The following is a 458,392-nucleotide window of genomic DNA, read 5'->3' on the forward strand; positions in this document are numbered from 1 at the left end:
GATCGAGCACATGGTCTGCACTCTGCGCCATGGTAAAGCCTTTCAGGTATCGTGATTAACGTCGTCCCGTCTCTTGGCAGAGAGCAGGGTTGCTTCGCGTCATTCTGCGGCCAAGAGCTTCGGCCTTGGCACGTCCTTCCAGGGCGCCTTCAATTTCTTCCAAATCGGCGAATTGACCGCCATGTCCATGTCGCGCGCGAAGATCGCAAACCCATCATAACCGTGATATGGGCCCGAATAGTCCCAGGAGTGCATCTGCCGGAACGGCACACCCATCTTCTGAAACACGTATTTTTCCTTGATCCCCGAGCCGACCAGGTCGGGCTGGATCTTCTCGACGAAGCGCTCGAACTCGTAACCATTGACGTCGTCGTAGATGAGCGTGCTGTCTTTCACGTAGTGCTGGGCGGTACGCTGGTAGTCATCGTTGTGTCCGAACTCATATCCGGTGCCGACGACTTCCATGCCGAGGTCTTCGTATGCGCCGATCACGTGACGCGGACGCAATCCGCCGACGAACAGCATCACCGTCTTGCCCTCCAGGCGCGGTCGATATTTTGCGATCACGGCATTCACAAGCGGCTGGTACTTTTCGATCACCCGCTCGGCGCCCTCCTTGATCTTGTCGTCGAAATAGCCCGCGATCTTGCGCAGTGATTCTGCGATCTTTGCAGGCCCGAAGAAGTTATATTCGCACCAGGGAATACCGAACTTCTCTTCCATGTGGCGCGAGATATAGTTCATCGAGCGGTAGCAATGCAGAATGTTCAGCTTAGCCTTCGGCGTCGCCTCGAGCTCGGCCAGCGAGCCGTCGCCGGACCACTGAGCAATCACGCGCAGGCCGATTTCCTCGAGCAGAATTCGAGACGACCAGGCGTCGCCGCCAATATTGTAATCGCCGATGATTGCGACATCGTATGGACTCGGCTCGAACCTCGGCTTGCCCTGTGGGCCACCCTTATCGAAGATCCAGTCGCGCACCGCATCATTTGCAATATGATGGCCTAGCGACTGCGAAACGCCACGAAAACCTTCGCAGCGGACCGGCACGATGGTTTTGCCGCCGAATTCCTTGGACTTCGCTCTGGAGACCGCCTCGATATCATCGCCGATCAGGCCGATCGGGCATTCCGACTGGACGGTGATGCCGTTGTTGAGCGGGAACAGCTCCTGGATCTCATCCATGACTTTGACGAGCTTCTTGTCGCCACCGAACACGATATCCTTTTCCTGGAAGTCGGAGGTGAACTGCAAGGTCACGAAGCTATCGATGCCCGTCGTACCCACGTAATAGTTACGGCGCGAACCCCACGAATATTGGCCGCAGCCAACCGGGCCGTGGCTGATATGAACCATGTCCTTGATCGGCCCCCAGACCACGCCCTTGGAACCCGCGTAGGCGCAGCCGCGAATTGTCATCACGCCGGGGATGGATTTGATGTTGGACTTGACCCCGCAGTCCGACCGGCCGGCCTCGTGAATGTTAAGGTGCTTGGCGCGTCGTTTGGCGGTCTTCTCCGGGTAGACCTTCAACACCTCCTCGATCAGCTCTTTGTTGCGCGCCCTGATCTGTGCGGTGCTATAGGTCGTGGCGAGACTCATGGCGATGTCCTTTTAAGATTTCCTGTTGCAACGGCGGCTCTTGGCCACGACTTTTGCAACGTGTGTGCCAGCTGAGCGGGAACGAAAAATTCGTATTATTTCCAATGACTTAGCGCGCGCCACGCGCAGCGGCGGACAGTTGTTGCGAACCCGACATCGCCCGGTCCAGACCAGGTGTCCGTTCGGCCGTGTTCGAAACAAAACAAGGCGAGCTCGGCCGTGATATGGGCCACCAAAACGCCGATGACTAGCTTGTGATCCGGCATGACTTGAGCGGAGCCACCGCGAGGCGAGCAAACCGCACCGCAGCTCGGCCCATTCGGCTTGCCAGGACCAAGGCGCCAAAAAGCCGGTAAGTGCTCAGCTTCGTCGGTCGCGGAGCTGCGCACATCCTGCATGGTCATACCGCTCGCCGCGCAATCTCATCGGGCCGCACAGCGAGCCAGATCGCGGCAAACTCGGCCGCTCAGGAGAACAGGCGCTCCGCCTTGATCAGCGCGCGCGCGAGCGTATCGATCTCTTTATATGTGTTATAAAGAGCAAAGGAAGCGCGGCACGTCGCAGGCAAGCCAAAGCGCGCGAGCAACGGCATCGCGCAATGAGTCCCGGCGCGCACCGCGACCCCGGAGCGGTCAATGACGGTCGCGATATCGTGCGGATGCGCGACCTTCATGTCAAAGGACATGATCGCGCCCTTCTCTGCCGCCGTTCCGATGAGGCGCAGGGACTCGATGCTCTGCAGCCTTTCCTGCGCGTAAGCCAGCAGTGCGCTCTCGTGCTTGCGGATCCGCGCCTTGCCGATCGAATCAATGAAGTCGATAGCCGCGCCCAAACCGATCGCCTGGACGATCGGCGGCGTGCCTGCCTCGAACCGGTGCGGTGGATCACCATAGATCACGCCCTCGCGCGAAACTTGGCGGATCATCTCACCGCCCCCATTGAACGGTGGCATCGCCGCCAGATTGGCATATTTGCCGTAAAGCACGCCGATGCCCGTTGGCCCATACATTTTGTGGCCCGTCATGACGTAGAAATCGCAATCAATGTCGCGGACATCGACATCCAGATGGACGCCCCCTTGTGAGCCGTCGACCAGCACCGGAATGCCGCGGGCATGCGCGAGACGGACCACGTCCTTTACCGGAACCAGCGTGCCGAGCGTGTTCGACATCTGGGTGATCGCAACGATTCTGGTGTGCGAGTTAAGGAGCTTTTCGAACTCCTCGATCAGGAAGTTGCCCTCGTCGTCGACCGGCGCCCACTTGATCACGGCACCATGGCGCTCCTTCAGGAAGTGCCACGGCACGATGTTCGAGTGGTGCTCCATGATCGAGAGAACGATCTCGTCACCCGGCATGATGCGCTCACGGCCAAAGGTTTGAGCAACCAGATTGATCGCCTCGGTAGCGCTGCGGGTAAAGATGATCTCTTCGGTTCGATGTGCGTTCACAAACTGCGCTACCTTGGCCCGCGCGCCCTCATAAGCCTCGGTCGCGACATTGGCGAGGTAATGCAGCCCGCGATGCACATTTGCATATTCGCTGCAGTATGCCTGCATCATACGGTCGAGTACGACCCTGGGCTTTTGCGCGGATGCGGCATTGTCGAGATAAACGAGCGGCTGGCCATGGACCATCGTGGCGAGCGCGGGAAACTCCTCGCGCAGACGATCGACGTCGTAGCCACCATTGCTAACCGCAGGATGCGTGTTCATCGCCGCGCCTTGAGCCAACGGTCGGTTTGCGCGGTCGCAAAACCGCGTAAACTATCGTTGGCAATCTCCTCAATCGCCTCACCAAGGAACGCCCGAATCAGCAGCGCTTGCGCATCGTTCTCGGACAGACCGCGAGCGCCCAAATAAAACAGGAGACTCTCATCCAACCCGCCTGATGTCGCTCCGTGGCTGCAATTCACATCGTCGGCAAAGATTTCGAGCTCTGGCTTATTGTCGGCCTCGGCCTGGTCTGACAGGAGCAGCGATCGCATCGTCAGTTTGGCGTCGGTCTTCTGCGCGTCGGGACGAGCGATGATTCGCCCCTGGAACACCGAGCGGCCGGCCCCATCAGCGACCGCACGAAAATTCTGACGGCTAACGCAGTGCGGCGCGGCATGATCGACCACGAGTGTCGTGTCTGCGTGCTGCGCCTCCATGAGCAGGTTGACGCCGTTCACGGAAAGCTCTGCCCCTTCGCCCGCCAGCGTGATGAAATCCTGATAGCGGCTGACGGCGCCGCCGCGGACCGTGTCGAACAGATTGAGTTTAGCCCTGGACCCAACTGCGATGATCTCCGAGGAGATATTCACTGCGTCGGGCGCATCTGCCCTCACGCGAAGATACGAGAGGCCAGCCTGATTGCCAACCAGCACGATTTTGACATTGTTGGCCTGATAGCCGCATGCGCTTTCGGCCGCGACAAAGCTTTCCAGTACGGTTCCCTGCGCGCCATCATCGAGGTGCAGATACGAGCGTGTAAAGTGAGATGCCGCGGAGGCGGTTGCAACGTGAATGACATGAAGCGGACGCCTCAGCGCCTTGCCTTCCGCGATCGTCACCACGACGCCATCGGTTGCCATCGCAGTATTGAGCGAGATCATCGCATCAGCGGTCGTCGACAGCACCAAGCCGGCCATTGCGTCGCTCTCGGCGCTTTCCAGAACCTCGCGCAGCGTCCGTACAGCGACGCCCTTTCCGAGCTTGGCGAGATCAGACAGGCTCGGTACGAACATACCATCAACCAGCACGAGCTTGATTGCACCTTCGAATGCTGCTTGCTGGACCGCAACCTGCGCCCTCCTTAGCGCGGACGCATCTGGCGTGTCAGCGAGCAGCAGCACATCGCGCATCAATACGCGCAGATCTGTGTACTTCCATTCTTCGACGCGCCGGTGTGGCAGGCCGACCCGCTCGTAAGCCTCAAATGCTCTCGCGCGAATGTCGGCGATACGACCCACGCCGGGCAAGCGCCCGCGCGCAGCCGCGAAGACACTGCTCGCCCGCTCCGCATTGTCTTTATCCTCCCGCATAGCCTTAGCCAGAACCAGATCCATCCGAAAATCCCCTGCGCGTCAGGCCGCGTCGTCGAATTGGGCGTAGCCAAAGGCCTCGAGCTCCAGCGCGAGCTGCTTGTCGCCTCTCTTCACAACCCGCCCTTTCGACATCACGTTCACGACGTCGGGCACAACGTAATTCAAAAGCCGCTGATAATGCGTGATCATAATCATCGATCGGTCCTGCGAGCGCATTGCGTTGATGCCTTCGGCCACGATCCGCAGCGCATCGATATCGAGACCAGAATCTATCTCGTCCAGAATGCACATACTGGGTTCGAACAGCGCCATCTGCAAAATCTCGTTGCGCTTCTTCTCGCCGCCGGAAAAGCCGACATTGACGCCCCGCTTCAGCATGCTCTGCGGAATGTTGAGTTGCTTGGCGACCGTGCGAGCCTTCTTCAGGAAATGCGGCGTCGAATAATCGCTTTGGCCACGCGCCTTGCGCTGCGCGTTGAGCGCGGTACGCAGGAAGTTCATGGTGGTCACGCCTGGAATCTCTACCGGATATTGGAAGGCAAGGAAGATACCCTTGGCGGCGCGCTGGTCCGGCGCCAGCGCGAGCAAATCTTCGCCCTTGAACAGGATCTGACCTGCGGTGACCTGATAGCCGGGCTTGCCTGTGATGACGTGGCCGAGCGTTGATTTTCCCGAGCCGTTTGGTCCCATGATGGCATGCACCTCGCCCGCATTGACCGCGAGGTCGAGCCCGTGGAGGATCTCGCGACCCTCGACACAAACGTGCAAATGTCTGACTTCGAGTAACGCCATTCAAGCTATCCCTCACGTGCATCATCGGACCGGCGAGCCACTTTGGTGGGCTCGCTAAAGCTGTAATTATCCGACCGATCCCTCGAGCGAAATCGAGATCAGCTTCTGCGCCTCGACTGCGAACTCCATCGGCAGTTTCTGCAGCACCTCTTTGATGAAGCCATTGACGACGAGGCTGACAGATTCCTCCTGCGACATTCCCCGCTGGATGCAGTAGAACAGCACGTCCTCGGAAATCTTCGACGTCGTCGCCTCATGCTCGAACGTCGCCGAGGAATTCTTGGCCTCGACATAGGGCACGGTATGCGCGCCGCATTTGTCGCCGATCAGAAGCGAGTCGCAGGTGGTGTGGTTGCGCGCGCCAGCGGCGTTCCAATTTGCGCTGACAAGACCGCGATAAGTGTTCCGCGATTTGCCGGCGGCGATGCCTTTGGAGACGACCCTGCTCGACGTGTTCTTGCCGAGATGGAACATCTTGGTGCCAGAATCGACCTGCTGGAAACCGTTTGAGATCGCAATCGAGTAGAACTCGCCGCGCGAATAGTCGCCGCGCAGGATGCAGCTCGGATATTTCCAGGTGATCGCCGAACCGGTCTCGACCTGAGTCCAGGAGATCTTGGAATTCCTGCCGCGGCAGTCGCCACGTTTGGTGACGAAATTGTAGATGCCGCCCTTGCCTTCCGTGTTGCCGGGGTACCAGTTCTGCACCGTCGAATACTTGATCTCGGCGTCGTCGAGCGCCACGAGCTCGACCACAGCAGCGTGCAGCTGGTTCTCGTCGCGCTGCGGCGCGGTGCAGCCCTCGAGATAGGAGACGTGGGAGCCCTTGTCGGCGATGATCAGTGTACGCTCGAACTGGCCGGTGTTGCGCTCGTTGATACGGAAATAGGTCGACAGATCCATCGGGCAGCGCACGCCCGGCGGCACGTAGACGAATGAGCCATCGGAGAACACCGCCGAGTTCAGCCTCGCGAAAAAATTGTCGGAGTTCGGCACCACCGTTCCAAGATACTTGTGCACCAACTCTGGATGCTCGCGGATCGCCTCAGAGATCGGCATAAAGATCACGCCAGCCCTCTTCAGTTCTGCCTTGAAGGTGGTCGCAACCGACACCGAATCGAACACGGCATCGATCGCGATCTTGCGATTGGCCGACGGCTCGCCGCCCGGGGCCGCCTCGACGCCTTCGAGGATCGCAACCTCGCGTAGGGGGATGCCGAGCTTCTCGTAGGTCTTGAGGATCTTCGGATCGATCTCGTCGATTGAGGACAGCGGCTTCTTCAGCTTCGGCGCCGCGTAATAATAGATGTCTTGGTAATCGATCTGCGGATAGTGGACGCGGGCCCAGGTCGGTTCAGTCATCGTCAGCCAGGAGCGATACGCCTGAAGGCGCCATTCCAGCATCCAGGCCGGTTCACTCTTCTTTGCGGAGATGAAGCGGACGGTGTCCTCCGACAGCCCCTTGCGGGCCCTGTCGGATTCGATCGGCGTCTCAAAACCATATCGATACTGATCGACGCCGACGCGAGCGACGCGCTCAGCCATCTCTTGTGCCGCTACCATTGCCCGCTCCGCTCGCCCCGGGACGATTCCGACAATTTCCAGCGCCAGCTGCGGCTTGGTCTCCTGGCCGAAACGCGATCGCGTAAGTCGCCAGTTCGGGGCTCGAAACCGGCCGAACCAAGCGACCGATCACATAATTCGCAAACTCCAATAGCGTCTTGACCTTGATGCACGCCGAAGACCCACTCATCGACCAATCCTTTAGGCCGGCACACAGGTGTCGGGCACCGGGCAGACAGCCGCGCATTGTGGCGCGTCGAAATGCCCATCGCATTGGGTGCATTTCGTCGGATTGACCACATAGATGTCGTTCTTGAGACTAATTGCGGCGTTGGGGCATTCGAACTCACAAGCGCCACAGACGGTGCACTGGGACGCGATTATCTTGTAAGCCATGCGATTCCTTGGACAGGAGGTGCGGGACCGCTTCATCCCTTCAAGCCTCATGCCAAACGCCGAGCCTTGATTTATCTCGGCTATTTTCCGTCGCATGTTGCGGCTTGGACAGCTTGTGGCAAACCCTACAATCCGCAACACCAAGGCTTGATTTCAATGCTGTCCTGTTCAGCGACGTATCCGCTCCGCTCACACCGGGCAGTTATCATTGCTGACCGAATTGGCTCTACGTTCCAGTTCAATCCTATCTGGCAGCACCACCTATCCTATTGATAGGGTTAGATCCTTTTGCAATTGCAGCATTAATCCCGTTTGTGTGCCAAAAGTCGTTGCCACAGAATCGGTAGGTTGATGGCCGGGAAAGTTCCCTACCTGATCCAACGGGAATTGCCGCTACCATTGTCGTTCCGAACCCTGAGCAAGGTTGGATGAGATTGGTAGACCTAGACGTCCATACGCGTGGGCGGAACTTCAGCCGGTAACGGCGAAGCTATGTCCTCTTCAGGACCTGCAGCGCTCGCATCTGTCAAACAAGGCGGCCCTAACAGAGGAATACGTCTGACCAAACTGCAAGATATCACCTTCGGCATCGCTTTCGGTTCAATCCGTAAGCGCTTAGCCGCAACCCTATTGATGCTGGCTTGACGTTTTGCGGAACCGCCATGGCATGAGGTCGTCGATTTCGCTTTGGGGATGGCCGGCAATGATTGCCGTGAGCGTTTTGGCGATGTAGGCGACCGGGTTGACGTCGTTGACAGGTCGCCACGATGGATGCGAGCAAGGCCCAGTTTTCGGCACCGACCTCATGACCGGCGAAGAGCGCGTTTTTTCTGGTCAGGCAGATCGGCCGGATCGCGTTTTCAACCGGATTGGTGTCGAGCTCGAGACGCCCGTCATCGAGGAAGGGCGTCAACCCCAGCCAATGATTGAGTGCTTAGCGGATGTCATCAGCGAGCGTCGAGCCGCTGGAGATCATCGACAGCTGCTTCTCGAACCACGGCTTCAATGCCTCGACGAGGGGCAGCGGGTGTTTCTTGCACGCGGCCAGCCTGATGTCTGGCAATGAACCTGTGCGATCTGCCGCACAGCGGCCTCGGCAATCGGCGATTTACTGTTGCGAGCCAATTTGACGAAGCGCCGGCGCAAATGGCTCCAGCAATGTACGAGCGTCCACGGCCCTTGCGGTCGAGCGACTTCGAGCAGCCGATCATGACGGTCATAGGCATCGCATTGCAGGAAGCGTCCGTTAAAGCCGTCCAGGAACTGCTCAGCGAAGGCGCCGCTGCGACCCGATTGCGATGACGGTCCTGATCCGATCCAGCGCGTGATCGGCCCCTGATGATCGCCGCCGCCTTCTCCTGCGCCGTCCAGGATGCCTTGCGCGAGCTCCACGTCTTCGAGCGGCAAATGATATTGATCTGGTCGTAGCCTCTCGGACTTCGATCCGCACTTCTCCCGGCGTAGTTCGCCGAGAATGACCTCCAACCGGCGCCGCGCTTCTTCCGACGTTGCCAGCGCCGCTTGATGCTCGCTCAACGCTGCCTGCGTTTGCGCCAAGAGCCTTCGCCTCTGAACGCACACGACGCCCGGACGGTCCCTCAAGCACTTCAAGCCGGCTGACTGCTCCATATCCAACTGATGAGCTGTCCAAATGGCGTCTTTTTTGCCGTCCAATCCCATCCCAAACCCCCGATCAAGCCGGAGGCTTCTTCGCACATCTAATCAACCCCGAAGCCAGGGTATTGGCTGAGCGCTTACTTCAATCCGAAGATGTGGGTAATTGAAAGCCCCAACGGAGGAATACGCTTCTATGCTTGATCGGCAGTCTACAGACGTCTCGAACAGGCGTTTGGCGGGACGCCATCATCGTCAATGGCGGTGATGGGGTATGGTCCTGACCACAAGAGGCCAAGCAGCAATGCGCCGGCGATCGAGGTTGGTATGCCGGAACGTTGGCTCCGGAGGCCGCCCTATTTTGTCCGTCGTTGAGCTAGTCGTCTCCAGCCGGTGCTTGGGTCCAATTGCGACCAGAGTGACCCATCAGCTTCGACTGGATGCGAGCTAGCGCGTCACTGAGCCTCGCCGCTTCACTAAAGCGTGTCTCCGGGTATGGCGGCCGCGCGGAAGGATCGTGCACGAGGACCTCCGCTGTATTCGAGAGCCGGCGGAGGGGCGTCCTCAGCCACTGCGCAGCACATAAGAGCAGCGCTAGTGTGGCAATGGCGCAAGCAGCAAAACTACTCCAGAATGATCGGATCAAATTATGGGTGGACGCAAGCGCCTCGTCGGCACTCTGCCGAACCAGAAGAGACCAGCCGAAGCTTGGAAGGTTCGCGAAGCCGACCGTGGGAACGATCACCGTGAAGTACTCTCTACCGTCAGGCCAACCTTCGCGTAGAGACGCAGTCGTGACGCGACTAGCCGCAAGCGCGGAGCCGATATTAAGCGGCTTGTTGATTAGATCCGGCGGACCAAATAGGACGGTTCGATCAGCCGAAAGCAGCAGCACGTCAATGCCAGGCACCTGCAACGAGTCCATGCCTTCTGCGACCCATTTCCAATCAAGGTGAGCGCCGATGACCCCGGCAACGGAGCCGGCGTGGTGCAACGGCGCAGCAAGGTCGATAAAGCGATAGGGCTCACGAGATGCAGGCAACTGGGTGGCCAGTAGTTGAGCGGCATGCACATCGATAGCCGCCGGCGAGACAAGGCCCCGCCTAAACCAAGGTCGCTGTGCAACGCTTACTCCTTCGAGCATGCCGTCTTTCGCCAAAAGAATGGTCCCTTCGAGATCCGCCACACCGAGCCAAGTGTAGCGCTGATCAAGGCGGCTCAAGAACTCTATGTGTTCTCTCGCCTTTTTTGGATCTGTTGGGTCAATGAGCTCAGCGGACCGAGCTACATCCATCCAAACCCCATAGAGCCGGCGGGCCAACAGCGCGGAGCTCAACTCGCCGCGAATCCTTAACGCGTCGAATTGCAGCTGCTCTCCCCGTTGCTGTAGTAAGGCAGTGTAGATCGTTGCGGTCACCATCGCAGGGGCCAGTATGAGCAAAGCGCCTCCACAGAACACCAAGGAGAGTAGGCTAGGTCTTTTCGGCATCTCGCGCTCCTCAACTCGTTAGAGCTCGCGCCAACTCACGAATCATTTGCAAGATGTTTCCTCGATCGGCCCCTGGCATGGCGGATTCGGTGTGAAGCTTCTTGATAATTTTCGCCCTTTGCTCGGGAGTTGGAGAGAACTTAAGTCGATAGCCATCACGCGTTGTCGCAGCAACGTGCGCGTCCACTCCGCTAATCCCGGGCAGGTTGAGCTTCCCTGCTGCTCCAGCGGAAAGTCCGGATGGACCGCTGATTCGAGCGCCCCCGCGGCCCAGATTGAGAAGCCATCCGCGATGCTTCTCACCTTGGATCACCAACGTGATGGGTTCTGGGATCTGGCGCTGAGGTCGATCGTATCGCGGTTGTTCGATGCACACCACTACTGCCACTAGCAATACCAGAATGTTGTAAACCGTCCAGAACATCACAATAGCCGTGCCGTCGCCCGCGGTCGCGGACGTATTGAAGACGAAATCGGAGTTTAGCGGCACGATCAGACCACCGATCGTCAGTGCGAGTAGGAGTAGGAATGGTCGCATCAACGTCCATTGAACAACGACTTTGGCACGGTCGCCGCCTTTGGCCGTTACCGAGAATTTATGCGCTCCCCCGGTCAGCAGCCCGAGAGCAGCTGCCTGGGTAATGGGCCAGGCCGCGATCAGCTGAGCCGTATCGTTGAGAAGCGGGACAAACAACCCTTTTGAAAGCCAGTTCAGGGACACCAGAACCATCAGGTAATAGGGTACATAATATCTGATAATTTCCACCAACGACGCGTTCACGATGGTGATGCCACACCACCAGTACAAGAGTGGGATGATCAGGCTGGCAAGCCTGAAGGGAAAGGTACTGAGCCAGTAGAGCAATGAATCAATAATGCCGATTCGATGAATCAGACCTAGGCCGTGCATGCCAAAGGGGTTGTATGAGTTGCGGACAATCTGCATCAGGCCAAGGCACCACCGTCCACGCTGCGTGATATATTCCTTCAATCCTTCGGGAGCCAAGCCTTCCGTCAACGGCTCGTTAAGGTACACGGTTTGCCAGCCGCTTTCCGCGAGTTTAAGCGTGAGCAGAAAGTCCTCGGTTACGCTTTGTGTCGGAATCCAGCCAATCTGCTCGACGGCTTGGACCCGCATTACGGATGAGGTTCCACAGCAGATAGCAATGCCCCAAGCGTCGCGCGCTGGCTCAACGTTGTCAAAGAAATGACGTTGCTCATCCGGATATGCGGTGCTTATTCTCAAGTTATGTTGGATCGGATCAGGATTGAAGAAGTGCTGAGGGGTCTGCACGAGCGCGACGCTTGGCTCGTGAAACAACGCGAGCGTCCGCTCGACGAAGTCCGCATGGGGAACGAAATCGGCGTCAAGTACAGCAACAAAAGCCGGGGGAGCCGGATCTCGAGCGCGCGCGCGAAGTGCATGATTGATGTTCCCCGCTTTAGCGTGCTCCTTGCCCGAGCGTGCGAGGTATCCGATTTCGTGCAGCTCGCAGAGTTGCCGCACCCAATTCCTGGCGCCGTCGTCGAGAATAAAAATCCGAAGTCGAGGATAGCGGATTTCTGTCGCGCCAATGATCGTGCGCTCGAGTACTTCCGACGGCTCGTTATAAGTCGTGATGAAGACATCCACGCGCGGCGCTTCTCCAGGCTGCCACCATTCGGAGTGCTGGTCTGCTTCGGCCGTCCGCTCCTTCACCCGCGACAGTATAAAAAACGCAATCGTAGAGGACAGCACTGTTAGAGCTTCGAGCATGGCGAATCCCCAACTGAACAGCGCGTCCGCAGTCCAGTCGAGTGGCGCCAGCGTTTCGGTGAAGCGCCAAGCCATATAACGCCAAGACAGTAAGGCAGCCATCCCCAGGAGCAGAGCGCGCCAATACCAGTTCATCGGATTAAGGAACGGGAAGACGGTAAGGCGGAGGCCAATTATGAAGGCAGCACCTGCGAAAGCAGCAGCAATTGGTGACAGCAGGAGCATCAGAGTCCGTACCGCGTAATAAACCGACGGAATTGAGCGATTGGGCCGGCTGTGAAGATAACGCGTCCAGTACGCCCAATCGCGCAGCCGAGATCTGGCTCTCCTGCGAGGTCTGAAACAGTCACGGTGACATCAAAGCGCTGGAGATGTTGTGGACTTGGACCCACCGCAAGATTGGTGTAGAGCGAGGCTGCACCGGATCCGCCAAGGCGGGTTATGGTTCCATTGAAAATCCGATCATCCCCAAACAATCGAAATTGGACGGCGGCTCCGACCGAAAGACTGTCGTAGAGAGATTCGTTGACGCCCGCGGTGACGATCAGCGTATCGCAGTCGACGATCTTGACGAGATCTTGGCCGCGCCGCGTATATTGGCCATCGTCAATTAATATGTCCCAGACTAGACCAACGACGCTAGCATTAAGCGTAGCGAAGCTCAAACTATTGACACGAAGGCGCTCGGCAGCGATTTGTCCGTCGAGCTGGACGATACGCGCTTTCACCTGCTCCTTGTCGACATTCAGCTCGGCCAACCGCTGCTCGAGCTCTCGGATACGTTGGGCCGAGGAAGGAGCGTCGTTATAGGACTCCCCGATGAAGACACCATCGCGAGCGGATATAAGTTCCGTCTCCAGGTAATTCACTCGCTGCTGCGCACTCTCCAGCTCTTGCTGCGCAACGTCGTAAGTTGCGCGAGCGCGATCCAGATTCGCCGCCGTTTGTACACCACGCGTGCTTAGTTCGTTTGCCCGCTTAAACTCTGCGTCCGCCTGACGAAGGCGCGCGGCTGCAGCGTCTTGAGCTGCTTTCGTTTCGGCAATTCGTGCCTCAATCTGCCGAACCCTGCCACGCCGGTAATCAGTTGATTGAGCATCGAAGCGAGATCTAGATGCGGACAAGGCCTCTCGCTGGCCAACGAGGCGGGTCAGCTCGATCTGCTGGTTTGCGCGATCGCGATCGAGCTCAAGCAACCTCGCGGTATCGAAGCGTTGGTCGTTGATTTCTGCTATGAGCTCGCCGTGGCTCATGCGCGCGCCGATGCTCTTTACGACAAGCGTTACCTTTCCTTCGATTGGGGCGCGAACGATGTAGAGTCGAGCATTGAGGGTCGCATCCGCCGATGTTCCAGCGAAGTGCTCACCGATTACAACGTACAATCCCACTGCCAACAACGCCAAGCCGACGATCGCACGTACGAGGCTCATAAGGACATTCCAACTGCATTTATGATGGGAAGGGTCGCGCAGCGGTATTCGCGCACGGGGGCAAACATTGCTGTGCAGCCTGAGGTCGAATCTTTCTCCCCTAAGCGCCCCTCCGCCCTTGCTCTGGACTGCCAAGCCCAGTGCCGCTCGGATACGAGTGTTAGCGGCTTAAGCGTCATTGATCAGACTAACAGGCTAGTAAAGAATAGCTTCGTGATCTCAGCGGCAGGAGGATCCGTCTCTTCAGAAGTAACAACGGTGATAAATTCGTTCCCGCAGTTCCAGCAGCGCCAAAGATTTTGGACCTCCCGCGTACCGATGCGTTCATGCCACTCAAGGTGGACTAATACAGAACTGCATTGAGGGCAGAGTTTGTGACGTGCTATTGAGACCGACTCCATGTGATAGCCCGTGTCATTGCGCAACAAGGTCGTAGCCTAGAAAACAATATTGTAGCAGTCGTTCGCGAGCGGGTGCGGTGGATGGACCCCTCTTTTCAAAACTTGTGCCAACTGCGACGCCTTGATCAGTAAAGGTAATTGTTCTCAAGGAAGCGTACCAGACCGACAGGATGTCAGAATTCGGACAGTCTGGGTTTTGCTCTAACGCAAGACCGCAAATCGAATTCAGCGTCGTTCTGGAAGTCTTGGGTGGATCGTTTGGTGTTGAGTGAGGCGGCCTCGCAGGCGTCGCTGATCATAGATGGTCCGATAGGGCTCCACTCGGCGGTACAACCGGATGATCGTGGAAGTGTGCCTTGGATCGTGCGTACGACACTCCCTGGCGTAACTAGGAGCCGTTCGGAGACTGCAACGGTCAGCTCCGGTGCTTCGGTCGGAAGGGCATTAGCGGCGTGTGGATGACGGTCTTCGAGGCGCATCCGGAATTCGGATGTCTGATCGCCATTGATTCTAGGCGGTGTGGACTCTAGGGATACCCTTTTGAGGCCAAATCAGATTCAAGGCTTCTTTTGGGAGGCGGCCTTGGGTGTGATGGATCGTTTGGTGTTGAGCGACGCGGCTTGGGAGCGCATGGCGCCGCTCATCATTGGCCGGCCCGACCAGAAAGATTCGACCGGACGCGACAACCGGATGTTCGTGGAAGGGGTGCTCTGGATCGTTCGCACGGGCTCTCCCTGGCGTGATCTTCCGGAGGCGTTTGGGGATTGGAACAGCGTGTTCCGGCGCTTCAGTCGATGGAGCACCAAGGGTGTCTGGTTGCGGATCTTCGAGGCGATGTCCGATGATCCGGACTTCGAATATTTGATCGTCGATTCCACCATCGTCCGGGCGCATCAGCACGCCGCCGGGGCAATAAAAGGGGGTCTGAAGATCAAGCGATCGGGCGCTCGCGCGGCGGCTTGAGCACCAAGATACATATGGCCGTCCGAGGTTTGGGATGTCCCGTGCGGTTCACCCTCACCGCAGGCCAGAAGGGCGATGCCCCGCAAGCCGCCACGTTGATCGAGGGATTGCCCGCCGAGGTCGTCATGGCCGATGCAGCCTATGACGCCGATCATTTGCGCCAGGCCATCGCAGCCAAAGGCGCGATCGCCGTCATCCCCAACAACCCCTCGCGAGCCCTCAAACATCCGCTCGACAAGCATCTCTATGCCCAGCGCCACCTCGTGGAATGCTGCTTCAGCAAGCTCAAGCAGTTTCGCCGGAGCCATCGTCACGCTCGCTGCAATCGTCCTATGGATGCGATAAGTGTTCACACCGCCTAGTGCATCTGAACGCCGCCGGGCCTAAGAGAGGTAATCGAAGATCAGGCGCCTCGCCGCTCGCGCGGCCTGAGCACACAGGGCCGTTCCCGGATGCCCCTGCGTCTTCACGTTCGAGCACGTCAAAACGGCGTTGCACGACAGGCCGCCGCCAGTGGTCGAGCCGATGTTATTTGTTAAGAAGCCCCCCTGTCCAAGCGAATAAGGCTACCCTGAGCGACAGTTCCCGATGATACGTCCAATGCTGCGCGACAACTCTAGGCCCCTTATTTCTAATCAGCGCTCCCGAGCACGCTCGACGCGTCATTGGAGGAGATTAAGCCTGACTTGCTCGGAACCGTTGTTGTGGCGGAAGCTTCCTGAGAACTCAGTGCGTCGACTGGCGCATGTAGCTTCTTGCTCCATCTTCCGCAACCGCTGCGCGGCCAGCTTCGCGATCAAGCAACGTGGGGATACCGGAGGCTGGAACAGCCCTACTAAACAGGTAGCCTTGCCCTTCTGTGCAACCATTGGCCACCAGGTAGACCCGCTGGCTTTCGTCTTCGATCCCCTCTGCCGTGGTCGTCAAACCAAATCCTTCAGCAAGGTCGAGTATAGCACGAACGATCACCCGGCTGTCGTCGAGATGCGACACGAAGCTGCGGTCAATCTTGATCTTGTCAAAACGAAACCAAAGCAGCTGGCTCAGTGTAGCATAACCTGTTCCGAAATCGTCGAGCACGATGCGGATGCCGGCTTGACGAAGCTCGTCAATCACGGTCTTCGCACCCCCGGTTCTTTCCATGAACGCACTCTCGGTAATTTCGACCTCCACGCGGCGTGGACTGATGCCGGTTTGCTCAAGGATCGATAGAATGCGCTCTCCAAGCGCGGAATCCCGCAATTGAACAGGCGAAATGTTGAAGGCAAGCGAAAACGTCTTCGGCCACGCATTGGCATCAAAACAGGCGCGGCGAAAAAGCTGATCTCCAAGAGCGTTGATGAGGCCCGTTTCTTCTGCAATCGGAATAAAAACGTCGGGCGGGATCTGCCCCAATGTCCTATTTTCCCAACGCGCCAAGGCCTCGAACCCGATAATGAGATTACTCTCAAGTGAAACCAGCGGCTGGTAGTGCAGCTCGATAATATCAGCCGCGATGGCGCTGCGAAGCTCACGCTCGATCTGAATGCGGCGCTCGACATGCATGTCCATGTCTGGTTCGAAAAAGCGAACACGCGACCTGCCGTCGCCTTGCGCGCGATAAAGCGCGCGATCTGCGCGCCTGACCAGATCGTGGAGATTGACGCCGTCAAGCGGAGCGATGGCGATGCCAATTCCAACACCAAGCTCGGCTGCGCCAGTCTCAAGCGCGAAAGTATCGGCGGTTGACGCCACGATACCGCCTGCCAGATTGGCGGGCTCTTCGAGGGAGCTAATGTTTGGCAGGACGATCCCGAATTCGTCGCCTCCGATCCTCGCCAGGAGGGCGTCCTTGCGCAAGATTTCGGCAAGCCTCTTAGCAAATTCGCAAAGCGCTTTGTCCCCCGCTGCATATCCATGCGTGTCCTTGATCTGCTTGAAGCCGTCGAGGCCAAGTATCAGAACGGCGATTTGTTGCGTGTCGGTGGCGAGGCCAAGGCACAGATCAAGTGTTTCATCAAACAAGCGGCGGTTCGGCAGGCCCGTCAATGGATCGTGTCGCGCCAGATCGCGGACTTCTCCTTCTGCAAGGATTCGCGCTTCGGTTTCGCGCGCGAGTTCTCGATAGCGCCGAACACTATAGATCGTAAGCGAAGCGCTCATTAAGAACGCAACGAATATGATGAATACAATATCGCCGAGCATCGAGTCTAAGCCCCGTCTCAGCTGAATCAAGCGAGGGCCAATCTCATAGAGATGAGCTAAGATTGAAGCGACAACGAGGCCGCCGAAGAGAGCAATGAAGTCCCTCATGGCAGAACTCCGCCAATCGAATTGCATTACGCGAGATGGTGGAGTTGAAAATTTCATCTCAGTCGAATCTTCGCTAGCGCAGATTGATTCAGTGAGGTTCCTACCCGTAGCATGAATGTCAACTGACGACCAGATGATGTGCGTAGATTGCCGAACCAACCTGCTTCGCAAGCTGCGCCATCGACTCTCGATAGTTTTGTTACCGGCCACCGTCCTGTTAAATCGACCAGCAAGTTCGCACACAGTCAATGCGGCCGAACCAACGAGTTGCGCCCTCAATATACCGCTTCAACATTTTGGACGCTCTGGAGCGCGAGCGGCTCGTGAACGTTAGTGCGACAGCGCTTCGTGCGACCAGGCTCCCGCCAGTAGCGCCCTCTGATCGGGACCTTCTGCCAAATGCCTGACGAGCGGATTGGTGTTCGCTGCGCCGCGCGCCGGGGCCGCCCGCTTTGGCGGGGCAAGGCGACCGCCGGCTGAGCGCTCGACAGAACGAGAGCTGTTGAGCGACGCCGTAGCAGGCAACGACATTGCAGCTCCCGCAGCTAGTGGTCGCCGCCTAGTGCGGTGCGAACTCGCCTGCAAACATTGCAATTGATGGACCATGACCGAATAGAACTGTTAATAGTGTTGTGGCTCTGGCTTACGACAGCGAGAACCGACGTCGCGCTGGCGCGCGCTTGAGGCGAGGTGCGCGACGAACGATAACTTAGGCGACAACCACACGGTTGCGACCTTCAAACTTTGCGCGATAGAGTCGCTGGTCGGCGACGTTCAGGAACCCGTCGAGTGTGTCTCCATCGCGCCCGAATTCCGACACTCCAACACTGATGGTAACGCCAACCGACGGTTCGGCTCCGACGTCGAATGCAGTGCGTTCGATGGCTGACCGAAGGCGCTCGGCTACCGCGTAAGCCGCGTCGAGCGTCGCGCCCGGCAGCAATACCATGAATTCTTCACCGCCCACGCGCGCGACAGAGTCGTAAGGCCGGATCGCCTCCAGACACTTTCGCACGAATACGCGCAGGACCTCATCGCCAACGCTGTGACCGCGTGAGTCGTTGATATCCTTGAAATGGTCGAGATCGAGCGACAGCAGAGACAATGGAGCACCGGTCCGCCTGGCCCGCGCGATCTCGGCGCCGATATGCTCGATGAAGTGGCGCCGGTTCCCGGCACCAGTCAGTGGATCGGTGGCGGCGAGCCGTTCCAGCCTTTGATTGCTCATTTGCACTTGTTGGAGCGCCTTTTGAGTGTCGGCCATCGATCTGGCCAGGCGTGCCGTCATCTCTTCCTGGCTATAGATGGTCGCGAACGATCGCGTTGTTCGGAAAGCCTGAACAACGCCATAGCTGAGCAGAAGGAACCCGCCGGCAAAGATCGCGTGGGCCAGCCACCACATATGATTCCATGGCGCCGCCAGAATGAATGCGAGCGACGATAGCGCGAACCACGCGACGGAAACGCCGAAAACAAGCATGAGCGGCGAGTGAATCCGTCGCATGAGCATGACCGAGACGTTCAGCGCACTGAATAGCAATGCGCCGCCCTCCATGGACAAGCGGACCGCCGGGTGCCCAGCATAACGAGAATAGGCGACCAGTGCGACGGCTATGTCCACCGTCAGGAACAGGACAATCCACATCAGCCATGCGCGCGCATTCGATCGCCTCTCGGGCTCGTCCGACGGCTGATTGTAGCTGAGCAGCCCGATGAAGAGCAAAATCGACATCACCAGACGCGACGCCGGCCCATAGAGCAGAAATAGCCAAATATTGCGGTGTGCCAACTCAGTGAAGGCACCGTGCAGCGAATAGATCAGCGCGAACGCCAGAAAGCCAAGCGTCAACCAGCGCAACAGAGGCTCGCCTGAAGACCGGTAGCAACGCCACGTCACATATGTGACGAACAGCCCCTCGAGGGTGGCGATGACGATCGCGAATTCGTGGAACAGGTGATCTTCAAACTTCAGCGCGGGATCTTGCTGAAAATATAGGTAAGCGATGAACTGAGTGGGCAGCAGCGCGAAGCCGGTGATGAGAAGGCTCGTATAGGCCTCTGTGACCAGCCGCAGCGCGTTGGACCGCTCGTGCACCATAAGATGGGTACTCATATGCTATACCATCATTCCACGATGATTCCGCGTGGTCTTTTCTGACTCTTGGGCTTTTCTTCAGAGACCTTGGTGCCCTGCTGTACAGCCAAGTGAAGGCATCATGGCTCGTCTCCGCCGAAGGTCATGGATAATCACCGCTGACCGGCGCGGAGGTCATGAGCTTCAACCTTCCGTCCATCTGCTGCACCCGCTCAAGCAGCACGGCGACGTCTCAGGATCGGCTTGCCATCCAGCAGGGGCCAAGTTCCGCGGCCACAGGGTCCCCTACGCCGGTGGCGCGTTATGCGTTCGAACCCACCACGTTCAGTCCACCCGCTCCGCTAAAAGTAAGGATATCGTGCGTGTTCAGTACGGTGTCCCAGCTGCTGCCCCGAGTCGTCACGATCTGCGACCCGTTCGAAAAGGCACCATCGGAGGATGAGGAAATCACGAGCCCGTTGAGGAAAGGATTCTGCGCATTACCGTATTCAATCGTTTGCTTGCCACCTACCGGTAGCGCCACTGCAACGATCGGTCCGGGCTGATTCGGCTCTGAGCCAACGCGCGTGACGAGCAACACCGTAAGGGTCAGCCCGCTTTGATTGACGAGTTTCTTGTACGGCACCTGTGAGCTCCGTTATCTGTTGGGCGTCCCGGCGTCGAAATGCGGGAGAGAGTTCCGCTATATATACATGAGCTGGTTGAGCAAGCCCCTGCCAGATTTTGTAGGCGCCAATATTCCAAACCTGTCAGATAGCTTTCAGCACATAGATCAGATTGTTTTCAGAAAAATGCGGTGCCGCTCGGTGTAAGCGCGCCCAACGGCGCAGTGTCGCAGGAATAGGCAACAACCCGCTTACTCGACACTGGCCACACTGGTCGCGCTGGGATGTGGTCGGCACAAGCCCACCGGCGGTAATGAATTTCCGTTTTGTCGCCCCTGTCTGGTTGAAGACGGCGAAGTCAGAAACCCGACATGACGATGCTTCCATTCCATATTCGAGCAAGGACCCAATCGGTCCTTTGCGAGCCGCGCTGCCGTGACTCTGATTAGCCCCGATCAACGCGGCGCAGTTCCTGCTTATTTTGATCTTTGCAGTGATTTGTCCCGGAGCTGTGCTTCATGAACTTCTTTGCACGCGCCTTTATCGGCGCGCCGATTGCATTGACGATATTCGAACCGTTACATGCCGGAGAACGCTATGTGCTCTGCTTCCTTCTTTTCCCGCCTGGAACCACCGAAGCAGGCGGCTCCTCGCAACGCCTATTTGATCGGAACAGGCATTGCCGCGTTGGCCGCAGCGGCCTACCTCCTCAAGGAGGGCGGGCTGTCGGGCCCGAATATCGTCCTTTTCGAACAAATGGAGCAGTTCGGCGGAAGCCTCGACGCACACGGCAATCCGAAGGATGGATATGTCATGCGTGGCGGGCGTATGTTCGAGGCGAAGTTTAACTGCACCTACGACTTGTTGTCCTTCATTCCTTCGATTGCCAACCCGACGAAATCGGCCAAGGACGAACTGATGGAGTTTCATCAGGAGTTCTTCTGGAACGACAAGGCGCGCTTGGTTTCAGGCGGCAAGATCGTCGACGTCTCCGATCTCGGTTTCAGCGAGAGAGATCGGCTCGACCTGATCGCTCTTTGTGCGACGCCAGAATCGGTGCTCGGCGTCAGGACAATCCAGGACTGGTTCAAACCCCATTTCTTCCGCAGCAACTTCTGGCTCATATGGTCCACGACCTTTGCTTTTGCGCCTTGGCATAGTGCGGTCGAGTTCAAGCGCTACTGTCTACGCTTCCTGCATCTGTTCTCGACGATCGATACGATGGCGGGAATCTACCGAACGCAGTTCAACCAGTTCGATGCGGTAGTGCGCCCGATCGTCGCTTGGTTGAAGGCCCGGGGCGTACGGCTCGAGATGAGGGCGGAAGTGACCGATATTGATGTCGTGGTCGAGGGCGGGCGGAAGACCGCGACCCGTTTGCACTATCGGAAGGGCGGCGAGGATCGCACCATTGAGCTGGCCGAACGAGATGTTGTGTTCGTCACCAATGGGTCGATGACATCCAACAGCAGCTACGGCTCTATGGACACGGTTCCGGTATTGAATTCGCAGCGAATCGGGGGCTCCTGGCGACTTTGGGAGCGCTTGGCCGCCAAAAGCCCAGACTTCGGTTGCCCCGCTGCTTTCGTTTCCAACATCGACCAGTCCAAATGGGAATCATTTACCGTCACTGCAGACGACTCGAGCTTCTTCGACCGGCTTGAAGCCCTCTCCGGTAGTCGAGCCGGCAAGGGCGGCCTGATAACGATCAAAGACTCAAATTGGCTCCTGACCATCGTCCTTAATCATCAACCGCACTATTACGAACAGCCGAAGAATGTCTGGGTATGGTGGGGATACGGACTTTTCCCGGACAGGCCGGGCCAATATGTGCATAAACCTATGGCGGAATGCACGGGGCGTGAAATCCTGATCGAGTTGCTTTCGCACCTGCAGTTCACAGACAGTATTGCGCACATTCTCGACACCTCGCGCGTCGTGACCTCGTTGATGCCTTACGTTACGGCCCAGTTCATGCCGCGCGTGAGGTCCAACCGACCGGAGGTCATTCCGAACGGCTCGCGCAATCTCGCCTTCATCGGCCAATTCTGCGAGATCCCCGACGACGTGGTCTTTACCGTCGAGTATTCCGTGCGCGCGGCGCAGATCGCCGTTTTCGGCCTGCTCGACGTCCAGCGTCCGGTCTCACCCTTCTACAAAGGCCAGCGTGATCCTAGCGTCCTCTTCGATGCCTGGAAGACGCTGCACCGTCACTGATCAACGGCAGGAAGCAGGATCCGTCATGAGGCGTATGAACAACAAGGTTATTCTGGTGACGGGCGGGGCTCGCGGGATGGGCGCGGCTCATGCGCGCCTATTGGTGGCTGAGGGGGCCAAGGTCGTAATCACCGATATTCTGCACACGGAAGGCGAAGCGCTTGCCGCTCAACTTGGCGGATCCGCCGTCTATGTCTGTCAGGACGTTACCCAGCCGGAGGAGTGGTCCGAGGCGGTCGCGAGCGCCGAACGGCGGTTCGGTGCGCTGCACGGGCTGGTCAACAATGCCGGGATCGCCAGCATGGCTCCCCTCGAGCAGTTCCCGCTGGATCAATGGAGTAAGACCCTCGCCGTCAATCTGACCGGTGTTTTCCTCGGAATGAAGGCGGCCTTGCCGGCCATCAGGCGCGCCGGCGGAGGTTCGATTGTTAACATCTCGTCGGTCGAGGGGCTGCGAGGCAGTGCCAGTCTCCATGCCTATGTCGCTTCCAAATTCGGCGTGTGGGGCATAACAAAGTCTGCCGCGCTGGAAGCCGCGGCCTCGGGGATCCGCGTCAACTCGATTTATCCCGGGTTCATCGCCACCCCGATGACCGAGAGCTTCGAGTCCTCTCTTTTCCCCATTCCGCTCGGCCGGCCAGCCGAGCCGCAGGAAGTGTCGCAGGCAGTCTTGTTCCTACTCAGCGATGATTCCAGCTACCTCACTGGTTCCGAGATCGTCATCGATGGCGGCCTGACGGTCGGCGTCCCGCGCAAATGTCCGGCGCCCGAGAGCATCTTTTGATGAGCCCAACTGATCGTCAATCCTACCAGGATCGGAGTGTTCCATGCATCATGGTAGCGGAAATTACGAAGCATTTGCCCGTCCCCGCAAACCTGAAGGTGTGGACAATAAGACGGCGTGGTTCGTCGGTGCAGGCCTGGCAGCGCTTTCCGGCGCAGCCTTCCTGATCCGCGATGGCCATATGCGCGGCGATCGGATCACCATCTTCGAACGGCTGAAAATACCGGGTGGGGCGCTCGACGGTGGCCAAGACCTGGAAAGGGCTTTCGTGATCCGGGGCGGCCGCGAAATGGAGGATCATTTCGAGTGCCTATGGGATTTGTACCGATCGATCCCTTCGCTCGAAATCGAAGGTGCCAGCGTCCTCGATGAATTCTACTGGTTGAACAAGGATGATCCAAACTACTCTTTGCAGCGGGCGACTGTGAACCAGGGACAGGATGCGCGCACTGACGGCCTTTTCAGGCTGAGCGAAAGGGCGCTCAAGGAGTTGATTGCAGTCTTTCTTGCCTCCAGTGAGGAGATGGAAAACAAGCGCATTGACGAAGTGTTCGGAAGTGATTTTCTGAACAGCAATTTCTGGCTTTATTGGCGAACGATGTTCGCTTTTCAGGAATGGCATTCTGCTCTCGAGATGAAGCTTTATCTGCATCGGTTTGTTCACCATATTGGCGGCCTGCCGGATTTCAGCGCGCTGAAGTTTACCCGGTACAATCAATATGAATCGCTGGTTCTACCGCTGTGCAAATGGCTGTTGGAGCAGGACGTTGACTTCCGCTACGGCGTCGAAGTCACCTATGTCGATTTCGATATCAAGGCTGGACGCAAGCAGGCCACGGCCATTCACTGGCTGGAGGATGGCGTCGCGGGCGGTATCGGGCTCGGCGCCGACGATCTTGTATTCATGACGATCGGCTCGCTCACCGAAAACTCGGACAAGGGAGACCATCACACCCCCTCTCGGCTCGACCAAGGCCCGGCGCCTGCTTGGGATCTATGGCGACGTATCGCTGCCAAGGACGCAGCCTTCGGCCGCCCGGACGTCTTCGCCGGCAATATCCCTGCCACCAAATGGGAATCGGCGACCATCACGACTCTGGACGCACGCATTCCCGCCTATATCCGCAAGATCGCGAAACGTGACCCGTTCAGCGGCAAAATCGTCACGGGAGGAATAGTCACGGCGAAGGACTCGAGCTGGCTGCTCAGTTGGACGGTAAACCGCCAGCCGCATTTCAAGCACCAGCCCAGCGATCAGATCGTCGTCTGGCTCTATTCGCTTTTTGTTGATAGGCTCGGCGATTACGTGAACAAGCCAATGCAACATTGCACGGGCGAGGAAATCACGCAGGAATGGCTTTATCACCTCGGCGTGCCGGCCGAGGACATACCGGGACTTGCTGCAACGGCGGCAAAGACAGTGCCGGTGATGATGCCCTACGTCACCTCTCTCTTCATGCCGCGCAAGGCGGGCGATCGGCCAAATGTTGTGCCGAACGGCGCCGTCAACTTTGCCTTCATCGGCCAGTTTGCTGAGTCGGCTGAGCGCGATTGCGTCTTCACGACGGAATACTCGGTTCGCACGGCGATGGAGGCCGTATACACGCTCCTCAAACTCGAACGTTGTGTGCCGGAGGTGTTCAATTCTACCTATGATATCCGCAAGCTGTTCGCGGGGATCCGCAGGCTGCGCGATGGCAAGGAAGTCCAAGTTCCAGAACTAGCGTTCTTGCGCAAGCTGGTGCTGAAGAATATCGGCGGTACAGACTTCGGAAAAACTGCTCAATGAATATCGTCTGATCACCGGGTGGTCATCTTGCGCTGATCGTCCGGTCGTCGAAAAGATCCTTCGTGTTGTCCCTGCGCTCTACCCGGGAGGGCAAGCGCCGCCTCCCCGTGCGCGCCAAGCGTCGAGCCCAACAGCGCGAAGCTTGCACCGTGAGCAAACTTGCGGACGAATAGCGGCGACCATCACTCTGCAGACTGCAAATATAAGCAACGTCGATCATTCGCATGATCATCACATCGCCTCAGCATATCCCTAACGGCTGGCCCAGCTTAGAAGCCGAAGCGCTCATGCCATAGAACCGCACCAACAGCGGCCTTTAGCTCGCGGCTTCCCGCGTTCTTTCAAGATGCGCTTGCAGTCGCGGACGGAGCGGTACATAAGCGAAGCGGTACGCTGCTCTGATCGTGGCCTTATGCAAATTGCCGGCACTAATGCCTAGCTAGCCTTGCTGCCTTTACACCCGCATCCGTTTTCAGCAAGCGGCGGCAATGGGCTGACCGCTGGCCGCTCGAAAATGCTTTGCTTCTACCGAAGGCGCGTTGCCATCATGACTGGCAATCGGACGATCTTGGGGGAGTATCAGGCGACCGCCCCAAGCTCGTCACTTATATCAATCGATCCGACTGCTCACCGCTGATGTTGTTGTACCTTGAGATTATCCAACAACTTCGATCCTTCACTGAACGATCTCGACCAGGATCGCTCCGCCAAGTCGAGATAGCTTTTCAGCAACTCGGAGGGAGTTTTGACCTCGGCAACGACTTTTAGAAAATTGGCCTGATCGTAGAAGGAGGAAGCGGAAAATCTCAATCCGTCTTTCAAAGCCGCCGCGAAGACGCTTGTCGTTGCTTCGATCGACTTCCGCCATTCTGGAAATACAAATGAGCCGCGCGCGGCTGCGGTCGACTCTTTAGTATGCTCGGCGGCGCCGCCTAGCCCAGGGGCCGATGAATGAGCCACTTGCGACCCTTGTTGTGAACGGCGTTTCTCGTCTTCGGCTATACTCGATGCCATTGGACATCTCCTCTCTGAATCCTCTCCGAAGGATTGTAAAGTTGTGACTGGTTTCGCGGCTCAGCTCGCATCACCCTTCAGAGGATAACACGATCTCCAATGTGTGATACCCACCTCTTCTAGTAGCTTCAGTTAGTGCTGACTTCACGATGACATACAACGTGAGCATGCAAGCGCGGATCGTTCAAGCCGATGTTTGCGAACCGGCACTGCATCCGCCGAGGACTTTTATGAATGGCGGAAGAAGACGGCGGAGAACAGCTGTGTTTGTTCGCAGAGAAAGACCTCAATACGATCGAGGCCAAGAAACAAAGAGGTGCTGTGGTTAGGCTGCGGAAAATTAGGACCGACCGGGAACAGCGGGCAGACGGCGGCTGCCGGAATCTGCGATTCGGGCCATCATTTTCAGAACCAAAACAATTAGGAGAACGTCTTTCCCACTCGCAGGCCCTTTCCAGCGTCGCCACGACGTCGCTGCCGCTGAAGGTGAACTGGGGCTGCAAGGAAGGCTATGCCGCGACTCGGCTTGAAGATGTTGCCAAGCGCGCAGGCGTCACCAAAGGCACGATCTATTTCTATTTCGAGAGCAAGGAGCGGGCGTTCGAGGAGATGATCCGACACATGTCTCGGCCAGCAGACTCCGAACTGAACGATTCCCAGCCAGACTCGATGGCCCGGCCGTCTGCGAGCGCTGATGGGCTTCGTATATAAGCAGATTGCGGAAGACCGCGTGCCGCGCGACGCTGAAGCCGCGCAAGCCGAACGATCAATGGCCGAGAACGATCTGAAGCCGCTAGGTTTGAGCTGGAATGCCGATGATAATGGGCTCCGCACACCGATCCCCTCGCAACCGGAACTGGAGCCGCTTTGTCAGAGCTATCCCCCAGCGGGGTCACAATAGGTGTCGCCTGCTACAATGCGGGCTCCTGCGATGCCAGCAGCGACGGCCTCTCAGGCTCCCAGGCCGGGGCGGCTGGTACAGTTCGCCATCGACTTCACGGCAGGGCGCGCCGATTTGTGGCATTGGCCGAGCCGTGTAGTCAACCTGGAATCGCGGCTTAAACCCGGCAAGGAGGAAACGCCCCTGGTGACGACCGCCTGCTCGCGAAAAACCTTCATCGCCAAGCAACGCCAATATCTGGCCTACTCCACCAGTACACGCGGTTGCACCGCCGGGTCGCCGGCCGAAGCCGACATGCAGGAATACTTCCGCATCAGCTCACCATCGGTTCACTAATGGTGCTGACGCTCGAGCGCGCCGGCTCATCCGAAGGCACCCAGGACACACCGCAGCATCGAACTGCTCGTTGATGTCGACCAACCGCCGGATCTACTCTGATCCAGAGTTCAATCGGTCAAAATCACCGTGCAGAGGTACTAGATGTTTAGTCCGACGATTGACGGCAATCGCGGCTGATAGAACGGGCTGGAGCAGCTCTCTCGAACACGTGAGGCTGAATGAGCGGTCTTTGTTCTCGAGCCTCGCGAGATCCGACATGATTATACGAACCTCGAGACGTCGTTCAGCACGACTGAGACGCCGCTCTTATGATCTCTCATAAATCACTCGTCACTCAGCGATGCGCACGTCGCACGCTCGCATCCGGCCCGATCGCGGGTCGAGCTTGACCTCGAACGAGACGCGCGCGCCCACTTCAGGCACCGTGCTCAGCGGCAGCGCAGATGCATGGAGGAATATGTCTGCGCCGCCATCATCTGGCGCGATGAAGCCAAAGCCGCGATCGCCGATCCATTTCTTAATCGTACCCGTTGCCATCGTCGTTCCGTTCCTAAGTTGAGGTGACCGCGCGTGTCGTGTTGACATCGCGCGAGCCTGGACGGCATGAGACCACGCCCAAATCTCGAAAAACTCGCTGCACGGCGCCTGTTGCGTCATCAGCACACGATTGCTGTCTGCTGCGGCGGGAAACTCTCATGCTGCTGATTCCAAGTCGGCTTCACGAGCTCGACGAGCATTGGGCCCATCATCTTGACGTTATTGCGGAACCAGTGGCGCGCCCCAGTCGCAGCAAGTGGGTCACGAGGCATGTCGTCGCGCAGCACGCCTAGATACAGCACCTGAACGAACCACGGTATCGCTGCGCGGCCCCGCCTCAATCCGATGATTGCTGCGATACGCCGTCTTCGGCGGCGCGGATCTTGCATGCCCCCCTTTGAGCTGCTGGTGTTTGTCAATCGCCACCAAACGCAGCTCGGCCAAGGCGCAACGGCGACAGTACCATGACGCAAAAGCAGATCAACATAACGGCCATCTTGGCAATGGCCGGCTGGACTGCATTCTGCCTCTATGTGGGCTGGTACTAACGTGAACGCCGTAAGGCGCCCGGCTTCAATGAGCCGCGCCGCGAAGTTGTTCTCTGCGTTCATTTGCCGAGGCCCTCTTGGACGTCCCGTTCATTCGGCTCTATGTGATCAAACCAGGAGCCCGGAGGAAATGCCGCGATACGCTTGGCAAGAAAGGATTGCGGCTCCCAATCTTGTCCCTCGCGTCTCTCGAAGGCGACGCCCCCGTTACGGATACAATACTCGGCTCTGGATTATTGCAGTTCACCAAGAGCAGAACGCGCCAGAGATCACCGTTCGTGGTCTGCTTATCATCCACCTTCAGCAAGTAATCCACTCCAACAGGTCCATCGATATTGCAGCGGCCGTTCGGCAAGAGATCGCCTGGCTCGCCTCGTGCGGTCGTCACCAAGTTGAAATTGGCCGGATCACGCAGAAAACGACAATTCACATCCTTTTCTCGGTCTTTGACCTCACTGGCGATCAAGGAGAGCGCGAAGGCACGTCAACCCAGCTCCATCGGCTTGCATATGCCGATGCAATCATAATCGCCCCGTCCGGCGTGATCTTCCAAGGGATGACATACTCCTCGCGTGATCTATTGTCGCGATGTCTGGTCCACGAAAAGAAAATGTATTCAGCTCGGTCAACTCCACCGGCGACTCCTCATATTCGGGGGACAAAGTGTGCCACTTTGGCTTCCTTTGAGATAATCTGTTCTGCAGTTTCACCAACTTCGACTCGCCACGTAGATTTCAACGTGAACATTGTTGCTCGTGATGGCTAGCTCAGTCATGCAGGCCACAATAGGCAAAGACAAAGTGCTCGCCATTTAACCATTTTCTCGATCTGCAGAGAATCCTTCCTGATCTCCGCCGACCCGTCGAACCAACGCTGGACTGGCCATCAAGCGCTTTCGCTTAGAAGTCAGCGGCGACGTGACACTAGCGCCCGCCATATTTCGCGCGAACGCCGTCCCCCATTACGTCACGCGCCACTAACTTCAATGGCCATCCACGGCTTCAAGTTGCGATGGTAGCCATGCCTAAGAGAGGGCGCCCTAGGCATGCTGAAGCTCTGCATTCTTCATGCCAGGCAACAATCCGCAATTTGAACCGCGTGATTCGCATCACTTGATGCTGGCTTTGTCTATTCTCCGACACGCCTGTCATTCCCTTCACTTAGGCCGTCAATAGCGACTTCATGTCGTTGTCATTCAGCGGATACCGGACAAGCGCGAGCGAGCGCATTCCGCCCGCTAAGACAAAGAGTAAAAACTCCACTTTGCCGCAGCGCGACCACGTTGCATGCTTTGAGCTTGAGGGCGGCGCCAGCTGTGCTTGGCGCTCGATGGCTGCAATGATCCGAAACATCCTACGGCGCGCAGCGTTTTGAGGTCGATGACGTTCTTTATGATACGGGCGCTTCAGTCGGACTTGGGGCGGCGCAATGGCATATCGGCTCGCCATCCATATGCTTGTGCTCACCATTAATGGTCGGAGACTAGACCTAGCGCTTACACGCCATCGCCTCGATTCTCAAGCGGACGCTTTGCCTCGAGCCGTTTCAGCTCCGCACCGAGCTACCCAGCAGCTTCGCGAGCATCTGCCTGACTCAACGGTCACTACCAACCAGCCGCAAAGACGCCAAGCCCCCTCCAAACGGCCATTTTCATTCTGAGACTCTGTTGCGTTGGACCGCTTCGACTATCACTGTTGGTGTAGTATCATCAGAACAGAGCGCGAGGCTTCTACCAGAGTTGGCAGGCGTTCAAAACAAACCTGCACGCTCAGCAGATTGGCGCCGACTATGTTTTGCGCCTCGAATTCCTACAATTGTTGCTGACGAGATAGACGCATGTCAGTCGTGCCCGATGAACCATCGAGCACGTTGGCCCGAATCAAGAACGTCCTGCTGAGCGCAGCAACTCTTATGGCGTTCTTCCGCAGATCTGGACGCGAGGCCTAAGCCACCGGTAGTCTTTGCGATCTTGACTAGGAGCGACTTCTACATCGACATCGATCGCGGCCGCCGCGCATCAGTCCTGCTACATGGTCAATGCCGCCGGCATGGTCTGCGCTCGTAGGCGTAGCTCTGCCCCTTTTGATTGGCGCTTGACGTCTGCTTTGATCGCGGCTTGCGCGAGCGTGGCTTGCAAATTCCGGTCATGCGTTGACCGCGACTTCGCCTTCCGGTCGATGACGTTGGGATCGAATTATTCGATTCCCCACAGACGCTCTTTTCATGTTCTGGATGAGTAGGATCGCTGATGGCATCGAGGTACTCGGCATATTTGGGCGCACCTCCAGCATCCTCTGGAGGGCACCGGCCAGCGGCATCGACAACAGGGGAAGTCCCTCTCTCGTGCTGTTGTCGAACCATTTTTCGAGCTTGATGACATGATCCCAGCTGTCGCCGAAGTCATAGAGATAATGCATCATATTCGCGCCAGTCTCGCGAACAATATCGTAGAGCCGCGCCTTGCGGGCATCGGTGGGCTGGGGACGCAATCACCACCGGGTCATGGATGCCCGAACGTCCTTCACCAGCCAGAAACTCGCAGAAATGGCTATTCGTCCAGCCAAACGCCGTCTGAAGCGTCAGATGCAGGCGATCAAGGCGCAGAGTCACCGGTACGACGAGCCACCGCATCATCTCCAGTTTCACGTTCTTGAGAGGCAACTTGATCCTGACGGCCGTCGTGTTGAGGCTCATGCCGCCAGCCTCGATCGTGTGCATGCATCGTGTAGGTCGATGCCCAAGGAAGCAGCTCGTCCAGTCGGGCCATAGGCACCGGGGTTCAGCTGCAGACCGCGCCCGGCGCTGCATGATGCATTTGAGGTGTGCGAGCCGTCCTAACGTTCTAGTCGCAGGCAGTCATCGGGGCTCAGAAGGTTGTCGGGCAGAAAACGATCATTCTCGGTTTTCAAGTATTCGCGACCATCGTGGGTTTTGACGATCACCTTGGCCGTCTTCCCTTGTTCAGTGACCTCATAAGCGTCCGGATCGCGCTTTACGTTTGCTATGGCTGTCTCTTCCGGGCGTTGCCACCCTGAGCCGCCGACGGCTTGAATGCGCCGATGGCGGTATTGATGGGTGGGCAGCTTGACAATGCATGTAATACGGCGAGTCATAAGCCACTCCTATTTTTCGAGCCGAAGCTCAGACCGCTGGCGGAGAATCGGACGCGTTATCCGCTTATGCTGCCACATGATTGGGGCTCGCCCCCCTCCTTGAAATGGTGGTGGTGCGGTTCGCGTGATTGAGTATCCGGACGTGGGGATAAGCAACGCGAGTCGCCGCCATGCCAGGCGTTGGTAGCGTGCCTACAAACGGCGCAACGCCGCCCGCTTAAAATACATGCGAACGGCGCTGGCACCGAGCACCAGGAGGGAGAGCAAAACCCCGGCCCATTCCATGGAGTCAAATAACGGATAAGGTTCAGAAACACCATTCCGTATGACTCCGGTGGATCATGTGCGCATCAGAGTGTTTCCGGCGTCAGGAGAGCTAACCCGTCCCTGGTCAAATGCAACGTCATCTGCAAGTGCCGCTCGGATCAGACGTTATACTTCACATCTGATGCTGTCCTTGTGATCTCTGGAGCTAGAGCGGCGGCATTCCGCTACAATGATATTGAAATCATCTGCAAGGCAGCCCGCTTCCTGGAAGACGGTACTGTGCCGCGTGATGCTCAAGTAATCGGCCGAACGTGGCGTCTCGTAAATCGAATGGCGGACCAGATCGCAGGCCTGTCTATATGTGGTGAATCGACTTCAAGTCGGCCAGCGGATTGAATGAGCGCATACATTGCTCGCGAGTCGATGTATCTGCGGCATTTGCGTCGACCGTCATCGCGATGCGTGCTAACTACCCCCCCGCTTCGGTCACGCGCGACAGTCCGCAATCGCCCCCTTTGACTTCGTGCCTCAGCGGGCGACGGTCTACTGCTTCTGCCTGCGAGTAGCGGCCCTGCGCTTGCTTTATGAGGTGCGTTTGCGACCATCTATCCAAAGCACTATCTCGTTCGATCCAATTACGCGCTTTGGATAGTGTGGGTTTATCGTTCCTGCTAATATGGTAGTCGAACTCGCAGGGGGATTGTTCAGCAGTTCATCGGCAAATCTTTTTGCGTCAGCCTCACTCCGAAAGGTTCTGGTTTCTCGAATGGGGTATCGATTTGGTCCCTTCGACTGCTGAAAGGAAACATACCAAGTATGTCGTACTGGTGTCCTTTTCGCGCTCATTCGCCGATAATGACTTTATATCCCGAAATCTTCCAACGGATGCGATGCCACCGGACCGGTACGGCATTCTCAGTAACAAGCGTTATGATGCTCATGCTTCCATCATCAGATCAATTGCGAGGATTGGTAGTTGATTGTGGGCGACAATTGTCGTCGAAGGAGCTTGGCTATCTGGAGGAGCTGCCAGATTGGCACGTCTAGCGCCAGGCTACAGCGAATGCAGCAACTTTGGATCACCCCGAACGTTCGCAGACTGGATGCGCCGACGTGATTTTGCAACGGAATCGGCGGTCTGTTGCCGATCGCCCGCGGGGCCGTTCTTCGTTATAGTATCTTGCCACGTCTCCACTTTCTCCTGGGCGTCCGGCAAGGGACAGGAACCAATGCGTGTTGAGACATTCGGCCCGGAAGCGACCGTTGAAGGCGTCGATGAACGCATTGTCGGTTGGCTTGCCGGGCCGCAAGAAGGTCCAGCATGACGCCGCGCTGGTAGGTCCACAGGTCAAGATCGCTCGTGAGCACGCGCAGCTTGTGTCCGGTCGCCAACTGGTCTGGGCCAACCATGCTATGCGGCCTGCAATAGGGGCAATGCGGCAGGTCTGCCATCGTGGCGATGGCCGCGCATGCGACGATCATTCCTGGCTTGACACGTCGTTCGACGATTATCGTTAATTCGCGGGCAACGCGCCGCCCCCAGATCGACGTCTCCGGAATAGCGCCCAGGCATTCCTTGGGTAAGCGGCGTGTCTCCTGCACCTTGTTAGTGTTGAGTAGATCGGCAATATGCGCTCCGTCTTCAGAGGACGGCTTGCATAGATGATCGCGCGTGTTGTCAACGCATCGCAGCTACGGTCCGGCGACGCTGGAACGACGAAGTCAAGGTACGCATCGTTGCGGAATCCTCGTGTCAGATGCGATCGTCTCGGACGTCAAGCGGCGTCGGCGACGGGGTGAATAGAAGAGACTGGAAACGGGTTAGTTCGACAAGCATTCAGCCGTTGTGGAAGTCCGGCGTAGAGCAGAGAAAAAATACTTGCTGCATAGAAGGTGTGTTAGTCGAGCCTTGACGACAAATCTCTGAATACAGGCCGTCGCAAAGCAGGAACTTCACCGGGCCACTTACCGTCAACGCGGTCTCCACGCTTGGAAAGCATAGACCGGGTTCATTCCACAATAGGCGTATGTGCCGGATGCGATGGCCGTGCACTGCTCGTATGTCGCGAACTGACAATTGTCAGGATAGCCCCAGGTGGCGGCCTTGCAAGCAGTAAAAGTCCGTTGGGACCGGCATTGTGTACCGGAAATTCTTTCGTCGGGAGGCAGCCCAAGCCGATCCGAAGCCGATCAGAACGGAAATCACGAATGCAGCGGCGAACGGAGGGCGGCGCATGAATCCTAAGTCCAGTAAATGCTTATTGTTAATGGCCGACAATCTGAAAGATATGTCTAAGTCAAGGCTAGGGACATGCCTGACGTTACTCGGATCTGATTCCGACGACCATTTAGGCCAACCGGAGTGAAGAAGTATAGGCTAAGTCATGAATCTCGACTCTGTAGAGTGGCATGCGCGACAGTAAATCGGTCCTCGACGCTCTTCGCGGGTGGCGTCCTGGACTGCTCTGCAAGATGCTGCCTCCTCGCCCCGGCCAAAAGCCGCTACCCGGACCTCAGAAAAGGCTGAATCGCCTCCAACTGCATGACCATCCGGCAACCCAAAGAAACGGGGCGCCGGTCAGAGGTCATTCTCGGAGAAGTACGCCGAGAGAAGTTCGGAGCGAAGTCCGACAAGCTGCAGCCAGATCAATATCATTTGCCGCTGGAAGACGGAGATCGCGCAGGCGTCCTGGACTCGGCACAGGAGAAGGCTGCGGCGGTCATCAGGGCCGATCGCGTGCGTCCAAAGCTCGAACGAAGGTGCCGGGCAGTCCTCTCAGGGGCCTCGCCTCAGTCAAATCGGTAGGCCAAATGCCCGCGCTGCTTAGCTTTACATTTCTGAATCTGAAATGCGGGTCAGCATCTTCACGTGCAGTCCCGCCCGTTTGAAGAGCAGCTCCCAAAAGGAATAGGCCGCCTCGGCGAAACTCGCGCTTATGGTGAACTTCGTGAGCGCGGCTCGATGTGCGATTTGCCGCCGGCAGCCTTGCCCCTCGACAAGGTGCCAGATGAACTGAGCGACTTGGCGCGCGTATGCGCTTGGACGACCTTGGTGGTTGGGTACGACCTTAAGCCGCATGGTCCCGGTTTCGCGGGTCTCCGGTTCGGTGATATTGGCAAGCCAGATGAAAATTGATGGATCAATGCTCGCGGCATAGCCGTCACGCTTGAGCTGCTGATTGATCATAGAGAATGCGCTGGCGGCTTCTCTGAAGCATTCGCTCAGGATGAAGTTCGCCTGATTCTCCAGCTTGCCGCGCTGAAGATCGTCCAGCAATCTGACCGCCTCGTCAGTGAGCCGCCGTATATATCGCAGTTGCGACTACCCCGCGTTGTCGGTTGGTTCCTTCTGCACGATCAACTCGGCCGCATCAGCGCGGAACTCCGTTGCGGCTTCTCTGAGTATGGTCAAAAAATTGCTTTCAAGACCGGAACTGCCGATGTCTTTCGACGTCGCTTTGCCTCCCACCTCGTGTTTCCACGAGGTGGGCAATCCTCACCATCATCTCGGTGGTAGTGTCGGAATTTAGGAGTCCGTCCTTGCGCGGCGCCGCCGCATTCCGAGATTCAAGCACCGCAATGGGATTCGGAGCCGTCGCTTGCCTCGCAAGCATTGTTTGATCAGACGTCTTCTCACCTGTGTGCTCCGATCGCGGATTGGAAGCAGCAATCCCACTGGACAACACAAACAGGCCATCGTCAACGGCTCGGCTCGCCGCCGCAGTAAGCTCCACCAGCGAGCGTCGCACACAGCGCGTATGGCTAGCACGGCGCCGTTTTTGCGTGTGACTCATGATCTAAGGACTCCTCGACAAGCTTTTTCAAGACCCAGCGCCACAGCTCACGAACTTCCTCCGAGGCTCTTCCCTCTTGTGCAAACTCGGTCACGCCTAATCCTGCCCCAAGCGCGTCCCGGTGGTCATTGCGCTGTCCGACACAGGGAAGCGCAAGCACCCCGAGCGAATTGAGCGACGTTGCAGCTTCACTCAAACGGCAGCCCCGCGGTGCGCCTGATTGAGGATGAAAGCGAATCGGTGGTTGAGCCTACGAATAGCAATCAGCGTCGGTATCGCAGCTTCGATGTCGGCCAGACTCGGACGCACCGGGATCAGGCAAAGATCGGCTTTTGCGATGGCGAGCATGGCCTGTACATTGTTGGTGGCGGCGGTATCGATGACCGTAAGCCAGGTTCCCTCAGCTTCAAGGCCGACGAGAGCCCGTTCTATTTCGGCGGGATCGGAGATCCGAACGACCCGCGGATAGGGGTGGCCGCGCCGCTCTTTCCATTTTGATATCGTGCCTTGTGCATCCGCCTCGACAATTGCGACGCGCTCCCCGTTTCCCATCGCTGCGACTGCAACTTCGACCGCCAGCGTGCTCTTGCCGCTACCGCCTTTTTGGGTGACCAGAGCAAGTACATACATATCCTGCGCTTCCCGGATGACAACGACATGAAACGCATGAGCCGTCTAAAAAATTTGACACTGCCAATCGGTGACCTACCACTCCCCATGGTGAATCGCATCAACAGCGAGCGTGGAACTCACAACCAAACCGCGTTATGCGTTGCCCAACGGCTGCTTAGGTCTCAGTCAACTGAGCTGCTGCCGGTTTTGATGGACACCAGGTTAAGCTAATCCCACCTTGCGATCGAACTCAACCGGGCTGAGATAGCCGATGGTCGAGTGCCTGCGGATCGTGGTGTAAAATCTTTCGATGTAGTCGAACACATCGCGCTCGTGCCTCGTCTCTGGTTCGGTAGATCTTGTTGTCGGTCCGTTCGATCTTGAGCGACGAGAAGAAGGTCTCCATCGCCGGGTTGTCCCAGACGTTGCCGGAACGGCTGGCGAGCAGATCACGCCACACCCGGCGCGCACCATAGGTGCGGTCGCTCGCCATGAAGCTGGCCTTCACCTTGCCGCCGAGCTCTTCATCGCTGCGGGATCTGGCGCTGGGCGAGCGATTCAGCCAGGTATGGAAGCCCGACCGCGGCAGCCCCAGCGCCTCGCATAGCCATGCCACCGGCCAGATCGCCCGGTGCTTCGCGATGAAGACGAACTTCATGTCGCCTCCTTCGCGAAGAAGGCTGCGGCTTTTTTTGGATATTCCGCTCGGCCTTCAACTTGACGACCTCACGAGGCAACCGCTCGATCTCCTGCTGCTCCGGATTCAACTGCCCGTGGCCGGGAAAGGCCTGCACCGGATCGGAGCCGAACTCCTTCACCCATTTGCGCAGAACGTTCTCATGAACATCCAAGTCGCGCCCGGCCTGCGCCACCGACACCCCACGCTCCCTAACCAGCTTGACCGCCTCGATCTTGAACTCGCGACTGAACTTCCGCCTCTAACCTCCGGCTTCATGAAACACCTAATCCCGGTGTCCATCAAACCGGCAGCAGCTCAGCCGTTCGCCCTCCTGGAGCAGCCGGCGATCTCCGAAGCCCGGCCCGCTCATTCGAAGGGGGTCCGCTAGTAGAATTAAGGGGTGTCCGCGACGCTCCGACCGAGGGCCCCCAATGGAGGATAGTCGCGACTTGAAATAACCCTCAGGTCCCATCTTGACGGCGCTCCAATATTGAGAGCCTCGCGTGTTAGGTGCGTCGCCGCCAACCCATTCCAGGATTTCGCAACGAGGTACCAGTTCTCTTTTCGGACTGGCAAAAGTTGTAGCTTCCTTTGCGCCTTGCGCGCCGCCGCAAACTTACCGTCACTTTTAGCAGCTTCCAGAGACTTGCTCAGCAGCTCTTCGGTTCGTTTCCATCCGGCGCCCGCAATTCGACCCTCGGCAAAGTACTCGAAGAATACTCGGAAGGTTAGGGCACGGCCTGCGGCGGCCCGCGAATCCAATCCTGACTCGGTCAACCATCGCTGAAGAGCCTCGAGCTGCTCCGATGCGCCAAGCCTGAGAATGTCACCGTCCCCAAAGATTGAGAATGTCGCGAAAGCAGCAATCTCGAGCTGAGTATCCAAGTCTTGCGCTTCCAACCAACGGGCGATTGCTTCTAACGGGGACATGGCTTTAGCTCTCCTTGCTCATAGAACAGCAAATTCAAAAAGACGAAATGGAGTTCAAGCGAGAGTTTCAGCTTCGATAGCAGGAAGAGAGATTTCGTTGGGCTGAGTATGAGCGACAGATGGCGATACTTCGTCTGAAGCGACCGGCATTCCCAGACGAAGGATACTACGGGGCTATTTGCGGGCGCGACCTGGCGCGAGCGTGCTTGATCAAGCGCTCGCTTGGTCAGATGGTCTGTATTCTCATCCATCGACGCAGGCTCACCGATATTGCGCAATTCAGGACCATGACACGGCTTCCACCGGCCGTTACATCTCGTCCCGAGACTTTGGCGTCATTATCGCAGACCTTCGCCTCGCTCCGACGATATTTGCAGCGGCTGCTTGAAATTTTGGAGAAGCAGCGCATCGTTCTGCCCGTGGCTCGCATCCGTTGGCCCGTTTCTTTTGTTATCGAAAGACGCGACAGTCTCCACACTTGCCCCCGACACACGATGAGCGAGAGCTGGCGACTAGTCTCTCTAAAGCGCTTCGCTGGTGGCATCGTTTCGACGCAGACGGTGAATCGAAGCATCCACTCGATCGGGACGACCAGCCGGGCCGCGATCTCATTTTTATGGGCGTTGGTAACGCTCCCTTTTTACCTTGGGAGCAATTTCTCACCAATATTCGACCCGAAGGGGACGAGCAATTATATGTGTTCGACGCGGTCGATGCTACTATCACGACTGGCAGGTTCTGCTTGTCGCTGGTGCTCTAGAGATGGTGCGCGGGTTGTTTTTGACACGACCGGAACTGATGAACTTGGCGCTTCACAACATCCGTGATTTACCTGATGATGTTGCGCTGCAAGAAGTGTCGCTTGAAGGGCTGCTTGGCGGGCTTGTCGCCGGCGATCTCGGGCAGGCGGCTGATCCCGTGGCGTTGCAGGCAGCGGTGCAAGGACGAGCGCGTGAGATGCGGCATCGTTGCCTGCAGTGCGTAGAGACAGTCATCCGGAGGCAGCAACGTGTGCTTGCGGAAGGCGACGATCATCGCCTCCTTCGCGGTCGAGCGCACGGTCGTGGGGCCCATCGGCGCATCGTGGACAAAGGCGCGTTTATGCCACTTGGAGACGGTCTTCTGATTAAGACCGTGCTGTGCGGCTAATTCTTTGAGCGAAGCCTTCGATCGCTGTATTGCCGCTCGGATGGCGTGCGTGGTCGTGGCGCTGCCATGGAGTATCTGGCCCATAGGTCCTCCCAGAATGAGGGATAAGCATAGCTAATTCCCCCACACCCAGAAACCAGACACCTAGGGAAGGAAAAGGACAATGGGTAATTCGAGCGACCGACGGCTCTTTTTCGATTTCTTCTTTCCCAAGCCTGGTATGCCTTGATGTTTCGGTGATCCTGGGCAGTGATTTCAATCAGTTTGCCTGCCGTTAAGCAATTGAAGTTAAACAATTTATTTTTGTCAGGAAGTTCAACCTGCGCTCAAGAGATCGATGGCGTAAAAAAAGGGCCACTCCAAACGAGTGGCCCAAGTCAGGGAGGAAACGCCCTTAAGGGTCTCTGGGATCAGGCCGCAGCCTGTTCGATCGGTGAGAATGGCAGGCCGAGGCTCTCGGCCACAGCCTTGTAAGTCAGCCGGCCGCGATGGACATTGAGACCCGCGCGCAGGTGCGGATTTTCGAGCACGGCAGCAAATCCCTTTTTCGCGAGCGCCAAGCCGAATGGCAGCGTGGCGTTGTTCAAGGCCTGGCTCGAGGTCAGCGGGACAGCTCCAGGCATATTGGCTACGCAATAATGAATGATGCCGTCCACCTCGTAAGTTGGATCATCGTGGGTTGTCGGGTGTGACGTTTCAAGGCAGCCGCCCTGATCGATAGCGACATCCACGATCACCGCTCCCTTGCGCATCGAGCTCAACATGCCGCGGCTAACAAGTTTCGGTGCGCTGGCGCCCGGAACAAGCACCGCGCCAATGACGACGTCCGCCGCAAAGACCTCCTGCTCCACGGCGTCGATTGTCGAGAACCTGGTACGAACGCGCCCCTCGAAGAGTTCATCCAGCTCACGAAGCCGCGGTATCGAGCGGTCGATGATCGTAACCTCAGCACCCAAACCGACCGCCATGCGCGCCGCATGCGTCCCGACAACGCCTCCACCGATCACCACGATGCGAGCCGGCGGAACACCGGGCACGCCACCGATCAACAGCCCCCGACCGCCCGCATACCGCTTCAGGGCGCTACCTGCCGCTTCGATGGCAAGCCTGCCCGCGACCTCGCTCATCGGCGCCAGCAGTGGAAGGCCGCCATGCGGGTCAGTCACGGTTTCGTAGGCGATCGCGGTGCAGCCGGATTTGAGCAGTCCCTTGGCTTGCTCGGGATCTGGAGCCAGATGTAGATAGGTGAAGAGGATCTGGCCCTCTCGCAGCTGAACCCATTCGGACGGCTGGGGCTCCTTGACCTTTATGATCATCTCGCTCAAGCTGAATACCTCGCGCGCGGACTCCACAATAGCTGCGCCAGCGTTGCGATAATTGTCGTCAGTTGCGCCAATCCCGGCGCCGGCGTTGGTCTCGACCATCACGTTGTGGCCAGCTGCTACATATTCGCGGACAGCTCCCGGGGTCAGGCCCACGCGATATTCGTGCGCTTTGATTTCCTTGGGAACACCGAGCTTCATTTGCAATCCTCCCTGCCTCAGCGTTCCTTTTAGTCGGAAGGACGCTGCAATACTGATGAGGAGGCGGCCAGATGGCGCAGAAATTCTGCAACATCTAAGCTGTTACGCAGGATTTCGGACAGACGGATCCTGACTGGAGATATGACATCTTTGCGTGGAATGACACAGTCCAGCAACTGTCGAGATCGTGAAGCAATCCACAAGGCAACGAAAGAAGGTTCGACGATGAGCGAAAGAAAACCCTGCCCACCATAGCTTGAGGGTTCGCGGAGGAGCGGGAGATGACCAGATTGAAACCTCTGGCGGTCGACACAAACTGACCCGGCCTTTCCAGCTGCTTCGTTGGCATTTCAAGCTGGTTTCAGTGGAAAAGCCGCTGCGAGGGATTACGGCATTCGACCGGAACGTTGAAATAGCGATAAAGCCAATACCTGAAGCGGGGCAAAGCCGGGCGATCAGGTTTATCCCGCCCTAGCCGCAGATCGGGAGGGTTCATGACATTTAGTGCGACCGCAGCCACCAGCGCCCACGAGCCCACCCTTCATTGTCCGAATTGCAACCACGAGATCCGGCTGACCGAATCGCTCGCCGCCCCGCTTCTCGCGGAAACCCGCCAGCGCTTCCAAGAACAACTCGCCAGCAAGGACGTGGAGGTCGCGCGCAAGACCGAAGCGCTGCGGCAGGAGCGCGAACAGCTGCAAAAGGACCGGGAGCTGATCGAAGACCAGGTGGCTCGACGGTTGGCGGCCGAGCGCAGCCAACTTGTCGCAATGGAGGCCAAGAAAGCGCGCGATGCGGCCGCAGCTGAACTGCAGGCACGTACGATCGAATTGGCCGAGCTCCGGCAGATTCTCGAGGCGAACAACACCAAGCTGGCGGAGGCGCAGCAGGCCCAGGCCGAACTTATCCGCAAGCAACGAGCACTCGATGACGAGAAGCGCGAGCTTGATCTGACCATTGAGAAACGTGTCCAGGCTTCAGCTGAACAGATCCAGGCAAAGGCAAGGCAGGAAGCTGACGAAGCCGCTCGCCTGCGAGTCGCGGAAAAAGACCAGACAATCGAATCGATGGCCCGCACAATCGAGGAGCTCAAGCGTAAGGCTGAGCAAGGGTCACAACAATCGCAGGGCGAGGTCCTGGAGCTTGAGCTGGAAGGTGTTCTTCGCGGCCGCTTTCCAACTGACCTGATTGAGCCGGTGGGCAAAGGCGAACTTGGCGCAGACGTCGTGCAGCAGGTCAATGGCTCTATCGGGCAGGCCGCGGGCATTATCCTCTGGGAATCCAAGCGCACCAAGGCTTGGAGCGACGGGTGGCTTGGCAAGCTCCGGGATGATCAGCGCCGCTGCGGAGCCGATGTTGCGCTCATTGTATCACAGGCGCTTCCAAAACATGTCGAACACTTCGACCTGATTGACGGGATATGGGTGACGCACCCCCGATGCGCTCTGCCGGTTGCGGTGGCCCTCCGTCAGGCACTTATTGACGTCACCGGCTCGCGCCTTGTGCAGCAAGGCCAGCAATCGAAGATGGAGCAGGTCTACCATTACCTGACGGGGACTAAATTCCGGCAGCGGGTGGACGCCGTGGTTGAGAAGTTCAACGACATGCGTGATGACCTCGACAAGGAACGAAAATTCATGGGGCGGCAGTGGGCCAAGCGGGAAACGCAAATTTTGGCCGTCGTCGACTCGACGGTCGGGATGGTCGGAGATCTTCAAGCCATCGCGGGCAAGGCCATGCCGGAGATCTCAAGTTTGGACATCCAGCTGCTGGAGAATGGCGTCGAACCGGAGCGAAAGGCAGGATGAATGACTGCCGGAAAGCCGGACGCATCTTCGAACCATTGCGGCGGCATACGGTCCCCATGCCGCCTGAACGGCCAGTCGCGGCGTCGCCTTGTGGAACGTCGTCTGTTGGAAAATGGCGCGCAGACGGCGGATGAACCCATCAAAAGCCGAATTTGCAAGGGCAGCCACACCACAAGTCAGTGCCGGTCCGCCATCACAATTGGCGCCGCGAGCGTGACCGAGCACAGGAGCACGCCCAGCATTGCGAATGCCCATGGGAGGCCAGCCATGTTTGAGATAAGGCCGACGATAGCAGGACCGACGAACAGACCAGTGTAGCCGGCCGTCGTGGTGACTGCGATTGCAATGCGAGCCGGCATTATCTTCTGTTTGCCGGCCTGGCGGCACAGCACCGGCACTATATTCGCAGCACCCAATCCGATAAGCAGGCATCCCGCCATGGCAATCGCCCCAACAGGCGCCGCTAGCAGCGCCGCAAAACCCGCCATGATCGGCAGAGTTCCGAGCATCAATGTGGTGCGATCGCCGAGCCGCGTCACGACGGCATCTCCGCCGAGGCGCCCTGCCGTCATGGCAATAGAAAACAACATATAACCGAAGCCGCCATGCGCCTTCGAGACAACACCTTGATCAACGAGAAACAAGGCACTCCAGTCGAGCATTGCGCCTTCAACGAGAAAGGTCATGGCCGCAAGCGTTGCTATGAGCAACACGCCGCGATCGGGCAGGACGAATCCTAGCCGTTGCTCGGTCCGACCCGTTGCGAGAAACCGCGGCCATGCCAATACAAGTGCAATCGTCATCAGCGCCGAACAGATCGATGTTGGAACAAGCGCGTCAGTCCCGAGCGAGAGGGAGGTGGTCATCATAGCGCAGCCCGCAACTTCGCCAATGCAGAACTGGGCGTGGAAGCCGGACATCAACGGACGGCCGGCGGCGCGCTCGACTTCGGTCGCGTGAACGTTCATGGCTATGTCGATCGAGCCAAGCGAAACCCCGAAAGCAAACAGCACGGCGCCGAGCCAAAGAGGAGTGCTGGCCACAGCAAGCCACGGCAGGATGAGCGCCAAGCCAAAACCGCCACCAAGGATGATGGTCTGGCTGCCGTAACGCGCATTCGCCGCGCCGGTGACGAGCATAGCAACAGCGGATCCAACGCCAAGCCAGAGCAACACCAGACCAAGCACGCCATCATCGATCGCCAGCCGCTCCTTGGCGAGCGGCACCAGAGGCGCCCATGAGGCAAAGCCGAATCCGGCAACGAAAAATGCTAATCGGGTCGCGAGCGAGCCGGCTGGCCGACCGGTAAACGATAACACAGGGCACTCCGGCGAAAAGAACCCGCAAGCGTGGCGCCGACCACCTTTGTGCGCTCGCCTGCGGGCGATGCACGGCTGGACGATGAAACGTCGGGCGGAACGTTCCACTCGTAGCAAGTGTGATGCCATTGTGAAGATGACGCGCGGCGTCCTGTGGTGTGAGCCTCAGAGCGGCATTGAAGCCTCGATAGCACATTACGGCTTGATTTTCGGATCGGTCTGTGCGGCCCAATTGACCGTGCTGCGTTTGCACATCATTCATGACCGTCGCACGCACAACAACGCTGGTTGGCTACGTCGCAAAGCAAACAACACCCATGGCCGCAGTTCCCAGGTCGAAGTCGCGCGATGCGGCGCGCACACTAAGTATTTCAAGATGACACGCCAACTCCAGAGGCGAAACAATTGGGACTTCCCGGAAGCCGAACCAGTCCTTCGTGCCGGCACTGGCACCTTCAACAAATCCGAGGCAGTTGTTCGCCCGACAACCAGTCGACAATTCGTCCGCCGCCAAAGCTGGTCGACATCTGCACCAAATGATGATGATCGGCGACCGCTTCGCCGATATCAGCTGCATCGGACCCGAGCGGATGGGCCTTCATGGCGGCAAGCACGGCATCCGCCATATCTGCCGCCACGATTGCAACGAGTTTGCCCTCGTTGGCAACATGGAGCGGATCAAGCCCAAGGAGTTCGCAGGCAGCCGTAACGGCCGGCTTTACCGGGATCGCCTCTTCCTGCAGGCGGAATCCAAGGCTCGATTGGTGCGCGATCTCGTTGAGCGTTGCGGCAAGACCGCCGCGCGTGGGGTCGCGCATCACCCGGATGCTGGCGCCGCCGGCCGCAACCATTCCGGCGACAAGATCATGCAGAGCTGCGGAATCCGAGACAATGTCGACCTGGAAAGCGAGGTTATGGCGTCGCGACATGATCGCAACCCCATGGTCGCCGAGGCAGCCAGAAACCAGTACCCGGTCGCCGATCCGTGCGTTCTCGGCGGACAGCTCGAGCCCGTTGGCCAGAACGCCAACCCCCGTCGTCGAGATGAACAGACCATCCGCCTTGCCCCGCTCGACGACCTTGGTGTCACCCGTGATGATGTGAACGCCGGCGGCACGGGCTGCTGCACCCATCGAATCCGCAATCGTCTTCAGATCCGAGAGCCGGAAGCCCTCTTCAAGGATGAAACTTGCCGAAAGATAGAGTGGGCGCGCACCGGCCATTGCGACATCGTTGATTGTGCCGTGCACCGCGAGTGACCCAATATTGCCGCCGGGAAAGAACAGCGGTGAAACCACATAGCTGTCAGTCGTCATCACCATCCTGCCCGAGCGGACACCGAAGGCCGACTGATCATTGCAACGGGCGAGCCATTCGTTGCCGAACGCTTCGTGAAACAGGCCGAGGACCAGCTCCGTCGTGGCGCGGCCCCCGGAACCGTGGGAAAGATCGATGCATCCATTCTTGATATCGAGCTTGCGCTGATAGGATTTCACTCGCATCACGCCCGCCGCAGCTGATGGTCGCGGCCCCGGCCATACGTCCAGTGCGCGGCACAGGCGCCTTCCGATGAGACCATGCAGGATCCTATGGGGGTTTCCGGCGTGCAACCCGTTCCGAATAGCTTGCAGTCGACGGGCCTCTTCACGCCGCGCAGGATGGCCCCGCACTCACACGCCGGATTGTCGGCAACGGGCAGTTCGTGCATCACGAAACGCATCTCGGCATCGAATTTGGCGTAAGCTCGCTTCAGCTTCAGCCCACTATCGGGTATGAGCCCAAGCCCGCGCCATTCGAATTGGTCGCGGAGCTCAAACACGTTAGACATCTCTTCGATGGCGCGGTGGTTGCCTTCACGCTTCACCGCACGGCTATATTGGTTCTGCACCTCAGATCGGCCGTCATTCACCTGCCGCACCAGCATCAGGATGGCCTGCATCAGGTCGAGTGGCTCAAATCCCGCGATCACGATCGGCTCGCCAAATTCGTCGGCCAAACGCCCGTAAGGCTCCGTACCGATGATGGTGCTGACATGCGCAGGCCCGATAAAGCCGTCGATTTCGGCCCGACCGACATCGTGGCGATCGGGACTATCGAGAATGCTTTGCATCGCCGGGGGCGTCAGCACGTGGTTGCAGAACACGCTGAGATTCTTCAGCCGCTTCTTCTTGGCAAGCCGGATCATCACTGCCGTCGCAGGCGCCGTGGTCTCAAATCCAATGGCAAAAAAGACCACCTCCTGATCCGGCGTGTGCTCGGCGATCCGGATCGCATCAAGCGTCGAATAGACCATTCGAATGTCAGCGCCGAGCGCCCTGGCTCGTAACAGGGATTGTCCTTGCGTGCCGGGCACACGCATCAGGTCGCCGTAGACACAGAGAGTGACCTGCGGCCGGGCGACTAACCGGATCGCCATGTCGATCCGGCTACTGGGCAGAACACAGACCGGACAGCCCGGCCCGTGGATCAAGCGGACATTCGCCGGGAGCAGGTCCTCCAGGCCATAGCGGGCGATCGCATGCGTGTGGCCGCCGCAAAACTCCATGAACCGGTAGACCCGTTGTGGATTGGCGTCAGTGCCGATCGTCTGCGCGAGACGCTGGGCAATGGTCTTGTCGCGAAATTCGTCGGCATATTTCATGACCCGAGCTCCTGCCCGACGCTACCTAGTTCCTGCAGGAGCTCCAGCGTACGCTCAGCTTCCGCGGGGTCGATTTTGACCAGGGCGTAGCCGACATGGACAAGGACGTAATCCCCCACGGCGAGATCATCGATCAGCGCAATCGATATTTCCAAGCTGACGCCATCGATGGACACAATGGCCATGTCACCGGGAAGGAGTTCGGCGACCTCAGCCGGTACCGATAGACACATATCAGACTATTCCTTCCAGAGCTTGCGGCTGCTCAGCAGTCTGAAGAGCGGCGATCCACGCTTGGCCGAGGCTCAAGCCGCCGTCGTTAGGTGGAACCTGCCGTGGCAACAGCGCAGTGAGGCCGGCCGCAATGCAGCCGCCCTGGATTTCGTCTGCGAGCACCGCGTTCAGGAAGCAACCACCGCTCAGAACGACGGTTGTGACGCCAGTTGTCTGCGCAGAGCGTGCGACCCAATCAACGCAGCCGGCGGCAAACGTGCCATGAAAAAGCTCGGCTCCCTCGGCGGCGCCGATATCGTTTGCAACCAACCGCGCAAACAGTGGACGAAATGATAGAACGCCATCATTGATCATCCAGCCCGCTTCGAGCACGGCAGTCTGCCGCACCCGCGCCTCGAGCTTCATCGCGGCTTCCCCCTCATAGCTCTGCAGGGTCGCAACCCCGAGCAGCGCCGCTACTGCATCGAACAGCCGGCCCGCGCTGGTCGTGGTGGCCCCGCAAGGCCGATCGAGCAATGCCCGCAGATGCTCAGCCTGCGGCTGCGACGCAAAGCGAGAAGCAATTTCATGTCCCCGTCCCAAAATCTGAAGCATCGCACTCGCCATCCGCCAGGGCTCGCGGGCCGCGCGATCCCCGCCAGGCACTTGCAAGGGTGCGAGATGTCCGATGCGTCGAAACCGGGCGCCGTCGCACAACAAGAGCTCGCCACCCCAGTTGCCGCCGTCGTAGCCATAGCCATGGCCGTCGAGCAGAAGGGCGAGCGTAGGCGCGGCGAGACCATGCTCTGCGATGACGGCAGCAGCATGCGCGTGATGGTGCTGGACAGCGATCAGGGCGCAGCCGCTTGCTTCGGCAAAGCGGGTAGATGCCATGTCGGGATGCAGATCATGAGCCATGATGACAGGCCTGACGTCGAGGGTCGAGGTGAGATGGCGGACCGTCTCCCCGAAAACGCGAATCCCTTCAGGCGTATCGAGATCGCCGATGTGCTGGGAGACAAATGCTTCGTTACCCCGCGTAACGGTGACAGTCGACTTCAGCGCGCCGCCGACGGCGAGCAGGGGCGGCACGGACCTCGCAAGCCGGATCGGTTCGGGAACATAGCCGCGGGCGCGGCGAATGAATTGGCGCTGTCCGGCCACGACCGACACCACGGAATCATCAGCACGCGTCAGGATATCGCGATCATGAGTCACAATAAGATCGGCGATGCCGGCAAGCCGCCGCAACGCCTGGCCGTTGTCGATTGGTAGCGGTTCGCCTGCGAGATTGGCGCTGGTTGCGACGATGACCGGACCACCGCTCTCGACGGCCGGACCGCCATCCCTCCGCCTTGCGCCAATCGAGCCGAGCGCATGGAAGATAAGGTGATGCAGCGGCGCCACGGGCAGCATGACGCCGAGGCGCGACAGGCCGGGGGCTATCGCGGGCGCAAGATGGTTGCGCGAGCGCAGCAAAACGATTGGGCGAGCTACGGTTTCCAGCAATGCGAGCTCGGCGGCGTTGGTCTGCGCAATCTCGTTGGCCTGCTCTATGGAGCCGATCATGACCGCGAACGGCTTCTGGTCGCGCTGCTTCCGCTTACGCAAACGCCGCACCGTGTCATGATTGGCTGCATCGCAAAGCAGCTGATACCCTCCAAGCCCCTTGATCGCCACGATCCGGCCGCCGGCGATCGCCGCGGCAATATCGTCGATCCCATGACTGAGCTGAGGGCCGCATGTCGGGCACGCGATTGCCTCGGCGTGAAAACGACGGCTCAAAGGATCGGCATATTCGGCCGCACAGGCGGCACACATCGCGAAGGCCCTCATCGCAGTGTTGCCGCGATCATACGGGAGCTGTCCGGCAATAGTGTAGCGCGGGCCGCAATGGGAGCAATTGATGAAGGGATAGAGGTAATATCGGCTTGTTGGATCGAACAAGTCATCTAGGCATTGCCGACATGTCGCGGCATCGGCGGCGATCCGCGTCGACGACCTGCCCTGTTCGCTGCGGCGGATCGAAAAGTCTTTGACCCCAAGCGCGCCGATCTCCTGAACCAAGATTTGGTCGATGCGCGCCAATGCTGGCCTTTCGAGCGGCAAGGCGGCCACGAACTCGGACGTACCCTCACCCTCGACCTCGATGATGACGCCGTCGGGATCGTTGGCGACAAACCCGGCCAGACCATAACGAGCAGCGAGACCATATACATACGGACGAAAGCCGACGCCTTGAACGGCGCCGCTGACGCGCAGGCGCAGACGCGTTCCGGAGCCGGCGATTGCCTCGCTCATCGCGCCGTGCCCCCGACGGGATGGGTCTGATCTGCCGCTTGCTTCCCAATCCAGGCGTAGAGCGCGGCAAAGCCCGCGCCGGTACGCGCTGAAACCGTCAGCACTTCAATCGCTGGATTGACGCGTCTCGCATACTCGACGGTCTGGCCCAAATCGAAATCGACCAGGCGCGCCAGATCAATCTTGTTGATCAGCATGAGCGACGATGCGGCAAACATTTCAGGATATTTGAGTGGCTTGTCCTCACCCTCGGTGGTCGAGAGCACTACGATCTTGCAGGCTTCGCCGAGATCGAATGCCGCGGGACAAACGAGATTGCCGACATTCTCGATGAAGAGAATGCCGCGCTTGAGCGGCGGCAAGCGGCGATAAGCCTCGCTGACCATCGCAGCATCGAGATGGCATCCCTTGCCGGTATTGATCTGAATTGCAGGCACGCCGGTCGCGCGAATGCGCTCCGCATCGTTTGAGGTCTGCTGGTCGCCCTCGATGACCCCAAGCTGCCAGCTCCGCTTGAGCTCGCTGACGGCGCGGACGAGGAACGAGGTTTTTCCCGCGCCAGGACTTGAAACAAGATTGAACACAAGCATGTCATCGGCCAGGAATCGGGCGCGGTTGTCGGCCGCGATCCTGTCGTTCCTGCCGAGGATGTCGCGCCCGATCTGAATGACCCGCTCGCTGCTCATGCCCGCGAGCGTCAAGCCGGCCGGGTCAGCCGCGCAATCCAAAAGCGCCCGTCCGCCATGAGCCTGCTGATGGTTGTGATCATGATGGCGGCGATGATGAGGGCGTTGAGAATGATGCACGTCGTGGCCGGTATGCAACTGATCAAGGTCGTGACCGTGACCGTGTGCATGGCGATGATCATTGGCATGCGCACCTTGCGCGTGGGTGCGTTCGGTGGCGGGCACTCCTTCGCTACAGCCGCATATGCTACACATCAGTCGATCTCCAGCTCTTTGACCCGCATCTCTTCACCCGCAGTCACCTGCAGCTGGTAGCTGCCGCAGCGGGGGCATGGCTCGCAGCGCCGGGCAATCTCGACGCTTGTGGAACAGGCCATGCACCAGGCGAGGCCAGGCTGCTCGACGATCTTAAGAACCGCGCCCTCGGCGATGGTCCGCGCAGCAACGACCGCAAAGCTGAGCTTCATCGCTTCCGGAGCGACATAACTCAGCGCTCCGACCTCCAGACACACGCTCTTCACCTTCGAGAACGATCGCCGGCGCGCCTCCTCCTCGACAATCTGGATGATGCCCTCGCAAAACGCCATTTCATGCATCGCAGACATCGCGAAAATTGAGGGTGAAGGCGGCGCAAGGGTCGAACGATTCAATCATCGCGAGAATGGCAGCTCGTGCCTGCGGCCTCGCCATCAGCACCGCGCCCTGCAAACTGCGGACCAGCGGTCCGCGCGCGTGGAAATTCCATTCGGTCGGCGTAAGACATGCGAAGCGCGATATCTGCCCATGACGGTCGAGCTCAACCGCGTGATAAAGACGTCCCCTGGCGCATTCGATCGCGGCCGCACCACGACGCGGTCCTAGTCCGTAGCTTTCCGCGATCCCATCCTTCGCTGTCTCGATGTGAGCACCGGCTTTGAGCCAAGCGCAGAGAGAGACGATTTCGGCAATTCTCGCCTTCAGCCGCTCAGCCGGGGCCGACCTGCCTGGCGAAACCCGGCCACGCATCATTTGGCGCGCCCATGGACCCGTCTCGGGAATACCGCGTCCTAGGTCGGGGCAATGGCAAACCCTCACGTCGTCCGAGAGCAGCCGTCCAATGATGTCGTGGTCGCTGGCAGCGGACAGGAACGAGTGCTGCATCGGCACTGGCTTCAATACGGCTTCGTCGAGCGCGGCCATGCGAAGAGCGAGCGAGCTGCCGCACGTCGGCGCGCCATCTTCATTTGACATGCCGAGAGCGGTCAGCGTGGCCGCTATACGCGCTGTTGCCTCGCGTGGAACGGGATCGCAGCCGGCCTCTGCGCTGCCGACAAGCGCTGATACGTCCTGCATCAGGGCGCGGATCGCGCCGGCACCGGTGGCATCCTTCGCGAGATGGGTGACAAACAGGCCCCGGAGCAATTCCGCCAGCCGCTCGGCAACGACCCGGGCCGTACGATGCTGCCTCGTCGCAGGGTTGATGCCTACGCCACGCGCCGCCTCGATCGCGGACTGGAATGCTACCTGATGCGCGGCAGCACACAACGAAAACAGCCGCGGCAGCGCATTGAGCAACGAACTGGCTGGTCTTCCGGCGAATAGCCGCGCCAGTGGCGGCCGGACGGGCGGCAGGATTTCGACCGTGGCAATCTTGTCGCCAGCAAGCGATACGGTGACCTCTATTCCGTTACTAATGGCGTGGCTCATGCGCACGCCCTCGCGCCCTCTGCGAGATCGTAGACGATCCGGCAGATGCCGCACCCCATGCGCGCGTCGTCTGCGAGATTCTCCCGGACGGCAACAGTCTCGAAGCTCGTCATTCGAAGTAAGCCTCGATGATTTTCTGCATGCGTTCGGCGGAATCCTCAAAATCCTCGTCGGTTGCCAGCGTAACCGTCGGGACGCCGCCAACCTCAAGCGTATCCAGGATGATGCTATCTGTGGAATTGAAGAACTGTACCGACCAGACGTGCCGGACGCCGGTCGCCTGCACGCGGCACGTGCCGTAGCCACGCGAGGTGAGAAGGATCGGCCCGTTGCCAACGCTTTGCTGCAGAAACGCCTGGTCGACCGGGCTCATCGGCATGAGCGTGAAATTGATGATATGCGCGCTCATGCCGGGCCGCCAACCCAGCGCCCGTTCTCGAAGTTCCGCGAGCACCGGTAGCACGTTCATCGCGCCTTCCGGCGCCGCATTGATCGTAAGATTAGTCGACGTCAGGTCGGTTGCCGCGCGCCGCACGATCTGCGGTATTGCGCCGACTTCGATATATTCTTGTGCCGGGTCGCTGCCGATGCACACGCGCCAAATTCCTGCAAGCAAACTTTCTTCGATCCGTGCCACAGAGCCATCCGGCAGCACAGCGACGCCGGCGATTTCGCCCGTCCCAAGTACGTCGGCGATCAGCTTGCGCTCAAGATCGCTGAGAGTCGCAAGCTTGAACAGCTGCGTCTGTGCAGCGCTCTTCTGGCCGGCAACGGCAGCGGCGAGATTTGACAACAGTGCCACGGCATTCGGACAATTCCTTGCCAGCTCGACGCCATCGAGCGAAGCGAGCTTGGCAAGCCCGGCAGCAGCCGTCGGCCCGCTATGGCCTGCCTCGAGGCTTTCCGCGCCGGTCGGAAACACGCGCAGCGGATGCTCGGCGCCTTGCGCAAAGGAAATGCCTGCTTTCATGACGCGACGTTCGCTCGTGCGGGCCGAGGAGTGACATTCTTGACGACAGACGCGCCGGCGCGCAGGTGATCAATGAGTCTGAACATGTGGTCCGTACAAATTCTCCATATCCCGGCCCGTGCGTCGTTGCTTGCGATCACGGCCTTGGACGGACCGCGCCGTGTCAAATCATGCTTTCCCGACTGAAAGCTCATCAGGCTCCTTTCTATCGCCTCGGTTCACGGGACGGGTGTTAGCAAAGTGTATGCCAATCACCGCTTTGTCGCAGTTCTGCTTTCCGCTCCGATCAGCAGTGCAAGGCCCCGCTTGGGCTCCTCGGCGTCAAGCTTGTTTCGGCGCGACACTTGTTATCCGTGAACAATGGCGAGTTGAACAATGGCAAGTGGGCGGGACGGCAAGCGACGCCTGCTTAGCGGAGGTGCCCGGGCAGCTGCGGCTCGCGACCGATCAAATCCGCAAAGAACCGGTCGCAGTCGTGGCCATTGATGGCCGCATCGAGGCCGTCGAGCGCCTCGGCGATCAGCCGTGCCTCATCGTCCTCCAGGAGCCGCACCGCGGTATCGATATGGACCAGCACCTTGGCGCCGACCGGCGGCTTGGAGAGCAGCATCACCGACACGAACCGCTTTTCATTGCCGTACTCGCACAGCGCCGAGATGCCGTCGGTCTCGATAATCGTCATTGGCAGGCCAAGGCACATCGCAACCAACACATCGTAGCCTGCGAGCCGCTAGATCGGCCGCGCCCTCGTCTCATAGTTTGCTTGGTCGATATCGTTCGCGAGCAAGCGTTCCGAGGGAGGCAACGGCGCGGTCCGAAGTCTTGCCCGCGCCCCCCACTGCATCAACAGTTCGCAAGCCAATTCGATCGCAGGCGCAATCTGGGTGCGCACCGGAGCGGTCAGCGGACCGCCCCAATTCTCCAGATCCATCGGCTGACAGCCAATGAGAGCAAGCTCTCGCGGGCAGCGGCCAAGCAGGTCGGCCGCACTTAAGACGTCCTGAAAGCCGGTCTGATGCAGGCTCATTTTCTTGGCGGCGGTGAACCTCGGCACCTCGTCGTCTCGCACGAGCTTCAACTGGCCGGGCGCAAGTCCATAGTCGATGGCATCGAACACGATCAGGCAATCGGCTTCCTCGAGAAAATTGACCAAATAGAGCCCTTGCGTACCGCCATCGAGGACGGTGACGTTGCCAGAGACGGCGTAGCGGCGGTGGAACTCTTCCACCGCCCGCACGCCGAATGCCTCGTCGGCCCACAGGATGTTGCCGATGCCGAGCACCAGGATACGTTTTGGGTTCTGCGGGGTCAGCATCGGCATCCTCAATCAATCGCGGAATTCGCGCTCGCCCGAAATGATGGAGGAGATGGTGCTCCGGCGCGACATGATATCCTCCCAGACCGCCGCGTAGATGTGGAGGAGCGCAAAGCACACGATGACCCACATGCCAAGACGGTGCCAGGTATGAACGTCCCGACTGTTCGGCCAGATCGCAAACACCCAGCCGAACAGCTCATCCTGCCAGCTGTCATTGCCGGAGCCCTGCGCATAAAGTGCAAAGCCTGTGACGATCATGAACGCGGTGGTCAGGGTAAACATGAAGAACATCGCGAGCTGAGCTAGCGGATTGTGCCCGACACGTTTCTTCGGCTCGGCCGCGAGGAAAGCGTACCAGCGCACCGCGTGCCAGAGCGCGCTCCAAAAGCACCTGCGCCAAATCGGCACGTAGAAGATCTGCCTCGCATGGGAGTTTCCCACCAAGGCCAAATAGATGCGCAACAGGAAGCCGATTGCGAGCACATAGCCTGCGGAAAAATGCGCAAAGCGGAGATAGCCGAACAGGAAATTATCGCTTGCCTCTCCCGGCATTGACGGTATCCCGGTTCCGATGACGTAGCCGGTTATGCCCAAGACCAGAATGGTTGCCGCATTGACCCAATGCCACAGCTGCAGCGGCGCTTCATAGAGGTAGACGACATCACGCTTGACACTGCGATCACGCCGTGCCGCATCGTTGCCAATACGTGTGGTAGCGGCTTGCGGCATCTTGTCCAGCACGGCAGCCTCCTTATCGAACCTTGACCGAAGCCATTTCCTGACCGTCGGGACTCATCACGTGCGTCGAGCACGCCAGGCACGGATCAAACGAATGGATCGTGCGCAAAATCTCCAGCGGCTGCTCTGGATCGGCCATCGGCGTATCGATCAGTGCGGCTTCAAATGCCCCGATGTTACCCTTGGGATCGCGCGGCGAGCCGTTCCACGTCGTCGGCACGACGCACTGGTAGTTCTCAATCTTGGTGTCCTTGATCTTGATCCAGTGACCGAGCGCGCCACGCGGTGCCTCGGTGAAGCCGTATCCCCTGGCCACCCTCGGCCAGCCTTCCGGCTTCCACTTGCTGGTATTGGCAGTTGAGGTGTCCCCCGTCTTGATGCTGGCCACCAGCTTGTCCTGGAAATAGCGCAGCTGATGCGCCGCCCACTGGCACTCGAGCGCACGCGCTGCAGTGCGGCCGAGCGTCGAGAAAAGCGCCGTCACGGGAAGATCGAGTGTCTTGAGCAGTCTGTCGGTCGGATCCCTGAATTCCGCCTTGCCTTGCGCGTAGCCTATGATGTATCGCGCCAGCGGTCCTACCTCGACGGCGTTGCCGCGCCAGCGCGGCGCCTTGATCCAGGAATACTTGCCGCCCTCGTCGAGCTCCCTGATGTCGGTCCTGGTGCCCTTGAAGTTGGGCCCAAGCTGGAAATTCGGCTCGGTGACGCCATCCCAGGGATGCAGCCCGCTGGAATCGTCGGGGTATTTGTACCAGGAGTGCGCGACGAATTCCTGGATCTGCTCGGGATCACCGTGATCGATCGGCAAGACCTCCTTGAGATTGCCATCAAGGATGACGCCGCGCGGCAGCTTGAGACTTGTCGCGGAATAATCATTGGCGTTTTCGGGGATGTCGCCATAGGACATCACGCTCTTGGCCGACAAACCGCCGCCATAGAGCCAGTCTTTGTAGACTGCGCCGATCGCCGCGACATCGGGCAGGTATACCTTTTCGACGAACTCGATCGAACGGTCAATGATCGAGGACACCAGGTTGAGCCGCTCCATGTTGATCGCCCCCACCGCGCCGGTGCCATCGACATTGATCGCGCAGGGCACGCCGCCAACCAGCCAGTTCGGATGCGGGTTCTTGCCCCCATAGACGGCGTGGATCTTGACGATTTCCTTCTGGAAATCGAGCGCTTCCAGATAATGCGCCACAGCCATGAGGTTCGCTTCCGGCGCAAGCTTGTAGGCCGGATGCCCCCAATAGGCATTCTTGAACGGGCCGAGCTGCCCTGAATCGAAGAACTTTGTGAGCCTGATCTGCAGATCCTTGAAATAGCCCGGTGATGAAAGCGGCCAGGACGAGACCGACTGCGCCAATCTCGACGTCACCTTGGGATCGGCCTTAAGTGCTGAGACCACGTCGACCCAATCCAGCGCGTGCAGGTGATAGAAATGCACGAGATGATCATGAACCTGCAGGCAGAGCTGCATGATGTTGCGTATCGAGTTGGCATTCTCCGGAATCGTGATGCCGAGCGCATTCTCAACGGCGCGCACGGAAGTGAGCGCATGGGTGCCGGTGCAGACGCCGCAAATCCGCTCGGTAAACGCCCAAGCGTCGCGCGGATCGCGCCCGCGCAGGATGGTTTCGATGCCACGCCACATCGTTCCGCTCGAGACGGCATTGCGGATCACATTGTCCGAATCGAGGTTGACTTCGACACGCAGATGACCCTCGATTCGAGTTAGCGGATCGACGACAACGCGCTTGCCGGACCCATCGAGCTTGAATCCATTGGGGGTCTTCACGCCCACCTGTCCCCCTAGCCCCGACGATTGTCCTGAGCTGCGCCATCCCCTTTACGGGTGAGCCGCTTCGCGGCCGTGACCGCCGCATGCGCGGCAACGGTAAGACCGGCAACGCCGGCAGCCGCCATGCCGATTTGATCGACGTTCTTCTCGATGCCGAAGTGCTTGATGGTCGTGAGGTGGTCATAAGTCGAGCCCCTGTCCCAGAAGCCGTCTTCGGCGCAGGCGAAGCAGCCGTGACCGGACTGGATCGGGAAGGAAATGCCGCCGTTCCACCGAACGGTCGAGCAGGCGTTGTAGCTGGTCGGTCCCTTGCAGCCCATCTTGTAGAGGCAATAGCCCTTACGCGCCCCCTCGTCGTCCCATTCCTCGACAAATTGGCCGGCATCGAAATGGGGACGCCGATAGCACTTGTCGTGGATGCGCTGGGAATAGAACATCTTTGGCCGCCCTTGGCGGTCGAGCTCGGGAAGTTTTCCGAACGTGGTGATGAAGGTTACAACGCCGGTCATGACTTCAGCGATCGGCGGACAGCCGGGCACTTTGATAATCGGCTTGTTCGTTATCACCTTATCGATTGGCACAGCCCTCGTCGGGTTGGGATTGGCCGCCTGCACGCAGCCCCATGACGCACAAGTGCCCCAAGCGATGATCGCCATGCAATCGTCCGCCATCGACCTGAGCTTTTCGACGAACGGCTTGCCGCCATCAATGCAAAACATTCCGCCTTCGTTCATCGGTGCATTCCCCTCGACGGCAAGCACATACTGGCCTTTGTACTTGACGCGGGTCTCCTCCAGAACAGCTTCGGCCTGCTGTCCTGCCGCCGCCATGATGGTATCGTCATAATCGAGCGAAATCATCGACAGGACCGCGTCTTTGACCAACGGATGGGCCGAGCGGATAAAGCTTTCAGAGCAGCAGGTGCATTCGAGCCCATGCATCCAGATCACGGGCATGCGCGGCTTAGTCTCGAGCGCGTTGGCAATATCGCTCGCCGCGAGCGGGCCGAGCCCGAGGCTCACGGCCGTCAAACTGCAGAATTTGAGGAAACTGCGACGCGTGATCCCCTGACGTCTGATCACATTGTAGAACGTTTCGCCTGCCGCGCCCATCGCCCCTCCAGTGATCTGTGATCAGTTGACGGCTATGACAAATTGCTGACGTTCGGATAGCAAGAAGCAGGCCAATCGCACTGCCGTCTGACAGATAGAAGCCGTTCCTCTGCTAAGTTGAGATTGCAGAACCCAGCATGAGCCGGCGAACCGTGCGACCTCGCATCCGGATAACAGCGCTCGCCGCCTGGGCCAACGCCTGTACGAAGGTCGATGCCACAAAACGCACGAATGCCGGCTAATGCACCGCACGCGGTCGTGAGCTCGCGGGAAGGCACGCCATGCTCGAGCAGATGTTCAAGCCTGTACTACGCCATGGACCGTCCGATCCCTCCTGCCATTTGTGTCTGATTTGAAACGCAGATGTGCGAAACCGCACCAACCAACATGATCATTCCGCCCCCGCGGCCGAAGTGTTGACTTGTCAATCGTTCGGTGCGGCCTGCAACGCTTTCACGTGCGGCACGCCGATTGCTGAAATAAGAAGCTGCAGTTGAAGATGCCGCACACCTCACCTGTTCAGGACTTCACGAGGCTTGCTCGGTTGATCCTGACGGATCGACGTTGAAGCTAGGCAAAATTGCAGAATACGGCCTCGAGAAGCGTCGCTCCGGCGCGGCCTCTGCCCGAGGCAGTCGCGGACTGGTTCGACGGCGAGGTGGAGGTGTGTGGCCGCCTGGCAGACCTTCACTGATAAGCCGGGCGCCCAGGAGTATGCACGCTTCCTCGACAGGCTGCAGCACACCCTAAACTACAGCAATGGCAAGGAGTAGACCAGGCGACTGTGAGGCGAACACTGCCAGAAGCATAAGCCCCGCTCTGCTTCCGGCCGCGGCGGTCCAGACGAAACCACGACTATTGTCGTAGAAGGCATTGTGACGAGCCTAGACCGCGTCCGGGCGATGCAGCATATCGACCGTGATGGTGCCGCGGGCGCGCGAGACACATGCGCAGATCTTCTCGTTAGCGCGCTTCTGATTCTCGCTGAAGAAGACGTCACGATGGTCGACCTCACCGTCGATATGGACGAGGTCGATGGCGCAGACGCCACACTCGCCGCGCCGGCAATCCGAGATTACCTCATAACCAGCCGCTTTGAGCGCATCCAGCATCGAGCGATCGCGCGGAATCTCGACCTCAATACCCCGATCCGCGAGGCGCACCCGGAAACCTTCGGTCGGCAGCAGGCCGCTCGAACCGAAGGTCTCGTAGCGCAGGTCGGCCAACGCACGCCCCGCGCTGGTCCAGGCCCGGCGCGCGGCATCGAGCATCTGCATCGGGCCGCAAAATAGGGTCATGGCATCGGGCGGCAGCGAGGCGAACAAGGTGTCGAGATCGAGCCGGCGCCCTTCATTGCCTGCATGGACGACGAGGCGCTCGTTCAGCAAGGTGGCCAGAACATCCAGATAGACAGCATCTTCGCGCGAACGCATCGCGTAATGCAACGAGAATTCGGCTTTGCGGCGGTCGAGCGCCTGTGCTGCCCCAATCAACGGCGTAATGCCGATGCCGCCGGCGATCAGGCAATAATGCCGGCGCGACCAGTCGATCGGTAGCAGCGAGGTTGGCAATGTGATGGTCAGCCGCGCCCCGGGCGCGAGCGACCACATATAGCGCGAGCCGCCGCGGGAATCCTCGGCGCGTCGCACCGCGATACGGTAGCCGGCGCGGTCGCCTTCGCCGATCAGCGAGTAGGACCGCGTCTCGGGGCGGCCATCGACGGTGACGGCGACATCAATATGACTGCCGACCGGGTAGGCCGCACCGTCAAAAATTTCCGGCCTGATCAGGAACTCGCGGATCGAGGAAGTCAGATCGCGGGTCGCAATCAGGGTTGCGGGAGTCCAGGTCTCGATGAAACGCATGCGTTCCTCCTTTAATCGCCTGCGGTCCTGATGAGTGCCAGCCCCGGCAGCAGGTCAAAATGCGTTTTATTCTTGAGCACCAGCCGCAAATTGCGCGACGCCAGCCGCGCGTGCTCACGCATGATCGCCTCAGCCCGCGCACCCTCGCGGTTTTCGATAGCGTCGATCACGACACGGTGTTGATCTTGCGCAATCAAGAGCGTCTCGTGCGCCTGCGGCAGTTCTGATTGGGTCATCACAAAGCCGCTCGGCGAGGCAAACGGCAGCGCGGACGCGCGATCGACCTGCCGGATCAGGGGCGGGCTGCGCGACAATTCGGTCAACAGCGCATGAAAGCGCGCATTCAGCGTGACGTAGGAGGAGAAGGCCTCGATCGAGATCCGATCCTGCTGCACTAGGCCGTCGATTTCGTCGAGACATCCTTTCAGTGGCTCGAGATCGCGCGACGAGACCCCGCGCTCGGCGGCAAAGCGCACGGCCAATCCCTCCAGCGTGCCGCGCAGTTCGATCGAGTCCAGGACATCTCGCTCGGAGAACGCCTTCACCGTGAAGCCGCCGGAAGGGATCGCTTCCAGAAGCCCTTCTTCCTCCAGCCGAACCAGCGCCATTCGCACGGGGGTGCGCGAGGCGCCGGTCGTCTCTACCGCCTGCAATTCGGAAATCCGTTCGCCAGGCCGCAAATCGCCCGACAGGATCAGATCGCGCAGGCAGAGCTGCGCACGCACGGTCTGTGAGACGGAGCGATCACTGTCTCGCTCAGCCATGCCCTACTCCGCAGCCTGCCGATGTTGCGGCGGATTCTCCGCCTCGATCATGCGATCAATCAGGCGGCGCGCCCACATCGCTCCCGCATCGATATTGAGGTTGTAGAAGATCCGATCGGGGTTTTCGTCGATCGCGCGCTGCTGCGCCTCGAGAATGAGCTCGTCCTCGCGGAAGATGCTGGAAACGCCTTCGCGGAGTTCGGTGGTCAGGCGCTGTTCGCCCAACCGATAATTGCGCACGAATGCCCAGAAATAGTGGCAACTCGTATCCGTCTCTGGCGTGACGGTGTTGAGAACAATCCCGTTGACGCCGGCCGAGCGATCGCCTTCGGGCGCGCCGGTGCCGGCGGGCGCAACACCGACGTCGATATTGATCGTGCACGGCGCCGCGAAACGAATGATTTGCCAGCGGTCCACCGGGCCCGACTTTTGCAGTTGCTTGGCCCAGAATGGCGGCGGATTAATCCCCTTCATCCAGCGTGTCACGGTGGCAGTCATCTCGCCATGAGTGACGTCGAATGGCGCTTCAGCGATGGCGGCATTGCCGATGCTGGCGCCGTGCACGAAGGTTTCATGCGTTAGGTCCATGAGATTGTCTACGACCAAACGGTAGTCGCATTTGAGGTGAAGGGTCTTGCCGTCGCCAGCCCAAGCGGGATCGTCGTTCCAGTGCATGTCGGGCACCAGCGCTGGGTCAGCCAGCGCCGGATCGCCCATCCACAGCCAGATGAAGCGATGGCGCTCGACGACAGGATAGGCACGCACGCAGGCGGAAGGGTTGATCGTCTCTTGCGAGGGCATGAAGGTGCAGCGGCCCTGCGCGTTGAACTTCAGCCCATGATAGCCGCAGACGACAGTGTCGCCCTCAAGCCGACCTTTTGAGAGCGGCACCAGTCGATGCCAACAAGCATCCTCCAGCGCGGCCACCTCCCCGTTGCTGCGGCGGTACATCACGATGTGCTTGCCGCAAATCGTGCGCGGCAATAGCGCCTGTTTCACGTCGGCGTCCCAAGCGGCGGCGTACCAAGCATTCATCGGAAAACAGTGACCCATTCGCTCGCTCCTCCCTTACTCTCCGTGGATACTCACAGTATACATTGGCGAAAGTGTGTAGCGAACATGAGGATAATGTGCCTTGAAATTGATAATTTTAGCGGTGATATTGATACTTCTGATGAAGAAGCTGTATACATAGATCCGGAATATGCAATCGAGCGCATTCAGGAAGCGGGAACCTGGCCCACCCCTTTGGCGATCTTTGCTCTCGCGAAGACGCGCAAACCGCTCGTCGAGCCGCTAGCCGGTAAGCAACGCCACCCGGGCGCTGGGTCCTTTGCGGGCCGGGGACTGGCTCGCACTTCAGCTCGCCGACCGTCGTTTTGATCACGTAGAGCGTGGCGATCTGTTCGAGCGCTTCGATTGCGATCGGCGCATTTCCGAACGCACCGCGCGCTCCGCCTACCGGCCACCTCACCTGTGACTGTGACCTACTCTTTGCCTTCCGGTCACATACGACTAGGCCTGCGGATTCTTATCTTTGAGGTTGAATCGCTTCACTTGCGTTACAGCCCGCGCGTACGGGTTTCGCGTCGCATCGAGCCCATCTCGCGCCAGATGTCATTGTCTGCGCGCCGCGGTCAGCGACGTTCCTGGCCCGCGTAAGGGCGCAGTATTGGGAGCGTCTTGGCTGGTAGCACCGTCCCTTTGCCGGGATCCGACGTCGACGTCTTGGCGCCGAGATCGGCCCAGGCTTTCAGATCATCCTGCGCGTAGACAACACGACCACCGATCTTTCGATACGTGGGCCCTGTGCCGTACGTGCGATGCTTCTCGAGCGTACGGCCGGAAAGGCCAAGATAACGCGCGGCCTCCGGTGTACGCAGGAAGCGCGGGGATAGGCCACCCATCGTATTAGGCATTTGAAACCTCCAAGGTGACCAGCGCGCTGCGAAAGACGGCGCTAGCGTGCATGCGGTCATCATAGAGAAGCGCGCTCTCGGAGGGGGATAGCGAACATTGAGGAGGCAATTTTCGACATCCCTAAACAGGAAGGGCTATTTGTCTCGGCGCCGCCCACGCCAGAGGGGTCCAAACGGCATGCGAACTTGGAGGCGGCATCAACTGTCGATTTGGCGGAAGACGCTTCCGCGGCCTGGTGTTCGAATTACCAACGAGGATTTGTGAAATCGTGATACCGCGTTGCTGAACCGTGGGTCGGAGATTGCCGGAACCCCGCGCACCATGTAAACGGTGCCCGCCACCGTTGCCGGCCGCGCCCCGCGGCCCGCAAGGCGGCGGGGCCTGTAGCTCAATGGTTAGAGCCGGCCGCTCATAACGGTCTGGTTGCAGGTTCGAGTCCTGCCGGGCCCACCAGTGAGATCAACAGCTTACCCGGTCCTCGTTGCCCGTAGCGCGACGACCGCACCAGAAACCGCACCAAATACGTGCACTTTTCGTTCCGTGCGCCGCAAATCCGCTCGATGGCGCCAGATCGACTTTGGCGGCGGTGAATGTAATAGTCGCCCACCCATCGGTTGGAGACGCTCCGACAGAGCCGCTGATTAAGAGCCTGATAATTGCCGAGGGCTATTCAACAGGCTGGCCCGCGCGCCAGCCCATTTCCCAGAAGTCCGCCTCGAGTCGGGTGGCTTCCTTGAAGATCGCAATCAGCTCTGCCTCGCGGGCCGGCGTGGCGTAGAGATTGGCAAGATGCTCCAGGTGCGCCCGTGCTTTCATCGCGACCTCTTGGTATGGCACGCCGGCGTACTCGGCGATCCAAACGCGATAGGGTTTTTCGCAGCGTTCGCATCGGGGCGCGAGGCGAGCCGCGTTGCGATCTCCGCATAGCCGATCACGCAGGGGGCAAGTGCCACCTTGAGTGCCAGCAGATCGCCGCGCATTCCCGCGTCGAGCACGTAGCGTGTGTAGGCCAGCATCTCGATGGCGGGAGAGGTTTGCTCAAGGTCGCTCGCGGAAAGACCCCAACCGGCACAGAGCTTCACATGCAGGTTCATCTCGACGTCAAGAACAGCCGAGAGGCCGGCCGCCGCTTCGCGCATGTCGGCAAGTTTGGGCGACTTGTAGACCAAGAGCGCGTAAGCGCGAGCAAAAGATCAACGGCGCCGGCGAACTTTTGTGCCAATTTTGTGCCTACGACTACTTTGACAGAGTTGATATTTACCCGAAATTTTCGGCGACCGTTAGAGTAGCTCTTGGCTACGACGTTGGATCTCGGCCGAGGCGGCGACCACCTACGCTCTATAGCTGAAGGCTGTCGTTGGTGCGCTCAGCCCGTAAAGTCGGCCTTGCGCGAGAAGTAAACTAGTTTTGGGGTCAGATTGGGCGAACCCTAGTTGTCGGGCACCGATATGCGAGGATCATCGGCCCGTACAGAAGTCCGCAGCTGAGTAGGGTCAACGTTTCTGCGCTGTGACCACTCGACGAGGTTCCGTGGACGGTATTTTGGATCGGCGCGCCAACGTTGAAAGACACTGACGTCGATCGTCTCGTTGACATTGATGTGAGTGCCGTTATTGCGGACCTCGGGCTCTGGGCCGATAGGCCTGTAAAGGGCAGGCGTGACGAGCGCGTAGAACCCCTCGCCGAATGAGTGGTACGAATCCATGATCGGCGCTTTCAGGGCATCTCCATCGAGCGCGACTTCTGAACGGAACGTAAGCCCGTGCGATTCTGCCTTTTGCATCAACCAGCGCAGCGGAGCCTGATTGAGGAGATCGTCTTCATAACCGCCTCCAACATTGGCATGCGCACCCACGAACCATCGTTGTTCAACGGACGCAAGCGGCCGCATGGACGGGCCTTTACCGTCTTTGGTGTGATGAATAGTCCACAGTGTGGGAGCGAAGTCATTGCGGTGCTCATCGATAGCGAGTGCGTGGTACCCGTTTTGGATTGGCAGGAACAATCCTGTTTGCAAATAGTCAAATTGTGAGCGGCTAATGTGCGGAATATTCCCCGCGGCCAAACCAACCGATCCGACCGTATCCCAGACGCCGACCACCTTAACTTTGGCGGGTTGTGAATATTTAAGTAGGGAATGTTCCTCGGGTGTTAGCTTACTTGTGTCTCCCGATGCCTCTTTGTCCTTCAGGGTCCAGATGCTCTCTTCGTTGCCCTTCTGGTAGCGAGCAAACAGTTGACCAAGGCCGACGGGTGAGCCCGCTTTCAGAACACCTTCGAGCGCGACAAGCCCGGACAGACTTCTGGCGGTAAAGGCGCCGCGACTGAATCCGAAAATGAAGATTTCGTCGCCGTCATTATAGTTTTCGACAAGCCACTCGTAAGCAAGGCGGATATTTTCATCGAGCCCCTGGCCGAACACGCCGCCCAGAAAGCCATTCACCCCGATCTCGTAGTAGACCATCTGGGGTTTGCCATCTTTGCTTTTGGCTGCGCATAGGGCCCGCATGCGCCAAACGTTCGTGTTACTGTCTATGCTATTCCATGTGCCGTCGAGGAAGATCACGAGGCGCTTTTGTTGCTGTTCTGCGCCTGCAAAGTTTGGCTGACCGCCACTTTTCTCCGCAGGACGCACCCAGATCCAGCCGATGGCGGCGATAGCAAGCAGGACGGCGAGCCAGTGGGCTGCTTTCTCCATCCAGCGCCAGACTCTGGAGTGAAATATCCCGACAATCGCAGAGCGAATAGACACGACGTAACTCCGAGCTTCATTCAGCGCGCATCATGCGTTCAGATTTTATACTTTGTACTTAGGTAACGTTCCCGAACGCCAGCTGTGACAGCCAATCGCATCGAAATAGATCGGCCAGCGCTTACTTTTCGCGAGCTAATTTCTACGGCGGCGTCAAGATTAATAGCGAGCCAGCGACCTCATCGGTATGCTTCGAGGGATCACAAACGGTGTAGTCATGGGCAGTGACCTTGAGGTGAAACTTCCCATCGAACATAACGGGAGCAAACGCCACGTCGACTGCGAATGAAAGCAAGGGGATCGTAAGGGAAGCGCAGCGATTCCAGCGAGAGCTGGGGGGCAGCTTTGGCGGGATATCCACATCATAATTCGCGCTGAAGTAGAACACTGATTCGCGCTTCACATTGCCTGCTACTGCTTCGGACAAGGCACGAAGGCTGCCGCGACCTCACGGACAAAACATGCCATTGATGTGATGGCCCGATCCCTCCGCTAAGCTCCTGGCCATCTCGGGACGCTCGCGAAGCGATCGGCCGACATCGTCCATGGTGATCGGTTCTTCGGCGGATCGATGCGCCCTACGTTGGGCTTACCCAACAGCAAGAATGCTTGCCCACGGGCGTTCTTGGATTGCGCACGCGCCGCCGCGTTGAATGAGCGCATGATGGCCCATTGGGCAACGCCTCCCTTCTGGGCATCGGCATCGACCGTAACCCGCCAGCCCTCGATATCGACAAGCTCTCGCGCCGCGGGAGTTCTACAAGCCGCAGCATCGACCAAAGTGCTGTCCGCAAATATCTCAACGACAACGGCCGTCAACGTGGAGAGCCCTTCGAGACGGCAAGCCTTTCAAGCTGGTTGTGAAGCGCATACCGATCAATGCGACTGCTTGAGAGGCGGTTATCGACCAGGCTCAGGCCACTGCAAGGTCTTTAGACAGTTCAGCGGGTATCCCACCTTCATGTTGAGGATACCCGTACCCCTCCAGCATGAGCGGCTTATCGAGTTCATTCTGTCACTTTACAAGGAAGCGATGGAGAAGCTTGAGAAGCACTGATGCAATGCGCATACTAAAGCTGCCCATAGGAGCATACGATGGATCAGTTTTGGGTCTACGAGAATTGGAGGCGCAAGCGCGGCGCCATTCACTTCGCAGACTGCTCGCACTGCAATCATGGCAAAGGCACACAAGCCGAGGACAGCGGCAGAAACGGAAAGTGGCACGGCCCACTCTCGCGGGAAGCGGCGTTCAAGCTTGGGGCGACAAAGCCGAACATTGGTCCCTGCAAAATTTGTCAGCCGCTAGAGACACTCACCTAACGTGTGCTAGCCTACAGAGTTTCGGCGCCTCATTCCCTCTCGGCGCCAGGACGAAGCCCCTTCGGGGGCTTTTTGGTGCAGAATGAAACTAACCGTACGACAACGCTTTCGGGAATGGTGGTTTGATCTCCGCCACAGTCGCGCCATTTCAAGGATACCCTGGTCAGCCATTCGGCGTATCGGGCAATCAAGGCTGCTCGCTCTGACCATCGTTGTGCCCTTCCTGGGCTCTCTTTTGCTTTTCAATCAATCGGTGGTCGATATTCTGACACTCTCGCCGGAGGTTGTGCGTCGTTGGTTTCATTTGACAGCGGCAGACCCAACCGACGTCGCCCATAAACTCACGGTCATGCGGCTTTATTACCTGTATTTTGGCTTAACCTTTCTCGGTGTCGGGTCAGCGCTATTCGTGTTGTTTTGCCCCTTGGACATCAAGAACTACTCCTCGGCCATCGAATACCAGACTGTCGAGGGTCCACTTGTCAGCAAACCAAAGATGACTCTCATTTTTCCCTTCGTGGCTTATCAGTTCAGCCACTGGTCAGGGGACGAATTGGACAACGACTCGCTTGGCCTCCTGCAAAGCTTGGCCCAGCCGAGCGATTTCCTAATTTTATATTCAGCAGTCATCAGCGAGATGTATGGGCGCCTGCCTGCTGACGAAGAATCTGACAGCTCTGTAGACCCGGGGAGTGACCCTGGAGACGATAATCATCCCTATGAAGACTTTCGGCATCGGCCTGCCCCCTCCAAGATCGCGCATGCCATACATTCTCCCGCGCGAATTCAAATCGGATTTGTCGAGACTTTGCTAGAGATGGCAGTCAATGCAAACTTCCGAAATGATGTGCTGGCCTTGAGCTACATGGCTCTCGATCACACCAAGCCATATCTGAGACTCATCATCGCGGCCTTCTATGGATTAGGCTTTGGCCTACTGTTGATACCAACTGTCCAGACGTTCTTCGCTCTCGCCATCAACGTTTTCTGGCGGCCCTAGAAAGGATGGTCCGCCTCCGATTCCGTTCCGCTTTGGAAGAACAAAGCCCCTCCACAGCGAGGGCTTTTTGCTGTACCACTACTGGTTGTTAGCCTTGGTGAGGCATTATGGCATTGAACTGGACGGCTATCGGGGTGATTGCGCCCGTCGTTGTTGCGGCAGTAGGCGGAGCTCACGCCGTGTATCAGAAGTACGAACCGACCGTACCCACTATTCGAGCTTTGCCGCGGAGAATTTGAAAACGGCTGCTCAAGTCACGACATGTGGATGATATGCGAAGGCGTACTCTAGTCAAGCCTCCCGAGCCGTGCTGACTTTGCGCGCTCATGCTCACGCGTCAGCGCAACCAGTATGGAAGCTTGCTCTTCAATGAGAAGAGCGTTGAATAGACCGACTATGGTCTGAGCAGGTTTCTTTGCCATGGCTAAAGCTGATAGCGCCGCACGATATCCAACGCGACCTGACGGTGAACGTCGGTCGATGGGTGAAAATGGATTTCGGTCTGAAACGGTGGCCACTGTCCTGCTGACCGGATGAGAAAGACGACCTCAGCTTCAACGGTTTCGATATCCCGCTCATTCCGGTTGACGGCGTCGACATGGCACCAGACGCTCAGAGTGGCCTTATCATTGCCGCGTCTCCACGCGTAACCGTGATACCCACCCTCACCCGCTGCTTTCCAGCCGAGCCGGAGCCGGTTGCGGATGCTCTGCTTTGTCAGCCCGACATAGACCGGCTTTCGATCGATGCTGGCGATGTAGAGCTTCGGCAGCTTGTTGGTGGCGATGCCAGAAAATTTATTGGTCCCCTTGGGGCACAGGACCTCGAAGCTGGTCGGCGTGAACGCCAGCTCATAGACCTCAGGCCCTTCAATCTTCATTCTTCACCTGTTGCTCGGCTATTTGTGCAGGATGGTCAGGATAGTCACTCCAGGCTGCACCAAGAACTTCCAGTTGCGAGCGACAAAACGGCGAACGTGAACCAAACTCTTTCTCATAGGCATAGGTCTCCTGTGGCGAGAAATGACACTCGCGGAGCGATTGACAAAGGTGCCTGAGGAGAGCGAGAACCTACGTTGTTCAGGCGGAGCGTCCTATGGGATCTCCATCAGGCGTCGGGCGGTGCTTTCCAAGGGCACCGTCCGATTTCGTTCTAAACTAGGATTCGGGTGGTTCGACACGCCGATTCGGCTGGATGCACCGATTATACCCTGAAAAATGCAGGGCGGTTTTTGACCACTTGGAAAGTTGCTTTTTTGCCGATTACCGATTTTTGGTAAAATGCCAACGGCTTGCGCTGTGAATAAATCAACGAACAACGCCATTGACATTGAATAACTTATTTTTCCATCGAAACGACCATCGCGAACATCATCGCAATCATCATTGACGGCGAATCGCAAATCACCGCTCCATGGGCAAAACGGAGCCGCCATGAACCATTTCATCCGTGCTCGACCGCCCAGGCCTTGGATTGACCGGCCGCTCACCCGCCCGTCAGAGTACCGAATGCCCCCTTTCTGGAGGCGGCGCTCAACAGCGAAATCGACAAGGCGCTGGAGCGGGAGCGGATTGGGGAGTTGGCTCTAGTGGCATTTGGGACAGCCCCTATAGTCAGCGCGTTGGGCCACTGTGCGTGGACCGCCCTACACCGAGCCTGCGGCTAGGATTTATTGAGCGCCCGTCGGTCAGGATCTTAGCTCCGCTCCGTGCCTGCCCCGAGCCAATAGCTCGATTTCGAGTGGCGCAAAGCGGACGGACGACAACAAAGCAAAAGACCCCGGGGTGACCGGGGCCTTAAACTGGTGCAGCTCAGTTATTCCCCATCGAGGCGGGTGGCGGCCACTGGACGAAGAATCCGTTGCTCGGGCACTTCGACACGTCGGGGCTGTAGCTAGGCGGACCACCGGCCCGACCGTTTGCCGAGACCGATTGGTTGGCGAGCGGACCGGACTTGAAAGTGTAGACTTGGCAGCCGGTGAATTGGCTGGCCAGCGCCGGACCGAGCTTGGCCTTGCGGATGCCGAAACCGGCGGCGTCGGCAGTGGTGGAGAGACTTAGGGCCGAAACGAATGCGAAGGTCGCTAGGCTGACGGAAATTACGTGGCGCATAAGGTGCTCCTGATTAAAAGAGGAGCGCCTACCAGAAGGTGTACCGCGCCACTAGGCACCCGTGCATGAACATCTGGATTTATTTTACGCCCGTCCTTCGGACCTTACCCCTCCCTCTCCGCCCCAGGGCGTTAGGAGCTGGGAATGATGATGATGCCGGCATCATCATCATCATCATCGGCATGTCGATGAGCAGCAGCATGCTGATCATCATCATGGTGCCGCTGATGATCGGCGGCGCCGGATATGCGGGAGCCCTTGTGGCCGACCCTGGCCGCTAGGCTCGCGCAGCACCATCTTTCTTGGCGAAAAGAGGCGCCGCGCTGTCCACCACCTCTTTCGGAAGCATCCTCAATTGCTCTGCATCGAACGGGAGGTGAGTAAGATAGTTCGCCACCAGAGCGCCTACGGCTTCAGCCTGCGCTGCATCTCGTTGGCGTTTGAGCGCCTCCCTGTCCGCCCGACGGGACAGCCAGAGCTTATGGGCGGCCCAAACCCGCGGATCCGGAGCTACGATGCGTACCGGTTCGCCCTTTTCGTCGATCGCGACCGCCTCGAACGCGGGAGCATTCTGCAGCCAATCAAGTCCTTCGATTTGCACGGCGGTCAAATCTTCCGGGTCCGAGCCGATCTTGTCTGGAGCCTTCTTCCAGGGTGGGCTATGCATCGGCTTAATCAAATCGACGAGATAGCCGTCCCGGTTTACAGCGCGGAACGTCTGCTTGGCGCGTTCGAAGCTGGTGTCCACTCGCTTGAGTATCTTCATGAGCGATGACTCAGAGACGTCGTCGTCTGCGACGAACGTAAGCCCGCCGCGCGCGTCGAACAGCAGATCGATGTCTTCCGTCGTGGCCAAGCCCGGATCGAGTCTGACGCCCGAAGAGGCCTCATAACCGTAGATCGCGTTGGTCCCGAGAATCCGAATCCCAGAACCCAACATTCCGAAGCCGTCGAGAGCGCGCATGATCCGGGCTCCAATCAACGGAACGCGGCCCAAGCCGAGCGCACGATTGACCGCGGCTTGTCGATCCATGGTATCGCGCAAGTTCTTCACACGGTCTTCTGCAGCAGCACGTTTAGCTTCGAAGTCCGCCTTCATCTTTTCAGTTTCGGGCGAACGCGCGCCGAGCGAGGCTTGCTTCCTGAGGCCCGCCTTGTCGTAGTAGCTCCGGACGAGGTATTCGCGGCCTTTCGACACCATCCAGGTCAGGGAACCCCGATGGGCATCGTAGGCCTCCTTGGCGTCCCTCAAGGCCTGGAAGCGTTGCTGGCTATTGACCACCTCGCGACGTTGGTCGTTGTTAAGCTCTTGAAAATCCATGGTTTCAACAATCCGACCTGATTTTTGACCTTGGTGTTGAAACGATTTTTATCATTTCAAATCAATAGCTTCAACAGTTCCACCTAAAATAGCACCGAACTGTTGAAACCGGGAACTCGCAGTCACCTCGCGACCCGCCTCCATCGAACCACCGATCAAGCGCACGCCGATGCGCCCGAGCGTGCCGATGGCGGCGTCGTAGAGGCCGAGCCCCATGCCGACGCCGAGCAGCAGCCAGGCCACTGACATGGTCCAGACCGAGTTCGACGCGCCGAGAAGCGCGAGCCCTGCGGCGAGAACGACGTTTGACGCGCAGAGCACCTGCCGGGACGCGAGGGCCGAGCAGTCCGGAGATCACCAGCGACCCCGAAAAGGCGGCGAAGAACCAGTTGCTCGAGATGCCGAGATCGCGGGCGATCGGATCGGCCAGGATGGGCGGGCAGATAGTAGCTAGATCCCCACGCCAGTGTCTGCGCAGTGCCCAGCGAGATGATGGCACCAAATCGACCGCGATCCACGTACATCCCCATGTTCGGCGGCTGCTATCACGCGACCGCGCCTGCTTTTCGTTCGCCCTTGCGAGCCCAAAGGAGCGCCAGCGGCCCCACCGAAATTCCGGCGGCGAGCACCACGAAGACCAGCAGCCATCCGGTCGGGCTTTGCGGCCCACCGGCGTGATCCAGCGCCAAGCCCGTTCCCCAAGCGCCCGCGGCCGAAAGTCCGAAGCCGACGGTGGAATGAAGCGCCAGCGTGGCGCCGCGATGCTCACGGGTGGCGGCCGCCGACATGCCGGCGGTCAGCGCGCCGGAATCCGCAGGCACCGTCAGTCCGTAGGCAAGGAGCAGGATTGCGAGGGCCCAAGCGGGCGCGCTCACGCTCGCTCCGAGCAGCAGTGCCACCGCAGCGGAGATAACCATCACGACCGTGATCGCTCGATGACGGCCGAACTTCAGGGCCGCCTCGTTGCCAAGAACGCTGGCGGGCATCGAGAGGATCGCGAAGACGAAGCTGACCGCGACGGGCGAAAGCCACGAAGGAGCGCCCTGATGGCCGATCACGAAGGTCCAGAATCCGACCAACCAGGTCCGGATGCCATAGAGCTCGAAGCAGTGCGCCCCGTAGCCGAGGATGTAGCCGAGCGCCTCGCGGTTCGCGAAAACCGGCTTGAAATCCAGGAGGCGCCCTTGCTTCGGCTCGGGCAGACGCTCGTCCATCAGGAGGCATGCGATCACCATCGCGACGGGTCCGACGCCCGTCACGACGAATGCCCAGCGCCAGCCCCATCCGTCCGCGATGACCTGCGCCACCAGAAAGGAAAGCCCGACTCCAAGTGAGAAGCTCGACGTGTACAGCGTGACCGCCCGCGACGTGTCGCCGGTCGGCAAGCGATCGGTGAGCGCCTTCAAGCCGGGCATGTAGGCGCCAGCAAAACCGATGCCCGCCAAAGCCCAGATGACGGTACCGGACCAGAAGCCTTGCGCGAGCACACCGAACGCGACCGTCGCCAGTCCGCTGACGATGGAGCCACAGAGTAGCACCAGACGCGCATCGATCCTGTCGGTGAGCGTCGTCAGCATGGGGACGGCGAGCATGTAGCCGAAGGCATAGCCGCTCGCCATGAGGCCGCCCTCCGCAGCGCTCAGCCCCCAGGCGGGCATGAGATGCTGCGCGAGGTTGGCGGAGAGAGCGACGTGCGGCAGCAGATTCCCGATCTGTCCGAGGCACATCGCGACGATCAGCGATCGGCCTTCCAGGCCAGTGCTTCGGCCACTCATCGTCGCGCCCCGCCGATTACGAACATCCGCATCCGGCGGCGCCGGCCTTCTTCGCGCTCTCATCAGCCGCGCAGCAGGCAGATGCGTCTCGCTTCGCGGGACCTCCGCAGCATCCGGATGCGCCGACGCTGCCCTCGACTCCGCCGCGCGTACAGACGCCGGTCTCCGGCAATTCGAGCTCGACGCGTTCGGCGGCCTCTCTGTCGCCGGCGATGTCGGCCGCGATGGAGCGGACCTGTTCGTAACCGGTGAGCATCAGGAAGGTCGGGGCGCGCCCATAGGCCTTCATGCCGGCGAGATAGAAGCCGCGGTCGTCCTGCTCGAGCTCGCGCGCGCCGTGCGGCCGCACGTTGCCGCAGCTATGTTCGTTGGGATCGATCAGGGGCGCCAGCGCGACGGGCGCGTCGATCGCCGGGTCGAGCCGCAGCCGGATCTCGCTCAAGAAGCCGAAGTCGGGACGGAAGCCGGTCGCGACCACCAGTTCGTCGACGACGATGCTGCGTCCGCAGCAGGTGGACGACGTCGCGACCCGAAGCCGGCCATCGGCCTGCGTGACGGCCGCGACCGGAAAGCCGGCTTCGACCTGCACCTGACCCGAGGCGACGAGTGACGCGAAGCGGGCACCGAGCTCGCCGCGGGCTGCCAGCTTGTCGTTCGCCCCGCCCCCGAAGCTTTTCTCAGGATTGCTGCTGCGAAGCAGCCAAATTGGCCGTGTCCCCGACCCCTGCTGCGCGAGGGTGACCAGATCGGTCAGGGTGCCGATGGCCGAGTGACCACCCCCGAGCACGGCGACGGTCTTGCCGGCATAGCGCGCGCGGTCCTTGCCGAGCACGTCGGGCATGCCGTAGGCGATCTTCGCCTGCGCCTCGCGTTCGCCGATCGCGGCCAGGCCGCCGGCGCCGGCCGGATTGGGTGAGGCCCACGTTCCGGACGCGTCGATCACGGCGTCTGCCTGCAGCGTCTCCGGGCCCTTGCCGTTCTGGAAGCGCACCTCGAAGGGCGCGGCCTCGCGCCCCTTGGTCTTCGCCTTGTCGAAGCCGAGGCGCCCGATGGCCGTGACGCGGCTGTTCGTCCGGATCAGGTCGCGCAGCGCGGTCTTGGTCGCCAGCGGCTCGATGTAGCGCTCGAGGAGCTCGGCCCCGGTCGGGTAGACGTGCGGATCCGGCGAATTCCAGCCGGTCGGCGAGAGCAGGCGCGCCGCCGCCTTGTCGACGTTGTATTCCCAAGGCGAAAAGAGCTGCACGTGCTGCCACTGCCGCACGGAGTGGCCGGCTTCGGGTCCTGCCTCCAGCACGACCGGCGTCATGCCTCGCTCCATCACGTGGGCCGCAGCCGCGAGCCCGACGGGACCCGCGCCGATGATGGCTACCCTCTTCGCTTCGCTCATGGCGTATTCTCCCATGAAACTAGAATGATCGAAATTAGGGGCCCGCGAAGACTACGCGGCGCTCTTCGTCTCCTTGCATGCGGCCTCGTCGGCGCAGCACTCGGCGACGAGGAAGTCGACCAGCTCGCGCATCGTCCCGTAGTTGGCGTGGCAGACGAGCGTCGTGGATTCGCGGACCTGCGTGATGAGGCCCACCGTGACCAGGGTCTTGATGTGATGCGAAAGCGTGGATGCGGCGATCTTCAGCCGATCCTGCAGCTTGCCGACGGGCATGCCGGGCTCGCCGGCGCGGACAAGGGTCCTGTAGATCTTGAGGCGCGTCGGGTTGCCCAGAGCTTCGAGGTGGGCTGCGGCGTCGTCGAGCTTCATAACGGTCTCATGACGGATTTGTTACGTTGCTCCTACCATAATTCCAGAATCTTCGAAATACAAGCCCCTTTTCGTTGACCCCCGGACAATACTTCGATAAGTCTCGACATGTCGAATTTGAGGGGAAGCGCCATGAACGACCGCGTTTACAACGTCCTCTTCCTGTGCACCGGCAACAGCGCTCGCTCGGTCCTCGCAGAGTCCATCATGCGGAAAGATGGGCGAGGTCGCTTCTGCTCGTTCTCCGCCGGTAGCCAGCCGAAGGGGCGCATCAATCCGTTCGCCCTCAAGGTCCTCGAGCGGGAGAACTACCCGATCGACGGGATGCGCTCGAAGAGTTGGGAGGAGTTCGCCAAGCCCGACGCGCCGGTGCTCGACTTCGTGTTCACCGTCTGCGGCAGCGCCGCCGGCGAAAGCTGTCCGATCTGGCCGGGCCAGCCGATGACGGCGCATTGGGGCATCGAGGACCCGGCCGCGGTCGAAGGCACGGACATCGAGAAGGAAGCTGCATTCTTCGAAGCATTCCGGTATCTGAAGAACAGGATAGGTGTCTTCGTCAGCCTGCCGCTGCGCGGCATCGATAGGCTCTCCCTGGGCACCAAGCTGCGCGAGATCGGCCGCATGGACGGAGCTACGACCCCTCACCCAAAGGCAGGCTGATGGATAAGTTCGATCTCTCCCGGCGGCTGGCCGCGGAAGCCCTCGGGACCGGCATTCTCGTCGCCACCGTCGTGGGATCCGGCATCATGGCCGAGACCCTGACCAAGGACGTCGCGCTCGCTCTCCTCTGCAACACGCTGCCGACGGGCGCGATTCTCGTCGTGCTGATCACCGTTCTCGGACCGATCTCCGGCGCCCACTTCAATCCGGCCGTCACCCTGGTCTTCACCGGCAAGCGCGAGCTTCCACCGCAGGAAGCCGTGCTCTACGTGATCGCTCAGATCGCCGGCGGCATCGCCGGCACGATGGCGGCTCACCTGATGTTCGCTCTGCCGCTGATGGACTTCTCGATGAAGGTCCGCACGGGCGGCGCGCAATGGTTCGCCGAAGCCGTCGCCGCCTTCGGTCTGGTCGCCACCATCCTCGCCGGCATCCGTTTCCAGCGGACGGCCGTTCCCTGGCTGGTCGGCCTCTACATCACCGCGGCGTACTGGTTCACCGCTTCGACCTCGTTCGCCAATCCGGCGGTGGCGATCGCCCGCTCGCTGACGAACACCTTCTCGGGCATTCGCCCGACGGACCTGCCGGGTTTCATTCTCGCCGAGCTGGTCGGCGCTTTCGCCGGCATGCTCCTGATGAACTGGATGCTGGGGCGGCCGAAGGCGCGCGGCCCGGTACCGATCGCGGAGACACCACGATGACCGTCACGATCTATCACAATCCCGACTGCGGCACGTCCCGCAACACCTTGGCCATGATCCGCCAGAGCGGCGAACAGCCGGCCGTCATCGAGTACCTGAAGACGCCTCCGAGCCGCGAGAAGCTGGTGGAGCTGATCGCGGCCATGGGCATACCGGTCCGCGCCCTGCTGCGCGAGAAAGGCACGCCATACAAGGAGCTGGAACTCGACGATCCGAAGTGGACCGACGACGCTCTGCTCGATTTCATGATCAAGCATCCAATTCTGATCAACCGACCGATCGTCGTGACGCCCAAGGGCGTGAAGCTGTGCCGGCCGTCGGAAGTCGTGTTGGACATCCTGCCCAACGGGAAGATCGGCCGGTTCGTGAAGGAAGACGGTGAAGTAATTGATGCCTGAGCTACCAAACCTGCCGAACCTCTCGTCCGCCGTATCGCTTCCCGATCTCTCGCGTCTAAGACCGGTACCGTCCACCCACAAACCGCGGATCCTGCTGCTGTACGGATCCTTGCGTCAACGCTCCTTCAGCCGCTTCGCGGCCGAAGAAGCTGCGCGCCTGCTGGAGGCATTCGGCGCCGAATGCCGGATCTTCAATCCGTCCGGGTTGCCGCTGCCGGACGACGCGCCGGCGGACCACCCGAAGGTCGCCGAATTGCGGGAACTGTCGGCCTGGTCCGAGGGACAGGTCTGGAGCAGCCCGGAGCGCCACGGCAGCATCACCGGCATCATGAAGGCCCAGATCGACTGGATCCCGCTGGCGATCGGGGCCGTGCGCCCGACCCAGGGCAAGACCCTCGCCGTCATGCAGGTGAGCGGCGGCTCGCAATCGTTCAACGCCGTCAACCAGCTCCGCGTGCTCGGCCGCTGGATGCGCATGATCACGATTCCGAACCAGTCCAGCGTAGCGAAAGCCTACGAACAGTTCGACGACGCGGGTCGGATGAACCCGTCCCCGTACTACGACCGCATCGTCGACGTGATGGAAGAACTGATGAAGTTCACGCTGCTGACGCGCGATTGCTCGGCCTACCTCACCGACCGATACAGCGAACGCAAGGAAGAGGCGACCAAGCTGCAGGAACGGCTCGCCTTGCAGAGAGCTTTGTAAAGCCGGCCGGCCCCGACGCTTGTTCGGGGCCGCTGCCCTCAAGCCCTGTATTCCGCGGACTTGAAGCTGAGATGCTTCACGCCCTCCGGCGCATCCGCGAGCTTCCGGATGTTCGCCCAGGTCTGCTTGTAGTTCGGGATGATGAATTCATTCACCCCGGGCGAGACCACGTTCCCCTGCACGCCGTTCGCCTGGGCGAAGAGCATGAACGTTTGCTTCGGCTTGGCGGTCGGCGTCGGATAGACCATGGCCTGGGTCGAGCCGTTGTCGTTGTAGACCTCGACCAGATCGCCTTGCTTGAGGCGCAGCTCGTCCATGTCTTGCGGGCTCATCTGGAGGTAGGGATAAGGCATCCGATCCGTGACGAACTCGTTGTCCTGGTCGAGATAGGAGCTCTGCCAGGTGACGTTTGCGCGGCCGTTGTTGATGAGGAACGGGAATTTCTTCATCTCGGCCTCCTTGCCGGGCGCCTGCAAGCCGCGCCACTGCGTCTCTATGAACTTGGCTTTGCCATCCTTGCTGTTGAACTTGCCGTCGGCATAGAGCCGCTTGGTGCCGAGGATCCGCTCGGTGCCGCTCGATGCGGGCGAAACCGTCGCTGACGTTGCTGCCCCTTTTTTCTGAACCGGCTCCTTTCCGCGAGTTCCTTCGATGGCCGGTCCCTTCAAGACCTCTCCCGTCGTTGTGCCGGTCGACGTGCCAGCGGCGACAGGCCCTGTGGTCTCAAGCCCGACCGCTGGCTCCTGGAAGCCGTTCGTCCCCATGGTGCGCAACCGGGCATAGGTGACGAACTCACCGCCCTTCTCATGCTGATGATAGCCGTCCATGAAGGCGTCTTCTTCGGTCTGCCAGTCGAAGCCCTTGAAGTGGTCGGCAACGTCGGCCTTGCCCTGCTCACGCAGCACCCGTTCCATGTGGTTGGCGATGCGCGCTGCGATCAGGCAATCGGGCATCGCCTGCCCCGGCGGGTCCATGTATTTCTCGGTGAGGCGCATGCGGCGCTCGCCGTTCATCGAGGTAAGATTGGCCTCCCCCGATGTCGCCGCCGGCAGCCAAACGTGGCTCGCCTCGCCGATCTTGGTCGGTACGATGTCGACGTCGACGGCAAAGAGCCCGCCCTTCTTGATCGCGTCGACGATCGCGTTGATCATCGCGGGGCGGTCACCATAGGGCGCCGTCATCATGGCGTCCTTCACCATGTCCGTGCGCTTCTTGTAGGCCTGCTTGAACTTGAACGCGTTCAGCGTCGTCTTGTAGTGGTCGCATCCCCAGATGTGGTGGACACCACCCTTGCCCTCGATCAGGAGTTGGTCGACGTAGGCGGCGGGTCGCCCGACATGCGCATCGGACGGCCGCGAGTAGCCTTCCTGGTGTCCGCCCATACGGACGCAACCACCGCCCGGCCGACCGATATTGCCCGTCGCGAGCGCGACGTTCACCAGGGCGCCATTGGTGCGGTAATTGTCGTTGCCCCAGATCAGGCCCTTCTCATAGGCAAACATCGTTCGCCGACGTGCATTGGCCGCTTTGGGCTGCGCGATCCACTCGGCGGATTTACGGATTTCATCGGCGGTAAGACCTGTAATCGACGCGGCCTCTTCCGGGCTGATCTTGTTGGCGGCCTTCATCTGATCGAAGTTGGTCGTCGAGGCATCGATGAAGGCCTTGTCGAGCCAGCCCTTGTCCGCGATGTAGGTCGTCCACGCGTTGAACAGGGCGAGATCGGTGCCGGAATTGATCGCCAGGTGCATGACGTTGTCTTTGCCGGCTTCGACCTCGCAGGCATTGACCGTCACCGTTCGAACGGATCGACGATGATGACCTTAGCACGTTCCACCGGCTCGGAACCAAACTCGGCCTTCTTCTTGTCGAGCGAAGTTCCGCGCAGGTTCGGGACCCAGTGATTCAGGAAGTAGTTGGTCTGGGTCTCGAGGGCGTTGGTGCCAACCGCGACGATCGTATCGGCGAGCTCGGCATCTTCGTAGCAGTTGTTGAGCTCGCCCACGCCCATGTCGCGGGTGGCGTGGACTTCCGAGTTGTACGCCGGCCGATTGTGAATGCGGATATTCTTCACCTTCATGGCGCCGAAGTAGAGCTTGCCGGTGCCCCAGGTGTTCTCATATCCGCCGCCGGCGCCGCCGTGGTCGAACGCCGAGACGAACACGCCATCTTCGCCCATCTCGTTCATGACTGCGACCGTCACGCGGGCGACGAGGTCGAGCGCATCGTCCCAGCTTGTGGGCTGCATCTGCCCATAGCGCCAGACCATGGGATCCGTGAGGCGCTGCAGTTGCGTATTGCGCTGTTGGGAGTAGCTCATCTCCGCCATGCGGGCACCGCGGACCGAGCCCAAGCCCGAATTCACGACGCAGTCTTTGTCGGGCTTGATGACGATGTGCACATCCTGCCCGTTCTGGCGAACGATGTTGTACATCGAAGGCGAATACCAGGCGACCGTCTCCGCGCCCTGCTGCTTGCTCAGATCGGCGCCGAACTTGTTCTGATCGGGCGCCGTCCCGCCCTGTTTGCTGGTGGACCAAGTGTATGCCTTGTAGCCGCATCCGACGATGCAATAGTGGCACGTTACGTTGGATTCCTTGGCGTCCGCGGGGATGATCGGGAGCCGGTCGATTTGACGTTTGTAGGCCATGGTCGTTCCTCCCCCTTAGAGCACGTTGGAAAGGCGGCCGTAGAGCAGTTCGTCCACGCCTTCGGCGTAGATGTCGCCCTTGTCATCGACGCGCAGCACGTATTGCGGGAGATTCTGCGTGGCCTGGCCCCAGATCTGCTGGCCACCCGCCTCGCAGTCGAAGCGGGAATAATGACCGGGACAGTTCATGGTCCGATCAGCCGCGCTGTAATTGAGGCTGAAGCCCTTGTGCGGGCAGATCGTCGTGAAGCCGACGACGTCACCCTCGGCGCCGACCCCGCCCGGCACCTGTTTGCCGAGTTTCAGAAGCACGCCGGGAGCGTTGGCGTCCGGATAGGAAACGTTCAGCGGCTCGTTGAGCTTGAGATCCTCGACGTTGGCCAGGCGGTTGACGGGATAGTCCACCCGTGCGGCTGCCGGCGCGGCTTGGGTTGACGAAGGCGTTATTGAGCTGACGGCAACGCCGGCAGCGGCAAGACCCGCCCCGCTCATGAAGCGACGGCGGCCGACATCGACCATACGATCGCAACGCGACATGGTGAATGCTCCTCGGGTTCGCCAGTACGCCTACTGGCGGGTGTTTCCTCGAGATCGGCCCGGTACGCCTACCGGCCGGAGCGCTCTTTATTCTGTCGCATGCCCGTCACATCGAAGGGCTACGATGTGTCGAGACGTCTCGACATATTCAATAGTCGAAACGTGCTGGCTTGTCACCTGCTCCGTGGGTTAAAGATGACGCACCTAGACGACTCGCGCGGAGACTACGGAATGCGGAAATCGATGCTGGCGGTCGCCAGCCACGCCAGCATGAGGTCGGCCGAAGGGAGCCTGACGGACCCTCACGCGATCTCCGCTCTTGCCGCACTCGCCCAGCCGACGCGGCTGGCGATCTTCCGGCTTCTGGTGAAGCACGAACCGGTCGGCATCACCGCCGGTGTAATCGCGGACACGATCGGCGCACCGCACAATACCCTCTCGAGCCACCTCGCCATTCTGGTGCGGGCCGGCCTTTTGCGCTCGTCCCGCGAAGGCCGCACGATCATCTACAGCTCTGACGTCGACGGCATGCGGTCCCTGATCGCCTTCCTGGTCAACGACTGCTGCGACGGCCATCCCGAGCTCTGCAACCTCGTCGCTGCGGACGCCGTGGCCTGCTGCGCGCCGGCGAAGACGAAGCCGGCGAAGAAGGCGATCAAGCGGAAGGGCTGATCCCGTGACCTGGACGCTCTGGGGACTGGCGGTCCGACGCTCGCAGGGCTTTTCGGCGTCATGCGGCCGCCGGTGCGGCGCACGAACAGCGCTAAGCCCCTTGAAGACACATATGAACGTTTCATGAGGCGCTAATTGCCGCCGATGGCCGCTCCGGCTCCAGCGCTTCCTGCTCCAAATGACGCACATCCGATCCGAACGCCAGCCATTCGGCCAGTTCGCGGACCCCGCTGTCGGATCTCGCGATCGAGGTCAAACTCGGGTCCGCCGCGGCCGGTTGACCGTAGTCTTCCGCCAGTTCCCTGCTCATCAGGTGTGGCCGTGGCCTGCGGGGCAGCTTTTCCTCCAGGTACCGGAAGATACGCAGACCGCCGGCGTCGATGTCACCCCAGTGAAGGAACGGCACGTCCACTGGCACTGCCGTCAGGACCTTCGACAGAAGCTCGACTACCCCGGCCGCCGGAAATCCACCGGTGTAGACGACCAGGCCGCCGTCCTCGATCTCGCGAACCTGCCGATTGAAGCTTGCGTAGTTCTCGATCGTCAGGACCGACGTCGGCCGCTCCAAGACCGACAGTTGCGAGAGCATCTCCGGATGAATGGAGGTGAACGGCTTGGCGCGGCCGTCGGTTAGACGGCCGCTGGCGTGCTCCACGGTAACGGGTCCCCTGAGGTGAACAGGGTGGCTGAAACGCTCCAGCCCGATGTGCGCCCAGACCACATCCGCCGCCGCGTCGGGCTGTCCGATCCGGACGCCGAGAACGGCGGCGAGCCGCGCAGCGTGCCGATCGAAGGCCTTCGTGTCGCTCGTTGCCTTTTGGGAGAAGGTTCGCGCGTCCAGTCCCCGGGCCTCCTGCCGCGAGATGGACCCCAACAGCGTGAAGAACTCCTTGGCGGCATCGGCCTGGGCGGCCGTCAGGCGATAGGCGGCCTCGCCGCGCGCCCACCTGGCTGTCATCTCGTCCAATAGGCTGGCAACCCATGGTTCTCCGGTCGCTGCAACCGGAAGCAATTCGTCCCTGACGCGCTGCGCGACCGCCGGCGCGGTCTGGCGACCAAGGTGACTGGCGAGCAATTCCAGGTTCAGGACACGGACCCGCTCGATCAGGTGGCTCCGGTCCCTCTTGCCCTGTTGCACTTCGACGGCGCCGAACCTCTCCGCCGCCGCCATCTGATCGTGGAAGCGGCTCACCTGCTGCGCGGTCGAGAGCCTGTCGTACTCGGGAGCCGCGGAGGCCGGTCGGGAGCGATCGGGGTTGCGCTCGCTCCGCTCCAGCAGCCGTTCGAGAAACTCGACGCCGACATCCACCGTGCGAAGATCGGTCATTCCGCGGCCTGGTCTTGTGGGACGGCTTCATCCTTCTCGGCGGCGATCAGCTCGGCTTTGAACACATCGAAGCCTTTGCGGTATGGATCGATCGCAACGATCGCGTCGCGGGCCTTCTCCGTCAGGAACTCGGTGTCGATCATCACCTGGTTGCCGAGCCGGTTCACGTTCACGACGGTGTCGACCACTTCCATGAACACGTGCCGCTTTTCGTCGGGGGTGGCCAGCATGACTTGCAGCCCCAGATCCCGCATGAATTCCGAGCACTGTCCGATCGCCTTCGTGTCCAGTCGGTTGAAGGCCTCGTCGAAAATGGCGAGCGACAGTCCGCTCTCGCCGGTGCGACGGTTCTGGTAGGTGGCGGCCAGCGAGGCGCCGATGGCGATGTAGAACGGCAATTGCCCTTCGCCTCCGGATCCCGTGCCCGCGCGGCTCGTCAGCGACGAGCGAATCTTGCCCTCGGCGTCCTGGATGTAGAGCTCGAAATTGAAATACTTGCGCGGATCCTCGATCTCCTCGGTCCGCGCATCCGGATTGGACAGGATCTCCTCGATCTGGCGGACGGCGCGCATCATGGGGGATTTCGCGTCGTCGCTGCGATCCCCGAAGAGCGGCAGATTGAACTCCGGCTTCCTGGACTCCTCGACGAGCTCGATCATGTCGACATGGGTCGGAGCTTCCAACGCCCTGAACGAGTAGTAGTCGCGCCCATGGAACTGACGATCCTTCAGGTGGCGGTTGAGCTCGTTCAGGGTGGACTTGATGCCGGTGAAGGCATCGTCGAGACGATGAAGGAGATCGTCGCGGAACGCCGACGTCATCTCGGTCGCGGCGTTCCGGCACTGCTCCTCGTACTGGACCAGCTCGTGAGCATCGAGGCGTTCCTTTTCAACCGTCGCCCATTGCCCCACGGCCGCTGGTGTTCCTTCCTCCGCGGTGAACGGCGGCACGACATGGAAGTCCTGACCGTGCTTGTTCATCGCATTGGTCAACTCGCGCATGAGCGTGGAGCGTCGAGTCGTGGACCGCGTCTCCATGTCCGCAGTGAGGCCCGTGATACGATCCGTGATCGACTCGGTGGCCATCTCGGTCACCTTCGTCCGATAATCGCTCATGTCCGTCGACTGCGGGAATCCGTCCCGCATCTGACGCGCGCGGGCGCGTCGCGCGGCCGCCAAGACGTCCCGGTTCTTTTGCATGTAATCGTCGTACGCGCCCTCGGCACGATCCCGCGCGCTTTGCGCAAGATTGAAGGCTTGTTGCGTCTCTGACTTCACCCGACCGGCCGTCTTGAGCTCGATGCCGAGGCGCTGCAGTTCGGCGACAAGCTTTGGATCGCGATTCCGCCTGGCATCCTCGATGTTCTTCCCGATCTCATCGAGCTTCCGATCGAAGGCAACCAGAGATGCGCCGCTGTCGAGGCATGTCAGGCCGGCCTCCCGCATCGACCGGAATTGCGCGAACATACCCTCAAACAAACGGGCGTCTTCTTCCGCCCGTCGGACGCCGCCGGCTGACTCAGCAAGCTCCTGCAGCAACTGCTGTCGTTCAGCTTCGAGCTGTTGGCGCATCTGGTCCTGCGTGGCGCGACCGAGTTTCAGGTAGCGCGGCTTCTGCAGCCGCCGGACCGTGCGCCCGCCTTGCATCATCAAGTCCGGGGTGATGGCGTTCTCCGCAGCCACCATCCTGTCCATCTCCTCGACCAACATGAGGTGGCCGATACGATAGTTGAGAAAGGCTCTGGCGTGACGGCTTTCCGTGGTGATGATCTGCGCCAGGGAGCCCTTTTCGGCCGGCCGGGTTTTGTCCGTCTTGGTCGTATTGATGACCTCGGCGTCCCTGTACGAATGCTCTCCGCCTTCCCGGAATATCTCGAGCGCGCGCACCGCTCTCGAGGGCTCGACGATCAAGGCTTCGCGGGAGCGACCGAGAACGGCCTCGGCCGCCATGCGCCATTTATCGTCGCGAATCTCGACGACTTCGCACAGCGGGGTGGCTTCGATGCCATGCGAGGCGAGCTGCCTGATAAGATCCCGGGTGCCGCCCTCGATGGGGCTTAACCCTTGTTCCATCCGCTTCAAGTTGCTGTCGATCAACTCGATGCGGTCCTGCAGGGCCTTGGTCGCTACTCGCGCGTGGAAATGGGCATCCGAAAACGTCTTTCGAGCCGCCTCGAGCCGTTCCGGATCGACAGCCACGAGAGCCGCGTCCAGGTGCGAGGCGCTGTCCTTCCAGTCTTCGGGCAGCGGCTTGTCCCACTCTGAAAGTGGGGCGCGCCCCCGAGCAACGACGACTGCACTCAGCAGCGCATGCAAGAGGTCGTCGCGCCGAACCAGAAGGTTCAGCTCGACCGCCTTCCTGATCGAAGAGATGAGCCCCTCGATCTCCTTGACGGGCGCCATGGCATTGGCGCGCTGCCCCAAGGTCAAGTTCCTATCGGACTCGTACATCTGGGCGAGCTGTTCGCCGTCGCTCGTTTTGATCGATAGCTCGACGGTCTTGTGATCGGCATCGAGCGTTGCGTGCCGGGCTGCAGCTGCCGTCGCTTCGACCTCGGCCCTACTCGCCGCACTACGAAGCTGCGCGAGAGCCTCTTCCTGCCGCCTCGCCTCTCGGCGAAACTTCTCCCACTCCAGGCGGACGATCTGCCATCCCGTAATGGTGATGACCCGTTCGTTTTCGAGGGCGCGGCCGACGATGCGGAGGATCCCGGCAAGGCTCGCGCTTTGCGACTTCAACTCCTCGATGCGGCGGGTCAAAGAACGCCAATGCTCGATGCCGCGCCGAAGCCTGTCGACCTGGAGAGGCTGGACATCCAGAACGTAGTTCCGTACGAACTCGGTCGGATTGTCCACGGGCTTCAGCAGCAGGGCGTTGCGGAATGCCCTCTGGAAGCGCCTCGGATCGAGTGGGAAACCCGCCGGCGACAAGGCCCTGAGCGATTCCGCCACGAAGTCAGTCGCGCTCGAGAACGCGTCGTCGACTTCGATTTTCCGGGCGCGCAACGCGTTGCGCACGGCATGCCACTGCAGCGTCTCGACCTCGTCATCGCCGACCGAAACGAGAATATCGTCCTTGGTCAGCGCCCCCTTGGCGATGAAGCGCGCCTCGCATGACTCCTCGCTTCGCGATGCCGATGCCGAAAACGCCACGCCGAGGCTTACCGCCGAGCCGTCTGCCAAGTCCTCGAAGACCAGGATGACGTAGGTGTAGGCATGCTGCCGCGTGGGCTCCGACCGCTCGCCCTTCTCGTCGAGCGAGACCACGCCGAGGCAGTAATCGCGCAGCGTCCGCTTGCTTCTGACGTTGCTCTGGGCACTGGGATTGAACCGGATGCTGGCCATGCTGGCGCCTGAAAGGACGGTCTGCACGGCGTCGATGATCGCCGATTTCCCCGCCCCGTTTGGACCGATGATCGCGGTCATGCCGCGCATGTCGACCTGTTGCGCCCGGAACAGATACCAGTCGACCAGAATGATGCGACGAAGTTCGATCACGCCTGCACCTCGGTCGCGGCGTCGGTTTTTGCTGTCGCTGCCGTGGAGCGCGACACGAACTCCTCAAGCGATCCGAGCGTGTCCTTGGAGACCACAATCGGCAACGCCGGTCGCAGGAACAGCGTGAAGTTCCTGTCGTCCCGATCCTCGATCCGCACTAGGCCACGCTGCCTGAAGCCGGCCAGGATTTCCTTGATCCGCCCGAAGTTCGGCCGCTCCCGATGGGTCCGATCTTCGTAGATCTGCAGGATCTGCTCGCTCTCGACCTCCACCTCGCCGAATTCCTTGGCCTCGAACCGCGTGAAGGCTTCCTCGTAGTGGAGCCGCAGCACCAGCAGGAGCAGGCTCTCGTCGAGCTTCATGCTCTGACGCGGAGGCAGTTCGTTCGCCACCAGGCCGACGTAACCGTCGTTCGGCCTGCCCACGACTCGGTAGCCGAGCGCGTCGAAAAGGTTCTCGAAGTAGCCCGTGTGGCGGCGGAGCGCCTCGTAGGAGGTCTTCATGCCCCAGTCGTTCTCGTAGATGAACTGGGCGCGCCAGAGCGCCTGGGCAGCTTGGCGCAGCTCCTTCTGCAGCTGGTCGCCGTCGTGTCCCTCGGAGTCCGCGTCGTCGATGAGTTTGGAAAGATCACGCAGCATCGGCCGTGGCCCTCGTTCTCTCGATCCGGAAGGCGGTCACGTCGATCCAGTCGTTGGCGGTGCGGCCCTCCTCGAGCGTGATCGTGAATTCGCCTAACTTAACCGAGCGGCCGACCGCCGCCAGGTTCGGCAGGGCCCGGTAGGCGAAGAGATCCGGGATGCTCTCGATCTCAATCTCGGCAGATGACACGGCGTCGCGGCCCTGCATCTGCCGACGAGCGAACTCGAGCAGCTTCTGGTCCGACACGCGCACCATCCGGTCGAACTCGGTCGTGGCCTGGACATACGCGCGCAAATAGGGATCCTGCTTCGGCACCTTGAAGCGCGTCCGCTCGGGCGGAGCCTTCGGCGGCGGAGGGGTGTACAGGGCGAGCGACGTGATCGGCAGGCCGACATCCGGCGACCTCAGCCGGATCTCGACCTCGTCGCTGCCGATCTTCGAGATCTGCTCGATCAGCCGGACGATCCGCTCGGCGGAGCCTTCTCCCATGACGTCCATGTAGTGGACGGTGGTGCGGATGCGGCGTTCGAGGCGATCCCTGAAATCCTCGATCTTGTCCATGAAGGGGCCGACGTCCTCGAACACGCTCTTGATTTTCTCGAGCTCCGCGACGACTCGTTCCTCGGCAGTAGCGATCGTGGCGCCCGCGGCCATGACACCCTGTTCGATGTACGCCCGCGCGATCTTGCCGAGGCGCTCGGTGTCCGCAAGCATGTCGCCCGCGAGCGATGCTATCGTGCGGCGGTGGCGGTAGGGATTGTTTGACGTTTTGAGCTGCTTGTAGTCGGCGATCAGCAGCCCGTCGACGAAGTCCTGGAAGAACGTGCGAAGGATGGCCGCCGCGTTCGGATTGCCCAGAATGCGGTCCTCAATCTCACGCATACCGGCAAGGATGCGGCGCATGCTGCGAGCGAACCGCAAAGCCGTGTCGTGCGCGTTGGCGAGGCCTTGGGCCATCGTCTCCGGCTCGCGGAACGCAGCTTCCAGGTTGTTCTTGACATCCACCACGGCGCCGGCGACGCGCACGCGGCTATTACCGAAGTCGGTGATCGCGCCCAGGACCATGAACGCGTCCGGGTTCATGTCGACATAGGTGCGCCATTTCTCGGTCTCTTCCGCGAGCCAGCCAGTGTCACGCAATCTGTAGTAGGCGAGGTAGTGGGCCTGGCTCGTGGTCTGATCTTCTTCAGGATCGCCCTCGGAAAGCTCCCCCATCGACCCGATGCCGAACTCGGAGAGACCGATCTCGATCTGCTTCACGACCTCCTCCCTGAGCGGCGTCTCAAGGATGCGGGCCGAATAAATCCTCTCGTAGAGGCGCATCAGGAGGCGGGCATAGACGTGCTTCTTCGGCCCCGACAGAGGCTTGAAAAGGGTCTCCGGAAGATAACCAAAAAGCTTCATCTATCGGTCCTTCAGCCAATGGATTGAACCGTCGCGCTCCTTCAACCGCAAGGAAAAACATTGGAGTTTCAGGGCGTTCTCCTTGCTTTCCTCCGCTTCAGAAACTCCCTCGCAGCCTGCTCCATAATATCCCAGGCGGCCCGATGCTCGTCGATGCCCACCTGCTTGATGTCGGCGATGACGTCCTTGTCCATCATCGCGATGAACGTAACCCGGTCCCCGATCGGGGTTCGTTTGCCCCTTTTCGGCGCCTTCTTCTTTCCGACCATCGACCCATCCGCTGCGAGAAACCCCTCGTTAACCATACGAGGCCCTACAGCAGGACGCCAGCGTTTGCGCCCTTTCTTATATAAGATGTTTTCCATTCTTATATAAGAATGAGCCGCTAACCGCTTGACTCGAGCTGACCTTCCTGCTCTTAATGTTCTTGTTTGATTCTCATTCGTGGTCAGTCGCGATGTCTAGCGTGCTGCAAGATTGGAGGCTGGAGCTCATCGGGGCCCATCCCGACCTCTTCCGCCCGTCGGCGGGCACCGGTGAGGGGGCGGAGGGCCTTCCGGAGTGCGGACCCGGCTGGCGCGATCTCATTGACCGGTATTGGACCGGCCGTCGTTCTCCGGAATCGAGCGCGCTCGTCGACGAGGCGATCGACCTGGCCGAGGCCCGCAGCGTTTGCACCTGCGAGATTTGCGGCGAGGCTGGCGTCCTGCGCACCGGCGGCTGGCTGACGACCCGCTGCGACTTGCACGCCGAGGAGCGCGCCCCCGCCGAGGTCCGCCCCGGATTCGAAAACGTCCACATCCTCCGCTACGGCTTGGGCGCGCAGCGCCAAATCACCGGCCGTCGCTACGACCGCGAGACCGACGCGTTCGTGGATGTCGATGCCGCCTCCCTCGAAATCGAGGAGGACTGACCACGCGCTTGTGGGTCATGTCCGACATCCATGCCGAGCTCACGCGGGGCTGGAACCTGCCGTCCGGCGCTGCCCGTCCGGATTACGACGTTCTGATCGTCGCCGGCGACCTTAGATGACCTCAAGGCAGAGGTAGCGCGCCTGTGCAAACAGCAACCAGGCAACAATAACCCAACGTGCAAGGACGCGGTTCGCTAGCGGCTTCTATTAGCCAGTCCCCATCCTTGGCGATACGTCAACCGATCGAATGCTCGAGCCTCGTTGGCCGCACACCGTGCATGTAAAGCGCGGCTCGAGATCAGACAGACGCATTACGTCCGGCCACCTCGCCGCATCCATCGTAACGTTGTGAGAACAGCGGTAGTCTTTGCAGAACACGATGATGCGCGTCGCGCCGGTTTCACGCATCTCGCCGAACGTGATTTGGCGGGATAGTCTCGCATGGGCTGAATTACAGCGCGCTGCTGGTGCAGGCCGCAATAGCACGACAAATTGCGTATTAGCGCTCACTCCAACGCAAGGCGTCGGTCAAGATCGCGCAGCCCAGGGAAAAGACCTCTCTTATACCCGTTCAAGCGCGGCCACCTTGTGGCATGGGAACGAATATCTCCGCGTTGACCCCGCCGCAAGAAAGTCCATGCGCATCGTTGGAACCCTGTCACAAGAACAATTGTTGTCTTGATGCACCGGCGGAGGCCGCGGAAGTGGCAGACGAACTTGAATATTCGGGTCACCGGCTAGTGGTCGTCGAGCAACCCGGCGGCGGATCGCTGGTTGAGATCGCGCCTCTCGACCGCAGCGGCCAAATCATTAGGACCATGACCTATCAAAGTTCGCGAGAAGCGATTGCCGCAGCAAAGAGGACCATTGACGAGCACTCCGGAGACAGACGCGCCTCGTAGGCGATAACCCTGGCCGATGCCGCCCTATACCGACGGCAGCGGGCCCGATCTGGAGGGGCGCCCGGGCTGCTTTCCAGGCAGCTTGGGAGCGTTCTATTCCGACCTGAGTCCGAAAAGCATCGAATTCCGGCACCATACCCAGGACGTGGCTAAGGGGCGGTTTGGCCGATCTGAGGAACGCTCACTGGCCTCGATTGTTGAGCAGCCATTATGGCGCCAACCGTCACTGTTCATTTTACCTGTCCCGGCTGCGGCATCGTCTATTCGGCGATCCAGGAACGCAGTGCAACCCATACGAATAGTTCCGGCACGTTCGATTGTCGGCAATGCGGAGAGCTTGTTCACCACTGGGCTGGGCTCTACGACTATAACGAATGGAGAATCGATGCTCTGCCCACAAAGCAACCTAAGATAAGAAATGAAAGACGTCGGTGACCGCCCCTACTCGGCCCCGAGAAAGCAGCCCGCAGGCTCATGGAGCACGCGCGAGCGTTCCAGCCGATCCAGGATGGCCGGATCTACATCGAGAAGATCAACTATCCGATGCTCTACCGGGACAAGGCGACGCCGGCTGAGTAATGGGCCAGCTTGGAGTACGCCAAGGATCAGGGCTGGCTCGAGCACCACGAGAGCGGGACCTACGTGCGGATGACGCAGGCCGGGAAAGACCTGTTCGGCTGACAAGAAACGGCCCCAGCAGTTCAGCCGATCAGCAACAATCCAATGGCGAAAGCGAATGCAATAAACGACGCTCCGGCTAAGCCGAGGAAGCCATAGTCCGACGCGACCAAATGATCCGGCTTGAGCAGCATGGACTTCACCTGCGTCCGAAAAACCGGCCCCAGCGCCCTGGGGAGAGCACTGAGGCCGGTAGGTTAGTCCCACTCCTCGTCGTACCGATCTTAAACCACGTTAATTGCAGGTTGTTCCCGAACGGAAACGGCCCCAGCGCTTGGGAGCACGCTGGGGCCATAGGCTTTCCACTCACACTGTCCAAATGCGGCTTGGTCGGGCTGATGTGCCGCATTCGTCGGACGAACAAGCTTCAGCCACGTTCGTTCCTAGCAGCCATAGAAAAGGCGCCAGCACCTTTGGGGCCGGCGGGCTAGGAACCATGGAGAAGGCAAAGCGTATAATTTCGCGCTTCTGGTCAGCCAACCGCCCCCCGACTGCCAGAAGAAAACCCGTGTCAGATTCGGGTTGGCGGCCCCCCGGTTGGGGCCGCTTCCAGCGAAGTCGTGATATGACTGTCGCTGGCATCGTACATGTTATTTGCGGAGCTATTTTCACAGGTCGTGGTTGCAATGGAATTTATTGGACGCCCGATGCGAGGCCGTTTCCTCGTTCGGCAAGGTGGCAATGGTTGGATGGTCTACGACAGCGAGCTCAAAGGACCAGCTCAGATAGAAAAGAACGGGGCATTCGCCGATAAGCTCACAAAAGAACAGGCTGAGGTTCTCGCGGGGCGCCTGGCGACACGCAAACCGGTGACCTCTGATCGCTCATAAGAAGGCCCCCAACGCCCTGGGGTAGAGTGCTGAGCCCAGGGCAGTGGTCCCACTACATCGTACAGCTCGTTCGCGCAACAGAAACGGCCCCAGCGAAACGCTGAGGCCGAGTCGACGGCCCTGGCGAGGTGCCAGCCGGGGCCACCGGCATAACGGGTTATGAATGTGCCCGGAATCTTCGGGGGCAAGAGCCGGGGCACGTTCATTCGTCCAATGCCGCTCTGCCGCGAGCGACGCACAATTAACGACGGTTCGAAAGCGCCGTTCCTAGCGCCGGCGTTCACATCTCATCGCATGAAAAGCCAAGTCATGCTGGCGACGAGGGCCGCAAACGATACCGCCGCAGCGCACACGAAGGCGACTTCCACGCCGTCGAAATGATGGTGATCCATCGGCATGGTGTGGCCTCCTTAGATCGGCGCGCGCGGGCTTGCGGACAGAAGCCACTCCGCCAAATGGGCAGTGGTTTCGTCGTGCCTCGCTCGTCTTAGTAGCGACTCGCGCTCTCGACCTGGGGGGAGTGCCTCAGCCCGTCTGCGTAGCTCTCTGGCTTCCTCGGTAAGGCGTTCTTCAAGGGGGTACATCTGCTTTACTCTGCGCCGTCGCTTCATGGCTCCTCTCTCCAAAGCTGACGTTGCTGCCCCAAAAATGCAAAATGACCGAAAGAGCGGAAACGTTCCACGGTGTGGGTGGGCTGAACTCGCAAAACCTGCCACTGATATCTATCTTCCGGGCATGCCGATCACTCGAAGGCCGCTGGAAATCTCGCCCGAGGTCGCCCGGCAACTCGCCGAGAAGATTGCGGGCATTCCACGCCGAGTACCGACCCGCTCAAGCGGGACGAAATCGCCGCGGATACCAGGCACCTGCTCCTAGGGCACATGCCGAAAAGGGCGCGAAGCTTCGACTTGCCGATGTCCTCGAACTGTTCGAACTGATGCGATGACCGAACCAGCATGCATCCTTTGCGACGATACCGGCTGGGTGTGTGAACGACACCCCGATCAACCCTGGACCGGCAACCACGCGTGCCGGTGTGGCGGCGCTGGTGCGCCCTGCCCGAAGTGCAACAGACCGAAGCCGGAAGACGGCATCCCAAGGCTGCAACGAGGGTTTCGAAACATGTTCAGCACACGCAATCGCCGAGGCGAGTAAAATTCGCCCTTGCTAACACCCTTCGGTTGATTCCGACTCTCCGAAGGATCACCGGAGTTAGACGGCAGTGGCAACCATTGGCGCTGTGACTTTTCTGGTATTGGTCGGCATTGCGATTGGGGCGTTCGCTGCCGCCCCGTTTCAACGAGCGCGCATCTTATCGTCGGCAGATGACTGATAACGCGATGCGATCCATGGGCAATTAGGCCGCCCCTTGCGCACTCCCTCTGGTTGCTGAAGGATAGCTCTCTTTTGGGAGGGCATCGATGTGGTCAGCCCTCAGATTCCCGTTAGATAGCGTGACGTTCAGCGAAGGGCCATCGAAACCGCCCGCTGGTGGCGGCGGAGGCGGCGGTGGCGTAGTCGTCAGCGATTTCACCTCGCATATAAGCAACGATTCCGCAGTGATCTCGACCATATAGATTTCGCCGTCGCGCACGCTCAGATGCCACCTCCGACACAAAACCGTTGGAGAGCGCTTCTGCCGCAGACCATTTTCTGTTTGCGATCATCCAGCCGCGAGCAACCGCTTCGGAAACACCGAGGCGCGATGTCAGGAGCGATGCAGTTTTGTCGTCGCTGGCGTTGAGCGATTCGTTTATCGCGCTACCTTACCGCTCCCCCCGCCTTTTGTGCGGCCCGCATGAGCTTTGTCATAACGTCGGAGAAGCGTCTCGATCTCAGGATATCTTGCGCCGATCCGCGCAACATCAGGCTGGAAATCCAAGAGCCAATTCTCTCTCAGAAGCGCATCGATGGAACGAACCGTCACCTCGTCGGGCCAAATTTCAACGATCTCAGATCGCATAGTAATTCATTACCCTTCACGGAGCGCCCATAGGCTCGATCAGCCTCACACGTTTCTCATACTGAGCACGTGGTGGCCAATCAACCGTTCGTCTCTCAGCTGTAGAAGCGGTAGTCGGGCTGTTCGATCTGTCCGAATGGAACATATTTAAGCACCCTTCCGACTTGGCGCGCAGCGCGAATCGGAATGGGCGATGCCTGAGCGAACTGCGTTGAGTTCCAGTTCATTTTGGTCAGCGCGAGATACGACGCGCCGGACTGTACTTCTCAGCGATGTAGGCAGCTACGCGTTCTTGCGCCTCTCGATCTTGGCTGCAAAGCATCCCGTGGCGATATGCTCGCCACCGACGGCCGACAGGATCGCAACGCTCGACGAGGTCGGCGGCGGCATGTTGCAGCAGCGCTCGACGCGGCCGAGCTCGCGCCGCAGGTCGGCACCAGCATTTGAATGAGCCCACGGACTTATGCACGCCATCGTGCCCAATGCAGGAGAGACCCCAGCGAGCGCATTCGCTGGGGCCTGCTTCACTATGCATTTGCGCCGCCTTCCCGAAATAAGTGACGGCCCACTGGATCTAAATAAACCGTGCAATGAAAAGGTATCCCGCCCAGTAACTCTGATAATCAGTGAAACGCCCAGTTCCGAGAATTACAATTGTTATGATTCAGAAAGAACCTCCAATGGTTCTCGATGCATTCACTAGGTTAGCGCGTCAGCGGTCATGCTCGCGACCAGAACCAAAAAGCTCAGCGCTGTGACCGACGCGAAAGTCCGCTCCACTCCATTCATTTGTTCCACTGCTCTATCCTCCCGATAGAAGCCAGTTTTCGCAGCCCGACCAGGTCGGTGTCATTAGCATCGGTTACAGCCCGGAGAAATTTCTGACCGCTCCCTCAGCGCTCCTCTTCGAGTTGTTTGATCGTTGCGATTGGCCATCGGCCTTCATGTCCCCCAATCCCAATCCGAAGCCCGTGAATGTCGTCTACAAAGACGTGATCAATTGTACCGGCCTTGCCATCGGACAAGATGACGCCCTTGCCAACCAATTCTTTCTCGGAAGCGTGAAGTTCGGACAGAATGTTGAGAGCGTGTTTGCAGCAGTCATAAAACTCGTTCATTTTGCGCGACGCTCTTAATGTTGCAGCGAGGCAGATTCGGTATCTTCCCGGAGCCGGGCTCGAGCCGAGATGGCGGCTTTTAATCACGGCGCTGACGAGCACATCGCTGACAGCAGCAGGCACAATGGTTCGGACCATTCGCTCGTCAGGTCTTTAGCAAAAGTGAATCTCTTCTGTTTTTTCCCGACCACGGCCGCCCGAGCCAAATAAAGGCCTGAGCGCGAGGGGGCGTCGCCGAGGCCGAGGTCGCTTCGTTTCCACACTACCGGATCAAGTCCAGCCGCTTCTAGAAGCGGCAGCATCATGAATCGTTCCGGCTAGAGCCACCGCCGGTACCGCGCAAAGCGCGCGGGGTGTGTAACGCCTCTTTCTTCAGTTCCTGAGTTGCTCGACCCGCGCCGTCGCCTGGACAGCGGGAACGCGGGCTCTTTCTCCGCCCGCGCCAATAAGGCAAAGGAGGCAAAACCGCGCTCGAGCAGCTCAATACGCTGCGGGGCAAGGCAACCCTGACCGACGCCAAGACTTCGCAGGTCGGCGAGCTCGAGACCAAGGTCGACGCGCTCGAGGCCGAGGTCGCCGAGCTCGACAAGCAGATCGCGGCCGATGAAAAGAAGTTGCGCCGCACGGCCCTGTTCGGCTTTTCGACCGCGCTCGGCGGTCCACCGCTGGCGACGTCGTCAAAGATATCAATCCGGAGCGGACCGGCGGTTTCCGCAGCGTCGCGGAATTGGCGGTTTCGGTTCGGACCGCCATAACGGGCGGCGGCCTCGATCCGCGCCTCGGCGCAGCGCCGACCAATTTCCAGCAGAACCAGGGCGGCAGCGGCGAGGGCTTCCTGGTGCCGACCGAGTATCGCGAGCAGATCTGGGCGCTCGTTTTCGACGACCAGAACCTGCTCGGTTTCTGCAACCTGGAGCCGACCCAGGGCAACTCGATCGCGATCGCAAAGGACGCGACCACGCCCTCGGGGGCCTCCGGGGTCCAGGCTCTTTGGAGCTCTGAGGGCACGCAGAGATCGCGGACAAGGCCGAGCGCTTTCGCTCGACCGGGCATGATGAGGCCCGGCTCCTTGAAACAAGCTCAAATCTGGGCGATGGCAATTGCTTCGTCTTCGCTTTGTCGGCGCCTAGTCATGAATAAAAAAACTCAAAGAGAGCTAATAAATCTGCGTAGGATGAGAGGGAGCAAGTCGAACGGTTCTCAACAAGATCAAACAATGTCGTCGGGTGGCGACGCGCTGCGACAGGTTCGCCACCAACTACCTCGCCTTTGTCCATTCACATCTATCCGGCTATGGCCGGCCGCGCGTTATGAGTCGACGCCATTAGCGCCGGCGCGCGACCCAAACACCTAGCAGGAACGCGACGAACAACGACTGCAATGGAGCCTTAGTGGTCACCTTGCGCAACTGGTCGGCCCATCGCATCGCGGCCTCCGGCGCGGGAGACTGGAATGGCCGAGGCCTTCCTCCCGCTTGCGCCGAGGCGCTCGGCATCGCGCCGGCAGCGGGCCCGCTGCCATCCTGATCGTCCACAAGCCCAGAGGCTTCCGTCATCGCCGAGGCTTCTTTCATATCCATGCGGCTCTCCTGCTCTGCCTTCAGGCGGACTTGCGCTGCGGCTTGGCCGCAGCCTTCTTCGCCGCCGCCTCCTTGGCCGGCTTCTTGCCCTCGATCGCCATCAGCATCTCCTTCTGCCCGCTGGCCGCCTTGCGTGGCTTCTTGGCCGGCTTCTTCGGCGCCTCGGCCTTGGCCGCCGCGCCGCCGACGCTCCGGCGCAGCGCCTCCATCAGATCGACGACGTTGCCGGCGTCCGGCTTCTCCTTCGGCGTGATCGGCTTGCCGGCGCGCTTCTGGTTGATGAGGTCGATCAGCGCAGTTTCGTACTGGTCCTCGAACTTCTCGGGCTCGAACCGCCCGGACTTCTGGTTCACGATGTGCTTCGCCAGGTCGGCCATGTCCTTGGTGATTTTGACGTCCTGGATCTCGTCAAAATATTCTTGCGGATCCCGGACTTCGTACGGGTAGCGCAACAGCGTGCCCATGAGACCCTTGTCGAGCGGCTCGAGCGCGATGATGTGCTCGCGGTTGGTCAGCACCACGCGGCCGATCGCGACCTTGTCCATCTCGCGGATGGTCTCGCGGATCACCGCGAAGGCGTCGTGCCCAACCTTGCCGTCCGGACGCAGGTAGTAGGGTCGGATCAGGTAACGGGGGTCGATCTCGCTGCGGTCGACGAACTCGTCGATCTCGATGGTGCGGGTGGACTCCAGCGCGACGTTCTCGAGTTCTTCCTTGGAGACCTCGATGTAGGTGTCGGTGTCGACCTTGAAGCCCTTGACGATGTCTTCGTTCTCGACCTCCTCGCCGGTGTCTGCGTCAACCTTGGCGTACTTGATCCGGTGGCCGGTCTTCCGATTGAGCTGGTTGAACGAAATCTTCTCGGACTCCGAGGTGGCCGAATAGAGCGCGACCGGACAGGTGACGAGCGACAGCCGAAGGAAGCCTTTCCAGTTGGCGCGCGGGGCCATACGCAGAACTCCGTTACGATTTGATTCAAGACGATTGGCCGCCGGCAGTTCCGACATCCCGCGCTTCCTCGCGAATTCATCGTCAACCGGGCGTCGAAGCGGCCGAATCCGCGTTCGGGCGGCTTGACTCCATGTGAACAAAAAGGGAACGTGGGTATAGCCGCTGCGCCCGAACCTTCCGCGCCCTCCGCCGGAGATCTGGAGCTCGCTGCCGACCAGGCCATTGCGGCCTGCGGCGGCGATCCCCGCGAGGCGGACGCTGATAGTGGCCAACGGTTTTCTCGAAGCGCAGGTCGAGGAGCTCCGCGCTTCGGTTTCTGCCGGCTACTCGCGCGGCCGGTTCGACCTCTCGCGCGATCGTAAGGACGACTGAGATGTCCGAGGTGACCTACTACGTCGCCCTACCCTTCGTGGCCGCCGACGACGGGTCGCGGCCGGCGAAGCAGTGGAGTGCCTGAGCGCCAACACCGCGGTGATGCGAGCCGAGGCGCTCTCGTAAAAGCCCGGCTGCGCCGGCGCGGTCACGTTCAGCCCGCAGCGGAAATCCCGCCACCGGCGAATTCGGCGAAGGTGATCCGGAAATTCGGCGACGTGCCGGGTGATCTGAGCGCGCTGTGAGCCTCGCGGAAGTACATGAAAGTCTGTGAACTGATCGAACTGTTGAAGGATCAGCCGTTCGAACGGAGAGTCGTGCTGCGAGGGTACGAACAGCCGACATTTCAGGAGTGAGAGAGCGGCCGCTCAAGCTGGATGCCAACGGCGAGTGGTGGAACGGACCGCACGAAGCATCCGAAACGGAAGTGGCCATCGAGCCCCTGAGAATTGATCGGGATCCGGATTAGCACCGAATATTCCGGGCCAGCTAATTCGCTGGCGGCTTCAGCGAGCTCTCGATCCACTTCCGGGCGACAGGATCGTGCAGCGGATCGTCCTCGCAATCGGGGCAGACATAGCGCTGCGGGCTCGTTGCCGTCTCGTCGCGGACAAGCTTCATGGGCCGCCCGGAATGAGGGCACGGCTTCCGGACCGCTGCAGCAGCAACATGACTTCCCCGCCGCGGCCTGCGTAGTGCCGTTTGCCGGACGGGCACAAGCGCGTCATGGGAAGTTTTCCGGGTGCTTGACGTCAGACCCGCCAGATACTGAAATCCGGGTTTCGCTGACGTTGCGGGTGGTCGACCCGCCCCCGAGGGTGCGACCAGGAAGCCGTCAAACGTTGAGATAAGTCAAAAGCGAGGGGCGCATCAGGTTTTCACTCGGTTACGAGGAGCCGAGCGCCTCGAATACCGTCGAAAATGAATTGGACCGCGAGGGTCGCCAGCAGGATGCCGGCGAGCCTCGCCAGCACGTTGGCGCCGGTGGCCCTCAACACCCGGTGCAAGACGTCCGTGAAGATCATACCGAGATAGGTCAGTAGAAGGCACAGCAGCATGGCCACCAGTACGATCATCGAGCCGAGGGGGTCACCGGCGGCCTGCCCCATCAGCAGAACGACCGCCGTGAGGCCGGCCGGTCCCGCGATCACCGGAAATGCCAGGGGGAAAATCGCGATGTCGCCGGGCGCCATCGCCTCACGCCGCTCGAGCGCGGTGAGCGAAGACAGACCTGAGGGATGGGCGAAGATCATCTGGATGGCCTGCAACAGCAGCAGGATGCCGCCCGCAACTCGAAAGGCATCCAGAGAAACCCGAAGGGCGGCCAGCACCCGATTGCCGAACAGTGCAAACCCGAGCAGGACAATTCCGGCGATCAGGACGGCCTGCCAGGCCAGACGAAACCGCTCGGGCCGGTGAACGCCCGCCGTCAGGCCGCCGAACACGATCGCGGTATCGATGGGTCCGATCGCCACAAACAGGGTTGCAAAGGCGGTGATGGTGAAGCCAGTGAGCATGACGGGCTTACCCTGAATCCTCCCCCAAAGCAGCCTGCTTTTGGGAAGCCGGCGAGCGCCATGTTTCCGTGCTCAACGGCGAAGTTCGGATCGCCGATTGGGCTGCGGCCAGTATGTTTGTTGAGGGGTCCCATGCGCGGTCTTCTCAATCCTTCCGGAAGAGAAAAATCATCCACCCGGCCGTCGTCGCTTGAGGGCCCGGGCGGTGCCTTTCGCGCGAGGATCTGCGGACCTGGTTGCCGCTGCGCACCGTCGTTCACTGTGCTGGGTGCGCGGCATTTCTCGCTCATGCCGGCGAACAGGCTCCTTGCCCAAGATCCCATTCTTGCGAAGGACGCTAATTTCGGCCAACCCTCCATACTCACCACGCGCAATCGATTTCAGGCAGCGGTCTGCTTCCGCGCGGCCTCCATTCTTCGGAATAGCTCCAGCCACCGCTGCTCTTTTGGAGAGAGCGGTAGATCGGAAGGCCTCCAAGCCGGCTTGCCATCGAGCGGAAGCTGAGCATCCAACAGTTCGAATTCGGTCGTCTCCTCGGGAGTAAGGCCCACAAGCACTCGGCGACGCTTCTTATCAAGCGTGATACAAGCACGAAGTCAGCGGCACGGCTTCTCTGCTTGGCGCAAGGGCCGACTGAGAAGCTATTGGCATGTTCCCTTTCACTGCAGCACCCATCATGGTTGATCTCGCGGGCAACAAGCTTGGCCAGCAAATTGGCGCAGTCTCGCAGATAAAATGCGAAGGGAGGCTGGCAGCGACCTCCCTCGCCGAGCATCAGGCCATCACACGCGGATGGCTCTGGTGCAGTTGCCAGATTCGCAGGGCAGCAACAGCCGCCACCAGGATTCCGGCGATGGCGTGGAGCGGTGTCACCGTTGCCTTGGCCGAGAAGAGCAGCACCCAGGGCGACACGGCGACCCAAGCGCCGGCGGCAAGCGCCATCCACTCGGGCCATTCGGCGAAGAGCGCCAGCGCTGCTACAGCCAGCGCAGCGATCAGGATGCCGCTCAGCCAGGCATTCCAGTTCGTGGGACTTTCAGCGGCGAATCCGATGGCCCATGGCGATACGAACAAGCCCAGGCCGATTGCAAGGTTGACCACATCAGCGAGTATGTCCTTTTTCCAGGCGGTGTTCATGGTTGCAACTCCTTACATTGGCTCCTCTCATTCATTCGAGTTCGATTGACCTGTCATTGTTGATTGGCAATGGCCTCGACGGGGCGAGAGCACAAGACTCCCGCCCGCCCCGCGGTTACTTGCCGTTGATGGCGATCCGTTTCACGTTCGGCTGCGCGGTAGGTAGCTTCGGCAGCGTTACGCTGAGAACGCCGTTTTTGAACGACGCTCCGACCTTATCCTGGTCGATATCGTCAACCGGGATCGAACGCTCGAAGCGCCCATAGTAGCGCTCGCTGAAGCGGCGCTCCTTGTCTTCGGTCTCGCTCTTCCTCTCACCGCTGATCGTCAACATGCCGTTCCTCAGTTCGAAGTTGACGTCCTTCTCTTCGAGACCGGGAAGTTCAGCGATAACCTTGACTTCCTTTGCGGTCTCCTTGACCTCGAGCTTCGGCCAGCCCATCGCCTGGGAGCTGAACGCAGTGATGTCGAACGAGCGGAACGCGTCGTCGAAAAGCCGGTTCATCTCGCGGTGAAGCGCGAGGAACGGATTGGGCTCGTTGCGCTGCAAGCTCAGATCACGAGAGCCGTCGTTCCACGGAATGAGATCGCGTAGTGCCATAGTTGTCCTCCTCTCTGTTCTTCATGTTCACTGGACAGAGCTCCGCCGCGCGCGGCCAAGCCGCGCACAAGCGGTCCGACAACCTCGAACGGAACTCCGTTAGGCCGTCTGCTTCTGCTCGATTTGCAGGTTGTCGTTGCCGGCGGTTTTGATCGCGATGCGACGCGGTTTCATCGCCTCCGGCAGTTCCCGAACCAGAGTGATCGTCAGCATGCCGTTTTCGAAAGTCGCATCCTTGACCTGGACATAGTCCGCCAGGTTAAAAACGCGCCTGAACGCCCGCAGGGAGACTCCCTGGTACAGGTAGTCGCGATTACCCTTGTTGGGCTCGCGGCCCTCGACGATCAGCGTCGATGGCTCGGCGGTGATGGTGATCTCCTCCGGGCTGAAGCCCGCCAGCGCCAGCGTGATCTGGTACTGGTTCTCGCCGGTACGCGCGATATCGTACAACGGATAATTGTCGCTGTCGTTCGTCGCGTTGTTGACGAGGTCGAAGAGGCGATCGAATCCGACGCTCGAACGCCAGAACGGGGACATTTCGTACGTTCTCATAACCACATCCTCCTTGAGCAACATGGATAGAGGCAACGCCGGGATTTCCGGCGGTCTCGGCCGGACCCTGACGGCATCCGGCGCCACACCTGTGGCACCACAAGAACTAGAAGGGTCTCGGGTGATTTCAAGGGCGACACCCGCGCACGAATTGCATTTTTCCTCTGCCCTGGCCCGACCTCGAGAGAACCGCGCGCACCGCATCAGCGCCGGCCGCGGGTGGCCACGTTCGGCGCTGCGCAACTAACCCGCGCGAGCCGCCATTCCGAGCTCTCACCTCTTGACGCCGCGCGGGGCTTCCCTACGGCGGACAGCTGCACGACTTCGCCAGCACAAGCTTTAACCGTCACGCCGTGACAACTTCGGGCGTCGTGCCGCGATGCCGCTCTGACGCCCGGTCCAATAGCCAACAAGCCGAACATCGCACGATACCGGGCGGCTCCAGTTGCTTCGTCCACGCCCCTATCGACAGGGCCCGTGCTCCCGGCAATCTGGTTCGTCGACTTTCAAATCTCGAAGGAACAAACCGCCGGCTTCGACATTCTGTGGACGCCGCCGGCATGACGGGCGCCGTTTCCGGGCCCAAGCCATGCTCGGTAGCTCAACCCACTTCGCTCTGAGGAGGAATTGGAAATGAGCACCCTGTCGGTTCTATCGAATCTGCCCGCGATCCATTCGGACGGCGGGCTTTCCCGTTACCTCGCCACCATTCGCAAATTTCCGCTGCTGAGTGCGGCGGACGAGGCCATGCACGCTCGCCGCTGGCACGAACACGGCGATCGCGATGCGGCGTATCGCCTGGTCACAAGTCACCTCCGGTTGGCCGCCAAGCTGGCGCTGCGGTATCGCGGCTATGGCCTTCCCGTCGCTGACCTGATCTCTGAGGCGAATGTCGGCCTGATGCTGGCGGTGAAGCGCTTCCAGCCCGAGAAAGGCGTTCGGCTCGCGACGTATGCGATGTGGTGGATCAAGGCGACGGTCCACGAATACATTCTCAGGTCCTGGTCGCTGGTGAAAATAGGCACCACTGCAGCCCAGAAGAAGCTGTTCTTCAACCTGCGAAAACTCAAAAATCGGATTTCTGCAAGCGAGGAAGTCGACCTATCGCCGCAGCAGGCCGAATATATCGCGGGCGAACTGAAAGTAGCTCCGCGTGAGGTCGTCGAGATGAACGGGCGGATTCGGGGTGATACTTCGCTCAACTTGCCCATCACGCGGGAGGAGGGGTCCGAGGAAATCCAGGACTGGCTGATTGATCCGGCCCCGGACCCGGAAACCCTGCTATCGGAAACGGAGCATCGCAACCGGACATGGAGCGCACTGAACGACGCGCTCGCGCTCCTTAACCCCCGCGAGCGCCATATTGTGGGCGAGCGATTCCTGGCCGAACAGCCGAAGACCCTGGAGGAGCTCGCCGCCACTTTCGGCGTGTCACGCGAGCGCATCCGCCAGATCGAAGTTCGCGCACTACAAAAGATCAGGGACGCGCTCGGGGCTCACTTGGATGGATTGCCTCCTGGCTTTCCCGGCGGATGGAGGCCCCCGTCTGGCGCAGCGGCTTCTGCGGAGAGACAGAAATGAGGATTGCACAGATAGCCCCGCTATTCGAGAGCGTCCCGCCCCGGCTGTATGGAGGAACGGAGCGGGTCGTTTCCTGGCTGACCGAGGAGTTGGTCCGACAAGGCCACCAAGTGACGCTGTTCGCGAGCGAGGACTCCATCACCTCCGCCGCGCTCGACCCCTGCACGTCTCGCGCGCTGCGCCTCGACCCCGACGTCCGCGACGCGCTTCCCCACCAGATGATCATGCTCGACAAGGTGCGCGAGCGCGCCGACGAGTTCGACATTCTCCACTTCCACACCGACTATCTGCATTTTCCGCTGTTCCGATCTGAACGCGGCAGGACGCTGACCACGCTGCACGGCAGGCAGGATCTTCCTGATCATATGCCGTTCTACCGCCGGTTTGCGGACATGCCGCTGGTTTCGATCTCGGACGCGCAACGGTCGCCGCTTCCAGGCGCGAACTTCGTAGCGACGGTCTATCATGGCCTTCCGCTCGATCTGCACATTCCGAGCTACAATCCGAAAGGCGGCTATCTGGCGTTTCTCGGCCGGATCTCACCGGAGAAACGTCCCGACCGTGCCATCGCGATTGCGCGGGCAGCCGGCCTTCCGCTCAAGATAGCAGCGAAGGTCGACAAGGCCGACGACGCCTACTTCCGCGGCGTCATCGCCCCGATGCTGAACGAGCCAGGAATTGAGTTCATCGGCGAGATCAATGAGAAAGCCAAAAGCGAATTTCTCGGCGAAGCGGCCGCGCTGCTCTTCCCAATCGACTGGCCGGAGCCATTCGGCCTGGTCATGATTGAAGCCATGGCCTGCGGCACGCCGGTGCTCGCCTTCCGTTGCGGGTCGGTCCCGGAAATCGTCGAGGACGGACTGACCGGACGCGTCGTTGTCCGACGTCAACGAGGCGGTGCGCGCCGTTCCCGGGTTGCTGCAGCTCGACCGCAAGGCCGTCCGCGCCCGGTTCGAGGAACGTTTCTCCTCCGCCCGCATGGCGGCGGAGTACGGCCGAATCTACCAGAGGATGGTTCGCAGGCTTCCGACGCCCAGCTCCGGCTATCGGCACTCGCTGCGTGTTCGGCCGGCTTCCACGGACACGGCCTCGGAATCGCCCACGGCCGCGTAAGCCGAGTAACTTGAAGGGACGGACCTACGGCACTGCGGAAAATCGGCAAGGAGATCCGCGCCGTCCCGCCTGAGATCACCCAGGCGACGGCTCCGCGTTGTCGCGCCAACGTCATCGCGGAAACTTCTGCCGGCGCTGTCGACAAATTTACATAACTCCTCTTGACCTCAGCTTTGCCGCGCCTAGGTCGATTTTGCCGGAGGGCCGGTTACGGCCCCGGTTCTGATGACATCGCTGAATTGTAGGGAGGATGTGCCGTGCATTTCCATCCATTGCACGATCCCGTGCTGGTGCGACGCATCAATGCCGAGGAGAGGACTGCCGGCGGCATCACCATTCCGGACACCGCGAAGGAAAAGCCGCAGGAAGGCGAGGTGATTGCCTGTGGACCGGGCGGTCGCAACGAACAGGGCCAATTGGTGCCGCTCGACGCGAAGCCTGGCGATCGGGTCTTGTTCGGCAAATGGTCCGGTACGGAGGTCAAGATCGACGGCAAAGAACTTCTCATCGTGAAGGAGAGCGACCTGCTGGGCGTGGTCGAGAAGACCTCCGCGTCGAAGAAGGCCGCTTGAAGTGCTGACAGTCATTGAAGGGAAAAGGAGAGAACGTCATGGCTGCCAAGGAGGTAAAATTCTCTGCGGAAGCTCGCGACCGCATGCTGCGCGGCGTCGATACGCTGGCAAACGGCGTCAAGGTGACACTCGGGCCGAAAGGCCGCAACGTCGTGCTGGACAAATCCTTCGGCGCGCCGCGCATCCCCAAAGACGGTGTCACGGTCGCTGAACGGAGTAGCCTTTCCGAATCCTTTCCGTGATTTGAGCCCATCAAATGGGCCAGGATTTTGCTCTCCCTCCTGGTGCGCGATGCCAGCGCCGTTCGTATGTATTTTAAGCGGGCGGCGCTGTGCCGTTTGTGGCTTGCTACCAACCGCCTGGCGTGGCGACGGCTCGCGCTGTTGTATCGCCACGCCAGGATACTCAATCACGCGAACCGCGCTACTACCATTTCAAGGGGGAGGCGAGTTCCAAACCATGTGGCATGCATGATAGTGCGTTCGATTCTCCGCTAGCGGTCCAAGCGTCGGCTCACAAAATAAGAATGGAAAGATTGCTCAAGTCCAGTACACGAGCGAAGACCGATCAGCTTATTGGAGCGAAACGGCTGAAGACGCCCGCAAGCTCAAGCATGCTTATCCGGTTAGCGCACACACCCATGACACCTAGCGAGGGACTTTGAATGACCTGCATCGTCGGCCTTGTCGACAAAGGCCAAGTTTTCATCGGCGGGGACAGCGCTGGCGTCAGCGCGGGGCGTCTTTCGCTTGTGGTTCGCAATGACCGCAAGGTTTTTCGCAATGGCGATTTCGTAATGGGCTTCACGTCATCATTCCGCATGGGTCAGCTTCTCGCGTTCAATTTTCATCCGCCGACACCGCGCGTCGGGATCGACGTGATGACCTATATGGTCACTGACTTTATCGACGCCGCCCGCGCGCGGATGAAAGAGGGCGGATTTGCGCGCATTAGAGAGGGGGCAGAGGAAGGCGGCAGCTTTTTGGTGGGGTATTCTGGCCGCCTTTTCCATATTTCGGATGACTTTCAAGTCGGGGAGTCGTCACACGGCTTTGACGCCTGCGGCTGCGGCGACCTGATCGCGCTCGGCTCGCTTCGCTCAACTCGCGAATGGACTGACCCATCCGCGCGCGTGAAAGAGGCGCTCGAATGTGCCGAAGCATTCAGCGCGGGCGTGCGCGCGCCCTTCTTTCTCGAGAACACCACCGCCAAAGCGGAAGAAAAGAACGCAGCATGACAAACACAAGAGGTAGTAGGTCATGGGCATCTGTGTGTGACAACTGGATAAGCATGAACTCAAGGACGCCAAGCCGCCTGATCGCGGCCGTCCACTACAAGATCCACACCGTGCTCACCGACAACCGCATCCAGTTCATCACGCCCGGCGCCCGGGGAATCGGCCGTACCGCTGATCAAGCAGGCCATCGCCAGCAGCGAACGCTTCCGGGCCCACGCCTTCGAATACACTTGCGCCACCAACGACATCGAGCATCGCACGACCAAGGCCAAGCATCCGTGGACCAAGGCCAGGTCGAGCGCATGAACCGGACTATCAAGGACGCAACCGTCAAGCGCTTTTATTACGAGAGCCACGATCAGCTCCGCGGCCATCTCGCCAACTTCGTCGCCGCCTACAACGACGGCCGCAGGCTTAAGACTCAAGGGCCTCACACTCTACGAGTTCGTCTGCAAGGCATGGGCCTCCCAGTCCAAACGCTTCACACTCAATCCGCTCCAGCAAATGCCGGGGCTAACATCTAGTTCTCCAAGTTCGACGGAGCAAAGGTTTAAGCGCCCCCGCTCAGCCATGCGACGGATTTAAATCGGTCATGAATTGACTGCGGCGCGGTACTTCCGCGCCAAGCGACGGGTGGTCGTCTCTAACGACCCCTGGCCATCGAGCGTGCGCGCGACGAACCAGCAGCTGTTTCGATAGGTGGACCCGGCGGGAATCTAGCGCCGAACGCACCAACCTAGGGTTTAGGCACCGAAGATTTCGGAATGTGACTCGGATCAAGAACCAAGCTCATTTCTTCGATTTTGGCATCAATCTTTTCGAGGACGGCGACGGGAACGACATCCCTTTCCGGGAGATGCCACCAATGATCATTCACTGACGAAACGACTTCCTCGACAGTCGAGATGACAGCGGGCTCGGGTAGCCGTGCGCGGTTGGCGAGCTTTCGCCAGCGATCTAAAGTGAGCGCCTTGAAGGACCTCTCGCCACCCAATGAGAGCGCTAAATCGTCTTTTGGAAAATAAGCGGTGGTCGACAGGACATCGTAAACGGGGGCGATGGCTGGAGTACAGCCATCGCCTGGGTATATCGTAGACCAATTCTTCAAGTGCATATCGCCGTTGCCGACAAGCGCGGCAAGCGCCAGGCGGCGAATGAATTCGAGTGCGGCGTCGGTCGACACCGCCACGTTCAGCGCGGATGCAATGTCGTGGTACGATGCGTCATCGTATTTTTTTGATGGCTGCCGGCCAAAGATCTGAGCGAAGTCTTCGATATGAATTCGGGCGCCTTGCGGGCCCCGATCGAAGCGCTTCACGAGCAGGACCTTGCCGGTAGACAGGGTATTAAATTCTTCGGGGATGCCCTCGAAATCGGATTTCTCGACAAGTTCGCGTTCCGGCACGTCCATTCCGAGGATTTCGGACAGTGCCAGAATGGCAAACTCGTTTTCAGACATTCCAACAAGATTGGTCGAAGGGAATTTTGCGATGTACTGACCTTGCTCGTCGGCAATGGGCAAGGTCAGTCCACCGCCCTTGCCGGTGTTTTTCACTACGGAGAGCTTCATCTGAACTCCCGCCAAAGAAAAGCGCGCTTTGATCTCACGTGGATTTTCTTGAGCCGCAATCGTGGTGCTGCCGTCGCTCGGTAGGACGCGCACAGCTCCCGGCAGGTCTGCGCCAAGCGCAGCCAAGAGGTCGAAATCGTTTCCTTGCCTCACCGCTCCCGCGTGGTGCTTTTCCATTGCGTCGCGGAGCTTGTCCTCGGGCAACATGTTCGCGAAGAACGCCGGCAGCATGTGCGCTGCCGGCTTCGGGTCCTTGCGAAGGCCACCATCGGCCGAGCGAAACGAAAGACTCAATATTGGGGGTCTCGCCATGGCTCGATAGACCGGGTCGAGACTGAAGGCGTTGAAATCGCCCGGCGTACGCACGACCGTTCCGACCTTGAGGTCTTGAAGGAACACATCCAGCGACTGGATGGTATTAGGGACGCGGACCCTAGTGCTCATCATCATCATCCATATCGGTAGTAAACGCCGGCCGGTCTTCGTCTGCGGATGGGCGAAGTAGTGCGTTGACGCCGGGTACCATTGCCTGTGGGATCAACATCAGTTCCATGCCGAGCGCACGCGCGACGTTGATCAGCGTGGTCGCACGTGCAGCGGCGTCGCCTTGCTCTATATCCCGGTAGCGGGGCCGAGAAATGCCCGCGCGTTCGGCCACCTGCTGTTGAGTTAGCCCCGCTTGTTTTCTTGCGTCGCGGAGGAGCCGTCCTAGCTGTTGGGTTGCTTCCGAGCTCCGCTTCATGATCTGTTTTCGTATCTTACTTGAAAGATACCTATAGATATCATCTTCCATTCAATCGTCAAAGCAAAGATCCGTTTACGTTTCATTTTGACGCAAAACGATCTCCAAACGTATCTTTTATGTGTGAAACTCGCCCAAGCAGCCAGAAGACCCGACGTCATCAGGGAACCCATCCCGAGTATCTCCAGCTGACACGACTGAGTACGTCGACAGGCCTCTGCGGAACTAGTTGGCCTTTAATAGTCGCCGCCGACGGATGGTGATCTACGTAGCGCGGCAACTCGACCGAGAAGACGCACTCATAGAAAAAGGACCCGGATCCGAACTAGTTAGGTTGAATGAGCCGGATCAAAGCCATATGTCCAGGTGTACCTGCTCTCAAGGAACTCAACAGACCTTTCCCCTCAAGCATTTCATTCCATCGACAAATACGGACTGGGAATAAAGGCCGACAGCTTTACTAGCGCTCGCCCGCTCAGCCCCTTCATTACGTGAGAGCTCTGAAAGTTCGCCTATTGGTTCGAACGGGCCAGAAGCGAAATCGCCGGATTGGACAACGCGAACGCAGCATGCTGGAGGTATCGGGAGCTCAATTCGAATTAACCCTTGTTGTCCGCCTGCGCGAGCTCTGACGTGATCCAATCCACGAAGGCGCGAAGGGCCCGACGTTGACGCCCGGCGCGAGGAAAGACGAGATGGTGGCCGACATAGCGGATATCAGTTGAACGACCGACCAGCGGCGCCACCAGGCGACGAGCTTCTATCTCACGTTCGGCCAAACGAGTTGATTCCAAGGTTACGCCGACTCCGCCACATGCCATAGCTATTGCCAGGAAACTACGATCAAAGCGCATCCCGTGAATGGCAGGCGGCTCGAGTCCATTCGCAGTGAACCATTGATGCCACTGCACTTGCTTCACGTCCGAGCGAATGAGCACCTGGCTCAATAGATCCTTTGGCTTGCGGATCTTCTTGGCAACCTCAGGGGCGCAAAGCGGGGTGACAGTCTCTTCGCCGAGCGGGATCACATCGACACCCTCGCTACGAGGCGGTCCGTAGACGATGTCGAGATCGAAGTCGTCGTTGGTGAAACGAGCATATTCGGTATTGGCGGCAAGCCGCACTTCAAGCTGCGGTTCGGCGGCGAGAAACTTCATCAGGCGTGGGGCTAGCCATTGTGCTGCAAAACTTGGAGCACAATGCACCCTCAAAAGCTGCGGTCCCCGGCCGGCAACCTCTTCGATTCCGCGCCGCAGATTGTCAAAAGCCGCTCCCGCATGACGCATCAGGTTCTCGCCTGCGGGCGTTAGCCGAACAGAACGTGCACTTCGCTCGAAGAGCGTAGTGCTCATCGTGCTTTCCAGCTTACGGATCGCATGGCTGACTGCACTTGGGGTCAAATGCAATTCGTCAGCCGCGTTGCTGAAGGAGCCGGTGCGCGCAGCCGCTTCGAAGGCTCGGATAGCCGAGATCGGGATACTCGACAACAGCATGCCCATAAGTGAACCAGATTCACATATCCAAGACAACAGTGCGTTTGTCCCGGAAGCGCCTCCGACCTAGGAATTTGATCAAGAGGACCGGCTGCCTGTCGCAGCGCCTGGAAGAATAGATACAGGGAGGATCGAATGCTGCTTCGCGGCAAAACAGCTATTATTACAGGTGCCGCTTCGCCCCGCGGGATTGGCCTTGCGACCGCCAGACGGTTTGCCGAAGAAGGCGCGCGGGTCGCCATCCTCGATATCGACGGGCCCGCCGCACAAGCCGCCGCGCAAGGCCTTGGCGACGCCCATATTGGAGTGGCTTGCAACGTCGCCGACCAGGCCTCTTGCCTGAAGGCAGTTGAAATCGTCGCCGGCGACTTCGGTCAGATCGACATCTTGATCAACAACGCCGGCATTACCCAGCCGGTAAAATTCCTCGACATCAAGCCGGGCGACTGGGACCGCGTCCAGGACGTCAACCTCAAGGGCATACTATTCCTTTCTCAGGCCGTGATTCCACACATGCAGAAGCGCAAGGCCGGATCGATTGTGTGCATGTCATCAGTATCAGCCCAGCGCGGTGGCGGCATTTTCGGCGGTCCACACTACTCGGCGGCAAAGGCGGGAGTCCTTGGGCTTGCCAAGGCCATGGCGCGGGAATTTGGCGCCGATGGAATTCGCGTCAACTGCGTCGCACCGGGGTTGATCGGCACCGACATCACGTCCGGCAAGCTCACAGACGAAATGAAAGCGAAGATTTTGGAAGGCATTCCGCTCGGAAGGCTGGGGGAAGCAAAGGATGTCGCAGGAATCTACACGTTTCTCGCTTCGGATCTTTCCGCTTACGTCACCGGTGCCGTGATCGATGTCAATGGCGGGATGCTCATTCACTAAGGGGAGCGACGGAGAGAAGGATGTCCACGACTACGCTTATTAACGCACCTACCCTTTCGCAGCGCGCGCGTAACATTCGCCGTAACGCGCTGCGCATGGGCGAGGTTCAAGGGCAGGGGTACATCGCGCAGGCGCTCGACATCTCCGACGTGCTGGCGGTCGCATACTTTCACGCGATGCGCTACCGGCCGGAGGAGCCCACCTGGGAAGATCGCGATCGCTTTCTTCTCTCCAACGGTCACTACGCCATCGCCCTGTATGCCGCACTAATCGAGGCTGGCATTATCCCCGAAGCCGAACTTGAGACGTATGGCTTCGACGAAAGCCGTCTTCCGATGTCCGGCATGGCCTCCTACACGCCTGGCATGGAAATGTCCGGCGGCTCCCTGGGGCTCGGACTGAGTATTGCGGTCGGCATGGGCCTCGGGTTGAAGCGGAAGGGCTCCAAAAGCCGCGTCTTCACGCTGTTCTCGGACGGAGAGCTCGACGAGGGTTCAAAGTGGGAGGCGATGATGTCGGCTGCACACCACAAGCTCGACAATCTGGTCGCGATCATCGACGTCAACAACCAGCAAGCTGACGGTCCCTCGAAGCAGATACTGGGATTCGAGCCGTTGGTCGAAAAGCTAGAGGCTTTCGGCTGGTTTGTACGCCGGGTCGACGGCAATGACCTCGACGCCGTTGTGGCGGCCTTTGACGCGGCGAGTTCGCACACCAAACCGCAACCGCGCGTGATCGTCGCTGACACGCTGATGGGAAAGGGAGTTCCATTCCTGGAGCAGCGCGAAAAGAACCATTTCATTCGAGTCGAGGCGCACGAATGGAAACTGGCGTTGGCAGAACTTGCTGCTGGAGACAGGTCATGAAGTCGACGATCTCAGCTTCGCCCGGGAAACCGCGGCTCACCACCTCTGCGATGATCGCGTCGATCGCGGCCGAGGGCCAAAAGACGAAGCCGGCACCGTTCGGTCACGCACTCGTCGAGCTGGCTCGAAGCCGTCCCGAGGTCGTGGGCCTCACCGCCGACCTCGGCAAGTACACGGATCTGCATATTTTCGCGAAGCAGTTCCCGGAACGCTACTATCAGATGGGGATGGCCGAACAGCTACTTTACGGTGCAGCGTCGGGCATGGCGGCTGAAGGATTTATGCCGTTTGCTACGACCTATGCGGTGTTCGCTTCGCGTCGCGCGTACGATTTCATCCATCAGACGATTGCGGAAGAAGACCGCAACGTGAAAATCGTATGCGCGTTGCCCGGCCTCACTTCAGGTTACGGCCCGAGCCACCAGGCGGCGGAAGACCTCGCCCTGTTTCGCGCCATGCCGAACATGACCGTGATCGATCCCTGCGATGCTCATGAAATCGAACAGATTGTTCCTGCCATCGCGGCGCATCATGGGCCGGTGTACATGCGGCTGCTGCGCGGTCAGGTGCCGCTTGTGCTGGACGAGTACAACTATCAATTCAAACTCGGCAAGGCATCCCTCATTCGCGACGGTCGGGAAGTCCTGATCATCTCCTCCGGGATCATGACCATGAGGGCGTTAGAAGCCGCAAAGGAGCTCGCCGGCGACTGCGTGGATGCGGCAGTGCTGCATGTACCGACGATCAAGCCTCTCGATCACGAAGCGATCCTACGCGAAGCGGCCAGGCCCGCCCGCCTCGTCGTTGTCGCAGAGAACCACACCATCATCGGGGGCCTCGGAGAGGCAGTTGCGGCATTGTTGATGCGCTCCGGCATTCATCCGGCCTTCCGCCAGATCGCGTTGCCCGACGAGTTTCTTGCCGCTGGGGCGCTCCCCACACTGCATGATCGCTACGGCATTTCCACTGCTGAAGTTGCAAGGCAGGTCAAGGGCTGGCTGCGCTAAGCGCGCAGCGCCATTCGTTAAGTTCGCCTGAGGAAAACATCGCCTACGCGGCATCGCTGCGGAGAACGATGGCTAATGCCTGACGGCCGGTGCCCGAGAACCGGTCCGGAGCTGCAGACAAACACCGCTGCCGGTGAACACACCGATTCATATCAACAAGGAGGAAGCAATGACCCAACGCAAACCGATTGCCATAACTCGTCGCAAGCTGCTCCTGGCCGGCGCTGCCGTTCCGTTGTGCGCCGTACTCAGCCGCCCCGCTGCGGCGGCGGAGTTTACTTACAAGCTCGCGACCGGGCAGGATCCGACGCATCCGGTGAACGTTCGAGCCAAGGAGGCTGCCGATCGCATCAAGGAAACGACAGGCGGGCGCCTGGAAATCAATCTCTTTCCGGCCAATCAGCTCGGCTCGGATACGGATCTCCTGACGCAGGTCCGCAACGGTAGCGTCGAGTTCTTCAACCTGTCTTCCCTAATCCTCGCCACCCTCGTGCCGGCCGCCGGGATCGTGAATCTGGGCTTCCTCTTTCCGAGCTACGATGCGGTCTGGAAAGCCATGGATGGTGAGCTCGGTGCTTACATCCGGGCGCAGATCGCCAAGACACCGATCATGACGGTCTCCAAGCCTTGGGACAACGGCTTCCGCCACATCACGTCGTCGGGTCGAGAGATCAAGACGCCGGAGGACCTCAAGGGCTTCAAGCTTAGGGTACCCGCCGCACCCAATCTGACCTCGCTATTCCTTGCGTTCAGGGCAGGACCGGCGCCAATTAACTTTAATGAGGTCTATTCCGCGTTGCAGACCAAGGTCGTCGACGGTCAGGAGAATCCCCTTCCCATCATCGCAACCGCGCGGCTGTACGAGGTACAGAAAACCTGCAGTCTGACGGGTCATGTTTGGGACAACTACTGGATCCTCGGCAACAAACGCGCCTTCGAGAAGCTTCCAAAGGACGTGCAGACAATCGTGACGCGCGAGTTCGACCGCTCGGCCGAAAATGAGCGAGCTGACATCGCAAAGCTCAGTGAGTCGCTGCGCACCGATCTGAGCGCAAAGGGGATGCAATTCCTAGAAGTCGACCGATCGGTCTTCCGCCAGGCGCTGGCTAAAACGAGCTTCTATGCCGACTGGAAAGCCAAATTCGGTGAAGAAGCGTGGGCGCAACTCGAGAAAGCCGCTGGCAAGCTTGGGTGAGCGCCATGGAACACGGACACATAGAAGGGGCGACCCTCGCCCTGCCAGAACCGCCCTCCGGATGGCGAAAAATTGTCGTGAGCGTGAACCGGGCGCTCAAACCTGTTGTCGCCATCCCTGCCGCACTCCTCGTCGTTGCGGAGGTGATCGTCCTCTTTGTCGGCATCATTTCCCGCTACGTGCTCCACGCGCCGATCGTCTGGTCGGACGAACTTGCCGGCATCCTGTTCCTATGGCTCGCGATGCTGGGATCGGTCGTTGCTTTCCAACGAGCCGAACACATGCGGATGACAGCGATCATCGGCATGATCCGCCCGGAAGCGAGGCTATTCCTGGACGTCTTCGCGACGGCCGCATCGTTGGCATTCCTGCTGCTGGTCGTTCACCCGGCATACGAGTTTGCGGCCGACGAGGTGTATGTGACCACTCCCGCTCTGGGAATCGTCAACACTTGGCGCGCCGCCGCCCTTCCCGTCGGAATTGGGCTGATGCTGATCGTCGCGACTCTGAGATTGGTGGCCACGGCCAATGTCAAGCATCTCGTGGCAGCCGTTGCCGCCGTCGCGGCGCTGATCGGGATTCTCGCGTTTATGGCGCCGGTTTTGAAGCCGCTCGGCAATCTCAACTTGCTGATCTTCTTCGTGTTCATCGTCGGCGCTATGGTTTTCGCGGCGGTGCCGATCGCCTTCGCGTTCGGCTTGGCGACCATCGGATACATAACACTTACCACGAGCACGCCCGACGTGGTCGTGATCGGTCGCATGGACGAGGGCATGAGCCATCTCATTCTGCTCGCGGTCCCGCTGTTCGTGTTCCTCGGCTTGTTGATCGAAATGACCGGCATGGCCCGCGCCATGGTCGGGTTCCTTGCCAGTCTGCTCGGCCACGTTCGGGGTGGCCTCCAGTATGTGCTGGTCGGTGCAATGTACTTGGTCTCGGGTATCTCGGGATCCAAGGCAGCCGACATGGCGGCAATAGCGCCCGTGCTTTTCCCCGAAATGACCAAGCGCGGCGCAAAGCGTGGCGACCTCGTCGCGCTCCTGGCGGCCACCGGCGCTCAAACCGAGACGATTCCCCCGTCCTTGGTGCTGATCACGATCGGATCGGTGACCGGCGTGTCGATTGCGGCTCTGTTCACCGGCGGGTTACTACCAGCCATCGTGCTCGCAATCGGGCTGTGTGCGGTCGTGTGGTGGCGATACCGTGGGGAGGACTTGTCCCATGTTCAGCGAGCGACGAGCCGAGAAATTAGTCGTGCCTTCCTGATTGCGATTCCCGCTATCACCCTGCCTTTTCTGATCCGCGCCGCGGTTGTCGAAGGGGTCGCGACCGCCACCGAGGTCTCGACGATAGGCATTGTCTATTCCGCGCTGGCTGGGCTTCTCATCTATCGCCAATTTGACTGGCGTCGCCTCTATCCGATGTTGGTTGAGACCGCGGCTCTCTCCGGTGCGATCCTCTTCATCATTGGTGCGGCGACAGGAATGGCCTGGGCTCTAACCCAGTCGGGCTTCTCGGCATCGCTCGCGAAGTTCATGACCTCCTTACCGGGTGGTGTGCCGGTATTTCTGATCGTCACTATCATTGCGTTCGTTATCCTGGGGAGCGTACTCGAAGGCATTCCTGCCATCGTGCTCTTTGGCCCACTGCTCTTCCCCATCGCACGTCAAGTCGGCGTGCATGAGGTCCACTACGCGATTGTTGTCGTTCTGGCGATGGGAATTGGGCTTTTCGCGCCGCCATTTGGGGTCGGATACTACGCGGCGTGTGCCATCAGTCGGATTCATCCTGACGAAGGCATTGGCCCGATCGTTGCATACATATTGGCCTTGCTCCTTGGCACGATTGTAGTGGCTACAGTGCCATGGATTTCCATCGGATTCTTGTAAATCCAAAAAAGGCATTAGGTGCGGAGGTCGTCCGCACCTCTCTGTGTTCCCCGCAGCTTTAGAAGGATAGAAGGTGAACGTTCGCGAGCTAGACAACCTGTTAGAGCAGTTCTTTACCCTAGTCGAGGCAACGGTTCGCCTTCCTCCGGGCACGGAGCGACGCAGCGCGTTCAGGGACATCCGTGACTATGGATCACGCATCGATCAAATCGCCACGCGGCTCCTGAAGCACGACCAAAATTGATCTTCAGAAGGCTCGGCCTGGTCGCCTCAGCCCTGTCGTAGAGCCGCTATCGCGGTTGTCTTCATGCGCGGTGGATGACTTACCGAGCCCTGTAGCTTGCTGCCCGAGGAAGCGATCGATAGGCCTACTCAGGCGCGCGGGAACCTTGAACGCACATTCAGGCAGGAAGAAGCGATTCAGCTTCATGGCGGAATGCTCAACTTAGTTCAATCGAATTGGGAGACAACCTGCAGACGAACGAAAGCGTAATCCGCGCTTTGACGATCAGGACGCCACCACAATTGACCTCGCCTGCTCGACGCGAGCGCCGCCTCCAGGCGTGATCATTTAAGACGATGCAGCGTGACGCAGCGCCGGCCGGACTTGACGTTTTGGGCGACACACGAGGATTTCGTTGGCTTCCCTCCGGCCTACAAGGCCGTGGACACCACTACACGGTCTGAGTAAACCCCTTGATGCAAGGTCGTCTGCCTAGGCACCGCACAACTATCTTTAAGGAACGAATAGTCCCGGAACGGTGCTATGGCACAACGAAGCTAGAGGTTTTATGCTCTATCGCGCAACTCCATCGACTGGCCACGGCTCACGCGCGGCCGGACCAGACAAGCGAGATCTAAGCTTTGACTTTGCCAAAGGCACACTCATTATCTTGGTGATCATTGGACATTTGCTGCAATACGTCATCTACCGAGGCAATGGCTATTGGGATTCGCCGTATTTCAAATCGATCTACATGTTTCATATGCCTCTCTTTATGGCGATAAGCGGATATCTGTCTTCGAGAGCCCTCCTTGGAAAATCATTCGCTCGTAGCGTCAAAGAGCGCACAACCCAATTGTTGCTGCCAACGCTGTTTTGGTGGGCCATTTTGGAGGCGATTAAAGTTGCGGCGTTTTTACCCTCCGGCAGTATAGTTGGCGGAGATGTCTTGAACGATTTAGTCGGTTCTTACTGGTTTATATGGGCAACATTTGCTTCTTTCCTTGTCGTAAAGGGTCTTCTGACGATCTTCCGTCGCCTATCGATGTGGATTGTAGGCATCTCTGCATTTGCTGTCGCAGTCATGCCCGTCACGTTTTCCATAGCGCCCTTGCTTAGATACACTTACCCATTCTTCTGCCTCGGATTCTTGCTCTCCCAGTCGACCGAACGTCAGACACGCCTTCTTCCACGCAACAAACTCCTCTTGATGTTCCCCCTCGCTGCAATTGCTTGCGCGTGCTTTCTTGCTTGGAGCAAGGAGACTTACGTCTACAACAATCTCGCCCTGATTCACGACACTGCCTCGGCTGGGCAAGTGTTGCTGATGTTCGCTGGCTCTGCAGCGGCCTCTTGGATCGCGTTTGAAATAATCGCTCAGCTCTGGAAACTCAGTTCCTCAAATAGAATAGCTCGTTTTATCGCGGTGGATCTTGGCCAGAGCACGCTGCTTCTTTATCTGCTCCAGGGTACCGTTTTTCGCCTCATGGACTTCGTTCAGTTCGGAGAACTATGGGATATCTCGACCAAACTCTTCGTTGCCGGAATGCTTGGGGTGTCAATCGTTGTCATCGCGCTGACCGTTTGCTTCATTGTGCGGGACTTCGGATGGTTGTCTCGGATTGTAGTCGGAACCTCGCCACGCTCGGAAGCACTCAAAGCCCAGTCGGCGACCAACTGATCAACTCTTCTCGGCTGTGACAGACGCATCAATCTGCGCGAAGCCCTAGGTGCCTCTACAACACGCGTTTACAGCAGACCAGTCCACGACGATCCGCTCCGGCAATCGATCGGAGTGGGGTGGAGATGCGGGCCAAAGAAGCTTGAGGCGCATAGCTCGGGCACGGTTGCTAGCTTCGATATTGAAAGGTTTAAAAGAACTATACGAACGTTTGTGATGCGCCTTCCTTCGGCTCATGCTGAGTTCAGTGACCGCCGACCGTTCTCGGCACCGCCCCCAAAGTGCTGTTCGGGGCGAAAGGAATTGCCGCATTTTTGCCCAATATGTTAACCTCATCCGCCAGAGAATGGCGGACGGCTGCAAGCATGCATAATCAGCTCACCAAGTTCGGATATTCAGTAGGGCAGCTTGCTTTCGGTAGCATTACGCTGGCGACGGTGACGCTAGCTTCCGTATACGTTCACAGCCACTTTGCGGCGACAGCGTTTGCCTATCTGGTGGTGATATTGCTGTTTTCGCTGATGGGTAGCTTCATCGCATCGTCCGCACTCTCTATCTTCTCCGTCGCGGCTTTGGCCTACTTGTTTGCACCACCAACATTCAGTCTCCAGATTGACGACCCCCAAGATCTTCTTGTGCTTGTCGCTTTCCTTACCGCATCAATGGTCGGAACGCAGCTAATCCGAAACGTTCGCCGCGAGAGGGAGACTGCGCGTGATATCGCAGCCAAGCTACGGAACAGCGAGGCCGATTTGCGTGACCGCGAGAAACGATGGCGCGCGATCTTTGAGCACAATCCGGTCATGTACTTCATGCTCGATGAGGCCGGAACGGTCCTCAATGTCAACACCTTCGGTGCGACACAACTCGGCTATGGGCCCGAGGAATTAGTCGGCCTATCCGTGCTGAAGATCTTTCGGGACGAAGATCGCGAAGTTGTCCGCAAATGCATAGGAGAGTGCCTTACAAATATCGGCCAATCGCACACCTGGGATATCGAGAAGGTGAGGAAGGACGGCTCAGCGCTGTGGGTGCGCGAAAACGCCAAAGCTATGCTGTGGGCTGATGACAAGCCCATCGTCCTCATCGCTTGTGAAGATATCACTGAGCGAAGGCGGACAGTACTTGCTCTGCAGCGGAGCGAAGCCCATTTGGCCCAGGCGCAGGAATTGAGCCACACTGGCAGCTTCGGCTGGAACGTTGCCACCGGCGAGGTCTTTTGGTCCAGGGAGACTTTTCGGCTTTTCCAATACGACCCTGAGACCAAACCAACACCGCAGTTCGTCCTCGACCGCACTCACCCCGAAGACAAGGCTTCGGTCCAAGACGTTTTGAATCGAGCGTCTCAAGGCCAGGATTTCGAGCACGAATACCGACTGCTGATGCCCGACGGGTCGGTAAAGCACATTCACGCGCTGGCACGGGCCACGAGAACCACGTCTGGCGATATCGAGTTTGTCGGGGCGGCGACCGATATCACGGCAACAAAGCAGGTGGAACAACAGCTACGCCGGAGCGAAGCCTATCTGGCCGACGCGCAGCGGCTCAGTCACACGGGCACCTGGTCCTGGGACTGCAACCGTCGTTGTTTTGCGTATCGCTCCGCCGAAGTCAGCCGCCTGTTTGGCTTCGACCCGGAAGAGTCTATATCGCTTGATGCCATCCGGTCGCGCATCCATCCAGACGACTTGGCCCTGCAGCAGGAAGTGCAGCGTCAGGCCATCGAACAGAAGACAGGGAACTTCGAATATGACTTCCGAATCCGCCTTCCAGATGGCGCGATAAGGTACATACACGCCATTGCGCACGCCGTGGTAGGAAGCGATGGCTCCACCGTCGAGCTCATCGGAACGCATATGGATGTCACCGAGCATCACGCAGCCAGGGAACGTCTAGAAAACACCCTTGCTGCGCTGCGCGAAAGCGAGCAGCGCTTTCGCGACTACGCCGAAACGGCGTCCGACTGGCTATGGGAAACCGGACCAGACCACCTGCTTACCCAATTCTTGGAGCACGCCAGCGCCGCGGGCGTCGTGGCGAAAGGGGTCATCGGTCTGCCCCGCCGAGAAATTGCGCGCGACGTCGAAGAAGAACCCGACAAGTGGCGACAACATCAGGCGACGCTAGACGCACATCTCCCATTTCGAGATCTGATCTACCGAACCGTCAACCGGCACGGCTGTCCGACCTACGTCCGGACGAGCGGCAAGCCCTTTTTTGATGGAAGCGGCAACTTTCTTGGCTACAGAGGTGTCAGCACCGACATCACCGCGATGATTCGGGCAGACCAGGCCGAACAAGAGCTGAGGAAGGCCCAAGCGGAGCTGGCGCATGTGACGCGCGTGACGACGCTTGGCGAGCTGACAGCCTCCATCGCCCACGAAGTAAACCAACCGCTCGCCGCCATCATCAGCAACGCCGATGCGTGCCTCGGTTGGCTGGGTCGAAAGACACCTGATCTTCCTGCTGCGCGCAGCTCGGTGGAGTGGATCATCGAAGACGCTATCCGGGCAAGCGAAGTGATCCGCCGCATCCGGGCACTAGCTAAGAAAGGCGAGATCGAAATGGTGACAATCGATATCAACGATGTCGTCAAGGACGCCATCGCGCTGGTGACACGCGAGTTGGCCAATCACCAAGTCACCCTGCGGACTGAGTTGGCGCCGACGCTTCCCGCGATTCTGGCCGACCGTGTTCAACTGCAGCAGGTGATCATCAATCTCGTGATGAACGGGATCGAAGCCATGCAAACGATTGGCGACCGCACGCGCGAACTCGTGATTCAGTCATCCCTGGATGATATGGGCCGGGTGCAACTCTCGGTGACTGATTGCGGCATCGGGATCGCCGAGGATGATACGAACCACATCTTGGATCCGTTCTACACCACCAAAGCGAGCGGTCTTGGAATGGGCCTGTCGATCTGCCGTTCCATTGTGGAGGCCCATGGAGGGCGCCTGTCAATCGTCCGCAAACAGGGCCCGGGCGCAACATTTCAATTTGTCCTGCCATTGCACGAGGAGGCTGTATCGTGACTGGGCGCTTTGACTCGCCGCGAGAAGACAGGAAGGTGGCGGAGCCGACAAGTGCGACCGTGTTCGTTGTGGAGGATGACGCCTCGCTGCGTCGGTCGCTCACAAACCTTTTTCAACAAGTTGGACTGGACGTGGTAACTTTCGGATCAGCCCACGAAATGCTGCAGAGCAAGGTTCCGGACGTTGTCAGCTGTCTGGTGCTTGACATCCGACTACCGGGACAGAGCGGGCTCGAGTTCCAGACTGAGCTGGCAAAGTCGAATATTCGCATTCCGATTATTTTCATCACCGGCCACGGCGACATCCCAATGAGCGTCAGGGCCATGAAGGGAGGAGCGGTCGATTTTCTCACCAAGCCGTTTCGCGAGCAGGAACTTCTTGATGCGGTGGCGGCGGCGACCGAACGGGATCGCAAGAGACGTGAGGCCGAGCAGACAGTCACGAATCTGCGATCTTTGTTCGAGACCTTAAGCCCACGCGAGCAAGCGGTATTGAAGCTGGTCGCTACTGGTCTGATGAACAAGCAAATTGCTGCCGAGCTTGGGCTCGCCGAGATTACCGTCAAGATCTATCGGGGGCACGTGATGAGAAAAATGCATGCGCGCTCGCTCGCCGATTTGATCAGAATGGCTGAGAAGCTCGGACTTAATGCCAACCGCGGCGAACAAACCTAAGTATGATTTTACAAGCTCGCCCCTCATGCCCACTTTATCGTCCAAGGTGCTGATGCCGACGGCAAGCGCTTTCCAGGGTCAGGAGGGCTGGTCTTGTCCACGCCTTTGATTTCCGTTGTCGATGATGACGCCTCAGTCCGGGCTGCGATAGAGAACCAGCTCAAGTCGCGCGGCTACATTGTCCATACATTTGCGTCCGCCAAGGAGTTCCTCGAGTCGCCTCAGCTGGACGAAACGTCGTGTGTAATTACGGATGTGCAGATGTCGGTGATGAACGGCTTGGATCTGGTCGCGGAGATGCGAGCTCAGAATTATGACGCGCCTTTCATCCTCATCACGGCATTTCCCAATGACCGGGTTCGTGCCGCTGCGCTGGGTGCCGGAGCCGTCGGGTTCTTGGCGAAGCCCTTCACCGCACATATGTTGATCAAGTGCCTTGATACCGCACTAAAGAAGCACCGCGGCGGCGGCTGAGCCAACGAGCCATCCGCTCTAGGCTGCACCTGATCGGGCGCCGGTTTGCCGGCATGCACGCCGAACGACATGCACAAACCGCCAGGAGTACTTCCGGCGACTATCGGCTTATTCGACCGTTACCGATTTCGCGAGATTGCGTGGCTGATCGACGTCCACGCCCATCAGGATGGCCGTGTGGTAGGCCAAAAGCTGCAGCGGAATAGCATAGACCATCGGCGTAAAGGTTGCAGCCATGTCGGACAGAACAATGGTTGCGATAGGCCCTATTGCAGCTTCCGAAGCCCCCTTCGCATCGGTTATCAGGATGATGTTACCCCCTCGAGCCGCAACTTCCTGCATGTTCGAGACCGTTTTTTCGAAGAGCCGATCGTAAGGCGCGATCACCACCACCGGCACGGCTTCGTCAATCAGCGCGATCGGACCATGCTTGAGCTCGCCGGCGGCATAGCCCTCTGCATGAATGTAAGAGATTTCCTTCAGTTTGAGCGCACCCTCCATCGCTAGGGGAGACGACGTGCCGCGGCCGAGATAGACCACATCGCGCGATTTGGCGATATCATGAGCGAGCTTCTCGATCTGCGGCTCGATAGCCAGCGTTGCCGCAATCAGCGGCGGAACTTCGATCAGCTCGCGGACTAGCTTGATTTCATCGATTTCGGACAGTTCGCCTCGCTCCCTGCCTGCTGCGACCGCAATCGCCGCGATCACCATCAGCTGGCAGGTAAAGGCTTTGGTCGAAGCAACGCCGATCTCCGGCCCCGCCAAGGTCGGCAGCACAACTTCGCTCTCGCGCGCGATCGTTGACGTCGGGACGTTGACCACAGAGATGGTGTGCAGCCCCTGTGCCTTGGCGTAGCGCAGCGCGGCTAACGTGTCGGCGGTCTCCCCGGACTGAGAGATGAAGATCGCGAGATCCCCCTGGCGCAGCGGCGCCTCCCGATAGCGGAACTCCGAGGCCACGTCGATCTCGACCGGCACGCGCGCCAGTCGCTCGAACCAGTATTTGGCAATTTGGCCGGCGTAGCTCGCCGTACCACAAGCCGTGATCCAAATGCGCTGTATGACCTTAAAGTCGAACGGCCATTTGGAAGGCAGTTCAATGCGCCCACGAGCCATATCGACATAGTGCGCCAGGGTCTGCCCAACCACTTCCGGCTGTTCGTGTATTTCCTTGGCCATGAAGTGACGATAATTTTCCTTATTGACCAAGAGCGACGACGTGCCGTGGCTTGACGCTTCGCGGTGGACAATGCTGCCGCTCGAGTCATAAATGACGCCGTTCGAACGGGTAAGCACGGCCCAATCGCCGTCTTCAAGGTAGATGATGCTGTCGGTGAATGGCGCGAGCGCAATAGCATCTGACCCTAGATACACTTCGCCATCACCATACCCAATCGCAAGCGGCGATCCCTTGCGCGCGCCGATCATGAGGTCCTCGTGGCCTTTGAACAGAAACGCCAGTGCGAAGGAACCGCGCAGCCGCGGCAACGAAGCCTTCACCGCGTCTTGCGGCGAATAGCCATTCTTCAAATAGGATTCGACGAGATGTGCCACCACCTCGGTATCGGTCTCGGAGGCGAAGTCCGCGCCGTTCTGTTCCAGTTCGGCACGTAGCACACGGAAATTCTCAATGATTCCATTATGAACGACTGCAACGTGATCCGCCATATGTGGATGTGCGTTGCGCTCGGTGGGCTTGCCATGGGTGGCCCAGCGCGTGTGGCCAATGCCGGCGTGACCCGATAGTGGATCGTGCTGCAACTTCTCCGCAAGGCGTTTCAGCTTGCCCTCGACACGCCTGCACTCGAGGTCGCCGTTCTCGAGTGTGGCGACGCCTGCCGAGTCATATCCGCGATATTCTAGTCGCTGGAGTGACTCGACCAAATGTCCAGCGACCGGACCACGACCTAGGATGCCAATAACTCCGCACATACCGACCAATTCGCCCCAACGTCAAACCACGACGATAATTTCAGAACCACAGAACAATTTGATTGATAGCGGATTCGCTGTGGAGGCCTGGCGCGGATGGACCAGGGCTGGATGTTCTGCGTCCATCCATCAGCGTCACGCGAAGTGCGAGCAAGATCGAACGTTCTAGCCATCTAAGCTCAATCAGCTTGACCGCTGCTTGGCGACCTACCGCTGGCTAAGCGGAAGTACAACAGCAGACGAAAGCGGGTCCCAGATGAGCCGAACGTTTAGGCAAGTCCTGACGAACGTGCGTGACAGGCAGTTCGCGCGTAACCAGACCCTTCACGCGATAAGGAAGATGGTAGTCAGGGTCGCATTGAACGGGCTGCGTGGATACATCTTGCAAGTCGGCCGGCCCTTGAGATGGACGGGACTCGATCGACGGCGACGAACCGCTTGTCCTGCGGTAGAACTTCATAATCGCAGCCCCCTCACCTTGCCTGGTGCCCCGTCAAGCGCCATTCATTGTCCTCCCATCAGATCTCGCAAGAACGCTCCGCGTCCCATCTTATCTCCGGATATGCTCTGCACTGAATGACGTGGCTCAACCCGCTATGCGTCTCATCATGCGTATCGTGAATCGCTTCTTTGGCAGGATCCGGCCCTTAAGGAGGGTGATGCCAGGATCGATGCAAGCCGCGTTAATTCGATAGGAGCGAGACTAGGTCAAGAGAGAACGATCGCTCAATTGTACGGAGGTAATGCCCCGATATCGAAAAGTTTGAAGAACTATACGAGCGTTTGTAACCGCTTCCACCGACGCCAACGCTGCCGCGCAAAGGGGCACGTCCCAAAGGACTCTTTCTCGTTGCTAGCGGAAAGGCGCCAGCCGTGTATGTCTCGCAGACACACGCAAGACGCTATTAAATCCAATCTCACCTAGTGTTCCGTCCCGCAAGTTCGTAGCATAATTATTGCATCAGTTTCGGGTATCCTAATCGAAGGGATACCCGATGCGGACAGGACGGCCGAAAGCGGCACTGACGATATCCAGCGACGAGCGCACGCATCTTTTGGCCATCACGCGGTCGCGCTCTCTGCCCGCAGCGTTGACGTTGCGGGCGAAGATCGTGCTGGCCTGCGAGCGTGAGCCGAGCAACGCCGTCGTGGCGACGCGGCTTGGCGTCGGCCCGCACACGATCGGCAAATGGCGCAAGCGCTTCATCGCCGACCGGATCGAGGGGCTCTACGACGAGATGCGTAGCGGCAGGCCCCGCACGGTTGAGGATGAGGCGGTGGCCGAGTTGATCACCAAGACACTCGCTCGGAAGCCCAAGGCCGCAACACACTGGAGCGTGCGCGCGCTCGCTAGGGAGACCGGGATTGCCAAGAGCACCGTTCATCGCCTGTTTCAACTCTTCGGTCTGCAACCTCACCGCACCCGTAGCTTTAAGCTTTCAACCGATCCCTTCTTCGTCGAGAAGCTGCGCGACGTGGTCGGACTTTATCTCAATCCACCCGACAAGGCCGTGGTGCTTTGTGTCGACGAGAAGAGCCAAATCCAGGCCCTCGAACGAACCCAGCCCATGCTTCCCATGGGGTTCGGCTACATTGAAGGCGTCACCCACGACTACCAGCGCCACGGCACAACCACGCTGTTCGCCGCCCTCAATGTGCTCGACGGCGCGGTCATCGCCCAATGCAAACCCCGCCATCGCCATCAGGAGTTCCTCGCCTTCCTGCGTCACATCGAGGCCAACGTGCGCCAGCCCAGCTCGACGTCCATCTCGTCGTCGACAACTACGCCACCCACAAGCATCCCAAAGTCAGAGCTTGGCTCGCACGCCGTCCGCGCTGGCACATTCATTTCACGCCTACCTACGCCTCCTGGCTTAACCAGGTCGAACGCTTCTTCGCCCTCATCACTCAACGCGCTATCCGTCGCGACTCCTTCGAATCCACCGCCGACCTCGTCAAGAAAATCGATCGCTTCATCCGCACCCACAACAAAAACTCACGCCCCTTCGTCTGGACTGCTACAGCTGACTCAATCCTTCAGAAACTCGCCCGACTTTGTCAGCGAATTTCCGGGACGGAACACTAGTGACGTGAGATTGAAGGCATACGGTCACTGCTTCCTCACCGCGTAGCTCTTTCCAGATGGGACTTGAGGCTTCTGAATCGACCTCTGTATCTGCGGGGATCCACATCAAAAAAGCGATCGAGCATGGCATTTACCTGATCTGCAACCTCGATCGTGTTGAAACGTCCAGCGAGCATCGTCATCGCTGTAACCAGCTGAGGACAGATCTCCCCGATCGAGGCAGCACGCCATGTTCACTAGCGGAACATCAGCGGCAATATAGGCCATAGGAGAATCCCGCAGGTTTTCTCCGCCGGCATCGGGCCATAATTCAAATGGCGTTCCGTATCATCGATAGGCCGCATGCTACGGCGTTCTCTCGCAACGCGGAAGCACATGGGACTCATAGACCGTTTTTCGCTGATCGGGCCCGTGGAAATCACAGCCCAGTTTCACGCATTCGCCCTCAAGATCGCTAGATAGACGAATCCCCTTCACAGTCCCGGAGCGCCTTAACCTGGCGAGATTTGCGTAAGATTGGCGATGGCCTGACAATTGCATCAATCATGACAAACCCGCGGCCAGCTTGGGGATAGTGCCCGCACAGTTAGAGCGCGATCCGACCTCCCGTGCTGTGGCCAATCACGACCGGCCTGAACAGCTCAAGTTCAGCGCATTGCCGAGCGATATCGTCGGCAAACCCTACGATGGTATTACACCTCGGGGCGTCACTGACGCCATGTCCGAAGATTGACCGCCACGGTCCACCGCCTCTGCGCGAAATGGACGAGCTGTGGCGAGAAGATGCCGAACCATTGATCAGGAGGAGCGCCGGGTCTTGCGCGGCGGCCGGTCAGACCTCAACGTGCCCCAACGTACATCCGTAGCGGTCCAACAAGACCGGCATGAACTTATCGGAGATCACGGTTTCTGCTCTTGAAGCGAGCTTGCATTTGGGTCGACCACGGCGCCGCATTGGCGGGAAGAACGACACCAACGTGGACTGCTACCGCCAATAGCGAGAAAGCAAGCATTACCACTGCGGTCGAAAGCAGCGAATGCCCGTCAAAGAGCTCGACGACCAAGGCGCTGGACAACGCGGCGCCTGCCATCTGCGCGAATGCTCGCGCCGCGCTCGTAGATCCTGAGATTTCTGGCATTGGCCGCATTGCCTCGCTGATGACGAACGGCGAAATCAAGCCGAACGACGACCCGACACCCGCCAAAATCAACACCACCACAACAGCCGATTTGTCTCCCACCAATGCCATGAGAAGCAAGGATATACCCATGATGATCGAGAGTGTGAGGCCGACCGCAAGCAGCTGCGCGGACGATGCGCCCCGGCCACAGAAGCTCCTGTTGAGCCAGGCACCGGTCACGATCGACAGCGAACTTGCACCAACGATCGTACCATAGGCGTTGGGACCGAAAACGTTGGAGAAGAACAGCGATGATCCGGTGACTGAGGCGAATACGGCTCCGGCCGCCGCCGCATTGCAAAGGATGTTTCCGAAGCAGACCGGGTGACGCAGCACGCGACGATAATTTCGGACGATCGTCGCAGGATCGAATCTGCCGCTTGGATGGACTGTGGCACTTTCTCTGAAGCAGGACATCGCCGCGAGCAAAATCAATCCTCCTGCGATAGGCACGACGTATAGGGACCGTAAGCCATGCGCTGGAACGACAATGTCAACCATTGGTGCCACCATCGGAACGACGGAGGTTGCCAAAACGACATTGGTCATCTGTGCCCTTCCGGTCTCGCCGTTGAAGAGGTCGCTCACAATTGCGATCGCAGCAATCCCGGTAACAGAAGCGCCGATACCCTGGAGCGTGCGAAAGAACAGAAACAGTGACAGGGAGTTGGAGAGAGCGCACCCCACACCCGCAAATATCAGGAGTACGCAACCGCCTAAAACGATTGGCTTACGGCCGAAGCAATCCGATATCGGTCCGCAAACGAGAAGCGTCATTCCAAAACTCATGACATAGGCGCTCATCGCCACAACGACGTCGCCTGCCGTCGCTCCGAGGCTAATTCCTGTCGCCGGCAGACTTAGGGCAATCATGTCAACGCCGAACGCCGACAATGAAGCCATAAGAGCCAGCAACAAGGTGCATGAGAACGAATCGCGATGAATGAGCAAGGCCTGTTTTCTCTTGATGGGCATCGAGCTAGCGCAGCACAGTTTCGAGATGTTCATCCGCAACAGACGGTGCATTCATCGCGGTCTGCCTCACTGATCGTGGAATTGTTACCTTCGTGCCGAGTCGGCCAAAACGGCTTCCATGATTCTAACGGTTCGGCATATCGAGCAGAGGCCCGACATAACGAAACACGTTAGCTTTCTTTCGCTAGTGAGATCTTCTCGCGTGTTAAGTCCGAATCCGCTTCCGACCACCGGTTCAGGCAACAACCGCTCGAGAGCAACGCGCCCCTTTCCTTGGCTACGACGCCGTCACTTGCTGCGCTCGAGGTACGAATCGCAAGGGAGACGAGACGTGTTGATCCGCCACGAATTGTTGACGCCCGCGCGTCGCTTTAGGCATGGTTTTAAGCCTACAACCTAACGCTGCGTCCGATTCAAGCTATTTTTTGATGGTCTCGCAGACTTCTCATACTGCCGGCGTGACGTGCCACCACTCCCAACCCCAATTGTCAGGAAGGCACTCCTCACCGAATGCAGACGCAGGTCGCAAAAGCGGAAACAATTCGCCGCACGCCCGCTTCTGAAGAATAGTTTGCTGCGGATTTGGCCGCGCGACAATGCCGCTACGACGGATACGCCGGATCAGATAGCTCCCTGACCACATTCTACGGCTATGATAGCCTGTGACCGGAAATGACTTGGGTCCACGGCTATCGCATGTATCGAAGAGCGGCACGCCCGTATGCATCGAGGTGCAGCTCGCAGCATATCCTGCCGAACGGCATACCGCTGACAGTAGGCGCAGCGGAACACAGCCGCACGCCGGCTTCGTATTAGAGACTTTCTTCGCCATGATCGCGTCGCTTTGATACGGCCTCGAACGCATGTGCACTCAGATACATTTGTTGCATGCTTGCCTGCGGCCCTAACCGCAATGTCCTAGCTCCTAACGCCTGAACAGATGTTCGGGCCCTGCAATGCCATATAAATCAATGTATATGATGTGCTTGCCTAGTTGATGTGTATGGTTAGGTGAAATATCGCTCCCCTCAATGTGATAGCAGGCCCTATCTGGACCTTTTCGAAAATTAGTTCCAAATGACGTTGCCAGAATGCCTGCTCGCGCAAACTGGAAAGGCAATGACGGTTCACGATTCAAAACGGCGCGTTGCGCTGATCACCGGCGTGACCGGGCAGGACGGCGCCTATCTCGCCGAATATCTGCTCGGTCTCGGCTACACCGTGCACGGGATCAAGCGCCGGTCGTCCTCGTTCAACACCGCGCGCGTCGATCATCTCTACCAGGATCCGCACGCCGGCAACGCGCCGTTCCTGATGCACTATGGCGACATGACCGATTCGACCAATCTGATCCGGCTGGTGCAGCAGATCCGGCCGACCGAGATCTACAATCTGGCCGCCCAGAGCCATGTTGCGGTCAGCTTCGAGAGCCCCGAATACACCGCGAATGCGGACGCGATCGGCGTGCTGCGCCTGCTGGAGGCGATCCGCATCCTCGGCATGGAAAAGGAGACCCGGTTCTACCAGGCCTCGACCTCGGAGCTCTACGGGCTGGTGCAGGAGGTGCCGCAGAAGGAGACCACAGCATTCTATCCGCGCTCTCCCTATGGCGTCGCCAAGCTCTACGGCTACTGGATCACGGTAAACTACCGTGAGGCCTACGGCATGTTCGCCAGCAACGGCATCCTGTTCAACCATGAGAGCCCGATCCGCGGCGAGACCTTCGTGACGCGCAAGATCACCCGCGCCGTCGCCCGCATCGAGGCCGGCCTCGAGGGCAAGCTCTATCTCGGCAATCTCGATGCCAAACGCGATTGGGGCCACGCCCGAGACTATATCGAGGGCATGCACAAGATATTGCAGGCGGACGAGCCCGACGACTTCGTGCTCGCGACCGGCGAGACGCGCTCGGTCCGCGAATTCGTCGAGCTGGCATTTGCCGAGGTCGGCCGCAGCATCGAATGGCGCGGCAGGGGCGTCGAGGAGATCGGCGTCGACAAGGCGTCCAGCAAGACCCTGGTGCAGATCGACCCGACCTATTTCCGCCCGACCGAGGTCGATCTTCTGATCGGCGACGCCAGCAAGGCGCGCGCCCAGCTCGGCTGGGCGCCGAAGACGCCGTTCGCGCAGCTGGTGAAGGAAATGGTCGCCAGCGATCTCGTCGAGGCCAGGCAGGATGCGGCCAATGGCAAGCACGGCGTTTGAGCTGAAGGGCAAGACGGTTTTCGTCGCCGGCCATCGCGGCATGGTCGGCTCGGCGCTGATGCGCCGGCTGGCGCGTGAGCAGGCTGATCTCCTGACCGTGTCACGCAGCGAGGTCGATCTGCGCGACCAGGCCGCGGTCAACGCCTGGTTTGCCGCGAAGCGCCCGCAGGCCGTATTCCTTGCCGCCGCCAAGGTCGGCGGCATCGTCGCCAACAACACGCTGCGGGCGGAATTCCTCTACGACAATCTGGCGATCGCGACCAATGTGATCCAGGCGGCGCATGCCAATGGCTGCGAGAAGCTGATGTTCTTCGGCTCGTCCTGCATCTATCCGCGCCTGGCGCCGCAGCCGCTGCGCGAGGATTCGATGCTGACCGGTCCGCTGGAGCCGACCAACGAGCCCTATGCCATTGCCAAGATCGCCGGCATCAAGATGGCCGAGGCCTATCGCAGCCAGTACGGCGCCGATTTCATCAGCGTGATGCCGACTAATCTCTACGGTCCCGGCGACAATTATCACCCTGAGTACAGCCACGTCGTCGCCGCGCTGATCCGCCGCTTCCACGAGTCCAAGGTCTCGGGCGCCGGCAGCGTCGTGGTGTGGGGCACCGGCACGCCGCGCCGCGAGTTCCTCTATGTCGACGATCTCGCCGACGCCTGCATCTATCTGATGAAGACCTATTCCTCGCCGGAACTGGTCAATGTCGGCACCGGCGAGGACATCACTATCGCCGAGTTTGCCCTCGTGGTTGCCGCTGCTGTCGGTTACCGTGGTGAGATCAGCTTCGATACGTCGCGCCCGGACGGCACGCCGCGCAAGCTGCTCGATGTCAGCCGGCTGGCCCGGCTCGGCTGGCGCGCCACCACCTCGCTGGAGGATGGCATCGCCCTCGCCTACCGGGCGTATCTCGACGAGAAACAGAGATGCCGCGAAAAGCGATTTGCTCGTCTCGAACAAAACAACTGCGTCGATCGCGGCGAGATTGCTTGACAAAATCCCGCGTTATCAAGGAATAGCGCAGCAAAGGCGCTGCGGATCCGCCGCCCAGCATAATCGTCTGACTGCATTGGCGCACTTGGAGCCGTCCAGACGCGGGCGCGGAGCATTTGCCGCAACGAGTGCCGAGATGAGATTCGAAGACGTCATCATCGTGCGATCTCTGGAATTGCGAGAGCGCACGTTGCGATGCGCATGGCGCCTTCAGATCAACGCGTCGGCTGCTTCGCGAATGCCCATGTAAATGTCGTCGAGATCTGAAGCCGTAATGCAGTACGGCGGCATAACGTAGATGGTGTTGCCAAGCGGGCGCAGCAGCAGATTTCGCGCCTTGAAGAAAGCCTGAAGCTTCGGACCGATGGTCGCAAGATAGCCCGTATCCCTCACCTTCAGATCGAGCGCTGCGATGGTCCCGGTGCGGCGGACGTTTGCAAAGCGCGGATCCCTCCGGAATGGCTCGATCGCCTGCTCCTGCATAGTGGCGACCGATGCCAGACGATCACGAGATGCGCTGTCTTGCCAAAGATCGAGGTTGGCCTTCGCTGCAGCGCAGGCCACCGGATTCGCAGCATATGAACCCGAATGAAAGAAGGTACGCGTTCGATCTTTCGAATGGTGTGCTTCAAAAATGTCATCGCGGCAAAGTGTCACCGCGAGCGGAAGCGCACCTCCCGTGATACCCTTCGAATAGCAGACGATATCTGGAGTGATGTTGGCTTGCTCACAGGCGAATAAAGATCCGGTGCGGCCCCAACCGGTCATGACCTCATCGGCGATGAACAGAACTTCAGATGCTTCGCAGATCCGTTTCATCTCCTTGAGCACCCAGGCGGGGTACATTAGCATCCCGCCAGCCCCCAACACGAGAGGCTCGACGATAAACGCCGCTGGAATTTCGTTTCGACACACGGCTTCGAGCGCATCAAGAGTCACCTGTTCACGACCACTTGCTGGGAACGGAACCGAGGTCACGTCGAACAGCAGCGGCCCGTAGGCCACGTTGAATACGCCGCGGGCGCCAACCGACATCGCCCCAACCGTGTCGCCGTGATAGGAATTTTGCATCACGACAATGCGTATGCGCTGCTTGCCAATATTATGCCAATAGCCGAGCGCCATTTTTAAGGCGACTTCCACACTGCCTGAACCACCATCGGAGAAAAAGACATGGTCGAGACCAGGCGGCACGACTTTCAATAGCAGCGCCGCAACCTCCTCAGCCGGATCATGGGAATATCCGGCAAAGATGATCTGATTAAGCTTGCCAGCTTGCTCCTGGATTGCTCTGACGATATTTGGATGGCAATGGCCATGGGTTACGACCCACCAGGAGGAGATTGCATCTACGATGCGGCGCCCATCTGACGTGTAGAGATAAGCTCCATCTCCGCGCACGATCTTGATCAGCACGTCTTGCAGCGCGTGTTGCGTGAACGGATGCCAGATCGGCGACCTCTTCTTTAGCGCCATGGCTTGAAATCATCTCGACGGAATGAAGCGTTGAACGCGGCCTGCAGCGTGTCTGCCGACAAAGGAGCAATCCAGGGCAACCGCCCTAACCAACGCACCCGGCCCATCTCGCAAATCGCCTCACAGCTTCCGGGTTCTTTTCACCGACGAAAGCTATTCCGAGAATGTCGATGTGACGCCTTCGGAGAGCCTCTATGGAGAGCAGCGGCTGGTTAATCGCTCCCAACGCAGTGCTCGCGCAAAGCACGATTGGAAGCCGCCATCGCTCAAAGATGTCGATGTAAAGTGTGCTGCCACTCAGCGGTACCATCAGCCCGCCGGCCCCCTCGACCACAAGCTGCCGCTCCCCGGTATCGGGCACATTGAGCGAATCCGTGTCGATGCGAACCTCGTCGATTTCGGCGGAATGATGGGGCGAAGCGGGAGTTCGCAGGCGATAAACTTCCGGCACGATGCGATCGGATGTGAGACTGCCGAGCCTTGCGACCAGCTCGGTATCGGTCGCTCCAGCGAGACCCGCCTGAATCGGCTTCCAATAGCTCGCGCCGAGAAGATTGGTGAGCCCCGCGCAGAAAATCGTCGTTCCAATTCCGCTGTCCGTGCCTGTCACCACGATCTGCTGCAGCCTCATCAAGCTTCACCTCATATCTCCTGGAACAGAACGTCGAGCATGGACGTCATCCTCGACGACATAGAGCGTCATTGAAACTTGCAGGACCGGCTGCGCCCCACAATCTAGCGTGCTGAACCACCTAATTGCGACCGACCATTCGTCAATCGTATCGGTTGTCTGGCAGATCGCGCTCGCCGTAGGCGTGCCATCGCTGTACGAACCGGACTGACCTGCGCTCGCAGCCGAAGGATGTATCCTAATTGTCTCAGAACGGTACGATACGTACTCGAGGTGGTCCGCGAACGACCTATCGAAAAATGCTAGATGAACCGGGGCGCCGGACAATGTTCAACCCGACATGGTTCTTTGCAGGTCAAGCGGCGCGCAAACGATGCCGTTTCCGCAAATCGTCTCTCGCACGAGCTGCCACATCCCGGGCCTCGTCACAATACTAAAGTGAAACAGCGAAAAAACCGACCTATCGTGCCGGCTCCATGGGCGCGCCATTACATAGGCGGCAAACCGCGCTCCGGTTCGATGTTGCAGATTCCGATCCGTTCGTTGATCATTCTGCCGCGTCCAGCAGCAGTCGCACGTTTTTTCCATGCCTTAGGGCTGCCCAGCGTGATGGCGTGATCACTCGCAAGCCTTGATGGACGGCAGCTTGCAAATTCTTCCATTTGTACTCGCGATCGAGCGCCTAGCGGTTTGCCATCGCGGCTCAATCAGGATCGCCGCCTGGTGCAAAAGCGCTGCGAGCGCGCAACGTCAATCAAGCCGTTCCACCTGCTCGCGTGCCACATTCAGACCATTGGCCGCCTCGTAGTCCAAATGCTTCGATCAAAGAAAAGGTTCTTGCGAGCTTCTGCCGCAGGTCCCCAGCTTCCGGACGAGCGGCAAACTTGCTTCTGCCGTAAGAGCGCCAGCATTGCGCAGAGCCTGATCCCGAGCTAAGGATGCAGCCGAGTTGCAGCGTCTCTTTCCGGTCACCATGATCCGTCACATCGTGTTCTTCACGGCCAAGGATAAGGCCGATATCGACCAAATCATCGACGGTCTATCAGTTCTCACTACAATTCCCCATGCACGCCGACTTGAAATTGCACGTAACCGCAAGGGCGATCAACTCGGCAACGATGTCGATGTCGTTGTCTATGGTGAGTTCGACAGCGAGAGAGATCTCGCAGCGTACAAAGCGCACAATCTGTATCTGCAGGCGATCCAGCGCGTGCGACCACTCCGGGAGCTGCGCTTTGCCGCCGATTATGAACTATCAACAGACGTCCATGTCGCTGGAACGGGAGGGTTGAGCCAAAATGCTCGGTACAGCCGACCGGCCGACACGGGCTAATTTGATGATCAGACTCAGGTATTCGTCCGTTTCGGACGAAACGTGACCTTTCTCTGGACGATCGGTTCGAACTCCGCCAACCATCGGTGATCGCTAGCACTATGGACGTCCGTGAATTGCAGTGGATCGAGCCCGTCAAGGCGCTGCGATGCCTTGCGCGCCGGCCACACCTTGCCTTTCTTGATAGCGCAGCGCGGCATGAAGCGCTTGGGCGGTATTCATATCTATCGTGCGAACCGTTCAGCACCTATTTGGTCACCGATGGACATGCAAGTTGGAATGGAGAGACCGTTAACGGCGATCCTTGGATAGTGCTTCGCGCCCTTCTCGCCAGATATCGGGAAGAACATCGCCCTGATCTTCCGCCCTTCCAGGGAGGTGCGGCTGGCTTTTTTGCTTACGATCTGAACAGGACGTTGGAGCGATTGCCGGCGCCGGCAAATCCCGGTCAGCGCTTGCCCCACTCGATTCTGCATTTCTACGACGTGGTCGTCAGCTTCGACCACCACCACGGCAGGTGCTGGATCGTCTCAACCGGATGGCCGGAGCAAGATCCCGCTCGACGAGCCGAGCGCGCGCGTCGTCGCGCCGACGAGTTTGCGGCGCTGCTTGCCAATCCAAAGGTTCCGCGGATTATAATCCCTGCCACGGCGGGCGCATGGCATTCGAACTTCAGCCGTGAAGGCTACATCGCGGCGGTCCAACGCATCGTCGATCTGATTCTAGCAGGGGACGTATTCCAGGCAAACATTGCTCAACGGTTCATTACAAAGGTGTCGCCCCTATTCGATCCGCTCACCTTTTACTGCCAGCTGCGCTCATTGAACCCGGCGCCGTTTGCAGCCCTCCTGCGCTATGGCGAGCTGACCATAGCGTCGAGCTCCCCGGAGCGGTTCCTGAAATTTGATGGACGACAGGTCGAAACGCGCCCCATAAAGGGCACGATCGCGCGTTCCGCCGACCCGAAGGAAGATCAGCGCCGCGGTGAAATCCTCCTTACATCCGAAAAAGACCGTGCCGAGAACATCATGATCGTCGACCTCCTGCGCAACGATCTGTCGCGCGTTTGCACCGCGGATTCGGTCGAGGTTCCAACGTTGTGCGACCTCGAGTCCTACGCTTCAGTGCACCATCTCGTCTCAATGGTGAGGGGCGGACTTGCGGCAGGCAAAGACGCGATTAGTCTGCTTCGCGCCTGTTTTCCAGGCGGGTCCGTGACCGGCGCTCCAAAAGTGCAGGCGATGAAAATCATCGCGAACATCGAGCAAGTAGCACGAGAGGTCTATTGCGGGGCGATCGGCTTCATCGGCTTCAACGGGCACATGGATACAAACATCGCGATCCGCACTGTGACGATCGATAATGATCTGGCTGCGTTTCATGCAGGTGGCGGGATAACGGCGATGTCGGATCCAGAGGCCGAATACGAGGAGACGCTCGCCAAGGCACAGCGAATCTTTGAGGCCTTTCAGGCCACAACACCTGGTGCATCTTGATTGTCATCATCGACAATTACGATTCGTTCGTCTTCAATATTGCGCGCCATTTCCGTAAACTTGGTGAAGCAACGGAGGTGATCCGCAACGATGCGCACAGCCTTACCGAAATTGTCGGCCTTAGACCGCGCGCAGTGGTCATTTCGCCCGGTCCCTGCACGCCACTGGAGGCTGGGATATCGACCGCCTTGGTGCGCGAACTTTCAGGTCGCATCCCAATTCTCGGTATTTGTCTTGGACACCAGTGTATAGGCAGCGTCTTCGGCGGACGCGTCGTGCGCGCTCGTCGTCCTATGCATGGCCGGTCCTCCTGCATAACGCATGACCGTCATGGGCTGTTCAGCGAACTCCCGTCCCCACTTTGCGTCGGTCGCTACCATTCGCTCGTTGTCGAGCTGGATGAAGCATCCAGTCAACATCTTAAGGTAACGGCGCACTCCGACGAAACCGAGGTCATGGCCCTCGCCCATCGCTGTCACCCAACCTATGGCGTACAGTTTCATCCGGAATCGATATTGACCCAATATGGCTCCATGCTGCTGATGAGCTTCTTGCAAATTGCAAACGCCTTCGCGAGCAGGAGGATCGACGCCCGCGAACCGTTGCCAACGACTCTCTCAAAGGACGCATCCGAGCCACCATCCAGGATATGATCGCGCGCACTGCAGCCGCTGGTTCAGCCCGGCCGCTAGCAGGAGTTCTGCTCGCGACGTCAGTGACTTGATCGCTCTAGAGGCGCGATCGAGCGTCCCTCGGTCGACCGACGGCGGCAATTCGTGGCGCGAGCGCACCGGGAGCGTAATTCGCGGCTCCTGTGCTTGGAGCGTTCAGCGTCATCGATTGGCCAGCTGGGCATCAGCTGCCCCGGTGAGGGCGAGCTCGGCGTGGTCGGCGCTTGCGTCGGCGCGGTGGTCGGAAGCGATCGCGACATAGACCGCCGGCAGCACGAAGAGCGTGAACAGCGTGCCGATCGACATGCCCGCGACGAGCACGAGCCCGATCGAGAAGCGGCTCGCGGCGCCCGCCCCCGTCGCGGTCAACAAGGGTAAGAGGCCCATGACCATCGCCGCCGTGGTCATCAAGATTGGACGGAGTCGGACGCGCGCCGCCATCTCGATGGCCGAGCGGCGATCGAGCCTCTCCTTGAGCTGCAGCTCATTCGCGAACTCGACCATCAGGATACCGTGCTTGGCAATCAACCCGACCAATGTCAACAGTCCGACCTGGGTGTAAATGTTCATGGTCGCCGCATTAAAGAATAGCGGGATCAACGCGCCAACGATCGCCATCGGTACGCTGATCATGATGATGAGGGGATCGCGCAAACTTTCGAACTGCGCCGCAAGCACCAGGAAGATGATGATGAGTGCAAATGCAAAGGTGATGGCGAGTTGATTGCCCTCCTGCACATATTGGCGGGCGTCGGAAAGGAAGTCGTGGCTGAAGCCTGCGGGTAGCTTCTTTGCCTCCCCATCCAGGAAGTCCACAGCCTGACCGATCGTGACGCCGGGCATCGGTACAGCTTGGAAGGTCGCGGAATTGAGTTGGTTGTAATGGGTGAGCACGTTCGGATCAGTTGCCGTCTCGATGGAAACCACGGTTGACAGCGGCAGCATCGAACCTGCCGCAGTCTTCAGAAAATAGCTGCCCAGTGATTCCGGCGTCAGGCGTTTCTCGCGCGTCACCTGCGGGATCACCTGATAAGAGCGGCCCTGCAGATTGAAGCGATTGACGTAGTTTCCGCCAAGTAGCGTCGCGAGCGCGCTACCGACGTTCTGCATGGTGATGCCGAGATTATTAGCCTTGGAGCGATCGACTTTGATTCGTACCACGGGCTGGTTGAATTCAAGGTCGGAGTCGCTGACCATGAACAGACCGCTGTTGCGCGCGGCATCCTTCAGCTTCGACATCTGCTCATAAACAGCCTGGAAACCACGCGTCGAGTTGATTACCATCTGCACTGGGAGACCACCCGACCCACCCGGAAGCGGCGGCAAGCTAAAGGCAAATGAGTTGATGCCTTCGATCTTTGACAGCTCAGCCTGGACCAACGGCTTTAGCTCGATCGATGACCGCTTGCGCTCGTCCCACGGCTTGAGCAACATGCCCGCCATGCCGCCTTGCGGACCGCTAATGCCATTGAGAACGAAGCGCAGATCGGTCTCGGGAAATTTCTGGAACGCGTTGTCGAGCTTGGTGCCGTAGTAGTCCAGGTAATCGATGTTGGCGTATTTCGGCGCCTTGGCTATTGCGAATACGATGCCTTGATCTTCCTCAGGTGCAAGTTCCTTGGAAATATGCATATAGAGAAAGCCGACGAGGCCCAGCATGGTCAGCGCAAACAGCCCGGTAATCGGGCGATAGTCGAGCGAGCGGTCGAGCTTACGGCCGTACCAGCGTGTCATGTCGCCGAACACACGGTTCACAAGCGCCGCAAAGCGCCCCTCCTCAGCGCGCTTCAGGAAGACCGAGCACATCATCGGCGACAGCGTCAACGCGATCACGCCAGACACGATCACCGAACCCGCCAACGTAAGCGCGAATTCGCGGAACAGCGCACCGGTGAGGCCGCCGAGAAAGCCGATCGGCGCATACACGGCGGCCAACGTAATCGTCATGGAGACGACGGGGCCAACAATCTCTCGCGCGCCGTTCGTGGCGGCCTGCATGGGCGGCGCGCCTTTTTCCAGATGGCGATGAATGTTTTCCACCACGACAATCGCGTCGTCCACCACGAGACCGATCGCGAGCACCATCGCGAGGAGGGTCAGGAGATTGAATGAAAATCCCAACGCCAGCATCATGCTGCAGACGCCAACAAGCGACAGCGGAATAGTGACGACGGGAATGATGACCGACCGCAACGAGGCCAGGAAGAGGAAGATGACCAGCACCACGATCACGACGGCCTCAATGAGCGTGTTCTTCACTTCATCGATCGATGATTGAATGAACTTGGTGGAGTCGTAGGCCACTTTCATCTTCAGCGACGGCGGCAGATTGCGCTCCAGTTCGGGAAACAACGCTCGAACACCTCGCACGATGTTCAGGGGATTTCCTTGCGGGCTCGGCTGCACGCCGATGAAGATCGCGTGCTCACCATTCATGGCGACGCTGACGTCTGTGGTCTGCGCGGCAAGCTCGACCGTTGCAATGTCCTCCACGCGCACAAAGCCGCTGTCATTGGCTTTGACGATCATGCGCTTGAAGTCCTCGACACTCCGCAGATCAGTGTCGACCGTTATATCAGAAAGGATGAAATAGCCCTTGGCCTGACCGGCCGCGGCCTGGAAGTTGTTGGCGGCGATTGCAGCCGAAACCTCGGCCGGCGACACTCCGTGCCCCGCCATTCTTACAGGATCGAGCCATAGCCGCATCGCAAAAGTCTGGCCACCCAGGATATCTGCCGCCGCGACACCATCTACGGTCGACATAATGGGCTGTACCACCCGCGAGAGATAGTCGGATATCGCGCTGGCCGTCAGTTCTTCGCTCGAGAAGGCGATATACATGACAGCGGTGGTCTGACCGGTAGACTTCGTGACGACAGGATCGTTCGATTCCTTCGGGATCAGATATTTGACCGAGTTGACCTTAGAGAGCACTTCAGTGAGCGCCTCGTTGGAATCGAAATTGAGCTTGATGTAGACTTGGATCGTCGAGGTACCGAGAACCGAGGAGGACGTAATGTAGTCGACACCCTCGGCCGAAGCGACCGCCTGCTCCAGCGGAGTGGTGATGAACCCCTGGATCATGTCCGCGGAGGCGCCAGGATAAGACGTCGTGATAGTGACGAGCGTATTCGACAGCTTGGGATACTGCCGAATCGGCAGAACGGCGGCCGCGCGAAGGCCAATCAGCAGGATCAGCAGACTGACGACGATGGACAGCACCGGACGTTTGATGAAAAGCTCGGTAAATGCCATCGCGGCGCTCGCATTCAATAGACAGACGCAAATTCGGCAAGTCACCGCCCTATCATCAATGCGGGGACTGCGGCTAACGCCTGTAGCGTGAGGGAAGCGGACTCGGTTGCTCTAAAGGCTCTTGTTCCTGAGCAACACATCACCCTCTACTTCGCGAGGATATTGAGCGACCATTTCGAATGAAGGTAGAAGCTTGAGCATGGCCTGAAGGCTCAGCTGACCTTCGTAAAGCTCCTTGTCGCTGTATTCGGTGTAGATGAAGCGCGTATTATTTAAGATCTGCCTGCCGCCAGCGAAGACATCAGCCTCCGCTCCTTGCACATCCATCCAGATCAAATCAATTTTGTTCAGCTTGGCCTCGGCGCACCAGTCATCCAGGCGTCGCGTTTCAACCGATATCGGGCTATCGAACCGTACCCAATCATACTCGGTAAGATGATTCTTGGGTCGCCGTATCGATCCAGAAAGAGCCCAATCCTTTGCTTCTCTATCTCCGTTGCTTGGATGGAAGTCGACGCTACCATTCTTGTCGCTAATCGCGACCTCGAATAGACGAATCTTCTCGAGATTGAAACCAATGTTTTTCTTGAAGCGAGCGATCGCACGGGGATCCGGCTCGAAGCAGTAGATATGAGCTTCTGGACAAAGCTGAAGAAAACGTAACGAGTCAGTTCCGTCGTAGCTGCCTATGTCCAAGATCACAGGATCTGGCTTCTGAAGGAACGAAACAATACGCTGATGGACCTCCAGCGCGGACCCGGGCTCACGTGTATCCATTTAACTCTGTCCTCATGCCTCAATGGCTCGCAACAAAATCGAGTTAGCTTGGGCTTTTGCCGATCACTGACCGCCTTCGGAGATCCAGCTTCGAATCCGACAATACAAAAACCAGACGGGTGGCTCAATTCTACAGAGGTAAGCAGGCGATATAGAACGGGTTGAAAAACCTATACTAAGGTTTGCAGATGGAAGAAGCTGCACGGATGATACAGGATTCGACGCGAAGTGCTCTCGCGATCCTCTGAGGTTCAGAGAGCTGATCGACTAGATGTCAAGCACTGGGCCGACTTCGCCCACTTCCTTGAGGACGGCAGACTCTGCCTGACCATTAACGAGAAACCCTACGGAACGAACATGCGCGGCATCGCTGTTGGAAGGCACAACTGGACTCTTGCCTCGGCGCGGGGCGGAGCGCACTGCTATTGCTGACGCGTCTCACCACCGCACATTTGAACGACGCTGACCCGCAAGCCAGCCCCCCGCCGCCCATCGCCGATCTGCCTGCGCTACACCTGCAGAGTTGCCTTCCCAGGAATGGAAAACGCCTGCGCTCGGTTGAAAACACCTCCGATAAGAAGTCCGTCGCAGCCGCCTGAACGTCTCAGCGACCATAGTTCCTCCCTTATGCGCGCGGAGCCGTTGTGCGGCCATCCTCGGACGCGCACCTTACGCTACGCGCGCATCCCGCTATACCGGTGTGTAATCGAGTTATCCCCGAGGATGACTGGCACGATCGCGAGCGCAATCATATGGCGTTATACTATCTAGATAGTTCGAGCGAGGCTATGTCCACTCAAGTTCACCGCCTATTCGGGGAAGCAAGGGAACGCACACCTGACGGTCGTCGCGCACCTAACCTATATTCCAGTTTAATCGATGATCTGAGTCAATTGAATTTCGCAGACGCGGATGACCGTCGAGCATTCCCTCCGACACTACACACCATATTCGCAAGGCATGGACTGTTCGGGATCACTACGCCAGCAGAGCACGGCGGAATAGCTCTTTCCTTGCAAGAGGCCATCGACCTCATCTCCGCTACTGCATCCTTCGACATCTCGGCTGCCTCTACCCTCGTCATTCATAACTTTCTGGCCTTGCCCTGCATCGAAGCGGCGCCGCACATCCCTGAACAGAGGCACGTCATGTCCCGTGCAACACGCGGCGACCTTTGCGCGTTCGCGTTGACGGAGCCTCAAGCTGGTTCTGCCCCGCGGCATATCGAGGCTTCGGCTTTCATGCACGAAGATAGAGTTCGCATCTCTGGCCGCAAAATTTGGATAGGTCTCGCCGATTGGGCTCGCTGGATCGTTTGCTTTGCGCGAGCCTCTGGTCCCGATGCGAAAGGCCGGCTCGTTGCCGTACTAGTTGATAGACAGGCTCCGGGCCTAAAGGTTACACACGAGCATCGCACACTCGGTCTACGCGGCATCATTCAAAATACACTGGAGTTTCAGGATGTCGAGGTGCCGAGCGCTTACGTGCTCTCTCGCGATCAAGATGGCTGGGGGGCAGCAACATCTAGTATGAACCGCGGACGTATCGGTGTGGCTGCCATGGGCCTTGGAGCCCTTGAGCGCGCCCTCCAGGTCGCAGCCTCATATGCACGCCATCGCCGACTTGGTAAGCTGCGCATGATTGAGAACAGCTATATCGCGCAACTATTGGAGCGGATGGTACTCCGGCGGGAAGTAGTGAAGGCAATGCTGGGTGCATCCTGCCGAATTGTCTCAGCGCAGGGTGCGCCCAACGTCCACCTTGCTTCGGCAACGAAGGTTTTGTCCTCGGAATGGTGCGGCCTCGTCGCAGATCAGTGCGTCCAACTGTTAGGTGGCCGTGGTTACGATGAGGGAACACCCGTCGCTAAAATCTATCGAGACGCTCGCATTCTACGCATCTTCGAAGGCCCGACCGAGGCGCTTCTGTCGCATCTCGGCCGTTGCCTTCTCTCTAGAGCCACACGTGACGAGATAGCCGATCTTTTTCTGTCTCTTGGTGCGGCGCAAGTCCATGCTGCTATGATGGAGGAACTTTCCGGACTGAACGAGACAGACGGCGCCGTGCTAATCTATGCGGGTTGGCTCACCACGCTAGGACTGGCACAAGCTATTATGTCTGCTGATGGCTTCTTCCCTTCAGATTGTGCCGCAGCAGCAGCTGACCTAGTCCGTTCCGAGTTAGCAACTCTCCGCACTCGCGCGCCGACACGGCAATCTTTCGAGGGCTGCATTCGCGCCAGCCGGACTCTGAATGCCTTTCTCCAAGATGCAGCTTCTTCCATCGGTTCACCTGTTCTCACAGATGATTACCTCAAATTGGTGCAGTATGTCTAACATCTTGCTCGGTCGATACCGCAGAAAGATCATTGTCGGCTGATCGCTTGCTGCTTCCTCTGCGATGAGCTTCGGGCAACGGCGATACAATGCACCCGTTCAGGCTGAACGACGATCAAGGACGGCGGATCAAGTCCTATTTTCCGATGGATATGAGCGGCAAGGAAGTGCGTGTGATCAGCGGCAACTTCCATATGATCAAGAGCGTTTGTCGATGGAGTGATTGCCCTGGTGAAAATGAGGCCGCCAACGACGATCTAGTCGTCCACCCCTCAATCGCTGGCACGATTAGAGCCCCGATCGACAAACGTGACCACTGCCGGGTCATGGTTCTTTCTGCGAGCGTCTCTATCCGCTACCAAACGACCGGTTGCACCATTGGCTCAAGCGCCGAAATACAGTATTCCAGTCTCCGAAGGCCTCAGGAAGATCGGGTCAGGGAGAACGGTACGCGCGATCAAAAACATTCGGTTGTCTCGCCCGGTCGATCCTTTCTGATCCGGCCGGCCTATGATCAGCGGCGCCATTCGCTTCCGAGCCGCGTCGCTCAACACCAAACGATCCATCACACCCGAGGCCGCTCCAAAAAAGAAGCGTCTTGAATCTAATTTGCGCCCAAAAGGGCTCCTTAAGATCCACACTGCCTCACGGCCCCTCTCATGTCGGCGAGGAAAGCGCCCAGCTGGCCGAATTGAGATCTGATTTAAGGCGAACGTTCTGCACAGAATGTACAAATGCACCTTGTTGCCCACACGCCATTGTACAAACTTCTTGGAAAGCGGCGTCGATCAGAACCACTTGTTACCGCCACATCGTGGGCGCTCCGGTCAACGCCGCTTGGCCGATTTTCCTGAGGACATCGACCGATGTCTCTCCACGCGTGGCTGCTTCGAGGAGTTTACACGCGACGTGGGTTCGGATGCCGATTTCGTGACGGGATACACCTTCACAAACCTCATCCAGGACCGCACGCAACATGGCAGCCAATTCGGAGTCGACCATTTGAGTGCCCCTCAATCTCACAACTCTATCATCTGCTTGTGCTGGCTGGATAGAATCTGGTTGGGTGAACGCCGAGCCAATATATGCACGTGACCATGCAAACAATTTTCGCGTTAGCGTTTAATAGCATACACGTCCTGGCTTCAACGCTATTCGTAACAAAGCTTTCGTTTGATGGCTTTTTCGATTTGAGGGAGGCGTTCCCCCTCGAAGAGCTAAGCGCTACCGCTGCCCTCTCTGCGGAGGCCTCGGGCTCCGAACGGCGTACGAAACAGACAGACAGCAGAAAACGGCCCTCTCGATCATCTCTTGCGACAATTCACAAGACAGCAAAACGTCCGCTGCCGTAACCGAAGCGAACGCAACGAAATACATCCCTTGATCCCTCAACATTGGTCATCGCTAGCCTTCCTACACTTCTTCTCTGAAGGTTTCGTGGACCAATTGAGACTCACGCAAGAATGCGGAGCTAATTGTTTGCAGGAGCCAGAGTAACGGAATGCGGTGTGCGGCGATGGCGGAGTCGAACAAAATTGTCGGTATCGATACCAATGGCCTTCGCCCGCGGCGCGAAACCGGGGTCCCGTCCAGAGGGCTTCGCTTGATTGTCTATAGGTCCATGGCAGTCGACGAACCCTCGTTCGAATTCTCTCTCGCTCGACTGATGGCCCCATAAATGTCCTTGATGGGTCATCAGATCATCGCAAGACCCGCGCTTGGCAGATAAGCTTGTAGGAAACACGACGAGGTGGAGGAAATATGCAAACTTGTCGCGCTCTCGGCGGGTTCGGGCGAGAACGACATCGCGCCTGCCGCTCTCGCAATCGGACGCCCAGCGTTCTAGCTCCCCTGAGCGATACATTGCGATGCGTGTGGGGTGGAGACTGCATGCTTTTCAAGTTCGGACAGGGACGATCGGCGCGCTGTCTTCTCGGCCTCGGCAACATCCTCATTGGCCGCGATCATGGCGCCGCCTACTCCGGCCATCTTTATCTCCCGATCTCCAATGCGATACGATCTCTCCCGCACGCGCCAGTGCCTTCGCCGATCCGAATACCGAATTCGCGCGATATGCACCGAGAGGGTCATCAAGGGCACCTGAATCGTCGGCAAATCGTCGCTTGAGTATCTCTTGACGTGGAAACCTTCGCTTCCAGGAGATCGTCTGCCGCTCTAACGGCATGACATCAGCTGCGACACCATCAAAGGGCTCGACAGCAAGGATTCGAGATCGGCTTGGTTTAGACACCGAGCGAGTTTCACCGGACTTGTCTACCGCGAGCTGCGGATGAGACAGGCTCCAATCGAATCACTGGTTCGCTTGCTGGGGAGCAGAGAACGTAAGCGCTCGGCCGGGGCCCTATTGAGGCTGGCTTGACGCCTTGCGGAAGCGCCACGGCATGAGGTCGCCGATTCTGCTATGGGGATGGCCGTCGATGATCGCCTCAAGTGTTTCGGCGATGTAGGCTACCGGGTTGACGTAATTGAGCTTGCAGGTGGCGATGATCGACGCGAGCAAGGCCCAGTTTTCTGCCCCGATTTCATGTCCTGCGAAGAGAGCGTTTTTCCTGGTCAGGCAGATTGGCCGGATCGCGTTCTCGACCGGGTTGGTGTCGAGCTCGAGACGTCCGTCTTCGAGGAAGCGGGTCAGCCCCTGCCAATGATTCAGTGCATAGCGGATGTCCTCGGCGAGTGTCGAACCGCTGGAGATCATCGACAGCTGTTTCTCGAACCACGACTTTAGCGCGGCTACCATGGGCAGCGAGTGCTCCTTGCGCGCGGCCAGCCGGATGTCCGGCGATGAGCCGCGCACCATGGCTTCGATGGCGTAAAGCTGCGCGATGTGCCGAACGGCAGCTTCGGCGATCGGCGACTTGCTGTTGCGTACCAATTTGACGAAGCGCCGGCGCAAATGGCTCCAGCAATGCACGAGCGTCCACGGCCCTTGCGGTCGAACGACTTCGTTCAACCGGTCATACCCGTCATAGGCGTCGCATTGCAGGTAGTGTCCGCCAAAGCCGTTCAGGAACTGCTCAGCAAAGGCACCGCTGCGACCGGGGGCATATCGGAACAGCACGATCGGCGGACTTGGACCACTGTGGCCGCGGTCGTCTGAGGCGATCGCCCAGAAGTAGCCTTTCTTCGTTTGGCCGCGCCCCGGATCGAGTACTGGCGCCTTGGTCTCGTCCATGAACAGCCGATCCGCCATGGCCAAGTGGTGGCGCATGTGGTCCGCGATGGGCTGAAGATGGAAGCAGGCGCGGCCCGACCAGTTGCCCAGTGTCGTCCGATCAAGCCGGATGCCCTGGCGCGCATAGATCTCGGCCTGACGGTAAAAAGGCGTATGGTCGCCAAATTTGGAGACGATCACGTGCGCGATGGCCGCTTCGGTCGGCAGCCCGCCGGGCACGACGTGCTCCGGTGCATGCGCCTGCACGACGGGGCCCGAGCAGCGGCGACAGATGTATTTCGGGCGGCGCGTGACCAGCACGCGCCATTGCGCCGGGATCACGTCAAGGCGCTGGCTGACGTCTTCGCCGATCTTCGTCATGGCGCCGCAACCGCACGGGCAGAGCGTGCTCGCAGGCTCGATGACCCGCTCCACCCGCGGCAAATGGGCAGGCAAGCAGCCGCGATTGCGATGAGAGCTTTGATCCGTCGCGTTCCGTGACCGGCCCTGGATCACCGCCTCGGCTCTCTCCTGCGCGGCATCCAGGATGCCTTGCGCGATCTCCACGTCTTCGAGCGGCAAATGATACTGATCTGGTCGCAGCTTCTCGGATTTCGCGCCGAACCTGTCGCGTCGTAATTCGCCGAGAATGACCTCCAGCCGGCGTCGGGCTTCTTCCGACGCCGCCAGTGCCCCCTGATGCTCGCTCAAGGCCGCCTGCGTTTGCGCCAATAGCGCCTTAAGGTGTTCGTTTTCGTCGCGCAGCGCCGCGATGCTCATGCGCTATTTCGAGCACATCGCCGCCGCGTGTACCACGTTCAATATAACTGCCGAGTCATTCTGCCGCAGTTATCCCGCCGCCTGCGGGCGCCGTGCTTCTTCCGGGCGGACCAATCTCCAATCCAGCCCTTCGAACAAGGCCGCGAACATCGCCGGCGATATCCGCATCACGCCGTCCGCGATCGTTGGCCAAACAAACTTGCAACCTTCGAGGCGCTTGTGCACCAACACCAGGCCCGTTCGATCCCAGACCAAAATCTTGATCCGGTCCGCTCGCTTCGAGCGGAACACGAAGGCTGCGCCGCTGAACGGGTCGAGATGAAGCATCTCCTGCACCTTCGTCGCAAGCCCATCGTGGCCACAGCGGAAGTCGATCGGCCGCGTGGCAACGTAAATCTTCAGATCAGCACCGGCCGCGATCATCGTGACGCTCGCACCGCACGGATCACCCGGGATAGCTCGTCAGCATCTATGGCCGTATCCGTCCGCAGCACGACATCACCGATGGCGATCTCAAGCTTGATCGCCGGAGCCTGACGCTCCTCCAACGCATGGTCCACGACCAGCGGAGCAAATGTCGGCGGGGACGCCTCGCACGGCGGCAACATACCTCGCTGTCGAAACCGCCGTCGCCAATCGTAGATCTGCCAGCGCGTCGCTCCGTGCTTGCGCGCCACCTCGGACACCTGAGCACCGGGTAACAGACTCTCGGCAGCGATCCGAGCTCTCTCAGCTTCCGAACGCACACGACGTCCTGACGGCCCTTCGAGGATCTCCAGCCGGCTCACCGACCCCGCAGATGAGCCGTCTAAATGGACGTCCTTTTTGCTGTCCAATCCCATCCCAAACCTCCGTCCAACCCGGAGGCTTCTTCGCACGGCTATCCAGATCCCGAAGCAAGGGTTCTGGCTTAGCGCTTACCAGAGAACGAAGACGATGCTCGACTTATTGGCTTGCAAACCGAACGCTATCCAACGCTCGTATCGCGTGCCTGAGATAAACGTCTTAGTTTCGTGAAACCACGATCAGTGGCCATAAAGCGCCCGAGCATCGGCGCAATCAGTTTAAGTGGATCAATCGCCTGAGCGGTCTCACGCGCTAGCGCTTCCGCGTACGCGAGAAGATCGCGATGAACCGCAGCGGGCAATTCGACAGTTACTCTGACAGGCCTGTCACTGGGAATTTCCGAGATTCTAAGCTTTGGCACGGCATCATCCTTTGTATGGTTCGAGCTGAAGATCGCGGTTGACAATCACCCGAACCGGAAAACCTGGACGGATGGTCAATGTCGGCTGGATGTTGAGACTGCGCCGCACGACTTGCTGGCCAGTTTGGTTCAACGAATCCCCTGCACCGTGCCGCAACGCCTGAATAATTGCGCTGTCGTTGCTGTTCGTGTCGGAGCCGGAGCCAAGCTCTGTTCCGACAGCAAGAAAGGTCGATAGGGCGGCTGCCTTAAACAACTCGCCCCAATGATTGTCGACTTGGTCTTCTAGACCTGCATAACCTGCGTTGTCCGCACCAGGCTGTCGCTCTAGTACGATCGAGCGACCGTTGGGCATGATCAGACGGGTCCAAACCAGCAGCACGCGGGACTGGCCGAAGGTGACCTGGCTGTCATAGATGCCGATCAAGCGGGCCCCCTGGGGCACAAGCAAGAACCGTCCGGTAGGAGTATCGTAGAGATTCTCTGTCACCTGCGCCGTGACCTGACCTGGAAGGTCCGATCTGATTCCCGTGATCAGTGCACCGGGAATCACAGTGCCGGCCTGCAACAGATATGGCGAAGCTGGCTTAGTGATGCGGTCAGGACTCACTGTGCGACGATCTACGGATGCGTTCACGAAAGCGAGTTTCGTATCTTGACCGCTCTGCGCAGATCCGTCGCCGCTGGTGCTGGTTGAGCTCGGTGGCAGGACGCGGTCGCTTGCCGCAGCGGTAGCTGAGGTCGGCCGCATTTCTCTCCCGCTGCTCGAAGCAAATAAATGGCTGATACGGGCTGCTTCGGTCTCCTGGTCCCGGCGCTGTTGGTCCGGATCACCGCCGATCGTCGGCGACTGCCCCTGAGCCGCGAGGATCGGTCGACCGAGGTCCCCAGGAAGGGGCGGACCAAGCTGCGGTATCGGTTGATGTGGAACGCCGGTGTAGTCCTTCGGCAGCGTGGTAATGCCATCGGCAACGTTGTGATGGTCGGTGCTGTAGGACTCATCGGCCGCTTGGTTTCGCGGACGATTATTCTGCAGTGACCACAAAACGGCTCCGCCGATAACGAGCAATGCAACAGCACTCCCTCCCGCCAGGACTTTCCGGGACAACCGCGTCACACGCGGACGCTCTGCCCTCAACCGAAAGCTGCTGGATTGCCGGCCTTGTGTCTGCGGCGGAATGGCTCGTTCGTGTTCGTTTCCATTTGAGGTATTCATGACGACGGCCTCCCGTCAGTCCTGACAATCCTGACCTTCATCGGATGCTCGCCGCCGAGCCGGAGTTCGGCCGCTGCAAACAGCCGGTCGACAATCAACACGTTGCCGTAGGCGCGATAATTTACGAGTTCGGTCTTGCCGTCTGGTCCGATGGCGAACAGCGGCGGCATCTCACCTTGCACTATCCCTTGCGGGAATTCGACATAGACCTTGCGGCCATCGTCATATGCAGCGACCGGTCGCCAGGGCGGGCTGTCCCCTTCAATCGCGTAGCGCGCGATGCGGTGCGCCTGATCCGGAAGAACGGGTCTCAGGGCAACTGAACGCGATCGTTCGCGCACGGTTTCCGGATAGTACCAGGCGACGGATGGCATGTATGGTCGCTCACGGGAGCGAAGCTCTATCAGGTAGGTGCGCCGGTCGGTATTGATGACAAGATTGGTTTCGATCGATGCGCGGGTCGGCTTGACCAGGATATGGACCCGCCGTGTATCGCCACTCCCGCTCTCAGTATCGCCCACGACCCAGCGGACGGTGTCGCCAGCCGCGATCGGTCCGGATCCGGTCAACTGCTCTCCTTCCTCAAGCGCAATATCCGTGATCTGCCCCGGTGCGGCGTAAATCTGATAAAGTGCCCCGGGACTGTAAGCGTAGATTTGCGCTGCATTGAAATACCCCCGCTTGCGCGGTTCGATGCGGGCCGCGCTGTTTGCCGTCTCAACCCGGCTCACAGGTTCGGGCTCTTCTTTTCCTCCCGACTTGCCGCCGAGCGCCGGCTTCCAGAGCGGTGGAACGTGAAGCGGTCGCGATGTCTCATCGAGAGGCGCTGGAGACGCGGGCAACGGAGGGACTTCCGCGTCATAACCGATCTGCGGCGGAATGTAGGTTGCACACCCGCCGAGCGCCGATGAACAAAGCAGGAGAGTGGACAGAATTGCTCGATTCGAGGTCACGAACTCGGACCAAGGCGAATTGGGCCTGCTGAGCAGGATAGGACGCTTCGAATGAGCGGTGGACGGCGTCTTGGTCACTGACTCAACTCCTTTGACCAGTTAATGGCGTGGACGTAGATGCCGAGCGGATTCTTGCGCAGGCGCTCGGCGTCGCGCGGCGTCTCGATCACGATCGTGAGAATTGCAGTCCAGCGCTCGGTCGAACTCAACGAGCCGTTGTCGTAGGTTCGTTGGATCCATGCGATCCGAAAGCTTTCAGACGACGCGCGAATGACGCTTGAGACGTCCACGGAGATCTGCACCTTGCCCAACTTGGCAAAGGGGTCATTGTTGCGCGCATAGTCATTGAGTGCTGCCGCCCCACGATCGGTCGTAAAATCGTAGGCCCGAAGCCAGTTCTGGCGCAGAACAATACCGTCCAAGGGCAGGCCTCTGACATCCTCGATAAAGCGCGCGAGGTGGTAGGCGATCTGCGCGTCGGTCGGCTGATAGTCAATGTTGGCGGGCGCAACCCTCTGGGCCTGACCAAGATGATCGACTTCAACCACCCAAGGCGTGATCGATCCTCGGCTGGAATGCCAGACTAGGCCCCCGGCAAGCCCGGCGGACAGCATCAAACAGCCGAACGCCATCAAGCGCCAGTTTTTGGCCTGCACGCGGGCAGACCCAATGCGTTCGTCCCAAACCTGCGCAGCCTTTTGGTAAGGCGTGATCGGCGTGGGCATGCGCCCGTAGTGAACGGATGGTCGTTTGAACATTGATAACTGCCCCCTTGAGATCAAGTGATCGGTTACGGGTCGTGCGGTGTCCGGATTGAAGCATCGGCCCGCGGTGTGTGGTAAGGCGCTTACCGCGTGTCAGCGCTCTCCTTCGGACAAGTCCACGGAGGAGCCGCTGCCAGCGTGGTCGCCAGAGCGGACCGCGCGGCCGGCTGTCGACGCACTATGCCGAATGGTATGGGCACTTTTCATGCGCCGCGCCCAATCGGGCTGCGCTTTCCCTTCTGCCGAAGTGCTTGCGGCTTGCTCGCCCGCTTGCCCACCGCCGCCGAGCGTAGCCGCTGCACGGCGCAACGGGCTCATGGCTGCCGAAGCCCCCGCCTCCGCGACGCCAGCAAGGCCGCCACTTCGATAGGCCGCGGATGCTCCACTCAAGACGGCACCGCCACCGCGCGCGGCGCCTGCAATCGCGCCGCCAGCGAGACTAGCACCGCCGGCGGCGAGGCCTGCACCGACGGCAACGACACCTCCAGCGGCAAGTCCCGTACCGGCCGCGGCACCGGCGCCGAGCTGCGGTCCGCCAGAGACCAGGCCGTTTGCGATTCCCGGGCCGAAGATACCGAGGCCGAGCAATGAGAGCGCCGCAAGGACCAGCGTCATCGCGTCTTCGATGGTCGGCTGGCCGCCAGCAAAGCCAGAAGTGAACTGAGAGAACAGGGTCGATCCAATGCCGAGGATGACGGCCAGAACCAGGACCTTGATTCCAGATGACATGACATTGCCCAACACCCGCTCTGCCGCGAACGCGGTCTTGCCAAACAAGCCGAAAGGAATGAGCACGAAGCCCGCCAGCGTCGTCAGTTTGAACTCGACCAGGGTCACGAAGAGCTGGACCGCCAGAATGAAGAAGGCGAGCAGCACCACGACCCAGGCGAACAGGAGAACGACGATCTGGACGAAATTCTCGAAGAAACTGATGTAACCCATCAGGTTCGAAATCGAATCGAGGAGCGGTCGGCCGGCGTCGAGGCCGACTTGAGCGATCTTCCCTGGTCGCAGGAAATCCGACGCAGATAAGCTCGAGCCGGACGCTTTCAGCCCAAGACCGGCAAAGCTTTCGAAGACGATGCGTGCGAGGCTGTTCCAATTGCTGATGAGGTAGGCAAAGACGCCGACGAAGAGCGTCTTCTTGACGAGGCGCGCGATAATGTCTTCGTCCGTTCCCCAACTCCAGAACAATGCGGCGAGCGTAATGTCGATTGCGGCAAGGGTCGTCGCGAGATATCCGACATCGCTACCCAGCAGCCCGAAGCCGTTATCGATATAGCGCGTAAACGTTTCCAGGAACTGGTCGATAATCCCGGTACCAGTCATGGCTTGCTCGCCTCAGGTGTTGCCAGGGGCGGATATCCATGCACGAAGCGGCTCTGATCCTTTGGGGCGGGCGCTAAATTCGCGGCGGAATCATCCTGGCCAGCAACTGCGGCGTCATCCCTCCTGCCAAAGAAACGACGCCGGTTCTCGTCCCAAACCTGCTTACAATGCCGATAACCCGCCGTTTCCTCCGAGGTGACACCGCGGCAGCGTACCAGGTCGGAATTGGTTGCACCTGTCGTCTGCGCTTTCTCCGGCAGCGGCGGAGAACCGTTGCCACCGCGAAGCTGAATTGTGCAGGCAGCGACGACCAATACGCCGATTGTCGTAAGCAGCGACAAGGCCTTGAATGCGTTTACGTCAGTCATTGATGGAACATCCGCACGTCTTGGGATTGATAGCCCTGGCCCGGCGTCAAGAACCGTCGGAGCTGCTCTCGGCCCTGGTCTTGGGCCGCGGCGCGTTGCGCCGCTTCAAGACTCTGCGCTCGACTTTGTGCGGTTATGACTGCGGTGAGGTCGGCGAGCTGCTGCGCGCTCAGCGCGAGAATTTGATTGCCGGCCTGCGTTGCCTGCAAGGCACCGCTGGCGCCTTGGCTTGAGCTGACGAGCGCGGAGGTTTGGATGCGATTGGTATCGAGGTTGCCAACGATGCCAGCCTGGACCCGGAGCGCGTCTTGCGTTGCTGCGTAAGTATTTTGCCACCGCGATTGAGCGTTTGTGATCAGCAATTGGCTGGACTGGCTTCCGGTAACCGGCGCGTAGCTTGTCGAGAACGCGCGATCGATCTGCTGAACGTCGTAGGCGATCCGCTGGGCTTGGCTCAGCAATTGCTGGGTCCGCTGGATCGACGATTGCAGTTGCTGCAGCGATGAATACGGTAGGTTTGCCAGATTCCTTGCTTGGTTGATCAACATCTGCGCCTCGTTCTGCAACGAGGTGATCTGGTTGTTGATCTGCTGGAGCTCCCGCGCGGCGGTCAGAACATTCTGAACGTAGTTGTTGGGATCAAAGACGATGAGCGCCCGTGCGGGCACCGCGACGCCAAGCACCAGCGCAATGGTGCCAGCGGCTGCCAATAGGCCAAGACGCCTCATAGCGATTTCTCCAGATTTGCAAGATTGGGGATCAAGTCTACGGCCCAGGCGACGCCCCGGTGCTGGAGCCAGGCCGGCACGAACCCGTCAGGTCCATGTTCGGCGAGAAGCTGCGCGATTGCAGCCTGGTCTGTCTTGGAAGAGGCGGCCGTAAATGCGAGCGCGACATCACCAAGGCCTAGTTCGAACATGCGGTTGCCGCGACGCGATTGACAGTAGTAGTCGCGCTTCGGGGTTGCCCGGCTCAGAAGCGCGATTTGCCGGTCGTTGAGGCCAAAGCGGCGATAGATGGCGGTAATCTGCGGCTCGATCGCCCGCTCGTTTGGCAGCAACAGGCGCGTCGGACAGCTTTCGATGATCGCCGGCGCGATCGCCGAGCCGTCAATGTCCGAAAGCGACTGGGTGGCGAAAATGACGGATGCGTTTTTCTTCCGAAGGGTCTTCAACCATTCGCGGAGTTGGCCCGCAAAATCCTCGTCGTCGAGTGCAAGCCAGCCTTCATCGACAATCAGGAGGGTCGGCCGGCCGTCGAGGCGGTCCCCGATACGATGGAACAAGTAAGCCAGCACGGCCGGGGCCGCACTCGTTCCGATCAACCCTTCAGTTTCAAACGCCTGGACCGAGGCCTCGCCGAGGCGCTCCTGTTCGGCATCAAGCAGGTGTCCGGACGGACCGCCCAGGCAATAGGGTTGCAGCGCACGTTTCAGGGAGTTCGATTGCAGCAGGACCGACAGGCCCGTCAGGGTGCGCTCCTGCATGGGTGCCGAGGCGAGCGACGTCAGAGCCGACCACAGATGATCCTTGACCTCCGGCGTGATCTCGATCTTTTCGCGTGCAAGGATCGCGCCGATCCATTCTGTGGCCCATCCGCGCTCGGAAGGGTCGTCGATCCACGCCAGCGGCTGCAACGCAACGAGTTGGTCGCCTCCATCGGACAATGCACCGCCGAGATCATGCCAGTCGCCGGCCATGGCGAGCGCGGCCGCCCGGATCGAGCCGCCAAAATCGAACGCAAAGACCTGAGCACCCGGGTAGCGGCGGAACTGCAACGCCATCAGCGCCAGCAACACGGATTTACCGGCGCCCGTCGGTCCCACCACGAGGGTATGGCCGACATCGCCGACGTGGAGGGAGAATCGGAACGGGGTCGATCCCTCGGTCTTACCGAACAGGAGGGGCGCCCCCTTGAAGTGCAAATCCCTCGTCTCACCCGCCCATACGGCCGACATCGGAATCATATGGGCGAGGTTGAGGGTCGAAATCGGCGGCTGCCGCACGTTGGCGTAGACATGGCCGGGTAGACTGCCGAGCCAGGCTTCCACGGCGTTCACCGTCTCGATCATGCAGGTAAAATCGCGGCCCTGAATGACCTTCTCGACCAGGCGGAGCTTTTCATCGGCAGCATGGGGATTGCCGTCCCACACGGTGATGGTCGCCGTGACAAAGGCTTGCCCAATCTGATCCGAACCGAGTTCCTGCAACGCCGCATCGGCGTCCAGCGCCTTGTTGTGAGCGTCGGTATCAAGCAGCGTCGACGCCTCGTTGGTCATGACCTCCTTGAGAATGGCGCCGATGGACTTTCTCTTGGCGAACCATTGGCGGCGAATCTTGGTCAGCAGCTTCGTGGCATCAGTCTTGTCGAGCATGATCGCGCGGGTCGACCAGCGATACGAGAATGCGAGGCGATTCAGGTCGTCCAGAATCCCCGGCGTCGTCCCGCCCGGAAAGCCGACGATCGTCAGAACCCGGAGGTTGGCCGACCCCAGCATCGGCTCGAGCCCGCCGGTCAGCGGCTGATCGGCCAACAGCGCATCGATGTACATGGGGATTTCCGGCACTCGAACGCGATGACGCTTGGTCGAAATCGTTGAGTGCAGGTAGGTCAACGTGTCCTGATCATCGAGCCATGCACATTCGGGCATGAATCCTTCAACGAGTTGCAGCACGCGATTGGTCTGATCGACAAATCCACGAAGCAGCTCGCGCGCGTCGGCTCCAACGGCGCGATCGCCGCCCTCATAGAGCAATCTTTCTGCTCTCGCGGCCCCCTCCTCGGGCGGTAGATAGAGGAAGGTCAGGAAATAGCTGGACTCATAGTGGGCGCCCGCCTCTTCAAACTGAGCTTTGCGTTCGGCATCGACCAGCGCTGAGGCGACATCCGGAAAGGTGTTCGGCGGGTACGCACCCGCAAAGTGGCGCTGCGCCTCAACGAACACCGCCCAGCCTGAGCCTAGCCGCCGCAAAGCATTGTTCAAACGGCCGGCGACGGCGACGAGTTCAGCCGGCACGGCGCTGTCGAGGTCAGGCCCACGGAACTTTGCTGTCCGCTGGAACGAGCCATCCTTGTTCAAGATAATTCCCTCGTCGACGAGAGCTGCCCAAGGTAGGAAGTCGGCGAGCCGGGCATTGGAATTGCGATATTCAGCGAGATTCATCATGACCAAGGGCTCAGGCGTTGAGATGACCGGGAATGCGCAGATGTCGGCGCACCACATCGACAAAGGCTGAATCGCGCTTGGCGGCCCAGACGGCGGCCATATGGCCGAGGAACCAGAGGACGAGGCCCGCGATCCAGAGCCGCAATCCAAGACCAAGAGCCGCGGCAAGCGTGCCGTTGACAATCGCGACCGACCGGGGTGCTCCACCCATCAGGATTGGTTCGGTCAGAGCACGGTGAACGGGCACAAGGAAGCCGACGACAGGTTCATCCATCAAATCACCACGCCGCCACCGAAGGAGAAGAACGATAGGAAGAAGCTCGAGGCAGCGAACGCAATCGACAGACCGAACACGATCTGGATCAGTCTGCGGAAACCACCCGACGAATCTCCGAACGCGAGCGTCAGCCCGGTCACGACGATGATGATGACGGCGATGATCTTGGCGACGGGGCCTTCTACCGATTGCAGTATCTGATTGAGCGGCTGTTCCCACGGCATGTTCGAGCCAGCCGCCCATGCCGGTGCCGTGGCCAAGAGAATCGTGCCGAACGCGGCAAGTGAAGCCGTATCTTGAAGAACTCGAAATTGCTGACGCATGTCAGTCTCCTGCTGATGAAAGGCTGTAGTCGCCGGCAGCACTAAGTCCCTTGATGAGGGCGAGCTCAGCGAGGCGACGGTCAGCACCGCGCCCCGCGAGCACAGCAACGAGGTCGATGGTCTCGGCGATAAGGGCACGCGGCACCGTGATGACGGCTTCCTGGATGAGTTGCTCGAGCCGCCGCAGTGCGCCGATGGCGGTGCCGGCATGGATGGTACCGATGCCGCCGGGATGACCGGTGCCCCAGGCCTTGAGCAGATCGAGTGCTTCGCCACCGCGGACCTCGCCGATCGGGATACGATCCGGACGTAGTCGCAGCGAGGACCGAACGAGATCCGATAGTGTGGCGACACCATCTTTTGTCCGCAAAGCTACGAGATTTGGCGCTTTGCACTGGAGTTCTCGAGTATCTTCGATCAGCACGACCCGATCGGAAGTCTTCGCGACCTCGGCCAAGAGCGCATTTGTCAACGTTGTCTTGCCCGTCGATGTCCCCCCGGCGACGAGGATGTTCTTGCGTGCGGCGACCGCGCTCTTGAGGATCTTGGCCTGCTCGGAAGTCATGATCTGCTTGGCGACATAATCGTCGAGCGTAAACACGGCGACAGCGGGCTTGCGGATAGCAAAAGCCGGTGCAGCAACGACCGGAGGCAAGAGACCTTCAAAGCGCTCCCCGGTGCCAGGCAGTTCGGCCGAAACCCGTGGCGCGCCGGTATGCACCTCGGCCCCAACATGATGCGCCACCAGGCGAACAATGCGCTCGCCATCCGCTGCGGACAGAGTTTCGCCGGTGTCGATCAGGCCATTTGACAACCGGTCAATCCACAACCGCCCATCTGGATTGAGCATGACCTCGATAATCGTCTCATCTTCGAGGTAGCCGGCAATCGCCGCGCCAAGTGCGCTACGCAGCATTCTCGCACCGCGCGAATTCGCTTCCGATTGAAAGGAATGAACTGCCACCGCTGCCCCCACCGAAGGAGGGCCCCACAGAGCGCCCTCAGATGGGGACAATTACAAAGACACCCGTGGGCTTGGCGCAACGAGCGCTTCGCGCGATCGTAGACCGGCGTAGAAAAAGAAAGTTTGCGAGCTGAAACTTGAGACCTGCGTGATCGGATAGCTCGCCGTGAGCCGCTGCTCACCACTCCCCATCGTCATCCAAAGGAATTAGTACGACGGAACTCTCATACAAACCGACCGACTCGACGACGTCGGAGCTGTTAGCCGGCACGAACAAGGAAAACGAACTCATCCACGAAGTGGAGCATCGGAGCCAAGGAAGCGCGAACCAAAGCAATGCCGCGACCTGCACTGCCACGTTGAGACCGAACGCGACTTGATAGGCGATGATGGGCCTATGCCCATCGATCATGAACCATTGCTCCAGGATAAGGCCCGTCGCGTACTGTGCAAGAAATGCCCAACCGAAATGCAGAACGTTCAAGGCGCCGTTGGCACGGCCGACAAATTCTAGCGGAAAGTAATCCGCTATCACCGCGAAGCTGACCACGGTTGCCGTTCCAACAATTGCGACAACGGACCAGGGCAGGACGGACGGCAGAGGCGCTCGCAGGATCAAGGCCAACTCGGCTGCGATAAGTAGCACTGCAACCATCGCTAATATCGTCTCCGCCCCGAATTCTCTTCGTTTGATGTGATGGACCGTCGTGCCGAACAGCCAAGCACCGCCGCAAAGTCCGATCGACATTATGAAGAGCTCTCTGACGAGATTTGTGCGATCGAGCCCCTCTACGTCTGTCAGCCACGGCGATGCCCACAATCCCTGGAGAGACCAGGCCGATCCAATGCAAGTCGCCGACAACGGTGCAATACGCCAGAAACGCCCATCAGTGAAAACGGAGCTAAGGGTGATGGGAATTGACGCTGTCGATGGGACAATGGCTCGTTCAGGAACCACGACATAGATGAGGATGGCGGTCGCGCCGGTCGCGGCCGCTAGGATCTCAAAGAGCTGCCGCCACCCCATCCAAGCGAGTAGGTGTTCGACTGGAGCCGTAGCGGTCACCGCTCCTAGCGATCCCAGCATGATCATGTAGCCGTTAAGCAAGGCAACTCGCTCCCTGGGAAACCAAAGAACGATGGACTTCAGCCCTGCTGCGAGCGATGCCGCCACGCCAAGCCCGATCATTGCACGCGCGATCAAAAGTGACAGGAAACCGGTCGATACCGCAAAAAGTCCGGTTCCCACCGCGGCCAGCAAAAGATGAGCACTCTGGACGCGACGCGGACCAAAGCGGTCTAACAATATGCCGATGGGGATCTGAGCCGCTGCGAAAATGAGGAAATGGACTGACGTCAGCAACCCGAGGTCGGCAGTCCCAAGCCCGGTGTCCGAGCTGAGATGGCCGACGATCAAAGCGTTGATCGTTCGAAACAGGTACGAAAGATAGTATCCAGCCGCAAAAGGGAGAAAAACGCGCGCAGTTCGACGCCATGCTATTGAGATTTGCATGCTGGCCCCCTTTTGCTCTCAGCTCGTGCGAGCCGATAGCGCGTCCGGCTTTTTGTCAGCTCGGCTAAATTGCTGCGGTCGTAGGCTGGCGTAGAAAAAGGAGGGGCGGGTGCGATAACGTGCCGAGGGCCTCAGTCAGCTTCACCGACCGGTTCCTGACGGACGATCTCTTCTGGAATCTCACGCAGGAAGCTCTGTCCTTTTTGCAAACGGCGGCCGAGCGCCTCGACAAATCCTTCAAAACGTTCCCTGCCCTTAAGCTGCGCGGCCGCCTGCGCGTCATTGGGCAACGGTGGCGTGATCGTCAGCCAGAAGCGAATGAAGAGGGCCAAAGTCTCGGCCGTCAGACCGACGTCACGCTCCAGCCTCTGCATCTGACGTGACAGCCGGTCCAGACGCCGAGTGAAGGCTGCCTCCCGCCTGTCCGCGCCGTCCGGCGACAGAAAGGAAGCGACTGCCGCTTCCACGATCGAAGACCTGGAAAGGTTCTTGCGGTCGGCCAGATCCGAGATCTGTTTCAGAAGCTCTGGCGGGAAATATACGTTCATCCGGTCGCGCATACTGCCTCAGAGCTCCATACCGTCATTCGGGTCCATGGCGACCTGACGCGCGACACCGCGCATCTGTTGGCGTATGAGCCGGGACTGACGAATCACATCCTCATCATCGTCAAGAACGACGGCAAATTCTTCTGCCGGCGTCGGTTCGGTTTTCTCCTTGACGATCGCGACGTGATCGGGGAGTTCGGGCTCACGACGGAGACCGCTGTTCGCCGTGTCTTCCTCTCCCTGCCCCCTGTCCCCTGGAAGCGGCGCCGGCGTCAGCGTTCCAAGCGTTGACCATCCGTCCGTTCGCGATGATCGCCCGGATGCCGCCGGATCGGGCGGCGGCAAGACACGCTCGGTAAACCGCCGGTCCTCATAGTAGCGGACCTTCTTTGCCCGCATCGGTGGCGTGCCCGCCACCATGACGATCTCGTCCATCGGCGGAAGCTGCATGACCTCGCCAGGCGTCAAGAGCGGCCGCGCCGTCTCCTGCCGCGAGACCATGAGGTGCGCCAGCCAAGGGTTCAACCTGTGACCGGCATAGTTTTTCATCGCGCGCATCTCCGTCGCAGTGCCCAGCGCGTCGGATACCCGCTTGGCGGTCCGCTCGTCATTGGTCGCGAAGCTGACGCGCACGTGGCAGTTGTCGAGGATCGCATTATTGGGCCCGTAGGCCTTTTCGATCTGATTGAGCGATTGCGCAATCAAGAAGCTCTTGATGCCATACCCCGCCATAAAGGCGAGTGCGGACTCGAAGAAATCAAGCCGCCCCAGGGCCGGGAACTCGTCGAGCATCATCAGGATGCGATGCCGCCGGTCGCGGGCGTGCAGATCTTCGGTCAGGCGCCGGCCAATCTGGTTCAGCACCAGACGGATCAATGGTTTGGTCCGTGAGATATCGGAGGGTGGCACTACGAGGTAAAGCGTCGTGGGACTGGCATCGGCAATCAAATCCGCGATTCGCCAATCGCAAGCGCGGGTCACCTGAGCCACAACGGGATCGCGGTAAAGCCCGAGGAACGACATCGCCGTGGACAGGACTCCTGAGCGTTCGTTCTCGGATTTATTGAGGAGTTCGCGCGCAGTCGAGGCGACCACAGGGTGAGCCCCCTGCTCACCGAGGTGCGGCGCAGTCATCATCGCCTTCAACGTCGCCTCAATCGGCCGCTTCGGGTCGGACAGAAAAGCGGCCACACCTGCCAAAGTCTTGTCCGCCTCGGCATAGAGAACGTGGAGGATGGCGCCGACCAGCAGCGAATGGCTGGTCTTCTCCCAATGGTTCCGCTTATCGAGGGAGCCTTCGGGGTCGACCAGGACGTCAGCGACGTTCTGCACGTCACGAACCTCCCACTCGCCGCGCCGGACCTCGAGCAGCGGGTTGTAGGCCGAAGATTTTGGGTTGGTGGGATCGAATAAGAGGACGCGGCCATGCCGCGAACGAAAGCCCGCCGTCAGCTGCCAGTTCTCGCCCTTGATGTCGTGGACGATGGCCGAGCCCGGCCAAGCCAGCAACGATGGAACGACGAGGCCGACACCCTTACCCGACCGTGTGGGTGCAAAACACAACACGTGTTCTGGTCCGTCATGGCGGAGATAGTCGCGGTCGAGCTTGCCCAGCACCACGCCATCCGGACCGAGAAGGCCGGCCGCTCTCATCTCCCGCACATCGGCCCAGCGCGCCGAACCATAGGTCTCGACGTTCTTGGCTTCGCGCGCCCGCCAGACCGACATGCTGATCGCCACCGCGATCGAAAAGAAGGTCCCCGAGGCTGCGATGAGGGCCCCCTCGACAAAGACCTGTGGTGCATAGGCATCGTAGACGAACCACCACCAGAAAAAGATAGGCGGGTAATAGACTTTGAAGCCTGATAGCTCGAACCAGGGCCGCCCAAGCTCCGGTTGATATGCGAGCCGCCAAGCCGCCCACTCGGTTGCTCCCCAGATGGCGAGCAAAACGATCAGGCCAACAACGATCACCTGTCCCCAAAGGATTTTGGTTCCGGACATCCCGAACGCCTTTTTCCGCAACTAAAATGCTGAGATAGCTAGAGGCCGAGGTCGCGCTTCCGACCAAAACTCCATTCGATGCCGCCACCGTCCTTCATGACGCCGGCGACGTCCTTGCCCAGCCTCTTTTCAAGTTCGCGAGACCAGGGCACGAGCTGAAAGCCAAGTCCGTTATCGACCATGGCGAAGCGACCCGAGGCGAGCGTGATGCGTTGGCGATAGACGCCCGCCACATGCTCACCGGAGGCAGCCTTCATATGAGGCAGGCCGGTGTCGGCCGAGACTTTTGCTGCCAGCTCGTCCAGTTCGCGTCCGCGGAGCGTATTCAGCAGGTCGCGCTGCAAGATGATGCCCTGGCCCTGCCGCCGTGCCAGCCCCTCCTGAATCAGATGCTCGGTACGGGCTGCCATGGCGTCGCGGGTCTCGCGGCCGAAACCACCCATGGCGAGCGGCATGCGCGCGCGTTCGACCAAGCGATGGTCGAGCCAGGTCGCGCCTTTCGCGGCGACCTGTTCAGCAAGATCGAGATCGGAACGGCTCGCGAGGACCAAGGTGGGGCGCGGATCGCCGGCAGGACCGAAGCGCCGGACTTCGACGATACCGCCGGTCGGTGGTGCATAGTCGAAGGCCTCGATTCCACGGAAGCGGACGTAGTGTGCACGTCCATCCGTTCCGTCGATCAGGGCGAAAGCCTCGCCAGTCAGTTCGTCATGCAATCCCCGATCGACCAGCCGTCCGATGATCTGGGACGTCGGCTGTCCACTTTCGATGACGAAGTCGGCAATACCGCGCGGTTCCCCACGCTCGGTAAAGGCGCGGTGCATGGTCTTGATGATGTCGCCGCGCATGCCGAGGTCGCGCAGACTGCGCTCAGCTTCAAGCCCGACCGTCCATTCCCCTGGTGCCGCGGGTGCAGCGAGGCCGGTCTTCTCCAGATGCTGAAGGCGGCCGACCATCAGGCGGCGGATCTCGGGATCGGAGCTGCCGGGATTCTCAGGACGCAGATCGATATAGCCGGTTTCGTCGGCTGCCAGCCGGATCTCCTGATCGAGCCGCGTCCATCGCTCTGCCGTGACTTCCCTCTCCAGCGAAATGCGGATTTCATGTTCCGGTTTCGGACCTAGTTCAATGGCGGCAAGTTCCTCGGCGCGTGAACGCAGACCCCGGCTGATGTAGTCGCGGGAGATCACGAGATCGGTTCCCTCCTCATCTACGCCACGAACGAGAAGATGGACATGAGGGTTGTCGGTATTCCAATGATCGATAGCCACCCAATCGAGCCGCGTGCCGAGATCGGTCTCCATCTGCTTGGCAAGATCGCGGGTGAAGGCCTTGAGATCGGTCATATCACCGGCGTCTTCGGGCGAGACAATGAAACGGAAATGATGGCGGTCGTCCTTGCAGCGTTCCGCGAACGCCGCGCCGTCAGCACGGTCGCTGCGGGCATCGAACATCTCGGCCCTCCCGCCGATTCGAGTGACGCCATCGCGTTTCAAATATGAGAGATGGGCGGTCAGTGGCGCTGAGCGGAAGGCTCGCCCTTTGTGGCGAACAACGCGCGCTTTCACCACGACGCGCCGTGTCGGGCTGAACAACCGGCAGCGACTAAAGGCGAGCCGGCCGCGGCCAAACGTCGAGCGCCCATAGGCCACAGAACGCCTACCAGCCGCGGCCTGTCCCGAGGTGTGTCCGGCCTTCTTTGCTGCGCGCAACACCTGGTTGATGAAGCTCTTTTGCTTCGGCGCGCGCGTACCGCGGATGCGCCCGGGCCGAACACGCAGATCGCTGTCGTCTGCGGTCATGACCGGACCTCCCGGCAATCAAGAGCGCATGCCGTGCCGAAAAACTCTTTGATTGCATTCGTCAAAATGCAAGGCGCGGCACGCGCCCCGACCGACCGGCACGCCGGAACCCAAGTCATGTCAATGGCTTGCGGTTCGACCGGCGAGCCCCTTTTATCTCGCCTTCCTAATCGGGCGTGCAAAGTCAAGCCACGCCTACGCTTTTCTGCGACTTTCTGCACTTCAGTCATCACGCACTCCTTGCAGCAACAACGCACACGCCTCACCAAAACCGCGGCTGCGGTTTGCATTCGCCAGGCGGGGTCCATGCGTTCCTTCGCGTTCAGCACTTGGCCGTCGCATGCTCTTCATCAGGTTCGTCAACGGGGGTGTCCAAGCAGTCTGGCGCTCTCCCCGGAGGGCGGTAGCAGGCAAGAAATAGCGGACATTCCCCGTTTCGCGGCCCCGCCAGGGGACGCTCACCGCGCGCGCGGATCTCTAACTGTAGCTCCTTCTCAGCAGGCCGGTTGCAACACCAGCGCTCATCCTCCGTGATCCCACAGCAGTTACTGCGCAGGCTTCAGGCGCAATCGCTGCGTGACTTTGGCACCGAAGCCGACGTGGAAGTCGGTCTCGTTGACCCACATCCTGTGCAGGATACTCGCGAGCTTGCGTGCGACCGCGACGATCGCGCACAACATGCTCGACCGTTTCGCGATCCGCAGGCCCCATGCTCGCAATGCCGACCATTTCCTGACCCGGAGCAGCAGGCTTGCAGCCGCCTCGCAGAGCGCTTCTCTCACAGAGATATCGCCCTGTTTGCTGATATGACCTTCAAAATCGATCGACGTCCCGGACTGGTGGCGTCTCGGCGTCAGGCCAAAATGCGCGCCGACCGTGCGGGATCGCGCAAAGCGATGAGGATCATCGACACCGACCTTAAACGACAGCGCCGCAACGGGACCGACACCAGGCACCGTCATCAACCGGCGGCACACTGTATCATGCTGGACCACTTGAAGGAGCACGTGATGCAATCTGTCGTAGCCGTCGAAGATCGCCCGCCGCACATCCAGCATGGTCTCAATCATCAAGGACAATACCGGATCGCTGTGCTCGAGCAGCTCCCGGACGCGTGCGTCGTAGCCTCCCCGACCCACGGCCCCCGTGAGCAAGCCGTAAGCCCTGAGCGTGCCACGAATGTGATCTTCGATATCGATCAGCTTTCGCTTGAGGAGCTTCCTGTTGGCCAAAAGCGAACGCATCCTCTGCATGTCGATATTCTTGACATGGACTGCCCGGTACCAGCCCAGACGCATCATCTGTGCGATGCCACGCGCATCGTTTCGATCGGTCTTGTTGCGCATCGTCGACAGCGAAACACGCATGTGGCGCGCCTCGACAACAACGATCGGAACTCCGGCCGGCTGCAGTTCGCGGTATAACCAGATGCCAAGCGATGACGCCTCGACTCCCACCCTATCGAGGTGATCCGCGTAGCCCTCCAAAGCGGAGCGGATCGCCTCTGGCTCCGTCCCGAGCTTCACTTCGCGGACGGTGAGGCCCTCGTTATCGACGACGCAAAGGCTGGTTTCCTCAAGACCGACGTCCAGTCCAACGTAAAGTTTCATCGGAGCTCTCCCTTGTGGCAACGACGTTCCAAGTCGTTGCACCTGGCTCCGGATTCGGCCACGGTCGCGCTATCCCCGCGCACCGGTATCTCGAAGCCCGATTTGAAGAGCCGTCGACCGTTCGTGATCGCTCTCCGCCTTTCCGGCATCCCGTAAGCCGAATTGAGCAACTGCTGCCGTGGAACTGAATATGCGCAGAGCCTGGCGCTGCCGCCGCCTGAGCAGAGGTTTGCGAAGCACACAAGATCAGACCCGGCACAATAGTGACGGTGATCCAGTGTAACGAAACTGCCTGACGGTCCGTAATCGCGATGTGATGGAGCTAGAGAGGTGACGCAATCTCCCCGAAACGGAGCGGATGCCAAACCGCTATCGCAAGCCCTTGCCGCGCTCCGTGAGTTGGTCGCACGAGCGCGGGACGCTTCCAACGAGCCGTTCGATGACGGCCATTCGGTCGATAGGTGGAAGAGTGCAGAGTTCAGTGCCGCGATCGAATGTGCCGAATCAGAGATCGCGAAAGCTTCCAAACCTGTTCCCCGTACGAAATAGGAGCTCGCGCTGCAGGGGCGTTGCCCGCAAATGCCCGGCGCGAGAGCATCAGCCTCGTCAATGTCCGACCTCACGCGCAGGCCTCGAACACATACGTCGTGTTTGCGCACTGGTCTTGCCGTTTCGCCAATCGTTCCTTGAAGGTCGCCACCGCTTGCCGACCCGCGCCTGATCATCGCGACGCTCCCGAACCTGATCGGGCGACAAACATCCCGGTGGACTTGGGGCCCATGTGCAAAATATCTCGCGACGAGAATGCAGTCGTTGTGTCGCTCGAAGGTACGAACGCTGGCGGATCGTCCCTATGCATGAGATCGGATCGTGCAATGAATAACATTGCCGCTGCCGACAACCGTCGGTCGGCGATCCACGTCGGAGGCAGTTTGATGCCCAGGCGGCTTGCAAGCTTGATCACGTAGGCTCGCGTTTCACTAGGCAGGCAATGGCCCGTGAGAAACTCTTCGTAGCGAGTTGGTCCCGCGTTGTACGCGGCAAACACGCCAGGCGAGCCATAGCGGCTGAGCAATTCACGCAGATATGCCGTGCCTGCCAGAATGTTGTCGCGCGGATCGAACGGATCGTTGCCTAGGTCATAGCGCAGGCGCAGTTCTGCCCAAGTCGCGGGCATGACTTGCATGAGGCCCATCGCACCTTTGGGCGATCTGACACGCACTTGGCCGGAACTTTCGCTGTCCAGCACAAACCTGATCCAGTCCACCGGGATTGCAAAGCGTCGTGACGCTTCTTCCATAAAGGCGGCGAACGGGCTTTCTGCTTGATGGACCGCTCGAGCCGCCGGTCTGTTCTCAGCCAAAGCACCAGTTTGCGACGCGGTCAAAATAAACAGCAGTGGCACGACAGCCCAAACACGCACGCCCGACCGAGCTGAGCATGCTGTCGTGCTCACGCCCTTGCAGCATTCGCGCCGGTCATTCGGCCGCCCTGGACCGCCGCTGCGCGCGTCGGCCTTGCAAACATTGTTCGAGACGGAGGAATGGTTCCGTAATCGATCAAACAGAGGAATTGCGGGATAGACATGCGGAACACGCACGATCATTCCTCCCGTGTCCACACCGGGAACGCACGCCCGATCACGGCCGAAGCCGGAAGAAATCCAAAATACCGCCCGTCAAGGGAGTCGTCCGACTGCCAGTTCATGAGAAAGAGCTCGCCGTCGCCAACGACGTGGCAGCCCTGCCATTTCGGCAGCGGCCGGCCGCGTCCATCGCGATCCCGCGCCTCGCCGACCGTAATTTCATCGACTGAAATCGTGAGCCCACTTCTGCAGACGTTCTGCCCTGGGAGGGCCAGCACGCGCTTGAGCAGGGGGATGCCAATGGGCAGATATCCGTTGAGATCAAGGAAGGTTGCGAGCGGCTCCGGCGGCCGAACAGCGACCAGTTCGGTGACATGGAAGCCTTTCGCTGGTCGTAAGCGATAGAGACCGATTGGCACGCTCGTCGATGCATTCCAGATGTAGAGCGGAAGCGGCTCCATGGCGATTGTCGTGAGCAGCGCAACAGCGGCCCCAAACGTTGCAGTCAGCGTCTTCAGGCGACCTGTCACCGCATTACTCTCTGACGATGGAGCCAAACCTGATGGCGCGCTTTCGAGTAGGAACGCGGGTTTTCGTTGACGGACAGACGATTATGAACGTGATGCCAATGATCAGGTGCGACATCAGCAGGATTGATGCCGAGCGCCTCAATGGCATCGGTCATCTGCAACACTCGTTCGACCTTCGGCCAGCCAGAGAGTCGCAGCAAAATCTTTCCGCCGGGCTTCACATACGGAACGGTCGAGCAGCGCTGCCCCGGTGCAACCGCGCGCAAAATGTCAATCCGCGAAATGGCAGTTCCAAAGTCATTGGATGTCCACCGAACGAAAGCAAAAATGCTGCCGGGTGCAAATGCCAGGACGCGCCGGTGACGATCAATCTTCCGTTCCTCGACGATGCGACCGAACCGAATGCGGTTTTCGATACGTTTCTCGAGCCACAACACTTCCACTTCGGTAAGGTCGCTCATGCTGCCGCTCCCTGAGGCTGGGGCTGGGAGCCGTAAGCTCGGAGTTCGGTGAAGAGCGTGTGTGGCTTCTGCGGCCAAGCAGGACAGGCGGCCTGCCTTTGGCAGTCACCTCCAATGCGGCTTGTGATCTGGTCCCCGAAGGACTTCTGATCAATAAAATTGTGGTGGCTGGCAAACGCCCAGGAACAATCGCTTAGGTCCGATTTCGGTGCCAAATAGCGCAAGAATCGGGTTCCCGACAGCACGTGAGTTGCGGTCCCCGATGGCACTGGCGGATTCACAGATTGGCCTCCGAATGTAGAATGAGACCGCGCCCCACGGAAGCGTTCTGCTAAGGGATCAACAGGCGTTAGTGCGACGTTCTGGCGCTCAGTATCGTGCCGATCGTGCATTAGCTTGAGCTGATAGCCGGGCAATGTCTGGTACTCGACGAGTTGTCGTACGTCGCAAGCAAAAGTCTTGGGCGGCGCGAGCATGATCGAGGTCTGCACTGTCGTTGACTGCAGCCTGTCGGAACCCGCCTTCAGCTGATCATAGTCCTGCGTCCTCGTACCACGCCCGACATAGATTAGACTCTCATCAGCCGTCGCAGCCATCGGGCGCGTCGGCTTCGATACGGCGTCACTGGATTCGACGATTTGGTACGCCGCCCAGATGAGAACGTTCGCATCCCAGATGGCCGCTGTGCCATGTTTTGGCACGGCTTCGGCATGAATTGAGATCGCAACGACACGGCAATCAATCGGCACAATTCGCTTCGTTTTCGCGAGCGAATAGAATGGAAGGGCCATGAGGTCCTGAGCATCGCGCGGCGCTAAATCGCTGGGAATTGCACGAAACAGATCAAGCAGCTCGCGCTCGGAGAGGCGGTGGTGCGCTGAGGACTCGTTTGCGGACATGGCTAGCGCCTCTCTTTACCCGCATAGGGAATAGGCGCATGCCGCTTTGCGGGCAGTACGGTGCCAACTCCCGGGTCCGAGGTCGATTTCTTCTTGCCCAGTTTGGCCCATGCTGTCAGGTCAGCCACTGAATAGACTACGCGCCCGCCGATCTTGTGATATTCCGGACCGGTTCCGTACGTTCGGTGTTTCTCCAGCGTGCGGGCGGACAAGCTCAGAAAGCGCGCTGCTTCGGGTGTGCGCAGATATCGCTGCGGCTGATCCGCGCTCCGGTCGGACATTTGAAAAGCTCCGTGATCGTCTTGAGTGCAGGCGTGCGTCGCCGCGCGTCGACGGTCACGATCGCGTAGTAGAACTGCTTATGGGGATGCCGAAGATGCCGGGATGATTTTACGATACCCCTTACAGAGGAGTGGTCGCCCTTGCGCTTGAACCGCACAGGCTTGCGTTATCGTCCGCACCAGCGCGAGGTCGCTCTGTGTCAGTCGGATCGTTCGATTGCGCAGATCGCGCATCTTCCAGGCGCGATCGAGGATGCGCTTCTGGGCGAACAGCGCTGCAATGATGCGATAGCTGCCACTGGCAATATGCGCGTCGAGCACCCGCCTAGCGGTTTCAGGCGTTCGCGCCGCCGTTTGGATGAATGGTGAAAAGCGGGACCTGTCGCGCGTCCGATCGTGGCGCCGCAGTCAACGTACTGCATATGGGCGAGCGTCGAAATCGCCATCAAACAGCAATTCGGCTGCGTATGACGCGCATGACCATCGGCGGCTCTTTGGACCAGATCCGTGTTCCACCGGACCGGGGCGGAGCAGATGCCAGCCATCGGGCGAGCGACAAACACCTGACAGGGGCTGAGATGCTGACAAACAGCTGCGGCGACTGCCGCGACCGGAACGGCGGCGGCCAAAAACTCATGCGCGGCAGACGCGCTATTTATCGCAGAAGGAATTGGCTCACACAGCCCGAAGGATCTCTTTTGTGCGGTCGAGAGCTTTTGCGGCAACTCCTCTATAGTCGTCCCTTATAATTAGACTGTCTATTGCCCCACGCACAAACTCAGGATTTAGCTTGTCGATCTGAGCGATAGTTTCGATCACGTTTTGTCGATATGGGTTGAGCTCGCGGATCAGATCAGCAGAATGATCGACCCCCGCTGCAGCAATATCGAAGATATCTCGCGGTTTAATGCTCTTCCCACGATAGACGATCTTTTTGGCGATGATTTCCGGGATCGTTTCTAGAAGGACGTTCACCCCCTCAATTTCTCTCTCGATCGTTGGATTCGTGGTCTTTGGGCCAGCCACGACGAAATCGATCTCGCCAATGGCTTCGAATGCCAATTTGAGAAAGCGATTACCGTCACCTTGGTATTCGCTTGGCAGTATCTCGAATTTGAAGTCCTGCTTCTGCGGGTCCAAGAACGGCAATAGTTGCGGATCGGAAAGAAAGATGTCCACGTCGTGGCTTTCCCGATGCGCAATTTGCAGCATCATCGCGGTGCCTCCGCCGAAGGTCCAATGATCTATGATCGTTCCTTGGGAGTTAACCTGACCAATCAGGCGGCACGCTATCCGAAATAGCTGCGCCCAATCCGAACTGGTCTTATCGATTATCACGCTGCAAGCGGGTAATGCTCACCGGAATAGCTGGAAAACGCTTTTGCAGAAGCAACGAGCTCCATATCGCTGATGCCGAACTGATGTGCGAAGTCTTTCTGCAAGGACAGCTCAACTTCACCGAAGAAAGCTGCCATGTGTCCTGGCACTTCTTTAGCAGCGGCAGGATTCTTAAGGCAAAAAACGAGTGCCTCCTCGTCCAGCTGCTTACTGTGAGGCGCATTGACGGTGGCCAGAACTATCGTCGCGATCGGCATCTTTGCGATCCTTTGCCCGAGAGCGGACGAGGGAATTCCACTAAAGGTGGTCTAACGTCCAACAAAGTCAACCATTATGGGGCAGCGACCATCAACGAGATCTACTCCATCAATCCAGTGTGGTATTATATTACCGAACTGCCACCAGTACCATAATCGATCAAGCCGGGTGTCCGTCTAACGCATCGTTCCTGGGTGAAGGTCGGCGAATGAAGGCGGGTATGCAAAGCTTTAATTGAAAGCTCCCGCGACCCAATGATCATGCTCGCACAAAGTAGCTCGGAGCTAACATCCAACAGAACTCCTTTCCTGCTCTTGCGTTCGAAATTGAGCAGAACCAAGTTGCGTAACTCTCAATCTGCGCCCGCCATGAACCAGACTCACGATGGCGCCTATAAGAATGTCGCAGCGAGCGTACCAGGCGCGCCCAACGCCAGCCCGATCAGCGAGCCGATTGTCGGTACTTCTCGAAAGAGCAGCAACGCGAGAATCGGCTCCACCACCAAAATAGCTCCCACCGATATTGCGACAATTATCCAAATATTCTTGAGATGCATGTAGCCGAGTGCGTATCCGTAGACGAGCAGGACACCACCAATCATTATCAGCAGGAACATCGGCAGAAGCGTTGTCAGATTCGCGCCGGCTTTTTCGAACTGCTTTGAGGCGACCAACTCCGCGATTATCGAAAGGGCTTCTCCTAAGAAAATTGCCCCGACCGCTACAATCTTCGACATTGAGCTCATCGTCTGAGCGTACTGAAAAGAAGGGCGAAAGGTACCTGCCAATACTCGACTTCCCGTTTCGGCTGACTTCAACAGCCGGACTTGCGATGAAAGCGATCGCATTGCTGCCACGCACCACCACGGCAATGCGGGGATATTTGAGTGCAACGTTCGATGCAGTGGCAATGCTTGAAAGCAGTTGCGCGTGGGGTTAACGGTTTGATCGGGCGTCTTCTGGCCACTTGCTGAATCCATTCAGCAGGTTCGCAAGTTCTATCGGCGCAAAGCGAGGGAGTTGGCCGTCGCGGCTCAACACCTCACCGGCGATGGCCCCTGCGGCGTGACGGCAGTCTTTCTGTTCCGGCGATCTACTGAATCCGATGCCGAGAACCGACAGTCCCTGGGAACAAACTCAGAGAGCCCGATGCCGGCGCAATCGGCGCGGCGACGTCGCCAGCGATCGAATATAGCCCTGCAGGTGCTCTCATCTTCGCGCCACTTGCCGAAAGCGTTCAGCAGCAATGACACATGTTGACTGTTCAGCCGCTGAACTACTCCGCGCGATCCGCCATTATTCGCAACTGCTTGTCGTGCTTGACCACTGTGGTCGAGAAGTCGCTGATGTGGCTCGCGCGAGCAATCTCGTTTAGGGGGCATTAAGCAACGTAGATCCGTTCTGAGGCGCGCCGCCAGCGCGTTGCGCGGCTCCGCAGGGTCGTCATCGCCATCCGGAGCCAGGCTAGACATTGGTTGCCTCCACAGCGCGAGAGCAGTGGTTGGAAGTTTCTGGGGTTTGGCAGCCTCTTGTTACCTGGCTCCGGTGCGGCTTCGACACGAGCAAACGCTATTCCAAGGCCGTCACCACTCATCCCGTCATTTCACATCATTACATCTCAAGACAATACGGCGGGGCGCTCGCACCGAGACGATCCTCATCTTCCAGGTGATTGGATCCCAACTCAATCGCTATCAGACCTCTCTTGATTTTCCTGTTAGTCATTTGCGCTAACGCGCCATTCTCGCGCGGCCGCTTTTTTTCAACTCTACAACCTTACGCTACGTGCGGTTCAAGCCATTTCAACACTAATGCATATTCGAACTACGATTCACGAGCTGGATCGGTACAGTGTTGCCGGAATTCTCTGAGCTACAACGCTATCCCAAGCCCAGCCATCTGGTCGCGCTGCGCCCACACAGATTACCGTCGCCCAGACCCGATCCCGCAACGCCGAGCGCGATCGCTGGCGTTGTCCGCGGGCCTTCATGGACGTGGCAAAGATTGTAATGGGGCCACGTACAGGCTCACGGCTGCGCCATAGTGATCCAGCCTTTTGAGATTGCGTTTCGCGCGAACCCGCTCGTGGCTCATGCGAATCGCAACGTGCTCCACATAGTCTGTCGAAATGTTTTAGGATCGCATTCGAGACGGATCCAAGCGCATGGCTAAACAATTCACTCGGCGAAACTCGAAGCCGACGCTCATTGCGGCAGATGACGGCTTGACCAGCCATGCAGTGTTGGGCGCGACGATCGGTAATATGCTCGAATTTTACGACTTCGGGACGTATAGCTTTTTCGCCATCCAGATCGGTCACACGTTCTTCCCGGCGAAGGATCAGTTCGCCAGCCTTATGCTGTCGCTCGCGACCTTCGGAGCGGGTTTCGTGACCAGACCCATCGGGGCCATTGTGATCGGCTCGTACTCGGATCGAGTCGGACGCCGGCCTGCAATGACCGCCAGTTTTGTCATGATGAGCGCCGCGATACTCGTGTTGGCTGTGACGCCCTCGTATGACACGATAGGGATCGCTGCTCCGTTATTGGTTATTTTCGCGCGTTTGGTGCAGGGCTTCGCCCTCGGAGGCGAAGTCGGTCCGACGACCGCCTATCTGATGGAAGCGGCCCCGGCCGGACGCCGGGGCCTTGCCGTCTCGTTTCAGCCTGCCAGCCAACAAATAGCTGCAACGGCCGGCGCGCTGGTCGGAGAAGTACTCTCCCTCACCATGACAAGCGAGTCGCTGAATGCGTACGGATGGCGGATCGCGTTTCTGCTCGGTGCCTGTACGCTGCCGTTCGGACTTTGGTTGCGCAGGGCCCTGCCCGAAACGCTGCACCGACCTGAAGCGCCGGCTCTCGCCGTCGAGCCCGCAAGGAAATTGCGTGCCAGCCGCCGCATGATGAGCTTGGGATTGGTCATTTTGGCCAGCTGCACGATTTTCACCTATATTACGGAATATATGACGACTTATGCGCTGAACACCCTGCAAGTTGCTGCGCCTCTCGCCTTTGCGACCACTGTCGTCAGCAATGCGGTAGGCATTGCTGCGGCACTCTTGGGCGGCTGGCTCGCAGATCGGGCAGGACGCCGGCCCATCATGATATGGCCGCAGATCGCCGCGCTGCTGATGACCTATCCGGTGTTCTTGTGGATCGTAGAGAGTCGCAGTCCCATGGCGCTTCTCGCAGGTCTCGGCGCGCTCACCCTCGTCGGAACGATTCCGTATAGCGCCTTCTATGTCGGTATGGCCGAAGGGTTGCCCAAGAGCATCCGCGGCGGCGGCTTCGCGACGATCTACGCTGTTGCGATAGCGATCTTCGGGGGCACAGCTCAACTCGTCGTCGCTTGGCTGATTCACGTTACTGGGAACGCATTGGCGCCCGCTTGGTACATGCTTTTCGCTTCCGCGGCCGGGCTCTGCGCTATGCTGATGATGCCCGAGACGGCACCGCCCAAAGCTCGGGCCGCCGCGAAGACGCGGGGCCCGTAGCAGCTTTGGACAATGCGATAAGGGGTACGGCCCCAGCCAGGTTGCCAACCTCACGATGCGTGCATCGGATTCCGCTTTTGCGGAGCCTGCCAGACGAGGGCCAATCGACGATGCGGAGGATAGCTGCCGAACCTGGCCCCGCCCGGCGGACCGGGCGGGGTGTAGTGCAGCGATCTTATTCGCCATTCTTGCGCGGGCGCGACCAGAGGAGCGTGTAGCCCTCGCCGCCTTCGTCGTCGAACAGGTTCGCGTAGATCGGTGCATTGAACGAGGGGTCGTCGAGCTTGAGCGAGAGGTAATCGCGGCCCTCTTCGGAGCGCTTCGACCAGGCTGCGCCGATCTCGGCCCGGCCCACGTAGATGCGGTGGCTGGGAGCGTTGTCGTTGGAGCGGTTGGTCTCGGCGACGATGCGTACGCCCTTGGCTTGCAGGCTCAGGGTGACGATCTCGCCCTGGAAATCGTTGCCCACCTTCTTGAAAGAACCGATGTTAGCCATGTCACTTCTCCTGTTGTGTTTCGAGCCCGCGACCACCGCGGCCTCGATGGCGATCTAAAGGCCGAGGACGATCGGCGACGCACCCGCTCCAAGGGCCGGAGCGCAGCGGAGGACGCCGTTGTTGCGACTTTCTTGCCTCGCGAGGAATGGGCGCAAGCCCAGGGGAAGAAAGTCTCATCAACGGCGTTGCGGCTCAGACGATCGAGGCGAAGCCGGTCTTCGGCCAGATCAAGCCATCAAAGAGGCCACGTGCGTCCGCGAGCTGAACCGCAATCTTAAGGAGAAGACTTGGCGAATCTCGGTCGAGCTGCACAAGAGGTCGAAACGATCAGGCGTAGAAAGGGAAACAATCTGCCGCAAAGGGCGGTATCGTCGGCAAAGGAACGAACGAGAGCGAAGCTCACCGCGCCACCGCGGCTATGTGGGCCGGACGGGAATGGGCGCGGCTTGGCCAAAGCACGCCGAAATGGGTCGAGATTACCTCTCGCTCAAGCTCGATGACCCCTCGTTCAACGCACCGATCTAGGCGAACCTGTTTGACGACGAAGGCGACGAAGGATCATCCCTCGCGCGTGGCGGTCGTGAGAATGGGGTGAGACGGTTGCTTCATCAGCTTGGCCGGCTCGAACGAGCGGGTCTCCGCAAACACGGTCAGGCGCGTCCACGCCGTGCCGACGCAAATCGCGCCCACGCAAGCCAAGACCTCTCGCCAAGCGGACGAAGGCTCGCCGAACTGCGAAAGCGCAAGCACCACATTGTAGCCGGCGACGGCGGCTGGAACAGCAAATGCGGCTGCGATCGCAACGCGCAAGGCCACCGATCGAGCAACAGCGAGGGCGGTTTGACCAAAGGCAAGTGTCAGTGCGCCACCGGCAATTCCGATGAGCAGCGCGCCGACGACGCCGGCGCCGCCATGAAACGCCATCATTCCGATATTCAGTGCGACGAAAAACGGCAAGGCATATACGGCCAGCGCAAAGACCAGCCAGCAGAACAAGCCGATGCCAACGGTGTTGAGGAGAAGCCCAAGGGCAAGCATGGTGGTGGCTCCATGTACAAAGGTGTAATGGTCGCGCCTTCCACCACCACCACGGCGCAACCGTTGATATATTGGCGAAACGAGGCGGAGTTGCGGCGCCTGCGACTCCGCCTCGGTTGCGCGAGCAAGACGGTGCTCACGCGCCGCCGAACTTCCAAACGGGAATACCGAGGCGCTTCGCCTTGTCGGCGAGGTTGTCCTGGATTCCCGTACCCGGGAAGTGCATCACACCGATCGGCAGGAATTCGAGCATGACGTCGTTGCGCTTGAATGGCGCCGCCTTGGCGTGCTTGGTCCAGTCCGGCTTGAAGGCAATCTGTGGCACCTTCCGAGCGGTCGCCCATTTGGACGCGATCAGTTCGGCGCCCTTGGGCGAGCCGCCATGGAACAGGACCATGTCGGGATGCTTGGCATGAACCTTGTCGAGACGATCCCAGATGAGGTGGTGATCATTGAAGTCGAGCCCACCGGTCAGTGCGATCTTCGGCCCTGGCGGCAACATGACCTCGGTCTCTGAACGACGCTTGGCCGCGATGAAGTCGCGGGAGTCGATCATCGTTGCCGTGAGCGTGCGATGGTTGACCAGAGATCCTGACCGAGGACGCCAGGACGAACCGGTGTGGGCCTCAAAACGTTCGACCGCCTGGTCGCGGAAGAGTTCCAGGCAATTGCGGCGCTCCATGAACGTGATGCCTTCGGCCGTCAGACGCTCGAGTTCGACCGATCGCACCTCGGAGCCATTCTGCTCGCGCTGGCTCTTTTGCTGCATCTGTTCGTTGTCGTCGAGCTGGCGTTCGATGCGATCGACGGCACGGTGAAACAGGTTGACGGTCGACCAAAGGAGCTCGTTGAGATCCGGCTCAAGTCGCGTGTCGCTCAAGGTCGCAACCAGGGCGTCGAAGACATCGGCAACCGCACCGGTGATCATCTTGCCCTCGGGAAGCGGTCTTGGATCTGGCTGATCGTCGAACGGACGGTAGCCGAAGAGCTGCAATTCTGTGAGGACGTGATCGGTTGGAGATGAAGCGTGCGGCAGTTCGATGTCGTCATGATCGGTCATGGGAGAAGGTCCTTTGCCGGATCGGCCGCGTCCATCGCGGCCTTCGTGGCGATCACTCAGACGGCGGGCGGAACGGGCCAGAACCCGAAAGGGCCGAAGCGGCAGCGGAGGATGGCGGAGGCCGGCTATTTTGCCTCGCGATGCAAAGCGCGCCGTCCAGATGTGATGTGTATTCGCATCGCTGGCGCGCGGCGGAAAATAGCCGGCCGCAGCCGTTGCCGGCCCGGGCCGCTTGCCGTCCGATCGCCCTCTAGAAGGCCGTGGTCGCGTCCTTTTCCGGCATTGGCCTCGTGAATGACCGAGCTTTCACGATCGATCGAACAACAGCGACCTATTCCGCTGGCACCTTCGAGGAATGCAGGAAGCGCTCGACATCCTCCGGCACGAGCTGTAGGCGCAAGGCTGCTCTGAGGGTCTCGGGGCCGAAGATGTGCAGATCTTCGTTGAAGTCGCCCAGCCGGGGCGACAGCGCGATCGCTTCAATGCCGACGTCTGCTGCGCGCCGGGTCAGAACGGCGTGCACCGTATCCCCGGCGGCATCGGCATCGCGGGCAATGTAGAGCCGACGCAAACCAGATGGTAGCGATATGGCTGAGAGGTGATTGGCTGAAAGCGCCGCGGCCATTGGCATGGTCGGCAGCACGCAGCGTAGTGACAGCATGGTCTCGATCCCCTCGCCAGCGGCGAGCACGTCGTCCAACACGCCGAAGCGAACGGCATTACCGAGGAGGTCGCCCATCGCGCGTCGTGGGGTATCGATCGGAGCCTTTCCGAGTCGTATGCGATCAAAGCCGCCGGGATCGAGCCAGGTCCGATGCACGCCGGTGATCCTGCCATCGAGGTTCGTAACGCAGGCGATCATCGCTGGCCAGGTCTCGGTCGGCAGGTGCTCGTCCGGCCGATAGTAGCAGCGTCGGTGAAAGCGCAGGCTGCCGCCATGGTGCACATCGGCTATCCCGCGACCCTGCAGATATGTCTCAACCACGGTCCCCTCGATCGGGCTGGATATCGCAAAGAGCCGGCGGGCGGCTTCCTGCGATCCGGCTGGTACCGCCGGACGATCGGGTTTCGATGCGAAATCCTGCTCGGTACGAGGTAGCTTGAGAAAGCGTCTCGCCTCTTCGGCGACTTCGCGGAAACCTCGCAACCCCTGGCTTTCACGGATGATGTCGAGGAGATCGCCGTGCTCGCCGGTTGCAGCATCGGTCCACTTGCCTGCGGGTCCCTTCGGCGATTCCTGGAGCCGCACGAACAGCGACCGACCCGGGGTGTTGTGGACGTCGCCAACCAGCCAGTACCGCCCTTCTCGCCTGCCATTGGACAGGTAGTGTCGGCACACCGCCTCGGCCTCGCGCGCGAGGCGGCGTGACAGTTCGGCAGCATCGCGAGGCATCAGGCGGCCTCCCGCTCGCCGATGCGCGCAACCGGATAGTGCTCAAGCACCTTCGACAGGACCTCCACGCCGCTCACATCCGTGGGCACGAACATGCGCAGCTTCCAAGAGATGATCTCCCCAAAAAGGCCGTAGGCGCGGAGCCGATCACGCATCGTGTCGTTGAAGCCGGACAGTTCGATCCGGTATGCGCCCATCGCCCTGACACGACGAAGCTGGAGCCCCTCGGCGAGGTCGAGGACGATCCGCCCCTCCATCAGCGCGGCAAAGGCAGCCTCCGGCGTCAGCGCGGGCGCGTCCGCCGCAAGAATGTTGGCGACCCAGGCGGCGGAGACCTTGCGGCCGATGATGCGTTCGCCTGCGTCGGTCTGGAGACGATAGACCCGGGTCGATTCGTTCGGCAGCCGCTTCCAGATGGGCAACAGCAAGCCCGCTGCAACATGGATCGTACTCTCCGTAAACTCGGGTACCTCGGCGAGTTCCGCTAGCCAGGCGACGGCAAAGCGTTCGCGATCCGCTTCGACCCAATGGCTTTCTGCCATCATGCTCAACGAGACGCTGTGCTGCTCCACCGGGCGGATCAGGCGAACGCGCCGCTCGATCTCGCCGTCGTCGAGCATGAAACTCGGGGCTGAGACCTGTACGGCCCCCCGTCCCGAGCGCTCGTTGACCAGCAGGACGGCATGAGGATCGCAAAGACGAGCGAGAGCGTCTTCCAGGCCCGCAGGATGGTTGCGCAGGCGCTGGGTAATCGTGAGAAGCCGGGTCTCGGCGCCAGTTCCCGGATGCGCGTAAATCGTCCGCCGGTCGGTGACGACAAAGCTCTCGGCACGGAGCGTTTCCAATCCGACGTCATAGATACCCGACGCGATGGCCCCTTCGATCCGAGCGGTCAAGAGCTGCTCGAACGCGGTGAACAGGATGTTCTGTAGCTCGATGGTGAGCGCCAACAATCTGTTCAGGAAGGTCGTGATTGGCGGTAGCTCATCCTTGAGCCCATTGACATCCGTCAGCTTCAGGCCGGTCGCATCTTCGAACCTCGCGAGCGAGCATCCGTCGACCTTGCCTCGCGCGAGCAGCGTGTAGAGTTGACGCAACGAATCAGGGCCATACTGGCTTTCGAGGTTGTCCTCGGGGCGGAACAGGCCCTGCCCTCCGGTCTGGCGCTGACCGCGCGTGATGGCTCCCAACGTATCGAGCCGACGGGCGATCGTACTCAAGAAGCGCTTTTCAGCCTTCACGTTGGTCGCTATGGGACGAAACAGCGGCGGCTGCGCCTGATTGGTCCGGTTGGTCCGACCGAGGCCCTGGATCGCGGCATCGGCCTTCCAGCCGGGCTCGAGCAGATAGTGGACCCGCAAGCGGCGATTCCGAGCCGACAGTTCGGCATGGTAGCTCCTACCGGTGCCGCCCGCGTCCGAGAACACCAAGATGCGCTTGGCGTCATCCATAAAGGCCGAGGTCTCCGCGAGGTTGGCCGAGCCGGCCCGGTTTTCGACCACCAACCGGTCGCCCTTGCGAACGATGCGGCGCGAGCGGCCGGTCACTTCCGCGACCATGTCGGTGCCGAAGCGCTGGACAACCTGATCCAGCGCGCCGGGTACCGGAGGGAGCGACGCGAGCTTCTCGATCAAGCGGTCGCGGCGGACGACGGCTTCCCGGCTCTCGACCGGTTGTCCGTCACGATAGACAGGCCGGGAGCAGAGGTTACCTTCCGAATCAGTGAAGGGCTCATAGAGCTGGACCGGGAAGGAATGGGCGAGATAGTCGAGGACGTATTCGCGCGGCGTGATGTCGACGCGGACGTCGCCCCACTCCTCGGTCGGGATCTCGACGAGCCGGCGTTCCATCAGCGCCTCTCCCGTCGAGACGATCTGGATGACAGCGGCGTGGCCAGCCTCAAGGTCGCGCTCGATCGAGCGGACCAGCGAGGGCGTCTTCATCGAAGTCAGGAGATGGCCGAAGAACCGCTGCTTGGCGCTTTCGAAGGCGGATCGTGCCGCGGATTTGGCCTGCCCGTTCAGCGTTCCGGTCTCGCCGGTGAGGTTGGCGGCCCGCATCGCGGCGTCGAGGTTGTTGTGGATGATGCTGAACGCATCGGCGTAGGAGTCGTAGATGCGAACCTGCTCTGGAGACAGCTGGTGCTCGACGAGCTCATACGCGACGCCCTCGTAAGAGAGCGATCGAGCCGCGTAGAGACCGAGGGCCTTGAGATCGCGCGCCAACACCTCCATCGCCGCGACCCCGCCCTCCTCGATCGCCTCGACGAATTCGGCTCGGGTGGCGAACGGGAAATCATCACCGCCCCACAATCCCAGTCGCTGTGCATAAGCAAGATTGTGCACCGTGGTGGCGCCGGTAGCCGACACATAGACCACGCGCGCATTCGGTAAGGCGTGCTGGAGCCGCAGGCCCGCGCGCCCCTGCTGAGAGGCCGCCTGATCGCCGCGCTCGCCCTTGCCTCCGACCGCGTTCTGCATCGCGTGGCTCTCGTCGAAGACGATCACTCCGTCGAAATCGGAGCCCAACCATTCGACGATCTGGTGCACGCGCGAAAGCTTCTCGCCGCGTTCATCGGTCCGCAGCGTAGCGTAGGTGGTAAATAGGATGCCTTCCGAAAGCCGGACCTGCATCCCCTGGCGGAAACGCGATAGCGGCGTCACAAGCAGCCGCTCCATGCCGAGTGCGGACCAGTCGCGCTGCGCGTCCTCGATCAGCTTGTCGGATTTGCTAATCCAGACCGCGCGCCGGCGGCCCTTGAGCCAGTTGTCGACAAGGATGCCGGCGACCTGCCGTCCCTTGCCCGCACCGGTGCCATCGCCCAAGAACCAGCCACGGCGAAAGCGGACGGCATTTTCCGCGCCATCGCGCGCGGCCGCCACGACATCGAAGGTCGCATCGACCGTCCAGGAGCCTGTGAGAAATTCGGAATGCGCTTCGCCAGCGTAGATGACGCTCTCGAGCTGCGCGTCCGACAGGGTGCCATTCGCCACGAGATTGGGCGACAGGTGCGGCCGATACGAAGGTCTTGGCGGTGCGACGGATGCCATTGCAGCCGACTGCACGAGTTTGGTCGGATGCGCCTGCGCGTCCGCAATGCGGATCGATTGCAGTCCGTATTCCTCATAAAGCGCATCAGTGAGCCGGGCGCCTTCCGGCGGCGACCACTCGACTATTTCGTATGCGAGCTCAACGCCTTCCGGCGCGGCGACGCGCGAAGTAGAGGATAGGCGTGGTGCAGAGGCGCCGAGGGATCGCGACATCGCAGTGCGCTTGATGACCTCGGGCACGACCGGAATGGCAACGGGCAGCCTCGGAGGCACATGCTGGGTCACCCAGTCAAGCAAGGTGGCGACATCGCCCGCCATGCCCGGCGAGGCGGCAAAGAGCTTCGGATCTCCGGCAGGCTGCTTGTCGATGACAAGCAGCCGTGTGTCGATCTGAGTCCCGTGCTTCGCGTAGACGGCGCCGTCGATCGCAGCAGAAAACACAACACTCCCGCGTTCCTGAAGGCGAACGAAGGCATCTCGCCATGCCGGATTGTCCGGCCCGAAGCTTGCCCCCGTGATGGCGACCAGACGACCGCCGTCGCAAAGACGCGCCAAGGCCGACGCAATGTGCCGGAGCGCCGCGTCCGCCACTCGTCGATCGACGTTTGCCAGCGCCGAGAACGGCGGGTTCATCAAGACGACACTAGGTACGACGCCTGCATTGAGATGATCGTCGATCTGGGCGGCGTCGAACCGCGTGATCTCAAAGCCGGCGAACAGGTGATCGAGCAACTCCGCACGGGGTTCGGCCAACTCGTTCAATATCAAGCCGCCGCCGGCGAGCTCGGCGAAAATGGCGAGCAAGCCAGTCCCGGCGGACGGCTCCAAAACGCGGTCGGCCGGTGTAACGGCGGCTGCGGTACATGCGGCCAGTCCCAGCGGGATCGGCGTCGAGAATTGTTGTAGCGCCTGGCTGTCCTCGGAACGCCGCGTGTGGGTCGTCAGAAGACTGGTTACTCTCGCGAGCATCGGCAGCATCGCGGCCGTTGAGCCGGCCTTGGTCCGGATGGCCGGACCGAACTTGCGAAGGAATAGAACGGTGGCCGCCTCGCAGACGTCGTAGGCGGTCTTCCAATTCCAGGCGCCGGCCGCGTCCGAGGCCCCGAAGGCAGCCTCCATGGCGCCACGCAGCACCGCGGTATCGATGCGCCGGCCGCGTTCGAGATCGGTCAAGAGCTGTCGCGCAGCCCTGACCGCAGCGGACGTGAAAGTTGCAGCGGCACGCATCGAGAGCGGCGCAGCGGCAGCGCCGCCGGCGAGAGATTCGGTCATGGGATTTCTTTCGGAGAGCAGGAACGGGTCGAACCGCCCGGCGCTCTCCTTAAGACCGCGGCGATTCAAACCCTTCCCGACCCCACTCTCCCTCTCAACCGTCTCCCAATAAAAATGGGGATCGGTGCTGCACACCGGTCCCCATGCAACCGCGAGACGGCAGGAGCCAGTTCGCTCCTACTCAGCCGCGTCGAGCTGTTGCGGATGCTCGTCGCTACCGTTCTCCGGATCCTCCGCGTCGGCGAGGAATTCTGGCAGTGGGCCGGCTTCACCTTCCGGCTCCACCGAAGACGGGCTGGAATCGACGAGACGCAGCGGCTCTGGCAACCAGCTCGAGCCATCGAGAAGGCGCTCGGCCTCCTTGGCCATGTCGGCCTTCTTCAGGTGGTCGATCAGTTGCGCGGAAGACTCGCCCTTGGCTTCCCGCACCGCCTCCAGAATGCGAAGCTTGGTGACTCGGCCGAGATAGTTGTCGACGGTCGGTCTCCAGCCAGCTTGCAACATGTCAAGTCCGGCAGCGCGCGCAAGCACGTTGGCCTGGTCAAGACGCATGCGGACGCCGTGAGCTGAGACACGCCCCTGATTGTAACGATTGGCTGGCTCATAGACGGCGTTGACCGCAAAGGACGCACAGTGGGCGAACAGCGATGCCTGTGCGCCACCATCGAGAGCCGTCAGCGCATCCCAGAGATCGTTCTCGCACTTCGGCAACCGTGCCTTCCAGGCCTCATGTCGCGCCTCGACAGCCTTCGCAGACACGCTCTCCCTCAAGCCGGGGGCTTGAGCAGGAAAGGTTGGCGTGCGCAGCCCGATCTCGAGGCAGCTCCCGGACGACGCGAACCGATAAAAGGCCGTCAGCACGAAGTTGTGCAGCACCGCCTGGAACGCGATCGCGGGATTTTCGGCCAGCGCATCTCGCAATGCCAGCGTACGGTGCGCCGTCAGTTCGATGATGAGCCGATCCGGCAAGGGCCTTGCCGGGTCTTCATCATCCTCCTCCGGTTCGCTCGTTGCGCCAGCGACCGAGATCGCTGTGCGCGGTGCGGAAGCACCAGCTTCCTGTCCTTCAGTTGGCGACGAATCGCCGCCCGGCTCGACATCGAGAGCGGCCGCAGGTGCCTTGTCGTCCTCCGGCCTGACATAGCCTCGATCGACGCAAAGCCGTCCTTCGGAATCAATGCTGACGAAGACGCCGGCTCGGGCAATTCCGGCCAGATCGTAAGTTTCCGGCCGGTATTCGAATGCGGCCAGTGCCACCTCGATTTCGCCGAAACGCTGGTCGACCTCGTCGGGCAGCTCATCCGTATCCTGATACTCGGATTCAAGCTTTGCCTGCTCGGCGTTGAGAGCGTCGATGGCGGCCTGCTCGTCGACGGTAAGGTCGGCCGGCTTGCCGTCGAGTTCGCGCAAGCCGTTGGTGTGGCCATAGGGGAAATCGACCGCCACTGAGATCCATTTCCATCCCTCGGCCGCGATCGTCTCGGCTTCGACCTTGAGTTTTTCCGTCACGAGGCGGTCGAGCAAAACCACGTCTTGAAGCCAGCCGCCATCATCGTGCTCGAACAGGTCACGCAAAACGCCGCCACCTGCGTGCTCGTAAGCATCGAGCCCAACGTACTGCACGCGGCGATCGGACGCCCCCACGGAATTTTCCGTCAGCAATCGGCGGATCTGATATGGCTCATCATACCCGGATCGGCTGACGTTCTCCCAGACCTGTTCCTGCCGCGTCTGATCCGCGGTGACCGAAAAGGCCATGACCTGCTCGAGGGTCATGCCGTCTTCGGCATAGACGTCGTGCAGCTTCGGCGACACGGCCGCCAGCCTGAGACGTTGCTTCACGACGGCCGGCGTCACGAAGTGCCGAGCCGCGATATCCTCCTCGGACATGCCGGCCCCACTCAAGGTCTGGAAAGCCCGGAACTGATCAAGCGGATGAAGGCCTACCCGCTCGTCGTTCTCGGCAAGCGAATCGTCTTCGGCGATGCCCCCTTCGCGCACGACGCAAGGAACGGCCTGCGTCTTCGCCATCCGCTTCTGCTTGACGAGTAGTTCCAGGGCGCGATAGCGCCGGCCGCCCGCCGGCACCTCGAACATGCCGGTCTCATTGCCTTCCGCATTTACAACCGCCCGCACATTGAGACTTTGCAGGAGCGTACGCTGCGCGATGCTTTCCGCGAGCTGCTCGATCGAAACGCCCGCCTTCACGCGCCGCACGTTTGACTGGCTGAGCACTAGCTTGTTGAACGGAATGTCCCGCGATGGCGACAGGGTGATCTTTTGGATAGCCTTCGTCATATCGATTCTCCACGACGGGCGGCCGGGAGCCTCTCTCTCGGCCTCCAACCCGTCGCGAAAACCGCATCTCCCCTCTCACTCTCGTTTCCGGAGCGACTGGCGAGATCTTCACGCTGCCTCCTGCTCCGCTCTCTCGGTCGTCACGTCGACAACGGACTCCGGCAGAAAGCCAAGCAGATAATCCGCAACCTTGCTGGCTTGTGAGGCAGCTCGCACGATCGCGCGATTGTCCTCGCGGAGCACCTCGAGCCAGGAGCCGATATAATCAGCATGTCGCACCGTCGGCACGATACCGAGCGACGCGCAACTAAACGCAGCCGATATTTCGGCGATCAACTCCTCAAAAGCATACTTCTTGGTGCCGTAACTGCTTGACAAGTCGCGGTTAAGACGTGACGGATGGCCGCTGGCATGCGCCAACTCATGCAAGGCGGTTCGATGCCAGTTGATCGGCTCGAAATAGGCTTGCGGTGGCGGCACCTGTACATAGTCTTCTACCGGCGCATAGAATGCGCGATTGCCGCCGATGCGGAAGTTGATGTTGGTCGCCTTGATGAGCTTTTCGACCCGCGGCTCGATTAGGCCTGGCGGCGGAGGCGGCGCGGTCGTCGCGATCTCCGAAGGCAGGTCGTCGCATTGATCCGTATTAAAGACAGTGAAGCGCTTGAGGAACGGAATGGCCTGCGCTTCATCGCCCGTTTCGCTCGCGCGCCGCTTTTCGTCGACCGGTACAAAGCGGTCAGCATAAACGACAGTCGTCCCGCGCTCGCCCTTGCGGACGTGACCACCGAGCGACAGCGCCTGGCGGAAGGTAAGCCAGCTCTGACCTGTGAATGCTCGCTCGGTGGCTGCGCCCCAGAGAATCAGAACGTTGATGCCACTGTATTGGCGGCCGGTCGCGGCGCTTTTCGGCATGGCCAAAGAAGCCTTCGCCGCGGTGCCCCAAGGCTGCACCCACGGCAGTCGGCCTGCCTCAAGTTCGCCGATGATCTTGTTGGTGATGTCGTCATAAAGGCTTGCCCGGTCCTCGCCGGCACGCGCCCGAGGATAGTGTCTGGACATCGCGGGTCTCCGCGACGGGCGCCGCGAGCCTCTCTCGCAGCCTGTAACCCGTCACGGCTCACGCATTCAGCTCTCTTACTCTCAGCCTCATTCGCGGAAACAACGACGTGTGACGCCCCAACGCTCGCTCGCAAGTGAGAGATACGACAATCTGCGGAGCGGCCCACCTTACGTCCCATTTCTTCATGGGATGTGGCCTTGAATCTTAGGGCCGCAGGCCCCGATCAGGCGTGCGCCAATGGCGCATCGCCCCACTGAAATGGCACCCGGAGAGCGTGAGCATAGCGACCCGAAGGGGCACGCGGGTCCGAGTGCAGCGACGAGACCGGTTAACAGCGGCACCCGGGACAGGGGCAGTGATAGCGATCGCCGAAGGCGAGCCCCTTTCCCGAGTGCCCCCGGCGAGGAGCTCCGCAGTCTCTGCGCGAGGGATCAAAGCCGGAAGGCCGAGCCGCTACGCGGCTCGGTTCACGCGAGCCCGGTGCGGCGCTAGCCGCGCGCGCCCAATCAAAAAATCAGCGAAGACAGAAAGTCAGCGAAGCGGAATCTCCTCCCGCACTTTTGTTTCTGCGTCATAGATCTTGATCTGAAGCCTTGGGAAGCGCTTCTTCAACTCTACTCCGCCTGCCCTGGCGCCGTCCCGGGTTGCAAATTCGGTCTTCAGTAGGCCATCCACTTCGAGTGCGTAACCAGAAGATGGCAATTCACGGGTGGCTGCAACCATGTCGTCCCTATCATGCAGTGAGGCAATCGATGACGATTGGTTAGCGTGAGTCGCCCAAACCAGGCCAGCGTGACGTGCAAGCTTCGACTCGCCGTCCTCAACTGATCACGGATGGGAGCTTGCATCATCCGAGCAGGCGGCCGGCTTGCCGTTCGCACGGACACAGGCGCGGTAGAGCCACGGTTCGACATAACTGCCCTTCCAGATCCTTCGACCAGCACGCTCGGCATTGTGTTGAGCCACGCCATATCTGCCTTTCGAGTATTGGGGCCAATCCAGCGCAAGTCCGAGAAGCACAAGCCATTCACCGAGATCAGCGCCACCGACCGAGCAGGTCGCGACCGTGCGGCCATATTGATCGAGGCTGACCAGAACACAATTGACAGTCCGGCGAGCAATGAAGGCGTCGAGCTCGTTCGCAGCCTGCGCACCACAACGATATTGTAGACTGTCATCGCCGCGGCACAGCTGGCTGCTCTCCGGCGCGTCGACGCCCCAGAGCCGGATGCGCGTTCCATGTAGCTCCAAGGTGTCGCCGTCAATAACGCTGGCCTGCCCGACAAACTGATCGGCCAATGCCATGCTCGACAGAAGTGCGAGCATCAATGCCAAGGGGGTTCGACGCATGCGCCAAGAACCTTGCAGCTACCGTAAGTCTCGCGGTTTGGATTTCGGCCAGTTCTCGAGCGGCTTTACGGGCAGGTTCTCCGGCCGGTCGGGATAGTTAAACTCCATGCCGTACAGCCAGCATCTCGAAGCGCGCTCGGACCAGAAACGCGTCCATCTGCCACGTGAACTCATACGCTCTATTAACAAATCGCGCGAGTATTGGCCCAAAGCCCGCGCATCTCGCTCGCGGCCCGATGCGATAGGCCCCTTGAAGGAGCTACCTTCCCGAGCGAGATTTTTGGGAGCCGGTTAGCCTTTTATTCGCGATCTTGCCGGGAGCCGCTCAGGGATGTGCGTTCGCGTCGTCTGAGCTGTCGGTTGGGCTATCGCTGGTGCAGAGGGTCTTTTTTGGAGGGGACCAAATTGAGACTGCAACTTCTTCACTACATTGCGAAGCGGCTTCGCATTCGGTCAACGTGGACGGCATGCCATACGGTTCCCGCCTCCAAGAACGTGCGGCATCATTGAGCCATTCTGCACAGTAGCGATTCCAAGACGCCCGTTCGCGTGGGTACATTAGGTGGAAAGTCGCGTTGCTTGGCCCTTCCGTGTCTTCTTCTTTTTGGATTTGATCACATCAGCTTGCGCCCGGTAGGCCCGTGCCAGCGCCTGCAATCCCTCCGCTAAGTCGCGGTCGAGAACGGAGAGTGCTGCGCGGTCTGCCTTGTCAGCCTGCTTGCGGAGCGACTTAATCATCTTGGCCATGGCCGGTCCTAATGAGGCACGTACTCGTAGACGACAAGCGCCCCAAGTCCGATGATGGCAACCAAGACGGTTATTGCGAGAACGGATTGCGGGCGCATGCTGCTTCCCCTCAGTTCCCAATGAGTCGGATATTAGTCCAGCGCGGGCACAAACGTGAAGGAAATGTGCTTCCGGGTGATGATTGGCGGTCTCATCATCTTCGCGATCACGACGCTTTTGGCTGACACGGGGTTGGGTGTCCGCTTCGGTCAAGATGAAGATATGCTGTTCGCTATACAGGTCGGTTCACTTCTCGCGTCAATTGCATCGGCGGCCGGGTTGCTGGTGATGCAACATTCGCCCGACGCGCGCTAGGGCGGAGCCAGCATCTTTTCGATGTACGCGTTGACGGTTTCGGCGAAGTCGCGCCGATCTCCAATCACGGCATCGCGCTGTTTCAGAACGTCGTCCTGAAGCAGGCGAAGCCCGCTCCTACGGGCGGCTACCGGCGTTGCTTCCAGATATTCGGTAATAGCGCGCTCAGCCAGTGGAATGCCGTTTGCGTCACCCTTGGCGATCAACCGACGAAGAATTCCTAAGCAAGCGTCTAAGTGGGGCATGCCACAAGTATACGCCTCGATTCTTTGCAAATTTCAAACCGAGGCCCGATTAGAACACCCGTCACCTTGGCGGCCCTAGTTCCCGTGAGGCCATCCACTGCGTCATCCGGCAGGCTGCCTCAGCCTGCCGTGCGCGGCGAATAAGCCGGTCGCGCTCAATTCCTGGTGGGGTGCCACGGGCCTCTTTGCGCAAGCGTTCCGCTTCCACGCAGGCGATCTTATCACGAAGATCAATTTGCTTGGAAAGATGGAGCCCAGTCATGTGCTTCCCTCCCTGTTATGCAGGCGGGAGCGCTATCGGTCTCTCAGCCACCGACGCCTACAGGCAATCCTTGGCCGGTGATATTGGAACAATGATCCCGGCCTGAGGCGGTTGCAAGGAGCTTGTGACCCGCAAAACCCCGGTGCTGTCCTAGCTAGGACACCCGATCCGGTGAATCAGGACACCCGTTAAGCATGTGGGAAAAAGTGGCAACATGTTTACCTTTGATTCACATACATTAATTGACTGGCTCAGACTTTAATCCGATGATCTGGGACTGGGCAGGGCTGTTTCATTAAGGAAAATTTTTCAAGGCCCAGAGGGCCGCCCTATTATCGGCATCGGCGGTTCGGCAAGCATGGGAATGAGAACGGCCTCAGCATTACCCTCCAAGGGTGCTGGGGCCGTTTCTCATGACACCACCACTGCTATGCCTAGTGCGGGAAATGGCTACCTCGCCGCAAACTCGCAGGATCTTTGAGTTCGTCACATGAATGGTGTGGAGCACGGCTCCTCGGGATACCGGTTCTAAGGCTTCTCGCGACCGTGAAGCACTTCAAGAAATGCTTGATCGCGTCTGCGGCATGAACTCGCTGCTTGGGCCAAGCGATTCCCAGACGAACTCTTGAGTACATATTTCGGCTACGTGGTTGGAAGTGGCATGGACGCTGCGAAGGCGGCTTTTTGCACAGGGCGGCGGAAACACGTGGAAAAGCAACCTGCCCCGACGATTTGGAATCCCTGACCTGTGTTAGCAGCCGGAACGACTCGAGGGCTGCAAGGATTCGTCCCTCGCGGAGGAGCGATCTCGATGCTGATGACCAGGGAGAAGCGGCCAGCGATACGGACGCTGCGCGGGTGGGCGATCCAGGTGCTCCACGAAGCCGGCGCCATCCGCGAGTGCGAAGAACACGGTTGGATGCAAGATCGAGCCGATCCGCACGCCCGGGAGCGGGCCTTTGAAATCGCCCATGGAGAGCCGCCAGCAGGCGTCTCCCCTGATGCGGCGGCGGCCGAGATGCTCGACGTGCTGAACTCGATCGGTGACCACTGTCCGGAATGCCCCGCAGAATAGAAGAGCTGGTGCCGGGACTCAGCGTCAGCCCGGCTTTCTAATTTCAGCGGCCAGCTTTTTCTCCACGCGCTTGCGCACATTGCCGACCTTTTTGACGGCCTTTTTCACCGCCGGCGCCGACTTTCTGGTCTTCTTTGCCTCATACTGCACTTCGTAATCCTGCCCCCCGGCTACCCGCGCCCGGTCCTGTTTTCGGCCACGCGCCGTCTTCGTTTTCTTCGCTACCGCCATCGGTGCCTCCTGTTGTGACATCGAAGCAACGCGACAGGGATTCGCAGGTTCCGGAACGATTCGAACTGTGCCAATTTGAATCGGCTGTAGCGTGGAGTTTGTCAGTGGCGTTCCAGCGTCGAAAACCCGAGGCGATCGGCCTCAAGGCGGCCCTGCCCGACTTCGTCGAGCCGGCCCTGGCGTCTTCGATCGACAAGGTGCCGTCAGGGACCCGCTGGATTCACGAGATCAAATTCGACGGCTACCGTGTTCAGGTCCACCTGGCCAATGACGCGGCGACGATCTTCACCCGGCGCGGGCACGACTGGACCCATCGTTTCAAGAAGATCGCCCATGATGCCTGGCGGATCAAGGCGACCTCGGCCGTGGTGGACGGCGAGATCGTGGTACCGGCCCCTGATGGCACGACCGACTTCTCGGTCCTGCAGGATGAACTCAAGGGCAAGTCGACGAGCATTGTGCTGGTGGCGTTCGACCTGCTCTACCTGAACGGCCGCGATATCCGGAAGCTACCGCTCTTTCAGCGCAAGGCCGAGCTCAAGAAAATCCTGAACGGCACCGATATCCAATTCAGCGAAAGTTTCGAGATAGGCGGCCGCGAGATGTTCGCGCACGCCTGCAGGGTCGGCCTCGAAGGCGTCGTCTCGAAGGTACGGGACAGTGCCTATCCGAGGGGACGCACGAACGACTGGGTCAAGAAGACCTGTGTGCAGCGGGAGACGCTGATCATTGCCGGCTTCGCGCTCGATGGCACGAAATGGGATGGTCTCTATGTCGGCCGGCGCAAGGGCGACGGTCTCATCTACGCCGGCAAAGTCGACCACGGCTTCGACAAGGTCTCGGCGGCCGATCTGCAGAAGCGGCTTAAGCCCCTCATCCGAAAGACCCAGCCCTATACGAAGCGTATCAACCACAAGGGCATCTGGGTTGAACCCAAGCTTCTGGCCGAGATCGAGTATCGCGCGAAGTCAGCCCAGGGAAAAGTCAGGCACCCGTTCTTCCGGGGCCTGCGGGAGGACCTGTGATGGATGCCTTCGATCGCTTCTGGCAATGGGCGAACAAGCCGTTGGAAAGTCCGCTGACGCTTCCGGCCGAGTTGCACCAAGCCGCCGCGCGTAGGCCGCGAACCTGTGGTCTATCAAGCGCACGGCTCGTTCCTAAAGTCCGCTATGGCCCAAGAGACGAGCAAATTCTCTTCGCAAAAATCTGAAGCTAAGGGCCAAAAGCTGAAGGTTCCAAGCGGGCAAATTGTTCAAAACGAGACTTCGGTGACTGAACCATTTTGTTGCCGATCGAACTAACGTCTAGGTGGAGATTTGCCGTTCGTTCTGCCGAACGGCAGCGACAACAGGGTTCGTCACTGCCAGCCGGTCCGATGAGCATAGATTTTGGACTGGATAAGACGACGAGGAGCGTGAGAAACTACGACTCAAGGTGCTCCCTCCGCAATCGCGTGGAAATGGAGAGTTGCCATGGCCCATGCTCCCGCCCAACAGCCCGACTACAGAATGAGTCAAGCGGCAGTTGCGGACCTTCGTAAAGCGCTTCGTGGCGCCCTCCTGCAGCCCGCCGATGCCGGATACCGCGAAGCGCGCTCGATCTGGAACGGCATGATCATCAAAGAGCCTGCGCTCATCGCCCGGGTAAGCGGCGCGTCGGACATTGTCGCCTGCGTGAACTTCGCCCGCGAGAACGGACTGCCGCTGTCGATTCGCGGCGGCGGGCACAACATAGCTGGCGCGGCGCTCTGCGACCGCGGGCTGATGATTGACATGAGCTTGCGGCGCGGCGTGCGCGTCGACCCTGACCGTCGGATAGTTCGGGCCGAGGCTGGCACCACCTGGGGCGATGTCGATCACGAAGCGCAACCCCTCGGGCTGGTTGTCCCGGGCGGCATCGTGTCGAATACCGGGGTTGCCGGGTTCACTCTGGGCGGCGGCTTCGGTTGGACGTCGCGCAAGTGCTGCTACGCCGCCGACAATCTTGTCTCGGTTGACATCGTCACAGCGGACGGCGAGCGTCGGCACGCCAGCAAGACCGAGAACGCCGATCTGTTCTGGGCGTTGGCGGGTGGCAGCGGCAATTTTGGCGCGGTCACGTCCTTCGAGTTCCGGGCACATCCACACGGACCGCAGGCTCTATGCGGGATGGTGGTGTACCCGATGACCCAAGCGCGCGACGTTGCGCACCAATTTTGTCGGATCGCCGCCACGGCGCCGGACGAACTGTGCTGCTTGCTCATCTTGCGCATCGCTCCCCCTGCGCCGTTCCTGCCCGAGGCGCTGCACGGCACGCCAATCGCGGCGATTGCAGCATGCTGGACCGGCGATCCCATCGCCGGACAGGATGCGATGCGTGCGCTCAAGAGCTTTGGCAAGCCGGCTGCCGATACGATCACCGTGAAGCCGTTCGTTGCGCATCAGACCATGCTCGATTCCGGCCAGCCGTTCGGCCGCCGCTATTACTGGAAGTCGGATTTTTTCGCCGATATGAGCGAGCGCTTGATCGATGCGATGGTCGAGCATGCCGCACGTATTACCTCTCCGCATTCCGCCGCTCTCTTCATGCACATGGGCGGCGCTCCCGCCCGACTCGATCGCGGGCTCAACGCCGTAGGCTTCAGGACGGCCCAATACGTGTTGAACGTGCAGGCGGCTTGGGAAAATCCGCAGGAGGATCGCCGTCATATCGAATGGGCGCGCGAATACTGGGCGGCTATCCATCCGTTTTCGACCGGCGCCGCTTACATCAATTTCATGACCGAGGATGAGGGTGACGCCCGCGTGCGCGACGCCTATGGCAATCGGCTCTACGAGCAGCTCGCCGAGATCAAGGCCAAATTCGATCCAGGAAATCTATTCCACGGCGCACAGAACATCCCGCCACGATAGGCACACGTAGACACGGTGGAGGGCAACCATCCCCCTTAGGTGGTCGAGTCAGCCGGGCTTCGCGGATGTCGGCTTAGGGTAATCGCTACATGAGCGACGGAGTGGTAAGTCCGACCGCGTCAGCTATACCGCCGAAAGCGGAAAGTACAAGCCGCCCCGCCATAAGCCACTGCAAGTTCATGGCGCTGATCGCTCGTGCCGCCGACCAAGAACCGCTAACTAGCCCGCGCGCGCCGCAGCGCAGCTTCCAATCGCGCCTTCTCTTTATCCCAGCGGGTTTCTTCGGCTTGCGACCTCTTCTCGAGAGCCTCGAAGACCTCTTCTCGAGAGCCTCGACCTCGGCCTGGATGGCCGCGGCCCGTTTCGCGTGCTCCTGCTCGGCCTTGTCCAACGCAGCCTGCGCCTTATCGACCGCCTGCTGACGGCGTTCGCGTTCCTTCTGCCTGGCCGCCTCCTCTCTTACTCGTTCCAGCTCGCGGCGCCTTTTCTTCCCGTTCGTAGTCGAGAGCGGCCTGTCGCTGCGCAGCCTTGTCAACGGGACGAGATGAAGGTTTCTTCGCCTTTGAGCCTTTCGACTTGCGGGCAGCTTTCGTTGGTCTGCCGCCCTCAAGATCGGTGGGCAGCTCGGCATGCCGACCGGGGCGCCTGAGCACGACGCCAGGCTTTGCCATGGTCGCGGCGATGACGTCCGGATCATCGCTTTCCTTCGCCGCGCCTTGACGAAACAGATTGCTGTCGGCGCCCCACGCTTCCAGAGCCGCTTTCATGGAGGGAGCAGCTATCGCCAGATCGAAGAAGCCCAGCGACGTCTGGTAGGTTTCAGCTTTCTGGCCATGGTTCTGAGCAGAACTCCCGTCGATAAGTGACGTCGCGCACCAGGGATTTGCCGCGGGTTCTGACGGAACACGCCATGGTTTTAAGCGTTCCTCATTATTTAAGGACGTCCATGCATTACGCAACACGCTCTGAAGGATTGGCCCTTAAATGAGCCGGACGTCGACCCTGCCCAAGCGCTTGCAGCCGATGCTCGCTACACTCACCAACGCGCCGTTCGACGACCCCGGCTGGGTTTTCGAGGATAAGTACGATGGCTTCCGGATGATCGCGGAAATCCGCCGGGGCAAAGTTGCACTCTACAGCCGCAACGGCAAGATCATCAGCCGCAGCTATATGGAAGTCGCCAAAGCGCTGGAGGGCGTGAAGGGCGACGCCGTGATCGACGGCGAGCTCGTCGCGATCGGAAAGGACGGCGTCTCGCATTTCCAGCTGCTGCAAAACGCGCTGCGTCATGAAGCGAAGCTCCTGTATTGCGCCTTCGATCTCATGTTCGAGAATGCAGTGGACTTGCGCAAGCAGCCCCTTCTCAAACGCAAGGAGCGGCTGGAAGCAATCCTGCCACGCCACCGTCTGATCGCCTTCAGCCCTCACCGCAAAGGAGACGGCACGAAATTCTTCGCCGAGGCCGAGCGGAAGGGTCTGGAAGGCATCATGGCGAAGCGCGCCGACAGCGCGTATGCGTCCGGAAGCCGGACGGCGGATTGGCTGAAGATCAAGACGGCAAAGCGGCAGGAGGCGGTGATCGCGGGCTTCACGGCGCCGAGGCGCACCAGGCCGTTCTTCGGCGCCCTGGTCCTCGCCGTGCGGGAAGACGACACATGGCGCTACATCGGACATGTCGGCACTGGCTTCAGCCACAAGGTGCTGGAAGACCTCCATACCAAGCTCGTGAAGCTGACGACGCCTAAATCACCCTTCACTGCCAAAGTGAAGGACGAGGCGGCCACCACCTGGGTCAGGCCCTCGTTGGTTGCCGAGGTCAAATTCGCGGAGTGGACGAGTAAGGGCGAACTGCGCCAGCCCGTCTACCTCGGGCTCAGGAGCGACAAGCGGGCGAAGGATGTCGTGCGCGAGCGAGAACGTCCGCGCAAATAGTGCTTCCCTTTTGGCCGTTTCCGGCAAGCGCAATCGTCTCTGCCAATGTGCACTCCCCACGCCGTGGTGCGCTAATCGCGTACAAGGTCGTGGATCTCCGGTCGCATGCCCGCACGCGTGATTTCGAGCGTCGCAAGCGTGATCGGCAGCTTGAAACGCCGGGGTCCTGCGCTGCCGGGATTCAGGTAAAGAACGCCACCGACCGTATCGATCTTCGGCACGTGGGAATGCCCGGCGACGATGACGTCGATGCCGCTGCCGGCATCGGCCTTCAGCGTCTTCAGGTCGTGCAGAATGTAGATCGACTTTCCCGCCAGGCGTACCAGTTTCGTGTCGGGGTAGTCGCGGGCCCACCCGCCAGTGTCCACGTTTCCACGGATGGCCGTGACAGGCGCGATCCGGCGAAGCGCGTCAACGATCGCGGGGCGCCCGACGTCGCCGGCATGAATGATGTGATCGACGCCCGTCAGGCCTCGTTCCGCCTCGGGCCGCAACAGGCCGTGCGTGTCTGAAATGATTCCAATCCTGAATATCATTTCCCGACGCTCTCAACCGCTATCGCCAAAAGACGATCAAGAAACTCAACTTGAGCGGACAACATCTTGGTGCGCGCGAGCTCGATATCAAACCATTCGGCGCGGTCGACTTCGGGAAAGTTTTGCCGTCGACCGCTTCGGGGCGGCCATTCGATATCGAAGGTATTGCTGATCAACGCGGCCGGGTCAAAGTGGCCCTCGCCAGCGAATGCGATGACGCGCTTCCCTCCTCGCTGTCGGACTTCCCCCAGCGCCTGGAGTGGACCAATCAAAGCGCTCGGGCCGAGTTCTTCGGCAAACTCGCGTCGAGCGACGTTTTCCGGAGCATCATTGGCATCGATTTCGCCCTTTGGAATGGACCAAGCGCCATCATCCTTCTTACGCCAGAACGGACCGCCGGGATGAACGAGCAGAACCTCGAGCCCACGAGCGCCCTTGCGGTATGCGAGAATGCCCGCGCTCAAGGTCGATCTCCTGGAGGTCTTTTTCACCGCAGCCATATCGCTCCTATTTTGCAGAGCAGTCTAGAGCAGAGCAGGTAAGGAGCACTGAGGCGCGATGACTGGCTAGTTGCAAAGCAAGGATCGTTCGAAACAGGCCAGTAGCGCAGCGGGCCCCCGGTGTACCACCTTTCGTAAAACCGCGTCGAGATTGAGACTTGCCATCCGCCAAAGCCGCCCGCGGACGACGAAGCAGAAGCCGTCCGGCGTCACCGCCACAAATCTAAGCCGATTTCCGCTGGGGTTTGGCCGCCAGCTTCTTCGCCGCGGCCTCTTTCCCCGGTTTCTTGCCTACGATCGGCATCAGCATTTCCTTTTGCCCGGCCGCCGCCTTGCGCGGCTTTTTGCCTGGCTTCTTGGGTGTCTCTGTCGCAGCTGCCCCATCTCTTCCAATGCTCTTGCGCAGCGCGTCCATCAGGTCGACGACATTCTCGCCTCGCGGCCGCGCCTTCGCGGTGATGGGTTTGCCGGCGCGCTTCTGGTTGATGAGATCGATGAGGGCGGTCTCGTATTGGTCTTCGAACTTGTCCGGCTCGAAATGCCCCGCCTTCTGATTGACGATGTGCTTGGCGAGGTCAAGCATGTCCTTGGTGACTTTGACATCCTGGATATCGTCGAAATATTCCTCTGCGGGACGGACTTCGTAGGGATAGCGCAGCAGGGTCCCCATCAGCCCCTTGTCCAGCGGCTCCAGCGCGATGATGTGCTCGCGGTTGGTTAACACTACGCGACCGATCGCAACCTTGTTCATCTCGCGGATGGTTTCGCGGATAACGGCGAAGGCGTCGTGCCCGACTTTGCCATCTGGAGTCAGGTAGTAAGGGCGGATCAGGTAGCGTGGGTCGATCTCGCTGCGGTCGACGAACTCGTCAATCTCGATCGTTCGCGTCGATTCCAGCGCGACGTTCTCGAGCTCCTCCTTCGTCACCTCGATGAATGTGTCGGTGTCGAGCTTGTAGCCCTTGACGATGTCTTCGTTATCAACTTCCTCGCCGGTATCAGCGTCCACCTTGGCGTACTTGATGCGGTGGCCGGTCTTTCGGTTGAGCTGGTTGAACGAGACCTTTTCGGATTCGGACGTGGCCCGATAGAGCGCTACCGGACAGGTGACGAGGGAAAGACGCAGGAAGCCTTTCCAGTTAGCGCGGGGGGCCATCGCGGAGGAACTCCATTACTCGTGCCGGATTCAAGACGAACGGCACGGCTTGGTTCCGACACTGCGCCCCTTCTAACGGGATGATTTTTTCAAGATGGGTCAGAGCGGACTCAATATTTGTTCTTGTTATGTTCTAATTCGGAATGACCGATCGACCGCGAGCTGGCGTATGCCGACCCCGATGCAGATGGAAAAGCTGGCCACTGAAGCCGCCCGAAGGCCGCGCCCCTCCACGGCGACTCCGGATGCGCCTCTCCCGGCGGAATATTGGGAATCGGTCCTGAAAGATCCTTGCGCCGACGAAAGTGGAGCCGAGATGCGGCAGCGGCGTCTTTCCGAGATTCAACGCCACGTGCTGCGCATCTCATGCCGTCGCTGCGAGCGGACCGTGGAAATCCAGAAGACCGATGCAGTCAGATTGTATGGCGGCAACGCGGTCTGGAAGGACGTGGCGCAGCGGTTGCTCGATAACACCTGCCAGCAGCGCACCGGCAAGCATGAAGAAGACGGATGCTGGCCGGCGTTCGATACACCGTAACCGCTCCGGATTGCCGATCCGATCTCTTAGAGCCTGGATGTCCGGATGGCCCCGAAGTATCACCCCACGCCCCTGTCGGGCGGTGATCGCAAGGCTCTGGCAAAGGAGCTCAGCAAGACGGGCGCGATGGCCAATATCGTCTTCGTAGCCTACATTCTCGCCAGACCGCATGAGACGTCACGCGATCGGCCGGAAGTGAACCGTGATCATATTGTCCAGCGCTATGGCGGGCTTTGCTTGTTTACAGCGCTATTGATTTTGAGCGGTGCCGTCTCCGGCATCATGAGCATGGCAAGGAGCCCAGCCGCGCTAGCGATAAGCATGTACCAGCGGGCGCCAGCGCGCTTCCGGTAAGATAGATCAGCCAGGTGACGACTGGTTGAGCTGTGCCTCCGAAGATCGCTATCGCAAAAGCGTAGATGATCGCGAAGGCGCCACCACGAATGTTCTTGGGTTAACCTTCGGCCATGCTCACATAGAAGGCGCTATGCGGAATCGTTCCGATGAGGGTGAGCGCGCCGAGACCCCCGAGAAGTACGAGGGCACTGCGGCTCTCTGAGATTCAGAAGAACACCGGATAGGTCATCAACAACGCAGCGATCTGCGGCCATATCATGATGTGCCGGCGGCCCGCGCGGTCTGCGAGCCAGCCGCCCAGCAGCGCGGCAGCAATTCCTACCGTATTGTTAACGAGCGTGGTGCCAAAGGCGAGAGGCGCGGAAACTTGTAGGGTGTTCAGTGCATAGGTGGTCATATATCCCGTGACGTAGGTGATGATCGTGCAATGGCCAGGACGACGAATCCCAAGCTGATGATACGGCGAGTGGCAGGCAATCTTCTTACAGGCTGAACGCCCGGAGCCGGCGCTTGGGGCCGGTGCAACGTTTCGGGCAAGCCGCTCCGCAGCCAAAATCCGAACGGCAGCAGCGTAGCGGCGCCGAGCAAGAGCGCGATCCGCCATCCGTACGCGTTGAGTGCCTCGCTGGTCATGGTCAGGGAGAGTATTTCTCCAACAAGCGCCCCGGCCGTTGCAGCGATCTGTTGGCTGGCAGGCTGAAACGAGACAGCAAGACCGCGCCCCTCGGCCGGTGCCGCTTCCAGCAAATAGGCAGTTGTCGGACCAATCTCACCGCCCAGCGAGAAGCCCTGCACTAAACGCGCGAAAATAACCAGCAGCTCAGCGGCAAATCCTATTGTCTCCTACAAGGACGTAAGTGCAGCACGAGGACGGCGACGCTCATCAAGGTAAAGCTGGCGCTCATCGCGGATCGGCGGCGGGCCCGATCCTAGTACGAGCCGAGCACGATGGCCCCGATCGGCCTGGTTACAACCAGCGCCGAAGGTTGCGAGCGACAGCATGAGGCTGGCGAACGGGTCGCTTGCCGGGAAGAATGCATGATCGATCTGGATGGTGAAAAAGCTATAGCTCCGGAAGCGTAGGTTTCGCGAATATTGCCGATGGTTGCTCCCGACGCGGCGCGGCCGGTCAAACGCTCGTCTGCCGGAACGAGGACACGCTCCGGCTTCTCCCCAGTAAACTGCCTAGCCATTCCCGATCCGTCTGAACTCCGATCGCCGGCCGACCATTTCGACCAGTCAGATCGCGCGCGTTGTATTTCTGTTGCTCTACAGGTCGTCTAGCAAAAATGCCTGCCTCTTGCGCCCCATTCAAACCTTGAACCAATCGCGGTGATCGCCAGCAAAGATGAACAAGGCGCGCTGCGATTGTCGGGCGGGGCAGTCGTTTTGCTCCTGTGCAATGGCGAGTTTGCGACAACATTGGAGGGCGACGAACGGGCACCGCCTATTTTCATGCAGAAGGGCCGCCGCGCGACGTTGCTGCGTTTATCTGGTTGCGTACGGCGAAGGCATCACGATTTGGCCCGGCTTTTGCTCAGCTGCTTGTTAGTTGCGTGCAGCCGCCTGCTTTGTCGGGATTGGCGCTGCAGAATGCAGGATTTATCTGCGATCAAAAGAGGAGCTCGCATTGTTAACGGGGCCCATGAAAACGCTCGACATCGGCCACGGCCGCGAAGCATCAGGCGGTCATATTCGCTCTGGCGAGCCGCGGCTCGGCGAATCGCAAATGGCAAGCGTGAAGTGCCAGAGTTTGAGCTTGAGGAAGTTGAAATCAAAGTCACCAGCAATGAGGGACATACTTGTGAGTTGACTTGACTTCATCAAGGCTGACTTCCCTCCAGAAAACTAGCCTTCCTTTCGAATTGAAGTTCTACCGCCAGACTCGGGCTACGAAGGCGCAAGGCCGATGTCCGATCAATGACGGCTGCGCTTCGCTGGCGCATCTGCGTGCACGCGCGCTCCAAGTTGGACGGCGAAGCACGCCGGAAATCAAGACCTCGAACAGAATCTGTAAATGAAGACGAAGACAATTACGACTATCGTGCTTGCCGCTAGTGCTTTGCTGGATTCCCCCAGTAGAGCGGTTGAAACTTACGATGTTAGAGATTCGAACGGCGTGTCCTTCATCCGAGCACGAATATTTGGTCCCGGAGATGGCCCTTTCTGTTGTGGCGGAGGTGGCGAGCCGGCGTATTCAGTTCGGAATCTACCGCAATGGGAAACGGACCATTCGCTCGCAGCGATCCGCTATTGGGCCGAAATCATAAGGGTCAAACCCGGGCAGTCGCCTGCCGTCGTCAACATCGGCGGAATTCAGGGCAATACGGCATGGGCCTCAGTCCAGAGGTCGCCTGATGGCGAGAACAAGGTGCAGGCGGCAGTCACCGGTCAGAATCCGGGCGAGTTGAACCATGGCGCGCATGGTATGATTGCGATCGGCGAAATGGGATTTTCATCCGAAGCATACATTCCTTCGCAATTGCCAATGACGCCGAAGATCGGCCTGGCACCTGTTATGATTCATGAGTTCGCTCATCAGCTGGGAATGGCCGGTACCATTGACGGTTATGACGGTTGGCCCACCGAGCCGATATCACCGTACTTCACTAAGGCGATAAATGCCTGGACTAACCATTTGTATGACGACAACGGCAAACAAGCCAGGCCGGGGCAGGTGATCTATTGCTCGCTGTGCGTGAACCCGCCAGCTGAGAACGTTTTCGACCTGCGCCACGATCGGGGCTATTTTGCCGGGAAGCATGTGAGTGAAGTGCTGGCCGGTGCCATGCCAGGTATTCCGGTTCGAGTGATGACTGAGGACGGCCGGCTGGATGTCCCCTTTGTCTCGCATAGCGAGCTTAAGAACAGCCTGTTGAGCCACCAGCAATACCGGAACTACACCGCCCCGATGGAGGCGGAGATCGCCGCCTTCCAGGACACCGGCCAAAGCATTGATCGGCGTAATCTATTTGGTTACTCCATCTATGGCACTGGTCGCGATCTGATAAACGACAATCCGTTTTTCGCTCGGAATGCTGACGGTACCGCCTATCTGCCAAATACGTACAATACGGCTTCGCCCGGACTGGGACTACACGTTTATGGCAGCGGCAACACTGTGGTCCAGCGCGCCGACCTGCTTTCGAAAGGAGCAGGTGGCGCCGGCATCCGCGTCGACGGCGAAGACAATCAGATCATAATTCCGCCTGGGACCCGCGTGTACGCCGACGGCGCGAATGGGCGCGGTGTCATGTTCGCCTATGGCAAGGATCACACGCTGACTCAGCGCGGGGACGTACAGGCTCTCGGTGAGCGTGGCATCGCGACAAGTTTCGATTTTGGTAACAATGCGATGGGCAATGACGATGAATATCGTGGTTCGTATATTCGCACGATTGGCACCAAACCGGCCCCGATGCTGAGCGAAATCGACGGTCCGCTCGTCAGCAAGTTCGATCTGACCGGGCGCCTGGCTGGCAATCATGCAGCGATGTACATGTCGAACAATGGTTACGTCGGCGAGATCAATGTGATGCGTGGCGCAATGATGTCGGGGCACATCCTGTCTGACTACAACCAGGTTGATGAGAACGGTGCTCCGCGTCTGACCAAATTTACGTTCGGGTTGAAGCCTGATGCGAACGGTCACTCAACGCAGGAGCCCGACGCAAATTTTGCAACCCGCTACGACGGTAATATCGTCGGACGTAACAATCTTTCGCTGCAGTTCGGCGGTGGCGCCACGACGTTGACTGGCAATCACGAGGTGTATGACGCAAGTGTCGCGCAAGGTGCAACCCTGTCCGGTAACGGCAGTTATCTGCTCAATGCTAGTGGTCGCTTCACCAACAGCGGTGCTGTCGCGCCCCTCATCGGCGGCCTTGACAACAGCATCAAGGTGTATGGCGACTATCTGCAAACCTCGACCGGTCGCTTGCAGGTCGCCGTAAACGATACTGGCGCGTTCAGCCATCTCGAGGTGAATGGCAATGCGACGCTCGATGGTACGCTCACGATCACCCCGCAGCGTGGCTGGTATGGTAACGGCTTTAACGTCTCCTCCGATCAGTGGCTGAATGCAACAAATCTCACAGGCTCGTTCGCGAACGTGACGACAGCCCTGCAATCCCCAACCTTGCTGGCGAGTGCAACGGCTCAAGGCGACAACACCTACGCCTTGACACTCTCCCGCCCATCCGATGCCTATTCGCGTTATGGAGCCGATGCCAACAGCCGCCGGGTGGGCGCGGCGCTCGATCGAGTAGCTGGCAACGCGGCTATAGGGCTGCACCCACTCGTCGCGGCGCTCGACTTTTCAGCGCCGGACGGCACGGCGGTGACATCTGGGCTGCGTCAACTTTCTCCGTCCATCTATGCGTCGGAGCAGGGCAGACGTGTCAATGACAGCTACTATGCGCGTTCGGCAGTCTACAACCGTCTCGAACAGGCGTTTGGCGGCGCGCCAACCTCAGCGATGGCGGTGATGGGTTATGGTCCTGAGCAGAACAGGTCGCACGGCAATTCTGCATCTGCCACAGGCCTGGTCGGCCCGGCTTCCTCTGACCTGCCCTCTTATGACCTGCGAGGCTATGCGGCGTGGGGTTCTGCCTTTGGCGGATGGACGACCCAATCAGGTGATAGCAATGGGGCAAGCACCAGATCCACCATTAGCGGCCTCATGACCGGGATCGACACGCCAGTATTTGATGACTGGCGCGTCGGTGTCCTTGCGGGCTATAGCCGTTCCACTTTCAAGGTTGGCGCTGCTTCCTCGTCAGGCCGCAGCGACAATTACACGTTCGGGACCTATGCCGGCACCGAGTGGACCGTGCCAGAAGGGGCCATCGCTTTCCGCTCAGGGCTTGCCTATACATGGCACGATCTTGAGATGAGCCGCAACGTTCGGTTCCCGGGCTTCAACGACAACTTGATCTCGGATTACGATGCAGGCACGTTCCAGATTTTTGGAGAACTCGGCTATAAAGTCCATCTCGGTAAGTATTCGGTGATCGAGCCCTATGCCAGTCTCGCCCATGTTCGCGCGGCGACGGACAGCTTTAGCGAGAGGGGATTGAACGGAGCGGCGCTTAGTGTTCACCCTGACACGATGGATACGACGCTCTCCACTCTCGGCGTTTATGCGACCACCCGTTTTCAACTTGGCCAGATAGCCACGACTGCGCGAGCCGATATTGGCTGGCGTCATGCCATAGGCGACCTCATTCCGCTGTCGACCGCCAGCTTTGCTGCTGGCTCCAGCCCTTTTGCAGCTTCAGGCCTATCCATTGGCAAGGACATGGCACTCGTCGAATCCGGGCTGGACTTCCAGCTTTCGAGCAACAGCACCCTTGGCATCGCCTACCAGGGGCAGTTCGGTTCAGGCATCACCCAGAACGGACTGAATGCCACCTTCAACGTCAAGTTCTGATACGCACGCAATGCATTTCGGCCCGCGTGCTGCACAGCAATGAGATCACGTTATTTCAATCCAGATCTCGTCGACAAGAACTTACGCAATCGAGGTCAGCCTGCCTGAACGCCGTTGCTGGCGTCTAGCGGGATGTCGGAGCGAACTCGCTCGAGGGCAAGCAGCGCTTTTTATCAACGCTGACGATCTATCCGACAGCGCCTTTAACCGACGAGGCGCGTGATAGCCTCGGGCGCGTCGATGAACGCATAGGGATTGAAGAACTGGCGGCGCCACAGGAAATTCCGGTCGACCTCGCTGAGCGCGGCCTCGTCGCACACCTGCGCCCAGCGTTCCTTGATGGTCTTGATTTGCGCGGTCGCGATAAGGATCGCTTCCCCCTCATTGAGCAGGAACAAGGGCGCGGCTTTCAGGCAGAGCGCGATTTGGCTCGCACGCTCCTGCCCCATGATCAACATGGCCTGCGATGCCTCCCCGCCCGTCCGATTCTGGGGACAGATGTCATAGGCAGGCGTGAGCGTAAGTGCCGCACCGTTCCAGAACGCGGCATGGTTTCGCGCGTGGTCGTCAGTGTTGCCGGACAGGATGTTGAACACGAGCCTGCCAAAGAGTTCCTTCAAGGTCTCTTTGGGTGACGTGAAGCGGTGTCGAATGACGGTCGCAAGCTGCTCGTAGCTCGCGTAGCGGGCCATCATTTCGTCGAGCTCAAGCAGCGTGAGCGCCGAGACCATGGACTTGCGGCGCCAGCCTTCCTGGACTTTTTCGCGGTCGAAGCGCTCGATGAGCAGCACATCCTTCCCGGCGGCGCGTTTGAGGCCCACGGGCGCGACGGTGAGACCGATGATGGATGCAAGGCGCATGGCGACGAATTCGGCTTTCACCACGCCGAAAAGGTCGTTCTGCGACGAGAACTTCGCCACGAATTTCTTGTTGCCGGACGTGATCATGGCTTTTGGCCGTGCGCCGCCGATGGAGCTTCCGAGAAGAAGCGCCCGGTCGAGTTCCGCTGTCAGCGGCACTCCTTTTTCAACCAGCGTTGCAGCGTCCAGGAGTTCATCAAGCGACACTTCGGCGCTTTCGCGGGGTACATAGTCCGACGCAGATGCTTGAAAATCGAGCGCGCCGATACGGTCCGATCCGGACTCCATAAGATAGGTCAGCTCGTCGAGGCTGCCGGGATCGACATCTTTTCCGCCTGAACCGAATTTGCGATTGATGATGATGCGTCGGCCCCACGCGTCGGGTGCCGCGTCGCGAATGCAGTTGGGCATGTTGAGCCCGTTAAGGAGCGGAAGGACGCCGCTTTTGAGCGGCAATTCCGGCTCATAAAGCGGGATCGCATTGTTCCGGCGGAGATAGCTCTGCCCGTAATTGTAGACGAGTTGCTTGCCGCTCGCGGACAAAAGACCCGCGACGACAGGTTGCGTGCTGTCCGGCAACCAAACCCATACATAGGCATGTCTTTGCTCAGAAGTCATCATCGGGCTCGGTTCGGTGGCTGCGGATCGCTTTGGGAAGTAAGGCCATCACTTCGCGGCTGGATTCGACATCGCGCGACATCGTCACCTGGCCGGCATCGAACAGGCGCACGCCGACAATTGCCGCAGCCTCGAATACGGCACCAATGGCGCAGCCGGTGTCGCCCGCCTCGATGCGTTGCATGAGGCCACGCGAGACCCCTGCCCGTTCCGCCAGGGCACCGACCGTCATGTGGCGGTCAATGCGCCCGCGGCGAATGAGCTGACCGAGCCGGATCGCGGCATCGGCGGCATAGGGTGAAACAGGACGGTTGGTCTTGGGCACGCTTGATCCATAAATGGGGCATAAGAGGCCTCATGGTCTATCTATAGACCATCACGGAACTAATGTCAAGATAATGATTTATAAACAGATCATTTAAGCCTTCGTGATCTATTTATAGATCGCTTAGAAGGGGAACCAGCGCGCCTCACCGGCACGCATCAGGTGTAAAAGGCCAGCTGATCGAGGGTAAGCAGGGCCTGAAGGGCTCGCACCATCGTGTAGGTTTCAGGTGCTGCCGCGCCGTGGCCGACGGCATGGCGCGAACTCGCATTGCCGGTCCGAGCCGCTGGATCATTCTGCGGATACGCCGTGCAATTGGAGGCAGGACAGCTTCAAAGGATCGGCAATGTTTCGCGCCATGATCCCGGCTGGGCGGGGCTGGTCCTGTTCGGGTGGGGATTCGGTCATCGCGGCATTCTAACACGAGCACCATGGGTCATTCTTGAGCCTGTGGTTCAAAGACAGAGATTCCCGGCACGGCAACATCACCGTCGTGGATAAAAGCGACACTCAGATAGGCGCGGGTAATGCCGACATAGACCTCGTCTGCCGATCCGGCAACGTGCTCCACCTTACCTGTGCGGAGCCACTTGGTGATCCCTCCATACGGAATGATCAGAACACGCTCAAAACCGAGACCTTTGACCATGCCAAAGTTCTCGGCCGGGAGATCGGTGCCAAACCGCCGGTCGAGCCGCAGCACTTGCGGCTGATACTGCCTCCGGTATTTCTCGATGTGGATCGTCCGCACCACGAAGACGCCGTCGTGCACGGTCTGACGCTCGTTCTTCGATTGAGCTTTGGGGAGATCGGGAAAAATGAGGTCGGCCACGTCACAGATCGGTTGGATGCAACGGCGGCTTTGCGCCATGTAAGTCACTTCACAGAGACCCGCCTTCTGCCAGGCTCCGGCCTTCAGAACGAAGCCGCGTCCGCAAAACTTCTTGTTCTTTGTCGCGTAGCTGGTGCGGTAGGTCGACTGGCGAATATCGCCGACGAGAGACATGGCAATGGTAGAGCGGAGCAGCAGCTCCAGGACATCGATGTCAAATCCAGCAAGGTCCTGCACCTCATCAACCAAGATGTAGGCAAACATATCGTTCAACCTGCGAATGACTTTCCCATCTCCGATCGCCTCGGCGATTTTGCCTTGCTGTGCAATGAGGCGAGCGAACGTCCGCCTTCTGGACATAGGTACGCGTGGCGCCCTTGGCGAAGTGAACGCCTGCGACCCGCTCTTGATGAACGCAGCCTTGATAAGGGCGCACCATCTCGTGAAGGACGAAGGTGTACCACGGATAGATCGTGATCTCCGGCGGCACGCATCCGTTTAGCTTAATCAGCTTGTGCCGGATCTCTTCCACGTTCTTGAGCGTAAACGTGGTAAACGCAACGAGAAAGAAGCCCCAATGCGGCAGCGGCAAAAACTGAAGCAGGAGACCTGCAACTGCATAGGCCGCCGCTCCCACCAATAGGGCTGCCATACAGCCTTGTCGGGCCAGTGACGCATACCCAAGGCTGAAGCAGGCCTGCGCAGCGGTGCCGACCAGCGAGCCACTTGTAGCGGTCGCAGCAAAATCCGCACCGTATTGGACAGCAAGAAAGGCTGCGACTGGACCCGACGTCAACGGCAAACCGACTAACCAGCCACCTATTGCATCTCCCCATCGACGTCCTGCCAAAGAGGCTGAGAGGATGAGTAGTGGCGGTAAAATCAGCTTGAAGAATATCAGGCTCATTCGTGCGGCACTGCTTCGTCAGCCTTGCCGCGAGCGGCTACAGCAAAAGCAAGGCCGGTGAGGATCAGCACTACTCCTGCGCCGAAAAGCAGACCAAGCCTGTCCCCAAACATCGCAGCGGCGGCGGCAATGCCAAAGACGGGCTGAAGATATTGAACGCTTGCCGCAACAGGGGCAGAAACGGTTTTCAAGATGTAGAGCCACAAGAAGAGACCTATGACGCTGACGGCGGTGCCCAAGTACACGGCGGCACCCAACGCTCCAGCCGTGACGTGAACAGAAGTTTGCGACATCTCCCACGCGCACCATGGCAGCAGCGCCAAAAAGCCGAAGAGGGTGCTCCACGCTGCTACAGCAATGGTGTCATATTTTCTCGTAAGCTCGACACTCCAAACATAGTAAAACGCAATCGCGAACGCCGACACCAGCATCCAAAGGGCGCCCGCCACGCCAGAAGAGAGCACACTGCCAGCTCCCTGCTCGCGTCCAAGCGCGACCAAACCAATGCCGAGAAACGCCGCTAACAGTCCAAGCTGTTGGCGCCCTGTTACCCGCTGCCCGAGACGAAGCGCTGCGAAAACCACCACGAAGATAGGAATTGTGGCCGATATGATCGTACCAACGGAGGCCGTCGTTCCTTTGATGCCAAAGGCCTGAGAGACTTGACCTACTCCAATCCCCAAAACACCAAGGGCGGCAGCGTGAGGAAGAGCGTTGAGGCCCAGCGCTGGCTTACCGACCGAGCAAAGGAACAGGAGAACCACTGCGACAGCAAAACGCATCGCAGTCAGGGTCAGCGGTGGCACTGATTGGAGGCCGTACTTCGTGACCGGGATTGAAAGGCCCCAAAGCACCGCAGGCACCAGCATGTAAGCGATGTCGCGCGCAGACGGGCTTCGCGTGGAAAGCGGTCCCTGCGTTTCGAGCTGGAGAGCTTGTGTGTTCATGCGGAGTATGTAGCGCGAACCTGCAAGATCATGATTTCTTTTTTGACGTGAAAATCTAGGTTTTTGGCCCTATAACTGACGTATGAAGAAATCTAAACGCACAAAGCGGCGGCTTGGCTTTCGAAATGAAAAGCCCAGCGAAGGCTCTAGCTTCGCGCTGGACGCGATTGACAGGCGCATTCTCCGCTCGTTGCAAGTGGATGGGCTGATTGCGAACCAGGTGTTAGCCGATCAAGTCGGCTTGTCTCCTCCGGCGTGCCTGAAGCGTGTCCGCCGGTTGAGGAGTGCCGGTGTAGTCAAGCGTACGGTATCCCTGCTGTCCGCCGAAGCTATGGGTTACCCATTGCTTACTGTTGTGCGCCTGAAGCTCGATGGACCTACTGAGGCAATGATGCACAGCTTCGAAGCGCGCATGATGGCTTCGCCCCGCGTAATGCAGTGCATGCTAATTGCGGGTGATACGGACTACATCTTGTTGGTTCGCAGTAGAGATGTCGCTCACTACCAAGAGTTTGCGCGTCGCATGTTGAAAGTCGCTCCCGGCGTTCGCGCTTACACGAGTGAAATCGTCCTCTCAGAAACCAAATCTACGACTGAGCTCCCGGTTGAGGACTAAACGCGTGGACTATTTCTTGATGTCGCGCGTGCGCTTAACAGGCCCTGACGTACGAATGTGCGACAGGTCCAGACCGGGATACGAGATGTCATCGACTGCTCGCTTGAGGGTTTGGCACCCCAACGCCGCAACATCTCCTTGGCGCCATAGGTTCGGCCAACCGACTTGCCGCTGCTTCGTCCTGTTAAAGCATCGCGCAGCTCCTCGTCAGGTGTGGTGCGCCGGAGTGCGTCCTGAAAGCCATGGCGGAAGCTATGGTACACTTTGTTACGGTCGTTGATGCCGACGTGGTTACGCAAATACCGGCCCCACCACTTCGACCAAGCACTAAGAGCGCCCTTCTGATCAGGAGCTACTGTAGGGAACAGCCAAGCGCGCTCACCCTCTTTGCGCCGTGTAGCGACGTAATTAAGAAAACCCAGTTTTGTAAGCAGGGGGTGTACGGGTACGACGCGCTCCGATGTCTTCGTTTTGAGCCGCCGTCCTGCCTTGGTGTCCCGCGTGAACCACATGAGCGGAACGCCTGTCTCCTCGTCCTCGCGGACGTCACACGCACGAAGACCCGCGTACTCAGCTTGGCGCGCGCCAGTGAAGAGTGCGAGCAACGGCAACCATATCCCTGCCTCGCCCTTCGCGCCGATGGGGAGATGGTGCTCGGCGAACAGAGGCGCGTTGAAGATGGTTTGCAGGTCGCGGGCATCGAACGGCTCACGCTCGGACTGCTCCTCCTCCAGCCTCATCTCGCTGAACGGATCAGACCACGGCACACCGCCATGCCGAGCTTTCGGTACGACTGGCTCTTACGATCAACATTGAGTTGGAAATCACCCAGTAGCTCGTCCAGCTCTTCTCGGATGACACTGGTGTCACCGCGAGCCAATGCACGAGGGACGATGGCCAGCTCGTACTCAAGTGTGCCAGCGCGCTTCAGAACTTCGCGGTCCGACAAGCCAGCCTCTGGCATCACGCCAACGGCAAATGGGGTTTGATACTCGATGCCCGCCGCTCGGAGCTGCTCCGCAACGCTTTGAAACAACGGCTCGGAGCCAGTGCCCTCGCGGCGCTCCTCCTCGTCACTCGCCAACCTTGCTGCGTAGAATGCTTCGGCCATGCGCTTTATCTGCGCATCGGTTAGAGATGGAATGACGGTGCGTTCCTTCAGCAGCGCCTCAGCATCCGCAAGCGTCCTGTCGAAGTCTGCTAGGACGTGCGTTGCGGCCACGTTCGCCGCCTTGAGGTTTTTGGTCCCTAGCGACTTCTTGAGGAAGACTTGGCGATCCCGGCCTGAATTGAGGACACGCGCAACTGCTTCTTGGAGGCGTTCGGGCACCTTCCGTTGAGCGTAGTACGTCCCGTGTCTGTCCTTGATCAGTCCCACCAACGCGCGCATCAAAGCTACGACCTAGTGCTACCACCGGAGCGCAGTCAAAGCTATGATTTGCGTGATGTTTTTGAAATCTCAGCGCTTCTAGAGCCGCTGGCGCTCCCTAGGGGAATCGCCCCCCTGTTTCAGCCTTGAGAGGGCCAAGTCGATCCGCTCGAGAAGATCAGGGCCTACAAGATGGGAGGCAAGTTCGACCTTCTGCATTTCTCGCACCGCGCCGGTCATCGCATCGGGCGATGGACACGCGTGCGCGGCGGCACTTGCCGAGGTGCTGCTGCTCAGATCGGCCAGAACCGCATCCATCAGGGATGCCACGGCCTGGTCGCTCGGCTACGGAACATCTACCGGCTGCGTGAGGCCCGGCAAGTCGGCGACGCACATGCCCATTATGCTCTGTAGCCATTCAATCCCGACGCCGTGCAATAGCAGTCGGTGTTCAGAACATCGATCGATCTGGTCCAGACCACAGAATCGCCTTGTTATCGATCCGCCATGTAAATGCATTTCATCCAAACAATCGATTTCACCAACTCATGTGTTTCTCGCAATCATAACTCACAATGTCGACAACAACTTCCAAAATTGTCGTGGCGATGGACGAGGTGCCGCCAAGCTTGTCGCTACATTTGATTGATCGCGATCTGTGCTCCTGCAGCCAATCCAGATTGGACGCCATTTATGCTGCATGCGAGCCACAGGCCGCCGGGAATAGGACTCGAGCTAGCAATGGGCCGGATCAGGTGTTCGATTGGCCAGTACGGCTCTGCTTAGTCCATTCCGGCTGCCAACATTTACGCGCAAGCGGGGAACGCTCAATTTCGCTCGCGGGTCAAGTTCCAGGGTGATTTTCTCAGCGTTCTTGGCACGACTTGAGAAGAGGTGATGAATGCGAACGCTACTGGTTGATCATGAAACGGACCCAGTGCGCATTGTACACGACGCGCTCTCGGATTGCGGTTTTGCCGTTGACGTAGCGTACACTCTCGATGAGGCAGCCGCCGCTTTTGGTTGCGCCAGCTATGACATTCTCCTGCTCGAGTTGGTTCTCCCGGACGGAAACGGATTGGATTGGCTGAAACAGTTGAGACGCGACGGACATTCGATGCCTGCCCTGATAATGAGCAGCTGTAACGAGCTCGGCAGGCGTATCGCGATCTTCAATGGCGGCGCGGACGACTTCCTGCCCAAGCCCGTGTCTACCGATGAACTCATCGCGCGCATGCGCGCCACATTGCGCCGAGCAACGCAAATGACGGCGCCCGTCGTTGCTTTCGGCAATCTAAGATTCGATCCGATCGGTCGGCAGGCCTACGTTAATGGTCGGCCGCTGAGGATCGCGCGCCGCGAGGTGTGCATTCTTGAACATCTGCTCAGCCGCGCAGGGCGCACCGTAGCGCGCTCTTCGTTGGAGGACAGCCTCTATGCATTTGACAACGAAGTCTCAACCAATGCGCTTGAAGTCGGAATCTATCGTTTACGCGGTCATTTGAGTCAGGCCGGCGCGACATTGCAAATTACGACCGCGCGCGGGATCGGCTACGTCCTGGAATTGAAATGTGCGGCGTCGGCCGCGTAGTCACTTGCACTTGAGAGAAGCGACCATCTTGAAACTCGTTCTTGATAAGCATGCTGGCGTCAATCGAGGACCGATCGCCACCAACGCCCTTTCGTCCGGCTTGCTTGCTTGTCTTTCGCAGCTCCTGTGCGTGATCGTTCTGCTATCCCCGCCTGCTGCCGTAGCTCAGATCAAACGAGATGATGGAGGGGGACCCCCGCGTGCGGCTCCTGAGGGCATCAGCGGTACGCTGAACATTTCCTCCTCGCTCGGTAAGACAATTCATCTGCCCGCGCCAGCTGCGAGCATCTTTGTCGCTGATCCCACGATCGCGGACTATCAGGCGCCGTCGAACAAGACCATCTTCGTTTTTGGCAAGAAATCCGGACGAACCAGCCTGTTCGCGCTGAACGACAACGGGGAAGCGCTCGCCGAACTGCGTGTTGTCGTTTCCCAGCCGATCGAGGACCTGCGTGCCACGCTGAAAGCCCAGGTCGGCGACTATCCGATCCAGGTCAGCTACACCCCGCGCGGCGCCATCCTGAGCGGTACAGCGCCCAATGCGGAGATCGTCGATAGCGCGGTCAAAGTCACCGAGCAGTTTCTCGGTACGGGCGCCCTCGTCGTCAACAAGATCCAGGTGGCCGGGTCATTGCAGGTTAATCTGAGCGTGCGTGTGGCGGAGGTCTCCCGCAGCGCCATGAAGGAGCTCGGCGTCAACCTCTCCGCTTCCGGTCAAGCTGGCCCTTTCACGCTCGGCTTGATCAGTGGCAGTGGGGGTGGTACCGGCGCGGCCCAGGGCGGCGGTACGGCAAAGATCGGTTTCAACGCCGGCGGTGTCAACGTCAGCGCTGTACTCGATGCACTGGCCCATGAGCGCCTTGCCTCAGTTCTCGCTGAACCGAACCTCACCGCAATGTCCGGCGAATCCGCCAGCTTCCTGGCCGGCGGCGAATTTCCTATCCCGGTGTTGCAGGACAATCGCCAGGTCTCCGTCGAGTTCCGCCACTTCGGCGTAAGCCTGGAGTTTGTGCCGACCGTTCTCAGTAACAATCAAATCAATATCCGCGTAAAGCCTGAAGTCAGCGAGCTATCGGCGCAAGGCGCTGTTACCATCAACGGCATCTCCGTGCCGGCGCTTTCCACCCGGCGTGCCAACACGGTCGTCGAGCTCGCCAGCGGCCAAAGCTTTGCAATCGGCGGGCTAATCCGCCGTAACTTCAATACGGATATCACGACTTTCCCTTGGCTGGGTGACGTGCCGATTCTTGGTGCGCTGTTTCGTTCATCCTCTTTTCAAAAGGAGGAGACGGAACTCGTAATTATCGTCACGCCTTACGTTGTGCGACCAAGATCGAACACGCGGCAGATGAGTGCCCCTACCGACCGCATCGCACCGCCCTCAGACCTGGCGCGCAGTCTGACGAACACGATGGCAACTCGCCCGACTGACCACGGCGCTCCCTCGACCAGCGTACCAAGCGCGACACGGCGTACCGGCCACATCATCGAATGAGGATCGACAATGACACCGCGAATTGTGGGCCCCCTGATCGCTCTGACGGCCAGTCTAGGTGGCTGTACAAGCACGGGCCCAACCTATCTCGAGCCGGCCGCGCAGGCGGTCCTGGTTCAAAAGGAGAGGAACGTTTTACTGCTACAGAGCCTTCGAGGGTCCGAACGGCGGCGCCTGTGGGATTTCATCGCACGTACCAGTCGCGGTCGGCGCGACGCGCTCCACCTCGACATCGCCGCCTCACCCCGGCTCGGAGCGCAGATAGCCCATGAGGCCCGCGCAATGGGCGTCGACGCTTACAACATCCGCCTGTACGGCCCATCCATCGACCGGCGCGATGGCTTTGCCGCTCGAATCGAGGCGACGACGTATGAGGCACACCCTCCGGTCTGTCCTTCGATGTCAATCGTCGGCCCATCAGTGAACGACAATTCTTTCGACCCGACGCTTGGCTGCTCGATCCGCAATAACCTTGCGATCATGGTCAACGATCCGCACGACTTGCTTGACAATCAGGTCGTCATGCCAAGTGATGGGAATCGGGCGGCCATTCCGGTTGCCACATACAAAATCTTCGCGACAGGCAATAACAGCAACTTGGGCACACCTAGCAACAAGGCGTCGGCAGATCCCACGTCAGCCGGCACCCAGGCCGTGCAACCCTCTCGATAGCGCCAACATCCGTTACCCACAGTGCGAGGTCCCCACAAGGCGAACTAGACTAGGCCTGTGGCAAGAAGTGTTCTTGCTGCAGATTAAAACGCCGAGCGCGTCTTTGATTTTCATCTCACTCTCAGTAATGCGCATGCCGCGCAAAAATGAGCAGCACCGGACGGGGATGTCGATCAATCGGCCGATGAGAAGCACCACTGGCAATCCCGATCATCGGTTTTACTTCAATGAAGCGGAAATCGAAGCAGGCCATTCCGCAAATCGGCGGATGAGCCTGCGCCTTCACGCGCCGGCCGACAACGAGCAGAAAGATCGCGCCGAGGCAGAGGACCTTGACCAAGGTCTTGCCGACCTCGACGATCGAGCGCGAAAAAGCGATACGCTTCAAGCCTTTGATGCGATCAATGTTCTGCAATTTCAGTGTCATCGGCTCAGAGGAGAACACCAGTCCACCATTGGCCAGCACCGTCATCAGAATTGTGCAGGCGGGCCGACCGACCATCGCTATCTTCGTGGTATGCAGAAGCGTGGCGACAGTCGCCCAAATCCAACCGCCGCTCTGGCTGCGCGCTAGCGCATTTTCTAGTGATGGTTTGCGGCCGAACCGCTCGCATAGTATTCGAGCCGATCTCGATGCGACCGTCGCTTAGGAGGCACTGGCGGGCGGTGCGTCTGGATGATGGCGGCGGAATCCTTGCTAGCGCGCTTTTAGCCGCGTGCCAGGAACCTGCCGCGGATACAGGCCGCGATCGCCCAGAGCGCGGCCATGGCGGTGACGGTCTGGGTCGCCAGGCCGGGCTCTCGTTGACGATGCTCGTAGAACCGTCGTCTGACGCCAGCGTCGACCCCCTTATTGGCATCCTCGTGAACGAGGCTCCGATAAGATCATCAACTGGCCCGAGCCAAGGTCAAATCGAAGAACAATGCGCCGCACGACCAACTGGAGCGCGATGGCACTATCGACAACCAGCCGTACGCACGTCCAGCACGTCGATTGTTGGGGCCAAAACAGTCTTTCTTCTTCACGGCAGGGTAAAGTTGCGCTGCGAGCTGATGGCCCATCGTGCGAATAGGAACGGAGTCGTCGGCAGGGCGGAAGGCCGAAGACTGCTGTATCTCGTTGGAAGCCGGTGCTGAACGCCTGTAACCGGAGCACGAAACGCCGGCTCGGATTTCGAACGTCTGATTGATGATAACAACCGCCACTCTACGTGAGAAGCCCCAGCTACGTTAAGTGTCGGGCTGCTTGGTCAACGGGATGCTCCGCCTCAGCAAGGGGATAGCGTGGGTCGCCACTGAGGACTGTGGTCGACAAAGACTTACAGAACGCAGGAGTGAGCTTGCCGCGGTGAATCACGACATTCTCGTGACCCGCCGCTGCGCGGGCGTTCTGCCACTGCCGATTGTAACCTCGCTGTACATTGGACTTGACGTGGCAGGCGGCGAACTCTGCGTCATCCAACACAGCCAACTGCCGCGCACGTACCGGCCGCTTCGTATGGATGTGCCCCCACATAGGACTCGGCATTGCACCATTGCAGAACGCGCCGGTTTGCAGCTTGATCTCGAACAGCGCCCCTGATTCACCCTTTAAGGGGCGCGGTAGATCGGCGACCGCCAATTCCTCGACTGCCCGCAAGTGTTCAAGGTACATCTGTGAGGGAAGGGCGTAGGTCTTCATGCAATCAAGCCGAATCGTGGCCTTTCGCTCAATTAAAGACTTGGCCAGCCCCTGTGCCTCCGAACACATCACCTTGAGCCGGGCTATTTTGTCGTGCACGTCTCGCACTTGAGCAGGCCACGCCGACGAGGTGCCTCCAATGCGCCCACACAGGCCTGCATCTCGGTAGCTTGGATCTGCAGGCGCGCGACCACGGTATCCACGACGTGGTCGGCATCCTCGGGTTTCATCTGGCGTACTTGCGCGGCGGTCCTTTGCTGGCCAGGCAGATCGAATTGCAAAGTTCGTCCAATCGCTTGAGGAGCCGCGTTAGTCCCTCCATCGACGGCGGAGCTTGCCAGATCGCCAAGCGCGCCGTCGCCGACGATGAGGCTGCCGCATGCGCCTCCGCTGCGCTCACGAGCTTCTTCGTACCAAGATCCGAAAGCACGAGAACCTTGGCTGCCGGAGCCGTAGCGACGTGCGGCTGCGGTCGCTCGGCTACCAAATTCCCGGCGCTAGCGACCGGCGTGCGTTTGCCTTTCCCCTTCCTGCGCACTGTAGCGGCTTCAGCCGCAGCCTCGTCGCAGGTGTCGGTCGGCGTCGCAGTCCTAGCGTCGGCCGGCGGTGCGATGATGACCGCCGTATTCGGCTGCAGTTCAAGAAAGCGCATGACTTCGTGCGCGGTGACCCATGCGCCTTCCACGATCTGGCTCAACAATTCCAATGGGGGGGAGGCACCTGTTCCACCGTCGCTTAGCTTGGCACCGATGTCGTGTAACGCCGACGCAAATTCCGAAAGCCGCTCCATCACTCCTTCCTGGACGGCGCAGTGCTCTGCATCGAGTGCGCGTCCTTTGCCGTTTAGAACGGCGTCGGCCGCCGAGTTGAATGCTGGAAAAACATCCGCTATGAAGGTTCAAAGCAGCCGCACGCGACCGTCGTCGGCCATGAGAATTTCTCTCATGGCTGGTTTGAGCGTATTCGCCTGCGGCTCAATCTTGACCTGCGCGAGAGCGATCTGTGATTGCAGATGCAAGCACTTCATATACAGCGTCGAGCCGGTGTGCAGCCGCAGTGCAGCTTCCTCAGTCTGCCGCATCTCTGGTGTTGTACTTGGTAGGTTCGAAGTAGCGGCGCAGACAAATTGCATTCGTTCCGAACGCAATGCCTTCTTTCCCCACCACCTCATGCAGGCCTCATAGCGGTCCGTCACACTGGAAGCCGCTCGGTTCAGCTGATCGGAACTAACGTTGGATTGGCGCATCCGGTCGAGCACCGTAGCCGCACTCTTCCTGCTCTGCTCCAAGGCGTAGATGACCGGGGTAGCCAATGTGTTGCATTGCTCTGCCGCATGGAGTGCTTCGTCGCGGATTCGGCGAGCCCGATCGTCGGAGAGAACGCGATGCGCCACATGTGGGGACAGGCTTGCACGGTAGTTCAGCACTTTTGAGCCTGCCTCGACGAGCTGGTCGATCAGCTCTTGCGCCTCCGACGAGTTCGGCAACACTTGCGTGGCCGCATTCCGGCAAGTGTCAAGCTCCTCAAGTAGGCCGTCCATTTGTCGTTTTGCTGCCTCGATCTCGTCGCCTGTCGTGGCAATGGCGACTGCCATATCCAAAGTTGTCGGCTGGCGAACGAACGGCACGGTTCCATCGTGACGCCGAGCGCGTATCCGCTCCACGACGGAATCGAATGATTGGCTGTCCTGCTCCGCCGCAAGACCAGATCTCGAGCGCGAACTGCTCGATCCCCCCGTGCTGTCGGCTCTAGCAATCCCAACCTGCGATTTGCCAAGCCGGCCAGTGCCAGTCATTTCCATCTCCGTACAGGCGAGAGCGCGAAGCGTTTCGATATAGGCTGCCTGGCTGACAACTAGCTGACGAAAAGTCTTCTACGGATGCACAAATAACTACATCTGGAGCGAAACGCCGCATGGATGCATGGTCCCCGCAGACTTCTGACCATCAGTGATAGCGCAGCGGTGGGTGCGAGGCGCAAAGACTCACCAGACCTTGGCATGGCGATCGGCTGGTCAGACCGCGAGTTACCCAGCAGTTGCTACCTTCCGTCACTCAGATCGGGTGATAGCGATGAGCGTCAAGGAACATCGTTCGTCAACTCAGTGCGGCAGCGCTTCGCCCCGGCCTATGAACTCCAACATCGTCTCAGCCTCATTGATCTCAAGTAAGGCACGCTGCAATATGCGGATCGTAGATTCCTGCGTCGGGGTGACGCCCGCTCTTTCGTAAGCGAGTTTCAAATGATGCATCACCTCTTCCTGAGTGGGGGCGGCCCGATTCCGCAGCGCGCTCGTTGTCAATGATGCGAGCATGTGCTCGACTACGCTTCTTTCTGTCTGAACCAACGCTGATTGCCTCCCCATCGTTGGCTCAACCTTTGAGACCAGTTACGGCGAAAATGTGTGCGCGCGCTTCAAGGAGTTGGCGCCAGTGGGTGCGCGTTGCGAGTCGACAATAACAATGCGGTTGATCTCGCTGAGTACAGGGATCAGTGGGCGAAGAGACCCTGTGCCTGAACCAACTAGCCACCGTCAGGTCAAGGCATCAGTCCCGCCGGTGGATGGCAATTACGTCGCCCTCATGGAAGACTTGCTCGCCCTTTACGGCGAGACGTCCGATCTCAAGGGCCCGTGATGTGCTTCGACGAAACCCGGTGCAACTATCGGCGAACCGATCTCGGCCGAGTCTTGCGGGGACAGGGCCTCGATCGCAGGATCGACAAGCCCAAACCGGGCTGCGCCACGAAATCGCCGCCTGGGAAGCCAGAGCGAATGCAGCAAGCTCCCGCATCCAATGCATGTTCATCACAGACAAGGCCTGCACCAGTTTGGGCCTCGCCAATCTCCACACCTCCAGAGAGTCATAATCACTGTGCAGAGCTACTAGTCGATATCAGCCTGAAGTCAATCTTGGCGTGCAGGCCGTTCGAGTGGACACAGCATCGTGCTGTGTGCGGATGAGAAGTCCACTTTTAGTGTGGATCGCGGTCCCCCTGATACGGCCCCACTGGCCCGAAGAGCCATGACTACAGAAGGGCACGGCACCACTACACCGTTCGCCGCGCTTGACACCGCCACCGGGCGGCTCATCGGCAAGTATTACGGACGGCACCGAGCCGCTAAGTTTCCCATCCCAGGACGAAATCTAGGCCGCCGTGCCGCGCGAACTCGACATCCATCTCGTCATGAACAACTACGGCACGCACAAAACCCCTCTGATTCGGCTATGGCTGGCGAAAGGGCCGCGTTGGTACGTGCGCCTACCCCGACCGATCAACGGGTTCATCGCGCATTAAGGCTACATAGAGTCGTGAGCCCGGCGAAGAATATCCCGTCAGGCTCAAGGAGACCCGGCCACTCGGCCGGTGCGCGCGTGCAACGGCTACGGTTTCAACAAATGACCACGGACCGCACAAGAAACAACCCGGCCAAAATGCAACGAATGCGATCGGACCCAAAGGACAAGGCAGCAAAATCAACGGATCTACTCGTTACCCGTTGCTCATGACGGTGTGGTTGCGGGGATTGCTGAGCCTTATCTGCGAGAGCAATAACGCCTGCTCAGATCTCTACGCTCCCGAGAATCTATCGATTTTTCTTTCGATCACATCCAATTCTGCGATCGATGCCTAAGAAGCCTACCCTTCTTGAACCGCTTGCAGCATCCTGGCGTTATGAAGCGTGCGAAAGCGAAGGAAGCTCTGCATCATGCACCACGGTGTGTAAACTCACCTGGAATAGATCCTGCCTTGGTCAAATTCGTTGAAGCCCTTGCAATCGCCGATGCGAGGCGCGATCATCTCTTCGAGAATGAGCGGCTGATGAAAACTAATATTGACGCCGCCAGCGAGAAACGCATCAGCGGTGGTGTTCAAGATGAAGTCCGCGGCAATTTATGCTCGGTTCTCGACCGAGCTTCAAAGCGAAAAATCGACTGAAGATCAGATTGCTCTGTGTAGGGCCTATGCGGCCCGTAATCAGTTCGACGTCGTTGCAACCTTCGAGGATAAAGCTCGCTCTGGAGCCTCTGTATTCGGTCGCGATGGCTTGATGCAGCTTATGGATGCCGCGCGCCAACAACGTTTCTCCGTCGTCATTGTGGAGGCGTTGGATCGGCTTTCTCGTGACATGGAAGACCTGGCCGGCATCCACAAAAGGCTATCTTTCCAAGGTATCCAAATCCAAGCCGTTCATGATGGCACCGCAGACTCCATCTTGATTGGAATTCGCGGCCTCGTTGGACAGATGCAGCGCGAAGACGGAGCGAAGAAGGTCCGTCGCGGTATGGCCGGTGTGATACGCGACGGTCGACACGCCGGGGGACGCGCCTACGGATATCGGCCCATTCCTGGCAAAGCCGGCGAACTCGAAATCGTCGAAGACGAAGCTGCGATCGTCCGGCGAATTTTTACGGCCTATGCCGGGGGACGAACACCGCGTGACATCGCACACGATCTCAACCGAGAAAACGTTCGTCCGCCGCGCGGCCGGCTATGGAACGCGTCGACGATCAATGGGAACGCCGAACGTGGTGCTGGGCTCATCTTCAACGAACTCTATGCCGGGCGGATCGTTTGGAACAAAGTCCGGATGGTCAAGGATCCTGACACCGGCAAGCGGCTGTCTCGCCCGAACCCTCGCGATGAGTGGCAGAGCATCGAGGCGCCTCAGCTTCGGATCGTCGATCAGACCGTTTGGGAGCAGGCTCACGCTCTGAAAACCGAGAAGAGCCACTTGGCCAGCCACGTGAAGCGGCGGGCACCGCACCTCCTTTCCGGTCTCCTTCGCTGCGGTTGTTGCGGATCGGGGATGTCGGTCCATGACCGTGACAAGACTGGAAAGACCAGGATTCGCTGTTCGGCGGTTCGCGAGAGCGGGAGTTGTTCGAATCGAAGGATCATCTACCTGCGCGACATCGAAAGACTTGTCCTCAGCGGCATGGCGGAAGAACTGAAAGACCCGCAGCTAATCGAGACTTATGTCCGCAACTACAACAGTGAACGGGAGCGGCTTGCCCGGGACGCAGTCGCGGTGCGGGCGCGACTGAAAGCAAAACGTGATCGGATCGAAGGGGAGCGCCAGCGCAACATTGATCTCGTGATTAAGTACTTAATTTCCGAGGAGGACGCCAAGCAACGGATCGGGGACCTGAAGGAAGAGCGATTGCGCGTCGAGGCCGAACTAGCCGCACTCGAAGAAGCTCCAGTCCCCGTCGCGCTCCATCCAGCGACTCTGGACCGCTACATAATCACGGTGAACGCACTTGCGGAGACGATGGCCGGCCACACCGAGGCGAAGGACGACCGAGGTTCCCTGGTCGACGACTTTCGGGCGCTTGTGCACAGTGTCACGGTCCACCCGAAGGGACCACAGGAAGGGTTCGAGGTCGAGGTGAAAGGTAAGCTCGCCGCACTAATCGGCGGGGACGCCTTTCCGCAGGCTCACCGCGATAGTGGGTCATACATGGTAGCGGGGGAGGGACTCGAACCCCCGACCCCAGGATTATGATTCCCGTGCTCTAACCAGCTGAGCTACCCCGCCATGGGCTCGCCATCGGCGGCTGGTGAGCCGCGGGTGCGAACGCGCGGCATATAAAGAGTGGCATGCGCGCCTGTCAAGCAAACCCGGACGGGGCAGCAACTTATTGCAGGCAGAGGCTATTTCGGCCTCACCGATGGGTCGCCGCCGGGGCTGCCGGGCGGTGGAATCACCGGCGTGTTGCCGCCTTGCGGGGTCGGCGCACGCATTTCGGGATCGACCCCGGCCGGCGGGCACAACACCCCGTCGGATTTGGCGAGCTTGTCGCCCAGCGGCTGGCTGCTCTGCCCGGTGGTGGTTCCCTCGGGAGCCGGCGCGCCGGGATGCGACGGCTGCTGCTGCGGCGCGCAATTCGCGGCGGCGCGCTGCGGCGCCGGCGGCGCGGTCTGTGCCGGCGGCGTGGCGGGCGTCGGCGGCGCCTGCGCCGCGGCAACAGCGGGTGCCAGCATCAGCACACAGGATAAAGCGAGTGTTCGGTTGATCCTCATGACGGGAAAACCGTGACGACGCGCCGATGTTCCCTCGCAAAATCGCCGCAACCTCACGATTTGCGGAAGCGGATCAGCGAGAAATGCCCCATCGGCGGCATCGGCCGGCGCTCCGCAAGGCTGACCCCGCCATGCTTCGCCGCCCAATTGGTCAGCCGCTCCCACGGAAACTCCGGACGCCAGCCGAGCCGCCGCGCCAGCGGCGCGAAGGCGAGCTCGAAGACGCGGCGCGGGCCGCTCTCGGCGCCGATGTGATTGACCAGGATCAGCTCGCCGCCGGGCTTCAGCACGCGGATGAAATCGTCGAGCGTCGCCTCGGGATCCGGCACCGCGGTGATGACATATTGCGCGACCACCGCGTCGAAGAACGCATCCGGAAACGCGAGATTCTTGGCGTCCATCACCGCCAGCGCCTCGACATTGCTGAGGCCCTGCGTGCGCACGCGCTTGAGCGCCCGCCGCAGCATCGGTTCGGAAATATCGACGCCGCATAGTTTTGTGGTGCGCTTGTATTCCGACAGCGACAGCCCGGTGCCGACGCCGACGTCAAGCACGCGGCCGCCGATCCGGTCGGCTTCCGCGATCGTCGACTGACGGCCTTGGTCGAACACCTTGCCGAACACCAGATCGTAGATCGGTGCCCAGCGGCCATACGCCTTTTCGACCCCTTCGCGGTCGATGTCCCCAGCCATTCCCCTGCCCCGACGTTTCTTCTGTCTATCCGCGAACCGCTTCCGCAAGCGGCGCCAACGCGTCCCGCGTCGCGGCCCGTGTTGCGCGGCTTGCGCTTGCACTTCTGATGAAGCCGCCGCCGAGCACACGCGCCTGCCCGGAGGGCGCGTCGTAGAACACGCAGGCCTGGCCGGGCGACACGCCCTCCTCGCCGGCGACGAGCTCGACCTCATAGCCGCCATCGACGGCGCGCAACCACGCCGGCTGCGGCGCGCGCGTCGAACGCACGCGGACATAGATCTCGATGCCCTCGCCGATCACGCGATCCAGCGCGCCGTCGCCGATCCAGTTGACGTCGCGCAGCGCGATGCGATCCATCCGCAGCGCCTCGCGCGGCCCGACCACGACACGGCGCGTCGCCGCATCGAGCTTGACCACATAGAGCGGGCTGCCGGAGGCAATGCCGAGCCCCTTGCGCTGGCCGACGGTGAAATGAACGATGCCCTGGTGCTGGCCGATCACATGACCGTCGAGATCGACGATGTCGCCCGGCGCGATCGCATTCGGCTTCAGCCGTCCGATGATGTCGGTGTAGCGGCCGGTCGGCACGAAGCAGATGTCCTGGCTGTCCTGCTTGTCGGCGACCTCGAGATCGAAGCGCCGCGCCAGCTCGCGGGTCTGCGGCTTGGTCATGTCGCCGAGCGGGAAGCGCAGGAAGTCGAGCTGCTCGCGCGTGGTCGCGAACAGGAAATAGCTCTGGTCGCGATCGGCATCCGCGGCACAGACCAGCGAGCGCGATCCGTCGGCAAGCCGCCGCGAGGCGACATAGTGGCCGGTAGCGAGCGCCTGCGCGCCGAGCTCGCGCGCGGTCGCGAGCAGGTCGCGAAACTTGACCGAACGGTTGCACTCGATGCACGGCACCGGCGTCTCGCCGAGCGCGTAGCTGTCGGCGAAATTGTCGATCACCGATTGCTTGAAGCGGCTTTCGTAGTCGAGCACGTAATGCGGGATGCCGATCCGCTCGGCGACATTGCGCGCATCGTGGATGTCGCGGCCGGCGCAGCAGGCGCCCTTGCGATGGGTCGCGGCGCCGTGGTCGTAGAGCTGCAGCGTGATCCCGACCACGTCGTAACCCTGCGACTTCAACAGCGCAGCCGTCACCGACGAGTCGACGCCGCCGGACATGGCAACGACGATCCGTGTGTCTTCAGGGCGGCCTTCGAGATCCAGACTGTTGAGCATCTTTAAGCGGTCATTGGTCACTGTCGCGGCGAGCATATGCGCTCCGCGACGATATTGGAAAAAGCCTTTTGTCCAGAGAGCCTTAGAACACATCCAAGGCCGGTTCGGTCGGTTCGGACGGGTTGGAGGCCACCTTTTAATATAGGCCGTATTCCGGTGAGGCAATCCGCCGGAAGCCGTGCCGTGCCGCGCGTGGACGGCAAATCTTGCCGCCGGGCAAAAAGGAGACCTGCCGGGAACCCGCTTCAGCCGGCTAGGACAGCCCGTAACCTTCTGAAATAACTCATTATTTATTGCCATCCCCGGTTGGCCCACTCCTTGCTGACAAAACGCTGGAAGTCTCATTTGCGAGGGTTGGCAGTGGTCAGCGTCACGTCGGAAGCATTGGCAGGCCGGTCTTTTCAGGGCGCGACGCAGCGGTCGTCGCGGCCCGATCCCGCTTCGCAGACGGGGAACGACGGCTTTGCCACGCTGGTCGACAGCAACACTGCGTCCACAAACGACGGCAGCCGCTACGACTCCCAGCCAGCGCCCTCGCGGCGGTCCGACGATCCGCCCTCGACGACCGACGCACGCCCCCGCGACACCAGCACGGGCCCCGACCGGACGTCGCGGGATTCCGCCAGTTCGCGCAACGACAACAAGGTCGAGAGCGACGCGCCGTCCAAGACCAAGTCGAAATCGAAATCGGACGACTCGAAATCGAGCTCCGATGCGAAATCGACCAGTGACAAGCCGGACGCGACGCAGGCCGCTGCGCAGCAGGATCCGGGTGCGGCAACCGTGAATGCCGTGATTGCTCCTGTTGCCGCGACACCGGCGACTGCCCCGACCCCGGCGGCCACCGCGCCGTCGGACCAGCCGGCCGCACCGCTCGCGATCGCCGCAGCGGCCATCGCGGCAAGCTCGGCCAATGCCGGCACCGGCGCTGCTGGCGGCAGCGGCGCGCCTGCCGGCGCCGGCGCCGGCGCCGACACCGCAGCGGCGGCGGCCACCACAGCGAACGCCGACAAGGTCGCCAAGGCCGCCGGCGTCAAAACCGACGCGCAGATCATCACCACCAGCGATGCGGCAACGGCTTCGGGCGCAGCGACAGCGACTGGCGATGCGACATTCGCCGCCACAGTTGCCGCCGGAACGCCCGCCACCAAGACGACGACACAGGCCAAGGCACAGGTCACCGCGAAGGACGCGACGGCGACGATGCCGGCCGACCAGGACGGCGCCGCCGCGGGCAGCGTCAACACCGCGCAGGCTGCTCCGACCAACATCGTTCCCGCCGCCGCGCAGCCGGCCGCAGTTGCCGGCAAGGCGAAGGCCGCCGCCGACGGTGCCGCCGATGCCATCAAGGCCGATGCGGGCGGCGACGGCAATGCCGTGCCGACGCCGGCAGTCGGCGGCCACGCCGCCGCGCAGACCCAGCTCACAACCCCCGATCCCAGCGCGCAGGCGGCGAACGCACTGCAGCCGCAACCCGCGACCACCCAGACGACGCTGTCTGCGACCGCACAATTGACCGTGACCAACGCCGCGCAGAGCGCCGCCGTGCCGCTCAGCGGGCTCGCGATGCAGATCGCCGCCTCCGCCAAGAGCGGCAAGAGTCGCTTCGAGATCCGGCTCGACCCCGCCGAGCTCGGCCGCATCGATGTCCGCATCGATGTCGATCGCAACGGCCAGGTCACCTCGCATCTCACCGTCGAACGCCCGGAAACGCTGTCGATGCTGCGCCAGGACGCCAACCAGCTGCAACGCGCGCTCGACAATGCCGGCCTCTCGACCGGCAATGGCGGACTGCAGTTCAGCCTGCGCGACCAGTCGCAGTCGGGCCAGAACAACAATGGCCAGTCCAATCCGAACGCCCATCGTTTGATCGTTACTGAGGAGGACAGCGTTCCCGCCGCAGCGACGGGCCGCTCCTACGGCCGTGCAACCGGCGCCCTCGGCGGCGTCGATATCAGAGTGTAAGGAGTTCACCATGGCAGTCGATGCAACCATGCCGACGCCCGTCGTCTCGGCACCGGGGACCAGCAACGGAACGAACTCTGGAAGCAGCAGCGGCAGCGGCCTGACGACCTCCTCGCAGGGCATTGCCGACAATTTCCAGACCTTCCTGACGCTGCTGACCACGCAATTGCAGAACCAGAACCCGCTCGACCCGCTCGACACCAACCAGTTCACCCAGCAGCTGGTGCAGTTCGCGGGCGTCGAGCAGCAGCTGAAATCCAACGATCAGCTGAAGTCGCTGATCGAGATCGAGAAGAGCGCGCAGTCGACCCAGGCGCTGGTCTATGTCGGCAACACGGTCGCGGTCGACGGCAGCAAGACGCAGTTCGACAAATCCGCGACCTGGAATCTGGTGTCCCCGCAAGCCACCAGCGCCACCATCACGATCACGAGCGCGACCGGACAGACCGCCTATTCCGGCAATTTCAGCTTGAAGCAGGGCAACGCCAGCTTCGTCTGGGACGGCAAGGGCAATGACGGCACGCAATGGCCGGCCGGCACCTACACGCTGACCGCCACCGGCAAGGATTCCAAGGGCAACCCGATCGCTATCTCGACCGAGGTGCAGGGCGTCGTCGACTCCGTTGACCTGACCGCCTCCCCGCCGCTGCTCTCGATCGGCGGGCAGACCTACACCACCGACAAGATCAAGCGCGTGGTGCGCGGGGCGACTGGCTCGAGCTAAGCACATTGCCACGATCCGTAGCTGCGCGTTGAGCGGGCGACCCGCTCACCACACTGTATCGTCGTCCTGGCGAAAGCCAGGACCCATAACCACCGCATTTGATGATGAACGGGATCGTGGCCCCAGCGTCGCGCAACAATTGAGAGTTGGGGTAATGGGTCCTGGCTTTCGCCAGGACGACGCTGAGTGTGTGGCGCGGTTCTTGCGGGCCACACGATCGCATTCTCGCGACATGATTTGCCCGAGCTTTTGCTTCTCGTTTCGCCCTCCCTTGAAGAGGGCGCAGGGAAAGCCGGGTGCCGGTCGCGACGGTTCCATGCTATAGCCACGTCACTTGGCTGCTTGCTGTGGGGCTCGACAATGCCGATCAATCGCTTGCTGAAGACGGGCGAATACACGCCGGAGCAAATCGAGCTCTTCAACAGGGCGTTCAGCCTGGCGCTGCATTCGATGGGTCTGGTTGATCGGAACGATCCGCTTTGCGAGATCGTGGCCCGCAAGGTCATCGAGATCGGCAAGACCGGGGACCTCGACGCGAAGGGCATCGCGGAAGCCGCTGTCGCCAGCATCGGTCTCTGACGGCCGACGCGGTCGATGGCCGCTGACGGAACGGCGCTTGCCCCGCGGATCAGACGTTCCGGCTGAGCGCGGGCCGCCGCCGTTGCTGGCGGCCCGTCATCAGAGCGGCCTCACTCGACTTCCTGCACGACCGTACGGGTGTCGGGATCGACCAGCATCACGCGCTGGCCGGTATAGACATAGCGATATCTGGTGAGCGACGGGCCCCAATCGGCAGGCACCGCTTCAAGCTCGACCTCGCGCGGCACAGGCGAGCCGACGACGATCCTCTCCCGCGTCTCGACGGGACGGATCTTGTGTTCGGTCACATAGCTGTGGATTCGCGTGCGGTACTGCGGCTCGATCTGCACGGTGGCGGCATGTCCGGCACCGGTCGTGCCGACAATCGTGCTCTGGGCGAAAGCGCCCGTCGACGCCAATACGGCGGCAACAGAAATCAGAACCAGCTTTTTCATAACGTCCTCCTCACCGCTCCATGCGGCGTTTCGAGAACCGCGACAGAATGGCAATGTTCCTAACGGAGGATCCCGATCAATCGCGCCGCCGGCGCGCTCCTCGCGCCAAGGCGTTCATCCGGGAATGGTCGTCTTGTTCGGCTGGTCCAGTGTTGGCGCGTCCGGACTTTCGCTCTCCGCATTCAGCTCGACCTCGGCCGCGTGCCGGAATTCCTTGTCCCTGCCGTCGGGCTTTCCGGCCTTCTCCCAGAGCTGCCGCGCGTAGTCCCTGATCTGCTGTTCGGTGGCCATGTCATTCCTCTGGAATTCCGAGCTCCTTGCGAACCGTCACGGCCGAGTCACCGACCTTCTCGACGGCTTTACGCAGCTGTTCGCGCGACACACCGAGGGCATGTGTCCAGCATCTCACCTGAAGCAGATCGTGCATGTTGATCTTCGAACGATCGAACTGCTCTTTCCTGGTCAGGCGCTTGGTCACTGAACTTCTCGCGTCAGCGCTCGGCCTGAGCCTCGGCCGTTGCTGGCGATCCAATCTTCAGGACAGCCATTTGTTCCTTTCTTGGATGGATCGGTCGTCACCCCTCGGAGGAACATTATCCGCGAGCGATACTTCAGTCGTGAGAGGCAGAGCGGGCGGCAGCACGAACAAGGGCGAGCCATGACAGGCATTGCAGACAGGATCGGCGGACGGGTCAAGCAGCTCATCGCCGAGATCATCAACGATGGCAGACTTGCCGAGGAAGGCACGCAGCAGATCAAGAAGGCCGAGAACGCGCCGCCTGCGAAGCCGTTCGGCAATTTGGACAAGCTGACCTAGATGCCCAGATACTTCTTCCATCTCGCGGGCGACATCCCCGCACACGACGTCGTCGGTCACGACTGTGCCGACGACAAGGACGCCCAGGATCACGGCAGCTTCATCGCTCACCGGATCGGGACCGAAAAGCCGGAGATGGTTCGCGACGGCAATTTCATTTCGGTTCGCGATGCGGGCGATAGCGAGCTCTTCCGCATCCCGCTGGCTTCGACGAGCGTCTGACAGGGAGCGGTCTTTCCCGGCTCGGCTCGCTTCCCGCAAACCGACGCTACCGGCCGATGTCCGGCATTCCTTCGCCGGCCCGCCGCATGGTGCTCTCGAGGACGCGGTCAGGACAGGCCACGCCCGCCGTTCAATAGGAACAAACGACGACGCGCGCGGTTCGGAGCTACACCAGGGTTTGAAACACCAATTTGCACACATGAAACGCCGCAATCGCTTCAAGCAAACCACGACGCTCGCATACCGCCTGATTCAGCTGGAGGAAGCGGCCCGCGCGAGGGCTTCGCACCTGCCTCCCGGCACCGAGCGGGAACGACTTCTCAAGAAGGCCCGTGAGGCCGAGCGCGCCGTTCAGATCGAACAATGGCTCGCCACTCCCGGAGCAGAGCCGCCGCCATAGCGCTTCGATTCACATAAGTTGCTTCGATTCACATAAGCTAATGCGCATTGCCGACCCGTGCGTCATTCGAAAACGCATTGGTGTCACGGCCACGCGAGGCGCTCGACAGCGTCGAGAGCAGTGAGCCAGACTTGGCAAGAACACACCGAGTGGCTGGCCCCGGCCTGTCCGACGCCAGCCGCGCAACCGATGCGGCCGGCGCCATGTTCGCGCCGCGTCAAGAGAGGCGGACGTGGTCGGCCTCGAACGTGATCTGAAAATTACTCCGGTCGCTCCGATGCGACGCCCAACACGGCTGCCTCCCGCGCACCCGCGCCGTGCGATAACTCACCCTGCCTTGCAGCCGCGCCAGCAGCCTGCCCAGCTCTTGCAAAGGACGCCTTGCCTGAGCGACACTCCCAATTCCTGATATTGCGAGCTCGATACTCCCGCACGCGATGAGTTCATCGAATGAAAACAGCTCCGAGCGATCGACGACGAATCCATCATTCCCCGATCTTCTGGGTCGGCATAGCCTTGTGCCTGGCAGCGATCGCAATCTACCTCTGGTCCGACGACCTCTCCTGGCGGCCGGCGCCGAACCCGCGGTCATGAACCGGCTGGCGGGAGTTCGACCAGCTCTTCGAGGTGGCTCTAAAGCATATTGCCGCTGTCAGCCTTGACCAAGATCCCTGTAACCCAAATCCCCGTGGCTCAAATCGCTGCCGTAGCCGGGAAAACACGCTTTCTCGTCGAATTCATTTGAAATACAATTTAGGTTTGACGGCCAAAGCCGCGTGAAAGAGGATCATTTGGAATTTTTTTCACAACTGCCGATACTTACTTCCTTTGCGCTGACGTTGATGCTGACGCTGGTTCTTCCCAGCCTCATGGAGCGCATTCGGCTGCCTCGTCCGGTCGGATACATCCTCGCGGGCATTATCCTGGGCCCGAACATGCTTTCTATCCTCAATCCCGACGGAAAGATCGTCGGCTTCTTCGCTGAGCTCGGCAAGCTGTTGCTGATGTTCTTCGCCGGCTTTGAGGTCAACATCGCGCAGTTCAACAAGGCGCGTCATAAGGCGGCTACATTCGGCCTTCTCACTTTCGCCTGCCCCTTTGCATTGGCAGTAACCCTTGCGGCGCTGCTGGGGTACTCGCCTAATGCAAGCGCGGTCATCGGCGCCATACTGGCCTCCCATACCCTGCTCGGACTGCCCATCGTCAAGCAAGAAGGCCTCCTGGGACAGGAAGCGACCGTCGTGGCAGTGGGCGCCACGCTATTCACCGATATGCTTTCCATTCTTGTCCTCGCGTTATGCGTTCCGATTCACGTCAGAGGCTTTGATCCCATGGGAATGCTGATCCTCCTGGGATGGTTGGCCGTTTATGTGCCGGGGGTCGTCGTCGGATTGAGCTGGTTCGTTGAGCGCCTTCTGGCGGCCTTTGGGACAACCAGGGTCTCCAGCGCGCTGATCATGCTTCTTGTAATGGCGATTTCCGCCCAGATGGCGGAATGGATCGGCATGGAAGGAATCATCGGCGCCTTTCTTGCGGGCGTTGCCCTGAAGCGGGCGTTCGGAGAGATCAAGGGCGACGATTCCCTGGAAATTATGAGTCAGGCCCTGTTCATTCCCGTGTTTTTCATTACGGCCGGTTTCCTTGTCGATTTCAAAGTGTTCTTTGCGACATTGCGCGATCAGCCGTTGCTTGTGGTCGGCGTGCTTGCGGCGCTATTTGTCGGCAAATGGCTTGCAGCCGAAACTACAGGATGGTTGTTCGGCTACCGCCGCGCGGAACGCAACTTGATGTTCGGTCTTACCGTGCCGCAGGTTGCGGCCACGCTCGCGGTCGCTCTGGTCGCCTATTCCACAAAAAATGCTGCGGGTCAGCGATTGATCGATCATCCCATGTTGAATGCTACGGTTGTTCTGGTGATCGTTTCGTCGATCGTCGGATTGATGCTCACAGCGCACGCCGCACGACAGCTAGATCACATGGACAGCAGGTCCAACCAGGCGAGCCCTGGTCGAAGCTAGTCGAGAGATTGTAAGGCGGCCGATACCTGATCCGGGGTGAAGAGCCGGCTGACGCGGCGTCCTGCACGTGTGCCGACCGGAGTACCGTCGCTCAGTGAGAACCCTTTCGGGCGAGCCGGACGCCGCGCGGCGAATCGCCGAAGCGGGTTCGGAACAGACGGTTGAAATACGAAACATCCGAGAAGCCGACTTCGAGCGCGATATCGGAAATCCGCCGACGGCCGGCGTCGGGCTCGGTGAGCAATTTGAGCGCCCGCTGGAGCCGCAATTCATTCAAGCGCTCGGTGAACGACGGCCCTGATGATGTCATCAGGCGCTGCAGATAGCGCGACGAGATGCCCTGGTCACGCGCAACCGTTTGAACGCTGAGCCCGGGCTCCTCAAAGTGTGCGGCGATGTAGTCGAGCACGGCACGGTGCCGCGCAGCAACGACGGCGCTCGCGCTGCTCTCGCCCAGCGCAGCACACTCGCCGATCGCGAGCGCGATGAGATCGTGGATATGGGTCACGACCGTATCGCGAAGCTTCGGCGCGCTCAGCGCTTTCGTCTTAAGCACCGACTTCAGATATGAGATGAACAGTCGAAATGCTTCTGTCCGGTGCCAAATCGGCCGCATGACGAGGCCTTCGACGTCGGTCACGCGCTGCGCAAGTGCTTCGCGCGGCACGGCCAGGCCGAATTGCAATCCGTCGATATAGGTGACGCTGGCGGGCTCGGAATGCAGAATTGCAATTGCATCGCCGGCGCGAAAATCGGCGTCCCGGCCGCGCTGCGATAGCTGACCTCTGCCCGGAGAGCAGAAGATGATCCCGATGGAGTCATCGCCATCGGCAAGGTTCGCCTGCAAACGTTTGAACCGCATCGACGTGCCTTTCAGCGCCAGCATGCGCAAACCCTGAACCGCTCGCAGCGACGCATCGGCCTGGAATGAAACGTTCGATAGAGGCTCGATATCGGCGTGCACGATGCATCGGCCAAAGTGCTCGCGCCAGAGCGGGATACGAATGCGTTCCGGAAGCTCGCACGTCGAAAATCGATACGATGCGAAATTGGCTGCGTCCATCGGCATGGGGACCTCCAGCCTTCACAAAACATCAGAATGAAATGCTGCGGCACTCCACAGTCAGTATCTGCATTTTGCGATTCACGCACCGGCCTTCGCCCGATCCGTGCGCATGAGTCCAAGAAGCCACGTTACCGGTCTGCTAGTCTTGTTCGCCTGTGATTGATGCTGATGTGAACTGGTTCACTTGGTGGTCAGAATATTATGTATATAATGACATTATGAAAATCGCGGCAAATTTCCCTTTTAAGAAGAAGCAGTCGCGATCGCTCTATTTATAATTGCTGCCATCGGATCCGTTTCAAACATTCCTGGCAGAGTAAAGCGCAAATCAGTGTCATGCCCCTGTACGCGGTCTCCTGGCTAAGTCGCCACGCGCAGGTCATTCAGTAGAACGACTGATATCGATTTTGGTTGCGTCGGACTGCCTGCGGCACTTGTCGGTTATCGCCGCCGGTTGAAATGGTCGAAATCTGTCACGTGGGAAAGTCAACCTAGTGATCAAGAAGGCGTTCGATCATGTCCATCATATTCGACATGCTTTATCGTGAATACTGTCGCGCCCGCCTCGCCGAAATGCGAAAGCAGCATTTGTTGCCGGCCATCGGCGACGTCGCGCAGGCGGCGCCGTCAGAGGATAGCGATCCGCCCGGCCCCCGTGATTGCGGCTGGCCGGCGGAAGCGCCGCCGATCGGGTAGCTGGAGCGCACAATCATACAGGTTGGCCGGAGGCTAGTCCGGCACGCGCACGCCTCGGAGCACCCGAGCGTCTCATGGACCTAGGTCCGGTGAGGCCGCGCGCGCCCGCCAGACAGATCGACAGATGCACGATCGAACCCGCAGCTCGAAGCGATTGCTCGGCGAGACCCCGCCGGAGTTCAGATCGACCGGCCGCGACCCGCGCATCGATGTCTGTCGCGGAATCGCGTTGTGGTGGATCTTTCTCGATCACATTCCAGACAACGTCGGAAGTTGGCTGACCCTGCGCAACTACGGCTTCTGCGATGCCGCCGAAATATTCATGTTCATCTCGGGCGTCACCTGCGCACTGGCCTACGGCAGGGCGCGTCAGCGCGACGGTTGGCGCGGCATGATCGGCCGTTCGCTGCGGCGGGGATGGGATATCTATGCCGCCTTTCTGTTGCTGACGCTCGCTTGCGCGATCGTCGTCTACCTCGCGGGCAGCGACCGTCTCGCCGACGACAGCAATACGCGGGTTCTGTTCGAACGTCCAGGCGCAGCGCTTGCGCACGCCGCGGTCCTGCAATTCCACCCTGTCAATACCGACGTGCTGCCGGTCTTTGTGATCTGTCACGTGTTGTTCGCACCGCTGCTGTGGCTGCTGCTGCGAGCGCCGAACCTGGCGCTTGGTCTTTCGCTGTCGCTTTACGCGCTGGTGCACGTCTTCGGCTGGAGCATTCCCGCCTGGCCCGACGGCGTCTGGTTCTTCAACCCGCTGGCCTGGCAGCTTCCGGTGGTGCTGGGCGCATGGTATGTCATCGAGGGAAGGACCATCCAGGGATGGGTGACGTCGCGCCCCGCGCTGGTTCTGTCGGCGCTTTATCTCGCGTTCGGCTTCGTCGTTGCGCTGGGCCACGGCATCAAGCCGCCGCTGCTGCCGCAGGCGCTGACGGATCTGCTGTTTCCGATGGACAAGTCGAACTTGAGCCCGTTGCGGCTGCTGCATTTTCTGGCACTTGCCATCGTGGTGTCATGGCTCGTTCCAGCGGGCTGGCAGGGACTGTCGACGCCGATGCTGCACAGCGCGAGGCGTTGTGGCGAGAACTCGCTGCCGATCTATTGTCTCGGCGTCCTGCTGGCGCTCGCCAGCCAATGCGACCTGTTCGACATCTCGAACCGGCTCTCGATGCAGATCGGACTCAGTCTTGCCGGTGTCCTTGTGATGGCCGCGGCCGCGACGCTGCTGAACACGCTCGGCACCAAGCGCGCCCGGTCGCCGGATGTCGACACCGCCGCCGGACATGATCCTGTGCCGCGCGCCGCCGATCGCGGCATTTTCGACGGTCACGGCGCGCATATCCTCTAAAGCGCGCCATCGTGCGCGGGAGAAGCGGATGCTCTCCCACGCACGGTCAACGCCGACGCTCAGCTCGACTGCCGCGCGGCGTCGAGGATCAGCCGGGCGATCGCGTCGGGCTGCGAGATCAGCGCGAGATGGCTGGCCTTCACCTCGATCGTGGTGGCGCCCATCCGCTTGGCCATGAAGCGCTCGAGATCCGGATTGATGGTGCGGTCTTCGGTCGAGACGGCGTAGTAGCTCGGCTTGCTGCGCCAGGCCGCATGGCTGGTCTTGCCGGCCAGCAGTTGCTTGTGGAACGGCTGCTGCACGGCATAGAGCACCTTCGCCTTGGCCTCCGGCAGGTCGCCGGCGAAATCGCGCAAGAACGCTTGTTCGCTGAGACGGCCCTCGTCGCCGTCGAACACGATGCCGGCGCTCGCGGGCGGCGTCGGATAGGTCTTGGCCAGCGCGGTGTAATCCTCGTCCGCATCGGGTGCGCGCGCTGCGACATAGACCAGCGCCGAGACATTCGGATGCACGCCGGCCTCGGTGACGATCATGCCGGAGAAGGAATGGCCGACCAGCACGGTCGGACCATCCTGGCGATCGAGCACCCGCTGCGCGGAGGCAACCGCTTCAGGCAACGTGGTCAGCGGATTTTGCACCGACGTCACGTTGAGCCCGGCGGCCTGCAGGCGGGGAATGACCTCGGACCAGCAGGAGCCGTCGGCGAACAGGCCGTGCACCAGCACGACGTTGCGCGCCTTGACCGGCGGCGTGGTGGCGGCCATGCCGCGCGAGGACACCAGTGAAGCCGCAGCTCCAGCGAGCAAGGCGGTCGAGAAGGCGCGTCTGTTCATCATCATGTTACTGCTCCGTTGTCGTATGCTGAGTTGAAAATCAGAGAAGCGCGTCCACCTGCGGTGAACGGACAATCTCTCCTACGCGCGCAAAGGCCTCATGGTTACGCTCGATGCTGTCGTGATCGTAAAGATAGTTGACCATGATGCCGAAGGATTCCGCCATCGCGCGATCGGCCGTGTTGCCGAGCCAATTGATCCGCTCCAATCGGGCACCGTTGCCGAGATGGAAGCGCGCCACCGGATCGATGCGATTCCCGGACGCCGGCGAGCGCGTGAGATATTGCGCGCATAGCCTCATCAGGACCGGACGCAAGGTCTCGCAGGTCGCCGCGTCGTGCCACCAGCCTTCGCGGTCCAGCTCGCGCAGCATCGCGACCTCGTTGCCGCCGGATTGCGGCTGCTGGCTGAGCCAGCGCCGGAAGCCCGGGATCGGCGACAGCGTAGAGAAGCGTTTCAGCTGCGGGAATTCCGCTTGCAGCTCCTCGACCACCTGCTTGATCAGGAAATTGCCGAACGACACGCCGCGCAGTCCGTCCTGGCAGTTGGAGATCGAATAGAAGATCGCGGTGTCGGCATGCGCCGCCCTGAGGCCTGCGCTGTCTTGATCCGCATCCTGCACCAGCAGCGGTGGCACGGCGGTGGCCAATCCCTGCACCAGCGCGACCTCGACGAAGATCAGCGGCTCGCCGGGCAGCGCGGGATGGAAGAAGGCAAAGCAGCGGCGATCGGGCGCAAGGCGGCGGCGCAGATCGTCCCAGCCCTTGATCTCGTGCACCGCCTCATAGGCGATCAGCTTCTCGAGCACGGCGGCCGGCGACTGCCAGTCGATGCGGCGAAGCTTTAGGAAGCCGCGATTGAACCATGAGACGAACAGATGCTTGAGATCGGCATCGAGCAGCTTCAGCTCCGGTTCGGAGCCGAGACGGCCGGCGATCTCACTGCGCATTGCGATCAGGCTCGCCGTGCCGCCGGGCGCCATGTTCATCCGCCGCAGCACCTCCTGCCGCGGCGGATCGGCGGCGTCGGCCAAAGCGGCCGCGGCCGCCGCGGTGCCGTCGGCAAGATAGCGCTTCGCCGCATCCTGCAGCGCCGCCGCGTCGGGCTGAAACGCGCTCGCCAGATAGCTTTGAAAGCCGTGCCGACCGTCGGCATCGAGCGCGCGCATGGTCTGCTGCAATTGGCGTGCGATCAGGGCGCCCGACGCTTCGCCGCGCTCGGACAACAGTGCCGCGGCGAGCTGCCTCGCTTGATCGAGCGAGGCCGGTGGACTGCCTGGGATGTGCTCGGCGTGGGTCATGGGAGCCTCCTTCTAGCTGCGGAATTTGGCGGGCGGCGTGTAGAGGTTGCCCGATGCGGCGACGAGGTCGTCGATCGATTTCGCGGCGAGCCAGTCGCGCGTCGCCGTCTCGACGTCGAGGCCGAGATCGGACGGCAGCATCACGATGCCGCGGCGGCGCAGGCCGTCGGTCGTCCCGGCGTCCTGCCGCCGGCCGAACTCGGTGTCGCCGGCGACCGCGCGCAAGGCGGCCTCGCGCTCCTGCGGCGAGCGGCAACGCAACAGGTTGCAGACGCCGCGCTCGGTGATCACGTGGCTGACGTCGTCGCCATGGATCATGACGGGCGGCAGCGCGAAGCCGGCCGAGGCCGCGAGGTCGAACGCGTCGAGGCGCTCGACGAAGCTCGGCGCGCCGTTCGGCTGCCGGGTCTGGACCATCTGCACCACGAGCTTGCGGCCGCGCAGGCGCTCGCCTGCTTCCTCGCCGGCGCGCAGCCAGGCAGCGCTGTCGTGGCGCCGGCCGCGCGGATCGGCACCCATGTTCGGCGCGCCGCCGAAGCCGGTGATGCGGTCCTTGGTGGCGGTCGAGCTGTTGCCCTCGGGATCGATCTGCAAGGTGCCGCCGACGAACAGATCGCAGGCATATTGTCCGGCGACCTGCGCCAGTGTGCGGTTGGAGCGCAGATTGCCGTCGGCGCCGACCGGAAACACGTCGGGACGGCTGGCGACATAGCGTTCCATGCCGAGCTCCGAGCCGAAGCAATAGACGTTATCGACGAAGCCGGCTTCGATCGCGGGGATCAGCGTCGGATGCGGGTTGAGCACGAAATTCCGCGCGACCTTGCCCTTCAGCCCGCGCCTCGCGGCAAAGGTCGGCAGGATCAGCTCGATCGCCGCGGTGGCATAGCCGATGCCGTGATTGAGCCGTGTCACCTGATAAGGCTCATACACTGCTGCGATCGCCATCATCGCCATCAGGACGTTCTCGTCCCTGATCTTGGCGGGATCGCGCGTGAACAGCGGATCGATCGCATACAACTTCGGGCCGGGCACCACGACATCGACCCAGTCGCCGGGGATGTCAACGCGCGGCAGACGACCGACGATCTCGTTGACCTGCGCCACGACGACGCCGCCGCGGAACGCCGCGGCCTCGGCGATGGTGGGCGTGTCCTCGGTGTTCGGACCGGTGTACAGATTGCCGTCGCGATCGGCCTTGTCGGCAACGATGAGCGCAACCTGCGGCGTCAGGTCCACCAGCATCCGCGCGTAAAGCTCGAGATAGGTATGGATCGCGCCGATCCGCAGCGCCTTGGCGGCGACGAGCTCGGCAAGACGGCGGCTCTGCGGGCCGGCAAAGGCGAAGTCCAGGCGGTTGGCGATGCCGCGTTCAAACACCGCGAGATGATCGGGAAGCGCGAGCACCGACTGCACCATGTGCAGATCATGCACCCGCGCCGGGTTCACTCCGGCGAGGCACGCGGCCAGGAAGTCCGCCTGCTTCTGGTTGTCGCCCTCGAGCGCAACCCGGTCGCCGGATGCGATGACCGCCTCGAGCAGCTCGACCGCGCGGTCGGGCGGGCAGACCTTTCCGTTCGTGCCGCCGACAGCTCGCGCGCGCGCCAGACGCGCCGTGCGATCGGTTCGTGGTGTCGTCTCCGACATGATGGCCTCTCCTTGCTTGATCATCTGAAGCGAAGGTAGGCGGCCGGCATTGATAATAGAAACGATATTCTATAATATGATTGATTACAGATATGGATTAATCGATGCTCGACCTCGAACTTTTGCGGGCCTTCGTTGCGGTCGCCGATTGCGGCGGCTTCCACCGCGCCGCCGAGCAATTGCATCTGACCCAGTCGACCATCAGCCAGCAGATCAAGCGGCTAGAGCTCGAGACCCGGCGGCCGCTGTTCCGGCGCACGACGCGTAGCGTCGCATTGACCGACGAAGGCGAGATGCTGCTCGGCGACGCACGGCGTCTGTTGCAGCTGGAGGAGGCGGCGCGGCAGCGGCTGGTGGCGCCGCGGCTGTCCGGCGCGGTCCGTCTTGGCGTGGTCGAGGAAGTCGCCGGCGGCTCGCTGCCGTCGGCGCTCGGCCGCTTCGCCGCGCTGCATCGCGGCGTCAAGCTCGAGGTGCTGATCGGCGTCAGCGCCGAACTGATCGAGCAGCTCGATGCGGGACGGCTCGATCTGGTGTTCGCCAAGCGGCCGCTCGGAACGTCGAAAGGCCGCCTGGTGTGGCGCGAACCGCTGGTGTGGACCGCGGCGGAAACGTTCGATCTCGTTCCCGGCGCGCCGCTACCGCTGGCGCTGTACCGCGAACGATCGGTGTCGCGCGATGCCGCGCTCTCCGCGCTGCGCGACGGCGAGCTCGGCTGGGAGATCGTCTATACCAGCCCGAGCCTGACCGGCGTCCGCGCCGCCGCCGTCGCGGGACTTGCCATTACTCCGCTGCCGCTCAGCGCCGTCACCACGGGCCTGCGCATTCTCGGAATTGGCGACGGCCTGCCGCCGCTTCCCGATCTGGAATTCGCCATCTACGAGAAAAGACGGCCGGACAAGGCCTCGGAAGCGCTCGCCGATGCCTTGCTGACGTTGGCGCGCGGTCCGCTTCGCCCCACGATTTGAGCGCGCCGAACCGCGAATTGCGCCGCGCGCTGGTCTGCCTGCCAGCGGCAGACCCGAATGTTCCCGGCCGTTCCAACGAGATTCGTATTGAACGCTTGGGCTTAGGCAAATTTTAAACCGGGAGGCGTAGCTTACCCCTTGCGAGTTCAGTGGTTGAGAGTTTGTGAGTACGCCATGACAGAACCCCATCGCCCGAGGGTGAAATACGTCATCGGGCCTGACGGCAGCCCGTTAACGATTGCGGATTTGCCGGCCCCCGGTACCAAACGGTGGGTCATCCGCCGCAAGGCCGAAGTCGTCGCTGCGGTCCGCGGCGGCCTGCTCTCCCTCGAGGAAGCCTGCAGCCGCTACACATTGACCGTCGATGAATTCCTTTCCTGGCAGTTCTCGATCGACCAGCATGGTCTGGCCGGGCTGCGCACCACCCGCATCCAGCAATATCGGCAGTAATTCGACGCCGATCCTGTGGCATTTGACGAAAACCGGCCTCGCCTTGCGAAGCCGGTTTTTTTCATGTCCGCGATTTTGCCGCGGTCCTTAACCGTCGTTAACCATATGGAAACCATACCCTAGGCAATATTTGCCCAGTCGGACCCGCGCGGGCCGAATCCCTGGGGGCCGTTGGTGCAAAGTCTGGTTGCTTTCCTGAGAGGTCTTGGTGCGGCCCGCCTCGCGGCCATGATTGCAGTCACCGCGGCCCTGATCGGCTTCTTCGCCTTCGTCATCATGCGCGTCACCACGCCGCAGATGACCACCCTCTTCACCGACCTGTCGACCGAGGATTCCTCTGGAATCATCAAGGAGCTCGAGCGCCAGGCGATCCCGTTCGAGCTGCGCAATGACGGCGCCGCGATCATGGTGCCGAAGGACAAGGTGACCCGGCTCCGCATGAAGCTCGCCGAGGGCGGCATGCCCAAGGGCGGCGGCGTCGGTTACGAGATCTTCGACAAGTCGGATGCCCTGGGCACCACGAGCTTCGTCCAGAACATCAATCATCTGCGGGCGCTGGAGGGCGAGCTCGCCCGCACCATCCGCGCCATCGACCGCGTCCAGGCCGCGCGCGTCCACCTTGTGCTCCCGGAGAAGCCGCTGTTCTCGCGCGAGACGCCGGAACCATCAGCTTCGATCGTGCTCAGGGTGCGCGGCGCGCTGGAGCCGCAGCAGATCCGGGCGATCCGCCACGTCGTCGCCTCCGCGGTCAACGGGCTGAAGCCGCAGCGGGTCTCGATCGTCGACGAGGCCGGCCAGCTGCTCGCCGACGGCGCCCAGTCCGATGCCGATGCCGCGGTCGGCGACGAGCGCCGCGCCGCCTTCGAGAAGCGGATGCGCAAGCAGGTCGAGGACATCGTCTCCTCGGTGGTCGGCACCGGCCGGGCCCGCGTCCAGCTCTCCGCCGACTTCGACTACAACAAGATCACCCAGACCTCGGACAAGTTCGACCCCGAGGGCCGGGTGCTGCGCTCGACCCAGACCCGCGAGGAAAGTAGCCTCACCGCCGACAATTCCGGCCAGGTCACCGTCGCCAACGAGCTGCCGGGCAGCCAGAACCAGGACAACGCCTCCCGCGCCCGCGACCAGAGCAAGAAGAGCGAAGAGACCAACAATTACGAGATTTCACGTACCACCAAGACCGAGGTGACCGAGGCCGGCCGCGTCAACCGTATCTCGGTCGCGGTGCTGGTCGACGGCAGCTATTCCAAGAACGAAAAGGGCGAGCTGGTCTATCAGGACCGCACCAAGGAGCAGCTCGACCGCATCGCCGCTTTGGTCCGCTCCGCGATCGGCTTCGACCAGAAGCGCGGCGACCAGGTCGAGGTTGTCAATTTGCGCTTCGCCGAGCCGCCCGCCGCGCAGCCGATCGCCGAACCGACCGGCCTGCTCGGCATGCTGCAATTCACCAAGGATGACGTGATGTACGTCATCGAGCTCGGCGTCATGATGATGCTCGGCCTCGTCGTGCTGTTCATGGTGGTCCGTCCGCTGGTCAAGCGCATCGTGGCGGCCGACGTCATTCCGGCGCTGACCGGCGCGGGCATGCCCGCGCTGGCGGAAGCCCATGCCGAGAGCGCCGCAGCACCGGGTCAGGCGCTGATCCCGAGCGGCAGCGGCGCGGCGCAATTGATCGACGTCGCCCAGATCCAGGGCCAGGTCCACGCCCAGGCCGTGCACCGGGTCGGCGAGCTCGCCGAACGCAATCCGAACGAAACCGTCTCAATCGTCCGTCAATGGCTGAGCGAGCCGGTAGAGAACTGACATGGCCGCCGTACCCCAGACCACCAACGCCAACGACATCGCCACCGTCCTCTCGACGCTGGCAAACCGGCAAAGCGCCCGGCCCAAGGGCAAGCCGCTGCCCGGCCCCAAGCGCGCGGCGATCCTGATGCTCGCGCTCGGCGAGCAGTATGGCGGCAAGATCTGGTCGATGCTCGACGACGAGGAAGTCCGCGAGCTGTCTGTTCACATGTCGACCCTCGGCACCGTCGAGGCCGACGTGGTCGAGGACCTGATGCTGGAATTCGTCTCGCGGATGTCGGCTTCCGGCGCGCTGATGGGCAATTTCGACGCCACCGAGCGGCTGCTGCAGCAATACCTGCCGGCCGAGCGCGTCTCCGGCATCATGGACGAGATCCGCGGTCCGGCCGGCCGCAACATGTGGGAGAAGCTCTCCAACGTGCAGGAAGAGGTGCTCGCCAACTACCTCAAGAACGAATACCCGCAGACCATCGCCGTGGTGCTGTCGAAGCTGAAGCCGGAGCACGCCGCGCGCGTGCTCGCGATCCTGCCCGAGGACATCGCGCTCGACGTGGTCGGCCGCATGCTGCGGATGGAAGCGGTGCAGAAGGAAGTCATCGAGCGCGTCGAGCAGACGCTGCGCACCGAGTTCATGTCGAACCTGTCGCAGACCCGCCGCCGCGACGCCCATGAGGTGATGGCCGAGATCTTCAACAATTTCGACCGCCAGACCGAGACCCGCTTCATCACCTCGCTGGAAGAGGAGAACCGCGAATCCGCCGAGCGCATCAAGGCGCTGATGTTCACCTTCGACGATTTGATCAAGCTCGATACCGCCTCGGCCCAGACGCTGATGCGTAACATCGACAAGGACAAGCTCGGCGTCGCGCTGAAGAGCGCCAACGAGGAGGTGCGCAGCTTCTTCCTCGGCAACATGTCCTCGCGCGCCGGCAAGATGCTGATGGACGACATGGCCGCGATGGGTCCGGTGCGGCTGCGCGACGTCGACGAGGCGCAGGCGCTTCTGGTCAACCTCGCCAAGGACCTCGCCGCCCGCGGCGAGATCACGCTGACCAAGAACCGCGCCGACGACGAGCTGGTGTATTGATGGCCGCGCCCGCAAAATTCCTGTTCGACACGGATTTCTCGGCGCCGGACCGGGCGCGCGAACGCGCGCCGACCCCGGCCGAGGTCGCGCAGAAGGTCGCCGACGCCGAGGCGCGGGCCTATCGCGCCGGCTACGAGGCCGCGCTGCGCGAGGCCAAGGTCGAGAGCGACCGCCGCGCCGCGCAGGCGCTGGAAGAGATCGGCACCGCGATCAAGGGCATCGCGGCGCGCTTCGCCGGCATCGAGACGCGGATGGAGACCGAGGCCGTGGACGTCGCGGTGGCGGTCGCCCGCAAGCTTTGTTCCGAGCTGATCGCGCGCGAGCCGCTCGGCGAGATCACCGCGCTGGTCTCCGACTGCTTCTCGCATCTGGTGGCGACGCCGCATCTCGTGGTCCGCATCAATGACGCGCTCTACGAGGCGGCGCATGACAATATCGAGCGGATGGCGGCGCATTCCGGCTTTCAGGGCCGGCTGGTGATCCTGGCCGAGCCGACGATTGCGACCGGCGACTGCCGGATCGAATGGGCCGATGGCGGCGTCGTGCTGGAGCGCGCCGCGATCGAAGGCAAGATCAACGAACTCGTCGGGCGCTATCTGGCGTCCCGCGGCCAGGCCGGCTGAAGGCGATTGAGGGCTGAACCATGACCGACACCGACACCCAAGTCCCGCTTCCCGATCTCAATTCCGCCGACGCGCCCAGCATCGACGACATCGGCTACAACGAAGACGAGCATGCCGCGCGCATCGCGGCCGATCTGGAGGCCGTGTTCGACGTGCCGGTGCAGGTCTCGGCGGTGCTCGGCCGCTCCAAGATGGACGTCGGCGACCTCTTGAAGCTCGGACCGGGCACCGTGCTCGAACTCGACCGCCGCGTCGGCGAGGCGATCGACATCTACGTCAACAACCGCCTGGTGGCGCGTGGCGAAGTGGTGCTGGTGGAAGACAAGCTCGGCGTGACCATGACCGAAATCATCAAGGCAGAACGCTCTTAACAACTCAGGCGGTCACGCGCGGGACCTGCGCGACCAGACGAACAGGAGATCATCATGCGGCTTCTCATCGTTGGCACCCTGAAGGGCCAGCTCACGACCGCGACCAAGATCGCGATGGACAACGGCGCCTCGGTGACCCACGCCGAGGCCGCCGAACAGGCGATGAACGTGCTGCGCGGCGGCAAGGGCGCCGACCTCCTGCTGGTCGATGTCGGCCTTGACATCCGCGACCTCGTGATGCGGCTGGAAGCCGAGCACATCCACGTGCCAATCGTCGCCTGCGGCATCTCCAACGACGCGCGCGCCGCGGTCGCCGCGATCCATGCCGGCGCCAAGGAATACATCCCGCTGCCGCCCGACCCCGAGCTGATCGCAGCCGTGCTGGCCGCGGTCGCCAATGACGCGCGCGATTTGATCTACCGCGACGAGGCGATGGGCCGGGTGATCAAGCTGGCGCAGCAGATCGCGGGCTCGGACGCCTCCGTCATGATCACCGGCGAGTCCGGCACCGGCAAGGAAGTGCTGGCGCGCTACGTCCATTCCCGCTCGGCCCGCGCCAAGCGGCCGTTCATCTCGATCAACTGCGCCGCGATCCCCGAGCACCTCCTTGAATCCGAGCTGTTCGGCCATGAGAAGGGCGCCTTCACCGGCGCGGTCGCGCGCCGCATCGGCAAGTTCGAGGAAGCGACCGGCGGCACGCTGCTGCTCGACGAAATCTCCGAGATGGATGTCCGGCTGCAGTCCAAGCTGCTGCGCGCGATCCAGGAGCGCGTGATCGACCGCGTCGGCGGCACCAAGCCGGTCCCGGTCGACATCCGCATCATCGCGACCTCGAACCGCAACCTCTCGGAGGCGGTGCGCGAAGGCACCTTCCGCGAGGACCTGCTGTTTCGCCTCAACGTCGTCAACCTGAAGATTCCGCCTCTGCGCGACCGCCCGGCCGACATCCTCGAGCTGGCGCAGCATTTCGCCAGGAAATATGCCGAGGCCAACGGCATGCCGGTCCGTCCGATCTCGACTGATGCCCGCCGCATCCTGACCGCGAACCGCTGGCAGGGCAACGTCCGCGAGCTCGAGAACACCATTCATCGCTCGGTCCTGATGGCGCAGGGCGACGAGATCGGCGCTGAGGCGATCCTGACCCCCGATGGCGACCGGCTCGACCTTGCCAGGACCGCGCCCGCGGTCGCGCATGCCACGCTGGCCGCCGAGCAGGTCACCCGCGCGCTGGTCGGCCGCACCGTCGCCGATGTCGAGCGCGACCTGATCCTGGAAACGCTGAAGCACTGCCTCGGCAACCGCACCCATGCCGCCAACATCCTCGGCATCTCGATCCGCACGCTGCGCAACAAGCTGAACGAATATGCCGACGGCGGCATCCCGATCACCCCGGCCGGCAATGGCGCGCCCGACTATCAGCGCATGGCGAACGCCGGCTGAGAACGGGAAGCGGCGGGTTAGTCCCGCCGCTTGCCTCGCCTCACGAATAGCTGGGCGCGTCGGGCTTGCGGAAGATCCGGATCGGATCGCCGGGCGTGATATCGCGGCCGGTGAACGTCACATAGGCATAGAGCGCGAGATAGGCGACGGCGATCGCACCGACGAGATAGAACAGCCAGGTTCCCACGCGCTTCATCCAACGGTCACCTCTCCGAAACATCCGCGCCATTTAATGCGCCGATTGGGAAAGCGCCACGGCCAACATGCCGCGCCGGCCTCGGCGCCGTTCATCCCTTGAATCTTGCGGCAGGTTGCCTTATTCAATCTCCTATTGCGTTTACATTCTTAGACAACTGGAGAGTGATATGGCCCTTTATGCGCAGACCAGCGGCACCCTGTCCACGACCTCCGCGACTTTAACGCCGATGCAAGGCCTCAGCCTGACGATTCCGGAGGGCGTCGGCACCACCGCGATCATCACCCTTAACGTTCCGAATCCCTACGCCACGGGCAACGACATTCCGGGCGGCGTGTTCGGCGTCACCGTCAATGGCACGGTCTCGCCGGTCGTCGCAAGCTTCACCTATAACGAGACCCCGTCGAGTTTTGGCCGCATCCCGACCACGCTCGTCGTTGGCATTCCGCTGGCCAATGCAGCTCAGACCGTCCAGGCCGTATGGGCTGGCGTCCGCGGCAGCAATGTGATCATCGACAGCCCGGCATCGCTGAGCGCAGTTTTCTAAAGTCCGATCCGGATAACCACGTAAGCACGGCGCGCTAGCGCGGCCCTCGCACATGAACATGACGCGACGGCAGGCTGACCTCGGCCAGCCGTGCCGCGTCTTCCTCGTGGTCGATCGCGACATACTCGCCGTGCCAATACGCCAGCGCGGCGGTACGCTCTGACGCGATCACGTCGAGCACGCGGCCGATGACGATCACGTGCGAATGCCGTTCGATGGTCTCCTCGACCTCGCAATCAACCGCGGCGAGCGCGCCGACCAGCAGCGGGACGCCTGACGCGCGCGTCGTCCACGAGGCTCCGGTGAAGCGGTCCGCGCCCTTCAGCCCGCCCTTGCCGGTGAAGCGCTCGGCGATGTCGCGCTGGTCCGCGGCCAGGATGTTGACGCCGAACACGCCATGGCGCGCGATCAGCGGCCATGACGAGGCCGCGCGGTTGATGCTGACGATCAAGGACGGCGGCTCGACCGAGAGCGACGACACCGAGGTCACCGTCATTCCCGAGATATCCTTAGCCCGACCGGCCGTGATCACGCTGACGCCGCCGGTGAGGTGACGCATCGCGCCGCGGAATTCGGCGGCCGCAACCGCGGGCTCGATCGAAACATTGCGGACGACGGAATTCATGGCGACCTCACAGACTGTCTTCGCTGCCTTCGAGCAGATGCTTCAGAATCTCGCCCTCCAGCGCGGCGAGTTCGGCCGACCCGCGCCGGCGCGGCCGCGGCAGGTCGACCGCGACATCCTCGGCGATGCGGCCGTCCTCGATGACCAGCACGCGGTCGGCGAGCGCGACCGCCTCGGCGACGTCGTGCGTCACCAGGATCGCGGTAAAGCCCTGGTCGCGCCAGACCCGCTCCAGCAATTGCTGCATCGAGATCCGGGTCAGCGCGTCGAGTGCGCCGAGCGGTTCGTCGAATGCCAGCACGCGCGGCTGGCTGACCAGCGCCCGCGCCAGCGCCACGCGCTGCTTCTGCCCGCCCGAGAGCACCGACGGCCACTGGGTGCGCTTGTCGCCGAGCCCAACCTCGACCAGCGCGCGCTCGGCGCGCGCCTGCGCATCAGCAGACGAGCGCTCGCGCCCCAGCCCGACCTCGACATTGGACAGCACGCGCGCCCAGGGCAGCAGCCGCGGTTCCTGGAACATGACGCGGACGTCCTGCGCCCTCGGCTGTTCGCCGAAGGCGATGCTGCCCGCCGTCGGCGCGTCGAGGCCGGCGATCAGACGCAGCAGCGTGCTCTTGCCGCAGCCGCTGCGGCCCACGATCGCGACGAACTGGCCGGCCGGGATGTGCAGGTCGATGCCGCGCAGCACCTCGTTGTCGCCGAACGCCTTGCGCAGGCCGCGGATGGTCAGCGACAGGCCGCGGGCCGCGCCTTCCGGCACGCGCCGCAACTGCCGCGCCTTCGCGACGATCTCGGTGCGGTCGACCGGCTCGGCTTCAGCGGTTTCGAAACGAAGCGCTTCTTGCATTCTCATTCTCACTTCTTCTGGAAGGCGGGATGCCACGACAGGGTCAGCCGCTCCAGCGCCCGCGAGGCGCTGTCGGCGAGCTTGCCGAGCAAGGCGTAGATCAGGATCGAGAGCACGACGACGTCGATCAGCATGAACTCGCGCGCCTGCATCGCCATGTAGCCGAGGCCCGACGAGGCCGCGATGGTCTCGGCGACGATCAGGGTCAGCCACATGATGCCGAGCGCGAAGCGCAGGCCGACGAAGATCGAAGGCAGCGCGCCGGGGAAGATCACCCGGCGGAACAGCTCACCGTCGGTCATGCCGTAGATGCGGCCCATCTCGATCAACTGCGGATCGACGGTGCGGATGCCGTGCAGCGTGTTGAGATAGATCGGAAAGAACACGCCGAGCGCGACCAGGAACAGCTTTGCCGACTCGTCGATGCCGAACCACAGGATGACGAGCGGGATCAGCGCCAGGTGCGGAATGTTGCGCACCATCTGCAAGGTGGTGTCGGTGAGTTTTGCCGACAGCTGCGACAGGCCGTTGGCGAGGCCGAACGCAAAGCCGATGCCGCCGCCGATCAAGAAGCCGATCGAGGCGCGCCAGAAGCTGACCCAGATGTTGCGGACCAGTTCGCCGGACAATAGCAGCTTCCATCCCGCCACCGCGACGTCAGTCGGCGCCGGCAACACCCGCGAGGGCACGTAGCCGGTGACGCAGGCGAGCTGCCACACCAGCACGATCGCGAGCGGCACGACCCAGGGGATCAGCCCGTCGACCTTCGGAAGTTTCGGCGCGCTGGAGCTGCTTCCGTTCCGATGGGATCGGAACGGAGCTCCGGATTTTTGTTTTGACGCGTTTTCTTCACGCGAACCGGCATCCACTTCGCTCGAAAACGCTTTGCGGCGTGGCAGTGAATCGATCAAGCTCATGATTGCGATGCCTGCTTCTGCGGACGGTAGTCGTTGCCGATGGTCTCACCGAACGGCCCGGTGTTGACGCGGATCGGCGTCACGTTGCCGCCCTGCGCCAGCGACAACAGCGGGAACACCAATTCGGCGAAGCGATAGGCTTCCTCGAGATGCGGATAGCCCGACATGATGAAGGTATCGACGCCGATGTCCTGGTACTCCTTGATCCGCGCGGCGACGGTCTCGGGATCGCCGACCAGCGCGGTGCCGGCTCCGCCACGCACCAGGCCGACGCCGGCCCACAGGTTCGGGCTGATCTCGAGCTTGTCGCGGCGGCCGCCATGCAGCTGCGCCATGCGCTGCTGGCCGACCGAGTCCATCCGCGCGAAGATCTTTTGCGCGGCGGCCACCGTGTCGTCGGTGACGTACTGGATCAGATCGTCGGCGGCGCGCCACGCCTCCGCATTGGTCTCGCGCACGATCACATGCAGGCGGATGCCGAACGAGAGCTTGCGGCCGCGCTGCGCCGCCACCGCCTTCACCTTGGCGATCTTCTCGGCGACTTGCGCCGCCGGCTCGCCCCAGGTCAGATATTTGTCGACGGCGTCGACCGCGACGTCGATGCCGGCATCCGAGGAGCCGCCGAAATACAGCGGCGGCCGCGGTGACTGCACCGGATTGAACAGCAGGCGGCCGTCCTCGATCCGGATGTGCTTGCCCTCGACATTGACGGTCTTGCCCGCCAGGAGATCGCTGTAGACGTTGAGGAACTCGCGGGTCACCGCGTAGCGCTCGTCATGATCGAGGAAAATGCCGTCGCCCTTGTTCTCGATCGGATCGCCGCCGGTGACGACGTTGATCAGCAGGCGGCCGTTCGACAGCCGGTCCAGCGTCGCTGTCATGCGTGCGGCGACGCTCGGCGACTGCAGGCCGGGCCTCACCGCCACGAGGTAGCGCAGGCGTTCGGTCCAGGGCGCAACGGCCGACGCCACCACCCAGGAATCCTCGCAGCTCCGCCCGGTCGGCAGCAGCACGCCGTAATAGCCGAGCTGATCCGCGGCCTGCGCGATCTGGCGCAGATAATTGAAGTTCACCTCGCGGCCGCCGATCGACGTGCCGAGATAGCGGCTGTCGCCGTGGGTCGGCAGGAACCAGAGGATGTTGGCGTTGGTTGGGGTGCTCACGTGCCCGGTCTCCATGCGACGTCGGAAATCTTGATTTGTTTCGGGATCAGACCGAGCGCGTAGAACGCGTCGGCGACCTGCTGCTGATCCGCGACCACGGCATCGGTGACCGGCTTGATGCCGTAGGCCTGCCGCTTCAGCGCGACCTCGACCACCGGCACCGACAGGCCGATGCTCGGCGCCAGCTGCTCGGCAACGGCGTGGATATCGCCCTTGGCCCAGTCATCGACCTCGCTCAGTTGCGCCAGCACGAGCTCGACGATCTTCGGATCGGCCTGCAGGAATTTCTTCGAGGCGAAGTAGAACTGATAGTTCGCGACGATGCCGGTGCCGTCTGCGACGGTGCGGGCGCCGGTCGCCGCCTCCGCCGCGGCCTGGAACGGATCCCAGATCACCCAGGCATCGACCGCGCCGCGCTCGAACGCCGCGCGCGCATCGGCCGGCGCCAGGAACACCGGCTCGATCTCGGAATATTTGACGCCGGCCTTCTCCAGCGCCTTCACCAGCAGATAGTGGACATTGGAGCCCTTGTTCAGCGCGACCTTCTTGCCCTTCAGGTCAGCGACCGATTTGATCGCGCTGTCCTTCGGCACCAGGATCGCCTCGCCCTTCGGCGCCGGCGGCTCATAGGCGACATACTGGATCGGCGCGCCGGCGGCCTGCGCGAAGATCGGCGGCGCCTCGCCGGTGTTGCCGAAATCGATCGCGCCGACATTGAGCGCCTCGAGCAGCGGCGGCCCCGACGGAAACTCGGTCCACACCACCTTGGTGCCGACCGCCTTCAGCTTTTCCTCGAGCGAGCCCTTGCTCTTGAGCAGCACCAGCTTGCCGTATTTCTGGTAACCGATGCGGACCACCTTCTCCTGGCCGTAGGAGGCGCTGACGGTTGCGGCGACGATGCTGAGCGACAGCACCGCGCGGGCGATCCAGCGTCGAAATAAACGCGTCATGGAACTATCCTCTGCGTTGAAATGACCAAACGCGCGCCGATCAGGTCTGGGGATTGCGCCAGACGATGTCGCGGATCGCGATCTGCTTCGGGATCAGGCCGAGCTTGAAGAAGCGGTCGGCGACGCCCTGCTGAGTCGCGATGATATCGTCGGTCACGGGTCCGACCGAGAAGCCCGCCCGCTTCGCCGCGATGGTCTGGATATCGAGCGGCACGCCGGTGACGGCAGCGAGCGACTTGGCGACCTCGTCGGGATGCGCCTGCGCCCATGTCGCGCTCGATGTCGTGACATCGACGATCTGCTGCAGGATCGCGCCGCGATTGCGGGCGAAGTCGCGGTTGGCGATGTAGAACGAGTTGGTCTTGGTGATGTCGCGCGTCTTGACCAGAATGCGGCCGTTCTGCTTGGTCTCGGCGATCGCGAAATACGGATCCCAGATCGCCCAGGCATCGATGCCGCCATTGGCAAAGGCCGGCCCGGCGTCGGGCGGCGTCAGATAGACCGGCGTGATGTCGTCATAGGTGAGCCCGGCCTTCTCCAGGGTCTGGATCACGACGTTATGCGCGCTCGATCCCTTGGTGAAGCCGACGCGCTTGCCTTTGAGATCGGCGATGGTGGCGATGGCCGAATTCTGCGGCACCAGAATGCCGGAGCCGTTGATGATGGGCTGAGCCGCGGCATAGACGATGGCCGCGCCGGCGGCCTGCGCGAAGATCGGCGGGGAATCGCCGACCGCGCCGTAATCGACGCTGCCGACATTCATCGCTTCCATCATCGGGGGGCCCGAGGAGAACTCGACCCATTTCACGCTGATGCCCTGCGGCTTGAAATGATTTTCCAAGGCCTCGCGCTGCCGCGTGATGACGAGCACGCCGTTCTTCTGGTAGCCGATACGAATATCCTTCGCGTCCGCCTGCGCCTGCGCGCCGCGTGACAGCGCAGCAGTGGCGGCCGTGACGAGCGACAGCTGGAGGAACTCACGACGCTTCATTCCAAGACTCTCCTGACGATCAAGCGCGCTATCGCGCTGCACGATCATGCGATGTCAGGATGATGGGGCCCGCGAATGAAGCTGTCGAGCACCGCACAAAAATAGCGATGCCAGCACTTCGGTGCTGGCATCGCGCGTGCCGTTTCTTTTAAGGCGCGGATCGCGTGTAGCGAATTATTTTCCTCACGGAAACGCGAGGTCGCTGTACAGAAGCGTTTTCGAGCGAAGTGGGTACCGGTTCGCGTGAAGAAAACGCGTCCAACAAGAATCTGGAACATCGGCTCTGATTATCAGAGCCGGTGCTCCAGCAATCGATCAGCCCGCAGCTGCCGCCTTCGAGCCGACATTGACCGCGAGTTTACCATAGCGGTCGGTGAACGCCTGGGTGTCGATCTCCTCGAGCTGGATCGAGCCGTCGAGCACGCCCTTCTTCCAGGCATCGTGCTCGGGATCGTGCTGGAACTCCGGCATCACCTCTTTCGCGAACAGCTCGAGCGACTCGCAGATGTGCTCATGCGTGTTCTTGCCGGCCTGGTTGAGCAGGATCACCTGATCGATATGCGACGAGCGGAAGCGCCGCAGCTTCTTGCGCAAGGTCTCCGGCGAGCCGATCAGGCCGCCGCGCAGCGCGGCCTCCTGCGCCTCCGGGTTGTCGCGCTTCCACTTGTTGTACTCGTCCCACATGTTGACGGTGCCGGGCGCCGGCCGCTGCCGGTTCTGCGCCTGGCCGTAATAGCGCAGCGCGAACTGGAAGAAGGTTGCACCGTCGGCGCGCCTGCGCGCCTCCTCGTCCGTCTTCGCGCACATGAAGAACGAGACCAGCGCCATGTTCGGATTGATCTCGTAGTCGGCGAGCTTCTTCAGCCGCTTGGTGATCGCGTTGTAATAGGCGTGCACCCAGGCATGCGCCGCCTCGGCGCTGACGAACTGAAAGCCGAGCGCGCCAAATCCGTTCTGCCCGGCGCGTTCGATGGTCGGCAATTGCGAGCATGCCATCCAGAGCGGCGGATGCGGCTTCTGCACCGGCTTCGGCACGACATTGCGCAGCGGGATGTCGAAATACTTGCCGTGATGCTCGGTGCCGACCTTGCTGAACATCGGGAAGATCGCCTGCACGGCTTCCTCGAACACCTCGTGCTTGGTCTCCATGTCGCGGCCGAACGGCGTCAGCTCGGTGATCGAGGCGCTCTCGCCCATGCCGAACTCGCAGCGGCCGTTGCTCAAGAGATCGAGCACCGCGACCCGCTCGGCGACGCGGGCGGGATGATTGGTGGTGAGCTGGAAGATGCCGTGGCCGAGCCGGATGTTCTTGGTGCGCTGGCTCGCGGCGGCGAGGAAGGATTCCGGCGCGGGCGAGTGCGAATATTCCTCGAGGAAGTGGTGCTCCACGACCCAGGCGTAGTCGTAAGCGAGCCGGTCGGCGGTTTCCAATTGCGTCAGCGCGTTCTGGTAGAGCCTGAGCTCGTCGCCGTCGTTCCAGGGGCGCGGCAGTTGCAGCTCGTAAAAGATGCCGAATTTCATGGAGTCACTCCCAAGGTCGCTTGCTCGACCACTTGTCGTGGTCTCGACCGCTTGTTGTTTTGGGGCAGTCTAGTGGCGCTCCGGATCAAGTCTAGCCTCGGGGGCGAAACCGCAATTCCGCGCAGCGGGAGACGGCTTGATCGGAACGCACGAATGTTTAGCTTGTGCTGGCCTGAGTCGCGGCGCTATCGGTCGCGCGCTCACGCTTCCGAAAGCCCATGACCACCTTCACGCCGCATCAGGACACTGCGCTGAAAGCCGTCGCCGACTGGCTGAAAGCCAAGCCCGGCCGGAACGGCACGCCGCCGGTGTTCCGCCTGTTCGGCTATGCCGGAACCGGCAAGACCACGCTCGCCCGCCACATCGCCGAAGGTGTCGACGGCGAGGTGAAGTTCGCGGCCTTCACCGGCAAGGCGGCGCTCGTCATGCGCAACAAGGGCTGCGACAGCGCCTCCACGATCCATTCGTTGATCTACCGCGCCCGCGAGTCCGGCGTCGAGCAGCCGAGCTTCGAGCTCTGGGACGATGCGCCGGCATCGAAGGCGAAGCTGATCGTGATCGACGAGTGCTCGATGGTCGATGCCGAGCTCGGCCGCGATTTGATGTCGTTCGACTGCCCGCTGCTGGTGCTCGGCGATCCCGCGCAATTGCCGCCGATCCAGGGCGGCGGCTTCTTCACCGACGCCGAGCCCGACGCGATGCTGACCGAGGTGCACCGCCAGGCGCAGGACGATCCGATCGTGCGGATGTCGATGGATATCCGCGAGGGTCGCGAACTCGAGATCGGCCGCCATGGCGAGAGCGAGGTCGTGTCGCGCAAGGAGCTCGATCCGGACCGCGTGATGAGCGCCGACCAGGTGCTGGTCGGCCGCAACAACACCCGCCGCGCCTACAACATGCGGGTGCGGCAGCGGCAGAACATCGAGGATCCGCTGCCGGTCGCCGGCGACAAGCTGGTCTGCCTGCGCAACAACCGCAAGAAGGGCCTGTTCAACGGCGGCCTGTGGCGGGTCAAGGCGCGCGCGCAGTCGAAATCCAGGATCATCACCATGCGCGTGATGCCGGACGAGGACTTCGGCTACAAGGTCACCAAGGTCTCGGTGCGCGGCGAATGCTTCGACGGCGGCGTCGAGGGCGTGCCGTGGGAGCAGCGCAAGCCCTACGACGAGTTCGACTACGGCTATGTGCTGACCGTGCACAAGTCGCAGGGCTCGCAATGGGACGACGTCGTGCTGTTCGACGAGAGCTTTGCGTTCCAGGACTCGCGGGCGCGGTGGCTGTACACGGGGATCACGCGGGCCGCGAAGCGGCTGAGCATCGTAGTTTGATCGTCCCGCAGGCGCCGACGTCATCCTGACAGCAGGTGAGTGTGTGACACCAGCAATCAGCGTCGTCCTGGCCAACGCCAGGACCCATTACCCCGGCTGCTTGTTGCTGCGGGACGCTGGGGCCACGATGCCGCCTAAAGTTACATTTGGTGGTTAGGGGTCCTGGCTTTTGCCGGCACGACGTGGAGAGGCCGCGGGCAAAAATCCATCACCGTCATCCCTGAACCTCGCTGATTTCCCTCACGAAACCGTGTGGCCGGCGCCGTAACAAAACGCCTCCTCGCCCGTATTTTGAAGCGTCGGAGCTGCGCGGCCTGATTGGCCAATGTCGGCTCCCGCTCTACACTGGCCCCAATTGCGATCCCACGAGGAACCCATGCCCAAAAGCTCCCTCAGCCGCCTCTCGCTGTGCGCCGCCGCGATCGGCGCGCTGGCCGTCACAGCTTTTGCCGTTGCGCCCTCGCTTGCCGCCGAGGACGCCGTGATCATCCCGCCGCCGGCCGCGAGCGCGCCGGAATCCGGCATCAAGACCGCGGTGCTGGCCGGCGGCTGCTTCTGGGGTGTGCAGGGTGTGTTCCAGCACACCGCCGGCATCGTCAGCGCGGTGTCCGGCTACTCCGGCGGCAGCAAGGCGAACGCCGATTACGAGAAGGTCTCGACCGGCAACACCGGCCACGCGGAATCGGTCGAGATCAAATACGACCCGCAGAAGATCTCCTACGGCAAGATCCTGCAAATCTTCTTCTCGGTCGTGCACGACCCGACCCAGCTGAACCGGCAGGGCCCGGATTCCGGCACGCAATATCGCTCGGCGATCTTCACCACCAGCGACGAGCAGACGAAGGTGGCGGACGCCTATATCGCCCAGCTCAACGCGGCCAAGGTCTACAAGAAGCCGATCGTCACCAAGGTCGGCGCGCTGGAGGCGTTCTATCCGGCGGAGGGCTACCACCAGGACTATCTGACGCTGCACCCGAACCAACCCTATATTGCCTATAACGACATCCCGAAGGTCGAGAACCTGAAGAAGATCTTCGCGGAGAACTACATCGAGAAGCCGACGCTGGTGGGCAGCACCAAGGTCACCAACTGAGCATCTCGCAAAGGAGGTTGAATGTCCGATACCAAGACCGACGGCAAGGTCCGCAAGAGCGAGGCCGAGTGGCGCAAGGAATTGACGCCGATGCAGTACGCCGTGCTGCGCGAGAAAGCGACCGAGCGGCCCTTCACCGGCGAATACGAGCATGATCCTCGTAAGGGCACCTATGTCTGCGCCGGCTGCGGGCAGACGCTGTTCGAATCCGACCAGAAGTTCGATTCCGGCTGCGGCTGGCCGAGCTTTTCCAAGCCCTCGGTCGAGAGCCATGTCGACGAGGAGCGCGACATGAGCCACGGCATGATCCGCACCGAGGTGCTGTGCTCGAAATGCGACGGCCATCTCGGCCACGTCTTCAACGACGGCCCCGGCCCGACCGGCCTGCGCTACTGCATCAACTCGGCGGCGCTGAAGCTGAACGAGAAGAAGTAACGGCGCCCACCATGCCGCGCCCCACGCGACCAACAGGCCGGTCGCGTGGGGCTTTGTTTTGGCTCCGGCCCCCGGCAACATCCTCGTGATCGGCTGACGGCCTTAACGACTCGCAGGCCGGAATGTGCTTTGCTCGGTATTCGCGGGGCCGTAGGCGTCTCGCCGTGCGGCTACCGCCTGTTCTGAGGAGGGCGCCATGTCGCTTGGACTGATCCTCATCATCCTTTTGCTGATTATCCTGCTGGGCGGCTATAGCGGCCGAATTCGCGGCTATGGCTATGGCCTCGGCCACTCCGGAATGGGCCTTTTCGGGGTGATTTTGATCGTGGTCGCGATCCTGGCCTGGCTCGACAAGATTTGAGCACCATAAGCCATTGAAATAAAACAATTTATCTGGCCGGCCCCCGTGCTATGCGCGGATTCAGCATGTGCCCTGTCGGGGGCTCTTCTGGGGTCGCATTTTTGTCAAAGAGGCCTATATTAGGGGTCGAAATGACATGTACGGCGCGCCGCCGATAATAGGCCGCCGTCCCCCCAAAATCCCTTTCGCAACGCCAACTGAAAAGAACACAAGAGGTCGTCGACCATGCGTCCCCTGCGTCCGTTCAACTATAACACATCCGCCGAACTGTTCCCCGCCGCGATCCGCAAGAAGAAGCGGGCGGGTTTCGCCTACCGCCGTTTCGGCACCGCTGCCGAGGCCGTGCAGTTCGCGATGGAGCAGCTGCCGGCGGACTCGCTGAACGGCGCCTATCTCCAGGTCGAGGAAGCCCGTTTCGACCAGAACGGCATCCGCTCGCTCTATGAGAGCGAGGCCTTCCCGCTGCCGCGTCGTCCGCGCCCGGCCGCCAGCCAGACCGACGCTGACGCCGCATAAGTTTTCTGCTCTTCGCTCAACGAAAAGCCCTCGGATCGATCCGGGGGCTTTTGTTTTGAGGGACATCTATTTGCGCATGATCTCCGCGCAAACGCCTTGCGTTTGTCGCGAGGGAAAACCGCTGCACACTTTTCGGATTATGCGCGGCGCGGCTGCTTGTCGAGCCAGCGCCGCAGCATCCGCACATTGCGGATATTGGCGCGGAACATGACGTCGAAGGCATCGCCCGCCACCGGCACCATGCCGATCACGCCGTCGACGGCGACGTTGGCGAGCATCCGCGCGGTGATGTGCCAGGGCGCGCCCAGCAAACGGGCCTCGCGCACCAGCCACAGCGAGATCGCGGTGGTGATGATATCGCCGACCACCGGGATCAGGCCGATCAGCCCGTCGATGCCGTAGCGCACATTGGTGCCCGGAACGATGAAGGCGACGTCGAGCAGCTTTGCGATCGTCTCCAGCCGCGCCAGCCGCTGCTCGCGGGTCAGATTGCCGAACGGATTGGCGGTGGTGTTGCGGAAATCGAACTGGAAGCCTTCCTGAAAGCCTTGCTGAAAGCCTTGGAACTGCGGATGCAGCGGGCCATCGGCGAGCTCGCGCCCATCCTGGTCGATGACCTTGCCGCGCGCCTGCGCGCCGCCAAAAGGCGGCCGCGATCGCGCGGCGTTGGGCGTGAAGATGTCGTCTTGGGGCATGGTCATCACATGGTAACGCAGGCAGGCGGTTCAAGTTGCGTCACATTACCACTGTGTCACCTTCAAGGCCTGTTACCTCGAGGCTCTGCCGTGTTCGTTTCAGTAGACGCCCTTGTTCATGGTTCTGAGCCGCTGCGCCAGCGTCCTCATGACCTTCAGGGCAAAATGCGGCGTCTGGCTCACGAGGAAGAGGAACTGCTTTTCCGAGACCGGGACGAGCTCGACATCCGTGAGCGCCGTGGCGGTCGCGCTCCTTGGCTCATTGTCGATCAACGCCATCTCGCCGAAGATCGTGTCAGGCGCCAGATCCGCCATGGTCTTGTTGCCGACCTGAATGCGCACATAGCCGCTCTTGATCACGAAGAGCTCGTTGGCCTGCTCCCCCTCGCGAAAAATAATGCCGCCGGCTCGGACCAGGCGCGTTTCGATACTGTTGCCCGTCAGAAGGCTGAAGCTTGCATCTGCCACTCGAAATTCCTTTCCCCGAATCCGAAACGCAGATCCCGTAAGTCCCGGTCGTCTGCAGCAACGGCTGAAATAAATACGCGCACACAGAATAGAGCAGGCCCGGGATCGGCATCGCCGCTGCCCCGAGCGGCCGCGGGTCGTGAGGACGAGCGCGGACATGACATTGGGACTACGTTTGCATGACGATGATGTGACAGTTGTGTGAAGGTCGCCGGACCTCCGGCGTCTCTCGCGCTGATACGATGACTGCAATGGGTGATGTATTCCGAGCCGTGCGTCGAGCGCGGCCCCTGTCCGATCGCGACGTGCTCATTTCGCCGTTGGGTCAGAAGTCGCCGATCGCGATTTCTGCTTTTCCCTTGGTACTGAGCACCTGCCCTAATGCTGCGAAGCCGGCTGCGCCGGCGCGTGCAGCTCTTCGGCATATTTGTGCGCCAGCCAGGACGTGATCACGCCCGGGATGAAGCCGACCATTCCGTACAGGATGAACTGCACCGAGCCGCTCTCGGAGCCGTGCGAGGCGTAGGTCAGCGCCGCGCCAACGAACGCCACCGCGCCGACGAGTAGCATCCGCACCACCGGCGCAATCCGCTTCACATGCATCAGGATGTCGTCGATCGCACCGAACATCAGCGACGGCACGATGCCGAACAGATAATTGTATTGCAGCGACTTCACGAACACGACGAGCAGCTTGGTCACCTCGCCGCCATTGGTCTCGGTCCAGTAGCCGGACTGATAGGTGGTCATGAGCAGCAGCAGGAAGCCGCCGATGAACGGCCCGATGGCTGCGAAGATCAGATAGCGTTTCATGGCGTGCCCTTGCCCGACGTCAACCAAGTGTACCGCGGTCGCGCGACGGTTCTAGGGAAAAATCGAAAGCCGCGGCGATGTTCCGGAGCTCTGCGCGTCGAATGCGCTGCAACCGCCGCCGATCTTGCTGCGATACGGAATCGCCCGGACGAAGCCGGGCGATGACATTGCTGGCGACCGGGGCGTGAGCTAAGGCCGCTACTCGCCCCACGCGGCGAATGCCTCGTTGAAGGCTCGCTCGCCGGGGGCGCCCTTTTCGATGGCGATGATGGCGCGGCGCTGGTTGGTGTAGACCAGCGGCACGTCGAACCAGGAGCGCTCCTTCAAGAGCTGCAGATTGCGCGAGCGGTCGGCGTCGACATTGGAGAGGCCGACCAGGAAGAAGCCGTCGGTGACCTTGACCGCGAGCCCGGCCAGCGGCGTGCCGCGCGCCTGCTCGTTCGACTTCATCAGGATGCCCGGCACGTTGCCGACGCCGCCATTGGCGAAGTCCTGCGGCAGGATGAAGGTCAATTCCGCGGTATGGCTCGCCGGCAACGATGAATCGGTGTTGCGGCGGAACGACATCGTCATCTTGAACTTGCGATCGGGGATGTCGATGTCGGCGCGCACGGCGATGTCGGGCTTCTGGTTGCCCGATCCCTTGACCTGCTCGGTGCGCCAGACCACCGAACCGACATACTGCTTGCCCTTCGGATCCGACGGATCCTCGTCATACAGCACCACGCGCTGCGCCACCGGGGCGACCGTCTCGCCCGACGAGGGCTGGCCGACGCGGTCGGTGATCTTCTTGCTCGCAGGCGTCGACGCGGCATCCTTCGGCGCCTCGACCGGGGTAGAGGATTTGAACAGGCTGCTGACAAGGGTCATGGCCTGCTGCCGGAACAGGATGCCGGTGCCAACCAGGATCAGCAGGATGCCGATCACGATCGCGGTCTTGAACGGGAACATCGACCCGACGCGCGGCGGCTTCTTCGGCTCGCGCTCGCCGTTGCCGGCCCGCGACCGCTGCGGCGGCGGGCCCTGCGGCGGCTGCGGGGTGTAGCGCTCGGCCTCCTCGATCGACTCGTCGTAGGAATACGGCGCCTCGGGATCGCCGCCGCGATTCTCAAGGCTCGGCTCGAGCCGGTCGAACTCCGGCGAGGGCGACGGCACGTTGGCGTAGGTCTTGCGCGCGTTGCGGCTGGCTTGCGCCGCGGCGCGGCCGAGATCGTCGGCATCGGCGGTGATGTCGCGGAAGCCGCGCACGCCCGGCGCGGCCGGCGGTACCGGCGGCGGCGCGCCTTCCGGACCGCGGCGGGGCGGGCCCGGCCGGGCCGGCGGCGCCTGGGTCTCGGGCGGGACCGGCGGGTTCTGCGGCCGCGGCGGGGCCGGCGGCGGCGTGTCGGGGCGCAGATTGCGCGGCGGACGGGGTTCGGCCGGGGGCCGCGGGCGCGCGGCAGTGTCGGCGGGACTGGCCTCGGGCGGCCTTGTATTTGCCTCCGGCGGTCTTGCATTGGCGCGGCTGCCGCGGGCAGCGGCAGCGCCACCCGGACGCGAGGCCTCGCGGGCGCGCTGAGCCGCCTCGGACTCGACCTTGCGAACCGCCTCTTCCAGCGACAGCCGTTCGCGGGTGATCTCGGACTCGGAGAGCGGCGGCTGCACGCCGCGGAGCTGCTGGATCAACGCCGTTCGCGCCCGCGCATACAGCGCACGGCGGGCTTCGCCGGGGGCGTTGGGGTCCAATCCGGCGATGGCGCGGGCGATCAGCGGGTAGTAGTCAGCCATTTCCACACAATTGGAGGGATATAGGTAATATCCCGTTAAGCCTCGAACGGATTCTGTACCAGAATAGTATCTTCACGCTCCGGGCTGGTGGACAGCAGGGCGATCGGACACCCCACCAATTCCTCGACCCGGCGAACGTACTTGATGGCCTGGGCCGGCAGGTCCGCCCAGGACCGCGCATTGGCCGTCGGCTGCTTCCAGCCCTCGATGATCTCATAGATCGGCTCGACGCGGGCCTGCGCGCCCTCGCCCGCCGGCAGATGGTCGATTTCCTTGCCGTCGAGCTTGTAGCCGATGCAGACCTTGATGCTGTCGAACCCGTCGAGAATATCGAGCTTGGTCAGCGCCAGCCCGGCAATTCCGCAGGTGCGGACAGTCTGTCGCACCAGCATGGCATCGAACCAGCCGACCCGGCGCTTGCGTCCAGTATTAACGCCGAATTCCTTGCCGCGGCGGCCGATTTCCTCGCCGATCTCGTCGTTCAGCTCGGTCGGGAACGGACCCTGGCCGACCCGGGTGGTGTAGGCCTTGCAGATGCCCAGCACATAGCCGACCGCGCCCGGGCCGAGGCCGGTGCCGGTCGCGGCCTGCGCCGCCACCGTGTTGGACGACGTCACATAGGGATAGGTGCCGTGGTCGACGTCGAGCAGCGCGCCCTGCGCGCCCTCGAACAGGATGCGCTTGCCCTCGCGGCGCTTGAGGTCCAGCAGCCGCCACACCGTCTCGGCATAGGGCAACAGCTTCGGCGCCATCGCCGACAGGTCGCTCAGGATGCTCTTGCCGTCGATCTCCGCGAGGTTGAGGCCGCGGCGCAGCGCATTGTGATGCGCCAGCAGGCGTTCGATCTTGTGCGGCAGGGTGTCGAGGTCGGCGAGGTCCATCAGGCGGATGGCGCGGCGGCCGACCTTGTCCTCATAGGCCGGGCCGATGCCGCGGCGGGTGGTGCCGATCGAGGTGATGGCGTTGGACGATTCGCGCAAGGCGTCGAGCTCGCGATGCAGCGGCAGGATCAGCGTGACGTTCTCGGCGATCCGCAGATTGTCCGGTCCGACCGCCACGCCCTGCCCCTTCAGCTTGGCGACTTCGTCGAGGAAGGCCTGCGGATCGAACACCACGCCATTGCCGATCACCGCGAGCTTGTTCGGGCGCAGCACGCCGGAGGGCAGGAGCGCCAGCTTGTAGGTCTCGCCATTGATCACGAGCGTATGGCCGGCATTGTGGCCGCCCTGGAAGCGCACGACGATGTCGGCCTGTTCCGACAGCCAGTCGACGATCTTGCCCTTCCCTTCGTCACCCCATTGGGCGCCGACGACGACAACATTGGCCATTGCGAAGATATTCCCTTCAGGTGTTTCAGACCATGATCGCGGCGAAAACGCGTCCGCCCACAGCGACCTGCATTGATATGCCCAGCCTAAATCGCGACGCCCGGCCGCGCGCACGCAAGGCGCCTACCGGATAAAGGAAGCGGCTCGGCTGCGCAAGCAAGAAGGGGCTCGTTTACGCCTTTTAGACGACCTACAACCCTTTGATATCCCCATTAAATTCCATGCTGCGCCCGGCCGCGCCGGGCTGGCGGGAATTTAATGTTACGGCAACGTGACGCCGGACGTGCTGTGGATTGATCGCAGCTCCTGTTACGGCGATCATTCACCTAGATTAACCGGCAGGGTCCATGCCCAATTCCACCCAAGCGACGATGGCGCTGCGCAAGCTCGGCATTGCCTTCAAGCTTCACACCTATGTCTACGATTCCAGCGCCGAGAGCATCGGGCTGCAGGCGGCCGAGGCGCTCGGCGTCGACCCGAATCGCATGCTCAAGACGCTGATGGCGGAGGTCGACGGCAAGCCGGTCTGCGCCGTGGTGCCGTCCGACTGCGAGGTCAGCATGAAGAAGCTTGCCGCCGCCCTCGGCGGCAAGTCGGCCAGGATGATGCGCCCGGCCGATGCCGAGCGGCTGACCGGCTATCATGTCGGCGGCATCAGCCCGTTCGGCCAGAAGAAGAAGGTGCCGACCGCGATCGACGAGACCGCCCTCACCCACGTCACGGTCTTCGTCAATGGCGGCCAGCGCGGCCTGCAGATCGAGATTGATCCGAACGACGCCGCGCTTGCCGCCGGCGCCACGATGAAGGCGCTGGTGGCGACGCAGGACTGAGCCTGCGCAAGACCGATCCTGCGCGAGACCGATCCGAAGACCGGTCGCCGCGATCAATGCGAGGATTTGTCCCTCATGAACTCGGCGCCGACGAAGTCGGACAGACCGGATAATTCCTCCGCCGTAATATCGTTGACGTTGAGCCGCAGCTGCATGATCGCGAGGTCGAGCAGATGCGCGGCAAAGCTTGCGCCGGCCGCCTTCACGATGCTGCGCTGCTCGATCAAGACAGCGATGACGTCGCGCAAACTGCGCACTTGCACTTGATCCATGGCCCTTTGCCCGGCGCTGGCCGTTGTTAGTTGAGTTGTCATTGGGATACCGATTGTAGTGTGCTGATGGACGCCGCACCCACGGGTGGGATGTACGGCAGATGCCCGGCTTCGTCGCCGAGAAGCGGGATGCGCCGGCGCATCTCGCGGACTTCGATCTCGATGGCCATCGGCGGCGGAATCAGCGTCACCGAGGCCTTCGGCCACGGCGCCGGATTCGGAGTGACGCCGGTGAAGCGATAGGCCGCGGCGATCTCGAGCGCGAGCAGTTGCAGCTCGAGCATCGCAACCCCCATCCCGGCGCAGGCGCGCGGACCGGCGCCGAACGGGATGTAGGCATCGGTGTTGTAGCGCCGCGTCATCAGGAAGCGGTCCGGATTCTCGAAATGCCGGGGGTCGCGCTGCAGCTGCCAGGGGCAGATCAACAGCGAGGTGCCGACCTTGAGATCGCGCCCGCCGATCGTCACCGGCTGCATCACCTCGCGCGAGAACCACCAGGCGCTGGGATAGAGCCGGCAGACCTCCTTGACCAGCGTCGCGCTCAGATTGGCGCGCTTCACCGCGTCGAGCCGCAGCTCGCCGTCGTCGCCGAGGCACTCCGCCGCCTCGTCGGCAATCTCGTCCATCAGGGCGGGATCGGCGGCCATCTGGTAGAACATCCACGCCGCAGTCGAACCTGTGGTGTGATGGCCGGCCAGCAGCAATGTCAGGATCTCGTCCTCGAGATCGCGATCGGTCAGGCCGAGCGCCTCGAGATCGCGCAGCGCGCTGCTCGAGCCGGCCTTGCGGCGCAGGCGTTGCACCACCGTGGACATGGCAAGCTTGGCGCAGACCCGGTTCTTGCGCCGCCGATACCAGGCCACCGGACCGAACGGCAACGCTCGGAACATCTCTTCCGCCAGATCGTCCTCGATCGCGCCCACCGCCTGAACCAGGGCTTCCTCGTCGCCGGACGACATCACCTGAGAGCCGAAGATCGCGACGCAGATCGTCCGCAGCGCCAGCATCGCGGTGACATGGTGCGGATCGAACGATCCGAGCCGCGCCAGGCTGGCGCCGACCGCGCGGATCTCGGCGCACATATGCGGCAGGAATTTCTCGACGCTGCCCTTGGCCATGTGCTTCTGCAGCACCGCTCGCCGCCGCTTGTGCTCCTCGCCGCTCAACATCAGCGAGCTGCGGCCGAGCACCGGCGTCAGCTTCTTGATCAGCTTGCCCTTTCCGATGTCGGTCTCCGGCGCCTTGAGGATCGGGCGGAGCAGATCCGGATCGTTCACCAGGAAGACCGGCGCAGGGCCGAGCTGCAACGGCACCAGCCCCAGCGCGGACTCGTTGCCGCGCGTCAGCAGCAGACGCAGCGGATCACGCTGGAATGCTCGAACGTCCGAGAACATGTGAAGCATCGTGGATCTCCAATTGCCGTCCAAGGTCGAGGAATTTGGTCAGGCCGGGATTGGCGGCGGGACCGAGCGGGATTTCTCCGGCGAGCGCCGTCAGCGGGCGGCCCATGCGATCATTGCCGATCACCTGCGGCGGGCCGTAGCGGCGGGTGCGGATGTCCATGCGGGTGAGAAAGCGCTCATAGGAGAGATCAGCCAGCGCCACGAGCGCCTTCGCTCCGCGCAGCTCGGCGAAGCGAAACATCAGCGCGTAGTTCACGCGTGCGGCCTGCGACCTCGCAACGTTCGGCAGCACGCCGAAACGGCTGATCTCCCAGGCGTCGCGGCTGGCCGGAAAGCGGCGCAGCGCAAGCTGCGGGAAGACCGACTTGGTGAGATAGGGATAATCGGTGCGGATCGCGCGGAAGCCGCCGACGAGCTCGACGCCGGAGAACAACAGGCAGTGCTCGGTATACCAGCAGTCGAACTGATCGCGTTCGACTTCCCCGACCGTGGTCAGGAGCCAGCCGCAATGATCGACGAACAGGCGCTTGCGCAGCCGCAACATCGCCCCGACATGCGCCGGATCGAGCTCTTCCCTGGTGATGAGGGCGTGGTAGCCGTCCAATGAATGAAGCATTTGTCCCTTCCTCCAAATGCGGGAACATCTGGAACAAAAGGGGTTAACTGTGGTACCCCCTAAAACCGGGGGTTTTCGTCAATGGGCCTGGTAGACGCGATTTCGACCATCGAGGCGTCGGATACCATCGACGAGCTCAGCTCGTCATTGCACCGCGTTGTCCAGAATTACGGCTTCTCGGGCTTTGCCTTTGTCGATGCCGGCCGGCCCGACCTTGATCTGCCCTATCATATCGGCACATTTCCCGACGCCTGGAAGCGGGCGTATGTGCAGAACGAGTTCGTTCATGCCGATCCGGCGCTGGCGCGGTCACGACGCACCAACACGCCGTTCAGCTGGAGCAGCCTGAAGCTGCCGGAGCGAAGCGGACGCAAGCGACCGCCCGAGGTCAAGACGATGGATGCCGCCCGGGAGTTCGGATTCAAGGACGGCTTCGTCGTTCCCTTCCACTATCGCGACCGGCTCGGCGCGGTGCATTCGAGCTCGACGGTGTTCTTCTGGGAAGACAAGCCGCGCGACTTCGACAAGCTGTTCGTCTGCCATCGCCATGAACTGCATCTGTTGATGATCTATTGGGTGCAGCGGGCGATGGACATCGTCAACCGCGACCAGCGCAACGCGCCGACCATCCTCAAGCCCGCGGACGCCGCCGAAACCATCAAGCTCACCGGGCGGGAAAAGGAAGTGATCGCCTGGGCGGCGCGCGGCAAGACCGTGGCCGACACCGCGCAGATCCTCGGCATTTCACCGGAGACGGTGGAAGGCTTCATCAAGCAGGCGCTGCGCAAGCTCGAGGCATCCAACAAGACCCATGGGGTGGCCAAGAGCATCGCGCTCGGAATCATCGATTTGTGAGCGGCGCCGCGCAGCCATGGCGGTGCTCCCGGGGCTGCCGCCATGCCGGCCGCATCGCCCTGCCAGGACCAAACACCGCGATACATGGCGCGGTCACACATCCGGGTTGGGCTCATGCTCCCAGTCGCCCCCTGATTGCATTCGCGCACGGTCTTGATAATAAGGGCCGGGGCCGGATGACGCTGACGCGAGCATCCCGGACCAGGGTGCGCACTCCGGTGCCCGTCCGGCACGACTGCCCGGCTGGCGTAGAGGCGCGGATCATCCTGCGCATTGCCCGGTACGGCAGGACCCGTTGTCCAGCCGCATGATCCGTAGAAGTCCCATCGCGACGAACCGCCGGTTCATTTGCTACCAACTTTCGTAGCGGAAATGCTGTCCACGGACCCAGCTGGAGATGGTCTGAACGCATCATGAGCACATCACAGGACGACCAGATCGACCAATTGGTGCAGGCGCGCTGGCGCGCAATCGGGCTGTCGCAGGCGGATCTCGCCGAGATCCTGTGCGCCGGCGCCTCCCGGCAAAAGAACAGCGTCGACGGCACGGTGAAGATCGATACCGGTCGCCTGGCGACGGTCGCGGAGATGCTCGGAATCGCCGCCGACATCCTCAACTGCCGGCCGGTCACGGCAGCGCCGACGCAAGCCGGCCAGACGGCGGAATCGCTTCAGTCCCTGCTCGAACTGCGCATGCTGCGGGTGTTTCGCGACGTGCAGGACCCCGACACCAAGCGGATCCTGATCGAGCTCGCCGAGCAGATCGTCAAGCGCCAGACCACGCCGCCGGAGACCGGCTAAAGCGCGATGAGATTAGGTTGAATCGTCATCGCGCCTTAGCTCTTTGTTTGAGCATGATCTTTTCGGAAAACCGCTTCGCACTTTTCCGGATCATGCTTTAGGACCAAGCGTTCGATTCCCTGCGCGACCGGCGCGGGGCTGGCCCGGCCAGGCGCCGTCAGGCCGCCTTGGTGAAGGGGCCTTCGCGCATGGTCGCGATGCGTCTATCCCCATTGATGGAATGACGAAATCCGTGTCTGTGATCCGAGCCGGGGAGAGCCATACCGGCCCGGCGGTGCCAGCCGGGCAGGCCGCGGCGTCGTGAACCCGGGCCCTCTTTATGTCTGCCTCCGATTCCACCACATCAACGCCTGCGGCCGGCTCCTGGATCGCCAACCAGCCCTATCTGCTGCTCTGCATCACCGCGACATGCTGGGCCGGCAATGCGATCGTCGGCCGCCTCGCCGCCGGCCACATTCCGCCGGTGACGCTGTCGTTCCTGCGCTGGTCGGCGGCATTCCTGATCATCCTGCCGTTTGCCTGGAAGCACCTCGTTCGCGACTGGCCGGTGATCCGCAACAATCTCGGCATCATGGTGCTGATGTCGATCACCGGCATCAGCGCCTTCAACACGCTGCAATACTGGGCGCTGGAGCACACCCAGGCGCTCAACACGTTGCTGCTGCAATCCGCGGCACCGCTGGTGGTCGCGTTGTGGTCGCTGATCCTGCTCGGCGCACGGCTGACGCTGGCGCAATTGTTCGGCGTGCTGCTGTCGCTCGCCGGCGTGCTGGTGATCCTGCTGCACGGCGATCTCACGACGCTGTCGAAGATCGAGTTCAACAAGGGCGATCTGATCTTCATCATCGCATTGGTGATCTTCGCGCTGTATTCGGTGCTGACCCTGAAGCGGCCCAACATCCACGGCCTGTCGGTCGCCGCCTTCACCTTCGGCTGCGGCGCGCTGGTCCTGATCCCGCTCTACATCTGGGAACTCGGCGCGCGTCCGGTGATGCAGCTCACGATCAACAATCTGCTGTCGCTGTTCTATGTCGCGGTGTTCCCCTCGACACTGGCCTATCTGTGCTTCAACCGCGGTGTGCAGCTGATCGGCGCCAACCGGGCCGCGCCGTTCTTCCACATGGTTCCGGTGTTCGGCACCATCATGTCGATCGTGTTCATCGGCGAGCATCCGCAGGCCTTCCATTTCATCGGCTTCGCGCTGGTGCTGGCCGGCGTGTTCGCGGCGTCGCGGCGGCAGTCGGCGGCGTGACTGTCGGAAGAGCACGTCTCCATCCTTCCCTCTCCCCGTTCTTACGGAGAGGGTCAGGGTGAGGGGCTCGCTCCGCAAAGACGGAGCGAGATGAATTCGCGGAAACTCCCCCTCACCCGGATCGCATCTTCGATGCGATCCGACCTCTCCCCGCAAGCGGGGCGAGGTGGAAGAAGGGGATGCGGTGACTATCGGCGGCAAATCCGCTATCTCTTGAGGTCTGCTTCGCAGACGGGTTTTACGCATGGCGCGCGCCAGCAATCTCTTGATCGGCACCCTGACGCTGGCCCTGGTCGCCGGCTCGCTCGGCGGCTGGCTGGGCTATCAGCGCTATGCCGGCATCAAGCGGATGGTGCCGTTCCGCGTCATCTTCGAGGGCTCGGCCTCGGGCCTGCGCCGCGGCGGCAGCGTCAACTTCGCCGGCGTGCGGATCGGCGAGGTGGTCTCGATCAGGCTCGACCGGCACCGCGTGGTGGCGATGACGCGGATCGAAGGCAACGCCCCGATCAAGAAGGACACCCAGGCCGGCCTCGAATTCCAGGGCCTGACCGGTATCGCCTCGATCTCCTTCACCGGCGGCACCGACGATGCGCCGCCGCCGACGCTCGGCGCCGACGGCATTCCCGAGCTGACGGCCGACGCCGAAGGCACGATGGGGATCCAGGAGAAGCTGCGGGTCGCGCTGCGCAATGTCGACCGCGTCATCAGCGAGAACGAGGCCGACATCAAGGACTCGCTGCTCGGGCTCGAGAACTTCACCAATTCGCTGTCCGGCAATGGCGAGCTGATCGCCGGCTTCATCGACGCCGCCGACGACGGCATCAGCGCGGTCGACGCCAAGATGAACTCGGCCGACAAGTTCCTGAAAAGCTTCGGCAGCGACAAATATGGCGGCGAATTGCTGCCGACCGTGATTTCGCTGCGCGAGCTGATCCAGAGCTTCGACAAGAAATCCAACGCCATGATCGCCGAGACCCGCAGGACGCTCAGCGACGTCAGCCAGTCCGTCAACAAGTTCAACGAGAAATTTGTCCGGCCCGCCGGCAGGCGCTAGTCTGGCCTTCCGACCAAGAACCAAGAACAACGGAAACGCTCAACGTGCACGACCGGACCGCAGCCCCCTCTCCGCCTCCCGCAACCGTCAACCGCGCAGCACCCGCCGTACCGCGGCATCTGCGGCGCTATCTCACGCTCGACGATTTCGAGCCGCAGGCGCGGCGACTGCTGCCGAAATTCCTCTACGGCTACATCTCCGGCGGCGCCGAGACCGACGCGGCGCGCAGCGACAATCGCCGGGCGTTCGAGGAATACGGCTTCGTGCCGCGGGTGCTGCAGGACGTCTCGGGCCGCGACCAGACCACGACGCTGTTCGGCAAGAGCTACGCCTCGCCGTTCGGCATTCCGCCGATGGGCTCGTCCGCGCTGTGCGCCTATCGCGGCGACATCGTGCTGACGCGCGCCGCGGTCGCCGCCAACATCCCGATGATCCTGTCGGCCTCCTCGCTGATCACGCTGGAGGACGTTCGCGCCGCCAATCCTTCGGCCTGGTACCAGGCCTATCTCGCCGGCCTTCCCGAGCGGATCGAGCCGCTGGTCGACCGCGTCGCCGCCGCCGGCTACGACACCTTCGTCGTCACCGCCGACGTGCCGGTGCCGCCCAACCGCGAGAACAATATCCGCAACGGCTTCCAGGTGCCGCTCGAGATCACGCCGCGGGTGTTCTGGGACACCATCACCCATCCCGACTGGCTGCTCAACACCTGGGCGCGCACCGTGTTCAATCACGGCATGCCGCATTTCGAGAACATGGACGCCAAGCAGGGCCCGCCGGTGCTGTCCAAGAACCTGATGCGCAACATCGGCAGCCGCGACCAGCTGGCCTGGAAGCATGTCGAGCTGATCCGCAAGCGCTGGCGCGGCAAGCTCGTGGTCAAGGGACTGATCGCGCCGGAAGACGCCCGGCTGGCGCGCGAGCATGGCTGCGACGGCGTCATGGTCTCCAACCATGGCGGCCGCCAGCTCGACTACACCGTCTCCGGCTTGCGCACGCTGCCGGAGATCGCGGCGCAGAAGGGCAACATGACCGTGATGGTCGATGGCGGCATCCGCCGCGGCACCGACGTGATCAAGGCGCTGGCGCTCGGTGCGGACTTCGTCTGGGTCGGCCGGCCGTTCCTCTATGCCGCCGTGGTCGCCGGCGAGGCCGGCGTGGCGCGCGCGATCTCGCTGCTGCATGCCGAGATCGACCGCGATCTCGCGCTGCTCGGCATCCGCAGCCTGAAGGAGATCACCCCGGACCTGGTGCGGAAGTTCTAAAGCATGATCCGGAAAAGTGCGAAGCGGTTTTCCGAAAAGATCATGCTCAAACAAAGAGCTAAGGCGCGATGACGATTCAACCTAATCTCATCGCGCTTTAGAACGTTTTCGAGCGAAGCGGATACCGGTTCGCGTGAAGAAAACGCGTCACAACAAGAATCTAGAGCCCCGTTCCGATTCTAGCGGAACGGGAAAGGCTCCAGGCTCACGCATAGCGCGCCGCGCCCATGCACAGCGCGGTGACCGCGAGCAGCCCGGCGGCGATGCGCTGGGCGACCGCCAGCCGCGAGCGCGCGGCTGAGGTATCGCCCGCGCTGCTGCGCAACTGCCGGACCGCGCCGCCGCCGTCGATAATCTGCACTGCGACCGCGGCCAATGCTGCGATCGCGCCACCGGCCAAGATCTGCTCCGGCAGGGCGAACGAGCCTTCATGGACCAGGCGCCAGAGCGTGGCGCCGGTCACGATCGCGACCGTCGCGGCGCCGATTTGCGGAAACAGCAGCTTTTCGCCGCCGAGGCCGCCGGTGCGCGCCAGGGTGAAGCTCGAGCCGGCCCAAAACACCGATGACAGGACGTGAAGGGACAGCGCTATGATGAGGGCGGTCTGCATGATGTCGCTCCGGATGGGCATTGGAAATTAGATATACATCATGTATAGTCAATCTGACGAAAGCAAGGCAAACCGATGCCGCCGCGCAGCTATGTGAGCCCGGCGCGCAGCGCCGCCGCCGCCGAAACCCGCGAGCGCGTGATCGAGGCCGCCTCGCGCACATTGCGCGACGAGAGCATCGCGCGCTTCTCGCTGGATACGGTGGCGAAAGTGGCCGGCGTGACCCGGCTGACCGTCTACAACCAGTTCGGCTCGCGGCGCGGGCTGCTCGAGGCGGTGTTCGACGAGATCGCGCGCCATGGCGGGCTGCACCAGCTCGCCGACGCCATGACGATGACCGATCCGCGCGCCGCGCTCGACCGGATGGTCGAGATCTTCTGCGGATTCTGGAGCCGGGATTCCGCAGTCGGCCGGCTGCACGACGCGATGGCGACCGATCCCGAATTCGCCGAGGCCGTGCGCGAGCGCAACGAGCGCCGCCGCCGCGGCGTCACCGGATTGATCGACCGCATCGCGGGCAAGAGCGCATCATTGCAGGCCCGCCAGGACGCGGTCGACCTGATCTTCGCGCTGACAAGCTATCCGACCTTCGCGTCGCTGAGCGCGGGGCGGTCGAAGGATGAGGTCTGCCGGCTGGTGCAAGCAGCCTGCCACGCAGCACTTGCGCCGCTTTTGGGCCCGTCATCCCGAGGCGCTGGCGAAGCGAGCCTCGAAGGATGAATCGGCCCCGGTCGGGCCGTCGACCCTTCGAGACGCGCGCTCCTCAGAGAATGTGAATATATGGCGGAGGAGCGGCGCCAAATATTCAATGTCGTCCCTGCGAAAGCCGGGACCCATAACCACCGAAGGCCATTGTTGCGCAGGGCTGGGGCCACAGCCTTCCTCAACAATTAAACCCTGTGGTTATGGGTCCCTGCTTTCGCAGGGACGACGTCGGACATGTTGTCCCGCCTTCAGTCCCCTCATCCTTCGAGGCTCGCTCCGCTCGCACTTCAGGGTGACGGTGATAGATCTGAGCATGCCGCCAGGCACGGCGCGCGCTACTCCCTCACCCCACCTTGAACTTGCTGTAGGCCTCGCGCGTCGCGATGATGACGTGCTCCTCGCAGCCGTTGCGGCGATGCGGGTCGCAGCGGTCTTCGTAGTCGGCCGAGGTCATCATGTCGATGAAGGCGGCGACGCTCGGGTAGTAGACCAGCGCGAGATAATCCCAGCGCTGACCGGCCGGCTCGCCCAGCGCGACAGTCTCGGCGCTGCCGGTCCACAGCAGCGTGCCGCCGCGCGCCTTGATCATCGGGACGGTAAGCGCGCTGTAGCGCAAATAGGCATCCCAGCCCGAGCCGTCGCCGTCGAGCGAGCGCGCGCGAAACCGCATCAGATTGACCATCACGACCGGCGCCTCGCGGTCCAGCTCGTTCAAGCCTTTGACGTTCAAGAGATCGACACCCATCACCCGCTCCCGCCCAAGGCACCTCGGTCCGGCCGCAACGATTATGTCACATCGCGGGACTAGCCTGAAATACCGCCGGGCCGTAAACTCAGGCCAGCTCTCGGAGGTCAAAGCCGTGATGACCCTTCCAGAACTAGCGGCCGACGCGCTCGGCAAATTCCTCGGCGAGTACATGCAGCGCCGGTTCGGCTCTTCGCAGACCCAGCTGGTCGAAATGGTGCCCTCGATCGCGCGGATCGCGCTCGAATGCATCGGCAACAGCGACGCGCTCTATCACAATGTCGAGCACACCATGCTGGTGACGCTGGCCGGCCACGACATCCTGCGCGGCCGTGCGCTGCACTCGCATATGAGCGCCGAGGATTATGCCCATGTCATCATCGCCTGCCTCACCCATGACATCGGCTATGTGCGCGGGCTGTTCGAGGCCGACGGCCAGGACGGCTATCTGGTCGATGCCGACGACCGCAAGATCATCCTGCCGCGCGGCTCGTCGGATGCGGCGCTGATGTCCTACCACGTCGACCGCTCCAAGATCTTCGTGATGGAGCGGCTCAAGGGCGTCACCCTGCTCGACAAGGAGCGCATTGTGCGTGCCATCGAAGGCACCCGCTTTCCGCTGAGCGACCCTGATGACGACGAGGATTTCGGCGAAGAGGCCACCCTGCTGCGGGCCGCCGATCTGATCGGCCAGCTCGGCGATCCCCACTACATCCGCAAGGCCAACGCGCTGTACATCGAATTCGAGGAGGCCGGACTGAACCGCCAGCTCGGCTACGATTCGCCGGCCGATCTCGTCGACCGCTATCCGCGATTCTACTGGGACAGTGTCGCCCCGCATGTGCAGAAGGCGATCCGCTACCTCAACATCACCTCCAGCGGACGGCAATGGATCGCCAATCTCTACAGCAACGTGTTCCGCGCCGAGCGCGACATCTCGCTGTCGGGGCCGCAGAAATAGGCGGTGACGGCTCAAGCCACACGCAAGGAACTACCCCCGTCACCCCCGCGCAAAGGCTTCGCCTTTGCGCGGGGGTGACGGGGATAATTCTTGCGCCTGGGAAGGATGACATCTCGGACGGTGTGTCTGCTGCCACAGATTTGGTCGGCCACGCATGGCTCCAATCCGCACTCTCGTCTTGTCGCCGTGCCGGATTCGGGCACAACATCCATCAAATAATGACCGACCTTCGCGCTTTGCCCGCACCTGCCACAACGCCACGCCGCTCGCCGCTCAACTGGCTCAATAACCAGCCCTATCTGCTGCTCAGCCTGACGTCGCTGTTCTGGGCTGCCAACATCGTGCTGGCGCGCCATGTCGGCAGCCATGTGCCGCCGGTCACGCTGACCACGATCCGCTGGTTCGGCGTCTTCCTGATCCTGTTGCCGTTCGCCTGGCCGCATCTGAAGCAAGACTGGCCGAAGCTGCGCAGCGCCCTGCCGTTGATGCTGCTGTTGTCCGCGGTCGGCTTCGCCTTCAACAACGCGATCTCCTACTGGGCGATGCAGTACACCGAGGCGCTGAATGCGCTGCTGATCCAGTCCGCGGGGCCGCTGTTCGTGGCGCTGTGGTCGCTGATCCTGTTCGGCGTGCGGCTGACGCCGGCACAGCTGGCCGGCATCGCGATCTCGCTGGCCGGTGTGCTGACCATCATCCTGCGCGGCGACTTCTCCGCGCTCGCCAGCATCAGCTTCAACCGCGGCGACATCATGTTCGGCGCTTCGCTGGTGTCGTTCGGGCTCTATTCGGCGCTGATCCCGCGGCGGCCGAAAATCCATCAGCTCTCGCTGATCTCGTTCACCACCTGCTGCGGTGCGCTGATGCTGCTGCCGGTGGCGGCCTGGGAATTCTTAAACGGCGTGACGCTGAAGCTCGACGTCCTGACCTTTGCCACGCTGGGCTACACGCTGATCTTCCCGTCCACGCTCGCCTATCTGTTCTTCAACCGCGGCGTCGCGCTGATCGGCCCGAACCGCGCCGCGCCGTTCTTTCATCTGGTGCCGGTGTTCGGCTCGGCGATGGCGATCCTGCTGCTCGGCGAGACGCTCGCGCCGTTCCATCTGATCGGCTACGCGCTGGTGCTCGCCGGCGTCATCATCGCCTCGCGGCAAGGATCCGCCAAGACATCGGCGAAGCCCTAGCTGGCGCCGAGGAGATGGTTAGAGCGTTTTCGAGCGAAGTGGGCACCGGTTCGCGTGAAGAAAACGCGTCAAAACAAGAATCCAGAGCTTCGGTTCTGATTCGATCAGAACCGAAAATGCTCAAGTGTGCTGAATGCGAAGTTCGCGCGATTTCGCGGCAGCCATTTTCACGAACTTCGCATTCATAAAGCACACTAGAATCATAAGTTTTGCTAGTGTTCTTATCGAATCCGAAGTTCGCTCCGAAGGTGCGGCAAATGATGCGAACTTCGGATTCGGGACACTAGCCTACCTTGCGCAGGCCGGCGGATTTGCGTGGCGAATGCGACTTTGCCGCCAGCGTTTCCGTGATGAAGTCGATAAACCGCCTCACCTTGGCCGGCACGTGGTTGCGCGAGGCGTAATAGACGTAGAGCGGAAAACGCTCGTCGGGCCAGTCCGGAAACAGCTCGATCAACGCGCCGCTCCTCAGGTGATCGTCGAGGCCGAGATCGATCACCTGCGCGATGCCGAAGCCGGCGAGGCAAGCGCCGAGCTTGGTTCCTGAATCGGTTACGGTGAGCCGCCCGTTGACCGCGACCGGCACGACCTCGCCGCCGCGCCGAAACTCCCAATCGAAGGGACGCCCGGTCGACGCGTCGATTGCATGGATGCACTGATGGTCGCGGCTTGCCAGCTCCCGCGGATCAAGCGGCCGGCCGTGTCGTTCGAGATAGATCGGCGAGGCCACGGTGAGCACGCGCGTATCGAGCACGCGGCGCGCAATCAGCGCCGATGGCGTCGGCTCGCCGAAACGCACCGCCAGATCAAAACCGTCGCTGACCAGATCCGCGATCCGGTCGCGGGTCTCGATACGCAGCTCCATGCCCGGATTCTGCAGCAGGAACTCGCTCAGCTTCGGCGACAGCACCATGCGGGAGAACAGCGGGTCGACATTGACCCGCAGCCTGCCGCGAACCGCATCGCGCGATTTCGAGGTCTCCGCCGCCGCCTCGCCGATCCCCGCCAGATGCGCGGCAACCCGCTCGTATAGCGCGCGTCCTTCCTCGGTGAGCTCGACGACGCGGCTCGTGCGGTGAACCAGCCTGGCATCGAGGCGCGCCTCGAGCTTCGCGATCGCCTTGCTGACCCCGGATTGCGTCATGCCGAGCCGTTCGGCGGCCCGGCCAAAACTGCGCGCATCCGCCAGCGCCGCGAGGACCACCAGGCCGCCAACCAGCCGACCGTCAACTTCGTCCATGCCGATGCCTTTCAGTCATCCAAGAGATGACCGCCCAGTCGTAGCACTCCGCCACCATATCGGCCACTGTCGGTGCACATCACCGGTTCGATCCGGTGCGGGCACCGCCACATCAACCGCCAAGGAGATCATGCAATGAGCGACATCGAGGCCATCGCATCCGCGATCGATGGATATTTCAACCTGATGTACGACGTCGACGATAGCCGGTTCCACGACGTCTTCGCCGATGCCTGCATCGTGCACGGCGTCCGGGACGGCAAGCACACGGTGCGGTCGGCCGCCGAATTCCGCGACTTCATCCGCAGCCGTCCCTCGCCGGCGTCGATGAAATCACCGCGAGAGGAGGCCATCATCAGCATCGACCAGACCGCGTCCGACCTGGCCATCGCCAAGGTGCGCGTCAGGGCCGGCCAAACCGGCTTCATCGACCATCTGGTGTTTCATCGGATCGACGGCCGGTGGCTCATCACCACCAAGGCGTTTCACGTCGCGCAGGTCTTCCCGGCGGGATCGTAGCGTCCCTTACGACCAATTTTCGGAATATTAGAAATATGCCACTGATTTGCCCGACGTGTCAAGCTGTCTGGTCGGGCGCCCGTCGCCCCGGCTCCTTTGCATGGGGTTGTTTTCGATATTTTTGGCAGCGCGCCCCTGCGACGGCCCGGGAGTGGCCATGCGGCGAAAGGCTGCTCCCGGCACGACTTCCGCGGCCATGGCGGCCGGGCTAGCTTCGGCCGCAATGGGCCTGTTCAGGGCCTGCGCGGGGGGACGACGACATGATCATGGGATTCAGAAGATATTGCTGCGTGGCGGCCGCAGCCGCCGCCGCGCTTGCGGCGATATCCGGGGCGGCACTTGCCCAGACCTATCCCACCCGCAACATCACGCTGGTGCTGCCGTTTGCCGCTGGCAGCGGCACCGACACCACGACACGGCTGATCTCCAAGGAGCTCGGCGTGGCGCTCGGCGTCGGCATGGTGATCGACAACCGGGCCGGCGCCAACGGCTCGATCGCGGCGAACTATGTCGCCCGCTCCGCCCCCGACGGCTACACGCTGTTCGTCACCACGAACACGACGCACTCGGCCAATCCGTATCTGCTCAAGACCATGAACTACGATCCGATCAAGGATTTCACGCCGATCGCGCGCACCGGCGACCTGCCCTTCATGCTGGTGATCCATCCGGACATCCCGGCGAACTCGGTCGCCGAGCTGATCGCGCTCGCCAAGAAGGATCCGGGCAAGTACAGCTACGCCAGCGGCTCGTCGTCGGCGAGCGTCTCCGGCGCGACCTTCGCGCGCCTCGCCGGCATCGACCTGCTGCATGTGCCCTACAAGAGCTCACCGCCGGCACTGACCGACGTCATCGCCGGCCGCATCTCGATGATGTTCATCGACGTGCCGACCGGGCTGCCGCACGTCAACGCCAAGGTGCTGAAGCCGCTCGCGGTCACCACCAAGCGGAAGTCGGCGCTGCTGCCGGACCTGCCCACGATGGACGACACCGTGAAGGGTTTCGATATCACCTCCTGGCAGGGCTATCTCGGCCCCGCCAACATGCCGAAGGACGTCGTGGTCAGGCTGAATGCGGAGATCCGCAAGATCATCGAGCGGCCGGATATCAAGAGCCAGCTCGCCGAGCGCGGCATGGAGGCATTCTCCGGTACGCCCGAGGAGTTCGAGGCGTTCCTCAAGGAGCAGCTCGTGCTGTGGGAAAAGCTGATCGCCGACGCCGGAATCGAGAAGCAGTAGGCGGCCGACCTTTCGCTGCGTCTCAAAACACGAATGCCCGGGCGAAGCCCGGGCATCACGCTGGAGTCGATCGATCGCGCAAACCTTACGCCGCGCGCACCTTCTGCAGGAACTCGTCGACCGCGTTGCGCAGCATGCCCGATTGCGTGTCGAGCTCGCGGGCATTCGACAGCACGTCCCCGGCCGCGGTGCCGGTGGCGGCGGCCGCTGACGTGACGCCGCCGATATGGGCGGAGATCTCGCTCGAGCCGGCCGCGACCTGCTGGATGTTGCGCGCGATCTCGCGCGTCGCATCGCCCTGCTGGTCGATCGCGGTCGAGATCGAGGCCGTGATCTCGCTCATCTGCGCGATGGTCGCGGTGATGCCGCCGATCGAGGTCACCGCCTCGCCGGTGGAAGCCTGCATCGCGGCGACCTGCGCCGAGATCTCCTCGGTCGCCTTCGCGGTCTGGTTGGCCAGCGCCTTCACTTCGGAGGCGACTACCGCGAAACCGCGGCCGGATTCGCCGGCGCGCGCCGCCTCGATGGTGGCGTTGAGCGCAAGCAGGTTGGTTTGGGCTGCGATCGAATGGATCAGCTTGACCACCTCGCCGATCTTCTCGGCGCCGGTGGAGAGCGCCTGCACGGTCGCGTTGGTGCGCTCGGCATCGGCCACCGCCTGGCTCGCGACCTCGCTGGAGCGCGCCACCTGGCGGGAGATCTCGGCAACCGAGCTGGAGAGCTCCTCGGCGGCGGCGGCGACGGTGCCGACATTGTTGGAGGCGCTGTCGGACGCAGCGCCGACGGTCGCGGCCCGCGCGCTGGCGTCGCTCGCGGTCGCGGTCATCGACTGCGCCGTGGTCTGCATGCCGGCGGCGGCGGAGGCCACCGTGCGGACGATGCCGTTCACGCTGCGCTCGAAATCGTTGGCGATATTCTCCATCGCACCACGGCGCTCGGCCTCCGCGCGTTCTTTGGTTTCGGCCTCGGCCTGTTCCAGGCCGCGGATGCGAACCGCGTTGTCCTTGAAGACCTGAACCGTAGCCGCCATTCCGCCGACCTCGTCACCGCGGCCGACGCCGGGGATGTCACCGTCGAGCTTGCCGTCGGCGATGTCGCGCATGCGGGCGCCGAGCAGGTTGAGCGGACGGGAGATGCTGCGGCCGATCAGCCAGGCGACCGAGCCGGAAACGATGCCGATGCCGAGGATCGCGAGGCCGAGCAGCCAGGCAATCGGCCGCATCTTGGCATCGATATCGTCGAGATAGGCGCCGGTGCCGAGATACATATCGAAGCCAGGGACCGCGACGGCGTAGCCGAGCTTGCGGATCGGCGTCTCCTGGCCGGGCTTCACATAATCATAGAACAACAGGATCTCGCCCTTGGCCTTCACGCCGTCCATCAGTTCCTGCGAGAGCTTGCGACCATTGGTCACGACGTCCATGCGATTGGTTCCGACCTGCTTCGGATCGGGCGCCAGCACCGTGATGCCGCTGTAGTCGGTGCCGAACAGATAGCCGGCGCCGTTGTCGTAGGTCAGGGTGTTGGCACGCTTGCCGAACTCGGCCAGTGCCGCTTCCTTGGTCAGCTTGCCGGCATCGACATCCTTCTTCAGGCCCGCCGCCATGTTCTTCGCCATCTCGACGATGGCCTTGGCCTGGTCGATGCGCGCATTCATCATCTCACGCTGCATCAGGTGACCGGCGAGGATGCCGGCCGTGCACAGGCCAAGGAGGGTCACCCCCACCAGAATGCCGAGCTTGGGGGTGATCTTCAGATTTGACAGCTTCACGGGGGTCTCCAGAAGAGGCGGGAACGCGACGCGATTGGCGGATTGATTCCGCGCACCGTAATGTGAGACCCTTTACTTGATGGTTACGGAGGTTCCCCGTAGAAGCCCGGAGAATAAGGCCGCGGACCAACCGGCAATTGTGGAGAGAATAGCGCGGCTCGCGTACAAGCACGGGAGGGCGGTGATGCAAGCCGCGCCCCAAGAAGCAAGAAGAATCAAGATCAAGAAGCAAACCAGCAAGAAGCAAGAACAGCAGACTCACATCGGGAGCAGACAATGTCGAAATTCAGGGTGGTCACGCCGAAGGGCGCGAGCTTCACGGTCGCCGGCGGCGGCTACGATTATGAGCGCGAGGCGCTCGATCCGATCGGCGCCGAGATCGTCGAGGCGCCGGCCAACGAGGCCGAATTCATCGCCGCGGCACGCACCGCGGACGCGATCTACGCCAAGGGCATGCCGATCACCAAGGCGGTCATCGACGCGCTCGAGAACTGCAAGGTGATCACGCTCGGCAGCGTCGGCGTCGACTCGGTCGACGTCAAGGCCGCGACCGCCCGCGGCATTCCCGTCACCAACATCCCCGACACCTTCATCGAGGAGGTCGCCGATCACGCCATGATGCTGCTGCTCGCCGGCTTCCGCCGCCTGGTCGAGCAGGACAAGATGGTGCGCACCGGCCGCTGGGCCGAGGGCCGCCCGGCGCTTTTGAAGATTCCGCGGCTGATGGGCCAGACGCTCGGCTTCATCTCGTTCGGCCGGGTCGCCCGTGCGGTGGCCAAGCGCGCCGCGCCGTTCGGCCTCAGGATGGTGGCCTACGATCCCTTCATTCAGGAAACCCTGATGTACGACCACGGCGTGATCCCCTCGACGCTGTCCGAGGTGCTGTCGCAGTCGGATTTCGTCTCGATGCACGCGCCGGCGCGGCCTGAAGTGCACCACATGCTGACCGAGAAGCATTTTCGCCAGATGAAAAAGTCGGCGATCTTCATCAACACCGGCCGCGGCGCCACGGTCGACGAGGAATCGCTGATCAAGGCGCTGCAAGAGGGCTGGATCGCCCACGCCGCGCTCGACGTGCTGGAAAAGGAGCCCCCGTCGCACAACAATCCGATGCTCGGGATGGACAATGTTACCTTGACCGCCCATGTCGCCTCGGCGTCGGCACGTTTTGACGAGGCACGCAAGCGCCGGGTGGGCTACGAATTGTCACTAGTGCTGCAAGGCATGTGGCCGGTAAGCTGCGTCAACCCGTCGGTGCTGCAAAACACCGCGTTGCGCCGCTGGCAGCCCGTCAGCATGGATCGCGGTCCGAACAGCTAGGGCGGGAATGCGCTTTTTCGTGCGGGGCCCGTCTCTTGCGGGCCCTTTGCGCGGCTGGCGACGAGACCAAGACACCTTCACCGGCGGCCAAACGCCGGGAAGGAAAAACAACAACGAAACAAGAAGAATGGGAGTGCGAACGACATGAAGTACGAGATCACGCGTCGCGACGCGCTGGTGCTGGGGGCTTCCGCGGCGGCGCTGGCGGTCACCGGCGCTTCGGCGCAGGGGGCATCGAAGGTGAAGGCTGCCGACGTAGCGGCGCCGTCGCTGCCGATCGAAAAGGACGCCACCTTGCGCATGCTGCGGCCGGTGCGCTTCGTCCAGGCCGACGAGGACGTGTTCCGCGCCAATGCCAAGAAATTCACCGACAAGACCGGTGTCGAGATCAAGGTCGACTTCGTCGGCTGGGAGGACATCAACCAGCAGACCGCCGTGACCTCGAACTCCGGCGCCGGCCCCGACATCATCATCGGCTTCGGCGACGCGCCGCACATCTATATCGACAAGCTGATCGAGCTGACCGATGTCGCCGACTATCTCGACAAGCGCTATGGCGGCTGGCTCACGCTGGCGCGCCGGTACGGCATGCGCTCGAAGTCGAAGAGCTGGGTCGGCCTGCCGTTCGGCGCCTCGGGCGGCCCGCTGGTCTACCGCAAGTCGCTGGTCAACGCCGCCGGCTTCGACAAGGTGCCGGAGGACCACGCCGGCTTCCTCGAACTCTGCAGGAAGCTGAAGGCGGCCGGCAAGCCCGCGGGCTTCGCACTCGGCAACGCGGTCGGCGACGGCAACGGCTTCGCCAACTGGCTGTTGTGGTCGCACAACGCCGCGCTGCTCGATGAGGAAGGCAACATCATCATCAACAGCAAGGAGACGATCGCGGCGCTGAAATATCTGAAGGAGCTGTATCCGACCTTCATCGCCGGCACCCCGTCCTGGAACGACGTTTCCAACAACCGCGCCTACTCGTCGCAGGAAATCGGCCTGACCGCAAACGGCGTCTCGCTGTATTTCTCGCTGAAGAACGATCCCGCGACCAAGGCGATCGCCGACGACACCGCGCATCAGTTCCTGATCAAGGGGCTGGCCCCGACCTCTCCGATGTCCGGCCTGACCTTGAACGCAATGGTGTTCAAGCACAGCAAGTATCCCAACGCGGCGAAGGCATTTCTGCAGTTCATGCTCGAGCACGAACAGTACGAGCCGTGGCTCAACGCCAACTCCGGCTACTGGTCGCAACCGCTGGCGGCCTATGCCGACGCGGCGGTGTGGTCGAGCGACCCCAAGGTCGCTATCTTCAAGGACACGATGCGGAGCCCCTATTACAACGGCTACAAGGGGCCGATCTCGACCGCGACCGGCGCCGTCAACGCCGACTACGTGCTGGTGCAGATGTGCGCCTCGGTCGCGACCGACGCCGCAACGCCCGAGGCCGCCGCAGCGGAAGCCGAACAGCGCGCCAAGCGGTACTTCCGGCGGCAGGGCCGGTAAGATCGACCTCAAGCCGCTGTCATTCCGGGGCGATGCGTAGCATCGAACCCGGAATCTCGAGATTCCGGGTCTGGTGCTAACGCACCATCCCGGAATGACCCTGGAAGTCGGACCGAGACAAGAACCTGATGTCTGTCACCACCCTCCCCTCACGAGGACACGCGCTGCACCAGCCGGGCTGGCTCGCGCGCCTGTTCGACTACAAGCCGTTCCTGATCGTGATGTGCCTTGCGCCCGCGATCGGCCTGCTGCTGGTGTTCCTCACCTATCCGCTGGGCCTCGGCATCTGGCTCGCTTTCACCGATACCACGATCGGCCAGCGCGGCATCTACATCGGACTTGAGAACTTCCAGTATCTGCTCAAGGATCCCTTGTGGTGGAACGCGGTGTTCTATTCGATCTTCTACACCGCGATCGCAACCTTCGGAAAGTTCGCGCTCGGCTTCTGGCTGGCGCTGCTGCTCAACAACCATTTCCCGCTCAAGAGCCTGATCCGCGCCATCGTGCTGCTGCCGTGGATCGTGCCGACGGTGCTCTCCGCACTGGCGTTCTGGTGGATCTACGATCCGCAGTTCTCGATCATCTCCTATCTCCTGGTCGACGTGCTGCACTGGCGCGACAGCAATGTCGACTTCCTCGGCTCGCCCTGGCCGGCGCGGTTCTCGCTGATCGCCGCCAATATCTGGCGCGGCATCCCGTTCGTCGCGATCTCGCTGTTGGCGGGGCTGCAGACCATCTCGCCCTCGCTCTACGAGGCGGCGATGCTCGACGGCGCCACTTCCTGGCAGCGCTTCCGCTACATCACCTTCCCGATGATGATGCCGATCCTGGCGATCGTGATGACGTTCTCGATCATCTTCACCTTCACCGACTTCCAGCTGGTCTACGCCATCACCCGCGGCGGCCCGGTCAACTCGACCCATCTGCTCGCGACACTGGCGTTCCAGCGCGGCATCGCCGGCGGCGAGCTGGGCGAGGGTGCCGCGATCGCCGTCTCGATGATCCCGTTCCTGGTGTTCGCAACATTGTTCAGCTACTTCGGCCTCGCGCGCCGCAAATGGCAGCAGGGAGAAGCCAATGACTGACGTTGCAGCCCAATCCTCCAACGTCGCCAGCGCCACCCCCGATACGATGGCGTGGGACTCCCGCGCCCGGCGCGTGGTGATGATCTATCTGCCGCTCGCCTGCTTCATCCTGATCCTGCTGTTTCCGTTCTACTGGATGGCGGTCACCTCGTTCAAACCGAACGCGGAGCTGCTGAACTACAAGGAGCACAACCCGTTCTGGATCACCTCGCCGACGCTCGCGCATATCAAGCATCTATTGTTCGACACGGCCTATCCGCGCTGGCTGAAGACCACCATGCTGGTGGCGATCGGTTCGACCTTCCTGTCGCTGTTCGCCTCGACGCTCGCCGCCTACGCCATCGAGCGGCTGCGCTTCCGCGGCAGCCCCTATGTCGGCCTCGGCATCTACCTCGCCTATCTGGTGCCGCCGTCGATCCTGTTCATTCCGCTCGCCACCGTGATCGTGCAGTTCGGGCTGTTCGATTCTCCGCTGGCGCTGATCCTCGTCTATCCGACCTTCCTGGTGCCGTTCTGCACCTGGCTGTTGATCGGCTATTTCAAGTCGATCCCCTACGAGCTCGAGGAATGCGCGCTGGTCGACGGCGCGACGCGGTTGCAGATCCTGTGGCGGATCACGCTGCCGCTCGCGGTGCCCGGCCTGATCTCGGCCGGCATCTTCTCCTTCACGCTGTCGTGGAACGAGTTCATCTACGCGCTCGCCTTCATCCAGAGCGGCGCCAACAAGACGGTGCCGGTCGCGATCCTGACCGAGCTCGTCACCGGCGACGTCTATCAGTGGGGCGCGCTGATGGCCGGCTCGCTGCTCGGCTCGCTGCCGGTCGCGCTGTTCTACTCGCTGTTCGTCGACTACTACGTGTCGTCGCTGACGGGCGCGGTGAAGGAGTAACCAAGCTTCCGGCGTCTTGAAGCGAACTCAATCTATCCCCGTCATCCTGATGAGCGCGAAGCGCGTCTCGAAGGATCGACGGCCACCGGCCGGGCCGTGCATCCTTCGAGGCTCGCCCAGCGGCGCAAGTGCGCCGCAAGGCTCGCACCTCCAGCGACAAAGGCGAAGCTTTTGCGCGGGGATGACGGGGATGAAATAATGCGGCCTCCAACAATGAGGTCGCACGCTACCGCCGCACAAACGCGACCGGCACGGAAAAGCCCATCGAGCCCTGCGTGATCTCGGACGGAAACGCCGGAAACGGCTGGGCCTGGCGCACCATCGCCAACGCGCGCGCGTCGAAGGTCGGATTGCCGGAGGAGCCGCCGAGATGGCTCGACAGCACCTGCCCGCCGCGGCCGAGCGTGAACACCAGGCGTACCACGCCGCGCTGGCCGTTGCCGCCTGCGGGATAGGAATGGAAGCGCAGCAGATGCGCGCGGACGCGGGCGTTATAGGCCGCGATCGCTGACGCGGCTGCGCCGGCGCTGATCGCGGACGCAGCCGGCGCCTGCCGTTCGGCACGGCTCGGCGCGCTGGTGCGCGGTGCCGGCGTTGCCTCGGACGGCTTTTTTGCTTCCCGACGAACCACCTTCGGCTTGACCGGTTCGGGCCTCCTCTCCGGGACGACTTTCGCGGGCTCGGGTTTCGGCGGCGTGATCTGCGGCTTCTGTTCCGGCGGCGCGACGACGTCGGGCTTCTCCTGCATCGGCGTTGGCGCGATCTCCTGCTGCACGGGCTGCGCGGCGGCAGGCTCCGGCGGCGACGCGTCGGCCTCCTGCATCGCCGGCCCCGGCGGCAGTTCGGTCTCCGAAAGCTCCGGCGCCGAGGTGATCGGCGTCAGGTCGACCAGCACTGCCGGCACCGCGACGCCCGGCGGCGGCGCCGGGACCCAGCTCATGGCAACCGCGAGCACTGCCGCATGCGCCGCCAGGATCGCTGCCGCCGACAGGCCCCAACGCCTCAGCCGGATCTCGCCGCCCGCATCATGAAGCGCGTACGCATTCATAAATCAGCTACGCCCGTCGAGGCCGACCAGCGCGATCTTGAGATAGCCGGCGTTGCGCAGCAGGTTCATCACCTCCATCAGATCGCCATAGCTGACCGCCTTGTCGGCGCGCAGGAAGATGCGCTCGTCCTTCCTGCCTTGCGTGGCGCCATCGAGCGTCGACGTCAGCGTCTCGCGCGCGATCACGTCCTCGCCGACCGCGACGGAAAGATCGGGCTTCACGGTGACGAACACCGGCTTGTCCGGCCGCGGCTGCGGCTCCGCGGTCGAGGCCGGCAGATCGACGCCGAGATCGACGGTTGCGAGCGGCGCCGCCACCATGAAGATGATCAGCAGCACCAGCATCACATCGATGAACGGCGTGACGTTGATCTCATGTGCCTCGACCAGATCGTCGTCGCCGCGACGCCGGCCGCCGAACGCGCCGCCAGTGCCAAGCTTCGCGCCCATCGCCTACTCCGCAGCGCGCGCCAGCCGGAACAGGCTGCGATCGCCCTCGCGGCTGACCAGCAGCATCACCATGACGGAGGCGTCGCCGAGCAACGCGCGGTAAGACGCGATCGAACGGGTCAGGTGATTGTAGATCACGACCGCGGGGATCGCGGCAACCAGGCCGAGCGCGGTTGCAAGCAGCGCCTCGGCGATGCCGGGTGCGACCACCGCGAGATTGGTGGTGTGGGCCTCGGAGATGCCGATGAAGGCATTCATGATGCCCCACACCGTGCCGAACAGGCCGACGAACGGCGCTGTGGCGCCGATCGTCGCCAGCACACCGGTGCCGCGCGCGATCTGCCGTGACATCGCCGCCTCGACCCGCTCCAGCCGCAGCGCGATGCGCTCCTTGAAGCCGTCGTCGAACATGCCGCCGGACAGCGCAGCCTCGCGCGAGGCCGATTGCACGATCTGCGCCACCGCGTCGTTGCTGTCGCGGCTCGCCTGCTCGACCTCGGCAAGCTGGGTGTCACGCTCAAGGAGGCCGATCCCCTGCCGGGCGAGCGCGGTCTTGCGGCGGATCTCGACGGTCTTGGCGAGCCAGATCGTCCAGGTGACGAGCGAGGCGAAGGCGAGCCCTATCATCACCGCCTTCACGACGATGTCGGCGCTTTCGAACATGCCCCAGGGCGAGAGGTTGCGCGGCAGCAGTGCGGCGTCGGCTGCGGCAAGGCTCGTGCCCGGCAGCATGCCGAGCCCGGCCGACGCCGCCATCCAGATGCTTCGCCCAAGCCAGCGCTGCGACATTGTCGCCTCCCGTCCTTCGTTGCTTTCAGCCCGCCTGCGGCGCGAGGCGGTCCGCCAGCGCATGAAAGCGCACCAGCTGATCGCCGCGCAGCGCGCGCGTCTCGTCGCGGCCGACGAACACCTTGAACATGATGCCGCCGTCGCGATTGATGAAGGCGATGAACGCCGACACCTTGCCCATGAAAGGCCGCTCGACGAAGGCGATCGCCGCGCAGCGCTCGTGCCTCAGGTGGCCGTGCAGGCCCTTCGGCTGCATCAGGTTGAAATAGCCGCGGCCGACTTCGCCGTTCGGAATGGCGCCGGTGAACTCGAAGATCGCGTCATCGGTGTGCACGATCAGCGTCACCTCGCCCCACTCCGCGATGTCCTGCATCGCGGCGGCAAACTCGCCGGGGCCGATCCGCACCATGCTCTCGGGCAGCGCCTCGAGCACCGCGCGCGGCGTCACCTTGCGCTCGCGCGCGACGTCCTCGATCACAGCGCCGGGATTGTCGGCCATATAGGCCTTCAGCCCCGCAGGCTCCGCATCAGGCACGACCGCCTCCATCACGCCGCCGCGCTCTTCGCCCGCTCGGTGATCAGCACCTCGAAGCCCTCGAATTTCGGATGCCCGAGATAGAGGCTGCCGCCGGTCTCGTTGCCGGCGCGGGAATGGGCGCGGCGGAACGCATCGGATTTGGTCCAGTCCTCGAACGCCGCCTTGCTGGCCCACACCGTGTGGGTCGCGTAGAGCGTGTGATCTTCGGCCTCGGGGCCCTTCACCAGGTGAAACTCGATGAATCCAGGCAGATCGCCGAGATAGGATTCGCGCGTCTTCCAGACCGTCTCGAACGCCTGCTCCTTGCCCTTGATCACCTGGAACCGGTTCATTGCGATGAACATGAAAACTCTCTCCTGTATGACGGCGGATGCCCGATCCTGCCGGTTGATCTCGTTAATAACATGAACGCGCCAAGGAATACGCCAAGGCCGCGCCGGGGGCACCAGCGCGGCCGGAGCAACCTGGATGGAATGATCGGCGTCTCGCGTTACGCTCCACCTAGGTGAATCCTGAGCCCGGCCTTGTAGACGGTACCCGGACCGGGGCTCGAGAACAGCACGTCGTTCTGCGTCGTGCCGTCGGTCGAGGAGCCCGGGATCGCATAAGGCCGGTAGTACTGGTTCAAAAGGTTGTCGACCGACGCCGTGAAGGTGATGTCCTTGGTGGCGTTCCAGGTCAGATAGAGGTTGACGAGCTCGTAGCCGGTCGAGGGCAGATAGCCCGCCGGCAGGTCGTTGTTGGCGCCGAACGAGGACCATTGCGCGGCAATGATCAACGAACGGTCGAGCAACCGCACGCCGCCGGTCGTCGTCACCTTGCGCGGCGTGATGGTGGCGAGCCCGACATTGGTCTGGGTGTTCCGGCCGCGCATCAGATGGCCGGCGACGCCGACGAACCAGTCGCCCGCATCATACATCGTCTCGAGCTCGAAGCCCTCGATGCGGGCGTGCGCGATGTTCTGATACTGGTAGAACTGGCTGAAGCGCCCGAACGGCGTCAGCGTCGGCGCCGAGGCGACGAGGTCGATATAACCGTCGACGTCGTTGCGGAACACGTTGATCTTGCCGCGGAACGAGTCGCTCGCGGTGAGGATGCCGTCATATTTCAGGTTGATGCCGACTTCCTTGTTCTTGCCGACCTCCGGCCGCAGCGCCGCATTGGGCAGGAAGCAGAACAGGCCTGAGGTGCCGTCGGGGCAGTTGAACAGCGCCGGCCCGCCGCCGGTGGCGTGGCCGCCCGCGATCAGGGTCTCGGTGATCGACGGCGCGCGATAGCCTTCGGCATAGCTCGCATAGGGCGTGAAGCCGGCAACCGGCGTGACGCCGACCGTGATCTTCGGCGACAACCGGTCGCCGCTGGTCGTGGTGCTGATCGAGTTGAGCTCGTAGTGGTCGTAGCGGACCGCGCTGATCAGCTCGAGCCAGGTCGAATAGTTCTGCTTCAGCTGCACGAAGCCGCCGGACACGGTGCGCTGGCCGCCCGGCGTCGTGATGTTGGAATTGCCACGCGAGTCGAAGGTCTCGACATCGTCGCGGAAGGCGTCGAAGCCGTAGGTCACGGCGTTGCGCCAGTCGCCGAAATTGAAGCGCGAGGTGTTGTTGACGTCGATACCTACGGTGTCCAGCAAATAACCACGCTTGTCGCCGACGCAGCCGGAGATGTTGTTGCCGGGATTGGCGAGCGTGCAGACGCCGCCGCCGGTGGTGATGCGGTTGTTGTAGGTCTTGACCTGGTCGTTGTCGGTCCGATTGCCGTAGACCGAGATGTTCCAGTCGAACAGCATGTCGTCCGGCTTGGAATATCTCCAGCTCAAGGTGCCCGTGTAGTTCTTGGCGTCGGATGCATAGACCGAGGAGCCCGCGATCGCGGCGAGCGGCGCCGCCGTCGTGGTCGGGCCGCGGTTCGGCTGACCGATATTGTACTGGTAGTCCTGGAAGATACCGCCGATCTTGAACTCGTGGCCTTCGGCCGGCCGGAACGTCACCTTCATCAGGCCGGCCGCGATATCGTTGCCGGTGTTGCCGATCTCGGTGCCCGCGCCGTCCTTGTAATTACCCTGGGTGCGGTAGACCGCGCCGCCGAACACATCGACATTCGGATCGACGCGCACGCCGCCGAACACCGAGCCCATGCCGCGGTCCGTGTTGGTGCCGTAGGAGCCCGACATGTCGACACCCCAGCGCTCGCCGGGACGCAGCACGTCGGCGATATCCTTGGTGCGGAACGAGACCACACCGCCGATCGCGCCGGAGCCGTAGATGTTCGCGGTCGGACCGCGGACCACGTCGACGCCGCCGATCAATTCGGGATCGAGGAAGAACGAGCCGTTGGCGTTGTGGCCGGTGCGCTGATAGTTCTGCCGCGCGCCGTCGACGACGACGGCGACACGGCCGAAATCCTGCAGGCCGCGGATGTTGATGACGGTCGCCGGATCGTCGCCGCGCTCCTGAACCGAGACACCGGGCACGGCGTAGAATATGTCCGAGAGCCGGTTCGGCTGCAGGCCCTGGATCTTCTCCAGGGTGACGGAGCTGACCGGCGCCAGCGCATCGATCGCGCGCTCCTCGGTCTTGGACGCCACCGCCGTGATGGTGTCGAGCGCTTGCACCGGCACCGCGCCGATCTGCGCCCGCGCATTCATCGCCGGCGCCACCGCCTGAGGTTCGGCCACCGGCTTCGGCTTCCGCTTGGCCTGCTTCGGCCGTTCGCTGGAAGGACGCGCAGCCGACGGATCGGCGGTCTGCGCGAACCCGCGTTCCGGCAGTGCTGCCGCAAATGAAAACACCGACGCGCCCAAAATCAGGGCGCGCGAAACCCTAGCCCCGTCAGCCATTCTAGCCCCAGCCTGATCATCGCTTTTCTGGTTTGGCTGGCGTGCGCTCTCCGACGAGCGGCTTGCTGGCTACATCGCGATCAAGCCACCGGCTTGCATCGCGTGAGGATTGGTTACGAGCCGGCAACAAAACGGTCAAGAATGCGGCGGCGCTGTTTATATCGATTGTAAAGTGCAGCCGTTGGAATGCGCCTTCGCCCGCTTATACAAGCAAAACACCATTTGAAAAATTTTCGCAGGCGCAACACCACAATATGTCCGCAGCTTCCGGAGACAATATCGGCGCAGCCGAAAAGCAGACCGAGCCTGCATCCGGTGCAGCCAAAACACTGATCATGCGCGGTAATCGTCTCGACAGCCGCGACCTGTTCGCTGCGGAGCGCGAGATCATCATCATGCATGGCGAGGAGCACTACCGCTTACGGCTGACCTCGCAGAACAAGCTGATCCTGACCAAGTGACGGCCCCGATGACAATTTGTCGCACGCTCGCTTTGCTCGCCTTCTCCTGCCTGCTGCCGATCGAAGCAGTGGCAGCCGAGGGCATCACCGTGCATGACGCGCGCGACCGCGACGTCGTGATCGACAATCCGTCGCGCATCGTCTCGATCGGAGGCGCGATCACCGAGATCCTCTATGCGCTCGGCTTCGAGGACCGCATCGTCGGCGTCGATGCGACCAGCCTCTACCCGCCGGCTGCGCTGCGCGAGAAGCCCGACGTCGGCTACATGCGCCAGCTGTCGCCGGAGGGCGTGCTCGGCCTGCACCCGTCGCTGGTGCTCGCAGCGCAGGGCTCCGGGCCGAAGGAGACCATGGACGTGCTGGAGGCGGCCAAGGTGCCGCTGGTGCTGGTGCCGGAGACGTTCTCGGAGGCCGGGCTGGTCGAGAAGATCAGGTTGGTCGGCCACGCCATGGGCGCCGATCCGCGCGCCGCCTGCCTGACCACGGCGGTGGAGGGCGATCTCGCGCAACTGCGCGCGCTGCGTGCCAGGGTGACCAAGCCGGTGCGCGTGATGTTCGTGATGTCGCTGCTGAATGGCCGGGCGATGGCGGCGGGCCACAAGACCGCCGCGGACGAGATCATCCGGCTTGCCGGCGGCGTCAACGCCATCGACGGTTACGACGGCTACAAGCCGGTCAATGACGAGGCCATCGTGGCGGCGAAACCGGATGTCGTGCTGTCGATCGATCGCGGCAAGGATTCGCTGACGTCGGATGCCGTGTTCGCGCATCCGGCCTTCGCGCTGACGCCGGTCGCGGCCAACAAGGCCTTCATCGCGATGGAAGGTCTTTATCTGCTCGGCTTCGGGCCGCGCACCGCGGCCGCGGCACGCGACCTCTCGGTCAAGCTCTATCCGGCGCTGGCGCCGGAGGCCGACAACTTCAAGCCGGCAGCGCTGACCGCGAATTGCCGGCAATGAGCGTGCTGACTGAGCGCCGCGGGCGCGCGAAACAACGACGCGCCGGCATGTCGCTGCGGCCGGCCGCGACACTCACCCTGCTCTGCCTGCTTGCGGCGCTGGCAGGCACCGCCCTGGTCGCCCTGACGGTCGGGGCCGCCGGGATTCCAATGGCGCGGCTTCCGGCAGCGCTTGGGCTATGGGCTGATCGTGTCGCCAACCCGCTGCTCGCACGCGACCAGCTCGTGGTGTGGTCTATCCGCATCCCGCGGATCGCGGCGGCGGCGATGGTCGGCGGACTCCTTGCCGTATCAGGCGCGATCATGCAGGGCCTGTTCCGCAACCCCCTCGCCGACCCCGCGCTGGTCGGCGTCTCCTCCGGCGGCGCGTTTGCCGCGGCGGCCGCGATCGTGTTCACCGACAGCCATCTCGGCGAAAGCCTGCGCTTCCTGCAACACCAGCTGCTGCCGATCGCGGCCTTTGCCGGCTCGCTGATCACGACCATCGTGCTTTACGGCATCGCCAGCCGCGGCGGCCGGACATCGATTGCGATCTTCCTGCTGGCCGGGCTTGCGATCGCCGCGATCGCCAATGCCGGCATCGGCCTTCTGGTGTTCGTCGCCGACGACCGCCAGCTCCGCGACATCACCTTCTGGCTGCTCGGCTCGCTCAGCGGCGCGACCTGGAGCAAGCTCACGGCGCTGGCGCCGGTGCTGGCGGTCGCGCTGGTCGCCTGCCTCTCGATCGCGCGCGGGCTCGACGTGCTGGTGCTCGGCGAGGCGGAGGCGTTCCACAGCGGCGTCGACGTCGAACGGCTGAAGCGGATCTCGATCGTGCTGGTGTCGGCGATGACCGGGGTCGCGGTCTCGGTCTGCGGCGTGGTCGGTTTCGTCGGCATCGTGGTGCCGCATCTGTTGCGGCTGGTGATCGGGCCCGCGCATCGGCTGCTGCTGCCGGCGTCCGCACTGCTCGGCGCCATCCTCCTGGTCGGCGCCGACACCGTGGCGCGCACCATCGTGGCACCCGCGGAAATGCCGATCGGCATCCTCACCGCGGCGATCGGCGCGCCGTTCTTCCTCGCCATGCTGCTGCGGCAGCGCGGACTGGTGTCGCTATGACGGTCCTGCTCGAAGCGCAGTCGGTATCGATGACGGTCGGCAGCACTGATCTGGTCGACGCGGTGTCGCTGCAGATCGGCGCCGGGGAGATGGTCGCGATCGTCGGTCCCAACGGCGCCGGCAAATCGACGCTGCTGCGGATGCTGTCGGGCGACCTGCGCCCGTCGCGCGGGGCGATCCGGCTCAGGCAGCGCGACCTGCAAACCTACGGACCACGCGCGCTGGCGCAGCACCGCGCGATGCTGTCGCAGCACGTCAACGTCACCTTCCCGTTCACCGTCGAGGAAATCGTCAGCATGGGCGCCGGCGAAAGCCCCCGCGCCGTGGCGCGGGCGCTGGTCGAGGCAGCACTCGACGAGGTCGGGCTCGCGCGTTTCCGTTTCAGGCAATTGCCGACGCTGTCGGGCGGTGAGCAGCAGCGGGCGCATTTCGCCCGCGTGCTGGTGCAGCTCGCCTGCGGCGAAGCGCTGCATGGACCCGGACTGCTGTTGCTGGACGAGCCGACCTCGAGCCTCGATCTGCGGCACCAGATCGACCTGGTCGAAACGGCGAGGCGGCGCGCCGCGCGCGGCACCGCCGTGGTCGCGATCCTGCACGACCTCAACCTCGCGATGCGGTTCGCCGACCGCATCCTGCTGCTGCACCGCGGCCGGCTTGCCGTCGACGGCGACCGCACGGCGGCGATGAAGGCCGAGACGCTGCGCGAGATCTTCGAGATCGACGCTGCGATCGCCTACACCGGAAACGGCGTGCCGTTCCTGCTGCCGCAGACCATGCGGCCCGTTTAGACCCTCATGGTGAGGAGCGCGGTACGCGCGTCTCGAACCACGAGGCCCGGCTGTTGCTCGCGGCCATCCTTCGAGACGGCCGCCGCGCGGCCTCCTCAGGATGAGGATTGCGAGTGAGAGGCGACGTAACGCCGCAAGCCTTATCCCGCCGCAACATCCGCGGTTCACAAAACTGTCAGCCGGCTGTAACAGGCGGCTCGGAGAACACCGCATCGTTTATCCTTTGGGAGATCAACCATGCGCCTGTCCCTGCTCTGCTCCGTCGCCTCGATCCTGCTCGCCACATCGGCGTTCGCGCAGGGTGAGGGCGAATTCCCGGCGACGCTGGCAGGACACGCCGTGATGCCGGCGGAGAGCTTCATCGACGCGCCCGCCGACGCCCCTGATGATCTGAAGAGCTCGGGCAAATACACCACCGGCAAGCGCGTCGACGCCATCGGCACCGTGATGGGCAAGTCCTATGAGCGGCCGACCGGCGTGTCGCTGCCGTTCAAGGGCCAGCCGCTGCAGGGCCATTCCGGCATCAAGGTGATGCCCGACGGCTCGTTCTGGGTCATCACCGACAACGGCATGGGCTCGCGCTACAACTCGGCGGACTCGATGCTGTATCTGAACCGGCACAAGATCGATTGGGCGAGCGGCAAGATCGAGCGTCAGGAGACCGTGTTCCTGCACGATCCCGACAGGAAGGTGCCGTTCCGCATCGTCCACGAGGACACCGCCAAGCGCTATTTGACCGGTGCCGATTTCGACACCGAGGGCTTCCAGATCATCAACGAGATTTTCTGGATCGGCGACGAGTTCGGGCCCTACATCCTCAAGGCCGACAAGACCGGCAAGATCCTCGCCGTATTCGAGACCGTCGCCGACGGCAAGCCGGTGCGCTCGCCGGATCACTGGGCGGTGCAGTCGCCCGGTGCGCCCGGCGCCAGCTACACCAACGTCAACCTGCGCCGCTCCAAGGGCTATGAAGGTTTTGCTTCCTCCAAGGACGGCAAGTTCCTTTACGGCCTGCTCGAGGGGCCGCTGTGGGATGCCGACAAGAAGGATTGGGAGAAGGTCGACGGCAAGGAAGCCTCGCGCATCCTGGAATTCGACGTCGCGGCGGAGAAGTTCACCGGACGCTACTGGCAGTATGTGTTCGAGCAGAACGGCAATGCGATCGGCGACTTCAACATGATCGACCCGGCCCAGGGCCTCGTGATCGAGCGCGACAATGGCGAAGGCACCGCCGACAAGGCCTGCCCGCAAGGCCAGCGCGGCGAGAACTGTTTTCCTGACCTCGCCAAGTTCAAGCGCGTCTACAAGATCGAGCTGTCCGACGCCAATGTCGGCAAGCCGGTGCGCAAGATCGCCTATATCGACCTGATGAAGATCCGCGATCCGAACAAGAAGGCGCGCAAGCCGCTCAACGACGGCGTCTACACCTTCCCCTTCTTCACCATCGAGAACGTCGATCGGGTCGACGAGACCCATATCATCGTCGGCAACGACAACAACCTGCCATTCTCCTCGAGCCGCGACCCGAACAAGGCCGATGACGACGAGTTCGTGCTGCTCGAAGTCGGCGAGTTCCTGAAGTCGAAGTGAAGGGGCCGCTCTCGCCGATCACAACAGTGTCGTTGCCCGGCTCGGCCCGGCGACCCAGTATTGACGTCCGAATTTGGCGGACAAGCCGCGGCGTACTGGATGCCCCGCTCAAGGCGGGGCATGACAGCGAATTTGAACCGGCCATTATCGCCGCACCGGTCAGCGCGCGCGGCAAGCCACGTCACTCCTTCTTCGTCCGGTAATCTCCGAACGTCGTGTCGCGCTGGTCGAGCTGGGCCTTCACGCTGCCGCCGTCGCGGCGGAAGCCCGCCATGTAGGCCTTGCTGGCCTCGGTCGTGAAGGCCAGCGCCTGGATCTCGGTGCCGGCCCGCATCGCGGCGCGGGCGCCCATGATTTCCATGGCGCGGTGGACGCTGCGCTTGTTGAGCTGTTGCAGCTCGATCGGCACTTTCGCCGCGCGCTCGGCGAAATCGAGCGTCTTCGCCTCCAGTTCGGCGAGCGGAAACGACCGGGTCGCATAGCCCCATTCGGCGGCCTCGCGGCCGGACATCGCGTCGCCCGTCAACATCAATTCCATGGCGCGGCGCATGCCGACCAGCCACGGGTGATACTGCATGTCGGGCGGGCTCATCAGCCGCACCGGCGGATAGCCGATCTGGGCGTCGTCGGCGACATAAACCACGTCGCAGGCGGTCGCGAGCTCGGTGCCGCCGGCGAGGCAATAGCCGTGCACCTGCGCGATCACAGGCTTTGCGAGATCCCAGATCGAGAACCAGCCCTCGACGACATGGCGCGACCACTGGCCGGGGCCGGATGCCGAATGGTAGGGCTGGTCGACGCGGTTGTCGGCGGAGAGATCGTAGCCCGCCGAGAAGCAGGGTCCGGCGCCGCGCAGGATCGAGATCGAAATCCCGGGATCGCGGTCGGCCTGTTCCAGCACCTCGAAGATCTCGCCGCGCAGGCGGTTGTTCAGCGCGTTGCGCTTCTCGGGGCGGTTCAGCGTGATGCGGCGGACGCGCGGACGCGGATCATCGACGACGATGTGCTGGTAGCTCATGGATCCTCCCGATCTCAGGCTTTGTTGCCTTTGGCAAAGTGATGCCCGAGATCGGGAGGGTTGTCATCGGTAGATGACGCAGGTCCTCATAGCGTTTTCAAGCGAAGTGGGTTCCGGTTCGCGTGAAGAAAATGCGTCAAGCAACAACGCTAGAGCCCGGCACGGGCTCTAGCCCGCCGGCACCATCACGACGCCCTTGTCCTTGGGCCAGCGCATCCGCCAGGCGAAATTGATGTCACGGACCTCGCCGGCCTTGGCCTCGAACGCCCATTCCAGTACGCCGCGCTTGTCGCGCAGATTGGTCGTCGTCGCCGGCGTCGACGACGGCAGCATCTCGACCACGATATCGTCGTTCTCGCTGACCGGCAGCTGATCCTGGATCGCGACCTTGATCGGGAAGTCGTGGCCGTTGCGCACCGTGGTCTTGAAGGCGCGCTCGTCGGTCTTCGACGTGGTCACGATCAGGCCGGCGGAGCCCTCGTTGCGCTTCACCACCGTACGCTCGATCTTGACCTTGTCGTCGGCGCCGAAACCGAGCCGCACGGTCTCGTCCTTGGCGGCGGTGGCCATCCGGCTGCGGCCGACAAAGATGCCGTCGCGGTAGATCGAGACCTGTCCCGGCAGCAACGGCGCATCGTCGGCCTGCACGAAGCTCGCTTCCAGGAAAGCGGTCGGGTCGATCACCGGAACGGCGCGAACCGCGAGATCGGGGGTGATCGTCGCCGTCGAGATACGCAGGCTCTTTGCGCCCTCATTGGCGGCAACGCTGACGCGGCCGGGGATATTGAAGGTGGCCTGGAAGGCGCCGACCTCGGCGGTGGCTTCCAGTTCGTCCATGCGTCCCCCACCAAAGCGGAATTGCTGAACCGCGTCGGCGGCTGGCGCAGGTGCCAGCGCCTCGCGCGACCGCATGCTGGCCTCTCCCGAAAGCTTCGCCAGCGGCCGCGGCGGTTGCGGATATTGCACGATCAGCGAGCGGAGGTCGGGCGCGTTTCCGCCGCGCGCGACCCGCACGGTGGAGACGACGAGCGCCACGTTCGACCAATCCTCACCGGTCGACTGGGTGATCTCGGCGCGGCGCACCAGCTCGATCGCGGGCTTGCGGTCCCTGGCGCCGGTGTCGAGCCGGGCGTCATAGAGCGGCACCCACCGGGCGTTGGGAACCGCATAGGTGACCCGTAAGGTCGCCTTGGTCACCGCCTGCGAGGCGACGTCGATCCGCACCTCGACCTTGCTCGGCGGCTTGCTCGTGCGATCGGCTGCGAGCTGCGCAAGATCGCGGTCGATCACGCGGATCTTGCGCTCGGCGTCACGGATCGCGCTGTCGGCGGTTGCGACCTCGTCGGCCACCGCCGAGAACGCCGCACGCCACTCGCTGAGCGGACGCGCCTCGCCCTTCTCGCCGAGACCCGCGGGCGACGCTTCGGCAAAGCGCTCGGCAAATTTGCGCCGCGCCTCGGCCGCGCTGATCAGCCCCTGCAAATCGGCGCGCTCATCGTTAAGCGCCTCGATGCGCTTGTCGATCTCGGAAAGATTTGGCGGCAGCAAGGGCTGCGGCAGCTTTGTATCGATCGCGCCGATCGTGAGCTTCGCTCCGCCCTCGCCCTCGACCCGCAGCGAGGACGGATCGAGCCCCATCGGGAAATCCCTGGCGATGAGCGTGCTGTCGCCGGCAGGCAGATCCAGCGTGATGACGCGGGTGACGCTCGCGCCATCGGGGTAGACGGTCACGGCATCGACCTGCGAGACTGCATCGAGATTGGCCGCATGCAGCGGCCCGGCAACCAGCGCACCCGCCAGCACGAGGCTGGTGGTCACAAGATAATTCGCAATCCTACACATGACATCCCTCCGGAAAAACGCCGCATCGCGCGCGAGACGAACGGCGCGCCGGGCTCGAGGGCGCGTCGTTTCTCGTGGTGAGACGCGGCGAGGAAGGAACTGGTTCGATTGAGGTTTCCCTGCGGCGCGACGATGGCGCCGCAGCGGCTGCCGCATGGCGCGGCGATGTCTTCGGGCTCTAGCGATCCGCCTTGCGCCGGATGAACAGATAATTCGGCACGAAGCCGGCCAAGGTGATCGCGATCATGATCCACCAGCCGCGCTGAAACGCCGCGATCCGCTCGGTCATCGAGACCGGCGTTGCAAGGATCGCGACAAAGATCGCGACGCCGATCGCCAGTGCCGCCTGCCGGATCATGTTGATGACGCCCGAGCCGGTGGCAAACGACGACGGCGGCAGCGCGCCGGCGCCGACGCCCATCAGGGTCGGAAAGGTCAGCCCGACGCCGATACCGATCAGCATCACGCCCGCGACGACGGCAGGCGCATTGGGTTCGGCCCCGAGCAGCGTCGCCCAGATCGCGAGGCCGGCCGCGAACAGCACGATCCCGGCGGAGACGACGGCCGCGGCGCCAAACCGCGCAATCAGCCGGCCGGCAAACAACAGCGAGGTGATCGGCACCATCAGCGGACCGGGGGCGATTGCAAGGCCGGTCTTCAACGCCGACCAGCCCCATACCGTCTGCTCCCACAACGCGCAGGACAGCAGCATGGCGCCGAAGGCCGCCGAATAAGGCGCCATCACCAGCGACGCGCCGGTGAACGGCCTGACCGCGAACAGTGCAGGATCGACGAAGGGATTCCTCGATCTGAGGCAATGCCACGCGAAGGCGGCGAGCGAGACGGCCGCGACGGCAAAGCCGAGCACGACGCCGCGCGAACTCCATCCCCAATCGTTCGCCTTCACGATCGCAAAGGTCAGCGCACCGATGCCGGAGGTCACCAGCAGCGCCGCCCATGAACTCGGGCGCGGCACGTCGTGACCGGGCACTTCGGGCAATTTCAGCCAGCCGATGATCAGCGCGACGACGCCGATCGGGACATTGACGATGAAGATCCAGCGCCAGTCGAACGTGACCAGGACGCCTCCCGCGAGCGGGCCCAGTGCGGCGGCAAGGCCGCCGATCGCCGTCCAGGTGCGCACCGCCCCGGCGCGCTGCTCGGGCGGAAATGATGCCAGCAGCAGGCCGATCGAGGTCGGCGTCATCAATGCCGCACCGGCGGCCTGCGCCACGCGGGAGACGACCAGGAACTCGACACTGGACGCCAGCGCACATGCGGCTGACGCGGCCGTGAACAGCGCGACGCCGAGCAGGAAGCTGAGATTGCGGCTGTGGCGTTCGGCGAGCCGGCCGAAGAACACCAGCAACGCCGCGTAGGCGATGGCATAGGCATTGAGGATCCAGGACAGATCTTCAAGCGAGGCGCCGCGAAATTCCTGCGCGATGTTCGGCAGCCCGACATTGACGATGAACAAATCGAGATTGGCGAGGCAAATGCCGACCGACACGATCGCAAGCACCTGGCGCGGGGTTGCGGTGGCGACGCCGGACCGCGGCCGCGCATCAGGTTCGACGACCAGATCGATGGTCTCCGCCTCTACCTCCGACATCACACCCTCCAAAATATGTGCATATGCATCTATTGCCATTAGGTGCATATGCATGTATCTGTCAAGTCCATCGGAGGCAGCGATGGCGAAAACGGAACCCAGCCGGTGTAATCTCACGGCGTTGCGCAAGGCGACGCGGCGGGTGTCGCAGCTTTACGATCAGGTCCTTGCGACATCCGGCCTGCGCGGCACGCAACGGGCGATTCTGGTCTATGTCAGGCGGTCGGGCGCGCCGACGATGGGCGAGCTTGCCGCAGCCCTGGTGCTCGACCGCACCGCGCTCAACCACAACCTCAAACCGCTCGAGCGCGACGGTCTGTTGACCATCATTGTCGACAAGAACGACCGGCGCAGCCGGCTGGTGCGGCTCACCAAGCGCGGCGAAGCCAGGCTCGAGGAATCACAGGCCGCATGGCTCAAGGCGCAGGAGCATTTCGAAACCGCCTTTGGCGCAAGGCAGGCCGCCGATCTCAGGCAGACGCTCGAATTGATTGCCTCGCTCGAGTTTGACGAGCGCGCGCTCGGCTCAGCGGCGAGCTAGCCGGCTCCAAAAGAAAAGCGGCCCGGCGTTGCCGCCGGGCCGCTCGTTCGCACACGATCAGTGTCGATCGCGCTTAGCTGTAGATCTCGAACAGGCCGGCGCCGCCCTGGCCGCCGCCGATGCACATGGTCACGACGCCCCACTTGGCCTTGCGGCGACGACCTTCCTGCAATAGGTGCCCGGTGAGGCGGGCGCCGGTCATGCCGAAGGGATGGCCGATCGCGATCGAGCCGCCATTGACGTTGTACTTCTCGGGATCGATGCCGAGCTGGTCGCGCGAATAGAGGCACTGGCTGGCGAACGCCTCATTGAGCTCCCAGAGATCGATGTCGTCGATCTTCAGGCCATGGCGCTTCAGCAGCTTCGGCACCGCAAAGACCGGACCGATGCCCATCTCGTCGGGCTCACAGCCGGCCGAGGCCCAGGCGACGAAGCGGCCGAGCGGATTGAGGCCGCGCTTCTCGGCGTCCTTGGCTTCCATCAGCACCACGGCGGCGGCGCCGTCGGAGAGCTGGCTGGCATTGCCGGCGGTGATGAACTTGCCCGGGCCCTTGACCGGCTCGAGCTTGGCGAGGCCCTCCAGCGTGGTCTCGGGGCGGTTGCACTCGTCGCGATCGACCACGTAGTCGACGATCGACTCGGCCTTGGTCGCCTTGTCGACCACCTTCATCTTGGTCTTCATCGGGACGATTTCGTCCTTGAACTTGTTGGCCTGCTGCGCGGCCGCCATGCGGCGCTGCGACTCCAGCGAATACTCGTCCTGGTATTCGCGGCTAAGCTTGTAGCGCTCGGCGACGATGTCGGCGGTATCGATCATCGCCATGAAGATGTCGGGCGCGGTCTTGAGCAGCTCGGGATCGATCGATTCCTTCGGCGAGCCGCCGCCGGGAATCGAGATGCTCTCGACGCCGCCGGCGACGATGCAGTCGGAGCCGTCGGAACGGATCGAGTTGGCGGCCATCGCGATGGTCTGCAGGCCGGACGAGCAGAAGCGATTGACCGAGACGCCGGCGGTCGATTTCGGCAGGCCGGCGAGCAGCGCCGCCTGGCGGCCGATGTTCGGCGCGCCGTGCGCGCAATTGCCGAGATAGCAGTCCTCGACATATTCCTTGTCGACGCCGGCGCGGTCGACCGCGTGCTTGATGGCGTGCGCGGCGAGCGACATCGGCGGGGTGATGTTGAATCCGCCACGGCCGGACTTTGCCAGGCCGGTGCGCGCGTAGGAAACGATTACGGCTTCACGCATTGTTTTCTCCCTCTGAGATGACGGTCATTGTGGCGCGTCGTGGCCCGTTCGTACACATTTTTCGTCGGGCGCAACAGCAATACCGGACGCCCCGGAACGACAAACGCCGCCTCCGGGACCGGAGACGGCGTCATGTTCCGCAGATCGGAATTTGGATATGCTTGAGCGGTATCTTGTTCGTCACGTTCCGGGGACGACGAGAACCGCTCAAACAACGTTTAAAACATCGGCGCCCTAAAACGTCGGCGGCTCAGAACGTCAGTGGCTCAGAATGTCAGTGCCTTGGCCTGCTTCACCTGCGGCAGCGTCTGTACCTTGGCGAGCAGTTCCGCCGGCACCGCGCCGTCGACCTCGACCAGCGCAATGGCGTCGCCGCCCTGCTTGACGCGGCCGAGATGGAAGGTCGCGATGTTGATTTTCGCATCACCCAAGAGGCTCGCGAACGCGCCGATGAAGCCCGGCTTGTCCTCGTTGGTCACGTAGATCATCGACTTGCCGAACTCGGCGTCGACGCGGATGCCCTTGATGTCGACGAGACGCGGCTTGCCGTCGGCGTAGACGGTGCCGGACACCGAACGCTCCTGACGCTCGGTGGTGACGGTGACCGTGATCAGGCTTTCATAGTCGCTCTGCGCGGCGCGGACGACCTCGTCCACCACCATGCCGCGCTCCTTGGCGACGACCGGCGCCGAGACCACGTTGACCTCACCCAGCATCGGCCGCAGCAGGCCCGACAGCACCGCCGAGGTGATCGCCTTGATCTTCATCTCGGCGACGTGGCCCTCATAGGTGATCTCTGTCTTGAGGATGCCGCTCTCGGTGAGCTGGCCGGCGAACGAGCCGAGCTTCTCGGCAAGCTCGATGAACGGCCTCAGCTTCGGCGCCTCTTCCGCCGTGATCGAGGGGAAGTTGACCGCGTTCGAGATCGCGCCCGACAACAGATAATCCGACATCTGCTCGGCGACCTGCAGCGCGACGTTTTCCTGCGCCTCGGTGGTGGAGGCGCCGAGATGCGGGGTGCAGATCACGTTGGGATGGCCGAACAGCACGTTCGAGGTCGCCGGCTCCTCGACGAACACGTCGAAGGCGGCGCCCGCGACATGCTTCGAATTCAGCGCGTCGACCAGCGCCTGCTCGTCGACCAGGCCGCCACGAGCACAGTTGATGATGCGAACGCCCTTCTTCATCTTGGCGATCGCGGCCGCATCGATCACGTTGCGGGTCTTCTCGGTCAGCGGCGTGTGCAGCGTGATGAAATCGGCGCGCTTCAAGAGATCGTCGAGCTCGACCTTCTCGACGCCGATGTCCTTGGCGCGCTCCGGCGACAGGAACGGATCGAACGCGATCACCTTCATGCGCAGGCCGAGCGCGCGGTCGGCGACGATCGTGCCGATATTGCCGCAGCCGATCACGCCGAGGGTCTTGGCGGTGATTTCGACGCCCATGAAGCGGTTCTTCTCCCACTTGCCGGCCTGGGTCGAGGCGTCGGCCTGCGGGATCTCGCGCGCCAGCGCCAGCATCAGCGTGATCGCGTGCTCGGCCGTCGTGATCGAATTGCCGAACGGCGTATTCATCACGATGATGCCCTTGGCGGTCGCGGCCGGAATCTCGACATTGTCGACGCCGATGCCGGCGCGGCCGATCACCTTGAGCCTCGTCGCCTTCTCGATAAGCTTGGCGGTCGCCTTGGTGGCCGAGCGGATCGCGAGGCCGTCGTAATTGCCGATGATCTCGGCGAGCTTTTCCTTGTCCTTGCCGAGGTTAGGCTGGAAGTCGACCTCGACGCCGCGATCCTTGAAGATCTGCACGGCGGCGGGAGACAGCGCGTCGGAAATCAGAACTTTGGGTTTTGTCATCTCGATTGTTCCTTTGCCCTGCGGCGGGCGGGTCTCCTGGACCGATCTGGTGAAGTCTCTGATCACTTCTCCTTCTCCCCGCTCTTGCGGGAAGAGGGTTGGGGTGAGGGGCAGCCACGGGCGAGGAACAAGCCGAAAGGGCCCCTCACCCGGATCGCTGCGCGATCCGACCTCTCCCCGTAAGAACGGGGAGAGGTGACAAGAGAAAACTTATGCCGCCTTGGGCAACGCTGCCTTAGTCTCGGCAAACGCCCAGTCGATCCACTGCGTCAGCAGCTCGACGTCCTTTGCCTCGACGGTGGCGCCGCACCAGATCCGCAGGCCGGCCGGCGCGTCGCGGTAATACGCGAAGTCGAAGCCGGCGTTCTCCTTCTCAACCAGCGCGACCAGCTTCTTGCAGAAGTCGGCCTGTGCGTCTGAAGGAAGCGAGGTGATCGCGGGATCGGTGAACTTGAGGCACACCGAGGTGTTGGAGCGGATCGCAGGATCCTTGGCCAGGAAGTCGATCCACGGCGTCTTCGCCTTCCAGTCGGCGAGCGCCTTGGTGTTGGCATCGGCGCGGGCGATCAGCGCCTTCAGGCCGCCGATCGACTTCGCCCAGTTCAACGCATCGAGATAGTCCTCGACGCAGAGCATCGACGGCGTGTTGATGGTCTCGCCTTCGAAGATGCCCTGGTTGAGCTTGCCGCCCTTGGTGAGGCGGAAGATCTTCGGCAGCGGCCAGGCCGGCTTGTAGGTCTCGAGCCGTTCCACCGCACGCGGCGACAGGATCAGCATCCCGTGCGCGGCCTCACCGCCGAGCGCCTTCTGCCAGGAGAAGGTGACGACGTCGAGCTTGGCGAAATCGAGCGGCTGCGCGAAGGCGGCCGACGTCGCGTCGCAAATCGTCAGGCCTTCGCGATCCGCGCTGATCCAGTCGGCGTTCGGCACGCGCACACCCGAGGTGGTGCCGTTCCAGGTGAAGACGATATCCGACTTCGGATCGACCTTGGCGAGATCGGGGATTTCACCATAAGCCGCGTTGAGCTTGGTGACGTCCTTCAACTTCAATTCCTTGACGATATCGCTGACCCAGCCCTCGCCGAAGGATTCCCAGGCGAGCGTGGTGACGGGCCGCGCGCCGAGCAGCGACCACAGCGCCATCTCGACCGCGCCGGTATCCGACGCCGGCACGATGCCGATCTTGTAATCGGCGGGCACCTCAAGCACTTCGCGCGTCAGTTCGATCGCGAGCTTGAGCTTGGCCTTGCCGACTTTCGCGCGATGCGAGCGGCCGAGGGCGGCGTCCTTGAGATTGTTGGGGTTCCAGCCGGGGCGCTTGGCACAGGGGCCGGAAGAAAAATGCGGCACTTCAGGCCGCGAAGCGGGCTTCGCTGCAGTCATAATCTACCCTTCCAGATAGCTGCCTCTCGGTGGGGAGAGGTTTCCCGCGGTCGGGGATAGTGGAAAGGTACCCAAACGTCAAGAAAGTTCGGACTCGTCTGGAACAATCCGGGCATCACGGCTGATTGATGGGGCGTCCTCGACCTGCTGGACTGTCTCCTGATCGAGCAAATCTGCTGCCAGAGTCATGATCTTAACCGCCCTGCGCCGGCTCGATACTTTCAGAATGCGCTTCTCGCCGGCCTGCACGATGTATTCGTTGCCGACCCGCACGATCGAATAATCCGACATTCCAATCCCCAGTTGCCCGTCGCCCCGTGGGAGACGTCCGACATACCGGACTCGTTCCGGCCCGTAAAATCACGGAGGTCGGCTTAGTTTATTGCCTGTTAACCGGATCGCAGACTATCCGCTGCCGCAGGTATTGCCCGGTAGATGGCACAACTTCTTGCGCGCGTTTCAAAAGCGAATCGTCATCCCCACATGGCTGCGTGCGAACCCGAGACGTTCATAGAAGCGCTGCGCATCGACCCGCGTCTGATGCGTCAGCAGCTCGACGAGCATGCAGCCTCTCGCGCGCGCTTCCGTGACTGCCCACTGGACGAGCTTCTCGCCGATGCCACGGCTGCGGCAATGCTTTGCAACGCGAACGTCCTCGAGCAGGCCGCGCGAGCCGCCCTGCGAGCTGATGCCCGGCAGAACCGCAAGCTGCAGACAGCCGACGACGACGCCTTCGCCCTCTCCGTCGACGGCGACGACGAGCTGCAGGTTGGGATCGCACTCGACCCGCGCGAAGGCCTCGTAATAGCTTTGCGGCAGCGGATCCTCGATCCGCTCGCGCGCACTGCCGAGCGGATCGTCCGCAAGCATGCCGACGATGGCGGCGACGTCTTCGCGGCAAGCGCGGCGGATCGTGATGGATGAAGCTTCAGTCATGGCGGCATTCACCTGAGGTCAGCGGACCGGCGGCAGCGCGAGCACGCGCTCGGCGTCGGCGATCCAGCGACGGATCACGGGATAGCGCGCGAGTTCGAGGCCGCCATCCTCCGCGACACGGGTATAGGCGAGCAGCGAAACGTCGGCGAGCGAGAACGCGTCTCCGACCAAAAATTGCGTGCCCGCCAGATGCCGCTCCAGATGATCGAGCGCGACATAGCCGCGCTTGACGAGGTTCGGATCGATCTCCGAGATGGCCTTGCCGAGATACACGGCCTGAAAGCGGCAGACGGCCACATAAGGCTCGTGGCTGTTCTGCTCCCAGAACATCCAGGCATCCATTTGCGCCGCGCGATAGGGATCGCTCGGGATCAGGTCGCTGCCGCGCGCGAGATAGCGGATGATGGCGTTGGATTGCGCCAGCGTACGGCCGTCATCCAGCTCCACCGTCGGCACCTGGCCCCAGCCGTTTCGCTTGAGGAATTCCGCGGTCCGGCTGCCGCCCTTCATGGTGTCGATCTCGACCCATGTGTACGGCAGCGCCAGCCTGTCGCACACCCATTTCACCTTCAGGCAGTTGCCTGAATTGGCGTCGCCGTAGATTTTCATGTGATCGCGCTCCGACCGTGTGGCGACAGAGCAGCAGTCGCTCCCCGATCTGTCAACCGTCGCCGGCTACGGCAGCGGCGATCAGAACTTGTAGCCGGCGCCGACCCGGAAGCTGTTCATATCGACGGTGATATTCTTGACCGCCGCGAAGCGCACATATTCCCACTCGCCGCGGAGAAACAACCCGCCGACCACGCAATATTCAAGCCCGAGGCCCGCGGTCCAGCCGACCGCATAGTTGTTCACCCGCTGCTCCGTCTGGGCGGCACTGCCTGAGCCCAGGTAGTCGTTATGCTGAATTGTAACGGTGTTGTTGCCGACCGTCTGGGTCTCGGCCCAGGCATCGTACTTGTCAAACGACACCGTCGCCGAACGCGACACGGACATGCGTCCCACCGCAACACCGCCGAACATGTAAGGCAGGAAGTTGCCCGCCGCCCACCCGGCGCGTCCACGGAAGGTCGTGACGTCCTTGACCTGCAAGGCGGCGCTCCCCGACAACGTCGTGTTGTAGGTGTAGGTGTGCCCGCTCGGAGGAGTCTCGCCCTTGGGATTCACGATCTGCCGCGTCATCGAGTCGCCCGCCGAACTTTCGAGGCCGTTCAGGTAATTGTAGTTGGCCTCGACGCCGAGCACGACGTCGTCCCATTGCCAGTTGCGGCCGACGAACGCGCCGAATCCGTTGCTCTGCGCATGGTTCTTCGGCAGCAGGCCCCAACCCGAAACCGGGTCGGCCAGAACGCTCTCGCGCAGCATGAAGGAGGTCATCGCGCTTGGCGCGTGGCTGAAATCGATGTCGCCGGAGGTATAGCCGATCTGGCCGCCGACATACCATCCTTCCCAGTTTCCGCTCCTGCTCGGTGCATCGACATAGGAGCCGCGCAGGATCGGAAAGTCCGGCAGATCGGCAGCCTGTGCGCCGGTCACCGTTCCAATCATCATCGCCGCCAGCACCAACCTACGCATTGCAACGCTCCATCCACCGCACCGATTTCGCGTTGATCATCGCCTGTTAACCTTAACCAATCGTTGTCGCCGCCCGTTTTCGAGCACGCAAGTTGCAGAAGCTCGCGACATCAGGCGGCAAAGAAAAAACGGCGCGGGATGGTCCCGCGCCGTTTCGATCGTTAACCATGAAGGCTGGAAATTAACCCTTATCAGCCCTTGCGGATCAGCGGCGGCGGAGGCGGCGGCGGCACGTCGCAGCAGGGCAAGTTGAAGCGCACGCCGAGCTTCACGTCCTGCGAAGTGATGTCGCGGTACTGGAAGCTCGAGGGACCGACCGGCGTGCCGTCGAAGAAGTGACCTTGGCCGTGGCCGGCAGTGCCCATGTCGAGGTAGCGATAGGCCAGTTCAACCGTGAAGTTGTTGGTGACCTTGTAGGCGACACCGGCATGCAGCGCCCAGGCGAAGTTGGTCTTGGTAGCGCCATCGGCGATGAAGGAGCTGGTCAGGCCCGACCCGCTCGGGAACGTCGCGACGTCGGAAAAGGCCGAGGTCTTGATCGTCGCGGCACCGACACCGGCACCGATAAACGGGGTCAAACAGCCCCAGGTGCCGAGATCAGCGTAGACGTTGACGAGGCCGACCCAGCTCTGGATGCCGCCATGATAGGCGTCGCTCAGCGGGCTGGGACCGGGGAACGTGAAGAAATCGGTGCCGTTGAAGCTCACCTTCGAGCGATACTCACCGGTGATGTCGGCGCGGAACCAGTTGTTGAACTGATAGCCGACGCCGATGCCGTAGAGCACGCCGCCGTCGAAGCCGTGGCCATACTGGTTGAAGGCGGTGCCGGCCGGCAGTGTGTCGTAGGCGTTGACGTGCAGCTTGGCCTGGGTGTTGGTCATGCCGATGTCGCCGCGCAGATACCAGCCGCCGAAATCCTGGACCGGCGGAGGAGCATACGCCATCGGAGGTGGCGGCATGATGGGCATGTCGGCGGCGAACGCCGCCGAGGACAACAGAGATGCCGCACCGGCGGCAATCAGGGTCTTTACGCTACGCATTGGCTTCGTCCTTTTGGGCCAAGTGAGGCGACACGAAAGCCCCACGTCTGAAACTCACGGCCCGGACGATGGCAGGAAATGTTTAAGCGGCACTTAACCCTAATTTTTAAGGTTGATTTTCTCTCACCTTTTTCTGCGGCTGTCGCTTATGGGTCCATAAAATGGCGCAGGAGGCGGCGAAACATCGCGATCCCGCCACAGTGCTAAAGAAGCGTTGACGCATGCGCGCCGGTCGCAGGGCATGCGAGCCGCATGTGTTAGCGAATGCTTAATGCGGATACCGCGTCTGCGGCCGGGCGCTCAGCGCACGGCGTTCGGCATCTTCGGCAGGAACACCGCGAGCAGGCCGATCGCCGGCAGGAAGGAGCACAGCTGGTAGACGAAGGCGATCGAGGTGTGGTCGGCGAGCTTGCCGAGCACGGCGGCGCCGAGACCGCCGATCCCGAACGCGACGCCGAAGAACACGCCGGAGATCATGCCGAAGCGATGCGGCATCAATTCCTGCGCGAACACGATGATCGCCGACGTCGCCGACGAGATGATCAAGCCGATCACGACCGTCAGTACGGCGCTCGCGAACAGGCCGGCATAGGGCAGCGCCAGCGTGAACGGCAGCGCGCCGAGGATCGAGAACCAGATCACGTATTTGCGGCCGAAGCGGTCGCCGAGCGGACCGCCGATGAAGGCGCCCGCGGCATTGGCGGCAAGGAAGATGAACAGATAGAGCTGCGCCGCCTGTGTCGAGACGCCGAACCGGTCGATCAGATAGAAGATGTAATAGCTCGACAGGCTCGAGACATAGAGCTGCTTGGAGAACAGCAGCGCGACCAGCACGATGAGCGCGATCTTCACGCGCCGCTGATCCGGATGGTCGGGATGCCGCGCGATGGCGGCCGCCTTCTTGCCCGATATCTGCGGCTTGTACCAGACGCCGATGCGCCAGAGGATCACGATGGCGAGGAACGCGATCGAGGAGAACCAGGCGATCGAGGGCTGGCCGAACGGCACCACGATCAGTGCTGCGAGCACCGGTCCCATCGAGGTGCCGAAACTGCCGCCGAGCTGGAACACCGATTGCGCGAAACCGTAACGTCCGCCTGACGCCAGCCGCGCGATGCGCGACGATTCCGGGTGGAACACCGCGGAGCCAAGGCCGACCAGCGAAGCCGCGATCAGGATGACGCCATAGGTGTGCGCAACGCTGAGCAGCAACAGCCCGAAGAAGGTGAAGCCCATGCCGATCGCAAGCGAGAACGGCTGCGCCTTCTTGTCGGTGAAATGCCCGACCAGCGGCTGCAGCAGCGACGCCGTGAACTGGAACGCCAGCGTGATCATGCCGATCTGCGCGAAGTCGAGCGCGTAATTGTCCTTCAGGATCGGATAGACCGAAGCGATCAGCGACTGCATCGTGTCGTTGAGGAAGTGCGAGAAGCTGATGCCGGCAAGCACGACATAGGCCGGCCCCGCCACGGCCGCTTTCGCAGCCTGCGCAGCCGTCAACTCCGGCACCAGCACCGGCTCGCCCAGTGCCTCTTCGCTTACGACGGGCTTGTTCAATGCAGCATTCCCGGACGGATTCGCAGAAAAATACCTCCGTGTCGTACGACGCGGAGGTGAGGCGGACCAGTTGCGCTAGCCGATGGCTGCGATGCGCTGTGGGTCAGCGATGCTGAATCAAGATCCATCTCCGTCATCCCCGCGCAAAGGCTCCGCCTCTGCGCGGGGATGACGGAATCGGCAGCTACGCCCTGGAGAATCAGCAGTCCTACGCCGCGGCGGCGTGGCCGAGTGCGCTGACGATGTTGTCGACGACCTCTTCCACCAGGATGCGATCGTCGCCCTCGCCCATGACGCGGATCACCGGCTCGGTGCCGGAGGGGCGGATCAACAGACGACCATGGCCGTTGAGGCGCTTCTCACCGTCGGTGATCGCGGACTTGACCTCGGCGTCGTCGAGCGGCTTGCCGCTGCGATAGCGCACGTTCTTCAGGATCTGCGGCAATGGGTCGAAACGCCGGCAGATCTCCGACACCGGGCGGCGCAGCTTCTGCACCACCGCCAGCACCTGCAGCGCCGCGACGAAACCGTCGCCGGTGGTCGAATAGTCCGACATGATGATGTGGCCCGACGGCTCGCCGCCGAGATTGTAGCCGCCGCTCAGCATCTGCTCGAGCACATAGCGGTCGCCGACCGGCGTGCGGACCATCTGCAGCCCGAGACCCTGCAGGAAGCGCTCCAGCCCGAGATTGGACATCACGGTCGTGACGATGCCGGGCTTGGCGAGGCGCCCCTCCTCCTTCCAGCTCTGCGCGATCACCGCGAGCAGCTGGTCGCCGTCGACGATGTGGCCGCGCTCGTCGACCAGGATGACGCGATCGGCATCGCCGTCGAGCGCGATGCCGATGTCGGCGCGCATCTCGCGCACCTTCCGCGACAGCGCTTCCGGCGAGGTGGAGCCGCATTCCTTGTTGATGTTGAAACCGTCGGGTTCGACCCCGATCGGCACCACGTCGGCGCCGAGCTCCCACAGCGCTTCCGGCACCACCTTGTAGGCGGCGCCATTGGCGCAATCGACCACGACGCGCAGGCCGTCGAGCGAGAGATCGCGCGGCAGCGTGCGCTTGGCGAATTCGATGTAGCGGTCATGGACGCCGTCGATGCGGCGGGCGCGGCCGAGGCTCGCGCTCTGCGCCAGGCGGCGGTCGAGCGATTCGTCGAGCAGCTGCTCGATCTGCTTCTCGACATCGTCGGACAGCTTGAAGCCCTGTGGGCCGAACAGCTTGATGCCGTTGTCTTCGAAAAGATTATGCGATGCCGAGATCATGACGCCGAGATCGGCGCGCATCGACTTGGTGAGCATCGCGATCGCCGGGGTCGGCATCGGGCCGACCAGCAGCACGTCCATCCCGACCGACGTGAAACCCGCGACCATGGCGTATTCGATCATGTAGCCGGACAGCCGCGTGTCCTTGCCGATCACGACGCGATGGCGATGGTCGCCACGCTGAAACACCAATCCCGCGGCCTGTCCCACCTTGAGCGCGAGCTCCGGCGTGATCAGCCCATTGGCGCGGCCCCGAATTCCATCGGTCCCGAAATATTTGCGGCTCATGTAACCCCCAACACGGACCTCTCGAACCACCCGGCGAGAGAGTCCTGAACGCCTACCAGTCTAGCGTGCATCGGCCTTATAGACTGCCAGGCGCTAAAAGGACTTCAAAAAATATGATGAATCATTACCGGGGCTAAACCCCGTGCTTCGACATTAAGGCACTGAAAGATATAACATTATTACTCTTTCGGCAACCTGGGTAACGAACGTCGTCCCCTACCCTTTGCCGTTGCGCTTGACGTGCTGGTCGCCCTTGCTGGGGGCCGGCTGGGTGACATTGACCGGGTCGGAACCCGGAAACGTCTCCTCCAGCCCCTCCTCCAGGGCCTCGTCGAGCCGACGCTTTTCGGCGCTCTCGTCTGCTTTCGGCTTGGAGCCTGATTGGGTCATCGCGCTCTCCCATCCGTCTTCGATTTGGCAGCTCCCCCATCCATGCTAGATGACGGCAAGATCGAACACCCGCAAGACTTGCTGCCTAAAACAAGGCTCGCGACATCGAACTTGCGACACAGAAGAAGGGCCGGGACCGTCCATGAAGCACATTACCTGCATCGAAGACCTGCGCCAGCTGCACAAGCGCCGGGTGCCGAAGGCGTTTTTCGATTATGCGGACCGCGGCTCCTACACCGAGGACACGCTGCGCGCGAATTCGGAAGATCTGCAGCAGATCAAGTTCCGCCAACGCATCCTGGTCGATGTGTCCAAGCGCACCCTGGCAACCACGATCCTCGGCGAGCCGGCGGCCATGCCGCTGATCCTGGCGCCGGTCGGCCTGCTCGGCATGCAGCACGGCGACGGCGAGATCTATGCCTGCCGCGCCGCGCAGGCGGCCGGCATTCCCTTCACCCAGAGCACGATGTCGATCTGCTCGATCGAGGACATCGCGGCCGCCGTCGACAAGCCGTTCTGGTTCCAGCTCTACGTCATGAAGGACCGCGGCTTCATCAAGTCGCTGATCGAGCGCGCGATCGCCGCGAAATGCTCGGCGCTGGTGTTGACCGTCGACCTGCAGGTGATCGGCCAGCGCCACCAGGACATCAAGAACGGCATGACGGTGCCGCCGGAATGGTCGCTGTCGAAGCTGATCGACTTCGCGACCAAGCCCGCCTGGGTGTCAGGCGTGCTGCAAGGCAAGCGCCGCACCTTCGGCAACATTGCCGGCCACGTCAAAGGCACCGAGGATCTGACGAAGCTGTCGGAATGGACCGCCTCGCAGTTCGACACCTCGCTGAACTGGAAGGACATCGACTGGATCCGCAGTATCTGGCCGGGCAAGCTGATCCTTAAAGGGATTCTCGATGTCGAGGACGCCGAGCTCGCCGCCAAGACCGGCGCGCAGGCGATCGTGGTTTCCAACCATGGCGGCCGCCAGCTCGACGGCGCGCCGTCCTCGATCGAGGTGCTGCCGGAGATCGTCGACGAGGTCGGGTCGAAGGTCGAGATCATGTTCGACGGCGGCATCCGCACCGGCATGGACGTGATGCGGGCGCTGGCGCTCGGCGCGAAGTCCTGCATGATCGGCCGCGCCTATGCCTACGGCCTCGGCGCCGGCGGCCAGGAAGGCGTCGCCAAGGCGATCGATATCCTGGGCAAAGAGCTCACCACCACGATGGGGCTGTGCGGCGTCAACACCATCGCCGAGATCGACGATCACGTGCTGGCGGTTTAGCGCGGAGCGGCAGCCTCTCTCAACACGTCGTCCCGGGCAAGCGAAGCGCGACCCGGGACCCATAACCACCGATGGCCGTCGTTTCGCAGCGCTGCGGGCGACAGCGCGCTTCAACAACTCAACCCTGTGGTTATGGGTCCCTGCTTTCGCAGGGACGACAGCGGAGCCTGTTCAGCATCACATCGGCGGCGCGATCCCGTCGCGGCCGACGTTGACGCGGTTGGCTTCCAGCGTGCCGTCGTCCTTCTTCACCGCACCGAAGATGATGATCTTGGCGCCCGGCTTCAGCTCCGACTTGTCGCCGGCGACGAAGGTGACGACCGGGGTGCCCGGCGGCACCACGACTTTCTTCTCGCCGTCCTTGTACTTCACCGTGATGTTCTGGCCGTCGGTGCCCTTCACGGTCTCGGCGACGGTGGCGTTGGTCATGGTCGAATTGGCGCGCAGGTCCCACGGGCGGAAGCCTTCGGCGGCGCCGCGCTGGTTCTCCGGGAAGATGTGAACCGCGATCGCCTTCTGCGTTCCGTCGGGCTCGGGCATCGCGGTGACGCCGATATAGGAACCGGGCTTGATCTCCGACAGATCGGTCTTGGCGACGCCGAACACCGCGACGCTGTCGGTGGTCCGCACCTTCATGTCGGCGCCGTCGCGCGACTTGATCGACAGCATCGCGCCGTCGACGGCCTCGATGGTGCCGCGGATGCGCACCGTCGGCAGCTGCTGCGCGGATGCAGCCGAGGCAAAGGCAACAAGAAGCAATGCGGCGAACAGCGGCGATTTCGGCATGGTGTCCCTCATGGGTTGGGCTGGCGGATGAAGGAACACCGGGGAATTGGTGGTATTCCGTGCAAGCCACAACTTCCTCGCGGAAGCGACGGCTCGCACGACAACGACGCGCCGGACGAGGGGACTGTTACTGCGATAACGGACAGGTGATGCGCTCGCATGTTCTGATGTAGCCCGTTCACATCGTCATTCCGGGATGGTCCGAAGAACCAGACCCGGAATCTCGAGATCCCACAATTCGCAATTGCGAATTGAGGTTCGACGCTTCGCATCGCCCCGGGATGACATTGTGCGTCACATCGGCGGCGTAAGGCCGTCGCGGCCGACGCTGACGCGATCGGTTTCAAGCGAGCCGTCCGGCAGTTTCTTCATGAAAGCGATGACCTTGGCGCCGGCCTTCAGGTCGGCCTTGTCGCCGGGAACATAGGTCACGACCGGCGTATCGGGTGCGACCTCCACCTTCTTCTCGCCGTCCTTGTATTTGACCAGCAATGTGTGGCCGTCATTGCTGACGACGGATTGCGCAACGGTCGCATTGGTCATGCTGCTGTTCGGTTTCAGATCGTAGGGCCGCGACCCTTCGCCGGTGCCGCGCATGTTCTCCGGAAAGACATGCACCTCGACCGCCTTCGGCGTGCCGTCGGGGCCGGGCACGGTGGTCGTGCCGATGAAGGAACCGACCTTGATGTCGGACAGCGCGATCTTGGTGAGACCGAGCACCACCATATTGCCTGCCATGTGCAGCTTGACGTCCTCGCCGCTGCGCGACTTCACCGCCAGCGTATCGCCGTCGACGCTCTCGACGGTTCCACGCACCCGCGTCGGCGTCGGCGGTTGCTGCGCGAGCGCGTAGAGCGTGGACACCGTCACCATCGCGAGCGCAATGAACGGCCGAATGAGATGGGAGCGGCTGGCAGGCATAATTGATCTCCGGGAGGGAACGCGGGCGGACTAACACCAGACCCCGTTCCGGAGATGCTATTCCAGGCCTCAAGTCTTTGTGAGATCGGCCTCAACAAGCGCACGCAGTTCCGGCGTGACCTGCGGACGCTGTCCGAACCACAATTCGAAACCGCGCACCGCCTGATGCAGCAGCATGCCTAGTCCATCGGCGGTCTTCAGACCACGCGCCTCTGCCGCCGCAAGCAGCGGCGTCACCAGCGGCACATAGACGAGATCGGAAACGACCGCGTGTTGCGGCAGCAGGCCGACATCGATCTCGAGCACGGGCTGACCATGCATGCCGAGCGAGGTGGTATTCACCAGCAGGCCGGCGCGCGGCAGCAGCTCGCCGACCTTGTCCCAGGTCGCGGGATGAACCCGCGCGCCGAATTGCCCGGCCAGCGCACGGGCGCGATCGATGCTGCGGTTGACCAGATGCACGCGCGCGATGCCGCGCTCGATCAGGCCGAACACCACCGCACGGGCCGCGCCGCCGGCGCCGAGCACCAGCGCGTCCTCCGTCTTGTCCCAGCCGGGCGCGCAGGCGTCGAGATTGTTGATGAAGCCTTCGACATCGGTGTTGGTCGAGCGCAACTCGCCATCGGCGAACCACAGCGTGTTGGCGGCGCCGACGGCACGGGCGCGCTCGTCCGGTGCCGACAGCGCCAGCGCGCGCTCCTTGTGCGGAATGGTGACATTGGCGCCGACGAAGCCCCGCAGCGACAGGCGAAACAGGAAATCCTTGAAATCCTCCGGCGGCACCGCCTCGATCACATAGCCGCCCTCGATGCCGAGCGTGCGCAGCCAGTAATGATGGATCAACGGCGAGCGGGAATGCGCGGCGGGCCAGCCGATCAGGCACGCGGCGCGGGTTTTGCTTGAGGACGTCATGATGGTGACATCGGCTAAGGCAGGCGCGCTGTCAATCCGTCCGCTTCGCGGTTGCGGCAACCAGCGCGCTGAGGGCGAACGCGGCGGCGGCGGCGAACCAGATCGCGGCGAGGTTGATCCAGCCATAGGCCAGCGCGCCGGCGAGCGCGCCCGCGACCAGCGCCGCCCACAGCAGCAGGTTCGGCAGCCAGGCCCAGCCCGCGCCGCCGGTGAGCGCGGCGGCGATCAGCTGACCGGCCTTCACCAGCGCCCCGGTGACATAGGTGAGGCCGAGCCCGGCCCCGCCTTCGAGCTGGAATACAGCGTTCTCGAGCCCCATCGCCAGCACGATGGCGGCGACCGCGGCGTTCGGCAGGCCATAGGCATAGGCCACCGCCGCCGCCGTGAGCAGCCACGCCTCGACCAGCAGGAGCAGGGGCTGGCGATGCGCCAGCGCGCTGAGCACGATCAGGCTACCGGCTGCGGCACCGGCGACGAACAGCACGATCAGCTCCAGCGCTTCCAGGGCGTGCTGCCAATGCCCCTCGGCCAGTGTCACGCCAAGCCGCGTCGAGTTGCCGCTCATGAAGGACACGAACAGCCCGCCGAGATGCAGATAGCCGATGCCGTCGACATAGCCGGCCATTGCGCTGAGCGCGCAGGCCAGCGCCAGGTTACGGCGGGATTCAAGCATGACGGTGGGAATCGCTCCCGGTGTTCAGAACGGCAATGTTCATGAAAGCAGTCGGTTTGGGAAGGAAGGGAGCGAAGCAAAGCGGCCTCGTCCGTCATTCCGGGATGGTCCGAAGGACCAGACCCGGAATCTCGAGATTCCGGGTTCGATGCTAACGCATCGCCCCGGAATGACGGAGTGCCATCAGGCCGCGTCGCGATGCGCGGCGATGATCTGGTCGGCGGCGCGGCCCGTCACTTCGGCCATGCGGTCGAACTGGCGGGTGAAGGTGCCGGCGCCGGCGGTGGCGGAGCGCAGCTCGACGATCAGGTCGCCGATCTCGGATTCCGGCATCGTGGCGCGGACGCAATCCCAGCCGATCCAGCCCTCGCGGGTGTCGAAGCCGAGGATCTGGCCGCGGCGCGCCGACAGGATCGCGTTGATCTTGGCGGTGGCATCGGTCGGACAGACGATCTCGACCATATGGATCGGCTCCAGCAGCACCGGCTGGCACTGCGGCAACCCCTCGCTGACCCCGATCCGCGCCGCGGTGCGGAACGCGAGATCGGACGAGTCGACGCTGTGATAGGAGCCGTCGGTCAGCGTGACGTCGACGTCGATCACGGGAAAGCCGAGCGGGCCGCGCGCCAATGCGTCGACGACGCCCTCTTCCACCGCGCCGATATAGTTGCGCGGCACCGCGCCGCCGACCACTTTCTCGTGGAATTCAAAGCCTGACCCGCGCGGCTTCGGCTTGATGTCGAGCACGACGTCGCCGAACTGGCCGTGGCCGCCGGACTGCTTCTTGTGCCGGCCGCGCTGGGTGATCGGTTTGCGGATGGTCTCCTGGTAGCCGATTGCCGGCGGATGCGATTTGACGTTGACGCCGTAGCGGTCCTTCAGCCGCTCCTGCGCCACGCGCAGATGCATCTCGCCCTGCCCCCACAGCACGGTGTCGTGGGTGCGCGGGTTCTGGATCATCGTCAGCGAGGGATCTTCCTCGTTCAGCCGCAGCAGCGCCTGGCCGAGCTTGACATCGTCCTTGCGGTCGGTCGCGGCAATCGAGATCGACAGCACGGCCGCGGCCGGCTCGACCTTGACCAGCGAGGCCGGCGCCGTCTTGCCGCTCGAGACCGTATCCCCGGTCTTGATCGCATCGAGCTTGCCGAGCGCGACAGTGTCGCCGGCCTCGGCCTGCGGCCGCTTGCTGTCATGCCCGCCCGAGACCGCGAGGATGCCTGAGACGCGTCCGCTCTCGCCGCTCGAAGATTGCAGCGTCGCGCCGTCGTCGAGCCGGCCCGCAAGCACGCGCGCCAGCGACAGCTTGCCGCCATGCTGCAAGTGCACGGTCTTGAACACGTAGGCCAGCGCATCCTTCTGATCCTTGATGCCGAGCCGATTGGCGGTCTCGGCAACGCCGGGCGCCTCATGGCGCAGCGCCTTCATCAGGCGCAGCACGCCGTTCTCGCGGCTCGCGGCGCCGAGCAGCACCGGACAAATCTGCCCTTCGCGCAGTTCGCGGGCGAGATCGTCGAACACGGCATCGCGCGGCGGCTGGATATCCTCCAGCAATTGCTCCATCAGCGCGTCGTCATGGTCGGCAAGCTTCTCCAGCATCGAGAAGCGCGCTTCCTTCTCGCGATCGAGATTGCCGCCCTCGAGCGCCATCACTTCCGACGGCTTGTGCTCGCGATAGACGAAGGCGCGCTCCAGCGCGAGATCGACAAAGCCTTCGATCAGATCGCCGTTCCAGATCGGGATCTGGCGCAGCACCAGCGGCACGCGCGATGCCGGCTGCAGCGTCGCAAGCGTCTCGCGGACGCGCTTGTTGGCGCGGTCGATCTTGTTCAGGAACAGGAAACGGGGAATTCCGAGCTCCTCGAGCTCGCGCAGGATGATCTGCAGCTGCGGCAGCTTCTTCTCATCGGCTTCGCAGACCACGACCGCGGCATCGACCGCCGGCAACGCTGCACGCATATCGTGCGCGAATTCGATCGAGCCGGGACAATCGATAAAGGTGTAGCTGTCCCCCATAAAGGTGGTGGTGGCGGCGGTCAGGCCTACGCCCATCTTGTGCTGACGCGCCTCGGGGCTGGCATCGCCGACGGAGGTTCCGGCATCGACGCTGCCGGCAGTCTTGATGGCGCCAGTGCGCGCCAGGATCGCTTCCAGAAGTGTGGTTTTACCGCTTTGGAAAGGGCCCACCAATGCGATGCATCGTGGACCTCGGGGACTTCTGACGTCTTGTCCCATTGCCGCCTCCTCGTTTTGGAGCTCGGCCCATGATTGGGTCGGCGACCGTTTATGCTCTGCCTGCGTTTGGCGTTTGGCAAGCAGGAAAACGTCGCTGCGGTGCGGCGTCGCGGAAGTTTGCAATTCCGAGCCTTCGTCCGGACAATTGCGTCCGCTGCGTCAGTTCCTTCGTGCAAGTCCCGGAGCAATCTCGCGCCAACGTATCGCAAGGTCGAGCAGACGCTGCACGGCGGGCGAGACATCTTCATCGCGCCACGCAATCGTGAGCGGAGCCGACACCGCCGGCGCGGCGAGCGCGATGTAAGCCACGCCGCGACCGGTCTGCGCGCGTGCCGCGGCCTCCGGAACGAGCGACACACCGACGCCGGCGGCGATCAGGCCGATCGCCGTTTGCAGATGCAGCACCTCCTGCGCGAGCCGCGGCGTGAAACCGGCGGCCTGGCACGCGGCGACGATCAGGCCGGTGACCGAAGGCTCCGGCCGCGCCGGATAGAGCACGAAGGCATCATCGGACAATTCGGCAAGCGCAATGTCGTCCCTCTCGGCAAGCGGATGTGCGCGCGGCAACGCCGCGACATAGGGCTCCTCCAGGATCAGGCGCTGGGCAAGACCCGCCTCCGGCAATAGCGCCGGGCGTGCGAAGCCGACATCGATCCGGCGTCGCCGCAGCGCTTCGGCAATCTCGGCCGCCAGCATCTCGTCAAGCACGAGCTCGACGTCGGGACAGGCGTCGCGATAGCTGCCTATGATATCGGGCAGACCGGCGAACATCGCGGAGCCGACGAATCCGATCGCTAGCTTGCCGGCCTGTCCGCGCCCGACGCGCCGCGTGTCCGCAACCGCGGCCTCGAAGTTTGCGAGCAGGGAGCGGGCGCGCGCAAGCAGCAGCTCGCCCGCCTCGGTGAGCCTGACAGGACGGCTATTCCGCTGCAGCAACGTCACGCCGAGTTCGTCCTCGAGCTGACGGATCTGCTGGCTCAGCGGCGGTTGCGCGATGTGCAGCCGCTCGGCCGCGCGGGTGAAATTCAATTCCTCGCCGAGCGCCACGAAATATCTGAGATGTCGCAATTCCATGCCGTCGGTATAGCACGGCGGCGGGTACCGTCAGTCATACGCAATAGCTCTGCAACCGTATCGAACAAGTATTGGACCGGACGCGCGAACGCGGACAGCCTGCGGCAAAGCACAGGGAGTCCCCATGACGGCGCTGGAAAAAGCCTTCGCGGAAGCAGCCGCGGCAGGCATCACACAACAGAAGATCGATATCGGCGGCCTGCGCGTCAACGTCGCGCGCTTCGGCAAAGGGCCGCCGCTGCTCCTGCTTCACGGCTGGCCGGAGTTCTGGCTGGTGTGGCGCCCGCTGATGCTGCGCCTCGGCGACAGTTTTGAACTGATCGCGCCCGACTTGCGCGGCTGCGGCGACACCGGCAAGCCGACACCGGGGCCCGATGCGTCGGCCACCGCGGAGCGTCACGCGCTGGATATGTTTGCCGTCATGGACGCGCTCGGTCATGACCGCTTCGGCGTGATCGGCGGCGATCTTGGCGCCTATGTCATGCAGGCGATGTCGCATCGTCAGCCGCAGCGGCTGACCGGCACGCTCTATCTCTGCACGCCCTATCCGGGCCTCGGGCATCGCTACGGCCAGCCCGGTCACCTGATCGAGGTCTGGTATCAATACTTCCAGCAGCTGCCATGGGCCGCGCAATTGGTCGGAAGCTCGCGCGAGTCATGCCGGCTCTACTTCCGGCATTTCCTCGACCACTGGTCGGGCGACGATCCCGCGGTGTTCGGCGAGCTGCTGGAAGCCTATGTCGACAACTTCATGAAGCCGGGCAACATCCAGGGCGGGTTCGACTGGTATCTCTCGTCCGCGCCTAATCGCCGGCTCTGGCTGGAAGGCAAGCTGCCGGCGCAGCCGCGCATCGACGTGCCCTCGCGCTTTCTCTGGGGCCGCCGCGATCCGTTGATCGCGCCCGAATGGTCGGACAGGTTGAAAGACTATTGGAGCGAACCTTCGATCAGGTTCGTCGAAACCGGGCACTATGTTCACGCCGAGGCGCCCGGGATCGTTGCCGAAGAAGCAAGCGGCTTCTTCGGCAAGCTGATCAACCGCGCGGACGCGCGTTAGAGCATGATCCGGAAAAGTGCGAAGCGGTTTTCCGATAACATCATGCTTAGACGGCTTTAGCGGCCCGGACGCAGCTCCAGGCTTTCGAGGCCGGCGGCGATGTTGATGCCGACCTGGCCCTGCACGCTGAGCGGCTGCAGGGCGATCGTGTTGTCGGAGCCGCCGACCAGCACGTTGCCGCCGACGCCGACACCGAGCGTCGCGCTGCCCTGCGCGCCGGCATAATTGCCGGAGAGCGCACCCGGCCCGAGCCGCTCCACCGGTGCGTAGACGCCCCAGGCCAGCGCCGATTCCTGGGTGATGCCGAGATCGATGCCGACCTTCTGGATGGTCGCGATGTAGCGATCCTCAGGCAGACCATTGGCGCGCAGCACGCAACCGAGATGGGTCACGGAACCGACGATGAAGCCGACGCTCGCGCCACCGCGGCATTCAAGGACGCCGACCTGCACGCGCTGGATCGGCTGTTGGGCGCTGGCGCCAACGATCGCGGTCAGCGTGGCAATGGCAGCACCGGCGAGGAGAGTGAAGCGACGCATGGTGGTGAGTCTCCGGCTGTGAGGCATGACGCGAGCAGAGAACAGAACGGCGCCGTGTCTGCGGCGCCGTTCGCATCCTATGCCACAACATCGAACGTCCAGCCAGAATTTGCGGTGCCCGGCCACCGATTGTCAGGAGATGTTGCGGCGCTGCTATGTTCCTCCCGGGCCTGACGACTGATCGAGCAACGGACAGCAAACAACAGACAACAAAAAAGAGGCCCGCTTTCGCGGGCCTCTTTGATCGAACACCGACCAGCTTAGAGCGTTTTCGAGCGAAGTGGATACCGGTTCGCGTGAAGAAAACGCGTCAAAACAAAATCTAGTGGTGGTGGTGATGATGACGGTGGTGACGATGATGACGGCGCGGACCGCCGTAGGCGACCGGCTCGAGATCGATCCCGGCGATGCCGGCCGCAACGTTGAGGCCGGTCTGGCCCTGCACGCTGACCGGCTGCAGCGCATAGGCGTTGTTCGGACCGCCGAACAGGAAGTTACCGCCGGCACCGAGGCCGACCGAAGCATTGACGCCGACGCCGCCGTAGCTGCCGGCCAGCGCACCGCGCGGGAGCTGGGTGGTCGGCGCGCTCACGGCCCAGGCGAGCTGGGTCGTCGCGGTGACGCCGAGGTCGACGCCGATCCGCTTCACGGTCGCAACATAGGGTTCGGGCCGACGGCCGCCGCTCTGAAACACGCATTCGAGGCGCGCGACAGAGCCGACAACGAAGCCGACATTCTCGCCGCCCTGGCATTGCAGGACCCCGGCTTGAACCTGAGGCGCCGCGTTGGCGGTGGCGAACGGCGCCAGTAACGCAAGCGCTGCAAGGGTGAGGGTCGAAAGTCGCATTGAACTGTCTCCGCAAGGTGAACTGAATTTGCGCGGCGGACAGGAAGGAAGGCTCGTGTCCAAAACAAGGCAGTGCGCAAAGACGCCGTAAAAACTTCCCGCGTGTGGCATCGATGTTCGCACACACGCGCGTGAGGTGAGCAGGATGTGATTTGACTCGTCGAATCTACCGGCGCGATTTCAGCGCACAAACAAAAACGCTCCCGCACCAGGTGCGGGAGCGTTTTTGATTTCGGATCGAACTACCGCAGATTACCGCAGAAGCGCTGGATGCGCTTGCAGGCATCCTCGAGATCGGAAGTCTTGGTGGCGTAGGAGATGCGGAACGCGGGGCCGAGCCCGAATGCCGATCCCTGCACCACGGCGACGCCTTCGCTCTCGAGCAACTCGGTGACGAACGCCTCGTCGTTGTCGATCAGCTTGCCCGACGGCGCCTTCTTGCCGATCGTGCCGGCGCAGGACGGATAGACGTAGAACGCGCCTTCCGGCCGCGGGCACTCGATGCCGCTCGCCTGGTTGAGCATCGACACCACGAGGTCGCGACGCTCCTTGAACACCTTGTTGTTCGCGGCGATGAAGTCCTGCGGACCGTTGAGCGCCTCGACCGATGCCCACTGCGCGATCGACGACGGGTTCGAGGTCGACTGCGACTGGATCGTCGCCATCGCCTTGATCAGCTGCGCCGGGCCGCCGGCATAGCCGATGCGCCAGCCGGTCATGCAGTAGGCCTTCGACACGCCGTTCACGGTCAACGTGCGATCGTACAGGCTCGGCTCGACCTGCGCCGCCGTGGTGAAGACGAAGTCGTCATAGACGAGGTGCTCGTACATGTCGTCGGTCATCACCCAGACATGCGGATGCCTGACCAGCACGTCGGTGATCGCCTTGAGCTCGCTCTTCGTATAGGCCGAGCCGGTCGGGTTCGACGGCGAGCACAGGATCACCCACTTGGTCTTCGGCGTGACCGCCTTCTCGAGATCTTCCGGACGCAGCTTGAAGCCGGTCGAGGCCGGGCACACCACCGGCACCGACTCGCCGCCGGCGAGCGCCACCATCTCGGGATAGCTAACCCAGTACGGCGCCGGGATGATCACCTCATCGCCCGGATTGATGGTCGCCATCAGCGCGTTGTAGAGCACCTGCTTGCCGCCGGTGCCGACGATGACCTGGTTCGGCTTGTAGGTCAGGCCGTTCTCGCGCGCGAACTTGTTGATGATGGCTTCCTTGAGCTCCGGAATGCCGCCGACATCGGTGTACTTGGTCTTGCCGGCCTCGATCGCGTGGATCGCTGCCAGCTTGATGTTGGCGGGCGTATCGAAGTCAGGCTCGCCGGCGCCGAGGCCGATGACGTTGCGGCCCGCGGCTTTCAGCGCGCGTGCTTTGTCCGTGACCGCGATCGTCGCGGACGGCTTCACACGGTCGAGCGCAGCGGACAGGAAGGCCATTATCATCTCCTGGCAAACGTCGTGAGCCGTAGGGCCACGACTTGATTTGAATGGGATCGCGGCACCCTAGGCCTGTCGCCGCTGCACCGCAAGAAGCTTGGCGGTAAAGCACGAAAACTTTCGCGCATGGCTCGCGGCGCACGCAATTTTCCGCAAGTTCCGGCACCGGATGACTCATATCCGGCAAGCCCGCTCCGGTCTTGCCGGCGGGGCCTTCGGCGGCATGCGCCGGCGCGGATTGCTCCGAGGACAATGCCGCGCGGCACCCGCCTGACAGCGCTAACGGCGGGTCGTCAACGCAGCCCGGCGCGTCGTGCCGCCAAGGATGGCGCGTTAAGGTTTGTAATTTCAGCGCGCCGGCCATGGTCGCGACCTGGCCATCGACCGGCACCGTGCAGAGCGTCGCGCAGGCGTGATCCGAGTTGTTCTGCCGTGTGGATGGAATCGTTCTGCACGTGTGCAGTGCAGTAGACGTTTCGACTTTTTCCACATTGCAGGGCTTGCGACGCACCCCCGCCAGCATCATTGTTTAGCGGCGTTGCGGTGTGACAGGCCGCGCAATTTTTAAAGCGTACCGTCTCCCTGACCGAGTGAACCACGACGCAATGTACAAGCTCTATTCGATGCAGCGCTCCGGCAACAGCTACAAGGTCCGGCTGGCGCTTGCCGTGCTGAACACGCCGTACGAGGCGATCGAGATCGATATCCTGCGCGGCGAGAGCCGCACCCCGGAATTCCTGGCCAAGAATCCGAGCGGCCAGGTGCCGCTGCTCGAGGTCGCCGAGGGCCGCCATCTCGCCGAGTCCAATGCCATCCTCTGGTACGTCGCGATCGGCACGCCGCTGGCGCCGGAGTCGCGGATCGAGCGCGCCGAGGCGCTGCAGTGGATGTTCTTCGAGCAGCACGCGCTGGAGCCGAACATCGGCGCCGCCTATTTCTGGCTGTCGCTGGTCAAGGGCGGACGCGACCTGCAGACGCACGCGCTGGAGGACTGGATGGAGCGCGGCTATGCGGCGCTGCAGGTGATGGAAAATCACCTCAAGGAGCACACCTATTTCGCCGCCGGACAGCTTACAGTCGCCGACATCGCCCTCTACGGCTATACCCACGTCGCCGACCGCTGCGACTTCGACCTGGCGACCTTTCCGTCGATCCGCGCCTGGCTCAAGCGCGTCGAGCAGACCCCCGGATTTGTCTCGATGGACTGGCAGCCTGGTACCGAGGCCGAGCCTGAGCCCCGCCTCGCGGCCGGCGTCTGAACGGCCGGGTGTGAATCCAGGGAATAACGGGGAAACTGCCCAAATAGCGGGCAAAACCCGCACCGCCGCCGTATTTTAGCCATTTTTGGACGGTGCCGCCGCCGCAATGTTGCCGGTGACAACCGGCAGATTCACGCAGATGTCGCGAGTGATTCGCTCGCGGCCTGAGGGATTTAGACCATGAAACGGTGGTCCGGCACGGCAGGCTTCGATGGCCGCCCTGCCCCGGTGGCATCATCCCGGCTGACGAACGCGATCGCCGCGTCGCTCGCGCTTGGCGCGCTGACGTTGTGCCTGGTCGTCGCCGTGACCGTGCTGTCGAGCAACGTCACCATGGCAACGGCGATCCCGGCGTAATCAAGCAATTTCCGGTTGGCACCTGATCCGCGGCAAGGCGCGGGAGAGACAGCGGCGCGACATGATGAAGACCCCCGTCGGACTGGTGACCGTGACGCTGTCGGCGGCGATCCTGCTGGCGGCATCGCTCCTGATCGTGACCGGCACGCAAGGCGAAGACCACGCACGCCCCGCGCATGTCACGATGCCGGCCGCCAGGCCGGCCCCGCATCACTAAAGCATGATCCGGAAAAGTGCGAAGCGGCTTTCCGAAAAGATCATGCTCAAACAAAGAGCTAAGGCGCGATGACGATTCAACCTAATCTCATCGCGCTTTAGCTCAGGCGCAAAGCGCATTAGCCCCATTTGTGGAAGATCAGAAACGCCCCGGCGGCGATGAAGGCGAATCCGAGCGCGTGATTCCAGCCCAGCGGCTCCTTCAGGTACAACACCGAGAAGGCGGCGAACACCACCAGCGTGATCACCTCCTGCATGGTCTTGAGCTGCGCCGCCGAGTAGACCGCGCTGCCCCAGCGATTGGCCGGCACCGCCAGCCAGTACTCGAAGAAGGCGATGCCCCAGCTCACCAGGATGACGATGGGGAGCGAGTGGTCCTTGAACTTGAGATGGCCGTACCAGGCGAAGGTCATGAAGACGTTCGAGGCGAACAGCATCAGGATCGGCAGCAGCGAAGGCGAAATGGCGGGCATCGAATGTCCTCTTGCAAGCAAAGCACGCGGTAACCCGCAGGCACGGAACCGGGTTCCGCGCCGATCTGCATACCATTTGATTTGAAAGCAGCGAAAGCTGGTTCGGCCCCCGCAACGCCCGCTTAACGGTCGGGACGGAAATGCCGGCGCGGTTGCGGCCCTGTCGTCAAACTGCGGCTTTATCGTTCGTTTGACAGATAGCGAGAACGCGCATGCGGTTCGACTGGCGTGCAATTTCAGGTCCGGCCCTGACGGCGATCACGGCATCCGCCGCCTTCCTGATCGATCGCCTCGTTGTCGCCGTCCCCAATCCCGCGCCGCTGTTCGTCTGCATCGTGGCGCTTGCGAGCTCGATCAGCGGCATCACCTCCGGGCTGATCTCCGCCGCGATCGCGGTGGCCGCCTCGGCGCTGTTCTTCCTCGATCATCGCGCGCTGCCCGGTTACGACACCGCCGACGTCGCGCGGATGCTGATGCTGGCGGCGACCGCGGCCGGCACCGCCGTGATCACCGGAATGCTGCGGCAGAAATGGATCGACGCCTTTGCCGCGGACCAGCAGCATCACGCCACCGCGGAGCGGCTCGCCGCCGCGCTCGACCAGGTCGACATCGGCATCGTGCTGCTCGACGCCGACACCCGCGCTGAATTCATCAACCGCGCCTTCCGCGACTATTTCGCGCTGTCGGATGCGCAGGCCGAGAGCAAGCCGCCCTTCGTCGCGCTGATGTATCACGGCCGCGACACCGGCGCCTATGAACTGCCGGAAGACGAGCTGAGCGCGTTCATCGCCGAGCGCATCGCGATGATGCGCGCCGGCGACTCCACGCCGATCAATCTCAACCTCGCCGACGGCAAGGTGCTGCGCTTCAGCTGCACCGCGCTGCCGGACGGCGGCCGCATGCTGAGCTACACGCCGGTCACCGACCTCGTGCGGCACACCGACGATCCCGCGAAGGCCGAGGAATACCGGGCGCAGCGCGCCGGGCGCGAGCGCCATCTGGCGCGGCCGCTGCGCGCCGCCGAGTGAGGCGCGGCTTCGTCCGCAATTGATCCTGCGAGATAGCGACGGTAGAACCTTGCGAGCGGTGCGGAGACATCGCCCGCAACGCAGGATCATCCAGGAATCCTCCATGGCCGACGACGTCACCATCCGCTTCGTCACCCGCGACGACTACGCCGAGTGGCTTCCTCTGTGGGATGGCTACAATGCCTTCTATGAGCGATCCGGGCCGACCGCGCTCGCGCCCGAGATCACCGCGATGACGTGGGAGCGTTTCTTCGATGCCTATGAGCCGGTGCACGCGCTGGTCGCCGACGCCGGCAGCAGATTGCTCGGGCTGACGCATTATCTGTTTCACCGCTCGACCACGGCGATCGCGCCAACCTGCTATTTGCAGGATCTGTTCACCAGCGAAGCCGCGCGCGGCAAGGGCGTTGGCCGCGCGTTGATCAACGGCGTTTACGCGCAGGCGAGGCTCGCGGGATCGCCACGCGTCTACTGGCAGACGCATGAGACCAACCACACCGCGATGCAGCTTTATGACAAGGTCGCGGACAAGCCGGGCTTCGTCATCTATCGCAAGATTGTCTGAGCCCGCATCAGCGCCTGTGGATTGAACAGAGGTGTCACCGGCACGTTACAAAGCCCGGCTAGGCTTCCGCTCGCGCAGATCAGGCCCCCCGTCTCAGATCTTCGCCAAGCGGTCCCTGTCAGTCGCCGCGTCTGACCGGGACCGCTTTTTTTGCGGCATCTCATTTTGCGACACCGCCATGCGTGATCGGCGGTAGGACGGCACCTTGCCGGGCTCGGGGCAGCGCGTCACAATCCGCGACATCCCTCGCCTATCCCACAGGATTGTCTCATGGAAATTCGTAATCTCGGCGGCTCCGGGCTGCGCGTGTCCGCGGTCGGCCTCGGCTGCAACAATTTCGGCCAGCGCACCGACCTCGAAACCTCGCGCAAGGTGATCCACAAGGCAATCGATCTCGGCATCACGCTGTTCGACACCGCCGACATCTATGCCGGCATGGGCGGCTCGGAGACCGTGCTCGGCACCGTGCTGGGCGACCGCCGCAAGGACATCGTGCTCGCCACCAAATTCTCCAAGCCGATGGCGACCGACGGCACTAAACAGGGCGCCTCGCGGCGCTACATCATGTCCGCAGTCGAAGCGAGCCTCAGCCGCCTGAAGACCGACCATATCGATCTCTACCAGCAGCACGACTACGATCCGCTCACTCCGATCGACGAGACGCTGCGCGCGCTCGACGATCTCGTCCGCCAGGGCAAGGTGCGCTACATCGGCAACTCCAACTTCCCGGCCTGGCGGATCGCCGAAGCCGAGTACGTCGCGCGCCAGATGAACGTGAACCGCTTCGTGTCCTGCCAGGACGAATACAGCCTCCTGGTGCGCGGCATCGAGAAGGACCTGCTGCCGGCGGCGCAGCAATACAATCTCGGCCTCTTACCGTTCTTCCCGCTCGCCAGCGGCCTGTTGACCGGCAAGTACCAGCGCGGCGCCGCCGCACCCACCGATACCCGCTTCGCCAAGGCGCCGGCGTTGAAGGATCGCTACGTCACGCCGCGCAACGAGGACATCGTCGAGAAGCTGCAGGCGTTTGCCAGGGAGCGCGGCCACACCATGCTCGAGCTCGCCTTCTCCTGGCTCGCCGCGCGCCCGCAAGTCGCAAGCGTCATCGCCGGGGCGACGCGTCCCGAGCAGATCGAGCAGAACGTCAAGGCGATCAGCTGGAAGCTCTCCGCGGAGGAGATGGCTGAGGTCGATGGGATAACGAAGGGGTAGCCTCGCTGGAGCTGCAGTCACAACTGTCGTCCCGGCGAAAGCAGGGATCCATAACCACATGGTTGGGTTGTTGAGGCGCGCTGTGGCTCCAGCGCGTTCCAACAATCATCATCGGTGGTTATGGGTCCCTGTGTCTTGGAAGTCTGTCAGGATGGGTTGGGCGGGAAGCCGTTGGGTCCTTGGCGCTTGACGCCGTGAGCCGGCTCGGCCTCCCGCCCGTTCCATTACCAACCTGAACAGTTGCACGAGGCTGCGCCAACAGACCTCGCATCACAGGGACAGGCACCGTGATCATACCCCCTCGTTATGTCGGAATCGACGTCTCCAAGAAGCATCTCGATATCTTTGATGAAGCTGACGGCGTGTCCAGGCGCATCGCCAACGCGGCACAGGCCATCACACAGCAGGTGGCGCGTTGGCGATGCGATGCGCTGGTCGTCTTCGAGGCCACGGGCGCCTATGATCTCGCGCTTCGCGAGGCCCTAAGCCAGGCCGGTGTCCGCTTCGCTCGGATCAATCCGGCTCGAGCTCGCGATTTTGCGCGGGCCAGCGGCCAACTTGCCAAAACCGATCCGATCGATGCACGGATGCTGGCGGCCTTTGGCCGGGTCATGCAGCCGGCAACCGAGCGGGCCGCCAATCCCGCCCGCAACGCTTTGGCAGGGCTTGCAAAACGGCGGGACCAACTGGTTCTCATGCGCGCGCAGGAGAAGAACCGGCGCAGCGAGGCCGACGACTGCGCCATGGCCGAACGGATCAGTCGGCTCGTTGAGGTTCTCGACGGCGAGATCGCCGAGATCGAGGCCGATATCAACGCATTGACCAAGGCCGAGCCGGAGATCGCGGACGATGCGCGGTTGATGCGCTCACTGCCGGGCGTGGGTCCCGTGGCTTGCATGCAGCTGATCGCGAAGATGCCGGAACTTGGACATGTTGGAGCGAAGCAGATCGCCGCGCTCGCGGGCCTTGCCCCCTTCAACGTCGACAGCGGCGCCTTCCGTGGAAAACGCAAGATCGCCGGCGGCCGAAAGCGCGTTCGTGACGCCCTCTATATGGCGGCTCTGAACGCGGTTCGTCGGGCCGATCCATTCAAGGCCTTCTACGCGCGGCTGCGACAGGCCGGCAAACCAGCCAAGCTCGCTCTCATTGCCGTTGCCAGGAAGCTCCTAACGGTCCTCAACGCCATGATGCGCGACAGAAAGCCCTACCTGCAGACCAAGCCGACATAACAGTTGCCGGCCTTCGCCGGGACGACACCGGGAGAAGACGCGGCCTCTCGGCTCAAGCATGGACGTCTCCGGAATACTGGGTCACCCGCATGCGACGGGTGATGACACCGACAAGCTGTTTGACAGGTTGAATCGAAAACCAACCACGTCATTGCGAGCGAAGCGAAGCTATCCATCCCATCGCATATGCCGAGCGATGGATTGCTTCGTCGCCTCGCTTCTCGGGTCGAGAGATTTATAGAGGTATCAAGAAACGGCTTGCCGAGCCGCAACTCGCGGCCGCTGGCCCGCCTCCGCCCGTTGGATTTCGGCGCGGCATCCTTCTCTCGCTGCGCGAGCGAAGGATGGTGGGTGCGACAGGGATCGAACCTGTGACCCCTACCATGTCAAGGTAGTGCTCTCCCGCTGAGCTACGCACCCAAAGCGTATTTGGATCGGGTCCCTATAACGGACGGCGGCGGGGCAGGCAAGGATACAAAGTGAAGGTTTTTTGGCGAATCAGGCCGCCAGCAACTTATTCACTTCGCTGACCAATTCCCTGAGGTGCACGGGCTTGGCCAGCACCTTGGCGTTTTTCGGCGCCTCCGAATCGGAATTGAGGGCCACCGCGGCAAAGCCGGTGATGAACATGATCTTGATATCGGGATCGAGTTCCGAGGCACGGCGCGCCAGCTCGATACCGTCCATCTCGGGCATCACGATGTCGGTGAGCAGCATTTCGAACGGCTCCTCGCGCAGCCGCTGGTAGGCCGACATGCCGTTGTCGTGCGGCGAGACCTTGAAACCCGCGTTTTCGAGCGCCTTGACCAGGAAGCGGCGCATATCGGTGTCGTCTTCGGCGAGAAGTATTTTCGGCATGGCAGGAATCGTCGAATCCGGCTTGAGGAGTAGTCCGAACAGTAAGCCCGACAGACGGTAAATTTCGGGTGAAATTTGCGTCAAGCCAGCGGCAAATGCGCGCCACCCATTTGTGGACCGAACCGGACATCGAATCAACCGGGTGCCGCATTTGCTGCTTTTAAGACGCGTTCCAGCTGAAACCACACTCTTTTCACTTGGCAGAATGATCGCGATTACCGACAATGCGTGCCCATAAATCTCCGCTTTTCCGGCAGACTCAGTTGCTGCGGGGCGAGGCGGACGCAAGGGACGGCGCCAAGGGAATGACCGAATTTGCTGGCGAGTTGTCGCCCCCGTTCGAGATCGTTGAGCCGCAGGCCTGGCGCGCGCCGATCATCTTCAATTCCCCGCATTCGGGCTCGGTCTATCCGGCCGAATTCCTCGAGGCGGCGCGAATCGACGTAGTGTCGCTGCGGCGCTCCGAAGACTCCTTCATGGACGAGCTGATCGCGGGCCTCAGCGATCGCGGCTTTCCGATCGTGCGGGTCAACTTCCCGCGCTCCTATGTCGACGTGAACCGCGAGCCCTACGAGCTCGACCCGCGCATGTTCACCGGGCGGCTGCCGAGCTTTGCCAATACGCGCTCGATGCGGGTGGCCGGCGGCCTCGGCACCATCCCGCGCGTGGTCGGCGACGGCCAGGAGATCTATCGCGAGCGGCTCGACGTCGATGAGGCGCTGCGCCGGATCGAGGTGCTCTACAAGCCCTATCACCGCGCGCTGCGCCGGCTGATCAACAAGGCGCATCAGGCGTTCGGCGCCGTGATCGTGGTCGACTGCCATTCGATGCCGTCGGTCGGCGTGTCGCGCGACGAGCCGCGCCGGCCCGACGTCGTGATCGGCGACCGCTACGGCACGAGCTGTGCGCCGCTATTGCCCGACCTCGTCGAGGAGATCATGAGCTCGCTCGGCTATTCGATCGGCCGCAACAAGCCCTATGCCGGCGGCTTCATCACCGAGCATTACGGCAATCCGGCGAGCGGCCTGCACACCGTGCAGATCGAGCTCAACCGCGCGGTCTACATGGATGAGCGCCGCCGCGAGCGCGGCCCGCGCTTTGCGCAGGTGGCCGCCGACTTTGCCACCCTGGCGGATGCGCTGGCGAAAATCCCGTTCGGCGATCTCGGCCCGTTCCAAGCGGCCGCGGAGTAGCGGTCGGTTCGGCCGGGACTGCAATTGCCGGCCGAAGCCGTGAACGTGGAATTCAATTGGCGACCGGGCCTGGCGCGAAACTGGATTCCGTATTCACGCGCGGACGCAATGAGCCAAGAAAAAAGGGCCGCTTGAATGAACAAGCGGCCCAAGTCTAGGGAGGAAACGCCCAAGGAGGGCAGCGATAGCGCGAGGCGCTACCGCACCGCAACAATATGCGACCGCGCTGCACAAAACGCAAGAACTTTCGAAACATTTCTTGGGTAATGTTGGAAAGTCTGGCGAAACTGCAACAGGCCGGCAGGAGCGGCTTTCCTTATGTAGGATCAATACTTTACAAGGGAAGCCTTGGGCGGCCAGCGCTCTGCGCATAGCTTGTATACCAGAATTCGCAACTTCGTGATCGAGGCCGGGACCCGGAGCGCTTTCGAATCCGAAGCCAAATCGAAAGTCCGGAACCGCGTCATCGGGCTGGATAACACTCCGTTAATCGTGCGCGCCGCGCCGGATTGAGCTAGGCAAGAACGCATCCGATTTCTACCGCGTCGTTTGCGCAGTTCAGGGACATGCCGTGACGGTCATCGACTTCACCGCCTTCATCGGCCGCCTTGCGACCGCATCCGGCGAGACCATCTTGCCGTTCTTCCGCACCTCGCTCTCGGTCGACAACAAGAGCTCGAACGATTTCGATCCGGTCACCGAGGCCGACCGGGCGGCGGAAGCCGTAATGCGGCGGCTGATCAAGTCGAACTTCCCCCAGCACGGCATCGTCGGCGAGGAGTTCGGCAATGAGCGCGAGGACGCCGACTATGTCTGGGTGCTCGATCCGATCGACGGCACGAAATCCTTCATCGCCGGCTTTCCGATCTGGGGCACGCTGATCGCGCTGCTGCACAAAGGTACGCCGGTATTCGGCATGATGCACCAGCCCTATATCGGCGAGCGCTTCTCCGGCGACAACGGCTCGGCGCATTACTCCGGCCCGTCGGGCGAACGGCGGCTTTCGGTTAGGCGCTGCGCCTCGGTCAAGGAGGCCACTGTGTTCACCACGAGCCCGCTGCTGATGAATCCGGATGACCGCGCCCGCTTCGGCCGCATCGAGAATGCAGCGCGCCTGTCGCGCTATGGCGGCGACTGCTACTCCTATTGCATGCTCGCCGCCGGTCATCTCGACCTCGTGGTCGAGACCGAGCTGAAGCCTTACGACATTGCCGGCCTGATCCCGATCATCACCGGCGCCGGCGGCGTCGTCACCACCTGGGACGGCAAGCCGGCACAAAGCGGCGGCCGCATCATCGCGGCCGGCGACCCGCGCGTGCACGAAGCGGCGATGAAGCTGCTGAACGCCTGAGTTCCCGGTCTGATTCTTGAGTTGCCGGGCGTCTGATCTGCGCCCATCCTGACCGCAACCAGAAAAGTCAGGGATGGGCGACATGACGATGTGCGGCAGGCTGCTTGCAGCCGTTCTCCTGCTTCTCGCGCCCGTCACGGCTTTCGCCCAGGATTTCCCGACCAAGCCGATCCGGCTGATCGTGCCGTTCCCGCCCGGCGGGCCGAACGACATCATCGCGCGGGTGATCGGGCAGAAGATCTCGGAGCTCGCAAGGCAGCCCGTCATCGTCGACAACCGCGCCGGCCAGGGCGGCGTGCTCGGCACCGATGCGGTCGCGAAGGCCGCGCCCGAGGGCTACACGGTGGCGATCGCGAGCGCCGGCGCGCTGGCGATCAGCCCCAGCATGGAAAAGGTCGCCTACGACACGCTGAACGACCTCGCGCCGGTGACGCTGGTCGCGACAGTGCCGGAGATGCTGGTGGTCGCCGCCAACGTGCCGGCGAAGAACATGAACGAGCTGGTCGCGCTCGCCAGGGCGCAGCCGGGTAAGCTCAACTTCGCCTCTTCCGGCCCGGGCAGCCTGCCGCATCTCGCCTGCGAATTGTTCAAGCTGACGGCGAAGATCGACATCGTGCACGTGCCCTATCGCGGCGCTGCGCCGGCGCTGAACGATCTGTTGGGTCAGCAGGTGCAGATGACCTTCCTCGACCTGCCGGTGATCCTGCCGCAGATCAAGGCGGGCGCGCTGCGCCCGATCGCGCTCGGTGGGCGCGAACGCGCGCCGATCGCACCCGACGTGCCGACCACCGCCGAGGCCGGCATGCCCGACTTGGTCATCGAGAACTGGTACGGCATGGTCGCGCCCGCACGCACGCCGCCCGCGATCCTCGCCCGGCTGAACCAGCTCGCCACCGCGGCGATGGCCGATCCGATCGTCAAGCAGAAGCTCGCCGAGCAGGGTCTGACGCTGGCCGGCGACACGCCGGAGCATTTCCGTGACTTCATCGCCGCCGACATCAGGAAATGGGCGAAGGTGATCCAGGACGCCGGCGTGGTGACGACGAAATGAGCCAGCCGTCAGCGCTGCGCTTCGGCGCGCAGATAATCCACGAGCTGCTTGGCCGCGCGCGGCAGCGCCTTGAAGCTGCGCGCGCAGATCGTCAGCCGGCGGTTGGCCCAGGCGTCGCGGATCCTTATCGTCGTGATCGGCATCGATGCCGCGCAGCGCCGCGCCGCGGTCTCCGGAATCACGGCGATGCCGACATCCGCGCCGACCATCTGGCAGATCGCGTCGAAGCCGCGCAGGCGGGCGCGGAAGCGCAGCCGCGCGCCGAGCTTTGCGGCGTGCCGCGAGATATGGACCTGCAGCGCCGACGTTGCCGTGAGGCCGACGAAATCGCGGCCGACCACCTCCTGGAAGTCGATCTGGCGGCGGCCGCCGAGATCGCTGCGTCGCGACGCTACCAGCATCAAGCGGTCCTCGCTAAACAGGAAGCGCTCGACGCTGTCGGGCAGCGCGTGCTCCGCGGCGAAGCCGAGATCGGCGGCGCCGCTGGCGATCGCGGTCGCGATATCGGTGCTCTCGCGCTCCTCGACATCGACGCTGATATCGGGATGCTCGTGCAGGAAGGCCGCGAGCGCCCGCGGCAGATGCTCCGACAGGCCCGAGGTGTTGGCCAGCAACAGCACGTTGGCGCGCACGCCGCTGGCATAGGCGGCGAGATCGCTTTGCAGCGCCTCGACATTGTGAATCACGATGCGGGCATGACCGAGCAGGCTCTCGCCCGCCGCCGTGAGTTCGACACCGCGGCGGCCGCGCTTGAGCAGTGCGACGCCGAGCGCCTCCTCGAGGCCCTTGATCCGCTCGCTGGCCGAAGCCAGCGCAAGATTCGCGCGCGCCGCGCCCTGCGTGATACTGCGCGCATCGGCAACCGCGATGAACAATTGCAAGTCGATCAGGTCGAACCGCATGACGTTTCCCGCCCCATACCTTCGGATCACCCGAAGGCTAACTCCGTAACCTCCAGATTGTGCCGATCGGCTCGATCGGTCAATGTGCCGCCATGGTCGACCATCTCCTGATCTTCATCGCCTTCGCCTTCCTGCTCGCCGGCTTCGTCAAAGGCACGCTCGGCCTCGGCCTGCCGACGGTCGCGATGGGGCTGCTCGCAACCACGATGGCGCCGGGCCAGGCGATCGCGATCGTGATTGTGCCCGCGATCGTCACCAATATCTGGCAGACCTTCGTCGGGCCCTATCTGCGCGACATCATCAAGCGGTTGTGGCCGCTGATGCTCGGCACCGTGGCCGGGATCTGGATCAATGCCGGGCTGCTGACCGGGCCATACGCGGCCTACGGCACCGTCGTGCTGGGCGTGCTGCTGGTGATCTACGCGATCGTCGGCCTGAGCCGGTTCAGCTTCAAGGTCGCGCGGCGCGACGAAAAATGGATCGGCGGCATCGTCGGCGTCATCACCGGGCTGATCTCGGCGGCGACCGGCGTTCAGGTCATCCCCTCGATGCCGTTCATGCAGGCGATCGGAATGGAGAAGGACGAACTCGTGCAGGCGCTCGGCGTGTTCTTTACCACTGCGACCGTGGCGCTCGCGTTCAACCTCACGGCATCGGGCCTGCTGACAGCGGCCACTGCATTGCCGGGCGCGGTCGCGATGGCGGCGTCGTTCACCGGCATGTTCATCGGCCAGGCGGTTCGCACACGGATGCACCCCGAGGTGTTCCGCCGCTGGTTCCTGATCGCGATGATCCTGCTCGGCGTCTATCTCGCCGGCAGCGCGCTGCTCAAGATCCACGGCTAGAGCGGCGGAGCCAGAGCTACCGCGCCTCCAGCGTCGCGACGCGGACGCCGAGATAGATGAAGAGCGCGCCGAGCGAGCGGTTGATCCAGGCGATCACGCCGGCCGATTGCCTGATGCGGCCGGCAGCCCGCGCCGCGAAGGCCGCAAGACCGAGGCACCACAGCGTGCCGCCGGTGATGAAGATCAGGCCGAGCACCAGGAAGGCGAGCGTCTTGTGCGGCGAATCGGCCGCCACGAATTGCGGCAGGAAAGCCAGGAAGAACAGCGCCACCTTGGGGTTGAGGATATTGGTCAGCGCCCCCTGCCAGAACACGCGCGAGATCGAGGTCTCGCCGCCCTGCCCGGCGATCTCCGCGAGCGGCTTGGCGCGCGTCAGCAGCATCTGCAGGCCGGTCAGCACCAGATAGGCCGCGCCGACCAGCTTGACGGCCAGGAACGCGGTCGACGAGGCCATCAGCAGCGCCGACAGGCCGATCGCCGCGCCCAGCACATGGACCAGGCAGCCGGCGCTGATACCGATCGCCGCAGCGGCGCCGCCGCGCCATCCGAGCTGAATCGTGCGCCCAATGATATAAGCGGTATCCGGGCCCGGTGTGACGTTGAGCAGCAGCCCGGACAGGACAAACAGCCAAAGTTCGTGAATTCCCAGCATGTCAGCGAGGTTAACCTATGCAAGTAACTGCCCGGAAAGGATGATCAGCCAGCCGGCGCCATCCCAGCGACACACGAATTCAGTAGAGAAACGACTGTACGATCCGTTGGTCGCATGCCAATTCTGCTACTATGCATTATAGGTGCCTGCAAACCGGGCTTCCGCCGGACCCGGCCTGTCTTGTAAGTATCGGATTCGGTCACCTCGGCTAAGTGGCCATTCCAGGGCACAGGAGACATGGAAAGACGGCTCGCTGCCATTCTTTGCGCTGACATCGCCGGCTATTCCCGCATGATGGGTGCCGACGAGGCGGGGACGCATGCCTCGTTCAAGGCGCACCGTAGCGCGATTTACCCGATCATCCTCAACCATGGCGGCCGAATCGTCAAAAACACCGGCGATGGCTTCCTGCTGGAATTTCCGAGCATCATCGGCGCGATCGAGGCCGCCGTCGCGATGCAGACCCTGATGGCCGAGCGCAACGAACATCTGCCGGCCGACCGCGCCATGCACTTCCGGATGGGCGTCCACATGGGCGACGTCATGGCCGACGAGGACGAGGTGTTCGGCGACGACGTCAACATCGCCGTCCGCCTCGAGACGGTCGCAACGCCCGGCGGCATCGCGGTGTCGGACAAGGCCCGCACTGAAGCGGGACGGCGGCTTGCCGTCACCCTCGTTGACGCCGGCCCGCACCGCTTCAAGAACATCGCCGAGCCGGTCAATGTCTGGACCTGGGCGCCGGCCGGGTCCGATGCCCAGGAGCAGGTTCCGGAGGATGGTCCGCATCTGCCGGGCCAATATCGGACCGCAATCGTCGGCGTGCTGCCGTTCGACAATCTGAGCGGCGGCGCCGACGAATATTTCTCGGACGGCCTGACCGAGGACCTGATCCACGCGCTGTCGCTGCAATCCTTCTATCGCGTGCTGAGCCGCAACTCGACCTTCGCCTACAAGGGCAAGAACGTCTCGACGCGGCTGATCGCGCGCGAGATCGACGCGACCTATCTGATCCAGGGTTCGGTACGGCGCGCCGGCAACAAGATCCGCGTCTCCGCCGAGCTGATCGCGCCCGAGAAGGGCGAGCAGCTGTGGACCGGCCGCTACGACCGCGACATGGGCGACCTGTTCGCGATGCAGGACGAGATCACCGCGAATCTCTCCGCCGCCGTCGCCCAGGAGATCTATCGCGCCGAGGCGTCGGCACCGGCGCGCTCGCCGAACGCCGAGCTGACGGCGTGGGATCGCTTCCTGAAGGGGCTGTCGCACTACTACCAACAGACCAAGGACGATTGCGAAACCGCGATCGCGCTGTTCAAGGAAGCGATCGAGCTCGACCCCGCGCTGTCGATCGCGCGCGCCTATCTGGCGCTGATCCAGATCCAGAGCATCCAGTTCGGCTGGATTCCGAGCACGCGCGAATTGTGGGCCTCGTCGGTCAGCCTGGCCGAGAGCAGCGTGCGGCTCGACCCGCGCTCCTCGTTCGCATTTTCGCTGCTGGCCTATCTGCATGCGATGCAGGGCCACTACGAAGCCGCGATGGATGCCATCAAGCGGGCGATCGAGCTCAACCCCTACGACATGGGCGCGCGCGGCGTGCTGGGAATCTGCCATATGGTGATCGGCGATCATCGCAAGGCGGTCGATCTGTTCTCGACGGCGGTCCAGCGCGGCAACAGCGACCCGCGCTACCAATGGGCGGCGCTGAACGCATTCAGCCATTATCTGCTCGGGCAATATGACGCGTCGCTATCGTGGTCGCGCGAGGGGCTGTATCTGAACCCGAACCATCTGCAGTGCCTTGCGGTGCGCACCGCAGCGCTTGCCCAGCTCGGCCGCGCCGACGAGGCCGCGCAGGCGGCCGAGGCCCTGCTCGCCAACCATCCCGAGCTGACGGTCGAGCGTCACTTGCGCAATTTCCACTGGAAGAACCCGGCCGACATCGCGCATTATCGCGACGGCCTCTTGAAAGCCGGCCTGCCGTTCGGCAAACTCGCTCTGGTTGCATCCACCTCGAAATTCGCCGTCGACTCCTGAGCGAATTCATCCACCGGTAATGGATGCTTTTTAAGCTGAAGCTTTTCAGGATGTGGTTTGATGTCCGATACGGCTGCAAGCGCGGCGCCCGCCCCGCAGGTCTCCCCTGACAATCCCTGCCCGTTCCTGCGGGCGCTTGTCGCCGGCAACTATGTCGGCGGCCATATCGTGCCGCTGCCTGAACTGACCGGCACCATCGGGCGCGCAACCGGCAAGACCGGGTTCGAGGGATTCACCGCACGGGCGAAGATCTTCATGGTGGCGCAGATCGCCAACGGCCTTGGTCCGTTCAGCCAGCTGCGCAGCTTGTTCCAGGGCGCCATTCTCGACGCGTTACGCAACGGCCCGCTCGACAAGCACGGCGCCGGCTCGCGCATCCTCGACCAGCACGCGGTGGTCCATGAGGACGAGATCGCGCGGCTCGCGACCTTCGGCAGCGACTACAAGGCACCCGACGGCAGCGTCGAACGCGGGCTGTCGGCCGCCGAGATCAAGACCTTCATGGCGGCGAACTTCCAGCGCGCCAAGGACGGGCATCCGCCGTCCTACGGCATCCTGCACTGCTACTATCCGCTCCTGATGCTCGGCGAGTGGCCGGTGCTGCTCGACATCATGGGCAAGGGCGAAGGCAAGGACCGCTATCTCAGCGTCGCCGAGGTCAGGACGCTGTTCGTGGACAAGCGCTTTCCTGACCGGATCGTCGCGCTGCTACAGCGCTAGATTTTTGTTGGATGCGTTTTCTTCACGCGAACCGGTATCCGCTTCGCTCGAAAACGCCATGTTTCACTTGAACAGCGGCGTGCCCGGCACGAACGCATCGAACGCCGCCCAGAATTGGCCGCGGTAGCGGTCCTGCTCCTGCAGGATTTCGTGCTTGGAGCCGGCGATCACGAGATGCGAGCCGGCGCGCAAGTGATAGGCGAACTCCTCGATCGCGGCCGTCGACACCACCTCGTCGTTGCTCGCCGCCAGCATCAGGATCGGCTGGCGGATTTCGGACGGATACGACATGCCGCGGAAGGTGCGCATCGCGGTGCACGCGGTGTCGGCCCAGGCGATCGTCGGCGCCGCGATGCCGAGCGTCGGGTCTTCTTCCAGGATCGCCGCGTTGCGGGCATGGCGCACCGGGTCGCTGGTGACGGGATTGCCGATGAAGGGCGCGAGGCCGACCAGTTCGTCGCTGCCGCCGGGAACATAGCGGCCGCCCTGCCCGGCCAGCCGCATGATCCGAAGCAGCGTGCTCGGGAAGAACGACACGCGGCGGCGCGGCAGGTCGATCATCGGCGCCGACAGCACCATGCGGTCGAACCAGCGCTTGCCGGCATGCGCGAGGCGCAGCATCACCGCACCGCCCATCGAATGCGCCAGCGCGAAATAGGGCGGCGGGCAATCCGGCAGCACCACCTGTTGCACGAAGGTCTCGACGTCGACCTCGTAGTCGGCGAAGTCGCGCACATAGCCCTTGCGGGGATCGCGCAGCCGCCGCGACGAGTGGCCCTGTCCGCGCCAGTCGATCATCGCCACCGCAAAGCCGCGGTCGCGCAGATCGCGCACGGTCTCGAAATATTTTTCGATCATCTCGCCGCGCCCGCCGAACACGCAAACCGTGCCCTTGCGGCCGGGCGGCGGCGCCCAGCGCGCAAAGCGCAGCTCGGCCCCGTCTGATGTCTTGATGGTGCCACTAACAACGTCGTCCGGAACCGGGTTGGCGGGAATCGAGACGAGCGTCATGAAGGGGACCGGAGTGGTGAGACAGGGTGGAGATCAAGGACGCCGGCGCCAAAAAATGCGACGCGGTTTCCGCCTCTTGAACGCGACGTGACCTCTCCCATATCACCTCCGTGCAGGCCGCTACCAGTGCTTCGGAACCGAAACATCAGGCTGCACACATCTAAGCCCGGCCCGATGGCGGGCGGGTAACTGAAACAGTCGCTCAATGGAGGACTATTCCTATGCGTAGCTACGACCTCACTCCGTTTTATCGTTCCACCGTCGGCTTCGACCGCCTCTTCAACCTGCTCGATCAGGTAACCTCGGACGGCAGCCCCGGCTATCCCCCCTACAACATCGAGCGCACCGGCGAGAATGCTTACCGGATCAGTGTTGCGGTCTCCGGCTTCTCGCAGGCCGAGCTTTCGATCGTCGCGAAGGAGAACACGCTGACGATCAAGGGCGAGAAAACCGCCAACGAGAACTCCGGCAACGGCTCCGAAGTGCTCTATCGCGGCATCGCCTCCCGCGCCTTCGAGCGCGTCTTCCAGCTTGCCGACTTCGTGCAGGTGAAGAACGCTTCGCTCGAGAACGGTCTGCTCCACGTCGATCTCGTCCGCGAGATTCCCGAGGCCAAGAAGCCCCGCAGCATTCCGATCGGCGGCGGCGAGAAGGCTCCGCAGGTCGTTGACGGCTCGGCCGGCAAGGTCGCCGCCTAAGCAACAAACCCGCGTCAGCAGATATTGGCTGATCGCGAAAACGCCCCGGGAAACCGGGGCGTTTTTTGTTGCCGACGATCCGCAGTGGTGGCGTAGCCCGGATGAAGCGAAGCGCAATCCGGGGAACTTGTCCGCGACGCGACCGCCCCGGATTTCGCGGAGCCTGTCATCGGGCGCGCGTTCGCGCGACCCGTTGGCTCCATCCGGGCTACAGAGCGACGCGGGTCACTCCAATCCCTGCACCTTGGGCATTGCCTGGGTCGGCAGGATCGCGGGCGCAGGCGCCGGAGCCCCCTGACCGACGGTCGGAGCCTCGGCTTGCTGGACGGCTTGCGGCGCAGCCTGGGCCTCGGCCGGCTTCGGGGCTGCGGCCTGCTCGGCCGTCGCGGGTGCGGCTGCCTGAGCAGGCTGCGGCGTGGCCGTGGCCGCCTGCGGGACGGCGGCCTGGGCCGCCGGGACAGGAGCCTGGGCTGCCGCCGGAGCCTGGGTCGCCGGAACCTGGGCCTTGGCCGCCAGCGGGTTCCGCTTCGGCACCGGCACACGGCTGGCAACATGCGGGATCGGGAGCGGCGGGCGCGGCACCCGGGCCTGGATTGGCCGCGGCATCGGCCCGACGGGACCGTCGGTCGCGCTCATTTCCTCTTCGTAATGGTCGCCGAGCCGGGAGGCCGGCGTGAAGCGGATGATGTGGCCGTCGCGGGCATCGATCACCAGCCGGCCGTCGTCGCCGCCCTGGTCGATCACCGAGATCGTGTAGACGAACCCGCGCTGCCGGGGCGCGCCAAGCGGCAGATAGCCGTTCTCGCGCAGCACGGTATAGACCTCGACCGGCGGCAACAGGCTCGGGACCCGGCCAAAGCGCGGCGGCGGCGGAACCTCGGGCATGGCGGCATAGGGCCCGTCCATGTCGGATACCCTGACCAGAAGCGGGCTGCCGATCCGGGCGGACGTCGCCAGCTGGGCCTCGGCCGAGGCTGCGCTGAGCGCGAGGGCGGCGGCAGCAACCGAACCTGTGAACAACTTCATCGCCGTAACTCCTGTCTGCCCCGCCCTGGAGCGTTTCCGCTCTCTTGCCGGCTTGCCCGGGGCAAAACTTCAGTTTCAAATTCGGCGGTCCTTGGTCGCTCCTTGGGCCAGATCACGGCGTGTTTGCTTCGAATCGGGGGCGCCTCATCCCCGCCGAGCCGTTCGATCCGAGCATGCGGGCGAGGACTTCCTCGCGCTTGTGTGATAGACAAAAATTTGGCAAGGTCTAAGTTAGGACAGTAAAGCTGTCTCAATTTCGAGGCCATCCCGGCATAGGGATTGCAACGAGACCTCGGCGCCCCGAGCTCCGAGAATGCTGCAGGCAGGGCCGTCCCTCAGGGGACGTTGAAACGCCCGTCGTCTGAATTTAGGAAAATGCGGCTCGCGGCGGACGAGCGGTGGCCCGGTGGGTGCCGCAACGTCCAAGGTGCGCCAAATACGGTGGGGCCCTTACGAAAGGGAGAGGACACATGAGCGGGTCGGAATTCGAGCGCGAAAACATCGTGGCAGGAACGCTGTCGGCGACCGCGGACTCGAAAGCGGCCGAGCCCGCGCGTGAGTTGCATACGCCCGAACTGCATACTTGGCGCCCGGAAGCCGAAGGCCTGTTTGATCCGAGCCTGGAAAAGGATTCCTGCGGCGTCGGCTTCATCGCCAACATCAAGGGCCAGAAGTCGCACCAGATCGTCTCCGACGCGCTGAACATCCTGTGCAACCTCGAGCATCGCGGCGCCGTCGGCGCCGACCCGCGCGCCGGTGACGGCGCCGGCATCCTGGTGCAGATCCCGCACGCCTTCTTCGCGCGCAAGACCGCGGAGCTCGGCTTCAAGCTGCCGCAGCCCGGCGAATACGCCATCGGCGCGCTGTTCATGCCGCGCGATGCCGCGTGGCGGAACGTGATCAAGAGCATCATCGCCGACGAGATCAAGAACGAGGGCTTCAAGCTGCTCGGCTGGCGCGATGTGCCCAGTGACAATTCCTCGCTCGGCGTCACCGTGAAGCCGACCGAGCCCTACCACATGCAGGTCTTCATCGGCCGCAATGGTGCGGCCAAGACCGAGGACGATTTCGAGCGCCACCTCTACATCCTGCGCAAGTCGATCTCGCAGGCGATCTATCAGCGCCGCGACCGCGGCATGGCGGGCTACTATCCGTGCTCGCTGTCGTGCCGCACCGTGATCTACAAGGGCATGTTCCTCGCCGACCAGCTCGGCAAGTACTATCCCGACCTGCATGAGGCCGACTTCGACAGCGCGCTGGCACTGGTGCATCAACGCTTCTCGACCAACACTTTCCCGACCTGGTCGCTGGCGCATCCCTACCGGATGATCGCCCATAACGGCGAAATCAACACGCTGCGCGGCAACGTCAACTGGATGGCGGCGCGGCAGGCCTCCGTGCATTCGGAGCTCTATGGCAAGGACATCAGCCGCCTGTGGCCGATCTCCTATGAAGGCCAGAGCGACACCGCCTGCTTCGACAACGCGCTCGAATTCCTGGTGCAGGGCGGGTACTCGCTGCCGCACGCCGTGATGATGATGATTCCGGAAGCATGGGCCGGCAATCCGTTGATGGATGAGCAGCGCCGCGCCTTCTACGAATATCATGCCGCGCTGATGGAGCCGTGGGATGGCCCGGCCGCGATCGCCTTCACCGACGGACGCAAGATCGGCGCCACGCTCGACCGCAACGGCCTGCGGCCGGCGCGCTATCTCGTCACCAAGGACGACCGCATCGTGATGGCGTCCGAAATGGGCGTGCTGAAGATTCCGGAGGACCAGATCGTCACCAAGTGGCGGCTGCAGCCCGGCAAGATGCTGCTCGTCGACCTCGAGCAGGGCCGCCTGATTCCCGACGATGAGATCAAGGCCGACCTCGCCAAGAGTCACCCCTACAGCGATTGGCTGCATCGCACCCAGATCCAGCTCGAGGAGCTGCCGGATGCGCCGGCCAAGGGCGTGCGCTCCAACCTGCCGCTGCTCGATCGCCAGCAGGCGTTCGGCTACAGCCAGGAAGACATCGCGATCCTGATGACGCCGATGGCGGCCATCGGCGAGGAAGCTGCCGGCTCGATGGGCAACGACACGCCGATCTCGGCGCTGTCCGACAAGCCGAAGCAGCTGTTTACCTACTTCAAGCAGAACTTCGCGCAGGTGACGAACCCGCCGATCGATCCGATCCGCGAGGAAATCGTCATGAGCCTCGTCTCGATCATCGGGCCGCGGCCGAACCTGTTCGACCTGCAGGGTGTCGCCTCGACCAAGCGCCTCGAGGTGCGGCAGCCGATCCTGACCGACGCGGATCTGGAAAAGATCCGCTCGATCTCCGACGTCGCCGAGACCCACTTCAAGTCGCGCACGCTCGACACCACCTTCCACGCCGGGTTCGGCGCGGCGGGCATGGAGCAGGTGCTCGACGAGCTCTGCGCGCGCGCCGAGGGCGCGGTGCGCGAGGGTATCAACATCATCATCCTGTCGGACCGCATGACCGGCACCGACCGGATTCCGATCCCGTCGCTGCTGGCCTGCGCCGCCGTGCATCATCACCTGATCCGCACCGGCCTGCGCACCTCGGTCGGCCTCGTCGTGGAATCCGGTGAGCCGCGCGAGGTGCATCACTTCGCCTGCCTCGCCGGCTACGGAGCCGAAGCGATCAACCCCTACCTCGCGTTCGAAACCATCCTCGCGATGAAGGACCGGCTGCCCGGCGCGCTCGACGATTACGAGATCGTCAAGCGCTATATCAAGTCGATCGGCAAGGGCCTGCTCAAGGTGATGTCCAAGATGGGCATCTCGACCTACCAGTCCTATTGCGGCGCGCAGATCTTCGACGCGGTCGGCCTCAAGGCGGACTTCGTCGTCAAGTATTTCGCCGGCACCCACACCCGCATCGAGGGCGTCGGCCTCGGCGAGATCGCCGAGGAGACCGTACGGCGCCACACCGACGCCTTCGGTGACGGCCAGATCTACAAGAGCGCGCTCGATGTCGGCGGCGAATATGCTTACCGCACCCGCGGCGAGGACCATGCCTGGACCGCGGAATCGGTCTCGACGCTGCAGCATGCCGTGCGCGGCAATTCGCAGGAGCGCTACCGGGCGTTCGCCAAGATCCTCAACGAGCAGTCCGAGCGTCTCTTGACGCTGCGCGGCCTGTTCCGGATCAAGAGCGCCGAGGACGACAAGCGCAAGCCGGTCAAGCTCGAGGACGTCGAGCCGGCCAAGGACATCGTCAAGCGGTTCTCGACCGGCGCGATGTCGTTCGGCTCGATCTCGCGCGAGGCGCACACCACGCTCGCGATCGCGATGAACCGGATCGGCGGCAAGTCGAACACCGGCGAAGGCGGCGAGGAATCCGACCGCTTCAAGCCGATGCCCAACGGCGACAGCATGCGCTCGGCGATCAAGCAGGTCGCCTCGGGCCGGTTCGGCGTGACGACGGAATACCTCGTCAACTCCGACATGATGCAGATCAAGATGGCGCAGGGTGCCAAGCCCGGCGAAGGCGGCCAGCTGCCCGGCCACAAGGTCGACGCGACGATCGCCCGCGTCCGGCATTCGACGCCCGGCGTCGGCCTGATCTCGCCGCCGCCGCATCACGACATCTACTCGATCGAAGACCTCGCCCAGCTGATCTACGACCTTAAGAACGTCAATCCCGACGGCCAGGTCTCGGTCAAGCTGGTGTCGGAAGTCGGCGTCGGCACGGTTGCCGCCGGCGTCGCCAAGGCGCGCGCCGACCATGTCACCATCGCGGGCTTCGAGGGCGGCACCGGTGCCTCGCCACTGACCTCGATCAAGCATGCCGGCTCGCCGTGGGAGATCGGTCTTGCCGAGACCCATCAGACGCTGGTGCGCCAGCGGCTGCGCAGCCGCATCGCGGTCCAGGTCGACGGCGGCTTCCGCACCGGCCGTGACGTCGTGATCGGGGCGCTGCTCGGGGCCGACGAGTTCGGCTTCGCCACCGCGCCCCTGATCGCGGCGGGCTGCATCATGATGCGCAAGTGCCACCTCAACACCTGCCCGGTCGGCGTCGCGACCCAGGATCCGGTGCTGCGCAAGCGCTTCACCGGCCAGCCCGAGCACGTCATCAACTACTTCTTCTTCGTCGCCGAGGAAGTCCGCGAGATCATGGCGCAGCTCGGCTACAAGACGTTCGACGAGATGGTCGGCCAGGTCCAGATGCTGGACCAGACCGCGCTGGTCTCGCACTGGAAGGCCAAGGGCCTCGATTTCTCCAAGCTGTTCGTGCGGCAGAAGGAGGAGAAGGGCCAGACGATCTATCACTCGGAGAGCCAGAACCACCATCTGGAAGCCGTGCTCGACCGCCGGCTGATCGAGAAGGCGCAGGCCGCGCTCGATCGCGGCGCCCCGGTCAAGATCGAGGAAGAGATCAACAACACCGACCGTTCCGCCGGCGCGATGCTGTCGGGCGCGGTGGCCAAGATCTACGGCCATGCCGGCCTTCCGCTCGACACCATCCATGTCGGCCTGAAGGGCACGGCGGGACAGGCGTTCGGCGCCTGGCTCGCCAAGGGCGTCACCTTCGAGCTCGAGGGCGAAGGCAACGACTATGTCGGCAAGGGCCTCTCGGGCGGCTGCATCATCGTCAAGCCGCCGAAGATCTCCGGCATCGTGCCGGAAGAGTCGATCATCGTCGGCAACACCGTGATGTACGGCGCGATCGCGGGCGAGTGCTACTTCCGCGGCATCGCCGGCGAGCGCTTCGCGGTGCGCAACTCCGGCGCAGTCGCGGTCGTCGAGGGCGCCGGCGATCATTGCTGCGAATACATGACCGGCGGCATCGTCGTGGTGCTCGGCAAGACCGGGCGCAACTTCGCGGCCGGCATGTCCGGCGGCATCGCCTATGTGCTGGACGAGGCCGGCGACTTCGACAAGCTGTGCAACCTTTCGATGGTCGAGCTCGAGCCGGTGCTCTCGGAGGAGATGATCAACGCCGACACCTACCACCACTCCGGCGATCTCGAGGCGCATGGCCGGGTCGACGTGTTCCAGAACCTGCTCGACTCCGACGTGGAGCGGCTGCACGTCCTGATCACGCGTCACGCCAAGCTGACGGGCTCGAAGAAGGCGGCGGAGATTCTCGCCGACTGGAAGAGCTGGCTGCCGAAATTCCGCAAGGTGATGCCGGTGGAGTACCGCCGCGCGCTGAAGGAAATGAAGGCGAACGCCGACGCCGAGCCGAAGATCGCGATCGGCGCGTAGGCCTGAAAGACCCTCATGGTGAGGAGGCGCGCAGCGCCGCCTCGAACCATGAGGCCGCCACACGGGCCTCCATCCTTCGAGACGCGGCGCACGCGCCGCTCCTCAGGATGAGGGTCAAACAGAACAGACGAACACATGATGCAGGGGCATCGGGTTTCAATGGGTAAGATCACAGGTTTTCTCGAGATCGAGCGGCATGACCGCAAGTACGAGCCGGTCGCCGATCGACTCAAGAACTTCAGGGAATTCGTCATTCCGCTGAGCGAGAAGGACACGCGCGACCAGGCGGCGCGCTGCATGAATTGCGGCATCCCCTATTGCCACGGCACCGGCTCGACCGCGCCGGGCACGCCGGGCTGCCCGGTCAACAACCAGATCCCCGATTTCAACGACCTCGTCTATCAGGGCAACTGGGAAGAAGCCTCGCGCAACCTGCACTCGACCAACAACTTCCCCGAATTCACCGGCCGCATCTGCCCGGCGCCGTGCGAGGCGTCCTGCACGCTCAACATCGACGACAATCCGGTCACCATCAAGACCATCGAATGCGCGATCGTGGACCGCGCCTGGGACAATGGCTGGCTGAAGCCGGAGATCGCAGCCGTTAAGACCGGCAAGAAGGTCGCCGTGATCGGCTCGGGTCCCGCCGGCATGGCCGCCGCGCAGCAGCTCGCGCGCGCCGGCCACGAGGTGCATGTCTACGAGAAGTTCGCCAAGGCCGGCGGCCTGCTGCGCTACGGCATTCCCGACTTCAAGATGGAGAAGGGCATCATCGACCGCCGCGTGGCGCAGATGGAGGCCGAGGGCGTCACCTTCCATTACGGCAAGGCCGTCGGCGGCTCGACGCCGGGTGCGATCGATCCGCAGGAGCTCGCCAAGCAGTATGACGCCGTGGCGCTGACCGGCGGCGCGGAAGCCCCGCGCGACCTGCCGATCCCCGGCCGCGAGCTTTCCGGCATCCACTTCGCGATGGACTTCCTGCCGCAGCAGAACCGCCGCGTCTCCGGCGAGCCGCTGAACGGCGCCGCCGACATCCTCGCCGGCGGCAAGCATGTCGTCGTGATCGGCGGCGGCGACACCGGCTCGGACTGCATCGGCACCTCGTTCCGGCAAGGCGCAACGTCGGTGACCCAGCTCGAGATCATGCCGGCGCCGCCCGAGCACGAGAACAAGGGCGTGACCTGGCCGAACTGGCCGCTGAAGATGCGCACGTCGTCGAGCCAGGCCGAAGGCGCGGTGCGCGAATTCGCCGTGCTGACGACGAAGTTCGAAGGCGTCGACGGCAAGGTGACGAAGCTGCATTGCGTCAAGGTCGACGACAAGTTCAAGCCGCTGCCCGGCACCGAGTTCACGCTGGATGCCGAACTGGTTCTGCTGGCGATGGGCTTCGTGCATCCGGTGCACGAGGGCCTGCTCAAGACGCTGGGCGTCGAGCTCGACCAGCGCGGCAACGTCCGTGCGTCCCTGCACGACTACCAGACCTCGCGCGCGAAAATCTTCTCGGCCGGCGACATGCGCCGCGGCCAGTCGCTCGTGGTCTGGGCGATCCGCGAAGGCCGCCAGTGCGCGCGCTCGATCGACACCTTCCTGATGGGGAAGACGGATCTGCCGGGGTGAGTGCCCCGGCGGTTTCGCCGAACTGCATCACACAAACGCAGCTGTCATCGCCCGCGAAAGCGGGCGATCCAGTATTCCAGAGACGTCAGGGCTTGAACGGATAGGCCGCGGCGTACTGGGTGCCCCGCCTTCGCGGGGCACGACATCTCATTTGAGATGCGACGTAGGCATCCTCGCCGCTAATTCTGCACCCGCACGCCCAGCATCACCACCGTCGACGCCGAGCTCTGTCCCGGCTGATTCGAATCCAGCCAGTTCCGGCTCAGCGTGCCCTTGATCCAGAGGCTGCGGGTCAGCTTGTAGATCAGGTCGCCCGACAACGCGTAGATCTTGTCGGTGCGGTTGTCGCCCTGGTAATCGAGCGTGCCGTAGGTGAACTTGCCGATGCCGGTCAGCCAGCGGCGGAAGTCGTGATCGACCTCGACGGTGTAGGTGCGCGACAGCACGCCCGAGGTGCCGGGCAGCGTGGTCTCGCCGATCTGGGTGTCGGAATAGAATTTGGCCGTGGTTAGCGGCGTAGCGGTCCAGGTCAGCGAGGCCGTGGTGAGCAGGCCTTCGAGTCGGCTAAGCCGCGGGTCGACATAGTCGCGCATGGCATAGCCGATCGAGATCTCACCGAACAACAGCCGGGTGAACTCGAACGACGTACCGACCTTGGCATAACCGCCCGACGAATTGCGCGCGTAACCGTTGCGGTCGAGATAGAGATCATGGAAGCGGCTGTCGCCCTCGACTTCGACAAAGGGCTTCACGGCCGGATTGAGCTCATAGCTGACGCGGCCGACGCCGCCGTATTGGGTGAAGTTGCGATCGTCGTTCGACGACGAAGTGCCGTCGGTGAGCTTCGACCATTGGTAGTCGGTGCGGTCGACGGTGCCGCCGAGCGAGACCTGCATGCGGTTGAAATGCTGGTCGATGCCGAAGGTGCCGCCGACCGTGGTGTAGATCGGATATCTGGCGAGGCCGGCCTGCACGTTCGGGCTGCCGGGATTGTCGGTCGAGACCAGCAGGCGGGCCTGCCCCAGCAGATGCGTATCCTTGGTGACGTCGAGACGGCCGTCGATATGGCCGGTGAAATTCGGACGGTCGATGTCGAGCGGCGCCGACAGCGGCGTGCCGTCGGCGTTCGGCGTCAGCCCGGAGCCATAGCCGTTGAAGGAGCCGCGCAAATCGGCGACGACGGCGTGACGCTCCCAGTCGGAGACCGCGAGGAATTCCGGCGCGACCATGTAGAACGCCCTGCCCTGCGGCGAGTAGAGCCGACCGGGGTTGGTGTCGTAGCCGGCCATCACCTCGACCGCGGTCTTGACCATGAACGAGCCGGCATAATCGCCGACGGCGCCGAACGGATCGTCGTCGATCTTGAGTCGCTTGCGCGGCGGCTGGCCGACGATGGTGCCGGCCATCGCCGGCGGCAGCGGCGGCTTGTTGGCGGTCTCCGAGGGCGGGATCGACAGCCGCAGCTGCCCGGTGGCGTTCAATGGCGTCGGCTGCGGCGAGCCGGGTCCGGCCGGCGGCTTCGGCCTGGCCTGGCCGGGATAATATTTCGGCTTCTGGCGTTTGCGGTTGAGCGAGTCATAGCCCGACGTCGCGGCGCCGTTCGCCGCGGGGAGCCCGTAGGTCGGGACCTGTCCGATCCGCGTCGTCGACGTCGATGTCGATGTCGATGAAGACGAAGAGGAACGGCGATCGCGATCGGCGTCGGGTAGCTTCAGACCGTTGAGCGGATCCATCGCGTCCGCCGTGGTCCGGCGCAGCGGCGAATCCTGTGTGATCACCTGGCTCTGGCGATTGGGGCTGAACAGATCGGGCGTCACGGTCTGGGCCGCGGCGAACCCGGTGGTCACGGTCAGCGCCAGAGCGGTCACGGCCGGACATGGCAAAACCGCGCGGACGAGGCGTCCACGCCGGTCTGGGCCGCTTGCTGGCCGCCGCAACACGATGGAAAAACTCCAACGAATTCACATACTTGTCGGACGCACTCCACCGGGCGGCGGAAAACGTCGTTAATGGAGTTAAAACAATTATGGTTAATGAGCCGTTGAGGATCGGCTGCCGCGCGTCGCATCGCGGAATCGAACGTGCTAAGGGAGATGCCCGGGTGCAAAACCCCTCCCCTGGAATCCGAAATGGCCAAACCGAAACCGCTGATGACCAAATCATCCGGCCCCGATGACGGCGCCGTTCAATCGGCGCTCCGCACCCTCGATGCCGAAGCAAGCGGCGTCGCAGCCCTGTCCGCGGCACTGAAGTCCGACCTCGGCGCGCCGTTCGCCGCCGCGGCGGAGCTGATCGGCAAGGCCAAGGGACGGCTGATCGTCACCGGGCTCGGCAAGTCCGGCCATATCGGGCGCAAGATCGCCGCGACCTTTGCCTCGACCGGCACGCCGGCGTTCTTCGTGCACGCCGCGGAAGCGAGCCATGGCGACCTCGGCATGATCACGATCGATGACGTGATCCTGGCGCTGTCATGGTCCGGCGAGCAGCCGGAGATGCGCAACCTGATCGCCTATGCCGCACGCTTCGGCATTCCGCTGATCGCGATGACGGCCGACAAGGATTCGACGCTGAGCAAGGCCGCCGACGTGCAGCTGACGCTGCCGAAGGCCCGCGAGGCCTGCCCGCACAATCTGGCGCCGACCACGTCCTCGCTGATGATGCTGGCGCTCGGCGATGCGCTGGCGATCGCGCTGCTCGAGGGCCGCGGCTTCACCTCGACCGATTTCAGCGTGCTGCATCCGGGCGGCAAGCTCGGCGCGCTGCTGAAATATGCCCGCGACCTGATGCATGGCGGCGACGCGCTGCCGCTGAAGCCGCTCGGCACCAAGATGTCGGATGCGCTGGTCGAGATGACCTCCAAGGGTTTTGGCTGCGTCGGCATCGTCGACCGCCGCGACCATCTCGTCGGCATCGTCACCGACGGCGATCTGCGCCGGCAGATGCGCCCCGACCTTTTGACGCTGTCGGTCGACGAGGTCATGACCAGGACGCCGAAGACGATCAGCCGCGACACGCTGGCCGGCGAAGTGCTGGAGTTGCTCAACGCCTCGAAGATCACGACGCTGATCGTGACCGACGCCAAGAAGCCGGTCGGCATCATCCATCTGCACGATCTGCTGCGCGCCGGCGTGGCGTAGTTTCGCTCCGTCATTCCGGGCACGCGAAGCGTGATCCTCAGATGCGCAATTGCGCACCATAGTTCGATGCTTTCGCATCGCCCGGAATGACGGCGTTTACCTCGGAAACCGCGCCGCGGTTGCCTCCAGCGGCAGGGCCAGCGCGTTGGCGAGGTAGGAGACCGTGCGGTAGAAGCCGCACAACAGGATGATCTCCAGGATCTGGTCCTCATCGTAATGCGCCGACAGCGCCGCGAATTCCGCGTCATCCAGCGTCGCGCGGGCATGCAGCGCGTCGACTGCCGCGATCATCGCCTGTTCGGCTTGCGACCAGCAGCCGGCATCGGCCGCACCGCGCACGGTGGCGTGGACCCCCTGCTCCGTCAATTCGGCGGCCGTGCCGAACGCCGTGACGTGGACGCCCCATTCATATTCGCAGGCATTGAGTGCGCAGGTGCGGTCGATCACGATCTCCCGCGCCCTGAGCGACAACGGCCCGCGATCCAGCAGGCTGCCGCCGCGAAACTTCTCCCAGGCGCGCGGATGACCGGCCATCACGCGGAACAGCACCAGCGGTGGCTTGCCGCGCATGATGCGATCGAAATGCTGTTGAACGTCCGCCGGATAAGGCGGATCGAGCGGCGCGAGGCGTGACATGGGCTGATCCCGTTGCTACATTTAATGTAGCGATACGCTACAATATCTGTAGCGACTCGCAAGAGAGATTCGACAGGAATTCGCGACATGCCGAAGCAGGGCCCAGTCACAAGACCCGCCGTCCGCGGCTCGCGGTCCGGCCGCCCGATCATGGCGCTGCTCGATCTCTTGGGACGGCGCTGGACCTTGCGCATCATCTGGGAGCTGCGCGAGGGCGCGCTGACCTCGCGCGCGCTGCGCACCGCCTGCGACGAGGCCTCGCCGACGATCCTGCAGACGCGATTGACCGAACTGCGCGAGGCCGGCTTCGTCGAACTGACGGATGAGGGTTACGGGCTCACCGCGCTCGGCCGCGAGCTGTTCCAGACCTTCACGCCGCTCCACCGTTTCGCCGAGCGCTGGAGCAAGCGGGGAGGCAGCTAGATCTCAGTGACCGTCAGTGTGTAGCCCGCATGAGCGGAGCGATATGCGGGACCGGTTTACCCGGGTATCGCTGCGCTCACCCCGGGGCTACAGATGACTGGAGCAAGCGCGCCGCCGGCTAGACCGCAGCCACCGTCAGGCTCGCGCCGTCGGCGCGGACCACCTTAACCCGGCTGCCGGCGGGCGCATCGGGGCCGGCGACGCGCCACACCGTGTCGTCGATCCGCACCGTGCCCGATCCGTCGACGATCGGCTTCTCCAGCGTGAATTCGCGGCCGACCAGAGCTTCGTTGCGGCGGTTGAGGAAGGGATTGGTCTTGCTGGCCGCCGTCGCGCTCTTCGCGAAATGCCGCCATGCCGGCACCGCCAACGCGGCGAACACTGCGAACATCAAGAGCTGTATCTGCCAGGACGGCGTGAAGGCGAACGACAGCAGCCCCACAAGGAGCGCCGCGAGCCCGAGCCAGAACAGGAACACCCCAGGCGCCGCGAGCTCCAGCGCCATCAGGATGAAGCCGAAGATCAGCCAGTTCCAGGTACCCAATGTCGAAAACATCTCGGCCATGACGTGACCTCTACCATTGCGCGCGCGACGCCGTCACGCCCTCACCGCTGCGGCGGCACCGGCGGTGGCACCGGCGGCCCGGCCGGCGGGACCGAGCCGCCACGCCGTGCTGCGGCCGTAGCGGACGCCGCACTCTCGCCGAAGGTGGCGCGGGCGATCTCGCCGATGCCGGCCAGCGATCCGAGCACGCTCGAGGTTTCGATCGGCAGCATCAGGACCTTCTGGTTCGGCGACTCCGCGAGCTGGCCGAACGCCTTGATGTACTTGTCGGCGATGAAATAGTTCAGCGCGGCGACGTCGCCCTTGGCGATCGATTCCGACACCATCTGGGTCGCCTTGGCTTCGGCCTCGGCGAGCCGCTCGCGCGCCTCGGCGTCGCGGAAGGCGGCCTCGCGGCGGCCCTCGGCCTGCAGGATCTGGCCCTGCTTGGCGCCCTCGGCGCGCAGGATTTCGGACTGCCGCTGGCCCTCGGCCTGCAAAATGTCGGCGCGCTTGACGCGCTCGGCCTTCATCTGCCGGCCCATCGCCTCGACGAGGTCGGCCGGCGGCACGATGTCCTTGATCTCGATGCGGTTGACCTTGACGCCCCAGGGCGACACCGCGGCGTCGACCACGCGCAGCAGCCGCTCATTGATCTCGTCGCGATGCGACAGCACCTGGTCGAGATCCATCGAACCCATCACCGAGCGGATGTTGGTCATGGTCAGGACGGTAATCGCCTGGTTGAGATTGGCGACCTCGTAGCTCGCCTTGGCGGCATCGAACACCTGGTAGAACGCGACACCGTCCACCGTCACGGTAGCGTTGTCCTTGGTGATCACCTCCTGCTCGGGGATGTCGATCACCTGCTCCATCATGTTGATCTTGCGCCCGATGCGGTCGAAATAGGGCACGATCAGATTGAGGCCGGGCGACAGCGTGCGGGTGTATTTGCCGAACCGCTCGATGGTCCAGTCAAAACCCTGCGGAACGGTCTTGATCCCGGCGAACAGCGTAACGATGACGAGAAGAACAAACGCGATCGCGAAGACGTCGAAGCCAGTCATAAAGTCCTCCAAGGCCGGCGAGACCGTCGCCAGTCACGGTCGTGCATTGGTCGGCAGGACCGCTCCGCCGGTTCAGCCGGCTGTTGTTCTCCCTAGCACATAGGAAGCTGCTGTCGGATGACCAGATGCCAACGAATGCCCGTGCCCGGTGTCACGGATCGTTAACAATCAGATCCAGCCTTGTTAGATCCAGCCTTGCAGCTCGCGCAGCACGAGCTGGCGGATCACGTCCATGCCGCCGTCGCTGTCGTTGAGGCAGGGGATCGCCGCGAACTGCTCGCCGCCATTGTGCCGGAAGATCTCGGCATTCTCCTGCGCGATCTCCTCCAGCGTCTCCAGGCAATCGGCGGAGAAGCCGGGCGTGACCACGGCAATGCGCCGCAGGCCGTCCCTGGCCAGCTGCTCGACCGTCTTGTCGGTATAGGGCTGCAGCCACTCGGCCTTGCCGAAGCGCGACTGGAAGGTGAGGATCAGCCCGTTGGCATCGAGCCCGAGCCGCTTGCGCAGCGCATTGGTCGTGGCGATGCATTGCGCCTGATACGGATCGCCCTTGTCGACGTATTCCTTCGGCATGCCGTGGAACGACGCGACGATGATCTCGGGCTGGAACGGCAATGTCGCAAGATGCGCATTGATCGAGACCGCGAGCGCCTCGATGTAGTCGGGATCGTCGTAGTAGGGCGGCGTCACCCGAAGGATCGGCTGCGCGCGCATGCCGGCCAGCACGCGAAACGCCTCGTCGCAGACCGTCGCCGACGTTGCGGCGGAATATTGCGGATAGAGCGGCACCACCAGCAGCCGGCCGCAGCCCTGCGCCGCCAGCGCCTCGATGCGCTCCTTGATCGAGGGGTTGCCGTAGCGCATCGCCCAGTCGACCACGACGTGATCGTGATCGGCGATCGCTTCCGCCAGCTTGTCTGCCTGCGAGCGCGTGATGGTCTTCAGCGGCGACTCGTTCTTCTCGGTGTTCCAGATCTTCAGATAGTCGCGCGCCTTGCGGGCCGGCCGGACGCGCAGGATGATGCCGTTGAGGATCAGCTTCCAGAGCAGGCCCTGATCCTCGATCACCCGCGGATCGGACAGAAACTCCTTGAGATAGACCCGCACGCCGGCGGCATCGGCCGTATCGGGCGTGCCGAGATTGACCAGCAGCACGCCGACGCGTTCCGGCTTCGGCGCCGCGGCAGGCTTCGCGCTCTCGAAGGGGATCACCGTGCTCATGATGGCCTTGCGCTTGATATCCTTCGCCTGGGGGCTTTGGGCTTCGCGCGTTGCTCCAACCTTGTCAAGCCGAGTGCGGGTTGGCTACGTTCCCGTGCGGAATAAGGGGGAACCATGACGATCGCCGAATGGTGCGTCTTCGGGACGCTGATGCTCTCGCTGCTGACGATCGTATCGGTGAAGTGGGCCGGCTTCCGCAGCTTCGACAATGCCAGGCCGCGCGATCCCGACTTCTACGACGACCCGATCCGCTCGCGGGCGCTCGGCGCGCACCAGAACGGCATCGAGGCCTTCCCGTTCTTCGCCTTCGCCGTGCTGCTCGCCGAATTCCGCGTCGGCCCGCTGCGGCTGATCGACGAGCTCGCGGTGCTGTTCCTGATCGTGCGGATCGCCTACGTCTTCACCTATATCGGCAACCGCCCGACGCTGCGCTCGATCCTCTGGAGCATCGGTTTCGCGATCAACATCGCCATCTTCCTGCTGCCGGCGATCAGGGGCTATCTGACGAGTTGAGCCAGTTTCTTCCCCCTCTTCCCGTTCTTACGGGGAGAGGGCTGGGGTGAGGGGCCGTCTCCGCAAATTCGATTGAAGGCAGCGTGCGGAGACCCCCTCACCCGAAATTCGCGCACGCGAATTTCGACCTCTCCCCGCAAGCGGGGTGAGGTGACTTCAAAGGCACGTCGCCCGTTCGGCCGCGACGTAGCCGAACAGCAGCCCGAGCCCGAACAGCAGCACGAGGCCCGCGGCAGCGAATTCCAGGCCGCGCATAATGACCATGCCGCCGCCGTCGCGCGCCGCGCTCAGCCGCTCGGCCACGCCGCGCGCCGACACCGCGACCAGCGCGATCGCCGCCACCGTGATGGCAGTGCCGAGCCCCATCACGAAGGTCGCGGCAATGCCGGCCCAGAACAGGCCCTGCGCCAGTGCGAACACCAGCACCAGGATCGCGCCCGAGCAGGGCCGGATCCCGACCGTAAGGATCGCACCTAAGCCGCGCCGCCAGCCACCAGGACCGGCAAGCTCGGCCGGCGCCGGCCCGTGCGAATGGCCGCAATGCTCGTCATGGACGTGCTGCGCGTCATGCCCGTGATCGTGGCCATGGTCATGATGATGCCCGTGATCGTCATGCGCGTGACGATGATGGTGATCATGGCCGTGATCATGGTGGTCGTGATCGTGCTGATGCGCGCCGGCCATCGCCAGCGCCGGGCGCGGCATCTGCAGCGCGCGGAAGAAGCCGCCGCCCTTGACCCACACCAGCCGGGCGCCGAACGCCGCGATCAGCGCGTAGCTTGCGATCTCGATCGCCTTCTCCGCCCCGCACATGGTCTTCGCGGTCGCGTTGAGCAGCCAGGCACAGATGCCCACGATGAGAACGGCGACCACCGACTGCATCAGCGCCGAGGCGAACGACAGCACGATGCCGCGCCGCGCGGTCTCGCGGTTGGCGACCATGTAGGAGGAAATCACCGCCTTGCCGTGGCCGGGGCCGGCGGCATGGAAAATCCCGTAGGCAAAGGAGATCACAAGCAGCGTCCAGACCGCCGAGCCGTCGGATTTCGCGGCGCGGATGGTTTGGGAGATCTCGCGGTAAAACTCCGACTGTTTCGCCAATAGCCAGCCGACCAGCCCGCCCTGCGGCTCCGCCGCGCGCGGCGCGCCGAACGGATTCTGTGCAAGCAGCGCATGAACGGCGCCATCGAGCAGCGCAAACGCCGTCAATACGGCCGCGGACACGGCGAGGCCGCGCGTCATGCGCGAGACGATTGGCGTCATGGGCACTCCACCGAGACCTTGTTGGCGAACATCATGCCGAAATTGCCGTTGCCGCCGTCGAGAAAGGTCTGCTCGCCGAGCTTCTGCGCGGCGGCGGTGCCGTCACTATTCGGCCGTTCGAACTGCATCTTGCAGTTCGCCGCGGCGCCGACCAGCTTGACCGGCTCCTTCTCGGCATACTGGAAATCGATGAAATAGGTCGGGTCGAACACTTCGAGCGAGAGCTGCCTGGCCTTGAACGGCGTCTTCACCGGCAAGGTGAAGTGCAGCGTCAGCGCCGAATCCTTGTATTCGAGGAAATAGTCGACCGGCTCGGTGAACTTCTGCTTCTTGCCGTCGCCCTTGGCGAAGGTGAAGTAGGCGTATTCCTTCAGCGACTCGACATTGGTCTGCGCCAACGGCGCCAGCTCCTCGCGGCTGTAGGCGCCCTTCACCTTGGTCTCGATGCCTTGCAGCGCGTAGGTCGAGAACATGTCGTCAAAGGTCCAGGCGTGCCGGACCCCGGTGATGGTGCCGTCGGGCGCGTAGATCAGCTCGCTCTTGGCGACGATCCAGACATGCGGATGGGCCTCGGCGGCCGCCGTGCCGAGCACGACGGACACCGCAAGCACGAGCCAGCCGATCAGCCGGTTCAATGACGGCCGCACCTCAGGCCGCCTCAGGCGTTTCGAGCAGGCCACGGCGGCGCAGCAGCGCGTCCGGCTCGGGCTCGCGGCCGCGGAAGGCGACATAGGCCTCCTCCGGATCGCGCGAGCCGCCCGACGAATAGATGTCGTCATGCAGCCGCTTGGCGGTCGCGGGATCGAAGATGTCACCGGCCTCCTCGAAGGCGCCGAAGGCGTCGGCGTCCATCACCTCCGACCACATGTAGCTGTAATAGCCCGACGCATAATGGTCGCCGGAGAAGATATGGCCGAACTGGGTCGGCCGGTGCCGCAGCGAGATTTCGGCCGGCATGCCGATCTTCTCCAGCTCCTTCTGTTCGAAGGCGCGGACGTCCCAGCTCGCCGCCGCCGGCTGGGTGTGGAATTCGAGGTCGACCAGCGCCGAGGAGACGAACTCAACAGTGGCAAAGCCCTGGTTGAACTTGCGCGCAGCGAGGAAGCGCGTGAGCAGGTCGTCCGGCAGCGCCTCGCCGGTCTGGTAGTGGCGGGCGAAGCGCTGCAACACCTCGGGCCGCTCCTGCCAGTGCTCATAGAGCTGCGAAGGCAGCTCGACGAAGTCGGTGAACACGCTGGTTCCGGACAGTGACGGATAGGTCACGTTGGACAGCATGCCGTGCAGGCCGTGGCCGAACTCGTGGAACAGGGTCCGCGCATCGTCAGGCGACAGCAGCGACGGCGCGCCATCGGCGCCCTTGGCGAAGTTGCAGACATTGATCACCAGCGGCGCGACGCCGCCGTCGAGCTTCTGCTGGTCGCGCAGCGAGGTCATCCAGGCGCCGGAGCGCTTCGAGGGCCGCGCGAAGTAGTCGCCGTAGAACAGTGCCTTGTGCTGGCCGTCGCGGCCCTTGACCTCCCAGACCCGGACGTCCGGATGCCACACCGGAATATCCTTGCGCTCCTCGAAGGTGACGCCGAACAGGCGGGTAGCGCAGTCGAACGCGGCCTCGATCATGTGGTCGAGCACCAGATAGGGCTTGATCGCGGAATCGTCGAAATTGGCGCGGCGCTGGCGCAGCTTCTCGGCGTAGTAGCGCCAGTCCCAGGACGCGAGGGCGAAATTGCCGCCCTCCTCCGCGATCAGTGCCTGCAGCGCGTCGCGGTCGGCGAGCGCCCGCGCCCGTGCCGGCTTCCAGACCCGTTCCAGCAGGCCGCGCACCGCCTCCGGCGTCTTCGCCATGGAATCCTCGAGGCGGTAAGCGGCGTAGGTCGGGAAGCCCAGGATCTTCGCGGTCTCCTCGCGGAGCCTGAGGATCTCCACGATGGTCGCGTTGTTGTCGTTGGCGTTGCCGTTGTCGCCGCGGGCCGTGAAGGCCTTGTAGACCTTCTCGCGCAGGTCGCGCCGCGACGAGCTCTGCAGGAACGGCTCGACCGAGGAGCGCGACAGCGTCACGATCGCCTTGCCGGGCATGCCGCGCTCTTCCGCCGCAGCCTTGGCAGCCGCCACAAATGTGTCGGAGAGGCCGGCGCGGTCGTCCTCGCCGAGCTCCATGGACCACTCCTGCTCGTCGCCGAGCAGATGGTGGCTGAACGAGGTGCCGAGATGGGCGAGACGCTCGTTGATCTCGGCCATGCGGGCCTTCGCCGCATCGTCGAGGCCGGCGCCGGAGCGGCGGAAGCGGGTGTAGGTGCGCTCCAGCAGCCGCATTTGCTCGCCGGTCAGGCCGAGGGAGGCGCGCTTCTCGTGCAGCATGGCGATGCGGCCAAACAGCACAGCGTTCATCATGATCGGATTCCAGTGCCGCGCCATCCGGGGCGACACCTCCTTGTCGATCTCCAGGATCGCCGGGCTCGAATGCGCCGAGACCAGGTCGTAGAACACCGCCGAGACCTTCGACAGCAGCTTGCCGGAGCGCTCCAGCGCGGTGATGGTGTTGTCGAAGTCGGGCAGCGACGGATCATGGGTGATCGCAGCCACTTCCGCGGAATGATCGGCGAAGGCCTGCTCGAAGGCGGGCAGGAAATGCTCCGGCTTGATCTCGGCGAAGGGCGGCGTCTCGAGCGGCGTCTGCCATGCCTTCAGAAGGGGGTTGGCGTGAGCGTCTGCGCTGGTTCCTGACATCGAATGTCCCGTTTTTCGCCTTGAAAATGCTGCCCAATCTATATCACGCGATACGGCATTTTTGGGCCTTTTGCGCTTGATAGATGGGCACTTTTCGGAGAGATTGCGCCCCCTGAACAGGACCTATTCCATGACCATGCAGCCCTCCACCTCAGGCAACCGCACCATCGCCTGGCCGAGCGTCATCACCGTGATCTCGGCGGCGATCCTGATCGGCGCGGAAGTGTTCGGCGCGGCGTTCGCCGGCGGCTGGGCGCTCGCGATCCTGCTCGGGCTCGACGACGTCGCCGCGCACATCCTGCAGGCGGTGCTGTTCGGCATCGGCGTCCTGATCATGATCGCCTTCATCCGCGCAGCTCAACGCGTCGAGCCGTTCACGCGTCGCGCGTGAGCTTGAGCGATTCAAGAAAGCACTGCGGCACAAGGCCAAAACGCACACACGCTTCGTTAGTCATTCTTAACAGCCGTTCATCCTCAGCGCGTCCGACGCGTGCTCCGCGCGACATCGCAAGCACGCGTTAGGGAAATTTGTCGCTATCGCAAAAAAATTCTTGCGCCACGAAGTCAAAAGACTTATTTCCTGCCTTGCCCAATTTCGCACGTGCCTGTGGTCGTGTGTCAGTCGGTAGGTATCCGGACAAGAGGCCGGACAGCCGCCAAGGGGTGGAAGAACCGAGGGTCGCTTACGTCCATCAGGACACGAGGCGGCCAGCATCTCTCTCCAGGGATGCCGCGTTGAAGGTCTCACCACTCTTTGCAACCGTGACTGGCAGCCGGAGGCGAACCGGCGCACCCCGCTCTCAACGGGGGACGCGACTTAAAGCAACGACGGATCGGGCTTTTTTGGTCTCTACCGGCGGTCCAACGCCGGCCCGGGCTACTGAAAAGGCTTGTCCTTCATTGCCAGGTGATCGGGCGGGAAACTCTCCCAACCAATCCACGGCAGCACAGTCTGGTTTGAGTCTCTTGGCCTCAACGTGCCTCCATCGCGCGATGTGGCCGAAGCGCTCTCACCCGACGTCACGTTGATGCGGATCCCGTCGCTGGGGCCGTTGGAGAGTGCCATGACTGAACGTATCCAGGAATTCCTGCGCAACCGCCGTCAGGATGGTCTCGACACCGAGCCGTGCCTCGTCGTCGACCTCGAAGTCGTGCGCGACAACTACCAGACCTTCGCGAAGGCGCTGCCGGACAGCCGCGTGTTCTACGCGGTGAAGGCCAATCCTGCGCCCGAAGTGCTGTCGCTGCTGGCCTCGCTCGGCTCCTGCTTCGACACCGCGACCGTCGCGGAGATCGAGATGGCGCTGGCCGCCGGTGCGACGCCGGACCGCATCTCCTATGGTAACACGATCAAGAAGGAGCGCGACATCGCGCGTGCCTTCGCACTCGGCATTCGCCTGTTCGCGGTCGACTGTGCCGCCGAGGTCGAGAAGGTCGCTCGTGCCGCCCCCGGCGCCAAGGTGTTCTGCCGAATCCTCTATGACTGCGCCGGCGCCGAGTGGCCGCTGTCGCGCAAGTTCGGCTGCGACCCGGAGATGGCGGTCGAGGTGCTCGACCTCGCCAAGCGCCTGGGTCTGGAGCCGTGCGGCATCTCGTTCCATGTCGGCTCGCAGCAGCGCAAGGTGAAGGCATGGGACCGCGCGCTCGCGATGGCGTCGACCGTGTTCCGTGACTGCGCCGAGCGCGGGATCAACCTCACCATGGTCAACATGGGCGGCGGCTTCCCGACCAAGTACCTCAAGGACGTTCCGCCGGTCCTGCAATATGGCCGGTCGATCTTCCGCGCGCTGCGCAAGCATTTCGGCAACCAGATCCCGGAGACGATCATCGAGCCGGGCCGCGGCATGGTCGGCAATGCCGGAATCATCGAGACCGAAGTCGTTCTGATCTCGAAGAAGAGCGACGAGGACGAGGTGCGCTGGGTTTATCTCGACATCGGCAAGTTCGGCGGTCTCGCCGAGACGATGGACGAGTCGATCCGCTACGCCATCCGCACCCCGCATGACGGGGCGGACATGACGCCGTGCGTGCTCGCGGGCCCGACCTGCGACAGCGCCGACGTGCTGTACGAGAAGCTGCCGTATCCGCTTCCGGTGACGCTCGAGATCGGCGACAAGCTGCTGATCGAAGGCACCGGCGCCTATACGTCGACCTACTCGTCGGTGGCGTTCAACGGCATTCCGCCGCTGAAGACCTACCACATCTGACTCGCCTCCTTTTCGAGGCCCGATAAACCGGGAGCCGGCCCCGCCGGCTCCTCCCCGATCATTTTTGATTTTCCTGAACGACGCTTGCCGCGGCGTACGACATGCCGTTGCAAGCGGGGACTGACGTGCCATGACTGCAAAACGGAACACCCCCGTTGCCCTCATTCGAGATGCCGCCCCGTTCGCGATCCGTGCGGAGCGTGGCTCGGACGTCGTCGCACGCGAAGCGCTGCTGGATGCCTGCTTTGGCTGTAATCGCCATACGCGCACCTGCCAGCGCCTGCGCGACGGACGCGCGCCCGCCGAAGGCGTGAGCCTTGCGGCCGTGCGCCAGGACGGCCGGGTGGTTGGAACCGTGCGGTTGTGGCACGTCAGCGCGGGGGGCCGCAGCGCGCTGATGCTGGGGCCGCTGGCAGTCGACGACGACTGCCGCGGCCTCGGCGTCGGCGCCGCGCTGATGCAGCGTGCGCTGGCGGTCGCTAAGGCGCGCGGCCACGGCGCCGTGATCCTGCTTGGCGATGCGCCCTACTACGCCCGCTTCGGCTTCACCGCCGCCAAGACCGGCGAGCTGTCGCTGCCTGGCACGTTCGAGCGCGAGCGGCTGCTCGGCCTCGAGCTTGTCGCCGGCGCGCTGGACGGCGCCTGGGGCATGATCACGCCGACCGGCGCGCCGCTGCCCGAGGCCAAGGCATCGCGGACGCGATCCCGGAGCCGGAAGGCACCGCTCGCCGTGCCGCACGCGGCGTAAGGCGGGCCACCATGTCGGAGCACCTTCCCATCACCGATGGCGCGCGCCCGCGTTGGCGCGGCCTCGTCACCACGGTCATGCTGATCCTGATCTCGGTGATGATCGTCAGGGATATCCTGGTCCGGCGCTGGACCGGCACGCCGCCATCGCCGCCGGACACCACGCTGCAGTCCCGCTAACGCCGGCCGCGCAAGGGGTTGCGCGGGCGCCGAAAATGCCCGTAAACCCCGCGCAAAGCCATTTCAGTCGAGGTCCAACATGTCCCGCCGCCTGATTTCCACCGGCTCGCCCTTTGAGAAGACCGCCGGCTACAGCCGTGCCGTGATCGACGGCGACTTCGCCTTCGTCGCGGGAACCACCGGCTATGACTACGCCACGATGACCATGCCATCAGATGTCACGAGCCAGTCACGGAACTGCTTCAAGACCATTGAGGCCGCCCTCAAGGAGGGAGGCTTTGCGATGGCCGACATCGTGCGCGCGACCTACTACCTCACCGATGCCCGTGACGTGGATGCCCATTTCGCGGTCTGCGGCGAGGTCCTCGGCGACATCCGCCCGGCCGCAACGATGCTGATCGTCGCGGGGCTCTACAAGCCCGAGATGAAGGTCGAGATCGAAGTCACCGCGAAGCGTCGCAACCCCTGATCCACTCTATCCGCCGCTAGGCACTCTCCTGGAGAAAATGATGAGCCCCGCCTCGCAGATCTACGCGAAGATCACAGGTCCCATTGTCATGATCGGCTTCGGCTCGATCGGCAAAGGCACGCTGCCTTTGATCGAGCGGCATCTCGACTACGACAAGTCGCGCGTCACCGTGATCGACCCCAAGGACGAGGGCCGCAAGGCGCATTGCGAGAAGCACAACGTCAAATTCATCCAGAAGGCCGTGACCAAGGACAATTATCGCGACCTGCTGAGCCCGCTGCTCACTGAAGGCGGCGGCCAGGGCTTTTGCGTCAATCTGTCGGTCGATACCGGCTCGACCGACATCATGGAGCTCTGCAACGAACTCGGCGCTCTCTATATCGACACCGTCAACGAGCCGTGGCTCGGATTCTATTTCGATTCCTCGAAGGGCCCGGAAGCGCGCTCCAATTACGCGCTTCGCGAAGTGACGCTGGCCGCCAAGAAGGCGCGCCCCGCGGGCTCGACGACGGCCGTGTCCTGCTGTGGCGCCAATCCCGGCATGGTCTCATTCTTCGTCAAGCAGGCTCTGCTCAATGTCGCCGCCGATCTGAAGCTCAATGCCCCGAAGCCGAAGACCAAGGCCGAATGGGCGGACTTGATGCGGCAGGCCGGCGTGAAGGGCATCCACATCGCCGAACGCGACACCCAGCGCTCCAAGTCGCCGAAAGAGCCTGATGTCTTCGTCAACACCTGGTCGGTGGAAGGTTTCCTGTCGGAAGGCGTGCAGCCGTCCGAACTCGGCTGGGGCACCCATGAGAAATGGATGCCCGAGAATGCGCACACCCACGAAGCCGGCTGCGGCGCCGCCATCTATCTGATGCAGCCCGGCGCCAACACGCGCGTGCGCACCTGGTGCCCGACCCGCGGCGCGCAGTATGGCTTCCTCGTCACCCACAACGAGTCGATCTCGATCGCCGATTACTTCACGGTGCGTGACGCATCGGGCACGGCGATCTATCGGCCGACCTGCCACTATGCCTATCACCCGGCCGACGACGCTGTGCTGTCGCTGCATGAAATGTTCGGCCGCGCAGCGAAGATGCAGGAAAAGCACCACATCCTCGACGAGAACGAGATCGTCGACGGCATCGACGAGCTCGGCGTGCTGCTGTTCGGCCACGACAACAATGCCTACTGGTACGGCTCGCAGCTCTCCATCGAGGAGACTCGCAAGCTCGCGCCCTATCAGAACGCCACCGGCCTGCAGGTGACCTCCGCCGTGCTCGGCGGCATGGTGTGGGCGCTGGAAAACCCGAACGAAGGCATCGTTGAGGCCGACGAGATGGACTTCGATCGTCTCTTGGAAATCCAGCTGCCGTATCTCGGCCCGGTGAAGGGTTTCTACACCGACTGGACCCCTCTGACGGATCGTCCGGGACTGTTTCCGGAAGACATCGACACCAGCGATCCCTGGCAGTTCAAGAATATTCTGGTGCGCTGACCCGAAGGGTCATCCCGGGATGCGCGCTTAGGCGCGCAGACCCGGGATCTCGAGATCGTTGCGCGAGATTCTCGGGTGCGCGAGTGCGCACCATGGTTCATCGCCGACGCGATGCCCCGGAATGACTTCGTCACCTCGCCATATAGTCGAACGCGACCGAGCCGAGGCCGAGGGTCAGGTCCGCCTTGAAATGCAGCGCCGAGACCACCTCGCGCACCGGCAGGCGGGCGACGTCGCACAGCGCGTGTGGAAACAGGCCGAGCGCGGCGGGGCCGGTCCAGGCCTCCTTCAGCGTGATGTCTTCCAGATGAAACCGCACCAGCTCGCAGATCCGCGGGCTGCCGTCGACATGCGGGATGATCTTCAGAATGAAGTTCGGCGCCGTCATCGACTTCAAGACGGTGTCGTGGTCGACCTTGCGATGCTTGTAGCCCATGGTGGCGGAGGCGCAGAGCACGGAGCCGTAATGCAGCGAGCCGACCAGCACGTCGCTCTCGACCTCGATCCTGGGCTTTGCCAGCTTCTTCGGAAATCCCCACAGCTCGCGGCCGCCGGCGATCGGGCCTTCATCGTCGAGATACATCGCGTGGGTGTAGGCGCCCTCCTCACCCCTGAAGCGAACCGGGATCACCTGCCCGGTCTCGGTGTAGTCGCCGAAGCCGGTCGAGTCCGGCATGCGGATGAACTCGTACTTCACCACCGGCTCGGCGACCTCGAGCGGCTCCGGCACCACGGCGGCGAGCGCTTCCGGGTCGGTCTTGTAGGTGATGATGAAATATTCGCGGTCGAAGAACCGGTAGGGCCCCGGCGGAAACGAGGGGTTGGTGAGCGGCATCGAATAGGCGGTGCGCCGGATATCCTCGATCTTCATGGCAGGCCCCATCTGTCGTTGGCGAGACGACGGATTATGGGGTGCGCGGGCGGTGGAGGCGAGACCGTATAATCGGCAGCGTCCGTCAAATCCGCGTCACAATGCGGGCCGCGGTGCGCTTACTTTTTCTCGATCGGCGGCGCGGTCTTCTCCGCGGGAGCGGGCGGCAGCACCGGCTTGGCGCCGGCCTTCCGTGCCTCATCGTCGGGACGCGCGGGCTGCGGCGCCGGCGTGGTCGGCCGCTCGCCGCCCGGCTTCGACTCGGCCGGCGGCGCCGTCTTCTGCGGCTCGGGCGTCGGCGTCGGTTGCAGCGGCTGGGTCGCCTGCGCGATCTCTTGCGGCGGGGCGGCATTGATCGCGTGCAGCGAAAGCACCGCGATCGCAACGCCCGCCGCCACCAGCGTCGAGGCGATCAGCATGTCGATTCGCAACCTGGTCCGATCCACAGCCATCTCGTTCACCTGCGCCTTGTCCGCGGGGTCAACGATCCCGCCACGGCATGGTTCCGAAGCGGCGCCTGCGGGAACCTCGGCTCAATCCGTGGTGCTGACCTCCCAGGTCGCGTGCCGCACGCCGGGCTGATGCTGCAGGTCGACCACCACGGCGTTCAGCTCGTTGGGCTCGACCGCGGTCGAGACCAGCGTCGCCACGATCTCGAGGAAGTCGTCACCGGCCTCGACCACGTCGACATCGGCGACCGGATAGTTCGCTGCCTCCAGCTTCTCAACCAGGCGGTCGCGCATGTCGGGCAATGCCGCGGGGATAACCGCGAGCTTGAAGTAATAGGTCGCCTCCGAGGCCTTCTCGTTCAGCGGGATGCGGTTGATGGCGTTGACCAGCGGACGCAGCAGCGTGTTGCCGGCGATCACGAACACGGTCAGCGCCGCCGCCTGCGCCACGAGGTCGGCACCGGCGCAGGAGCCGACCGCGGCCGAGGCCCACAGCGTGGCCGCGGTGTTGAGGCCGCGCACATCCATGCCCTGCTTCATGATGACGCCGGCGCCGAGGAAGCCGATCCCCGACACCACATAGGCGATCACCCGCACCGCGCCGTCGGCACCGGCCAGATGCATCGCGAGGTCGACGAAGGCGGCAGCGCCGACCGCGACCAGCACATTGGTGCGCAGACCCGCGGTGCGCTGCCGGTATTGCCGCTCGGCACCGATCAGGGTGCCGAGCACGAAGGCCGTGGTCAGGCTGACCAGCGTGTCGATGAAGTCGGCGAGCTGGAACGTGGTGAGAAATCGCATGACGCTGCGGCCCCGGCGCGAGCTTCGTCTTTTGACGCGTTTTCTTCACGCGAACCGGTACCCACTTCGCTCGAAAACGCTTCGTCTGCCGCGATCTCTTACATTTCCACGATGCCCGCGTCACCATCTTCCGTGCCGAAGGCAAGCAGCGTGCCCTTGGCATTCCATCCGAGCGCGGACACCGCCGTGCCGGCGTTCCGGCGCACCAGGATCTCGGCGCCGTCCTCGAGCCGGACCATCAGCACGGTGCCGTCGGCATAGCCGACCGCCATGATGTCGTTCTTCGGATGGCATGCGACCACGGCGACCCGCGCCGGCATCGGCGCCAGCATCGCCGGCTCCTTGCCCATCGGGCCGTCCTTGCTGGTGAACGGCCAGACGATCACGGTATCGGCGCCCGAGGTCGCGAGCCCCCTGCCGCCGACGCTCCATGACATCGAGCGGACGCGGCCGGGATAGCCGCTCATCCGCATATGCCGGTTGTCGGCGAGCCGCCAGCCATGCATCGCGGGCTCGTGCATCGCGGTGACGAGGAATTTGTTGTCCGGGCTGAACATGACGGCGAGATGCGAGCCGGCCCACTCCAGAAACTCCGGATTGGCCGCCATGTTGGGAAACCACAAGGTCACGCCGTTGTAATGCGCGATCGCGAGCCGCAGGCCCTTCGGCGCAAAAGCAAGCCCGCCGACGGTCGACGGTACCTCGAAGGTCTTCTCCTCGCCCTTGGGATTGCGCACGAACGCGGTCTTGCCCGCCGACCACGCCAGCGTGCCGTCGCCATGCAGCGCGACATTGTCGATCCAGCGCCGCTTGGCGTCGGTCGCAATGACAGCGGTCTCGCCCTTGGCGTCGATCGCGATCAGCTTGCCGTCGTCACCGCCGGTGACGAGCCGCTTGCCGTCGGAGGCGGCGCACAGGATGGCGCCGAAATGCGTCTGCGTCCGTGTGATCTCGCCGTCGGCGGTCGCGATCGCAACACCCTCCTCGGCGCCGACGAAGAACGCGCGGTCGCCGAGGAAATGCACCGAGCCCACCGCCGCGCCGAGCGGCAGCGGCTTGACGCGGTCGGTGATCGAAACGATGGAAGAAGGGGCCTCGCCCGGATCGAACTCTTTCATCACGTGGTGATGCACTGCTCGAAGCCGTCGCGGATCGCCTGCTCGGGCAGTTCGCGACCGATGAACACGACGCGGCTCTCGCGCTTCTCGCCGTCCTTCCATTTCCGCTGATGGTCGCCCTCCAGCATCATGTGGACGCCCTGAAACACGTAGCGGTCGTCATCGCCGGTGAAGGCGAGGATGCCCTTTGAGCGCAGGATCTTCTGACCCTCGGTGGCGACGAGCTGCTGCAGCCAGGGCATGAACTTGGTCGGATCGAGCGGCTTCTCGGAGCGCAGCGACAGCGATTGCATGTCCTCGTCGTGATAATGCTTCAACCCGCCATGGCCGTGGTCGTGATCATGGTGGTGGTGATTATGGTCATGGTGATGACCGTGGTCATGGTCGTGATCGTCGCCGGCCTCAAGGAAATCCGGCTCGATCTCCAGGATGCGGTCGAGATCGAACGCGCCGCGCTCCAGCACGTCGGTCAGCCCGACCTGGCAACGCTCGGTGCGGTGCAGCTTGGCATAGGGATTGATGCCGCGAATGCGGGCTTCGACCTCGGCGAGCTCGGGCTTGGAGACCAGGTCGGTTTTGTTCAGCACGATGACGTCGGCGAACGCGATCTGGTTCTTGGCTTCCGGCGCGTCCTTGAGGCGGTCGCTCAGCCATTTGGCATCGGCGACGGTCACGACCGCATCGAGCCGGGCGTTCTTCTGCACGTCCTCGTCGACGAAGAAGGTCTGCGCGACCGGCGCGGGATCGGCGAGGCCGGTGGTCTCAACGATGATAGCGTCGAACTTGCCCTTGCGCTTCATCAGGCCGTCCATGATGCGGACGAGGTCGCCGCGCACCGTGCAGCAGACGCAGCCATTGTTCATCTCGAACACTTCCTCATCGGCGCCGATGATGAGGTCGTTGTCGATGCCGATCTCGCCGAATTCGTTGACGATGACGGCGTATTTCTTGCCGTGGTTTTCCGACAGGATGCGGTTCAACAGCGTGGTCTTGCCGGCGCCGAGATAGCCCGTCAGCACGGTCACAGGAATTTTTTGCGAAGCTTCAGCCATAACAACTCCGAAGGAACTTGGGGCCGCACTCAATCCCGGCAGGGAGGCCCCTGCCCTACTCGGCGAGCGCGCTGGTCAGGGCCTTTATATTGTGCCTGACCATATCAATGTAAGTGGGTGCATCGCCCTTTTCGGCCGTCAAACCGTCCGAATACAGGGTGCCGCCGACCCGGGCGCCGGTCTCGGCCGCGATCCGCTCGATCAGGCGGGGATCGCTGATATTTTCGAGAAAAACTGCCGGAATTTTCGCAACCTTGATCTGGGCGATGATCGCGGCGATATCGCGCGCGCTAGGCTCGGAATCCGTGGACACGCTGAGCGGCGAGAAGAACGTGACGCCGTAGGCATCGGCGAAATAGCCGAAGGCGCCATGGGTCGAGATCACCTTGCGCCGCGCCTCTGGCACTTTCGCCACCGCCTCGTGCACCTCGCGGTCGAGCGCCTCGAGCTTGGCCAGATAGGCGTCGGCATTGGCCTTGAAGTTGGCTGCCTGGTCCGGGGCCGCGGCGATCAGCCCGTCGCGAATATTGACGACGTAGATCTTCGCATTGGCCACGGATTGCCAGGCATGCGGATCGTCATGGCCGCCCATCTTCCGTGGCATGATCCCCTTGGTCGCCACCGCGACCGGTGCCTTGCTGCCCGCGGCCTGCAGCAGCCGCGGCATCCAGCCCTCGAAGCCGAGGCCGTTGATGACCACGAGCTTGGCGTCGGCGACCTTCCTGGCGTCCGCCGGCGTCGGCGCGTAGACATGCGCATCGCCGTCAGGCCCGACCAGCGCCGTCACGTCGACGCTGTTGCCGCCGACATTGCGCACCATGTCGGCGAGGATCGAGAAGCTCGCGACGACATTGATGCGCTCGGCGGCGCGCGCCGGTCCGCTCGCCAGCAGCAGCGCCAGACCAATCAAACCGAACAATCGCCGCATCGTACTCACGCCTCGAGATGGCGGCCGGGAAACAGCTGCCGCACCAGGCCGCTGACATTGCCGAACAGCAGCGACATAATATAGAGCCCAGCCGCAACCAGGATGATCGCGGGGCCGGAGGGAATCCGGGTCTGGTACGACAGCACCAGTCCGGCATAGCCCGACAGCATCGCGCTCGCCACCGCGATGCAGATCATGGTGGTGATGTCGCGCGACCAGAACCGCGCAATGCCCGCGGGCAGGATCATCAGTCCGACGCCGAGCAGCGTGCCGAGCGCGTGGAAGCCGTTGACGAGGTTGACCACGACCAGCGCGAGGAAGGCGAGATGCGCCGGCGCGCCGGCCCGGCTCACGGTGCGCAGGAATACCGGATCGACGCATTCGATCACCAGCGGGCGATAGATCACCGCGAGCACCAGGAGCGTGAGGGTGGCGTTGAACGCGATCACCAGCAGCGTCTGGTCGTCCATCGCCAGGATGTTGCCGAACAGCACGTGCAGCAGGTCGATATTGGTGCCCTTGATCGAAACAATCGTAACGCCGAGCGCGAGCGAGACCAGATAGAAGGTCGCAAGCGAGGCGTCCTCCTTCAATTCGGTGGTGCGGGCGACGAGGCCGGCGAGCAGCGCCACGGCAAAGCCCGCGATCAGGCCGCCGGTCGTCATCGCGAACAGGTTGAGCCCGGAAAGCAGGAAGCCGATCGCCGCCCCCGGCAGGATCGCATGCGCCATGGCGTCGCCGACCAGGCTCATCCGCCGCAGCATCAGGAACACGCCGATCGGCGCACCGCCGAGCGACAGCGCGATCACCGCCGCCAGCGCGCGGCGCATGAACTCGAATTCGGTGAAGGGCGTGACTAGCGCGTCGGATAGCATCGGCGTCAGGCGGCCCGCGAGCGTGGATCGGCGGCGCAGGCCGCGGCGCTGTCGTCGAACGCCTCGCACATCCGCATCGCGACCATCAGATTGTCCGCAGTCAGCGCCTCGGCGGTCGGTCCCCATTCCACCGGACCGCGCGCCAGCAGCAGCGTCTCCGGGAAATTGTTGCGCACCATGTCGAGGTCGTGTAGCGCCGCCAGCACGGTGCGCCCCTCGCCGTTCCAGCGCTTCACCAGCGCCAGCAGGTCGGCGGTGGTCTTGGCATCGATGGCGTTGAACGGCTCGTCGAGCACGATCAGGCGGGCGTCCTGCAACAGCACGCGCGCGAACAGCATGCGCTGGGTCTGGCCGCCGGACAGCGTGCCGATCGGGCGGTTCTCGAAACCATTGAGCCCGACCGCGGCGAGCGCCGCCAGGATCTTCTCGCGCGCGGCCTTGCCGATGCCGCCGAAGAACCCGGTCGAGCGCCACAGCCCGGTGCCGACGAAGTCGAACACCGAGATCGGGAAGCTGCGGTCGATGTCGGCGGACTGCGGCAGATAGGCGATGTCGCGGTGATCCAGCCCGTCGAGATCGATCACGCCCGACAGCGGCTTGAGCACGCCGGCGATGCCGCGCAGCAAGGTCGACTTGCCGGCGCCGTTCGGGCCGATCACGGCGAGCAGCGCACCGGCCTCGACGGCGCCATTGAGGTGATGCACCGCCGGGTGGCGGTCATAGCCGAGCGTGACGTCGCGGAAGGTAACAAGAGCAGCCACAGGTCTCACCTCATCGCCAGCCAGACGACAGCCCACAGGCAGGCGCTGACCGCCAGTGCCGCGAGCAGTCGGGCCGGCACGGGCATGCGCAGGATCGACCAGTGCGCGGCCTGCGCCGGATGCGCGTGCGGGGCGTGGCTGTGCCCGTGGGGATGGGCGTGGCCGTGATGGTGGTCCTCGTGGGTGTGCGTATGCGCCATGGAATGACTGTTATATTATAACATAACGCGAGTCTACAAACGAGGAACTCATGGCCGACCCGCAGAACCTGCGAGATTTGAGCTGCGCCGGCAGAATGACGCCCCGGTCGACAGCTTTGCCGGAAACCTGCCTGGATGGGAACCGTTGGCTACCTGTGCCGGAGCAAAGGCGCACCCGTGCGCAGTTCTCTCCGCGTCGTCCTGGCGACGGCCGAGACAACGGCGAATCCGTGGTGCAGATTGCGAGGCCCACCTGCGCGCCTCAAATTCAGCGTCGTCCCGGCACAGGCCGGGACCCATACGCCGTGGCGCGTGTTGTTGATGGGACTTGTTGTTCCAACGGTGCGTAACAATCGGCTTTTGTGGTTATGGGTCCCGGCCTTCGCCGGGACGACACTAATTGTGCGGTGCCGCGCGTAAGGCAAACTTCAGAGGCAGCCTTTATGCGACCAGCACATAGACCAGCATGGCAGCGGTGATCGCCATCCAGACGAGCGAGAGACGGAAATACAGCAGGTCCCAATTCATGGGCGCGAGCGTACACGCCGGCGCTGACGCCAACCTTTCACCAGGTTAAGGCATTGCGGATTTATTAACTAAGCACGCCAGCGACATGGATCGGTGGTTGGCACGCCGGAAGACACAGCTCCGGCCCTCAGTTTATGAACATGGCAATCGCCACGAGGATGACCGGGCTTAGCCCCATCAGCACGACAAACACGCTGTAAAGTAGGTTGCCCATAACGCCGCCCTACGTTGGACGGGGAAGCTATGCCGGGAGGAACTCGGCAAGCCAGTGCAGTTTGTGCCAGCGGTGTTCGAGCTTTGGGAATTACCGAGTTATCTCAGGGGCCTAGCTGGACACCCCCGTAACACTACGGGGGCGACACAGCTCAGGCAGAGAAAAGGGCGACGAGCGCCACCACCGCCAAAGCGGTAGCGACGCACCCTGCGATCATGACCCAGTCCTGACGCTTCGCCATGCCGGACACGCTCACCCGGCCAGCGCAGGTCGCGTTGACCTAGGTCAACCGGCCAAAATCATTCATCGCCCGTCGAGGCATCACGCAACGCAGCGCCCTCACGCCTCGCGCGCGTAACTCTTCAACCTTGCCTCGAGCACCGCGATCACCTGGTCGCGGACCGGATCGCGGGAGCCTTTCAGCCAGGCGGCGGCGAGCGGCAGGCGGCCGGCGCTGCTCCCACGCTTCAGGCGGAGCGGCACAAAGCGGACGCCGGGGATCGCCATCCGCGCGGTCCAGCGCGGCACGATGGCAACGCCAAGCCGCGCTGCGACCATGTTGACGATGGTCTGCTTCTCGTCGGCGATCTCCTGGATGCGCGGCGTCAGCCCGGCCTCGTCGAACAGTTTTGTCGTCAGATCGTGGCTGTGCGGCCGCGAGCGGCGCTCCGGCACGATCAGGGGCTGATCCGCGATGTCGGGCAGCACGATCTGCTTGCGCCGCGCCAGCGCATGCTTGTGCGACAGCGCCACCACGGCGGTCTCCTGCAGCAGCGGGACAAACTCGATGCGGCGGTCGGGCCGCTCCGGCGGGCGCACGAAGGCGAGGTCGAGCGCGCCCGACAATAGCTTCGGCAGCAGCCGGATGGTCTTCTCCTCGAGCAGCTGCACCGCGACGTCGGGATGGGCGGCGCGGACGTCGCGCAGCAGCGGCGGCAGCAGGCCGGCCGCCGCGCTGTCGATCGCGCCGATCCGGAAGCGCCGCGCCTGTGGCTTGCGCAGCCGGCGGCGAAAGCCGTTCTCGATCGCCTCGGCGCGGCCGAGCAGCGCGCGGCCCTCGCGCAGCAGCACGGAGCCGTCCTCGGTCAACGACACCGCGCGCGTGGTGCGCGCGAACAGCCGGACCCCGAGATCCTCCTCCAGCAGCTTGATGTGGCGGCCGAGCGCCGACGGCATCATCTGCAGGCGCTGCGCCGCGCGGCCGAAATGCAGTTCCTCGGCAGCCGCGACGAAGCAGCGAAGCTGGTGCAGTTCCAAGACGTAGGGGTTCCTTTCACCCGCCGTCATTGCGAGGAGCGAAGCGACGAAGCAATCCATCGTTCCACATACGCGGTTGCAATGGATCGCTTCGCGGAGCCTGTCATCCGGCGGCGCTTCGCGCCGACCGGGTGGCTCGCAATGACGGCGCCGGGATTATATCATTTTTTTGTATAAACCGGCGCGGATTGAAGCGAAAGGGCGCGACCTTCTAGGCTTCCCGATGGCGCGCGACAGGCGCCGTCCCAACAAACAAGACGAACCCGGGGAAGAAGCCCATGGAAAGCCAGCTTGGCGCGCGCGTATTGCGCAAGATCTCACTGCGCATCGTGCCGTTCATCATGCTGCTGTACTTCGTGGCGTTCATCGACCGCGTCAATATCGGCTTCGCCTCGCTGACCATGAACAAGGACATCGGCCTGTCGCCGACCGTCTATGGCTTCGGCGCCGGTATCTTCTTCTGGGGCTACTTCCTGTTCGAAGTGCCCTCCAACATCATCCTGCACAAGATCGGCGCGCGGATCTGGATCGCGCGGGTGATGATCACCTGGGGCCTGGTCTCGGCGGCGATGGCGCTGGTGCAGGGCGCGACCAGCTTCTACGTGCTGCGCTTCCTGCTCGGCGCCGCCGAAGCCGGCTTCTTCCCCGGCATCATCCTCTATCTCTCCTACTGGTTCCCGGCGCGGCAGCGCGCCGCCGTCACCGCGCTGTTCATGGCCGCGGCGCCGCTCTCGACCGTGCTCGGCTCGCCGCTCTCGGGTGCGCTGCTGGAGATGGACGGAATGCTCGGCTTCAAGGGCTGGCAATGGCTGTTCGTGCTGGAGGCCGTGCCCGCTGTGCTGCTCGGCTTCGTCGTGCTGGGCTTCCTGACCGACCGGCCGGAGCAGGCCGGATGGCTTGCCGACGACGAGCGCGCCTGGCTGGTCAAGACCATGAAGGCCGAGAACGACGGCAAGGCCACGACCGCAAGCCACAGCATCTGGCGCGGCCTCGCCGACCCGCGGGTGCTGGCGCTGGCGCTGGTCTATTTCGGCACCTCGGCCGGGCTCTACACACTTGGGGTGTGGGCGCCGCAGATCATCAAGGCGTTCGGCCTGTCGTCGATCCAGGTCGGCTTCCTCAACGCGGTACCGGCGACCATTGCCGTCATCGCGATGGTGCTATGGGCGCGGCATTCCGACCGCACCGGCGAGCGCACCTGGCACGTGGTGCTGGCCTGCCTGATGGCCGCGGCGGGACTTGCGCTTGCCGGGCTGTGGACCGGCCTTGCCGCCGTGATCGCGGCGCTGACGCTGGTCAATATCGGTATCTCCTCGTCGAAGCCGCCGCTATGGAGCATGCCGACCATGTTCCTGTCCGGCTCGGCCGCCGCGGCCGGAATCGCCACCATCAACTCGATCGGCAATCTCGGCGGCTTCGTCGGGCCGGCGATGATCGGCTTCATCAAGGAACGCACCGGCAGTTTCGACGGCGGTCTTTATTTCGTCGCCGGCCTCCTGGTGCTCTCGGCCGCGCTCACGCTGCTGCTGTCGCGTGCGCAGAGCGCGCCCGCGCAATCCGAACCGCAACCCAATCCCGTGCGAACTCACTAATGATCCGGAGACAACCCATGCGTACCCATTCCATCGCCGCCATTCCCGCCGACGGCATCGGCCCCGAAGTGATCTCCGCGGGCGTCCGCGTGCTGGAGGCTCTTGCAAAACGCAGCGGCGACATCGGCTTCAACGTCAAAACCTTCGACTGGGGCTCGGACTATTACAAGAAGCACGGCGTGATGATGCCGGCCGACGGCCTCGCGGAGCTGAAGAAATTCGACGCGATCTATTTCGGTGCGGTCGGCGCGCCCGACGTGCCCGACCACATCACGCTATGGGGTCTGCGGCTACCGATCTGTCAGGGCTTTGACCAGTACGCCAATGTGCGGCCGACCAAGATCCTGCCCGGCGTCGCCTCGCCGCTGCGCAATGTCGGCGTCGGCGATCTCGACTGGGTGATCGTGCGCGAGAATTCCGAAGGCGAATATGCCGGCATGGGCGGCCGCGCGCACAAGGGCCTGCCGGAAGAGGTCGGCACCGAAGTCGCTGTCTTCACCCGGGTCGGCGTGACGCGGATCATGCGCTATGCGTTCCAGCTGGCACAGTCGCGGCCGCGCAAATTCCTCACCGTGGTGACCAAGTCGAACGCACAACGCCACGGCATGGTGATGTGGGACGAGATCGCCGCCGAGGTGGCGAGGGACTTCCCCGACGTCACCTGGGACAAGATGCTGGTCGACGCCATGACGGTGCGGATGACGCTCAACCCGAAGAGCCTCGACACCATCGTCGCGACCAATCTGCACGCCGACATCCTCTCCGACCTCGCCGGCGCGCTGGCCGGCAGCCTCGGCGTGGCGCCGACCGGCAACATCGACCCGCAGCGCCGCTACCCCTCGATGTTCGAGCCGATCCACGGCTCGGCCTTCGACATCACCGGCAAGGGCATCGCCAACCCGGTCGCGACGTTCTGGACCGGTGCGCAGATGCTGGAGCATCTCGGCGAGAAGGACGCCGCTGCGCGCCTGATGGCCGCGGTCGAGAAGGTGTGCGCGGCCGGCGTGCTGACGCCCGACGTCGGCGGCAAGGCGACGACCAGGGAAGTGACCGACGCGGTGATCGACGCGATCCATGGATCGAATGTGTAGGGTGCGTTAGCTTTCCGCGAACTCCGTCCGCCTCTCCCGCTTGCGGCGGATGGGGGCTCTCTCCACAGCGTGACTCGCGGAGAGAGCCCCACCCCAACCCTCCCCCGCACGCGAGAGAGGAAGCCTGAGCAGAGTGCTCACCTCACGAAGGACCTGGTGCACCTGCTTCCGATACCCGCAACCGGGGAACAAACCGTGCTACCCGATCTGACCAGACGAAGCTTCGTGACCGCTGGAGGAATGTCGATCATGGCCGCGATGACGGGGATACAGCCGGCAGGCGCCGCGACATGGCGCAATGAGATCCGCGCCATCACGTTCGACGTCCAGGGGACCTGCGTCGACTTCTATCAGCCGATCCTGCGTGCGGGGCAGGCCGTCAACGCCGCGAAGGGGCTCGCGCTCGACTGGGCCAAGCTCTCGAGCGAATGGCGCGATCTTTATCGTGCCGCGCTCGACGAAGTGATCGGGGGCAAGCGCCCGTGGATTCGGGTCGACCGCATCTATCGCGAGGCGCTGGATGTGCTGCTGGATCGCCACGGTCTCTCGGAGGCCTTGTCGAGGGACGAGCGCGACGAATTGAACACGGTGTGGACCAAGCTCGACGCATGGCCCGACAGCGTCGAAGGACTTGGGCGTCTGCGCGGTCGGTTCGTGACCTCGACATTGTCGAATGCCGGCATGGCCGCGGTGGTGGCGGTGGTCAAGCACGCCAAATTGCCCTTCGACGCCGTGCTGACCGCAGAGCTTGCACGCAGCTACAAGCCGTCACCCGCGGTGTATCAACTCGCCGTCGACTACCTCGGCTATCCCGCCGACAAGATCCTGATGGTCGCCTGCCACAAATACGACCTGAAGGCGGCCCGCGCCTTTGGCATGCGCACGGCGTTCATCGCCCGTCCGCTCGAGTTCGGGCCGGCGGCGAAACTCGACGTGGCGCCGGAATCCTGGATCGACCTCCACGCGGACAGTTTTGCGCAACTCGCCGATATGCTCGTGCCGGCGTAGCGACGCAAGGGGCGACCCGGTCGGTGTGCTCACCTCACGAAAGCGTGCCCGCCTCCGCGCAATTGGTCAGCCGCGCAGGCACGCCGACGGCGGTGCAGCCGGCGGGCACATCCGTCGTCACCAGCGCGCCGGCGCCGATCCTGGCGAAATCGCCGATCGAGAGATGTCCGATCACGGTGGCGCCGGCGCTGAGCAGCACGCCGCGGCCGATCTTTGGCGCGCGGCGCGGATCATCCTGATGCCGCGCGATGGTGACGTTCTGCAAAATCGTGACCTCGTCGCCGACCGAGGCCAGCGCGCCAATGATGATGCTGGTGCCGTGATCGAGGAAAACCGCGGTTCCGATCCGGGCCGACGGGTGAATGCTGATCTGCAACTGGTCTGCCGCCGCGCTTTGCATCATCAGCGCAAGGTCGGGGCGGTCCTCGCGCCACAGCCAATTCGACACCCGCCAGGCCTGCAGCGCGACAAAGCCCTTGAAGTTGAGCAGCGGCGGCAGGAAGCCCGTGATCGCGGGATCACGGCGCACGATGGCCGTGAGGTCGGTGGCCGCGGCATCGACCAGCACGGGCTCGGCCGCATAGGCTTCGCGGGCGGTCCGCGCGAACTGCGCGCGATCCTCTTCCGCGCGGCTGATATGCCGACCGATCAAAAAAGCGAGCACACCGCCGAGGTCGCCCTGATCTAGGATGAAGGCGGCCGACGCCTCGAGGAACGGATCGGCCGCGATCGCCGCCTCCGCCTCGCGCCGGATCGCAAGCCAGAGCTCGCCGGCCGTCACTGTCGCTGATCCCGCCATGGTCTTCACCTCATCGTCCGGATCCCAAACGATAGAGTGGGCGTCACCATCCCAAAATGCAAACCGCCCGCTTGCTCATCGCAAACGGGCGGCTCAGGGCCATCAGGTTCTATGGGGGCACATCGCCTGAAGGCTAGCTATTGCCTCGCGCGATCAGCCCTGCGGCGGCTGGTCGTTCGGCGGGGTCGGACGGGTCTTGTGCTGCGCCATGAAGGCGTCGAACTCTTCCTTGTCCTTGGCGTGGCGCAGGCGATCGAGGAAGTTCTTGAACTCGACCTGCTCCTCCTCGAGACGGCGCAGCGTATCCTGGCGGTACTCGTCGAAGGCGCGGTTGCCGCTGGAGGGCGGACCGAAGCCGCCGAACGGGAAGCCGCGGCGCTCCATGCGGCTCTTCATCCGCTCCATCTTGTCCTGCATCCGCTCCATCTTGTTCTGCCAGCGATCCATGTCGTTGTGACTCCAACAGGCCATTTTTCTGCTCCCGAGTGTGAAAAAGAGAAGGGCGAGGCCGATCGGCCACCAGATCATGAAGCCGAGGATGATCCCGGCGATCTTCAGGGGATGCCACGGCGTCGCGTAGAAGTAGGGACGGTAGGGCTCTTCGACGGGGCCGCGCCAGCGATTGACATCAGCGGTGTAGGCCATTTCCTTCTCCATCACGGCATCACGCCGTTGTGAATGTAAATAACATTTACATAGGTAGCCGATCCCTTGGGAAAGTCAAGCAGCGCGGGTGACGCACCCCTCGGATTATTTTTGGCTTGGCCGTTGAACCTTATTTCGGCTTGCCCCACGGACCGGCCGGCTTGTCGTCGGCGGCCGCGGTTCCAGGCCGGCGGTCGGTCGGGAAGCCGAGGCCGCGCAGATAGATCAGCACTTCGGCCTCAAGCAGATCCTCCGGCGACATCGGCAGCTTGCGCCGCGCGGCATCGCCACGGCCGAACAGCGAAGCGACGCCGTGCGACATCGCCCAGATGTGCAGCGCCATCATCATCGCCGGCGGACGCGGCATGCCGGGCGGCGCCAGTGCCGCGAGCCGTTCGGCTGCGGCGCGGATGATCGCGAAGGCGCGCTCGCTTGCGGCCATCAGGGTCGGATTGGAATCGACCGGCAGGCCGGATTCGAACATCGCCGAATAGAATGCGGGCTCCTCGCGGGCGAAGGCGAGATAGGCCTTGCCGACCCGCTCGAACGCCGTGACGGTGTCGGGGCGGCCGTCGTCCCAGGCTTGCGTCAGCAGCGATTCGAACTGCTCGAAGCCGCGCTGCGCGATGCTGGCGATCAGCTCGTCACGGTCGCGGAAGTGGCGGTACGGCGCGGCTGGGCTGACGCCGGCCATCCGCGCCGCGTCGGCGAAGGTGAAGCCGGCCGGCCCCTTCTTCGAGATCAGGTCGAGCGCGGCCTGCAGCAACGCCTCTTTGAGATTGCCGTGATGATAGCCGCGCTCGGCGCGGCCTTGGTCCTTGCGCCAGCTCATGTGAACGGCTTTTACATGAGCCGGCGGTAAAGGTCACTAGCGGGGCGGCGGCGCGTCAATCAAGATTAACGGACCGCTTCGGTGATTACCGCCGCCGAGCATCGATGGCGGCCCGAGAGAAACTGCGCTCTCTCTCCCGCGCGTGGGGGTCCGAAGTGAGTGAGGCTCGAGGTTGGGCTGGGGGCTCTCTCCGCGAGTCGCATCGTGGAAAGAGCCCCCCGCCGCGCTCTTCGAGCGCAGCGACCTCCCCCGCAAGCGGCAGAGGTTCAGGGAGCCTGCGGCCCGCCTTAGCGCCCCGGGATCGGCAGCACCGGCATGATCTCGACGGCTTCGCCGGGGAAGATCGAAAAATGCGGGTGGCTCTCGAACAGCTTTGCCGCTGCTTCATGCGAGGGCGCGCGCACCACGGTGAAGCCGGTCATCAGATTGGCGATGTCGGTGACGCCGCCCTGCCCGACCTTCTTGGTCTTGCCGAGCGGTCCGCCCATCTCGACGATCACGTCATGGTGCTTTTCGACCCAGGCGCCCCAGGCCGCCATGCCCTGCTGCTCCTTGGCGCGGCGTTCGGCCTCGGGCAGCGCGTTCCAGGCTTCCATCCGCGAGCCGCTCTTGCCGCCGCCGAGATAGACGGCGAGGAAAGTGTTGGTGCTCATGTTGCGTCTCCGTTGTGGTCGTTGCTGGTGGACGATAGTTCGGTAATGCGATGACGCTTTGAAGCGGCATCGCTTCTCGGTGAAGGTTCAGCGCAGCGCCTTGCCCCAACCGCCCTGCGGATGCTCGAAGGTGGCGGCGGCCTGCTGCACCTCTTCGGAGAAATCGGCCATCTCCTGCACCTGGCGGATCTCGATCATCTCGTTGGCGGTGGCCGGGCACTTCCTGGCCCATTCGATTGCCTCGGCGCGCGAGGCGACCTCGATCATCCAGAAGCCGCCGATCACTTCCTTGGCCTCGGTGAACGGGCCGTCGATCACGACCGGCACGCCGGTGTCGAACTTGACGCGCGCGCCGGCAGCCGGCGGATGCAGGCCTTCCAGCGTGATCAGCACACCGGCGTCCTTCAGCGCCTGATTGTACCGCATCATCGCGGCGACCCGTTCGGGGTCGAGCTCGAGCTTGGCCGGCGCGGACTCGTAGCCGAGCGGGATCATCAGCATCATGAAACGCATTGGTCGGATTTCCTTGCCTGTTGAATCACTCGCAATCCTCACCCTCGTCATGCCGGGAAGCCCCACGCCGAACTTAGGTTTACCCGAGTTCGGCTCTAGGTATTTGTCCAAGTCGGCAACAGCCGACTTGGTGCGCCGGCCCGGAATCCACGACTTGCGACGGGGATCATGTATTCCGGGCGCATCGCCGGCGCGACATCGCGGAATGACGTCGGGTGTCATTTCCTGCCCACCTGCGCGCGCAGGCGCTCTCCCCGCTCGCGCAGCTCCGGCGTCAGCGCCTCGCCGAAATCCTCCGCGGCAAACGCCTGGCGGATTTCGATCTCGGAGCCGCCGTCGAACGGCGCGCGCTTCATCCAGTCGATCGCTTCATCGAGCGACTTGGTCTCGATCAGCCAGAAGCCGGCGACCAGATCGCCGCTGAGGCCGAACGGGCCGCGCGACACCGTGCTCTGCCCACCGGCATATTTGACGCGGGCACCCTTGCTGGTCGGATGCAGCCCCTCGCCGGCCTGCATCACGCCGGCCTTGACCATCTCCTCGTTGAACTTGCCCATCGCCGCGAGCAGCTCAGTGCTCGGCATCACGCCGGCCTCGGTGTCCCTGTTCGCCTTCACGATCACCATGAACTTCATCGTCCTGCTCCGTTGTCTTGTTCAGCTGCTTTGCCGGTATCTCCGGTGCTCGTCTCAAGGACGATGCGGGGCTTGCCACGCCGACAGGCCAAGCGAAATTATTTCAGAGGTCATTGCATCGCGCGCCACAGCGCTCAGCGGTCCTGCCTGACAAGTTCGCCGTCCTGGTGCGACGGGCCGAAATAGACGTCGATGCGCGACACCTTGTCGCCGTCGAACACGAAGAACTCGGTGTTGCGAAAGCTCTTGCCGTCGCGGGCGACGCAGCGGTAGGTGACGAAGGCCTCGACGCCGTCGACCATGATGCGCTCGATCTCGTGGCGGCCGATCCAGCCGGAGTCGCGCCAGCACTCGGCGAAATAGGTCGGCTTGTCGATGTTCTCGCCATAGGGCGTCGAGAAGCGGAAATCCTCCGCGAACGCCGCCTCGACTCTCGCGCGGTCGTTGGCGAGGTAGGCGGCGAAGAGGGAGCGGATGATCTCCGCCCTGTTGCCAGCTGCAGCCATGTCGTCTCCCACACGTATCGCCCGGGCCTCCGGAGCGACCAGCGCTCCGGAAACCCGGGCCTCAGGGAGAAGACGAACGGGGCGGCGCGAAAGCGACATCCCGCCACGATTTATTTTCGGAACCGGATCGGAGGCCGGCTTGCGTCAGGCTTCCCGCGGGAACATGCCGAAATAGGGCTCGGCCTCCTTCAGAACGCGCGCGAAGGACGGCCGCGCCATCAGCCGCTCGAGATAGGCGGCCAGATGCCGATGGCCATCTCCGAACGGCTCGACCTTGTTGCCGTAGAACATCGTCGGCGCGGCCGCGCAATCGGCCAACGAGAAATGCTCGCCCATCATCCAGCCGCCATGCACGCGTCGCGGATCGAGCTGCTGATCCAGGATCGCATAGGAGGTGCGGAGTTGCGCCCGCGCCTCGGCGACGCCATGCGGATCCTTGCTGTCCGCAGGCCGCAGTCGATCGCCAACGACCTTCTGCATCGGCAGGTGGACATAGAGATCGAGGAAACGATCACGCAGCCGGGTCTGCAGCGCGAGGTCCGGATCCTCGGGGATCAGCCTGACGGCACCGGGATAATGCCGGTCGAGATATTCGATGACGATGCTCGATTCCGGCACCGTCTCGTCTCGCATCTCGTCACGGAGCACCGGAAAACGGCCGATCGGCGACAGCGCGAGCAGCGCCGCGCGCTCGGCGGGATCGCCGAGATTGACCATGTTCGGCGTGAACGGCGTGCCGTTCTCGTAGAGCGCAATCAGCGCCTTCCAACAGAACGAGGACAGCGGGTGGTAATGCAGGGTAAGCGACATCGGAACTCCATCATGGAATGAGTGGCCGGAGGACGAGGCCGGGACCGCCCTTCCGACATCTCGTGCGGCGATATTTTTTTCGCATGGCGATACTTGTTACGGTCGGCAGGCATGGAGATCCAAGCATCGAACGCGACGCACATTCATCGAGGACGCGAATCAAGTCGCTGCATCGATCGGTGAAAAGCGGCCGGCAATATCAGGCTTCGTAATAGGCCCATCAGCATTGCTGAAGTCGACGCGCTTCAATCACCCGCATCAGACGAAAGTCATCATCGATTTTCGCCCGTATGATTACGGTGAACATCGCGTGCTGCCTATGGATGATAACGTGCATTCTGAAAAAAACCTTTGCGAATTGAGACGGATGCATGTGTGGAACTTGGCGTTATGCAGTTCGTGCCAGGCGCGCGCGAGCAACAGGCTTTACGGATGCTAAACGGCTCGCTGCAACCTTTCCGTGAGTTGCCGCGATCCGCTTTTCCCCATCCCTTTTATTTGAACCTTCACGGAGCCCTGATGTTCAGTTTCAGCAACAAGGCCAAGATCGAGAATGCGCTGGCGCAGACTGCCGCGATCGGCAAGTCGCAGGCAGTGATCGAGTTCAAGCTTGACGGCACCATCGTCGACGCCAACGAGAACTTCCTCAATGCGATGGGCTACACGCTCGACGAGATCAAGGGCAAGCACCACAGCATGTTCGTCGATCCGGCCACGCGCGACAGCCAGGACTATCGCGCATTCTGGGCCGACCTGAACCGCGGCGAATTCCAGGCCGCGCAATACAAGCGCATCGCCAAGGGCGGCCGCGAGATCTGGATCCAGGCCTCCTACAACCCGATCCAGGACAAGGGTGGCAAGCCGGTCGGCGTGATCAAGTTCGCTACCGACATCACCGCGCAGAAGATCCACAGCATGGAGGATGCCGGCAAGATCGCCGCGATCGGCCGGGCGCAGGCGGTGATCGAGTTCGACATGGACGGCACCATCGTCAAGGCCAACGAGAACTTCCTCGGCGCTATGGGCTATTCGCTCGCCGAGATCCAGGGCAAGCACCACAGCATGTTCGTGCCGCCCGCCGACCGCGACAGCGTGGCCTATCGCGATTTCTGGGCGCGGCTGAACCGGGGCGCGTTCGAGGCCGGCGAATTCAAGCGGCTCGGCAAGGGCGGCAAGGAAATCTGGATCCTCGCCACCTACAACCCGATCCTCGACGACCGCGGCAAGCCGTTCAAGGTCGTCAAGTTCGCCACCGACGTCACGCAGCAGAAGGTGAAAACCGCCGACAATGACGGCCAGATCGATGCGATCGGCAAGTCGCAGGCGGTGATCGAGTTCAACATGGACGGCACGATCCGCACCGCGAACCCGAACTTCCTCGCCGCGATGGGCTATTCGCTTGCCGAGATCCAGGGCAAGCATCACAGCATGTTCGTCGAGCCCACTGAAGCGAGCGCGGCCGGCTACCGCGAGTTCTGGGGCGCGCTGAACCGCGGCGAATTCCAGGCCGCCGAATACAAGCGCATCGCCAAGGGTGGCCGCGAGATCTGGATCCAGGCCTCCTACAACCCGATCCTCGATCTCAACGGCAAACCCTACAAGGTGGTGAAGTACGCCACCGACATCACCGCGCAGGCGATCGGCCGCAAGAAGGCCGACAGCGCGCGCGGCCTGATCGAGGCGGTCGCCGCCGGCAGCGAGGAGATGAGCGCCTCGATCCGCGAGATCTCGGAAACCATGACCAAGTCGAAGCAGAACGCCGCGGTCGCCACCGGCCGGGTCGAGGCTGCCGACGGGCAAGCGCAGAAGCTCAATGCCGCAGCGCAGGCGATGAGCGGCATCGTCGAGATGATCTCGAGCATCACCGGGCAGATCAACCTGCTGGCGCTCAACGCCACGATCGAGTCGGCGCGTGCGGGCGAAGCCGGGCGCGGCTTCGCGGTGGTCGCCTCCGAGGTGAAGAGCCTCGCCAATCAGGCCAAGCAGGCGACCGACACGATCTCCTCGGAAATCGACGCGCTGAACTCGATCGCCGCCGAAGTGGTGAGCTCGCTGTCCGAGATCAAGGCGGCGATCGCCGGCGTCAACGAATACATCGCCTCGACCGCCGCCGCGGTCGAGGAGCAGAGCATCGTGACGCAGGACATGTCCACCAACATGCAGCGCGCCTCTGCCGAACTCGCAGCGTAAGCCACGGTGCGATCCTCGAAGGATGGGCGGCCCGGGCTGGGGGCCGTGCATCCTTCGAGACGCGCCTTCTTCCAGGTTGAAAGAGTGTAGAACGGCCGTCGCACCCACGTCATTGCGAGCCAACGGGTCGCGCGAAAGCGCGCCCGATGACAGGCTCCGCTAAGCAATCCACCTCGCCATACGGGAAGAATGGATTGCTTCGTCGCTATCGCTCCTCGCGATGACGGCCGAGCCAGTTGAGCGCCTCTCAGGTTGACATCACCAGGTAAAGGTCGCAGACGGTCGGGATTTCCTGCCCGAACCGATGGACCATCCGATGAATTCCGCTTCCCCCAAAGTCGCACTCGTGACCGGCGCCGCGCGTGGCATCGGGCTTGCCGCGGCGAAACGCTTTCTCGCCGACGGCTGGCGCGTCGCGCTGCTCGACATCGAGGGTGAATTGCTGCGCGCGGCAGTCGCGGCGCTGAAGCAGCCCGACGACACGCTGGCGCTGACCTGCGACGTATCGGACGCCGCTGGCGTGGCAGCCGCGATCTCTGCGATCACGGACCGGTTCGGCCGGCTCGACGCGCTGGTCAACAATGCCGGCATTGCTGTGTTCACGCCGGTGCTGGAGACCTCGGACGCCGACTGGAGCCGGATCATGGCGGTCAACCTCACCGGCCCGTTCCTGTGCACCAAGGCGGCCGCGCCTGTGATGCGCGAGCATGGCGGCGGTGCGATCGTCAACATCACCTCGATTTCGGCGGTGCGCGCCTCGACGCTGCGCTCGGCCTACGGCACCAGCAAGGCCGGCCTCGCGCATCTCACCAAGCAGCTCGCGGTCGAGCTCGCCTCGCTCGGCATCCGCGTCAACGGCGTCGCGCCCGGGCCGGTCGATACCGCGATGGCCAAGGCTGTTCACACGCCGGAGATCCGCGCCGACTATCACGACGCCATCCCGCTCAACCGCTATGGGCTGGAGGAGGAGCTGGCGGAAGCGATCTTCTTCCTGTGCTCGGATCGCGCCAGCTACATCACCGGACAGATCCTCGCCGTCGACGGCGGCTTCGACGCCGCCGGCATCGGCCTGCCGACCCTGCGCGGCGCGCGGCGGAATGGGTAACGGTTGATCGGATGAACTAATGTCACCGCCGCGACGGGACTGCGCTCCCTCGCCCCGTTCTTACGGGGTCGAGACGAGCGAAGCTCGCTCTTAGAGGGTCGGGGTGAGGGGCCCTCTCCCCGCGCTCAGTATCAGTTAGTCTCGCGGAGACTCCCCCTCACCCGGAACGCATCTGTCGATGCGTTCCGCCCTCTCCCCGCACGCGGGGCGAGGTAAAGCAGAGTCACTGCGCTATCAGCGCTCGTTCACCGCGACCACGCGCCAGGCGTTCGGCAGCCGGTCGATCCGCGTCAATGACAGCGGATCGATGACGAAGCGCAGCGCGAGCTCCGGCGCAAGCTCGAGCGCGATCGCAAGGATCGCGCGGATGGTACCGGAATGCACGACCAGCACGACGTCGCCGGCCGGCAAGCGCGCGAGCCCTGCCCGCGCCCGCGCGATCTGATCGGCAAAGCTTTCGCCGCGCGGCGGCCGGTTGCTGCCCGGCGATTGCCAGAACGCGCGATAGGCCGCGCCGAGCTCGGCTTCGATCTCGCTGTGACGCCGGCCGGTCCAATCGCCAAAATCCTGCTCGCGAAAGTCGTCGTCCTCCGTTGCCGTGAGACCGAGCTTTGCTGCGGTCTCACGGGTGCGCCGCGCCGGACTGCAGACCGCGCGAGCGTGAGCCGGTAACCTCGCCTGCAACGACGCGAATGCCGCGGCATCGCTGAGGTCGGCGGGCGCATCCGGCGCGTGGATCACGCCGCGCGGACCGTCCACCGGCGCATGACGGATCAGCCAGAGACGCGTTTCGCGATCCATGTTCCGCTCACACTATCATTTCGACGCGTTTTCTTCACGCGAACCGGTCTCCACTTCGCTCGAACATGCTCTAACCTAGCCGCGCCGCGAGCAGCACCAGGATCGCGGTCTCCGTGACTTGCTCGACGCCGCCAAGCACATCGCCGGTCTGGCCGCCGATCTGCCGCTTTGCCACGAGCGCCATGACCAGCGCGCTCACAGCGGCCGCGATCGCCGCCAGCAGCGCGCTGCCGAACGGCAAGGCGAGGATTGCGATCAGCAGCGCGATGCCGGCCGCGACCACGGCAATTGTCCCATCGGGCCGGCCGGCATTGGCGGCGAGCCCGTCCTTGCGCGCGTAAGGCAGGCTGATCGCGATCCATGGCAGCACGCCGCGGCCTAGCGTGTGCGCCGCGATCAGGCTCTGCACCACGAGACCATTCGGAGTTGCCGCGAGAGCCGCGAGCTTGGCGGCAAAGCTCACCACCAGCGCCAGCGCGCCGTACGTGCCGAGCCGGCTGTCGCGCATGATCTCGAGCTTGGCCGCGACATCGCGGCCGCCGCCGAACCCGTCGGCGACATCGGCGAGCCCGTCCTCATGCAGCGCGCCGGTGAGCAGCGCACCGCCACCGAGCGCGAGCGCCGCGGCGGCGAGATCCGGCACACCGATCGCCCGCAGCAGCAGGCAAAACAGGCCGATCGCCGCCCCGATGGCGGCCCCGACCAGGGGAAACAGCCGCTGCGCCCGCGCAAAGCTCTCCGTCCGCGCGCCGTCCGGATGCGGCATCGGCAGGCGGGTCAGGAAGGCGGTCGCGGTCCGGAGATCGTCGAGCCATTGATTCATGGTGAAGGCCTGGAAATTGGGCTAAAGCGCGACGAGATCGGGCTCGATCTGATCGCGCTTCAGCTTCTTGTTAGGGCATGATCTCCGCGCAAATGCTACGCATTTGTCGCGAGGGAAAACCGCTTCACACGTTTCCGGATCATGCATTAGCTTGCGGCCCGCTCGACGAGGGAATCGCATGCAGTTCAGTACTCTAGACGACATCCGCGGCTTTTGTCGCGACCTGCCGCAGGGCGACGAGGCCAGTGCCGCGGCCGCCACGCAGCGCCAGCAGAACCTGACCAAGCCGCCGGGAAGCCTCGGCCGCCTGGAGGAGGTTGCGATCTGGCTGGCGCGCTGGCAGCGGCGCGAGCTGCCCCGGCTCGACCAGGTCACGATCGCCGTGTTCGCCGGCAATCACGGCATCGCCGAGCGCGGCGTCTCTGCCTATCCCTCCGAGGTCACCGCACAGATGGTGGCGAACTTCGCCGCCGGCGGCGCTGCGATCAACCAGATCGCCGGGCTTGCCGGCGCCGAGTTGCGCGTCGAGCCGCTCGAGCTGGCGCGCCCGACCCGCGATTTCACGACCGGACCGGCGATGGACGCCGCCGATTTCCTCGTCGCGCTCGATACCGGCTGGCGCACGGTGCCCGAGCAATGCGATCTGCTCGTGGTCGGCGAGATGGGCATCGCCAACACCACGGTCGCCGCGACGCTGTGCGCGGCATTGATGGGCGGGCGCGGCGTACGCTGGGCCGGCCGCGGCACCGGCGTCGACGATGCCGGGCTGATACGCAAGCGCACCACGATCGATGCGGCGCTCAAGGTGCATCGCGGCGTGAACGACGATCCGCTCGTCACCGCGATGTCGCTCGGCGGACGCGAGCTCGCGGCGATCGCGGGGGCTGTGCTGGCAGCGCGCGCACGCTGCATTCCGGTACTGCTCGACGGCTTCGTGGCGACAGCGGCGGTGCTGCCGCTGGCGCGGCTTGCGCCGGATAGCCTCGCGCATTGCCGCGCCGGGCATGTGTCGGCCGAGCTCGGCCACCGCGAATTGCTGCGCGAGCTCGAACTCGCCCCCTTGCTCGACCTTAACATGCGGCTCGGCGAAGGCTCCGGCGCGGGGGTTGCGATCCTGCTGTTGCGCGCGGCGCTCGCCTGTCATGGCGGCATGGCGACCTTTGCCGAGGCCGGCGTCTCCGGCGCGGGCTGAAGCCCTCGGGGTCGCCCGGCGGTTCCCTCAAAAAGCCGGTGCATACCGTCGGCACGAGCCGCAATCTTCGCGTGCGCAGCATGATCTTTGCGCTCTGGAGGTCTAACCTTGTCGGTGAAGCGCCGGCCGGCGCCTCAGCCGCGTTGCACCAGATACCGAGGAGAAATCACGTCATGTCGGGCGTCCTCATCAATCTGATCATTCAAGTCATCAGCGGAGCCGTTGGCGGCAATGTCGCTGCCGGAGCAGCCAAGCATCGATCTCGGCACGCTCGGAAACACCATCGCAGGCGCCATCGGTGGCGGCGCGGGCGGACAGCTTCTGGGCATGCTGATCCCGCTACTCGCCAATTCCGGCGCTGCGCCTGACATCGGCAGCATCATCGGTCAGGTCGCCGGCGGCGGCGTTGCCGGCGCAGTGCTCACTGCGATCGTTGGCGCGCTCAAGAATCGGGCGGCCTGAGCCACCTGCTGTCGCGACCGGGTCATCGGTCTTGACGATGCCCCATTCCGGCGCGAGCCTTGCGACTTCAGATGCGACAGCACCTCGGTCGCATCGTGGGCAGGGATTGCGCGCATGAAAATACTTGTCGCGGCGGTAGCTCTCTGCGCAACCGTCAGCTGCGCGCAGGCCGACGTTCGTATCCTCGCCAGCCCCGGCGGGCAGGTCGGCCCGTTCATCGAACTGTTCGACAAGGTGCGCGAATCGGGCGAACGCGTCGTGATCGACGGGCCCTGCCTGTCGGCCTGCACGCTGGTGCTCTCGATGGTGCCGAGCGACCGCATCTGCGTGACGCGGCGCGCCGTGCTCGGCTTTCACGCCGCCCGCTCGATCGACCGGCGCGGCCACACTTATGCCGAGCCGGAAGCGTCCGTGGCGGTGCTGCAAGCCTATCCGGCACCGGTGCGCGGCTGGATCGTCCGCCGCGGCGGCCTGACCTCGCGCCTGCTGCTGCTGCGCGGCCGCGAGCTCGCGGCGATCTATCCGCGGTGTAGGTAGCGGCGCCTTGACCAAACAACTGACGTAGTCCGACCCGTCATCCTGAGGTGCGAGCCCGCGGTGCACTTGCACCGCTGGGCGAGCCTCGAAGGATGCACGGCCACAGCCGAGCCGTCGAACCTTCGAGGGCCGCTGAAGAAGCGGCCACCTCAGCGACAACGGCGGAGCCGTTGCGCGGGGATGACTGTCCAACTACCGCGGCCTACATCCCCTGCGGGCAGTTCACCATCCAGGGGATGCCGAACTGATCGACGCACATGCCGAAGCCGTTGGAGAAGAACGTCTTGCCGAACGGCATCGTCACCGTGCCGCCGTCGGACAGCGCCTTGAAGCGGCGTTCGGCCTCCGCGGGATCCTCGACCTGCAACGCGACGTGGAAGCCCTGCGGCTTCTGGAAGTGGCCGGGCGGGGCGTCAGAGGCCATGATGATCTCGCCGTCGATCGTGAGGCGGGCATGCATGATCTTGTCTTTCCAGCCGGGCGGCGTCTGCATCTCCGCACTGCCCTCGCCGTAGGGGAAGGTTTCCTCGATCCGGGCGCCGAGAACCTTCTCGTAGAATTTCAGCGCGGTGCCGCAATTGCCGTCGTAGGAGAGATAGGGGTTGACCTGCATCGCATGCTCCCTTGGGTCATTCGAGCCTCGCCCCGATCATATCGGAACGAGGGCTCCGGATTGCTATCTTGACGCGCTTTCCTGACACGAACCGGTAACCACCTCGTTCGAAAACGCGCTACTTTTCAGTCAGTTTCTTCAGATTGGCGAGACCGACCTCGAAATCCCTGCCGATCATGCGATCCAGGTTCATGAACACCTGCATTACCTTCGACATGAAGACGGCCGGACCATACATGGTCCATGTGACGCTGGTCGCATTTCCCTGCGGCAGCATTGTGAACTCGGCAGTGTTGTGGCCTTCGAACGGCTTGATGAAGTCGAGCTTGATGACGATCTTCGACGGCGCGGAGGATTGCAGGATCTCCATGCGGCCGGCGCCGACATTCTTGTTGCCGTCCCAGGCATAGGCCGCTCCCTGCCCGCGCCCGGCGCCGCTGTAGATGCGCTTCATGGCCGGATCCCGGTTCTCGTAAGGCGACCAGAGCGTCCACTGATGGAAATCGTCGATCAATGGAAATATCCGCTCGGCCGGTGCGTTGACGCTGATCGCACGCGTGACGCGGAGCGTACCCGGCTTGGTCGCCGCGAGGATGAGGATGACGGCGATCGCGACGGCAAGGGTGACGGCGATGATGGAAATGGTCTCGAACATGACAGTCTCCACGAGGATGGATTTAACAACAATTCACCGGCGCAATGGAAGCATTGCGCGCAGATTGCCGTCGCGCAGATAGAGCCCGCCCCACAGCATCAGGCCGAGATAGAGCCCGAACAGCGTGTGGGTGAACAACGGGCTGCCGATCCGCACATGCGATGCGATCGCGCCGCCGAGATAGCCGGTGAGCAGGATGGCGCCGAGGATCGAGGTCGGCGGCACCGAGTAGAGCAGCGTGCAGACGATGGTGATGATGCCGAGGCTGCGCGCCAGCGCATCGCTCGCGCCGAAGCCCATCCTGTCCATGGTCTCGGTGACGACCGACAGCGGCACCAGCTTGACCGCGCCGTCGAACAGCAGGAACAGGACGACCACGCCGCTCATGACGCGGCCGGTGATGCGGGCGGGCTTTGAGACTTCGGTGTCGACGACCGTCGGCATGACAGGCTCCGTAACGCTTGGTGATGCTCTGCCATCAAGACGAACGGCGGAATGCGAGGCCGACAACCCCGGTGAAGATTTTTGGACGTCGTCGCGATGCACGGTCGAAGCTCCCGGTACGGGAGCTTGAATCACGGGCATCCGGCCAGATCCAATGAGGTTCGCCCCTTCAACGGGGCGGCCCCCGCGCCCTCAATCACCTTGCGTGAAGAAGGCATCCTCGCTGGGCAGCGACGGCGGTCCGTATGAAGCCCCCTTGACCGCCGCGAACGCATCGATAAGGAACAGGGACTTGGCGCTTTCCCTCGCGAGCTGCGCGATGCGGGACTGCAACTCCGCGACCTTCTGGGGATTGCTTTCGGCCAGATTGGTTTTTTCCGACGGGTCTTGCGGGATATTGTACAGCTCGATCGCCGAAGGAAGCGGCGTCCGCCAGATCAGCTTCCAGTCACCTGTGCGCACACCGCCGCGGAACGGCTCGATGTTGTACACCACCTCTTGCCGGGGCGAGGGGGCGCCTTTGCTGACGGTGGCCCAGACGTCCAGCCCATCGAGCGGCTTTCCCTTGCTTCCCTTGGCGAGGTCGGCGCCGGCGAGACCGGCGAGCGTCGGGAACATGTCGACGACGTGCATCATCTCCCTCACCTCGCCAGCTCTGATCTGCCCGGGCCAGTTCGCGAATGCGGCGACGCGCGTCCCGCCTTCGTACAACGCGCCCTTTCCGCCGCGGTAAGGACCGTTGTCGGCTGGCAGCTTCAGCTTCGACACGTCGGCATCCCCGGCAAGGAGCGCGGTCTGGTTGCCGCCGTTGTCGCTCATGAAGACGATCAAGGTGTTCTCGCGCATCCTCTTCCGTTCGAGCGCGGAGACCAGCTTGCCGATCTCGTCGTCCATGCACGTGATCATGGCGGCGTAGGTGCGCCTCGTTGGATCTTCGATATGCCGGTACCTGTCGATATATTCTTTGGGAGCCTGGTAAGGCGAGTGCGGAGCGGTAAAGGCCAAATAGAGAAACAACGGTGTCTTTGGATCATGGGCGTCGATTTGCGCGACTGCATCCGCACCCCACAATTGAGTGACGTAGCCCGGCTCATTCACCGGCTTGTCGTTGCGATACCAGTCGCGCACATTTGCCGATGAATGGGTGAAGTAATCGACCTCGCCCACCATCGATCCATAGTGGTAGTCGAACCCGCGTTGACGCGGCCAGAACTTGCGGTCGGCGTGCCCAAGGTGCCACTTTCCGACCATGGCCGTCCTGTAGCCTGCTTCCTTCAGCGCCTGCGGCAGCAGCCATTCATCTGTCGGCAATCCGTACTTGGCGGGCGTCGGAATGACCAGGGTTTGCAGGCCGTAGCGGCACGGATAACGGCCGGTCATCAATGCTGCCCGGGTGGGGGTGCACATCGGCTGGACGTAAAATTGCTCGAGCCGGGCCCCGTCCTGCGCAAGCTTGTCGATATTTGGGGTCTTGATGTCGGAGCCGTGAAATCCGACGTCCTTCCATCCGAGGTCGTCCGCGACGATGTAAACGATGTGCGGGCGCGGCGCGGTCGATTGCGCGGCGGCAGACCTGGGGTTCGCAGGCGCAATCGAGGCCAACGCAAGCATGGCCAGAACCGAGCTGCCGTTCAGCAGGAGATCGCGGCGATTCATTTGGCGATTGCCTTGCGCTGAATGCACCGATTCATCGAGCGGGCGATCAATCATTTCATTCTCCGAGCAATAGTTTTGTGTGCAATTCACGCAGGCTACTGCGGAGGCGCGCCGCAGGGAAGCAGACAATGGCGGCAGCCGGCGTCGTTTCGACGCCGGGCGGCAATCGGGGCTTCGAGGGAAGCGTCGCGTTCGAGGAGGAAGCGATACCGGCTCAGGGCCGCGCATGACGGCCGCGCGACGACTTGGACGATTATTTCCCCGCCTTCGCGCTGCGCGGCTGGCTGTCGCGCATCAGGCGGTCGATATGCATGCGGATGTGGGCGGCTTCGGCGGTGGTGTTGGCGAGCGCGATGGCGCGGTCGAAGGCGATGCGGGCCTCCTCGTTGCGGCCGAGCTGCATCAGGAAGGCGCCGCGGACGCCGAAATAATGGAAGTAGTTGGCAAGCCGCGGTGCCAAGGGCTCGATCATCTCGAGCGCGGCTTCCGGCCCCTTCACCTTGGAGACCGCAACGGCGCGGTTGAGCGTGATCACCGGCGACGGCTGCATGACCTCGAGCGCGCCGTACAGCAGATCGATCTGGGTCCAGTCGGTATCCTCGGGCTTTTCCGCGCGGGCATGCAGCGCTGCGATCGCCGCCTGCACCTGATACGGCCCGCTGCGGCGGTGGCGCATCGCCTTGTCGATCAGCGCGAGGCCCTCGGCGATCTGCTTCTGGTTCCACAGGCTGCGATCCTGGTCGTCGAGCAGGATCACCTCGCCGTCAGCATCGAAGCGCGCCTCGGCGCGGGCGTGCTGCAACAACAGCAGCGCGGTAAGCCCCATGATCTCCGGCTCGCTCTGGAACAGCCGCAGCAGCAGACGGGCGAGGCGGATCGCCTCCTCGCACAACGGCGCGCGGATTTCGGCGGTGTCGCCGCTCGCCGAATAGCCCTCGTTGAAGATCAGATAGATCATCGCCGCGACCGAGGCGAGCCGCTCGCTGCGCTCGACCGCGCCCGGCGTCTCGAACGGCACGTTGGCATCGGCGACGCGCGCCTTGGCCCGCGTGATGCGCTGCTCCATCGCGGCTTCCGAGACCAGGAAGGCGCGCGCGATCTGCTTCACCGTGAGACCTGAGACGATGCGCAGCGCGAGCGCGATCTGCTGCGTCGCCGGCAGATCCTTGTGACAGCAGATGAACAGCAGCCGCAGGATGTCGTCGCGGTAATGCGAGCCGTCGAGCCGCTCGGCGATCTCGTCCTCGGCGTCGTCGAGGTCGGAGATCGCCTGGTCGTCGTCGGGCAGCGGCTGCTGCTTCTTGTTGCGGCGGACCTCGTCGATCGCGACGTTGCGGCCGACCATGATCAGCCACGCCGCGGGATCGCGCGGCGGGCCGTTCTGCGGCCAGCTCTTGAGCGCCCGCAGGCAGGCGTTCTGGAATGCCTCCTCGGCGGTGTCGAGATTGCGGAAGTAGCGCAGCAATGCGCCGACCGCCTGGGGACGCGCGGACGTCAACGCAGCATCGATCCAGGCGGTGTCGGTCACGCTCACGCCTTGGTACCTCCCTGATTGAAGTAGCCGACCGGGCGGATCTCATAGGTGCCGCCGGGATTGGCCTCGCCGAGGTCGCGCGCGATGTCGAGCACCTCGTCGAGGTTCTTGCCCTCGACCAGATAGAAGCCGAGCAGCTGTTCCTTGGTTTCGGCGAACGGGCCGTCCAGCACCAGCGGCGGGTTTTCCTTGCGCAGCGTGGTCGCCGCGGTGGTCGGCAACAGCCGCGCCACCGGGCCGAGCCTGCCCTGCTTGGCGAGCTTGTCCTGCACAACGGACAGTTTCTGCATGACGGAGGCGTCGTGTTCCTTGCTCCAGGAGCCGACCATGTCTTCGTCATGATAGCAGAGGATGGCGTACAGCATCGAAAAGGCATCTCCGTTCATTGCAAGAACGAACGATTATGCCCGCTGCCGACAGGGGGCGCGAAAGAAATTTAGGTTCCGGGTGCCGACGGTGGATTTTGATCGGGACTTCATGGCGAGCTTCGACGGACGGGACGTTTGTCGCGGCGACGATGAACGTGCGGTTACCAATAGACGCCGTAGCGGGCGGCGATCCGGCGTGCCTTGGCTTCATCGCTCTCTCGATGGCGGATGTGGCTCCTCCCCACCGAACGGGACGCCTGCCGCCGCGGAGACTCCACGGGTTGCGCCTGAGCCTGCGATGAGGCCGGTTGGGCCTCGTTCTGCGTTGGAGCAACGGCCGGTTGAGCCTGAGCCGGCGTGTCAGCGTTTGCGAGCACGGGCGTGGACCGCGGCGACGGCGGAGCGGATGAAAGCCGACACCAGGATCAGTTTGCGCATGGAAGTTCTCCCCTGTTGATGGCAGGAGAAAAGGAAGCGGGTCGGACCCGTTATGTGACTTAAATCACATAGACGTTGGAGGTATCGGGATGGGTAAGGGCGCGCTCGCGCTGCTGATCAATGGCGGCTCGGAAAACTGGTCGTCGGCGCGCTGGAAGGCGCGGTTCGACGCGGTCTGCCCGGATCGCCGCGTGGTGCTGCTGCCGGACGGCGCGCTCGATCCCGCCGAGGTGCACTACGCCGCGGTGTGGAAGCCGAAGCCGGGCGAACTCGCGGCATTCAAGAACCTGCGCGTCATCTTCAATCTCGGCGCCGGGGTCGACGCGCTGATGGCCGATCGCTCGCTGCCCGACGTGCCGCTGGTGCGGGTCGCGGTCTCCGATCTCACCGAGCGCATGACCGAATATGTCGTGCTGCACGTGCTGATGCATCACCGCCAGGAGCTCTATTTGCGCGAGTCGCAACGGGTGAAGCGCTGGGCGCCGGACTACCAGTGGGCGGCGAGCGCGATCACCGTCGGCGTCATGGGGCTCGGCACGCTCGGCGCCGCCTCGGCGCAGGCGCTGCGCGCGCTCGGCTTTCGCGTCGTCGGCTGGAGCCGCAGCGAGAAGCGCATCGACGGCATCGCCTGCTATCACAGCGCGGACGGGCTCGACGCATTCCTGCGCGAGACCAACATCCTGGTCTGCCTGCTGCCGCTGACGCCGGACACAAGGCACGTGCTCAACCGCGATGCGTTCGCGAAGCTGAACCGCGAGAGCCCGCTCGGCGCGCCCGTCATCATCAATGCCGGCCGCGGCGGCCTGCAGAACGAGGCCGACATCCTGCGCGCGCTCGATGACGGCACGCTGGGCGCCGCCTCGCTCGACGTCTTCGAGACCGAACCGCTGCCCGAGGCGAGTCCGTTCTGGAGCCACCCGAAGGTGGTGCTGACGCCGCACAACGCCGCCGACACCGACGCCGACGAGATCTCGAAATATGTCGCACAGCAGATCGCGCGCTTCGAGGCCGGCGGCGCGCTGGAAAACCTGGTCGACCGCAAGCGGGGGTATTGACACCTGCGTGTAGCCCGGATGCAGCGAAGCGAAATCCGGGGTTCTTTGCGCCGGACAAACCGCTCCCGGATTGCGCTGCGCTCCATCCGGGCTACGAAACCGGCGGTGCGGAATCGCGCTTGAACGTCATTGCGAGGAGCGCAGCGACGAAGCAATCCATCCTACCGCGTAACGTTCGCAATGACGGACAAGATGCACGGCTGACTAAGACGCCTTGCGCGCGAAGGTAACGTGGGTCGCGTGCGGGCTCGCGACATGCGAGACGACGGCATAGCCGAGGGCGGGCAGATCAAGGCCCGCGAGCAAACTCTCGCCGGCGCCGAGCACGACCGGCGGCAGCACCAGTTGCAGCTCGTCGAGCAGACGCGCCTGCAGGAATTGCCGCACCACCGAGACGCCGCCGCCGACGCGGATATCCTTGTCGCCGGCAACGGCGCGCGCCCGCTCGAGCGCCGCGAGCATGCCGTCGGTCACGAAGTGAAACGTGGTGCCGCCCTCCATCGCGATGTCGGGCCGCGCGTGATGGGTCAGCACGAACACCGGCGTGTGGTACGGCGGATTGTCGCCCCACCAGCCCTTCCAGGCATGATCCGGCCACGGCCCGCGGATCGGGCCGAACATGTTGCGGCCCAGGATCCAGGCGCCGATCCCCTCCATCGACTTGCGCGCGATCTCGTCGTCGAGCCCGGTGGTGCCGCCGTCCTGGCCGGTCATCGCGCGAAAGGTTCGCGTCTCGAAGAACCAGGCGGCGGGCAGCGCCAGGCCGCCGACGCCGAACGGATGTTCGAGGCTCTGATTCGGCGCCGCGCCAAATCCGTCGATCGAGACCGTGAATACTGAAGTCCTGACTTTTCCCATGATGTTCCGCTTCCGTGAGTGGGAGACCTTACGGAAGGCGGGCGGGAAAGCCAGCGCCCGACATTTGCTGCGCAAGAAAGTTCGCGGCGGCTATTTCGCCCCGCACAGCACGTCGATCGCACCCTTCACGATCGCCTCGAGCTCCTTACGCGGCACCCGGGCGCGGGCGCGGATCGCGATGGTGTGGATGGTGGCGGAAGCCAGATGCGCCAGCGACGCCGGATCGGTCCCCTCAGGCAGTTCCCCGCGTTCCTTGGCGTGGCGGAAGCAGATGCCGAACGCCTTGTCGAGCTCGGTCAGGCCCTCGACCACCATGGTGCGGATGTCCGGATCCGACACCGCCTCCGACGCCGCCGTCATCACGGTGAAGCAACCGCGCGGGCCGGACTCGCCGGAGAGATAGATGTCGAGCGCGATGCGATAGATGCGGTCGAGCCGCTCGCGCAGCGGCGCGTCGGCGCGGAAGATGTCGACCATCGCGGCGCGCGCGTCGTCGCGATAGCGCTGGTAGCTCTTGATGTAGAGCTCGCGCTTGTCGCCGAACGCGCCATAGAGGCTCGGCCGGTTCATGCCGGTCGCGGCGCTCAAATCATCGAGCGAGGTCGCGGCAAAGCCGTCGCGCCGGAACAGATCGAGCGCCTTGCCGAGCGCGACATCGGGCTCATAGGCGCGCGGCCGCCCGCGCCGCTTCGGGGTGACCGGCGCCGCGATTTTGGCGGCAGTTGGCGGCTTCTTATTTTTTTGTACCATTTCGCATTTAATTCCTTGACGCCATCAATATTATCCAAGACAGTACAAAAATCAACAACGGCCGGACACCCGCGCCAGACACTGGAGGCACCCATGGACCTTTATTTCTCGCCCCTCGCCTGCTCGATGGCGACCCGCGTCGCGCTCTATGAAGCCGGCCAGCCGGCCAACTATCTCGAGGTCGACCCGAAGACCAAGGCGGTGCGCAACGACGGCTCCGACTTCAACAAGGTCAACCCGCTCGGCCTGGTGCCGACGCTGCGCACCGACGACGGCGTCGTGCTGACCGAGAACGCCGCGATCCTGCAATATGTCGCTGACCAGTTTCCGCGCGCCGGCATCGGCACGGCGTCGAACGCCGAGCGTTCAAAGCTGCATCAATGGCTGTGCTTCATCGGCACCGAGCTGCACAAGGGCCTGTTCCTGCCCCTGCTCGACAAGAAGGCGCCGCCGGAGGCCAAGACCTATGCCGTGGAGAAATACGTCTCACGGCTCGACTATCTCGAGGACCACCTGAAGGGTCGCGAGTACCTGCTCGATCATTTCAGTGTCGCCGACGCCTATCTCGTCACCGTCATCAACTGGACCATGGCAACGCCGCCGATCGAGCTCGCGAAATGGCCGGCGCTGAAGGCCTATTACGAACGGCTGCGCGCCCGGCCCTCGGTCGCGAAGGCGATCGCGGAGGAGTTCGAACTCTACAAGGCCGAGATCGCGCGGCACAAGGCGGCGGCGTAGGGCTCTCTCCGCTCCCTCTCCCCGTTTTTCACGGGGAGAGGGCTGGGGTGAGGGGATGCGTCCGCAAATGCGCCGTTTGGTGTTGCGTCAGCATCCTCGGCAAATTGAAAGCTTGCGAGTATCAAGCTCCCCACCGGTAGGCTTCCCTGCCCGATCGAGTGGCGTATCAGTAAAGACCGGCATGAACTTCTTCCACTGATGGTAGTATTCCGCCGGCAAGGTGTAAGGTTGGCAGTCAGCAATCGCTCGGAGCGCGCTCCGTTGATAGACCCGAGCCGACTCTGATGTTGCTGAACTGTTCCCCGAAGACAGGATAGGTTGGCCATCCAGCTTGCCCTCTCGCGTGAGCTCGATCACGAACTCGGCCTTCATGCTCCCGGTATCGTTTTCGACGCGTACGGGTTTCCGCCAACACCTCTCGACCTGATGCCTGAAGATCGGTCCCCATGTCTCGGGCCCGTGCATTTTACCTTTCGCTGCGCTTGGCTGGATAGGAACGGCTATGAAGACGGTCGCGAGAAGGAAGCCTGCGAGCGCAACGGCGGCAGAACGTTTAATAGGCATGTAATGGAGTCCGGTAGACGCGGTGAGGTTGCAACGCGAACCAGAATAAACCGCCCCCCATCGAGACTCGCAATCGTTTTCGATGAGCCGCCACAAACGCGCCGTAGCCCGGATGGAGCGCAGCGCAATCCGGGAACGGTATTACCGCAGGCGAGACTACCCCGGATTTCGCTTCGCTCCATCCGGGCTACGAGCCGATCAGAACGGCTCCAGCCCCAAGCCCGGCACGTCGGCCGGACGCGGGCCCGGGGCGGGCCAGTGGAAGCGGCGGTCCTTCTCTGCAATCGCGATGTCGTTGATCGAGGCCTCGCGGCGACGCATCAGGCCGTGCTCGTCGAACTCCCACTGCTCGTTGCCGTAGGAGCGAAACCAGTTGCCGCCGGCATCGTGCCATTCGTACTGGAAGCGCACCGCGATGCGGTTGCCGTCGAACGCCCAGAGATCCTTGATCAGGCGATACTCCAGCTCCTTTTCCCATTTGCGGGTCAGGAAGGCCACGATCGCCTCGCGGCCCTGAAACACCTCGGAGCGGTTACGCCAGCGGCTGTCCTCGGTATAGGCGCCGGCAACCCGAACGGGGTCGCGCGAATTCCAGGCGTCCTCCGCCATGCGCGCTTTCTGCGCGGCGGTCTCGCGGGTGAAAGGTGGCAGCGGCGGGCGTGACATCGGCGATCCCTCGTTGTTCGGCACGCAAATCTAGCGCCGCGCCGCCGAGAGTCGATGGGGCGTTTCCTATCAGCCGATAGCTAAACTAGAGCCTATTCCGTTCCGATTATACCGGAACGGGCTCTAGCCTCTTATTTTGACGCGCTTTCTTCACGCGAACCGCTACCCGGTTCGCTCGAAAACGCTCTAAGCCAGATCGGCCTTCATCAGCGCGCGAATAGCCTTCGGAATCGGCTGCGCGCGGCCGCCGCTGATGAAGGCGACGCGGACCTCGGCCTTCACAAGCACGTCATCGCCGCGCCGGACTTCCTGAGCGAGCAAGATGGAGGCGCCCTTCACCGCGATCGGCCAAGTCACGACATCGAGCATGTCGTCCATCCGCGCAGGCTTGAGGAAATCGAGCGTCATCGAGCGCACGACAAAGGCGAAGCCGCCAGTCTCTTCCTGCGCCTCCTCGAACAGCGCGTTCTGTTCGGCGCCCATCAGACGGAGATGATTGGTGCGGCCGCGCTCCATGAAGCGCAGGTAGTTGGCGTGGTAGACGATGCCGGAAAAATCGGTGTCTTCGTAATAGACACGGACCTGCATATGGTGGCGGCCATCGCGGATCACGCCGTCGATATGGGGTAAGGTCAATTGCGGCCCCTCGATTGCCCTCGGAACGGGAACAACAATCGTGTTGCGCAAATTCCTCGATCACGCAAGCGCGCTCAGGACACCACCGGCCCCTTTGCGCCGAGCGTGACCTGCACGATCTCGGGCGGCACGCCGAGGCGGAACGGCATGATGCTGCAGCCGAGGCCGCCGGAGACGACGACGTCGCATTTCAGCTTGATATGGCCATAGGCGAGCCGCATGCCGTGCTTCACCGGCACCGCCGGCGACCAGCCGAGCAACCGGACCTGCCCACCATGGGTGTGGCCGGACAATTGCAGCGCAACGCGCGAGGGCACCCGGAGCGCGACGTCGGGCTCATGCGCGAGCAGGATCACCGGCGCGTCGTCTGTGACCTTGGCAAGCGTCGCGTTGAGATCGTCGACGCCGATGCGCGTGACCTGGCGATAGGGCCGCGCCGCCATGAAGGCGAGCTGGTCGCCGAGACCGGCGAGCCAGAACGGACGGCCGTCCTTGGCGAGCCGCACCGCGTCGTTCTCGTAGACCGGAATCCCCGCCCCCTCCAGCGCGCGGCGCGCCAGCGGGATGCCGCGCCCCAAGCGCTGTACCGCCTTGTCTTCCCAGTAGTCGTGGTTGCCGAGCACGGCGTGCACGCCGAGCGGCGCCTTCAGGCTCTTCAGCACCGCGGCCCAGTCGGAGGCCGGAATGAAGCGCGTGACGTGGCGCAGCCCCGCGACATAGTCGCCGAGCAGCACGATGATGTCGGGGTTCAGGCCGTTCGTCCGCTCGACGATCTCTGCGATGCGATCGAGCGACATCCAGGGATCGCAGGCGTGGATGTCGGCGAGTGCGGCGATCTTGAGCCGAAAGTCCGCCGGCCATTGCCGCGGCGACAGATCGTAGCGCGTGAGCGCGAGGCGGACGACCGGCTCGCTCAAGCCATAGGCCGCGGTCGAAGCGGTGGCGGCGGTCAACCCGCCGAACCCGCGCAGAAAATGACGACGTGAAATCATGGACGTTTGATCGGTGATGCCTGGCGCTTGTCGAAAACACTTTGGGCTATCATAGGCCCTTTGATTGGAGCGAAATTGGGCCGCGTTTGTGCGGACGGCCTGCAGAGATGCCGTCAGCGGCCAAGGTTACCGGCAAGTGCGATGCGCCGCATCAACACGTCTCTTCACGACTTCGGGAGCGGAGGCGAGCATGAAGAACCGCTTCGCCCTTTTCCGGATCATGCGTCAGTCGTCGTCGCCATTGCCGCCGAACAGCCCGAACTGCGAGGGGTCGCGGTTCGGCTCGGCGAGGCCGAGATGGCGGAAGGCATGCGAGGTCAGGAGCCGGCCACGCGGAGTGCGCTGCAGATAGCCGCACTGGATCAGATAGGGCTCGATGATGTCCTCGATCGCATCGCGCGGCTCCGACAGCGCCGCCGCCATGGTCTCGACGCCGACCGGTCCGCCGCCATAGTTCAGGGCGATGGTGGTGAGATAGCGCCGGTCCATCGCATCGAGCCCGGCGCTGTCGACCTCGAGCGCGCTCAGCGCCCGGTCGGCGATGCCGCGGTCGACGGAATCGGCATCGGCGGCGGAGGCAAAGTCGCGCACCCGGCGCAGCAGGCGGCCGGCGATGCGCGGCGTGCCGCGGGCGCGGCGCGCGATCTCGTTGGCGCCGTCGGGGCTCATGCCGATATTGAGCACGCGGGCGCCGCGGGTGACGATCTTCTCCAGCTCTTCCTCGGTGTAGAAATTGAGCCGGATCGGAATGCCGAAGCGGTCGCGCAAGGGATTGGTGAGCAACCCCGCACGCGTCGTCGCGCCGACCAGCGTGAATTTCGACAATTCGATTTTCACAGAACGCGCCGCGGGACCTTCGCCGATGATCAGGTCGAGCTGAAAATCCTCCATCGCGGGATAGAGCACTTCCTCGACCGCCGGGCTGAGGCGATGAATCTCGTCGATGAACAGCACGTCGCGCTCTTCGAGATTGGTCAGCAGCGCCGCGAGATCGCCGGCCTTCGCAATGACAGGGCCGGAGGTGGCGCGAAACCCGACGCCGAGCTCGCGCGCGACGATCTGCGCCAGCGTGGTCTTGCCGAGGCCGGGCGGACCGACGAACAGCACATGATCGAGCGCCTCGCCGCGCTTCTTCGCAGCCTCGATGAAGATCGAGAGATTCTTGCGCGCCTGGGCCTGGCCGACGAACTCGGTCAGCGACTGCGGCCGCAGCGCGGTGTCGCCGACATCATCGGAGCGGCGTTCGGGCGAGACCATGCGCGAGGGCGTGTTCATATCGCTAAACCAGCACGAGGTGGTTGTTCTCCCTCTCCCCGCCCTTGCGGGGAGAGGGTTGGGGTGAGGGGCTCCATCCGCGAGCGCGATGCGTGTTGAGACCTGTACCCCCTCACCCGGACCGCATCTTCGATGCGGTCCGACCTCTCCCCGCAAGCGGGGCGAGGTGAAGAAGAGAGACGCTTCGATACACAACTCACTTCGACAATTCCTTCAGGCCCAGCCGGATCAGCTGCGCGGTCTCGACGCTCTCACCGGCGCTGCGCGAGGCGGCGGCGATGGCGGCAGCGGCTTGCGGCTGGCCGTAGCCGAGATTGACCAGCGCCGAGATCGCGTCGGTCACCGGGCGCGGCGCGCGGTTGTTGTCGATCGCGCCCGACAGATGCACCACCGCGGGATCGACATCGGCGAAGCCCGGCGCCTTGTCCTTCAGTTCGCTGACGATGCGCTCGGCGACCTTCGGCCCGACCCCCGGCGTCCGCGCCACCGCCGCCTTGTCGCGCAGCGCGATCGCATTGGCGAGATCGGTCGGCGGCAGCGTGCCGAGCACCGCGAGCGCGACCTTGGCGCCGACGCCCTGCACGGTCTGCAGCAGGCGAAACCATTCGCGCTCGTGATCGCTGCGGAAGCCGAACAGTTTGATCTGGTCCTCGCGGACATAGGTCTCGATCGAGAGCACGGCAGCGCCGCCCGGCGACGGCAGCGCCTGCAGCGTGCGGCTCGCGCAATGCACCTGATAGCCGACGCCGCCGACGTCGAGGATCACATAGTCCTCGCCATAGGAATCGATCAGGCCCTTCAGCTTGCCGATCATAGGTTCGCCACCTTGAGCCGCAGCGCGGTGCTCTGGCGGTGATGGGCGTGGGTGATCGCGACCGCGAGCGCGTCCGCGGCGTCGGCGGACGGCGGCTCGGCTTTCGGCAGCAGGATCTTCAGCATCACCTGGATCTGGCTCTTCTCGGCATGTCCGGCGCCGACCACGGTCTTCTTGACCTGGTTCGGCGCGTATTCGGCGACCGAGATACCGAACATTGCGGGCGCCAGCATGGCGACGCCGCGCGCCTGGCCGAGCTTCAGCGTGGCAACGCCGTCCTTGTTGACGAAGGTCTGCTCGACCGCCGCCTCCGCCGGTCGGTGGTGGGCGAGCACGGCAGCCAGCCCCTCATGGATCGCAAGCAGCCGGCTCGCCAGCGGCAGATCGTCCGGCGGCTCGACCGAACCGCAGGCGATATAGACGAGACGATTGCCTTCGGTCTCGATCACCCCCCAGCCGGTGCGGCGGAGACCCGGATCGATACCGATGATGCGGACGGGAGAGCGAATCGGCTGGGATGTCATGGGGTAGTGATACCGCCTGCGCCGGGAGAACGAAACACAAACGGAGCCTCATCCCCGCCTCCGTCGCGGTCAGCTCGGCCCATCGCCCAGCCTCGGCTCGTCGTCCCCCGCGAAAGCGGGGGATCCAGTACGCCGCGGCCTCGCGGATCAAATGAAGGTCTCTGGAATACTGGATCGCCCGGTCGAGCCGGGCGATGACAGCGGAGCAAATGGATCAACCGCCCATCTTCGCGATCAGCGCGTCGGACACCTCGAAATTGGCGAACACATTCTGCACGTCGTCGTGCTCGTTGAGCAGGTCCATCAGCTTCAGCAGCTTTTCGCCGGTCTCGTCGTCGACCGAAACGGTGTTCTGCGGCTTCCAGGTCAGCGCCGCCTTGCGCGGCTCGCCGAACTTCGCTTCCAGCGCTTTTGCGACTTCGCGGAAGGTGTCCTGCGAGGCGTAGACCTCGTGGCCGCCCTCGCTGGAGACCACGTCGTCGGCGCCGGCCTCGATCGCGGCGTCCAGCATCGCGTCGTCGGAGGCGACCTTGGCGTCGTATTCGATGATGCCGGTGCGATCGAACATGAAGGCGACCGAGCCGGTTTCGCCGAGATTGCCGCCCGACTTGGTGAAGAAGGAGCGGATGTCGGAAGCAGCGCGGTTGCGGTTGTCGGTCAGCGCCTCGACGATGACGGCGACGCCGCCGGGGCCATAACCCTCGTAGCGGATCTCGTCGTAGTTCTCGCCCTCATTGCCCGCGGCCTTCTTGATGGCGCGGTCGATATTGTCCTTGGGCATGTTCTCGGCGCGGGCCGCGACCACGGCGGCGCGCAGCCGCGGATTCATCGCCGGGTCCGGGGTGCCGAGCTTGGCCGCCACGGTGATTTCGCGGGCCAGCTTGCCGAAAAGCTTCGACTTCTGGGCATCCTGCCGGCCCTTGCGGTGCATGATGTTCTTGAATTGGGAATGGCCGGCCATGCGACGTCTCTTCGGAGCTTAGGGTCTGAACAGGGATGGAAAACGCGGCCTTATAGGCCCCTCACGGTCAAAATCAAAGGATCGGCGGGGCCCTACGGCGGAGGAATACTACCGCAAGCCGGAATATGAGGCACTTGTTAACCATGACTTCACGCCCGGATGCGAGGATCGCCCCGTCCCGCCGCAACTTTCCACAGCCCCTAAAGAGCCCACATGGCGTTCGGTTTGTTTCGAAAGCAAGTGCCGGAGCCGGCTGCGCCGGCCGTCGCGCCGCAGGTTCCAACCGCGGCCGCCACCCCTCAGGTCTCGACCGAGACTGATTTGGCCAAGGATTCATCCAAGGAAATCCTGGAATTGCTGGAACTCGAGCTCGGGGCGATGATCCGCCAGCTCGAGCGCGCCGCGAGCTCGGTCGCCGACGGCGCCGAGGCGACGGCAGCCAAGCTCGCCACCATTCGCGCCCGCACCGATGCGCTGACCGGCCGCAGCAGCGATGCGCAGAGCACCGCGACGACGTTCTCGCAAGCCGCCGACCGTTTCACCCACTCCGCCGAGGGCATCGGCGCGCAGGTTCGCAGCGCGAGCCAGCTCGCCGACGACGCCGCGGCCGCGGCGCGCGAGGCCACCGACAATGTCGATCGCCTGCGCGAGTCTTCGGCCGCGATCGGCAACGTCGTCAATCTGATCGCGCAGATCGCGCGGCAGACCACGCTGCTCGCGCTGAACTCGACGATCGAGGCGGCGCGCGCCGGTGCCGCCGGCAAGGGCTTTGCGGTGGTCGCAACTGAGGTCAAGGCGCTGGCAGTGCAGACCCAGAGCGCGACCGAGGAGATCACCCGCAAGATCGAGGTATTGCAGAAGGACGCCACCGGATCGGCGGACGCGGTCCACCGCATCTCCCAGGCGATCGAAAAGATCCGCCCGGTGTTCGAGAACGTCAACGGAGCGGTTGCCGAGCAGAATGAAATCACCGGTGAGATGGGCCAGAATGCCGCCTCCGCTTCGCACTTCATCGTCTCGGTCGGCACCAGCGCCGGCGAGATCGACTCGGCAACACGCGAAGCCGCCGCGCATGGCGACAATGTCGCCAAGGCCGGCAAGACGGTGACCGCATTCGCGCAGAAGCTGAAAGCGCGCTGCGCGGTGCTGTTGCGCCAGGACGAGCGCGGCGATCCGCGCAAGAACGAGCGCCTGCCCTGCAGCCTCAAGATCGAGATCACGACCGCGCGCGGCCTCGTCACCGCGCCGGTCTACGAGATCGCGATGGACGGCATTCTGATCGGCGGACCCGATGCCGGGAAGCTGCCGGTGCAGGAGACCCTGAACGGGACATTGCAGGAGGTCGGCGCGTGCCGGATCCGGATCGGCGAGCGCTCCAAGGCAGGCAGCCAGGCCCGCTTCGAGGCGGCAACCGCCGAGCTGCGGGAAAAAATCGAAGACCGGATGTGGGCGATCCACGAGGAGAACGCCGAACTCGTCACCCGCGCGATCGAAGCCGGCAGCGCGCTGAGCAAGATGTTCGAGAACGGGCTGGCAAGCGGCGCGATCGCGATATCTGACATGTTCGACACCGATTATGTCGAGATCGCAGGCACCAACCCGGTGCAGTACCGCACCAAAATGCTGGACTGGGCGGAGCGCACGCTGCCGGCGTTCCAGGAGGCATTCCTCGCCAGGGACAAGCGGATGGCGTTCTGTGTGATGATCGACCAGAACGGCTACCTGCCGGTCCATAATAAGCTCTACTCGCAGCCGCAGCGGCCGGGCGACGTGACATACAACACCGCCAACAGCCGCAACCGCCGCATCTTCAACGACGCCGCGGGCCTCGCCGCCGGCCGCAACCAGCGCGCCTATCTGATCCAGACTTATGCGCGCGACATGGGAGGCGGCAACACGGTGATGATGCGCGAGATCGACGTACCGATCCGAGTGCGCGGCCGGCATTGGGGCGGGTTCCGCACCGCCTACAAGCTTTGAACGCTTCGTAGCCCGGATGCGGCGAAGTGTAATCGGGGATGCGTGTTGCACGGACAGGAGCCCCGGATTTCGCTGCGCTGCATCCGGGCTACAGGGTGCGCGCTCAGGCAAGACCGGCAGCGCGAATCACGCTTTAGGATCGGAATGGGGAATGCTGCGGCGGCCGACGGGCCGCTGTAACGGAGGAAGCGTCGACATGTCGGCCGCGCAACTTGCAGTTCTGGATACGTCATCGGACCGAACGCTGGCCGAGCGGCTGGTGGACCAGCTCGCCGACCGCATCGGCGGCCTCGGGGTGGAACTCGCCGACATCGCCGGCAACGTCCAGGAGGTCGCGAACCGCGTCAGCAGCCAGTCCGAGCGCTTCCATCATTTGCAGACGACCGCCGAGACGATGGTCGCCGCCAATCACGACATCGCCAACGCATCGCAGGCGGTGCAAACGACCGCATCCGCCGCGGTCGGCCAGATCGCGGAGTCCCGCCATGTGGTCGAGACGGCGGTCAGCCATATCGCGGAGCTCGTCGCGGCGGTCGGACGGATCGAGGCGCGGCTCGCCGCGGTCGGCTCCGCGCTGAGCCAGGTTGCCAAGGTTTCCGGTTCGATCGAGGCGATCGCCAAGCAGACCAATCTGCTGGCGCTCAACGCCACCATCGAGGCGGCGCGCGCCGGCAATGCCGGCCGCGGCTTTGCGGTGGTCGCGAGCGAGGTCAAGAACCTTGCGGAAGCGACGCGCCAGGCGACGCATCAGATTTCCGACACCGTGCGCGATCTCGACGGCCAGATCGGCAGCCTGATCGGCGAGAGCAGCGATGCCTCGTTGCGCGCCAAGAGCGCCGGCGAAGGCGCCCAGCAGATTTCGGGCATCATCATGCGCGTGCAGGAAGGCTTTTCATCCGTCGGCGCCGAGATCGGCAGCGTGGCGCGCGCCGCGACCTCCAATCTCGGCCATTGCGACAGCGTGATCGCGGAGCTGAACGAGCTGGCCAAGGGTGTCGACCTCTCCTCGCGCGACCTCAAGCATGCCGACAGCCGCGTCGCGAAACTGCTCGAGCTCTCCGAGAGCCTGATCGTGACCATCGCCGACAGCGGCGTGGAGACCAGTGATACGCCACTGATCCGCGTCGTGATCGACACCGCAAGGCGGATCTCCGAGCTGTTCGAGAATGCCGTCGCGCGCGGCGAGATCACGCTCGCGCAATTGATGGACGAGAATTATCGCGAGATCGCCGGCACCAATCCGAAGCAGTATCTCACCGACTACGTCGCCTTCACCGACCGCGTGTTGCCCGCGATCCAGGATCCGATCCAGAAGAGCGATCCGCGCATCGTGTTCTGCGTCGCCTGGGCGCGCAGCGGCTATCTGCCGACCCACAATCCGAACTACCGGCAGCCGCAGGGGCCGGACCCGGTCTGGAACAACGCCAATTGCCGCAACCGCCGCCTGTTCAACGATCGCGCGGTGAGCAAGGTCGCGGCCAACACAAAACCGTTCCTGCTGCAGACCTATCGCCGCGACATGGGCGGCGGCAATTTCGTGCTGATGAAGGACCTGTCATCGCCGATCGTCGTAAACGGCCGCCACTGGGGCGCATTCCGGATGGGTTTTAGGCAGAGTTGACGGCAGCTCCGTAGCCCGGATGGAGCGAAGCGTAATCCGGGCTACGGGCTACGTCCAAAACCCCGGCACCGCAGGCTCGAGCCGCCCGCCGGCGCGCACCGGCGCGACCTTCACCGCAAGCCCGGTCGCATCGTCGGTCTCGACCGCGATGCCGCTCAGCGTTGCCACACCGCCCGCCGGCTCGAAGCGACCGGAGGGAATCCCGGTGAGGAAGCGCTGCAGCGGCTCCTCCTTCTGCATGCCGATCACCGAGTCATAGTCGCCGGTCATGCCGGCATCGCTCATATAGGCGGTGCCGCCCGGCAGCACCTGATGATCGGCGGTCGGCACATGGGTATGGGTACCGACCACGAGGCTGACGCGGCCATCGCAGAAGAAGCCGACGCCCTGCTTCTCGCTGGTCGCCTCGGCATGGAAATCGAGCACGATGGCGTCACAGCCCTCGCGCAGCGGACAGGCCTCGAGCTCGCGCTCGATAGCGCTGAACGGATCGTTCGAGGACGGCTCCATGAAGACGCGGCCGATCGCGTTGATGACCAGCGCGCGCTTGCCGCTCTTGGTATCGACCAGCGTGGCGCCGCGGCCGGGCGAATGTCGCGGGAAATTCAGCGGGCGGATCAGGCGCGGCGCGCGCTCGATGAAGACCAGCGCCTCCTTCTGATTCCAGGCGTGGTTGCCGAGCGTGATCGCATCGGCGCCGGCGTCGAGCAGCTCCTGGTAGATCGCCTCGGTGATGCCGAAGCCGCCGGCGGAATTCTCGCCATTGACGACCACGAGATCGAGCGACCAGTCCCTGATCATGCCGGGAAGGTGGTCGGCGATGGCGGTGCGGCCGGTCCTGCCGACGACGTCACCAACGAAGAGAATTCGCAAGGCTAGCTACTCCGGAAATCGAACGTCTTGCGCTCCGTTAGCACATAATCGAGCGGGACGTCGTGCGACAGCGCCGGAATCGCCTTGGTTTCCTGTGCAGCAAAGGCAAGTCCGACCCCGATCACATGCTTGGCCTTGCGCAGATGCGCGAAGGTATAGTCGTAATAGCCGGCGCCGTAGCCGATGCGGTGACCGAGCTTGTCGAATGCCGCGAGCGGCACCAACATCACGTCCGGATGCACCTCGGCGGCGGCCGGCGACGGCTCGGGAATGCCGAGCGGCCCGAGCATCAGCCGATCCTGCGGCGACCAGCTGCGGAAGATCAGCGACTGGCCGCGCGCGTTGATGCACGGCAGCGCGAGCCGCGCGCCCTTGTCGGCAAGCTTCTTCATCAACGGCGCCGGATCGAGCTCGCTGCGGATCGGCGCATAGCCTGAGACGATCATGCCCTGCGCGATCTCGAACGGCGCGCCGCGCTTGGCGAGCGCTTCGGCAGCCGTCGCGCGCTGCTCGTCGCTCAGCGCATCGCGCTTGGCGAGAGCAAGTGCCCGGAGCTCGGCCTTCGATGGAGATGCGTGCATGATCCATCTTCCGCTGTCGTCGTCCGCGACAACGGACGATCCATCATTCCAGAGACGCTAGCTTTCGTTAAGGCCAGGCCGCGGCGCGCTGGACGCCCCGTATCGCGGGGCACAACACTAGACAAATCAAACCGCCGCAGCGCGACAACAAGGCAACAGCAAAAATCAGTGCGAAGCCGCAGAGGCCGTTGGAGCGCTCGATCCCGGAGTTCCCTACGAAAGTAGGTGGGCACCATATGTCCGGGTCCACGGACCCGGCCAGGGACAGTTCCCTAAAGGATCGATAAGGCCCCGGGGATATATGGCTCCTGACGCACGACGCAGCTTCGCGGGGGCTAATCTAGCCATCGTTGCCCCAATCCGCCAGCGGTAAGGAAGACGCAGCCGAGACTCATGCACTTCTCTCCACCCTCCCCTGGAGGGGGAGGGTCAGTACGCATGAAGCGTAGCGGAATGCGAACCGGGGTGGGGTGATCTCTCAACGCGGGCACTGCACGTGTGGAAAGACCGTCGCCCCACCTCGCCGCTCATTTCATGAGCGGCGATCCTCCCCTCCAGGGGAGGATAAGATCACCCTATGCCGGAAAATATAAATCACCCGATCGCGATGCCGCCGCCGATGGTGCGGTTGAGCACCTGCGTGGTGCGCTCGATCCGCTCCGCGGCGGCGTTGAGCGCGTTGGAGACCGCGGTCTGGGTCGCGCGGGCGCGGTCGATGGCGGCGACGCGCGCATTGCGCAGCTGCTCGACCTCCTCCTCGAGGCTGCGGATGCGTGCGCTGGCGTCGACCAGTTCGTCGCAGGCGGTAAGCGCCGCCATCACCGTCAGCCGCGCATCGCCGATCTCGCCGAACTTGCCGCGCAGCGATTCCACACGCTGCTGGAGATTTTCCGCGAGCTTCAGGAGCCGCACCTCCTGGCCCTCCTCGCAGGCCATCCGGTATTGCCGGCCATTGATGGTGACGTTGATGTGGCTCATCTGCTGTCTCCGCCGTCGAGCACGGCGCGAATGCTGCCGATTGCCGCGTCGAGTTTTTCCGCGATCTCGCGATTGGCGCGCTCGAGCTTGCGCGTCTTCACCAGCGATCCGTCGAGCTCGTCCGCAAGCCTGGAGCGATCGGCGCCGAGCGCCTGGATGCGGCTCGCCAATTCGTTCTCGTCGCGGTCGGCCTCGCGGCGGCGCTCCACCGAGCTCTCCAGCGCATCGAGCGCTGCCATCAGCCGCTTTGTCGCAGCATCGATATCGGCAAGCGGTGCCTCGGTATTGCCAGACCCGTTGGCGAGACGATCACTCATGACACGCGGCGTGGACCTTTCAAGTCGGTTGGCTTGGTGGCCTGCGGAAGACAGCCCTGCCGCACGGCAAAACTGGCGGTTCGGCAAGCGTTTACGGGACGAAATTTACGTGGCAAGCGAGCCCAGCGCAACGGCGGCGCAGAACTATGCACCGTTGAATGAAATAGGGCGATTTCGGGCCACTTTTCCCCGTTTTGAGGCGTTTCATCGCCTTGGACTTGCGGAATTGAGGTGCTAATCCACCCCCAACCCGTAAGGCCATCCACGCGCGTATCGCGGCTGCCCGCCCCGATCCGTCCAGCAATCAGCTCCTCATTTTAGGCGGACTTTTCATCATGACGCAGGTCGATCACACCCGTATGGCCAATGCGATCCGTGGCCTTGCCATGGACGCCGTCGAAAAGGCGAATTCCGGCCATCCCGGCCTGCCGATGGGCGCCGCCGACATCGCGACCGTCCTGTTCACAAAATTCCTGAGATTCGATGCGGCCGACACGGCGTGGCCCGATCGCGACCGCTTCGTGCTCTCGGCCGGCCATGGCTCGATGCTGCTCTATTCGTTGCTGTACCTCACCGGCAACAAGGACATGACGCTCGACCAGCTCAAGCATTTCCGCCAGCTCGGATCGCTGACGCCGGGCCACCCGGAGAACTTCCACACCAAGGGCATCGAGACCACCACCGGTCCGCTCGGCCAGGGCATCGCGACCGCGGTCGGCATGGCGCTCGCCGAGAAGATGCTGGCCGCTGAGTTCGGCAAGAAGATCGTCAACCACCACACCTATGTGCTCGCCTCCGACGGCGACCTGATGGAGGGCATCTCGCAGGAAGCGATCGCGCTCGCCGGTGTCTGGCGGCTCAACAAGATGATCGTGCTGTACGACGACAACGGCATCTCGATCGACGGCCCGACCTCGATCTCCGATTCCGTCGATCAGGTGAAGCGCTTCAAGTCTGCAGGCTGGGCCGCCGAATTGATCGATGGCCACGATCCGCAGGCGATCGCCGCTGCAATCACCCGCGCGCAGAAATCCAACAAGCCCTCGATGATCGCCTGCAAGACCACGATCGGTTACGGCGCGCCGCACAAGGCCGGCACCGCCAAGGCGCATGGCGAGGCGCTCGGCGCCGACGAGCTCAAGGCGGCCAAGGAGAAGCTCGGCATTTCGCTCGAGCCGTTCTCGGTGCCCGACGATGTGCTGAAGGCCTGGCGCGAGGCAGGCAGCCGCGGCGCCGCCGAGCACAAGGCCTGGGACGAGCAGTTCGCGCAACTCGGCAGCCGCAAGCGCGCCGAGTTCGAACGCCGCATTCGCCACGAGCGGCCGCAGTCGCTCGCCAAGGGGCTGCGCGCCTTCAAGAAGGGGCTCCTGGAAAATCCGCTCAACGTCGCGACCCGCAAATCGTCGGAAGCCGCGATCGAGGTGATTGCGGCTGCGATGCCGATGGAATTCGTCGCCGGCTCCGCCGACCTCACCGGCTCCAACAACAACAAGGCGAAGTCGGCGACGGCGTTCGGTGCCAAGACGCCGAAGGGCCGCTTCATCCATTACGGCGTCCGCGAGCACGGCATGGCGGCGTGCCTCAACGGCATCTTCCTGCATGGCGGCTTCGCGCCGAACGGCGCCACCTTCCTGGTGTTCACCGACTACGCGCGCGGCGCGATGCGGCTGTCGGCGCTGATGGGCACCGGTGTCGTCTATGTCATGACCCATGACTCGATCGGCCTCGGCGAGGACGGCCCGACGCACCAGCCGGTCGAGCATCTGTCCGCGTTGCGCGCGATGCCCAACATGCGCGTGTTCCGCCCCTGCGACGCGGTCGAGACCGCCGAGTGCTGGGAACTGGCGCTCAACCGCGTCGACGGACCGACGGTGCTGGCGCTGACCCGCCAGAACCTGCCGCAGCTCCGCACCACGGCGCCGAACGACAACCCGTGCAGCCACGGCGCCTATCAGCTGGTCGCGGCGCAGGGTGACGCAAAAGTGTCATTGTTCGCGTCGGGTTCCGAGGTCCAGATCGCGGTCGAGGCGCAGAAGCAGCTCGCCGGACGCGGCATCGCGACGCGGGTGGTCTCGGTCCCGTCGCTGGAATTGCTGCTGGCACAGCCCGCCGAGCGGCAAAATGCCATTATCGGCAACGCCCCGGTCAAGATCGCGATCGAGGCCGCGGTGCGCTGGGGCTGGGATGCCGTGATCGGCCATGACGGCGAATTCATCGGCATGCACGGATTTGGCGCCAGCGCCCCGGCGAAGGACCTTTTCCGGCATTTCGGCATTACTGCTGAAGCCGTCGTTAACGCTGCCACCAAGCGCGTCTGACGCTGGCCTGACACCCGCGGGCCAAGGTTGAGCTTGTCGCAAAAAAGGATTACCTAAGCTCCATCTTTTCCGTACGCGCCCGGCCGAACCGGGCGTTCCGCCGTAAAAACCTCGTGGGAGCGCTCCCGCGGGGCTGACAACAGCATTAGAGGAGACGAGCATGGCAATCCGCGTCGCGATCAACGGGTTTGGGCGTATCGGCCGCAACATTCTGCGCGCCATCGCCGAGTCCGGCCGCAAGGACATCGAGGTGGTCGGCATCAACGACCTCGGCCCGGTCGAGACCAACGCACACCTGCTGCGCTTCGATTCCGTGCACGGCCGCTTCCCCGGCACCGTCACGGTCGACGGCGACACGATCAGCCTCGGCGACAACAAGATCAAGGTTTCGGCCGAGCGCGATCCCTCCAAGCTGCCGTGGAAGGCGCTCGGCGTCGACGTCGCGCTGGAATGCACCGGCATCTTCACCGCGAAGGACAAGGCCTCCGCGCACCTCACCGCCGGCGCCAAGCGCGTGCTGGTCTCGGCGCCCGCCGACGGTGCTGACGCCACCATCGTCTACGGCGTCAACCACGACACGCTGACCAAGGATCACCTGGTGGTCTCGAACGGCTCCTGCACCACCAACTGCCTCGCGCCGGTCGCCAAGGTCCTGAACGACACCGTCGGCATCGAGACCGGCTTCATGACCACGATCCACGCCTATACCGGTGACCAGCCGACGCTCGACACCCTGCACAAGGATCTCTATCGCGGCCGCGCCGCGGCGATGTCGATGATCCCGACCTCGACCGGTGCCGCGAAAGCGATCGGCCTCGTGCTGCCCGAGCTGAAGGGCAAGCTCGACGGCGTCTCGGTCCGCGTTCCGACCCCGAACGTTTCCGTGATCGACCTCAAGATCGTCGCCAAGCGCGCAACCGACGCCAAGGAGATCAACGAGGCGATGAAGCGTGCGTCCGAGCAGCAGCTCAAGGGCATCCTCGGCTACACCACCGCGCCGAACGTCTCGATCGACTTCAACCACGATCCGCACTCGTCGACCTTCCACATGGACCAGACCAAGGTGCAGAACGGCAACTTCGTGCGCGTGATGTCCTGGTACGACAATGAGTGGGGCTTCTCGAACCGTATGGCGGACACCGCCGTCGCGATCGGCAAGCTGGTTTAAGTTCGACTGTTCGTGATGCCCGGCTCACCGCCGGGCATCTGCGTGTTTGCCCCCCGCGTTCGCGACCTCAACGGCCGCGACATCGGCAAGCGAAAGCGACGCCGTCCGTCGGACGGCGGTGTCCGGCCGCACAGGAAACGCTCATGACAAAATCGTTCCGCACCCTCGACGACGTCAACCTGAAGGGCAAGCGCGTGCTGCTGCGCGTCGACCTCAACGTCCCCATGGAAAATGGTCGCGTCACCGACGCCACCCGGCTCGAGCGCGTGGCCCCCACCATCACCGAAATTTCCGACAAGGGCGGCAAGGTGATCCTGCTCGCCCATTTCGGCCGCCCCAAGGGACGCGATCCCAAGGAATCGCTGAAGCCGGTCGCCGACGCGCTGTCGAAAGTGATCAAGCGCCCGGTGGCCTTCGCCGAGGACTGCATCGGCGAGCCCGCGGCCGCCGCTGTCGCGACCCTCAAGGACGGCGACATCCTCTGCCTGGAAAACACGCGTTTCCATAAGGAGGAAGAGAAGAACGACGCCGGCTTCGTTACAGAGCTCGCCAAGCTCGGCGACATCTGGGTCAACGACGCCTTCTCCGCCGCGCATCGCGCCCACGCCTCGACCGAGGGCCTCGGCCACAAGCTGCCGGCCTATGCCGGCCGCACCATGCAGGCCGAGCTCGACGCGCTCGGCAAGGCGCTGGAAGCGCCGACCAAGCCGGTGATCGCGATCATCGGCGGCGCCAAGGTCTCGACCAAGATCGACCTCTTGGAAAACCTCGTGAGCAAGGTCGACGCGCTGGTGATCGGCGGCGGCATGGCCAACACCTTCCTGCACGCGCAGGGCGTCGCCGTCGGCAAGTCGCTCGCCGAAAAGGATCTTGCCCCGACCGCGCTGCGGATCATGGAGAAGGCCAACGCCGCCAACTGTGCGATCATCCTCCCCGTCGACGCTGTCGTCGCCAACCAGTTTGCCGCCAATGCGCCGTCGCACGCCTATGGCCTCGATGCGATCCCGGCCGACGGCATGATCCTCGACGTCGGTCCGCAATCGATCGCGCGCATCCATGCCGCGATCGACGACGCGGCGACGCTGGTCTGGAACGGCCCGCTCGGCGCTTTCGAGCTGACGCCGTTCGACCGCGGCACCGTGGTATCGGCCAAACATGCCGCCGAACGCACCAAGACGAAGAAGCTGATCTCGGTCGCCGGCGGCGGCGATACCGTCGCGGCGCTGAACCAGGCGGGCGTGGGCGGCGATTTTTCCTACGTCTCGACCGCGGGCGGCGCGTTTCTTGAATGGATGGAAGGCAAGCCGCTGCCAGGCGTCGAAGTCTTGAAAAAAGGTTGATTTAGGTCACATCCGCGAACTTGCACTACAGGGAGAAATGGAATGGCTCGCATTACGTTGCGGCAACTGCTCGACCACGCGGCCGAGCATGATTACGGCGTACCTGCCTTCAACATCAACAACATGGAACAGGCGCTGTCGATCATGGCGGCAGCCTCCGAGGTCGACGCGCCCGTCATCATCCAGGCCTCGCGCGGCGCGCGCTCCTACGCCAACGACGTCATGCTCAAGCACATGATGGATGCCGTCACCGAAATCTACCCGCAGATCCCGGTCTGCGTGCATCTCGATCATGGCAACGAGCCCGCCACCTGCATGACCGCGATCCAGGCCGGCTTCACCTCGGTCATGATGGACGGCTCGCTGAAGGCCGACGGCAAGACCCCCGGCGACTGGGACTACAATGTCGGCGTCACCAAGACCGTGACCGGCATGGCCCATCTCGGCGGCATCTCGGTGGAAGGCGAGCTCGGCGTGCTCGGCTCGCTCGAGACCGGCATGGGCGACAAGGAAGACGGCCATGGCGCGGAGGGCAAGCTGTCGCACGACCAGCTGCTGACCAATCCGGACGAGGCCGTGAAGTTCGTCAAGGAAACCAAGGTCGACGCGCTGGCGATCGCGATGGGCACCTCGCACGGCGCCTACAAGTTCACCCGCAAGCCCGACGGCGACATCCTCGCCATGAACGTGATCGAGGAAATCCATCGCAAGCTGCCGAACACGCATCTCGTCATGCACGGCTCCTCGTCGGTGCCGCAGGAGCTGCAGGAGATCATCAACGCCAATGGCGGCAAGATGAAGCCGACCTGGGGCGTGCCGGTCGCCGAGATCCAGCGCGGCATCAAGAACGGCGTGCGCAAGATCAACATCGACACCGACAACCGGATGGCGATGACCGGCCAGATCCGCAAGGTGCTGAAGGACAATCCGGAAGAGTTCGATCCGCGCAAGTACCTGAAGCCCGCGATGGAGGCGATGACCAAGCTGTGCAAGCAGCGCCTGCAGGAGTTCAACACCGCGGGCCAGGCAAGCAAGATCAAGAAGGTGCTGACCACGGCGGAGATGGCCAAGCGCTACGCCGCGGGCCAGCTCGACCCCAAGGTCGCCTGACAAGGTTGCTTGACAAGCATATCGCCTGAAACATTACGGCGGGACACCGGCTCCGGCGCAGTCGGAAACGGTGTCCCGAGGGCTTGATCGCCGGCTGCGACAAACACCGGCCGCGACGAACGTTTTCTAGGCATTTGCCCGAGAACCGCCTATTTTGGTTTGCAAAGGCAATGGCTCTGGAGGACGCCCCGATGAACCTCTCCGACCTGAACAAAATCGCGCTTGCCATGGTCACCCCGGGCAAGGGCATTCTCGCCGCCGACGAATCCTCCGGCACCATCAAGAAGCGGTTCGACGCCATCAAGGTCGATTCGACCGAGGACAATCGCCGCGACTACCGCGAGATGCTGTTCCGCTCGCAGGAGGCGATGAGCAAGTACATCTCCGGCGTCATCCTTTACGACGAGACGATCTGGCAGAATGCCAAGGACGGCACGCCGCTGGTCAAGCTCATCGAGCAGGCCGGCGCGATCCCCGGCATCAAGGTCGACGAGGGCACGCAGGCGCTGCCGAACTGCCCGGGCGAACTCGTCACCGTCGGCCTCGACAAGCTCGCCGAGCGGCTGAAGAAATATTACGAGCGCGGTGCGCGCTTTGCGAAATGGCGCGCCGTGATCGACATCGGCTCGGGTGCCGGCAGCCACGGCATTCCGACCATGACCGCGATCCGCGTCAACGCCCATGCGCTGGCGCGCTATGCCGCGCTGTGCCAGGCCGCGCAGATCGTCCCGATCGTCGAGCCGGAAGTGCTGATGGACGGCGATCACGACATCGACCGCTGCTACGAGGTGACGCAGCGCGTGCTGAACCGCACCTTCCAGGAATTGCGGGTGCAGCGCGTCGCGCTCGAAGGCATGATCCTGAAGCCGAACATGGCGATCTCGGGCAAGAAGTGCCCCAAGCAGGCGCCGGTGCAGGAAGTCGCCGAGAAGACCATCCGCCTGCTCAAGAGCTGCGTACCCGCGGCGGTGCCCGGCATCGCCTTCCTCTCCGGCGGACAGAGCGACGAGGAAGCAACCGCCCACCTCGACGCCATGAACAAGATCGGCAATTTGCCCTGGAAACTGACCTTCTCCTACGGCCGTGCGCTGCAAGCGGCGCCGCAGAAGGCGTGGTCCGGCAAGCCCGACAACGTCCCCGCGGGCCAGCGCGCCTTCTCGCATCGCGCCCGGATGAACGGGCTCGCGAGCACCGGCAATTGGGAAGCCGACCTCGAGAAACAGGCGGCGTAGTTGGCGACCAAGCCCGTTCCGCCGCGGCCGGCACCGCGTCTCTATCTGGCAACGCCGGCGGTCGATGAGCCTGCGCGGCTTGCGGCCGAGCTCACCGAGCTGCTTGCCGCGGCCGATGTCGCGGCCGTGCTGGTGCGGCTGCGCGAGAGCGATCTGCGCAGCATGATCTCCACCATCAAGGCGCTGGCGCCTGCGATCCAGAACGCCGGCGCGGCGCTGCTGATCGACGGCCAGCCCGATATCGTGGCCCGCGCCGGCGCCGACGGCGCGCATCTGACCGGCATCGCCGCGATGGAAGAGGCGATGCCGTCGCTGAAACCCGACCGCATTGTCGGCGTCGGCGGGCTCGCGACCCGCCACGATTCCATGGCCGCGGGCGAAGCCGGTGCCGACTACGTGCTGTTCGGCGAGCCCGACGCCAACGGACAGCGGCCCTCGCGCGAGGCCATCGCCGAGCGGCTGGAATGGTGGGACGAATTGTTCGAGCCGCCCTGCGTCGGCTTTGCAACCTCGCGCGAGGAAGCCGAGGCGTTCGCGGCGGCCGGTGCGGATTTCGTGCTGGCCGGAGACTTCATCTGGTCCGATCCGCGCGGCGCCAAGGCGGCGCTTGTCGAGATCGGCGACGCGATTGCGCGGGCGCATGCCGGCACATTCGGCAAGGCCAAGGCCGACGGAAAGGCCGAGGGATGACGCCGGAATGAAATGCCTGCGTCCGATAGGTGTTGCGCTCGGCTGCACGATGCTGGCGAGCGGCGCGATGGCGCAGCTCTCGATCACGCCGCCGGCACAGACGCCGCCCGCGAAGAAGGAGGCTCCGAAGCCGAAGGTGCATTCGCCGGTCGCGAAGAAGCCGACGCCCAAGCCCGCCGCCTCCGCGACGCCGAAGCCTGCCGCATCTCCGACTCCCTCGCCGACCCCGACCCAGGCCGTCGACGATCCCAATGTCGACCTCGTTTACGGCGCCTATCAGCGCGGCATGTACAAGACCGCGTTCGACCTCGCGACCGTGCGCGCGCAGAACAACAACGATGCCAAGGCCATGACGATGCTGGGCGAGCTCTATGCCAATGGGCTCGGCGTCAAGCGCGACTACGTCAAGGCCGACGAGTGGTACAAGCGCGCCTCCGACGCCGGCGACCGCGAGGCGATGTTCGCGCTCGCCATGATGAAGATCGCGGGTCGCGGCGGCACCGTCGACAAGGATGCCGCGGTCAAGCTGCTGGCGTCGTCGGCCAAACTCGGCGAGCCGAAGGCCGCCTATAATCTCGCGCTGCTCTATCTCGACGGCCAGACCCTGCCGCAGGACCTCCGCCGGTCCGCCGAGCTCTTGCGCATGGCCGCCGACGCCGGCAGCCCCGAGGCGCAATACGCGCTCGCGACCTTCTACAAGGAAGGCACCGGCGTGCCGAAGGACCTCGAGAAGGCGGCGCGGCTGCTGCAGGCCGCCTCGCTGGCCGACAATGTCGATGCCGAGGTCGAATATGCCATCGCGCTCTACAACGGCTCGGGCACGCCGCGGAACGTGCCGGCGGCGGTCGCGCTGCTGCGCAAGGCGGCCCGGCAGAACAGCGCGATCGCGCAAAACCGCCTCGCCCATGTGCTGGCGACCGGCGCCGGCGCCCCGGTGGACAAGGTCGAGGCGCTGAAATGGCACACGGTCGCCAAGACCGCCGGCAAGGGCGACCCCGATCTCGACGACATCCTGGCCGATATGAGCCCGGAAGACCGCGCCAAGGGCGAGGCAGCCGCGCGAAAATGGATCGGAAACAACGTCAAATGACGCCTTGACGGCGCCACTTCCAGAGGGCACCCAGTCCGAAACTAAGGGCGCCACAGGCCGTTTCCCGTCATCCTGAGGTGCGAGCGGAGCGAGCCTCGAAGGATCGACGGCCCCGGACCGGGCCGTCGATCCTTCGAGGCGCGCGTTCCGCGCTCCTCAGGATGACGGGCAGGGTCTTGCTACGCTGCCCGATCGATTTCCAACGCTCGAAAGCCACTAGCTTCCATCATGCTCTATTCCGCTGTCATCAATGTCATGGTCAAGGCCGCGCGCCGCGCCGGCCGCAGCCTCAAGCGCGACCTCGGCGAGATCGAACATCTCCAGGTGTCGCTGAAGGGGCCGGCGAACTTCGTCTCGCTCGCCGACAAGCGCGCCGAGGAGATGCTCTACACCGACCTCGAGAAGGCCCGGCCCGGCTACGGGTTCCTCGGCGAGGAAGGCGGCAAGCGCGAAGGCAGCGACAAGAGCCACACCTGGATCGTCGATCCCCTGGATGGCACCACCAACTTCCTGCACGGCATCCCGCAATTCGCGATCTCGATCGGGCTCAAGCGCGAGGACACCGTGATCGCCGGCGTGATCTACAATCCCGCCAACGATGAGCTCTACATTGCCGAGCGCGGCAAGGGCGCGTTTCTGAACGACCAGCGGCTGCGCGTCGCCGGCCGCCGCCAGCTCAACGAATGCGTGGTCGCCTGCGGGCTGCCGCATATCGGCCGCGGCAATCACCAGCTGGCGCTGCAGGAGATGGCCGCGCTGCAGACGAAGGTCGCGGGCTTCCGCCGCTTCGGCGCCGCCTCGCTCGACCTCGCCTTCGTCGCCGCCGGCCGGCTCGACGGCTATTGGGAGCGCAACCTGCAGGCCTGGGACGTCGCGGCCGGCCTGCTGATGGTCCGCGAAGCCGGCGGCACCGTCTCGGGCATCCAGGGCAATGACGACCCGCTGCAGACCGGCCACGTGGTCTGCGGCAACGAGTTCGTGCACGGCGAGCTGATCAAGATCCTGAAGCCGCTCGGGCAGTAGCGCGACGGCGCGATCTATTCGTCGTCATCATCGTCATCGTCATCCTGGTCGTCTTCCCGGTCACGAAATTCACCGCCAGCGGTCAGGCCCTCGATGGTGGTGGCGCCCTTCGCCTTGATCACCCGGCGGAGCGGCACCGAGCTCTCGCTGCGCAGTGCCTCCATCAGTTGTTCCGAATGGGTGACGATCCAGATGTCGGCGCGGCGCGACGCCTTGGCGATCAACCTCGCCAATGGCGCCAACAGCGATGGATGCAGGCTGGTCTCGGGCTCGTTCAGCGCGATGAACGGCGGCAGGCGATAGCCCATGAACACGGCGAGCAGGCAGATATATTTCAGCGTGCCGTCGGATAGTTCGTGCGCCTTGAACGGGCGCGGCATGTCCGCCTGCCGCAACTCGAATTCGCAGCGCCCGTTTGCTTCCCATGCCCGGAGCTCGGCACCGGGGAATGCATCCTCGATCGCATCCTGCAGGTCGGCCGCATCCTCCCTGATCGCGTAGAGCGTTGCCAAAACGGCAGCCAGGTCGCTGCCATCGGCGCTCAGCGACGGCGTCGTGATCGCGAGGCAGGGCTTGCGGATCGGCGACGCCGGATCGGTGCGGAAATCGTGATAGAAGCGCCAGCTCTGCAAGGCGTTCCTGATCAAGCCGACTTCGGGACATGTCTGGCCGTCGAGGAAATCGGCGAGCGCGGTTTCCGATGGCAACACCGCATTCTTGTGCTCGCTCCAGGCGCCGCTCTCGCCGCGGACGCTGACATGTGAATTCGTCCGCTCCATCATCAGGACTTTCCGCTTGCCGTGGAACGCCTCGATGCGTTCGGACTTGATCATCGGCTCGCCGGGAAATGCCGCCTCGACCGGGCCCGGATGTCCGAGTTCGATCGCGTATTTGATGTTGTCGAATCTGGCCGCCAATCGCAGCCGCCCGTCCTCGCCGCGCTGGCGCATGCCTGACCAGCAGACCGAGTTCAATCCGCCCTCGTCGGCGATCGTGCGCGTGATCCGGCCGGTCGCCGCGTCGCGCAGCAGCGACAGCGACTTGTAGAGATTGGATTTGCCGACGCCGTTCTCGCCGACGAAGACCGACAGCGGTTGAATGGCCATCGAGAGCCGCCGGATCGAGCGATAGTTCGAGATCGCAATATCGCTCGGCCGCATCGCATGCTCTCAATCTCCGGGTTGCCCGACCGCTCCCCGTTCAATCCAGAGCTGCAATCTGGATTGACTATGCTGGAAAAGCAAGCCGGAGGCGCCGCCGACGGACATCAGTGGCCTCCCCTTGCCGGCGCAGGCGGTCCGTAGACTTCGGCAGTCTCCGCGGCCTTCTCCCGGTCGCCGGCCAGCACGCGCTGCACGCTGACGAAGAACACCGGCACCAGGAGCAGCGCAAGGATCACCACTGCGATCATGCCGCCCATCACGGAGGTGCCGAGCGCCTGCTGGCTGGCACCACCGGCGCCGGTCGCAATCGCCATCGGAAGCACGCCGCAGACGAACGCGAGACCGGTCATCAGGATTGGGCGGAATCTGAGGCTGCACGCCTCGATGGTCGCCTCGACCAGCGGCTTGCCCTGCGCGCGCAGGTCCTTGGCGAACTCGATGATCAGGATCGCATCCTTCGCCGCAAGACCGATGATGGTGATCAGGCCGACGGTGAAATAGACGTCGTTGGAGAGCCCGCGCATCGTCGCCGCCACCACCGCGCCGAGAATGCCGAGCGGAATGGTGAGCAGCACCGCGAGCGGAATGGTCCAGCTCTCATAGAGCGCGGCGAGCAGCAGGAACACCACCAGCACCGAGAGCGCGAGCAAGAACGGCGCCTGCGAGCCCGACAGCTTCTCCTGCAGCGATTGGCCGGTCCATTCATAGCCGAAGCCGCGCGGCAACTTGTCGGCAAGCCGCTCCATCTCGGCGATCGCATCGCCCGAGGTGAAACCCGGCCGCGCCTCGCCGGAGATGCGCACCGCCGGATAGTAGTTGAAGCCCGCGATCTGCGTCGGCCCCTTCGTCCACTCGATGGTGGCGAAGGCCGAGAACGGCACCAGCTGGCCGCGGCTGTTCTTGACGTTGTAGTTGAGAATATCGTCCGCGTTCATGCGGCTGGTCTTGTCGGCCTGCACGATGACGCGCTGCATGCGCCCGCGGTTCGGGAAGTCGTTGATGTAGTTCGAGCCGAGATTGGTCGAGATCGTGTTGTTGATGTCCTCGAAGGTGAGGCCGAACGCGCCCGCCTTCTCGCGGTCGATCATCAGATTGACCTGCGGCGCCGGCGGCAGGCCTTCGACATAGACCTTCTGCAGCACAGGACTGGCATTGGCCTCCGCGATCAGGCGATCGGATGCGGCGATCAGCGCCGAATAGCCCTTCTGGCCGCGGTCCTGCAGGCGGAACGAGAAGCCCGAGGAGTTGCCGAGGTTGTCGATCGGCGGCGGCTGCAACGCCGAGATCCTGGCGTCGCGGATCGACGACAAGTCGCGGTTGATGTCGGCAACGATGGCGGCGGCGGAATCCTTCGGGCCGCGCTCCGACCAGTCCTTCAGGGTGATGAAGGCCTGCGCGGTGTTCATACCCTGGCCGAGGAAGCTGAATCCGGTGAGGAACGTGACGTTCTCGATGCCGGCGCGGTCCTTGAGGTACTTCTCGACCTGCTCGACCGCGGCTTCGGTCCGGGCATAGGACGACTCCGACGGCGTCTGCACGTCGGTCGTGATGAAGCCCTGGTCGTCGACCGGCAGGAAGCCGCCGGGCAGCCGCACGAAGCCGTAGGCGACGCCGAGGAACAGCACGAGGTAGATCAGCATCAGGCGGCCAGTGCGCTTCAGCGAACCCTGCACGGTGCGGGTATAGCCCGCGCGGCTGGTGTCGAGCACGCGGTTGAACCAGCCGAACACGCCCTTGCTGGCATGGCCGTGGCCCTTCTTGACCGGCTTGAGCAGCGTCGCGCACAGCGCCGGCGTCAGCGACAGCGCGAGCAGCGCCGAGAACGCGATCGCCGCCACCATGGTGACCGAGAACTGCCGGTAGATGATGCCGACCGAGCCAGGGAAGAACGCCATCGGCACGAACACCGCCATCAGCACCAGCGTGATGCCGATGATGGCGCCGGTGATCTGCGACATCGCCTTCTTGGTGGCTTCCTTCGGCGGCAGGCCTTCCTCCGCCATGATGCGTTCGACGTTCTCGACCACGACGATGGCGTCGTCGACGAGGATGCCGACCGCCAGCACCATGCCGAACATGGTCAGCATGTTGATCGAGAAGCCCGCGATCATCAGCGTGGCGCAGGCGCCCAACAGCGCCACCGGAACCACGATGGTCGGGATGATGGTGTAACGGATGTTCTGCAGAAACAGGAACATCACGACGAACACCAGCACTACGGCCTCGACCAGCGTCGTCAACACCTTCTTGATCGAAGCCTCGACCACCGGCGTGATGTTGTAGGGGATTTCGTAGGAGATGTTGGCCGGGAAGAAGCGCGACAGCTCCTTCATCTTGGCTTCGACCGCGCTCGCGGTCGCCAGCGCATTGCCCTTCGGCGACAGCAGCACCGAGAGGCCGGCGGTCGGCTTGCCGTCCAGGCGCGTGTTGAACTGGTAGCTGAGGCCGCCGACCTCGATCCGCGCGACGTCGCGCAGGCGGACCGTCGAACCGTCATTGTTGGCGCGCAGGATGATGGCGCCGAATTCGTCGGGCGAGGACAGCTGGCCCTTCACCAGCACCTGCGCGGAAATCTTCTGCGTATCGGTGCTCGGCTCGGCGCCGATGCTGCCGGAGGCGACCTGGGCGTTCTGCGCCGTGATCGCCTTGTTGACGTCGTCGGCGGACAGGCCGTAGCCGACCAGCTTGGCCGGATCGATCCAGATTCGCAGGCTGCGTTCGGTCGAATACAGCGTGGCGCGGCCGACGCCGGGGATGCGGCGCACCTCGCCCAGCACGTTGCGGATCATGAAGTCGCCGAGGCCGACCTCGTCGAGGCTGCCGTCGGTCGAGTTCAGCGTGATGATCTGCAGCACGGCTGATGAGGCTTCCTCGACCAGGATGCCCTGCTGGATCACGGCGCGCGGCAGCCGCGCCTCGACGCGCTTGAGGCGGTTCTGCACCTCGACCGAGGCCTGGCTGGTGTCGGTGCCCGGCTTGAAGTTGGCGATGATCTCGACCTGGCCGAGCGAGTCGGAGGTCGATTCGAAGTTCAGGATGTTGGCGGCGCCGTTGAGCTCCTCCTCGATCAGCCGCGTCACGCTGTTGTAGAGGTTCTCCGGCGACGCGCCGGGATAGCTGGTCGAGATCGAGATCGACGGCGGTGCGATGATCGGATATTGCGCGACCGCGAGCAGCGGGATCGAGATCGCGCCGATCAGGCAGATGAACAGCGCGACGACCCAGGCGAAGATCGGCCTGTCGATGAAGAAGCTAGGCATGTCGGATCACCGCACCGCGTGCGCGGTCTGGTGCGAATCCGTCGGTGCTGCAGCTGCGTCGACCTCGCGCCAGGCTTGCGGCCGGACCTTGTCGCCGGCGGCGAATTTCTGGAACCCCTCGACGACGACCTTGTCGCCGGCCTTCAGGCCGTCGGTCACGAACCAGGAACCACCCTGCAGCGAGCCGGTGCGCACCGGCTGCACCGCGACGTGATTGTCGGCCTTGACGACGAACACCTCGCTGCCGCCGCCGCCATTGCGCTGGATCGCCTGCTGCGGCACGGCAATCGCATCGCTGTCGATGCCCTGCTCGATCAGCACGCGCACATACATGCCCGGCAGCAGGATGCGATGCGGGTTCGGGAACTCGCCACGCAACGTCACCTGCCCGGTATAGGCGTCGACCTTGGCGTCAGAGAACAGCAGCTTGCCCGGCAGCGGGTAGATCGAGCCGTCGTCGAGCACGAGGCGCACCTTCATCGCGTCGGGCGCGATGCGGTCGAGGTCGCCGCTCTCGAAGGCGCGGCGGAGCTGGTTCATCTCGGTCACCGACTGCTGGAAGTCGGCGTAGATCGGATCGAGCTGCTGGATGGTCGCAAGGCTCGCGGCGTCGTTCTGCACGACGAGGGCGCCCTCGCTGACCAGCGCAGCACCGATGGTGCCGTCGATCGGCGCACGAATGGTTGCGTAATCCAGGTTGAGCTTGGCGCGGGCAACATCGGCCTCGCGGCCCTGAACGTCGGCTTCGGCTCCCTTCAGCGTCGCGATCGCCTTTTCATTCTCGGCTTCCGGCGCGGCGCGCTGGCTGGTCAGGGTGGCGATACGGCGAGCTTGCAGCGCGGCCTGCTCGAGCACGGCCTTGGCGCGCGCCAGCGCCGCCTCGGTCGACTGCAATTCGACTTCGAACGGGCGCGGATCGATCTGGTACAGGGGATCGCCGACCTTCACCTCGCTGCCCTGATGGAACATGCGGTTGACGATGATGCCCGAGACGCGCGGCCGCACCTCGGAGACACGGGTCGGCGCAATGCGGCCCGGCAGCTCGCGCACCATCGCGCGCGACTGCGGCCTCACGGTGACGACACTGACGTCCGGCTCGGGTGCTTGTACGGCGGCGGTTGCGGTGTTCGGCTCGTCGCAGCCAGCAAGCATTGGCGCGAGGGCAGCCAGCATCAATGCAATGCATGCCGATTGCGCGCGAAGTCCAGACATTGAGATGATCGCCCCTGATAGGTTTGAAGAAACGAACAGCGATGTCACTGCGACACCGCTCGTTTTGCTGCGTGGAAAATAAAACCCGTTTGCTGCGACGCAAAGCGTTTGTCGGGCGGCTCATTGTCACACAAACCTATCACCCTGATTTTTCGGCATGTTTTATCGACTCACTGCATTGTGAGCAGGTTCCATCGCAAGCTGTGGGAATGCATTAAGGACTGCGTGCACGGGAATCCGGCCATTTTACCCTGCGCGGAATGCCGCACCTCGCGACACCGAGACAATCGGACCGAATCACCCTGCGTCGCGCTCGTCCCCCAAGGACACGTGCAAACCGACCACATCTCGCGATCTGCGGGTGGGGTATGCAGCTCTGTGGATGGTGATGCGCCGACCGGTCGGAAAGCCGTGCAAAGCGGCAACGGCCCACGAGATTCCAACCCAAGGTCCTGTTTGCTGCCCCTGGAATCGGCTTTCCTCACTCCGCCGCTGTGCCATATTGCTCGCAGATGCGGCCTTCGCGAACGGATGACCCGGCAATGCCTCCTTCCCGCTCCGACATGGAGATCGAATTGAGCAAGCTGTCCTCGCCCCGGATCTTCCTGGTGCGGATGCTGGTGTTCCTGGTGCTCTGCGGCCTGGTCGGGGTCGTGCTGTACAAGCAGATCGTCACTGCCTTCTTTGCCAATCCGGGACTGAACGCCCTGATCGGGGCGGTGCTGCTGATCGGCATCATCCTGGCGTTCCGCCAGGTGATCCGGCTCTATCCCGAGGTCGCCTGGGTCAACAATTTCCGCATCGCCGATCCCGGCCTTGCGATCGAGCGCCGCCCGACGCTGCTTGCCCCGATGGCCGCGATCCTCGGCGGCGAGCGCTCGGGGCGGATGTCGATCTCGCAGCAGACCATGCGGCATCTGCTCGATTCGATCGCAACCCGCCTCGATGAAGCCCGCGACATCTCGCGCTACATGACCGGCCTGCTGGTGTTCCTCGGCCTGCTCGGCACGTTCTGGGGCCTGATCGAGACGGTGGGCTCGGTCGGCAAGGTGATCGACGGGCTCAAAGTCGGCGGCGACGCCGGCGCACTGTTCGATACGCTGAAGGAAGGCCTCGCCGCGCCGCTCGGCGGCATGGGCATCTCGTTCTCGTCCTCGCTGTTCGGCCTTGCCGGCTCGCTGATCCTCGGCTTCCTCGACCTGCAGTCGAGCCAGGCCCAGAATCGCTTCTACACCGACCTCGAGGACTGGCTCGCCGGCACCGTGCGCGGCATTTCCGGCGATGAAGCCGGCGTCTCCGGCGACATGCAGGGCGCGATCGACCGGCTCCGCACCGCGCTCGAGGAAGGCGGCGGCGGCCGCAGCACCACGGCCGCGATGGCCAATCTCGCCGAGGCGATCCAGGGGCTGGTTGCGCATATGCGCACCGAGCAGCAGATGATCCGGGAATGGGCCGACGGCCAGGGCGAGCAGAACCGCGAGATCAAGCGGCTGCTCGAACGCCTCGCCCGCCAACCCGAGAAGAGCTAGCCGGGGAGCAAGCCCAAGGAGAGACCCATGGCCCTCGCCCGCTCGCGCCGCAGCGAATCCGGCTTCAACTACTGGCCCGGCTTTGTCGACGCATTGTCGACGCTGGTGCTGTCGATCGTGTTCCTGCTGTCGGTGTTCCTCGTCGTGCAGTTCTTCCTGTCGCAGGAGGTCACCGGCAAGGACAAGGCACTGGAACAGCTCACCGCCAAGATCGCCCAGCTCAACGACCTATTGTCGCTGGAGAAGCTCTCCAAGCTGACGCTCGACGACCAGGTGGCGCAGCTGCGCGCCGGGCTCGCTTCCGCGGAAGGCGAGCGCGACCGCATGAAGGGGCTCTATGAGGGACTCGCGAGTTCCGGCAGCGACGCGCAGGGCCGCGCCAACGAGCTCAACAAGGCGCTGGAGTCCGAGAAGGCCGTATCGTCGCGCGCATTGGCGCAGATCGAGCTGCTGAACCAGCAGATCAGCGCGCTGCGCCGCCAGCTCGCTGCGCTCGAAGAGGCGCTCGACGCCTCCGAAAAACGCGACAAGGAATCGCAGAACCGCATCGCGGATCTCGGCCAGCGCCTCAATGTCGCACTGGCGCAGCGGGTGCAGGAACTGTCGAAATACCGCTCGGAATTCTTCGGCCGGCTACGTGCGATCCTCGGCAACCGTCCCGATATCCGCGTCGTCGGCGACCGCTTCGTGTTCCAGTCGGAAGTGTTCTTCGACACCGGCCAGGCAACGCTGCTGCCCGAGGGCAAGACCGAACTCGAAACGGTCGCGAGCGCGCTGATCGATCTCGACAAGCAGATTCCGGCCGAGATCGCCTGGGTGCTTCGCGTCGACGGCCACACCGACGTACGGCCGATCAACAGCCCGCTGTTCAAGTCGAACTGGGAATTGTCCTCGGCGCGCGCGATCTCGGTGGTGCAGTACCTGGTCTCGCTCGGCGTGCCGGCGCAGCGTCTGGTCGCCGCCGGCTTTGCCGAATTCCAGCCGCTCGACGCCGCGCAGACCGAAGAGGCCTACAAGCGCAACCGCCGCATCGAGCTGAAGCTGACGGAAAAATGATCCGCATGTCGGCGTGGAATCCGTCATTGCCAGGCTTATCCCGGCGAGACGAGAGGCTGAAGTCGCGCCGCACGTACCGCCGTCGTCCCGGCGAAGGCCGAGACCCATACGCCGTGGCGGGTATTGTAGATGCAACTCTTCGTTGCAATCACACTTAACAATTCGCATCGGTGGTTATGGGTCCCGGCCTGCGCCGGGACGACGATGAGGATGGTTCTCGATTCATCGTCTCATACCACGCGGTGTCATCACCCGCGCATGCGCGCGCGTCCCGCAATGACAGAAGCGCTCAGCGTCCGACCATCCCGAGCAATTGCTCCGGATAGCGCGCGCCCTGCACCTCGATCGCATTCAGCGTCTTACCGATGTCGGCCAGATCGGCCGCGGTCAGTTCGATGCGCGCCGCGCCGACATTTTCCTCGAGCCGATTGAGCTTCGTGGTGCCCGGGATCGGCACGATCCACGGCTTCTGCGCCAGCAGCCAGGCCAGCGCGATCTGCGCTGACGTCGCGCCCTTGCCGGCCGCGATCCGGCCGAGCTGATCGACCAGCGCCTGGTTGGCACGGCGGGCTTCCGGCGCGAAGCGCGGCACGATGTTGCGGAAGTCGTCGCTCGCGAATGTCGTGGACGCATTGATCGCACCGGTGAGAAAGCCGCGGCCGAGCGGGCTGTACGGCACGAAACCGATGCCGAGTTCCTCCAGCAGCGGCAGGATCTCCGCCTCCACCCCGCGTTCCCACAGCGAATATTCGCTCTGCAATGCCGTGACCTTCTGCACGGCGTGGGCGCGGCGGATGGTCTGCACGCCGGCCTCCGACAGGCCGAAATGACGGACCTTGCCGGCGGCAACCAGGTCCTTCACGGTGCCGGCGACGTCCTCGATCGGAACCGCAGGATCGACCCGATGCTGATAGAACAGATCGATGACGTCGGTCTTCAGCCGTTTCAGCGAAGCGTCTGCAACCGCCCTGATGTGCTCGGGTCGGCTGTTCAGCGACCGGTGCCGCTCGGCCATGGAGCCGAGATCGAAGCCGAACTTGGTCGCGATCACGACCTGGTTGCGAACCGGCGCCAGCGCCTCGCCGACCAGCTCCTCGTTGACGAAGGGGCCGTAGACCTCCGCGGTATCGAAGAAAGTGACGCCGCGCTCGACGGCGCCGCGGAGCATGGCAATGCCCGCGGTCGTCTCGACCGCCGGGCCATAGGCGAAACTGAGGCCCATGCAGCCGAGGCCGACCGCCGAGACCTCGAGATTGCTGTTGCCGAGTTTGCGTTTCTGCATGGTGTCTCTCCGCATCGATGACTGGAATTCGTCGCCGCGGATTTAGGGCGTGCACCGGCGGGCCATTAGACGTAAAAATCCGGATGGACTTATGAGCAGGGTTCATGAATGTCGCGGCATGACGTCAACGACCTGATCGCCTTCCTCGCGGTGGCGCGCGAGCGCAGCTTCACCCGCGCCGCGGCGCGGCTCGGTGTGTCGCAATCGGCGCTCAGCCACACCATGCGCGCGCTGGAGGAACGGCTCGGCGTACGGCTTTTGACCCGCACCACGCGCAGCGTCGCGCCGACCGTCGCCGGCGAACGGCTGCTGCAAGGCATCGGCCCGCGCTTCGAGGAGATCGAAGCCGAGCTGTCAGCGCTCAGCGCGCTGCGCGAGAAGCCCGCCGGCACCATCCGCATCAACGCCGGCGAACACGCCGCCGAGACCATCCTGTGGCCGGCGCTGGCGGAGTTTTTGCCGCGCTATCCCGACATCAAGGTGGACTTGACCGTCGATAACGGTCTCGCGAACATCGTCGCGGAGCGCTTTGACGCCGGCGTTCGCCTCGGCGAGCAGCTCGCGAAAGACATGATCGCGGTGCGAATCGGGCCGGATTTCCGCATGGTCGTGGTCGGTGCTCCCTCCTATTTCAAGCGGCGGGAGCGCCCGAAACGACCGCAGGACCTGACCCAGCATGCCTGCATCAACATCCGCCTGCCGACCCATGGCGGCATCTATGCCTGGGAGTTCGAGCGGCGCGGACGCCCGCTCAAGGTCCGCGTCGACGGGCAATTGGTGTTCAACAGCACCCCATTGCGCATCAAGGCAGCGCTGGCCGGGCTGGGACTCGCCTATATCGCCGAGGATCAGGTGCGCGCGCAGCTCGCCAAGGGACAGTTGATCCAGGTGCTCGACGACTGGTGCACGCCGTTTCCGGGCTATCACCTCTATTATCCGAGCCGCCGGCAATCCTCGCCGGCGTTCGCCTTGCTGGTCGATGCGTTGCGCTACCGCGGCTGATCGCAAGCGGCGGCGCACCGGATGAGGCCGAAAGCGGTCTCGCGCAAGGCTATCGCAGCGCGGCTCCGTGATCATCGTCGCGGTTGACCACACGGATATTTGCTTCGTCCTGGCGAGGCGTCCGGGAACGCATCAAATGCGGCGGACGTTATGCTGGTATCGCAATCTCGCGGGCTTGGCGGATCTCGTCTCCGTCGCGGCTGTGGCTGTGCCTGTCGCCGCAGCCTCACCGCGCCATCTCGGACCAGCGCATGTTCAAGACCAAATTTGCCATCGTCGTCGCCGCCGGCCTCGTCCTCGCACCGGCCCAGCTTCTTGCGCAGAACACCGGCGGCACCCCGCTGCCGCCCAGGCCGGGCGACCGCGCCGCGCCGTCGAACGGCGTCGGCGGCACCGCGCTCCCGACCCAGTCCGGCCAGCGCGTCGCACCGTCTTCCGGCACCGGCGGCGGCAGCGCCGCACCCGCGCTACCGGGAGGTCCGACGGGCACCACGGGCAACGCCGATAACCAGCAGCAGAGGCGATGACGTGAGCCACGCTTGCGTAGGAAATTCCGACGTCAGCAATTGAACGAGCGGCCGATCGGCGATGGCCTGCGCCGAACGTCCATTCGCACATCGACTGATGAATTCTGCGCTAGGTCGCGCCGGCCGGCTCTGCGGCCGGTTCAACCGGCTCGGCTTCGGCCGTCACGAATTTGAGTCCGTAGGTCTTGCCGCGACGCCAGACCACCTCGCAAGGATAGCGCTTGGCATGATCGGCGAGCAGCGTCAGCGCGAGGCGGTCCTTCACCTCGAACTCGAACTCGGTCGTGATCTTGGCGCCGCCCGGCGAGATGTCGACCACGGCGCATTCGCTCTCGGTCGCGCCGTCGTCGACGGTGATCCAAGCCGCACGATTGTTGAGCTGGCGCCGCGGCTCGCGACTGACCTTGATCCGTGCTCCATTGCTCGCCATCATCGCTGTCCTTGAAGCCATTGGTCATTGAAAGACATTGCACGCCGTGCACGTCGCTCGACGCGTCCGGCACAGAACCGCAACGGCCACAATGCCGGCCCCCCGTAAAGCCCGGCTTAGCGCGATCGCTTGAACTTTACCGGAATCTTGACGGGGCTTTTAGCGAACAGGGATTCTGCAATTCCACCAGCGGGATACCGGCCGCCTCGGCAGCCGTCGGCTTGACACGGAGACCGCACTGTTGGTGAAGTGGCGGCCGTGGCCTTGGCCACATCCCTGCAACAAGAGCGCTTCAAGCCGCCTTTTCGACGGAAACGACCCATGCTGATCCCCCTCGCCGACGTGCCGCGCTGGTATGCCGAACGCAAGCCCGCTGACGCGATCGCCATCAGTCATGGCGCGGATGCGCTGACCTGGCTTGAGCTCGAGCGCCGCGCCAATGCGCGGGCGCGCGCCTTCGCCGCCAAGGGCGTCAAGCCCGGCGACTTCGTCGCGATCGGGCTGCCCAACAGCAACGCGTTCTTCGAGACGACCTTCGCGGTGTGGAAGTGTGGCGCGACGCCGACCTCGCTGTCATGGCGGCTGCCGCGCGGCGAGGCCGCCGCGGTGCTCGAGATTCTGAAACCGTCGCTGGTGGTCGGCGGCGAGGCCGACTGGAATGCGCCGAATTCGCTGCCGGTGAATTTCGTGCCGGATGGATTCTCCGAGGAGCCGCTCGATGCGCCGGTCGCGCGCTATTGGAAGGCGATGACGAGCGGCGGCTCGACGGGGCGGCCGAAGGTGATCCTCGATCACAACCCCGCGGTGATCGAAACCACGGCCGAGGCGACGCTCGGTATTGCGCGCGACACCTCGCTGCTCAATCCAGGGCCGCTGTATCACAATGCGCCATTCATCCTCTCGCACTTTGCGCTGTTCGGGGGCGGAAGGGTCACCGGCATGGTCAAGTTCGACGCCGAGGAGACGCTGCGGCTGATCGAGCGCGAGCGCGTGCAATGGGTGAACTTCGTGCCGACCATGATGCACCGGATCTGGGCGCTGCCCGAGGAGGTGCGCAACCGTTACGACGTCTCCAGCCTGAGAATCGTGTTTCACATGGCAGCGCCGATGCCGCCCTGGCTGAAGGAGAAATGGATCGAATGGCTCGGCCCCGAGCGGATCTGGGAGCTCTATGGCGGCACCGAGCGGCAGGGCGCCTGCGTGATCTCGGGCACCGAATGGATGGCGCACAAGGGCTCGGTCGGCAAGATCGGCGAGACCGCGAAACTGCGCATCATCGGCGAGGACGGCAACGACGTCGCGCCCGGCGAGACCGGCGAAATCTATTTCCTGCCCAATGATGGCGCCGGCTCGACCTATCACTATCTCGGCGCAGCGCCGAAGCGGCGGCCGGACGGCTGGGAGTCGCTCGGCGACATCGGCCGGCTCGATGAAGAAGGCTATCTCTATCTCGGCGACCGGCTCGCCGACATGGTACTGCGCGGCGGCGCCAACATCTATCCGGCCGAGGTGGAGGCCGCGGTCAGCGAGCATCCCGAAGTGCGCTCCTGCGTCGTGGTCGGACTGCCTGATCCGGAATTCGGCCAGCGCGTGCATGCAATCCTCGAGCTCGCCGACAGCGCCGATGCGCAAGCGATCGCCGACGGCATGGGCGATTTCCTGAAGGACCGGCTCAGCCGCTACAAGCATCCGGAAAGTTTCGAGCGCGTCGGCACTGCGCCGCGCGACGATTCCGGAAAGGTTCGCCGCACCATGCTGCGCGACGAGCGCGCCGCGTGGATCAAGGATAACCGCGCCTTCCGCATCATGCCGGCGCGTGCGGCGGCGAAAACCGAATAGGTTCATTTCGTCTTGCGAGGGGCAGGTCTGCACGCCACATGAGCTGTGCAGGCGGCCCTGCAAGGTATATCATTCCATCTTCCCTGCCGGCAGAACCTCGGTCTACGTTGAGGTTCCAGCGCCCTGCACGCCAGGAGATCCTTTGATGCCCTCCGTGACCGAATGGAAAGTGCCCGCGGCCTTTCAGCCTCGTCCTGAAGATTACCGCTACGATCTCGATCGCGCGCTGATGAGTGTGGTCGGGCTGCATTCGATCATTCCGCCGGATGCTTTCAGCGCCGAGACGCTCGGCACCGAGCGCGCCGGCAATGGCGTCCTGATCGACGACGGGCTGGTGCTGACGATCGGCTATCTGATCACCGAAGCCGCCACGGTGTGGCTGCATCTCGGCGACGGCCGCGCGGTCGAGGGCCATGCGCTCGGCTTCGATTTCGAATCCGGCTTCGGCCTGGTGCAGGCGCTCGGCCGGCTCGATCTCGAGCCGCTGCGGATCGGCTCGTCGGCGGCGACCCAGGTCGGCGACAATGTGGTGCTCGGCGGCGCCGGCGGCCGCACGCGCTCGGTCGCAAGCCAGATCGCGGCGAAGCAGGAATTCGCCGGCTACTGGGAGTATCTGCTCGACGAGGCGATCTTCACCTCTCCGTCGCATCCGAACTGGGGCGGCACCGGGCTGATCAACAATGCCGGCGAGCTGATCGGCATCGGCTCGCTGCAGCTCGAACGCGAGCGCTCGGGCCACGCCGAGCATGTCAACATGATCGTGCCGATCGATCTGCTCAATCCGGTGCTGGACGACCTGCGCAAGTTCGGCCGAGTCGACAAGCCGGCGCGGCCGTGGCTCGGCATGTACACGACCGAGATCGACAACCGCCTCGTGGTGGTCGGTGTCGCCAGCAAGGGACCCGCGGCCCGCGCCGAACTGAAGACCGGCGACGTGATTCTCGCGGTCGACGGCGACAAGGTGACGAGCCAGACCGGCTTCTACCGCAAGTTCTGGTCGCTCGGCGCGGCCGGCGTCGACGTGCCGCTGACCGTCTATCACGAGGGCGTCACCTTCGACGTCACGTTGACCTCGATCGACCGCATGAAGCTGTTGAAGGCGCCGCGGCTGCATTAATACAGAAGAGAAGAGGCCGCGGGGATGAGCGAGGCGGTGGTTGACGACATCGTGGCCGTGTTGCCGCCGCTGCTGCAGACGCTGGAATCGCTGTCCTTTGTCGCGCGCAACCTCAATCCGCCGGACTTCGATCGCGTGATGCAGATCGCGGGCGAGCCCGAAGAGGCCTTGCAGGCGGTGCGGCCGCGGCTTGCCGACTGGCCGGAGAAATTCGCGCACATCAAGACCGCGCTTGAAGCTGCGATCGAACCGGCGCTCGCCGGCTACGCAGGGCTGCGCGCCGTGCAGAACGGCGAAGGCGACCTGGTCAGCGTGTTCCGCGCGCTGCGCTATCTGCCGCGGGCGCAGGAGGCGCTGTATCCCTTGACCGAGCTGCCGCCGGTCAGCGGCTTCTTCATCGCGCCCGACCTGCGCGAAGATACCGAGCTGCAGGCGAAGCTTGCGGCGAAACCCAACGCCGACACCGGCATCTTCCACGAGCGCGACGAGCCGGGCAGCCGCGGCGGCTTCTCGATGTACGTGCCGGAATATTACACGCCGGATCGCGCCTGGCCGCTGGTGATGGCGCTGCATGGCGGCAGCGGCAACGGCCGCGGCTTCCTGTGGAGCTGGCTGCGCGATGCGCGCAGCCGCGGCGCCATCCTGGTGGCGCCGACCGCGACCGGCCAGACCTGGGCGCTGATGGGCGATGACACCGACACGCCAAATCTGAACCGCATCCTCGACCAGGTGCGTGCGCGCTGGACGATCGACGAGACGCGTATGCTGCTGACCGGCATGAGCGACGGCGGCACCTTCAGCTATGTGAGCGGCCTCGACGGCGCCTCGCGCTTCACGCATCTTGCGCCCGTTGCCGCGACCTTCCATCCGCTGATGGCGGAGATGGCCGACGCGGAGCGGCTGCGCGGCTTGCCGATCTTCATCACCCACGGGCGGCACGATTGGATGTTCCCGGTGCAGACCGCGCGGCAGACCCAAGGCCTGCTGTCGGCCGCCGGCGCCAGGGTGACCTATCGCGAGATCGACGATCTCAGCCACACCTATCCGCGCGAGATCAATGCGGAGATTTTTCGGTGGTTGAACGGCGAGCGGGCCGACAGCGTCTGAGGGATCGTATCCCGTCATTGCGAGCGAAGCGAAGCAATCCATTGTCACCGAACACGCGGCAGATGGATTGCTTCGTCGCTGTCGCTCCTCGCAATGACGTTGCGGGAGAGCGTCGGATTACCCGTTCACTCGCGGCTTGAGCAGGTCGGAGAAGCCGACCCGGTGCAGCATCTCGTTGCGGACGCGGTCGATCACGCCGAATGCGACTTCGGCGCCATCTTGCGTCGGATCGATGTGGACGCGGAACGGCCGCTTGCCGAACGGCGTGTCGACGACTTTGACGATCGCGTCGGCGACCAGCGAGGCGTCGGCATCCTCGGGCACGATCGCCGCGAACGCCTTCATGATCTCCTCGCCGAAGCCGGCATAGGGACCGGATTCATATTCGGCGACGCGCGCTTCGTCCGCGGGACGGCCGGAATGCGCAAAGTGGTTGGTGCCGCCGGTGAAGGCGCCGGGCACGATGATCGAGGTCTCGATGCCCCAGCGCGTAAGCTCCCGGGCATAGATCACGGCCATCGCATCCATGCCGGCCTTGGCCGCGAAATACGGCGCGAGATAGGGCGGCGTGCCGCCGGCCGAAGAGCTGCTCGACACCCAGACCACGAGTCCCCTGCCCTGTTTGCGCAGTTGCGGCAGCGCCGCGCGATTGACGCGTTGGGTCGATAGCACGTTGACGTCGTAGAGCTCGGCAAGCTGCTCGGGCGTGAAGGCCTCCGCCGGGCCGAACACCATGTGGCCGGCATTGTGCATCACGACGTCGAGGCGGCCCTCCTCGGCGACGATCTGCGCAATCGCCGCATCGACCGACGCCTGCGAGCCGACATTGAGCTCGAGCGAGCGCAGGTCGACCTTGTTGTCGCGCGCGAACTCCTCGATATCGGCGACCGCGGCGGCATTGCGGCCGGTGGTGTGGCGCATCGAGGCGTAGACGGTGTGGCCGGCCTCGGCGAGCGCGTTGGCGGTGAGGCGGCCGAAGCCGCTCGAAGCGCCGGTGATGACGATGACCTGTTTCATGACAAATATCCCTGTAAAGTTGGTTGAATGCGAGTTGGGTTGGAGATGTGCGTGCGTCAGACCAGGCCGCCATTGGCACGCAGCGTCTGGCCGTTGATCCAGGAGCCGTCGGGACCAGCGAGGAACGCCACGACATTGGCGATGTCATCGGGCGTGCCGAGCCGCTCCAGCGGCACCATCTTGGCGAAGCGGTCGATCAATTCGTCCGACTTGCCGTGCAGGAACAGATCGGTCGCGGTCGGCCCGGGCGCGACCGCATTCACCGTGATGCTGCGGCCGCGCAATTCCTTGGACAGGATCGCACTCAACGACTCGATCGCGGCCTTGGTCGCGACATAGATGCCGTAGGTCTCGAGCCTGGTGCCGACGACGCTGGTCGAGAAGTTGACGATGCGTCCGCCGTTGCGCAGCCGGCGCGCCGCCTCGCGCATGGTGTTGAAGCTGCCCTTCAGGTTGACCGCGACCTGCTGGTCGAACGCGGCGTCGTCGCTGTCGGCGATCTTGCCGAGCTTCATGATGCCGGCATTGTTGACCAGCACGTCGACGCCGCCGAACGCCGCCTCCGCCGCGTCGAACATGCCGCGCACCGCGTTGGCATCGCTGACATCGGCCTTCGCGGTCAGTGCCCGGCCGCCGGCGGCCTCGATCCTGTCGGCCACCGCCTGGGCCGGCTTGGCGTCGCCGGAGTAGTTGATGACGACGGTGAAGCCGTCCCTGGCGAGACGTTCGGCGACCGCCGCGCCGATCCCGCGCGACGCGCCCGTCACCAGAGCTACCTTGTTGGTTTGGTTAGTCATTTTCAGTCTCCCATCAGGTTGTGCGGCCGTGCCGCGTTCGATGGGAGGACATTATGCCTTGGCACATGCCGGATAATCATGCATCTTCCGGCATCACTATTCGTCAATGCCGGATAATTGATGGACCGTTTCGACGCGATGCGCGTGTTCTCCCGGGTGGTCGAGCGGCGCAGCTTTTCGCTCGCCGCCGAGGATCTGGGTCTGCCACGCTCGACGGTGACGGACGCAGTGAAGGGGCTGGAGGCGCGGCTCGGCGTGCGGCTGCTCGAGCGCACCACGCGCACGGTGCGCCCGACGCTCGATGGCGAGGCGCACTACCGCCGCTGCCTGTCGCTGATCGCGGACCTCGAAGACGCCGAGGGCGCGTTCGGCGGCGCGCGGCCGAAGGGGCTACTGCGGCTCGAGGTGCAGGGCACGCTGGCGCGGCACTTCCTGCTGCCGAACCTGCCGGGCTTCCTCGCCGAATATCCTGATATCGAGATCAACATGAGCGAGAGCGACCGCTGGGTCGATCTGATCCGCGAAGGCGTCGACTGCGTGCTGCGCTTCGGCAAGCTGCCCGACAGCGACATGATCGCGCGGCAGGTCACGATGCTCGAACGGTTGACCTGCGCGACGCCGGATTATCTTGCGCGCTTCGGCACGCCGGTCGATCCGTTCGCGCTCGACGGCCATCGCATGATCGGCATCCGCTCGCTGACCACCGGACGCCTGCGGCCGATGGAGTTCGTGATCGACGGCGCGCTGAAGCAGTTTCCGCTGCCCGCGCCGATGTCGGTAACGGGACCCGAGAGTTATCTGGCGAGCGCCAAACTCGGCCTCGGCCTCGTGCAGGTGCCGTGCTTCCATGCCGAAACCGATCTGGCAAACGGAACGCTGGTCGCGGTGCTGCAGCAATGTCCGCCGCCCTCGGTGCCGGTAAACCTGCTCTATCCGCGCAACCGTCAGCTTTCGCCGCGCGTGCGCGTGTTCATCGACTACGTGATGCGGGCGTTCGCGCGCAGTTGATCGATCGCCGGAACCACAGCGAGCCCGGCGACGTTATGCTTCCGACACCGGAGGGATTGAGCGATGCGGACCTTTTTCGGCATGATTTTGGGCGCGCTGCTGCTGATATGTGGCGTCTACGTCTACGATTCCATGCGGACATCGAGCGTCGCCAATGGCGAGGTGGCGCAGGACACGCGCACCATCGTCAATTGGGACGTCGCAGCGCATGACTGGAACCTGCTGAAGACGCGCACCCGCGAGCAGTGGGACAAGATCGCGGCGAAGTAACGATTGCTTCAAGCCGACACAATCATATCCGCAAAACCTGTCATGCCCGGCCTCGTGCCGGGCATCCACGTCTTTGCTTCGCTTCGACGGAAAGACGTGGATGGCCGGGACAAGCCCGGCCATGACGAAAATCAACGAGACGAGCACTTCGCACGGACCCGTCAGCGCTCCTCAACAGAAGGCGCCGAAGGCTAATTCTGCTCGGTCTTGCGACCCATATTGGCCTTGCGGGCGTCTGCGATCACCTGCTCGAACTGATCCATGCTGAGCACGCCCGGCACGCGGTACTTGCCGACGATGAATGACGGCGTGCCGTTGAAGCCGAACGCCAGCGCCTGCTCGTTGTTGCGCGAAAGGATCGCGTCGATCGCCTTGGCGTTGGCGTCGTGATCCTTCTTCAGGCGGTCCATGTCGAGGCCGGCGCCCGAGAGCAACTCGGCGATGCGCGGCTCGGTGATGCGCGAATTGACCGAGATCATCGCCTCATGTGCGACGTCGAACTTGTTCTGGTACTTCGCTGCCAGCGCCATCCGCGCCGCGACCTTGGAGACCGGCCCGAGGATCGGCCAATCCTTCAGCACGAGGCGAACCTTGCCGTCGTCCTGCACCACCTGGCGGAGTTCCGGCGCGAGCTTGCGGCAATAGGGACAGTTGTAGTCGAACCATTCGACGATGGTGATGTCGCCCTTGGGATTGCCGATCACCGGAATATCCGGATCGCGCAGCACCTGCTCCTCGGTCAGGACATTGTCGTCCTCGGCGCGCGCGGCGCCCGCGGCCATGAGCGCGATGCCGGCACCGATCAGGCCGAGCGCGCCGCGGCGGGTGGCACCGGCGTTGATCAGGGGCGATTTCGTCAGTTGGATCATGGCTGGCTTTCGCAAGAGCTCTTCGCCCTTCTACGTTCAGGACACATTGATGTTACGCAGCAGCATATAGATCGCCACCACGATAATCACAGTCGCAAACACGATATTAAGCGCGCCGCGCCGTTCCGACAGGTGCCGGGCGCTGCGTGTGCCCAAAAGGCCGCCCGCGATGCCGCCGGCGACGAATAGCCCCGCCAGGCCCCACGACACCAGCCCGGACCACGCATAGCTCAGGGCCGTGGTCATGCCGAAGGCGGTGACGGCAACCAGCGAGGAACTCACCGCGTTCATGATCGGCATCCCGGTCGCCAGCATCAGGGCCGGGACGATCAGGAAGCCGCCGCCGATGCCGAAGAAGCCGGACATGGTTCCGGTGGCAAGCCCGAGGCCGATGATCGCGGGCATGTTGGACATCGAGATCTTGACGTCGGTCAGCCCGACCCGCGCGCGGTTCTTGAGCATCAGGCCCGCGATGGCCAGCATCACCAGCGAGAACAGCGCGAGCAGCTTCTGCCCCTCCAGCATCTTGCCGAGGATCGAGCCGCCGAACGCGCCCAGCATGCCCGACAGCGCGAACACCAGCGCGCAGGACCAGATCACGGTGCCGCCGCGGGCGTGGTTGGAGAGATTGACCGCGGCGTTGGCCGCCACCGCGATCGCCGAGGTGCCGATCGCGACATGCGGCTCCGGCACGCCGACCACATAGACCATCAGCGGCACGGCAAGGATCGAGCCGCCGCCGCCGACCAGGCCCAGCGAAAAACCGACCAGCATGCCCGATGCCAGTCCAAGCGCGCTTTGAGTTGCGGAGAAGACCAAGGGGGAACAGACTCGCGTTTGAGGCGGCGACCCTAGAAGGATTTGCTGCTCAACGCCATACCAATAGCACAAAACTGCCCTGCAGCCGGGATCAGCGCAGCAGATATGTCACAGCCAGCGGCACCAGCAGCGTGGTGACCAGCGCATTCAGGCTCATCGCGATCCCGGCAAAGACGCCGGCGACCTCGTCGACCTGGAAGGCGCGCGCGGTGCCGATGCCATGGGCAGCGATGCCCGCCGCAAAGCCGCGGGCGCGAAAGTCCGTGATGCCGGTGAAGTTCATCAGGGGCGTGACGATGATCGCGCCCATGATGCCGGTGAGGATCACCGACACCGCGGTCAGCGAGGGATCGGCGTGCAGGGATTCGCTGATGCCCATCGCGACGCCGGCGGTGACCGATTTCGGCGCCAGCGACAGGATGACGTCGCGCGGCAGCCCGAACGCCTGCGCCAGCAACACCACCGAGACGATCGCCGTCAGTGAGCCGATCGCGAGCGCAACCAGCATCGGCAGGATCGCCGCCGCGACCCGCCGGCGATTCTCGTAGAGCGGCACCGCGAGCGCCACCGTCGCCGGCCCGAGCAGGAAGTGCACGAACTGCGCGCCGGCAAAATAGGTGGTGTAGGAGGTCCCGGTCAGCAGCAGGAACACACCGATGATCCACACCGAATGCAGCACGGGATTGGCGAGCGGATGCCGCCTTGTCTTCAACGATACCGCGTCAGCCGCCGCGTAGGTCAACAGCGTCACCGTCAGCCAGAGCAGCGGCGACTGCGAAAGGTAGACCCAAAGCGAGAACGGATTGTCGCTCACAGCCTCTCCTCCTCGCGCGAAAACAGGCTGCTCGCCGCAACGAAGGTTGCAACCGTCGCCAGCAGGGTGACGATGACCGAAACCGCGAGGATCACCAGGACGGCGATGCCGTGCTCGGCGAGCAGATCGAGCTTCTGCACCACGCCGACGCCGGCCGGAATGAACAGCAGCGAGAGATTGGCGAGCATGCCGCGGCTCGCGCTCTCGACACCGTCATCGCCGAGCGGCCCGCGCGCCAGCGCCGGAAAGCGGTCGCGCGCCAACAGCAGCAACAGCAGCAGCACGAGGCCAACCACCGGGCCCGGCACCGGTACCGCCAGCGCGCGCACGGCGACTTCGCCGACCAGCTGGCAGAGCAGGATCAGGCTGAGGCTGGCGATCATGACAGGAAGCTCACGCGAGACATCCGCCTATCAGGTCGTTGTGGCAGGACCTTGTCAATGCGCGGGTCTTGAATGCGTGCGCAGATCTTGGGCGCCGCCGCTCTCAAATCCGTCACACCTTCTCAAACCGTCATCCCCGCTTGTCGTCCCTGCGAAAGCAGGGACCCATAACCACCGCATTCGGTGATGACCGGGATCGTGGCCCCAGCAAGCGCAACAATTGAGATTCGGGGTAATGGGTCCTGGCCTTCGCCAGGACGACACGGGTGTGTGGCGCGGCCTGCATCCACAATCGTCCCTGCGAAAGCAACACGCGCCTCGACCAGCCCCGTCATCCCCGCACAAAGGCTTCGCCTTTGTCGCTGGAGGTGCGCGCTCTTGCGCGCCTCGAAGGATGCACGGCCCAGATGTTTCCGCATGTTGTTTCCTGACGACCGAGAGTGGGGCCGTCGACCCTTCGAGACGCCGCTTCGCGGCTCCTCAGGGTGACGGAGATGAAGCTCCGCTCATCGCCGGCGACTCCCGCCTTTGCAGCGCCATCAGCGTGCCGCTCATGGTCGCGACCAACGTCTCGACGCCGTCCTGGATCGCATAGGCGCGGCCGTCGCAGACCGTTAGTGTGCGGCCGGGCTTGACCACGACGCCGCGGAACACGAACCGCTCGCCGCGGGCCGGCGCCAAGAGATTGGTCTTGAACTCCACGGTGAGGATGTCGGAGCCTTCGGGCATCAACGTGAAGGCGGCGATGCCGCAGGCATTGTCGAGGCCCGCGGTGATGATTCCGGCATGCACGAAGCCGTTCTGCTGGCAGAACTCTGGCGCATAGGGCATCGCAAGATCGACCTCGCCGGGCTCCATGCGCGCGATCGAGATGCCAAGCGTCTGCATCGCGCGCTGGCGCGCGAACGTATCGGTCGCAACCGCACGGTAATCGGGATTCTTCGGCTCGAAACGGGGCATGGCGGTCACGCGATTGCGGGCTCTGAAGGCACGAGATGCGGCATCGCGGCGTAGCGGATCGCCGGTGCAAACGGCGCCGATCTGCGCGCCGCACGGTCGATATGCACGGCCGCGATCTCGCAGGTCGCGGCGATCTCGCCGGTCTCCGCATTGCGCATCTCGTGCAGGATACGGATCGACTTGTCGCGGAACTCGACCAGCCGGCTCTTGACCTCGACGAGGTCGCCGGCGAGCAGCTCGCGCTTGTAGGAGATGTTCTGCTGCACGGCGGCCATGCCGCAACCGGACTCGCGCAGATAGCTCGGCGTCAGGCCGAGCCGCGCGAACATGTTCCAGTTCGCCTCGTCGAACTTGCCGACATACCACATGACGTTCATGTGGCCGATATGGTCGCAGTGCCAGGGATAGACCGTGCCGCGGTACGTCGCCTCGCCCTCCATCGGATTCCTCCTTCGATTTTTGATACGGTAGCGTATCAGGGACGAAGCAGGCTAGCAATACGGCACCGTATCAAAGCATGATCCGGAAAAGTGCGAAGCGGTTTTCCGAAAAGATCATGCACAGACAAGCGATTAATGCGCGATGACGATCCCATCGCGCATTATGATGCGCGGAGATCGCATGACTGAAAGCAAAGGCGACGTCTGGGTCGCGGCCGGCTTCGCCGAACTCGCCCATAGCGGGGTCGACGGCGTACGGGTCGAGGTACTGGCCAAGAATCTCGGCATCACCAAGGGCGGCTTCTACCGCCGCTTCAGGGATCGCGCCGCGCTGCTCGAGGCCATGCTGACACGCTGGCGCGACGGCCGCATCGCATCGATCGAGAAGCACACCGCGCTCGACGGCGCCAGTGCGCGCGAGCGGCTGAAGGCGATCATCACGCTGTATTCGGAGCGCATGAACACCGAGGCGATGGCGGTCGAGCTCGCGATCCGGCAATGGGCGCGCACCGATGAGGCCGCTGCCGCCGCCGCCGCGAGCGTCGATGCCGCGCGGCTGAAGAATGTCGCCCAGCTCTATCGCGCCACCGGGCTGCCGATTGAAGAGGCCGATGCGCAGGCCTTCCTGTTCTACTGCTTCATCTTCGGCCAGAGCCTGCTGTTTCTCGAGCGCGGCCCGCGCAAGCGCGCGCAATTGCTGACGCAGTCGGCGGACAAGCTGCTGACGGAAAGCAGTAGAGCAAGATAAGGCGGAGTCTGTCTTCACCTCGCCCCGCGTGCGGGGAGAGGCCGGAGCGCATCGTTCAGATGCGTTCCGGGTGAGGGGGAGTCTCCACAGGCGCGTCTATCACCGTATCGCGGAGGCAGCCCCTCACCCCAACCCTCTCCCCGTAAGAACGGGGAGAGGGAGCGCAGCGCCACAAAAAGCGGCCGGCTGACGCCGGCCGCTCGCCAAACTCGGTCGGCTCGCTCAGGCGCCCTTCAGGCGCTTGTTGCATTCGCTGTAATAGCCGCCGCCCTTCTGGATCCACTTCAGGCCGCCATTGCCGCCGTTGGCCTTGTTGGCGTTGTACTGGTCGACGCAGGTGTGCATGCGTCCCTTGCCTTCGGACTCCTTGGCGTATTTGGGATCGATGGCGTTCGGAAATACGGCGGGTCCTGCCGGCGCGGCGGGTGCCGCGGCGGGCGCCTGCTTGGCTTCCTTCGGCGCGGCCGGAGCGGGCGCGGCGGCTGCCGGCGGCGGAGCGGCGGGCGCCGCAGCCGGGGTCGCGTCGGCGCCGCACTGCGCCTTGCGGAAATCATTCCACTTCTGGCCGCCGAGGGTGCCGGCCGACTTGGCCGCCTGGTACTTGGCGCTGCATTCCTGCGCGGTCAGGGCCTGCGCCGGCGCGCTCGCCGCAAAGGCTGCAAAGCCCGACACCGCAAGCACGCACAACAATCTGGTCTGAATGGTCATCCCTGGTCTCCCGTCATCCCTGGTTTCCCGTTGGTTTCCCGTGGGGGCATTGGCGTAAGACCATTATCCTAGCGCAACCCCGACTTGCGACAACGCGCCAGCGCGCCTGCGCTTTAAAATATTGTGGCGGCGGGACCGCTGCATGTTCATCCACGGTTCAGCATCGTCGCGCGACGTTTCGGCCCTCTTTCCCTCACGAGGTGCCCCATGAAGACGATTTCCATGCTCGCGTCCGCAACCGCCCTTGCCTCCCTGCTGCTGATGGGCGGAGCTTTCGCGCAAACGGCCGCGCCCGCCGCCAAGGACGCCGCTCCCAAGGCCGAGACCAAGGCGCCGGCCGAGAAGAAGCAGCGCACCGCGGAGTCGCTGGAATGCTCGAAGGAAGCCGACGCCAAGGGGCTGCACGGCAAGGAGCGCAAGAAATTCCGCTCCGAATGCAAGAAGGAGAAGTCGGGCGGCGCCGCCGCTGCGCCGGCGGCGACGAAGTAACGTCCGGACCGGTTTGATGCGATTCGCTCTCCCCATCGGGGAGGGCAATCGCACATGCGCTCGATCCCTCGACGACCCCGTGATGCCCGGCCTTGTGCCGGGCATCGACGTGTTGGCTTGCGCGTGGAAAAGGCGTTGATTGCCGGGACACCTCCGCGAAGACGCGCTTCGCGCTTCTGCCCGGACATGACGAGTTTGTGGCGATACTGATCGCAATCCCCGGCGCGTTTCGAAGGGTGAAAATCTGTGCGCCGGGCGAGCCGGGGCGCAATGCTGCAATCGCGAGATGCATTTGTCGCGTTCACGCGAATTTGCCATAAGGCGGCGTGACCCTGATCCGCGCTTCGATGGCAACGGCCATTCCCGACCGCAGCAAAGTCCTGAACGGGCTCGAGACCCTCGTCATCGGCACCGTCGGCGGCTTGCTGTTTCTGTGGGCAGAATTGCCGGGCGGCCTGATCTCGGGGGCGATGGTCGCGGTCGCGATCGCCGCATTGGCCGGACGGCCGCTCGCGGTGCCGGCGGTGCTGACGCAATCGGTGCTGCTGTTGCTCGGCATCTCCCTCGGCTCGCTGATGTCGCAGCAATTGCTGCAGCACATGAGCTCCTATCCGCTCACCATCGGCCTGCTGGCGCTGGCGACGTTCTGCTCGACCTTCGGCTCGAGCCTATATCTGCAACGCGTCCATGGCTGGGACCAGACCTCGGCTTTCCTTGCCGGCAGCCCGGGCGCGCTGTCGCAGATCACGATCCTTGCCGCGGAAAAGGGCGCCGACGTCGCGGCGATCGCGGTGGTGCAGACCATGCGCGTGATCATCTTGACCGCCGCGCTGCCGCTGGTGCTGGCGCTGACCGGGGTGACACATGCCGCGCCGCCGCCATTGCCGACCTCGATCGCCTCGCCGTTCGGCCTCGTCGCGCTTGTCGCCTTATCGATCGGCGTCTCGCTGCTGCTGCGCTGGATCAAATTCCCCGCCAGCTGGATGTTCGGCGCGATGCTCGCCTCCAGCCTGCTGCACGGCTCCGGGCTGGTCGATGGCGGCCTGCCGCCCTGGCTCCGCAACGTCGCGCTGGTCGGCATCGGCGCCATCATCGGCACCCGCTTCGCGCGGATGAAGACCTCGACGCTGCTCAGTCACGTCAATGCCGGGCTCGGCTCGTTTGCGATTGCCATCCTGATCTCGGCCGTGTTCGTCGCGGTGATCGGCTTCACCACCCATGTGCGGCTCGCCGACGCCGTGGTCGCCTTTGCCCCCGGCGCGATGGACGCGATGCTGGCGCTGGCGTTGACGCTGCACATCGACCCGATCTTCGTCGGCGCGCATCATCTGTCGCGCTTCCTGTTCGTCACCATCTCGACGCCGGGCATCATCCATCTGTTCGGCCGGCCGCAGGACGACGTCGACGATTAGCTCGAAAGCGTTGGATGGGTAGAGCGCAGCGAAACCCATCGCTTTCGTCGCGCCTAAAGAGAAATGGTGGGTTTCGCTTCGCTCTACCCACCCTACTGGCTCAGGCCTTCGCGGCTCGCATCACGCCCCAACCGGCGATCGCGGCCATCGCGAGCGAGATCAGCACGTTGTAACCGGCCAGCGAAATGCCGAGGAAGCGCCACTGCACCTCGTCGCAGCGCACCACCTTGACCTTGTCGAGCTGGTCCAGCAGCGAGCCGGCCTTGCCGAAATCCACCATCGGGCCGGTGCAATCGGTCGGCCCCGGCCAGAATCCCCATTCGACACCGGCGTGATAGGTACCGAGCCCGGCATTGGCGAGCGCGGCGAGGCCGAGGATCACGAGGCCCGCGAGCAGCACCGGACGCGGCGCGCCGCGGGCGGCCGCGAGCGCCACCACGGCGCCGAGCGGCACCGCGAGGTAATAGGCATAGCGCTGCTCGAGGCAGAGCGGACAGGGCATGATCTCCAGCACGAGCTGGAAGAACCAGGCGCCGGCCAGGGTCGCCGCCGCGATCACGGCAATCGCCAGCGCCGAGGTCAGCGCCGGATTGCCGGCGGAAGCATGCGACGGATGGGCGGCGGCAATAGTCACGTCGGTCCTCCTGCGAGCATCGTTCGGGAGGGTCATGGGCCCTGCTCCAAGGTCGTCGATTGCGGTCGTATCGCGTGAAAATACCGCTGTCGAGGCGCGGGACAATCACATCCGCGCGGGTTGACCGTGACGGCCGCCGTCCGCCGCGGTCAGATCGCGTTCAGTCGATGATGCGTGGGAACGCGCAGGCCCCACTGGGTCATCGCCGCCTGCAGCTCATCGGAAAAGAAAAGACTCGGATTGAGCAGCCTGCGTTCATGCCAGAGATGGGCGCCGGCGCTGACACGCTTCAAGACCGTCAGACTGCCATAGCCCTTTTTCGTGGGATTGTTTGCAAAATACGCCGTTGATCCCTCCGACACCTGATGGACGGCGCTTTGTTCCGGCACGAAGCTGTCGATGTAACGGCGGACAATGATGCCGTAATACGGAACGGGGTAGTCCTTGCCCTTCGGCGTGGTGATCCGTAGCGGCCAGAACTGGTGCACGCCCGGCTCCAACTTCTCAATGATGGCGTGCAAGGTTGCATCGACGGCACGGACGCCGTTGGTCAAATGCAGCAGCGATCCGAGCGATTTGCGCGACTCCTCCATCCTGAATTCCAACGGGGATTCGTGCGGCTCGAGCAGGCCCCTGTCCTCCCTGAACTTGCGAGCCACCTCCCCGATGTAAGCGACGTGCCAGTCGTTCAGCGCCGCCCTTTGCTCCACAGACATCTGCTCGTCGAAATATTGCTTGAGGCCTTCCTCCCAGCCCACATAGTCGCCGTTCGGGAAGAAGTCGCCGAATTGGCTGCGCTCGTACCATCCCCACACCATGTTCAAGTGCCCCTTGCTTCAAGTGCCCCGTGCGTCATCGAGATCGACGAACCGGACAATACCGTTACGCTCGCGCCTCCGTCTCGAAGTAGGTTGCCGCAACCGCGGCCAGGCTTGGGGACGGTGGCAGCGGCGGCCGCCGCCGGGCAAACTCTTCCGTGACTGCCATACGGACGGGCGACGGCTTTGCGTCGTCCTTGGGGTCACACCCCCCGGAAATTCCGGCGCCGGGGCGCGGGACATCCCGCCCGCGCGGGTTGACCGTGACGGGCCACTCGCTATAGTCCGCCGCGCTTCGCGACCCCCGGCCTTCCCGGCCGGGACCATTGCGAATGCCCCTGTGGCGGAACTGGTAGACGCGCTCGACTCAAAATCGAGTTCCGCAAGGAGTGCTGGTTCGATTCCGGCCAGGGGCACCAACCAGGCCGTTCAGGCCCGTTCCAAATCGTTCGCAACCGTCCGCGCGATGCTCGGAAACCCTTGAAAAACAGGGCTTTACGCGTACATCGGTGTTCGTCACCGTTTGTTCTCATCCGATCCCAGCCGGCCGATTTGTTGGTATTTTTGTTGGTATCGGGAGAACAAACGTTCACGGCGACTTTCGCTATTCCGAATGAAGGAATTGAGCCGATGGCCCGCAAGAACGGTGGCGCGTGCGCCAACCCCAAGCAGATCAGAACCGACGTCGACTGCCGCGCCGCGCAACCACGATTCGACAATGGCGCGTGGAGCGCCGCCAAGATTTCCGACGCGACCGGTGGAGGTCTCTATCTCTTCGTCACGCCCGACGAAACCAGGCCCGGCAAGCCTGCCTCCAAGCTCTGGCGGATGGGCTACCGCTTCCACAGCCGCCAGAAAACCTACTCCATCGGTCCTTACGGCAACGGCAAGGACGGCACGTTCTCGCTCGCCGACGCGCGGCGCGAGCGCGACAAAGCCAAAGATCTGCTCAAGAACGGCAAAGACCCGAGCACCGAGAAGCAGCTCGAAAAGCACAGGCAGAAGGCGGCCCGGCCTTTCGAGGAATGGGCCGACGAGTGGCTCGCGAAGAAGAAGTTGGAGAAAGTCAAACGCGGCAGGATCGTCGCGGTCCGTGACGCCAAGACCATCGAGGTGCTTAAGCTGCGCGTCGGCTACGTCAAAGCTCGCTTCGGCAAGCTGTGCAGGCTGGATATCAAGCGTCCAGACGTGCTCGCCTTTATGCGTTCATACGAAGCCGCGGGAAAGCTGGAAACCCGCGACCGCGTGCGCAGCATCGGCGAGCAAATCTGCAACTATGCCGATGTCGAAGGCGACGGCTACAATCCGTTCCGCAACCTGAATGGGCAGATGATTGCCAACATTTCGACGCCGCGTCCCGGCGTCACCGAACCACGTGACGTGACGCGCGTCTTCAAGCTCATCAGCGCACCGTGGACGAGAGCGAGGTTTGGTGACGTTGTTGGCCTTGGGTTGCGATTCGATGCGCTGACCGTTCCCCGCCCCGGCATGGTCAATGAAATGGAGTGGAGCGAGGTCGATTGGGACGCCGAACGTTGGACTGTTCCAGCCGCCAAGATGAAGACCGGCTGGGACCATGTCGTGCCCTTGTCACGGCAGGCCCTCGCAGTCCTACGGAGCGTTCAGAAGCTAACCGGCCATCGCCGATACGCGTTTTCCAGCTCAAGGGATGCGCCGCTGTCGAACAACACGCTCAACAAGCGCTTGCGGCTGCTTGGCATTGACACCAAGACTGATCATTGTGCCCACGGATTCCGGACGACCTTCTCGACCCTGTCCCACCACGAAGAAATCAAGGACGCCAAGGCATGGGACGGCGATGTCGTCGAGCTGCAGCTCGCGCATCTCGACAACTCTACTGTGGAAGGTCTCTACAAGAAGCACGGACCACTCGCGCTGATCGGCTCGCGCACGAAGCTGATGCAGCATTGGGCTGATCGGATCGACCAGTGGCTCGATCCCAACAGGGTGATGCCGATCAAAGGTGGCGCGCAGCGTTAAATGAACTATCAGGATGATTAAGGCTTTGGTCGCGTCGAGATAGTTGTGTCCACAAGCTCGAGAAGCGATCGCACTAGCACCAAGCGCCGACGGCCGATTGTTGTCGTGATAAGCTGGCCAGATCCTATCAGCTCATAAAGCTTTGTGTGTCCCAAGCCCGTTACCACGCAAGCTTCGTCCACCGTGCAGCTGAGCCGCTCGCGAAACGGGACCACTTTCCCGTCGCGATCATTCGTAGGCGAAAACGGCGGTCTCCGCCCATCCTCCCTCAGGGTGGCATCCGTCATAGTCTCTCCTTGTCACGAAGGCGGTCGCTTGGTTACAGCGCGTAGGAGACAGATCGGATGATACAAAACGCAATAGTGAGACACTTCAACGGCTTTGAAAAATTGGCGAACTGAGCCGCGGCAATTTCAATCGAGTTACGCCATATGCACATCAAGCTCTGGCAAACTTCGACGCATGTGGTGTAACAGTTCAATAAAGCGTGAGCAGTCCAAGCGCCAGAATAGGCCCGTCTGCAAGATCGATGCGCGAAGATATTGCTAGGTCGCGTCAGCCCAACCGCTCATAACGGTCTGGTTGCAGGTTCGAGTCCTGCCGGGCCCACCAATGAGATCAATAGCTTGCTGGATTCTCAATGCTCCTAGCGCGGCGGCCGCACCAGAAACCGCACCAGATACGTGCTGGTTTCGTTCGTGGGCGGCTCGCGCTCAGCCCGCGGTTAGCCAAATTGAGAGGATGAACGAGCCAATTGCTGTTCATCGCTCCGCGCTTCATCGCGGCAAAGAATCTCGCCTCTCGGTAAGATTGCGGGGGTTTCCCGACAATTTCGACACGTTGTCGGCAAGCCCCACGTTCCGTCGAGCTCACGCGTTGGCGATACCTCCCAACGGGAGGGGGCCCTCCCGTCAGGACCGACCGAAGCGCGATCTGCCGACGAATAGCGGACAAACTAACGAAGCAATGGAGTTCGGAACCGTCGTTTGGCGAAGCACCGACTCGCTCAACCCTGATCTTTCATTCTATCCCGTCCGCACCAATGTCCGAGCATGAGAATGAGCAATCCGGCGATCAGCATCGGGACACTGGCGACATAGAGAATGTGCTGCGCGCTGAGGTGATACGCGAGCAAGGCCCCAATCAACAGCGGCCCACCGATGCCGCCTAGTCTGCCTATCCCGAGAGCCCAGCCCACGCCGGTGGACCTGATCGAGGTCGGATAGTAAATCGCCGCCAACGCGATCACGCTCTTCTGTCCGCCGCTGATGCAAAAGCCAGCGCAAAATGCCGCCGCCACCATCATCCAGCTCTGCTTGTCGATCGAATAGCCGAACAAGACAACAAACAGAACGCCGGCCAGATAAACCGTGGCAAGGGACCCGTAGGGTCCGATACGATCCATCGCCGGTCCAATCGCGAATGCGGCGACGATGCCACCGACGGTGGTCATTGTGGTGGCGAGCGCGACTGTGTTGAGAGAATGGCCGACATTCGTCAGCATTGACGGCAGCCAGCTTTGCAGCGCGTAGAATTCTGCGAGATTGAGCATGAACACGGCCCATATCACCAGTGTTCCGACGCCGCGACCGGACGAAAATAGACTTCCAACCGCGCTGCGCCGCTCAGCCACGTCAGTGACGAACTGCGCCGGCCCCTGCACCGGCAACGCTCGATCCACTCGACGCACCACACGCCAGACGGCATCCGGCTTCGCATTCGTGCGGATCAGGAAGTCCATCGACTCGGGTAAGAACATAAGCGTCAGGATTGCGACGACCGTGGGCGCAGCCGCGCCGATCCACAGCATCGATCGCCAGCCATATTCAGGGATAGACCAGGCTGCGACCGCGCCCGCAGCGACGAAGCCGAGCGAGAATCCGCAATAGATTGCCAACACGAACGTCGCGCGCAAGCGAGCGGGACTGAACTCCGTCGTCAACGCAATAGCGCTAGGGATCACGGACCCAAGCGCGATGCCAGTGACGAAACGCAACACTATCAATTCGGCGACATTCGTCGCGAAGATCGTGGCGAACGTCGGCAGCGCGAATGCAAACGTCGAAATGACAACAAGCTTGCGATGACCGAAGCGATCCGACAACGGTGAGACAAGCAGATAACCGACCATCAAGCCGGCCAACGCCGACGAAAAGATCGGCCCGAGAAGCTGCTTCGTGAGCCCGAACTCTTTTGCGATCGACGGCGCCATGTAGCTGATGGCTTGCGTATCGAAGCCATCGAGGAACATGACAAGACCGCACAAGGCGACGACCACATATTGCGTGATGCCAGTGCGACGCGAGTTGATGAATGTTGGAACGTCGAAAGCAACCTCGGTACTACTCATTTCCTCACCTCTGCTGGCCAAATGCTTTGGTCCGATAAGTTTTTTGTTCTTGGTCGGCTGGGCTGAGGCGATCATGTCGCGCCGCAGGCCTGACTGACGTGCGGACAATCGTCAGTCGACCGTTTGCAGGAGTCGCGCTGGCGTCGTGTCGGACGAGCCGCTGGGGATGAACGCGTCCGCGTAGAAGTGATCCCTCGGCAGTCCGCCACTCGTCTCGAATTCGCTACGCGCGGCGTCGATCATCATGGGATTGCCGCAGGCATAGACATGCCTGTCCGACAGATCCGCAAGATCCTCAAGCACCGCAGCATGCAGCAGGCCGCGACGTCCGGTCCAGTTGGCGTCAGGTTGAGATAGCACCGGAACGAAGGTGAACCACGGATATCGTTTGGCCCACTGCTCGCACGTGTCCGCGAGATAAAGATCAGCCCCGCTCCGTCCACCCCAATAGAAGCGCACCTCACGGTTGAGCCTGCGACGGATCATGTCATCGATGATCGATTTCAAAGGCGCGAAGCCGGTACCGGTCGCGATGAACACGTAACGCGCCTGCTCATCCGCCCGCAGATAAAACTCGCCGAACGGCACCTCGACCTCGAGCTTGTCGTCGAGCCGCAACGAGGCAAGCACTTTTTCGGAGAACTCGCCGCCGGGCACGTGCCGAATGTGCAACTGCGCGCCGTCGCTCTGCTGCGGAGGGTTGGCCATCGAGAAGCTGCGCTCGTCACCATCCGGCGTGCGGATGCGGAGATACTGCCCCGCCTTGAATTTGGCGCGAATACTGGCCGGAAAGCGCAATTGCAGGATGGCCACGTCATCCGCCGGGCGCGACATGCGAAAGACCCTCGCCTGAATTTTCTTCCGCGCCAACGGATCGTGGCGCTGGATTCGTCGTGGCCGAATAGTTAGATCGCTCTTGACGGTCGCCGCGCAGAACAACACCTTGCCGGAGGGACCCTCGATGTCCTTTGATCGCTGTTTGACGTTGCCCTTGCTTAGAAAGCCTTCACAGGACGCGCAAACGCCCTTCCTGCATGAATAGGGCATGGTGTAGCCTGCCCGTTCGGCCGCGACGAGAATCGTTTCGCCGTCATTGCAGGGAAAGCTGATGTCGGCGTCTTCGACCGCGATCGTGTGCGTCATACTGTTTCCTTGAATTGATTGGCGCCTGCGACGAGCTGGATGCATCGCAGGACGGGCGTCGGATCGGCCACGCCTTTGCCCGCAATGTCGAAGGCGCTGCCATGTCCGACGCTTGAAAACATCAGACCGGCACCGATCGACATTGCAGCCGAATTCCGGCCCGCCATCAGCTTGATCGGAATGTGTCCCTGGTCGTGATACATCGCCACGAACGCATCGAAGCCTTGCCGACCGAGCATCAAGTCGGCGCCCACCGGCCCCTCGATATCGATGCCTTCCGCCTTCAGCCGCTCGACCAGCGGCTTGACGATACGATCATCATCATCGCCGAATAGACCGCCTTCGCCTGCGTGGGGATTTATGCCAAACACGCCAAGTCGTGGTTGGGCAATGCCCTGACGTTTCAATGCATCGATCGTTGTGCGAACGGCGCGCTCGATCAAGATAGGCGTGATCCGCTCAAGCGCACCGGCAAGCCGCTCGTGCAGCGTCACGTGGACGATGCGCAACCCTGCGCCGACCAGCATGAGAAACACCTCATCCTCTGGCACCTTCTTCAACCGCGCCAGCAAGCTCGGATAACCGGAAAACTTGATGCCGGCCGAGTTGACGTTGGTCTCGGAATGCGGACACGCCACGATACTGTGAGCGCGCCCTCGCGCCATGAGGTCGAGCGCCGCCTCGACATAGGCGACGGTCGCACGGCCACCCTCTGCGCACCCCTGCCCTGGCCGGAAGGCTTTGGGCTCCAAAGCCGCAACGGGATGATAACGCAGGGTTGGCTTGTCAGGGGATGACCAGTCCCGTGTCAGCGGCCAGCCGGCCGCGAATTTGTCCGTGTAGAAGCGGATTACGTGCTCATCGCCGACCAGAATCGGACGCGCGTCGGGCTGCACCTTTGCGCACAGCATCGCGGCCTTGACCGCGATTTCGGGGCCGATGCCATTAGGATCACCGATTGTCAGTGCGACAGCTGTCGGAGTCATAAGGGCAGCGCCAGCAATGTGTCGATCCGCGAACTGTCACACACCACCGTGCGCTCGTGCAGTCGCGCTGTACCACTCACGATCTCATAGACGTCGAAATAGCGGCCGGTGGCATAGATCGACGTGTCACCATCCTGCAGGATGCGCGCCACCATGAATGGCGTCTCGCTCCTCACCATTGCACCGTCTTCCGACAGGATCGACGGCAGACCGAGGATGTGGCGATAGCTCTGCCGCTCGTAGATATTGGCTACGCGCAGAGCGGAGACGCGATCGGTCAGCATGCCGCGTGAGTTGGCGAACACGATGCCGGCCTCGAGCCCGTCGCGATAGTTTGACGCGGTGGTTATTTTGTACAGGCACGGACCGTGAAACAGGCTCGGCCAATCCTCAAGACGATCATCGTCGATGCACCGTGCATAATCGGCCTGCGCTTTGGTGATGTATTGCAGAGAGTTACCACTCATGGCGCAGTCCTCAGATTCCCATGTTGGCGCGATACGCCTTCCAGAAGCCGCGCACCGACGCCTCAGTCACCCGGCTCTCGCTGCTATTGGCGTCGGCGCCCCCCATCTCGAGTACCGCCTGATCCTCGCTTGCACCGGCAATGCCGCGCTGCACGAAGCCGCCGACACAGCCGTCTTCCATCGAGATGTAACCGGCCGGGCCAACCAGATTGCCCTGCTTGATGCGCGTCAGTCGCTGCTCGGGCGTGTCGTCGGCAAAGCCGAGATAAGTCCAGTTCAGATCGGTCCTGTCGATCGCGCGCGGCACGATCTGACGCACCGCGATCGCGTTCTGGATCTGCTGCAGCACGAATGTCGGGAACACCGACAAGATCTGCAGCGTGCAGCCATCGTGATACTCGTCGAAACTTTCCAGCAAGGTCGGATCCGCGAGCTTGTACTCGCTCTCGGACCGCAATTGCTGCTTGGCGTAGTCAACGTCCTTATCCGCCTCACGATCGATTGCCGAATAGCTGACGTGGTGTCCGCCACTCTCATCGACAATTATACCGCCCTTCATCGACAGCCGGTTCAATTCGAAGGTCGTGAAGAAGAGATGCAGGATACTGGCGTGGTAGGAGTCCTTGACGTTTTCCATGTAGAGCTTCCAGTTGTTCGGAAGCGCTTGAGTGAATCGCCCGAGCACCACCGGGGTGCGGCCGCCGAGCACCCGCTCGATGCGGTTCATGATCTCCTCGCCGAGATATTCCTCGATCGATGGCACGTCCTCGGAGAATGAGCCGAATATCAGGCCGTGAATGATCGCGATGCGCAGCTTGCGCGGTCCGTGCTGCTCCATCTTGAACGAGTCGGGCATGCCCCCTTTGCCCTTGATGCCGTCCTTGAAGGCGACGCCCGTCAGGTTGCCCTGCGGGTCGTAATTCCAGGCGTGATACACGCAGCTGAAATCCTTGCGATGCTTGCCGCGGTTTTCGAGACAGATCAACGCGCCGCGATGGGCGCACCGGTTTTCGAACGCGTAGATTTCATTGTCGGTGTCGCGGGTAACGATCACGGGCGTATCGCCGATTTGCGTCGTGAGGAAATCGCCCGGCTCCGCCAGTTCAACTTCCAGCGCGAGATAGTGCCAATTCGGCCCCTGGAAGATCTTGCGCTGCTCCTCAGCGTAGGCCGATTGATCCTGGAACACCCAATACGGAACGCGGGTGAGCCCCTCCGGCCAGTTGACCGGATTTGCTCGTTCCGGCGGCAAAACGATCTTGTTCATCGGCGCTTCCTCACGCTTGACTTCAAGTCCGATATGTTCGAATATCGAACAAATATCTGTATTTCGAACACTTTGAGCCAACCTAAAACGGCTGTCAAGGTGAGTTCAGCTATGGCGATCGCGGAAACCAAAGAGAGACGTGAAGGGATGGCGGGGCTCGCGAAAGGCCTCGCGATCATCGAGGCATTCTCGGTTCACCCCGTGATGAGCGTCGCCGACGCCGCACGCGCTTCAGGCGCCACACGCGCAGCGGCGCGCCGATGCCTCCTCACCCTGGTCGAGTTGAATTACCTGGAGCTGTCGGGACGAGACTTCCGTCCTCTTCCTCGCTTGCGCAGGCTCGGCGGCATGATGTCCGAGCGCGATAAGCTCGTGCAAATCGCGCAACCGCTGCTGGAGCGCGCCCGCGATGAAGTCGCGGAATCGGTTTCGCTGGCGGTGCTGGACGACAATCAATCGCTCTTCATTGCGCGGGCGCAAGCCGAGCACTACGTCCAGACCGGCGTTCGCGTCGGCGCCTATCTTCCGCTCTATTGCTCGGCGACAGGCCGCATCCTGCTGGGCCGCCATACCGATGACGACATCACGCGGCGACTGAGCCGGCAGCCGATGAGCGCGCGCTCGCCGCGGACGCTGACCACTGTCCCGGACATTCTGTCTGCAATCCGGACCGCCGCGAAGAACGGCTATGCGATCAGCGACGAGGAGCTAGCGCCGGGCATCAGATCGATGGCCGTCCCGGTGCTTGTCGCCGATGGCGACATCGTCGCCGCCGTCAGCGTGAGTGCGGCCACGGCCCGTGTCAAAGTCAACGATCTGCGCAAACGTCTGCTACCTGTGCTACTCAACTGCGCGAACCAGATCGCCCAGCCGTTGAAGGAGCTGCGCTGAAGGCTTCCCGCCGTTCGAACACCGGAGGCCAGCATGCACCGATCCCGGTCCGCGCGACGCACGCGGGAATTATCAACAGTTTACCACCAAGAAGATTGCTGACGCCGAGATCATAGCCAAGTTTTGAATTTGAGTACCAAGCCAACAGCCAGACCGAGATTGGTCAATTTAGTCAGCAGGGCAAAGTGCCGGCGGCGTGGGTCGATACCCGACTAGACTGGGGCGAAGTGATCAATTTCGCCCAGGGCGTCTCCGGCTAAGCCACTGCCAATCTATTCCCCTATTGGACAGGTGCGCACTTCCCTTGCACTCGCGTGACGGTTGCGGTTGGATAAGGTGGCGCCACATGGAGTGTCGCGAAACATTTCATTGTCCATTTCCTAGGCTGCGGTACGCTGCTCCCTTTCATTGGGAGTATTTTTATTTGGGCGGCGAAGAGCGTCCAAAGAGAAGTCTCTACGGCCCGCGCAAAACGCGAGGCAAGTTTCAGCGATAGCGGGAGCTCAAAGGGCCGGAGGCGTTTCAGAAGGCGCGCCGCGACAGAAACCGAAAATGATCGCGGCCTCACGTTCGTTGCGAGGATCGAAAGCCAGCTCCGCGCGTTGATTAGTCAGCCTAAATGGGAGGTCAATAATGATTAAAGACCGAGACCGACGGGCGCCGACGGCTACGGAACGCGAAGCAAACAAGGTATTCAAAACTGTCAGGCCGACGGAAGCCATGACGGATTACGCCAAAGCGCAAAAAGCGGTCCACGATAATCGAGAGCGCCTAAAGGTCGAACGGCTGGCGCGGGAGGCCGAAGCGGCCAACCGCACAAAAGCAGGTTAAGCGTCCCATCTGGATGATCACGGAGGACCCAGGTTTTGTGGAGGGTGAAATGGCCCTGCACTTCCGCCGAGTCGATACTGAACTGGAGATATGGATCGCAAGCAGCGACGACTATTCATTCGTCATCAGCAATGAGAGCCGGAGTGGACCTGGATTACATGGAGAGCCAGGCTTTGTTGCATCATATCGCCCCGACTTTCTGAATATGCCAGCGGCTCACGTATCCGGATCTCCCTTCAATTCGTTCGCTGAAGCCGAGCGGGCCTGCAATGCGTTTCTGGGTCGCCTCACCATTGAGGGATGACCACCGTTATCCGCCTCCACCGTCGCGCGGCGGCAATGACGACGCGATCGGCGGGTTAGGAACATGGCCGCGTCTTCCGTAGTTGCCATTGGCGCGAATAAACAACGGAGGGAAGCGCGATGGGACGAGGTGTTTTGCTTTGGCTTTTGGGCGTACCAATTCCTGTGATCATCCTGCTGTGGTTGTTCTTCGGGCGCTGACTACGGCGTAATTGCCGGGCGACGTACGCCAACGCGGTCTACCGGTGCAGATGCCTCGTCAGGTCCCTTGTCAGGTTTGGCGCTTACACTCCCCCGTTTTGGGGAGACTTTTCATATGCTTACTCTTTCGAAGCCCGCGACAGATTTCAAAGCCTCACGCCCGGTGCCCACTCTCGCTACCTTACGCTGTTCAGCATTATCGGCTTGGTCTCGTCCCTTGCGCTCTTGCGATACGGGATCGATATAGCTCCTGGCATGCAGCTGGCGAGCGCCCTTTTTCGCGGACAGAGCGGTTTCCCGCGCGCTTGATTCGGCGGGAAATTGGCTGCATGAACCTATTCCTTCGTCCAACCGTTATAGCCGGTGACGCGATCGAGAACGACTTCGTGGTGCTCCATGAGGACTGCCATGTTGGGAGGACCCGATTGGCGACCGAGCACAGCCCGGCGTTTTGGACCTGCGCCATCAGTGTCCCCCTTGCGGCAGCTCCGGTGGCGCAACTGACCTCGAGCGCGCCAAGAGCCGCTTCCGCGAGGCGTTGGAGCGGTTCTACGCCGGCCTTGCGGACGAGCATCAAGCTCTGGCACGACACAGATGACGCGGCTAAAGGGCGTTTCGGGCGGTCGGAGGATGACTGATGCTCGTCTATTTTTCATGCCGCCGCTGCGGCACCATTTATTCTGCGATTCAGGAGCGAATCTCGACTCCTGTGACCAGCTCGGGGCTCTTTAGTTGCGTGTGTTGCGGGACGCCGATCCACCACTGGGCAGGACTCTACAGTTACACTGATTGGAAACGCGTAATGCACGTCGGAGATGGGAATGAGCGCTTTCGCAGACCCTGAAAAAGCCGCCCGCCTCCTCCGCTCGCCTAAAGTCGATGCTAAGATTCACATAGTTCAATTGACGCGCACGCTGATGGGAGGCTCAATTGTCGGATTGCGAACTGCCGCAGAGGTCACCAGTGAATTACGCTGTGCAGGCCAGATTCCTCGTTCGAATGGGAACCACTGGCTGGATGGTTTATGATCGAGAACCCAAGGGGCCAGCGCTGATCAACAATAGCCATTGGGCTGAGAAGCTGACCAAGGAACAAGCCGAATCCGTAAAGGAGAGACTGACAAAGCAGTTCGTCGCCCGGTCATAGGCCCGCTGACGAATTTGTAAATCTCGGGGGCGACGGCTACTGCGAACCTTGGCGACGACGTTGCCGGACGGCATACGCCAAGGCACAAGCTAACCGGTGCCCATTTCGGGCGGCTCGTCGACCGATCGAACGATCGAGCCCCTTCACCGGCCGTGCAAGTGAACCGCTGCTCGAGATCAGACAGACGCATCTCGTCCAGCCATCTCGCTGCGTCTAGCTGGAGATTGTGGGAGCGCTGATAGTCTTTGCAGA

Annotated in this window: 422 protein-coding genes, 4 tRNA genes, 1 other RNA gene and 20 pseudogenes (1 of these 447 only partly in view); 165 read left to right on the forward strand and 282 right to left on the reverse strand. The window is 62.4% G+C overall.

Features of this window, described 5'->3' with window-relative positions:
* The 13 genes and pseudogenes from nifK to QA639_RS34910 form a co-directional block, all read right to left on the reverse strand.
* Positions 1–31 carry the beginning of a nitrogenase molybdenum-iron protein subunit beta gene (nifK, locus tag QA639_RS34855; RefSeq protein WP_283088383.1) on the reverse strand. Its footprint begins 1,526 nt before the window's first position, so the window shows 31 of its 1,557 coding nt (coding positions 1–31); the start codon lies at positions 29–31; its stop codon lies beyond the left edge, outside the window.
* Between the two features lie 68 nt (positions 32–99).
* The gene (nifD, locus tag QA639_RS34860; protein WP_074124739.1) at positions 100–1,602 is read right to left on the reverse strand and encodes a nitrogenase molybdenum-iron protein alpha chain; all 1,503 of its coding nucleotides are present in this window, start codon (positions 1,600–1,602) and stop codon (positions 100–102) included.
* Between the two features lie 466 nt (positions 1,603–2,068).
* Positions 2,069–3,316: a cysteine desulfurase gene (locus QA639_RS34865; protein WP_283088384.1), complete on the reverse strand. Its 1,248-nt coding sequence runs from the start codon at positions 3,314–3,316 to the stop codon at positions 2,069–2,071.
* Complete coding sequence (sufD, locus tag QA639_RS34870) at positions 3,313–4,650, reverse strand: Fe-S cluster assembly protein SufD (protein ID WP_283088385.1); 1,338 nt, start codon at positions 4,648–4,650, stop codon at positions 3,313–3,315. The genes QA639_RS34865 and sufD overlap by 4 nt, the downstream gene beginning before the upstream one ends.
* Positions 4,651–4,668: 18 nt before the next feature.
* On the reverse strand, positions 4,669–5,421 hold the full coding sequence (sufC, locus tag QA639_RS34875; protein WP_283088387.1) for a Fe-S cluster assembly ATPase SufC: 753 nt from the start codon (positions 5,419–5,421) through the stop codon (positions 4,669–4,671).
* A gap of 66 nt (positions 5,422–5,487) precedes the next feature.
* Complete coding sequence (gene sufB, locus QA639_RS34880) at positions 5,488–6,984, reverse strand: Fe-S cluster assembly protein SufB (RefSeq protein ID WP_283088388.1); 1,497 nt, start codon at positions 6,982–6,984, stop codon at positions 5,488–5,490.
* A 201-nt stretch (positions 6,985–7,185) separates the two neighbouring features.
* Complete coding sequence (locus QA639_RS34885) at positions 7,186–7,380, reverse strand: 4Fe-4S binding protein (RefSeq protein WP_283088389.1); 195 nt, start codon at positions 7,378–7,380, stop codon at positions 7,186–7,188.
* 627 nt (positions 7,381–8,007) lie between these two features.
* The gene (locus QA639_RS42055) at positions 8,008–8,187 is read right to left on the reverse strand and encodes a transposase domain-containing protein (protein WP_428841100.1); all 180 of its coding nucleotides are present in this window, start codon (positions 8,185–8,187) and stop codon (positions 8,008–8,010) included.
* A 43-nt stretch (positions 8,188–8,230) separates the two neighbouring features.
* Positions 8,231–8,293 (reverse strand): annotated as a pseudogene (locus QA639_RS42060) (hypothetical protein); the annotation flags it as partial.
* Positions 8,294–8,382: 89 nt separating this feature from the next.
* Positions 8,383–8,937 carry an IS66 family transposase gene (locus tag QA639_RS34895; protein ID WP_283088391.1) on the reverse strand — a complete coding sequence of 185 codons (555 nt, stop codon included), beginning with the start codon at positions 8,935–8,937 and terminating at the stop codon, positions 8,383–8,385.
* Between the two features lie 433 nt (positions 8,938–9,370).
* On the reverse strand, positions 9,371–10,435 hold the full coding sequence (locus QA639_RS34900; protein ID WP_283088392.1) for a cache domain-containing protein: 1,065 nt from the start codon (positions 10,433–10,435) through the stop codon (positions 9,371–9,373).
* A 58-nt stretch (positions 10,436–10,493) separates the two neighbouring features.
* A complete protein-coding gene (locus tag QA639_RS34905; protein ID WP_283088393.1) occupies positions 10,494–12,464 on the reverse strand; it encodes a glycosyltransferase in 1,971 nt (656 codons plus the stop codon).
* The gene (locus tag QA639_RS34910; RefSeq protein WP_283088394.1) at positions 12,464–13,669 is read right to left on the reverse strand and encodes an HlyD family secretion protein; all 1,206 of its coding nucleotides are present in this window, start codon (positions 13,667–13,669) and stop codon (positions 12,464–12,466) included. Before QA639_RS34910 ends, QA639_RS34905 begins: the two co-directional genes overlap by 1 nt.
* A 1,031-nt stretch (positions 13,670–14,700) precedes the next feature.
* On the opposite strand from QA639_RS34910, the pseudogene QA639_RS34915 reads away from it, so the two are divergent.
* Positions 14,701–15,395, forward strand: a pseudogene (locus tag QA639_RS34915) (IS5 family transposase).
* 364 nt (positions 15,396–15,759) lie between these two features.
* Here QA639_RS34915 and QA639_RS34920 read toward each other — a convergent pair.
* The 3 genes from QA639_RS34920 to QA639_RS34930 all read right to left on the reverse strand — a co-directional run bounded on the left by QA639_RS34920 (position 15,760) and on the right by QA639_RS34930 (position 20,045).
* The gene (locus tag QA639_RS34920; RefSeq protein WP_283088395.1) at positions 15,760–17,325 is read right to left on the reverse strand and encodes a putative bifunctional diguanylate cyclase/phosphodiesterase; all 1,566 of its coding nucleotides are present in this window, start codon (positions 17,323–17,325) and stop codon (positions 15,760–15,762) included.
* 709 nt (positions 17,326–18,034) lie between these two features.
* Positions 18,035–19,438: a sensor domain-containing diguanylate cyclase gene (locus QA639_RS34925; protein ID WP_283088396.1), complete on the reverse strand. Its 1,404-nt coding sequence runs from the start codon at positions 19,436–19,438 to the stop codon at positions 18,035–18,037.
* A gap of 283 nt (positions 19,439–19,721) precedes the next feature.
* Positions 19,722–20,045: a hypothetical protein gene (locus tag QA639_RS34930; protein ID WP_283088397.1), complete on the reverse strand. Its 324-nt coding sequence runs from the start codon at positions 20,043–20,045 to the stop codon at positions 19,722–19,724.
* 562 nt (positions 20,046–20,607) lie between these two features.
* Here QA639_RS34930 and QA639_RS34935 point away from each other — a divergent pair.
* From QA639_RS34935 to QA639_RS34945, 3 genes are read left to right on the forward strand one after another with little or no spacing between them, the layout of a single operon-like run.
* Positions 20,608–22,242, forward strand: a complete 1,635-nt coding sequence (locus QA639_RS34935) for an oleate hydratase (protein WP_283088398.1) — start codon at positions 20,608–20,610, stop codon at positions 22,240–22,242.
* A 25-nt stretch (positions 22,243–22,267) separates the two neighbouring features.
* Positions 22,268–23,026: a glucose 1-dehydrogenase gene (locus QA639_RS34940; RefSeq protein WP_283088399.1), complete on the forward strand. Its 759-nt coding sequence runs from the start codon at positions 22,268–22,270 to the stop codon at positions 23,024–23,026.
* A gap of 43 nt (positions 23,027–23,069) precedes the next feature.
* On the forward strand, positions 23,070–24,815 hold the full coding sequence (locus QA639_RS34945) for an oleate hydratase (RefSeq protein WP_283088400.1): 1,746 nt from the start codon (positions 23,070–23,072) through the stop codon (positions 24,813–24,815).
* 627 nt (positions 24,816–25,442) lie between these two features.
* On the opposite strand, the gene QA639_RS34950 is transcribed toward QA639_RS34945, so the two are convergent.
* Entirely contained in the window at positions 25,443–25,829 is a 387-nt protein-coding gene (locus QA639_RS34950) for a hypothetical protein (RefSeq protein WP_283088401.1), read from the reverse strand.
* Positions 25,830–26,063: 234 nt separating this feature from the next.
* On the opposite strand from QA639_RS34950, the gene QA639_RS42065 reads away from it, so the two are divergent.
* On the forward strand, positions 26,064–26,540 hold the full coding sequence (locus QA639_RS42065) for a helix-turn-helix domain-containing protein (RefSeq protein WP_428841102.1): 477 nt from the start codon (positions 26,064–26,066) through the stop codon (positions 26,538–26,540).
* A gap of 220 nt (positions 26,541–26,760) precedes the next feature.
* On the forward strand, positions 26,761–27,066 hold the full coding sequence (locus QA639_RS34960) for a hypothetical protein (protein ID WP_283088402.1): 306 nt from the start codon (positions 26,761–26,763) through the stop codon (positions 27,064–27,066).
* Between the two features lie 333 nt (positions 27,067–27,399).
* On the opposite strand, the gene QA639_RS34965 is transcribed toward QA639_RS34960, so the two are convergent.
* The 13 genes and pseudogenes from QA639_RS34965 to ald all read right to left on the reverse strand — a co-directional run bounded on the left by QA639_RS34965 (position 27,400) and on the right by ald (position 40,221).
* On the reverse strand, positions 27,400–27,606 hold the full coding sequence (locus QA639_RS34965) for a cold-shock protein (RefSeq protein ID WP_283088403.1): 207 nt from the start codon (positions 27,604–27,606) through the stop codon (positions 27,400–27,402).
* 2,582 nt (positions 27,607–30,188) lie between these two features.
* Positions 30,189–30,574 (reverse strand): annotated as a pseudogene (locus QA639_RS34970) (plasmid pRiA4b ORF-3 family protein).
* Positions 30,555–30,872, reverse strand: a complete 318-nt coding sequence (locus QA639_RS42070; protein WP_428841103.1) for an IS1096 element passenger TnpR family protein — start codon at positions 30,870–30,872, stop codon at positions 30,555–30,557. Before QA639_RS42070 ends, QA639_RS34970 begins: the two are co-directional and overlap by 20 nt.
* 116 nt (positions 30,873–30,988) lie before the next feature.
* Positions 30,989–31,267 carry a DUF3892 domain-containing protein gene (locus QA639_RS34980; protein ID WP_283088405.1) on the reverse strand — a complete coding sequence of 93 codons (279 nt, stop codon included), beginning with the start codon at positions 31,265–31,267 and terminating at the stop codon, positions 30,989–30,991.
* Positions 31,268–32,691: 1,424 nt separating this feature from the next.
* Positions 32,692–32,887 (reverse strand): annotated as a pseudogene (locus QA639_RS34985) (integrase core domain-containing protein); the annotation flags it as partial.
* Positions 32,888–33,505: 618 nt separating this feature from the next.
* Positions 33,506–33,770, reverse strand: a pseudogene (locus tag QA639_RS34990) (DUF3551 domain-containing protein).
* 594 nt (positions 33,771–34,364) lie between these two features.
* Complete coding sequence (locus QA639_RS34995) at positions 34,365–34,811, reverse strand: hypothetical protein (RefSeq protein WP_283088407.1); 447 nt, start codon at positions 34,809–34,811, stop codon at positions 34,365–34,367.
* A gap of 45 nt (positions 34,812–34,856) precedes the next feature.
* Entirely contained in the window at positions 34,857–35,003 is a 147-nt protein-coding gene (locus QA639_RS35000) for a hypothetical protein (protein ID WP_283088408.1), read from the reverse strand.
* A 517-nt stretch (positions 35,004–35,520) separates the two neighbouring features.
* The gene (locus QA639_RS35005) at positions 35,521–35,958 is read right to left on the reverse strand and encodes a ParA family protein (protein WP_283088409.1); all 438 of its coding nucleotides are present in this window, start codon (positions 35,956–35,958) and stop codon (positions 35,521–35,523) included.
* A gap of 204 nt (positions 35,959–36,162) precedes the next feature.
* Positions 36,163–36,851 (reverse strand): annotated as a pseudogene (locus QA639_RS35010) (transposase).
* Positions 36,852–37,012: 161 nt separating this feature from the next.
* Positions 37,013–37,549, reverse strand: coding sequence for a hypothetical protein (locus tag QA639_RS35015; RefSeq protein ID WP_283088410.1), 537 nt, complete (start codon positions 37,547–37,549; stop codon positions 37,013–37,015).
* 855 nt (positions 37,550–38,404) lie between these two features.
* Positions 38,405–38,782 (reverse strand): annotated as a pseudogene (locus tag QA639_RS35020) (transposase family protein); the annotation flags it as partial.
* A 326-nt stretch (positions 38,783–39,108) separates the two neighbouring features.
* Complete coding sequence (ald, locus tag QA639_RS35025) at positions 39,109–40,221, reverse strand: alanine dehydrogenase (protein ID WP_283088411.1); 1,113 nt, start codon at positions 40,219–40,221, stop codon at positions 39,109–39,111.
* Positions 40,222–40,715: 494 nt separating this feature from the next.
* On the opposite strand from ald, the gene QA639_RS35030 reads away from it, so the two are divergent.
* Positions 40,716–42,029: a DUF2130 domain-containing protein gene (locus QA639_RS35030; protein WP_283088412.1), complete on the forward strand. Its 1,314-nt coding sequence runs from the start codon at positions 40,716–40,718 to the stop codon at positions 42,027–42,029.
* Positions 42,030–42,205: 176 nt separating this feature from the next.
* Here QA639_RS35030 and QA639_RS35035 read toward each other — a convergent pair whose 3' ends face one another.
* The 14 genes from QA639_RS35035 to QA639_RS35100 all read right to left on the reverse strand — a co-directional run bounded on the left by QA639_RS35035 (position 42,206) and on the right by QA639_RS35100 (position 56,814).
* Positions 42,206–43,258, reverse strand: a complete 1,053-nt coding sequence (locus tag QA639_RS35035) for an MFS transporter (protein ID WP_283090672.1) — start codon at positions 43,256–43,258, stop codon at positions 42,206–42,208.
* A gap of 545 nt (positions 43,259–43,803) precedes the next feature.
* Positions 43,804–44,850: a hydrogenase expression/formation protein HypE gene (gene hypE / locus QA639_RS35040; RefSeq protein WP_283088413.1), complete on the reverse strand. Its 1,047-nt coding sequence runs from the start codon at positions 44,848–44,850 to the stop codon at positions 43,804–43,806.
* Positions 44,850–45,989: a hydrogenase formation protein HypD gene (gene hypD, locus QA639_RS35045; RefSeq protein ID WP_283088414.1), complete on the reverse strand. Its 1,140-nt coding sequence runs from the start codon at positions 45,987–45,989 to the stop codon at positions 44,850–44,852. Before hypD ends, hypE begins: the two co-directional genes overlap by 1 nt.
* A complete protein-coding gene (locus QA639_RS35050; RefSeq protein WP_283088415.1) occupies positions 45,986–46,222 on the reverse strand; it encodes a HypC/HybG/HupF family hydrogenase formation chaperone in 237 nt (78 codons plus the stop codon). Before QA639_RS35050 ends, hypD begins: the two co-directional genes overlap by 4 nt.
* Position 46,223: 1 nt before the next feature.
* The gene (hypF, locus tag QA639_RS35055) at positions 46,224–48,503 is read right to left on the reverse strand and encodes a carbamoyltransferase HypF (protein ID WP_283088416.1); all 2,280 of its coding nucleotides are present in this window, start codon (positions 48,501–48,503) and stop codon (positions 46,224–46,226) included.
* Positions 48,500–49,444 carry a hydrogenase nickel incorporation protein HypB gene (hypB, locus tag QA639_RS35060; RefSeq protein ID WP_283088417.1) on the reverse strand — a complete coding sequence of 315 codons (945 nt, stop codon included), beginning with the start codon at positions 49,442–49,444 and terminating at the stop codon, positions 48,500–48,502. Before hypB ends, hypF begins: the two co-directional genes overlap by 4 nt.
* Entirely contained in the window at positions 49,444–49,785 is a 342-nt protein-coding gene (gene hypA / locus QA639_RS35065) for a hydrogenase maturation nickel metallochaperone HypA (RefSeq protein WP_283088418.1), read from the reverse strand. The genes hypB and hypA overlap by 1 nt, the downstream gene beginning before the upstream one ends.
* On the reverse strand, positions 49,778–50,875 hold the full coding sequence (locus tag QA639_RS35070; RefSeq protein WP_283088419.1) for a nickel-dependent hydrogenase large subunit: 1,098 nt from the start codon (positions 50,873–50,875) through the stop codon (positions 49,778–49,780). Before QA639_RS35070 ends, hypA begins: the two co-directional genes overlap by 8 nt.
* A gap of 109 nt (positions 50,876–50,984) precedes the next feature.
* Complete coding sequence (locus tag QA639_RS35075) at positions 50,985–51,845, reverse strand: hydrogenase expression/formation protein (RefSeq protein WP_283088420.1); 861 nt, start codon at positions 51,843–51,845, stop codon at positions 50,985–50,987.
* Between the two features lie 409 nt (positions 51,846–52,254).
* On the reverse strand, positions 52,255–52,545 hold the full coding sequence (locus QA639_RS35080; protein WP_283090673.1) for a HypC/HybG/HupF family hydrogenase formation chaperone: 291 nt from the start codon (positions 52,543–52,545) through the stop codon (positions 52,255–52,257).
* 30 nt (positions 52,546–52,575) lie between these two features.
* The gene (locus QA639_RS35085; RefSeq protein ID WP_283088421.1) at positions 52,576–53,160 is read right to left on the reverse strand and encodes a HyaD/HybD family hydrogenase maturation endopeptidase; all 585 of its coding nucleotides are present in this window, start codon (positions 53,158–53,160) and stop codon (positions 52,576–52,578) included.
* A 12-nt stretch (positions 53,161–53,172) separates the two neighbouring features.
* The gene (gene cybH, locus QA639_RS35090) at positions 53,173–53,892 is read right to left on the reverse strand and encodes a Ni/Fe-hydrogenase, b-type cytochrome subunit (RefSeq protein ID WP_283090674.1); all 720 of its coding nucleotides are present in this window, start codon (positions 53,890–53,892) and stop codon (positions 53,173–53,175) included.
* A gap of 22 nt (positions 53,893–53,914) precedes the next feature.
* Positions 53,915–55,705, reverse strand: coding sequence for a nickel-dependent hydrogenase large subunit (locus tag QA639_RS35095; RefSeq protein ID WP_283088422.1), 1,791 nt, complete (start codon positions 55,703–55,705; stop codon positions 53,915–53,917).
* Between the two features lie 8 nt (positions 55,706–55,713).
* Positions 55,714–56,814, reverse strand: coding sequence for a hydrogenase small subunit (locus QA639_RS35100; RefSeq protein WP_283088423.1), 1,101 nt, complete (start codon positions 56,812–56,814; stop codon positions 55,714–55,716).
* 668 nt (positions 56,815–57,482) lie between these two features.
* Here QA639_RS35100 and QA639_RS42075 point away from each other — a divergent pair.
* Positions 57,483–57,587: an NEL-type E3 ubiquitin ligase domain-containing protein gene (locus tag QA639_RS42075; RefSeq protein WP_428841104.1), complete on the forward strand. Its 105-nt coding sequence runs from the start codon at positions 57,483–57,485 to the stop codon at positions 57,585–57,587.
* A gap of 111 nt (positions 57,588–57,698) precedes the next feature.
* On the opposite strand, the gene QA639_RS35105 is transcribed toward QA639_RS42075, so the two are convergent.
* The 4 genes from QA639_RS35105 to QA639_RS35120 form a co-directional block, all read right to left on the reverse strand.
* The gene (locus QA639_RS35105; RefSeq protein WP_283088424.1) at positions 57,699–58,679 is read right to left on the reverse strand and encodes a PDR/VanB family oxidoreductase; all 981 of its coding nucleotides are present in this window, start codon (positions 58,677–58,679) and stop codon (positions 57,699–57,701) included.
* Positions 58,680–58,690: 11 nt separating this feature from the next.
* Positions 58,691–59,443 carry a GntR family transcriptional regulator gene (locus QA639_RS35110; protein WP_283088425.1) on the reverse strand — a complete coding sequence of 251 codons (753 nt, stop codon included), beginning with the start codon at positions 59,441–59,443 and terminating at the stop codon, positions 58,691–58,693.
* A 3-nt stretch (positions 59,444–59,446) separates the two neighbouring features.
* On the reverse strand, positions 59,447–60,496 hold the full coding sequence (locus tag QA639_RS35115; protein ID WP_283088426.1) for an aromatic ring-hydroxylating dioxygenase subunit alpha: 1,050 nt from the start codon (positions 60,494–60,496) through the stop codon (positions 59,447–59,449).
* A 584-nt stretch (positions 60,497–61,080) separates the two neighbouring features.
* Positions 61,081–61,362: a helix-turn-helix transcriptional regulator gene (locus QA639_RS35120; RefSeq protein WP_283088427.1), complete on the reverse strand. Its 282-nt coding sequence runs from the start codon at positions 61,360–61,362 to the stop codon at positions 61,081–61,083.
* Positions 61,363–61,740: 378 nt separating this feature from the next.
* On the opposite strand from QA639_RS35120, the gene QA639_RS35125 reads away from it, so the two are divergent.
* Positions 61,741–61,816, forward strand: a tRNA-Ile gene (locus tag QA639_RS35125).
* A gap of 213 nt (positions 61,817–62,029) precedes the next feature.
* Here the strand turns inward: QA639_RS35125 and QA639_RS35130 are convergent.
* Positions 62,030–62,553: pseudogene (locus QA639_RS35130) on the reverse strand (TenA family protein); the annotation flags it as partial.
* 239 nt (positions 62,554–62,792) lie between these two features.
* Entirely contained in the window at positions 62,793–64,115 is a 1,323-nt protein-coding gene (locus QA639_RS35135; protein WP_283088428.1) for a T6SS phospholipase effector Tle1-like catalytic domain-containing protein, read from the reverse strand.
* Between the two features lie 672 nt (positions 64,116–64,787).
* Here QA639_RS35135 and QA639_RS35140 point away from each other — a divergent pair.
* Both QA639_RS35140 and QA639_RS35145 read left to right on the forward strand, forming a co-directional pair.
* On the forward strand, positions 64,788–64,979 hold the full coding sequence (locus tag QA639_RS35140; protein ID WP_283088429.1) for a hypothetical protein: 192 nt from the start codon (positions 64,788–64,790) through the stop codon (positions 64,977–64,979).
* 538 nt (positions 64,980–65,517) lie between these two features.
* The gene (locus QA639_RS35145) at positions 65,518–66,435 is read left to right on the forward strand and encodes a hypothetical protein (RefSeq protein ID WP_283088430.1); all 918 of its coding nucleotides are present in this window, start codon (positions 65,518–65,520) and stop codon (positions 66,433–66,435) included.
* Positions 66,436–66,859: 424 nt separating this feature from the next.
* Here QA639_RS35145 and QA639_RS35150 read toward each other — a convergent pair whose 3' ends face one another.
* The 3 genes from QA639_RS35150 to QA639_RS35160 form a co-directional block, all read right to left on the reverse strand.
* A complete protein-coding gene (locus QA639_RS35150; protein WP_283088431.1) occupies positions 66,860–67,315 on the reverse strand; it encodes a hypothetical protein in 456 nt (151 codons plus the stop codon).
* A gap of 213 nt (positions 67,316–67,528) precedes the next feature.
* The gene (locus QA639_RS35155; RefSeq protein ID WP_283088432.1) at positions 67,529–67,882 is read right to left on the reverse strand and encodes a hypothetical protein; all 354 of its coding nucleotides are present in this window, start codon (positions 67,880–67,882) and stop codon (positions 67,529–67,531) included.
* A 364-nt stretch (positions 67,883–68,246) separates the two neighbouring features.
* Positions 68,247–68,546 (reverse strand): hypothetical protein, encoded by a 300-nt coding sequence (locus QA639_RS35160; protein ID WP_283088433.1) that lies wholly within the window; start codon positions 68,544–68,546, stop codon positions 68,247–68,249.
* Between the two features lie 65 nt (positions 68,547–68,611).
* On the opposite strand from QA639_RS35160, the gene QA639_RS35165 reads away from it, so the two are divergent.
* A complete protein-coding gene (locus QA639_RS35165; RefSeq protein ID WP_283088434.1) occupies positions 68,612–68,827 on the forward strand; it encodes a hypothetical protein in 216 nt (71 codons plus the stop codon).
* On the opposite strand, the gene QA639_RS35170 is transcribed toward QA639_RS35165, so the two are convergent.
* From QA639_RS35170 to QA639_RS35190, 5 genes and pseudogenes are all read right to left on the reverse strand, one after another.
* The gene (locus QA639_RS35170) at positions 68,824–69,867 is read right to left on the reverse strand and encodes a nucleotidyltransferase domain-containing protein (RefSeq protein ID WP_283088435.1); all 1,044 of its coding nucleotides are present in this window, start codon (positions 69,865–69,867) and stop codon (positions 68,824–68,826) included. The two genes, QA639_RS35165 and QA639_RS35170, sit on opposite strands and share 4 nt — an antisense overlap.
* A gap of 147 nt (positions 69,868–70,014) precedes the next feature.
* A pseudogene (locus tag QA639_RS35175) lies at positions 70,015–70,391 on the reverse strand (MFS transporter); the annotation flags it as partial.
* Between the two features lie 21 nt (positions 70,392–70,412).
* Positions 70,413–71,594 carry an MFS transporter gene (locus tag QA639_RS35180; RefSeq protein WP_283090675.1) on the reverse strand — a complete coding sequence of 394 codons (1,182 nt, stop codon included), beginning with the start codon at positions 71,592–71,594 and terminating at the stop codon, positions 70,413–70,415.
* Positions 71,595–71,658: 64 nt separating this feature from the next.
* On the reverse strand, positions 71,659–73,029 hold the full coding sequence (locus QA639_RS35185) for an NAD(P)-binding domain-containing protein (RefSeq protein WP_283088436.1): 1,371 nt from the start codon (positions 73,027–73,029) through the stop codon (positions 71,659–71,661).
* A gap of 51 nt (positions 73,030–73,080) precedes the next feature.
* On the reverse strand, positions 73,081–73,398 hold the full coding sequence (locus QA639_RS35190; RefSeq protein WP_283088437.1) for an ArsR/SmtB family transcription factor: 318 nt from the start codon (positions 73,396–73,398) through the stop codon (positions 73,081–73,083).
* 132 nt (positions 73,399–73,530) lie between these two features.
* Here QA639_RS35190 and QA639_RS35195 point away from each other — a divergent pair, with 132 nt between their 5' ends.
* The 4 genes from QA639_RS35195 to arsH are packed head-to-tail and all read left to right on the forward strand — an operon-like array spanning position 73,531 to position 75,866.
* A complete protein-coding gene (locus tag QA639_RS35195; protein WP_283088438.1) occupies positions 73,531–74,058 on the forward strand; it encodes an arsenate reductase ArsC in 528 nt (175 codons plus the stop codon).
* Complete coding sequence (locus QA639_RS35200) at positions 74,058–74,759, forward strand: aquaporin (protein WP_283088440.1); 702 nt, start codon at positions 74,058–74,060, stop codon at positions 74,757–74,759. The genes QA639_RS35195 and QA639_RS35200 overlap by 1 nt, the downstream gene beginning before the upstream one ends.
* On the forward strand, positions 74,756–75,157 hold the full coding sequence (gene arsC, locus QA639_RS35205) for an arsenate reductase (glutaredoxin) (protein WP_283088441.1): 402 nt from the start codon (positions 74,756–74,758) through the stop codon (positions 75,155–75,157). Before QA639_RS35200 ends, arsC begins: the two co-directional genes overlap by 4 nt.
* The gene (gene arsH, locus QA639_RS35210; RefSeq protein ID WP_283088442.1) at positions 75,150–75,866 is read left to right on the forward strand and encodes an arsenical resistance protein ArsH; all 717 of its coding nucleotides are present in this window, start codon (positions 75,150–75,152) and stop codon (positions 75,864–75,866) included. The genes arsC and arsH overlap by 8 nt, the downstream gene beginning before the upstream one ends.
* 38 nt (positions 75,867–75,904) lie before the next feature.
* Here the strand turns inward: arsH and QA639_RS35215 are convergent, their stop codons facing one another.
* The 3 genes from QA639_RS35215 to QA639_RS35220 are packed head-to-tail and all read right to left on the reverse strand — an operon-like array spanning position 75,905 to position 79,053.
* Entirely contained in the window at positions 75,905–77,617 is a 1,713-nt protein-coding gene (locus QA639_RS35215; protein WP_428841105.1) for an arsenate reductase (azurin) large subunit, read from the reverse strand.
* A 41-nt stretch (positions 77,618–77,658) separates the two neighbouring features.
* Positions 77,659–78,516, reverse strand: coding sequence for an arsenate reductase (azurin) large subunit (locus QA639_RS42080; protein WP_428841106.1), 858 nt, complete (start codon positions 78,514–78,516; stop codon positions 77,659–77,661).
* Positions 78,517–78,531: 15 nt separating this feature from the next.
* On the reverse strand, positions 78,532–79,053 hold the full coding sequence (locus tag QA639_RS35220) for an arsenate reductase (azurin) small subunit (protein WP_283088443.1): 522 nt from the start codon (positions 79,051–79,053) through the stop codon (positions 78,532–78,534).
* Between the two features lie 231 nt (positions 79,054–79,284).
* Between QA639_RS35220 and QA639_RS35225 the strand changes: the two genes are divergently transcribed.
* Positions 79,285–79,725 (forward strand): ArsR/SmtB family transcription factor, encoded by a 441-nt coding sequence (locus QA639_RS35225; protein ID WP_283088444.1) that lies wholly within the window; start codon positions 79,285–79,287, stop codon positions 79,723–79,725.
* Between the two features lie 121 nt (positions 79,726–79,846).
* On the opposite strand, the gene QA639_RS35230 is transcribed toward QA639_RS35225, so the two are convergent.
* The 5 genes from QA639_RS35230 to QA639_RS35250 all read right to left on the reverse strand — a co-directional run bounded on the left by QA639_RS35230 (position 79,847) and on the right by QA639_RS35250 (position 86,861).
* Positions 79,847–81,052, reverse strand: coding sequence for a Wadjet anti-phage system protein JetD domain-containing protein (locus QA639_RS35230; protein WP_283088445.1), 1,206 nt, complete (start codon positions 81,050–81,052; stop codon positions 79,847–79,849).
* On the reverse strand, positions 81,049–84,549 hold the full coding sequence (locus tag QA639_RS35235; protein WP_283088446.1) for an SbcC/MukB-like Walker B domain-containing protein: 3,501 nt from the start codon (positions 84,547–84,549) through the stop codon (positions 81,049–81,051). Before QA639_RS35235 ends, QA639_RS35230 begins: the two co-directional genes overlap by 4 nt.
* Positions 84,546–85,187, reverse strand: coding sequence for a DUF4194 domain-containing protein (locus tag QA639_RS35240; protein WP_283088447.1), 642 nt, complete (start codon positions 85,185–85,187; stop codon positions 84,546–84,548). The genes QA639_RS35235 and QA639_RS35240 overlap by 4 nt, the downstream gene beginning before the upstream one ends.
* Entirely contained in the window at positions 85,177–86,448 is a 1,272-nt protein-coding gene (locus QA639_RS35245) for a Wadjet anti-phage system protein JetA family protein (protein ID WP_283088448.1), read from the reverse strand. Before QA639_RS35245 ends, QA639_RS35240 begins: the two co-directional genes overlap by 11 nt.
* Before the next feature lie 212 nt (positions 86,449–86,660).
* The gene (locus tag QA639_RS35250) at positions 86,661–86,861 is read right to left on the reverse strand and encodes a hypothetical protein (protein ID WP_283088449.1); all 201 of its coding nucleotides are present in this window, start codon (positions 86,859–86,861) and stop codon (positions 86,661–86,663) included.
* Between the two features lie 188 nt (positions 86,862–87,049).
* On the opposite strand from QA639_RS35250, the gene QA639_RS35255 reads away from it, so the two are divergent.
* The gene (locus QA639_RS35255) at positions 87,050–87,505 is read left to right on the forward strand and encodes a hypothetical protein (RefSeq protein ID WP_283088450.1); all 456 of its coding nucleotides are present in this window, start codon (positions 87,050–87,052) and stop codon (positions 87,503–87,505) included.
* 379 nt (positions 87,506–87,884) lie between these two features.
* A complete protein-coding gene (locus tag QA639_RS35260; RefSeq protein WP_283088451.1) occupies positions 87,885–88,187 on the forward strand; it encodes a hypothetical protein in 303 nt (100 codons plus the stop codon).
* 3,973 nt (positions 88,188–92,160) lie between these two features.
* On the opposite strand, the gene QA639_RS35275 is transcribed toward QA639_RS35260, so the two are convergent.
* From QA639_RS35275 to QA639_RS35285, 3 genes are all read right to left on the reverse strand, one after another.
* Complete coding sequence (locus QA639_RS35275) at positions 92,161–92,352, reverse strand: hypothetical protein (protein ID WP_283088453.1); 192 nt, start codon at positions 92,350–92,352, stop codon at positions 92,161–92,163.
* A 419-nt stretch (positions 92,353–92,771) separates the two neighbouring features.
* Complete coding sequence (locus QA639_RS35280) at positions 92,772–92,996, reverse strand: PRC-barrel domain containing protein (protein ID WP_283088454.1); 225 nt, start codon at positions 92,994–92,996, stop codon at positions 92,772–92,774.
* A gap of 83 nt (positions 92,997–93,079) precedes the next feature.
* Positions 93,080–93,301 carry a hypothetical protein gene (locus QA639_RS35285; protein ID WP_283088455.1) on the reverse strand — a complete coding sequence of 74 codons (222 nt, stop codon included), beginning with the start codon at positions 93,299–93,301 and terminating at the stop codon, positions 93,080–93,082.
* Positions 93,302–93,723: 422 nt separating this feature from the next.
* Here QA639_RS35285 and QA639_RS42085 point away from each other — a divergent pair.
* Positions 93,724–93,966 (forward strand): annotated as a pseudogene (locus QA639_RS42085) (phage major capsid protein); the annotation flags it as partial.
* A gap of 354 nt (positions 93,967–94,320) precedes the next feature.
* Here the strand turns inward: QA639_RS42085 and QA639_RS35290 are convergent.
* Together QA639_RS35290 and ku (QA639_RS35295) are read right to left on the reverse strand one after the other, a co-directional pair.
* A complete protein-coding gene (locus QA639_RS35290; RefSeq protein ID WP_283088456.1) occupies positions 94,321–94,575 on the reverse strand; it encodes a hypothetical protein in 255 nt (84 codons plus the stop codon).
* A 20-nt stretch (positions 94,576–94,595) separates the two neighbouring features.
* Positions 94,596–95,525, reverse strand: a complete 930-nt coding sequence (ku, locus tag QA639_RS35295) for a non-homologous end joining protein Ku (RefSeq protein ID WP_283088457.1) — start codon at positions 95,523–95,525, stop codon at positions 94,596–94,598.
* 374 nt (positions 95,526–95,899) lie between these two features.
* On the opposite strand from ku (QA639_RS35295), the pseudogene QA639_RS35305 reads away from it, so the two are divergent.
* Positions 95,900–96,143: pseudogene (locus tag QA639_RS35305) on the forward strand (hypothetical protein).
* 244 nt (positions 96,144–96,387) lie between these two features.
* On the opposite strand, the gene QA639_RS35310 reads toward QA639_RS35305, so the two are convergent.
* The 5 genes from QA639_RS35310 to QA639_RS35330 all read right to left on the reverse strand — a co-directional run bounded on the left by QA639_RS35310 (position 96,388) and on the right by QA639_RS35330 (position 99,705).
* Positions 96,388–96,519, reverse strand: coding sequence for a hypothetical protein (locus QA639_RS35310; protein WP_283088458.1), 132 nt, complete (start codon positions 96,517–96,519; stop codon positions 96,388–96,390).
* 257 nt (positions 96,520–96,776) lie between these two features.
* Positions 96,777–97,415, reverse strand: a complete 639-nt coding sequence (locus tag QA639_RS35315; protein WP_283088459.1) for a MarC family protein — start codon at positions 97,413–97,415, stop codon at positions 96,777–96,779.
* A gap of 774 nt (positions 97,416–98,189) precedes the next feature.
* Positions 98,190–98,552, reverse strand: a complete 363-nt coding sequence (locus QA639_RS35320) for an SPW repeat protein (protein WP_283088460.1) — start codon at positions 98,550–98,552, stop codon at positions 98,190–98,192.
* Between the two features lie 115 nt (positions 98,553–98,667).
* The gene (locus QA639_RS35325; RefSeq protein ID WP_283088461.1) at positions 98,668–99,153 is read right to left on the reverse strand and encodes an Hsp20/alpha crystallin family protein; all 486 of its coding nucleotides are present in this window, start codon (positions 99,151–99,153) and stop codon (positions 98,668–98,670) included.
* A 99-nt stretch (positions 99,154–99,252) separates the two neighbouring features.
* Entirely contained in the window at positions 99,253–99,705 is a 453-nt protein-coding gene (locus QA639_RS35330) for an Hsp20 family protein (protein WP_283090676.1), read from the reverse strand.
* Positions 99,706–100,338: 633 nt separating this feature from the next.
* Here QA639_RS35330 and rpoH point away from each other — a divergent pair.
* The 6 genes and pseudogenes from rpoH to QA639_RS42090 all read left to right on the forward strand — a co-directional run.
* The gene (gene rpoH / locus QA639_RS35335) at positions 100,339–101,286 is read left to right on the forward strand and encodes an RNA polymerase sigma factor RpoH (protein WP_283088462.1); all 948 of its coding nucleotides are present in this window, start codon (positions 100,339–100,341) and stop codon (positions 101,284–101,286) included.
* Positions 101,283–102,399 (forward strand): annotated as a pseudogene (locus QA639_RS35340) (glycosyltransferase family 4 protein). Before rpoH ends, QA639_RS35340 begins: the two are co-directional and overlap by 4 nt.
* Before the next feature lie 257 nt (positions 102,400–102,656).
* Complete coding sequence (locus QA639_RS35345; RefSeq protein ID WP_283088463.1) at positions 102,657–102,971, forward strand: co-chaperone GroES; 315 nt, start codon at positions 102,657–102,659, stop codon at positions 102,969–102,971.
* Between the two features lie 38 nt (positions 102,972–103,009).
* Positions 103,010–103,207 (forward strand): annotated as a pseudogene (gene groEL / locus QA639_RS35350) (chaperonin GroEL); the annotation flags it as partial.
* Between the two features lie 428 nt (positions 103,208–103,635).
* Entirely contained in the window at positions 103,636–104,208 is a 573-nt protein-coding gene (locus QA639_RS35355; protein ID WP_283088464.1) for a hypothetical protein, read from the forward strand.
* A 204-nt stretch (positions 104,209–104,412) separates the two neighbouring features.
* Positions 104,413–104,721: pseudogene (locus QA639_RS42090) on the forward strand (integrase core domain-containing protein); the annotation flags it as partial.
* A 223-nt stretch (positions 104,722–104,944) separates the two neighbouring features.
* Here QA639_RS42090 and QA639_RS35365 read toward each other — a convergent pair.
* The 3 genes from QA639_RS35365 to QA639_RS35375 all read right to left on the reverse strand — a co-directional run bounded on the left by QA639_RS35365 (position 104,945) and on the right by QA639_RS35375 (position 108,010).
* On the reverse strand, positions 104,945–106,222 hold the full coding sequence (locus tag QA639_RS35365; RefSeq protein WP_283088465.1) for a type II toxin-antitoxin system HipA family toxin: 1,278 nt from the start codon (positions 106,220–106,222) through the stop codon (positions 104,945–104,947).
* Positions 106,212–106,520, reverse strand: coding sequence for a helix-turn-helix domain-containing protein (locus QA639_RS35370; RefSeq protein WP_283090677.1), 309 nt, complete (start codon positions 106,518–106,520; stop codon positions 106,212–106,214). Before QA639_RS35370 ends, QA639_RS35365 begins: the two co-directional genes overlap by 11 nt.
* A 599-nt stretch (positions 106,521–107,119) precedes the next feature.
* Positions 107,120–108,010, reverse strand: a complete 891-nt coding sequence (locus tag QA639_RS35375; protein WP_283090678.1) for a LysR substrate-binding domain-containing protein — start codon at positions 108,008–108,010, stop codon at positions 107,120–107,122.
* 138 nt (positions 108,011–108,148) lie between these two features.
* Between QA639_RS35375 and QA639_RS35380 the strand changes: the two genes are divergently transcribed.
* The 9 genes from QA639_RS35380 (at position 108,149) to QA639_RS35420 (ending at position 119,942) form a co-directional block, all read left to right on the forward strand.
* Complete coding sequence (locus tag QA639_RS35380) at positions 108,149–108,898, forward strand: SDR family NAD(P)-dependent oxidoreductase (RefSeq protein ID WP_283088466.1); 750 nt, start codon at positions 108,149–108,151, stop codon at positions 108,896–108,898.
* A 20-nt stretch (positions 108,899–108,918) separates the two neighbouring features.
* Positions 108,919–109,764, forward strand: a complete 846-nt coding sequence (locus tag QA639_RS35385; RefSeq protein ID WP_283088467.1) for a transketolase — start codon at positions 108,919–108,921, stop codon at positions 109,762–109,764.
* Positions 109,761–110,771 carry a transketolase family protein gene (locus QA639_RS35390; protein ID WP_283088468.1) on the forward strand — a complete coding sequence of 337 codons (1,011 nt, stop codon included), beginning with the start codon at positions 109,761–109,763 and terminating at the stop codon, positions 110,769–110,771. Before QA639_RS35385 ends, QA639_RS35390 begins: the two co-directional genes overlap by 4 nt.
* A 169-nt stretch (positions 110,772–110,940) precedes the next feature.
* Positions 110,941–111,966: a TRAP transporter substrate-binding protein gene (locus QA639_RS35395; protein WP_283088469.1), complete on the forward strand. Its 1,026-nt coding sequence runs from the start codon at positions 110,941–110,943 to the stop codon at positions 111,964–111,966.
* Positions 111,967–111,971: 5 nt separating this feature from the next.
* On the forward strand, positions 111,972–113,855 hold the full coding sequence (locus tag QA639_RS35400) for a TRAP transporter large permease (protein WP_283088470.1): 1,884 nt from the start codon (positions 111,972–111,974) through the stop codon (positions 113,853–113,855).
* Positions 113,856–114,646: 791 nt separating this feature from the next.
* Positions 114,647–115,759, forward strand: coding sequence for a nodulation factor fucose acetyltransferase NolL (gene nolL / locus QA639_RS35405; protein ID WP_283088471.1), 1,113 nt, complete (start codon positions 114,647–114,649; stop codon positions 115,757–115,759).
* A 365-nt stretch (positions 115,760–116,124) separates the two neighbouring features.
* Positions 116,125–118,794, forward strand: coding sequence for a PAS domain S-box protein (locus QA639_RS35410; RefSeq protein ID WP_283088472.1), 2,670 nt, complete (start codon positions 116,125–116,127; stop codon positions 118,792–118,794).
* Positions 118,791–119,468 carry a response regulator transcription factor gene (locus tag QA639_RS35415; protein WP_283088473.1) on the forward strand — a complete coding sequence of 226 codons (678 nt, stop codon included), beginning with the start codon at positions 118,791–118,793 and terminating at the stop codon, positions 119,466–119,468. Before QA639_RS35410 ends, QA639_RS35415 begins: the two co-directional genes overlap by 4 nt.
* Positions 119,469–119,561: 93 nt before the next feature.
* The gene (locus QA639_RS35420; protein WP_283088474.1) at positions 119,562–119,942 is read left to right on the forward strand and encodes a response regulator transcription factor; all 381 of its coding nucleotides are present in this window, start codon (positions 119,562–119,564) and stop codon (positions 119,940–119,942) included.
* 108 nt (positions 119,943–120,050) lie between these two features.
* Here the strand turns inward: QA639_RS35420 and glmS are convergent, their stop codons facing one another.
* Entirely contained in the window at positions 120,051–121,877 is a 1,827-nt protein-coding gene (glmS, locus tag QA639_RS35425; protein WP_283088475.1) for a glutamine--fructose-6-phosphate transaminase (isomerizing), read from the reverse strand.
* 995 nt (positions 121,878–122,872) lie between these two features.
* Between glmS and QA639_RS35430 the strand changes: the two are divergent.
* Positions 122,873–123,963 (forward strand): annotated as a pseudogene (locus QA639_RS35430) (IS630 family transposase).
* Positions 123,964–124,853: 890 nt separating this feature from the next.
* On the opposite strand, the gene QA639_RS35435 reads toward QA639_RS35430, so the two are convergent.
* The gene (locus tag QA639_RS35435; protein ID WP_283088476.1) at positions 124,854–126,170 is read right to left on the reverse strand and encodes an MFS transporter; all 1,317 of its coding nucleotides are present in this window, start codon (positions 126,168–126,170) and stop codon (positions 124,854–124,856) included.
* Between the two features lie 1,068 nt (positions 126,171–127,238).
* Between QA639_RS35435 and gmd the strand changes: the two genes are divergently transcribed.
* Positions 127,239–128,324, forward strand: coding sequence for a GDP-mannose 4,6-dehydratase (gmd, locus tag QA639_RS35440; protein WP_283088477.1), 1,086 nt, complete (start codon positions 127,239–127,241; stop codon positions 128,322–128,324).
* Complete coding sequence (gene fcl / locus QA639_RS35445) at positions 128,305–129,315, forward strand: GDP-L-fucose synthase (RefSeq protein WP_283088478.1); 1,011 nt, start codon at positions 128,305–128,307, stop codon at positions 129,313–129,315. Before gmd ends, fcl begins: the two co-directional genes overlap by 20 nt.
* 210 nt (positions 129,316–129,525) lie before the next feature.
* On the opposite strand, the gene QA639_RS35450 is transcribed toward fcl, so the two are convergent.
* From QA639_RS35450 to QA639_RS35460, 3 genes and pseudogenes are all read right to left on the reverse strand, one after another.
* On the reverse strand, positions 129,526–130,791 hold the full coding sequence (locus QA639_RS35450) for an adenosylmethionine--8-amino-7-oxononanoate transaminase (protein WP_283088479.1): 1,266 nt from the start codon (positions 130,789–130,791) through the stop codon (positions 129,526–129,528).
* Positions 130,782–131,422 (reverse strand): annotated as a pseudogene (bioD, locus tag QA639_RS35455) (dethiobiotin synthase). Before bioD ends, QA639_RS35450 begins: the two are co-directional and overlap by 10 nt.
* Positions 131,423–131,910: 488 nt before the next feature.
* Complete coding sequence (locus QA639_RS35460) at positions 131,911–132,084, reverse strand: hypothetical protein (protein WP_283088480.1); 174 nt, start codon at positions 132,082–132,084, stop codon at positions 131,911–131,913.
* Between the two features lie 311 nt (positions 132,085–132,395).
* Between QA639_RS35460 and QA639_RS35465 the strand changes: the two genes are divergently transcribed.
* The 3 genes from QA639_RS35465 (at position 132,396) to QA639_RS35475 (ending at position 134,904) form a co-directional block, all read left to right on the forward strand.
* Positions 132,396–132,755, forward strand: a complete 360-nt coding sequence (locus QA639_RS35465; protein WP_283090679.1) for a Dabb family protein — start codon at positions 132,396–132,398, stop codon at positions 132,753–132,755.
* A gap of 101 nt (positions 132,756–132,856) precedes the next feature.
* Positions 132,857–134,251: an aminodeoxychorismate synthase component I gene (gene pabB / locus QA639_RS35470; protein ID WP_283088481.1), complete on the forward strand. Its 1,395-nt coding sequence runs from the start codon at positions 132,857–132,859 to the stop codon at positions 134,249–134,251.
* Positions 134,248–134,904 (forward strand): anthranilate synthase component II, encoded by a 657-nt coding sequence (locus tag QA639_RS35475; protein WP_283088482.1) that lies wholly within the window; start codon positions 134,248–134,250, stop codon positions 134,902–134,904. The genes pabB and QA639_RS35475 overlap by 4 nt, the downstream gene beginning before the upstream one ends.
* Before the next feature lie 180 nt (positions 134,905–135,084).
* Here QA639_RS35475 and QA639_RS35480 read toward each other — a convergent pair whose 3' ends face one another.
* Complete coding sequence (locus QA639_RS35480; protein WP_283088483.1) at positions 135,085–138,177, reverse strand: multidrug efflux RND transporter permease subunit; 3,093 nt, start codon at positions 138,175–138,177, stop codon at positions 135,085–135,087.
* Between the two features lie 111 nt (positions 138,178–138,288).
* Entirely contained in the window at positions 138,289–138,954 is a 666-nt protein-coding gene (locus QA639_RS35485; protein ID WP_283088484.1) for an FkbM family methyltransferase, read from the reverse strand.
* Between the two features lie 788 nt (positions 138,955–139,742).
* Here QA639_RS35485 and QA639_RS35490 point away from each other — a divergent pair.
* Complete coding sequence (locus tag QA639_RS35490; protein ID WP_283088485.1) at positions 139,743–141,290, forward strand: acyl-CoA dehydrogenase family protein; 1,548 nt, start codon at positions 139,743–139,745, stop codon at positions 141,288–141,290.
* Between the two features lie 375 nt (positions 141,291–141,665).
* On the opposite strand, the pseudogene QA639_RS35495 reads toward QA639_RS35490, so the two are convergent.
* The 29 genes and pseudogenes from QA639_RS35495 to QA639_RS35640 form a co-directional block, all read right to left on the reverse strand.
* Positions 141,666–141,856, reverse strand: a pseudogene (locus QA639_RS35495) (IS5/IS1182 family transposase); the annotation flags it as partial.
* 1,796 nt (positions 141,857–143,652) lie between these two features.
* On the reverse strand, positions 143,653–145,242 hold the full coding sequence (gene tnpC, locus QA639_RS35505; protein WP_283088334.1) for an IS66 family transposase: 1,590 nt from the start codon (positions 145,240–145,242) through the stop codon (positions 143,653–143,655).
* A gap of 69 nt (positions 145,243–145,311) precedes the next feature.
* The gene (tnpB, locus tag QA639_RS35510; RefSeq protein ID WP_283088335.1) at positions 145,312–145,665 is read right to left on the reverse strand and encodes an IS66 family insertion sequence element accessory protein TnpB; all 354 of its coding nucleotides are present in this window, start codon (positions 145,663–145,665) and stop codon (positions 145,312–145,314) included.
* The gene (tnpA, locus tag QA639_RS35515; RefSeq protein ID WP_283088336.1) at positions 145,662–146,084 is read right to left on the reverse strand and encodes an IS66-like element accessory protein TnpA; all 423 of its coding nucleotides are present in this window, start codon (positions 146,082–146,084) and stop codon (positions 145,662–145,664) included. Before tnpA ends, tnpB begins: the two co-directional genes overlap by 4 nt.
* A 125-nt stretch (positions 146,085–146,209) precedes the next feature.
* Complete coding sequence (locus QA639_RS35520; RefSeq protein WP_283088487.1) at positions 146,210–146,449, reverse strand: DUF2274 domain-containing protein; 240 nt, start codon at positions 146,447–146,449, stop codon at positions 146,210–146,212.
* Between the two features lie 4 nt (positions 146,450–146,453).
* Positions 146,454–147,665: a TraB/TrbI/VirB10 family type IV secretion system protein gene (locus QA639_RS35525; RefSeq protein ID WP_283088488.1), complete on the reverse strand. Its 1,212-nt coding sequence runs from the start codon at positions 147,663–147,665 to the stop codon at positions 146,454–146,456.
* Positions 147,662–148,696: a P-type conjugative transfer protein TrbG gene (trbG, locus tag QA639_RS35530; protein ID WP_283088489.1), complete on the reverse strand. Its 1,035-nt coding sequence runs from the start codon at positions 148,694–148,696 to the stop codon at positions 147,662–147,664. The genes QA639_RS35525 and trbG overlap by 4 nt, the downstream gene beginning before the upstream one ends.
* Complete coding sequence (gene trbF, locus QA639_RS35535; RefSeq protein WP_283088490.1) at positions 148,693–149,376, reverse strand: conjugal transfer protein TrbF; 684 nt, start codon at positions 149,374–149,376, stop codon at positions 148,693–148,695. The genes trbG and trbF overlap by 4 nt, the downstream gene beginning before the upstream one ends.
* Before the next feature lie 99 nt (positions 149,377–149,475).
* Entirely contained in the window at positions 149,476–150,711 is a 1,236-nt protein-coding gene (gene trbL, locus QA639_RS35540; RefSeq protein WP_283088491.1) for a P-type conjugative transfer protein TrbL, read from the reverse strand.
* Entirely contained in the window at positions 150,708–151,079 is a 372-nt protein-coding gene (gene trbK-alt / locus QA639_RS35545; protein ID WP_283088492.1) for a putative entry exclusion protein TrbK-alt, read from the reverse strand. The genes trbL and trbK-alt overlap by 4 nt, the downstream gene beginning before the upstream one ends.
* Positions 151,076–151,807 carry a P-type conjugative transfer protein TrbJ gene (gene trbJ, locus QA639_RS35550; protein WP_283088493.1) on the reverse strand — a complete coding sequence of 244 codons (732 nt, stop codon included), beginning with the start codon at positions 151,805–151,807 and terminating at the stop codon, positions 151,076–151,078. Before trbJ ends, trbK-alt begins: the two co-directional genes overlap by 4 nt.
* A complete protein-coding gene (gene trbE / locus QA639_RS35555; protein ID WP_283088494.1) occupies positions 151,804–154,245 on the reverse strand; it encodes a conjugal transfer protein TrbE in 2,442 nt (813 codons plus the stop codon). Before trbE ends, trbJ begins: the two co-directional genes overlap by 4 nt.
* Before the next feature lie 10 nt (positions 154,246–154,255).
* Positions 154,256–154,519: a VirB3 family type IV secretion system protein gene (locus tag QA639_RS35560; protein WP_283088495.1), complete on the reverse strand. Its 264-nt coding sequence runs from the start codon at positions 154,517–154,519 to the stop codon at positions 154,256–154,258.
* Entirely contained in the window at positions 154,519–154,845 is a 327-nt protein-coding gene (locus tag QA639_RS35565; RefSeq protein ID WP_074124994.1) for a TrbC/VirB2 family type IV secretion system protein, read from the reverse strand. Before QA639_RS35565 ends, QA639_RS35560 begins: the two co-directional genes overlap by 1 nt.
* A gap of 1 nt (position 154,846) precedes the next feature.
* Positions 154,847–155,761: a P-type conjugative transfer ATPase TrbB gene (gene trbB, locus QA639_RS35570; protein WP_283090680.1), complete on the reverse strand. Its 915-nt coding sequence runs from the start codon at positions 155,759–155,761 to the stop codon at positions 154,847–154,849.
* Positions 155,762–155,987: 226 nt separating this feature from the next.
* On the reverse strand, positions 155,988–157,322 hold the full coding sequence (locus QA639_RS35575; RefSeq protein ID WP_283088496.1) for an MFS transporter: 1,335 nt from the start codon (positions 157,320–157,322) through the stop codon (positions 155,988–155,990).
* 131 nt (positions 157,323–157,453) lie between these two features.
* Positions 157,454–157,882 (reverse strand): CopG family transcriptional regulator, encoded by a 429-nt coding sequence (locus QA639_RS35580; RefSeq protein WP_283088497.1) that lies wholly within the window; start codon positions 157,880–157,882, stop codon positions 157,454–157,456.
* Positions 157,883–157,888: 6 nt separating this feature from the next.
* Positions 157,889–159,874, reverse strand: coding sequence for a conjugal transfer protein TraG (locus tag QA639_RS35585; RefSeq protein WP_283088498.1), 1,986 nt, complete (start codon positions 159,872–159,874; stop codon positions 157,889–157,891).
* A 38-nt stretch (positions 159,875–159,912) separates the two neighbouring features.
* Complete coding sequence (locus QA639_RS35590; protein WP_283088499.1) at positions 159,913–161,676, reverse strand: relaxase/mobilization nuclease domain-containing protein; 1,764 nt, start codon at positions 161,674–161,676, stop codon at positions 159,913–159,915.
* Positions 161,677–162,221: 545 nt separating this feature from the next.
* Positions 162,222–163,286: an IS110 family RNA-guided transposase gene (locus tag QA639_RS35595; protein ID WP_283088500.1), complete on the reverse strand. Its 1,065-nt coding sequence runs from the start codon at positions 163,284–163,286 to the stop codon at positions 162,222–162,224.
* Between the two features lie 721 nt (positions 163,287–164,007).
* On the reverse strand, positions 164,008–164,892 hold the full coding sequence (locus QA639_RS35600) for a lytic transglycosylase domain-containing protein (protein ID WP_283088501.1): 885 nt from the start codon (positions 164,890–164,892) through the stop codon (positions 164,008–164,010).
* Positions 164,889–165,401 (reverse strand): S26 family signal peptidase, encoded by a 513-nt coding sequence (locus QA639_RS35605; RefSeq protein WP_283088503.1) that lies wholly within the window; start codon positions 165,399–165,401, stop codon positions 164,889–164,891. The genes QA639_RS35600 and QA639_RS35605 overlap by 4 nt, the downstream gene beginning before the upstream one ends.
* Entirely contained in the window at positions 165,398–165,862 is a 465-nt protein-coding gene (locus QA639_RS35610) for a DUF2840 domain-containing protein (protein ID WP_283088504.1), read from the reverse strand. Before QA639_RS35610 ends, QA639_RS35605 begins: the two co-directional genes overlap by 4 nt.
* Entirely contained in the window at positions 165,859–166,761 is a 903-nt protein-coding gene (locus tag QA639_RS35615; protein WP_428841108.1) for a replication initiator protein A, read from the reverse strand. The genes QA639_RS35610 and QA639_RS35615 overlap by 4 nt, the downstream gene beginning before the upstream one ends.
* A gap of 2 nt (positions 166,762–166,763) precedes the next feature.
* Positions 166,764–167,042 (reverse strand): helix-turn-helix transcriptional regulator, encoded by a 279-nt coding sequence (locus QA639_RS35620; RefSeq protein WP_283088505.1) that lies wholly within the window; start codon positions 167,040–167,042, stop codon positions 166,764–166,766.
* A gap of 78 nt (positions 167,043–167,120) precedes the next feature.
* Positions 167,121–167,363, reverse strand: coding sequence for a DNA -binding domain-containing protein (locus QA639_RS35625; protein WP_283088506.1), 243 nt, complete (start codon positions 167,361–167,363; stop codon positions 167,121–167,123).
* 354 nt (positions 167,364–167,717) lie between these two features.
* On the reverse strand, positions 167,718–168,257 hold the full coding sequence (locus tag QA639_RS35630) for a nucleotidyl transferase AbiEii/AbiGii toxin family protein (RefSeq protein ID WP_283088507.1): 540 nt from the start codon (positions 168,255–168,257) through the stop codon (positions 167,718–167,720).
* A 119-nt stretch (positions 168,258–168,376) separates the two neighbouring features.
* A complete protein-coding gene (locus QA639_RS35635; protein WP_283088509.1) occupies positions 168,377–168,637 on the reverse strand; it encodes a hypothetical protein in 261 nt (86 codons plus the stop codon).
* A gap of 392 nt (positions 168,638–169,029) precedes the next feature.
* Positions 169,030–169,374, reverse strand: coding sequence for a hypothetical protein (locus QA639_RS35640; protein ID WP_283088510.1), 345 nt, complete (start codon positions 169,372–169,374; stop codon positions 169,030–169,032).
* Between the two features lie 1,427 nt (positions 169,375–170,801).
* Here QA639_RS35640 and QA639_RS35645 point away from each other — a divergent pair.
* On the forward strand, positions 170,802–172,130 hold the full coding sequence (locus tag QA639_RS35645) for an MFS transporter (protein WP_283088512.1): 1,329 nt from the start codon (positions 170,802–170,804) through the stop codon (positions 172,128–172,130).
* Positions 172,131–172,305: 175 nt separating this feature from the next.
* Here the strand turns inward: QA639_RS35645 and QA639_RS35650 are convergent, their stop codons facing one another.
* Positions 172,306–172,626: a DUF736 domain-containing protein gene (locus QA639_RS35650; protein WP_018454792.1), complete on the reverse strand. Its 321-nt coding sequence runs from the start codon at positions 172,624–172,626 to the stop codon at positions 172,306–172,308.
* A gap of 403 nt (positions 172,627–173,029) precedes the next feature.
* On the opposite strand from QA639_RS35650, the pseudogene QA639_RS35655 reads away from it, so the two are divergent.
* Positions 173,030–173,149: pseudogene (locus tag QA639_RS35655) on the forward strand (DUF736 family protein); the annotation flags it as partial.
* Positions 173,150–173,185: 36 nt separating this feature from the next.
* Here the strand turns inward: QA639_RS35655 and QA639_RS35660 are convergent.
* From QA639_RS35660 to QA639_RS35700, 9 genes are all read right to left on the reverse strand, one after another.
* Positions 173,186–173,665: a hypothetical protein gene (locus QA639_RS35660; RefSeq protein WP_283088513.1), complete on the reverse strand. Its 480-nt coding sequence runs from the start codon at positions 173,663–173,665 to the stop codon at positions 173,186–173,188.
* A gap of 136 nt (positions 173,666–173,801) precedes the next feature.
* On the reverse strand, positions 173,802–174,725 hold the full coding sequence (locus tag QA639_RS35665; protein ID WP_283088514.1) for a DUF2493 domain-containing protein: 924 nt from the start codon (positions 174,723–174,725) through the stop codon (positions 173,802–173,804).
* 331 nt (positions 174,726–175,056) lie between these two features.
* Positions 175,057–176,118 (reverse strand): DUF7146 domain-containing protein, encoded by a 1,062-nt coding sequence (locus QA639_RS35670; RefSeq protein ID WP_283088515.1) that lies wholly within the window; start codon positions 176,116–176,118, stop codon positions 175,057–175,059.
* Positions 176,118–180,440, reverse strand: coding sequence for a strawberry notch-like NTP hydrolase domain-containing protein (locus QA639_RS35675; RefSeq protein WP_283090681.1), 4,323 nt, complete (start codon positions 180,438–180,440; stop codon positions 176,118–176,120). Before QA639_RS35675 ends, QA639_RS35670 begins: the two co-directional genes overlap by 1 nt.
* 177 nt (positions 180,441–180,617) lie before the next feature.
* On the reverse strand, positions 180,618–182,738 hold the full coding sequence (locus tag QA639_RS35680) for a ParB/RepB/Spo0J family partition protein (protein ID WP_283088516.1): 2,121 nt from the start codon (positions 182,736–182,738) through the stop codon (positions 180,618–180,620).
* Between the two features lie 108 nt (positions 182,739–182,846).
* Entirely contained in the window at positions 182,847–183,800 is a 954-nt protein-coding gene (locus QA639_RS35685; RefSeq protein WP_283088517.1) for an ArdC family protein, read from the reverse strand.
* Positions 183,801–184,332: 532 nt separating this feature from the next.
* Positions 184,333–184,524, reverse strand: coding sequence for a hypothetical protein (locus QA639_RS35690; RefSeq protein ID WP_283088518.1), 192 nt, complete (start codon positions 184,522–184,524; stop codon positions 184,333–184,335).
* Positions 184,525–184,629: 105 nt separating this feature from the next.
* A complete protein-coding gene (locus QA639_RS35695; RefSeq protein WP_283090682.1) occupies positions 184,630–185,127 on the reverse strand; it encodes a thermonuclease family protein in 498 nt (165 codons plus the stop codon).
* Between the two features lie 582 nt (positions 185,128–185,709).
* A complete protein-coding gene (locus tag QA639_RS35700; RefSeq protein WP_283088519.1) occupies positions 185,710–185,898 on the reverse strand; it encodes a hypothetical protein in 189 nt (62 codons plus the stop codon).
* Between the two features lie 153 nt (positions 185,899–186,051).
* On the opposite strand from QA639_RS35700, the gene QA639_RS35705 reads away from it, so the two are divergent.
* Complete coding sequence (locus tag QA639_RS35705) at positions 186,052–186,252, forward strand: hypothetical protein (protein WP_283088520.1); 201 nt, start codon at positions 186,052–186,054, stop codon at positions 186,250–186,252.
* On the opposite strand, the gene QA639_RS35710 is transcribed toward QA639_RS35705, so the two are convergent.
* Entirely contained in the window at positions 186,249–186,458 is a 210-nt protein-coding gene (locus QA639_RS35710) for a hypothetical protein (RefSeq protein ID WP_283088521.1), read from the reverse strand. The two genes, QA639_RS35705 and QA639_RS35710, sit on opposite strands and share 4 nt — an antisense overlap.
* Before the next feature lie 1,112 nt (positions 186,459–187,570).
* On the opposite strand from QA639_RS35710, the gene QA639_RS35715 reads away from it, so the two are divergent.
* Positions 187,571–187,834, forward strand: a complete 264-nt coding sequence (locus tag QA639_RS35715; protein WP_283088522.1) for a hypothetical protein — start codon at positions 187,571–187,573, stop codon at positions 187,832–187,834.
* Positions 187,835–187,858: 24 nt separating this feature from the next.
* Here the strand turns inward: QA639_RS35715 and QA639_RS35720 are convergent, their stop codons facing one another.
* Positions 187,859–188,065, reverse strand: coding sequence for a DUF3606 domain-containing protein (locus QA639_RS35720; protein ID WP_283088524.1), 207 nt, complete (start codon positions 188,063–188,065; stop codon positions 187,859–187,861).
* A gap of 104 nt (positions 188,066–188,169) precedes the next feature.
* On the opposite strand from QA639_RS35720, the gene ligD (QA639_RS35725) reads away from it, so the two are divergent.
* The 3 genes from ligD (QA639_RS35725) (at position 188,170) to QA639_RS35735 (ending at position 190,956) form a co-directional block, all read left to right on the forward strand.
* On the forward strand, positions 188,170–189,090 hold the full coding sequence (ligD, locus tag QA639_RS35725; protein WP_283088525.1) for a non-homologous end-joining DNA ligase: 921 nt from the start codon (positions 188,170–188,172) through the stop codon (positions 189,088–189,090).
* Entirely contained in the window at positions 189,090–189,275 is a 186-nt protein-coding gene (locus tag QA639_RS35730; protein ID WP_283088526.1) for a hypothetical protein, read from the forward strand. The genes ligD (QA639_RS35725) and QA639_RS35730 overlap by 1 nt, the downstream gene beginning before the upstream one ends.
* Before the next feature lie 262 nt (positions 189,276–189,537).
* Positions 189,538–190,956: an FAD-binding oxidoreductase gene (locus tag QA639_RS35735; protein ID WP_283088527.1), complete on the forward strand. Its 1,419-nt coding sequence runs from the start codon at positions 189,538–189,540 to the stop codon at positions 190,954–190,956.
* Between the two features lie 404 nt (positions 190,957–191,360).
* Here QA639_RS35735 and QA639_RS35740 read toward each other — a convergent pair whose 3' ends face one another.
* Entirely contained in the window at positions 191,361–191,915 is a 555-nt protein-coding gene (locus QA639_RS35740; RefSeq protein ID WP_428841109.1) for a hypothetical protein, read from the reverse strand.
* A 25-nt stretch (positions 191,916–191,940) separates the two neighbouring features.
* Here QA639_RS35740 and ligD (QA639_RS35745) point away from each other — a divergent pair, with 25 nt between their 5' ends.
* Positions 191,941–192,888 carry a non-homologous end-joining DNA ligase gene (ligD, locus tag QA639_RS35745; RefSeq protein ID WP_283088528.1) on the forward strand — a complete coding sequence of 316 codons (948 nt, stop codon included), beginning with the start codon at positions 191,941–191,943 and terminating at the stop codon, positions 192,886–192,888.
* A 71-nt stretch (positions 192,889–192,959) separates the two neighbouring features.
* Here ligD (QA639_RS35745) and QA639_RS35750 read toward each other — a convergent pair whose 3' ends face one another.
* From QA639_RS35750 to ku (QA639_RS35760), 3 genes are all read right to left on the reverse strand, one after another.
* Entirely contained in the window at positions 192,960–193,424 is a 465-nt protein-coding gene (locus tag QA639_RS35750) for a metallophosphoesterase family protein (RefSeq protein ID WP_283088529.1), read from the reverse strand.
* Positions 193,421–193,924 (reverse strand): NUDIX hydrolase, encoded by a 504-nt coding sequence (locus QA639_RS35755; RefSeq protein ID WP_283088530.1) that lies wholly within the window; start codon positions 193,922–193,924, stop codon positions 193,421–193,423. The genes QA639_RS35750 and QA639_RS35755 overlap by 4 nt, the downstream gene beginning before the upstream one ends.
* A 223-nt stretch (positions 193,925–194,147) precedes the next feature.
* Entirely contained in the window at positions 194,148–195,080 is a 933-nt protein-coding gene (gene ku / locus QA639_RS35760; protein ID WP_283088531.1) for a non-homologous end joining protein Ku, read from the reverse strand.
* 169 nt (positions 195,081–195,249) lie between these two features.
* Between ku (QA639_RS35760) and QA639_RS35765 the strand changes: the two genes are divergently transcribed.
* Positions 195,250–195,618, forward strand: a complete 369-nt coding sequence (locus QA639_RS35765) for a hypothetical protein (RefSeq protein ID WP_283088532.1) — start codon at positions 195,250–195,252, stop codon at positions 195,616–195,618.
* Positions 195,619–195,839: 221 nt separating this feature from the next.
* On the opposite strand, the pseudogene QA639_RS35770 reads toward QA639_RS35765, so the two are convergent.
* Positions 195,840–197,168, reverse strand: a pseudogene (locus tag QA639_RS35770) (MFS transporter).
* Between the two features lie 824 nt (positions 197,169–197,992).
* On the opposite strand from QA639_RS35770, the gene QA639_RS35775 reads away from it, so the two are divergent.
* Positions 197,993–201,406 (forward strand): autotransporter family protein, encoded by a 3,414-nt coding sequence (locus tag QA639_RS35775; RefSeq protein ID WP_283088533.1) that lies wholly within the window; start codon positions 197,993–197,995, stop codon positions 201,404–201,406.
* 203 nt (positions 201,407–201,609) lie between these two features.
* Here the strand turns inward: QA639_RS35775 and QA639_RS35780 are convergent, their stop codons facing one another.
* The 5 genes from QA639_RS35780 to QA639_RS35800 form a co-directional block, all read right to left on the reverse strand.
* The gene (locus tag QA639_RS35780) at positions 201,610–202,884 is read right to left on the reverse strand and encodes a type II toxin-antitoxin system HipA family toxin (protein ID WP_283088534.1); all 1,275 of its coding nucleotides are present in this window, start codon (positions 202,882–202,884) and stop codon (positions 201,610–201,612) included.
* Complete coding sequence (locus QA639_RS35785; protein WP_283088535.1) at positions 202,874–203,209, reverse strand: helix-turn-helix transcriptional regulator; 336 nt, start codon at positions 203,207–203,209, stop codon at positions 202,874–202,876. The genes QA639_RS35780 and QA639_RS35785 overlap by 11 nt, the downstream gene beginning before the upstream one ends.
* A 436-nt stretch (positions 203,210–203,645) precedes the next feature.
* Positions 203,646–204,401, reverse strand: a complete 756-nt coding sequence (locus QA639_RS35790; RefSeq protein ID WP_346283712.1) for a UvrD-helicase domain-containing protein — start codon at positions 204,399–204,401, stop codon at positions 203,646–203,648.
* Positions 204,283–204,948, reverse strand: coding sequence for a hypothetical protein (locus QA639_RS35795; protein ID WP_283088537.1), 666 nt, complete (start codon positions 204,946–204,948; stop codon positions 204,283–204,285). Before QA639_RS35795 ends, QA639_RS35790 begins: the two co-directional genes overlap by 119 nt.
* Complete coding sequence (locus QA639_RS35800) at positions 204,945–205,817, reverse strand: DMT family transporter (protein WP_283088538.1); 873 nt, start codon at positions 205,815–205,817, stop codon at positions 204,945–204,947. The genes QA639_RS35795 and QA639_RS35800 overlap by 4 nt, the downstream gene beginning before the upstream one ends.
* 160 nt (positions 205,818–205,977) lie before the next feature.
* Between QA639_RS35800 and QA639_RS35805 the strand changes: the two genes are divergently transcribed.
* Positions 205,978–206,511: an Lrp/AsnC family transcriptional regulator gene (locus QA639_RS35805; protein WP_283088539.1), complete on the forward strand. Its 534-nt coding sequence runs from the start codon at positions 205,978–205,980 to the stop codon at positions 206,509–206,511.
* On the opposite strand, the gene QA639_RS35810 is transcribed toward QA639_RS35805, so the two are convergent.
* Both QA639_RS35810 and QA639_RS35815 read right to left on the reverse strand, forming a co-directional pair.
* Positions 206,508–207,251, reverse strand: a complete 744-nt coding sequence (locus QA639_RS35810; protein WP_283088540.1) for a site-specific integrase — start codon at positions 207,249–207,251, stop codon at positions 206,508–206,510. The genes QA639_RS35805 and QA639_RS35810 overlap by 4 nt on opposite strands.
* Positions 207,248–207,889 carry a DUF6538 domain-containing protein gene (locus QA639_RS35815; protein WP_283088541.1) on the reverse strand — a complete coding sequence of 214 codons (642 nt, stop codon included), beginning with the start codon at positions 207,887–207,889 and terminating at the stop codon, positions 207,248–207,250. Before QA639_RS35815 ends, QA639_RS35810 begins: the two co-directional genes overlap by 4 nt.
* An 892-nt stretch (positions 207,890–208,781) precedes the next feature.
* Between QA639_RS35815 and QA639_RS35820 the strand changes: the two genes are divergently transcribed.
* From QA639_RS35820 to QA639_RS35830, 3 genes are read left to right on the forward strand one after another with little or no spacing between them, the layout of a single operon-like run.
* On the forward strand, positions 208,782–209,471 hold the full coding sequence (locus QA639_RS35820; RefSeq protein WP_283088542.1) for a response regulator transcription factor: 690 nt from the start codon (positions 208,782–208,784) through the stop codon (positions 209,469–209,471).
* 28 nt (positions 209,472–209,499) lie between these two features.
* On the forward strand, positions 209,500–210,966 hold the full coding sequence (locus tag QA639_RS35825; protein ID WP_410712109.1) for a type II and III secretion system protein family protein: 1,467 nt from the start codon (positions 209,500–209,502) through the stop codon (positions 210,964–210,966).
* A 9-nt stretch (positions 210,967–210,975) separates the two neighbouring features.
* Positions 210,976–211,638 carry a CpaD family pilus assembly lipoprotein gene (locus QA639_RS35830; protein ID WP_283088543.1) on the forward strand — a complete coding sequence of 221 codons (663 nt, stop codon included), beginning with the start codon at positions 210,976–210,978 and terminating at the stop codon, positions 211,636–211,638.
* A gap of 121 nt (positions 211,639–211,759) precedes the next feature.
* On the opposite strand, the gene QA639_RS35835 is transcribed toward QA639_RS35830, so the two are convergent.
* The 3 genes and pseudogenes from QA639_RS35835 to QA639_RS35845 all read right to left on the reverse strand — a co-directional run bounded on the left by QA639_RS35835 (position 211,760) and on the right by QA639_RS35845 (position 215,666).
* Complete coding sequence (locus QA639_RS35835) at positions 211,760–212,140, reverse strand: EscU/YscU/HrcU family type III secretion system export apparatus switch protein (protein ID WP_283088544.1); 381 nt, start codon at positions 212,138–212,140, stop codon at positions 211,760–211,762.
* A gap of 723 nt (positions 212,141–212,863) precedes the next feature.
* A pseudogene (locus QA639_RS35840) lies at positions 212,864–215,114 on the reverse strand (hypothetical protein).
* Between the two features lie 306 nt (positions 215,115–215,420).
* Positions 215,421–215,666, reverse strand: coding sequence for a hypothetical protein (locus tag QA639_RS35845; protein ID WP_283088545.1), 246 nt, complete (start codon positions 215,664–215,666; stop codon positions 215,421–215,423).
* A gap of 1,403 nt (positions 215,667–217,069) precedes the next feature.
* On the opposite strand from QA639_RS35845, the gene QA639_RS35850 reads away from it, so the two are divergent.
* Positions 217,070–217,258: a hypothetical protein gene (locus tag QA639_RS35850; RefSeq protein ID WP_283088546.1), complete on the forward strand. Its 189-nt coding sequence runs from the start codon at positions 217,070–217,072 to the stop codon at positions 217,256–217,258.
* Positions 217,197–218,828, forward strand: coding sequence for a recombinase family protein (locus tag QA639_RS35855; RefSeq protein WP_283090684.1), 1,632 nt, complete (start codon positions 217,197–217,199; stop codon positions 218,826–218,828). The genes QA639_RS35850 and QA639_RS35855 overlap by 62 nt, the downstream gene beginning before the upstream one ends.
* On the opposite strand, the gene QA639_RS35860 is transcribed toward QA639_RS35855, so the two are convergent.
* From QA639_RS35860 to mnmA, 4 genes are all read right to left on the reverse strand, one after another.
* Positions 218,785–218,861, reverse strand: a tRNA-Met gene (locus QA639_RS35860). The genes QA639_RS35855 and QA639_RS35860 overlap by 44 nt on opposite strands.
* A 116-nt stretch (positions 218,862–218,977) precedes the next feature.
* Entirely contained in the window at positions 218,978–219,346 is a 369-nt protein-coding gene (locus tag QA639_RS35865; RefSeq protein WP_028333442.1) for a hypothetical protein, read from the reverse strand.
* 53 nt (positions 219,347–219,399) lie between these two features.
* Complete coding sequence (locus QA639_RS35870) at positions 219,400–220,038, reverse strand: class I SAM-dependent methyltransferase (protein ID WP_028333443.1); 639 nt, start codon at positions 220,036–220,038, stop codon at positions 219,400–219,402.
* A gap of 25 nt (positions 220,039–220,063) precedes the next feature.
* On the reverse strand, positions 220,064–221,260 hold the full coding sequence (gene mnmA, locus QA639_RS35875) for a tRNA 2-thiouridine(34) synthase MnmA (RefSeq protein WP_050387599.1): 1,197 nt from the start codon (positions 221,258–221,260) through the stop codon (positions 220,064–220,066).
* A 360-nt stretch (positions 221,261–221,620) separates the two neighbouring features.
* Between mnmA and QA639_RS35880 the strand changes: the two genes are divergently transcribed.
* The 3 genes from QA639_RS35880 to QA639_RS35890 all read left to right on the forward strand — a co-directional run bounded on the left by QA639_RS35880 (position 221,621) and on the right by QA639_RS35890 (position 224,528).
* Complete coding sequence (locus QA639_RS35880) at positions 221,621–223,225, forward strand: flagellar hook-length control protein FliK (RefSeq protein ID WP_283088547.1); 1,605 nt, start codon at positions 221,621–221,623, stop codon at positions 223,223–223,225.
* A 10-nt stretch (positions 223,226–223,235) separates the two neighbouring features.
* A complete protein-coding gene (locus QA639_RS35885; protein WP_016844363.1) occupies positions 223,236–223,949 on the forward strand; it encodes a flagellar hook assembly protein FlgD in 714 nt (237 codons plus the stop codon).
* 360 nt (positions 223,950–224,309) lie between these two features.
* The gene (locus QA639_RS35890; protein ID WP_050387531.1) at positions 224,310–224,528 is read left to right on the forward strand and encodes a hypothetical protein; all 219 of its coding nucleotides are present in this window, start codon (positions 224,310–224,312) and stop codon (positions 224,526–224,528) included.
* Positions 224,529–224,638: 110 nt separating this feature from the next.
* On the opposite strand, the gene QA639_RS42095 is transcribed toward QA639_RS35890, so the two are convergent.
* The 4 genes from QA639_RS42095 to QA639_RS35905 all read right to left on the reverse strand — a co-directional run bounded on the left by QA639_RS42095 (position 224,639) and on the right by QA639_RS35905 (position 225,461).
* On the reverse strand, positions 224,639–224,836 hold the full coding sequence (locus QA639_RS42095; protein ID WP_369525399.1) for a DUF1236 domain-containing protein: 198 nt from the start codon (positions 224,834–224,836) through the stop codon (positions 224,639–224,641).
* Positions 224,754–224,948: a 2Fe-2S iron-sulfur cluster-binding protein gene (locus QA639_RS42100; protein WP_410712219.1), complete on the reverse strand. Its 195-nt coding sequence runs from the start codon at positions 224,946–224,948 to the stop codon at positions 224,754–224,756. Before QA639_RS42100 ends, QA639_RS42095 begins: the two co-directional genes overlap by 83 nt.
* A 149-nt stretch (positions 224,949–225,097) precedes the next feature.
* Positions 225,098–225,274 (reverse strand): DUF2934 domain-containing protein, encoded by a 177-nt coding sequence (locus QA639_RS35900; RefSeq protein WP_152977920.1) that lies wholly within the window; start codon positions 225,272–225,274, stop codon positions 225,098–225,100.
* Between the two features lies 1 nt (position 225,275).
* Positions 225,276–225,461, reverse strand: coding sequence for a DUF3606 domain-containing protein (locus tag QA639_RS35905; RefSeq protein ID WP_028333447.1), 186 nt, complete (start codon positions 225,459–225,461; stop codon positions 225,276–225,278).
* A 180-nt stretch (positions 225,462–225,641) separates the two neighbouring features.
* Here QA639_RS35905 and QA639_RS35910 point away from each other — a divergent pair, with 180 nt between their 5' ends.
* Together QA639_RS35910 and QA639_RS35915 are read left to right on the forward strand one after the other, a co-directional pair.
* Positions 225,642–225,800 carry a hypothetical protein gene (locus QA639_RS35910; RefSeq protein ID WP_167350461.1) on the forward strand — a complete coding sequence of 53 codons (159 nt, stop codon included), beginning with the start codon at positions 225,642–225,644 and terminating at the stop codon, positions 225,798–225,800.
* Positions 225,801–226,022, forward strand: a complete 222-nt coding sequence (locus QA639_RS35915; RefSeq protein ID WP_028333448.1) for a DUF6894 family protein — start codon at positions 225,801–225,803, stop codon at positions 226,020–226,022. It begins immediately after the preceding gene.
* A 166-nt stretch (positions 226,023–226,188) separates the two neighbouring features.
* Here the strand turns inward: QA639_RS35915 and QA639_RS35920 are convergent, their stop codons facing one another.
* Positions 226,189–226,386 (reverse strand): hypothetical protein, encoded by a 198-nt coding sequence (locus QA639_RS35920; protein WP_157348128.1) that lies wholly within the window; start codon positions 226,384–226,386, stop codon positions 226,189–226,191.
* 827 nt (positions 226,387–227,213) lie between these two features.
* Between QA639_RS35920 and QA639_RS35925 the strand changes: the two genes are divergently transcribed.
* Complete coding sequence (locus tag QA639_RS35925; RefSeq protein ID WP_157348127.1) at positions 227,214–228,440, forward strand: cation:proton antiporter; 1,227 nt, start codon at positions 227,214–227,216, stop codon at positions 228,438–228,440.
* Between the two features lie 91 nt (positions 228,441–228,531).
* Here the strand turns inward: QA639_RS35925 and QA639_RS35930 are convergent, their stop codons facing one another.
* The gene (locus QA639_RS35930; protein WP_157348126.1) at positions 228,532–229,509 is read right to left on the reverse strand and encodes a helix-turn-helix transcriptional regulator; all 978 of its coding nucleotides are present in this window, start codon (positions 229,507–229,509) and stop codon (positions 228,532–228,534) included.
* 513 nt (positions 229,510–230,022) lie between these two features.
* Between QA639_RS35930 and QA639_RS35935 the strand changes: the two genes are divergently transcribed.
* Together QA639_RS35935 and QA639_RS35940 are read left to right on the forward strand one after the other, a co-directional pair.
* Positions 230,023–230,202, forward strand: a complete 180-nt coding sequence (locus tag QA639_RS35935) for a hypothetical protein (protein ID WP_283088548.1) — start codon at positions 230,023–230,025, stop codon at positions 230,200–230,202.
* A gap of 124 nt (positions 230,203–230,326) precedes the next feature.
* Complete coding sequence (locus tag QA639_RS35940; RefSeq protein ID WP_050387536.1) at positions 230,327–231,550, forward strand: OpgC domain-containing protein; 1,224 nt, start codon at positions 230,327–230,329, stop codon at positions 231,548–231,550.
* A 59-nt stretch (positions 231,551–231,609) separates the two neighbouring features.
* On the opposite strand, the gene QA639_RS35945 is transcribed toward QA639_RS35940, so the two are convergent.
* The 3 genes from QA639_RS35945 to mdcA are packed head-to-tail and all read right to left on the reverse strand — an operon-like array spanning position 231,610 to position 235,351.
* Positions 231,610–232,389 carry an alpha/beta fold hydrolase gene (locus tag QA639_RS35945; RefSeq protein ID WP_028333452.1) on the reverse strand — a complete coding sequence of 260 codons (780 nt, stop codon included), beginning with the start codon at positions 232,387–232,389 and terminating at the stop codon, positions 231,610–231,612.
* A gap of 34 nt (positions 232,390–232,423) precedes the next feature.
* Complete coding sequence (locus QA639_RS35950; protein ID WP_283088549.1) at positions 232,424–233,683, reverse strand: malonyl-CoA decarboxylase; 1,260 nt, start codon at positions 233,681–233,683, stop codon at positions 232,424–232,426.
* 12 nt (positions 233,684–233,695) lie between these two features.
* The gene (gene mdcA / locus QA639_RS35955) at positions 233,696–235,351 is read right to left on the reverse strand and encodes a malonate decarboxylase subunit alpha (protein WP_157348124.1); all 1,656 of its coding nucleotides are present in this window, start codon (positions 235,349–235,351) and stop codon (positions 233,696–233,698) included.
* Positions 235,352–235,431: 80 nt separating this feature from the next.
* Between mdcA and QA639_RS35960 the strand changes: the two genes are divergently transcribed.
* The 7 genes from QA639_RS35960 (at position 235,432) to flbD (ending at position 242,066) form a co-directional block, all read left to right on the forward strand.
* The gene (locus tag QA639_RS35960; protein WP_050387537.1) at positions 235,432–236,292 is read left to right on the forward strand and encodes a LysR substrate-binding domain-containing protein; all 861 of its coding nucleotides are present in this window, start codon (positions 235,432–235,434) and stop codon (positions 236,290–236,292) included.
* A 174-nt stretch (positions 236,293–236,466) separates the two neighbouring features.
* Entirely contained in the window at positions 236,467–236,742 is a 276-nt protein-coding gene (sciP, locus tag QA639_RS35965; protein ID WP_002714638.1) for a CtrA inhibitor SciP, read from the forward strand.
* Between the two features lie 174 nt (positions 236,743–236,916).
* Positions 236,917–238,545, forward strand: coding sequence for a flagellar basal-body MS-ring/collar protein FliF (fliF, locus tag QA639_RS35970; RefSeq protein WP_283088550.1), 1,629 nt, complete (start codon positions 236,917–236,919; stop codon positions 238,543–238,545).
* A gap of 1 nt (position 238,546) precedes the next feature.
* Positions 238,547–239,632 (forward strand): flagellar motor switch protein FliG, encoded by a 1,086-nt coding sequence (fliG, locus tag QA639_RS35975; protein ID WP_018273552.1) that lies wholly within the window; start codon positions 238,547–238,549, stop codon positions 239,630–239,632.
* Complete coding sequence (locus tag QA639_RS35980; protein ID WP_018273553.1) at positions 239,632–240,255, forward strand: FliH/SctL family protein; 624 nt, start codon at positions 239,632–239,634, stop codon at positions 240,253–240,255. The genes fliG and QA639_RS35980 overlap by 1 nt, the downstream gene beginning before the upstream one ends.
* Before the next feature lie 20 nt (positions 240,256–240,275).
* Positions 240,276–240,626: a flagellar motor switch protein FliN gene (gene fliN / locus QA639_RS35985; RefSeq protein WP_050387538.1), complete on the forward strand. Its 351-nt coding sequence runs from the start codon at positions 240,276–240,278 to the stop codon at positions 240,624–240,626.
* A 54-nt stretch (positions 240,627–240,680) separates the two neighbouring features.
* Positions 240,681–242,066: a sigma-54-dependent transcriptional regulator FlbD gene (flbD, locus tag QA639_RS35990; RefSeq protein ID WP_028333459.1), complete on the forward strand. Its 1,386-nt coding sequence runs from the start codon at positions 240,681–240,683 to the stop codon at positions 242,064–242,066.
* Between the two features lie 40 nt (positions 242,067–242,106).
* Here flbD and QA639_RS35995 read toward each other — a convergent pair whose 3' ends face one another.
* Positions 242,107–242,262: a hypothetical protein gene (locus QA639_RS35995; protein WP_016844338.1), complete on the reverse strand. Its 156-nt coding sequence runs from the start codon at positions 242,260–242,262 to the stop codon at positions 242,107–242,109.
* A gap of 169 nt (positions 242,263–242,431) precedes the next feature.
* Between QA639_RS35995 and QA639_RS36000 the strand changes: the two genes are divergently transcribed.
* Positions 242,432–242,809 (forward strand): hypothetical protein, encoded by a 378-nt coding sequence (locus tag QA639_RS36000; RefSeq protein ID WP_016844337.1) that lies wholly within the window; start codon positions 242,432–242,434, stop codon positions 242,807–242,809.
* Between the two features lie 34 nt (positions 242,810–242,843).
* On the opposite strand, the gene QA639_RS36005 is transcribed toward QA639_RS36000, so the two are convergent.
* From QA639_RS36005 to QA639_RS36040, 8 genes are all read right to left on the reverse strand, one after another.
* Positions 242,844–243,434 carry a flavin reductase family protein gene (locus tag QA639_RS36005; RefSeq protein ID WP_050387540.1) on the reverse strand — a complete coding sequence of 197 codons (591 nt, stop codon included), beginning with the start codon at positions 243,432–243,434 and terminating at the stop codon, positions 242,844–242,846.
* Between the two features lie 7 nt (positions 243,435–243,441).
* On the reverse strand, positions 243,442–244,281 hold the full coding sequence (locus QA639_RS36010) for an ATP-binding cassette domain-containing protein (protein WP_157348142.1): 840 nt from the start codon (positions 244,279–244,281) through the stop codon (positions 243,442–243,444).
* Positions 244,282–244,289: 8 nt separating this feature from the next.
* Positions 244,290–245,036 (reverse strand): ABC transporter permease subunit, encoded by a 747-nt coding sequence (locus QA639_RS36015; RefSeq protein WP_050387602.1) that lies wholly within the window; start codon positions 245,034–245,036, stop codon positions 244,290–244,292.
* Between the two features lie 158 nt (positions 245,037–245,194).
* Complete coding sequence (gene ssuD, locus QA639_RS36020; RefSeq protein WP_157348122.1) at positions 245,195–246,376, reverse strand: FMNH2-dependent alkanesulfonate monooxygenase; 1,182 nt, start codon at positions 246,374–246,376, stop codon at positions 245,195–245,197.
* Positions 246,358–247,311, reverse strand: coding sequence for a sulfonate ABC transporter substrate-binding protein (locus QA639_RS36025; RefSeq protein ID WP_157348121.1), 954 nt, complete (start codon positions 247,309–247,311; stop codon positions 246,358–246,360). Before QA639_RS36025 ends, ssuD begins: the two co-directional genes overlap by 19 nt.
* A gap of 40 nt (positions 247,312–247,351) precedes the next feature.
* Entirely contained in the window at positions 247,352–248,302 is a 951-nt protein-coding gene (locus QA639_RS36030; protein WP_157348120.1) for a sulfonate ABC transporter substrate-binding protein, read from the reverse strand.
* Between the two features lie 44 nt (positions 248,303–248,346).
* Positions 248,347–248,580, reverse strand: a complete 234-nt coding sequence (locus tag QA639_RS36035; protein WP_157348119.1) for a hypothetical protein — start codon at positions 248,578–248,580, stop codon at positions 248,347–248,349.
* 37 nt (positions 248,581–248,617) lie between these two features.
* Positions 248,618–249,823: an LLM class flavin-dependent oxidoreductase gene (locus tag QA639_RS36040; protein WP_283088551.1), complete on the reverse strand. Its 1,206-nt coding sequence runs from the start codon at positions 249,821–249,823 to the stop codon at positions 248,618–248,620.
* A gap of 218 nt (positions 249,824–250,041) precedes the next feature.
* On the opposite strand from QA639_RS36040, the gene QA639_RS36045 reads away from it, so the two are divergent.
* From QA639_RS36045 to QA639_RS36065, 5 genes are all read left to right on the forward strand, one after another.
* The gene (locus QA639_RS36045; protein ID WP_050387545.1) at positions 250,042–251,151 is read left to right on the forward strand and encodes an ATP-dependent DNA helicase; all 1,110 of its coding nucleotides are present in this window, start codon (positions 250,042–250,044) and stop codon (positions 251,149–251,151) included.
* A gap of 376 nt (positions 251,152–251,527) precedes the next feature.
* The gene (gene msrA / locus QA639_RS36050; protein WP_283088552.1) at positions 251,528–252,244 is read left to right on the forward strand and encodes a peptide-methionine (S)-S-oxide reductase MsrA; all 717 of its coding nucleotides are present in this window, start codon (positions 251,528–251,530) and stop codon (positions 252,242–252,244) included.
* A 21-nt stretch (positions 252,245–252,265) separates the two neighbouring features.
* The gene (gene msrB / locus QA639_RS36055) at positions 252,266–252,679 is read left to right on the forward strand and encodes a peptide-methionine (R)-S-oxide reductase MsrB (protein WP_028333469.1); all 414 of its coding nucleotides are present in this window, start codon (positions 252,266–252,268) and stop codon (positions 252,677–252,679) included.
* A gap of 196 nt (positions 252,680–252,875) precedes the next feature.
* A complete protein-coding gene (locus QA639_RS36060) occupies positions 252,876–253,040 on the forward strand; it encodes a DUF3309 family protein (RefSeq protein ID WP_016844323.1) in 165 nt (54 codons plus the stop codon).
* 225 nt (positions 253,041–253,265) lie between these two features.
* Positions 253,266–253,556, forward strand: coding sequence for a hypothetical protein (locus QA639_RS36065; protein ID WP_016844322.1), 291 nt, complete (start codon positions 253,266–253,268; stop codon positions 253,554–253,556).
* Positions 253,557–253,693: 137 nt separating this feature from the next.
* Here QA639_RS36065 and QA639_RS36070 read toward each other — a convergent pair whose 3' ends face one another.
* The 5 genes from QA639_RS36070 to QA639_RS36090 form a co-directional block, all read right to left on the reverse strand.
* Complete coding sequence (locus QA639_RS36070) at positions 253,694–254,257, reverse strand: DUF4112 domain-containing protein (RefSeq protein WP_050387548.1); 564 nt, start codon at positions 254,255–254,257, stop codon at positions 253,694–253,696.
* Positions 254,258–254,350: 93 nt separating this feature from the next.
* Positions 254,351–254,719: a Crp/Fnr family transcriptional regulator gene (locus QA639_RS36075; RefSeq protein ID WP_024582951.1), complete on the reverse strand. Its 369-nt coding sequence runs from the start codon at positions 254,717–254,719 to the stop codon at positions 254,351–254,353.
* A 378-nt stretch (positions 254,720–255,097) separates the two neighbouring features.
* Positions 255,098–255,532 (reverse strand): DUF5413 family protein, encoded by a 435-nt coding sequence (locus tag QA639_RS36080; RefSeq protein WP_283088553.1) that lies wholly within the window; start codon positions 255,530–255,532, stop codon positions 255,098–255,100.
* 198 nt (positions 255,533–255,730) lie between these two features.
* A complete protein-coding gene (locus QA639_RS36085; RefSeq protein ID WP_283088554.1) occupies positions 255,731–257,299 on the reverse strand; it encodes a hypothetical protein in 1,569 nt (522 codons plus the stop codon).
* A 35-nt stretch (positions 257,300–257,334) separates the two neighbouring features.
* Positions 257,335–258,627: an adenylosuccinate synthase gene (locus tag QA639_RS36090; protein WP_028333474.1), complete on the reverse strand. Its 1,293-nt coding sequence runs from the start codon at positions 258,625–258,627 to the stop codon at positions 257,335–257,337.
* A gap of 347 nt (positions 258,628–258,974) precedes the next feature.
* Between QA639_RS36090 and ybaK the strand changes: the two genes are divergently transcribed.
* Complete coding sequence (ybaK, locus tag QA639_RS36095; protein ID WP_028333475.1) at positions 258,975–259,457, forward strand: Cys-tRNA(Pro) deacylase; 483 nt, start codon at positions 258,975–258,977, stop codon at positions 259,455–259,457.
* 53 nt (positions 259,458–259,510) lie between these two features.
* Here the strand turns inward: ybaK and QA639_RS36100 are convergent, their stop codons facing one another.
* From QA639_RS36100 to QA639_RS36110, 3 genes are read right to left on the reverse strand one after another with little or no spacing between them, the layout of a single operon-like run.
* Positions 259,511–259,729: a hypothetical protein gene (locus QA639_RS36100; protein WP_028333476.1), complete on the reverse strand. Its 219-nt coding sequence runs from the start codon at positions 259,727–259,729 to the stop codon at positions 259,511–259,513.
* Positions 259,730–259,767: 38 nt separating this feature from the next.
* Positions 259,768–261,132 carry a cytochrome P450 gene (locus QA639_RS36105; RefSeq protein ID WP_283088555.1) on the reverse strand — a complete coding sequence of 455 codons (1,365 nt, stop codon included), beginning with the start codon at positions 261,130–261,132 and terminating at the stop codon, positions 259,768–259,770.
* Positions 261,092–261,748, reverse strand: coding sequence for an acyl-homoserine-lactone synthase (locus QA639_RS36110; RefSeq protein ID WP_051376087.1), 657 nt, complete (start codon positions 261,746–261,748; stop codon positions 261,092–261,094). The genes QA639_RS36105 and QA639_RS36110 overlap by 41 nt, the downstream gene beginning before the upstream one ends.
* 81 nt (positions 261,749–261,829) lie before the next feature.
* Here QA639_RS36110 and QA639_RS36115 point away from each other — a divergent pair, with 81 nt between their 5' ends.
* The 5 genes from QA639_RS36115 (at position 261,830) to QA639_RS36135 (ending at position 266,971) form a co-directional block, all read left to right on the forward strand.
* On the forward strand, positions 261,830–262,603 hold the full coding sequence (locus tag QA639_RS36115; protein ID WP_028333478.1) for a helix-turn-helix transcriptional regulator: 774 nt from the start codon (positions 261,830–261,832) through the stop codon (positions 262,601–262,603).
* A 413-nt stretch (positions 262,604–263,016) separates the two neighbouring features.
* The gene (locus QA639_RS36120; RefSeq protein WP_283088556.1) at positions 263,017–263,403 is read left to right on the forward strand and encodes a hypothetical protein; all 387 of its coding nucleotides are present in this window, start codon (positions 263,017–263,019) and stop codon (positions 263,401–263,403) included.
* Between the two features lie 319 nt (positions 263,404–263,722).
* Positions 263,723–264,655: a DMT family transporter gene (locus tag QA639_RS36125; RefSeq protein WP_028333480.1), complete on the forward strand. Its 933-nt coding sequence runs from the start codon at positions 263,723–263,725 to the stop codon at positions 264,653–264,655.
* Between the two features lie 244 nt (positions 264,656–264,899).
* Positions 264,900–265,709, forward strand: coding sequence for an MlaD family protein (locus QA639_RS36130; RefSeq protein WP_028333481.1), 810 nt, complete (start codon positions 264,900–264,902; stop codon positions 265,707–265,709).
* A gap of 44 nt (positions 265,710–265,753) precedes the next feature.
* Entirely contained in the window at positions 265,754–266,971 is a 1,218-nt protein-coding gene (locus tag QA639_RS36135; RefSeq protein WP_346283713.1) for an alpha-hydroxy acid oxidase, read from the forward strand.
* Between the two features lie 205 nt (positions 266,972–267,176).
* Here QA639_RS36135 and QA639_RS36140 read toward each other — a convergent pair whose 3' ends face one another.
* Positions 267,177–267,581: a hypothetical protein gene (locus QA639_RS36140; protein ID WP_283088557.1), complete on the reverse strand. Its 405-nt coding sequence runs from the start codon at positions 267,579–267,581 to the stop codon at positions 267,177–267,179.
* Between the two features lie 75 nt (positions 267,582–267,656).
* On the opposite strand from QA639_RS36140, the gene QA639_RS36145 reads away from it, so the two are divergent.
* Complete coding sequence (locus QA639_RS36145; RefSeq protein ID WP_028333484.1) at positions 267,657–268,301, forward strand: TetR/AcrR family transcriptional regulator; 645 nt, start codon at positions 267,657–267,659, stop codon at positions 268,299–268,301.
* Positions 268,302–268,629: 328 nt separating this feature from the next.
* Here the strand turns inward: QA639_RS36145 and QA639_RS36150 are convergent, their stop codons facing one another.
* Complete coding sequence (locus tag QA639_RS36150) at positions 268,630–269,031, reverse strand: DUF1330 domain-containing protein (protein ID WP_028333485.1); 402 nt, start codon at positions 269,029–269,031, stop codon at positions 268,630–268,632.
* 115 nt (positions 269,032–269,146) lie between these two features.
* On the opposite strand from QA639_RS36150, the gene QA639_RS36155 reads away from it, so the two are divergent.
* Positions 269,147–269,992 (forward strand): hypothetical protein, encoded by an 846-nt coding sequence (locus tag QA639_RS36155; RefSeq protein ID WP_028333486.1) that lies wholly within the window; start codon positions 269,147–269,149, stop codon positions 269,990–269,992.
* A gap of 218 nt (positions 269,993–270,210) precedes the next feature.
* On the forward strand, positions 270,211–271,173 hold the full coding sequence (locus tag QA639_RS36160) for a DMT family transporter (RefSeq protein ID WP_028333487.1): 963 nt from the start codon (positions 270,211–270,213) through the stop codon (positions 271,171–271,173).
* Positions 271,174–271,456: 283 nt separating this feature from the next.
* Here the strand turns inward: QA639_RS36160 and QA639_RS36165 are convergent, their stop codons facing one another.
* Positions 271,457–272,413 carry a LysR family transcriptional regulator gene (locus tag QA639_RS36165; RefSeq protein ID WP_028333488.1) on the reverse strand — a complete coding sequence of 319 codons (957 nt, stop codon included), beginning with the start codon at positions 272,411–272,413 and terminating at the stop codon, positions 271,457–271,459.
* Between the two features lie 135 nt (positions 272,414–272,548).
* Between QA639_RS36165 and QA639_RS36170 the strand changes: the two genes are divergently transcribed.
* The gene (locus QA639_RS36170) at positions 272,549–272,932 is read left to right on the forward strand and encodes a nuclear transport factor 2 family protein (RefSeq protein ID WP_038377341.1); all 384 of its coding nucleotides are present in this window, start codon (positions 272,549–272,551) and stop codon (positions 272,930–272,932) included.
* A 266-nt stretch (positions 272,933–273,198) separates the two neighbouring features.
* On the forward strand, positions 273,199–274,170 hold the full coding sequence (locus QA639_RS36175) for a Bug family tripartite tricarboxylate transporter substrate binding protein (protein WP_244978831.1): 972 nt from the start codon (positions 273,199–273,201) through the stop codon (positions 274,168–274,170).
* A gap of 85 nt (positions 274,171–274,255) precedes the next feature.
* On the opposite strand, the gene QA639_RS36180 is transcribed toward QA639_RS36175, so the two are convergent.
* Positions 274,256–275,941 carry a methyl-accepting chemotaxis protein gene (locus tag QA639_RS36180; RefSeq protein ID WP_050382746.1) on the reverse strand — a complete coding sequence of 562 codons (1,686 nt, stop codon included), beginning with the start codon at positions 275,939–275,941 and terminating at the stop codon, positions 274,256–274,258.
* 276 nt (positions 275,942–276,217) lie between these two features.
* On the opposite strand from QA639_RS36180, the gene QA639_RS36185 reads away from it, so the two are divergent.
* The 4 genes from QA639_RS36185 (at position 276,218) to QA639_RS36200 (ending at position 280,726) form a co-directional block, all read left to right on the forward strand.
* A complete protein-coding gene (locus QA639_RS36185; protein ID WP_028333492.1) occupies positions 276,218–277,261 on the forward strand; it encodes a C-terminal binding protein in 1,044 nt (347 codons plus the stop codon).
* Between the two features lie 144 nt (positions 277,262–277,405).
* Positions 277,406–278,752, forward strand: a complete 1,347-nt coding sequence (locus QA639_RS36190; protein WP_028333493.1) for an ABC transporter substrate-binding protein — start codon at positions 277,406–277,408, stop codon at positions 278,750–278,752.
* A 128-nt stretch (positions 278,753–278,880) separates the two neighbouring features.
* Positions 278,881–279,837 (forward strand): carbohydrate ABC transporter permease, encoded by a 957-nt coding sequence (locus tag QA639_RS36195; protein WP_028333494.1) that lies wholly within the window; start codon positions 278,881–278,883, stop codon positions 279,835–279,837.
* Between the two features lie 46 nt (positions 279,838–279,883).
* Entirely contained in the window at positions 279,884–280,726 is an 843-nt protein-coding gene (locus tag QA639_RS36200; RefSeq protein WP_016840579.1) for a carbohydrate ABC transporter permease, read from the forward strand.
* Between the two features lie 226 nt (positions 280,727–280,952).
* Here the strand turns inward: QA639_RS36200 and QA639_RS36205 are convergent, their stop codons facing one another.
* The 6 genes from QA639_RS36205 to QA639_RS36230 all read right to left on the reverse strand — a co-directional run bounded on the left by QA639_RS36205 (position 280,953) and on the right by QA639_RS36230 (position 286,387).
* Positions 280,953–281,774 carry an energy transducer TonB family protein gene (locus tag QA639_RS36205; protein WP_157348461.1) on the reverse strand — a complete coding sequence of 274 codons (822 nt, stop codon included), beginning with the start codon at positions 281,772–281,774 and terminating at the stop codon, positions 280,953–280,955.
* 3 nt (positions 281,775–281,777) lie between these two features.
* Entirely contained in the window at positions 281,778–282,224 is a 447-nt protein-coding gene (exbD, locus tag QA639_RS36210) for a TonB system transport protein ExbD (RefSeq protein WP_028333496.1), read from the reverse strand.
* 3 nt (positions 282,225–282,227) lie between these two features.
* On the reverse strand, positions 282,228–282,980 hold the full coding sequence (gene exbB / locus QA639_RS36215; protein ID WP_244978834.1) for a tonB-system energizer ExbB: 753 nt from the start codon (positions 282,978–282,980) through the stop codon (positions 282,228–282,230).
* A gap of 58 nt (positions 282,981–283,038) precedes the next feature.
* A complete protein-coding gene (gene hutX, locus QA639_RS36220; protein WP_157348480.1) occupies positions 283,039–283,560 on the reverse strand; it encodes a heme utilization cystosolic carrier protein HutX in 522 nt (173 codons plus the stop codon).
* Positions 283,560–283,895 (reverse strand): heme-degrading protein HmuQ, encoded by a 336-nt coding sequence (hmuQ, locus tag QA639_RS36225; RefSeq protein WP_050382754.1) that lies wholly within the window; start codon positions 283,893–283,895, stop codon positions 283,560–283,562. The genes hutX and hmuQ overlap by 1 nt, the downstream gene beginning before the upstream one ends.
* Positions 283,896–284,041: 146 nt before the next feature.
* Positions 284,042–286,387: a TonB-dependent hemoglobin/transferrin/lactoferrin family receptor gene (locus QA639_RS36230; RefSeq protein WP_157348463.1), complete on the reverse strand. Its 2,346-nt coding sequence runs from the start codon at positions 286,385–286,387 to the stop codon at positions 284,042–284,044.
* 254 nt (positions 286,388–286,641) lie between these two features.
* Between QA639_RS36230 and hemP the strand changes: the two genes are divergently transcribed.
* From hemP to QA639_RS36255, 5 genes are all read left to right on the forward strand, one after another.
* Positions 286,642–286,848 carry a hemin uptake protein HemP gene (gene hemP, locus QA639_RS36235; RefSeq protein WP_157348481.1) on the forward strand — a complete coding sequence of 69 codons (207 nt, stop codon included), beginning with the start codon at positions 286,642–286,644 and terminating at the stop codon, positions 286,846–286,848.
* 8 nt (positions 286,849–286,856) lie between these two features.
* The gene (locus tag QA639_RS36240) at positions 286,857–287,807 is read left to right on the forward strand and encodes a heme/hemin ABC transporter substrate-binding protein (RefSeq protein ID WP_283088558.1); all 951 of its coding nucleotides are present in this window, start codon (positions 286,857–286,859) and stop codon (positions 287,805–287,807) included.
* On the forward strand, positions 287,804–288,904 hold the full coding sequence (locus tag QA639_RS36245; protein WP_157348465.1) for a FecCD family ABC transporter permease: 1,101 nt from the start codon (positions 287,804–287,806) through the stop codon (positions 288,902–288,904). Before QA639_RS36240 ends, QA639_RS36245 begins: the two co-directional genes overlap by 4 nt.
* Positions 288,901–289,692 carry a heme ABC transporter ATP-binding protein gene (locus QA639_RS36250; protein ID WP_157348466.1) on the forward strand — a complete coding sequence of 264 codons (792 nt, stop codon included), beginning with the start codon at positions 288,901–288,903 and terminating at the stop codon, positions 289,690–289,692. Before QA639_RS36245 ends, QA639_RS36250 begins: the two co-directional genes overlap by 4 nt.
* A gap of 237 nt (positions 289,693–289,929) precedes the next feature.
* Complete coding sequence (locus QA639_RS36255; RefSeq protein WP_283088559.1) at positions 289,930–291,282, forward strand: esterase-like activity of phytase family protein; 1,353 nt, start codon at positions 289,930–289,932, stop codon at positions 291,280–291,282.
* 181 nt (positions 291,283–291,463) lie between these two features.
* On the opposite strand, the gene QA639_RS36260 is transcribed toward QA639_RS36255, so the two are convergent.
* The 3 genes from QA639_RS36260 to QA639_RS36270 form a co-directional block, all read right to left on the reverse strand.
* Positions 291,464–292,300, reverse strand: coding sequence for an enoyl-CoA hydratase-related protein (locus QA639_RS36260; RefSeq protein WP_157348468.1), 837 nt, complete (start codon positions 292,298–292,300; stop codon positions 291,464–291,466).
* A 168-nt stretch (positions 292,301–292,468) separates the two neighbouring features.
* Entirely contained in the window at positions 292,469–294,142 is a 1,674-nt protein-coding gene (locus tag QA639_RS36265; RefSeq protein WP_157348469.1) for a mucoidy inhibitor MuiA family protein, read from the reverse strand.
* Between the two features lie 178 nt (positions 294,143–294,320).
* On the reverse strand, positions 294,321–295,754 hold the full coding sequence (locus QA639_RS36270; RefSeq protein WP_283088560.1) for an MFS transporter: 1,434 nt from the start codon (positions 295,752–295,754) through the stop codon (positions 294,321–294,323).
* A gap of 82 nt (positions 295,755–295,836) precedes the next feature.
* On the opposite strand from QA639_RS36270, the gene QA639_RS36275 reads away from it, so the two are divergent.
* The gene (locus QA639_RS36275) at positions 295,837–296,295 is read left to right on the forward strand and encodes a MarR family winged helix-turn-helix transcriptional regulator (protein ID WP_283088561.1); all 459 of its coding nucleotides are present in this window, start codon (positions 295,837–295,839) and stop codon (positions 296,293–296,295) included.
* A 73-nt stretch (positions 296,296–296,368) separates the two neighbouring features.
* On the opposite strand, the gene QA639_RS36280 is transcribed toward QA639_RS36275, so the two are convergent.
* The 11 genes from QA639_RS36280 to QA639_RS36330 all read right to left on the reverse strand — a co-directional run bounded on the left by QA639_RS36280 (position 296,369) and on the right by QA639_RS36330 (position 307,833).
* Positions 296,369–297,541: a thiolase family protein gene (locus tag QA639_RS36280; protein ID WP_050382770.1), complete on the reverse strand. Its 1,173-nt coding sequence runs from the start codon at positions 297,539–297,541 to the stop codon at positions 296,369–296,371.
* A gap of 266 nt (positions 297,542–297,807) precedes the next feature.
* Complete coding sequence (serA, locus tag QA639_RS36285; protein WP_050382772.1) at positions 297,808–299,397, reverse strand: phosphoglycerate dehydrogenase; 1,590 nt, start codon at positions 299,395–299,397, stop codon at positions 297,808–297,810.
* A 210-nt stretch (positions 299,398–299,607) separates the two neighbouring features.
* The gene (locus QA639_RS36290; RefSeq protein ID WP_283088562.1) at positions 299,608–300,780 is read right to left on the reverse strand and encodes a phosphoserine transaminase; all 1,173 of its coding nucleotides are present in this window, start codon (positions 300,778–300,780) and stop codon (positions 299,608–299,610) included.
* 78 nt (positions 300,781–300,858) lie between these two features.
* Complete coding sequence (locus QA639_RS36295) at positions 300,859–301,071, reverse strand: hypothetical protein (RefSeq protein ID WP_028333512.1); 213 nt, start codon at positions 301,069–301,071, stop codon at positions 300,859–300,861.
* Between the two features lie 168 nt (positions 301,072–301,239).
* Complete coding sequence (locus QA639_RS36300; protein ID WP_028333513.1) at positions 301,240–301,716, reverse strand: GNAT family N-acetyltransferase; 477 nt, start codon at positions 301,714–301,716, stop codon at positions 301,240–301,242.
* 18 nt (positions 301,717–301,734) lie between these two features.
* Positions 301,735–302,325 (reverse strand): glutathione S-transferase family protein, encoded by a 591-nt coding sequence (locus tag QA639_RS36305; RefSeq protein WP_244978832.1) that lies wholly within the window; start codon positions 302,323–302,325, stop codon positions 301,735–301,737.
* An 81-nt stretch (positions 302,326–302,406) separates the two neighbouring features.
* Positions 302,407–303,291, reverse strand: coding sequence for an outer membrane protein (locus QA639_RS36310; RefSeq protein ID WP_244481690.1), 885 nt, complete (start codon positions 303,289–303,291; stop codon positions 302,407–302,409).
* A 191-nt stretch (positions 303,292–303,482) separates the two neighbouring features.
* Entirely contained in the window at positions 303,483–304,331 is an 849-nt protein-coding gene (locus tag QA639_RS36315) for an outer membrane protein (RefSeq protein WP_198400324.1), read from the reverse strand.
* 300 nt (positions 304,332–304,631) lie between these two features.
* On the reverse strand, positions 304,632–305,888 hold the full coding sequence (locus QA639_RS36320; protein WP_157348473.1) for an MFS transporter: 1,257 nt from the start codon (positions 305,886–305,888) through the stop codon (positions 304,632–304,634).
* Between the two features lie 208 nt (positions 305,889–306,096).
* Positions 306,097–307,443, reverse strand: coding sequence for a phosphoglucosamine mutase (gene glmM, locus QA639_RS36325; protein ID WP_016846677.1), 1,347 nt, complete (start codon positions 307,441–307,443; stop codon positions 306,097–306,099).
* Between the two features lie 216 nt (positions 307,444–307,659).
* The gene (locus QA639_RS36330) at positions 307,660–307,833 is read right to left on the reverse strand and encodes a hypothetical protein (protein ID WP_167350366.1); all 174 of its coding nucleotides are present in this window, start codon (positions 307,831–307,833) and stop codon (positions 307,660–307,662) included.
* Positions 307,834–307,975: 142 nt separating this feature from the next.
* Here QA639_RS36330 and QA639_RS36335 point away from each other — a divergent pair, with 142 nt between their 5' ends.
* Positions 307,976–309,112 carry an alpha-hydroxy acid oxidase gene (locus QA639_RS36335; protein ID WP_028333518.1) on the forward strand — a complete coding sequence of 379 codons (1,137 nt, stop codon included), beginning with the start codon at positions 307,976–307,978 and terminating at the stop codon, positions 309,110–309,112.
* Positions 309,113–309,289: 177 nt separating this feature from the next.
* Here the strand turns inward: QA639_RS36335 and QA639_RS36340 are convergent, their stop codons facing one another.
* The 6 genes from QA639_RS36340 to QA639_RS36365 form a co-directional block, all read right to left on the reverse strand.
* Complete coding sequence (locus QA639_RS36340) at positions 309,290–309,898, reverse strand: single stranded DNA-binding domain-containing protein (protein ID WP_028336073.1); 609 nt, start codon at positions 309,896–309,898, stop codon at positions 309,290–309,292.
* A gap of 294 nt (positions 309,899–310,192) precedes the next feature.
* Positions 310,193–310,771, reverse strand: a complete 579-nt coding sequence (locus QA639_RS36345) for a hypothetical protein (protein ID WP_194295382.1) — start codon at positions 310,769–310,771, stop codon at positions 310,193–310,195.
* 117 nt (positions 310,772–310,888) lie between these two features.
* Entirely contained in the window at positions 310,889–311,731 is an 843-nt protein-coding gene (locus QA639_RS36350; RefSeq protein ID WP_028336071.1) for a shikimate dehydrogenase, read from the reverse strand.
* 31 nt (positions 311,732–311,762) lie between these two features.
* Positions 311,763–312,404 (reverse strand): YoaK family protein, encoded by a 642-nt coding sequence (locus tag QA639_RS36355; RefSeq protein WP_028336070.1) that lies wholly within the window; start codon positions 312,402–312,404, stop codon positions 311,763–311,765.
* Positions 312,405–312,587: 183 nt separating this feature from the next.
* Positions 312,588–314,636 (reverse strand): elongation factor G, encoded by a 2,049-nt coding sequence (locus tag QA639_RS36360; RefSeq protein ID WP_028336069.1) that lies wholly within the window; start codon positions 314,634–314,636, stop codon positions 312,588–312,590.
* A 159-nt stretch (positions 314,637–314,795) separates the two neighbouring features.
* Complete coding sequence (locus QA639_RS36365; protein ID WP_028336068.1) at positions 314,796–315,710, reverse strand: LysR substrate-binding domain-containing protein; 915 nt, start codon at positions 315,708–315,710, stop codon at positions 314,796–314,798.
* A gap of 124 nt (positions 315,711–315,834) precedes the next feature.
* On the opposite strand from QA639_RS36365, the gene QA639_RS36370 reads away from it, so the two are divergent.
* The gene (locus QA639_RS36370; protein WP_157348474.1) at positions 315,835–316,767 is read left to right on the forward strand and encodes an alpha/beta fold hydrolase; all 933 of its coding nucleotides are present in this window, start codon (positions 315,835–315,837) and stop codon (positions 316,765–316,767) included.
* 56 nt (positions 316,768–316,823) lie between these two features.
* Here the strand turns inward: QA639_RS36370 and QA639_RS36375 are convergent, their stop codons facing one another.
* The 3 genes from QA639_RS36375 to QA639_RS36385 form a co-directional block, all read right to left on the reverse strand.
* Positions 316,824–317,306: a DUF992 domain-containing protein gene (locus QA639_RS36375; protein WP_028336066.1), complete on the reverse strand. Its 483-nt coding sequence runs from the start codon at positions 317,304–317,306 to the stop codon at positions 316,824–316,826.
* A 322-nt stretch (positions 317,307–317,628) separates the two neighbouring features.
* Positions 317,629–318,153: a DUF992 domain-containing protein gene (locus QA639_RS36380; protein ID WP_028336065.1), complete on the reverse strand. Its 525-nt coding sequence runs from the start codon at positions 318,151–318,153 to the stop codon at positions 317,629–317,631.
* A gap of 242 nt (positions 318,154–318,395) precedes the next feature.
* Positions 318,396–319,598, reverse strand: coding sequence for a pyridoxal phosphate-dependent aminotransferase (locus tag QA639_RS36385; RefSeq protein ID WP_283088563.1), 1,203 nt, complete (start codon positions 319,596–319,598; stop codon positions 318,396–318,398).
* Between the two features lie 605 nt (positions 319,599–320,203).
* Here QA639_RS36385 and QA639_RS36390 point away from each other — a divergent pair.
* The 3 genes from QA639_RS36390 (at position 320,204) to QA639_RS36400 (ending at position 321,431) form a co-directional block, all read left to right on the forward strand.
* Complete coding sequence (locus QA639_RS36390; RefSeq protein ID WP_028336064.1) at positions 320,204–320,857, forward strand: glutathione S-transferase family protein; 654 nt, start codon at positions 320,204–320,206, stop codon at positions 320,855–320,857.
* A 180-nt stretch (positions 320,858–321,037) separates the two neighbouring features.
* Positions 321,038–321,214 carry a hypothetical protein gene (locus tag QA639_RS36395; protein WP_016846694.1) on the forward strand — a complete coding sequence of 59 codons (177 nt, stop codon included), beginning with the start codon at positions 321,038–321,040 and terminating at the stop codon, positions 321,212–321,214.
* 61 nt (positions 321,215–321,275) lie between these two features.
* Positions 321,276–321,431, forward strand: a complete 156-nt coding sequence (locus QA639_RS36400; RefSeq protein WP_167350367.1) for a hypothetical protein — start codon at positions 321,276–321,278, stop codon at positions 321,429–321,431.
* 118 nt (positions 321,432–321,549) lie between these two features.
* Here QA639_RS36400 and QA639_RS36405 read toward each other — a convergent pair whose 3' ends face one another.
* Positions 321,550–321,903 carry a DMT family protein gene (locus QA639_RS36405; RefSeq protein ID WP_028336063.1) on the reverse strand — a complete coding sequence of 118 codons (354 nt, stop codon included), beginning with the start codon at positions 321,901–321,903 and terminating at the stop codon, positions 321,550–321,552.
* Between the two features lie 212 nt (positions 321,904–322,115).
* Here QA639_RS36405 and QA639_RS36410 point away from each other — a divergent pair, with 212 nt between their 5' ends.
* The 4 genes from QA639_RS36410 to QA639_RS36425 all read left to right on the forward strand — a co-directional run bounded on the left by QA639_RS36410 (position 322,116) and on the right by QA639_RS36425 (position 325,937).
* A complete protein-coding gene (locus tag QA639_RS36410; protein WP_157348475.1) occupies positions 322,116–322,931 on the forward strand; it encodes a PAS domain-containing protein in 816 nt (271 codons plus the stop codon).
* Between the two features lie 103 nt (positions 322,932–323,034).
* Positions 323,035–323,496, forward strand: coding sequence for a GNAT family N-acetyltransferase (locus tag QA639_RS36415; protein ID WP_157348476.1), 462 nt, complete (start codon positions 323,035–323,037; stop codon positions 323,494–323,496).
* 270 nt (positions 323,497–323,766) lie between these two features.
* Positions 323,767–324,708, forward strand: coding sequence for an aldo/keto reductase (locus QA639_RS36420; protein WP_283088564.1), 942 nt, complete (start codon positions 323,767–323,769; stop codon positions 324,706–324,708).
* A 287-nt stretch (positions 324,709–324,995) separates the two neighbouring features.
* Complete coding sequence (locus tag QA639_RS36425; protein ID WP_283088565.1) at positions 324,996–325,937, forward strand: transposase; 942 nt, start codon at positions 324,996–324,998, stop codon at positions 325,935–325,937.
* A gap of 345 nt (positions 325,938–326,282) precedes the next feature.
* Here the strand turns inward: QA639_RS36425 and QA639_RS36430 are convergent.
* Together QA639_RS36430 and cpdR are read right to left on the reverse strand one after the other, a co-directional pair.
* Positions 326,283–326,357 (reverse strand) — tRNA-Val (locus tag QA639_RS36430).
* 78 nt (positions 326,358–326,435) lie between these two features.
* Complete coding sequence (gene cpdR, locus QA639_RS36435; RefSeq protein ID WP_016843340.1) at positions 326,436–326,795, reverse strand: cell cycle two-component system response regulator CpdR; 360 nt, start codon at positions 326,793–326,795, stop codon at positions 326,436–326,438.
* Between the two features lie 305 nt (positions 326,796–327,100).
* On the opposite strand from cpdR, the gene QA639_RS36440 reads away from it, so the two are divergent.
* The 3 genes from QA639_RS36440 (at position 327,101) to QA639_RS36450 (ending at position 330,390) form a co-directional block, all read left to right on the forward strand.
* The gene (locus tag QA639_RS36440) at positions 327,101–327,988 is read left to right on the forward strand and encodes an N-formylglutamate amidohydrolase (RefSeq protein ID WP_028332888.1); all 888 of its coding nucleotides are present in this window, start codon (positions 327,101–327,103) and stop codon (positions 327,986–327,988) included.
* A 571-nt stretch (positions 327,989–328,559) separates the two neighbouring features.
* The gene (gene hisN / locus QA639_RS36445) at positions 328,560–329,339 is read left to right on the forward strand and encodes a histidinol-phosphatase (protein WP_028332887.1); all 780 of its coding nucleotides are present in this window, start codon (positions 328,560–328,562) and stop codon (positions 329,337–329,339) included.
* 73 nt (positions 329,340–329,412) lie between these two features.
* Complete coding sequence (locus QA639_RS36450) at positions 329,413–330,390, forward strand: tripartite tricarboxylate transporter substrate binding protein (RefSeq protein WP_198400288.1); 978 nt, start codon at positions 329,413–329,415, stop codon at positions 330,388–330,390.
* A gap of 8 nt (positions 330,391–330,398) precedes the next feature.
* On the opposite strand, the gene QA639_RS36455 is transcribed toward QA639_RS36450, so the two are convergent.
* Positions 330,399–331,292: a LysR family transcriptional regulator gene (locus tag QA639_RS36455; protein WP_082190628.1), complete on the reverse strand. Its 894-nt coding sequence runs from the start codon at positions 331,290–331,292 to the stop codon at positions 330,399–330,401.
* A gap of 92 nt (positions 331,293–331,384) precedes the next feature.
* Between QA639_RS36455 and QA639_RS36460 the strand changes: the two genes are divergently transcribed.
* Entirely contained in the window at positions 331,385–332,137 is a 753-nt protein-coding gene (locus tag QA639_RS36460; RefSeq protein WP_157347834.1) for a sulfite exporter TauE/SafE family protein, read from the forward strand.
* A gap of 16 nt (positions 332,138–332,153) precedes the next feature.
* Here QA639_RS36460 and QA639_RS36465 read toward each other — a convergent pair whose 3' ends face one another.
* Entirely contained in the window at positions 332,154–332,789 is a 636-nt protein-coding gene (locus QA639_RS36465; protein WP_028332883.1) for a LysE family translocator, read from the reverse strand.
* A 237-nt stretch (positions 332,790–333,026) separates the two neighbouring features.
* Between QA639_RS36465 and QA639_RS36470 the strand changes: the two genes are divergently transcribed.
* Both QA639_RS36470 and QA639_RS36475 read left to right on the forward strand, forming a co-directional pair.
* Positions 333,027–334,826 carry an adenylate/guanylate cyclase domain-containing protein gene (locus QA639_RS36470; protein WP_028332882.1) on the forward strand — a complete coding sequence of 600 codons (1,800 nt, stop codon included), beginning with the start codon at positions 333,027–333,029 and terminating at the stop codon, positions 334,824–334,826.
* A gap of 60 nt (positions 334,827–334,886) precedes the next feature.
* Positions 334,887–335,546 (forward strand): hypothetical protein, encoded by a 660-nt coding sequence (locus QA639_RS36475; protein WP_283088566.1) that lies wholly within the window; start codon positions 334,887–334,889, stop codon positions 335,544–335,546.
* Between the two features lie 63 nt (positions 335,547–335,609).
* Here QA639_RS36475 and QA639_RS36480 read toward each other — a convergent pair whose 3' ends face one another.
* Complete coding sequence (locus QA639_RS36480) at positions 335,610–336,557, reverse strand: alpha/beta fold hydrolase (RefSeq protein WP_283088567.1); 948 nt, start codon at positions 336,555–336,557, stop codon at positions 335,610–335,612.
* Positions 336,558–336,778: 221 nt separating this feature from the next.
* Between QA639_RS36480 and QA639_RS36485 the strand changes: the two genes are divergently transcribed.
* Positions 336,779–337,255 (forward strand): Hsp20 family protein, encoded by a 477-nt coding sequence (locus QA639_RS36485; RefSeq protein ID WP_028341344.1) that lies wholly within the window; start codon positions 336,779–336,781, stop codon positions 337,253–337,255.
* Positions 337,256–337,480: 225 nt separating this feature from the next.
* Here the strand turns inward: QA639_RS36485 and QA639_RS36490 are convergent, their stop codons facing one another.
* On the reverse strand, positions 337,481–338,281 hold the full coding sequence (locus QA639_RS36490; protein WP_157347835.1) for a hypothetical protein: 801 nt from the start codon (positions 338,279–338,281) through the stop codon (positions 337,481–337,483).
* A 470-nt stretch (positions 338,282–338,751) separates the two neighbouring features.
* Here QA639_RS36490 and gltB point away from each other — a divergent pair, with 470 nt between their 5' ends.
* Positions 338,752–343,503 (forward strand): glutamate synthase large subunit, encoded by a 4,752-nt coding sequence (gene gltB, locus QA639_RS36495; RefSeq protein ID WP_157347836.1) that lies wholly within the window; start codon positions 338,752–338,754, stop codon positions 343,501–343,503.
* A gap of 159 nt (positions 343,504–343,662) precedes the next feature.
* The gene (locus QA639_RS36500; RefSeq protein WP_028332876.1) at positions 343,663–345,120 is read left to right on the forward strand and encodes a glutamate synthase subunit beta; all 1,458 of its coding nucleotides are present in this window, start codon (positions 343,663–343,665) and stop codon (positions 345,118–345,120) included.
* A 179-nt stretch (positions 345,121–345,299) separates the two neighbouring features.
* Here QA639_RS36500 and QA639_RS36505 read toward each other — a convergent pair whose 3' ends face one another.
* Positions 345,300–346,988 carry an outer membrane beta-barrel protein gene (locus tag QA639_RS36505; RefSeq protein ID WP_283088568.1) on the reverse strand — a complete coding sequence of 563 codons (1,689 nt, stop codon included), beginning with the start codon at positions 346,986–346,988 and terminating at the stop codon, positions 345,300–345,302.
* Between the two features lie 261 nt (positions 346,989–347,249).
* On the opposite strand from QA639_RS36505, the gene QA639_RS36510 reads away from it, so the two are divergent.
* Positions 347,250–348,257 carry a KpsF/GutQ family sugar-phosphate isomerase gene (locus QA639_RS36510; protein ID WP_283088569.1) on the forward strand — a complete coding sequence of 336 codons (1,008 nt, stop codon included), beginning with the start codon at positions 347,250–347,252 and terminating at the stop codon, positions 348,255–348,257.
* A 96-nt stretch (positions 348,258–348,353) separates the two neighbouring features.
* Here the strand turns inward: QA639_RS36510 and QA639_RS36515 are convergent, their stop codons facing one another.
* Entirely contained in the window at positions 348,354–348,893 is a 540-nt protein-coding gene (locus tag QA639_RS36515) for a carboxymuconolactone decarboxylase family protein (RefSeq protein WP_157347838.1), read from the reverse strand.
* 87 nt (positions 348,894–348,980) lie between these two features.
* Here QA639_RS36515 and QA639_RS36520 point away from each other — a divergent pair, with 87 nt between their 5' ends.
* Entirely contained in the window at positions 348,981–349,316 is a 336-nt protein-coding gene (locus QA639_RS36520) for a winged helix-turn-helix transcriptional regulator (protein WP_050385219.1), read from the forward strand.
* A 118-nt stretch (positions 349,317–349,434) separates the two neighbouring features.
* Here the strand turns inward: QA639_RS36520 and QA639_RS36525 are convergent, their stop codons facing one another.
* The 3 genes from QA639_RS36525 to hemH all read right to left on the reverse strand — a co-directional run bounded on the left by QA639_RS36525 (position 349,435) and on the right by hemH (position 352,148).
* Positions 349,435–349,881 carry an NfeD family protein gene (locus QA639_RS36525; RefSeq protein WP_283088570.1) on the reverse strand — a complete coding sequence of 149 codons (447 nt, stop codon included), beginning with the start codon at positions 349,879–349,881 and terminating at the stop codon, positions 349,435–349,437.
* A 41-nt stretch (positions 349,882–349,922) separates the two neighbouring features.
* Positions 349,923–350,927 carry an SPFH domain-containing protein gene (locus QA639_RS36530; RefSeq protein ID WP_028332870.1) on the reverse strand — a complete coding sequence of 335 codons (1,005 nt, stop codon included), beginning with the start codon at positions 350,925–350,927 and terminating at the stop codon, positions 349,923–349,925.
* A 183-nt stretch (positions 350,928–351,110) separates the two neighbouring features.
* Positions 351,111–352,148, reverse strand: coding sequence for a ferrochelatase (hemH, locus tag QA639_RS36535; protein WP_283088571.1), 1,038 nt, complete (start codon positions 352,146–352,148; stop codon positions 351,111–351,113).
* Positions 352,149–352,262: 114 nt separating this feature from the next.
* Between hemH and QA639_RS36540 the strand changes: the two genes are divergently transcribed.
* Positions 352,263–352,661 carry an MAPEG family protein gene (locus QA639_RS36540; protein WP_283088572.1) on the forward strand — a complete coding sequence of 133 codons (399 nt, stop codon included), beginning with the start codon at positions 352,263–352,265 and terminating at the stop codon, positions 352,659–352,661.
* 156 nt (positions 352,662–352,817) lie between these two features.
* On the opposite strand, the gene QA639_RS36545 is transcribed toward QA639_RS36540, so the two are convergent.
* Genes QA639_RS36545 through QA639_RS36555 form a run of 3 tightly spaced genes read right to left on the reverse strand, consistent with a single transcriptional unit; the run spans position 352,818 to position 356,648 of the window.
* On the reverse strand, positions 352,818–353,924 hold the full coding sequence (locus QA639_RS36545; protein ID WP_283088573.1) for a nickel/cobalt transporter: 1,107 nt from the start codon (positions 353,922–353,924) through the stop codon (positions 352,818–352,820).
* Complete coding sequence (locus QA639_RS36550) at positions 353,921–354,559, reverse strand: DUF1007 family protein (protein WP_283090685.1); 639 nt, start codon at positions 354,557–354,559, stop codon at positions 353,921–353,923. The genes QA639_RS36545 and QA639_RS36550 overlap by 4 nt, the downstream gene beginning before the upstream one ends.
* Before the next feature lie 13 nt (positions 354,560–354,572).
* Positions 354,573–356,648 (reverse strand): M3 family metallopeptidase, encoded by a 2,076-nt coding sequence (locus QA639_RS36555; protein ID WP_283088574.1) that lies wholly within the window; start codon positions 356,646–356,648, stop codon positions 354,573–354,575.
* 130 nt (positions 356,649–356,778) lie between these two features.
* Between QA639_RS36555 and QA639_RS36560 the strand changes: the two genes are divergently transcribed.
* The 6 genes from QA639_RS36560 (at position 356,779) to QA639_RS36585 (ending at position 361,734) form a co-directional block, all read left to right on the forward strand.
* Positions 356,779–357,039 carry a hypothetical protein gene (locus tag QA639_RS36560; protein ID WP_028332864.1) on the forward strand — a complete coding sequence of 87 codons (261 nt, stop codon included), beginning with the start codon at positions 356,779–356,781 and terminating at the stop codon, positions 357,037–357,039.
* 673 nt (positions 357,040–357,712) lie between these two features.
* The gene (locus QA639_RS36565; protein WP_016842601.1) at positions 357,713–358,855 is read left to right on the forward strand and encodes a type III PLP-dependent enzyme; all 1,143 of its coding nucleotides are present in this window, start codon (positions 357,713–357,715) and stop codon (positions 358,853–358,855) included.
* 130 nt (positions 358,856–358,985) lie between these two features.
* On the forward strand, positions 358,986–359,603 hold the full coding sequence (locus QA639_RS36570) for a GNAT family N-acetyltransferase (RefSeq protein ID WP_283088576.1): 618 nt from the start codon (positions 358,986–358,988) through the stop codon (positions 359,601–359,603).
* An 11-nt stretch (positions 359,604–359,614) separates the two neighbouring features.
* Positions 359,615–359,782 (forward strand): hypothetical protein, encoded by a 168-nt coding sequence (locus QA639_RS36575; RefSeq protein ID WP_167350407.1) that lies wholly within the window; start codon positions 359,615–359,617, stop codon positions 359,780–359,782.
* 79 nt (positions 359,783–359,861) lie between these two features.
* On the forward strand, positions 359,862–360,251 hold the full coding sequence (locus tag QA639_RS36580) for a RidA family protein (RefSeq protein ID WP_028332860.1): 390 nt from the start codon (positions 359,862–359,864) through the stop codon (positions 360,249–360,251).
* Between the two features lie 40 nt (positions 360,252–360,291).
* Entirely contained in the window at positions 360,292–361,734 is a 1,443-nt protein-coding gene (locus QA639_RS36585; RefSeq protein WP_028341360.1) for a homospermidine synthase, read from the forward strand.
* Positions 361,735–361,864: 130 nt separating this feature from the next.
* On the opposite strand, the gene QA639_RS36590 is transcribed toward QA639_RS36585, so the two are convergent.
* The 10 genes from QA639_RS36590 to QA639_RS36635 form a co-directional block, all read right to left on the reverse strand.
* Entirely contained in the window at positions 361,865–362,605 is a 741-nt protein-coding gene (locus QA639_RS36590; protein WP_028332858.1) for an acetoacetate decarboxylase, read from the reverse strand.
* A 119-nt stretch (positions 362,606–362,724) separates the two neighbouring features.
* Complete coding sequence (locus QA639_RS36595; protein ID WP_028332857.1) at positions 362,725–363,057, reverse strand: hypothetical protein; 333 nt, start codon at positions 363,055–363,057, stop codon at positions 362,725–362,727.
* A gap of 81 nt (positions 363,058–363,138) precedes the next feature.
* Positions 363,139–363,855, reverse strand: a complete 717-nt coding sequence (locus QA639_RS36600; protein ID WP_283088577.1) for an MgtC/SapB family protein — start codon at positions 363,853–363,855, stop codon at positions 363,139–363,141.
* Positions 363,856–363,953: 98 nt separating this feature from the next.
* Positions 363,954–364,973, reverse strand: coding sequence for a WD40 repeat domain-containing protein (locus QA639_RS36605; protein ID WP_028332856.1), 1,020 nt, complete (start codon positions 364,971–364,973; stop codon positions 363,954–363,956).
* A complete protein-coding gene (locus tag QA639_RS36610; protein ID WP_028332855.1) occupies positions 364,973–366,025 on the reverse strand; it encodes a CobW family GTP-binding protein in 1,053 nt (350 codons plus the stop codon). Before QA639_RS36610 ends, QA639_RS36605 begins: the two co-directional genes overlap by 1 nt.
* A 55-nt stretch (positions 366,026–366,080) precedes the next feature.
* Positions 366,081–366,953, reverse strand: coding sequence for a metal ABC transporter substrate-binding protein (locus QA639_RS36615; RefSeq protein WP_028332854.1), 873 nt, complete (start codon positions 366,951–366,953; stop codon positions 366,081–366,083).
* 5 nt (positions 366,954–366,958) lie between these two features.
* Complete coding sequence (locus QA639_RS36620) at positions 366,959–367,828, reverse strand: metal ABC transporter permease (protein ID WP_028332853.1); 870 nt, start codon at positions 367,826–367,828, stop codon at positions 366,959–366,961.
* Positions 367,829–367,833: 5 nt separating this feature from the next.
* On the reverse strand, positions 367,834–368,589 hold the full coding sequence (locus QA639_RS36625; protein WP_028332852.1) for a metal ABC transporter ATP-binding protein: 756 nt from the start codon (positions 368,587–368,589) through the stop codon (positions 367,834–367,836).
* 5 nt (positions 368,590–368,594) lie between these two features.
* Positions 368,595–368,789: a hypothetical protein gene (locus QA639_RS36630; RefSeq protein ID WP_157347846.1), complete on the reverse strand. Its 195-nt coding sequence runs from the start codon at positions 368,787–368,789 to the stop codon at positions 368,595–368,597.
* Between the two features lie 1,081 nt (positions 368,790–369,870).
* The gene (locus tag QA639_RS36635; protein WP_283088578.1) at positions 369,871–370,788 is read right to left on the reverse strand and encodes a LysR family transcriptional regulator; all 918 of its coding nucleotides are present in this window, start codon (positions 370,786–370,788) and stop codon (positions 369,871–369,873) included.
* Positions 370,789–371,066: 278 nt separating this feature from the next.
* Between QA639_RS36635 and QA639_RS36640 the strand changes: the two genes are divergently transcribed.
* The 3 genes from QA639_RS36640 to QA639_RS36650 all read left to right on the forward strand — a co-directional run bounded on the left by QA639_RS36640 (position 371,067) and on the right by QA639_RS36650 (position 374,479).
* Positions 371,067–372,380, forward strand: a complete 1,314-nt coding sequence (locus tag QA639_RS36640; RefSeq protein ID WP_028332849.1) for an MFS transporter — start codon at positions 371,067–371,069, stop codon at positions 372,378–372,380.
* Between the two features lie 17 nt (positions 372,381–372,397).
* Positions 372,398–373,471: a tartrate dehydrogenase gene (locus tag QA639_RS36645; RefSeq protein ID WP_283088579.1), complete on the forward strand. Its 1,074-nt coding sequence runs from the start codon at positions 372,398–372,400 to the stop codon at positions 373,469–373,471.
* Positions 373,472–373,720: 249 nt separating this feature from the next.
* Positions 373,721–374,479, forward strand: a complete 759-nt coding sequence (locus QA639_RS36650) for a haloacid dehalogenase type II (RefSeq protein ID WP_244978750.1) — start codon at positions 373,721–373,723, stop codon at positions 374,477–374,479.
* 34 nt (positions 374,480–374,513) lie between these two features.
* On the opposite strand, the gene QA639_RS36655 is transcribed toward QA639_RS36650, so the two are convergent.
* The 8 genes from QA639_RS36655 to QA639_RS36690 form a co-directional block, all read right to left on the reverse strand.
* Positions 374,514–375,278 carry a serine acetyltransferase domain-containing protein gene (locus QA639_RS36655; protein WP_283088580.1) on the reverse strand — a complete coding sequence of 255 codons (765 nt, stop codon included), beginning with the start codon at positions 375,276–375,278 and terminating at the stop codon, positions 374,514–374,516.
* A 153-nt stretch (positions 375,279–375,431) separates the two neighbouring features.
* On the reverse strand, positions 375,432–375,923 hold the full coding sequence (locus QA639_RS36660) for a DUF2852 domain-containing protein (protein ID WP_157347849.1): 492 nt from the start codon (positions 375,921–375,923) through the stop codon (positions 375,432–375,434).
* Positions 375,924–376,053: 130 nt separating this feature from the next.
* Complete coding sequence (locus tag QA639_RS36665) at positions 376,054–376,755, reverse strand: TetR/AcrR family transcriptional regulator (RefSeq protein ID WP_092087570.1); 702 nt, start codon at positions 376,753–376,755, stop codon at positions 376,054–376,056.
* 287 nt (positions 376,756–377,042) lie between these two features.
* Positions 377,043–377,408 carry a YciI family protein gene (locus tag QA639_RS36670; protein ID WP_157347850.1) on the reverse strand — a complete coding sequence of 122 codons (366 nt, stop codon included), beginning with the start codon at positions 377,406–377,408 and terminating at the stop codon, positions 377,043–377,045.
* A gap of 87 nt (positions 377,409–377,495) precedes the next feature.
* Positions 377,496–377,921, reverse strand: a complete 426-nt coding sequence (locus tag QA639_RS36675; RefSeq protein ID WP_028332843.1) for a YciI family protein — start codon at positions 377,919–377,921, stop codon at positions 377,496–377,498.
* A 218-nt stretch (positions 377,922–378,139) separates the two neighbouring features.
* Positions 378,140–378,556: a YciI family protein gene (locus QA639_RS36680; RefSeq protein WP_157347851.1), complete on the reverse strand. Its 417-nt coding sequence runs from the start codon at positions 378,554–378,556 to the stop codon at positions 378,140–378,142.
* A 134-nt stretch (positions 378,557–378,690) separates the two neighbouring features.
* Positions 378,691–379,062, reverse strand: coding sequence for a nuclear transport factor 2 family protein (locus tag QA639_RS36685; protein ID WP_157347852.1), 372 nt, complete (start codon positions 379,060–379,062; stop codon positions 378,691–378,693).
* Between the two features lie 144 nt (positions 379,063–379,206).
* A complete protein-coding gene (locus tag QA639_RS36690) occupies positions 379,207–379,872 on the reverse strand; it encodes a glutathione S-transferase family protein (protein WP_028332840.1) in 666 nt (221 codons plus the stop codon).
* A gap of 519 nt (positions 379,873–380,391) precedes the next feature.
* Here QA639_RS36690 and QA639_RS36695 point away from each other — a divergent pair.
* Positions 380,392–382,062 (forward strand): methyl-accepting chemotaxis protein, encoded by a 1,671-nt coding sequence (locus tag QA639_RS36695; protein ID WP_157347853.1) that lies wholly within the window; start codon positions 380,392–380,394, stop codon positions 382,060–382,062.
* Between the two features lie 316 nt (positions 382,063–382,378).
* Complete coding sequence (locus tag QA639_RS36700) at positions 382,379–383,167, forward strand: SDR family NAD(P)-dependent oxidoreductase (RefSeq protein ID WP_157347854.1); 789 nt, start codon at positions 382,379–382,381, stop codon at positions 383,165–383,167.
* A 234-nt stretch (positions 383,168–383,401) separates the two neighbouring features.
* Here the strand turns inward: QA639_RS36700 and QA639_RS36705 are convergent, their stop codons facing one another.
* Complete coding sequence (locus QA639_RS36705) at positions 383,402–383,968, reverse strand: histidine phosphatase family protein (RefSeq protein WP_283088581.1); 567 nt, start codon at positions 383,966–383,968, stop codon at positions 383,402–383,404.
* 70 nt (positions 383,969–384,038) lie between these two features.
* Positions 384,039–384,791 (reverse strand): adenosylcobinamide-GDP ribazoletransferase, encoded by a 753-nt coding sequence (cobS, locus tag QA639_RS36710; RefSeq protein WP_157347856.1) that lies wholly within the window; start codon positions 384,789–384,791, stop codon positions 384,039–384,041.
* Between the two features lie 178 nt (positions 384,792–384,969).
* Between cobS and cobT the strand changes: the two genes are divergently transcribed.
* From cobT to QA639_RS36725, 3 genes are all read left to right on the forward strand, one after another.
* Positions 384,970–385,983: a nicotinate-nucleotide--dimethylbenzimidazole phosphoribosyltransferase gene (gene cobT / locus QA639_RS36715; protein WP_157347857.1), complete on the forward strand. Its 1,014-nt coding sequence runs from the start codon at positions 384,970–384,972 to the stop codon at positions 385,981–385,983.
* A gap of 231 nt (positions 385,984–386,214) precedes the next feature.
* Positions 386,215–386,445, forward strand: coding sequence for a hypothetical protein (locus QA639_RS36720; protein WP_410712141.1), 231 nt, complete (start codon positions 386,215–386,217; stop codon positions 386,443–386,445).
* Between the two features lie 114 nt (positions 386,446–386,559).
* Positions 386,560–386,982 carry a S49 family peptidase domain-containing protein gene (locus QA639_RS36725; RefSeq protein WP_050385238.1) on the forward strand — a complete coding sequence of 141 codons (423 nt, stop codon included), beginning with the start codon at positions 386,560–386,562 and terminating at the stop codon, positions 386,980–386,982.
* Positions 386,983–387,184: 202 nt separating this feature from the next.
* On the opposite strand, the gene QA639_RS36730 is transcribed toward QA639_RS36725, so the two are convergent.
* From QA639_RS36730 to QA639_RS36755, 6 genes are all read right to left on the reverse strand, one after another.
* Positions 387,185–387,595, reverse strand: coding sequence for a VOC family protein (locus tag QA639_RS36730; protein WP_157347858.1), 411 nt, complete (start codon positions 387,593–387,595; stop codon positions 387,185–387,187).
* A 118-nt stretch (positions 387,596–387,713) separates the two neighbouring features.
* Positions 387,714–388,250 carry an SRPBCC family protein gene (locus tag QA639_RS36735; RefSeq protein ID WP_157347859.1) on the reverse strand — a complete coding sequence of 179 codons (537 nt, stop codon included), beginning with the start codon at positions 388,248–388,250 and terminating at the stop codon, positions 387,714–387,716.
* 33 nt (positions 388,251–388,283) lie between these two features.
* A complete protein-coding gene (locus QA639_RS36740; protein WP_157347860.1) occupies positions 388,284–388,694 on the reverse strand; it encodes a DoxX family protein in 411 nt (136 codons plus the stop codon).
* Between the two features lie 192 nt (positions 388,695–388,886).
* A complete protein-coding gene (locus tag QA639_RS36745) occupies positions 388,887–390,404 on the reverse strand; it encodes an arylsulfatase B (RefSeq protein WP_157347861.1) in 1,518 nt (505 codons plus the stop codon).
* Between the two features lie 199 nt (positions 390,405–390,603).
* Complete coding sequence (locus QA639_RS36750; RefSeq protein WP_028332830.1) at positions 390,604–391,884, reverse strand: RNA polymerase sigma factor; 1,281 nt, start codon at positions 391,882–391,884, stop codon at positions 390,604–390,606.
* On the reverse strand, positions 391,881–392,249 hold the full coding sequence (locus QA639_RS36755) for a YciI family protein (RefSeq protein WP_157347862.1): 369 nt from the start codon (positions 392,247–392,249) through the stop codon (positions 391,881–391,883). The genes QA639_RS36750 and QA639_RS36755 overlap by 4 nt, the downstream gene beginning before the upstream one ends.
* 530 nt (positions 392,250–392,779) lie before the next feature.
* Between QA639_RS36755 and QA639_RS36760 the strand changes: the two genes are divergently transcribed.
* Positions 392,780–393,745, forward strand: coding sequence for a 2-hydroxyacid dehydrogenase (locus QA639_RS36760; protein WP_028332828.1), 966 nt, complete (start codon positions 392,780–392,782; stop codon positions 393,743–393,745).
* Positions 393,746–393,949: 204 nt separating this feature from the next.
* Here QA639_RS36760 and QA639_RS36765 read toward each other — a convergent pair whose 3' ends face one another.
* Positions 393,950–394,603 carry a dihydrofolate reductase family protein gene (locus tag QA639_RS36765; RefSeq protein WP_157347863.1) on the reverse strand — a complete coding sequence of 218 codons (654 nt, stop codon included), beginning with the start codon at positions 394,601–394,603 and terminating at the stop codon, positions 393,950–393,952.
* Positions 394,604–394,693: 90 nt separating this feature from the next.
* A complete protein-coding gene (locus tag QA639_RS36770; RefSeq protein ID WP_157347864.1) occupies positions 394,694–395,353 on the reverse strand; it encodes a TetR/AcrR family transcriptional regulator in 660 nt (219 codons plus the stop codon).
* A gap of 93 nt (positions 395,354–395,446) precedes the next feature.
* Here QA639_RS36770 and QA639_RS36775 point away from each other — a divergent pair, with 93 nt between their 5' ends.
* The gene (locus QA639_RS36775) at positions 395,447–396,091 is read left to right on the forward strand and encodes a glutathione binding-like protein (RefSeq protein ID WP_028332825.1); all 645 of its coding nucleotides are present in this window, start codon (positions 395,447–395,449) and stop codon (positions 396,089–396,091) included.
* 762 nt (positions 396,092–396,853) lie between these two features.
* Here QA639_RS36775 and QA639_RS36780 read toward each other — a convergent pair.
* The 7 genes from QA639_RS36780 to QA639_RS36810 form a co-directional block, all read right to left on the reverse strand.
* A complete protein-coding gene (locus tag QA639_RS36780; protein WP_283088582.1) occupies positions 396,854–397,321 on the reverse strand; it encodes a nuclear transport factor 2 family protein in 468 nt (155 codons plus the stop codon).
* 186 nt (positions 397,322–397,507) lie between these two features.
* Positions 397,508–397,957 carry a tol-pal system-associated acyl-CoA thioesterase gene (gene ybgC / locus QA639_RS36785; RefSeq protein WP_283088583.1) on the reverse strand — a complete coding sequence of 150 codons (450 nt, stop codon included), beginning with the start codon at positions 397,955–397,957 and terminating at the stop codon, positions 397,508–397,510.
* Between the two features lie 74 nt (positions 397,958–398,031).
* Positions 398,032–398,949 (reverse strand): metallophosphoesterase, encoded by a 918-nt coding sequence (locus tag QA639_RS36790; RefSeq protein WP_283088584.1) that lies wholly within the window; start codon positions 398,947–398,949, stop codon positions 398,032–398,034.
* Positions 398,950–399,174: 225 nt separating this feature from the next.
* Positions 399,175–400,224 (reverse strand): Holliday junction branch migration DNA helicase RuvB, encoded by a 1,050-nt coding sequence (ruvB, locus tag QA639_RS36795; RefSeq protein ID WP_028332820.1) that lies wholly within the window; start codon positions 400,222–400,224, stop codon positions 399,175–399,177.
* A 196-nt stretch (positions 400,225–400,420) separates the two neighbouring features.
* Positions 400,421–401,038 (reverse strand): Holliday junction branch migration protein RuvA, encoded by a 618-nt coding sequence (gene ruvA, locus QA639_RS36800; protein ID WP_283088585.1) that lies wholly within the window; start codon positions 401,036–401,038, stop codon positions 400,421–400,423.
* A complete protein-coding gene (gene ruvC, locus QA639_RS36805; RefSeq protein WP_028332818.1) occupies positions 401,035–401,562 on the reverse strand; it encodes a crossover junction endodeoxyribonuclease RuvC in 528 nt (175 codons plus the stop codon). The genes ruvA and ruvC overlap by 4 nt, the downstream gene beginning before the upstream one ends.
* A gap of 214 nt (positions 401,563–401,776) precedes the next feature.
* A complete protein-coding gene (locus QA639_RS36810; protein ID WP_028332817.1) occupies positions 401,777–402,523 on the reverse strand; it encodes a YebC/PmpR family DNA-binding transcriptional regulator in 747 nt (248 codons plus the stop codon).
* 213 nt (positions 402,524–402,736) lie between these two features.
* Between QA639_RS36810 and QA639_RS36815 the strand changes: the two genes are divergently transcribed.
* Entirely contained in the window at positions 402,737–404,503 is a 1,767-nt protein-coding gene (locus QA639_RS36815) for a methyl-accepting chemotaxis protein (RefSeq protein WP_028332816.1), read from the forward strand.
* Between the two features lie 196 nt (positions 404,504–404,699).
* Positions 404,700–406,124 carry a methyl-accepting chemotaxis protein gene (locus QA639_RS36820; protein WP_283088586.1) on the forward strand — a complete coding sequence of 475 codons (1,425 nt, stop codon included), beginning with the start codon at positions 404,700–404,702 and terminating at the stop codon, positions 406,122–406,124.
* Between the two features lie 48 nt (positions 406,125–406,172).
* Here QA639_RS36820 and QA639_RS36825 read toward each other — a convergent pair whose 3' ends face one another.
* From QA639_RS36825 to QA639_RS36845, 5 genes are all read right to left on the reverse strand, one after another.
* Complete coding sequence (locus tag QA639_RS36825; RefSeq protein ID WP_283088587.1) at positions 406,173–406,997, reverse strand: TIGR00282 family metallophosphoesterase; 825 nt, start codon at positions 406,995–406,997, stop codon at positions 406,173–406,175.
* A 2-nt stretch (positions 406,998–406,999) separates the two neighbouring features.
* A complete protein-coding gene (locus QA639_RS36830) occupies positions 407,000–407,578 on the reverse strand; it encodes a 5-formyltetrahydrofolate cyclo-ligase (protein ID WP_028343974.1) in 579 nt (192 codons plus the stop codon).
* Between the two features lie 169 nt (positions 407,579–407,747).
* Positions 407,748–407,908, reverse strand: a non-coding RNA gene (ssrS, locus tag QA639_RS36835) — 6S RNA.
* Positions 407,909–408,172: 264 nt separating this feature from the next.
* Positions 408,173–408,556 (reverse strand): cell division protein ZapA, encoded by a 384-nt coding sequence (locus QA639_RS36840; protein ID WP_028332812.1) that lies wholly within the window; start codon positions 408,554–408,556, stop codon positions 408,173–408,175.
* The gene (locus tag QA639_RS36845; protein WP_018269681.1) at positions 408,553–408,873 is read right to left on the reverse strand and encodes a DUF4164 domain-containing protein; all 321 of its coding nucleotides are present in this window, start codon (positions 408,871–408,873) and stop codon (positions 408,553–408,555) included. Before QA639_RS36845 ends, QA639_RS36840 begins: the two co-directional genes overlap by 4 nt.
* 335 nt (positions 408,874–409,208) lie before the next feature.
* Between QA639_RS36845 and tkt the strand changes: the two genes are divergently transcribed.
* The 8 genes from tkt to QA639_RS36885 all read left to right on the forward strand — a co-directional run bounded on the left by tkt (position 409,209) and on the right by QA639_RS36885 (position 418,844).
* Entirely contained in the window at positions 409,209–411,191 is a 1,983-nt protein-coding gene (tkt, locus tag QA639_RS36850; RefSeq protein ID WP_283088588.1) for a transketolase, read from the forward strand.
* A gap of 160 nt (positions 411,192–411,351) precedes the next feature.
* Positions 411,352–412,359, forward strand: coding sequence for a type I glyceraldehyde-3-phosphate dehydrogenase (gap, locus tag QA639_RS36855; RefSeq protein WP_028332810.1), 1,008 nt, complete (start codon positions 411,352–411,354; stop codon positions 412,357–412,359).
* A 143-nt stretch (positions 412,360–412,502) separates the two neighbouring features.
* On the forward strand, positions 412,503–413,699 hold the full coding sequence (locus QA639_RS36860; protein WP_050385255.1) for a phosphoglycerate kinase: 1,197 nt from the start codon (positions 412,503–412,505) through the stop codon (positions 413,697–413,699).
* Between the two features lie 42 nt (positions 413,700–413,741).
* The gene (fba, locus tag QA639_RS36865) at positions 413,742–414,809 is read left to right on the forward strand and encodes a class II fructose-bisphosphate aldolase (protein ID WP_028332808.1); all 1,068 of its coding nucleotides are present in this window, start codon (positions 413,742–413,744) and stop codon (positions 414,807–414,809) included.
* A 191-nt stretch (positions 414,810–415,000) separates the two neighbouring features.
* Positions 415,001–416,041 (forward strand): class I fructose-bisphosphate aldolase, encoded by a 1,041-nt coding sequence (locus tag QA639_RS36870; RefSeq protein ID WP_028332807.1) that lies wholly within the window; start codon positions 415,001–415,003, stop codon positions 416,039–416,041.
* Complete coding sequence (locus tag QA639_RS36875) at positions 416,042–416,731, forward strand: thiamine phosphate synthase (RefSeq protein ID WP_028332806.1); 690 nt, start codon at positions 416,042–416,044, stop codon at positions 416,729–416,731. It abuts the gene before it with no gap.
* A 7-nt stretch (positions 416,732–416,738) separates the two neighbouring features.
* Positions 416,739–417,821 (forward strand): Sel1 repeat protein, encoded by a 1,083-nt coding sequence (locus QA639_RS36880; protein ID WP_050385257.1) that lies wholly within the window; start codon positions 416,739–416,741, stop codon positions 417,819–417,821.
* Between the two features lie 228 nt (positions 417,822–418,049).
* Positions 418,050–418,844 (forward strand): inositol monophosphatase family protein, encoded by a 795-nt coding sequence (locus QA639_RS36885; protein ID WP_050385258.1) that lies wholly within the window; start codon positions 418,050–418,052, stop codon positions 418,842–418,844.
* 14 nt (positions 418,845–418,858) lie between these two features.
* On the opposite strand, the gene QA639_RS36890 is transcribed toward QA639_RS36885, so the two are convergent.
* The 3 genes from QA639_RS36890 to QA639_RS36900 form a co-directional block, all read right to left on the reverse strand.
* A complete protein-coding gene (locus QA639_RS36890; protein ID WP_028332803.1) occupies positions 418,859–420,004 on the reverse strand; it encodes an AAA family ATPase in 1,146 nt (381 codons plus the stop codon).
* 107 nt (positions 420,005–420,111) lie between these two features.
* Positions 420,112–423,267 carry a multidrug efflux RND transporter permease subunit gene (locus tag QA639_RS36895; RefSeq protein WP_283088589.1) on the reverse strand — a complete coding sequence of 1,052 codons (3,156 nt, stop codon included), beginning with the start codon at positions 423,265–423,267 and terminating at the stop codon, positions 420,112–420,114.
* A 6-nt stretch (positions 423,268–423,273) separates the two neighbouring features.
* Entirely contained in the window at positions 423,274–424,479 is a 1,206-nt protein-coding gene (locus QA639_RS36900) for an efflux RND transporter periplasmic adaptor subunit (RefSeq protein WP_152977667.1), read from the reverse strand.
* A 542-nt stretch (positions 424,480–425,021) separates the two neighbouring features.
* Between QA639_RS36900 and QA639_RS36905 the strand changes: the two genes are divergently transcribed.
* Both QA639_RS36905 and QA639_RS36910 read left to right on the forward strand, forming a co-directional pair.
* On the forward strand, positions 425,022–426,008 hold the full coding sequence (locus QA639_RS36905; protein ID WP_028332800.1) for a hypothetical protein: 987 nt from the start codon (positions 425,022–425,024) through the stop codon (positions 426,006–426,008).
* A 27-nt stretch (positions 426,009–426,035) separates the two neighbouring features.
* A complete protein-coding gene (locus tag QA639_RS36910) occupies positions 426,036–427,064 on the forward strand; it encodes a peptidoglycan -binding protein (protein WP_283088590.1) in 1,029 nt (342 codons plus the stop codon).
* Between the two features lie 289 nt (positions 427,065–427,353).
* Here QA639_RS36910 and QA639_RS36915 read toward each other — a convergent pair whose 3' ends face one another.
* Positions 427,354–428,346, reverse strand: a complete 993-nt coding sequence (locus QA639_RS36915) for an aldo/keto reductase (RefSeq protein ID WP_283088591.1) — start codon at positions 428,344–428,346, stop codon at positions 427,354–427,356.
* A 108-nt stretch (positions 428,347–428,454) separates the two neighbouring features.
* Here QA639_RS36915 and QA639_RS36920 point away from each other — a divergent pair, with 108 nt between their 5' ends.
* Both QA639_RS36920 and QA639_RS36925 read left to right on the forward strand, forming a co-directional pair.
* Positions 428,455–429,348: a LysR family transcriptional regulator gene (locus tag QA639_RS36920; RefSeq protein WP_028333520.1), complete on the forward strand. Its 894-nt coding sequence runs from the start codon at positions 428,455–428,457 to the stop codon at positions 429,346–429,348.
* 251 nt (positions 429,349–429,599) lie between these two features.
* Positions 429,600–429,875, forward strand: a complete 276-nt coding sequence (locus QA639_RS36925; protein WP_283088592.1) for a hypothetical protein — start codon at positions 429,600–429,602, stop codon at positions 429,873–429,875.
* Between the two features lie 109 nt (positions 429,876–429,984).
* On the opposite strand, the gene QA639_RS36930 is transcribed toward QA639_RS36925, so the two are convergent.
* The gene (locus tag QA639_RS36930) at positions 429,985–430,305 is read right to left on the reverse strand and encodes a PilZ domain-containing protein (protein WP_283088593.1); all 321 of its coding nucleotides are present in this window, start codon (positions 430,303–430,305) and stop codon (positions 429,985–429,987) included.
* Positions 430,306–430,626: 321 nt separating this feature from the next.
* Here QA639_RS36930 and QA639_RS36935 point away from each other — a divergent pair, with 321 nt between their 5' ends.
* The 3 genes from QA639_RS36935 to QA639_RS36945 all read left to right on the forward strand — a co-directional run bounded on the left by QA639_RS36935 (position 430,627) and on the right by QA639_RS36945 (position 434,368).
* Positions 430,627–432,144 carry an AMP-binding protein gene (locus QA639_RS36935; RefSeq protein ID WP_283088594.1) on the forward strand — a complete coding sequence of 506 codons (1,518 nt, stop codon included), beginning with the start codon at positions 430,627–430,629 and terminating at the stop codon, positions 432,142–432,144.
* A 145-nt stretch (positions 432,145–432,289) separates the two neighbouring features.
* On the forward strand, positions 432,290–433,261 hold the full coding sequence (locus tag QA639_RS36940; protein WP_157348318.1) for a S1C family serine protease: 972 nt from the start codon (positions 432,290–432,292) through the stop codon (positions 433,259–433,261).
* Between the two features lie 24 nt (positions 433,262–433,285).
* A complete protein-coding gene (locus tag QA639_RS36945) occupies positions 433,286–434,368 on the forward strand; it encodes a carboxylesterase family protein (RefSeq protein WP_283088595.1) in 1,083 nt (360 codons plus the stop codon).
* Positions 434,369–434,485: 117 nt separating this feature from the next.
* Here the strand turns inward: QA639_RS36945 and QA639_RS36950 are convergent, their stop codons facing one another.
* Positions 434,486–435,385 (reverse strand): SDR family oxidoreductase, encoded by a 900-nt coding sequence (locus tag QA639_RS36950; protein WP_283088596.1) that lies wholly within the window; start codon positions 435,383–435,385, stop codon positions 434,486–434,488.
* A gap of 56 nt (positions 435,386–435,441) precedes the next feature.
* Entirely contained in the window at positions 435,442–436,182 is a 741-nt protein-coding gene (locus QA639_RS36955) for an SDR family oxidoreductase (protein ID WP_157348321.1), read from the reverse strand.
* Positions 436,183–436,302: 120 nt separating this feature from the next.
* On the opposite strand from QA639_RS36955, the gene QA639_RS36960 reads away from it, so the two are divergent.
* Together QA639_RS36960 and QA639_RS36965 are read left to right on the forward strand one after the other, a co-directional pair.
* Entirely contained in the window at positions 436,303–437,190 is an 888-nt protein-coding gene (locus QA639_RS36960; protein ID WP_283088597.1) for a LysR family transcriptional regulator, read from the forward strand.
* A 63-nt stretch (positions 437,191–437,253) separates the two neighbouring features.
* On the forward strand, positions 437,254–437,460 hold the full coding sequence (locus tag QA639_RS36965) for a hypothetical protein (protein ID WP_016841536.1): 207 nt from the start codon (positions 437,254–437,256) through the stop codon (positions 437,458–437,460).
* Between the two features lie 191 nt (positions 437,461–437,651).
* Here QA639_RS36965 and QA639_RS36970 read toward each other — a convergent pair whose 3' ends face one another.
* The 6 genes from QA639_RS36970 to QA639_RS36995 form a co-directional block, all read right to left on the reverse strand.
* The gene (locus QA639_RS36970) at positions 437,652–438,329 is read right to left on the reverse strand and encodes a DsbA family protein (RefSeq protein WP_051376099.1); all 678 of its coding nucleotides are present in this window, start codon (positions 438,327–438,329) and stop codon (positions 437,652–437,654) included.
* A gap of 36 nt (positions 438,330–438,365) precedes the next feature.
* Positions 438,366–439,103, reverse strand: a complete 738-nt coding sequence (locus QA639_RS36975) for a sulfite exporter TauE/SafE family protein (RefSeq protein ID WP_050385619.1) — start codon at positions 439,101–439,103, stop codon at positions 438,366–438,368.
* 136 nt (positions 439,104–439,239) lie between these two features.
* The gene (locus QA639_RS36980) at positions 439,240–439,962 is read right to left on the reverse strand and encodes an LrgB family protein (protein WP_028333530.1); all 723 of its coding nucleotides are present in this window, start codon (positions 439,960–439,962) and stop codon (positions 439,240–439,242) included.
* Positions 439,959–440,345, reverse strand: coding sequence for a CidA/LrgA family protein (locus QA639_RS36985; RefSeq protein WP_028333531.1), 387 nt, complete (start codon positions 440,343–440,345; stop codon positions 439,959–439,961). Before QA639_RS36985 ends, QA639_RS36980 begins: the two co-directional genes overlap by 4 nt.
* 480 nt (positions 440,346–440,825) lie before the next feature.
* Positions 440,826–441,305: a PaaI family thioesterase gene (locus QA639_RS36990; protein ID WP_028333532.1), complete on the reverse strand. Its 480-nt coding sequence runs from the start codon at positions 441,303–441,305 to the stop codon at positions 440,826–440,828.
* A 5-nt stretch (positions 441,306–441,310) separates the two neighbouring features.
* The gene (locus tag QA639_RS36995) at positions 441,311–441,745 is read right to left on the reverse strand and encodes an acyl-CoA thioesterase (RefSeq protein ID WP_028333533.1); all 435 of its coding nucleotides are present in this window, start codon (positions 441,743–441,745) and stop codon (positions 441,311–441,313) included.
* Between the two features lie 181 nt (positions 441,746–441,926).
* Here QA639_RS36995 and QA639_RS37000 point away from each other — a divergent pair, with 181 nt between their 5' ends.
* The gene (locus tag QA639_RS37000; RefSeq protein ID WP_157348323.1) at positions 441,927–442,493 is read left to right on the forward strand and encodes a TetR/AcrR family transcriptional regulator; all 567 of its coding nucleotides are present in this window, start codon (positions 441,927–441,929) and stop codon (positions 442,491–442,493) included.
* Positions 442,494–442,715: 222 nt separating this feature from the next.
* On the opposite strand, the gene QA639_RS37005 is transcribed toward QA639_RS37000, so the two are convergent.
* The gene (locus QA639_RS37005) at positions 442,716–443,201 is read right to left on the reverse strand and encodes a hypothetical protein (RefSeq protein ID WP_283088598.1); all 486 of its coding nucleotides are present in this window, start codon (positions 443,199–443,201) and stop codon (positions 442,716–442,718) included.
* A 207-nt stretch (positions 443,202–443,408) separates the two neighbouring features.
* Here QA639_RS37005 and QA639_RS37010 point away from each other — a divergent pair, with 207 nt between their 5' ends.
* Positions 443,409–443,690: a PsiF family protein gene (locus QA639_RS37010; RefSeq protein WP_157348324.1), complete on the forward strand. Its 282-nt coding sequence runs from the start codon at positions 443,409–443,411 to the stop codon at positions 443,688–443,690.
* A gap of 326 nt (positions 443,691–444,016) precedes the next feature.
* Entirely contained in the window at positions 444,017–445,102 is a 1,086-nt protein-coding gene (locus QA639_RS37015; RefSeq protein WP_428841114.1) for an AbrB family transcriptional regulator, read from the forward strand.
* A gap of 100 nt (positions 445,103–445,202) precedes the next feature.
* Here the strand turns inward: QA639_RS37015 and QA639_RS37020 are convergent, their stop codons facing one another.
* Positions 445,203–445,772, reverse strand: a complete 570-nt coding sequence (locus QA639_RS37020; protein ID WP_050385621.1) for a disulfide bond formation protein B — start codon at positions 445,770–445,772, stop codon at positions 445,203–445,205.
* Between the two features lie 113 nt (positions 445,773–445,885).
* A complete protein-coding gene (locus tag QA639_RS37025) occupies positions 445,886–446,554 on the reverse strand; it encodes an imm11 family protein (RefSeq protein ID WP_346283748.1) in 669 nt (222 codons plus the stop codon).
* A 334-nt stretch (positions 446,555–446,888) separates the two neighbouring features.
* On the opposite strand from QA639_RS37025, the gene QA639_RS37030 reads away from it, so the two are divergent.
* Together QA639_RS37030 and QA639_RS37035 are read left to right on the forward strand one after the other, a co-directional pair.
* Positions 446,889–446,973 (forward strand) — tRNA-Leu (locus tag QA639_RS37030).
* 211 nt (positions 446,974–447,184) lie between these two features.
* Positions 447,185–448,555: a tyrosine-type recombinase/integrase gene (locus QA639_RS37035; protein WP_157348326.1), complete on the forward strand. Its 1,371-nt coding sequence runs from the start codon at positions 447,185–447,187 to the stop codon at positions 448,553–448,555.
* Between the two features lie 17 nt (positions 448,556–448,572).
* Here the strand turns inward: QA639_RS37035 and QA639_RS42105 are convergent, their stop codons facing one another.
* The 6 genes from QA639_RS42105 to QA639_RS37060 form a co-directional block, all read right to left on the reverse strand.
* Positions 448,573–448,842 carry a helix-turn-helix domain-containing protein gene (locus tag QA639_RS42105; RefSeq protein ID WP_428841115.1) on the reverse strand — a complete coding sequence of 90 codons (270 nt, stop codon included), beginning with the start codon at positions 448,840–448,842 and terminating at the stop codon, positions 448,573–448,575.
* A 719-nt stretch (positions 448,843–449,561) separates the two neighbouring features.
* Positions 449,562–450,980, reverse strand: a complete 1,419-nt coding sequence (locus tag QA639_RS37040; RefSeq protein ID WP_198400317.1) for an MFS transporter — start codon at positions 450,978–450,980, stop codon at positions 449,562–449,564.
* A 36-nt stretch (positions 450,981–451,016) separates the two neighbouring features.
* On the reverse strand, positions 451,017–452,048 hold the full coding sequence (locus QA639_RS37045) for a 2Fe-2S iron-sulfur cluster-binding protein (protein ID WP_157348327.1): 1,032 nt from the start codon (positions 452,046–452,048) through the stop codon (positions 451,017–451,019).
* Positions 452,045–453,034, reverse strand: a complete 990-nt coding sequence (locus tag QA639_RS37050) for a PdxA family dehydrogenase (protein WP_028332724.1) — start codon at positions 453,032–453,034, stop codon at positions 452,045–452,047. Before QA639_RS37050 ends, QA639_RS37045 begins: the two co-directional genes overlap by 4 nt.
* The gene (locus QA639_RS37055) at positions 453,031–453,501 is read right to left on the reverse strand and encodes an aromatic-ring-hydroxylating dioxygenase subunit beta (protein ID WP_028332725.1); all 471 of its coding nucleotides are present in this window, start codon (positions 453,499–453,501) and stop codon (positions 453,031–453,033) included. Before QA639_RS37055 ends, QA639_RS37050 begins: the two co-directional genes overlap by 4 nt.
* 10 nt (positions 453,502–453,511) lie before the next feature.
* Positions 453,512–454,768, reverse strand: a complete 1,257-nt coding sequence (locus tag QA639_RS37060; protein WP_157348328.1) for an aromatic ring-hydroxylating dioxygenase subunit alpha — start codon at positions 454,766–454,768, stop codon at positions 453,512–453,514.
* A 111-nt stretch (positions 454,769–454,879) separates the two neighbouring features.
* Here QA639_RS37060 and QA639_RS37065 point away from each other — a divergent pair, with 111 nt between their 5' ends.
* From QA639_RS37065 to QA639_RS37075, 3 genes are all read left to right on the forward strand, one after another.
* Entirely contained in the window at positions 454,880–455,659 is a 780-nt protein-coding gene (locus QA639_RS37065; protein WP_198400318.1) for an IclR family transcriptional regulator domain-containing protein, read from the forward strand.
* A gap of 633 nt (positions 455,660–456,292) precedes the next feature.
* The gene (locus QA639_RS37070; protein WP_157348329.1) at positions 456,293–456,490 is read left to right on the forward strand and encodes a hypothetical protein; all 198 of its coding nucleotides are present in this window, start codon (positions 456,293–456,295) and stop codon (positions 456,488–456,490) included.
* Between the two features lie 49 nt (positions 456,491–456,539).
* Positions 456,540–456,794: a hypothetical protein gene (locus QA639_RS37075; RefSeq protein WP_157348330.1), complete on the forward strand. Its 255-nt coding sequence runs from the start codon at positions 456,540–456,542 to the stop codon at positions 456,792–456,794.
* Positions 456,795–458,392: the final 1,598 nt, after the last annotated feature.

The sequence above is a fragment of the Bradyrhizobium pachyrhizi genome (genome assembly GCF_029714545.1).
GTDB classification, from domain to species: domain Bacteria; phylum Pseudomonadota; class Alphaproteobacteria; order Rhizobiales; family Xanthobacteraceae; genus Bradyrhizobium; species Bradyrhizobium pachyrhizi.

Bases quoted from the DNA above. Each gene is read 5' to 3' on its own strand.
- nifD (WP_074124739.1), bottom strand. From the start codon at position 1,602: ATGAGTCTCGCCACGACCTATAGCACCGCACAGATCAGGGCGCGCAAC.
- QA639_RS34865 (WP_283088384.1), bottom strand. From the start codon at position 3,316: ATGAACACGCATCCTGCGGTTAGCAATGGTGGCTACGACGTCGATCGT.
- sufD (WP_283088385.1), bottom strand. From the start codon at position 4,650: ATGGATCTGGTTCTGGCTAAGGCTATGCGGGAGGATAAAGACAATGCG.
- sufC (WP_283088387.1), bottom strand. From the start codon at position 5,421: ATGGCGTTACTCGAAGTCAGACATTTGCACGTTTGTGTCGAGGGTCGC.
- sufB (WP_283088388.1), bottom strand. From the start codon at position 6,984: ATGGTAGCGGCACAAGAGATGGCTGAGCGCGTCGCTCGCGTCGGCGTC.
- QA639_RS34885 (WP_283088389.1), bottom strand. From the start codon at position 7,380: ATGGCTTACAAGATAATCGCGTCCCAGTGCACCGTCTGTGGCGCTTGT.
- QA639_RS42055 (WP_428841100.1), bottom strand. From the start codon at position 8,187: ATGAGGTCGGTGCCGAAAACTGGGCCTTGCTCGCATCCATCGTGGCGA.
- QA639_RS34905 (WP_283088393.1), bottom strand. From the start codon at position 12,464: ATGCTCCTGCTGTCACCAATTGCTGCTGCTTTCGCAGGTGCTGCCTTC.
- QA639_RS34910 (WP_283088394.1), bottom strand. From the start codon at position 13,669: ATGAGCCTCGTACGTGCGATCGTCGGCTTGGCGTTGTTGGCAGTGGGA.
- QA639_RS34920 (WP_283088395.1), bottom strand. From the start codon at position 17,325: ATGAGGGACTTCATTGCTCTCTTCGGCGGCCTCGTTGTCGCTTCAATC.
- QA639_RS34925 (WP_283088396.1), bottom strand. From the start codon at position 19,438: ATGAGTACCCATCTTATGGTGCACGAGCGGTCCAACGCGCTGCGGCTG.
- QA639_RS34935 (WP_283088398.1), top strand. From the start codon at position 20,608: ATGCCGGAGAACGCTATGTGCTCTGCTTCCTTCTTTTCCCGCCTGGAA.
- QA639_RS34940 (WP_283088399.1), top strand. From the start codon at position 22,268: ATGAGGCGTATGAACAACAAGGTTATTCTGGTGACGGGCGGGGCTCGC.
- QA639_RS34945 (WP_283088400.1), top strand. From the start codon at position 23,070: ATGCATCATGGTAGCGGAAATTACGAAGCATTTGCCCGTCCCCGCAAA.
- QA639_RS34950 (WP_283088401.1), bottom strand. From the start codon at position 25,829: ATGGCATCGAGTATAGCCGAAGACGAGAAACGCCGTTCACAACAAGGG.
- QA639_RS42065 (WP_428841102.1), top strand. From the start codon at position 26,064: ATGGCGGAAGAAGACGGCGGAGAACAGCTGTGTTTGTTCGCAGAGAAA.
- QA639_RS34960 (WP_283088402.1), top strand. From the start codon at position 26,761: ATGCCAGCAGCGACGGCCTCTCAGGCTCCCAGGCCGGGGCGGCTGGTA.
- QA639_RS34965 (WP_283088403.1), bottom strand. From the start codon at position 27,606: ATGGCAACGGGTACGATTAAGAAATGGATCGGCGATCGCGGCTTTGGC.
- QA639_RS42070 (WP_428841103.1), bottom strand. From the start codon at position 30,872: ATGCACACGATCGAGGCTGGCGGCATGAGCCTCAACACGACGGCCGTC.
- QA639_RS34980 (WP_283088405.1), bottom strand. From the start codon at position 31,267: ATGACTCGCCGTATTACATGCATTGTCAAGCTGCCCACCCATCAATAC.
- QA639_RS35005 (WP_283088409.1), bottom strand. From the start codon at position 35,958: ATGTATGTACTTGCTCTGGTCACCCAAAAAGGCGGTAGCGGCAAGAGC.
- QA639_RS35015 (WP_283088410.1), bottom strand. From the start codon at position 37,549: ATGTCCCCGTTAGAAGCAATCGCCCGTTGGTTGGAAGCGCAAGACTTG.
- ald (WP_283088411.1), bottom strand. From the start codon at position 40,221: ATGAAGCTCGGTGTTCCCAAGGAAATCAAAGCGCACGAATATCGCGTG.
- QA639_RS35030 (WP_283088412.1), top strand. From the start codon at position 40,716: ATGACATTTAGTGCGACCGCAGCCACCAGCGCCCACGAGCCCACCCTT.
- hypE (WP_283088413.1), bottom strand. From the start codon at position 44,850: ATGCGAGTGAAATCCTATCAGCGCAAGCTCGATATCAAGAATGGATGC.
- hypD (WP_283088414.1), bottom strand. From the start codon at position 45,989: ATGAAATATGCCGACGAATTTCGCGACAAGACCATTGCCCAGCGTCTC.
- QA639_RS35050 (WP_283088415.1), bottom strand. From the start codon at position 46,222: ATGTGTCTATCGGTACCGGCTGAGGTCGCCGAACTCCTTCCCGGTGAC.
- hypF (WP_283088416.1), bottom strand. From the start codon at position 48,503: ATGAGCGAGGCAATCGCCGGCTCCGGAACGCGTCTGCGCCTGCGCGTC.
- hypB (WP_283088417.1), bottom strand. From the start codon at position 49,444: ATGTGTAGCATATGCGGCTGTAGCGAAGGAGTGCCCGCCACCGAACGC.
- hypA (WP_283088418.1), bottom strand. From the start codon at position 49,785: ATGCATGAAATGGCGTTTTGCGAGGGCATCATCCAGATTGTCGAGGAG.
- QA639_RS35070 (WP_283088419.1), bottom strand. From the start codon at position 50,875: ATGAGCCACGCCATTAGTAACGGAATAGAGGTCACCGTATCGCTTGCT.
- QA639_RS35075 (WP_283088420.1), bottom strand. From the start codon at position 51,845: ATGAAAGCAGGCATTTCCTTTGCGCAAGGCGCCGAGCATCCGCTGCGC.
- QA639_RS35080 (WP_283090673.1), bottom strand. From the start codon at position 52,545: ATGTGCCTTGGCCTGCCAATGACGATTATCGAGACCGACGGCATCTCG.
- QA639_RS35085 (WP_283088421.1), bottom strand. From the start codon at position 53,160: ATGCTGACCCCGCAGAACCCAAAACGTATCCTGGTGCTCGGCATCGGC.
- cybH (WP_283090674.1), bottom strand. From the start codon at position 53,892: ATGCCGCAAGCCGCTACCACACGTATTGGCAACGATGCGGCACGGCGT.
- QA639_RS35100 (WP_283088423.1), bottom strand. From the start codon at position 56,814: ATGGGCGCGGCAGGCGAAACGTTCTACAATGTGATCAGACGTCAGGGG.
- QA639_RS35105 (WP_283088424.1), bottom strand. From the start codon at position 58,679: ATGCGTTTCATCGAGACCTGGACTCCCGCAACCCTGATTGCGACCCGC.
- QA639_RS35110 (WP_283088425.1), bottom strand. From the start codon at position 59,443: ATGGCTGAGCGAGACAGTGATCGCTCCGTCTCACAGACCGTGCGTGCG.
- QA639_RS35115 (WP_283088426.1), bottom strand. From the start codon at position 60,496: ATGGGTCACTGTTTTCCGATGAATGCTTGGTACGCCGCCGCTTGGGAC.
- QA639_RS35120 (WP_283088427.1), bottom strand. From the start codon at position 61,362: ATGCCTAATACGATGGGTGGCCTATCCCCGCGCTTCCTGCGTACACCG.
- QA639_RS35145 (WP_283088430.1), top strand. From the start codon at position 65,518: ATGAAACTAACCGTACGACAACGCTTTCGGGAATGGTGGTTTGATCTC.
- QA639_RS35150 (WP_283088431.1), bottom strand. From the start codon at position 67,315: ATGAAGATTGAAGGGCCTGAGGTCTATGAGCTGGCGTTCACGCCGACC.
- QA639_RS35155 (WP_283088432.1), bottom strand. From the start codon at position 67,882: ATGAAATGGTTCATGGCGGCTCCGTTTTGCCCATGGAGCGGTGATTTG.
- QA639_RS35160 (WP_283088433.1), bottom strand. From the start codon at position 68,546: ATGCGCCACGTAATTTCCGTCAGCCTAGCGACCTTCGCATTCGTTTCG.
- QA639_RS35165 (WP_283088434.1), top strand. From the start codon at position 68,612: ATGAACATCTGGATTTATTTTACGCCCGTCCTTCGGACCTTACCCCTC.
- QA639_RS35170 (WP_283088435.1), bottom strand. From the start codon at position 69,867: ATGGATTTTCAAGAGCTTAACAACGACCAACGTCGCGAGGTGGTCAAT.
- QA639_RS35180 (WP_283090675.1), bottom strand. From the start codon at position 71,594: ATGTGCCTCGGACAGATCGGGAATCTGCTGCCGCACGTCGCTCTCTCC.
- QA639_RS35185 (WP_283088436.1), bottom strand. From the start codon at position 73,029: ATGAGCGAAGCGAAGAGGGTAGCCATCATCGGCGCGGGTCCCGTCGGG.
- QA639_RS35190 (WP_283088437.1), bottom strand. From the start codon at position 73,398: ATGAAGCTCGACGACGCCGCAGCCCACCTCGAAGCTCTGGGCAACCCG.
- QA639_RS35195 (WP_283088438.1), top strand. From the start codon at position 73,531: ATGAACGACCGCGTTTACAACGTCCTCTTCCTGTGCACCGGCAACAGC.
- QA639_RS35200 (WP_283088440.1), top strand. From the start codon at position 74,058: ATGGATAAGTTCGATCTCTCCCGGCGGCTGGCCGCGGAAGCCCTCGGG.
- arsC (WP_283088441.1), top strand. From the start codon at position 74,756: ATGACCGTCACGATCTATCACAATCCCGACTGCGGCACGTCCCGCAAC.
- arsH (WP_283088442.1), top strand. From the start codon at position 75,150: ATGCCTGAGCTACCAAACCTGCCGAACCTCTCGTCCGCCGTATCGCTT.
- QA639_RS35215 (WP_428841105.1), bottom strand. From the start codon at position 77,617: ATGCACCTGGCGATCAATTCCGGCACCGATCTCGCCCTGTTCAACGCG.
- QA639_RS42080 (WP_428841106.1), bottom strand. From the start codon at position 78,516: ATGGCCTACAAACGTCAAATCGACCGGCTCCCGATCATCCCCGCGGAC.
- QA639_RS35220 (WP_283088443.1), bottom strand. From the start codon at position 79,053: ATGTCGCGTTGCGATCGTATGGTCGATGTCGGCCGCCGTCGCTTCATG.
- QA639_RS35225 (WP_283088444.1), top strand. From the start codon at position 79,285: ATGCGGAAATCGATGCTGGCGGTCGCCAGCCACGCCAGCATGAGGTCG.
- QA639_RS35230 (WP_283088445.1), bottom strand. From the start codon at position 81,052: ATGACCGATCTTCGCACGGTGGATGTCGGCGTCGAGTTTCTCGAACGG.
- QA639_RS35240 (WP_283088447.1), bottom strand. From the start codon at position 85,187: ATGCTGCGTGATCTTTCCAAACTCATCGACGACGCGGACTCCGAGGGA.
- QA639_RS35250 (WP_283088449.1), bottom strand. From the start codon at position 86,861: ATGGTCGGAAAGAAGAAGGCGCCGAAAAGGGGCAAACGAACCCCGATC.
- QA639_RS35255 (WP_283088450.1), top strand. From the start codon at position 87,050: ATGTCTAGCGTGCTGCAAGATTGGAGGCTGGAGCTCATCGGGGCCCAT.
- QA639_RS35260 (WP_283088451.1), top strand. From the start codon at position 87,885: ATGATGCGCGTCGCGCCGGTTTCACGCATCTCGCCGAACGTGATTTGG.
- QA639_RS35275 (WP_283088453.1), bottom strand. From the start codon at position 92,352: ATGGCGTGCATAAGTCCGTGGGCTCATTCAAATGCTGGTGCCGACCTG.
- QA639_RS35280 (WP_283088454.1), bottom strand. From the start codon at position 92,996: ATGAACGAGTTTTATGACTGCTGCAAACACGCTCTCAACATTCTGTCC.
- QA639_RS35285 (WP_283088455.1), bottom strand. From the start codon at position 93,301: ATGATGCTGCCGCTTCTAGAAGCGGCTGGACTTGATCCGGTAGTGTGG.
- QA639_RS35290 (WP_283088456.1), bottom strand. From the start codon at position 94,575: ATGGATATGAAAGAAGCCTCGGCGATGACGGAAGCCTCTGGGCTTGTG.
- ku (WP_283088457.1), bottom strand. From the start codon at position 95,525: ATGGCCCCGCGCGCCAACTGGAAAGGCTTCCTTCGGCTGTCGCTCGTC.
- QA639_RS35310 (WP_283088458.1), bottom strand. From the start codon at position 96,519: ATGAAGCTTGTCCGCGACGAGACGGCAACGAGCCCGCAGCGCTATGTC.
- QA639_RS35315 (WP_283088459.1), bottom strand. From the start codon at position 97,415: ATGCTCACTGGCTTCACCATCACCGCCTTTGCAACCCTGTTTGTGGCG.
- QA639_RS35320 (WP_283088460.1), bottom strand. From the start codon at position 98,552: ATGAACACCGCCTGGAAAAAGGACATACTCGCTGATGTGGTCAACCTT.
- QA639_RS35325 (WP_283088461.1), bottom strand. From the start codon at position 99,153: ATGGCACTACGCGATCTCATTCCGTGGAACGACGGCTCTCGTGATCTG.
- QA639_RS35330 (WP_283090676.1), bottom strand. From the start codon at position 99,705: ATGAGAACGTACGAAATGTCCCCGTTCTGGCGTTCGAGCGTCGGATTC.
- rpoH (WP_283088462.1), top strand. From the start codon at position 100,339: ATGAGCACCCTGTCGGTTCTATCGAATCTGCCCGCGATCCATTCGGAC.
- QA639_RS35355 (WP_283088464.1), top strand. From the start codon at position 103,636: ATGACCTGCATCGTCGGCCTTGTCGACAAAGGCCAAGTTTTCATCGGC.
- QA639_RS35365 (WP_283088465.1), bottom strand. From the start codon at position 106,222: ATGAGCACTAGGGTCCGCGTCCCTAATACCATCCAGTCGCTGGATGTG.
- QA639_RS35370 (WP_283090677.1), bottom strand. From the start codon at position 106,520: ATGAAGCGGAGCTCGGAAGCAACCCAACAGCTAGGACGGCTCCTCCGC.
- QA639_RS35380 (WP_283088466.1), top strand. From the start codon at position 108,149: ATGCTGCTTCGCGGCAAAACAGCTATTATTACAGGTGCCGCTTCGCCC.
- QA639_RS35385 (WP_283088467.1), top strand. From the start codon at position 108,919: ATGTCCACGACTACGCTTATTAACGCACCTACCCTTTCGCAGCGCGCG.
- QA639_RS35390 (WP_283088468.1), top strand. From the start codon at position 109,761: ATGAAGTCGACGATCTCAGCTTCGCCCGGGAAACCGCGGCTCACCACC.
- QA639_RS35395 (WP_283088469.1), top strand. From the start codon at position 110,941: ATGACCCAACGCAAACCGATTGCCATAACTCGTCGCAAGCTGCTCCTG.
- QA639_RS35400 (WP_283088470.1), top strand. From the start codon at position 111,972: ATGGAACACGGACACATAGAAGGGGCGACCCTCGCCCTGCCAGAACCG.
- nolL (WP_283088471.1), top strand. From the start codon at position 114,647: ATGCTCTATCGCGCAACTCCATCGACTGGCCACGGCTCACGCGCGGCC.
- QA639_RS35410 (WP_283088472.1), top strand. From the start codon at position 116,125: ATGCATAATCAGCTCACCAAGTTCGGATATTCAGTAGGGCAGCTTGCT.
- glmS (WP_283088475.1), bottom strand. From the start codon at position 121,877: ATGTGCGGAGTTATTGGCATCCTAGGTCGTGGTCCGGTCGCTGGACAT.
- QA639_RS35435 (WP_283088476.1), bottom strand. From the start codon at position 126,170: ATGCACCGTCTGTTGCGGATGAACATCTCGAAACTGTGCTGCGCTAGC.
- gmd (WP_283088477.1), top strand. From the start codon at position 127,239: ATGACGGTTCACGATTCAAAACGGCGCGTTGCGCTGATCACCGGCGTG.
- fcl (WP_283088478.1), top strand. From the start codon at position 128,305: ATGGCAAGCACGGCGTTTGAGCTGAAGGGCAAGACGGTTTTCGTCGCC.
- QA639_RS35450 (WP_283088479.1), bottom strand. From the start codon at position 130,791: ATGGCGCTAAAGAAGAGGTCGCCGATCTGGCATCCGTTCACGCAACAC.
- QA639_RS35460 (WP_283088480.1), bottom strand. From the start codon at position 132,084: ATGGAAGAATTTGCAAGCTGCCGTCCATCAAGGCTTGCGAGTGATCAC.
- QA639_RS35465 (WP_283090679.1), top strand. From the start codon at position 132,396: ATGATCCGTCACATCGTGTTCTTCACGGCCAAGGATAAGGCCGATATC.
- pabB (WP_283088481.1), top strand. From the start codon at position 132,857: ATGGACGTCCGTGAATTGCAGTGGATCGAGCCCGTCAAGGCGCTGCGA.
- QA639_RS35480 (WP_283088483.1), bottom strand. From the start codon at position 138,177: ATGGCATTTACCGAGCTTTTCATCAAACGTCCGGTGCTGTCCATCGTC.
- QA639_RS35485 (WP_283088484.1), bottom strand. From the start codon at position 138,954: ATGGATACACGTGAGCCCGGGTCCGCGCTGGAGGTCCATCAGCGTATT.
- QA639_RS35490 (WP_283088485.1), top strand. From the start codon at position 139,743: ATGTCCACTCAAGTTCACCGCCTATTCGGGGAAGCAAGGGAACGCACA.
- tnpC (WP_283088334.1), bottom strand. From the start codon at position 145,242: ATGAGCATCGCGGCGCTGCGCGACGAAAACGAACACCTTAAGGCGCTA.
- tnpB (WP_283088335.1), bottom strand. From the start codon at position 145,665: ATGATCGCGGCCGGTGCTGATCTGAAGATTTACGTTGCCACGCGGCCG.
- tnpA (WP_283088336.1), bottom strand. From the start codon at position 146,084: ATGGGATTGGACAGCAAAAAGGACGTCCATTTAGACGGCTCATCTGCG.
- QA639_RS35525 (WP_283088488.1), bottom strand. From the start codon at position 147,665: ATGAATACCTCAAATGGAAACGAACACGAACGAGCCATTCCGCCGCAG.
- trbF (WP_283088490.1), bottom strand. From the start codon at position 149,376: ATGTTCAAACGACCATCCGTTCACTACGGGCGCATGCCCACGCCGATC.
- trbL (WP_283088491.1), bottom strand. From the start codon at position 150,711: ATGACTGGTACCGGGATTATCGACCAGTTCCTGGAAACGTTTACGCGC.
- trbK-alt (WP_283088492.1), bottom strand. From the start codon at position 151,079: ATGACTGACGTAAACGCATTCAAGGCCTTGTCGCTGCTTACGACAATC.
- trbJ (WP_283088493.1), bottom strand. From the start codon at position 151,807: ATGAGGCGTCTTGGCCTATTGGCAGCCGCTGGCACCATTGCGCTGGTG.
- trbE (WP_283088494.1), bottom strand. From the start codon at position 154,245: ATGATGAATCTCGCTGAATATCGCAATTCCAATGCCCGGCTCGCCGAC.
- QA639_RS35560 (WP_283088495.1), bottom strand. From the start codon at position 154,519: ATGGATGAACCTGTCGTCGGCTTCCTTGTGCCCGTTCACCGTGCTCTG.
- QA639_RS35565 (WP_074124994.1), bottom strand. From the start codon at position 154,845: ATGCGTCAGCAATTTCGAGTTCTTCAAGATACGGCTTCACTTGCCGCG.
- trbB (WP_283090680.1), bottom strand. From the start codon at position 155,761: ATGCTGCGTAGCGCACTTGGCGCGGCGATTGCCGGCTACCTCGAAGAT.
- QA639_RS35575 (WP_283088496.1), bottom strand. From the start codon at position 157,322: ATGCAAATCTCAATAGCATGGCGTCGAACTGCGCGCGTTTTTCTCCCT.
- QA639_RS35580 (WP_283088497.1), bottom strand. From the start codon at position 157,882: ATGCGCGACCGGATGAACGTATATTTCCCGCCAGAGCTTCTGAAACAG.
- QA639_RS35585 (WP_283088498.1), bottom strand. From the start codon at position 159,874: ATGTCCGGAACCAAAATCCTTTGGGGACAGGTGATCGTTGTTGGCCTG.
- QA639_RS35590 (WP_283088499.1), bottom strand. From the start codon at position 161,676: ATGACCGCAGACGACAGCGATCTGCGTGTTCGGCCCGGGCGCATCCGC.
- QA639_RS35595 (WP_283088500.1), bottom strand. From the start codon at position 163,286: ATGAAACTTTACGTTGGACTGGACGTCGGTCTTGAGGAAACCAGCCTT.
- QA639_RS35600 (WP_283088501.1), bottom strand. From the start codon at position 164,892: ATGATCGTGCGTGTTCCGCATGTCTATCCCGCAATTCCTCTGTTTGAT.
- QA639_RS35610 (WP_283088504.1), bottom strand. From the start codon at position 165,862: ATGAGCGACCTTACCGAAGTGGAAGTGTTGTGGCTCGAGAAACGTATC.
- QA639_RS35615 (WP_428841108.1), bottom strand. From the start codon at position 166,761: ATGTCCGCAAACGAGTCCTCAGCGCACCACCGCCTCTCCGAGCGCGAG.
- QA639_RS35620 (WP_283088505.1), bottom strand. From the start codon at position 167,042: ATGTCCGACCGGAGCGCGGATCAGCCGCAGCGATATCTGCGCACACCC.
- QA639_RS35630 (WP_283088507.1), bottom strand. From the start codon at position 168,257: ATGATGCTGCAAATTGCGCATCGGGAAAGCCACGACGTGGACATCTTT.
- QA639_RS35635 (WP_283088509.1), bottom strand. From the start codon at position 168,637: ATGCCGATCGCGACGATAGTTCTGGCCACCGTCAATGCGCCTCACAGT.
- QA639_RS35640 (WP_283088510.1), bottom strand. From the start codon at position 169,374: ATGTCGAAGATTGTAGCGGTCGGGGCAATTTTCTTAGGAGAAGCCCTT.
- QA639_RS35645 (WP_283088512.1), top strand. From the start codon at position 170,802: ATGGCTAAACAATTCACTCGGCGAAACTCGAAGCCGACGCTCATTGCG.
- QA639_RS35650 (WP_018454792.1), bottom strand. From the start codon at position 172,626: ATGGCTAACATCGGTTCTTTCAAGAAGGTGGGCAACGATTTCCAGGGC.
- QA639_RS35660 (WP_283088513.1), bottom strand. From the start codon at position 173,665: ATGCTTGCCCTTGGGCTTCTCCTCAACACCGTTGGCATCGGCTTGTTC.
- QA639_RS35665 (WP_283088514.1), bottom strand. From the start codon at position 174,725: ATGACCGATCATGACGACATCGAACTGCCGCACGCTTCATCTCCAACC.
- QA639_RS35670 (WP_283088515.1), bottom strand. From the start codon at position 176,118: ATGCCTCGCGATGCTGCCGAACTGTCACGCCGCCTCGCGCGCGAGGCC.
- QA639_RS35675 (WP_283090681.1), bottom strand. From the start codon at position 180,440: ATGACCGAATCTCTCGCCGGCGGCGCTGCCGCTGCGCCGCTCTCGATG.
- QA639_RS35680 (WP_283088516.1), bottom strand. From the start codon at position 182,738: ATGACGAAGGCTATCCAAAAGATCACCCTGTCGCCATCGCGGGACATT.
- QA639_RS35685 (WP_283088517.1), bottom strand. From the start codon at position 183,800: ATGTCCAGACACTATCCTCGGGCGCGTGCCGGCGAGGACCGGGCAAGC.
- QA639_RS35690 (WP_283088518.1), bottom strand. From the start codon at position 184,524: ATGGTTGCAGCCACCCGTGAATTGCCATCTTCTGGTTACGCACTCGAA.
- QA639_RS35695 (WP_283090682.1), bottom strand. From the start codon at position 185,127: ATGCTCGCACTTCTGTCGAGCATGGCATTGGCCGATCAGTTTGTCGGG.
- QA639_RS35700 (WP_283088519.1), bottom strand. From the start codon at position 185,898: ATGGCCAAGATGATTAAGTCGCTCCGCAAGCAGGCTGACAAGGCAGAC.
- QA639_RS35715 (WP_283088522.1), top strand. From the start codon at position 187,571: ATGCTGATGACCAGGGAGAAGCGGCCAGCGATACGGACGCTGCGCGGG.
- QA639_RS35720 (WP_283088524.1), bottom strand. From the start codon at position 188,065: ATGGCGGTAGCGAAGAAAACGAAGACGGCGCGTGGCCGAAAACAGGAC.
- QA639_RS35730 (WP_283088526.1), top strand. From the start codon at position 189,090: ATGGATGCCTTCGATCGCTTCTGGCAATGGGCGAACAAGCCGTTGGAA.
- QA639_RS35735 (WP_283088527.1), top strand. From the start codon at position 189,538: ATGGCCCATGCTCCCGCCCAACAGCCCGACTACAGAATGAGTCAAGCG.
- ligD (WP_283088528.1), top strand. From the start codon at position 191,941: ATGAGCCGGACGTCGACCCTGCCCAAGCGCTTGCAGCCGATGCTCGCT.
- QA639_RS35750 (WP_283088529.1), bottom strand. From the start codon at position 193,424: ATGATATTCAGGATTGGAATCATTTCAGACACGCACGGCCTGTTGCGG.
- QA639_RS35755 (WP_283088530.1), bottom strand. From the start codon at position 193,924: ATGGCTGCGGTGAAAAAGACCTCCAGGAGATCGACCTTGAGCGCGGGC.
- ku (WP_283088531.1), bottom strand. From the start codon at position 195,080: ATGGCCCCCCGCGCTAACTGGAAAGGCTTCCTGCGTCTTTCCCTCGTC.
- QA639_RS35765 (WP_283088532.1), top strand. From the start codon at position 195,250: ATGCCGACCCCGATGCAGATGGAAAAGCTGGCCACTGAAGCCGCCCGA.
- QA639_RS35775 (WP_283088533.1), top strand. From the start codon at position 197,993: ATGAAGACGAAGACAATTACGACTATCGTGCTTGCCGCTAGTGCTTTG.
- QA639_RS35780 (WP_283088534.1), bottom strand. From the start codon at position 202,884: ATGACTTCTGAGCAAAGACATGCCTATGTATGGGTTTGGTTGCCGGAC.
- QA639_RS35790 (WP_346283712.1), bottom strand. From the start codon at position 204,401: ATGTCCAGAAGGCGGACGTTCGCTCGCCTCATTGCACAGCAAGGCAAA.
- QA639_RS35795 (WP_283088537.1), bottom strand. From the start codon at position 204,948: ATGAGCCTGATATTCTTCAAGCTGATTTTACCGCCACTACTCATCCTC.
- QA639_RS35800 (WP_283088538.1), bottom strand. From the start codon at position 205,817: ATGCTGGTGCCTGCGGTGCTTTGGGGCCTTTCAATCCCGGTCACGAAG.
- QA639_RS35805 (WP_283088539.1), top strand. From the start codon at position 205,978: ATGAAGAAATCTAAACGCACAAAGCGGCGGCTTGGCTTTCGAAATGAA.
- QA639_RS35810 (WP_283088540.1), bottom strand. From the start codon at position 207,251: ATGAGGCTGGAGGAGGAGCAGTCCGAGCGTGAGCCGTTCGATGCCCGC.
- QA639_RS35820 (WP_283088542.1), top strand. From the start codon at position 208,782: ATGCGAACGCTACTGGTTGATCATGAAACGGACCCAGTGCGCATTGTA.
- QA639_RS35830 (WP_283088543.1), top strand. From the start codon at position 210,976: ATGACACCGCGAATTGTGGGCCCCCTGATCGCTCTGACGGCCAGTCTA.
- QA639_RS35835 (WP_283088544.1), bottom strand. From the start codon at position 212,140: ATGGTCGGTCGGCCCGCCTGCACAATTCTGATGACGGTGCTGGCCAAT.
- QA639_RS35855 (WP_283090684.1), top strand. From the start codon at position 217,197: ATGAAGTCCGCGGCAATTTATGCTCGGTTCTCGACCGAGCTTCAAAGC.
- QA639_RS35865 (WP_028333442.1), bottom strand. From the start codon at position 219,346: ATGAGGATCAACCGAACACTCGCTTTATCCTGTGTGCTGATGCTGGCA.
- QA639_RS35870 (WP_028333443.1), bottom strand. From the start codon at position 220,038: ATGGCTGGGGACATCGACCGCGAAGGGGTCGAAAAGGCGTATGGCCGC.
- mnmA (WP_050387599.1), bottom strand. From the start codon at position 221,260: ATGCTCAACAGTCTGGATCTCGAAGGCCGCCCTGAAGACACACGGATC.
- QA639_RS35885 (WP_016844363.1), top strand. From the start codon at position 223,236: ATGGCAGTCGATGCAACCATGCCGACGCCCGTCGTCTCGGCACCGGGG.
- QA639_RS35890 (WP_050387531.1), top strand. From the start codon at position 224,310: ATGCCGATCAATCGCTTGCTGAAGACGGGCGAATACACGCCGGAGCAA.
- QA639_RS35900 (WP_152977920.1), bottom strand. From the start codon at position 225,274: ATGGCCACCGAACAGCAGATCAGGGACTACGCGCGGCAGCTCTGGGAG.
- QA639_RS35910 (WP_167350461.1), top strand. From the start codon at position 225,642: ATGACAGGCATTGCAGACAGGATCGGCGGACGGGTCAAGCAGCTCATC.
- QA639_RS35915 (WP_028333448.1), top strand. From the start codon at position 225,801: ATGCCCAGATACTTCTTCCATCTCGCGGGCGACATCCCCGCACACGAC.
- QA639_RS35930 (WP_157348126.1), bottom strand. From the start codon at position 229,509: ATGCCGATGGACGCAGCCAATTTCGCATCGTATCGATTTTCGACGTGC.
- QA639_RS35935 (WP_283088548.1), top strand. From the start codon at position 230,023: ATGTCCATCATATTCGACATGCTTTATCGTGAATACTGTCGCGCCCGC.
- QA639_RS35940 (WP_050387536.1), top strand. From the start codon at position 230,327: ATGCACGATCGAACCCGCAGCTCGAAGCGATTGCTCGGCGAGACCCCG.
- QA639_RS35945 (WP_028333452.1), bottom strand. From the start codon at position 232,389: ATGATGATGAACAGACGCGCCTTCTCGACCGCCTTGCTCGCTGGAGCT.
- QA639_RS35950 (WP_283088549.1), bottom strand. From the start codon at position 233,683: ATGACCCACGCCGAGCACATCCCAGGCAGTCCACCGGCCTCGCTCGAT.
- mdcA (WP_157348124.1), bottom strand. From the start codon at position 235,351: ATGATCAAGCAAGGAGAGGCCATCATGTCGGAGACGACACCACGAACC.
- QA639_RS35960 (WP_050387537.1), top strand. From the start codon at position 235,432: ATGCTCGACCTCGAACTTTTGCGGGCCTTCGTTGCGGTCGCCGATTGC.
- sciP (WP_002714638.1), top strand. From the start codon at position 236,467: ATGACAGAACCCCATCGCCCGAGGGTGAAATACGTCATCGGGCCTGAC.
- fliG (WP_018273552.1), top strand. From the start codon at position 238,547: ATGGCCGCCGTACCCCAGACCACCAACGCCAACGACATCGCCACCGTC.
- QA639_RS35980 (WP_018273553.1), top strand. From the start codon at position 239,632: ATGGCCGCGCCCGCAAAATTCCTGTTCGACACGGATTTCTCGGCGCCG.
- fliN (WP_050387538.1), top strand. From the start codon at position 240,276: ATGACCGACACCGACACCCAAGTCCCGCTTCCCGATCTCAATTCCGCC.
- flbD (WP_028333459.1), top strand. From the start codon at position 240,681: ATGCGGCTTCTCATCGTTGGCACCCTGAAGGGCCAGCTCACGACCGCG.
- QA639_RS35995 (WP_016844338.1), bottom strand. From the start codon at position 242,262: ATGAAGCGCGTGGGAACCTGGCTGTTCTATCTCGTCGGTGCGATCGCC.
- QA639_RS36000 (WP_016844337.1), top strand. From the start codon at position 242,432: ATGGCCCTTTATGCGCAGACCAGCGGCACCCTGTCCACGACCTCCGCG.
- QA639_RS36005 (WP_050387540.1), bottom strand. From the start codon at position 243,434: ATGAATTCCGTCGTCCGCAATGTTTCGATCGAGCCCGCGGTTGCGGCC.
- QA639_RS36010 (WP_157348142.1), bottom strand. From the start codon at position 244,281: ATGCAAGAAGCGCTTCGTTTCGAAACCGCTGAAGCCGAGCCGGTCGAC.
- ssuD (WP_157348122.1), bottom strand. From the start codon at position 246,376: ATGGAGACCGGGCACGTGAGCACCCCAACCAACGCCAACATCCTCTGG.
- QA639_RS36025 (WP_157348121.1), bottom strand. From the start codon at position 247,311: ATGACGCGTTTATTTCGACGCTGGATCGCCCGCGCGGTGCTGTCGCTC.
- QA639_RS36030 (WP_157348120.1), bottom strand. From the start codon at position 248,302: ATGAAGCGTCGTGAGTTCCTCCAGCTGTCGCTCGTCACGGCCGCCACT.
- QA639_RS36035 (WP_157348119.1), bottom strand. From the start codon at position 248,580: ATGTTCCAGATTCTTGTTGGACGCGTTTTCTTCACGCGAACCGGTACC.
- QA639_RS36040 (WP_283088551.1), bottom strand. From the start codon at position 249,823: ATGAAATTCGGCATCTTTTACGAGCTGCAACTGCCGCGCCCCTGGAAC.
- QA639_RS36045 (WP_050387545.1), top strand. From the start codon at position 250,042: ATGACCACCTTCACGCCGCATCAGGACACTGCGCTGAAAGCCGTCGCC.
- msrA (WP_283088552.1), top strand. From the start codon at position 251,528: ATGCCCAAAAGCTCCCTCAGCCGCCTCTCGCTGTGCGCCGCCGCGATC.
- msrB (WP_028333469.1), top strand. From the start codon at position 252,266: ATGTCCGATACCAAGACCGACGGCAAGGTCCGCAAGAGCGAGGCCGAG.
- QA639_RS36060 (WP_016844323.1), top strand. From the start codon at position 252,876: ATGTCGCTTGGACTGATCCTCATCATCCTTTTGCTGATTATCCTGCTG.
- QA639_RS36065 (WP_016844322.1), top strand. From the start codon at position 253,266: ATGCGTCCCCTGCGTCCGTTCAACTATAACACATCCGCCGAACTGTTC.
- QA639_RS36070 (WP_050387548.1), bottom strand. From the start codon at position 254,257: ATGACCATGCCCCAAGACGACATCTTCACGCCCAACGCCGCGCGATCG.
- QA639_RS36080 (WP_283088553.1), bottom strand. From the start codon at position 255,532: ATGAAACGCTATCTGATCTTCGCAGCCATCGGGCCGTTCATCGGCGGC.
- QA639_RS36085 (WP_283088554.1), bottom strand. From the start codon at position 257,299: ATGGCTGACTACTACCCGCTGATCGCCCGCGCCATCGCCGGATTGGAC.
- QA639_RS36090 (WP_028333474.1), bottom strand. From the start codon at position 258,627: ATGGCCAATGTTGTCGTCGTCGGCGCCCAATGGGGTGACGAAGGGAAG.
- ybaK (WP_028333475.1), top strand. From the start codon at position 258,975: ATGCCCAATTCCACCCAAGCGACGATGGCGCTGCGCAAGCTCGGCATT.
- QA639_RS36100 (WP_028333476.1), bottom strand. From the start codon at position 259,729: ATGGATCAAGTGCAAGTGCGCAGTTTGCGCGACGTCATCGCTGTCTTG.
- QA639_RS36105 (WP_283088555.1), bottom strand. From the start codon at position 261,132: ATGCTTCACATGTTCTCGGACGTTCGAGCATTCCAGCGTGATCCGCTG.
- QA639_RS36110 (WP_051376087.1), bottom strand. From the start codon at position 261,748: ATGCTTCATTCATTGGACGGCTACCACGCCCTCATCACCAGGGAAGAG.
- QA639_RS36115 (WP_028333478.1), top strand. From the start codon at position 261,830: ATGGGCCTGGTAGACGCGATTTCGACCATCGAGGCGTCGGATACCATC.
- QA639_RS36120 (WP_283088556.1), top strand. From the start codon at position 263,017: ATGAGCACATCACAGGACGACCAGATCGACCAATTGGTGCAGGCGCGC.
- QA639_RS36125 (WP_028333480.1), top strand. From the start codon at position 263,723: ATGTCTGCCTCCGATTCCACCACATCAACGCCTGCGGCCGGCTCCTGG.
- QA639_RS36130 (WP_028333481.1), top strand. From the start codon at position 264,900: ATGGCGCGCGCCAGCAATCTCTTGATCGGCACCCTGACGCTGGCCCTG.
- QA639_RS36140 (WP_283088557.1), bottom strand. From the start codon at position 267,581: ATGCAGACCGCCCTCATCATAGCGCTGTCCCTTCACGTCCTGTCATCG.
- QA639_RS36145 (WP_028333484.1), top strand. From the start codon at position 267,657: ATGCCGCCGCGCAGCTATGTGAGCCCGGCGCGCAGCGCCGCCGCCGCC.
- QA639_RS36150 (WP_028333485.1), bottom strand. From the start codon at position 269,031: ATGGGTGTCGATCTCTTGAACGTCAAAGGCTTGAACGAGCTGGACCGC.
- QA639_RS36160 (WP_028333487.1), top strand. From the start codon at position 270,211: ATGACCGACCTTCGCGCTTTGCCCGCACCTGCCACAACGCCACGCCGC.
- QA639_RS36165 (WP_028333488.1), bottom strand. From the start codon at position 272,413: ATGGACGAAGTTGACGGTCGGCTGGTTGGCGGCCTGGTGGTCCTCGCG.
- QA639_RS36170 (WP_038377341.1), top strand. From the start codon at position 272,549: ATGAGCGACATCGAGGCCATCGCATCCGCGATCGATGGATATTTCAAC.
- QA639_RS36175 (WP_244978831.1), top strand. From the start codon at position 273,199: ATGGGATTCAGAAGATATTGCTGCGTGGCGGCCGCAGCCGCCGCCGCG.
- QA639_RS36185 (WP_028333492.1), top strand. From the start codon at position 276,218: ATGTCGAAATTCAGGGTGGTCACGCCGAAGGGCGCGAGCTTCACGGTC.
- QA639_RS36190 (WP_028333493.1), top strand. From the start codon at position 277,406: ATGAAGTACGAGATCACGCGTCGCGACGCGCTGGTGCTGGGGGCTTCC.
- QA639_RS36195 (WP_028333494.1), top strand. From the start codon at position 278,881: ATGTCTGTCACCACCCTCCCCTCACGAGGACACGCGCTGCACCAGCCG.
- QA639_RS36200 (WP_016840579.1), top strand. From the start codon at position 279,884: ATGGCGTGGGACTCCCGCGCCCGGCGCGTGGTGATGATCTATCTGCCG.
- QA639_RS36205 (WP_157348461.1), bottom strand. From the start codon at position 281,774: ATGAATGCGTACGCGCTTCATGATGCGGGCGGCGAGATCCGGCTGAGG.
- exbD (WP_028333496.1), bottom strand. From the start codon at position 282,224: ATGGGCGCGAAGCTTGGCACTGGCGGCGCGTTCGGCGGCCGGCGTCGC.
- exbB (WP_244978834.1), bottom strand. From the start codon at position 282,980: ATGGCGGCGTCGGCCGGGCTCGGCATGCTGCCGGGCACGAGCCTTGCC.
- hutX (WP_157348480.1), bottom strand. From the start codon at position 283,560: ATGGAGGCGGTCGTGCCTGATGCGGAGCCTGCGGGGCTGAAGGCCTAT.
- hmuQ (WP_050382754.1), bottom strand. From the start codon at position 283,895: ATGTTCATCGCAATGAACCGGTTCCAGGTGATCAAGGGCAAGGAGCAG.
- QA639_RS36230 (WP_157348463.1), bottom strand. From the start codon at position 286,387: ATGGCTGACGGGGCTAGGGTTTCGCGCGCCCTGATTTTGGGCGCGTCG.
- hemP (WP_157348481.1), top strand. From the start codon at position 286,642: ATGTCCGCAGCTTCCGGAGACAATATCGGCGCAGCCGAAAAGCAGACC.
- QA639_RS36240 (WP_283088558.1), top strand. From the start codon at position 286,857: ATGACAATTTGTCGCACGCTCGCTTTGCTCGCCTTCTCCTGCCTGCTG.
- QA639_RS36245 (WP_157348465.1), top strand. From the start codon at position 287,804: ATGAGCGTGCTGACTGAGCGCCGCGGGCGCGCGAAACAACGACGCGCC.
- QA639_RS36250 (WP_157348466.1), top strand. From the start codon at position 288,901: ATGACGGTCCTGCTCGAAGCGCAGTCGGTATCGATGACGGTCGGCAGC.
- QA639_RS36255 (WP_283088559.1), top strand. From the start codon at position 289,930: ATGCGCCTGTCCCTGCTCTGCTCCGTCGCCTCGATCCTGCTCGCCACA.
- QA639_RS36260 (WP_157348468.1), bottom strand. From the start codon at position 292,300: ATGAGCTACCAGCACATCGTCGTCGATGATCCGCGTCCGCGCGTCCGC.
- QA639_RS36265 (WP_157348469.1), bottom strand. From the start codon at position 294,142: ATGTGTAGGATTGCGAATTATCTTGTGACCACCAGCCTCGTGCTGGCG.
- QA639_RS36270 (WP_283088560.1), bottom strand. From the start codon at position 295,754: ATGTCGGAGGTAGAGGCGGAGACCATCGATCTGGTCGTCGAACCTGAT.
- QA639_RS36275 (WP_283088561.1), top strand. From the start codon at position 295,837: ATGGCGAAAACGGAACCCAGCCGGTGTAATCTCACGGCGTTGCGCAAG.
- QA639_RS36280 (WP_050382770.1), bottom strand. From the start codon at position 297,541: ATGCGTGAAGCCGTAATCGTTTCCTACGCGCGCACCGGCCTGGCAAAG.
- serA (WP_050382772.1), bottom strand. From the start codon at position 299,397: ATGACAAAACCCAAAGTTCTGATTTCCGACGCGCTGTCTCCCGCCGCC.
- QA639_RS36290 (WP_283088562.1), bottom strand. From the start codon at position 300,780: ATGACTGCAGCGAAGCCCGCTTCGCGGCCTGAAGTGCCGCATTTTTCT.
- QA639_RS36295 (WP_028333512.1), bottom strand. From the start codon at position 301,071: ATGTCGGATTATTCGATCGTGCGGGTCGGCAACGAATACATCGTGCAG.
- QA639_RS36300 (WP_028333513.1), bottom strand. From the start codon at position 301,716: ATGACTGAAGCTTCATCCATCACGATCCGCCGCGCTTGCCGCGAAGAC.
- QA639_RS36305 (WP_244978832.1), bottom strand. From the start codon at position 302,325: ATGAAAATCTACGGCGACGCCAATTCAGGCAACTGCCTGAAGGTGAAA.
- QA639_RS36310 (WP_244481690.1), bottom strand. From the start codon at position 303,291: ATGCGTAGGTTGGTGCTGGCGGCGATGATGATTGGAACGGTGACCGGC.
- QA639_RS36315 (WP_198400324.1), bottom strand. From the start codon at position 304,331: ATGCGTAGCGTAAAGACCCTGATTGCCGCCGGTGCGGCATCTCTGTTG.
- glmM (WP_016846677.1), bottom strand. From the start codon at position 307,443: ATGAGCCGCAAATATTTCGGGACCGATGGAATTCGGGGCCGCGCCAAT.
- QA639_RS36330 (WP_167350366.1), bottom strand. From the start codon at position 307,833: ATGACCCAATCAGGCTCCAAGCCGAAAGCAGACGAGAGCGCCGAAAAG.
- QA639_RS36335 (WP_028333518.1), top strand. From the start codon at position 307,976: ATGAAGCACATTACCTGCATCGAAGACCTGCGCCAGCTGCACAAGCGC.
- QA639_RS36340 (WP_028336073.1), bottom strand. From the start codon at position 309,898: ATGCCGAAATCGCCGCTGTTCGCCGCATTGCTTCTTGTTGCCTTTGCC.
- QA639_RS36345 (WP_194295382.1), bottom strand. From the start codon at position 310,771: ATGGTGACGGTGTCCACGCTCTACGCGCTCGCGCAGCAACCGCCGACG.
- QA639_RS36350 (WP_028336071.1), bottom strand. From the start codon at position 311,731: ATGACGTCCTCAAGCAAAACCCGCGCCGCGTGCCTGATCGGCTGGCCC.
- QA639_RS36355 (WP_028336070.1), bottom strand. From the start codon at position 312,404: ATGCTTGAATCCCGCCGTAACCTGGCGCTGGCCTGCGCGCTCAGCGCA.
- QA639_RS36360 (WP_028336069.1), bottom strand. From the start codon at position 314,636: ATGGGACAAGACGTCAGAAGTCCCCGAGGTCCACGATGCATCGCATTG.
- QA639_RS36365 (WP_028336068.1), bottom strand. From the start codon at position 315,710: ATGGAATTGCGACATCTCAGATATTTCGTGGCGCTCGGCGAGGAATTG.
- QA639_RS36370 (WP_157348474.1), top strand. From the start codon at position 315,835: ATGACGGCGCTGGAAAAAGCCTTCGCGGAAGCAGCCGCGGCAGGCATC.
- QA639_RS36375 (WP_028336066.1), bottom strand. From the start codon at position 317,306: ATGCGTCGCTTCACTCTCCTCGCCGGTGCTGCCATTGCCACGCTGACC.
- QA639_RS36380 (WP_028336065.1), bottom strand. From the start codon at position 318,153: ATGCGACTTTCGACCCTCACCCTTGCAGCGCTTGCGTTACTGGCGCCG.
- QA639_RS36385 (WP_283088563.1), bottom strand. From the start codon at position 319,598: ATGGCCTTCCTGTCCGCTGCGCTCGACCGTGTGAAGCCGTCCGCGACG.
- QA639_RS36390 (WP_028336064.1), top strand. From the start codon at position 320,204: ATGTACAAGCTCTATTCGATGCAGCGCTCCGGCAACAGCTACAAGGTC.
- QA639_RS36395 (WP_016846694.1), top strand. From the start codon at position 321,038: ATGAAACGGTGGTCCGGCACGGCAGGCTTCGATGGCCGCCCTGCCCCG.
- QA639_RS36400 (WP_167350367.1), top strand. From the start codon at position 321,276: ATGATGAAGACCCCCGTCGGACTGGTGACCGTGACGCTGTCGGCGGCG.
- QA639_RS36405 (WP_028336063.1), bottom strand. From the start codon at position 321,903: ATGCCCGCCATTTCGCCTTCGCTGCTGCCGATCCTGATGCTGTTCGCC.
- QA639_RS36410 (WP_157348475.1), top strand. From the start codon at position 322,116: ATGCGGTTCGACTGGCGTGCAATTTCAGGTCCGGCCCTGACGGCGATC.
- QA639_RS36415 (WP_157348476.1), top strand. From the start codon at position 323,035: ATGGCCGACGACGTCACCATCCGCTTCGTCACCCGCGACGACTACGCC.
- QA639_RS36420 (WP_283088564.1), top strand. From the start codon at position 323,767: ATGGAAATTCGTAATCTCGGCGGCTCCGGGCTGCGCGTGTCCGCGGTC.
- cpdR (WP_016843340.1), bottom strand. From the start codon at position 326,795: ATGCCGAAAATACTTCTCGCCGAAGACGACACCGATATGCGCCGCTTC.
- QA639_RS36440 (WP_028332888.1), top strand. From the start codon at position 327,101: ATGACCGAATTTGCTGGCGAGTTGTCGCCCCCGTTCGAGATCGTTGAG.
- QA639_RS36450 (WP_198400288.1), top strand. From the start codon at position 329,413: ATGGGCGACATGACGATGTGCGGCAGGCTGCTTGCAGCCGTTCTCCTG.
- QA639_RS36455 (WP_082190628.1), bottom strand. From the start codon at position 331,292: ATGCGGTTCGACCTGATCGACTTGCAATTGTTCATCGCGGTTGCCGAT.
- QA639_RS36460 (WP_157347834.1), top strand. From the start codon at position 331,385: ATGGTCGACCATCTCCTGATCTTCATCGCCTTCGCCTTCCTGCTCGCC.
- QA639_RS36465 (WP_028332883.1), bottom strand. From the start codon at position 332,789: ATGCTGGGAATTCACGAACTTTGGCTGTTTGTCCTGTCCGGGCTGCTG.
- QA639_RS36470 (WP_028332882.1), top strand. From the start codon at position 333,027: ATGGAAAGACGGCTCGCTGCCATTCTTTGCGCTGACATCGCCGGCTAT.
- QA639_RS36475 (WP_283088566.1), top strand. From the start codon at position 334,887: ATGTCCGATACGGCTGCAAGCGCGGCGCCCGCCCCGCAGGTCTCCCCT.
- QA639_RS36480 (WP_283088567.1), bottom strand. From the start codon at position 336,557: ATGACGCTCGTCTCGATTCCCGCCAACCCGGTTCCGGACGACGTTGTT.
- QA639_RS36485 (WP_028341344.1), top strand. From the start codon at position 336,779: ATGCGTAGCTACGACCTCACTCCGTTTTATCGTTCCACCGTCGGCTTC.
- QA639_RS36490 (WP_157347835.1), bottom strand. From the start codon at position 338,281: ATGAAGTTGTTCACAGGTTCGGTTGCTGCCGCCGCCCTCGCGCTCAGC.
- gltB (WP_157347836.1), top strand. From the start codon at position 338,752: ATGAGCGGGTCGGAATTCGAGCGCGAAAACATCGTGGCAGGAACGCTG.
- QA639_RS36500 (WP_028332876.1), top strand. From the start codon at position 343,663: ATGGGTAAGATCACAGGTTTTCTCGAGATCGAGCGGCATGACCGCAAG.
- QA639_RS36510 (WP_283088569.1), top strand. From the start codon at position 347,250: ATGGCCAAACCGAAACCGCTGATGACCAAATCATCCGGCCCCGATGAC.
- QA639_RS36515 (WP_157347838.1), bottom strand. From the start codon at position 348,893: ATGTCACGCCTCGCGCCGCTCGATCCGCCTTATCCGGCGGACGTTCAA.
- QA639_RS36520 (WP_050385219.1), top strand. From the start codon at position 348,981: ATGCCGAAGCAGGGCCCAGTCACAAGACCCGCCGTCCGCGGCTCGCGG.
- QA639_RS36525 (WP_283088570.1), bottom strand. From the start codon at position 349,881: ATGGCCGAGATGTTTTCGACATTGGGTACCTGGAACTGGCTGATCTTC.
- QA639_RS36530 (WP_028332870.1), bottom strand. From the start codon at position 350,927: ATGACTGGCTTCGACGTCTTCGCGATCGCGTTTGTTCTTCTCGTCATC.
- hemH (WP_283088571.1), bottom strand. From the start codon at position 352,148: ATGAGCACGGTGATCCCCTTCGAGAGCGCGAAGCCTGCCGCGGCGCCG.
- QA639_RS36540 (WP_283088572.1), top strand. From the start codon at position 352,263: ATGACGATCGCCGAATGGTGCGTCTTCGGGACGCTGATGCTCTCGCTG.
- QA639_RS36545 (WP_283088573.1), bottom strand. From the start codon at position 353,924: ATGACGCCAATCGTCTCGCGCATGACGCGCGGCCTCGCCGTGTCCGCG.
- QA639_RS36555 (WP_283088574.1), bottom strand. From the start codon at position 356,648: ATGTCAGGAACCAGCGCAGACGCTCACGCCAACCCCCTTCTGAAGGCA.
- QA639_RS36560 (WP_028332864.1), top strand. From the start codon at position 356,779: ATGACCATGCAGCCCTCCACCTCAGGCAACCGCACCATCGCCTGGCCG.
- QA639_RS36565 (WP_016842601.1), top strand. From the start codon at position 357,713: ATGACTGAACGTATCCAGGAATTCCTGCGCAACCGCCGTCAGGATGGT.
- QA639_RS36570 (WP_283088576.1), top strand. From the start codon at position 358,986: ATGACTGCAAAACGGAACACCCCCGTTGCCCTCATTCGAGATGCCGCC.
- QA639_RS36575 (WP_167350407.1), top strand. From the start codon at position 359,615: ATGTCGGAGCACCTTCCCATCACCGATGGCGCGCGCCCGCGTTGGCGC.
- QA639_RS36580 (WP_028332860.1), top strand. From the start codon at position 359,862: ATGTCCCGCCGCCTGATTTCCACCGGCTCGCCCTTTGAGAAGACCGCC.
- QA639_RS36585 (WP_028341360.1), top strand. From the start codon at position 360,292: ATGAGCCCCGCCTCGCAGATCTACGCGAAGATCACAGGTCCCATTGTC.
- QA639_RS36590 (WP_028332858.1), bottom strand. From the start codon at position 362,605: ATGAAGATCGAGGATATCCGGCGCACCGCCTATTCGATGCCGCTCACC.
- QA639_RS36595 (WP_028332857.1), bottom strand. From the start codon at position 363,057: ATGGCTGTGGATCGGACCAGGTTGCGAATCGACATGCTGATCGCCTCG.
- QA639_RS36600 (WP_283088577.1), bottom strand. From the start codon at position 363,855: ATGCGATTTCTCACCACGTTCCAGCTCGCCGACTTCATCGACACGCTG.
- QA639_RS36605 (WP_028332856.1), bottom strand. From the start codon at position 364,973: ATGAAAGAGTTCGATCCGGGCGAGGCCCCTTCTTCCATCGTTTCGATC.
- QA639_RS36610 (WP_028332855.1), bottom strand. From the start codon at position 366,025: ATGGCTGAAGCTTCGCAAAAAATTCCTGTGACCGTGCTGACGGGCTAT.
- QA639_RS36615 (WP_028332854.1), bottom strand. From the start codon at position 366,953: ATGCGGCGATTGTTCGGTTTGATTGGTCTGGCGCTGCTGCTGGCGAGC.
- QA639_RS36620 (WP_028332853.1), bottom strand. From the start codon at position 367,828: ATGCTATCCGACGCGCTAGTCACGCCCTTCACCGAATTCGAGTTCATG.
- QA639_RS36630 (WP_157347846.1), bottom strand. From the start codon at position 368,789: ATGGCGCATACGCACACCCACGAGGACCACCATCACGGCCACGCCCAT.
- QA639_RS36640 (WP_028332849.1), top strand. From the start codon at position 371,067: ATGGAAAGCCAGCTTGGCGCGCGCGTATTGCGCAAGATCTCACTGCGC.
- QA639_RS36645 (WP_283088579.1), top strand. From the start codon at position 372,398: ATGCGTACCCATTCCATCGCCGCCATTCCCGCCGACGGCATCGGCCCC.
- QA639_RS36650 (WP_244978750.1), top strand. From the start codon at position 373,721: ATGGCCGCGATGACGGGGATACAGCCGGCAGGCGCCGCGACATGGCGC.
- QA639_RS36655 (WP_283088580.1), bottom strand. From the start codon at position 375,278: ATGGCGGGATCAGCGACAGTGACGGCCGGCGAGCTCTGGCTTGCGATC.
- QA639_RS36660 (WP_157347849.1), bottom strand. From the start codon at position 375,923: ATGGCCTACACCGCTGATGTCAATCGCTGGCGCGGCCCCGTCGAAGAG.
- QA639_RS36665 (WP_092087570.1), bottom strand. From the start codon at position 376,755: ATGAGCTGGCGCAAGGACCAAGGCCGCGCCGAGCGCGGCTATCATCAC.
- QA639_RS36670 (WP_157347850.1), bottom strand. From the start codon at position 377,408: ATGAGCACCAACACTTTCCTCGCCGTCTATCTCGGCGGCGGCAAGAGC.
- QA639_RS36675 (WP_028332843.1), bottom strand. From the start codon at position 377,921: ATGCGTTTCATGATGCTGATGATCCCGCTCGGCTACGAGTCCGCGCCG.
- QA639_RS36680 (WP_157347851.1), bottom strand. From the start codon at position 378,556: ATGAAGTTCATGGTGATCGTGAAGGCGAACAGGGACACCGAGGCCGGC.
- QA639_RS36685 (WP_157347852.1), bottom strand. From the start codon at position 379,062: ATGGCTGCAGCTGGCAACAGGGCGGAGATCATCCGCTCCCTCTTCGCC.
- QA639_RS36690 (WP_028332840.1), bottom strand. From the start codon at position 379,872: ATGTCGCTTACCCTGCATTACCACCCGCTGTCCTCGTTCTGTTGGAAG.
- QA639_RS36695 (WP_157347853.1), top strand. From the start codon at position 380,392: ATGTTCAGTTTCAGCAACAAGGCCAAGATCGAGAATGCGCTGGCGCAG.
- QA639_RS36700 (WP_157347854.1), top strand. From the start codon at position 382,379: ATGAATTCCGCTTCCCCCAAAGTCGCACTCGTGACCGGCGCCGCGCGT.
- QA639_RS36705 (WP_283088581.1), bottom strand. From the start codon at position 383,968: ATGGATCGCGAAACGCGTCTCTGGCTGATCCGTCATGCGCCGGTGGAC.
- cobS (WP_157347856.1), bottom strand. From the start codon at position 384,791: ATGAATCAATGGCTCGACGATCTCCGGACCGCGACCGCCTTCCTGACC.
- cobT (WP_157347857.1), top strand. From the start codon at position 384,970: ATGCAGTTCAGTACTCTAGACGACATCCGCGGCTTTTGTCGCGACCTG.
- QA639_RS36720 (WP_410712141.1), top strand. From the start codon at position 386,215: ATGTCGCTGCCGGAGCAGCCAAGCATCGATCTCGGCACGCTCGGAAAC.
- QA639_RS36725 (WP_050385238.1), top strand. From the start codon at position 386,560: ATGAAAATACTTGTCGCGGCGGTAGCTCTCTGCGCAACCGTCAGCTGC.
- QA639_RS36730 (WP_157347858.1), bottom strand. From the start codon at position 387,595: ATGCAGGTCAACCCCTATCTCTCCTACGACGGCAATTGCGGCACCGCG.
- QA639_RS36735 (WP_157347859.1), bottom strand. From the start codon at position 388,250: ATGTTCGAGACCATTTCCATCATCGCCGTCACCCTTGCCGTCGCGATC.
- QA639_RS36740 (WP_157347860.1), bottom strand. From the start codon at position 388,694: ATGCCGACGGTCGTCGACACCGAAGTCTCAAAGCCCGCCCGCATCACC.
- QA639_RS36745 (WP_157347861.1), bottom strand. From the start codon at position 390,404: ATGATTGATCGCCCGCTCGATGAATCGGTGCATTCAGCGCAAGGCAAT.
- QA639_RS36755 (WP_157347862.1), bottom strand. From the start codon at position 392,249: ATGCTGTACGCCATCCTCTGCTATCATGACGAAGACATGGTCGGCTCC.
- QA639_RS36760 (WP_028332828.1), top strand. From the start codon at position 392,780: ATGGGTAAGGGCGCGCTCGCGCTGCTGATCAATGGCGGCTCGGAAAAC.
- QA639_RS36765 (WP_157347863.1), bottom strand. From the start codon at position 394,603: ATGGGAAAAGTCAGGACTTCAGTATTCACGGTCTCGATCGACGGATTT.
- QA639_RS36770 (WP_157347864.1), bottom strand. From the start codon at position 395,353: ATGGTACAAAAAAATAAGAAGCCGCCAACTGCCGCCAAAATCGCGGCG.
- QA639_RS36775 (WP_028332825.1), top strand. From the start codon at position 395,447: ATGGACCTTTATTTCTCGCCCCTCGCCTGCTCGATGGCGACCCGCGTC.
- QA639_RS36780 (WP_283088582.1), bottom strand. From the start codon at position 397,321: ATGTCACGCCCGCCGCTGCCACCTTTCACCCGCGAGACCGCCGCGCAG.
- QA639_RS36790 (WP_283088584.1), bottom strand. From the start codon at position 398,949: ATGATTTCACGTCGTCATTTTCTGCGCGGGTTCGGCGGGTTGACCGCC.
- ruvB (WP_028332820.1), bottom strand. From the start codon at position 400,224: ATGAACACGCCCTCGCGCATGGTCTCGCCCGAACGCCGCTCCGATGAT.
- ruvA (WP_283088585.1), bottom strand. From the start codon at position 401,038: ATGATCGGCAAGCTGAAGGGCCTGATCGATTCCTATGGCGAGGACTAT.
- ruvC (WP_028332818.1), bottom strand. From the start codon at position 401,562: ATGACATCCCAGCCGATTCGCTCTCCCGTCCGCATCATCGGTATCGAT.
- QA639_RS36810 (WP_028332817.1), bottom strand. From the start codon at position 402,523: ATGGCCGGCCATTCCCAATTCAAGAACATCATGCACCGCAAGGGCCGG.
- QA639_RS36815 (WP_028332816.1), top strand. From the start codon at position 402,737: ATGGCGTTCGGTTTGTTTCGAAAGCAAGTGCCGGAGCCGGCTGCGCCG.
- QA639_RS36820 (WP_283088586.1), top strand. From the start codon at position 404,700: ATGTCGGCCGCGCAACTTGCAGTTCTGGATACGTCATCGGACCGAACG.
- QA639_RS36830 (WP_028343974.1), bottom strand. From the start codon at position 407,578: ATGCACGCATCTCCATCGAAGGCCGAGCTCCGGGCACTTGCTCTCGCC.
- QA639_RS36840 (WP_028332812.1), bottom strand. From the start codon at position 408,556: ATGAGCCACATCAACGTCACCATCAATGGCCGGCAATACCGGATGGCC.
- QA639_RS36845 (WP_018269681.1), bottom strand. From the start codon at position 408,873: ATGAGTGATCGTCTCGCCAACGGGTCTGGCAATACCGAGGCACCGCTT.
- tkt (WP_283088588.1), top strand. From the start codon at position 409,209: ATGACGCAGGTCGATCACACCCGTATGGCCAATGCGATCCGTGGCCTT.
- gap (WP_028332810.1), top strand. From the start codon at position 411,352: ATGGCAATCCGCGTCGCGATCAACGGGTTTGGGCGTATCGGCCGCAAC.
- QA639_RS36860 (WP_050385255.1), top strand. From the start codon at position 412,503: ATGACAAAATCGTTCCGCACCCTCGACGACGTCAACCTGAAGGGCAAG.
- fba (WP_028332808.1), top strand. From the start codon at position 413,742: ATGGCTCGCATTACGTTGCGGCAACTGCTCGACCACGCGGCCGAGCAT.
- QA639_RS36870 (WP_028332807.1), top strand. From the start codon at position 415,001: ATGAACCTCTCCGACCTGAACAAAATCGCGCTTGCCATGGTCACCCCG.
- QA639_RS36880 (WP_050385257.1), top strand. From the start codon at position 416,739: ATGAAATGCCTGCGTCCGATAGGTGTTGCGCTCGGCTGCACGATGCTG.
- QA639_RS36885 (WP_050385258.1), top strand. From the start codon at position 418,050: ATGCTCTATTCCGCTGTCATCAATGTCATGGTCAAGGCCGCGCGCCGC.
- QA639_RS36890 (WP_028332803.1), bottom strand. From the start codon at position 420,004: ATGCGGCCGAGCGATATTGCGATCTCGAACTATCGCTCGATCCGGCGG.
- QA639_RS36895 (WP_283088589.1), bottom strand. From the start codon at position 423,267: ATGCCTAGCTTCTTCATCGACAGGCCGATCTTCGCCTGGGTCGTCGCG.
- QA639_RS36900 (WP_152977667.1), bottom strand. From the start codon at position 424,479: ATGTCTGGACTTCGCGCGCAATCGGCATGCATTGCATTGATGCTGGCT.
- QA639_RS36905 (WP_028332800.1), top strand. From the start codon at position 425,022: ATGCCTCCTTCCCGCTCCGACATGGAGATCGAATTGAGCAAGCTGTCC.
- QA639_RS36910 (WP_283088590.1), top strand. From the start codon at position 426,036: ATGGCCCTCGCCCGCTCGCGCCGCAGCGAATCCGGCTTCAACTACTGG.
- QA639_RS36915 (WP_283088591.1), bottom strand. From the start codon at position 428,346: ATGCAGAAACGCAAACTCGGCAACAGCAATCTCGAGGTCTCGGCGGTC.
- QA639_RS36920 (WP_028333520.1), top strand. From the start codon at position 428,455: ATGTCGCGGCATGACGTCAACGACCTGATCGCCTTCCTCGCGGTGGCG.
- QA639_RS36925 (WP_283088592.1), top strand. From the start codon at position 429,600: ATGTTCAAGACCAAATTTGCCATCGTCGTCGCCGCCGGCCTCGTCCTC.
- QA639_RS36930 (WP_283088593.1), bottom strand. From the start codon at position 430,305: ATGGCGAGCAATGGAGCACGGATCAAGGTCAGTCGCGAGCCGCGGCGC.
- QA639_RS36935 (WP_283088594.1), top strand. From the start codon at position 430,627: ATGCTGATCCCCCTCGCCGACGTGCCGCGCTGGTATGCCGAACGCAAG.
- QA639_RS36940 (WP_157348318.1), top strand. From the start codon at position 432,290: ATGCCCTCCGTGACCGAATGGAAAGTGCCCGCGGCCTTTCAGCCTCGT.
- QA639_RS36945 (WP_283088595.1), top strand. From the start codon at position 433,286: ATGAGCGAGGCGGTGGTTGACGACATCGTGGCCGTGTTGCCGCCGCTG.
- QA639_RS36950 (WP_283088596.1), bottom strand. From the start codon at position 435,385: ATGAAACAGGTCATCGTCATCACCGGCGCTTCGAGCGGCTTCGGCCGC.
- QA639_RS36955 (WP_157348321.1), bottom strand. From the start codon at position 436,182: ATGACTAACCAAACCAACAAGGTAGCTCTGGTGACGGGCGCGTCGCGC.
- QA639_RS36960 (WP_283088597.1), top strand. From the start codon at position 436,303: ATGGACCGTTTCGACGCGATGCGCGTGTTCTCCCGGGTGGTCGAGCGG.
- QA639_RS36965 (WP_016841536.1), top strand. From the start codon at position 437,254: ATGCGGACCTTTTTCGGCATGATTTTGGGCGCGCTGCTGCTGATATGT.
- QA639_RS36970 (WP_051376099.1), bottom strand. From the start codon at position 438,329: ATGATCCAACTGACGAAATCGCCCCTGATCAACGCCGGTGCCACCCGC.
- QA639_RS36975 (WP_050385619.1), bottom strand. From the start codon at position 439,103: ATGCTGGTCGGTTTTTCGCTGGGCCTGGTCGGCGGCGGCGGCTCGATC.
- QA639_RS36985 (WP_028333531.1), bottom strand. From the start codon at position 440,345: ATGATCGCCAGCCTCAGCCTGATCCTGCTCTGCCAGCTGGTCGGCGAA.
- QA639_RS36990 (WP_028333532.1), bottom strand. From the start codon at position 441,305: ATGCCCCGTTTCGAGCCGAAGAATCCCGATTACCGTGCGGTTGCGACC.
- QA639_RS36995 (WP_028333533.1), bottom strand. From the start codon at position 441,745: ATGGAGGGCGAGGCGACGTACCGCGGCACGGTCTATCCCTGGCACTGC.
- QA639_RS37000 (WP_157348323.1), top strand. From the start codon at position 441,927: ATGACTGAAAGCAAAGGCGACGTCTGGGTCGCGGCCGGCTTCGCCGAA.
- QA639_RS37005 (WP_283088598.1), bottom strand. From the start codon at position 443,201: ATGACCATTCAGACCAGATTGTTGTGCGTGCTTGCGGTGTCGGGCTTT.
- QA639_RS37010 (WP_157348324.1), top strand. From the start codon at position 443,409: ATGAAGACGATTTCCATGCTCGCGTCCGCAACCGCCCTTGCCTCCCTG.
- QA639_RS37020 (WP_050385621.1), bottom strand. From the start codon at position 445,772: ATGACCCTCCCGAACGATGCTCGCAGGAGGACCGACGTGACTATTGCC.
- QA639_RS37025 (WP_346283748.1), bottom strand. From the start codon at position 446,554: ATGGTGTGGGGATGGTACGAGCGCAGCCAATTCGGCGACTTCTTCCCG.
- QA639_RS37035 (WP_157348326.1), top strand. From the start codon at position 447,185: ATGGCCCGCAAGAACGGTGGCGCGTGCGCCAACCCCAAGCAGATCAGA.
- QA639_RS42105 (WP_428841115.1), bottom strand. From the start codon at position 448,842: ATGACGGATGCCACCCTGAGGGAGGATGGGCGGAGACCGCCGTTTTCG.
- QA639_RS37040 (WP_198400317.1), bottom strand. From the start codon at position 450,980: ATGATCGCCTCAGCCCAGCCGACCAAGAACAAAAAACTTATCGGACCA.
- QA639_RS37045 (WP_157348327.1), bottom strand. From the start codon at position 452,048: ATGACGCACACGATCGCGGTCGAAGACGCCGACATCAGCTTTCCCTGC.
- QA639_RS37050 (WP_028332724.1), bottom strand. From the start codon at position 453,034: ATGACTCCGACAGCTGTCGCACTGACAATCGGTGATCCTAATGGCATC.
- QA639_RS37055 (WP_028332725.1), bottom strand. From the start codon at position 453,501: ATGAGTGGTAACTCTCTGCAATACATCACCAAAGCGCAGGCCGATTAT.
- QA639_RS37060 (WP_157348328.1), bottom strand. From the start codon at position 454,768: ATGAACAAGATCGTTTTGCCGCCGGAACGAGCAAATCCGGTCAACTGG.
- QA639_RS37065 (WP_198400318.1), top strand. From the start codon at position 454,880: ATGGCGATCGCGGAAACCAAAGAGAGACGTGAAGGGATGGCGGGGCTC.
- QA639_RS37070 (WP_157348329.1), top strand. From the start codon at position 456,293: ATGATTAAAGACCGAGACCGACGGGCGCCGACGGCTACGGAACGCGAA.
- QA639_RS37075 (WP_157348330.1), top strand. From the start codon at position 456,540: ATGGCCCTGCACTTCCGCCGAGTCGATACTGAACTGGAGATATGGATC.